At 40.8% G+C, this 461,373-nt stretch carries 374 protein-coding genes, 4 tRNA genes and 1 pseudogene (2 of these 379 running past the window's edge); 199 read left to right on the forward strand and 180 right to left on the reverse strand.

The annotated features are described in order from the left end of the window. The 6 genes from R9C00_15925 to R9C00_15950 all read left to right on the forward strand — a co-directional run. On the forward strand, positions 1–57 hold the final stretch of the coding sequence (locus R9C00_15925) for an SPOR domain-containing protein (GenBank protein ID WPO33191.1). The gene continues 921 nt to the left of window position 1, outside the view; only the last 57 of its 978 coding nucleotides appear in the window; its start codon lies beyond the left edge, outside the window; it ends in the stop codon at positions 55–57. Between the two features lie 225 nt (positions 58–282). Further along, a complete protein-coding gene (locus R9C00_15930) occupies positions 283–981 on the forward strand; it encodes a MotA/TolQ/ExbB proton channel family protein (protein ID WPO33192.1) in 699 nt (232 codons plus the stop codon). An 85-nt stretch (positions 982–1,066) separates the two neighbouring features. Beyond that, on the forward strand, positions 1,067–1,462 hold the full coding sequence (locus R9C00_15935; GenBank protein WPO33193.1) for a biopolymer transporter ExbD: 396 nt from the start codon (positions 1,067–1,069) through the stop codon (positions 1,460–1,462). Positions 1,463–1,573: 111 nt separating this feature from the next. Further along, on the forward strand, positions 1,574–2,470 hold the full coding sequence (locus R9C00_15940) for a hypothetical protein (protein WPO33194.1): 897 nt from the start codon (positions 1,574–1,576) through the stop codon (positions 2,468–2,470). Positions 2,471–2,483: 13 nt separating this feature from the next. Then, on the forward strand, positions 2,484–3,767 hold the full coding sequence (locus R9C00_15945) for a folylpolyglutamate synthase/dihydrofolate synthase family protein (GenBank protein ID WPO33195.1): 1,284 nt from the start codon (positions 2,484–2,486) through the stop codon (positions 3,765–3,767). 93 nt (positions 3,768–3,860) lie between these two features. Beyond that, positions 3,861–4,505 (forward strand): polysaccharide deacetylase family protein, encoded by a 645-nt coding sequence (locus R9C00_15950; protein WPO33196.1) that lies wholly within the window; start codon positions 3,861–3,863, stop codon positions 4,503–4,505. On the opposite strand, the gene R9C00_15955 is transcribed toward R9C00_15950, so the two are convergent. Beyond that, on the reverse strand, positions 4,494–4,889 hold the full coding sequence (locus R9C00_15955; protein WPO33197.1) for a hypothetical protein: 396 nt from the start codon (positions 4,887–4,889) through the stop codon (positions 4,494–4,496). The genes R9C00_15950 and R9C00_15955 overlap by 12 nt on opposite strands. A gap of 243 nt (positions 4,890–5,132) precedes the next feature. On the opposite strand from R9C00_15955, the gene mdh reads away from it, so the two are divergent. Together mdh and R9C00_15965 are read left to right on the forward strand one after the other, a co-directional pair. Continuing rightward, on the forward strand, positions 5,133–6,059 hold the full coding sequence (gene mdh, locus R9C00_15960) for a malate dehydrogenase (GenBank protein ID WPO38774.1): 927 nt from the start codon (positions 5,133–5,135) through the stop codon (positions 6,057–6,059). 218 nt (positions 6,060–6,277) lie between these two features. Further along, positions 6,278–7,726, forward strand: a complete 1,449-nt coding sequence (locus tag R9C00_15965) for a TolC family protein (GenBank protein ID WPO33198.1) — start codon at positions 6,278–6,280, stop codon at positions 7,724–7,726. Positions 7,727–7,845: 119 nt separating this feature from the next. On the opposite strand, the gene R9C00_15970 is transcribed toward R9C00_15965, so the two are convergent. The 5 genes from R9C00_15970 to R9C00_15990 all read right to left on the reverse strand — a co-directional run bounded on the left by R9C00_15970 (position 7,846) and on the right by R9C00_15990 (position 15,035). Next, complete coding sequence (locus tag R9C00_15970; GenBank protein WPO33199.1) at positions 7,846–8,412, reverse strand: hypothetical protein; 567 nt, start codon at positions 8,410–8,412, stop codon at positions 7,846–7,848. Between the two features lie 126 nt (positions 8,413–8,538). Continuing rightward, positions 8,539–9,195, reverse strand: a complete 657-nt coding sequence (locus tag R9C00_15975; protein ID WPO33200.1) for a DUF6304 family protein — start codon at positions 9,193–9,195, stop codon at positions 8,539–8,541. Between the two features lie 216 nt (positions 9,196–9,411). Then, a complete protein-coding gene (dnaE, locus tag R9C00_15980) occupies positions 9,412–13,605 on the reverse strand; it encodes a DNA polymerase III subunit alpha (GenBank protein WPO33201.1) in 4,194 nt (1,397 codons plus the stop codon). Positions 13,606–13,746: 141 nt separating this feature from the next. After that, on the reverse strand, positions 13,747–13,893 hold the full coding sequence (locus R9C00_15985) for a hypothetical protein (protein ID WPO33202.1): 147 nt from the start codon (positions 13,891–13,893) through the stop codon (positions 13,747–13,749). Positions 13,894–14,027: 134 nt separating this feature from the next. After that, a complete protein-coding gene (locus R9C00_15990) occupies positions 14,028–15,035 on the reverse strand; it encodes a transposase (protein ID WPO33203.1) in 1,008 nt (335 codons plus the stop codon). Positions 15,036–15,109: 74 nt separating this feature from the next. On the opposite strand from R9C00_15990, the gene R9C00_15995 reads away from it, so the two are divergent. From R9C00_15995 to R9C00_16015, 5 genes are all read left to right on the forward strand, one after another. Further along, positions 15,110–15,280, forward strand: a complete 171-nt coding sequence (locus R9C00_15995) for a hypothetical protein (GenBank protein ID WPO33204.1) — start codon at positions 15,110–15,112, stop codon at positions 15,278–15,280. 507 nt (positions 15,281–15,787) lie between these two features. Continuing rightward, on the forward strand, positions 15,788–16,126 hold the full coding sequence (locus R9C00_16000) for a PadR family transcriptional regulator (GenBank protein WPO33205.1): 339 nt from the start codon (positions 15,788–15,790) through the stop codon (positions 16,124–16,126). Further along, the gene (locus R9C00_16005) at positions 16,123–18,801 is read left to right on the forward strand and encodes an ABC transporter permease (GenBank protein ID WPO33206.1); all 2,679 of its coding nucleotides are present in this window, start codon (positions 16,123–16,125) and stop codon (positions 18,799–18,801) included. Before R9C00_16000 ends, R9C00_16005 begins: the two co-directional genes overlap by 4 nt. 305 nt (positions 18,802–19,106) lie before the next feature. Beyond that, positions 19,107–19,778, forward strand: coding sequence for a hypothetical protein (locus R9C00_16010; GenBank protein ID WPO33207.1), 672 nt, complete (start codon positions 19,107–19,109; stop codon positions 19,776–19,778). 209 nt (positions 19,779–19,987) lie between these two features. Continuing rightward, positions 19,988–20,752: a prolipoprotein diacylglyceryl transferase gene (locus R9C00_16015; protein WPO33208.1), complete on the forward strand. Its 765-nt coding sequence runs from the start codon at positions 19,988–19,990 to the stop codon at positions 20,750–20,752. Positions 20,753–21,226: 474 nt separating this feature from the next. On the opposite strand, the gene tnpA is transcribed toward R9C00_16015, so the two are convergent. After that, a complete protein-coding gene (gene tnpA, locus R9C00_16020; GenBank protein WPO33209.1) occupies positions 21,227–21,646 on the reverse strand; it encodes an IS200/IS605 family transposase in 420 nt (139 codons plus the stop codon). Between the two features lie 473 nt (positions 21,647–22,119). Between tnpA and R9C00_16025 the strand changes: the two genes are divergently transcribed. The 6 genes from R9C00_16025 (at position 22,120) to sufD (ending at position 26,961) form a co-directional block, all read left to right on the forward strand. Further along, a complete protein-coding gene (locus R9C00_16025; GenBank protein ID WPO33210.1) occupies positions 22,120–23,520 on the forward strand; it encodes a radical SAM protein in 1,401 nt (466 codons plus the stop codon). Beyond that, positions 23,517–23,792 carry a hypothetical protein gene (locus R9C00_16030; GenBank protein ID WPO33211.1) on the forward strand — a complete coding sequence of 92 codons (276 nt, stop codon included), beginning with the start codon at positions 23,517–23,519 and terminating at the stop codon, positions 23,790–23,792. Before R9C00_16025 ends, R9C00_16030 begins: the two co-directional genes overlap by 4 nt. A gap of 11 nt (positions 23,793–23,803) precedes the next feature. After that, complete coding sequence (locus R9C00_16035) at positions 23,804–24,073, forward strand: hypothetical protein (protein WPO33212.1); 270 nt, start codon at positions 23,804–23,806, stop codon at positions 24,071–24,073. A 16-nt stretch (positions 24,074–24,089) separates the two neighbouring features. Then, entirely contained in the window at positions 24,090–24,359 is a 270-nt protein-coding gene (locus R9C00_16040) for a hypothetical protein (protein WPO33213.1), read from the forward strand. A gap of 476 nt (positions 24,360–24,835) precedes the next feature. Next, the gene (gene sufC, locus R9C00_16045; GenBank protein ID WPO33214.1) at positions 24,836–25,597 is read left to right on the forward strand and encodes a Fe-S cluster assembly ATPase SufC; all 762 of its coding nucleotides are present in this window, start codon (positions 24,836–24,838) and stop codon (positions 25,595–25,597) included. Between the two features lie 44 nt (positions 25,598–25,641). Further along, positions 25,642–26,961, forward strand: a complete 1,320-nt coding sequence (gene sufD, locus R9C00_16050) for a Fe-S cluster assembly protein SufD (protein WPO33215.1) — start codon at positions 25,642–25,644, stop codon at positions 26,959–26,961. A 69-nt stretch (positions 26,962–27,030) separates the two neighbouring features. Here the strand turns inward: sufD and R9C00_16055 are convergent, their stop codons facing one another. Continuing rightward, the gene (locus R9C00_16055) at positions 27,031–27,531 is read right to left on the reverse strand and encodes an NAD(P)H-dependent oxidoreductase (protein WPO33216.1); all 501 of its coding nucleotides are present in this window, start codon (positions 27,529–27,531) and stop codon (positions 27,031–27,033) included. 185 nt (positions 27,532–27,716) lie between these two features. On the opposite strand from R9C00_16055, the gene R9C00_16060 reads away from it, so the two are divergent. After that, entirely contained in the window at positions 27,717–28,499 is a 783-nt protein-coding gene (locus R9C00_16060; GenBank protein WPO33217.1) for an IS5 family transposase, read from the forward strand. Between the two features lie 121 nt (positions 28,500–28,620). Here the strand turns inward: R9C00_16060 and R9C00_16065 are convergent, their stop codons facing one another. Continuing rightward, complete coding sequence (locus R9C00_16065) at positions 28,621–29,628, reverse strand: dihydroorotate dehydrogenase-like protein (protein WPO33218.1); 1,008 nt, start codon at positions 29,626–29,628, stop codon at positions 28,621–28,623. A gap of 349 nt (positions 29,629–29,977) precedes the next feature. Between R9C00_16065 and R9C00_16070 the strand changes: the two genes are divergently transcribed. The 7 genes from R9C00_16070 to R9C00_16100 all read left to right on the forward strand — a co-directional run bounded on the left by R9C00_16070 (position 29,978) and on the right by R9C00_16100 (position 37,187). Further along, the gene (locus R9C00_16070; protein WPO33219.1) at positions 29,978–30,583 is read left to right on the forward strand and encodes a hypothetical protein; all 606 of its coding nucleotides are present in this window, start codon (positions 29,978–29,980) and stop codon (positions 30,581–30,583) included. 301 nt (positions 30,584–30,884) lie between these two features. Next, on the forward strand, positions 30,885–31,397 hold the full coding sequence (locus R9C00_16075) for a gamma carbonic anhydrase family protein (GenBank protein WPO33220.1): 513 nt from the start codon (positions 30,885–30,887) through the stop codon (positions 31,395–31,397). 117 nt (positions 31,398–31,514) lie between these two features. Continuing rightward, complete coding sequence (locus R9C00_16080; protein ID WPO33221.1) at positions 31,515–32,477, forward strand: sugar phosphate isomerase/epimerase family protein; 963 nt, start codon at positions 31,515–31,517, stop codon at positions 32,475–32,477. A gap of 50 nt (positions 32,478–32,527) precedes the next feature. Further along, the gene (locus tag R9C00_16085; GenBank protein WPO33222.1) at positions 32,528–32,974 is read left to right on the forward strand and encodes a GNAT family N-acetyltransferase; all 447 of its coding nucleotides are present in this window, start codon (positions 32,528–32,530) and stop codon (positions 32,972–32,974) included. 169 nt (positions 32,975–33,143) lie between these two features. Next, positions 33,144–34,310 carry a C1 family peptidase gene (locus R9C00_16090; GenBank protein ID WPO33223.1) on the forward strand — a complete coding sequence of 389 codons (1,167 nt, stop codon included), beginning with the start codon at positions 33,144–33,146 and terminating at the stop codon, positions 34,308–34,310. 688 nt (positions 34,311–34,998) lie between these two features. Then, on the forward strand, positions 34,999–36,405 hold the full coding sequence (locus tag R9C00_16095; protein ID WPO33224.1) for an RtcB family protein: 1,407 nt from the start codon (positions 34,999–35,001) through the stop codon (positions 36,403–36,405). 254 nt (positions 36,406–36,659) lie between these two features. Continuing rightward, positions 36,660–37,187 carry an O-linked GlcNAc transferase gene (locus R9C00_16100; protein ID WPO33225.1) on the forward strand — a complete coding sequence of 176 codons (528 nt, stop codon included), beginning with the start codon at positions 36,660–36,662 and terminating at the stop codon, positions 37,185–37,187. Between the two features lie 133 nt (positions 37,188–37,320). Here the strand turns inward: R9C00_16100 and R9C00_16105 are convergent, their stop codons facing one another. From R9C00_16105 to R9C00_16150, 10 genes are all read right to left on the reverse strand, one after another. Next, positions 37,321–38,610, reverse strand: a complete 1,290-nt coding sequence (locus tag R9C00_16105) for an MFS transporter (GenBank protein ID WPO33226.1) — start codon at positions 38,608–38,610, stop codon at positions 37,321–37,323. Position 38,611: 1 nt separating this feature from the next. Beyond that, positions 38,612–38,995, reverse strand: a complete 384-nt coding sequence (locus R9C00_16110; protein WPO33227.1) for a cupin domain-containing protein — start codon at positions 38,993–38,995, stop codon at positions 38,612–38,614. 17 nt (positions 38,996–39,012) lie between these two features. Further along, positions 39,013–41,286 (reverse strand): alginate lyase family protein, encoded by a 2,274-nt coding sequence (locus R9C00_16115; protein ID WPO33228.1) that lies wholly within the window; start codon positions 41,284–41,286, stop codon positions 39,013–39,015. A gap of 24 nt (positions 41,287–41,310) precedes the next feature. After that, entirely contained in the window at positions 41,311–43,542 is a 2,232-nt protein-coding gene (locus tag R9C00_16120) for a heparinase II/III family protein (protein WPO33229.1), read from the reverse strand. 125 nt (positions 43,543–43,667) lie between these two features. After that, the gene (locus R9C00_16125; GenBank protein ID WPO33230.1) at positions 43,668–44,456 is read right to left on the reverse strand and encodes a PKD domain-containing protein; all 789 of its coding nucleotides are present in this window, start codon (positions 44,454–44,456) and stop codon (positions 43,668–43,670) included. A 166-nt stretch (positions 44,457–44,622) separates the two neighbouring features. Beyond that, positions 44,623–45,375, reverse strand: a complete 753-nt coding sequence (locus tag R9C00_16130) for an SDR family oxidoreductase (GenBank protein ID WPO33231.1) — start codon at positions 45,373–45,375, stop codon at positions 44,623–44,625. Between the two features lie 71 nt (positions 45,376–45,446). Next, entirely contained in the window at positions 45,447–47,720 is a 2,274-nt protein-coding gene (locus R9C00_16135; GenBank protein WPO33232.1) for a polysaccharide lyase 6 family protein, read from the reverse strand. Between the two features lie 116 nt (positions 47,721–47,836). Then, entirely contained in the window at positions 47,837–49,195 is a 1,359-nt protein-coding gene (locus R9C00_16140) for a RagB/SusD family nutrient uptake outer membrane protein (protein ID WPO33233.1), read from the reverse strand. An 18-nt stretch (positions 49,196–49,213) separates the two neighbouring features. After that, positions 49,214–52,333, reverse strand: a complete 3,120-nt coding sequence (locus R9C00_16145; GenBank protein ID WPO33234.1) for a TonB-dependent receptor — start codon at positions 52,331–52,333, stop codon at positions 49,214–49,216. Between the two features lie 92 nt (positions 52,334–52,425). Next, a complete protein-coding gene (locus R9C00_16150) occupies positions 52,426–53,139 on the reverse strand; it encodes a FadR/GntR family transcriptional regulator (GenBank protein ID WPO33235.1) in 714 nt (237 codons plus the stop codon). A 499-nt stretch (positions 53,140–53,638) separates the two neighbouring features. Here R9C00_16150 and R9C00_16155 point away from each other — a divergent pair, with 499 nt between their 5' ends. Then, complete coding sequence (locus R9C00_16155; protein ID WPO33236.1) at positions 53,639–53,848, forward strand: DUF2892 domain-containing protein; 210 nt, start codon at positions 53,639–53,641, stop codon at positions 53,846–53,848. 360 nt (positions 53,849–54,208) lie between these two features. Next, positions 54,209–54,922 carry an SDR family oxidoreductase gene (locus R9C00_16160; protein ID WPO33237.1) on the forward strand — a complete coding sequence of 238 codons (714 nt, stop codon included), beginning with the start codon at positions 54,209–54,211 and terminating at the stop codon, positions 54,920–54,922. A gap of 107 nt (positions 54,923–55,029) precedes the next feature. Here R9C00_16160 and R9C00_16165 read toward each other — a convergent pair whose 3' ends face one another. Then, a complete protein-coding gene (locus R9C00_16165; protein WPO33238.1) occupies positions 55,030–55,440 on the reverse strand; it encodes a hypothetical protein in 411 nt (136 codons plus the stop codon). Positions 55,441–55,691: 251 nt separating this feature from the next. Between R9C00_16165 and R9C00_16170 the strand changes: the two genes are divergently transcribed. Beyond that, positions 55,692–57,206, forward strand: a complete 1,515-nt coding sequence (locus R9C00_16170; GenBank protein WPO33239.1) for an ATP-binding protein — start codon at positions 55,692–55,694, stop codon at positions 57,204–57,206. Positions 57,207–57,276: 70 nt separating this feature from the next. On the opposite strand, the gene R9C00_16175 is transcribed toward R9C00_16170, so the two are convergent. The 13 genes from R9C00_16175 to R9C00_16235 all read right to left on the reverse strand — a co-directional run bounded on the left by R9C00_16175 (position 57,277) and on the right by R9C00_16235 (position 78,789). Next, positions 57,277–58,131 carry a glycerophosphodiester phosphodiesterase family protein gene (locus R9C00_16175; GenBank protein ID WPO33240.1) on the reverse strand — a complete coding sequence of 285 codons (855 nt, stop codon included), beginning with the start codon at positions 58,129–58,131 and terminating at the stop codon, positions 57,277–57,279. Between the two features lies 1 nt (position 58,132). Next, positions 58,133–59,497 carry a metallophosphoesterase family protein gene (locus R9C00_16180; protein WPO33241.1) on the reverse strand — a complete coding sequence of 455 codons (1,365 nt, stop codon included), beginning with the start codon at positions 59,495–59,497 and terminating at the stop codon, positions 58,133–58,135. 47 nt (positions 59,498–59,544) lie between these two features. Then, positions 59,545–61,443 carry a PA14 domain-containing protein gene (locus R9C00_16185; protein WPO33242.1) on the reverse strand — a complete coding sequence of 633 codons (1,899 nt, stop codon included), beginning with the start codon at positions 61,441–61,443 and terminating at the stop codon, positions 59,545–59,547. 75 nt (positions 61,444–61,518) lie between these two features. Then, positions 61,519–63,156: a SusD/RagB family nutrient-binding outer membrane lipoprotein gene (locus R9C00_16190; protein WPO33243.1), complete on the reverse strand. Its 1,638-nt coding sequence runs from the start codon at positions 63,154–63,156 to the stop codon at positions 61,519–61,521. 345 nt (positions 63,157–63,501) lie between these two features. Continuing rightward, positions 63,502–67,167 (reverse strand): SusC/RagA family TonB-linked outer membrane protein, encoded by a 3,666-nt coding sequence (locus R9C00_16195; GenBank protein ID WPO33244.1) that lies wholly within the window; start codon positions 67,165–67,167, stop codon positions 63,502–63,504. Positions 67,168–67,288: 121 nt separating this feature from the next. Further along, complete coding sequence (locus tag R9C00_16200; GenBank protein WPO33245.1) at positions 67,289–68,308, reverse strand: FecR domain-containing protein; 1,020 nt, start codon at positions 68,306–68,308, stop codon at positions 67,289–67,291. Between the two features lie 98 nt (positions 68,309–68,406). After that, a complete protein-coding gene (locus R9C00_16205) occupies positions 68,407–68,985 on the reverse strand; it encodes an RNA polymerase sigma-70 factor (GenBank protein ID WPO33246.1) in 579 nt (192 codons plus the stop codon). A 112-nt stretch (positions 68,986–69,097) separates the two neighbouring features. Next, on the reverse strand, positions 69,098–70,249 hold the full coding sequence (locus R9C00_16210) for a hybrid sensor histidine kinase/response regulator (protein WPO33247.1): 1,152 nt from the start codon (positions 70,247–70,249) through the stop codon (positions 69,098–69,100). A 282-nt stretch (positions 70,250–70,531) separates the two neighbouring features. After that, positions 70,532–71,953: a carbohydrate porin gene (locus R9C00_16215; protein WPO33248.1), complete on the reverse strand. Its 1,422-nt coding sequence runs from the start codon at positions 71,951–71,953 to the stop codon at positions 70,532–70,534. Between the two features lie 204 nt (positions 71,954–72,157). Next, positions 72,158–73,210 (reverse strand): DUF4249 domain-containing protein, encoded by a 1,053-nt coding sequence (locus R9C00_16220; protein ID WPO33249.1) that lies wholly within the window; start codon positions 73,208–73,210, stop codon positions 72,158–72,160. 102 nt (positions 73,211–73,312) lie between these two features. Further along, positions 73,313–74,974: a hypothetical protein gene (locus tag R9C00_16225; protein WPO33250.1), complete on the reverse strand. Its 1,662-nt coding sequence runs from the start codon at positions 74,972–74,974 to the stop codon at positions 73,313–73,315. A gap of 36 nt (positions 74,975–75,010) precedes the next feature. Continuing rightward, positions 75,011–76,078 carry a DUF4249 domain-containing protein gene (locus tag R9C00_16230; protein ID WPO33251.1) on the reverse strand — a complete coding sequence of 356 codons (1,068 nt, stop codon included), beginning with the start codon at positions 76,076–76,078 and terminating at the stop codon, positions 75,011–75,013. Positions 76,079–76,095: 17 nt separating this feature from the next. Continuing rightward, complete coding sequence (locus tag R9C00_16235) at positions 76,096–78,789, reverse strand: TonB-dependent receptor (protein WPO33252.1); 2,694 nt, start codon at positions 78,787–78,789, stop codon at positions 76,096–76,098. A gap of 237 nt (positions 78,790–79,026) precedes the next feature. Here R9C00_16235 and R9C00_16240 point away from each other — a divergent pair, with 237 nt between their 5' ends. After that, positions 79,027–79,533: a YkgJ family cysteine cluster protein gene (locus tag R9C00_16240; protein WPO33253.1), complete on the forward strand. Its 507-nt coding sequence runs from the start codon at positions 79,027–79,029 to the stop codon at positions 79,531–79,533. Positions 79,534–79,592: 59 nt separating this feature from the next. Here the strand turns inward: R9C00_16240 and R9C00_16245 are convergent, their stop codons facing one another. After that, entirely contained in the window at positions 79,593–81,848 is a 2,256-nt protein-coding gene (locus tag R9C00_16245) for a PAS domain S-box protein (GenBank protein WPO33254.1), read from the reverse strand. A 283-nt stretch (positions 81,849–82,131) separates the two neighbouring features. Further along, positions 82,132–82,668, reverse strand: a complete 537-nt coding sequence (locus tag R9C00_16250; protein ID WPO33255.1) for a methylated-DNA--[protein]-cysteine S-methyltransferase — start codon at positions 82,666–82,668, stop codon at positions 82,132–82,134. A gap of 76 nt (positions 82,669–82,744) precedes the next feature. Between R9C00_16250 and R9C00_16255 the strand changes: the two genes are divergently transcribed. After that, the gene (locus tag R9C00_16255) at positions 82,745–83,026 is read left to right on the forward strand and encodes a GNAT family N-acetyltransferase (protein ID WPO33256.1); all 282 of its coding nucleotides are present in this window, start codon (positions 82,745–82,747) and stop codon (positions 83,024–83,026) included. A gap of 67 nt (positions 83,027–83,093) precedes the next feature. On the opposite strand, the gene R9C00_16260 is transcribed toward R9C00_16255, so the two are convergent. From R9C00_16260 to R9C00_16290, 7 genes are all read right to left on the reverse strand, one after another. After that, complete coding sequence (locus R9C00_16260) at positions 83,094–83,531, reverse strand: GNAT family N-acetyltransferase (protein ID WPO33257.1); 438 nt, start codon at positions 83,529–83,531, stop codon at positions 83,094–83,096. Between the two features lie 147 nt (positions 83,532–83,678). Beyond that, positions 83,679–83,891 carry a hypothetical protein gene (locus R9C00_16265; GenBank protein ID WPO33258.1) on the reverse strand — a complete coding sequence of 71 codons (213 nt, stop codon included), beginning with the start codon at positions 83,889–83,891 and terminating at the stop codon, positions 83,679–83,681. 269 nt (positions 83,892–84,160) lie between these two features. After that, complete coding sequence (locus R9C00_16270; protein ID WPO33259.1) at positions 84,161–86,668, reverse strand: zinc-dependent metalloprotease; 2,508 nt, start codon at positions 86,666–86,668, stop codon at positions 84,161–84,163. A 182-nt stretch (positions 86,669–86,850) separates the two neighbouring features. Continuing rightward, entirely contained in the window at positions 86,851–87,531 is a 681-nt protein-coding gene (locus tag R9C00_16275; protein ID WPO33260.1) for an ABC transporter ATP-binding protein, read from the reverse strand. Between the two features lie 226 nt (positions 87,532–87,757). Continuing rightward, on the reverse strand, positions 87,758–88,666 hold the full coding sequence (locus tag R9C00_16280; GenBank protein WPO33261.1) for a DUF4249 domain-containing protein: 909 nt from the start codon (positions 88,664–88,666) through the stop codon (positions 87,758–87,760). A gap of 14 nt (positions 88,667–88,680) precedes the next feature. Then, positions 88,681–91,068, reverse strand: coding sequence for a TonB-dependent receptor (locus R9C00_16285; GenBank protein WPO33262.1), 2,388 nt, complete (start codon positions 91,066–91,068; stop codon positions 88,681–88,683). A gap of 224 nt (positions 91,069–91,292) precedes the next feature. Beyond that, a complete protein-coding gene (locus R9C00_16290; GenBank protein WPO33263.1) occupies positions 91,293–92,078 on the reverse strand; it encodes an NRDE family protein in 786 nt (261 codons plus the stop codon). Positions 92,079–92,421: 343 nt separating this feature from the next. Between R9C00_16290 and R9C00_16295 the strand changes: the two genes are divergently transcribed. The 7 genes from R9C00_16295 (at position 92,422) to R9C00_16325 (ending at position 100,324) form a co-directional block, all read left to right on the forward strand. Beyond that, entirely contained in the window at positions 92,422–93,261 is an 840-nt protein-coding gene (locus R9C00_16295) for a Sir2 family NAD-dependent protein deacetylase (protein ID WPO33264.1), read from the forward strand. Positions 93,262–93,410: 149 nt separating this feature from the next. Beyond that, positions 93,411–94,268 carry a hypothetical protein gene (locus R9C00_16300; GenBank protein ID WPO33265.1) on the forward strand — a complete coding sequence of 286 codons (858 nt, stop codon included), beginning with the start codon at positions 93,411–93,413 and terminating at the stop codon, positions 94,266–94,268. Positions 94,269–94,630: 362 nt separating this feature from the next. After that, the gene (locus R9C00_16305) at positions 94,631–96,139 is read left to right on the forward strand and encodes a tetratricopeptide repeat protein (GenBank protein ID WPO33266.1); all 1,509 of its coding nucleotides are present in this window, start codon (positions 94,631–94,633) and stop codon (positions 96,137–96,139) included. Between the two features lie 305 nt (positions 96,140–96,444). Then, entirely contained in the window at positions 96,445–97,071 is a 627-nt protein-coding gene (locus R9C00_16310) for a hypothetical protein (GenBank protein WPO33267.1), read from the forward strand. Between the two features lie 311 nt (positions 97,072–97,382). Beyond that, a complete protein-coding gene (locus R9C00_16315; protein ID WPO33268.1) occupies positions 97,383–98,750 on the forward strand; it encodes a Mur ligase family protein in 1,368 nt (455 codons plus the stop codon). A gap of 94 nt (positions 98,751–98,844) precedes the next feature. Beyond that, positions 98,845–99,861, forward strand: coding sequence for a UDP-N-acetylmuramate dehydrogenase (gene murB, locus R9C00_16320; GenBank protein ID WPO33269.1), 1,017 nt, complete (start codon positions 98,845–98,847; stop codon positions 99,859–99,861). A gap of 25 nt (positions 99,862–99,886) precedes the next feature. After that, complete coding sequence (locus tag R9C00_16325; GenBank protein ID WPO33270.1) at positions 99,887–100,324, forward strand: hypothetical protein; 438 nt, start codon at positions 99,887–99,889, stop codon at positions 100,322–100,324. 146 nt (positions 100,325–100,470) lie between these two features. Here the strand turns inward: R9C00_16325 and R9C00_16330 are convergent, their stop codons facing one another. Further along, positions 100,471–102,852, reverse strand: a complete 2,382-nt coding sequence (locus tag R9C00_16330) for a TonB-dependent receptor (GenBank protein ID WPO33271.1) — start codon at positions 102,850–102,852, stop codon at positions 100,471–100,473. Positions 102,853–103,062: 210 nt separating this feature from the next. Here R9C00_16330 and R9C00_16335 point away from each other — a divergent pair, with 210 nt between their 5' ends. From R9C00_16335 to R9C00_16420, 18 genes are all read left to right on the forward strand, one after another. Further along, positions 103,063–104,091 (forward strand): histidine kinase, encoded by a 1,029-nt coding sequence (locus R9C00_16335; GenBank protein ID WPO33272.1) that lies wholly within the window; start codon positions 103,063–103,065, stop codon positions 104,089–104,091. Beyond that, on the forward strand, positions 104,088–104,786 hold the full coding sequence (locus R9C00_16340; protein ID WPO33273.1) for a response regulator transcription factor: 699 nt from the start codon (positions 104,088–104,090) through the stop codon (positions 104,784–104,786). Before R9C00_16335 ends, R9C00_16340 begins: the two co-directional genes overlap by 4 nt. A gap of 288 nt (positions 104,787–105,074) precedes the next feature. Next, the gene (locus R9C00_16345) at positions 105,075–105,635 is read left to right on the forward strand and encodes an OmpA family protein (GenBank protein ID WPO33274.1); all 561 of its coding nucleotides are present in this window, start codon (positions 105,075–105,077) and stop codon (positions 105,633–105,635) included. A gap of 41 nt (positions 105,636–105,676) precedes the next feature. After that, the gene (locus R9C00_16350) at positions 105,677–106,708 is read left to right on the forward strand and encodes a helix-hairpin-helix domain-containing protein (protein ID WPO33275.1); all 1,032 of its coding nucleotides are present in this window, start codon (positions 105,677–105,679) and stop codon (positions 106,706–106,708) included. A gap of 175 nt (positions 106,709–106,883) precedes the next feature. Then, positions 106,884–107,384, forward strand: coding sequence for a hypothetical protein (locus R9C00_16355; GenBank protein ID WPO33276.1), 501 nt, complete (start codon positions 106,884–106,886; stop codon positions 107,382–107,384). Between the two features lie 168 nt (positions 107,385–107,552). After that, positions 107,553–108,638, forward strand: a complete 1,086-nt coding sequence (locus R9C00_16360) for an acyloxyacyl hydrolase (protein ID WPO33277.1) — start codon at positions 107,553–107,555, stop codon at positions 108,636–108,638. An 82-nt stretch (positions 108,639–108,720) separates the two neighbouring features. Continuing rightward, the gene (gene surE, locus R9C00_16365) at positions 108,721–109,494 is read left to right on the forward strand and encodes a 5'/3'-nucleotidase SurE (GenBank protein WPO33278.1); all 774 of its coding nucleotides are present in this window, start codon (positions 108,721–108,723) and stop codon (positions 109,492–109,494) included. A 150-nt stretch (positions 109,495–109,644) separates the two neighbouring features. Continuing rightward, positions 109,645–109,728 (forward strand) — tRNA-Leu (locus R9C00_16370). A 379-nt stretch (positions 109,729–110,107) separates the two neighbouring features. After that, positions 110,108–110,449: a hypothetical protein gene (locus tag R9C00_16375; GenBank protein WPO33279.1), complete on the forward strand. Its 342-nt coding sequence runs from the start codon at positions 110,108–110,110 to the stop codon at positions 110,447–110,449. 105 nt (positions 110,450–110,554) lie between these two features. Next, a complete protein-coding gene (locus R9C00_16380; protein WPO33280.1) occupies positions 110,555–110,689 on the forward strand; it encodes a hypothetical protein in 135 nt (44 codons plus the stop codon). Between the two features lie 551 nt (positions 110,690–111,240). After that, complete coding sequence (locus R9C00_16385; protein ID WPO33281.1) at positions 111,241–111,924, forward strand: hypothetical protein; 684 nt, start codon at positions 111,241–111,243, stop codon at positions 111,922–111,924. A gap of 246 nt (positions 111,925–112,170) precedes the next feature. Further along, positions 112,171–113,343: a hypothetical protein gene (locus tag R9C00_16390; protein WPO33282.1), complete on the forward strand. Its 1,173-nt coding sequence runs from the start codon at positions 112,171–112,173 to the stop codon at positions 113,341–113,343. A 13-nt stretch (positions 113,344–113,356) separates the two neighbouring features. Next, positions 113,357–114,520, forward strand: a complete 1,164-nt coding sequence (locus tag R9C00_16395) for a hypothetical protein (protein WPO33283.1) — start codon at positions 113,357–113,359, stop codon at positions 114,518–114,520. Between the two features lie 39 nt (positions 114,521–114,559). After that, positions 114,560–116,668, forward strand: a complete 2,109-nt coding sequence (locus tag R9C00_16400; protein WPO33284.1) for a hypothetical protein — start codon at positions 114,560–114,562, stop codon at positions 116,666–116,668. A 41-nt stretch (positions 116,669–116,709) separates the two neighbouring features. Continuing rightward, the gene (locus R9C00_16405) at positions 116,710–120,372 is read left to right on the forward strand and encodes a hypothetical protein (GenBank protein WPO33285.1); all 3,663 of its coding nucleotides are present in this window, start codon (positions 116,710–116,712) and stop codon (positions 120,370–120,372) included. A 32-nt stretch (positions 120,373–120,404) separates the two neighbouring features. Then, positions 120,405–124,655, forward strand: coding sequence for a DUF6443 domain-containing protein (locus R9C00_16410; protein ID WPO33286.1), 4,251 nt, complete (start codon positions 120,405–120,407; stop codon positions 124,653–124,655). Beyond that, positions 124,634–125,140 carry a hypothetical protein gene (locus R9C00_16415; protein ID WPO33287.1) on the forward strand — a complete coding sequence of 169 codons (507 nt, stop codon included), beginning with the start codon at positions 124,634–124,636 and terminating at the stop codon, positions 125,138–125,140. Before R9C00_16410 ends, R9C00_16415 begins: the two co-directional genes overlap by 22 nt. A gap of 47 nt (positions 125,141–125,187) precedes the next feature. Next, entirely contained in the window at positions 125,188–125,388 is a 201-nt protein-coding gene (locus R9C00_16420; protein ID WPO33288.1) for a hypothetical protein, read from the forward strand. 574 nt (positions 125,389–125,962) lie between these two features. On the opposite strand, the gene R9C00_16425 is transcribed toward R9C00_16420, so the two are convergent. From R9C00_16425 to R9C00_16450, 6 genes are all read right to left on the reverse strand, one after another. Next, positions 125,963–126,036: transfer RNA gene (locus tag R9C00_16425), tRNA-Ile, on the reverse strand. Between the two features lie 232 nt (positions 126,037–126,268). Further along, a complete protein-coding gene (locus R9C00_16430) occupies positions 126,269–127,876 on the reverse strand; it encodes a glycoside hydrolase family 43 protein (GenBank protein WPO33289.1) in 1,608 nt (535 codons plus the stop codon). Positions 127,877–128,183: 307 nt separating this feature from the next. Further along, the gene (gene hemG / locus R9C00_16435; GenBank protein ID WPO33290.1) at positions 128,184–129,497 is read right to left on the reverse strand and encodes a protoporphyrinogen oxidase; all 1,314 of its coding nucleotides are present in this window, start codon (positions 129,495–129,497) and stop codon (positions 128,184–128,186) included. 153 nt (positions 129,498–129,650) lie between these two features. Then, positions 129,651–130,412, reverse strand: coding sequence for a hypothetical protein (locus R9C00_16440; GenBank protein ID WPO33291.1), 762 nt, complete (start codon positions 130,410–130,412; stop codon positions 129,651–129,653). 127 nt (positions 130,413–130,539) lie between these two features. Then, complete coding sequence (locus R9C00_16445; GenBank protein ID WPO33292.1) at positions 130,540–131,418, reverse strand: YicC/YloC family endoribonuclease; 879 nt, start codon at positions 131,416–131,418, stop codon at positions 130,540–130,542. A gap of 178 nt (positions 131,419–131,596) precedes the next feature. Then, positions 131,597–131,941 carry a hypothetical protein gene (locus R9C00_16450; protein ID WPO33293.1) on the reverse strand — a complete coding sequence of 115 codons (345 nt, stop codon included), beginning with the start codon at positions 131,939–131,941 and terminating at the stop codon, positions 131,597–131,599. A gap of 154 nt (positions 131,942–132,095) precedes the next feature. On the opposite strand from R9C00_16450, the gene R9C00_16455 reads away from it, so the two are divergent. Beyond that, on the forward strand, positions 132,096–132,560 hold the full coding sequence (locus R9C00_16455; protein WPO33294.1) for a magnesium-dependent phosphatase-1: 465 nt from the start codon (positions 132,096–132,098) through the stop codon (positions 132,558–132,560). 62 nt (positions 132,561–132,622) lie between these two features. After that, positions 132,623–132,847 (forward strand): hypothetical protein, encoded by a 225-nt coding sequence (locus R9C00_16460; GenBank protein WPO33295.1) that lies wholly within the window; start codon positions 132,623–132,625, stop codon positions 132,845–132,847. A 141-nt stretch (positions 132,848–132,988) separates the two neighbouring features. Here R9C00_16460 and R9C00_16465 read toward each other — a convergent pair whose 3' ends face one another. The 5 genes from R9C00_16465 to R9C00_16485 form a co-directional block, all read right to left on the reverse strand. Continuing rightward, complete coding sequence (locus R9C00_16465; GenBank protein ID WPO33296.1) at positions 132,989–133,906, reverse strand: hypothetical protein; 918 nt, start codon at positions 133,904–133,906, stop codon at positions 132,989–132,991. A gap of 21 nt (positions 133,907–133,927) precedes the next feature. Further along, complete coding sequence (locus R9C00_16470; protein ID WPO33297.1) at positions 133,928–135,652, reverse strand: SusD/RagB family nutrient-binding outer membrane lipoprotein; 1,725 nt, start codon at positions 135,650–135,652, stop codon at positions 133,928–133,930. A gap of 45 nt (positions 135,653–135,697) precedes the next feature. Next, positions 135,698–138,898: a SusC/RagA family TonB-linked outer membrane protein gene (locus tag R9C00_16475; GenBank protein ID WPO33298.1), complete on the reverse strand. Its 3,201-nt coding sequence runs from the start codon at positions 138,896–138,898 to the stop codon at positions 135,698–135,700. A gap of 788 nt (positions 138,899–139,686) precedes the next feature. Next, positions 139,687–140,403, reverse strand: coding sequence for a LytTR family transcriptional regulator DNA-binding domain-containing protein (locus R9C00_16480; protein WPO33299.1), 717 nt, complete (start codon positions 140,401–140,403; stop codon positions 139,687–139,689). A 1-nt stretch (position 140,404) separates the two neighbouring features. Continuing rightward, the gene (locus tag R9C00_16485; protein ID WPO33300.1) at positions 140,405–141,463 is read right to left on the reverse strand and encodes a sensor histidine kinase; all 1,059 of its coding nucleotides are present in this window, start codon (positions 141,461–141,463) and stop codon (positions 140,405–140,407) included. Between the two features lie 274 nt (positions 141,464–141,737). On the opposite strand from R9C00_16485, the gene R9C00_16490 reads away from it, so the two are divergent. Beyond that, entirely contained in the window at positions 141,738–142,466 is a 729-nt protein-coding gene (locus R9C00_16490; protein ID WPO33301.1) for a hypothetical protein, read from the forward strand. Between the two features lie 268 nt (positions 142,467–142,734). On the opposite strand, the gene R9C00_16495 is transcribed toward R9C00_16490, so the two are convergent. The 3 genes from R9C00_16495 to R9C00_16505 are packed head-to-tail and all read right to left on the reverse strand — an operon-like array spanning position 142,735 to position 144,615. Continuing rightward, positions 142,735–143,343, reverse strand: a complete 609-nt coding sequence (locus tag R9C00_16495) for a class I SAM-dependent methyltransferase (protein WPO33302.1) — start codon at positions 143,341–143,343, stop codon at positions 142,735–142,737. A 2-nt stretch (positions 143,344–143,345) separates the two neighbouring features. Next, complete coding sequence (locus R9C00_16500) at positions 143,346–143,591, reverse strand: hypothetical protein (GenBank protein WPO33303.1); 246 nt, start codon at positions 143,589–143,591, stop codon at positions 143,346–143,348. Between the two features lies 1 nt (position 143,592). Continuing rightward, positions 143,593–144,615, reverse strand: a complete 1,023-nt coding sequence (locus R9C00_16505) for an NAD(P)/FAD-dependent oxidoreductase (GenBank protein WPO33304.1) — start codon at positions 144,613–144,615, stop codon at positions 143,593–143,595. Positions 144,616–144,682: 67 nt separating this feature from the next. On the opposite strand from R9C00_16505, the gene R9C00_16510 reads away from it, so the two are divergent. Further along, positions 144,683–145,063 carry a transcriptional repressor gene (locus R9C00_16510; protein WPO33305.1) on the forward strand — a complete coding sequence of 127 codons (381 nt, stop codon included), beginning with the start codon at positions 144,683–144,685 and terminating at the stop codon, positions 145,061–145,063. Between the two features lie 329 nt (positions 145,064–145,392). On the opposite strand, the gene R9C00_16515 is transcribed toward R9C00_16510, so the two are convergent. The 10 genes from R9C00_16515 to R9C00_16560 form a co-directional block, all read right to left on the reverse strand. Then, positions 145,393–146,130 (reverse strand): SDR family oxidoreductase, encoded by a 738-nt coding sequence (locus R9C00_16515; GenBank protein ID WPO33306.1) that lies wholly within the window; start codon positions 146,128–146,130, stop codon positions 145,393–145,395. A 23-nt stretch (positions 146,131–146,153) separates the two neighbouring features. Further along, the gene (locus R9C00_16520) at positions 146,154–146,960 is read right to left on the reverse strand and encodes a haloacid dehalogenase type II (GenBank protein WPO33307.1); all 807 of its coding nucleotides are present in this window, start codon (positions 146,958–146,960) and stop codon (positions 146,154–146,156) included. 51 nt (positions 146,961–147,011) lie between these two features. Next, the gene (locus tag R9C00_16525; GenBank protein ID WPO33308.1) at positions 147,012–147,614 is read right to left on the reverse strand and encodes a TetR/AcrR family transcriptional regulator; all 603 of its coding nucleotides are present in this window, start codon (positions 147,612–147,614) and stop codon (positions 147,012–147,014) included. Between the two features lie 166 nt (positions 147,615–147,780). After that, positions 147,781–148,467, reverse strand: a complete 687-nt coding sequence (locus R9C00_16530; GenBank protein ID WPO33309.1) for a response regulator transcription factor — start codon at positions 148,465–148,467, stop codon at positions 147,781–147,783. Continuing rightward, positions 148,457–149,527 (reverse strand): histidine kinase, encoded by a 1,071-nt coding sequence (locus R9C00_16535; GenBank protein ID WPO33310.1) that lies wholly within the window; start codon positions 149,525–149,527, stop codon positions 148,457–148,459. The genes R9C00_16530 and R9C00_16535 overlap by 11 nt, the downstream gene beginning before the upstream one ends. After that, complete coding sequence (locus R9C00_16540) at positions 149,520–150,893, reverse strand: S41 family peptidase (protein ID WPO33311.1); 1,374 nt, start codon at positions 150,891–150,893, stop codon at positions 149,520–149,522. The genes R9C00_16535 and R9C00_16540 overlap by 8 nt, the downstream gene beginning before the upstream one ends. Before the next feature lie 64 nt (positions 150,894–150,957). Beyond that, a complete protein-coding gene (locus R9C00_16545) occupies positions 150,958–151,209 on the reverse strand; it encodes a hypothetical protein (protein ID WPO33312.1) in 252 nt (83 codons plus the stop codon). Between the two features lie 641 nt (positions 151,210–151,850). Then, positions 151,851–152,207 (reverse strand): hypothetical protein, encoded by a 357-nt coding sequence (locus tag R9C00_16550; protein WPO33313.1) that lies wholly within the window; start codon positions 152,205–152,207, stop codon positions 151,851–151,853. 2 nt (positions 152,208–152,209) lie between these two features. Beyond that, the gene (locus R9C00_16555) at positions 152,210–152,584 is read right to left on the reverse strand and encodes a hypothetical protein (protein ID WPO33314.1); all 375 of its coding nucleotides are present in this window, start codon (positions 152,582–152,584) and stop codon (positions 152,210–152,212) included. A 136-nt stretch (positions 152,585–152,720) separates the two neighbouring features. Beyond that, positions 152,721–154,754, reverse strand: coding sequence for a hypothetical protein (locus tag R9C00_16560; protein WPO33315.1), 2,034 nt, complete (start codon positions 154,752–154,754; stop codon positions 152,721–152,723). A gap of 1,040 nt (positions 154,755–155,794) precedes the next feature. Between R9C00_16560 and R9C00_16565 the strand changes: the two genes are divergently transcribed. The 11 genes from R9C00_16565 to R9C00_16615 all read left to right on the forward strand — a co-directional run bounded on the left by R9C00_16565 (position 155,795) and on the right by R9C00_16615 (position 169,584). Continuing rightward, a complete protein-coding gene (locus R9C00_16565) occupies positions 155,795–158,119 on the forward strand; it encodes a helix-turn-helix domain-containing protein (GenBank protein WPO33316.1) in 2,325 nt (774 codons plus the stop codon). A gap of 175 nt (positions 158,120–158,294) precedes the next feature. Then, positions 158,295–159,326, forward strand: a complete 1,032-nt coding sequence (locus R9C00_16570) for an NAD(P)-dependent alcohol dehydrogenase (protein WPO33317.1) — start codon at positions 158,295–158,297, stop codon at positions 159,324–159,326. 96 nt (positions 159,327–159,422) lie between these two features. Continuing rightward, the gene (locus tag R9C00_16575; protein WPO33318.1) at positions 159,423–160,127 is read left to right on the forward strand and encodes a DUF4386 domain-containing protein; all 705 of its coding nucleotides are present in this window, start codon (positions 159,423–159,425) and stop codon (positions 160,125–160,127) included. 67 nt (positions 160,128–160,194) lie between these two features. Then, positions 160,195–160,572, forward strand: a complete 378-nt coding sequence (locus R9C00_16580; GenBank protein ID WPO33319.1) for a glyoxalase — start codon at positions 160,195–160,197, stop codon at positions 160,570–160,572. Between the two features lie 28 nt (positions 160,573–160,600). Further along, a complete protein-coding gene (locus R9C00_16585; protein WPO33320.1) occupies positions 160,601–161,050 on the forward strand; it encodes a GNAT family N-acetyltransferase in 450 nt (149 codons plus the stop codon). Between the two features lie 276 nt (positions 161,051–161,326). Continuing rightward, on the forward strand, positions 161,327–165,544 hold the full coding sequence (locus R9C00_16590; protein WPO33321.1) for a hypothetical protein: 4,218 nt from the start codon (positions 161,327–161,329) through the stop codon (positions 165,542–165,544). Positions 165,545–165,868: 324 nt separating this feature from the next. Further along, the gene (locus R9C00_16595) at positions 165,869–166,267 is read left to right on the forward strand and encodes a hypothetical protein (GenBank protein ID WPO33322.1); all 399 of its coding nucleotides are present in this window, start codon (positions 165,869–165,871) and stop codon (positions 166,265–166,267) included. Between the two features lie 2 nt (positions 166,268–166,269). After that, positions 166,270–167,898, forward strand: a complete 1,629-nt coding sequence (locus R9C00_16600; protein ID WPO33323.1) for a hypothetical protein — start codon at positions 166,270–166,272, stop codon at positions 167,896–167,898. A gap of 70 nt (positions 167,899–167,968) precedes the next feature. Beyond that, positions 167,969–168,337 carry a hypothetical protein gene (locus tag R9C00_16605; GenBank protein ID WPO33324.1) on the forward strand — a complete coding sequence of 123 codons (369 nt, stop codon included), beginning with the start codon at positions 167,969–167,971 and terminating at the stop codon, positions 168,335–168,337. Between the two features lie 76 nt (positions 168,338–168,413). Beyond that, positions 168,414–169,130 carry a hypothetical protein gene (locus R9C00_16610; protein ID WPO33325.1) on the forward strand — a complete coding sequence of 239 codons (717 nt, stop codon included), beginning with the start codon at positions 168,414–168,416 and terminating at the stop codon, positions 169,128–169,130. A 94-nt stretch (positions 169,131–169,224) separates the two neighbouring features. Further along, entirely contained in the window at positions 169,225–169,584 is a 360-nt protein-coding gene (locus R9C00_16615) for a hypothetical protein (GenBank protein WPO33326.1), read from the forward strand. Here R9C00_16615 and R9C00_16620 read toward each other — a convergent pair. Continuing rightward, entirely contained in the window at positions 169,581–170,357 is a 777-nt protein-coding gene (locus tag R9C00_16620) for a LuxR C-terminal-related transcriptional regulator (GenBank protein WPO33327.1), read from the reverse strand. The genes R9C00_16615 and R9C00_16620 overlap by 4 nt on opposite strands. Positions 170,358–170,501: 144 nt before the next feature. On the opposite strand from R9C00_16620, the gene R9C00_16625 reads away from it, so the two are divergent. The 4 genes from R9C00_16625 to R9C00_16640 all read left to right on the forward strand — a co-directional run bounded on the left by R9C00_16625 (position 170,502) and on the right by R9C00_16640 (position 179,916). Then, positions 170,502–171,632 carry an SGNH/GDSL hydrolase family protein gene (locus tag R9C00_16625; protein ID WPO33328.1) on the forward strand — a complete coding sequence of 377 codons (1,131 nt, stop codon included), beginning with the start codon at positions 170,502–170,504 and terminating at the stop codon, positions 171,630–171,632. A 295-nt stretch (positions 171,633–171,927) separates the two neighbouring features. After that, positions 171,928–177,822, forward strand: a complete 5,895-nt coding sequence (locus tag R9C00_16630) for a carboxypeptidase-like regulatory domain-containing protein (protein ID WPO33329.1) — start codon at positions 171,928–171,930, stop codon at positions 177,820–177,822. Positions 177,823–177,913: 91 nt separating this feature from the next. Further along, positions 177,914–178,534 carry a bifunctional nicotinamidase/pyrazinamidase gene (gene pncA, locus R9C00_16635; protein ID WPO33330.1) on the forward strand — a complete coding sequence of 207 codons (621 nt, stop codon included), beginning with the start codon at positions 177,914–177,916 and terminating at the stop codon, positions 178,532–178,534. A gap of 20 nt (positions 178,535–178,554) precedes the next feature. Next, positions 178,555–179,916, forward strand: coding sequence for an NAD-dependent succinate-semialdehyde dehydrogenase (locus R9C00_16640; GenBank protein ID WPO33331.1), 1,362 nt, complete (start codon positions 178,555–178,557; stop codon positions 179,914–179,916). Positions 179,917–179,920: 4 nt separating this feature from the next. Here R9C00_16640 and R9C00_16645 read toward each other — a convergent pair whose 3' ends face one another. Next, positions 179,921–182,320, reverse strand: a complete 2,400-nt coding sequence (locus R9C00_16645) for an ATP-binding protein (GenBank protein ID WPO33332.1) — start codon at positions 182,318–182,320, stop codon at positions 179,921–179,923. A 288-nt stretch (positions 182,321–182,608) separates the two neighbouring features. Between R9C00_16645 and R9C00_16650 the strand changes: the two genes are divergently transcribed. Continuing rightward, positions 182,609–183,514 (forward strand): DUF1570 domain-containing protein, encoded by a 906-nt coding sequence (locus R9C00_16650; protein ID WPO33333.1) that lies wholly within the window; start codon positions 182,609–182,611, stop codon positions 183,512–183,514. Between the two features lie 3 nt (positions 183,515–183,517). Here R9C00_16650 and dinB read toward each other — a convergent pair whose 3' ends face one another. From dinB to R9C00_16685, 7 genes are all read right to left on the reverse strand, one after another. Further along, positions 183,518–184,654, reverse strand: a complete 1,137-nt coding sequence (dinB, locus tag R9C00_16655) for a DNA polymerase IV (GenBank protein ID WPO33334.1) — start codon at positions 184,652–184,654, stop codon at positions 183,518–183,520. A 60-nt stretch (positions 184,655–184,714) separates the two neighbouring features. Beyond that, positions 184,715–185,704 carry a GTP 3',8-cyclase MoaA gene (gene moaA / locus R9C00_16660; GenBank protein ID WPO33335.1) on the reverse strand — a complete coding sequence of 330 codons (990 nt, stop codon included), beginning with the start codon at positions 185,702–185,704 and terminating at the stop codon, positions 184,715–184,717. Positions 185,705–185,867: 163 nt separating this feature from the next. Then, a complete protein-coding gene (locus R9C00_16665; protein WPO33336.1) occupies positions 185,868–186,980 on the reverse strand; it encodes a lactonase family protein in 1,113 nt (370 codons plus the stop codon). Between the two features lie 162 nt (positions 186,981–187,142). Continuing rightward, positions 187,143–187,745: an alpha-ketoglutarate-dependent dioxygenase AlkB gene (locus R9C00_16670; GenBank protein WPO33337.1), complete on the reverse strand. Its 603-nt coding sequence runs from the start codon at positions 187,743–187,745 to the stop codon at positions 187,143–187,145. 32 nt (positions 187,746–187,777) lie between these two features. Further along, complete coding sequence (locus tag R9C00_16675; GenBank protein ID WPO33338.1) at positions 187,778–188,635, reverse strand: methylated-DNA--[protein]-cysteine S-methyltransferase; 858 nt, start codon at positions 188,633–188,635, stop codon at positions 187,778–187,780. Between the two features lie 232 nt (positions 188,636–188,867). After that, positions 188,868–191,198: a GH92 family glycosyl hydrolase gene (locus tag R9C00_16680; GenBank protein ID WPO33339.1), complete on the reverse strand. Its 2,331-nt coding sequence runs from the start codon at positions 191,196–191,198 to the stop codon at positions 188,868–188,870. A 189-nt stretch (positions 191,199–191,387) separates the two neighbouring features. Beyond that, the gene (locus R9C00_16685; GenBank protein ID WPO33340.1) at positions 191,388–192,647 is read right to left on the reverse strand and encodes an asparagine synthetase B; all 1,260 of its coding nucleotides are present in this window, start codon (positions 192,645–192,647) and stop codon (positions 191,388–191,390) included. Between the two features lie 137 nt (positions 192,648–192,784). Here R9C00_16685 and R9C00_16690 point away from each other — a divergent pair, with 137 nt between their 5' ends. Next, positions 192,785–194,020, forward strand: coding sequence for an ABC transporter permease (locus R9C00_16690; protein ID WPO33341.1), 1,236 nt, complete (start codon positions 192,785–192,787; stop codon positions 194,018–194,020). Positions 194,021–194,092: 72 nt separating this feature from the next. On the opposite strand, the gene R9C00_16695 is transcribed toward R9C00_16690, so the two are convergent. Next, on the reverse strand, positions 194,093–194,521 hold the full coding sequence (locus R9C00_16695) for an RDD family protein (GenBank protein ID WPO33342.1): 429 nt from the start codon (positions 194,519–194,521) through the stop codon (positions 194,093–194,095). Positions 194,522–194,683: 162 nt separating this feature from the next. Between R9C00_16695 and R9C00_16700 the strand changes: the two genes are divergently transcribed. From R9C00_16700 to R9C00_16710, 3 genes are all read left to right on the forward strand, one after another. Continuing rightward, positions 194,684–195,409, forward strand: coding sequence for a thioesterase (locus tag R9C00_16700; protein ID WPO33343.1), 726 nt, complete (start codon positions 194,684–194,686; stop codon positions 195,407–195,409). Between the two features lie 41 nt (positions 195,410–195,450). Continuing rightward, positions 195,451–197,070, forward strand: a complete 1,620-nt coding sequence (locus R9C00_16705) for a M1 family aminopeptidase (protein ID WPO33344.1) — start codon at positions 195,451–195,453, stop codon at positions 197,068–197,070. Positions 197,071–197,434: 364 nt separating this feature from the next. After that, complete coding sequence (locus R9C00_16710) at positions 197,435–198,589, forward strand: N(5)-(carboxyethyl)ornithine synthase (GenBank protein ID WPO33345.1); 1,155 nt, start codon at positions 197,435–197,437, stop codon at positions 198,587–198,589. A gap of 108 nt (positions 198,590–198,697) precedes the next feature. Here the strand turns inward: R9C00_16710 and R9C00_16715 are convergent, their stop codons facing one another. The 9 genes from R9C00_16715 to yidD form a co-directional block, all read right to left on the reverse strand. Continuing rightward, positions 198,698–199,270, reverse strand: a complete 573-nt coding sequence (locus R9C00_16715; GenBank protein WPO33346.1) for a hypothetical protein — start codon at positions 199,268–199,270, stop codon at positions 198,698–198,700. Between the two features lie 73 nt (positions 199,271–199,343). Then, positions 199,344–199,766 carry a hypothetical protein gene (locus R9C00_16720; GenBank protein WPO33347.1) on the reverse strand — a complete coding sequence of 141 codons (423 nt, stop codon included), beginning with the start codon at positions 199,764–199,766 and terminating at the stop codon, positions 199,344–199,346. Next, positions 199,759–200,034 carry a hypothetical protein gene (locus R9C00_16725; GenBank protein WPO33348.1) on the reverse strand — a complete coding sequence of 92 codons (276 nt, stop codon included), beginning with the start codon at positions 200,032–200,034 and terminating at the stop codon, positions 199,759–199,761. Before R9C00_16725 ends, R9C00_16720 begins: the two co-directional genes overlap by 8 nt. Before the next feature lie 372 nt (positions 200,035–200,406). Continuing rightward, on the reverse strand, positions 200,407–201,495 hold the full coding sequence (locus R9C00_16730; protein ID WPO33349.1) for a hypothetical protein: 1,089 nt from the start codon (positions 201,493–201,495) through the stop codon (positions 200,407–200,409). Between the two features lie 165 nt (positions 201,496–201,660). Next, a complete protein-coding gene (locus tag R9C00_16735) occupies positions 201,661–204,246 on the reverse strand; it encodes an ABC transporter permease (protein ID WPO33350.1) in 2,586 nt (861 codons plus the stop codon). An 8-nt stretch (positions 204,247–204,254) separates the two neighbouring features. After that, positions 204,255–206,879 carry an ABC transporter permease gene (locus R9C00_16740; protein WPO33351.1) on the reverse strand — a complete coding sequence of 875 codons (2,625 nt, stop codon included), beginning with the start codon at positions 206,877–206,879 and terminating at the stop codon, positions 204,255–204,257. Positions 206,880–206,883: 4 nt separating this feature from the next. After that, entirely contained in the window at positions 206,884–207,231 is a 348-nt protein-coding gene (locus R9C00_16745; protein ID WPO33352.1) for a helix-turn-helix transcriptional regulator, read from the reverse strand. A gap of 283 nt (positions 207,232–207,514) precedes the next feature. Next, the gene (locus R9C00_16750; GenBank protein ID WPO33353.1) at positions 207,515–207,931 is read right to left on the reverse strand and encodes a DUF1801 domain-containing protein; all 417 of its coding nucleotides are present in this window, start codon (positions 207,929–207,931) and stop codon (positions 207,515–207,517) included. Next, positions 207,921–208,166: a membrane protein insertion efficiency factor YidD gene (gene yidD / locus R9C00_16755; GenBank protein ID WPO38775.1), complete on the reverse strand. Its 246-nt coding sequence runs from the start codon at positions 208,164–208,166 to the stop codon at positions 207,921–207,923. Before yidD ends, R9C00_16750 begins: the two co-directional genes overlap by 11 nt. 277 nt (positions 208,167–208,443) lie before the next feature. Here yidD and R9C00_16760 point away from each other — a divergent pair. The 3 genes from R9C00_16760 to R9C00_16770 all read left to right on the forward strand — a co-directional run bounded on the left by R9C00_16760 (position 208,444) and on the right by R9C00_16770 (position 214,300). Beyond that, a tRNA-Val gene (locus tag R9C00_16760) sits at positions 208,444–208,518 on the forward strand. 890 nt (positions 208,519–209,408) lie between these two features. Further along, positions 209,409–212,534, forward strand: a complete 3,126-nt coding sequence (locus R9C00_16765; protein ID WPO33354.1) for a TonB-dependent receptor — start codon at positions 209,409–209,411, stop codon at positions 212,532–212,534. Between the two features lie 68 nt (positions 212,535–212,602). Beyond that, positions 212,603–214,300: a RagB/SusD family nutrient uptake outer membrane protein gene (locus R9C00_16770; protein WPO33355.1), complete on the forward strand. Its 1,698-nt coding sequence runs from the start codon at positions 212,603–212,605 to the stop codon at positions 214,298–214,300. Between the two features lie 188 nt (positions 214,301–214,488). Here R9C00_16770 and ilvA read toward each other — a convergent pair whose 3' ends face one another. The 12 genes from ilvA to R9C00_16830 all read right to left on the reverse strand — a co-directional run bounded on the left by ilvA (position 214,489) and on the right by R9C00_16830 (position 226,879). Next, positions 214,489–215,739, reverse strand: coding sequence for a threonine ammonia-lyase (gene ilvA, locus R9C00_16775; GenBank protein ID WPO33356.1), 1,251 nt, complete (start codon positions 215,737–215,739; stop codon positions 214,489–214,491). Positions 215,740–215,955: 216 nt separating this feature from the next. Further along, complete coding sequence (locus R9C00_16780) at positions 215,956–216,180, reverse strand: ferredoxin (GenBank protein WPO33357.1); 225 nt, start codon at positions 216,178–216,180, stop codon at positions 215,956–215,958. Next, on the reverse strand, positions 216,173–217,453 hold the full coding sequence (locus R9C00_16785; GenBank protein ID WPO33358.1) for a peptidase U32 family protein: 1,281 nt from the start codon (positions 217,451–217,453) through the stop codon (positions 216,173–216,175). Before R9C00_16785 ends, R9C00_16780 begins: the two co-directional genes overlap by 8 nt. A gap of 629 nt (positions 217,454–218,082) precedes the next feature. Next, on the reverse strand, positions 218,083–218,511 hold the full coding sequence (locus R9C00_16790; protein WPO33359.1) for a hypothetical protein: 429 nt from the start codon (positions 218,509–218,511) through the stop codon (positions 218,083–218,085). 532 nt (positions 218,512–219,043) lie between these two features. Beyond that, positions 219,044–219,529, reverse strand: a complete 486-nt coding sequence (locus tag R9C00_16795; protein ID WPO33360.1) for a hypothetical protein — start codon at positions 219,527–219,529, stop codon at positions 219,044–219,046. Between the two features lie 189 nt (positions 219,530–219,718). Beyond that, positions 219,719–219,853 carry a hypothetical protein gene (locus R9C00_16800; GenBank protein WPO33361.1) on the reverse strand — a complete coding sequence of 45 codons (135 nt, stop codon included), beginning with the start codon at positions 219,851–219,853 and terminating at the stop codon, positions 219,719–219,721. Positions 219,854–220,066: 213 nt separating this feature from the next. After that, positions 220,067–221,161 (reverse strand): hypothetical protein, encoded by a 1,095-nt coding sequence (locus tag R9C00_16805; GenBank protein WPO33362.1) that lies wholly within the window; start codon positions 221,159–221,161, stop codon positions 220,067–220,069. A 79-nt stretch (positions 221,162–221,240) separates the two neighbouring features. Further along, complete coding sequence (locus R9C00_16810; GenBank protein ID WPO33363.1) at positions 221,241–221,882, reverse strand: hypothetical protein; 642 nt, start codon at positions 221,880–221,882, stop codon at positions 221,241–221,243. A 309-nt stretch (positions 221,883–222,191) separates the two neighbouring features. Beyond that, a complete protein-coding gene (locus R9C00_16815; GenBank protein WPO33364.1) occupies positions 222,192–222,950 on the reverse strand; it encodes an iron-sulfur cluster repair di-iron protein in 759 nt (252 codons plus the stop codon). Positions 222,951–223,313: 363 nt separating this feature from the next. Continuing rightward, a tRNA-Val gene (locus R9C00_16820) sits at positions 223,314–223,388 on the reverse strand. A gap of 177 nt (positions 223,389–223,565) precedes the next feature. Beyond that, positions 223,566–224,600: an endolytic transglycosylase MltG gene (mltG, locus tag R9C00_16825; GenBank protein ID WPO33365.1), complete on the reverse strand. Its 1,035-nt coding sequence runs from the start codon at positions 224,598–224,600 to the stop codon at positions 223,566–223,568. Positions 224,601–224,707: 107 nt separating this feature from the next. Beyond that, on the reverse strand, positions 224,708–226,879 hold the full coding sequence (locus R9C00_16830; GenBank protein WPO33366.1) for a S46 family peptidase: 2,172 nt from the start codon (positions 226,877–226,879) through the stop codon (positions 224,708–224,710). Between the two features lie 67 nt (positions 226,880–226,946). Here R9C00_16830 and R9C00_16835 point away from each other — a divergent pair, with 67 nt between their 5' ends. Further along, on the forward strand, positions 226,947–227,111 hold the full coding sequence (locus tag R9C00_16835) for a hypothetical protein (GenBank protein WPO33367.1): 165 nt from the start codon (positions 226,947–226,949) through the stop codon (positions 227,109–227,111). A 107-nt stretch (positions 227,112–227,218) separates the two neighbouring features. Next, positions 227,219–228,277: a DUF4238 domain-containing protein gene (locus R9C00_16840; GenBank protein WPO33368.1), complete on the forward strand. Its 1,059-nt coding sequence runs from the start codon at positions 227,219–227,221 to the stop codon at positions 228,275–228,277. A gap of 140 nt (positions 228,278–228,417) precedes the next feature. Here R9C00_16840 and R9C00_16845 read toward each other — a convergent pair whose 3' ends face one another. The 4 genes and pseudogenes from R9C00_16845 to R9C00_16860 all read right to left on the reverse strand — a co-directional run bounded on the left by R9C00_16845 (position 228,418) and on the right by R9C00_16860 (position 230,180). Continuing rightward, positions 228,418–228,618, reverse strand: coding sequence for a hypothetical protein (locus tag R9C00_16845; GenBank protein ID WPO33369.1), 201 nt, complete (start codon positions 228,616–228,618; stop codon positions 228,418–228,420). Between the two features lie 5 nt (positions 228,619–228,623). After that, a complete protein-coding gene (locus tag R9C00_16850; protein ID WPO33370.1) occupies positions 228,624–228,827 on the reverse strand; it encodes a hypothetical protein in 204 nt (67 codons plus the stop codon). After that, positions 228,827–229,796: pseudogene (locus R9C00_16855) on the reverse strand (sodium-dependent bicarbonate transport family permease). The gene R9C00_16850 and the pseudogene R9C00_16855 overlap by 1 nt, the downstream one beginning before the upstream one ends. A 96-nt stretch (positions 229,797–229,892) precedes the next feature. Beyond that, positions 229,893–230,180 (reverse strand): hypothetical protein, encoded by a 288-nt coding sequence (locus R9C00_16860; GenBank protein ID WPO33371.1) that lies wholly within the window; start codon positions 230,178–230,180, stop codon positions 229,893–229,895. A 95-nt stretch (positions 230,181–230,275) separates the two neighbouring features. Between R9C00_16860 and R9C00_16865 the strand changes: the two genes are divergently transcribed. From R9C00_16865 to R9C00_16910, 10 genes are all read left to right on the forward strand, one after another. After that, a complete protein-coding gene (locus R9C00_16865; GenBank protein ID WPO33372.1) occupies positions 230,276–231,076 on the forward strand; it encodes a LysR family transcriptional regulator in 801 nt (266 codons plus the stop codon). A 241-nt stretch (positions 231,077–231,317) separates the two neighbouring features. Next, positions 231,318–231,995: a response regulator transcription factor gene (locus R9C00_16870; GenBank protein WPO33373.1), complete on the forward strand. Its 678-nt coding sequence runs from the start codon at positions 231,318–231,320 to the stop codon at positions 231,993–231,995. Then, positions 231,988–233,253, forward strand: a complete 1,266-nt coding sequence (locus R9C00_16875) for a HAMP domain-containing sensor histidine kinase (GenBank protein ID WPO33374.1) — start codon at positions 231,988–231,990, stop codon at positions 233,251–233,253. Before R9C00_16870 ends, R9C00_16875 begins: the two co-directional genes overlap by 8 nt. 69 nt (positions 233,254–233,322) lie before the next feature. Next, positions 233,323–233,772 carry a PepSY-like domain-containing protein gene (locus tag R9C00_16880; GenBank protein WPO33375.1) on the forward strand — a complete coding sequence of 150 codons (450 nt, stop codon included), beginning with the start codon at positions 233,323–233,325 and terminating at the stop codon, positions 233,770–233,772. Positions 233,773–233,867: 95 nt separating this feature from the next. Beyond that, on the forward strand, positions 233,868–234,620 hold the full coding sequence (locus R9C00_16885) for a phosphatase PAP2 family protein (GenBank protein ID WPO33376.1): 753 nt from the start codon (positions 233,868–233,870) through the stop codon (positions 234,618–234,620). Positions 234,621–234,677: 57 nt separating this feature from the next. Beyond that, positions 234,678–237,089 carry a TonB-dependent receptor gene (locus tag R9C00_16890; GenBank protein ID WPO33377.1) on the forward strand — a complete coding sequence of 804 codons (2,412 nt, stop codon included), beginning with the start codon at positions 234,678–234,680 and terminating at the stop codon, positions 237,087–237,089. Positions 237,090–237,731: 642 nt separating this feature from the next. Continuing rightward, positions 237,732–244,013: a LamG-like jellyroll fold domain-containing protein gene (locus R9C00_16895; protein WPO33378.1), complete on the forward strand. Its 6,282-nt coding sequence runs from the start codon at positions 237,732–237,734 to the stop codon at positions 244,011–244,013. 95 nt (positions 244,014–244,108) lie between these two features. Continuing rightward, on the forward strand, positions 244,109–244,351 hold the full coding sequence (locus R9C00_16900) for a hypothetical protein (protein ID WPO33379.1): 243 nt from the start codon (positions 244,109–244,111) through the stop codon (positions 244,349–244,351). A 113-nt stretch (positions 244,352–244,464) separates the two neighbouring features. Further along, entirely contained in the window at positions 244,465–244,902 is a 438-nt protein-coding gene (locus tag R9C00_16905) for a hypothetical protein (GenBank protein WPO33380.1), read from the forward strand. Between the two features lie 28 nt (positions 244,903–244,930). Next, a complete protein-coding gene (locus tag R9C00_16910) occupies positions 244,931–245,287 on the forward strand; it encodes a hypothetical protein (protein ID WPO33381.1) in 357 nt (118 codons plus the stop codon). Positions 245,288–245,327: 40 nt separating this feature from the next. Here R9C00_16910 and R9C00_16915 read toward each other — a convergent pair whose 3' ends face one another. Together R9C00_16915 and R9C00_16920 are read right to left on the reverse strand one after the other, a co-directional pair. After that, on the reverse strand, positions 245,328–246,620 hold the full coding sequence (locus R9C00_16915; GenBank protein WPO33382.1) for a hypothetical protein: 1,293 nt from the start codon (positions 246,618–246,620) through the stop codon (positions 245,328–245,330). Between the two features lie 134 nt (positions 246,621–246,754). Then, on the reverse strand, positions 246,755–247,126 hold the full coding sequence (locus R9C00_16920; GenBank protein WPO33383.1) for a VOC family protein: 372 nt from the start codon (positions 247,124–247,126) through the stop codon (positions 246,755–246,757). A gap of 430 nt (positions 247,127–247,556) precedes the next feature. Here R9C00_16920 and R9C00_16925 point away from each other — a divergent pair, with 430 nt between their 5' ends. From R9C00_16925 to R9C00_16960, 8 genes are all read left to right on the forward strand, one after another. Next, a complete protein-coding gene (locus tag R9C00_16925) occupies positions 247,557–247,958 on the forward strand; it encodes a response regulator (protein WPO33384.1) in 402 nt (133 codons plus the stop codon). Then, positions 247,945–249,969, forward strand: coding sequence for a chemotaxis protein CheA (locus tag R9C00_16930; GenBank protein WPO33385.1), 2,025 nt, complete (start codon positions 247,945–247,947; stop codon positions 249,967–249,969). The genes R9C00_16925 and R9C00_16930 overlap by 14 nt, the downstream gene beginning before the upstream one ends. 4 nt (positions 249,970–249,973) lie before the next feature. Then, positions 249,974–250,480: a chemotaxis protein CheW gene (locus R9C00_16935; protein WPO33386.1), complete on the forward strand. Its 507-nt coding sequence runs from the start codon at positions 249,974–249,976 to the stop codon at positions 250,478–250,480. Positions 250,481–250,632: 152 nt separating this feature from the next. Then, positions 250,633–251,928 (forward strand): alginate export family protein, encoded by a 1,296-nt coding sequence (locus R9C00_16940; protein ID WPO33387.1) that lies wholly within the window; start codon positions 250,633–250,635, stop codon positions 251,926–251,928. A gap of 23 nt (positions 251,929–251,951) precedes the next feature. Next, a complete protein-coding gene (locus R9C00_16945) occupies positions 251,952–253,679 on the forward strand; it encodes a methyl-accepting chemotaxis protein (GenBank protein ID WPO33388.1) in 1,728 nt (575 codons plus the stop codon). Positions 253,680–253,801: 122 nt separating this feature from the next. After that, entirely contained in the window at positions 253,802–254,650 is an 849-nt protein-coding gene (locus tag R9C00_16950; protein WPO33389.1) for a CheR family methyltransferase, read from the forward strand. 407 nt (positions 254,651–255,057) lie between these two features. Next, positions 255,058–255,372, forward strand: coding sequence for a chemotaxis protein CheD (locus R9C00_16955; GenBank protein WPO33390.1), 315 nt, complete (start codon positions 255,058–255,060; stop codon positions 255,370–255,372). Positions 255,373–255,389: 17 nt separating this feature from the next. Continuing rightward, positions 255,390–256,457 (forward strand): chemotaxis response regulator protein-glutamate methylesterase, encoded by a 1,068-nt coding sequence (locus R9C00_16960; protein WPO33391.1) that lies wholly within the window; start codon positions 255,390–255,392, stop codon positions 256,455–256,457. 63 nt (positions 256,458–256,520) lie between these two features. Here the strand turns inward: R9C00_16960 and R9C00_16965 are convergent, their stop codons facing one another. The 6 genes from R9C00_16965 to R9C00_16990 all read right to left on the reverse strand — a co-directional run bounded on the left by R9C00_16965 (position 256,521) and on the right by R9C00_16990 (position 263,891). Beyond that, the gene (locus R9C00_16965) at positions 256,521–257,495 is read right to left on the reverse strand and encodes a carbon-nitrogen hydrolase family protein (GenBank protein ID WPO33392.1); all 975 of its coding nucleotides are present in this window, start codon (positions 257,493–257,495) and stop codon (positions 256,521–256,523) included. A 221-nt stretch (positions 257,496–257,716) separates the two neighbouring features. Next, entirely contained in the window at positions 257,717–258,862 is a 1,146-nt protein-coding gene (locus R9C00_16970) for a PepSY-associated TM helix domain-containing protein (protein ID WPO33393.1), read from the reverse strand. A gap of 147 nt (positions 258,863–259,009) precedes the next feature. Continuing rightward, positions 259,010–260,221 (reverse strand): DUF4374 domain-containing protein, encoded by a 1,212-nt coding sequence (locus tag R9C00_16975; protein WPO33394.1) that lies wholly within the window; start codon positions 260,219–260,221, stop codon positions 259,010–259,012. A 27-nt stretch (positions 260,222–260,248) separates the two neighbouring features. Then, entirely contained in the window at positions 260,249–262,612 is a 2,364-nt protein-coding gene (locus R9C00_16980) for a TonB-dependent receptor plug domain-containing protein (GenBank protein WPO33395.1), read from the reverse strand. A gap of 2 nt (positions 262,613–262,614) precedes the next feature. Next, on the reverse strand, positions 262,615–263,292 hold the full coding sequence (locus R9C00_16985; GenBank protein ID WPO33396.1) for a hypothetical protein: 678 nt from the start codon (positions 263,290–263,292) through the stop codon (positions 262,615–262,617). Positions 263,293–263,366: 74 nt separating this feature from the next. Continuing rightward, positions 263,367–263,891: an RNA polymerase sigma-70 factor gene (locus R9C00_16990; protein ID WPO33397.1), complete on the reverse strand. Its 525-nt coding sequence runs from the start codon at positions 263,889–263,891 to the stop codon at positions 263,367–263,369. A gap of 512 nt (positions 263,892–264,403) precedes the next feature. Between R9C00_16990 and R9C00_16995 the strand changes: the two genes are divergently transcribed. Further along, on the forward strand, positions 264,404–264,730 hold the full coding sequence (locus R9C00_16995) for a hypothetical protein (protein WPO33398.1): 327 nt from the start codon (positions 264,404–264,406) through the stop codon (positions 264,728–264,730). Continuing rightward, positions 264,712–265,410, forward strand: a complete 699-nt coding sequence (locus tag R9C00_17000; protein ID WPO33399.1) for a transposase — start codon at positions 264,712–264,714, stop codon at positions 265,408–265,410. Before R9C00_16995 ends, R9C00_17000 begins: the two co-directional genes overlap by 19 nt. A 154-nt stretch (positions 265,411–265,564) precedes the next feature. Here the strand turns inward: R9C00_17000 and R9C00_17005 are convergent, their stop codons facing one another. After that, positions 265,565–266,203, reverse strand: a complete 639-nt coding sequence (locus tag R9C00_17005; GenBank protein ID WPO33400.1) for a hypothetical protein — start codon at positions 266,201–266,203, stop codon at positions 265,565–265,567. A gap of 608 nt (positions 266,204–266,811) precedes the next feature. On the opposite strand from R9C00_17005, the gene R9C00_17010 reads away from it, so the two are divergent. The 15 genes from R9C00_17010 (at position 266,812) to R9C00_17080 (ending at position 286,128) form a co-directional block, all read left to right on the forward strand. Beyond that, a complete protein-coding gene (locus tag R9C00_17010; GenBank protein WPO33401.1) occupies positions 266,812–268,104 on the forward strand; it encodes a hypothetical protein in 1,293 nt (430 codons plus the stop codon). Then, on the forward strand, positions 268,085–270,322 hold the full coding sequence (locus R9C00_17015) for a tetratricopeptide repeat protein (protein WPO33402.1): 2,238 nt from the start codon (positions 268,085–268,087) through the stop codon (positions 270,320–270,322). The genes R9C00_17010 and R9C00_17015 overlap by 20 nt, the downstream gene beginning before the upstream one ends. Before the next feature lie 235 nt (positions 270,323–270,557). After that, the gene (locus tag R9C00_17020; GenBank protein ID WPO33403.1) at positions 270,558–270,737 is read left to right on the forward strand and encodes a hypothetical protein; all 180 of its coding nucleotides are present in this window, start codon (positions 270,558–270,560) and stop codon (positions 270,735–270,737) included. A 143-nt stretch (positions 270,738–270,880) separates the two neighbouring features. Further along, positions 270,881–273,298, forward strand: a complete 2,418-nt coding sequence (locus tag R9C00_17025; GenBank protein WPO33404.1) for a Smr/MutS family protein — start codon at positions 270,881–270,883, stop codon at positions 273,296–273,298. A gap of 163 nt (positions 273,299–273,461) precedes the next feature. Next, positions 273,462–274,154, forward strand: a complete 693-nt coding sequence (locus R9C00_17030; GenBank protein WPO33405.1) for a hypothetical protein — start codon at positions 273,462–273,464, stop codon at positions 274,152–274,154. Positions 274,155–274,224: 70 nt separating this feature from the next. Continuing rightward, complete coding sequence (locus R9C00_17035; GenBank protein ID WPO33406.1) at positions 274,225–274,797, forward strand: hypothetical protein; 573 nt, start codon at positions 274,225–274,227, stop codon at positions 274,795–274,797. 198 nt (positions 274,798–274,995) lie between these two features. Continuing rightward, complete coding sequence (locus tag R9C00_17040) at positions 274,996–276,174, forward strand: DcaP family trimeric outer membrane transporter (GenBank protein WPO33407.1); 1,179 nt, start codon at positions 274,996–274,998, stop codon at positions 276,172–276,174. 167 nt (positions 276,175–276,341) lie between these two features. After that, positions 276,342–276,887 carry an NUDIX hydrolase gene (locus R9C00_17045; GenBank protein WPO33408.1) on the forward strand — a complete coding sequence of 182 codons (546 nt, stop codon included), beginning with the start codon at positions 276,342–276,344 and terminating at the stop codon, positions 276,885–276,887. A gap of 155 nt (positions 276,888–277,042) precedes the next feature. After that, a complete protein-coding gene (locus tag R9C00_17050; protein ID WPO33409.1) occupies positions 277,043–277,897 on the forward strand; it encodes a hypothetical protein in 855 nt (284 codons plus the stop codon). Next, the gene (locus R9C00_17055) at positions 277,894–279,963 is read left to right on the forward strand and encodes a helix-hairpin-helix domain-containing protein (GenBank protein WPO33410.1); all 2,070 of its coding nucleotides are present in this window, start codon (positions 277,894–277,896) and stop codon (positions 279,961–279,963) included. The genes R9C00_17050 and R9C00_17055 overlap by 4 nt, the downstream gene beginning before the upstream one ends. Positions 279,964–280,507: 544 nt before the next feature. Beyond that, the gene (locus R9C00_17060) at positions 280,508–281,743 is read left to right on the forward strand and encodes a YncE family protein (protein WPO33411.1); all 1,236 of its coding nucleotides are present in this window, start codon (positions 280,508–280,510) and stop codon (positions 281,741–281,743) included. A gap of 132 nt (positions 281,744–281,875) precedes the next feature. Further along, positions 281,876–282,340 carry a copper homeostasis protein CutC gene (locus tag R9C00_17065; GenBank protein WPO33412.1) on the forward strand — a complete coding sequence of 155 codons (465 nt, stop codon included), beginning with the start codon at positions 281,876–281,878 and terminating at the stop codon, positions 282,338–282,340. A gap of 288 nt (positions 282,341–282,628) precedes the next feature. Next, positions 282,629–283,750: an acyl-CoA desaturase gene (locus R9C00_17070; protein WPO33413.1), complete on the forward strand. Its 1,122-nt coding sequence runs from the start codon at positions 282,629–282,631 to the stop codon at positions 283,748–283,750. Positions 283,751–284,016: 266 nt separating this feature from the next. Further along, positions 284,017–285,849: a DEAD/DEAH box helicase gene (locus R9C00_17075; protein WPO33414.1), complete on the forward strand. Its 1,833-nt coding sequence runs from the start codon at positions 284,017–284,019 to the stop codon at positions 285,847–285,849. 81 nt (positions 285,850–285,930) lie between these two features. Next, on the forward strand, positions 285,931–286,128 hold the full coding sequence (locus R9C00_17080) for a hypothetical protein (GenBank protein ID WPO33415.1): 198 nt from the start codon (positions 285,931–285,933) through the stop codon (positions 286,126–286,128). Positions 286,129–286,321: 193 nt separating this feature from the next. On the opposite strand, the gene cobA is transcribed toward R9C00_17080, so the two are convergent. Beyond that, positions 286,322–287,107: a uroporphyrinogen-III C-methyltransferase gene (gene cobA, locus R9C00_17085; GenBank protein WPO33416.1), complete on the reverse strand. Its 786-nt coding sequence runs from the start codon at positions 287,105–287,107 to the stop codon at positions 286,322–286,324. 160 nt (positions 287,108–287,267) lie between these two features. Here cobA and nirB point away from each other — a divergent pair, with 160 nt between their 5' ends. From nirB to R9C00_17110, 5 genes are all read left to right on the forward strand, one after another. Next, positions 287,268–289,760, forward strand: coding sequence for a nitrite reductase large subunit NirB (nirB, locus tag R9C00_17090; GenBank protein WPO33417.1), 2,493 nt, complete (start codon positions 287,268–287,270; stop codon positions 289,758–289,760). A 104-nt stretch (positions 289,761–289,864) separates the two neighbouring features. Further along, positions 289,865–290,278 carry a globin family protein gene (locus tag R9C00_17095; protein ID WPO33418.1) on the forward strand — a complete coding sequence of 138 codons (414 nt, stop codon included), beginning with the start codon at positions 289,865–289,867 and terminating at the stop codon, positions 290,276–290,278. A 92-nt stretch (positions 290,279–290,370) separates the two neighbouring features. Further along, positions 290,371–290,745 (forward strand): nitrite reductase small subunit NirD, encoded by a 375-nt coding sequence (gene nirD / locus R9C00_17100; GenBank protein ID WPO33419.1) that lies wholly within the window; start codon positions 290,371–290,373, stop codon positions 290,743–290,745. 257 nt (positions 290,746–291,002) lie between these two features. Beyond that, on the forward strand, positions 291,003–292,808 hold the full coding sequence (locus tag R9C00_17105; GenBank protein ID WPO33420.1) for a histidine kinase: 1,806 nt from the start codon (positions 291,003–291,005) through the stop codon (positions 292,806–292,808). A gap of 7 nt (positions 292,809–292,815) precedes the next feature. After that, complete coding sequence (locus R9C00_17110) at positions 292,816–293,532, forward strand: response regulator transcription factor (protein WPO33421.1); 717 nt, start codon at positions 292,816–292,818, stop codon at positions 293,530–293,532. A gap of 43 nt (positions 293,533–293,575) precedes the next feature. Here the strand turns inward: R9C00_17110 and R9C00_17115 are convergent, their stop codons facing one another. The 5 genes from R9C00_17115 to R9C00_17135 all read right to left on the reverse strand — a co-directional run bounded on the left by R9C00_17115 (position 293,576) and on the right by R9C00_17135 (position 299,502). Then, on the reverse strand, positions 293,576–293,989 hold the full coding sequence (locus R9C00_17115) for a hypothetical protein (protein ID WPO33422.1): 414 nt from the start codon (positions 293,987–293,989) through the stop codon (positions 293,576–293,578). Between the two features lie 314 nt (positions 293,990–294,303). Beyond that, entirely contained in the window at positions 294,304–295,467 is a 1,164-nt protein-coding gene (locus R9C00_17120; GenBank protein WPO33423.1) for an IS4 family transposase, read from the reverse strand. A 427-nt stretch (positions 295,468–295,894) separates the two neighbouring features. Then, positions 295,895–296,536 carry a hypothetical protein gene (locus R9C00_17125; GenBank protein ID WPO33424.1) on the reverse strand — a complete coding sequence of 214 codons (642 nt, stop codon included), beginning with the start codon at positions 296,534–296,536 and terminating at the stop codon, positions 295,895–295,897. 51 nt (positions 296,537–296,587) lie between these two features. Then, positions 296,588–297,220, reverse strand: a complete 633-nt coding sequence (locus R9C00_17130; GenBank protein WPO33425.1) for a macro domain-containing protein — start codon at positions 297,218–297,220, stop codon at positions 296,588–296,590. 47 nt (positions 297,221–297,267) lie between these two features. Further along, on the reverse strand, positions 297,268–299,502 hold the full coding sequence (locus tag R9C00_17135; GenBank protein ID WPO33426.1) for an RHS repeat-associated core domain-containing protein: 2,235 nt from the start codon (positions 299,500–299,502) through the stop codon (positions 297,268–297,270). 431 nt (positions 299,503–299,933) lie between these two features. Here R9C00_17135 and R9C00_17140 point away from each other — a divergent pair, with 431 nt between their 5' ends. The 4 genes from R9C00_17140 to R9C00_17155 all read left to right on the forward strand — a co-directional run bounded on the left by R9C00_17140 (position 299,934) and on the right by R9C00_17155 (position 308,157). After that, positions 299,934–301,214, forward strand: a complete 1,281-nt coding sequence (locus R9C00_17140; protein WPO33427.1) for an alginate export family protein — start codon at positions 299,934–299,936, stop codon at positions 301,212–301,214. A 48-nt stretch (positions 301,215–301,262) separates the two neighbouring features. Continuing rightward, the gene (locus tag R9C00_17145; GenBank protein ID WPO33428.1) at positions 301,263–302,618 is read left to right on the forward strand and encodes an MFS transporter; all 1,356 of its coding nucleotides are present in this window, start codon (positions 301,263–301,265) and stop codon (positions 302,616–302,618) included. Between the two features lie 491 nt (positions 302,619–303,109). After that, the gene (locus R9C00_17150) at positions 303,110–306,622 is read left to right on the forward strand and encodes a molybdopterin-dependent oxidoreductase (protein WPO33429.1); all 3,513 of its coding nucleotides are present in this window, start codon (positions 303,110–303,112) and stop codon (positions 306,620–306,622) included. A gap of 68 nt (positions 306,623–306,690) precedes the next feature. Then, complete coding sequence (locus R9C00_17155) at positions 306,691–308,157, forward strand: rubredoxin (protein ID WPO33430.1); 1,467 nt, start codon at positions 306,691–306,693, stop codon at positions 308,155–308,157. A gap of 612 nt (positions 308,158–308,769) precedes the next feature. Here the strand turns inward: R9C00_17155 and R9C00_17160 are convergent. Continuing rightward, on the reverse strand, positions 308,770–309,624 hold the full coding sequence (locus R9C00_17160; protein WPO33431.1) for an alpha/beta fold hydrolase: 855 nt from the start codon (positions 309,622–309,624) through the stop codon (positions 308,770–308,772). A 691-nt stretch (positions 309,625–310,315) separates the two neighbouring features. Here R9C00_17160 and R9C00_17165 point away from each other — a divergent pair. Further along, on the forward strand, positions 310,316–311,620 hold the full coding sequence (locus tag R9C00_17165; GenBank protein ID WPO33432.1) for a hypothetical protein: 1,305 nt from the start codon (positions 310,316–310,318) through the stop codon (positions 311,618–311,620). Between the two features lie 308 nt (positions 311,621–311,928). On the opposite strand, the gene R9C00_17170 is transcribed toward R9C00_17165, so the two are convergent. Continuing rightward, on the reverse strand, positions 311,929–312,225 hold the full coding sequence (locus tag R9C00_17170) for a hypothetical protein (protein ID WPO33433.1): 297 nt from the start codon (positions 312,223–312,225) through the stop codon (positions 311,929–311,931). Positions 312,226–312,235: 10 nt separating this feature from the next. Beyond that, positions 312,236–312,550 carry a hypothetical protein gene (locus R9C00_17175; GenBank protein WPO33434.1) on the reverse strand — a complete coding sequence of 105 codons (315 nt, stop codon included), beginning with the start codon at positions 312,548–312,550 and terminating at the stop codon, positions 312,236–312,238. Between the two features lie 927 nt (positions 312,551–313,477). Here R9C00_17175 and pdxH point away from each other — a divergent pair. Together pdxH and R9C00_17185 are read left to right on the forward strand one after the other, a co-directional pair. After that, a complete protein-coding gene (gene pdxH, locus R9C00_17180) occupies positions 313,478–314,119 on the forward strand; it encodes a pyridoxamine 5'-phosphate oxidase (protein ID WPO33435.1) in 642 nt (213 codons plus the stop codon). Positions 314,120–314,378: 259 nt separating this feature from the next. Next, entirely contained in the window at positions 314,379–315,596 is a 1,218-nt protein-coding gene (locus R9C00_17185; GenBank protein ID WPO33436.1) for a pyridoxal-dependent decarboxylase, read from the forward strand. 54 nt (positions 315,597–315,650) lie between these two features. Here the strand turns inward: R9C00_17185 and R9C00_17190 are convergent, their stop codons facing one another. After that, entirely contained in the window at positions 315,651–316,742 is a 1,092-nt protein-coding gene (locus R9C00_17190; GenBank protein WPO33437.1) for a porin, read from the reverse strand. Between the two features lie 214 nt (positions 316,743–316,956). Between R9C00_17190 and R9C00_17195 the strand changes: the two genes are divergently transcribed. Together R9C00_17195 and R9C00_17200 are read left to right on the forward strand one after the other, a co-directional pair. Then, a complete protein-coding gene (locus R9C00_17195) occupies positions 316,957–317,523 on the forward strand; it encodes a Crp/Fnr family transcriptional regulator (GenBank protein ID WPO33438.1) in 567 nt (188 codons plus the stop codon). Positions 317,524–317,586: 63 nt separating this feature from the next. Further along, positions 317,587–318,039, forward strand: coding sequence for a hypothetical protein (locus R9C00_17200; GenBank protein WPO33439.1), 453 nt, complete (start codon positions 317,587–317,589; stop codon positions 318,037–318,039). A gap of 153 nt (positions 318,040–318,192) precedes the next feature. Here R9C00_17200 and pnuC read toward each other — a convergent pair whose 3' ends face one another. Next, the gene (gene pnuC / locus R9C00_17205) at positions 318,193–318,762 is read right to left on the reverse strand and encodes a nicotinamide riboside transporter PnuC (GenBank protein ID WPO33440.1); all 570 of its coding nucleotides are present in this window, start codon (positions 318,760–318,762) and stop codon (positions 318,193–318,195) included. 8 nt (positions 318,763–318,770) lie between these two features. Here pnuC and R9C00_17210 point away from each other — a divergent pair, with 8 nt between their 5' ends. Together R9C00_17210 and R9C00_17215 are read left to right on the forward strand one after the other, a co-directional pair. Then, positions 318,771–319,571: a 2OG-Fe(II) oxygenase family protein gene (locus R9C00_17210; GenBank protein ID WPO33441.1), complete on the forward strand. Its 801-nt coding sequence runs from the start codon at positions 318,771–318,773 to the stop codon at positions 319,569–319,571. 105 nt (positions 319,572–319,676) lie between these two features. Next, complete coding sequence (locus R9C00_17215) at positions 319,677–320,459, forward strand: creatininase family protein (protein ID WPO33442.1); 783 nt, start codon at positions 319,677–319,679, stop codon at positions 320,457–320,459. A gap of 147 nt (positions 320,460–320,606) precedes the next feature. On the opposite strand, the gene R9C00_17220 is transcribed toward R9C00_17215, so the two are convergent. Both R9C00_17220 and R9C00_17225 read right to left on the reverse strand, forming a co-directional pair. Continuing rightward, positions 320,607–320,954: a 4Fe-4S dicluster domain-containing protein gene (locus tag R9C00_17220; protein ID WPO33443.1), complete on the reverse strand. Its 348-nt coding sequence runs from the start codon at positions 320,952–320,954 to the stop codon at positions 320,607–320,609. A gap of 122 nt (positions 320,955–321,076) precedes the next feature. After that, the gene (locus tag R9C00_17225; protein WPO33444.1) at positions 321,077–323,023 is read right to left on the reverse strand and encodes a right-handed parallel beta-helix repeat-containing protein; all 1,947 of its coding nucleotides are present in this window, start codon (positions 323,021–323,023) and stop codon (positions 321,077–321,079) included. Positions 323,024–323,465: 442 nt separating this feature from the next. Between R9C00_17225 and R9C00_17230 the strand changes: the two genes are divergently transcribed. Together R9C00_17230 and R9C00_17235 are read left to right on the forward strand one after the other, a co-directional pair. Continuing rightward, positions 323,466–324,434, forward strand: coding sequence for a glucosaminidase domain-containing protein (locus tag R9C00_17230; protein WPO33445.1), 969 nt, complete (start codon positions 323,466–323,468; stop codon positions 324,432–324,434). A gap of 323 nt (positions 324,435–324,757) precedes the next feature. Continuing rightward, the gene (locus R9C00_17235) at positions 324,758–325,018 is read left to right on the forward strand and encodes a hypothetical protein (protein ID WPO33446.1); all 261 of its coding nucleotides are present in this window, start codon (positions 324,758–324,760) and stop codon (positions 325,016–325,018) included. Between the two features lie 151 nt (positions 325,019–325,169). Here the strand turns inward: R9C00_17235 and R9C00_17240 are convergent, their stop codons facing one another. The 12 genes from R9C00_17240 to R9C00_17295 form a co-directional block, all read right to left on the reverse strand. Then, positions 325,170–325,682, reverse strand: coding sequence for an OmpH family outer membrane protein (locus tag R9C00_17240; protein WPO33447.1), 513 nt, complete (start codon positions 325,680–325,682; stop codon positions 325,170–325,172). A gap of 113 nt (positions 325,683–325,795) precedes the next feature. Beyond that, positions 325,796–326,842 (reverse strand): OmpH family outer membrane protein, encoded by a 1,047-nt coding sequence (locus tag R9C00_17245; GenBank protein ID WPO33448.1) that lies wholly within the window; start codon positions 326,840–326,842, stop codon positions 325,796–325,798. A 7-nt stretch (positions 326,843–326,849) separates the two neighbouring features. Next, complete coding sequence (locus tag R9C00_17250; GenBank protein WPO33449.1) at positions 326,850–327,371, reverse strand: OmpH family outer membrane protein; 522 nt, start codon at positions 327,369–327,371, stop codon at positions 326,850–326,852. A 279-nt stretch (positions 327,372–327,650) separates the two neighbouring features. Next, positions 327,651–330,215 carry an outer membrane protein assembly factor BamA gene (bamA, locus tag R9C00_17255; protein WPO33450.1) on the reverse strand — a complete coding sequence of 855 codons (2,565 nt, stop codon included), beginning with the start codon at positions 330,213–330,215 and terminating at the stop codon, positions 327,651–327,653. Between the two features lie 21 nt (positions 330,216–330,236). Continuing rightward, the gene (locus R9C00_17260) at positions 330,237–330,983 is read right to left on the reverse strand and encodes an isoprenyl transferase (protein ID WPO33451.1); all 747 of its coding nucleotides are present in this window, start codon (positions 330,981–330,983) and stop codon (positions 330,237–330,239) included. A gap of 253 nt (positions 330,984–331,236) precedes the next feature. Beyond that, on the reverse strand, positions 331,237–332,220 hold the full coding sequence (locus tag R9C00_17265; GenBank protein WPO33452.1) for a TerB family tellurite resistance protein: 984 nt from the start codon (positions 332,218–332,220) through the stop codon (positions 331,237–331,239). 342 nt (positions 332,221–332,562) lie between these two features. After that, positions 332,563–333,609, reverse strand: a complete 1,047-nt coding sequence (gene ilvC / locus R9C00_17270) for a ketol-acid reductoisomerase (GenBank protein WPO33453.1) — start codon at positions 333,607–333,609, stop codon at positions 332,563–332,565. Between the two features lie 62 nt (positions 333,610–333,671). Further along, positions 333,672–334,217 carry an acetolactate synthase small subunit gene (gene ilvN, locus R9C00_17275; protein WPO33454.1) on the reverse strand — a complete coding sequence of 182 codons (546 nt, stop codon included), beginning with the start codon at positions 334,215–334,217 and terminating at the stop codon, positions 333,672–333,674. Between the two features lie 173 nt (positions 334,218–334,390). Beyond that, positions 334,391–336,130 (reverse strand): biosynthetic-type acetolactate synthase large subunit, encoded by a 1,740-nt coding sequence (gene ilvB, locus R9C00_17280; protein ID WPO33455.1) that lies wholly within the window; start codon positions 336,128–336,130, stop codon positions 334,391–334,393. A 109-nt stretch (positions 336,131–336,239) separates the two neighbouring features. After that, the gene (gene ilvD / locus R9C00_17285) at positions 336,240–337,922 is read right to left on the reverse strand and encodes a dihydroxy-acid dehydratase (protein ID WPO33456.1); all 1,683 of its coding nucleotides are present in this window, start codon (positions 337,920–337,922) and stop codon (positions 336,240–336,242) included. 43 nt (positions 337,923–337,965) lie between these two features. Beyond that, a complete protein-coding gene (locus R9C00_17290; GenBank protein WPO33457.1) occupies positions 337,966–338,856 on the reverse strand; it encodes a branched-chain amino acid transaminase in 891 nt (296 codons plus the stop codon). A 1,302-nt stretch (positions 338,857–340,158) separates the two neighbouring features. Beyond that, a complete protein-coding gene (locus R9C00_17295) occupies positions 340,159–340,941 on the reverse strand; it encodes a class I SAM-dependent methyltransferase (protein ID WPO33458.1) in 783 nt (260 codons plus the stop codon). Between the two features lie 115 nt (positions 340,942–341,056). On the opposite strand from R9C00_17295, the gene ychF reads away from it, so the two are divergent. The 3 genes from ychF (at position 341,057) to R9C00_17310 (ending at position 344,038) form a co-directional block, all read left to right on the forward strand. After that, positions 341,057–342,154 (forward strand): redox-regulated ATPase YchF, encoded by a 1,098-nt coding sequence (gene ychF, locus R9C00_17300; protein WPO33459.1) that lies wholly within the window; start codon positions 341,057–341,059, stop codon positions 342,152–342,154. Between the two features lie 166 nt (positions 342,155–342,320). After that, positions 342,321–343,442: a glycosyltransferase gene (locus R9C00_17305; protein WPO33460.1), complete on the forward strand. Its 1,122-nt coding sequence runs from the start codon at positions 342,321–342,323 to the stop codon at positions 343,440–343,442. Continuing rightward, entirely contained in the window at positions 343,433–344,038 is a 606-nt protein-coding gene (locus R9C00_17310; GenBank protein WPO33461.1) for a sigma-70 family RNA polymerase sigma factor, read from the forward strand. The genes R9C00_17305 and R9C00_17310 overlap by 10 nt, the downstream gene beginning before the upstream one ends. An 84-nt stretch (positions 344,039–344,122) precedes the next feature. On the opposite strand, the gene R9C00_17315 is transcribed toward R9C00_17310, so the two are convergent. Both R9C00_17315 and R9C00_17320 read right to left on the reverse strand, forming a co-directional pair. Next, the gene (locus R9C00_17315; GenBank protein WPO33462.1) at positions 344,123–344,797 is read right to left on the reverse strand and encodes a hypothetical protein; all 675 of its coding nucleotides are present in this window, start codon (positions 344,795–344,797) and stop codon (positions 344,123–344,125) included. Positions 344,798–344,988: 191 nt separating this feature from the next. Continuing rightward, positions 344,989–345,435 (reverse strand): hypothetical protein, encoded by a 447-nt coding sequence (locus R9C00_17320; protein WPO33463.1) that lies wholly within the window; start codon positions 345,433–345,435, stop codon positions 344,989–344,991. A gap of 139 nt (positions 345,436–345,574) precedes the next feature. Between R9C00_17320 and R9C00_17325 the strand changes: the two genes are divergently transcribed. The 9 genes from R9C00_17325 (at position 345,575) to R9C00_17365 (ending at position 354,551) form a co-directional block, all read left to right on the forward strand. After that, the gene (locus R9C00_17325) at positions 345,575–346,021 is read left to right on the forward strand and encodes an Rrf2 family transcriptional regulator (protein WPO33464.1); all 447 of its coding nucleotides are present in this window, start codon (positions 345,575–345,577) and stop codon (positions 346,019–346,021) included. Between the two features lie 2 nt (positions 346,022–346,023). Then, on the forward strand, positions 346,024–346,422 hold the full coding sequence (locus R9C00_17330; protein WPO33465.1) for a group III truncated hemoglobin: 399 nt from the start codon (positions 346,024–346,026) through the stop codon (positions 346,420–346,422). A gap of 279 nt (positions 346,423–346,701) precedes the next feature. Next, on the forward strand, positions 346,702–347,088 hold the full coding sequence (locus R9C00_17335) for a DUF542 domain-containing protein (GenBank protein ID WPO33466.1): 387 nt from the start codon (positions 346,702–346,704) through the stop codon (positions 347,086–347,088). Between the two features lie 8 nt (positions 347,089–347,096). Then, the gene (locus tag R9C00_17340) at positions 347,097–347,402 is read left to right on the forward strand and encodes a hemerythrin domain-containing protein (protein ID WPO33467.1); all 306 of its coding nucleotides are present in this window, start codon (positions 347,097–347,099) and stop codon (positions 347,400–347,402) included. A gap of 21 nt (positions 347,403–347,423) precedes the next feature. After that, positions 347,424–349,646: a nitric-oxide reductase large subunit gene (locus R9C00_17345; protein WPO33468.1), complete on the forward strand. Its 2,223-nt coding sequence runs from the start codon at positions 347,424–347,426 to the stop codon at positions 349,644–349,646. A 161-nt stretch (positions 349,647–349,807) separates the two neighbouring features. Continuing rightward, positions 349,808–350,434 (forward strand): 16S rRNA (guanine(527)-N(7))-methyltransferase RsmG, encoded by a 627-nt coding sequence (gene rsmG, locus R9C00_17350; protein WPO33469.1) that lies wholly within the window; start codon positions 349,808–349,810, stop codon positions 350,432–350,434. 314 nt (positions 350,435–350,748) lie between these two features. Further along, positions 350,749–351,723, forward strand: coding sequence for a polyprenyl synthetase family protein (locus tag R9C00_17355; protein ID WPO33470.1), 975 nt, complete (start codon positions 350,749–350,751; stop codon positions 351,721–351,723). Positions 351,724–352,217: 494 nt separating this feature from the next. Continuing rightward, positions 352,218–352,760: a YfiR family protein gene (locus R9C00_17360; protein ID WPO33471.1), complete on the forward strand. Its 543-nt coding sequence runs from the start codon at positions 352,218–352,220 to the stop codon at positions 352,758–352,760. A gap of 6 nt (positions 352,761–352,766) precedes the next feature. Continuing rightward, on the forward strand, positions 352,767–354,551 hold the full coding sequence (locus tag R9C00_17365; protein ID WPO33472.1) for an ATP-binding protein: 1,785 nt from the start codon (positions 352,767–352,769) through the stop codon (positions 354,549–354,551). A 7-nt stretch (positions 354,552–354,558) separates the two neighbouring features. On the opposite strand, the gene R9C00_17370 is transcribed toward R9C00_17365, so the two are convergent. Together R9C00_17370 and R9C00_17375 are read right to left on the reverse strand one after the other, a co-directional pair. Continuing rightward, positions 354,559–355,182, reverse strand: a complete 624-nt coding sequence (locus R9C00_17370) for a hypothetical protein (protein WPO33473.1) — start codon at positions 355,180–355,182, stop codon at positions 354,559–354,561. A 129-nt stretch (positions 355,183–355,311) separates the two neighbouring features. Next, positions 355,312–356,091 (reverse strand): L-type lectin-domain containing protein, encoded by a 780-nt coding sequence (locus tag R9C00_17375; GenBank protein WPO33474.1) that lies wholly within the window; start codon positions 356,089–356,091, stop codon positions 355,312–355,314. 515 nt (positions 356,092–356,606) lie between these two features. Here R9C00_17375 and R9C00_17380 point away from each other — a divergent pair. Then, the gene (locus R9C00_17380; protein WPO33475.1) at positions 356,607–357,794 is read left to right on the forward strand and encodes a histidinol-phosphate transaminase; all 1,188 of its coding nucleotides are present in this window, start codon (positions 356,607–356,609) and stop codon (positions 357,792–357,794) included. Between the two features lie 82 nt (positions 357,795–357,876). Here R9C00_17380 and R9C00_17385 read toward each other — a convergent pair whose 3' ends face one another. Together R9C00_17385 and R9C00_17390 are read right to left on the reverse strand one after the other, a co-directional pair. After that, positions 357,877–358,437, reverse strand: a complete 561-nt coding sequence (locus R9C00_17385) for a ferritin (protein WPO33476.1) — start codon at positions 358,435–358,437, stop codon at positions 357,877–357,879. Between the two features lie 183 nt (positions 358,438–358,620). Then, positions 358,621–359,064 carry an acetyltransferase gene (locus R9C00_17390; GenBank protein ID WPO33477.1) on the reverse strand — a complete coding sequence of 148 codons (444 nt, stop codon included), beginning with the start codon at positions 359,062–359,064 and terminating at the stop codon, positions 358,621–358,623. Between the two features lie 337 nt (positions 359,065–359,401). Between R9C00_17390 and R9C00_17395 the strand changes: the two genes are divergently transcribed. Beyond that, positions 359,402–361,297: a peptidase M61 gene (locus R9C00_17395; GenBank protein ID WPO33478.1), complete on the forward strand. Its 1,896-nt coding sequence runs from the start codon at positions 359,402–359,404 to the stop codon at positions 361,295–361,297. Between the two features lie 67 nt (positions 361,298–361,364). Then, positions 361,365–362,210 carry a 3'-5' exonuclease gene (locus R9C00_17400; protein WPO33479.1) on the forward strand — a complete coding sequence of 282 codons (846 nt, stop codon included), beginning with the start codon at positions 361,365–361,367 and terminating at the stop codon, positions 362,208–362,210. Here the strand turns inward: R9C00_17400 and R9C00_17405 are convergent. Beyond that, positions 362,202–362,993, reverse strand: coding sequence for a class I SAM-dependent methyltransferase (locus R9C00_17405; GenBank protein ID WPO33480.1), 792 nt, complete (start codon positions 362,991–362,993; stop codon positions 362,202–362,204). The genes R9C00_17400 and R9C00_17405 overlap by 9 nt on opposite strands. A gap of 142 nt (positions 362,994–363,135) precedes the next feature. On the opposite strand from R9C00_17405, the gene R9C00_17410 reads away from it, so the two are divergent. After that, positions 363,136–363,645 carry a hypothetical protein gene (locus tag R9C00_17410; protein ID WPO33481.1) on the forward strand — a complete coding sequence of 170 codons (510 nt, stop codon included), beginning with the start codon at positions 363,136–363,138 and terminating at the stop codon, positions 363,643–363,645. Positions 363,646–363,873: 228 nt separating this feature from the next. Beyond that, positions 363,874–365,097 (forward strand): FtsX-like permease family protein, encoded by a 1,224-nt coding sequence (locus R9C00_17415; protein ID WPO33482.1) that lies wholly within the window; start codon positions 363,874–363,876, stop codon positions 365,095–365,097. Here R9C00_17415 and queG read toward each other — a convergent pair. Next, entirely contained in the window at positions 365,090–366,034 is a 945-nt protein-coding gene (gene queG / locus R9C00_17420) for a tRNA epoxyqueuosine(34) reductase QueG (GenBank protein WPO33483.1), read from the reverse strand. The two genes, R9C00_17415 and queG, sit on opposite strands and share 8 nt — an antisense overlap. 152 nt (positions 366,035–366,186) lie before the next feature. On the opposite strand from queG, the gene R9C00_17425 reads away from it, so the two are divergent. From R9C00_17425 to R9C00_17450, 6 genes are all read left to right on the forward strand, one after another. After that, positions 366,187–367,053 carry a glycerophosphodiester phosphodiesterase family protein gene (locus tag R9C00_17425; GenBank protein ID WPO33484.1) on the forward strand — a complete coding sequence of 289 codons (867 nt, stop codon included), beginning with the start codon at positions 366,187–366,189 and terminating at the stop codon, positions 367,051–367,053. Positions 367,054–367,218: 165 nt separating this feature from the next. Next, positions 367,219–368,853 (forward strand): CHASE3 domain-containing protein, encoded by a 1,635-nt coding sequence (locus R9C00_17430; GenBank protein WPO33485.1) that lies wholly within the window; start codon positions 367,219–367,221, stop codon positions 368,851–368,853. 191 nt (positions 368,854–369,044) lie between these two features. After that, complete coding sequence (locus tag R9C00_17435; GenBank protein ID WPO33486.1) at positions 369,045–369,548, forward strand: gamma-glutamylcyclotransferase family protein; 504 nt, start codon at positions 369,045–369,047, stop codon at positions 369,546–369,548. Between the two features lie 55 nt (positions 369,549–369,603). Then, on the forward strand, positions 369,604–370,917 hold the full coding sequence (locus R9C00_17440; GenBank protein ID WPO33487.1) for a DEAD/DEAH box helicase: 1,314 nt from the start codon (positions 369,604–369,606) through the stop codon (positions 370,915–370,917). Between the two features lie 177 nt (positions 370,918–371,094). After that, positions 371,095–371,367, forward strand: coding sequence for a hypothetical protein (locus R9C00_17445; protein ID WPO33488.1), 273 nt, complete (start codon positions 371,095–371,097; stop codon positions 371,365–371,367). Between the two features lie 150 nt (positions 371,368–371,517). Then, entirely contained in the window at positions 371,518–372,030 is a 513-nt protein-coding gene (locus tag R9C00_17450; protein ID WPO33489.1) for a hypothetical protein, read from the forward strand. A gap of 60 nt (positions 372,031–372,090) precedes the next feature. Here the strand turns inward: R9C00_17450 and R9C00_17455 are convergent, their stop codons facing one another. Beyond that, a complete protein-coding gene (locus R9C00_17455; GenBank protein ID WPO33490.1) occupies positions 372,091–372,498 on the reverse strand; it encodes a hypothetical protein in 408 nt (135 codons plus the stop codon). A 263-nt stretch (positions 372,499–372,761) separates the two neighbouring features. Between R9C00_17455 and R9C00_17460 the strand changes: the two genes are divergently transcribed. From R9C00_17460 to R9C00_17480, 5 genes are all read left to right on the forward strand, one after another. After that, the gene (locus R9C00_17460; protein WPO33491.1) at positions 372,762–373,523 is read left to right on the forward strand and encodes a histidine phosphatase family protein; all 762 of its coding nucleotides are present in this window, start codon (positions 372,762–372,764) and stop codon (positions 373,521–373,523) included. Between the two features lie 82 nt (positions 373,524–373,605). Then, positions 373,606–374,115 carry a hypothetical protein gene (locus R9C00_17465; GenBank protein ID WPO33492.1) on the forward strand — a complete coding sequence of 170 codons (510 nt, stop codon included), beginning with the start codon at positions 373,606–373,608 and terminating at the stop codon, positions 374,113–374,115. Continuing rightward, positions 374,108–374,446, forward strand: a complete 339-nt coding sequence (locus R9C00_17470) for an MGMT family protein (protein WPO33493.1) — start codon at positions 374,108–374,110, stop codon at positions 374,444–374,446. Before R9C00_17465 ends, R9C00_17470 begins: the two co-directional genes overlap by 8 nt. 89 nt (positions 374,447–374,535) lie before the next feature. Continuing rightward, positions 374,536–375,096 (forward strand): hypothetical protein, encoded by a 561-nt coding sequence (locus R9C00_17475; protein WPO33494.1) that lies wholly within the window; start codon positions 374,536–374,538, stop codon positions 375,094–375,096. 452 nt (positions 375,097–375,548) lie between these two features. Further along, a complete protein-coding gene (locus tag R9C00_17480; protein ID WPO33495.1) occupies positions 375,549–376,325 on the forward strand; it encodes an enoyl-CoA hydratase-related protein in 777 nt (258 codons plus the stop codon). 349 nt (positions 376,326–376,674) lie between these two features. Here the strand turns inward: R9C00_17480 and R9C00_17485 are convergent, their stop codons facing one another. The 9 genes from R9C00_17485 to thiL form a co-directional block, all read right to left on the reverse strand. Continuing rightward, on the reverse strand, positions 376,675–377,100 hold the full coding sequence (locus R9C00_17485; protein ID WPO33496.1) for a hypothetical protein: 426 nt from the start codon (positions 377,098–377,100) through the stop codon (positions 376,675–376,677). Between the two features lie 228 nt (positions 377,101–377,328). Continuing rightward, the gene (locus R9C00_17490) at positions 377,329–377,730 is read right to left on the reverse strand and encodes a hypothetical protein (protein WPO33497.1); all 402 of its coding nucleotides are present in this window, start codon (positions 377,728–377,730) and stop codon (positions 377,329–377,331) included. After that, a complete protein-coding gene (locus R9C00_17495) occupies positions 377,705–378,082 on the reverse strand; it encodes a hypothetical protein (GenBank protein ID WPO33498.1) in 378 nt (125 codons plus the stop codon). The genes R9C00_17490 and R9C00_17495 overlap by 26 nt, the downstream gene beginning before the upstream one ends. Before the next feature lie 106 nt (positions 378,083–378,188). Continuing rightward, a complete protein-coding gene (locus R9C00_17500; GenBank protein ID WPO33499.1) occupies positions 378,189–380,168 on the reverse strand; it encodes a hypothetical protein in 1,980 nt (659 codons plus the stop codon). A gap of 240 nt (positions 380,169–380,408) precedes the next feature. Next, positions 380,409–381,035 carry a hypothetical protein gene (locus tag R9C00_17505; protein ID WPO33500.1) on the reverse strand — a complete coding sequence of 209 codons (627 nt, stop codon included), beginning with the start codon at positions 381,033–381,035 and terminating at the stop codon, positions 380,409–380,411. A 761-nt stretch (positions 381,036–381,796) separates the two neighbouring features. After that, entirely contained in the window at positions 381,797–382,717 is a 921-nt protein-coding gene (locus R9C00_17510; GenBank protein ID WPO33501.1) for an RNA polymerase sigma factor, read from the reverse strand. A 15-nt stretch (positions 382,718–382,732) separates the two neighbouring features. After that, on the reverse strand, positions 382,733–383,218 hold the full coding sequence (locus tag R9C00_17515; GenBank protein WPO33502.1) for a DUF4440 domain-containing protein: 486 nt from the start codon (positions 383,216–383,218) through the stop codon (positions 382,733–382,735). A 415-nt stretch (positions 383,219–383,633) separates the two neighbouring features. Next, positions 383,634–384,779 (reverse strand): NAD(P)-binding domain-containing protein, encoded by a 1,146-nt coding sequence (locus R9C00_17520; protein ID WPO33503.1) that lies wholly within the window; start codon positions 384,777–384,779, stop codon positions 383,634–383,636. Between the two features lie 377 nt (positions 384,780–385,156). Next, a complete protein-coding gene (gene thiL, locus R9C00_17525) occupies positions 385,157–386,200 on the reverse strand; it encodes a thiamine-phosphate kinase (GenBank protein WPO33504.1) in 1,044 nt (347 codons plus the stop codon). Positions 386,201–386,621: 421 nt separating this feature from the next. On the opposite strand from thiL, the gene R9C00_17530 reads away from it, so the two are divergent. Both R9C00_17530 and R9C00_17535 read left to right on the forward strand, forming a co-directional pair. After that, positions 386,622–387,089, forward strand: a complete 468-nt coding sequence (locus R9C00_17530) for a YHS domain-containing (seleno)protein (protein ID WPO33505.1) — start codon at positions 386,622–386,624, stop codon at positions 387,087–387,089. Between the two features lie 96 nt (positions 387,090–387,185). Next, on the forward strand, positions 387,186–387,701 hold the full coding sequence (locus tag R9C00_17535) for a DinB family protein (protein WPO33506.1): 516 nt from the start codon (positions 387,186–387,188) through the stop codon (positions 387,699–387,701). 72 nt (positions 387,702–387,773) lie between these two features. Here R9C00_17535 and R9C00_17540 read toward each other — a convergent pair whose 3' ends face one another. Then, positions 387,774–388,556 carry an IS5 family transposase gene (locus tag R9C00_17540; GenBank protein WPO33507.1) on the reverse strand — a complete coding sequence of 261 codons (783 nt, stop codon included), beginning with the start codon at positions 388,554–388,556 and terminating at the stop codon, positions 387,774–387,776. Positions 388,557–389,045: 489 nt separating this feature from the next. On the opposite strand from R9C00_17540, the gene R9C00_17545 reads away from it, so the two are divergent. After that, the gene (locus R9C00_17545; GenBank protein ID WPO33508.1) at positions 389,046–391,277 is read left to right on the forward strand and encodes a RelA/SpoT family protein; all 2,232 of its coding nucleotides are present in this window, start codon (positions 389,046–389,048) and stop codon (positions 391,275–391,277) included. 251 nt (positions 391,278–391,528) lie between these two features. Here the strand turns inward: R9C00_17545 and R9C00_17550 are convergent, their stop codons facing one another. Together R9C00_17550 and R9C00_17555 are read right to left on the reverse strand one after the other, a co-directional pair. After that, a complete protein-coding gene (locus R9C00_17550) occupies positions 391,529–392,284 on the reverse strand; it encodes an ATP-binding cassette domain-containing protein (GenBank protein ID WPO33509.1) in 756 nt (251 codons plus the stop codon). Between the two features lie 15 nt (positions 392,285–392,299). Continuing rightward, a complete protein-coding gene (locus tag R9C00_17555; GenBank protein ID WPO33510.1) occupies positions 392,300–393,028 on the reverse strand; it encodes an ABC transporter permease in 729 nt (242 codons plus the stop codon). 393 nt (positions 393,029–393,421) lie between these two features. Here R9C00_17555 and R9C00_17560 point away from each other — a divergent pair, with 393 nt between their 5' ends. Both R9C00_17560 and R9C00_17565 read left to right on the forward strand, forming a co-directional pair. Continuing rightward, a complete protein-coding gene (locus tag R9C00_17560; GenBank protein ID WPO33511.1) occupies positions 393,422–393,805 on the forward strand; it encodes a BlaI/MecI/CopY family transcriptional regulator in 384 nt (127 codons plus the stop codon). A 30-nt stretch (positions 393,806–393,835) separates the two neighbouring features. Beyond that, positions 393,836–396,757 (forward strand): M56 family metallopeptidase, encoded by a 2,922-nt coding sequence (locus tag R9C00_17565; GenBank protein ID WPO33512.1) that lies wholly within the window; start codon positions 393,836–393,838, stop codon positions 396,755–396,757. 70 nt (positions 396,758–396,827) lie between these two features. Here the strand turns inward: R9C00_17565 and R9C00_17570 are convergent, their stop codons facing one another. The 4 genes from R9C00_17570 to R9C00_17585 form a co-directional block, all read right to left on the reverse strand. Next, positions 396,828–397,082: a hypothetical protein gene (locus R9C00_17570; GenBank protein ID WPO33513.1), complete on the reverse strand. Its 255-nt coding sequence runs from the start codon at positions 397,080–397,082 to the stop codon at positions 396,828–396,830. Beyond that, positions 397,042–397,653 carry a sigma-70 family RNA polymerase sigma factor gene (locus R9C00_17575; GenBank protein ID WPO33514.1) on the reverse strand — a complete coding sequence of 204 codons (612 nt, stop codon included), beginning with the start codon at positions 397,651–397,653 and terminating at the stop codon, positions 397,042–397,044. The genes R9C00_17570 and R9C00_17575 overlap by 41 nt, the downstream gene beginning before the upstream one ends. An 815-nt stretch (positions 397,654–398,468) precedes the next feature. Further along, positions 398,469–400,496: a DUF349 domain-containing protein gene (locus R9C00_17580; protein ID WPO33515.1), complete on the reverse strand. Its 2,028-nt coding sequence runs from the start codon at positions 400,494–400,496 to the stop codon at positions 398,469–398,471. A gap of 42 nt (positions 400,497–400,538) precedes the next feature. Next, positions 400,539–401,114, reverse strand: coding sequence for a YqgE/AlgH family protein (locus R9C00_17585; protein ID WPO33516.1), 576 nt, complete (start codon positions 401,112–401,114; stop codon positions 400,539–400,541). 878 nt (positions 401,115–401,992) lie between these two features. Between R9C00_17585 and R9C00_17590 the strand changes: the two genes are divergently transcribed. The 4 genes from R9C00_17590 (at position 401,993) to R9C00_17605 (ending at position 406,225) form a co-directional block, all read left to right on the forward strand. Further along, positions 401,993–402,517, forward strand: coding sequence for a hypothetical protein (locus tag R9C00_17590; GenBank protein WPO33517.1), 525 nt, complete (start codon positions 401,993–401,995; stop codon positions 402,515–402,517). Between the two features lie 404 nt (positions 402,518–402,921). Next, on the forward strand, positions 402,922–403,506 hold the full coding sequence (locus R9C00_17595; GenBank protein WPO33518.1) for a hypothetical protein: 585 nt from the start codon (positions 402,922–402,924) through the stop codon (positions 403,504–403,506). A 70-nt stretch (positions 403,507–403,576) separates the two neighbouring features. After that, the gene (locus tag R9C00_17600) at positions 403,577–405,046 is read left to right on the forward strand and encodes an SPFH domain-containing protein (GenBank protein WPO33519.1); all 1,470 of its coding nucleotides are present in this window, start codon (positions 403,577–403,579) and stop codon (positions 405,044–405,046) included. A 111-nt stretch (positions 405,047–405,157) separates the two neighbouring features. After that, positions 405,158–406,225, forward strand: a complete 1,068-nt coding sequence (locus R9C00_17605) for a Gfo/Idh/MocA family oxidoreductase (protein ID WPO33520.1) — start codon at positions 405,158–405,160, stop codon at positions 406,223–406,225. Between the two features lie 71 nt (positions 406,226–406,296). On the opposite strand, the gene R9C00_17610 is transcribed toward R9C00_17605, so the two are convergent. The 3 genes from R9C00_17610 to R9C00_17620 form a co-directional block, all read right to left on the reverse strand. Next, positions 406,297–407,319, reverse strand: a complete 1,023-nt coding sequence (locus R9C00_17610) for a FecR domain-containing protein (GenBank protein ID WPO33521.1) — start codon at positions 407,317–407,319, stop codon at positions 406,297–406,299. A 257-nt stretch (positions 407,320–407,576) separates the two neighbouring features. Then, positions 407,577–408,197: an RNA polymerase sigma-70 factor gene (locus tag R9C00_17615; protein ID WPO33522.1), complete on the reverse strand. Its 621-nt coding sequence runs from the start codon at positions 408,195–408,197 to the stop codon at positions 407,577–407,579. Between the two features lie 298 nt (positions 408,198–408,495). Continuing rightward, complete coding sequence (locus R9C00_17620) at positions 408,496–411,453, reverse strand: helix-turn-helix transcriptional regulator (GenBank protein ID WPO33523.1); 2,958 nt, start codon at positions 411,451–411,453, stop codon at positions 408,496–408,498. Between the two features lie 221 nt (positions 411,454–411,674). Here R9C00_17620 and R9C00_17625 point away from each other — a divergent pair, with 221 nt between their 5' ends. The 5 genes from R9C00_17625 to R9C00_17645 all read left to right on the forward strand — a co-directional run bounded on the left by R9C00_17625 (position 411,675) and on the right by R9C00_17645 (position 420,652). After that, positions 411,675–413,501: a cellulase family glycosylhydrolase gene (locus tag R9C00_17625; protein ID WPO33524.1), complete on the forward strand. Its 1,827-nt coding sequence runs from the start codon at positions 411,675–411,677 to the stop codon at positions 413,499–413,501. 47 nt (positions 413,502–413,548) lie between these two features. After that, positions 413,549–414,490, forward strand: coding sequence for a carbohydrate-binding protein (locus tag R9C00_17630; protein ID WPO33525.1), 942 nt, complete (start codon positions 413,549–413,551; stop codon positions 414,488–414,490). Between the two features lie 494 nt (positions 414,491–414,984). After that, positions 414,985–418,125 (forward strand): TonB-dependent receptor, encoded by a 3,141-nt coding sequence (locus tag R9C00_17635; protein ID WPO33526.1) that lies wholly within the window; start codon positions 414,985–414,987, stop codon positions 418,123–418,125. 63 nt (positions 418,126–418,188) lie between these two features. Beyond that, complete coding sequence (locus tag R9C00_17640) at positions 418,189–419,709, forward strand: RagB/SusD family nutrient uptake outer membrane protein (protein WPO33527.1); 1,521 nt, start codon at positions 418,189–418,191, stop codon at positions 419,707–419,709. Between the two features lie 91 nt (positions 419,710–419,800). Beyond that, the gene (locus R9C00_17645; GenBank protein WPO33528.1) at positions 419,801–420,652 is read left to right on the forward strand and encodes a glycoside hydrolase family 16 protein; all 852 of its coding nucleotides are present in this window, start codon (positions 419,801–419,803) and stop codon (positions 420,650–420,652) included. A 36-nt stretch (positions 420,653–420,688) separates the two neighbouring features. Here the strand turns inward: R9C00_17645 and R9C00_17650 are convergent, their stop codons facing one another. From R9C00_17650 to R9C00_17680, 7 genes are all read right to left on the reverse strand, one after another. Beyond that, complete coding sequence (locus R9C00_17650) at positions 420,689–421,180, reverse strand: DUF2867 domain-containing protein (protein WPO33529.1); 492 nt, start codon at positions 421,178–421,180, stop codon at positions 420,689–420,691. A 138-nt stretch (positions 421,181–421,318) separates the two neighbouring features. Further along, a complete protein-coding gene (locus R9C00_17655) occupies positions 421,319–422,815 on the reverse strand; it encodes an alpha-L-fucosidase (protein WPO33530.1) in 1,497 nt (498 codons plus the stop codon). 353 nt (positions 422,816–423,168) lie between these two features. Continuing rightward, on the reverse strand, positions 423,169–424,362 hold the full coding sequence (uxuA, locus tag R9C00_17660; protein WPO33531.1) for a mannonate dehydratase: 1,194 nt from the start codon (positions 424,360–424,362) through the stop codon (positions 423,169–423,171). Positions 424,363–424,612: 250 nt separating this feature from the next. Next, positions 424,613–425,773 carry an iron-containing alcohol dehydrogenase gene (locus tag R9C00_17665; GenBank protein ID WPO33532.1) on the reverse strand — a complete coding sequence of 387 codons (1,161 nt, stop codon included), beginning with the start codon at positions 425,771–425,773 and terminating at the stop codon, positions 424,613–424,615. Positions 425,774–425,863: 90 nt separating this feature from the next. Next, positions 425,864–426,496: an NAD(P)H-dependent oxidoreductase gene (locus tag R9C00_17670; protein WPO33533.1), complete on the reverse strand. Its 633-nt coding sequence runs from the start codon at positions 426,494–426,496 to the stop codon at positions 425,864–425,866. 66 nt (positions 426,497–426,562) lie between these two features. Continuing rightward, positions 426,563–427,141 (reverse strand): TetR/AcrR family transcriptional regulator, encoded by a 579-nt coding sequence (locus tag R9C00_17675; GenBank protein ID WPO33534.1) that lies wholly within the window; start codon positions 427,139–427,141, stop codon positions 426,563–426,565. Positions 427,142–427,243: 102 nt separating this feature from the next. Beyond that, positions 427,244–427,657, reverse strand: coding sequence for a hypothetical protein (locus R9C00_17680; protein WPO33535.1), 414 nt, complete (start codon positions 427,655–427,657; stop codon positions 427,244–427,246). Between the two features lie 139 nt (positions 427,658–427,796). On the opposite strand from R9C00_17680, the gene R9C00_17685 reads away from it, so the two are divergent. The 3 genes from R9C00_17685 (at position 427,797) to R9C00_17695 (ending at position 429,796) form a co-directional block, all read left to right on the forward strand. Beyond that, on the forward strand, positions 427,797–428,381 hold the full coding sequence (locus R9C00_17685; protein ID WPO33536.1) for a TetR/AcrR family transcriptional regulator: 585 nt from the start codon (positions 427,797–427,799) through the stop codon (positions 428,379–428,381). 96 nt (positions 428,382–428,477) lie between these two features. Continuing rightward, positions 428,478–429,485 (forward strand): type I glyceraldehyde-3-phosphate dehydrogenase, encoded by a 1,008-nt coding sequence (gap, locus tag R9C00_17690; GenBank protein ID WPO38776.1) that lies wholly within the window; start codon positions 428,478–428,480, stop codon positions 429,483–429,485. 161 nt (positions 429,486–429,646) lie between these two features. Beyond that, the gene (locus R9C00_17695) at positions 429,647–429,796 is read left to right on the forward strand and encodes a hypothetical protein (GenBank protein WPO33537.1); all 150 of its coding nucleotides are present in this window, start codon (positions 429,647–429,649) and stop codon (positions 429,794–429,796) included. Positions 429,797–429,849: 53 nt separating this feature from the next. Here the strand turns inward: R9C00_17695 and R9C00_17700 are convergent, their stop codons facing one another. Beyond that, entirely contained in the window at positions 429,850–430,065 is a 216-nt protein-coding gene (locus R9C00_17700) for a hypothetical protein (GenBank protein ID WPO33538.1), read from the reverse strand. Between the two features lie 405 nt (positions 430,066–430,470). Between R9C00_17700 and dgoD the strand changes: the two genes are divergently transcribed. Then, on the forward strand, positions 430,471–431,619 hold the full coding sequence (gene dgoD, locus R9C00_17705) for a galactonate dehydratase (protein ID WPO33539.1): 1,149 nt from the start codon (positions 430,471–430,473) through the stop codon (positions 431,617–431,619). Between the two features lie 5 nt (positions 431,620–431,624). Next, a complete protein-coding gene (locus tag R9C00_17710) occupies positions 431,625–432,923 on the forward strand; it encodes an MFS transporter (GenBank protein ID WPO33540.1) in 1,299 nt (432 codons plus the stop codon). A 66-nt stretch (positions 432,924–432,989) separates the two neighbouring features. Here R9C00_17710 and R9C00_17715 read toward each other — a convergent pair whose 3' ends face one another. The 3 genes from R9C00_17715 to R9C00_17725 all read right to left on the reverse strand — a co-directional run bounded on the left by R9C00_17715 (position 432,990) and on the right by R9C00_17725 (position 435,578). Beyond that, on the reverse strand, positions 432,990–433,655 hold the full coding sequence (locus R9C00_17715; protein WPO33541.1) for a hypothetical protein: 666 nt from the start codon (positions 433,653–433,655) through the stop codon (positions 432,990–432,992). A gap of 158 nt (positions 433,656–433,813) precedes the next feature. Then, positions 433,814–434,911: an alkene reductase gene (locus R9C00_17720; GenBank protein WPO33542.1), complete on the reverse strand. Its 1,098-nt coding sequence runs from the start codon at positions 434,909–434,911 to the stop codon at positions 433,814–433,816. A gap of 250 nt (positions 434,912–435,161) precedes the next feature. Then, positions 435,162–435,578: an OsmC family protein gene (locus tag R9C00_17725; protein ID WPO33543.1), complete on the reverse strand. Its 417-nt coding sequence runs from the start codon at positions 435,576–435,578 to the stop codon at positions 435,162–435,164. 866 nt (positions 435,579–436,444) lie between these two features. Between R9C00_17725 and mce the strand changes: the two genes are divergently transcribed. From mce to R9C00_17790, 13 genes are all read left to right on the forward strand, one after another. Continuing rightward, positions 436,445–436,855, forward strand: coding sequence for a methylmalonyl-CoA epimerase (mce, locus tag R9C00_17730; protein WPO33544.1), 411 nt, complete (start codon positions 436,445–436,447; stop codon positions 436,853–436,855). Positions 436,856–436,859: 4 nt separating this feature from the next. Next, positions 436,860–438,422 (forward strand): acyl-CoA carboxylase subunit beta, encoded by a 1,563-nt coding sequence (locus tag R9C00_17735; protein WPO33545.1) that lies wholly within the window; start codon positions 436,860–436,862, stop codon positions 438,420–438,422. Positions 438,423–438,489: 67 nt separating this feature from the next. Continuing rightward, positions 438,490–438,879 (forward strand): OadG family protein, encoded by a 390-nt coding sequence (locus tag R9C00_17740; GenBank protein ID WPO33546.1) that lies wholly within the window; start codon positions 438,490–438,492, stop codon positions 438,877–438,879. 30 nt (positions 438,880–438,909) lie between these two features. Further along, the gene (locus tag R9C00_17745; GenBank protein ID WPO33547.1) at positions 438,910–439,329 is read left to right on the forward strand and encodes a biotin/lipoyl-containing protein; all 420 of its coding nucleotides are present in this window, start codon (positions 438,910–438,912) and stop codon (positions 439,327–439,329) included. 55 nt (positions 439,330–439,384) lie between these two features. Further along, positions 439,385–440,539 carry a sodium ion-translocating decarboxylase subunit beta gene (locus tag R9C00_17750; GenBank protein ID WPO33548.1) on the forward strand — a complete coding sequence of 385 codons (1,155 nt, stop codon included), beginning with the start codon at positions 439,385–439,387 and terminating at the stop codon, positions 440,537–440,539. Between the two features lie 250 nt (positions 440,540–440,789). Then, positions 440,790–442,976, forward strand: a complete 2,187-nt coding sequence (gene scpA / locus R9C00_17755) for a methylmalonyl-CoA mutase (protein ID WPO33549.1) — start codon at positions 440,790–440,792, stop codon at positions 442,974–442,976. A 66-nt stretch (positions 442,977–443,042) separates the two neighbouring features. After that, a complete protein-coding gene (locus R9C00_17760) occupies positions 443,043–444,170 on the forward strand; it encodes a methylmalonyl-CoA mutase family protein (GenBank protein ID WPO33550.1) in 1,128 nt (375 codons plus the stop codon). 569 nt (positions 444,171–444,739) lie between these two features. Further along, the gene (locus R9C00_17765) at positions 444,740–450,832 is read left to right on the forward strand and encodes an Ig-like domain-containing protein (GenBank protein WPO33551.1); all 6,093 of its coding nucleotides are present in this window, start codon (positions 444,740–444,742) and stop codon (positions 450,830–450,832) included. Between the two features lie 57 nt (positions 450,833–450,889). Next, a complete protein-coding gene (locus tag R9C00_17770) occupies positions 450,890–451,810 on the forward strand; it encodes a type IX secretion system membrane protein PorP/SprF (protein ID WPO33552.1) in 921 nt (306 codons plus the stop codon). 69 nt (positions 451,811–451,879) lie between these two features. Then, positions 451,880–454,087 carry a carboxypeptidase regulatory-like domain-containing protein gene (locus R9C00_17775; GenBank protein ID WPO33553.1) on the forward strand — a complete coding sequence of 736 codons (2,208 nt, stop codon included), beginning with the start codon at positions 451,880–451,882 and terminating at the stop codon, positions 454,085–454,087. Positions 454,088–454,212: 125 nt separating this feature from the next. Continuing rightward, positions 454,213–454,512, forward strand: a complete 300-nt coding sequence (locus R9C00_17780; GenBank protein WPO33554.1) for a hypothetical protein — start codon at positions 454,213–454,215, stop codon at positions 454,510–454,512. A 69-nt stretch (positions 454,513–454,581) separates the two neighbouring features. Then, entirely contained in the window at positions 454,582–455,604 is a 1,023-nt protein-coding gene (locus R9C00_17785) for a glycosyltransferase family 9 protein (GenBank protein ID WPO33555.1), read from the forward strand. Positions 455,605–455,635: 31 nt separating this feature from the next. Next, complete coding sequence (locus R9C00_17790; GenBank protein ID WPO33556.1) at positions 455,636–456,412, forward strand: YdcF family protein; 777 nt, start codon at positions 455,636–455,638, stop codon at positions 456,410–456,412. A 602-nt stretch (positions 456,413–457,014) separates the two neighbouring features. Here R9C00_17790 and R9C00_17795 read toward each other — a convergent pair. The 5 genes from R9C00_17795 to R9C00_17815 form a co-directional block, all read right to left on the reverse strand. Continuing rightward, positions 457,015–457,491, reverse strand: coding sequence for a hypothetical protein (locus R9C00_17795; protein ID WPO33557.1), 477 nt, complete (start codon positions 457,489–457,491; stop codon positions 457,015–457,017). A 32-nt stretch (positions 457,492–457,523) separates the two neighbouring features. Then, a complete protein-coding gene (locus tag R9C00_17800) occupies positions 457,524–458,600 on the reverse strand; it encodes a hypothetical protein (GenBank protein ID WPO33558.1) in 1,077 nt (358 codons plus the stop codon). Continuing rightward, the gene (locus tag R9C00_17805) at positions 458,584–459,816 is read right to left on the reverse strand and encodes a hypothetical protein (protein WPO33559.1); all 1,233 of its coding nucleotides are present in this window, start codon (positions 459,814–459,816) and stop codon (positions 458,584–458,586) included. Before R9C00_17805 ends, R9C00_17800 begins: the two co-directional genes overlap by 17 nt. Before the next feature lie 382 nt (positions 459,817–460,198). After that, complete coding sequence (locus R9C00_17810) at positions 460,199–460,441, reverse strand: DUF2492 family protein (protein WPO33560.1); 243 nt, start codon at positions 460,439–460,441, stop codon at positions 460,199–460,201. 25 nt (positions 460,442–460,466) lie between these two features. Continuing rightward, positions 460,467–461,373, reverse strand: the 3' portion of a protein-coding gene (locus tag R9C00_17815; GenBank protein ID WPO33561.1) for an alginate export family protein. 383 nt of this gene lie beyond the right edge of the window; only the last 907 of its 1,290 coding nucleotides appear in the window; its start codon lies beyond the right edge, outside the window — the gene reads right to left on this strand; the stop codon is at positions 460,467–460,469.

Consider the following 461,373-nt stretch of genomic DNA (forward strand, 5'->3'; position numbering starts at 1 on the left):
AGAAAAGCAGATGAAGCCAGGAAATATTATAGAAGTATTTGGATTTTCAAATACTAATTTGTTTTACGTTTTTAGTTAAAAACATTTGTTTATTTCAAGGAAATTTATCTACTTGTAATAATTACATTTTGGCAAAAAATGCAACTTTCATTTTTGCCATTGAAATTTAAGATTTTACAAAAACAGCATTTGACAGATATCAATATCTCGAAAAATGCGTTTTTGTTTTTTTAGCAAAGGAATTTTCATAAAAAACCAAATCATCAACTAACCTGACATAAAATGGCATTGTTAGAAATCCAACAAGTAATAGATACGGTAAGTGTTGCCCAAGAAGGGCTTGTAAGTCCTGAGGTTCCCGATTCCATTTCAGTAATGGACTTGGTTATGAAAGGTGGCTGGACCATGGCTATCCTCGGAGCATTGCTGGCTGTAGCCGTCTACGCTCTGGTAGAAAGAATACTCACCTTAAAAAAAGCGAAAGCAGACCCTGAAGAACTGCTCAACAAGGTAAGTGCCTCTGTGATCAAAGGCGATATAGAACAAGCAAAAAAACATTGTGACACGCAAAACACCCCTATGGCGAGGATGCTGTACACGGGCTTGATCCATATTGGATCATCACTCAAAAATATTGAAGCCTCTATAGAAAACGTGGGTAAACTAGAAATCTACCGCCTCGAAAAAAACATCTCTGTTTTGGGTACTATTTCGGGAGCAGCACCTATGATCGGTTTCTTCGGGACTGTAATAGGTATGATCAAAGCGTTTATCTCTATTTCTCAAGAAGAAGGATCTGTTAGTCCAAAACTACTTTCAGCGGGTATCTACGAAGCCATGATCACCACTGCGGGCGGTCTATTTGTAGGTATCTTAGCCTATATCGCTTACAACTATTTGGTGAGACAAGTATCGGATGTAATTCACCGTATGGAGATAACCTCTATCGAATTCATCGATCTACTCCAAAAGCCTAACTAAGACTTTTGTGTTGTTTATTTATAATGCGATGGAAAGCTGAAAAAGCTTTTCTCGCTTCATTTATCAAACAATTATCCCAAAAATTATGGCAGATTTTGGATCAAAAAACAAGGTAGATCCTACCTTCAACATGTCTTCTATGACAGACATGATATTCTTGCTTCTTGTCTTTTTTATGCTTACCTCCAACTTTGTGACGCCTTCGGGCTTACCTATAAGTGTGCCTACTAGCAAAGCCTCGTCGAAGGTGATGCCGAAGGTAAATGTTGGTATAACAAAAGACCTGAAGTACTATGTGAACGAAGTAGAGATTCCATTGGATTTGTTGGAAGAAGAATTGAAGTTCCAACTTGCTGGCCAGGAACAAGGTTCTGTAGTTCTTTCAGTAGATAAAGACGTACCTGTGCAGCATTTGGTAACTGTAGCGGGAATATGTACAAAGCTGAAAGCCAAGGTATCTATCTCTACCAAACCAGAGTAAAAAGGAACTCTGGAAATCAATATTTCGTCTTATTAATAAACAGAAGTCACACATTTTCTACTGGTCTTGTACCTAAATTGTGTGACTTGAGAAAAGACAAACCACAAGCTTATGAGTGATCCTAAAAAAGATGAAAAGCGAAATAAAACAATCGCAGTTGTAGCGACAGTGCTTTTCAATGGAATACTGGCAGCTTTATTAATAATGGCAATAGCCTGGAGGCCGCCAGACCCACCCATCCCTCAGTTTGGGATTGAGGTGAACTTCGGAATGGACGATAGTGGCTCGGGAGATATGCAAAGCCGTGCCCCCGCAAACGAGAACAAAAGTTTGGACGAAGCCAGGCAAGAAGAGCCTACGCCAAAACCTGTACAGCCAGTGCAAACCGCTCCACCAGAACAAGCCGAAACGGAAGAAGTAGTAGACCAAGTAGTGGCTGCTGCTGAAGAAAGTGAAGAATCGGTAGAGGCTGTTCCAGAGGAAAAAGTAAAGCCTAAGGTTGAAGAAAAAGTAACGCCAACCCCAAAAGACGATCCTGTAAAGCAGGTTGAACCTGAGGAAAAGAAGAAAGAAGAAAAACCACAGGTAAACAACGATGCTCTCCTTGGAGGCGGAACTAGCGCTGAAAACAAGGGAAACAGCAACGGAAATTCGGAAAGTATAGGTGACATGGGCGACGAACAAGGTAATGTGAATGCAGAAGCACTAATTGGCTCGAACACGGGCAAAGGAGGTTCTTCATTAGACATGCCGGGCTGGAGCTGGGATGAGCCACCATCGGCAGATGACCAATCGAACATAACGGGGAAAATTATCTTTGAAGTGAAGATTGACGATGCAGGTGAGGTTATTTCTGTAGAAAGGAAGTTTTCGACTATAGCCGATAGAACGGTTATTGCATCTTACAAACAAGCAGTTTACGACCTTACGTTTTCTCAAATGAGCGCATCGGCATCTGCCCCAAGGGTAACCACCGGAAGCATTACGTTTATCATCACGTCCAAATAATAGCAGTACTGCATTGACATACCAAGAAACATTAGATTATATGTATAGCCGCCTGCCCATGTACCAACGGGTGGGCGGTGTTGCTTTTAAGAAGAATCTAGATAATATTTTAGCCCTTTGCGAGCACTTGGGCAACCCTCAACATTCCTTCAGGTCCATTCATGTGGCGGGCACTAATGGAAAGGGCAGCTGTACGCATATGCTCAGCGCTATTTTCCAAGCTTCTGGCTACAAAACTGGGCTATATACTTCTCCACATCTCAAAAGCTTTACAGAGCGAGTAAAAGTAGATGGAAAAGAAATTCTTGAAGAGCAAGTGGTTGATTTCATTGAATCTACCCGATCTATTATAGAGGAAATATCTCCCTCCTTTTTCGAGATTACCGTGGCTATGGCTTTCGATCATTTTGCCAAACAAGAAGTTGACATTGCCATAATAGAAGTTGGCTTGGGCGGCAGGCTAGACTCTACAAATATCCTTTCCCCTCTTGCCTGCCTCATTACCAATATCGGGCTTGACCATACCGACATGCTCGGAGAAACGTTACCCGAAATCGCTTTTGAAAAAGCTGGGATAATAAAGGAAAACACTCCAGTGGTGATCGGAGAAAAGCATCTAGAAACCACCCCGGTTTTTACAGAACAAGCAAGGTTGAAAAATGCTCCCATCACTTTTGCCCAAGACAACATCTCTGTTGAAAGAAACATTGCAGGAGAACTAGCTATTCTTGTGGAAGGAAAGTTTTTACTGGAAAACATCACCCTAGACCTATTGGGAGAGCACCAGATTCACAACCTAAAAGGCGTTGTTTCCTTATTACAGCAGCAACCCATCAGACAAGCCTTCAAGTTAGCTCCAAAAAATACAAAAGTCGCACTTGCCCAAGTTTGCAGTCTCACGGGGCTAAAAGGCAGGTGGCAGAAACTTGGGGGAAATCCCCTGACTTATTGCGATACGGGGCACAATGAGGACGGATTAAAAACAATATTCAAGCAATTGCCCAACTACCAGTTTGAGGAATTGCACCTGGTACTGGGGACAGTGAACGATAAAAAACTGGAAAAAATTTTAGGACTTTTCCCCAAAGAGGCTACCTACTATTTTTGCAAGCCCAACGTACCCCGAGGACTCGATGCTGAAATATTTAAAGAAAAAGCTGGTGAGTACGGACTAAAAGGGCAAACCTACCCTTCCGTAATGGAAGCTTTGCAGGCGGCGAAGGCTAAAGCAAGTGTAAAGGATTTTATATTTGTAGGAGGAAGTACCTTCGTGGTAGCCGAAATCGAAAACCTTTAAGGAGCTATTTTTAATTTAAATTTGTCTTTATTGGTTCATGCCTAATGACTTTGAAGGCTGAATATTTAGACAATTACCCAAACAGCAATACCGATGTTTATTCATAAAATGGGCTGGTTTTTTCAAGACGTAATGTACCCCTCCCTCACTTGGAGAAGGGAAACGGAAGAACCTACAATTTTCCTTACTTTTGACGATGGTCCTATTCCCGAACTCACACCTTTCATCTTGAAAACATTGGAAAAATATGATGCTAAAGCAACTTTTTTTTGCGTGGGAGATAATATCCGCAAGCACCCGAGCATCTTAGAGCAAACCTTAAAGGCAGGACATAGCATTGGTAACCACACCTTCAACCACCTTAACGGTTGGAATACAACTACAAATTTGTATGTTGAAAATGTGTTCAAATGCCAAGAATGGATGGAAAAATACATGGGGAACATTTCAGACAAACTCTTCCGTCCACCAAACGGGCGAATAAGCAAGGCACAGATAAAAGCACTTAAAAGCGAGTTTGAAATAATTATGTGGGAAGTGTTATCAGGCGATTATTCGAGTGCCATTAGCAAGGAAGTATGCCTACAAAAATCTATTTCTCATGCAAAAAACGGCTCCATCATCGTATTTCACGACAATACCAAAGCAAAGAACAACCTTTACCACACTCTTCCACTTTTTATGGAGCATTTCCACCAAAAAGGTTTTCAGTTCAAAAGTTTAAACCTAGGAAACTAACCATTTATAAGCTTCTGCTTTATTATCAAAATAGCGGGTGACAAATTGTTGCCCCTTTCTGGTTTCCATTGCCTGTTCTACCGAAAGCTGGGGAATCAGCTCAGGAGCAACCACCATCCCCACCCTCCGGACACCCGACTTCCACCCCACGGGAAAAACAGTCTCATTCGTCCAATCTTGTAACTTAGGGGAAATGGGGAAAGCAAAGTTGGAATTATCTGCCAATAGGCCACTTGGCTTGTGTACCGCCACTAATTTAGCATAGTTCTCCATGCATTCCGTATAATCTTCTTCCTTCATATATACGGAAGTATCTAGCCAAGTGAAAACAAAAATGTCTTCTTCCAAGGCTATTACCTGAAAGTTGTTTTTCAATAGTACCATTGCGTTTGCAGTTGTAAGTTTAAGATATAAAAAAACAGTCGAAAAATACACCTTACAATAAGAGAGTTAGACATCAAGCAAAGGGATAATTCAAAAATCACACTTTTTTCTTGATTAAATTATAATGGCAAAAATCACCTTTTTTATATGATATTATTTAATTGGGAATACAGCCTCTCTATACTATATTCGCATCAAAGAAATACAGCAAATTATTTTTTAAAAATAAACCTAAAAAATACCATGAAAATCACTGTAGTAGGTGCCGGAAATGTTGGTGCCACCTGTGCTGATGTGTTGGCCGCTAGGGAAATTGGCAACAAAGTAATTCTTGTTGACATCAAAGAAGGTCTTGCAGAAGGTAAAGCGCTTGATATCTGGCAAAAAGCTCCAATTAACCTTTACGATACTAAAACTGTTGGTGTAACCAATGACTATTCTAAAACCGCTGGTTCAGATGTAGTTGTTATCACTTCAGGTCTTCCTCGTAAACCAGGCATGAGCCGTGACGACCTTATTAGCACCAACGCTAACATTGTCAACTCTGTTACTGAAAATATTGTTAAGCACTCTCCTGACGCTATCATCATCATCGTGTCTAACCCGCTTGACGTAATGACATATGTTGCGCACATCAAATCTGGTCTTCCTAGAACTAAAGTGATGGGTATGGCTGGTATCCTTGATACTGCTCGTTACCGTGCTTTCTTGGCAGATGCTATTGGTGTATCTCCAAAAGACATCCAAGCTGTATTGATGGGCGGTCATGGTGACACTATGGTGCCACTTCCTCGCTACACTACTGTAGGAGGTATCCCTGTTACTGAACTTATCGATGCTGAAACGCTTGATGCAATTGTTGAAAGAACGAAGAAAGGTGGTGGTGAGTTAGTAAAACTAATGGGTACTTCAGCTTGGTATGCTCCAGGTTCTGCTGCGGCCCAGATGGTTGAAGCTATCGTAAAAGACCAAAAAAGGGTATTCCCAGTTTGCGTTAAGCTTGAAGGTGAGTACGGAATTGACGGTGTGTACTTAGGTGCTCCAGTTATTCTTGGTAAAAACGGTATCGAAAAAGTGATTGAGCTTGATCTTAACGATGATGAAAAAGCGTTGCTTGAAGAATCTAAAGGTCACGTTAAAGCCGTAATGGACGTATTTGACGCTATGTAATTTGTAGCACTTTCAGATATTATTGAACCTCCACTTCGGTGGAGGTTTTTTTTATGGCTTTCCTCTAAGCAATTTACAACCACTCCCCTAGTGTTTTGCACCTCTAATCAAATTATGCAAGCCAATATAAATTCACTTCCTTATTTTAGCTTCGACATTACTAGAAACTCATATCAAAGGAGAACTACTCCTACATACTTATGATAATAACACAGGCTATGATCAGCTTAAAAAAAACATTCTTACTTTTTTCCTTTGCCCTACTTTGCTATGCAAGCCACGCTCAAGAAAAATGGGACTTGCAAAAATGTATTGATTATGCCATTTCCAACAATCTCGATCTTAGGCTAAGCGAGCTTTCAATTGAGCGAAATGAGGCTACCCTGCAGCAATCGAAGCATGCACGCTATCCAGACCTAAACGGATTTGCCAACCAAAACTACAACTGGGGGCGATCTTTTGATGTGTACACCAACGATGCGGTTACCGCACGTGTACGCTCCAACAACTTTGGGCTGAACAGTAGCGTAACTCTTTTCAATGGATTTAGTATTGCCAATACTATTAAGAGAGATGAAATGACCTTGAAGGCTAGCAAAGCCGACCTCAAGGATTCAGAGTATAACCTCATCATGAATATTGCGACCTTTTACTTGCAAATCATCTTCAACCTCGAGAACCTAGACATAGCCCAACGCCAGCTCGAAAACTCCAATGAGCAAATTACCCGTACCGAAAAGCTTGTAAATGCAGGGGTGTTGCCCGAATCAAACTTGCTCGATCTTCTTTCCCAAAGAGCGACGGACGACTTGCAAGTTGTGAATGCAGAAAACACATTAGCACTATCAATATTGAACCTAAAGCAACTCTTGCAGCTTCCGGCAAGCGAAGAGTTCGAAATTGAAATCCCTGAGCTCCCCGATCCTGAAGAAGCACCAATCATCATGGAATCGGAAGATATTTTCAAAATATCTGAAAGCATCCTTCCCGTAGTAGAAAGTGCCGACCTCAACATTGAAGCATCGGAACTCAGTATTGAAATAGCAAAATCGAACTACTACCCTACCCTTACGCTCAGCGGGGGAATTAACACTTTCTACTCTAGTGCCCAACAGTTTAGGCAACAAGTGATCCCCGGTAGCTTTACCGAGAGTTCTCTTGGGTATTTTTATAATGACAATGGAACTACTTCTCCTGTTTACACCGTTCAGCCCCAGTTCGAACGAATCCCTTTTGGGTTTCAAGACCAGCTTTCCGAAAGTTTGAGGCAATCACTCGGTTTCACGTTGAGGATACCTATTTACAACAAAAACCAAATTAAAACAGGTGTGAGCATCGCCCAAATAAACAGAGAGCAAGCAAGGGTAAGTGCCCAGCGAGTTAGAAACCAGCTAAGGCAAGATATTGAAACAGCTCGACAAAATGTATTGGCAGCAAGCAAAACCTATAACTCTAACAGTAAGAGAGTAGAAGCCCTTCGAGAGACTTATAGAGTTACCAACCAACGCTTTTCGGTAGGAGCTGTAAACTCAACCGAGCTTACCATTGCCAGAAACAATTTGGTAAATGCGGAGTCGGACATGCTTCGCTCAAAATATGATTTTATTTTCCGTTCCAAACTATTGGACTTCCTTATGGGAAAGCCAATCACATTTGATGGAAATTAAGAGTTTTTTCTTTTAGAAAAGTGAAAAAGGCCGCAGTTACCTGCGACCTTTTTCACTTTGTTCTGAGTTTCGTTTGTAGCTTATCCCTGAATAGGAAATATAGAGTTTTTTTCAAACATCTATTTTCCCTTTAGATATTGGCTGGTTTTTCCAGGAAGTTCAATCGTATCATAAGCAAAATCAGATGTCCAGTCAACTTCATGAATGGCAAATCCATCAAAGTATTCGGCAGGTCTGATATCAAAAGCTTTTAAGGTGATTAAAAAACGTTCGATGCCCCCAAAAGGAAAGTTCCCTGTGGAAAACTCAATGAGTCCATCATTTTCGTTTTTCCTTTCAAGGTTATCCAATTCGACTTCAAAAGAAAACTCTAAATAGTTGAATATTTCTGAAGTTTCAAACCCAAAATCTCCAGCCCTTTCATTCTCAAAGCCAACATAAGATCCTAAAAACTGATGTGCATAATCAGGTATGAATTCTTTATAGCGGATTACTTCGGGTTCTTCGAATAATTTGTCAATGACTTCAGTCATTTCCTGATCTGTCAAACTATCCCAATCAATTTCGGGACCATCTTCCTCTTTAAATTTGTAACCAGGCTGCCTTACTTCAACCATATGGTTATATAGTTTTTGAAAATCAATATACTTTGATGGATCCTCTATGTTGAATTTAATGTAAAGCATTTAGTTTGCTGAAAGTTTTAAGCCCTAAGAACGGTTACTTTTTATATACAACATTTCCAAGGGTAATATTGCTTATATATTGCCTTTACTCCCAGAAAAGAGGCAAGACGCTGTATACAGCTTATTTTAGGTCCAATCTTTATATGTCCAATCATTTTTGGTTATAAATTGATGCTCGGAACAATCAAAAACTTCCTGTACATTAAATATTGTCTTTTCTCTACATCCTTTTTCCCACAGAATCATTAAATCATCTTTATTACAAATATTATCGGCTTCAAGTCTCAAATTTTTAAAGCAACTCAATCCGCCAAACATTCCACTACCTACAGGGTGGTAACTAGAATATTTACAACTTAAGCAAGTTTTGATTTGAGCTTTTTGGGGAAGCATCTTTTGAATTTCAACAAGAGCATCTTCAAACCAACCGCAGTTCTTTGTGTTTTGGAATTTTCCGAATTTAGTCTTCAATTCCAAAAACACATTACTTTCTTTTCCAGTAACTATAGATGCATTGAGATTTCCTATAACAGGATCATTATTCCAAATAATAATAATTGGAAAGTCTATTTCTAATTCAAAATTAGTTAAGTCACCTAAACAACTCTCTTGATATTTTTCATATTCAAATTTTTTGTCGTCAACTTTACCCTCTAGCATCTCGAAATCGCTCCCCTCAAATTTAATACCTCTCAACACTAAGTGCATAGTTGTCCCGTCTGAATAAACCTTTGTTTTTTCCTCACCAAACTTGTCTTTATATTTTGCAGCGTATTCTATCATTTGGATAATTATACACAATAGTAAGAAGCTATAATAAATTTGAAGTTGTGTTTCAAAACAGCTTCTAAGACACTTACTTATGCGATCCCAGTTATTTTTTCAGTATAGTTTTGTACTTGAAAATATCTACTGATACACGATAGGTCTCTTCTTTTGTAGAATGGGATGACCTAGGTGGTTGTGTACCACAAACTATGAGGTAAAGTCCACCCTCCCCTAATTCAAGGCAAAATCAACACCTTCCAAGTTCTTAATGTCATTCATAAACTTGGTGGTAGGATCTACCTTGTACTTCCTTGAAAAGAGGTTGACTTTGTAGCTTTTTTCTGGGTCGAATACTTCTACATGCATTTCAACTTCTCCTGAGTTTAAGGTAGCCAGTTCGCAAATATCGGTCACTGTTTGCGGTTGTATTTTGCTCATATCGAGGCTTAGCTTCACCTTGTGGCACATTTTCGCCTTCACCTCGCTCAGCAGTTCTATGGACGACGGGCGGTAATCCCACATGCCTGGGTTCTTGTACTTCTCCTGTACTTTGCCTTTTATGTACACATAAGTACCCACTTGGAGCAGGTTGCTATAATCGTAGTACACACTGCCAAACGCAGGAAACCTGAACGAGCCGTCGTAGTCTTCCACGGTAAAAATAGCGAACTTATTCCCGTTCCTTCCCTCACGAATCATCACATCGGTGATTATGCCTCCGAAGGCTAGCTCTTGGTTTTGGAATTTCTCCAAGTCATCGTTCAACACCCTAATGGAGCGGCAGAAGTTCTGCAGTTCCAAAGCATATTGGTCGAGCGGATGACCAGAAATATAAAAACCGACAACATCTTTCTCATGGCGAAGCTTTAGCGTATCGGGCCAAGGATTGCACTCGGGAAGTTTAGGCTTAGGCATTTCCATTCCCCCGCTGCCCCCAAAGAGGGAAATTTGCGAAGAAGTTTTTTCAGCCTGATGACTGTTGCCGTATTTCACCAATTTTTCTATCCCTGAGCTGTGCTCACCATCTTCTATGTGGAAAAACTGCGCTCGATGCAGCTTGTCTAGCTCATCAAAAGCACCTGCATACGCCAAGCTCTCTAAGGTTTTCTTGTTGACCTGCCTCAGGTTGCATCGCTCTACGAAGTCCCATATATTTTCGAACTTCCCATTTTCCTCCCGCTCCTCTATAATCGCTTCCACGGCCGAGTCGCCCGCACCTTTTATAGCCGCAAGCCCAAAGCGAATATCGCCATCGGAGTTCACACTAAAATCCCTGATAGATTCATTCACATCGGGACCCAGCACCTGCACGCCCATTCGGCGGCACTCTTCCATGAAGAAACTGATCTTGTCGATAGTGCCCATGGAGTGGCTCATTACCGAAGCCATGTATTCGGCAGGGTAATTTGCCTTGAGGTAGCCCGTTTGGTACGCCACTACCGAGTAAGCAGCCGAGTGAGATCGGTTGAAACCGTAGGCCGCAAACTTCTCCATGATGGCAAACACCTCGGACGACTTTTCCTCGTCGATGCCGTGAATTTCCTTCGCCCCTTTCACAAAGACTTCCTTCATCTCTGCCATCACATCGAACTTCTTTTTACCCATCGCCCGTCGGAGAATATCCGCTTTGCCGAGGGAGAAGCCCGCCATAATCTGCGCCGTCTGCATAATTTGCTCTTGGTACACCATAATCCCATTCGAGTAATTCAGAATAGGCTCGAGCAAATCGTGAGGATATTCAATCTCCTCCTTTCCGTGTTTCCTGTCAATGAAGTTCGGGATAAATTGAATAGGACCTGGGCGATAAAGGGCGTTCATCGCAATCAAATCTTCAATATTGTTTGGCTTGAGCTCGCGAAGGTATTTTTGCATACCCGGCGACTCAAACTGGAACGTGCCAATGGTTTCTCCTCGTTGGTACAGCCCAAAAGCGACTTCATCGTCGAGTGGGATCAAATCTGGGTCAATATCAATCCCATGGTTCTTTTTGATCATCACCAAAGCATCGTTAATAATGGTGAGGGTTTTCAAACCCAAAAAGTCCATTTTCAACATGCCTGCATCTTCTACCACTTTCCCATCAAATTGGGTTACGAGTAGGTCGGCATCTTTGGAGGTACACACAGGTATGTATTCCAGCAAATCGTCTGGAGCGATGATGACACCAGCAGCATGGATTCCCGTACCCCTTACCGAGCCTTCCAGCTTGTGGGCAAGTTGCATTACCTCCCCTTTCAAGCCTTTATCGTTTTTCTTTATCTCATCAAGGTCAGGGTTTTCCTTAAAAGCCTTATCGAGCGTAGTTCCCGGTGTATCGGGTACCATTTTGGCAAGAGCGTTGGCTTCGGAAAGTTCTAATTCCAAAGCACGGGCAACATCTTTTATTGACATTTTTGCCGCCATAGTGCCGTAAGTAATAATCTGCGCCACTTGGTTTTTGCCATATTTCTCCACCACCCAATCAATCACCCGCTGCCTACCCCGGTCATCGAAGTCAATATCGATATCAGGCATACTCACCCTTTCTGGGTTCAGGAAACGTTCGAAAAGGAGGTTGTACTTAATAGGATCAATGTTGGTAATTCCCGTGCAAAACGCAACCACCGAGCCAGCTGCCGAACCCCTTCCAGGCCCTACGCTCACGCCCATGTCCCTCGCCGCTTTTATAAAGTCCTGTACAATGAGGAAATAGCCTGGGAAACCCATTTGCTTAATGATCTTCAGTTCAAAGTCAATTCGCTCTTTTGTATCGTCGGAAAGGGGCTGCTCGTAACGGGTTTTTGCCCCTTCGTAAGTTAGGTGGCGAAGGAAATCATTTTGGTCGGTAAACTGCTCGGGCATGGGAAATGCAGGCAGCAGAATATCCCGCTTGAGCTTCAGCGGAGAGCATTTGTCCACCACTTCGTTCACGTTGTGCAGCGCCTCGGGAATGTCGGCAAAAATGGCGTTCATCTCCTCTTGGCTTTTGAAATAATATTCGTCGTTCGGCAAACAATAGCGTGCTTTCCTGCCATTGCCCGTAGGCATACTCATTTGCTTACCTTCCTTAATGCACCAAAGTACATCGTGGGCATGCGAATCTTCCTTTTCGAGGTAATAAACATCGTTAGAAGCAATAAGCTTCACCCCGTACTTTTTGGCAAAACCTATCAGCACCTCATTCACTCGCTGTTCTTCGGGCAAGCCGTGGCGCATCAATTCCACATAAAAATCATCTCCAAACTGTTCATGCCACCATTGGAAAGCTTCCTCGGCTACATGCTCGCCTTCGTTCAAAATGAGCGAGGGAACTTCCCCAAACAAATTGCCCGAAAATGCCATCAGCCCCTCTTTATACTTAATGATCAACTCCTTGCCTATCCTTGGCATTCCTGAATAGAAACCCTCTATGTACCCCAGCGAACTCAGTTTCGAGAGGTTTTTATATCCTTCCTGATGCTTAGCTATCAGTACTTGGTTGAACCGCACATCGGGATTGTCTTTTGTAAATTTCGTTTTGGTATGCTCTTTTGCCACATTGAATTCGCAACCGATTATCACCTTTAGGTCATCGCCCTGCCCGCCTACTGCGTTGAACGCAGCATGGAGGTTGCCATGGTCGGTAAAAGCTACCGCCCTCATCTTCATTTCCCTCGCTTTGGCAAGTACTTTTTTCACCGCAGCCGTGCTCTGCAAAATGGAAAACTGCGAATGCATGTGCAGGTGCGAAAAAGGGATAACCTCAGTAAGTTCATCGGTAGAAACTACTTCTAGGTCGCCACCGTCAGTTTTATCTACTTTGGCAAAGTTCGCCGAATCGAGCTTTGGCTCTTCGTAAACTACCTCTTCTGGAGCAGTACCGTCGTGCGTAGGAACAACCTTCAGCTTCAACAGCTCAAAGAAACATTTGGCATTCGCCGAAACGTCATAAGCGGCATCGTGGGCATCGGCAAACTCAAACCCGAAAAGTTTCTTGTGCAGCTCTATCAGCTTTGGCGGCTTAAACCTACCACGTCCACCCGGCAGTTCGCAGAACTCGGTGGTGTCCTTCATCGTATCCACCTTATCCTTCTCCATTATGGTAGGTGGAAGTTCCTTCCTCACATATTCCGCACCCATAAGCGGAATATCATACCCCACAATGTTGTGACCGATAATCACATCTGCCAGCTCCAAATCTTCGGCAAATTCTTTCAGCACTTCCTCCAGCGGATGCCCTTCCTCTTCGGCTCGTTTGGTAGAAATACCGTGAATTTTTTCCGCATTAAAAGGAATGGTAAAGCCTTCTGGTTTTACGATGATGTTCTTCGCTTTTATCAGCCCACCTTTGTTGTCGTGGAGTTGATAGGCAAGCTGCACCAGTCGAGGCCAGTTGTCCGTGTCGGTGTGCGGGGCATCCCATTTTTTGGGTAAGCCAGTGGTTTCGGTATCAAATATTAAATACATACGAGGACGTAAATGGGTTATGAAGAGGTTTCTACAAAGTGAACCTTCTGTGAAGTTAATGCCCTTCACACTCGCATTCAAGTTTGGGTAAAAGAAATTCTAACTTCTAGATTTATCTCTCAGGTTTTCAGGGGGAAAGTTTCAGCCGACCTCTTCATCAGTAAACTTTGTTGTCATTGCCCAACCTACCTCCTCTCTTCCAGCCCTCCCCAAATCCGTCGTTCCTGCGAAGGCAGGAACCTCCTGCATACTTTCAGTTAGGCTACCCAATGAATCCACCGCTGCCAAGGGCTTACCCTTTTTACGGGTGGCGTCTCCAACGACGACATCGCTTGGAGCGATGTCGTCGCTTTTTTTCTGTAGGGCAAGCCCGAGCGGGGGCAGGGCTATGGGGACCTTTCTGACCCTTCTACTCTTATGGTTTAAGCAAGGGAATGCGTATAAATTTTTTCATATTTCCTGTTTTGGTTAATGACCGCAAAGATGCGGTGGACGAGCTTTGACCGGATGGCGTTTATGACGGACATCTTGTGCTTGCCCTCCTCCACTTTGCGGTCGTAATATTTTCGCAGCTCCCCCTTTGTCCTCAGGGTGGAGAGTGCCGCCATGTGGAATATTTTCTTCAGGTCCTTGTTGGCTTTTTGCGAGACCTTGTTGCGTGAGCGGATGCTGCTGCCCGACACGTACCTGAACGGGGCGCAGCCGATGTGGCAGGCAAACTTCTTGGGGTCGTCAAATTTCTGGAAGTTTTCCGTGGCCACTATCGTGGCGATGGCCGTCTGCTTTCCCACGCCCTCCACGGAGACGATCTTGTCGAAACTGTCCTTGATGTCCGGGTCGTCCTCTATCAACTGGGCTATCTGTTCCTCTATCTCCTCGACCGTTTTTTTATAGAGGGCGATGAGCTTCTTCACCCTCTTTTCTTTTTCCTTGAAATACTCTTTGTCCAGAAACCCTTTCTCCTGTTTTAGCTGCCCTTTGTATTTCGAGAGATCCTTCATGGCAAGTTCCCGCTCAGAGGACAAAAGCTTTAACTTATTGATAGTCTTGGGTGTAGGCTTTACCAATCTTGCCTTGTCGGCGAACCGCTTGGCATAGCCGGCGATCCTCTCGGCATCCACCTTGTCGTCCTTTCCCCTTGTCATTCCCTGCGAGCGGGAGATGGAATAAGGTGATTCCATCCAGAGGCAAAGCCCCAGGTCCAGGGACACTTCCATCAGCTTGTTGCCGAACTGTCCTGTGTGCTCGGCACATAGCAAGGTGTCTTCTTTGCCTAGCCCGTGCTCCCTGAACAGGGACTTGAGCCCTTTGCCCAGGGCTTTCCCGTCGTTGTCCCATTTGAGGTCGATGAGCTCGCCGTGGCTGGTCAGGAGGGCCAGGTCGATGGTGTCTTTGCTGATGTCGATGCCGATAAAGTTTTTAAATCCCATGGTTATCCGTATTTTTATGTTGGACAAAAAACCTAGAGGCCAGGGACCCGGTGCGTAGCCTAACTACCTTAACGGTGACAAACTCTTATACAGGCCTGGGCACGGGAGGGGACACGGGCATCCAGCAGTGGGATGAATCTTATTCATGGTCGGAGTTGAGTCGCCCATGCCCCCCTTGGCCAAAAGGAAATCAAGGTTTTCCAATTAAACACAATCCTTCGAATAATACAACTGCACAAATCTAAGGTGGTCGGAGCATCTCGCTCCGATCTTGACACACTTTAGTGAATAGTCCTTGCCAAGGAAGGGGCATCCATCAGTTTTATACTTTGCCCAAATCCTTACCTCTGAAACATCGCTAAAAATCAGGGCTGAATCAAGACTTTTTGCCCGTTACCAAAGACTTGTTCCTTGGGATATATGAAATATCAAAGGGGAAACATGAAAAATCAATGGTTCCCAAAGACTTATTTCTCGGGATATATGACTTATCAATGGGGAAGTTAAACTTATCAAAGGTCCCGAAAGACTTATTTTTCTTGTTTTACCTCTTATTTGCGTAGATTTTCTGCTTTTTTGGGACGTATGGTCAGTAATTTGCCAAACTGGGTATACGTAAGAAGATGGTTGAACTAAAAAATGTGGCTAGTCAGCCTTATTTCTTCGGCAAAACCGAAAACAATACTTTAAACACTTGCTTTAGTTTAAATACTTAGCTTATATTTATTCGACAAAACCGAAAGTAATAAAAAATGAAGCGTCTTTATCTGGGTGAATTTGAGGAACTGGTGATGCTAGCCGTAGCTATTCTACAAGGCGAGGCCTACGGCATTGCGGTAATGGATGAAATCAAAGAGCAATCGGGACGGAACAGTACCATCAGCACCGTTCATGAAACTCTAATTAGGTTGGAAAAAAAAGGGTTTCTGACTTCCTACACAGGTGGAGCTACAAAAGTGAGGGGCGGAAGAAAGAAAAGGTATTTTGAGCTCACTGCCTATGGCAAAAAAGCAATAAACGAGACAAGAGAATTAAGAAATAACATGTGGCAACAGGTGCCTCAAATAATTTGGGAAGGGGGTAACATATGAAAAAAAACCAACAAAAAAACTCGCCCCAAGCACCTCAGTGGGCAGACCGCTTTGTAAGGTGGTATTGCTCCGAAATGTATCAAGATGAAGTGTTGGGAGATTTGCACGAGCTTTTTGAGCGGAAGCTAGAAGCCTCGTCACCAACCAAAGCAAAATGGTGGTATGTATGGAATTCGCTGCTGTTTATGCGACTGTATAATTTGAAATTCATGCAAAACCGATTCAACTTCTCTAACCCCATAGCTATGTGGAAAAACTATCTTAAAATCAGCTACCGACATTCTATCAAAAATGCTCCTTTTATCGCCATAAATGTAGTTGGTTTAGGCCTGGCATTGGCTTGTTGCATTTTTGCTTATGTATTGGTGGAATTCAACTTGGAGTTTAACCAGTCTTTCCACAACACTGAAAATATCTATCAAGTGTACATGAACGGCACATCAAGCCAGGGGAAAGATGAAGTGATATCTGACAGGTCACTGCTCACCATGGGCGAAAAAATGACGAACGAACTCCCCGGAGTCAGCAGCTACACCCGCTTTATTTTCCAAAGTGACAATATAAGCAAAGGAGATGAAGTATTTGAGGAAACTATTTCTTATGCCGACCCTACGTTTTTTGACTTCTTCGACTTCCCACTCCATTCAGGTAATTATCAAGCGTTCCAAAACAATCCTTCGGCAATTTACATTAATGGCAACGTAGCAAAAAAATACTTTGGAGAAGAGGATCCTATTGGCAAAATGCTCTACGTGTACTACGAGCATGAAAAAGAAACAGTTGAGGAAAATGGAGAAACAGTTAAAGAAAAAGTGACTGAGCCAGTTGGGTTTGAAGTTGCTGGTGTTTTCGGAAAAATCCCTGGCAACATAAGTTTTCCGACAGAGGTGTTGGTGAACATCGAGAACTTATTCAAGCATAAAAACATTGATAAAAACTCTTCTGACACATGGGCTAAACCTGCTACTTTTGTGAAGCTGGACCATATGGCAAGTGTCGATCAAACAGCGTCTCAATTGCAATCGTTTGTCACTCATTACAACGAAGAAGTAATCCAAGAGTGGAAAATCAGTCAGTTTAGCTTGGTTCCATTTATGGAGATCGGTGCTCAAAGAGAATATTTAAACCAACGAGCATTCAATCAATACCACATTGATGCAGAGCCTCTTTATATTTTTGGAGGAATCGCTATTCTGATCTTGCTGGTAGCTGTTTTAAATTTCACCAACACGGCGATGGCTTTTGCCCAAAAGAGAATAAGGGAAATCGGTATCCGAAAAGTATTGGGAGGGATCAAAGCCCAAATAATAAGACAGTTCTTATTCGAAAACTTGATTACCTGTGCGCTTGCCTTGCTTCTTTCCTTATTCTTTGCCCGAGTTTTTATGGATTGGATAGCACGCACCGGACCTCCTTTCGAACTAACCTATCAGAACAACTATAGTATGATCGGTTTCTTGGCGGTGCTTTTAGTGGTAGTCTCTTTTATTTCAGGAATTTACCCTGCTTTTTACATAGGAAATATGAATCCGAGCCCCATCTTGAAAGGTAATTTCCGCACGAAAGATGCGAACACATTTACCAAGACACTTCTTGGCTTACAATTTGGCATTTCCTTCATCGCGGTCTTTAGCGGGATAGCGATGTTCCAAAATGCCGAATATCAAGAAGGGTTAGACCTCGGCTACGATAATCAAAACATCCTTTACTTTTCTGTCGATAAAGAAAAAGCAAAACCGTTTTTACACGACATCCAACAAGTAGCCAATGTAGATTCAGCGCTTATTTCAAAAAACCACATTACTAGGTGGTGGAGAGAAACGACATTTAACCATAATGACCAAGAGCAAAATGTTGACTTCTTAGAAGTAAGCGAAGGCTACCTAGAGCTTATGGATGTGAAGTTAATAGAGGGGACTTCATTTTTTGCTAGTCAGGAAAAAGGACATATGGAAACAGCCATTATCAATGAAACATTGGCAAAGCAGTTTAAGGATCAAAATCCAATTGGGCAACTGGTGAAAGTGGATAGTGTGGAGAAATACGTGATAGGCGTAGTGCAGGATATCATATATGATGGGTATGACAAAGTACGTGGTTCTAATCCGATGGTGATCATTCCTAGCAAATCAGAAGAAGGTTTCTTAATTATAAAAACACTGCCCAACCAGCTTGATGCAGCATTGGTAGACATAAAAAGTGTATGGAAAAAACACTTTCCCTACCAGCCTTTTTCGGGAGAAGAACAAGCCCAGTTGATGGAAGACAGCAAGCTAATGGGGAATATATTCAAAGAACTGTTCCTTTTTCTATCCCTGCTGTCTACTATGCTCTCCATTTCTGGTCTATTTGCACTTATGTCTTTAACCATCAATAGAAAGGTGAAAGAAATAGGCATACGTAAAGTTTTGGGAGCGTCCTTCCAACAAATTTTCGTACTGATAAACAAGCCTTATGCCTCCATAGTAGTACTGGCTTGGCTTGCAGGAGTCTCCTTGGGCTACATGGTTTCGTTCAAGGTCATTCTCTCTCGTTTTAAATATCACATAGACCCAGGGGCAACCCCGTTCATTATATCCTTAGTTGTCATTCTTTTAGTTACGACAATAACAATGGGCGGAAAAGTATTAGCTGCTGCCAATGCCAATCCATCAGATACCTTACGAACAGAATAAGCAAAGAATACAGCTCAAGATTATAGGCGATTTGCCCCAGGGAAAGTGATAAGAACAGCATCGCCATACCCCAAGGCAGATCGTTATTTTATTTTTATCATTACTTAAAAATTCTTGTTCTAAACTTTTTACTCCTCCAATATTCCCTCACTTCATACCTAAGCTACACAAAATCTTAACATCTGCTAATAACAGACCTCACTAACAAAATATATTTAACCTTTAGGTATTTTACAAACGTATAGCTAGTTGAGTATTCCTCCAACAGCTATTGCACAAGCAAACTAAACTATAAAACTACTCAAATGGACAAACATAAGGAGACGCCCAAAAAAAGACCCGAAGATGATTGGCGTAATGTGTTGATGAAAGAGCGCACACTGTTGAACAATGTACTGAATAACGAAGCTGAGCTTTCCAGAGCAACAGAAGCGGGATATTCCCGAATGGAACTTTATAAGGGCTTGGGCATGATAGATGACATACAAATGGCCGATATGACCTACGAGGAAAAACTATCGAAAAAGGAGAAGCAAAACGCCATTTCGAAGCAATCCATGGCAAATCTTGAAAAAGAATACTTAGCACACCTCAAAACTGCCAAAAGCCTGTTTTCCAAAGAAGAAAAAAACATCTCCCAAAAGCTAAAGCTGGAAGGCGACATACCTAATACAGCGAGTGGAAAAACTGACAAGATCACCCAATTTTATAGCGTAGCATTGCAAGAAAAAAGGGCTACCAGAGTTTTCCAAAAAAACGATATAAGTGTAGAGCTTATGGAACAAATGCAAAACTTGGTTGACGAGGTGATGATAAATAACCAACTAGCAGATAAAAAATCAGATACTGCTGCAAAACACTTGAAAGACCTAGAGAAAAAAAGAACGGCATTTGGCGAATGGATGGAAGAGTTTAAAGCTACCTATCAGCTAGTTCCGGTGTATGTTCCTCTCAACCCCTCAAAGAAGAAGTTATAGTATAGCTAATAATTGACCAATGTTTCAAGCCCGAGTTTTTCGGGCTTTTTTTGCGCTTAACTTTTGGGCTAGAACGTCGCTCAAAGTTCAGCCAAGGCATGCCTTGGCTGAACTAGTAATCCCCCTTTTTTTCCCTCCAACAAATTCCTTTTTGCTTTCCAAGCCTAAGATTTTACCTTTAGCTCCATTAGCAATCATTTTCCTTACAAATGGACTTCCCCTTAGAAATTGGCTACGGAAATTTCAAACTTAGCGCCCACTTGCTGTCCGAAACACTGGCTTTTGTAGTTGGCTACCGCTACTACCTTTTTCTCAGAAAAGATACACAAGATGCTATTTCCGAATCGAACCGGTTGTGGATCATCATTGGTGCAGCCTTTGGCGCATTCTTTTTTTCTCGGCTGGTTGGCTCTTTTGAAGTGCCCTCGGGCTGGGCTAAGGCAAGCAGTTACCTACTCTATTTTTTCCAAAACAAAACCATCGTCGGCGGGCTTTTGGGAGGTTTGTTGGGCGTAGAATTTGCCAAAAAGTTGATTCACGAAAAGCATTCTTCGGGGGATTTGTTCACCTTCCCCATCATCCTCGCCATAATCATTGGCAGGGTCGGCTGCTTCAGCAGCGGAGTTCACGAGCCCACCTTTGGTATTGAAACCACCTTGCCTTGGGGCTTAGACCTTGGAGATGGGCTCAAAAGGCATCCTGTAGCCCTATATGAAATCCTATTTTTGCTTATCTTGTGGTTGGGTTTATGGATGCTACAAAAGAAAATCTCCTTCAAAAGCGGATACATTTTCCAATTTTTCATGATCAACTATTACATTTTCCGCTTCTTTTTGGAATACATCAAGCCCGTGGCTTTCTACCAAATAGGATTGACAGGAATCCAAATGGCTTGCCTTTTTGTGCTTGGCTATTATTCCCGAACACTCTTGTTTTTATTCTTTAAGCCAAAGAAATTAGTTGCAGGTTTCTAGTTACTGGTTACTAGTTGAACGTGAAGTGATTTACGAAAATCTTGATTATTAACAGGTAACAAACTGGTATTCAATTTATTGATTAGCATTTCCCTTAGTTCAACCACTACTGGTTTTTACCATAAACTAAGCACTGAGTTTTCTGTGATGCGTTTAGTTTTAGGCTAAAGCCGAATAGGAAGGGTGCTGCCCAACGGGCTAAAGCCCATTGCTAGTGATAAAAGAATCAATAGGCGGGGCTTTTAAGCCCCGCTCAGAAGTAAAAACGAACTGGCTTTAGCCTAAACTACTATCTTTAAAAATTAGGTAATCAATATGTTACAACTATAATCCGTGAAAAAGATTAAAAGATCCCCACCCAAAGGGCGGGGAATTGTGATAACCCCTGTAAGGGGGTAAACTGCCCTTGCCCCCAAAGGAGGCAAAGGAATTCATTGTCCCCGGTTATAAATCTATTTTATTACTTTGTTATTCTTAGCTCTCGTTCTTTTTTTCCTGTTCTTCTTGATACTCCACGTAAAGCCTTATCTTTTCTGGGTCAAGCCCTACCGTATCAACACAATAGCCTGTTGCCCAAAAACGGTTGCCCCAATAGGGGCGTTGCTTCAGCTTCTTGAACTTTGAAAACAACCGTATGGCTGTCCGGCCCTTCAAGATCCCCACCACATCGGAAACCGAATATTTGGGAGGGATATCGATAATCAAGTGAACATGGCCCTTTTGGACGTTCAGCGTATCGATAATATATTTCTTTTGGGCGGCGTACTGCATTATATGCTCTATTGCTGCCCTTTTTATTGCTCCTTCGAGGATTCTATACCTATATTTAGGTGTCCAAACTATATGGTACTTGCAATACCAGATCGAATGTGACAATTTGTGAAAACGGCTCATAATATATTCTTCGGTTGTGGCGACAACTCTTGAATATAATCATTGGGTCGTTTTCTGGCTTAGCCACGCAGAGCGGTTATTAACCACGCTCATAGAGCGTGGATTTCTAAGTTGATATTAAATAACTCCTGATTTCTTAGGAAATAGTTAAAGACTTAGAGCATGTTTAAATTTTATCTATTTCGCTACAAACGCTCATTTATGGAACCTCACAGAAGCGTCTACCCGGTTCAAAATAAAATTTTCACTGGGCCGACACTCGGTAGCGCTGCTATTCAAAAATTTTCTTCTTTCGTGAGAACCCAAAAGCGGTCCGCCGCCGCGGTGAACGTTTTCGCTTGAAAACATAAATTTTAAACATGCTCGTATTTTCATTTAAAAAACCAGCAACTAGTGACAAGCAACCAGTAACTGGCTATTCGAATGAAACTGAGGACACAAAACAATAGAAGCATTTTTATATTGACCAACATATGACCAACACTAGAAACTATATCTATTACGACCATACCACCAGCCTTTGCAACGAATGCCACAAGCCAATTGGGGCAAAAATCATTTTTGAAAACACCAACGTGTATTTGGCAAAAACCTGCAAGGAACACGGCTTCCAAAAAGTGCTGATTGCAGACGACATTGACTATTACAAACAAATCCGCAACTACAACAAAGCCTCCGAATATCCCCTGCAGCCTCACACGGAAACCCACTTTGGCTGCCCTTACGATTGCGGCATTTGCCCCGACCATGAGCAGCACTCTTGCCTTACCCTCATAGAAGTAACCGACCGCTGCAACCTCACTTGCCCCACCTGCTATGCAAGTTCCTCGCCCACCCATGGAAGGCACCGCAGCCTAGCCGAAATTGAAAAAATGCTGGATGTAATAGTGGAAAGCGAAGGCGAGCCCGATGTAGTCCAACTAAGTGGCGGCGAGCCGACCATCCACCCCGACTTTTTTGAGATATTGGATATTGCCAAAGCTAAGCCGATAAAGCACTTGATGGTGAACACCAACGGGATCAAGATTGCCAAGGATTTTGAGTTTACCAAAAAGCTGGCTTCGTACATGCCCGACTTCGAAATTTATCTCCAGTTCGATTCTTTTAGAGAAGAAGTGCTGGAACAAATGCGAGGGGCAAGCCTGAAAGAAATCAGGATGCAGGCGCTGGAAAACCTGAATAAGCTCAATCTTTCTACCACACTCGTAGTCACGCTCCAAAAAGGACTCAACGACGATGAAATTGGGGAGATCATCGACTTTGCCCTAAAGCAAAAATGCGTGCGTGGGGTCACCTTTCAGCCCACTTCGGTTAGTGGCAGATTGGAAAACTTTGACCCAGCAAAAGATCGGCTAACGCTTACGGAAGTGAGGAGGAAAATAGTGGAGCAAAGCCCTGTTTTCAACGCAAACGACATCGTACCCGTTCCTTGCAACCCCGATGCCCTTGCCATGGGCTACGCCCTAAAGTATGGAAAAAAAACGCAGCCCCTCACCCACCTCATCGACCCGGAAGTCTTGCTGAACAGCTCCAAAAATACGATTGTGTATGAGCAAGACGAAGCCTTGCACAAGCATGTGCTCGAAGTATTTAGTACGGGAAATTCGGTGGACAAAATCGCAAAAACCTTCAACCAATTGTTGTGCTGCCTGCCTGGGGTTTCTGCACCCGGCCTGCAATACGACAACCTCTTTCGCATCATCATCATGAACTTTATGGACGCCTATGATTTTGATGTGAGGGCCATCAAAAAGTCATGCGTCCATATCGTCTCCGACGAGGGAAAAGTCATCCCTTTCGAAACCATGAACCTCTTTTACAGGAAAGAATTTGAGGATAAATTACGTAGCATCAGAAAAGAACTTGCCTTATGAAAAAAATAAAAGAAATTGTAGGAATCAACTTATTGATTTTGCTCATTTACACCCTGCTTACCAACTTCCTGACACCCTCTCAGCAATATAGAGAGCTGGGAATTATGTTTACACTGATGGTCGCAATTGCGGCCCAAGTCATTATTAACCTAATCGTATCTGGGGCAATGTTTTACAATAAGGACAAGCCTTTGGGGAAGACCTTTTTGCTTGGCGCAGGCGTGGTGCTTTTGGTGGGATTTTCTGCCTGTATAGGAACTGGTAGTCTTTAAATGTTGATGAGATGAAAATAGTTGGGATAAACTTATTGATATTGATTGGATATTCAGCCATTCTCCGACCGGCTGAAAACTTTTATGTTAACCTTCTTCCATTAGGAGCTGCTATTTGCATTCACTCCTTAGCTAATTTGATTGGCGGAATACAATCTGATAATGGTGGCACCGAAACAGAGTTGGTTGAAAATAAAAAAAGAAGACAAGCATTCTTCCTTAGCACAGCCTTAGTTTTACTCATCGGCTTTTCTACTTGCCTTAGCGTAGGGTACCTTTAAACAAACTTATTATTTTATGAAAAAAGTAAGTATCAATATAGTAATCCTATTAGCCTACACAGTTTTTCTTCATTACTTTCTTTTAGAAGAAAGCCCACATGATAAGGGCATCATCAACATGATTTACTCTTCAATTCTTATATTTATTCAAGTCTCCGTTAATCTAAAAATGGCTCTTTCCTTTGTATTTAGAGATGACAATGTAAAGGCTAAACCTTATCTGCTCAGCGCAGCAACAGTCTTATTACTTGGATTTTCAGCATGCTTGGGCAGTGCTCAACTTTAAAAAAATTAAATGAAAATAGTTGGTATCACCCCGCTGTTCGTCATTTGTAATGGCGAACTATTATCGTAGGTTCTGTGAACCGATTTTAAGAAGGGGCAGCAAATAAAAACAAAAAATCAACCATTAAACCGCCTCATCATCTTTTGGAGGGGCGGTTTTGGTTTTGAGGAGGAAGGTTGCAGATTTGCCGTAGAGTCAAGACAAGCCTTGGCTCTACAAGTCTAATTTTATCTCCCAACCCCTATCGCCTAGCCTCTTTTCCATCGTCAAATCCTTAAAACAATCCTTGCCTTCTGGTGTTCTTACACCAAACGGAGTGTTTTATTCAGATTAGTTATAAATAAAACAGGTGAAATAAGTACCTTTGCAGCTCTTTAGCCTTCACGAAAAGGGCACGCATTGAAATGTGGCTTTGGCAAAGTGCTTAGGAAGATCAATTAATTAAGGAAATAAAAGAGTACTAATTATAAATATCTATGCTGGAAATCAAAAATTTACATGCATCTATAGAGGACAAAAAAATCCTCAATGGTATCAACCTCAGTGTAAAAGCAGGAGAAGTTCACGCCATTATGGGGCCTAATGGCTCTGGTAAAAGTACCCTCGCCTCTGTATTGGCAGGAAGGGAAGATTATGAAGTGACCGAAGGCGAAGTAACCTACAACGGAACAGATTTGCTAGAACTTGCCCCTGAAGAAAGGGCTGGCGAAGGTGTTTTCTTGGCGTTCCAATACCCAGTGGAAATCCCTGGCGTAAGCAACACCAACTTCCTTAAAACGGCAGTGAACGAGATCAGGAAATACAAGGAGCAAGAGCCACTTGATGCTGTTTCTTTCTTGAAATTGATGAAAGAAAAAATGAAGTTGGTAAGCATGGACCAATCGTTGATGTCCCGCTCACTCAACGAAGGTTTTTCTGGTGGGGAAAAGAAAAGGAACGAGATTTTCCAAATGGCTATGCTTGAGCCTAAACTTTCTATCCTCGATGAAACAGATTCTGGGCTTGACATTGATGCGCTTAGAATTGTTGCCAACGGCGTGAACACACTCAAAAGCAAAGACACAGCTGCTATCGTAGTGACTCACTACCAGCGTTTGCTCGACTACATAGTGCCTGACTATGTGCACGTACTTTACAAAGGAAGAATAGTGAAGTCTGGTACAAAAGAACTGGCACTGGAGCTAGAAGAAAAAGGCTACGATTGGATCAAAAAAGAGCTAGGCGAAGAGGTTGCTTAGTTCCTTCCAGTTTAATCAATTAAAAAATCAGAGATATTAATCGTATGGCAATTCAACCATCTTTTGTAGAATTAGACAGTGGTTTGGAAAAGCAGTTTGAGAAGTTCCAAGAAGGGCTGAACGGGCAACGTGAGAGCAACTGGAACCAATCGAGATTGGCTGCGGCGAGCAAAATCGGTTCGTTAGAATTCCCTACCATCCGCCATGAAGAATGGAAATATACCAACGTCAAAAAGATTGTTGGCAACGAATACGCATTTGATTTGGCTCCTGATATCAATGCCGATATGCTCAAAGGTCACCACATTGAGGGACTTGACGCTATGGTGTTGGTATTTGTGAACGGCAAGTTCAATGAAGAGCTTTCTACTTACGAAGCTGGCAACGGCGTAGAAGTAGCCAACCTTTCGGATGCCTACGCTACCCAAAGCGAGCTGATTGAAAAGCACTTTGCCAAGTACGCCAAGTTCGAAGAAGATATTTTCACAGCCTTGAACACCGCTTTTGCTTACGATGGAGCTTTTATCCACGTGAAAAAAAGCACCGAAGCGCAAAAGCCAATTTTGTTGCTCAATGTGTTGGACAGCCGCAATGAAAAAGTGATGGCTCAGCCGCGCAACTTGATCATTGCCGAGGACAACAGCCGCTTGAGCTTTATGGAAGATTACCTCACCATAGGCGATCAAGACGGGTTCATCAACGTGGTGACGGAGATTTTTGTGGGAAAAGACACTACGGTTGAGCATTACAAGCTTCAAAACAAAAGCTCGAACTCGTATTTTGTGGGCACTACGCAAGTAGAGCAATTGGGCAATAGCCACTACCACAACACCACCATGACCTTGGGTGGCGGGCTTATCAGGAACAACCTCAATATTGCCCTTAATGGCGAACACTGCGAGGCATTCATGACGGGCTTGTACATGCTCAATAGCAAAGACCATGTGGACAACCACAGTACGGTCGATCATTTGAAGCCCAACTCGTACAGCAACCAGCTTTACAAAGGCATCATGGACGATCGCTCAACAGGCGTGTTCAACGGAAAAATCTTTGTAAGGGAAGATGCTCAGAAAACCAATGCGTTCCAGTCGAACAAGAACATCTTGCTTTCTGACAATGCGACCATCAACACCAAGCCTCAGCTCGAAATTTGGGCAGATGATGTGAAATGCTCGCACGGTTGTACCACTGGCGCACTGGACGAAGAGCCTTTGTTCTACCTCAAATCAAGAGGTATTCCCGAGCAAAAAGCCAAGGCAATGCTTATGCAAGCTTTCGCCAACGATGTGCTAGATAGGATAAAAGTTGATGCTTTTAAAGAGCATATCGAAAACTTGATAGCCTCTAGGCTCGATGTTTAATCGGCTTAGGTCACGATAAATTGAAACGCCCTCACTTGTGAAAAGAGAGGGCGTTTTTTTGTGATGCTTTTATACACTAACTGCGGAAATTTCACTCGCAAACTTTTCCAATTCCATCTCCGCATTTTCCCCTTCATATGTATGCAAGCTAGCGAGGTAATTCATACCCAAATACTTTGCTGAAGCTTTGAATGGCAACCAAAAGCCATCGCCCAAATTATCTCCAGCCGAAGAGTTCAGCACTGCCATATTTTTCCCTCGAAGTTTTCTTCCCAAGCCTTTCTCTACCCTCAGTAAATCGGAGAGCCGGTCGAAAAACGTCTTCATCTGTGCGCTCATCGAATACCAATACACGGGAGTTGCAAAAATGAAGGTATCGTAAGTAGCTAATAATTTTTCCATAAGGGGGAGAAAATCATCTTCCCTATTCCGATACTCATAATCGTACGGAGCTATTTTGCAATCTATTAAATGTATCAAGTCAGCACCCACCAACTCTTGTAATTGAGTTGCCACTTTTCCTGTCGCCCCCTCTTTGCGAGAGCTTCCTACTATTATTATCGGTTTCATTTCAATTCTAGTTTTAAGTTTAGAGAAGGTAAACCGAGACAAAAAGGGAAAAATTCAATTTTGGCAAAAAAATGCCCCAGATTTCTCAAGGGCATTAACAATGTTTTATCATTTCTTAGAGCATGTTTAAATTTTGAAAAGAGCCGGGCAGGCTAAAACTTTGTAGTGACGAAACAACAAAGTTTATGGAAACAGGATATACCCGCTTGACCTCCCGGCAATGGCAATATATAAAAGAATATCTTCCCGTGGAAAGGAAACGCAAATATGACCTCAGGGACGTGGTGGACTCGATCTTGTACTGCATGCGCAGCGGACAGCAGTGGCGCAGCCTCTCGGGCGAGGGACGCCCTCCTTGGAATGTGGTATACTATTATTTCCGCAAGTGGCAGGGGGACAACACGCTTTTTCGGCTGAACGCGGCACTCAACCAACTAGAGCGCAAGAGGAAGGGCAAGAAGGCGACCCCGAGCATGCTTTCCATTGATAGCCAGTCGGTAAAGTGCGCGCCTTTTATCGGGCAGGACACGGGGCTGGACGGCAACAAGAAGGTGAACGGGAGAAAAAGGCACGTCATCACCGATACGCTCGGGCTGGTATGGGGAGTGGTCGCCACTGGCGCCAACGAGCATGACGGCACGATAGGGCAACGGGTGGTGGAGCCCCTCTTGGGCTACCTGCACAGGATGGAAAAGATCCTGGCAGACCAGGCCTATAAAAAGAAGTTCACCGGATGGGTAGAGGACAACATAAGGGGCGTAGAGGTCGAGATATCCTCTTGTCCCCCAACCCCCAGGGGCTTTGTGCCCATCAAGTGGAGATGGGTCACCGAGAGGACATTCGGCACGTTCAATTTCTTCCGGAGGCTGTCCAAAGACTATGAAAAAACTACCAAAAGCCAAGAAGCTTGGGTTTTATGGCAAAACTGCCAAATAATACTTAATAGGATCAAAAAAATGCCTATTTAAAATTTTTAAACATGATCTTAGGTCTGAAGTCGAGCCACAAAAACATCTTCATTATCTCACTCAATCATCGTTTCATTTCATCCCATCATCATATATATCATCCAACCTCTAGCTTCCAAATTTACCATTCTGAGCCCAAAGGCTTCACTGCATTTCCCGTAGCTTTTTTGATAAACTGAATGCGCTCCCACTCCGCCGTATTGGCTTGTACACCAGCTAGCTTTCCTTGGAAATCTTTGATGGTTTCAAACTTATGCGACTCCATCCAAGCTTCTATTTCGGTGAGCATTGAGCCTATGTAACTAAAGCCTTTGCGGTAAAGCTTAGAGCAAACCATGGTGGCATCAGCTCCAACCAACAATTGCTTGATAACCCCCGCACCATCGTGGATACCTGTAGATGCACCCAAGTAGCAGCCTACTTTTCCTGAAAGCAGCCCAACCCAGCGTAAAACTTGGGTCATTTCGGAAGGTGTGCTCAAAATCTCTCCCGCAAAAATATTCAAGTTCTGGATGTCGATATCTGGGCGATAAAAACGGTTGAACATCACCACCGCATCAGCTCCTGCGGCATCTAGCTGACGGGCTATTTGGTAAATATTTGAGAAATAGTAACCAATTTTTACTGCAACAGGTATTTTCACATGCTGCTTCACCGCCCTTAAAATCTCTACGTACTGCGCCTCAATCTGCTGGCTACTTTTCTCTTCGCTGAATGGAAAAACTCCAATATTAAGCTCTATAGCATCTGCTCCTGCTGCTTGCAACTCGGCGGCAAAAGCAGGCCACTCTCTGGAAGTCATGCAATTTATACTGGCAATTACGGGAATATCCACCGATTTTTTTGCCCCTTCTATCAACTTGAGGTACTCATCTATATTGTGGTCGCGGGTAAGGCTTTGTACATAATCAGTAGCCTCAGGGTGTTGGTCAAAAGCATATTGTCCCTTCGATGAATACTTGTCTATTTCGTTCAAAATCTGCTCTTCAAAAAGCGACTTCAACACCACTGCTCCAGCACCTGCTTCGGCACACTTCTTCACATTCTCCACACTTGATGTCAAATCCGAACTACTCACTATAATTGGGTTTTTCAAATACAACCCCATGTACTTTACCGATAAATCCATGTTGTTAAAATTAGTATCTTAAAGCTATTGATATTCAATATTGGGTATCCTCCCAAATCAAAGAAGTCCATATTTACTAGACGAAGGCAAGTTAAGCAGTTTCCCAAGAATAATCTCTGACAGAGGTTAGCTTTCCCACAGCCATTGCATGATGAATGTCATAGGAAAATTCTGAGAAATATCGGAGATTAAAGTAAATGAACACAATGGCAGCGACCAGCCTACTTTTCGGGTTTATTTGAAGCCTCTAAAAACTTGTTTATAAAGATGAATTAAGGCTTATAAAAGGTTAAATGAGCTGACATCTAGATTATTCATAAGACGAATTCAAAAACTAAAGTATATAAAAATGACACCCATCACCTATCAGTTTGGTGAGTTGGGAAATGGAACATTGACCCTCATATCCCTCACCAACGAAAACATCAGCCTCAACAAGGGAGGGCGATACATCTCCTATCCTTTGGAAGATATTAGAGAAGTGAATTTAGGCTACCGCCCAGCTTTAGCTATGGCGGGTATTCCCAACAAGGCGTATTTCTTTAAGCTCTTTTTCAAAAATGGGCTAGAATTGGAAGTTCCTGACTCCAACGACCTGAATTACAGTAAGTTCCTAATAGCATTACACAAATACCTCATACCACATATCAAAAGCACCAAGTTTACCAAAAGCATTGCCTTTGAACGGATGCACTTTAGCTTCGTGAACGTGATGAAACTTTTGATCGGGCTGATGGTATTGATCATCTTCTCCCCTATCATTTTGCTGGCTGTTGTAATCAGCATTCCGTTCTGGGGGCCAGCTGCTATCGGATTCTTGATCAACTTGATTTCAGCCTTCAGTCACAAGCTTCGGCACAAATACAACCGATACAAACCTCAGCACCTGCCAGATTTGCAAATACCACTCAAAGGCAGAAAGCTTGTCCACGATTTTTCCGAAAGCATGGAATAGCACCAACCTTGTAACCACATCACCCGAGGGCTGTGTCGCACAGCCCTTTAGTTGTTTTAATGATAATCCGTAAAAGTACTACAATCTAGTTACCCATTTTTCTCTTCTAAAATCGTAATTCATTTTCAGAAGCATACCCCACCTTCTAATTTCCCACCCCAAAAAAGCTACATTTTTCCATGGCAAAAGTCATATTTATAAAAACAGGAAAAATGCTAACTTTAACCGTGTCGGTTTGGGCTACTAAATGGCATTTTATTGACATGAACAGACAGATTTTTTTAAATAAAAAAGTATAAAAATGGCTTTGATAAAAAAAGTAAAAGGGGTTGCCCCAACGTTTGGAAAGGACGTTTTTTTGGCTGACAATGCCACCATTATTGGCGATGTGATAATTGGGGACGAATGCACCATTTGGTTCAATGCGGTGGTGAGGGGCGATGTGCACTCGATCAGGATCGGGAACAAAACCAACATTCAAGACGGAGCAATTATCCACTGTACCTACCAAAAAGCAAGCACCACCATCGGTAGCAACGTTTCCATAGGGCACGGGGCAATGATCCATGGCTGCACGCTAGAAGACGGCTGCTTGGTGGGCATGGGCGCCATTGTGATGGACAATGCCGTAGTGCAAACGGGTGCATTGGTAGCCGCAGGTGCGGTCGTGTTGGAAAATACAATTTGCGAAACAGGCTACATCTACGCAGGCACACCCGCCAAAAAAGTAAAAGCCATCAGCGAGGAACTAGGCGCTATCTTCGAGCGTACCGCCAACAATTACGTAATGTATTCGAAGTGGATTGAGGATTGATGGTGTTCAGCCACAGACCGTCTCGATCGCTTGAAGGGGTGGGGACGGTTTTATATATTTTTGACCATTCTCCTATAAAAATGTAACTTGTTCATCGAACCAAAACGAGTACATTCTATGAAAATGTTAAGAACCTTATCTTTCGCCCTAGTTATTTTCCCCCTACTTTTCTCTTGCCAAAAAACAACAGAAAGCTCCGAAGAAACCGTGGAGCAAGAAGCCAAAGTAGTTATTCCCAAAGCAAAATACTCCTTAGCCCAATGGTCTTTCAATCGGGACTTACTTGGTGGAGAAATGAACACGGTTGATTTTGTGAAAGCTGCGGGAGAAATGGGCTTTGAGGGTGTGGAATATGTAAACCAATTTTTCTTGGACAAGGTCGATAATTTCGAATACTTAGATAGCTTAAATGAAGCGGCAAGTGCAGCGGGCATCAAAAATTTGATGATCCAAGTGGACAACATTGGCAACCTGAGTGCATCAGATACGGAAGAACGGGAAAAGGCAATAGAAGAAGGGAAAAAATGGGTAGATGCTGCCAAATATTTGGGCTGCCCAGCTATGCGTATAAACGCCCATGGCGATGGAACTCCCGAAGAAATGAAGGAAAATAGTATTGCCGGAATTGGCGCCCTGGCAGATTATGCCAACGAAAAAGGCGTCCAGATCATCATAGAAAACCACGGTGGGGTTTCTAACGATGGGGCTTGGTTAGCCGATTTGGTAGCAAGCCTTTCGGACAAAAATGTAGGCAGCTTGGCGGACTTCCATAACTGGTGCATTGAGCGGGAAGGCGGTGCACTTTGGGGCGCTCCCTGCATCAAAGAATACGATTATTACAAAGGCTTCGCTGAGTTGATCCCGACTGCCAAAGGCATTAGCGTAAAAGCTTTTGAATTTGATGCAGAAGGCAATGAAACCACCATGGATTTTGGTAAATTCTTCCAAATCATGAAAGATGCTGAGTACGATGGCTACCTCGGTATAGAATATGAAGGTAAAAGCTTACCTTCCAAAGATGGAATCTTGAAAACCAAAGCCCTTGCAGCTAAAAGCTGGGCTGCGGTTTATTCCAAATAGTTTTTTTGTGCCATAGCGAATAGTTCGCCTACTTCCAATCATAGTTCATCATGAAATTACGAAAAGCTGTTCTTGAAGACCTACCTGTTCTTAATAGAATTAGTGTAACCGCAAAAAAGCACTGGGGCTACCCCAATGAGTGGATTGAGCGATGGCTCGATGACCTCACCCTCACTCCTACCGACTTGGAAGAGCAGTCTATTTTAGTTGCCGAAAACCGAGAAGGCTCCCTTGGTTTTTGTGCTATTAAAGAAGAAGCTGAGTATGTTGAAATCAACCATTTGTGGATCTTGCCAGAGTTCATTGGAAAAGGCTTTGGGAAACGCTTATTAGAAGCTGCTCTCCAAAAGTTCAGCAGCTCCCAAAAGCCCATTCAAGTAGTAGCCGACCCTAATGCTGCACTTTTTTATCAGAAACAAGGCTTTGTTACTTTCAAGCAAATCGAAAGCTTTCCCAAGGGGCGGTTTTTACCTGTGATGGAGAAAAGAAAAAGTTGATAAGCCTATCAAAAAACACCCTATTTACATAAATAGACAATGTAATCATTCATTGTTCTGGGCATTAGTTATCTATTTTCCCCCTCAACTTTTTTGCATCATTTGTCAGTTTGCATTATTTTCAGGGAATTGATAAGTGAAAATTTCAATTTTAACTACAACTACAACAATGAAAAAACTACAATTGAAGGTAGGGCTGTTGCTCCTTGCCGCTACACTTTTTTCACATATTACTTTCGCCCAGCTTATTCACCTCGAAGAGGACGGCAACAAACTCCAAGTACAGAAAATGGTAGCCACCACCTCGGTAAAAGACCAAGGAAGAACAGGTACTTGCTGGAGCTTTTCCACCACTTCCTTCATAGAATCGGAAGCACTGAGGCAAGGCAAAGGTGAGCACGATGTCTCGGAAATGTATTTTGTAAGGCATAATTATCCTGCCAAGGCAAAACATTATGTACGGATGCAAGGCTACGCCAACTTCGGGCAAGGAAGCCTCTCACACGATGTAACGAACATTGTAAAAAAACATGGGATAATGCCCGAAGAGGCTTACGATGGAAAAAAAGGAGAAGGTGAATACGACCACAGCGAGCTTATTGGTGTGCTGAAAGGATTTTTGGAAGGTGTGGTAGAAGGCAAAAACGCCAAGCCTACGGAGCATTGGACCAAGGCGTTTGACAGGGTGCTGGACACCTACTTGGGCGACCTTCCCGAAAACTTCGATTACAAAGACAAAAAGTATTCTCCCAAGGCATTTGCCGATGAAGTGCTTGCCTTCGACCCTAGCAATTACATAGAAATCACCTCGTATGAGCACCAGCCATTTTATGAAAAACTAGTGCTAGAAGTTCCCGACAACTGGGCAAGTGCCTCGTATTACAACCTCCCCATCGACGAGCTGGAAGCGGTAATGGACAACGCCATCGACAAGGGCTATTCCATCGCATGGGACGGTGATGTGAGCGAAAAATCTTTTTCCCACAAAAAAGGGATGGCGATAGTGCCAGAATTGGACTGGGATGAGATGTCAAAATCGGATAAAAAACACATTTTTGACGAGGTAATAAAAGAGAAGGAAATTACGCAAGACATGCGCCAAGAAACCTACGAAGACTACAGCACAACTGACGACCACCTGATGCACATCGTTGGCTTGATAGTAGACGGAAATGGAACGAAATACTATGTTACCAAAAACTCTTGGGGAGCTGAGAGCAACGATTTTGGCGGCTATTTGTACATGTCAAGAGCCTATAACAGACTCAAGTGCGTAGCCATTATGGTACATAAAGATGCCGTGCCCGAAAGTCTCAAAAAGAAATTGAAAATCTAGACGTTTACCATTTGGACAAAACCGACACCAAAAGTTAGTTTTTAAAAAAATGATAAATTTTCTTGCTTTGTAAAAAAGAATCCCATTACCTTTGCAACGAATCAAGAAATAATTGTAAAGTTGTTAAACCCTTTAAACGGTCATAAGAAAAAATGCTAAATCTCATCAACATATCGTCAACTGAAAAGCAGCATGAGCTAGCTACGGTATGGTGTATGGATATACGCACAGACCGTTACCAGAGCTTACCGTTTTTCAGCGACGGACTTGGGGGTTATCAACGTGATAATACATAAAGCTACTCAATAGAAATTGAGAAGAACCCGGTCCGAAATTCAAATTGGTCCGGGTTCTTTTTTTGCCCTCACCAAAGTTGCTTGGGAGCTCCCAAACAACTTCTTAGTCTTCAAGCATTATCCCGGGAGGAAAACTAGCCGAAGGCATCCTGAACTTGGACCGAGTTAAAGTTTATAAATGTTACACAATAGCTGCCTTTTCTGCACGAAGGTGATCCGCAAAAGGCATGGTCAACGAAGCGTATTTATCGGTATGTACCTGCATGTATAGCATGAGTAATGTAAAAGTTACGTAATAGCCCAATGCCTTAAAAACATAGAGCAAGTGGCTAGTTGTAACAAATCTCTAACTTGGGCGCGCTATGCCAGCTTCGCTCAACAAATTTAGGAACATGGCAACACAAAAATTGAGGGGGAAAGACCTCCGGAATATAGGTTTTCCAGAAGGGAGAACCATTGGGGTGATCATCAAGGTGATGGCAAATAAGGCTTTCAAAAAAAAGAGCAAAGTGGAAAAACTAGAGCTCCTGAAAGAAATAAAGCAAAACCCTGAAAAATTCAAATCGGAAGAACTGTTAGGGCTTATTGCGGCAGAATTGCTCATGAAGCCCGAAGAGAAAACGGGCGAAACCCCACTGCGAGAAATGAAAATCCCGCATACAACCTATGGAGAATGGGGCATAGAAGAAGGTGCAAAGCACCAAATGCATGTGGCGATGAAGTTGCCCGTAGCGGTTGCAGGAGCCTTGATGCCCGATGCCCATTTTGGTTACGGGCTGCCTATTGGTGGAGTATTAGCCGCAGAAAATGCGGTGATTCCCTACGGAGTTGGGGTCGATATTGGCTGCCGAATGTGCCTTTCGTTGTTCGATGCACCTGTGAATATGCTCATAGGACAAAGGAGCAGGTTGAAGAATATTTTGAAAGAAAACACAAAGTTTGGCAACCAAACTTTTGACAAGCCGATGGACGATGAAGTGCTCACAAGACCAGAATTCAGGGAAATTCCCAAAATCAGGTCTTTACAGGACAAAGCATATCAGCAAATTGGTTCTTCGGGGAGCGGCAACCACTTTGTAGAATTTGGAATTGTAAAACTGTTCACCGCTGACAATGAGTGGAACTTGGCACCAGGCAAATATTTATCTGTGCTGTCCCATTCGGGGTCAAGAGGTTTTGGGGGCATTTTAGCCCAGTATTACACCAAAATAGCGATGGAACAGACTATTTTGCCAACAGAAGCAAGGCATTTGGCTTGGCTCAGTTTGGACTCGGAAGCGGGTCAGGAATACTGGAGGGCGATGAACTTGGCTGGCGATTATGCTTCGGCTTGCCACGACCACATCCACCGAAGGATTACCAAAGCGCTGGGCTCAAAAGTATTGGCGAGGGTGGAAAACCACCACAACTTTGCTTGGAAAGAGCAACTAGCCGACGGACGGGACGTAATAGTCCACAGAAAAGGCGCAACACCTGCCGGAAAAGGTGTATTAGGAATTATCCCCGGGTCTATGACCGAGCCAGGTTTTGTGGTGAGGGGAAAAGGGGAAACCAAATCGATCAATTCTGCTTCGCACGGTGCGGGCAGGGTGCTTTCCAGAAGCAAGGCAAAATCAACCTTGGTGCAATCTGAAGTAAAGAAGTTACTGAAAGACAAGGGAGTAGAGCTGATTGGCGGAGGCTTAGACGAAGCCCCCCAGGCCTACAAAGACATCAACCAAGTGATGGAAGCACAAGTCGATTTGGTGGAAACCTTGGCAAGGTTCACCCCAAAAATAGTACGGATGAGCGGGGAGTAAACTCAGTTTCTGGTTACTAGTTTCTTGTTGCTGATTAAAAAAAGGAACTTGTAACTAGAAACAAGTAACCCGCTTCAGCCACACATAAGGGATTTAGGGCTTTCAAGGAAAAACTAAGTTGTTTTTCCTTTGCACACCGTACATCTTTTATGGACTGGGGGTCTATACTTGTTGAGGCGATAAAAAAGAAAATAATTGGTGAATAGTCCCTAGCTTTGACGAAGGGAAACCGACAAACTTAAAAACTTAATACGATGAGCTATAATGGCGAGATTGAGGAAAGCCAACTTGAGGCAGAACAATTGCTTGAAGACGGCGACATAATGGGGGGCAAAAAGCAACTCGAAGAGATTTTAGTTTCTGAGCCTGGCTACGGCCGAGCACACAATGCCCTTGGGTGGATTTATGACAACACCTTTGTAGACTACGCAAAAGCAGAGTATCACTACAAGTTGGCTATAAAATTTGCCCCAACTTTCCCTGCTGGTTATTTGAACTACTGTTTCTTGCTCAATAAGCTCAAAAAAAGCGAAGAGCTTTTGATAGTGGTAAACAAAGCCTTGAAAGTGCCAGGCATCAATGTTTCTAGTCTGCACAACGAACTAGGGCTGATGTTCGAGTATGAGGGAAATTATAAGGAGGCAATAGCCAAATACAAGCTGGCAATTGCCAATTCTTTGAACAACTTCGAGATTGAAGCTTACCGAGGCAACATCAAACGCTGCCACGGCAAAAAATGGGGTTTCTTTCGTTTGTTCAAGAAGAAGCAACCTTCTTATTAGTTCTTGTTAGAATTGGTCAAAATACACAAAGCCACCCTTTTGGGATGGCTTTGTGTATTTTACTAGTTTTTGGCTTTAAACTTAAACCAAAATATGAAAAATAATAAAAATACGACTTATAAATCAATAGCTTCTATTCTTCCAAAGGCTTAATGTTCTTGGCAAAGAAATAAATAGCACCGACGCCAAGGGGAACGAATACTGCAATGGCAAAGAATATAGGGGTATAAGAAAATTGTTCGACAATTATGGGCACCAATTTGTTCATGATAATCACAGAAAAGACACCGACCATTCCGCCTAAACCAGCCAATGAACCAACAGATTTGCCACTAAAGAAATCACTTGGTAAGGTCTGAACATTACCAATGGCAAACTGGAATCCAAACAATACAATGAACACGATGAATACAAAGGCTAATGCTGTTTTAGCGAATAAAATAGTCGCTACCAAGCCTAAGAACATAATTACCCCACCAATTAGAATGGTAGTTTTTCTACCTTTATTTATAGAGTTGGTTTTAGTGATGATTTGACCAGAAACCCAACCACCAACTATACTACCGAGTGCTGCACCTACGTAAGGAACCCAAGCGAACATACCAACTTCCTTTACATTAAAACCATAAACATCGAAGAGGTAAATTGGCATCCATCCTACAAAAAGCCACCAAATTGGCTCTAAGAAGAATCTACCTACTACTATCGCCCAAGACTCTTTGAAACTAAGAATCTCCTTCAAGCTTTTACCCTTTACTTCGCTACTATCCTGTTGGTCTGCTTGGCTCTGCCCTGCCAAGATAAACTCGCGCTCCTCATCAGAAATCCAAGGGTGCTTCTTAGGGCCAGCCTTGTTGATCAGCAACCATGGAATGATCCAAACGATACCAAAAGTACCAATCACCATAAAGGTCGTCCTCCATCCGTAAGCAACAAAAAGAGCTGCTATAAACGGTGGAGCAATCACAGAACCAATAGATGCACCTGCGTTAAACATGCCTTGTGCAATAGCCCGCTCTTTGATTGGAAACCACTCAGCGTTACTTTTTACCGCACCAGGCCAGTTTCCTGCCTCTGAAAACCCAAGCAAGCTTCGAAATATACTAATGGACAAAAATCCACGAACAGTTGAGTGCAAGAAAGAGGATAAACCCCAAACCCCGATAGACAAGACGTACCCAAGACGTGTCCCCACTTTATCGAAAATTTTACCTGTAAACAACTGACCTAATGCATAAAACACCATGAAAATATTCAGGATATTTCCATAATCGTCCTTGGTCAAACCCAAAGACTGGGAAATAGAGCCTTCCACATTTTCGTTACCCCACATAATCGAGAGGGCACTTCTATCGATATAATTAATTACCGTAGCTAAAAAAATCAGCCCGATAATTACCCACCTTAATCCTTTAATTTTCATTCTATTTATCGTCTTTATTTCCAAAGTATGACACCGCACTGCCGTCCAAGAAATCTTCACGGACTGGGCTGAAAACATCTATTAGCATTCCTGCCTCTAGGCACTGTGCACCATGTACCATATTTGGTGGAATATACACGCCATCACCAGCGTTTACTACCTTAGAGTCCTCGCCTATGTCGAAGTTGAACTTGCCACTTACTACATAAGTTGTTTGTGAATGAAAATGCTCGTGAGGCGTTCCTTCTGCTCCTTTTTCAAACTTCACTTTCACCATCATGATTTTGTCATCGTAACCGTATATCTTACGTGAAACTCCTCCGCCCAATTCTTCCCATTCTTTCTCACTATCAATTGAAAATTTTTCGCTTTGCAAAGCTTTCATGGTTTGTTGTGTTTGTATTAATCAATGTCTAAAAAAATGGGACCTTCCCATTCAAAAGTTGCTTCACCTACACTAAGTCGGTGTTTTTTATCTTCGTCTTTTTCGGTAGAAATAATGACTGTATAAACCTTTCCATTCTGGTGTGTTATCCGAACCCCTTTATATGCACCTCCCAAGGTTAATTTCTCCACCAAATCCACTTGGCTTTTGGTCTTGCTCGTAAGCTCTGTGTTAGGGTTGAAAGCCCCGTGTGGCTCAATCACATTTATAAAAGTAGTTCCGTTTGAAGTACTTCTCCTTTCAATAAAAGAAGGATCTCTTCTGAGGTTGAAATTTGGATCGTTAGCTCCAAGGCGAGCCAATATAAAGCTGGTAGGCGTTTCGGTCACAGCAGTAATAGTGTAAAATCTATCGCCAAGCATCCATGTGAAATGGGAATTTTTGTCATTGCTTTTTCCCATTCTTTCTACCCAAAGGTGCTGGTATCCCTGATCTTCCCCCAACACTTTCTGGGCTTCGGGAGCTGCTTCCGGCTCAAAGCCCAAGTCCGTAGGCTGCCCTTGGTACTGAAAAGCCAAATCGTACTGATGTTCTTCTTCACTTACCGCATCAAACACATCTACAATTAGAGGCTTCCCTAAGTCTTTGTCTTTGATCAAAACTAGGGTTCTGTCCATTTCCACCCCTTCGTAGGCTGCTTTTTCACTTGCGCCAATCGCAGTAAAGTTTTCTTTTTCGAGAAAGAAAGTCAAGTTAGAATGATGCTTCGAAGAAAGTTTCATATTCCCCCCAAAGTGGGATTTTTCATCTATCACCAGCGTGTTGTGCGAGATGGTATGCTTCGCCCAAGAATAGTTTTCGGGCAAGTACCTACCTCCTTCTTTTTGCTCAACATTTACAAAACGAGCCGCGCCATAATCTTGTAAAACCTCGCTCCCATTATCGTACAAAATGATTCCTAGTTTATCAAAATGGCCGTGGCTAAGACCATGGGAAGTATAGCGAAGAATAAGGCTAAGTTGATCGTCTATTTCCCCTTCCCTAATGAAACCAACTCCGCCTTTTGTACCATCGGTTCCATCTGTAAGCAAGATTGATTTTCTACGAAATGGTTTGGCTTTTTCCTCCGCCAGATCCTTAGCAACCATAGCCCCAGCTTTAGAAACCATCACAGTTCCCTGCTCTTTGGCCACGGAAAGTAGCTCAGGGTTTTGCCCTCCAAATTGATAAATTATATCAAGTGAATATACTGTTTCAGGAGAACGGAAGCTCATCCCTTTTACAGAATCGTTGAAAGGGATGAACCGTCCTTTATCGTCAGTTAATTGCAACAAGCATTCTACGGTTTTCACCAAAATACCATCTCTGTATTCAAAAATCTTTCGTTCAGGTTCGTTGTTCTCAATAGCCAAGGCAAACAGTATAAATGGCTGCAAAGCATAGCGGTGGTAGTAAGGTCCTTCGGTATAGTAGCCACTTGGGGAAAATAACCCGTCGAGCTGTGCTTCAAAACCTGCTTTATTCGCAAAATCCACATCTCTTAGCGGCTTTTCTTTATCAGAATTACTTTTCTTATTTAGCGAAGCCTCATCGAACGACACCCCTTCAAACGACCTTTTTACCAACTCCATATCTCCCATTGCGTAGCCCGCCATTCCCACTGCCGCTACCGCCCACACACCGTGGTTATGAATACGGTTAAAAACCCTTGAGCTTTCTACAGAAAGAAAATCTGCATAAGGCTTGAGCAAGTCCTTTTCAATGGTGTTGCGAGTTGGTTTATCCAAATAATCGTACACGCAATCATAAGCTTGCACTACATTCACCATCCATACGGCTTCGTTGAGCGACTGCCAAAAAAGCTTGCCTGGAGCGTAAGATTTTCGGATGGGATGCAAGTCGAGTGTAGGATACATTTTGGCATATTCCAACAGCATTTCTTTCACAAACTTGGCGTACTTTTCATCCTCTAGTACTTGGTAAAGAATGCCCGCTTGGCGCATGCTTTTGTAGTTGAGCTTATGCCTCTCATGGGTGTATCCTCCAGCAGGATCAACTGGCGTAGGTACATCCATTTTTTGAGCCATCACTCCATCCAGCTCAGCTTTCATGTCTTCAATGGAAGTACAGAGTAAGTCATATTCAGTGTAACTTTTGCGTATTTCAGCTACGCCACTTTTGGTCAGGATAAGGCTAGGATGTTCGCCTTGGGCAAATGCCCTTCCTGCAAAAAGCAAGGCAACGCAGATACCTAAAATATAAAACTTATGTGCCTTAATAATCATTTTCATATCGTTGGTAAGGTCATTTCGCATTTAAAAATCAAGTTCAACCGTGTCTCCAAAATTGAGTTGTTGTATGTTTTTTCCAATTTGAGTCTGAATAGTTTCGCCAGTGCTCAGTAGCGTCATTGAGAGTTTTTTTCCTTTTTCTACAACCAATACATCCACTGGTTTGGAAAAAGTCAGGTGTCCATTTTTTCCTTCTATCGAAGTCACTTTTAACAGTAGCGCTTTGTCCTTTTGGAGAAAGGCAGATTCCGCCTTGGCAGCAATATGCTGAATCAACTTTATTTGACCGCTTTCGCTTATTTCATAAGCCCAACCCGCTATTTTTATCCCTGTATATTTCTCTTTTGGTTTGATGCTGTTGCCCGAAAACTCATACGGATGAACCAACGTCACCAACTCGGTTATACCAGCTTTCCCCTCAAACTGGAGAATACTTGCTGCTTTTTCTCGCTTCTCCCAAGTAGACCTGCCCAAAGGCTTTTCCCCTAACTGGACGATATCCAAACCTTTCCCATCTCCCAAATTTCTTCGAAGGTGGGATAGACTTTTTTTCTCGTCAAAATCTCCTTGCCATATTTGCTGGTATGTATGTTTCTCTTCGGACTCAAACTTATCAATCACCAACCAAAAAGCGTCTTTCTTAAAGAAAAATATCTTTCGGAAGTAGTCCGTATTCATTTCTTCAAAGCCAACGTGCGTACCTTCAAATACATCCAAAATATCTGAAGAATACCATCCTGTTTTTTTAGGTATTGGAAGATCGCCCCACTTGCCAAATCCACTTCCGCCTTTGTTTCCAACCCATTCCCCACCTTGGGGAACCGAATCGACCAATGCGACATTTTTCACCCAAGAACTTTTGAAAAACTGGAAGTCCTCGTAAGAATACCTCACTTGGTAGTTGGGCAAAATTTCTTTTCCATAAGTATAGGCAGAAAAACCCAAAATATCTCCGTGCTGGTGGTCATTTTTCTTCGGTGCAAGCCCTGAGTTGATGATCATGAATGCATCATTTTCTTCCGCTCTCATAATATAGTATCCCGTTTGTGGGAACTCAAAAGAACTTAGCGTCGGCCTTTCGGTTTTCATCAGCATCAAACCATTCAGCTCTGGTAAAGTAAAGTACCAATAATCGCTGGAAGAAACCTTATCAGCAGCCAAATATCCATATCTTTTGTCTTTAAAAAGCAGCCAACCCGTGGTCATGATGTTTTTTAAACTATTGTATTCTTCTAAAGGTTCTTTGGTATCATCCGAAAGAACAGGAGCTGTTTTGTTGTCCTTCGAAATCATGAGGAGCGCATCAAACATCCCTTTTAGTTGCGTCTGCCAAATAGGTGGGATTTCGTAATCGTTTCGCTGTAGCAATTGATAGACATAAAAATAGTTATCGATATCGCTGATGTGGTAGTGCACCGTGCGTTCAAACTGGAAGCCATCTTTGTTAATTTCTTTTTCTAGGTGCATTCCCAAAATCTTCATAGAATGCTCATACCATAGTTTGGCATCTTCAAAGTCACTAAACAGAATCGATATCATGGCAAGGGCTGCCATACCTCGGGTTTGATGGTTCCCGCTTTTAAATTTTTGGTTCTCGTGGTAAAGAAAGGAGGCTGTTTGCAAAAAGGTTTTGATGAGCATCAGTTGGTCAGCGTCAGTATAACTTTCCGAAGCCAAATAGAACGCATGGACACGAAGCCAATTGAGCATACGATGCCCTCCTCTATACACCTCGTACACACCGTTACCGTCTTCAATAGTTTCGTATTCGCCTTTTTCTAAGCTGGCATTGAGCGAAGCGACTTGATCTACAAAGTAGCGTACGTATTTTTCGTCTTTAGTAAAATAATGCAACAAGGCTATATCAGGTGATTTTTGCTGCCTTGCCAAGTGCCTAAGCTCGTAGGAGGAAACATCTTTTCCTTTTAGGTTTTTGAAAGGAAGCTTCCAAGTGGTGGAGCCATTGTATAATTCTAAATGGCTATTGGCTTTGTCCTGATGGTTTTTTTTTCTACCGCTATATTTTTCGTTATAATGTACAAACCGCTTATCAAATTCTTTCCAACTAAAGTAATATCGGCTGGCGTAGGTTTCTTTGAAATAAGCCGTAAGGGCATGGATATCTTTTAGTTCTTGCGCTCCTTTATAAGCAGCCAATACTTCCCCATCGCTCATCAACCTATCAGTTGGAATAGAGCCCTGCCCTAGCAAAGGAAGGCTTACTAAAATGGTGAAGATGGTATTGAGAAATTTCATTTTATGCGGTTAGAAGTTCCTACTCACAAATCAGAAGAGGAAATTTACTGGTTGAAAGAAGTAATTTGTCATTAAAAGCATTGCCCGCCCCACTTGTGAGCTGGGCAATACTTTTTGTGGTTGCTCTAATCCAATTTTTCTATTTTTACCAAGTCATACCTACCAGTCACATCGCCTGGGGTAAGTTGGAAACGAAGATTCTTCGTAGCTGCAGTTGTTTCTATTTCAAATGCAATACCTACATAATCAGATGCATTTGGAGTCAACGAAATACCTTCTTCTACAAAGATAACTGTATCGTCGTCACCATCTGAAAGCTTGAAATTACCACAGCTAGTACCTGAGCTACTAGCACTCACATACCAGAAAGAAATTTTATATTTCGTACCAGAAGAGACCTTGATAGTCTGGTCTAGGTAGTGGCTTGAAGATTCAAGTTTTGCACCAGTGCTGCCATCTGGAGGAGTTGGCGAACCTGAACCAGAGAAGCTGCCCCAAACGCTACGGTCGCTGCATTCAAAACTTGGGCATTGGAATTCGGGAACTAGCTCGTCAACTACTACTACATCAATAGTAGTGTCACTGCTTACTTCATTTCCATCTGATGAAACCAGCTTTACAGTGTAAGTACCTTCGCCAGCTGCAAAAAAGTGAGTAGGATCTATTTCATTTGATGTACTTCCATCACCAAAATCCCAGCTATAGTTCAGAGAACTTATAGATAAGTTGGTGAAGTTAATTTCTTTGTAGTCACTTACACTAGATTTATAAGTGAAATCAGCTTTAGGAGGGGTTTTATCTGGGATAGAACCCACTCCTGGCAGCTCATCTTCACATGCTGACAATCCTAATACCATTGATAAACCTAGCACTCCTAGGCTAATTTTCTTTGTAAGATAAAATCTCCATTTCATATTTATATAGTTTTTTGCTTTATTATAAAGCTGTTAATATTGAAAAAACTTTCACAAACGGGCAAGCTTAAAGAATGTGTGTGATACCTTACTAAACCCAATTTACTCTTTGGCCCACCCGAATGTGTAAGTCTGATTTTTTTAGTATTAAACGTTTACTGACACCTTAAGAGAACATAAGTCCACCATTGATATCTACATTATTACCCGTCATGAAAGATAACTCAGAAGAAGCAAGGCAGTACACCAAGTTTGCAACTTCCGCAGCTTCACCTTCACGCTTAAGCGGAGTAGCGTTTGCGACGTTGGTACGTACATTGTCTTTTGTAAATGTATCGTGGAAAGTAGTAGCAATCATACCTGGGCAAAGTGCATTTACACGAATCCCCTTAGGGCCTAGTTCTTTTGCCATAGATCTTGTGAAAGTCATTACCGCACCTTTTGCCGTAGCATAAGCTGAAGCGCCTGGTCCGCCACCATCACGACCTGCTTGAGAAGCAAAGTTCACTATAGAACTACCTTCTGGCATAAATGGAACTACCGCTTTTGTTACCAAGAATACACTTGTCAAGTTCAATTGCATAAGGAAATTGAAGAATTCCTCATCCATTTCTTCGATAGTTTTCCTGCCCACTAGACCACCTGCAACATTTACCAATACACCTATTTCGTCACCATATACTTCTCTAGCATACGAAACCATTTTATTCACATCAGCAGATTTGGTCATGTCACCTTGAACAATGATCGCATCTCCACCAGCTTCTTTTATTTCTGCCAATGTCTCCTCAGCTTGTTCTTTGTTGTCAAAGTAGTTGATCACCACTTTAGCTCCTTCTGCAGCAAGCCTTATAGATACAGCTTTTCCAATATCACGTGCGCCACCAGTTACAATGGCTACTTTACCTTGTAAATTCATAATCGTAATTTTTATTTGTTTGAAATGATCTATTAAGGGCAAAAGCCCATAATTTTGTTATAATTCTATACTTACTGAAGCAAGCCAACTTGCTTTCCATCAGTCCCTTTCAAGCTCTCACTTCCTACTTTCAAGTTACTTATCTGAGCCGTATTGTCACTGATAGCAAATTGCTTGGCAACATCTGTAATGCAGTTTGAAATTTGAGTGATTGGCTCGCCTACCGTGTGGAAAATATCGATGGTTTTTACGTCTTTGAAAACCGAGTTTTGGATAATCGCTTTTTGTACTCCAAGCAGCGTCATTCCATTTCCCGATTTGTTTTTGACTTGATGACCAACTTTTTCAAAGTTGCAATGGTCGATAAACAAAAGAGGACCAAAAGTACTTTCATCGCTTCCACCTCGGTGCATTGCGGCAATCTGCGCCCCAATATTTTTGAAGCTACTGTTTTTGATGGTTACAAATTCAGCATTGTAAATCCCGATATCATCGGTTTCTTTATCAAGTTCTAAAATTGTTCCGCTCACATCCGTAAAGCGAGAGTTCTCAATCAGAACGCTGTCGGCAAAGGTATTTTTATAAGCCTTCAAAATGCTGAAAGAATGATTTACATCAAGGTTTTCAAATGAACAGTTTTGGATATATAATTTATAGTTTTTGTTCATAGAATACCTGCTGGTAGAAACAACTGCATTCCCCGCATAGTCAGGAGATTCCGCACCGTCAATGGTAATCCCATCTAACTGCAATGCTCCACCATTTTCTATGGCAAACAAATTTGATTTTTCAAACACAATTCGAGCTCCTTCAGTAGATTTGATACTCAGTGGGTGATGAACTTTAATGACTTTCGTAAGCAAATAAGAGCCTTTTCCAAGCTCCAACACATCGCCAGCTTGGCTTTTTTTCACTACTTCAAAAAGGTCAGCACCTTCGGCTACTTTGGTTACTTTCCCAAAACCAAAAGAAGCTCCTTTTTCAGGTTTGGCAAACCATGAAGGTCCTGTTTCTCCTTTTTTCACAAAGGAAAAGTCTTCGTTGATTCCAGCTCCGTTCATATCACCTTTTACAGAATAGATCCCTTCTGCATTTTGCTCCAACTCACCTTCTTTACTCTCAAAACCTTCTTCCTTGAACTTGGTAATATTTGAGCTCAAAATATTATTGGCAAAACTAATTCCGGAGATATCGTCGTACACCGTGAATACATCATCTTTTTTTGTATTCCAAATGATATTATTAGTAAGACTAGTACCCAAAGGCGTAGCACTTCTTTCGGCATCGCTACCTGCACATAGCTGCACATAATCGCAGTCGATAAGTGTATTGTTGCTGATCTTACTGTCCCTCACTTGGTGATACCTATTTATTGGTGAGTTTGGCACTCCGTTCATTACAACTATCGCACCTCTAAAACGATGACCTGTCAATCCGTAGCAGTAATTATTCACAACGGTTTGCCTTTCGTTTATCACCCTGATACCGCCCGTATTGGCTACATGGTTACCAAAAAAAGCATTGCTTTCAGCAAAGTTCCCATGCCCATGACGGAAAGTCAACGTGCCGGCGCACTCATAAAAAGTATTGCCTTTAAAAACATTTGCTCCTGATTTGTTGGAGATGATTTCATGCTCTCCGTTGCATCTGTCGAAATAATTATTAATTACTTGGGTTTTAGAATCTGAAAGAGAATAATGGCTTGTACCAATCCTCAATGTTTCCCCTCCATTTGCGCCAAGCACTTCCCTTGGACCAAAGTAATTATGGTCAATTTGATGGTTGTTTTCTCGGCTTTCCTCGCTATTTAACCTTACCGCCATCGTTACGCCCAAGTTTCCTTTACCTATTAAAGCATTATGGTCGAACCTGTTGTTCTTCCCATACACCCCAACCCACAGGTCATTGTCGTGCCTTTCGGGGTTCGAATAGTTTGCAATAACGGTTTGGGTAATGCGGCAGTTGTTCGCCAAGGTAGTTTTATTGATACGGAAGGAAATAACTTCTTTGGTGAGGGTAAATCCATTTGTAAAGTAAAATCCAGACAGTACAAGATGCTCTCCACCTAACTTCAAATTTGAGCTACCTGTGAACGTCAATTTGCCAGGGTTTTTAACCGCTACAACAATCGGGTTCTCATCCGTTCCTTTAGCTTCAATCACCATTTCCGCATCTTTCCATTCCCCATCAGCTAACCACAGCGTATCGCCTGGTTGGGCAAGTCCCAACTGTTTGTGCAACTCTTCTACCGAGCCAATCAGATACCCCTCGTTGGTCGGAGCTCCGCAGGCAATAAATACCAAGGCTAACAGAGTGAATTTAAAAAAGTGAGCAATTAATTTCATAGTTGTAAGGAAAAAAATGGATATAGGTGTATTTGATGATGACTTGTTTGAAATTTCAGTATAAAAAACTTGTAGAGACACTGGGATCGGCATAAACCAATCCCAGTGTTTTAATATTAATAACCAGGGTTTTGGGTCAATACCCCAAAACTCACATCAATTTCCCTTTGAGGAATTGGTAGCAACAATTTAGTTGGTGAGAAGGTAAAACCTTCCTGAGCGGCAAAAGCACTCATTACAGACTCCGCTTCGCCAAATCGCACCAAATCGTAGAGCCTGTGGTTTTCAAAAGCCAACTCTACCCTTCTTTCGTCGAGCAACATTTGTTGAGTAATAGTTCCACCCGCAGGAATAGTCGATAAACCTGCTCTATCCCTTATCATGTTGAAAGAAGCAATAGCATCAGCATCGCTTGTAGAAGCACCACCTGCCATAATCGCTTCCACGTGCATGAGGTACACATCCGCAAGGCGAAGCACTATCCAATCGTTTCCGCACAACCTTTTATCGGCTGATGAAGTGATGAACTTACCTACCTCAGCTTCATTATCAGGATTGTACAAGGTAGACATCCTCTTATCACTAGGGTCAACGAAGGCATCGAAATCATCCGTGATGTAGTTCAAACCAGCAGCTAAACCTGCTTGGGTAAACTCAAGAGAGAAATCTTGGCTTTCGTTAATATTGTCGTTCACATACTGTACAGTAAAGATAACCTCGCTATTAAGCTCGGTATAAAATACTTCGTTATAATCACCACCTAAAGAATATTCACCACTGGCCATTACTTCTTCTAGTAGGGGCAATGCTCCTGCATGGTCGCCTTGGGTTAATTTCACTTTAGCCAATAGCGTTTTTGCAGCACCAACAGTTGCTCTACCCTCTTCTATTGAAGATCTTCCTGGCAACAAGCTAGCCGCTTCTGTAAGATCAGTAGCTATCGCTGTCAATACCTGAGCTACATCCGCTTTCTTGAATGCCTCACTCTCACTAGGCAATACAACCTTTGTAACGAGGGGAACTGCACCAAAAGCTCTGGTTAGGTTGAAGTGGGCAAGAGCTCTTGCAAACTTCGCCTCACCTTCAAATTGCTTTTTAAGATCGGCATTATCCACTACTTCCAAGTTTTCCAACACTTTGTTGGCACGGAAAATCACATTGTACATTCCTGACCAATATAGTGATATAGCACCATTGGTTGGCAATACGTTCATATCCTCGAACTGAGCCCACTCACCTTCACTACTTTTAGTTTTAGTATTGTCTGAACGCATTTCAGTAAGGGCGAACTCACGTAGGTAAGCCGCTTGAAGACCATCATAGATTGCAACTACTGCAGCATCTATTTCAGCAGTATTGGTATAGAACCCGTTGTCCCCTATCGCTGAAATAGGTTTCAGCTCTAGCTGGTCTTGACAGGCTGTAGTCGCCCCAAGCCCTATCATTAAAATAAATAGTTTAATTATATTTTTCATGACTTAATTTCTTTTTTGTTAAAATTCCAAGTTCACACCAACAGACCAAGTTCTGTAGATAGGTGCAGCACCTCTTTGGTATCCGTAAGTCAATGGGCTATCAAGACCTTCGTTTATACCTTCAGGATTGTAGCCTCTGTAGTCGCTACCCATAATATAAAGCAAGTTTTGAGCTGCCACATATACCCTTGCCGAATTCATACCCACCTTATCAATAAGTTGGCTTGAAAACTTATAGCCTACGTTCAAGTTGCGGAGCGCTATATACGAAGCATCCATTACGATGTCATCAGTAAATATTCTCTGCTGAACTTGTGCTGCGTCTGGGAAGAAATTAGGATCATCTGAATCGGTGATATAATCTTGGTTTGAACTAAACTGATTGTTCACGTACTGAGGGTCCATATTCCTTACTTTTGCACCGTGTGAGCCTTGGAACATGAAGCTCATATCGAAGTTTTTGTAATTGAAATTGTTGGTGATCGACCAGATCAATTTCGGGAATGGTGAACCAAGGATAGTACGGTCATCAGTGTCTATCAGACCATCACCGTTCAAATCTTTCACATAAATATCTTGAGACTCCGCATTAATAGGGTAGAATGGGTTTTTCAGATAATTAAGGGGGATTTCTTTATCTACTACATACCCATAGAAAGATGCAACAGGCTGCCCAACTTCTGCTATCCACTCAGCTGGTCTTTTCGAATCTACTACTGAAATCAAACCTTCTGCACCTGCAAAATCGAGCAAGGTGTTTTTGTTGTTTGAAAGGTTACCAGTTGTAGTCCACTTGAAGTCACCAGAATTGATGTTAGTAGTGAATATTTCCATTTCCAAACCTTCGTTCTCTACTTTTCCTAGGTTAACTACTGCTTCGGTAAACCCTGTTGCAGATGGAATAGGTTGTTGGATTAGCAGATCATCACTTGTTCTATTGTAATATTCTATCGTGAACCTGAATCTATTATCTAAGAAACCGAAATCTATACCAGGGTTGAACTCAATTGATTTCTCCCATCTTAATTCTGGGTTAGAAAGCGTAGTTTGGTTGAAACCTCCATAGATGTTTCCATCTAATACGCTACCAATTGGCTCTACTTGACCGATGTGGGCATACCTTCCAATACCAGCATTGTTACCAGTCATACCATAACTAGCCCTTACTTTCAAATCACTCAGGATTGAGTTACCCATCAAGAAAGACTCTTCTGAAACCCTCCATCCAACAGAAACTGCCGGGAAGAAGCCGAACTTGTTATCGGGACCAAATTTAGAACTACCATCAGTTCTTGCACTTAAAGAAACAAGATACTTGTCTGCGTAAGCGTAGTTGACCCTGCCCAAATAAGAAACCAATGTTTCAGCATCTTCATAAGTATAGGCCCCAGTTACATTAGTGCTTGGAATAGTAGTTACATAATCAAAGTTGTATCCCGCTGCATCAATATCCGTTTCATTCACATTCCACGATTCAAAAGCAAAACCTGCAACAGCATTAATCGAATGGTTACCAATCTCCTTGTCATAAGTGAACATTTGTTCTGTTACTATGTGATACTGTGTTCTTTGAGCATCAGCTGCAGATGTTCCTCCAGATCCTCTTCTATCAGATAAGGTTCCTATGTAATCTCTGTTTCTTCTGAACTGCACATCTCCACCTATGGTAGACCTGAAGTTCAACCCTTTGGCTATCTTATACTTCAAATAAGCATTGGTGTAAATTTTTGTGCGATAAGTCAAGCGTTCTCTTTCCAATACTTTTGCTAGGGGGCTAGCATTGGATGTAGTGCTGATACTCGTTCCACCAGACTCAACAGGCTCTCCTGCTTCTAGGTCGTAATTGTCAAACATTCTTTCCCAAGCATAGTCACCTATTTCTGCTTCAGAGTATGCACCACTATCGCGCAACCTGTTTATGTACTCTTCGTTAGTTTCGTCGATGTACTGTGGCAACCATGGGGACTGGCGAATAGCATCATGAACTCCAATTGGGAACCTACGTTGCTTCGAATAAGAAGGGTTGACCCTCAGCCCAAAAGTAAGTCTTTTACCTAATTTAGTCTCGAGGTTCAATCTAAAGTTGATTTTCTCATAGCTATCGGTAAGCAATACTCCTTCATCAGAAAGGTAACTTCCAGAAAGACTGAACTTCGTATTCTCACTTCCACCCCTTGCTGAAATTGAATGGCTTTGGATAACACCGCCATCCATCATCACTTCTTCCCAGTTGGTTTCAGTACCAAGCTGTTCAATGTACTCCAGCTTCTCGATGAGTTCACCGTTGTTGTTAGCTCTCACATAATTGTTCCAATCAGAAATAGAGCTAAGCACATCGCTTTCAGGAACTGCTTTCACACCAACATAACCGTTGTAGGAAAATACCGTGTTACCAGCTTTACCCTTTTTGGTAGTGATCATGATCACACCGTTTGCACCCCTTGATCCATAGATAGCAGCCGAAGCAGCATCTTTCAATACTTCTACAGATTCAACATCGTTCATATCGACGCTACCAAGGTAATCACTGTCTACTACAAGACCATCTACTACTACGAGGGGATTAGGAAAAGATGTAATAGAGCCATTACCTCTCACACGAATGGTAGGCGCTTCACCAGCAGCAGGGTTAGTCATCTGGATATTAATACCAGAAACTTGGCCTGCTAAGGCATCATCCACCCTCGAAAGTGGTATTTGGTCGAGTTTTTCGTTGGTTACTTTGGAAACAGCACCAGTCAAGTGTGACTTTTTCTGAGTACCATATCCAATCACCACTACTTCATCCAATTGTTCAACATCGAGCTCTAACACGATGTCAATGGTGGTTTGTGAACTAACTACTACTTCTTGATCCAAAAAACCGATGTAACTGTAAACTAATGTTGCATTTTCCGGTACTTCTAAATTGTATTCTCCATCAATGTTAGTTGTTGTACCGTTAGACGTTCCCTTCACCAAGATACTTACGCCTGGTAGAGGCTCATTTTCATCGCTAGAGGTTACTACACCTTTAATTAGCGTTTTACTAGTTTGTGCAAATAATGTGTTATCATTAACAAGAAAACACAGAATAAAAGCGAAGGCAACTAGAAAATATTTGCGATTCTCTAGCCTTCTCATCAAATTTGTAGGCATAATTCATATAGTTAAATAAAGGATTAGAAATGCAGTTTCTGATCCGATATTATAAGAGAGGCTTCCCCCAAAGTCTCTCTTTTTTTATCGAACTACAGAAACCGTTGCTTTTTACTGTAAACTAAAACATCATTGAGGTGCTCTGCCATTGCCTTCTTTGCCATAGCTCCGTCCCCCTCTTTGATATATTTTACAATTGAGCGGTGTTCTTCAAAAGCCTTATCGGCTCTTCCGTCACCACATACATTTTCTTTGGTGAAATACTCCATTAGGTCAGGAGTTACTATCATCATCAAACTTTTTAATGCTGGGTTTTTACCAGCTTCAGCTATTTCTAAGTGAAAAATCAAATCTTCTTCTACTGAAGGTAAACCTTCGGAAATGTTTTGTTCATAGGCATTTAATGCGTTTTCAAGCTTGACAATATCCTCAGGTGTTCTCCGCTCAGCTGCTAATTCTGCAACGTGCGTTTCAAGAATCACCCTAGTTTCTACTAATGAAAAGAAATCGTACTTACCCAAATTCAATACATCCGTGATCAACCCCTTAAGTCCTGTAAGCCCCATGCCAGCCACTACTGTCCCACTTTGCGGACTCGTGTTTAAAATACCATAAAACTCTAGTTTCTTGATAGCATCTCTTACAGCACTTCTTCCCACACCAAACTTTTCTGACAGCTTACGCTCCGAAGGTAATGCATCGCCTGGCTTAAGTTGTCCTGAGCTTATCAACTCCCTAATTTGTCTTATGATAATATCAGAAGGCTTTACAACGGCTATTTCTTTAAGGTTTTCTAAAATGGACATACTGTTGAATTTAGTCAATTAAACTGGATATCTAGATAATGGTTGATTGGATACTGGTAATTGGTTAACCAATTATAATGGGATAATAATTACCATCCAAGACTTTTTCATTAAAATTTCATCAAGGCCAGCTATTTAAATAAATACATGATGTTGGGATTTATCATTAACTCATGTTCAACTGGATAGACAGCGGAGTTCGGACTCATCACTTAAAATTCAATTTCATCTAGAATTATTCCTGCTCACACTATTTCATACGCCACTAGTATAGGGAATCCTTCATATTGGTTCTAGAAAAGCAAGAATTCAATGAGTGTTTTAAGTTAGAGAGGTAAGAAAGGCTCGACGTTTTACATCGAGCTTTTTTTGTATTCAGCATACTTACTATACTCCCCCCTCCCTATATTCTACCTATGTGACTAAAGTCACCACATACCACCCCACCATCTTGTATTTTTGATTCAATCGAATGTTTAACCCTACAAAAAATACAGCAATGAAAAAAAATATGGGCACCATAGACCGAGCTATCCGAGTGATAGTAGCTGCGGTCATCGCAGTTTTATATTTCACAGGAATAATTGGAGGCACCCTAGCTATTGTTTTGGGGGCTTTAGGCGTAATCTTCCTCCTCACAAGTTTCGCAAGCTTTTGCCCACTTTACGCCCCGTTTGGGCTTAGCACCTGCAAACTGAAAGAATCTTGATTTCCCACTAACGAACCTGTTGACTTCTACTTTCCTACCTGCGCTGGGGCGCAGGTATCTTTTTGATTAAGACCTTATTTTCGGTTCTTTTACCCCTTTTATGAGCAAATACCCACAAAACCCAAATTATGCAACCAAAGCTACCATGTCGTCAGGATACGTTAGCCAAACTAAGATTGGAAAAAGGAAATATTTCACCGTAGAGATGATGTAGCCAAAGCAACCGATAATTAATAATGTACTGAGAGTTAACCTTGGGAAACAGTTTTACAAATAGCCCCAAGAACACCCCAAATCCCTAAACCTTTTGCTTGCACAGTTTTTTCTACTGATGAGAAATCATTAAAACCGAAAAAACAGATGCAAGATTTTAGCGATAAGAACATACTAGTAGTGGGTGCAAGCTCGGGGATTGGATACGCTTTGGCAGAGCAGTTGGTAAAGGAAAATGCTCGTGTTTATTCGGCTTCCCGAAATAAGCCCCAAGGGCTAGAAGCTAATCACACCACCTTAGATGTTACCCAGCTTCAGGGTAACGAATTGGGAAACTTGCCCAAAGAGCTCCATGGCTTGGCCTATTGCCCCGGCACTATCAACCTAAAGCCCTTCCAGCGACTCAAAAAAGAAGACTTTCTGCATGACTTGGAGGTAAACCTTTTGGGAGCTGTTGGGCTTATTCAGCAAGCTTTGCCCAACTTGAAAAGAGCTGGAGCGGCAAGCATCGTGCTGTATAGTACCGTTGCCGTCTCTACGGGAATGGGATTTCATGCGAGCATAGCCGCGGCAAAAGGGGCAGTAGAAGGCTTGTCAAAATCCTTGGCTGCGGAGCTTGCTGGGGCAAATATTCGGGTGAATGTAATCGCCCCATCCATCACCGATACGACCTTGGCGGGCAACTTGCTCTCCACCGACGACAAAAAAGCGGCTTCGGCACAGCGCCATCCGCTCAAAAAAGTTGGCTCGCCCGAAGAAATAGCCGCCCTTTCTGCCTTTCTGCTCTCCGATTCTGCCGCTTGGATGACAGGGCAGGTAATTGGTGTAGATGGAGGGATGTCGAGCACTAGAGCTTTGTAAGACGATTTGATAAAGATTAGCGATTTTTGACTTATTCTGAAACCACAGGCTTCTTTGGAGTTTGCGGTTTTTTGTCAATTAAATTTTGGATAAAAAAATACTGGCGCTCAAAAACTCTTATTCGAACTCCTAAGCGAACTTAAGAATAAGCCTAAGCCGCCAATGGCGAGTACCAAGATCACGATAAGGTCGAAGGAACTCATACTTTGTAGGCTGAACCGTGTAGAGGAAATCACCCCGAAGATCATAGCGGCGATGGAGCCTAGGGCAAGTAGCCAACCTATCATGTTTTTGGAATTGTAAAAGATCATCCCGACCCCGAACATAAACGGGATCATGATCATCCCACCAGTCACATTGAAGTTGCTACCCATGCCCGAAAAGGAGGCAATTCGCATCCCCATCCCGAAGTTAGCCGTCACCCTTATTGACTTCAGCAGGAGGTAAAACCCTCCAATCATCATGATAATCCCCAGAAAAAATCGACCCGTACCGCCAGTAGTTCCACCTGCGCCCATAACATGTTTCGTGTTAAATGTTTAGAGAAATATTTATTGCCGTTAAGATAGGGAAAATTGGGGATTGAGAGAAATTATTAGTTGAGTACATAAGAATAACTACTTTTGCAAAGTACTTCATCTAAAAAGCTCCAAATAATTCTTTCAAAACACCTTCAACTAATTTAGGTTACTATCAGAAGGAGAAAAAGCTAACCATATTTCAAATTTTTTAATGCTAAAGGGGGTTTCTTGTAAAACCAAGAAAAACTATGATTGTAGAATTCTGGGATAAGATATCACATTTTGGAACTGAAACAGCTTCAACTTCTGGGGAGGTAAAAAGAATCATTTATTGCAACAGAATAGCCCTGTCTCTGTTTTTTATCTCAATATTGGTCAGCATTTTTGTTATTGGTAACATCTTAGCTACTGGAAAAGTATTAGATACTAAAGGTTGGATCAATACTTTTAGAATCATGTTTATGGGAATGGGAGGTGTAGTCACGCTGCTATTCAATCGATACAAACTTGTAGTCTTGGGGAAATATGTACTAAGCCTTGCCCCTATTTTTTTTCTTTTAGTCTTCCCAATATTCACCGATCGGGTTACAAACGAACTTCTTCTCATCATCCCAATTTCATTTTTGGCGCTTTCGTCCCTTTCCATTTTCATATTTTCTTTTTCTAATGAAAGGTGGCATCTGATTAGCATCCTAGCTATCTATATTTTATACATCCTTTTTTACGAACATCTTTATTTTAACCAAACGAACCCTCCTAGCCTCTTCGCAATCATCAGCGAAAACCGTTACATTTTTAAGCTAACCCAGCTTTTCACTTTTCTTTATTTTTGTACCATTATTTTCATCGTTCTTTCTCACAACTTCAACATCTATAAAGATATCACCCACAAAAACAGCTTGCTGGAAGAATTTCAGGAGGAACTCACGATCCACAATGAACAACTGAAGCAAAAACAATGGGAGTTGGAATCAAAAAACAAAGAGCTCGAAGACGCTCTTTCCCAACTAAAAGCAACACAATCTCAATTGGTGCAGTCTGAGAAAATGGCATCTCTGGGCACGCTCACCGCTGGTATCGCTCATGAGATAAACAACCCTGTCAATTTCATCTCGGGTAGTTTGCAAGCCTTTGAGGGGCTGTTACAAACATATCAGAATGAAACAAATACAAGTGACAAACTCGACAAGAAAGAGTTTAACACCAAGCTAGAACGCTTGCTAAAGAACTCAAAAAATGGGACAAAGAGAATACAAAAAATAGTAGAGGGGCTGCTTGTTTTTTCCCACAAAGGCACTGAAAATAAAAGACCTTCAAATATCCAAAAGATCATTGAATCTACTTTGTCTCTCATCCAATTCAAGATTTCGGAAAACACACAAGTACTAAAAGAGTTTACGGAACTTCCAGAGGTGATTTGCTACAGGGACAAACTCCACCAAGTTGTGCTCAATATTTTGGACAATGCCATTTATGCTACCAATTCAGTTCCTAGAGAGACGCATTCCATAAAGATCAAAACATCTCTCGTTCATCGCAATGGCTCGTCTTATGCCGAAATTGAAATTTCAAACTCTGGACCATCCATTCCAAAAGCACTTTTAGCCCAACTTTTTGACCCATTTTTCACCACCAAAGAACCTGGAGAAGGGACAGGGTTAGGGCTATCTATCAGCTATAATATCATTAAAGAGCACGAAGGCTTCCTTGAAGTCCGCAATAATGATATTGGCGTCTCTTTTTCCATTTTGCTACCCTTATAAAAAAGACAAGCACAGAACCCTACGGAAGAAGCTCTGTGCTTGTCGCCTAAATATTGAACTAAAAAACAACTTACCAATGCAACCCTTTCCCTTTCAAAAACTTTAGCAAAAACTCAGGTTCATCGGTTTGAATAATATTTGCCCCTCCAACCACCAACGCTTCAAGTCCTTTTTCATCTTGGGTTTCCCGAATGGCTTTGTCCACATCCCCCAAGGCATTTATCCACACCCGAGCATTCCTCTCTTTGATCAACTCTACCACGTCTTTTGAATAAAAGCTTGCATCGATATGCACCACCGCTGGTTCAAAAAGCGTCAATGCCTTGCCAGCTTCCTTCTCCGAATGCGCTCTGGGCATCAGTGCAAAGTTAGCATCCGCTTTTTTTAGTTTTTTCAACACCCTATAGTCGCTATCAAAAAAGAAAACGATTTCTTCAAAAGAACCACCTTGGATCACTTCAATTATTGGGGCAATATTGGAAGTTTTTAAATCCAAGTCCACCATGATCTTTCCTTCACAAACAGCCAATGCATCTTCTAAGGTGGGAATCCGGTAGTCGGTCTTTTCTCCATCTTTTAGCAAGAATAAATCTTGTAACTCAGCCAAGTACAAGTCTTCTGGTTTCCCCGTCCCATCAGTTGTCCGGTCAATGGTGCCATCGTGCATCAGCACAGGAACTCCATCTTTGCTCACACGTACATCTATCTCCACAATATCAAACCCTAGGTCAATAGCATGTTGGATAGCTTCGAGGGAATTTTCTGGGTAAAGCTTGTGAGCAGCTCTGTGCGCAGCGACTAAAACCTGCTTAGAAGTTGGATTGAAAAACTCTTTTTTGATGCGCTCAACTTGAGCATAACCTTGATGGGTAGCAAAAAAGAGCAAAAGGCTCAAAAAAGGTGTAACAAGCGTTAGGTTCTTCATATCACTTAATTCGTTCTTTAAATTCAGGAATTCTATTGATCAAATTGTTAGAAGCCTCGGGCTGTTTCACCAAATCAAAGGCATCGTACAATTGTCCCGCCGCAGTGTAAGCTTCAAACTTCAAGGTATCTCCTTTTATGGAGATAATCTGGAAAAGCTGGGTGTTTTTTGCCCTCCTATCCATCCACGAATCTTCCGAAACATCATACATTTTAGGACCACTCACCGATACCACATACATCGTCCCTGAAACTTTATCGTTTAGCGAAAAGCCCGTTGGTACGTTATTCACCATTCCTCTACCGTACGCATGATCATGCCCTTGAAGCACGATATCAACTTTGTATTTATCAAAAATAGGCTTAAAATGTTCACGCAATTCTTTGTTGTCTCTGTTCGGTTTGGTAGAGAAAACAGGATAGTGAAAAGTGATAGCCGTCCATTTTTTGGGGTTATTTGACAACACCGAATCCAACCATACTTTCTGGGCTTCTCTGTATTGTTCAGATTCGTCAATCTGTTCGGCATCCAATGAAATCACCCGTAGGTCTTGGTAGTCGGCAAAATAGCAGACTTCTTCTAAGCCAGCAGGGCCGTTGGTAGGTAAGTTAAACTGAGGTCGCCACTGAGGGGAAAGTACCACATCTTTGTATTCGTGGTTGCCAGGAGTCATTACACTGGGCACCATTGAGTGTATAAAAGATCCTGCATAGAACCATTCCCCCCATTCCAAATCTCTATCGTGGCGATTGATCAAATCACCGGCATGGAGCATAAAATCTACTTTGGGCAAAGTAGTATAAGCTTCCCGAATCACCCTCGACCACATCGACTTTACATCGTTTTGGGCATCGCCAAAGTAGATAAAAGAAACCTCATCCTCCACTGTTCCAGCGGTAGTAAATTGAATCCATTCGCTCCAAACTTCTCCTTGTCCCACACGGTAAGCATACCTTGTATTGGGCTGAAGGTTGTCCATTACAGCAGAATGGTAGTGGGCATAAACCATTGGCTCGTCATCATGCTGATGGTCCAATCGCTCGGTTGCAGCCACAATAGTTCTTGCTGAATCATCAAAATCTGAGCCGTGCCCCGCAACCGCAACTTCTACTACCCCCGCAGTAACTGTCGTGTCCGTTCTCCAATTTACCGCCATTGAAGTGGAAGCATCTTCGGTAAGGTTCAAAATGATGCGATCAGGCGTTGGTGTGGGGAAAAGTATATTTCGAACATGCCTGAAATCGGGATTGTAATCCGTATGGTAATGCTCATGATCGTGAGCATGTTCTTTCTGGCAAGCTGAAGTAAATAGCAAGCCAGCAGAAACCCAAATAATTGTTCTTAAACTGAATTGAAAGTTTTTCATATTGATTTTGTGAATAATTTAAGCTGTTTGATAAAAATCGGTATAAGTTATTTAATAAAAAGCATATTGAAATCAACACTTTCCCATCGCTGGTCATCGGCTAGTCGGTAATCCAAACGGAGTTTTTGATTCCCATCTGTTTCCACAAATTCGATCTTGATCGGGTGCAATCCTTTTTTCAAGGCAATTGATCCGGGAATGGCGCGATAATGATCATCTGAAATTAATTGATCATGAACATAAAATTTCCCGAACTCATCTGCCCTACACCTGAATTGGTAAAGCGCATCGGCGGGCACTTCAATGTATCCTTCCAGCACGAGCCCAAACTCATCGCTTCTATCTGCTATCAACCGTACGTCGAAGTCCTTCGCAACCCCTTCTTTCACCACTTTAAGGTTTTCAAAGTTTGGAATACTATCTTCCCCCCACATTCCCTCGTAGTATTTATAGCTCAGCCCTTTGATGTTTTTCTTCTTTTTAACCGCTTTTAAGTAAGTCGCTTTTTTATAGTCCTTAAAGAAAGCCTTGGACACTTGCCCCTTCCCATTTTTTAATTGGAAACCAACACTTGAAGTTTCATCTATCGGAATTGCACTTCCATTGTAGGGTTTATCTACAGATTCAGAATTAACTGAGTAAAACACCTTCGCTTCATCAAACGGGTTATTGATGCTAATTTCCTGGTTATCGGCAAACAAATCAGTTGTTGGGAAAAAGTAATCGGGCTCGCTTGCTTCTAGTTTGATCACCTTATCTCCTTCAAGTTTTAAGTCAGAATAATCTTCTCTCTCAAACTTCATTTCCCAGTGGAACTGAAGCAATGCTTTTTCGTCTTGGCTCAGCGGTGTAGAAGATGCTAAAGTTATTTCAAAGGTCTTTTCAGAACTTGGCTCAAGTTCAATAGTACTTTTGGACGGACTGATTTCAAATTTGTGTTGGTGGAAAAAAGACAGGTCTATCAAAAGCTTGTTTTCTGATTTGTTTTTGAACTTCAAATAAAGCGTTCCTTCCTCAAACGCCTCCCCTTCATTGGTAAGAAGCAAATGTTCAAAAGAAGTATTTTCAAGCATTGCATCAGCCAACTTTCTCGTTTCAGCATTGCTGATATCATGATCCAGCACGCCGTCGAGCTTAAGGTTTGCCATCACCGGCCCTTCATCCGCCATAGTTACCCAAGTAATATGGTCGTACTCTCCAAACCTGTGACCCCGCAAAGCACTGCCACCACCCGTTGTACCCAACACATAGTAATTATGATTCAACCTTTTCTCGTGAAGGTAATGGTGGGTATGCCCTGCCAAAACCGTGTATTTTCTATCAGCTATTGCATCTTCTATTTCCTTGAAACGTCCTTTGGTATCGTAGTTCCAAATGGGGTGGTGTACCAATAAAAAAGTCCATTTTGCATCTTTGTTTTCAGCTATGGTATTGAGCACATAATCACGCTGCTCTTCAGAAATATTGAAGTCATCGTCGTCGTTGCTATCCATAATTACAAACAACACATCTTTGTAGGTAAAGGAGTAAAACCGCCTTCCATAACGCTTTTCCCATTCTAGCTGCATCGTTTTGTTGGAAATATCATGGTTGCCGGGCAGGTAAAAAAAAGGCACTTTCAATCTGCCTATAATACCATTCATTTCTTCCCATTCTTTGTTTATTTGAGTTGAATCTTGGGTATAGCCTTGGATCAAATCTCCTACGCTCACCACAAACTCAGGCATCATTAAATTGAGCTTGTCAATTCCTTTTTCAAATATCCCCGGTCTTGCTCCTCCCGTTCTGTCCGAAACAATGGCAAATTGGAAATTAGCTGGGTTATTGTAAAACTGGGTATTGGTCCACGGTTTCTTTGCTGTTTCTACTTCGCTTTTGAAAATAGCATCTTGGGCATAAACTTTTCCCAACAAGAGGAAGAAAAGAAAGAGTAACGTTTTTTTCATAAGATCAGAGGTTGTTGAAATGAAAAAAGCGGGAGAGCAAAACGCCCCCCGCCATACTTGATAAAGTTAAATATATTACCACGGATTGTTCATGCCTTGGAGCAACCAAGGCTTAGACCAAGCACTGTTTTTTCCGTCTGTTCTGGAATAGTTTGTTTCTTCAAGATTTTCCAGTGCCGCTTCGAAATTCGTAGGGTTTTTATCCCTCGTATCGCTAGAGTAGTAGAACCTTACTGGTAGCTTTTCCCTCTTGGCTTTTGGTCCAGCTTCTAACTGGGGGAAGCCCGTTCTGCGGTAATCACTCCACGACTCTGTAGCCGAACCCCAGCTTGCAATCCATTTTTGAGTCATCAATTGCTCCAAAGAATTGTCAAATGTAACTTCTGCTTGGGCTATATACGCATCGTAATCATCAACCACACCCCAAAATTCGAAAGATGATTTGACAGCCGCTTCATAATGAGTTTTGGCATCGCCGGTGCTCCACCCTTTTAGCGCAGCCTCTGCAAATAGGAAACTTACCTCAGTAGCCGAAATCAAACGAGCTTTCAAAAGCTCTCCGTTAGCATCTTTGTAGATATCGTTCAAATACGATACATGAGGATTGTATGAGTTTTGACCCGGAGTTGGGTTTAAATTGTACCAAGATGGGTTTGCACCTATGCTCGGAGGAATGCCCACGTATTCATCGTCGGTATCGTAAAGTGTTTCTGCGGGGATCATATCAGGATGTATGTATCTTTTACCATCTTCCCTCACCTCATCGGTTCCAGCAGGCAATGAAGCATCAACTACCAATGGAATTTCTACTTTATTAGCCCAAACACTCAACCTCGGATCGCTCAGCCCTTGAAGCGTTTCTACAATCGTCCCACACATTTTTATTCTTCTGAACCCACTTCCACTTGCATCGTACACCCAGTTAGATGGCCAAGAGTCGGCAGCGCTATTGCCCACAAAATCCATCATGGCATCTTCAGAATTATCACTAATAAACACACCCGAAGCATAAATCCCTTCCACTCCACTTTTGGCAAAACTTGGATCTTTCTCCGAGAACCTCATGTAATACCTAAGTAGCAAAGAATTGGCAAATTTTCTCCACATCATTGGCTCATCGTGCAAATACAAATCTGCATCGCCCATGGTAGCTGTATATTCATCCTTATTTTTAGAAAGTAAGACACTTGCCTCTTTCAAGGTTTCGATGATTCCTTTGTAAATCGTTTCTTGGGAATCGTACGCTGGCAATAAGTTGTCTTCACCGCCAAGGTTGCCATTGAGTGCATTAGTATAAGGAGCATCTCCCCATAGGTCGGCAATTTGCCCAAACAAGAAAGCTTCCATCACTTTGGAAACACCCATTTGGAACTCCCAGCCCAAATTTTCTGCATTTACATACGCCTTTTGGTTAGTTCTGAGAGTATTGTAATAAAAGCTCCAGCTTTGGTCCGACCAGTCATAGTCGTTGTGCCCGGTAGCCCAAGCATCTTTTTGAGTATGCTGCATCACACCTGCCAAGTCACCAAAGCCTAGGTTTACATAGGTTTTACCTGTTTCACTCAAAACGGTGGAGAGCAAAAAGTTTGGATTAGCAGATGAAGGAGGAATCCCATTAGGGTTCAAGTTCAGCTCTGTAAGGTCTTTACAAGAGGAAAAAAGCAATGCAACTAGAACTATGGTTGCAAGTATATTTTTATTAAATGATTTCATTTTTGTATTATTTTTTACTTCAAAGAATATTAATCAGTGTAGCTAAATTATTGAGCTCTTATATTCGCTCATTACCCCTATTTATAGATCTTAGTGACGGTTTCTGGTTTCGAGTTACTGGTTTCTGGCTCTGAGTTTTCTAATCACGAATTCCAAGATGTACATCCTGATATCATAAAAGTTGAAACTCAGAAATTAAAATCCGTTTAAAATACATGTTCTAACATTTTTCCTTTTGAAAACTAGTAACAAGAAACTAGCAACTGGCAACTTTTAATTAGAGTAAAAACAAAGGATTTCAAAAATCACCGAATACTTAGCTTACAATATAATTGAAATTGATCCTTAGAAATTAAGAGATAACTTGGCTCCTACCGGCATCACCCATGGAGTTACATTGTAGCGCTCGATGCCCTGCTTGAAAGTACTGCCGCTCCCTTGTGTTCCAGCTTCTGGCTGGAAAGCCATTTCTGGGTCTATACCAACTTTTGCCTTTGTCCATATCATGATATTTCTGCTGAAAAGAGATACCGTTGCATTTTGGATTTTTGCTTTGGCAAGCATGGCTTTTGGTAAAGAATAGCTCAATGAAACCTCTCTAAGTTTGATGAAAGAAGCATCGAACAAAGCAGGTTTGGTAAAGCTCCATGGGTAGTTATCTTGGAAGCGGATGTACTTCGTTCCTTCCCCACCAAGGTTTTCCTTATAGCCTACGAAATTCCCTTCGTCGTCAAACTCTTCGATCACACCTGGGTTGAAAACCCCATCGTTAAGTGTAATCCCACCTTCGGTATGTTCGAACCCACCCAGATCGGCAGTCGGTCCACCTACTATATTGATTCCATCTATGATCAATTGATCAGCATTGTCTTTCAAGTACTGAGGGAGATCAGCAGGGTCTCCATCGTACTTAATAGTGTTGTCGATGAAGCGTTGGGAATGAAGATCGGACTCTCCGTAACGATATGTTTGAGAAACAAATTCGCCTCCATTTCTCCAGTCGAAGCTGGCAGTAAGAGTAAAACTCTTGTATGAAACAGAAGTCTGCATCCCAAGAATAAAGTCTGGATTGAAATTACCAATTTTGTTTTTGGTTTGCTCAGCGTTGATATCATTCCAGCCACCATCTTCATCTAGAATTGGGTATCCAAAATAAGGAGAATTTGGATCTTCTACAGTTACCAACTCTCTGTCGTAAATATCGCCGATAGTCTCACCTTCAAAAGTCCATGCCCCACCTTTTGCATCAGTCCATAGTACGTAGCGTTCAATTCCTTCTGTTAATTTCTCAATCTTAGTTCTGTTTTGGGTCAAGTTGAAGTTCAAGTCCCAAACAAGGTCAGAATTTTGAATTGGCGTAACCCCCAACATCAATTCCCAACCTTTGCTTGAAAGTAAGCCAGCGTTGATCTGCTTGCTTGAATACCCCGATTCGATAGGAATGCCAATAGGCAAAATCTGGTTCTCATTTTCCAAGGTATAATACGTTCCTTCAAACCTCAATCGACTTTGGAAAAAGCCTAAATCAATACCTACTTCAGTAGAAGTTGCCCTTTCTGGCTTCAAGTCAGGAGTAAGCAGGCTAGATGGAACTGCCAAACGGGTTACATTGCCCCAAGCGTCTACATTTGAAAGTACTGGATCAAGCTTGTAAGGATCAGTATCGTTACCAACCTGTGCCCAACCAGCTCTTACTTTAATCAGATTGAATGAACTTGGCAAGTCTACCATTTCATTTATTAGAGCACTCATAGAAACAGAAGGGTAGAAATATGACCTGTTCTCTTCGGGTAACGTACTCGACCAATCGTTCCTTCCTGCTACATCAAGGTAGAGCATGTCTTTGAAGCCAAAAGAAGCCATTCCAAATACACTGTAAATAGCTTTCTCGTACCAGTAGCTGCTAGATTGTAGCGCATCGGGGTGAATATTTGAAAGATTGTACAACCCTGGTGTGATCAAGCCAAGCCCTCTACTTTGGGTTTGATTGGTTACATTGGTACCATGCTGGTACATCATGTTTCCTCCTAAAGAAGCCATCACATCAAAAACCCCAACCTTTTTGTTGTAAGAAAGCAACAACTCAGTATTTCTTTCCAGCCTCGAAAGGTTTGCTAAGCCATAAATACCATTTGCATCTTCAGTATAACTCTTGGCTATTTTAGTTTCTCTTTGCTCATTAAATTGGTCGTGAGAATACTTAGCCCTTACACTAAGTTCGTTTGTGATATCCCACTGTGCATTCAAATTTCCAAATACCCTGTTTCTTACAAAAGCATTGTTTGCCTCATAAGCCAAAAAGTAAGGGTTGTTGTAATCGCCTATCGCTTGCGAGCGTTGCTGAATTCCTTCCTGGCCAGGTACCCAATATTGCTCCAAGTCCTTCATATCGATATGGGGAGCAACGTCATACATAGCTTGCAACGGATTAGCTCCTCTGTTTCCCGCTGGTCTATTGTTCGAATTGCTTCTGCCAATATTCACATTTGCACCAATAAACACCTTCTTGGTAAGCTGGTATTTTGTATTGATGTTTAAGGTGTTTCTGAATAAGTCCGAGTTTGGAATGATACCCCTGTTGGTCATATTGGTAAAAGACAACCTGTACGAAAGTTGATCATCAATATTGGCAATAGCGATATTGTTGGTCGAAGTAATTCCCGTTTGCACAAAATCCTTGTAACGGTCAGGATGGGAAGTCAACTCGTATGGTATCGGATCACCATTTTCGTCTAACTTACTGTTCCATTGCACAGCACTATAGCCCTTGTCCAGCTCAGGGCCTACCCATGCCGAAGAACCTTCGTTTATCTCCAAAGGTCCAGAAAATGGGTTGCTATCGGGAGTATAAGGGCGCTCGCCTGTGGCAAACGTGTTGTGCATATCTAAAAACTTGTAAGGTCTGTCAAACACCGTACTTGAGTTAACAGAAACTCCCAGCCCGTTACTTTTCTTTCCCTTTTTGGTGGTAATGAGCACTACTCCATTACCCGCTCTTGAACCGTACAAAGCAGCTGCACTTGGCCCTTTCAACACCGAAATGTTTTCAATATCATCAGGGTTGATGTCAGAAATTGCATTACCATAATCTACCACATTTCTCCTTCCAATTTCCTGAGTGTTATTGAGCGAGCTATTTACAGGTACTCCATCAATTACGTACAAAGGTTGGTTGTCGCTATTTAGAGAAGTAGCACCACGGATGATCATACTCACCGATGATCCAGCTGAGCCTCCAGTTGAGTTGATTACCACGCCAGGCACACGCCCCGCCAAAGAGTTCAATACATTCTCTTGGTTAACATGAGTAAGGTCTCCGCCATCTACGTTGCCTACCGCATAGCCCAAAGATTTTTGTTCACGTTCGATGCCCAAAGCAGTTACCACTACCTCTTGCAAAGCTTTCACATCGGCTGCAAGGTTGATATTCACTTCTGTTTGTGAGCCAACTGGCACTTCTTGCGGGATAAAACCTACAGAACTAAAAACCAAAACGGCTTCTCGGTTAGGAACATTAAGCGAATAGTTTCCATCAATATCAGAAATAGTACCGATAGTAGTCCCTTTTATAAGAATGTTCACACCGGGAAGACCCTCACTATCTTCTTCAGAAATAACTTTTCCCGATACTTTGATAGCCTGTACAGGAGATTTTTGCTGAATCGATTTCCCTTTAACTATAATTGTTTTGTTAATTGCTTTGAAATCAAGGTTAGCTTGAACGGCAACTTCAACCAACAGGTCATACAGATTTCCTTTTCTTTGGATATTGATGTTTTTTGAAAGAAGAGGGCTTATTCCATCTTCGTACACAAATGAAAACCCTGTCTTTTTTGTAATTTCTTTAAATACTAAATTAACCGAACCATTATAATTCCGCACTTGGATTTTGACTTCTTTTAATTCGTTATTGCCTGGAGCAGCTTGAGCGTTGCCCACTACTCCCCAGAAGAAAAGCAGCAATAACAGCAGATGCTTGATTTTTTTTTCCTCAAGTAATAATTGTTTCATAATTTTAAATCGTTTTTTAAACAGTTGATTAAAAAGCATTTGCCACGAAACCGAAGTCTGAAACCGCCAAATTTTAGTACTTCGGCTAGTGGCATTTTTTTTAGTTAATAATGTGAAAGGTTTATTGGTCATGTATATTTTTAGAAAGGATGACTTTCCTTCCTTCTATTTTATAATCAATATCAAGTGCAAACTTGAAGCTCTCAAGCACCGCCAATATATTCTCATTTGCATGAGTACCCGTGAGTTTGTAGCTGTTGATCTCATTATCTGTGATGTATATTTCAACATCATACCAGCGCTCTAGCATCCTTTTCACTTTGGGGAAAGGACTATGCTCAAACGTTAGCACACCGCTCATCCAAAGTAATTCTTGTTCTATCGACCGTTCAAATACGCTGCTCTCCCCAGTTGTTTTATCAAGAACATACAATTGGTTTTTGACCAAAAAATGAGACTTCTCCGATAACTGATGGGCCACAGCAACTTTTCCAGATTTTACGGCCACAGCAGTTTCATCCTCTTCAGGATAAGCCGAGACATTAAAAGATGTGCCCAGCACTTTTACTTCCATGTCTTTGGTTTGGATATGAAAAGGCTTGAGCGTATCTCTGGCTATATCAAAAAATGCTTCGCCTTCTAGGCTGACAGTTCTATGTGTTGAAGAGAAATTCTTGGGATAGGTAAGCTTGCTCCCAGCATTCATGTTCACGATGCTGCCATCTGGCAATTCTACTACAGATTTTTCCCCGCCCAAGGTCACTTGTTCAATAAGCTCGACTTGCCGAAGCTCTCCTCCATAATTGAGCAACCTGAACATGAGGACGGAAATGAAAACCAAAGAAATGGATGCAGCCACACCAATAGCACGACTGTATTTTCTCAAAAAATAACGCTGATTGCCCTTAGCTATAGCACCTGTAAGCATCGCTGCTTCTTTGCTTAGCTCCGCCTTCTTTTCTCCATCAGTAATTTCTTTTTGGGCAAGAAGTTGCTCAAAATACCCTTCTAAAAAGAGAGCATATTTAGCTTCTACCAAGGGATCCTCAAACCCATTGATAAACTCATCAAATTCATCTTTGGAGAGTTTATTATTTAAATACTTTACCAAGTGGTTGTCCAACGCATTCTTCGACTTCATAATTCAAGCTTTTCATGGGTAATACCCCATACCTAGCCCTATGTACTACTGGAAGTGTGTAAAGAAACCGTGAAGGATTGTTTAACTAAAAAGGACTTTTAAAGGAAGAATAAGAACAGAACTGCATTTATTTCCATGGAGAGTTTAAGAAACTGCTTCAATTCCAGCCTAGCTTTTGCCAAGTGGTTTCTTACTGTGTTGGGAGATATTTGTAGTTCATCAGCTATTTCTTTGTAAGACTTGCCTTCACTTATACTTTTTTCAAATACTGATTTTCGCTGAGGAGGAAGGTCTTCAATCGCTTTTTGCAATAATTGGTACTCTATTTCAGTTTCAGCAATATTTTCCGTTTCCAAAACTTGAAGTTCTTCAATCATGCTCCACAGATCGACCCGTTTGCTTTCCGACCTTTTTATATTTCTAAAATGATTGAAGATTTTGTTTTTTGCAATGGTAAATAGATAAGAAGAAATATTTTGGGAGCTATCGAGACCTTCTCTTTTTGTCCAGACGGAAATGAAAATGTCTTGCACAATTTGATCCACCTCTCCTTTATCTTTCAAAAGGGATAGGCAAAAGCGATAGAGCGGACTTTTGTACTTGCAATAAAATTTATTGAAGGCTTCATGGTCACCTTCTTTGATAAGCTCAATAAGTACTGCTTCTTTTGTGGCCATAGGTTAAAATCTTTGCCCAAAAGAAAAGCTTTATTAGGAAAGAGCATTTACCGTACAGTTAACTTTACATTAACTGTATTAATGCACAAAAACAAACAATCTACAAACAATATCAATACATATGGGGCAAGGAAATTTTGAACAAAACAGGTTTCCCTCCTTTGTGATCGATGTCGATTTTGCCTCCTACCCTGTTGAGCAACATTTTGCTGAGCACGAAACCTAAGCCCGAGCCTTTTTCAAAAAATTGGATCTCGTTATCCATGTAATAGGACAAGTCGAACAAGTTTGAGATATGGATGTCTTTGACTTGGAAGCCAGGTATCTCAAAATCGACTTCTATAAAGTCTGTATTGATCTTGGAAGTAATATTAAAATCACCTCGCTCTACCACAAATTTAGCCGCACTTTCCAGCAAAATACTGATGATAGACTGGAAGGTTGGTTTATGGGTTTTTATACTTTGCTCTGGATCTATTAGGTTATTAATCCTTATTACTTTTTGTTCAAAAGTGTGCTTTACCTGCTCTATGCTCTCATCGGTAATTTTATAGAGGTTTTCCTGAACTATAACAGGTGCTTCCTGCTGCTTTTCCAGCTCCGTCCATTTCTTAAGGCTATTGAGCAAGGTGTTTACGCTGTAGAGAGAAACCTTAAGGTTGTCGGCTACATAGCGCATTTCTTCCTTCGAAAAATTATTGATATTTTTGCAAAGAAGGTCTACAAAGGAAGTGAGGGAATAAAGAGGTTGCTTGAGATCATTGGATATCACACTGAAGAATACATCTTTCAAATTATTGAGTTCCTCAAGGTTCTTTTCCGCCCGGGTAAGCTGGTTGTTCATGACAGAAAGCTCTTCCTTCTGCCTTTTCATTTCTTTGTAATACGTATAAGATTGAAGCGCAGCCCTTGCCCTTGCCAAAAGCTCAATTTTATCTACCGGCTTGGTGATGTAATCTGTAGCCCCTTCATCAAAAGCTTTTTCCAAATCTTTGGAAGTGACCATTGCCGTCACCATTATAACTGGAATATCCTTGGTTTCCGGATCACTTTTTAAAGCAGATAACAGCTCCATACCCGTCATTTTGGGCATCATCCAGTCAGAAAGCACTAAGTCTGGTTTCTTAAGCTTTACCAGTTCCAACGCTTTTTCTCCATCAGGAGCTCCAATAATTGAATGATTTTCCCCAAGTTCTTTGAGAAAAGTCAAGTTGGTCATTAAAGATGCCTGTTCGTCATCTGCTAGTAAAATTGTGTAGGTCATAGATTCGTGTTTATGCTAAGCATATTCGCTACCGAATAATTCGGTAAATAGTAACCATAAGTTTGGCGTTCAGCACCTTATGTCAAAATTGTTGATAAAATTAATTGAGTTAGTGTCAAAACCGCCTTAATTAACAAGCATTCCAAAGATATACACTATTCACAGATATTTAGAATTTTTTATTTCAAAAGAGGAAATTACTCCTATTAATTCTTGCATAATGCAAAAAGGAGGTAGTAATAGCTATCTCCTTTTTGTTATTTCCCATGATAATAAGCTTTATTACCAAGTCCACCACTCAGCTCTCACACCAAAATAGTGACCCCATTTCTCAGCGCCGACTAGCCCTAAATATGGCGAATACAAATTATCGCGGGCAAGGTCGTTGTACCGGGCAAGCGAATAAATGAAACGTAAGTGAGGACGGGACCAAACACTTCTCTCCCCTCGCACCGCTACGGTAGGCACCAAGCTAAGCTTCCACATCCTGTACCAATCCTGTTCGCCATCTTTCCGTTGTGAGTAATGGAGTTCGGTCTGCCAGTGGAAATAATCACTGATATAATTGACCCCTTTTACCCCAAAGGTGAGGTCTTCTTTGTAATTGAAAACTTTCCTTCCGAAATATGTTTCCGACTCGCCCTTGGTAGGTGCCGCCCCTCTGCTCTGGTTGTAAATCCCATACGCATTGAGGCTAAACTTTTTGGTAAGGTTGAGCAATACTTGCTCTACTATATGCCAAGAATAGGCTCTTTCAAAATCATCTGTGTCAAAATCGGGTGCACCAAATGTCAAAAACGTTTGGGAGTTACCACCATCTCCCCCATTGGCAATCCGCTTTCCATACCTCACCGAAAAATGGTTGAACGAGCCAGGCAAAAACCCATTGAGAGTTCTTTGGTGTCTTGCCCCCAACACCCAACCAAAATCGGCGGGATAGTCAATAACCAGCGTATCACCAATATTTGTTTGGCCAGGGTCTGAAAGTCGGTGAAACTCTCCCAAAAGTGTGATGAGGTTGTCTTTGTTGGGCGTAATATCTCTTTCATAAGTCATTACAACCCGTTCCCTCAGCTCCAAGCTAGGTGTACCCGTTTTAATATTTACATAAAAATAAGGAGGCACATTGCTACTTGTATCTGTTTCCGATACGAAGTTCATATGGAAGCGGTTTTTCTTGTATTCAATACCGAAACCTTGCCCCGAGTGGTCGTTGAAGTACCAATAATCTGCCATATGCAGATCTGGCCCTCTGTATAGCCTTGCGCCTATCCACATATTCAGTCCTTTTCTGAAAATATCCTTTGCTTCAAGGTACATTTCGGGCAAAGCGATAGTCAGGCCACCGGCACTGCTCGTAGAGCTTCTTCCAAACAAGCTTAGGCTTCGGGAATACACAGAAGTTCTCAGTTGTATATTGATTTGCACAGAATCGCCGGCTACCACAGGTTTCATATGATAACCAGCGGCAAATTCTAGGTAATCTTGCTCTTCCATCCTACCACCTATACTGCCCATATTATTGAGATTCAAGCGTCTGCCTATTGAGCTGAGGTTTTCAGGCGTCCAGCTTGCCCCTATCCTTCCATAGCTACCAAAAGTAAAATTTTGTGTGATATTATTGACCGCAATTGGTTGTGCATACAGCGGCACTGCGAGTAGCATTAAAGCAATTGAGGCAAGTAGTATAGTAGTTTTTTTCATTGATTTTAAGTGAAGGTGAAAAATGATAGGCATTAGTTACAAAAAAACACTGTATTCTATGTTAAAAACATTCAATAAAAATACCCAAGCTTTTTTTACTTGGGCGTAAAACTAAGTACTGATACATAAAACAGGAACAAAACCCATAAAAGGTTTTGTTCCTGTTTTTACTTTTAACTAAGAAATTGGTAAATATCCACTGAACTAATACCACCAAAAAGGATCTTCAGGCATAACATCTGTACTATTTTTGAGGCTTCTGCAATCGACACCTTCTGGGCTTGACCCATTCTGAAAAGGGATATCTATATTGCGATACTGCACTTTTTTATAGGTAATGGCAGAAGCCCCAAACCATCCAAAAACCACTTCGTCTGGATCATTTACATTATAGATGTTCCCTATAATAGCAGCAGGTGCAGGCTCAAAAACACTCCCCGCATTTTCTTGCTGTTGCTTTACCCGTTTCCAAAACTCATAGGCTTCAGCTGTTAGAGACGATTGACTTACTACTAACTCCATTTTAGGCATGTTTGAGTCATACTCTAAAAATACAATCGGTTGTTTTTTGATACTTTTTCCATTACTGCGCTCATCGCTCAAAATGGTAACCTCTTTGCTTGGAAAGTAATCTACCCAACACTGAAAACAGCAAGTGATAGGTGACGCACCAGGTTCTGGAGGGGGAGCCACTGTGTTTATTTCTCTCTTAGCTGTCCAGTCCCAACGATAATGGTTTCGAGTTTCGAACGGGTCATTGGTTCTAACAAAAAATTGCATCCCATAAATAGTAAGATCAAAACCTGAAAAACTTTTCGTAAGCCTATCTTCAATTTCGAAATATATTTCTTCTATATCAGGAACAGCATTCAACTTTTCAGGGCGCGACTCATAGAGCTCCCCATCCTCCGTTTCGATAGAAACCCAATATTCTTCACCAATTACACCTTTATATACATTGCTATCGAGTTCATAAATTCCAAATTCATACTCAAATAAAGGGTATTGCTCTCCCGAACTGTTATTTAAAAAAACAATAGCATCTGTCACAGGATAATTCTGATTCGTCAAATCAGGATCGAACGAAGTCGAATAGGTAAGCTTTACCCTAGCCATTCCATCATTGTTGATCAAACCATCTACTGTTAGTAACGGAGGTATGGATACTACATTAAGATCTACTGGGTTTACACAAGTAGCCAGCAAAAAGCTTGGCAGCAATAAAAGCAGGTTATATACTCTTTTTTTACTGTTCATTAGGATGTGAAGTTTGTAATTATTAAATGCAGATTTCATGCAGTGAGCTTGAAACAAGTGCTCTCAAGTCAGTACCTTTTTTAGCCCTTGGTAACTCACTAACTACAAACCTTCTTTTGAGACCTTTAGGGGCAGGGCTTTACTAAAAAGCATTCCAGTTTCGGTTACCCCTTCAATTTCAACCAAGAACTCTCCACTCTCATCCGAACTGGTGAACTCTACTTCAGCATCTCCATTCACATCAATAGTGTTGACTCCCGACCAAAAAAGTTGTGATCTAAAATCTGGTAGTCTACTATTTTGCTCATCAGGCGTTTCGTAGGTAGTTGAAATGAATTTCCTTGGATGAGGGAAGCCGTTTAGAGCAAAACTTGCCAGTTTGTTATTTAAAGTTATTTCCTCTCCTTCTTTTCTTTGCACTATCATTACACCATTTATCCCCATTTTACGAAAAACGCCTAGGTAATCGTAGTTGATAATCAACCCTATCCAATCTACTTTTTGAGGGGAAAGGTTCATTAGTTCATTTGGATCAAAAGTCAATTGACCATCGATGATAAATAATGGTTCTTCATCAAAAAACTTTTTTTGGTCTTCGGAAAAAATACTGACTTCATAGTCATTATCTCCTTTCTTTTTAACCCTCGCCCCATTGATGATTTCCTTCACTACCTCAGGCATGGTTTCAAAAGCAGTGTAATCTTCTAGCTTAAAAAGCCGATTGGGTTCTAATGGATCTCGATCAACTATATTTTCAACCTGCGCGTATGGATAGATCCCATAAATCCCATTAACCTCCCTTATAAGCACCTTTTTCCTCAACGCTTCAATATCTTCTATGGCAGCATCTTTTACCGATGAGGATAAAGACGTTTTTACAAATTCGTTTTCAAAAAGCTCTAATTCTAACTTTTCTTCTCCGGGCAAATATGCATAGAAGTAATCCTCTCCATAAAAATCATAAACCCAGGTTGCAAAATTACCATTCCTATCCACCATCGACTCATACCCCTCATTCTGAAGCGGGGAATAAAAGCTGATGATATTTGCTCTGTCATCATGAAATGTAAAATCACTTTTCACCTTTCCTTTTATCCAAATCCATTTTTCAGTCTGGGCACTTCCCTCTGCCGAGGAACTGATGTTAGCAGGCACTTGCGTAGCAGCAGTCCGTTTCCATGAGTTTTTACGTTTGATAGCTACTGAAAAACTACCTTGTAAAGCTTTTCCTTCTCTGTTTTGCAAATTGATTGTCAATTTGTTTTTCCCCCGTGTTGTCATGCTTTCCTTTTCTAGCTTGGCCGTTACTTTTAACTTATCCAGTCCATTTCCAACAATTCCGGTTTGGGTATTTCCAAGCTCAAGCTTTTTAAGCATTTCATCCTCAGTTACTACTTGGATAAAAGTGGTTAAAATGGAAGTAGGAAAAGTCTTCTTTTGGTAAGAAGTAAAAGCACTAAGCCGGTAGGTTCCTGTAGGAAACTCATCTGACAATAGAATATATCCATCCAAACTTTGCTCTCCTCTCTTAAACTTATTGGATTGGAACAAAACCACCTCATTTTGTTCGTTCTCAATCTGAAGGTGGATTATTGCGCTTTGTTCATTTTCTTCTACAAAACTATGTTGTAAATACGCAGCGTACCAAATTATTTCCCCAGGCACAAAAAGCTCATTGGCCAAGTGCAAGTACACCCTTTCCGATGCTTGTGCATTGCAAAGAAGCGGGAGGAAAACAGTTAATATGATTACTAATTTTTTCATGCTGTTTTTTTAAGTTCTTTTTGATGCCCTTTAGGTTTAATTCCCCCAGAAAGGGTCTTCTGGTCTTACATCAGTGCTGTTTTGGATTGTTCTACAATCCATAGGCTCAGGGCTTTGTCCTGGTAAATCCTCTTCAATATAAATATTCTGGAGTTGCACTTTTTTATAGGTAATGGCAGAAGCTCCAAACCATCCAAATACCACCTCATCTGGGTCTTCTACATTATACACATTCCCCAAAATTGTTGCGGGTGCTGGTTCAAATACACTGCCCGTATTTTCTTGCTGACTTTTCACCTGTTTCCAATATTGGTAAGCCTCTGCTGTAAGAGAAGATTGACTGATAGTAAGCTCCATCTTGGGCATATTGCTATCGTATTTGAAAAACACAATTGGCTGTTTTTCTATCACTTTTCCATTACTTCTCTCATCACTAAAAATTGTCACTTCTTCACTGGGAAAATAATCTATCCAGCATTGGAAACAACAATTTATTGGAGGGTCAAATGGGTCAAGACTTGGAGGAGGTTTTACAGTATTTAGTTCTCTTGTTGCATTCCAACTCCAACGATATTGATTTTTGGTCTCGGTCGGGTCTTCAGTTTTTACAAAAAATTGCATCCCGTAAATGGTAATATCAAAACCTGATAAGCTTTTCGTAAGCCTATCCTCAATCTCATAATAAACATCTCCGATAGTGGGAACTTCATTTATCATTTCTGGTCTGGATTCATATACTTTCCCATCTTCCATTTCAATACGTATCCAATACTCTACCCCTACTTCCCCAGTAAAACCCATAAATTCACTTAGCTCATACTTACCCGGTTCATTGTATTCGAACATTGGATATTGCTCCCCTTTGCTACTGTGCAAAAATGTGAGAGCGCCTAAGACAGGCTCATGGAACAGCGTTAAATCTGGTTCATAAGTAGTTGATCTATTCAGCCTTACAAAGCAAGTACCATCGTTGTTTATCAACCCGCTCACTGTAAGCGTGGGCGGAAGAGAAACTACATTCAAATCGACCGGACTTACGCAAGTAGCCAGCAAATAACAAGGCAACAATAACCAAAAATATTTTTTTATAAACCTTATATTCATCTTTGTGAGCTTTGTGATTATAAGAAGGTAAAGTTGTAGGTGACCGATGGTAAAGCACTTCCTATTATCGAAAGCTGATAAGCTCTAGGAGGCGCTCCCTGTTTGTTTTGGAAGAAGACAGAATAAGGGTTTTCCCTTCCATACACATTGTAGACCCCAAATACCCAACTTCCTTTCCAAACTTTATTTTTCTTATGGTTTCCATCAAAAGTGAGGGATACGTCTAGTCGATGGTAATCTGGAATTCGGTATTCGTTGCGATTCGAATAATTGGCAACGGTGATATCTTCTATCAAATAGCGGGCATTAGGAGCTGTAGTTGGTCTACCTGTACTGTAAGTGAAATTACAAGACAATGTAATTTTCTTTTTGAGCTCATAGTTAGCCACAATGGTCAGGTCGTGTGGTTTATCAAAGTTGGAAGGATAATAGTCCCCATTATTAATAACCTCATCGGAAAAATCACCTGCTAGTTTTCGTTCTGATCTTGAGTAGGTATAACCAACCCAACCGTTGAGCCTGCCTTGCTTGCGCTTGAGCATCAGTTCGACACCATAAGCTCTTCCCTGCCCTTGCAGCAAGACAGTCTCTATACTCTCATTCAAAACTAGCTCTGCCCCATTTTTGAAGTCCACTACATTTTCAATGGTTTTATAATAGCCTTCTATCGAAAACTCCACGTTGTCGTTACGGAAATTCCTGAAGTATCCCAAAGAAACCTGATCGGCTATTTGAGGTTTGAGATAAGGACCACTCACTTTCCAAAAGTCCAGTGGAGTAACGCTTGAGCTGTTGGTGATCAGGTGGAGATATTGGCGCATCCGGTTTGCCCCAACTTTAATAGAACTCGTTGCACCAACGCCTACTCGAAGACCTATCCGCGGCTCTAATCCTTGATAGGTTTGCACCAAGTCTAGGTCGCTATATGTTTTTGAATCGATGATATTGGTAGGAATTCGTGGTTGCTCAGGGTCGTACATGCTTACTGTAGCTGGACCAAGATTCCCAAACCATGAATAGCGCAAACCTAGGTTCAGGGTGATGCTTTGAGAAAACTTGATCTCGTCACTGACATATACCGCAGCTTCTACCCCATTTTCTTCTGGCAAATACAATGGCTCGATAGAAATATTGCCTTCCAAAGGTGTGAAACTGCCTGGGGAAACCGTGTGGTTCAGTGCACTTGCCCCAAACGAGATCGTATGCTTTCCAGCATTATATTGAAAGTCGGCACCTAAGCTCATGTAATCAATTCCAAAATTCAGGTTAAACCCTCTGTCTTCTTCCGAATTATCGACATCGTAATTGTACTTGCTATAAACACCGACCAAATCCATAAAGAAATTATCGGAAAAAGCTTTGTTATACTTGATACTCGCATTAGAATTTTGCCAAGAATAAATCGTGTCCGAACCCAACTTGAATTCGTCGTTGCTGTGATATCCGTTGATTTTCAATTGACTATTTTCTCCTGTAACTATATTAAGTTTGCCCGTGAAATCGTAGAAACTTGCCGAAGATTCTTTAAGCTCTGGCACATCTAACATACTGAGAAAAAGATTGGGATATGCGATTCTTCCCGCTGCCAAAAAGGAAACCCTATCCTTGACTATAGGTCCATTGAGCGATAGCCTACTTGCTAAAATCCCTACTCCACCTTGTCCTTCTAGCTTTTTGTAGCTACCATCTTTTTGCTTCACATCTAGCACAGACGAGGCTCTGCCGCCATACTTTGCAGGTACAGCTCCTTTGAACAGGCTCACATCTTCCACCGCATCGGGGTTGAACACCGAGAAAAAACCAAACAAGTGGCTCGGGTTAAAGATCGGTGCATTTTCCATCAAGATCAGGTTTTGGCTAACATCTCCGCCTCTCACGTTGAAACCTGTAGAAGCTTCGCCCGTAGTAGAAACACCTGGCAACAAAATCAAACTTCTCACCACATCTACCTCCCCCATCATCGCCGGCATTTTCTTTATTGAGCTTATATTAAGCAAGTTAGCACCCATATTCACATTACTGATATTATTATCCTCAGCTATGGCGGTTACGGTTACCTCGTTCATCTGAAGCGCAGCTTGGAAAAGCTCTACTTCTATTTCCCCATCTTCAAAAATCCCTAAGGTTACCTTTTCGGTTTCCATTCCTACAAATTCAACTGTAAGCTTGTGCACACCTACGGGAACTTCAAACTGAAAGCTGCCATCCATTTTAGTGATCGCCCCCTTTCCCAGTTCTTTAATCTGCACCGTGGCACCCAAAACAGGCTCACCCGACTCGCCATCCAGTACCTTACCGCTTAACTCTGCGCTAACGCCAATAGGCTTTTCCGGATTACCAACCAGCTTATCGAAGACTTTAGACTGGGATGCTGTACGCTGAAAAGCAAGGTTTTGCTGGTAAGAACCTTTGAGGAAAACAACCGAATGCTCATCGAAAAAGACAGCTCTTACCCTGCTGTCTTTTAACACTTGTGGAAAAAAGCGCTCCAAAGAAACCTGATTGAATGTTCCATTGATTGAAATTCCTTTCAACCACTTTTCTTGATAGAAAAAATTAACGTTGTGTGTTTGCTCAAACTTTTCCAAAAAGTTGAGCAAGGGCTGGTTTTCAAAAGTACCCTCTACGATCAGCGTTTTGCTTTTTTGGGCATAAGCAAAGCTCAATCCTAGACCTAAGTACAGGGTACAGAGAAAAAGAATCTTTTTCAAATACATGTGTAATTTAAGTAATTGAGTTGTTTATCAAGGATTATTCCTTGACTAAAAAAGTGTTGGTCGGTAGATTACTATTTCGAGTTGATGGTGGTAGGCAAAAGGTGTATTATGTTTTGGAGCACAAGTTTACTGATAATTTTTTGAAATAAGAATATGAATGAAAGGCTTTCATTTTCAAAAAAAAATCTAGTGTTCTAATTTTGTGGCTTTTTAAATGAAAGCAGCTATAAAATGAGGGAATTGATAGGCGCTTGGAAGCAGAAAAAAACAAGTGCAAAAAAACAAAACAAACAGCTTGTAAAAAAATTAAAGCAACACAAGGGCAAGAAACTAGACCAACTGGCAAACGAGCAGCATGAAGAAGTTTTTGAAAAAGTGGACTGCCTCGAATGCGCCAATTGCTGCAAAAGCATCCCTCCGCTGGTAAACAAAACAGACATAGCCAGAATGGCAAAAACATTGAACATGAGCGTCCAAGCTTTCGAAAAAGAATACCTTACCACCGATGAAGACGGCGACGTAGTGATGAACCAAAGTCCCTGTCATTTTTTACAAGAAGACAATACTTGCTTTATCTACGAAGCTCGACCCAAAGCCTGCCGGCAGTACCCTCACACAGATTCCTATGAGTTTTCCCAGAACCTCCATCTCCATGCACCCAACTCTATGTATTGCCCCGCTGTGTTCCATATCCTTGAAGCTGTAAGTGAAAAGTTGATAGTTGGCAAAGGAAAATAAAAAAGCCCACAACTCTTAGAAGTCATGGGCTACTACGCTTTTTTTGTTTACTCAAAAGCTTATTTTGCAATGTTCTTCAACTCCCCCTCTTGCTTTGCCAAAAGCTGCTCCGCTAGCTCTGTATTTTCTATTACATATTTCGAAGAAATATATTTAATCGGGTTACCATCATCGTCCAACACTGGGGACACCATAATATCTACATAATAAGCACTGCCATCTTTTTTCCTATTCTTCAAGTATCCCCTAAAATCATTTCCTGATTGAATAGTTTCCCAAAATCCCTTAAAAAACGAATTAGGAGTATCAGGATGGCGAACTATACTATGAGGCTGGCCTAAAAGTTCTTCAGCTGTATATTGAGAAGCTTCACAGAACTTTTCATTCACATAAGTAATTATTCCTTTTTCATCCGATTCGGAAATAATGGATATTGCATTCAAAACAACCAACCTTGCATCCAATTCCTGGTTTTGCATTGCGGTAGCAGTTAGCTTATTATTCAAATCTTCTTCCTTAGCATTAAATGCTTTTAGCGTATCGCTCAGCATTTCGCCCTGTGCTTCTATTTGGTAAAACTGCTCCTCTAATTCTTGTTGAGCTATTTTGGACACAGTTATATCTACCGCCAATTTGAGCACACTTACTATGCAACCCTTCGCATCCTTAATGGCAGAATAACTACCATGAAGAAAGGCTGGAGACCCATCTTTTTTTATCCGCTCATGCTCCCCAGTTTTAGCTTTACCAGTTTTTAGATCATTCCAAAATGTTTGATATTCTTCCGATTTAGCATAGTTTTCAGAAACAAATATACTGTGGTGTTTCCCACGAATTTCCTCTAGAGAATAGCCCATCAATGTTAAAAAAATTTCATTTGCATTAATGATATTTCCGCTTAGGTCAAATTCTATAGTAGCTATACCACTGTTATTTATAGCGTGCAGGCGACTTTCAATTCCTTGAGATTGTCTTTGGACTTCTTCTTGGGTAGCAGCCATTTCTTCCATATTCTGGCGAAGCTCCTCTTCTTGAGCTTTCATTTGCTCAGCCTGCTCTTGGCTATCCTTCAGCAAAGCTTCATTTTTTTTGATGAGGAGCTCCTGTTCGGTAAGATCCTTAGAAAAAACAGCAATACTGGTAATTTCTCCCTCTGTATTTTTCAAAGGACTGTAGGTCACGTGCATGAAATAATCTCGACCTTCTACTACAACCTTTTCTTTTAAAGCAATAAATTCTCCCGACAATGCTCTATCCCATATTTTTTTATGATGATCCACTGTTGAGCTATTATAAAATTCCAACAGACTATCACCTAATTTAAGCCCTGACTTATGCCCTTTCCACAGATCATAAAAAGCTGTATTAAACATCTTGAATTTGTATTCATGATCGATCACAAATACGACATCTGGAGTAGAGTTTATCACTGTGTTCATGAATATCTCCTTATCCTGTACCTCTTTCATTGCACGCTGGATTCCTTCCTGCGTAGCCGAAAGCTCTTCCATATTCTGACGCAGCTCCTCTTCTTGAGCTTTCAATGCTTCAGACTGTTGCTGGCTTTCTTCTAACAAATGATGTGTTTTCTCATTCGTCTGGATAGTAGAGACTACCGAAGCTATCGATTCACCTAATTTTTCTAAAAAATCAATTTGGTATGATTCGAAATTCTTGAACGATGCCAGCTCCAATATTCCCGACACATCGTCATTTATTTTCAATGGAACTAGCACTATTGCTTTAGGAGCGGCATGCCCCAGACCCGATGTGATATTTATGTAATCATTGGGAACATCTAGCAATAGCATTGTTTCTTTCTCCAAGAAGACCTGCCCTACCAAGCCTTCACCAAAGAGGATTTGCTTTTGATGATGCTTTTTTCTCCCATAGGCATAGCAAGCTTTTTGGTCCAAAACTTTTTCTCCCTCATTAGCTATGTAAATAGCTCCTTGATTTGCATTCACATATTTCACCAAGTTGCTGATAACTTGGCTACAAGTTTCATCCAAGTCTTGCTGATTTTTTCTCAACACATCTCCAAATAAAGCCAAACCTTCCGTTATCCACTTCCTCTCCTCTTCTGTTTTATTGAGAACCTTGAGCTGATTCCTCATATTAATCAGTGCACCAGAAAGAGTATCTGCACTTGCTTTATCCTCATCTACATTGGGATATGGTGTATCCAATTCACCATCCTCAATTTTTTTCACAAATAATGTTGCCGATGAAATATCTTCTTTAAGACCTTTAAGTGAGTCTTGCACCTTTTTTAAGTCTGCTGGGGCACTGAAGAATTTTGAAATTTTGATCATTTTCCTAAAAATGGGTTTTAAGAGCTAATGCTGGTTGAAAAAACAGAAAAAACAAATTAAACAACATCACTCAAATTATTTAATTTAACTAGGTAAGTAACGCTATATAGAATATTTAGCACTCACATTAACCACCTAGTGACACTATTCTATTAACGATTCCCAACCTGAAACGTCAAACCCTTTAAAATCATATCAGTTTTCATCAAAATTCACAACGAAGCACCCTATATAATTTCTTTCATGGTTAAGACACTTGTAAAAAATTTGCCAATAACATGTATCAAAACAACTCCAATTGTCCATCAAAGAGTACTTTTTCTAGGGTAAGGAGTTTCTTTTTGGCATCTAGCCCTCCCGCATAACCTACTAGGCTACCATCGCTACCGATAATCCGGTGGCAGGGGATAATGATAGAAATGGCATTTGCCCCATTGGCCGAAGCCACAGCTCGGATTGCCTTTTCGTTATCCAGTTTTCGGGAAAGTGCCAAGTAGGTGCTGGTCTCGCCATAGGGAATCTGCATCAGTTCTTCCCAAACTGACTGTTGGAATGCTGTACCGATTAAGTGAAGAGGTAGGTCAAAATTTTTTCTTTTTCCTTTAAAATATTCACCAAGTTGCTGTTTGGTATCCTCTAATACCGCTGATTCAGTTTCTATATACTCCCCACTCAAACTCACCTTTATTCGGTTGTCTACGGCTTCCCTCATTTTTCTGTGCCGCCAGTCGCACAGGCATAGTTTCCCTTCAAATGCACCCAACAAAAGCTCGCCAACTTGGGTTTTGTAATAACTTATCTGGATTTCGTTTTTCATCATCTCAAAAATCTGTTTCCTATTATTTCTTATTTATTTAGGTTTACCAAAAAATTGCTCAAACTCAGAAAAAAACAACATGATAAAAATAGAAGAAAATGATAGCAAAGGTAGGGCTTTTGTAAGCAACAAGGAAGGTAAAACCTTGGCTGAGATGACCTTTTCGAAGGCTGGGGAAGAATTGATCATAATCGACCATACTGAAGTAGCCGATGAGTTAAGAGGGAAAAGCGTTGGCAAACAGCTTTTGAATAAACTGGTGGAAATGGCCAGGGCAAAAAACATTAAAATAATGCCCTTATGTCCCTTTGCCAAAAGCGTATTCGATAAAGATGAATCGATCCGGGATGTATTGAACTAGCAAAAAAGCGACACGATCTAATGCCGTGCCGCTTTCAACTATTCAGATTTGAAGAATATATGTAGGCTTAAGAAACAACAAGGTCAATCACCTTCATTCTCAGCACTTTTTGCCCAGTTTCTTCCATTGTGTATTCCTTGAAAGTCTCAAAGCCTAGTTTCTCATAAAATGGCAAGCCAATTTTATTTTCTCTGAAAACCTCTACTTCCAAGCCTTCATGAAACTGGCGAATATGTTTGACCAGCTTTGACCCAATCCCTTTTGAATGGTGGTTTGGGAGCACAAACAAGCCCCCAATTTCATTCCCTGCCATGGAAATAAAACCAAGTATTTTCCCCGATTCTTCGTACACCCATGTGTCCGAGTTGGGCAGGTACATATCCCGCATTGCAGTTTTTACATATTCCACAAAAGCACTCTCTAAAAAAGGATGCGCCAAGGTAGAAGCTTGTTCCCATATAGTCAATAGTGTAGGTATTTCGCTCTCTTTGTATTTCCGTATCATCTTTTACTTTTTCTCTGCAAAGCTAAAACTTTTCGCAATGCCCCATGAGCAGCACATCACCAACAATTCAGTCTAAGCTTATAAATGTTTAGTTTACTACAGTATTTTCTGCTTTAGAGCCATCTAACTCCGTTATTCCCATACCTTCTAATTGGTTGCTATTTCTGCATTATCTACACCTTGGAGATTCCCAAATGAGATTGGTATTGAAAAATTCTGGGTGAGATTAGCAGCAGGAATTGAGTTTTTCCCATCTATATTTCGCATGGTCGCATATACTTGATGGCCTTGTTCAGTAAAGTATTTTGCTGACATGTAGCCAAAACCAGTGCTACATACAGTTATTAGTATTTTTTTCATAAGTATTGGTAAAGGTTATGGTTAGAAAAAGGGTTTCTTACTGTGGGGCTGAAGTTTGAAAGCGTGTGGGGAATGACCGTTGTTGAAGCGTCTAATCTCAGGTTAGTTGCCTATTGAACCTCAATTGCTCGAAAATGAGTGAAAAAGCAAAAAAGCGGTGCAACATTCGCCGCACCGCTTCAAATTAAAGAGTTAAAATTTTGGATTTTTTATGATTAAAGAGAAGTTAGAATAAAATAGCCTTTTGGAGTTTCACTTTTTCCTAACCCTTACCCTTTTGGGTTCAAGATCAAGTTGATTCTTGCCAAAAGCTCGTCGTAGTGGAAGCGAGTCATTTGATCCCTTGTAGCTCCTCTCCTACTTCTAATCATCGATTCTATGCGCTTCAGCTCGCCTCTTGCCAACGGCCTGATGTCTGAATTCTCCACGTTGATTGGCGTATAAGCCATAAACCTTGAAAAACCTGAAGGCAACCTTCTTTGGTCGTCCGTCATCAGTTCTTCTAGAGAGCTTACGTATGCTCGTTGCAAATTCCTACGATAGGTATCTACCGTTTGCGAACGCATAGTCTCTTTCCAGATTTCCCCTCTGAGGTCACCAAACATTTCAAGTGCGGTGTAAGCCTCTGAGCCGTTCACGGTTTCGTTTTCCAGCATCCTTGCTAAGCGGCTAAAATCCAGCAAATTGCCGAGCACACGGGCTTGGTAGCTATTGATACGGTTCACAATTCCAGCCGCCTCTACTTTGTTCAATATTTCTTGGTCTATCATCCAAGTAGGTGTAGCAAAAGCTTGTTTGTTCAAAAATTCTACCGCTCTTTTTTGCTTGTCTTTTGGCGTGTGAGTATAAACCGCTCCTTCTTGCTCGTAGGTTTTGTAGTATTCATATACACCACCTACGTTGGCAGTAACGTGCCCCATATACCTGTTCCACTGCCCCAATACATTGAGATAAAGCTCTTCCAAATCGTCAAAATCTCTACCATCTTCCGCAGTCCATTCTATTAGGTTTGGTACAATCCTTTTAAGGTTGGCTATACCATACTCGCTGGCTTTCATGGCATCGTCGCCCAAGTCTTCAGTCTGAGAAGAAGGATCGAGCGGCTGGCCCATTTGCTTACCGAAGCGGTACATCAAATCACCATCGTGAGCCATTATCCAGCTATCCAAGGTACTTTTCTCATCGGTAGAAGTTTTTGCACTTGGAATAGGACGGTATCCCCAACGGATAGCATGTTTGTCGTAAATACCGATGCCTGGCATCAATGAAACACCTTCGTCGCCCGGCTGGGCTACGTAGTTGAAACGAGCGTAGTCCATAATAGATGGAGCCGTTCCCATTTCTTTGGTGAAGCTAGCCGAACGCAATGAATCGACTGGATAAGAAGAACTTGCGCCCATATTGTGAGGCAAGCCAAGGGTATGACCAACTTCGTGAGCTGCCACAAACCTGATCAATGAGCCCATCACTTCATCGGAAAACTGCACCTTGCGAGCCTCAGGGTTGATAGCCGCTGTTTGCACAAAATACCAGTTCCTCAACAAGTTCATCACGTTGTGGTACCAGATGATATCACTTTCTATGATCTCGCCCGACCTTGGGTCGTGCACATGAGGTCCCATTGCATTTTGGATAGGATTGGTTACGTAACGAATAACCGAATAACGAACATCTTCAGGGTCGAATTCAGGATCTTCTTCTTCGCTAGGAGGCAACTTACCAATAATGGCATTTTTGAAACCTGCTTCCTCAAACGCAACATTCCAATCTTCTACACCTTTTCTTATTGGCTCTCTCCACTGCTCCGGCGTGGCAGGGTCGATGTAATAAACAATTGGCTTCACTGGCTCTACCAACTCGCCACGGGCAAATGCTTCTGGGTCTTTTGGCTCTAGCCTCCAGCGGGTAATATAGCTTCTCTTTGCCGCACGCTGCTCTTCTGTTCCGTAATCGTATTGAGAAACAGAAAAATAACCCACTCGCTTGTCAAAAGCCCTTGCCATCATCGGCTCTTTGTCCAACAATACGAAAGATTGCTTCATTTCTAATGACATAGAATTGGTGATAGCGTTTGAAGGAAGTTTTGTTCCTTCATAAGTCAGCACATGCGTCACCATCACATTTTTAGGGAAACTTTTCATGCCCAAAATCAAGCTGCGGCTTTTGTCCAACCTACGGATGGCAAATTGCTTGCGCTGACCTGGGTTGAGCGCACTGATCATTTCCACATCGGAAGTAAAGAAGTTTGAAACCTCAATCACCGATCCCGTAGAATCCTTGCTAAGAGCTGCAATATCGAAAGCCATGATGATAGGCTCGAAATTATTGTTTCTCACCGACTTGTAGATTGGAAGTTCTTCGCTGGCCACACTATTGTAAGAAACTGAACGGAGCAAAAGTTGCTCACCGAGCTTTTGCCACCTCACCACTTGCTGTGGCTTGGTTTTCATACCTGCACCGCCAAAATTAAAGTTTTGAACTGTTCCAGAAATCCTGCTCACCACTAAGATTTCCCTTTCCAAAAGGCTGTCAGGTATTTCGAAATAATGTTTTGTCCCAACGGTATGCGTAGTAAAAAGCCCTTCGTCTGAAATAGCTTTTTCAGTTACTACATCTTCGTATGGCTTTATTTTACTGTCGCTTTTTTTCTTTGGTTTAGAAGCTGGAGTTTCTGTTTCTCCTTTTTTCTTCTTTTTTTTCTTTTGGGCTAAAAGCTCATTGCTTCCTCCAAAAACAAACATTACTGCTAGTAAGAGCAGCACATAGTTTTTTCTCATGAGTGTTATTTTATTGTAGTTTTATAATTGTTGATTTTAATTTTGTTACAAGCATATATCCATTCTTATCTGTTCGCTACAAACGAACATTTCAAGAACCTCGATCAAGTAAAGTTTGCTTAAAAAAAATTCAAGCTTACTCAATCTCAAAAAAAACCACTAAGATTTTGATTAAAAGAATACTACCCTACTTTTTCATCACTTACAATTGCCCCATCCTCCAAGGTCACAATTCGTTTTCCACAACTTGCATTCTTTTCTGAGTGCGTCACCTGAATGATCGTGATCCCTTCTTCTCTGTTGAGCTGTTGGAATAGTTCCATAATCTCATCGCCTTGCTTGGAATGAAGGTTACCAGTTGGCTCATCGGCAAGGAGCAGATTAGGTTTGCCTATGATGGCACGAGCCACCCCTACTACCTGCTGCTGCCCGCCCGAAAGCTGATGGGGGAACAAGTCCTTTTTAGCTACAATATTGAACCTGTCCAACATCTCGGCTACCATACTTTTCCGCTCGCTACCTTTCACGTTTTTGTAGAGCAAAGGCATCTCAATATTCTCATAAACAGTGAGTTCGTCTATCAAATGATAAGCTTGGAACACAAACCCCATGTTGTTTTTGTGGAAATCTCCCCGCCTCCTCTCATTCAGCTTGTGGATAGGCTCGCCATTGAAATAATACTCGCCATCATTCAGCTCATCTAGCAAGCCAATAATGTGTAGCAAAGTTGATTTCCCAGCCCCACTTGGTCCCATAATAGTCAAGAATTCCCCTTTTTCAACCTTTAGGTCTATCCCTTTTAGAATAAAGGATTTTTGGAATTTGGTTCGTACATATTTATCTAAATCGATAAGTTCGAGCATTGCAAAAGGGTTTAGTTAAGAGAAAAAGTCAACGTAGCGTTTGATTAAATTTAACCAAACAAAGGTGGTACGCAAATTTTAATTTTGAAAACACTTCACCGTGTATAAAAACCGCTCAAGTAAAAGATGGCCAGCTTTACGAATATACCTCTCACTTTAGAGTTGAAGCCAAGGCATGACTTTGGCTTCAACTCTATTAATCAATCATTTCAAAATCGATTTTTCGCTATTCTTCTTCAGGTCCTACTACTACCTCAGCAGAAACTTCTGAACACATTATAAAATAGCCCAAAGCTTCTGTCTCCGAACTAGTGTCAGCATTTTGGATATTGCTAGAAATATTTTCCAGTGGCGTGGCAAACAGCCCTCCATTTTGCAACTGGGCTTGGGCTTGTTGCAAGAAGAACACCACATCGTTTGTAACCGACAGGAGCTCCACTCTTATTTTGTCTCCCTCTTGGTAAGGAGAAAGCAATTCATCGTCTTCATCTGCATAAAATGGGTTTATCCCTTCTCGGATAGGTAAGATAAAGGGAATTCCATCGGAGTTAGCACCGGCACTAAACCCTCCATCATAAGCGGTATTTATATCTGCGGGTCTATTGAGCAACGTATCGTTTCTGTATGTCCTTATCCAGTATGTATCACCAGTTCCTATTGGGTCTACAGCCCAAAGTGAAGCATATACACCTTCAACCCGAAAGCCTTCCGCTTCACGATATTCGTAGGTCAGCGAATCGATTGGGGGCACTCTATTCACCTTGGAAGAAGCTATAAACTCATCCCCTTTGTAAGTTACGCTTAGCGAATATTCTTTGCCCAACACACCAATCACCTCATCTGCATCGGTCGGTTGCCATGTATAGTTCCCATCTTTATCCTCATCGGTAAACACAAATTCTTTCCCATCCGAATCGGTCACCTTTACCTCAGCATCCGACACACTTGGTGTAGGAACATTATCAAAATAAGGGGCGCTCAAGGTCAACCTTACTACCTGCTCCTCGGGCTGGTCGTTTATCACCGCATCTATCACCAGCTGAGCTGGACCAGGTTGCAAATCAAGTGAAATTTGGTCTTCGCAAGACGAAAGCCCCAACACTGCTATCAAAGCTATATATATGTATTTGTTCATTGTAAAAAGTCAATTTAGAATTGGAAATTATAAGAAACAGATGGGAGCACCGTACCGATAATTGACAGCCTTACAGCCTCTGTAGTGGTCGGCATATCGGAAACTGGTTGCACATATACTGAGTAAGGGTTTCTCCTTCCATAAACATTGTAAATTGAGAATACCCAGTAATCTCTGTTTTTCCTCTCTTTCCCTTTTTTCATCGTTTTTCCATTGAGTGTAGCCGAAAGGTCTAGCCTATGGTAAGCTGGTATCCTGGCCCCATTTCGACTGTTTCCATAGTTTTGAGGAAGAACCAAGCCTTGGTATTCGTACCTATTGGTTGGGTAAGTGGCTGGTGTGCCTGATGCCACAGCCAAGTTGGCAGAAACCGTCCATCGTTTGTTTATATCATAAAAACCTACCAAAGTCAAATTGTGACGTTGATCGAAGCGGGCGGCGTACCATTCTCCGTTGTTTATCCCTTCTGCTTTTCTCTCGGTACGGGCAAGAGTATAGCTCACCCAGCCATTTAATTTCCCTTTCGATTTCTTTAAGTAAAACTCTGCGCCATACGCCCTGCCTATCGCGCTAATCAGGTCTCCTTCTATGTACTTGTTCAGCAACAAATCTGCATTGTCAATATATTCTACCAAGTCGCGGTAATCTTTGTAATATGCCTCTACCGAAAACTCATAGGTATTGTCCTTGAAATTTCTGAAGTACCCGACGGCTACTTGGTCGGCTATTTCGGGAGCTATATTGTTGGTAGTAGGTGTCCAAACATCGAGCGGTGAAGTAGCCGTGGTGTTCGAAAGCAAGTGAACATATTGAACCATTCGGTTATAACTCGCCTTTATCGAACTTTTAGCATCAAGTTGATACTTTATGGACATTCGAGGTTCGAGATTCAAATAATCGGCAATGCTTTCACCAGAACCAACAGGAGTTTCACTAATAACAGGCTTCCTTTTACCCGGTGCAGATGCCTCGCCGTATTCAAATGCAGTGCCCTCGCCTATGTAATTATAATACGAAAGTCGTAAACCATAGCTCATTGCCACCTTCCCTAGCTTTTGCTCATTTCCTACATAAAGCCCTCCTTCTATGGCAAACCTATTGTCAAGGCTAATATCGGTAACTTCTCCCGCAGAAGTCCCTTGAGCATCACCTGGTTTGAAATCATAATAAGTAGCCTGTCCACCAAATGTAAGGGTGTTATTGGTATTGATATAATAAGTAAATTCTGGTTTTATATTGTAGTTGAGAATTTTTGAACTCCAATCAAAGGCATCATCTTCACTTCCAAAACCAAGCTCGTAATCATAATCACTATAAAATACAGAAAGGTTAGAAAATAACCTATCGTTGAAAAGGTGGTTCCATCGAAATGTACCCGTACCATTTCCCCAGTTAAAGCGGACATCTTCACCAAAACCTATATTATCTTTTCCAAAATAACCCGAAAGATAAATCCGGTTTTTGTCATCTATATCATAATTTGCCTTTAGCGTGAGGTCATAAAAATTAAATGCGCTACCACTAAGGTCGTCATTTAGAAAAGGAGCTGCCAACACGTCGGCATACGAGCGCCTTCCTGCCACTATGAACGAGCTCTTGTCTTTCACTATAGGAGCCTCTATGGCCAGCCTACTAAAAATAGCACCAATTCCGCCGTTCACCGAAAGCTTTTTGCTGTTGCCTTCTTTCATCCTCACATCTAGCAACGAAGAAAGCCTACCTCCATATTGGGCGGGAATACCACCCTTCACCAACTTTACATCCTTCACCGCATCGGGATTGAAAACTGAGAAAAAGCCAAAAAGGTGGGAAGAGTTGTAAACTGGAGCTTCATCGAGCAAGACAAGATTTTGCCCTACATCGCCGCCCCTCACATTGAAACCTGAAGCCCCCTCACCTACGGTACTCACGCCTGGCAACAACTGGATACTCCTAATCAAATCTACCTCGCCCAAAAGCGCCGGCATTTTTTTGATGGTCTTGATTTCCAGTTTGTTTACGCTTATCTCGGTGCTAGTCACGTTATCATCTTCCGCTGTGCCTTGCACCACTACTTCTTCTAGCTGGTTACCTTCTTCCACCAGCTCTACATCGAGTTTGGTATCTTCCGTAAGGTCAATTTCTTTTACCACTACCCCGTAGCCTATGTAGCGGAACTCTACAGTATACTTTGCCGGAGGAACAGAAACAGAATAAAATCCATATACATTGGAGGAACCTCCTGTCTTGAGTTCGCGGAAATACACCGTACCCCCTATCAAGTCCTCGCCGTTTCCGGCATCTTTCAAATAACCACTTAAGGTTACTTTTTGCTGGGCATTTGCCGTAAGGGCAAAACCAAAAAACATCAGCAAGCTAAAAATCAGCAAGTGACAATACTTTCGTACATTAATTCGATTCATTACTTTAGTTTAAGTGCATATTGCAACAGTTTGACAAATAACAGAACAGCTGGTTTAACCACAATTGCGTGGTATCAAACCTTTAACTTTGGAGAGACAATCTTGTTTAAAAAAAAAACTTAAACCTTAGACAAAATAACGTGAGGGTTTGACAAAAAATGTCGATAAAAAAAGGAACTCGTAAGAAGCTCCTAATTTATAACCGGGCAGAAACAAAGGGTCTGCTAGGATTGTGATTTGTAATCTTCTAGTTGGAACTCAAACTTCTCGTCTATACCATCACCCAGCAAAGGGTTGTAATGCCTTTCGGAAAAACGCACATAGCCATCGTGGGTGATAGTGAGCACAGAAGTGGAGCAAGTACCATATTTATCAGTTTTGATGAACATGGGTGCAAGAGCTTTCTCTAACTTAAAGGAAACACCTGTTTTTGGAAGTTCATCATCAGAAGGTCGGTGGCAATCGTACATCATTTTAATGAGTGTTCCATGCGACCAATCATCGTAAAAAATCACGTCTTCTAACTTTTTCTTTCCCCTTTCCACCTTTGGCCATTCCGTATTCAACAATTTATTGCTCAACCCATAAATACCGGGTGACAAGGCTTTTACCTTATCTCCTTTATTTGAATAATGGTAAAGTCCATCAGGAGTCCCCGCCAGCAAATTATAGCCATTATAATCGGTACGGCTGTCTTCAAGGCTACGCATATAGCCCGCTGGTCCTTTTGAACCCATTATATAATTAAGAGGCAGATACCCTCTCGATGAAGCATCTTTTCTTTCTACAAAAGCTTCCCTATAATTGGTTACAGCGGCAAACTTCCCTGTCTTTCGATTTATGCCTAGCCAAGTTCCGCCAGATTCCAAGTCTCGCCCAGCTAGTATATCTGGCGCATCTTCCCAATAGGATGCCCTCGCCGTAGGGCGCTTGTACTCCTCATCTCTATTAGCGACCATCACCAATTTATATTCGGGATGCGCATCCCATGCAAATATTATAAGGCACATATCTTTTCTCTAATGAATGTTCAAGGTGTATGTAGAAAAACTCCGCTAAGTTATGGCTAAGTTTCCATTTGGATAACAAAATAAGTAAAAAAACATTCGTACTTAAATTTGCAAACCGCTTCCAAATAAATGCAATATTTTGCCCCACTATTTTTAATACGCATAGAAATTTTCTTACTTGCAGAAAATTTGCACTTATCAGCAAACATTCAATAGGTATGAACCTATGGTAGACTAACCCTGTTGGACTAGTGGAAAAAAACTATCCTTAACCCTGCATTATCCATATTTATTATCTAATTCGTCAACTACTAAAACCAGCTTGCGCAAAACCGGCCTATTCATGAATAGAGATACTCAAAGCTTGATATCACAATCTGCCAAAATCCTGAAAGAGGCAGATGCACTTATTATCACTGCCGGATCTGGTATAGGGATAGATTCAGGTCTGCCAAATTATAATGACCCAAATGTTTTTAAAAAGTTATTCCCTAAGCTAGGAATAGAAAATATCAGCTTTGCCCAAATGGCAAACCCTTCTTGGTTCACCAAAAACCCTAAAAGAGCTTGGGCATTTTATGCATCGCTAAAGGAAACCTATGCCCAAACTGAACCTCACAACGGGTATGAGCAACTCCTTGAGCTGGCAAAAACTAAAAAAGAAGGCTATTTTATTTTTACCTCAAATGTAGACGGTCATTTCCAAAAAGCTGGGTTCGACCCCCTGCGAATAGAGGAATGCCATGGCTCTATCCACCATTTACAATGTTCTTTCCCTTGTGGCGACCATACATGGCAGCACGGCCCCAATATGCCTTTCAATGCGGAAAACATGGAACTTAGTGTAGATCCGCCTACCTGTCCATATTGCCACTCCATAGCCCGACCCAACATTTTGCTCTACAGCGACTGGAACTGGGCCGAGTCCCGAACCGACGAGCAGGGCACGCGATTTTCCAAGTGGTTTCAGCATGTGCATAAAAACAAAATACCAACAGCCGTGATAGAAGTAGGCGCTGGTACTACCATCCCTACCGTCCGTTATCAATCAGAGCGACTTGCAAGCGCACTCAAAACCCCACTCATCCGAATCAACCCAAATAATTTTGAGGTGCCAAAAGACAGTATTGGCCTTCCACTTGGTGCAAAAACGGGGATAAATTCTATTTTTGGAAAATTATAACAAGATTTAGGAGATCGAAGGGATTATAAGTAGGTTTGACTTTTTCCTAAACAAGGAAATAGAGGACCTTTTTTTTGTGTACCTACTGTTCGCTCAATAGGCAACGTCCCCCAACTAAAATTATCATAAAACTAAAAGCTGAAGCTTCTGTGTTTCAACTAACTATACTACATTTTAGCAGAAAGGTATTTTTTACTGCCTTCCTATTTTTTATAGGCTTGTTTGCCTATGTAGAAGGAAGGGGTCAAGAAATATTGCCCGAAGCCCAACTCGATATCTACAAGCAATTGAAGGTACGAACACTCATGATCCGCATGAGAACTTTTAGGGGGAACACCCACGACCCCTCATCCGATTATACCATCCAATATGCTTTTGATACTCAAGGAAGAATAAAAGAGGTTTTCCAATCTTTCACCCACCAGCCCCAAACGCTGAGCCGAGTGTACCAGTACTTCAATTGTGAAGACCATGGCCTCATCCGCTATTTTAAAAACTCTCGACTCGAAGAAATCAAGCTGGTCACTTTTGATCAGTATTGCCGACAGGCTTCGGAGAATTTTTACGATCCTTTTGGGAAAAACAAGCGGAAAGTGATCCACACCTATCAGGCTGATGGGCGACCCAAAAGCACTTTTTATCTCTACGAGGAGGCAGAACTGAACAACCATGTGGTATTTAAGTATGAGAATGGGATGGAATCGAGCAAAACGTATGGCACTGATGGCCTGCTTAAAGGAGAGTACACCAAGTTTTATAACGAAATAGGGCTGGTAAAATGGGAAAGGGACGATATGTTCAATGAAATAAGGGAATACGAGTATTATGGTCCGTATTGCATAAAAACCAAGTACACTAATTCTGGCGGTGAAGTAATCAACGAAGATTATTATCGCTATTTGTTTGACAACATAGGGCTTATAAAAATACGGGAATCTCAAAGTGTAAGTACTTTACCTGGTCCCGACCTTTTTACCGTAGAGCAATTTTACTACACTTTTTATTAATCCCTAGCCTGCCTATTCTTCTTCTCTATTAAATAAGTATTAATTGCTTTGTGTTCCTTTTTTCTTTATATTGAAACCCATACAAATAGCAACTACTTTCCACAACCATCGCATTCACTTACATTTTTTTTGAACACTCAAAAAACTACCTAAACGAATGCCAGCTCACCTATTGAAAACAGTTCAAAACAACTACCCTACTCACAAGTAACGTCCAACAACTAACTGCCCACAACCAGCCCCATTTTCCTGCCAGCTCGCATGGGCATGAATAATTCCCCATGCCACTACCCCACTTCTTTTGCGGAAAACGAAGCAATATCGCTATATGTATTTCACTAAATCACCAAAAAACAATGATTATGAAACATTTAAGCTTATTACTGATTCTTTTGCTTTCATCATTTATCGGGTTTACCCAAGTAAAAGTACATACCCTTGACGGGATGTCCGTCTCCACTTCTAGCCCCGAGGCTTTTGAAGAAATAAAAAAAGGGCAAGCATCCCTAGATTTCGACAATCAATTACAAGCCCTGGAACACTTTAACAAAGCAATAGAGCAAGATAAGGATTGTGCAATGGCATATTACCTAAAGTCGATGGCATTGAGAAACGAAGGCAGGTCACCAGCAGAAATAAAGGAAAGTTTGGATAAAGCAGTGGCAGCAGCAAACACTGCCTCGGAAATGGAACAGCTCTTCATAAAGTCGCAAAAAGCGTGGCACGATGAAGGAGCTCCAGCAGCTTTGGCTATCAAAAAAGATATTATCGATAAATATCCAGCTTGTCGCCAAGCGTTGGTAGAAGTCGCTTACCTTGAACAGGGAATGGGAAACTTCAAAGAGGCAAGGGAAACAATGAAAACAGTTATTGAGAAATATCCTGATAGCCACCTATATCTGTCAATGGCAGATTTTTACCAATACGGGCTTCCAAAGGACGCAGAGAAAGCACAGAAATATACCGATATATTTATCACAAAATTCCCAGAAGATTATAGAGGCCACCTCACCAAAGGAAAGCATTTTAAAAGCAACGGAGAGCTAGAAAGAGCACTAGCAGCTTTCGATAAAGCCGACAATTTAAATCCTTTGGAAAAAAACATTCTCAACCAAATAGCTGAGGTAAACACCTTTTTGGGGAACTATGATGCCGCCAGAGATTCCTACAACCAGTTGATCGATATTTCGGACAATACGGATAAACTTCGTTTCAAAAGCCAACTCGTCAACATCAACTTTTACCAAGGAAATGCAGACAAAGGTTTGATGGAATTAGAAAATCTGGCAGCAAGTATCGGTCAATTTAATTTGCCTAAAGACCAAGCGAACCTAGAGCAAATTATTACTTACTACGATTATATCACCGCTGCACTAGAGCTGAAAAAGTTTGAGCAAGCAAGTGCTAAAATGATGCAGATGAACAAGCATATAGAAAAATATGCCAAGGACATTGGGGCAAAGGGTGACATGGCACTTTGGTTAAGCTCCTTCCCTCATTATTTTGAAGGCTTATTAGCAGCCAAAAAAGGAAACACCGAACTGGCATGGCAAAAAGCCGATAAAGTAAGGGCAATGATGAGCGCCTCTTCCAATCCTCATAAATTTGAAGATTGCGATTACTTATCTGGCATTTCCGCCCTTATGGAAAAGGACTACGACAAATGCCTCCAATTCCTCGAAAAGGTGAACCCTAACGATGTAACAAACAATTATTACAAAGCGATGGCTTACGAACAAAAAGGAGATACCGAACAAGCCGAAAAACTGTATAAAAAAGTAGTAAATTATAATTCGAACAACATCAATTATGCAATGGTGAGAAACAAAGCCCTCATGAAATTGGAAATGGGCGTGAGCAGCAAAGATTAGCCTAGTATTCAAAACCTATCGTTTTGAAATTAAGAACCCCGTGGCCGAACTGGCGCGGGGTTCTTCTTTTTATAGTTATTTTCCCTACTTTTATGCTAACCAATAGTCCCATTTTAATGTAAACCTTGTATTTGTTCAAAGAAACCAAGCTCCCTTTAGACTTTTTGCCGATATAGATTGTCTGATGTTTAGAGCCGGTAAACAAAAAAGTAACTTTCGCCCCAAAAAGCGGGTTAAAAAAGGGAAGTATCCAATTAATTGTTTGTTTCAATGAACTAATTCGTTTCAAAAGAACCTTTTTAAATATGAAATTTGCCTATATAACCTTAACCATATTTTTTCTTTCGAGCCTTTCGGTATTTAGCCAAGAGTTCTCCAAGGATATGTGGCACAGAGGGGAGATTGACCTAGAAAATGGAGAAACATTGAAGGGAAAAATCAAGTATAACCTGGATGAAAATAATATTGTTTTCCAAGCTGGAGCAGTCATTCGCTCGTTAAACCCAACCAAGGTGGAAGCTTGGCAGATCATAGATACCAACACCAAACAAGTCCGCTATTTCTACACCCTGCCTTATAGCCACGATCGCTCTTCGTACAAAAAACCAACCTTTTTTGAGTTGCTAACCGAAGGTGATAAACTTACGTTGCTCACCCGAGAAGATGTGGTAGAAAAAATAGAGAACCAGTATGACCCTTACTTTTTTGGAGGGAGAAACGTAAGGATGAGCGTTTTGGTAGAAAACTATTTCTTTATGAACAGCCGAGGGCAAATAATTAGCTGTCCTACCGATATTGATGATCTTATGAAATTCATGGGCGATAAGGAAAGCCAAATAAAAAAATTCATAAAAACCAATAAGCTAAAAATAGAAAGAAGGGAAAACATGATCCAGATAGTGGATTATTATAATTCCCTTCAGCAAAGCTAAAAGGCTTATCAGCTATTTTAGATGAGGTCTATAAAACAAAAGAGCCATGCTTTTTATAAGTATGGCTCTTTTACATTATCGAGAACATTTTCTAAAAAATGACAACTCTTAATCTACTATCAGTTTTCCTCAAAAAAGCCAGATTTTGAAAAATCCTGTTAATTTTGTGAATTGCTGAAAGCAAGCCAACCGGGAAGCTGGTATTTTTTAAGTGAAATAGTTGCGGATCAATTTGCAACATTGTTCTTTTTGCATATTAAACACCCTTTTTCCATAGGATTTAAAACACAATAATAAAACACACATACTAAATGAAGGTTCATTTTATAGCAATTGGAGGTAGCGTGATGCACGACTTGGCTATTGCTCTGAAAAGTAGAGGTTACGAGGTTACAGGCTCAGATGATGAAATTTTTGATCCTTCTTATACTAAATTAAAAAACCACGGGCTTTTGCCAGAAGTGATGGGATGGGATGCCTCTAAAATCACTGACGACCTAGATGCTGTGATTTTGGGTATGCACGCAAGGGAAGACAATCCAGAATACATTAAAGCACGAGAATTAGGCTTAAATATCTATTCTTTCCCTGCCTATGTTCACGAACAAGCTAAAAACAAGCAGCGCATAGTTGTGGGAGGAAGCCATGGGAAAACAACGGTAACGGCTATGATCGTTCATGTACTCAACTACTTCAAACGCAACCCCGACTACCTACTGGGCGCAGTTCCAAAAGGACTTACCGATACGATAAAACTAACCGAAAAAGCTCCAGTAATCATCTTGGAAGGGGATGAATATCCTTCGGCGGCGATTGACCTGAAGCCTAAATTCATCAATTACCAACAACATATTGGGGTTATTACAGGGATTTCTTGGGATCATGTAAATGTATATCCAAGCTACGATTCATACGTAGAGCAATTCCGAGCTTTTGCCGAAGCTTCATGCAAAGCGGGCACACTCATCTATTGCGAAGACGACCCTGAGGTGAAAAAATTGATCAAAAGTATCGAATTTCCAGAAGATGTTTCGGTAATGCCTTACACCAAGCATCCTTATAAAATAATAAACGGGCAAACCTATCTGATAGACAAAAAGAACAAGAAAGAAATTCCTGTAAAGGTCTTTGGCGAGCACAACATGATGAACCTAAGTGCGGCTAAAGAAGTAGTCTTGAAGATGAGAATTACCGAAGACGAATTCTACGAAGCTATCAGCAGTTTTGAGGGAACAAAAAACAGGTTAAACTTACTCGCAGAGGGTGGCAGCACTAAGGTTTTCAAAGACTTTGCCCATGCGCCGTCTAAGCTAAAAGCTACGGTAGAAGCGGTAAAGAGCCAATTTGGCAAGCAAAAACTGGTTGCTTGTATGGAGCTTCATACGTATTCGAGCCTCAACAAAAAGTTTTTGCCAAATTACAAAAACAGCATAAAGAGTGCCGATGTACCTGTGGTATATTTCAACCCAGCTACGGTATCCCACAAACGACTAGAGCCTATTACTCCAGGAATGGTTACCGAGGCCTTTGGACAGGAACTGAACGTATTCACCGACTCTGCCGAACTGGAAGCTTTCTTACGGAAACAGGACTGGAACAATACCAACTTGCTGATGATGTCTTCGGGCAACTTCAACAACATGGACGTAGAGAAACTAGCACAAGAAATTGTGAAATAGGGAAGAAACAGGCAACCTGCAACTGACAGTTGGGGCATAATACGGTTCAAAAAATGTCTTTTTTAAAACATTTATAGATATTTTACCCACACCAATGAACGTGCAAAACTCTTTTTCACTTTTGCCCTTCAATACCTTCCATGCAGAGGTAAAGGCAAAGTATTTTTTTGAGGCAAAGTCGACTGCCGACTTGCTTGAGTTATTGACACCAACTTTTTGCAAAACCGAGAGGTTTTTGATTTTGGGCGGAGGGAGCAATATCCTATTCACCCAAGATGTTGACGGCTGGGTCATTCGGATGGCTACTAGCGGAAAAGAATTGGTGAAAGAGGACGAGGAGTTTGCCTATGTAAAAGCCCAAGCGGGAGAAGAATGGCACTCTTTTGTGCTCTATTCTATTGCCCAAGGCTGGCAAGGGCTCGAAAACCTATCCCTCATCCCTGGCACGGTGGGCGCCTCCCCTATCCAAAACATTGGGGCTTATGGCGTAGAACTAAAAGATGTGTTCGAAGAGCTGGAAGCACTCAATACCCAAACAGGAAAAGTGGAAACCTTTGGCAAAGAAGACTGCCAATTTGCCTACCGAAACAGTTTTTTCAAACGCCAACCACGAGGTAATTATATCATCCTCAACGTTACGTTTAAGCTTTGCAAGAAGCCACAGTTCAACACGAGCTATGGGGCTATTGCCCAAGAGTTGGGAAAAATGGGTGTGGAAACTCTTTCCCCCAAAGCTATAAGCGATGCGGTGATAAGCATACGGGAAAGCAAACTGCCCGACCCAGCCGAAATTGGCAACTGCGGAAGCTTTTTTAAAAACCCAGAAATACCTTCTGCCCAATACGATGCGGTCAAGAAGGCACACCCAACTGCTCCGGGATACAAGCTTGACGGAGGGCTAGTAAAAGTCCCTGCCGGCTGGCTGATAGAACAATGCGGCTGGAAAGGCAAAAAGGTGGGAAATGTGGGCGCTTTCGAAAAACAAGCCCTCGTAATAGTGAACCATGGCAACGCCACAGGACAGGAAGCTAAAGATTTGGCACTTGCCATACAAGCTTCGGTTCTCGAGCGCTTTGGAGTAGAGATAATTCCTGAGGTGAATATTATATAGGTTTGCTGCTCTAACTTCTTTCAAAATGAAAAAACTTAGCATCCTACTAATCACAGTTACTATTATTATGCTTTCAGCATGCAGCAATTGTAGAAATTTTGATTGCCCTGTAAACTCTTCGTTAGAGTTCGAAATAGTAGATAGAAATGGGAACAATATTCTTAGATTACCTACCCAAAAATATTCCTCAGATTCTCTCTTCATTATCAGTATCACTGAAACTGAAATAGGCTTTCCTGAGCTAGTGGTATACAAAAAGTCATCCATAGAAATCTTTCTTGCTTTCGATCAAAAAGAATTCATTATAAACTACGGGATTTCAGAAGCTGATACAATTATTATTTCCAATATTGAAATCAGAAAAGATGAATGCTGTGGTGCCTTTATGACAAAATTTAACTCAAGCATAAATGGGAAAGAACTTTGCACTGATTGTTTCGATCTAATCAGTATTGAGAAATAAATAGTGAGGATTTTCCAAAAACTAAAAAAAATATTGATTGTCCAAAACAAAAAAGGACTATGAACCAATGGTCCAAAGTCCTCGAATTATACACCTATACCCTAAAAGGGTTCAGTTTGTAAATATTATTTCTGTTTCACAAGGGGTTAACGCCTTCTTCGCTGCCCAGAGAATTCCATTGCCTCTCCTTTTCCAAATCCATAGCTGATACCGAAAGTGATAAACCTTCCTCGCTGCTGATAGCTATATAGGTAGAAGCTAGCTTGATCAGTTACACTTTCTCTAATCCTAGTAGCAAACACATCCCTCACACTTAGGTTCAAGATGGTTCTTCCCTTCATCAGCTTTTTTCTGACCCCAAAGTCCATAAAATAGGTCTCCGAAACCAAAGACTGGACCGTTTGGAGCTGAGACCGGTAGTTTCCATGCAGCTCCATTTCAAAATCCGCAGGTAACTTGAGTTTAGCCGAGACCCTTGAGGTAAACTGGTTGTTATCAAAGTCGAAAGACACCTCTTCATACAAGCCCTTTCTAATAAAATAATTTATATTTAAATCTCCATTGAAGCTCAGCCAGTCGGTAGCATCATACTTAGCATTAAACTCAATTCCCGTAGTCCTGTTAGACCCTACGTTTACTGGTTTAGAAACACTAATGTTGTTTTCCGAAGTAGTCACTCGCTCTATCACATCGGTTGTATAGCGGTGGTACGCCCCAACATTGAAAGACACTTTTGCCAAATCATAAATACCCGTAACCTCAAATGCATCCGTGTACTCGGGCATTAGTTCAGGATTACCCGTACGGATATTAAAATTGTTTCTTATGTTGAAGAAAGGGTTTAAGTCCCACATTCTTGGTCGGTAAATTCGCTGAGAATAACCTGCCTGCAACGAGAACATATTCGTGAACTTATAGGAAGTGTGAATACTTGGAAAAAAGTTGGTATAGTACTTTGAGTTCTCCGTGTTTGTATTGGCCAAGAAAGTATTCACATCGGTATATTCCATGCGAATACCAGCTTTCACCCCCCATCTTTCTCCCTCGTAAGACCCCGTAGAGTACACGCCTAGTACAGTCTGCTGGAATTCGAAAATATTCGTCAACTCTGCACTTTCTACCCACTCGTCTCCTATTAGAGTACTAACAGCATAATCATTCGATACATTCATGGGAACTAACTGAGACCCAGCCTCCAACTTAACTTGTTCAGAAAATGGGTGGGTATAGTCGAGCTTGAATGTATACGTTTCATCGCTAAAGTCCGTGCGAGTACGCTGTTCTTCTGAAATCAAAGAACCATAAGTAGTTGTATTTTTAAATTCGGAAGACTGATCCTTTCCAAAGAAGTGCCCTTGCGCGGTAAAGACCAAATCGTGGTCTTTATGATCTTTGAAATCTTTTTTGTAGTTCATTTCAAACTGCCACTTTGGATTATCGGCAGTGGTAACTTCATTCCTATCCCAAGCATCCTCAAGCTCGCTATTGGCATCATACCTCATAAATGTTGCATCAGAAAGGTCTTCCTCGTCTTCAAAAGCATAGTTCCCGGTAAGGGTAATCACATTGTTATCGTTTATGTGGTAATCAGCTCCTAATATCAAATTATAGAATATTTCATTTTTCTTGCCACTCCCCACGCTTGTAATCGTTTCGTTTGTGATAAGATCCTCATTCAGTGTGTTATATTCTTGAGGATAGGTCCTCAGTCCAGCCCCAAGTTGGGTAAACAGGTTAAACTTCTCTGTCCTGCGGTTCATGCTGAGGCCAACACTATGGCTATTGGGGGTCCCCGTATTTAAACTTATCGAACCGTTCAAGCCTTTCTTCTCCTCCTTTTTTATTACGATATTGATAATACCAGAAGTACCTTCAGCATCGTATTTGGCAGAAGGATTGGTAATCACCTCTATTTTCTCGATCATATCGGAAGTAAGTGTACCCAGCGTACCTTGATCTTGCGCCAGCACTGAAGGCTTTCCGTTAATTAAAATCTGAACTCCTGAGCTTCCCCGCAAGCTAATCGCTCCTTCTATATCTACCGTTACCGAGGGTACATTATTTAAAATCTCTAGGGCGCTCATCCCTGTGCTACTCAAGTCTTGCCCTACATTAAAAACCCGTTTGTCCAACTTGAATTCGGTGGAAGACTTTTCTGCCCGTACCATTACCTCGTCCAAGGCCTGAACATCTTCGGCAATTGTGATAGTGCCTAAATCAAGCTTCCCTTCTACCACTTCAATTTCATTTATCCGCTTGGAAGTGTAGCCTATAAAACTGACTTCTACAAAAAAATTATCGGTATTTGCTTTGATGAGGAAGGAACCATCTTCTTTGGTTGTCGTTCCAGTAATAGGCTTTTGGGTTTGAGGATCGCCTATCATTACGGTGGCAAATTCTACAGCCTCGTTAGAGGTGCTTATTACCTTACCAGTAATTTCTACTTTAGAGCTTTGTGCTTGTAAGCCATTTGCACCTAATAATAAAAGAAGGGCACATGAGTAGAATTGTATGTATCTGTGTATCATTGTTTATGTAGTTAATTTAGGAATTTGGAGTTTCTCAATGCAAAGGAACAAGTTCATACACTAATAAAGAAAAGCAGTCGTCAAACAACAGAACTAAAGTGATGAACGACAAAAGTTGAAAAATACCAGAATAATTGCCGTTTACGGTAGCTTTTTGGTCGATGAGCTTTTTATTTTGGCGAGTACGTTTTTTGTGTATTAATTTGGAACATGCACTTACCGACTTCAAAATCATCTTTTTCAACTAAGGAGCTTTTATTTCAATTGCTGTTGCAACTTGTCGTGTTCCTGTTCTTCTCCTTCGACAAGCATTCCCCTACTATAGAAGAACACAAATTTGCGTACTTCTTCAATTTTGCCATTTGGGCTTTGGTCATCAATGAACTGATTCTTCCCCGCTTTTTCTATAAGAAGAAGTATTTTATGTTTTTTGTTTGGATCACATTGATAATCTCCATCATTATCCTAACAGAAGAGCTGGTACTAGAGAGAATATACTTCCCCGAAACTCGGGCAAAACGGTTTCCCGGAGTGTTTTTAAGCCTTATTGAAGTACTACCCATGATGATCATCCTCACAGGCTTCAAGTTTGCTTGGGATGCGCTCAAAAAACAAAATGAAGTTGATAAGCTCAAAAAGCACATAGCCGAAAGCGAGCTGCAGTTTTTACAATCGCAGATCAACCCCCATTTCTTGTTCAATAACCTCAACAATATTTATTCTTATGCAATAGAAAATTCGCCCAAAACACCCACAATAATCTTAGAGCTTTCGGCCGTGCTTAGGTATATGCTATACGAATGCAAAGCCAAATTTGTGCCCTTGGACAATGAAGTGGAAAACTTAGAAAACTTCACTCAGCTTAACCAGTTACAAGTAGAAGACAGGGGGGAAATCAATTTCCACAAAGAAAACATCAGCCAGAGCTACCAAATAGCGCCACTGATTTTGATTGTGTTTGTGGAAAATGCATTTAAGCACAGCACGGCCAGCCAGTCGGATAAAATCCTGATAGATATAGCTATCGTTTTGAAAGAAGATGGCGAGTTGCATTTCCGATGTACAAACTCCCATTTGCCCAACACCAACACCGAAAGCCTATCTAAAGGAATTGGGTTGGAAAATGTAAAAAAGCGCTTAAACTTGCTCTACCCCAATACGCATACCTTGCTCATTAACGATACAAGTGAAAGCTACGAAGTAACTCTGGACATCCAATTATCAAAAACCACGGTATGAAACAATGTATTATAGTGGAGGATCAGCCACCAGCCCAGCGAATCTTAAAAAAATTCATTAGTGATATTGGCTCACTTGAGCTTGTAGGCACGTTTCCCGATGCTCTTCAGGCTCTCGAATTCTTAAAAACAGAATCGGTAGAGCTAGTCTTTTTGGATATTCACTTACCCAAACTGTCGGGGATAGATTTTATAAAATCGCTTACCAACCCTCCTCATATCATTCTCACCACTGCTTTTTCGGACTATGCCCTGAAAGGCTACGACCTCAATGTGGTGGATTATCTGCTGAAGCCTTTCTCCTTCAACCGCTTTGTGCAAGCCGTTTCTAAAGTACCAGAAAAATGGACTAATGCCGCAGATACAAACCAAAAGGAAAGAGAGCCAGAAACGATTTTCATCAAATCTGGCTACGAGCATATCAAACTCCATATAACCGAAATTCTCTACATAAAATCTGATGGGGATTATACCGAAATCTACCTGCCCGAGAGAAAGCTCCTTTCTTCTTTGCCCATAAAGCATTGGGCGGAGAAACTTGCCGATCAGCAATTTGTGCAAATACACAAATCGTACATCGTGAATATGCTGAAAGCTACCAAAGTGGCAGGCAACCAAGTGTTCATTGGGAAAGATATCGCTTTGCCAATAGGCAGGGCTTATAAAAACGCCTTTGCCCAACGCTACCTGAAATAACCCTCTTTTGACAACCTTGCCCAAACTTTGCTTTTGTATTGAGGTACAGAATCTTACACCCTAAAATCCAATCTTTTCTACTCATATTCCAACTCCTAATTTTTTTCACATTTTATCGGTAAAAACGTTTTTTATCGAATATTTTTCTTTTATATTAAGAATCGAAATCACACTATAGCCAACGACTTACATGGTCTCCTAAACCATACTATACTCCAACTCCCCAACCAGCGGACACTTCATAAGTAATTACCACCAACTACATTTTTCAAAAAAAAAATCAAAAATATGAGAACCCTCATCATTGGGTTTGTCTGCTTTTTGGCGTGGACAAGCCTGTCCTCCTATTTGTATATGTGCAAGGTAAAAAACAATTGCCTTGAAAATGTGCTGGAGGCAAATACAATACTTCCTATTGAGAAAAAAATTGCTCCTGAGTCTATTGAACCGATAAAAGAAACCGAAGAAGAGATCACCTTAGAGACCAATACGCTTGCCCCAATGCGGCTTGAGCCCATGAACGTCTACTACAACCTAGCCGGCTCTTCGCTAGAGCTAGATTACAACGAAATGGAGTATTTCGACCATTTGGTAAAATATATGAAGGAAAACCCTGGCCAAAAAGTTTCCCTAGTGGGATACACCTGCGACCTTGGCGATACTGATAACAACATTGCCCTTGCCAAAAAAAGAGCAGAATTCCTTCGAGACCTTTTAATAAACAAAGGGATAGATTCTACCAGCCTCATAGTGATATCGGGAGGGGAAAGCAATCCACTAAGCCCCAACACCGACGAAGCCTCGCGCACGCTGAACAGAAGGGTGGAAATCAGGCTTCAACAACCTTAAGTAAGATATATAAATTTCAATAATCCTCTAAAACTATAGCCATGAACGAATTATTATTTATAATCGCAGTTTTGTCGGTTGCTTTTATCATAGGGTACATCACCGCATGGGCTTATTTCCGCAATCTTTGGTCGAAACCTCTCCGCGCTTTGCAAGCTGAGGACTCGGAATTGACCAACCAAATGAAAACGCTCAGGCATGACCACAACGAGCAAATATTGAATTACCAAAAGCTCCAAGCGCATTCCTCCAACCTTAAAACGCAATTGGAACTCTCCAAAAACGAAGCCGACAACTTGCAGGTAAGCACCAAATTGATGCAAGAAGAACTGGAACAACTGAGGGCGAAAGAAGACCTTGTAACGGCACTGAACTACGAAGAGCTTAGCCGAGAAGCAACTTGGCTTAGAAGCAAAAATGAAGAACTTTTCAATGAAAAAGATCAGCTAATGCAACGGGTAGATGACCTAGAAGCGTTGCTCTCTGACTACGATTATGCGGTGAATATGCACCAAAATGCGATGGAAGCAAACCCTACCCGATTGCTTTTTAGCGACTCTAGCGAAGAAGAAAGGGATGACCTGAAAAAAATAAACGGTATTGGTCCGTTCATAGAGCAAAAACTCAACAATATTGGCATATGGACTTATAGGCAAATAAGTGAATTTGATGATGAAACCGTTCAGCGCGTCACTCTTGCTATCGCCTATTTCCCTGGAAGAATTGAGCGGGACGACTGGGTAGGCCAGGCCAAAAGGCTGATCCAAGGTTTGCACATCAGCGAGCTCATGTTCACCGATGCCCGACCAAATGAAAAAGACGATTTAAAAACGATTTCTGGCATTGGTCCTTTCATTGAAAAAAAGCTCAACGAGATAGGAATCAGAACCTATCGTCAGATCTGCTCTTTTGATGAGGAAATCATAGAAAAAGTTGCCCATTCCATTTCATCCTTCCCTGGAAGAATTCAACGCGACGACTGGGTAGGCCAAGCTCGCACCTTATACTTTACCCAGCTGGAAAGCAAAGTTGAAACCGAAGCAGAAGTTACGCTAGAAGAAACCGAACGGTAAAACCTGTTGCACATTAACTACATCGCCTCGCCTTTGGTTGCCAAGCAGCCCAACATGCGGGGCGATTTCATTTACAAATAAGTAGTTGCAATAGTGGGTATTACTCCTAACTGGTTTAAATTTGCAGCTTGATAAATGGCAACAGCCAAAAATAGCAGCTAAAAGGAAGTACATTATGGCAACACATGCATCTTTTGATGAAAAAAACATTTCTCTTTTGAATGAAAAATGCGAAGGGATAAATAAAGAATATTTACTGCAAGATCTGGATGAAGAAACGGCAAGCTTCAAGTTTGTAGCGAACATAGATGGCAAACCAGCTGCTATAGACGCGTTTCTATACACACTAGAGCTAGAGTTTTACGAAGGGATTTACGAGGCAGCGAAAGATGCAGTGGTGGACACCGAGCCGAAATTTGCCAACGCCAACTTTGAAGAAGAAGACGGTCCGCACATAGAATTGCTGGAAGAAATAATAAAAGAGCTCACCAAAGACGATGATTTTTCGGTGCAAGAATTCATAGTTACGGGGCAAGAAGAAGGTGATGATTTCACTCTAATGGAAATTTGCCTCAACGTAGAAGAAGTCAACGAAGAACTGATAAAAGAGTTCGTTGTCAAATTCAAGGCGGGCAACTTTGAGCTGGACAAAACATTCTACAGTTTTTCCAAATAGCCTTGTCAGCAAACAGGTTTCAATTTTCTTAAATTAATAATGAAACATTGCCCTTGCAAAAGGGCTTTTTTTATAAACTTTGCACTCGAAAAACAAACCTGATGTTAGCTGAGAGTCTTTCGATTTAAGGCTTGTAAATCAGCTAAGTGAATTTATTTTCTTTTACTTATGAACAACAAATCACTCCTTATTCTAGTCGGTATTTTTTGCCTACCTTTCTGGCTATTTGCCCAACAAGACAAAGCTATCACCTATGGAATAAATGCGCGACAAGGCTACCTCATCAAACACAGAAAAGAAATTGACCCCTCTTTGGAAAATAGGTTTCCGAGAGGAATTGAGTTTTTTTATCATGTAAAAACCAACGGGGATAAGCCTTGGCAGCATGAATGGAATTTTCCAGGAATAGGATTTTCGGCAGGTTGGTTCAACCTAGATAATCCCGAAGTGCTGGGTGATATGTATTATGCCACTATCTATTTCCAAAAGTTCTTGATCAAAAAGCCGAGCAAGCACCAACTTAGCTTCAAAATTGCGCCAGGCATTTCCTACAGCACCAAGATCTACGATGAGGAAACTAACCCCACCAATATTCTAGTCAGCACCAAGTTCAATACCGTGATGGAAGGCAACTTCCTTTATCATTACCAGTTTTCACCAAAATGGAGGATCAACACTGGGCTTACTTTTACCCACTACTCAAATGGGGCAGTCAAAAAACCAAACAAGGGTGTAAACATCCCTTCGTTCACTTTGGGAATAGCCCATACCCCGAACCCCGAACGGTTTAAGATCAACGAAAACGTGAAGTTTTCTTACGAAAAAGGTGTTTCTTATGACTTAAGTTACGGGTTCGGCTGGAAAGCTGCCGACATAGGCTATGACCCCGATTTTGCTTGGACTATCTCTTTTAACGGAATCAAGCGAACCGGACCAAAAACTGGCTGGATGCTAGGCACCGACCTTGTGTACAACAGCTCCATCCCCAAGGTCATCAAAAAAGACGATGCTGAGTTATTTAGGACGGGGATCACCTTTGGCCATCATCTGTTCGTCAGCAAAATAAACTTGGTCACCCAGATTGGTTACTACATTTACCGCCCAGAAAAAGACCTAGACGAACCTATTTACCTACGCTGGGGCCTAAAGTACTACCCTAGCAAGAGGGTTTTCGCCTCCATGATGTTAAAAACACACTATGGAAAAGCCGACCTAATAGAATGGGGCTTGGGGTATACGTTTGGGAAAAAATAAAAAGAAGCTTTTGGAATTGAAAATTCATAGCTTAGCGAGCTAAACTCACAAAATCATATCTAATCAGCCTTAAAATTGAACCATGAAAGAAAAACCACTTATACTCATATCGAACGATGATGGTATCACAGCTCCTGGCATTCGCCATTTAGTGGAAGCCATGAAAGAAATAGGGAAAGTGATAGTGGTTGCGCCAAACAGCCCACAGTCGGGTATGGGGCACGCCATCACCATCAACGACCCGTTAAAAATCTATAAGAGCGAAATTTTTGAAGACGTAGAGGCTTACGAATGCTCGGGCACGCCAGCAGACTGCATCAAGATTGCCAAAAATTATATTCTGAAAGGGAAAAACCCTGACCTTGTTGTCAGCGGGATCAACCATGGAAGCAACACTTCGGTAAGCGTGCTTTATTCAGGCACCATGTCGGCGGCGGTAGAAGCTGCACTGGAAGGAATGAACGCCATTGGCTTTTCCCTCTGCGAATATGGCCACGACATCGACTTCAGCCATGCTATACCCTATGTAAAAAAGATAGCATTAGAAGCGCTTAAATCTGGCAATATGAAAGGCGTTGCCCTCAACGTGAACTTCCCTCCTAAAAAAGAAAAACCATTAAAAGGAATAAAGATCTGCCGCCAAGCCATTGCCCACTGGCAAGAAAAATTTGACGAAAGAGTTGACCCTTACGGTAGAAAATACCTCTGGCTCACGGGCGATTTCATTAACAAAGACAAGGGCGAAGACACAGACGAATGGGCAATCGCCAACAATTATGTATCGGTTGTACCCGTAAGTACCGACATGACCGCCCACCATGCTTTGCCAATTTTGAATGATGAATGGGATATTTGATCGTCGAATTGCAACTTCCTTCAAACCCCTCAGAAATTTTTCTTTCTGATTATCAATAAGATTGTGAAGTAAAGTGGAAAAATAGGAATATTTCTTTGAGGTATTTTTGACAAAATAAAAACTTTACCTATGTTTGCACACCAATTTGAAGCCCAGGTGGCGGAATTGGTAGACGCGTTGGTCTCAAACACCAATGATAGCAATATCGTGCCGGTTCGACCCCGGCCCTGGGTACACAAAAGCCTCCGAATCATAACGACTCGGAGGCTTTTACTTTTTAACGGTAACTACCACTCTCCCCTTTGCATCCTTTTTTACAGCTAAAACCTGTACTGCCTTAGGCTATTTTAGCAGTTTCAATTTTGAGACAATCCTGAATACTATCAGTAATAGATGAAAGCAACTAAATCAAAAAAAACCGTAAGATAAAAGAAATAAAGAACGGGGAACACCCCATCATGATTCGTTACACACTTGACCGAAAGTCCAAGTACGTGGCAACGGAGTTCTACAGTCCACCCCACTTTTGGGATGACATAAAGAAACAGCTTTTAATAGCGCTATCAAAGAAGGGCTAGTCGAGCAAAAACACTATCCTTTTAATGGTTACAATGTGGGCAAGCCCAAGCAAGAAACAAGAAAGCGTGCACTGAAAAAAGAAGAGGTGTTGAAAATAGCCGAACTTGAAGTAAAACATGAATGCAAGGCATGGCACATGCGAAACATGTTCTTATTCTCCTATTATTGTAAAGGCATCAATTTCAGTCACATAGCATTTCTGAAGAGGAAAGAAATTATAGTGGAAGACAAAATAGTATATACCCGTAAACAAACGGGCACGCTCTTCCATTTCAGGATACCTAAAAATACGTTGGATATCTTACACTATTACAAAGAAGTAAAAATAAGCCCTTATGTATTTCCTATCCTGAGCGACTACTTCCACCAAGGCTGAATAAAGTCATTAGACAGTTCAACGACACTATGCCGAGCCTAGCTAAGTAAATTGGGATAGAACACAGGGTAACTCCTACTCAGCCCGCTACACCTACGCTACCGTATGAAACGTAGCAACAAGGTAACCACTGCCCGAATTAGCGAGGCAATGGGGCACAACAACGAAAACGTGACCCAAGCCTACCTCGACAGCTTCGATACTGAGGAGCTAGATGATGCCCATAAGGATATTTTGTAATATAAAACAGAAACCCATGCGAATAGAAAATGTACTTGCCACTGTTTTTAATCTCACATCCCCATGCTTTACCTTTGGGTTTCACAAAGCTATATCAGCTGAGCACGCATAAGGTACTGCGATATCCCCTCCTGCAGTCCCCTCTTCAAAATATCCATATTACACAAACCTGTTTCATCTAGGAATCTTACAGCATTTTTTGTAAAAAAACACTTAACAAAAAACAAACAAGACAAAAGTGATATTTTTTTATTCGCCTCAATCACTTGAATAAATACAACTAAGTATTGAAATACATCTAAATATCAATAACCATCCACTTGTTAATAATACAAAACAAGCAATATTAATTATTGTATGTATGTTTTAATAATGAACTTTTTTAGTTTCTTTTTGCAATATCAACATTCTCAAAAACAGCAAGAAATGAAATTTTTCTTCTCCAGCAAAATGTGCCCAAGATCAAATTTAACCATATCTAATCGAAGCTATCTTACAAAATGGCAATATATTAAAATAATACAATTTTCACCATTACAATAAGAATAAAAATGGCATCTAAACCAATAACAAACACCTTCCTTTTAACATCCATACTCACCTTTTTTATTGGCTTTACTGCCAATGCCCAAAACTCCCAATGGGATGACACCTCAGGCAAACAATACTTCATGGGAAATGTAGGAATCGGGACAAATGTCCCTAATTATTTATTTGATATAAAAGGTATATCAAATAATGATAATCTATTCAGAATCAAAGCCTACCATTCTGAAAGTGATTATATCTCTATAGCAAATTTAACAGGGAATGACGGTCAGTTTATACCAATGATCAAAGGATATCATGCTACTGACCCTCGAACAGCACTGGCATTTGTTGGAGAGATTAATAGTAACAACGACATTGCCAATGACAACCCTGTAATGCTTTTTGATTCAAGGGTTACTTGGGGAAATATTTCACATAGACCACTTTTTGGTTGGGCTAATTATGGTGATCGAAAAATGACCATGACTGCTGATGGTAGCCTTGGGATTGGCACAACAACAACAGGAAGCCACAAACTAGCTGTAGAAGGATCGACTGGAGTAAGAAAAGTAAAAGTTGAAGCTACTGGCTGGTCAGACTTTGTATTCGAAGAGGACTATGCCCTCCCCACCCTCTCCGAGATAGAAAGCTACATACAGGCGAACAACCACCTACAAGGCACCCCCTCTGCCAAAGAGTATTGACCTAGGTGCGATGGACGCCAAACTGCTCCAAAAGATAGAAGAACTGATGCTTTATACTATTGAGCAGGAGAAGAAGATTGAAAGACAAGCCTTAGAAAGGCTCTGAGCAAAAAAGTAAAATCGATAATCAAGAACAGGAAATTTTAGAATTGAAAAAGCAGCAAGAAAAAATCGAAGCTTTGGAAAAACTAGTCAATCAACTTCTTGAGAAACAATAAACACCATACCAAATAACAAGCCTTCAACATGAAAAAAAAATTACTATTATTTTGCACTATCATATTGACAATTAACCTTGTAAAAGCACAAAATACCTTCCCAACAACGGGGCAAGCTATTATAAGAGAACCAGGAACACGAGCCCTGCTCATCGAAAGAGATGATGATGATTCTTGGTTTACATTCCATGACCCAAATAACTCTTGGTACTCTTTGGGCATAGACCAGTCAAACTCAGGTGCTTTTTCTCTCAATTCTGGAGGTTCACTGAATAGTTCTCAATTTGTAATGTTATCAAATGGGAACATTGGATTAGGAATTGCAAATCCTACACATTTATTTACCCTTAAAGCTTCAAGACCAATACTTGCTTTCCATGATTTGACTGGAAAAGCTGCCGCTATTGAGTTTAATGAAGTCCATAATCAGATACGGTTTCAAAAATTAAAAAACAACGGCACTTCATGGGACAAAGACCTTATGGTAATTGACGCAGATGATGGTAAAGTTGGAATTGGCACGACTTCACCGTCTACGAAATTAGATATCATTGGAAACCTTGCAAGTAGTACACTTAATAAAGAGACTCACAATCCAACTCTAAGAATTAGGAATTCTTATTACAGTCCAAGCGATGAAAATGGTAGTGTCTCAATGCAGTTTGCATTTGGTGGCAGCCAACTAGGACCAATAATAGAAGCATACAAAACCACAACAAATCAAACAGGACTGAAACTTTATACAGAATACGGTTATAACACACCTCAACTTGCAATGACAATGAGACCTACTTCCGAAGGAACAATTATCGGGATAGGAACAGAAAACATTTCTTCTGCTGAGTATTTCTTGTACGTAGCAAAAGGTATTCGAGCTGAAAAAGTAAAGGTAGATTTAAAAGTTAATTGGTCAGACTTCGTATTCGATGAAAACTACGCCCTCCCCACCCTCTCAGAAGTAGAAAGCTACATACAAGAAAATAATCATTTACAGGATATCCCCTCTGCCAAGGAAGTAGAAGAAAACGGCATTGACCTAGGCAAGATGGACGCCAAGCTCCTCCAAAAGATAGAGGAACTGATGCTTTATACCATTGAGCAGGAGAAAGCTATAAAGCTTCAACAAAGTAAAATTCAAAAACAAGATCGAGAAATCTCTGAATTGAAAAACTTAGTCAACCAACTTATAAACAAACAATAATCCTCTTTTCAAAATGAAAAATTTAATACTAAGCGTTTCTGTTTTTGCCTTGCTAACAATTGCACGCACAATTCATGCACAATCGACCCTTGAACATGTCGGACCTGTTATTTTCAGGAGCAATTCTTCAACAACAACTTGGACAGGGACTTCTTCTTTAACCTTAGCTGCGTCAAAAGCCCAAAATACTGGTTTGCATTTGAGCTATAGTGCTGATGGAAGTTCCAGAATGGGGAGAATTTTATTGAATAATAATTGGGATGGTACATATGGAGACTTTGCCATTACATTACGAAATCAGTATGGTACTTATGATGTATTTAAAGTATTCCATGAAGGAAAAGTCAATATCAGAGGTAATCTCCATTTCTGGGATGGGCTACTTCAATTAAATAGAACCTATGAAGGTTCCTCAAACGTCTTAACTTTCAGGACAAAAGATAATAACGAATTTGGAGATTTTAGATTTGAAGCTGAAAATACTGGCACCGGTTCAGTCCGTCAACTTCTTTTTATAAATGGTCTCAATGGAAATTTAGGCATAGGCACAGAAACTCCAGAATATAAACTTGACGTACGTGGTGACCTATATATCAATTCTGGAAATGGTAATAATCATATTTATTGGGCAAGTCATCAAATGACCATGGGAACGCGACCTAATGATTATGCCCATAATTATTTTAAATTGAAACCCGGGGGGTCTTCACAAGGTTTATTGGCCTCAGTTTTCCAGATGTATGAAGCAAAATCCGAAACGAGTCATGAGTTAAAGCTAGAACTCAGATCAACAGGGACTTCATTTTTTAATGGTGGCAACGTAGGCATAGGAACTACCAACCCTGAGGCAATGCTGACCGTAGCAGGCGAAGCTCATGCCCGCAAAGTAAAGGTAACCGTAAATGCCGGCGCCGACTTCGTCTTCGCAGAAGACTACGACCTTCCTAACCTCAACAAAGTAGCCGAGTTCGTGAAAAACAACAAGCACCTCCCCGAGATTCCTTCCGAAAAAGAGATGCGGGATAATGGGCTGGACTTGGGGGAGATGGACATCAAGCTCTTGCAGAAAGTGGAGGAGCTCACGCTCTATCTAATCCAACAACAAAAAGACATGGAAGCCCTCAAAAAGGAAAACCAGTCACTCAAACAACGATTGGAAAAGCTAGAAAACAAATAAGGTCCAACAAGCGGGAAAGCCGCCCCACAAGAACCAGCTTTGATAACGAAAAGTAACAAATACCTGATTTCGATCTTATTGGCATTTCTTAGCGGCCTCGGCCCTATACTGGCACAAGCACAGGACGAACAAGCAGAGCTAGAAAAAAAACAACCTGCTGATACCCTTACCTCAAAATGGGGCTGGGGTGGCGGGTTCGGGTTCTCTAGCTCGACACCGTCCTCCCTTGCCCTGTCGCCCTCGCTCGAATATGCCCCTGCCAAGGCGGTCAGGCTTGGCGCCGGCATCTTGGCCGGCTACAAGCAGGGAGGCAATGAGGCACCCTCCACTTGGGACATTGGCGGCAGGCTCTATGGCGACCTCTTGTTCCACAAAAACCTGCCATGGCTGCAAGTCGGGTACAAGGCATCTCTACAGCCCGACAGCCTAGGGAAAAAAGACTGGATACATTCTGGCACCCTGGGCATCGGCTATTCCATGGAGATGCAAAAAGGAAAGCAGTTCAGGCTATTACTCTCAAGGGATTTCTTTTCTGATAAAGAAACAGATAAGTTAACCTTGGGGGATTGGAACTTCGGTGTCTCCCTTGCAGGGGGGCTAGGAAGAAAGCAAGGTGGGGGAAAACCGTTCTCTTCCTTTTTGCCTTCCCTAAAGCCCAATTTCCAGAAAAGGGACACCGCAAAGGATACGAGATCATTCAAGGAAAGGATCATTTTCGGGGGGGATTTCTCCCTCAGCCCAGACAAAGAGAACAGTTCGATGAGGCTCTCGCCCATGGTCGGCTATGAGCCCAACAAGTTCTCTAGTTTTGGCATCGGGGCGACCCTTTCGCACATGGCAAGCAAGGAAAAGGACGATGAGAGCCTAAAAGAAGAAATAAACTATGGCTACAGGATATTCGGCAGGATATCGCCAGTAAGCTGGCTGCCCTATGCACAAGCAGAGTTGGAGGGCATGTCAAACACCGATAGCCTCGAAAACAAGGACTTTGGCCATACTTGGCTGCTAGGCGGGGGATATAAGTTCTCTATCGGGGCACTCACCTCGCTAAACGCCTCCGTCCTCAGGGATATGGGTACGGCACCAGGCGAAAGCCCATGGGTATTTAGGATGGGCATCGAAGCAAGTCTTGGAAACCCGGGAGGACAAGAGGGCTGGATCGATGGGATGAAGGAAAAGCCTTTCACCCCGGGGATGATGATGGTCGCCCCGATCCTCAAAAAACTGGGGCTGGAGGGAAATTTCAGCATTATCCCCGGCGACCCGGCAAGGGTAGATATCTCCCCGATCTTCAATATCAAGCTTGACAGTATGTTCACCTTGGGCATAGGGCCAAGCGTACAAATGAGCCAAGATATGTTCGAAAAAGAGTGGGACTTCTCTAAACTGGACTACGGAGGCAGGGTATACGCACGCTTCCAGCCCAAGAAAAAAGCACCTTATGTACAATTGGAATACGAGGGCATCGGGGCGCTCGACTCCCTCGAAAAAAGGAAGCTCCTCTCATCTGTTTTGTTCGGTGCGGGATATTCCGCCAAGCTGCCCCTTGTGGGGAACATCAGCCTGACGGTGCTCAGGGACTTGACCTACAGCGGGCCGACAAAGACACATGGAAACCCTTGGGTATTCCGGATGGGGCTGGGCAAAAAACTGCCCTTCGAGGACAAACCGATACCGGGGACGAGAGCTCCAATACCGGTCAAAGATGGGTTCGACCTATACGATCTGGAGGGAAACCTCGGACTCTCTCTCGGGGAACTTATGCAAGTTGACCTCTCACCGGCCTTCTCTTACAACATAAAAAAATGGTGGAACGCGGCGACAGGTCCGGTCTTCCGCTATGCCAAGGACAACAGCTCGGGAAGGGACGAGGCCATATACGGGGCAAGGGCATTCACGAGGGTATTGCCCAAGTACGCGCTGCCCCACCTTCACTTCGAGGGGGAGGCGCTCAACTCGGGGCTGGACACGAACGGGAAACCCGTGGACAGGCAGTGGCATATGGCGCTCCTGTTGGGGGGCGGGCTCAATTTCCCCATCGGCGACAAGGCGGCCATCAACATCACTGCCCTGAGGAAGCTTGGATGGGACGGACCTACCCCCATCCATAGGGAAAAATGGGACATCAGGATGGGGCTGAAAATTTAGAAAAACACACAAGAACATTCAAATAAGTAACTAATAAAACAATGAGACAAAAATCGGTTATCGTATTTTTCTTACTTTTCTGTTCATTCTTGACTGTTGAGGTAAGAGGGCAAGAGTTGCCCTTACAGACACAAGTTATTCCTCCTTCTCCCGAGGCAGCGGCTTTGGGAAAGTACGGAAACCATCCTATAAGTTATTTTACTGGCAATCCATCAATCTCAATACCTATCTACGAGATCAAAGGGAAAGAAATATCCCTACCTATCTCTTTGAGCTATCATGCCTCGGGGATAAAAGTGGAGGAAGTCGCCTCTTGGGTAGGACTAGGCTGGACATTAAATGCAGGAGGAGTAATCACTAGAACAGTAATCAACCTTCCTGACGATGGGGCCTATGACTGGTCTGGAGATGGCGAGCCTACATGCATAAGCTCAACAGCCGATGGTGAATACAAAAACTATTTTAAAGCATATAGCGATATCAAGAAATTTCATAAGGGTAGTCCTGAAAGCGGTGGAGTCGTAGTAGGAGGATTTGAAAGCTATCAAGCATATCTTAATTTTCAAGAGCAAATCATGGATAGGAACGTCGAAGCCCAACCTGACCTTTACTTCTATAATTTTAATGGAAAATCGGGTAAACTCATTATGGACGGACACGGAACCGTCAAATCCCAACCATATCGCCCATTTAAGATCAGACCAGGGATAGGTCCATCTAAAGATTGCAATGGTTGGACTATCACCACCGAGGACGGGACTGTCTATGAGTTTAAGGAAAAAGAGCTGATGAGGGTAGAGGCCGACGACTATTCATCAGGCAACAATCCAAATACACGATACTATTCTGCCTGGTACTTGACCAAGATTATCTCACCGTCTAGTGCGGATGTGATAGAGTTCAAATACAAATCCACAGAGCTTATCGAAGACATACCTACCCATCAATACCAAGAGACCTTCAAAGATCACATAAACACTCCTAATGCAGGAATCGAAAACTACAATTCGACGTGTATTAACCCTCCGAGGCAACTAAGGAGCTACAATACCACGCAAACCTTTACGAAGTATAAGTTCCTATCAGAGATTACTACAAATAGGGGAATAAAAATAATTTTTGACTCTACCAAAGACCGAAAAGACAATCCAGGGACTTTTAAACTAGATGAAATCAGGATATACCAGACTATCAATGCTTCTGAGACTTTAGTAAAAAGAGCTGTATTAAACACCTCTTATTTTGGAAATACCAGTACTCGGTTGGCAAAATACGAAAGTAGGCTCAGACTTGACGGGGTCGATATTTATGGCTCCGGGAATTCCAAACAGCCTTATGGGTTTACCTATAAAACAACATCTATCCCTTCAAGGCAATCCCTTTCCCAAGATTACTTTGGATACTACAATGGAGAAAGTAATAATACTTTAGTCCCTGCGATGAAAATAGGAGATAAATCTTTGAGCGGGGCAAATAGACGCATAGATCAGAGTAATTCACAAGTAGGAATGCTGACCACGGTAACCTATCCTACGGGGGGATATACACAATATGAATACGAATCGAACAAGAATCAGGTAGTTACAGGGTTTCAGGAAAGACTAACAGGTTCTGAAGATATTACTGTATGTGGTGAAGAGGTTTCTCCTCGTAGCGATGTGCTTCCGAATTTGATCGGTGATACGGGATATGATCGGACAAAATACAAGGTATTTCGGTTTTCAGTCATCGGAAACGAATCTAAAATAGAGCTGGACTTTAAAAGAAGTGCTTGCACAAGCCCTCCCATAAATGGCGGGGGATATGACTTTATAGGGATTTATAAAATAAACGATAAGCCTACTTTTTCCCAAACCTCCGCCATCACCGCTAAACAAGGCGATCTGGTCTATTCTAAAAGATATGAAGGTCCAAACAATTTTGACGAAATCATTATTGACCCCAGCTTTATAGATGAAGGCACTTATGAATTAGTTGTGGCAAACTCTCTTGATGACATCGCCCTTACTGTCGAAGTAAGAACATATCACCATCTTCCAATAACTGACGAAGGAGAAATCACTGGAGGACTGAGGGTCGCAAGCATCACCGACCATCCAGTGGAAGGAGCACCAGTAAAAAGAGTATTTTCCTATACCCGGTTAGTAACGATTAGTGTGCCGAAACTATATGAGGGTGGAGATATAAGGGAGTTTTGGGCTAAGCCACTTTATATTGACCAGACTATACAGGTGAGCTCTGCTGTAAAATATGGAGTAGATGTATTTTATGAAATTTCAAAATATTACCAAGATGCCTGTATGATAGCCCCGAACGGTGGACCTAATGGATTCGATCGTCTTGAGGAATTTGGCTGCTCTTTCGCACATAGATATGCATCTAGCCGTTACCCTCTTTCTCCAGTCAATGGCAGTCCCGTTGGATACGGGCAGGTCAGTGAAAGCCTTGTTGATTCCGAAGGTAATAGTTTGGGAAAAACCGAATATTACTTCGAAACCTCTGGGGGAGGTTCCTCCAACCCATACAACGTTAAGGGTTCTTCTGACAAGAGAGGTAGGGTCATATGGACAAAAGTATATGATGCACAAGGCAATCTTAAGAAGGCTACACACATAGAATATGGTAGTTCGCAGCGGGTAATAGAGGCGAAGGGCATACATGTAAAACCGACAATGAACTCATATCATACTTCAATGGCACATATGCTCGTGCCAGAGGGCACTGGCGAAACTCTAAAATGGCAATGTATTGGGGAAGACGGGACTATAACTAGTTACCGGGATCTCCATGCAAATGAATATTTCAATGATGCTTTGTGGATGAATTACCAAGTAAAAACAACTACGTATGATTATTTAGAAAGAAGCCAAGAACCTGTCACCACTATCGAGGAAATGCATCATGATAATGCTGCCCATGGATTTCCAACAAGAATATTCAGGATAGGAAGTGATGGTAAGAAAACTTTGACGGTAACCCGATATACCACTGACCTAACAGTGAACTCACCTTCGTTTATTGATAGGCTCGCCACAAAAAACATGCTTTCTATACCGATAGACCAGCGTCAATACATAGAAAACGATGATAAAACAGCCTATAAATTGCTTGGTGGAAGTATACAGGAGTATTCAAATATTAATAAACTGAACCAAGTCTACAGGCTTGAAAGCTCATCTACAACAGAGGTTGCTCCAGCAGAAGTGTTGTTGAATGAATACAACGTGCCAAGCAATTTTAAGCCACAAATCGAAAAAATCGTATACGATAGGCACAATATAATAGAGTTCCAAGATAGAACAACCCCCAGGGTTGCATATGTTTGGGGCTATGGGAGTACTTATCCCGTCGCCAAAGTAGTCCTCGGTAAGTGGGTAGATAAAACAGATACGTTTATAATCATCACAAATGCTATCAAAAACGCAATAGAATCCTATCAATTCAGCAACAGTGATAGCAAAGCAGACATAGATTCGGACTTGGCATTCTTAAAAACACAGCTACAGAGCTACATTAACAGCGCTGACTATATGGTAACGCTATACACCTACAAACCTTTGGTGGGCATGACCTCCCAAACAGACCAAAACGGAATAACAACCTATTACCACTACGACGAGTTCGGGAGGCTGGAATACGTGGAAGACCACGAGGGCAATATCCTGCAGTCCAACGAATACCACTACTCAACGGACGGCCAATAATTTTTTTAGACCAAGCTACAAAACAAAAGACCATGAGACTAAAGATATATAGCCTATTCTTGCTGGCCCTCGGCTGGCTGGCGGCCCGGGACGCACAGGCCCAAACGGACAAGAACTACGTACGCACACACGTCTATAAGAAAGTAAACCTGTCTAGTGACCCGAACGGGCTATCGAAGGATCAGGTACAGACCAGCACCCAATACCTGGACGGGCTGGGCAGGCCTATCCAGAACGTGGTAAAAAAAGGGTCTCCCGAAGGCCTGGATATTGTCATCCCCATCGTATACGACCAGTTCGGGAGGGAGGCAAACTCCTACCTGCCCTATGTTTCGGGCACAGGCAGCGACGGTAGCTTCAAAACGGGCGCAGTATCGGCACAGCAGGCTTTTTATGGAGGCCTGTTCACAGGAGAGGGGACTTCTGCCTTCACCACACGGAGCTTCGAGGCCTCGCCGCTCAACCGGGTGCTGGACGAGACCGGGCCGGGCAAGAACTGGCACGACAACGACAAAAAGGTAAGCTACCTGCAAAAGACCAACCTCAAGACGGACGGCATCAGGATCTGGACGGTAGGCACGGCTGCCGGCGCCACGCCCTCCACAAGCGATACCTACGAAGACGGCGAGCTGTACGTCACAGAAATGACCGACGAGGAGGGGCATATATCTCGGGAATACACCGACAAACAGGGCAAGGTAGTCCTGAAAGAGGTACAGGATGGAAACGGCTTCCTGAAGACCTACTATGTCTACGACGATTATGGCAACCTGCGCTACGTGCTGCCCCCCAAAGCTATCGAAAAAATGGGAAGCTCCTACAGCGGCCACGCCAGCTTCGCCACCATCTTGGACAAGCTATGCTTCAAATATACCTATGATGCCCGCAACCGGATGGTAGCCAAGCGGGTGCCGGGCACAAACGGCGAAACCTACATGGTGTACGACAAACTGGACAGGCTGGTGCTCACCCAAGACGCAGCGCAGCGCACAAGGAACGAATGGCTCTTCACCAAGTACGACAAGTTTAGCCGCCCCGTACTGACAGGTATCTATACGGCCAGCTCTGGTATAGACGTATATACATCGATGGACGCGGTAGACCCTTCCAAGTACGCAGTAGGAACGGTAGAATCAGACGAGGGCTTGCTGCAAGGGGAAGACATCGTGAGCGAGCGGCACGAAGGCCACCATACCTACCGTGCCACCAATAGTATCACCCTGCTCCCGGGCTTCAAGGTGGACGCGGCCGAACAGGCGTTTTTGGCAGAGATCGCTTCGTCCGTAGCCACGGAGGACCGGCAGCACGGCTATGCCGTACAGGCAGGTGACTTCCCTGCCGCCGCAGACCTCTACGTGCTCACCGCCAGCTACTACGACGATTATGACCTAGACAACGATGACACACGCGACGAGGCGTATGCAAACGTGGGGGATGCGGGCTTCATGCCAGAGCAAGCAGTGACCTATGACGTGAAGGGGCTGCTGACCGCCACCAAGGTGAGGCAGCTGGGCGACGGGGACAACGGCTTCCTGAAGACCGTGACCTTCTACGACCAAAAAGGGAGGATGGTGCAGTCCCAAGGGCAGAACCACAACGGGGGGACGGACATAGTGACCAACCAATACGATTTTGTGGGAAAAGTGACCCATACCCATACGAGGCACTCCAACCCCAAGGCCGACAAAAAGGAAACGGTGGTGAAGAACTGGTTCGATTACGACCATGCCGATAGGCTGCTAGAAGTAAAACAGGCGTTCGACCTGCAGACGGAAACAGGGGCAGAGGTACTGGCGTCGAACACCTACAACGCCCTCGGGCAGCTGGAGGAAAAGGCGCTTAGCAAGGACGGGGCACAGTCGCTACAGGCCATAGACTACCGATACAACATCCGGGGGTGGCTCACCAAGATCAACGACCTGAACAACGTAAGTGAGGACCAGCTCTTCGCCATGGAACTCCAATATGAAAACGCAGGGGCAAACGCATATTACAATGGCAACATAGGAAGGGCGATCTGGAAGACGAACCTCGACAAGGTACAGCGCCAGTACAGCTACGACTACGACGACCTCAACAGGCTCACCGATGCAGACTACTCGGCGACGGGCAGGGCCTACGAGAACTTTGACGTAGAGGACATCTCCTACGACCCCAACGGCAATATAGAGGGGCTCAAAAGGTACGGGCTGACCGACCTTGGCAATACCCAGCACACCTATGGTCTGGTAGACAACCTTAGCTATAAATACGAATCGGGCGAGACCAGCAATAGGCTCACGGCGGTTACGGACAACGCCGGGCTGGCGGGGGATGCCCTCCTCGCCGACTTCAAGGACGGAAAGACGAACAACCAAAAAGCTACCTCTGGTGAATACGGTTACGATGCCAACGGCAACCTGACTTCTGACAAGAACAAGGGGATCGCCGATATCGACTATAACCACCTCAACCTGCCAGAGCTGATCGACTTTGGCTCGGGCAACAAGATAGCCTACCGCTATGACGCAGCTGGAATTAAACTCCAGAAGAAAGTGTACGAAGGAGGTGTTTTAGCGAAGACAACCGATTACTTGGGCGGCTTCCATTACGAAGAGGATACCTTGCGCTTTGTGCACACCACCGAGGGAAGGGCGCTCTGGAAGACGGAGCACGACGGCCTCGACGACTTTGTGTACGAATACCACTACAAGGACCACCTGGGCAACCTGCGGATGAGCGTGCGGGAGGGGGACGAGGATGCGGTGTACGAGGCAACCTCAGAGCTTGCCATGCAGGACTACGAGGAGGAACAACTAGGCTTCGAGAATATCAAGCTCACCCAGGACATGGAACGGGCGAAGAACGGCCAGGTCTCCGCGCTGGTGATGAACGCCACGGGGTATGAGCTGCCCGTAGGCCCTTTCAAGCAGTTTGAGGTAGGGAAAGACGATGCAATAGACGCCCGCGTGTTCGTGAGCTACGACAACGGGCAAAGCGGCACGCAGTCCTCCATGCCCGCCGGGATGCTGATGCAGAACACCTTTGCGCCAGAAGGCGGCGGAAGCCCCATAAGCTTGGGCTTCGGGGCGAAATCCCTTGGCGACAACCCCACCGCGAACGAGCCGGCGGCCTACCTCGCCATAGAGCTGTACAACCACGACGGTGAACTGGTAAACAGCCAGGTCCGCTGGGTAAGCGGCATGGGCGGCGGGGGTTGGTACTCCCTCGATACCTACCCCGACCTAAAGGTGGAACAGGACGGCTATGCAAAGGTATATGTGGCCAACGAGAGTGCGGCAAAGGTATGGTTCGACGATTTGCAGATCACCCACAAAAAGGCTATCATAGCACAGGAGAACCACTACTACCCCTTCGGCATGAACATGGCAGGGATAGAAAGGCAGGGAATCCCCGACCACAAGTTCCAGTACAACGGCAAGGAGAAACAGGAAGAGTTTGGGCTGCATTGGGCGGATTATGGATGGAGGAACTATGACAGTCAGCTCGGAAGATGGCATGGTATAGATAATCTAGCAGAAAAGTATATGTCATTTTCACCTTACCACTACACTGGTAATAACTCAATATCTCAAATTGATTATGACGGTCAGGATTATGGTATTTATTTTGACCATGAAAACAACACAATAACAATTAGAGCTAATTACTATACTGCTTCAGAAGATATACAATCAGCTAATAATGCAACCTCTTTTTGGAATAATCAGAGTGGTAATTTTACTTATACATTAGGAGAAGGCGAAGATTCAAAAATTTATACAGTAAATTTTGAATTAAGTGTCACTGAAGTCAAAGTAAAAAAAGGCGGTGTAAAAGATGGGGTTCTTAATAATGCATTAAAAAAGGATAAATCTGGAGAAGGCAATATATATCAAGTTTCAGATGATGTTCATTTCAAGGATAATACGAATGGAACTACACAATTCGGAACTAACGTGTTTATTAGAGATTCTAAAAAAATGACAGGTACTGGAAGTCATGAGATAGGACATACTTTAGGTCTAACTCATAAAAACAAGGGTATTATGACAGCTTCATCAACTGATAACGGCAGAAGCAATGATGTCATTTCTTTAGATATTGCTCAGATGATTAAATATGCTTCGAAAGGAAAACAAAATAGTTCTGCAGGTATTGGCACATTACATCAAAGGTTTAAAGTTGTTGGAAATGCCGCACCAGATACTTTTAAACATTCATCAGGTTATAAAATAATAGATGACAGGGCAAGAAATAAAAAAAGAAAAATTATAAGTTTATGGAAAGGAAAAGTAAATTAAAATGGGGAATTTTAACAATTCTTATAATATTGGCTTGCCAAGTAACATACGCACAACAAATCAAAAAATCCTATGTTGTTGATACAATTGAGGTAAGTACTTTATACAAAGTTTTTGTTAAAAAAAATGACTGTTTTTTTCAACTCTATGCGATTAAAGAACCTAAGAAAAGTTTAAAAAAAATTAACTTAAAAAAAATAATTAATGACGATAATTTATTCTTTACAAATATTAGTTTTTATTCCTTCTTTGATTATGACAATCCTGAAAAAGTTTACAATTGCAAGCTAAATTCAATCAAAATTTCAAATGGCAAAGTAGAAATACATAAAATTGAAGATGTAGAGAAACTATTGATTTGTTTAGTAAATGCAGATTTCTATAATGAAAGGATTCAGTCAGTGGATTATAAAAGTTGGAATACAGTTTTCAATAAAGGAATGTATATTAAACTAGCTTTTCCTATTTGTAAAAAACATGAATAGCCAACTGACCAACTACCCCCAACTACTCTTATGGTTTAAGCAAGGGTATGTGTATAAATTTTTTCATATTTCCTGTCTTGGTTAATGACCGCAAAGATGCGTTGGACGAGCTTGGAGCAGATGGCGTTTATGACGGACATCTCCCAACTGGCCCGAGCATCCGCTCGGGCCAAACAAGGGTAGCAAGTAAAAACAAAAATCAATCATCGAAACGCCCCGTCATTTTTGGCGAGGTGTTTTGTTTTTAAGGGGGTGGCAGTTTTGTTACAAAGCCAAAGCCGTGAAGGTCCGAGCGAGATGCTCGAACCAGAAAAAAGGGTAGCAAACGAAAACAAAAATCAACCATCGAAACGTCCCTTCATCTTTTGGCGGGGCGTTTTTAGTTTTTGGGACTGGCCGTTGCCCAGTTTCCTATTTGCCCGTCGGGGTTGCCAAAAACAACTAACGCCGTTAGTTCGGGCGCAAGAAAACGATGGGGTCGCTTGAAGCGACCCCATCGCTCAGGATTGGGGCTTTTTGTTGTAGAAGACACCCTGATAGGGGGCGTCTCTACGATAGATGTTTAAGAAAATGTTTTAAGCCTCTCGCTTGGAACTGCGCATTGGGTCAGCGTCCGCTGAAGAAGAGCGGCAAGTGTGGCTGAAAAGCCAATGCCACCAAGATCCGAGCAAGACGCTCGAACCAGAAAAAACTTCCCACTCAGGAAATTGATTTTGCCCTAACACTTATTACATTGAGGACTTTTGTCAATGAGGAAGGTAAGCTGTAAAACACAAAAAACCCTGTAAGATAAATCTTACAGGGTTTTAAGTTTCCAAATTGTGGGCCCACGAGGGCTCGAACCTCGGACCCCCTGATTATGAGTCAGGTGCTCTAACCAGCTGAGCTATGGGCCCTGAAGGAAATTCCTTCGTTTGGGAGTGCAAATGTAAATAAGCTTTTCAATTTCCCAAACCCTTTTTCATTTATTTTTTAGCAAATTGTTTCCCTAGTGTTATTCCTCAATCTCCCCCACTTTTTTATTACCGATAAAACCCGACCCTTAGAAGCTATTTTCAAATACATCTTCAATATGCTCATAGGCTTCTTTTGGAGCATACCTTCACAAAGGGTACTACTATCATAGAATTACTCTCCGTCATATTCAAACCAACCGAAGGTTGCCTCTGATTTACTCTTTGCCCCATTGCTGGTGGCATACATGCCTACGCCTGGTCCATTAAACATACTTCCGTTTCCATCGGCAATGACAATGAGGCTTTGTACTTCGCCAATTTGCTTCATATCGCCTTCAGACTCTCCATAGCTGAAGGTAACCTCCAGCCCCTCTCCTTCCGCCTTCAGAACTACAGTGGATTTGGTAAATGGCACTCTGGTCACTTCTTCCTTTACACCTTTGAAATTTTTAATCAGCACAAGTTCTTTTTTCTCTTTTAGGAGTAAAAAATGGTTCTCATTTGTTCGATAAATAACCATTCCTGCCTGCTCGTTGTCTTTTGAACTTTTAAAATCAAGCTTTGTAGTTACAGCGAATTTGTGATGCCTAATTCGCTGGACAAGCAGTGAAGAATTCACCAAGCTGTCCAGCGTTTTAGGTCTTAGTCGAAGATTCAATTCCCCATCTTCAATGTTGTAATTTTTTTCTTTGGGTACTCTGATAGAGCACCATTTCAGGGCGAGCGAGCTATCTTCAAACTCATCTCTTTTTGGTTCTTTCTTGTAGGGAGTCCAAGGCAAGTTAGGTCTTTCCAACTCAGTAAGCACCTTCCCTTGTCCCCTGTTGAACACTGGAGTCTTGCCGTCAAATTCTATTTTGGAAAGGAATGTTTCGCGAGTAAAGGTAGCCTTTCCTTCCACCAGCCTTTTGCCGAGTGTCACACACCACCACTCATCATTTTGGGTCTGCACAAGGTCTCCATGGCCAATAGCCTGAATAGGATAATCGTTGCCCAAATGCCTGTGGGTAATCACAGGGTTTATCATATCTGTAACATAAGGTCCCCAAAGCGAATCGCTATGATGAACAGAAAGAGCATGGAACAGCCCAGTCCCTCCTTCCGATAGCATCAGCATATAATTCCCATTGATTTTGTAAAGGTGCGGGCCTTCGGTATAAGAGGCATTATTCGCATGTCCGTAGGTAAGAATTTTTCTTTCCCCTACCAGTTTTTTCTTTTCCAAATCCAGTTCCTGAAGCCAAATACCGCACTGGGTAGGCCAAACTTGCTCTTCAATCCATGTATGGCCAGTATAATAACACTTTCCATCATCGTCCCACATGAGAGACGGATCGATGCCGGGGGCATCTTTCAACCAGATTGGGTCTGACCACGGACCGGCTGGGTCTGTAGCCGTCATGTAAAAATTGCCTTCGCAGCCCACGCAAGTAGTGATCAGGTAAAACGTTCCTTCATGATGGCGAATAGTGACGGCAAAAACACCAAATTTATCGATCAAACCGTCAAAATTCAACTGGTCAGGCCTGTTTATCCCATGGCCTATCAGCTCCCAATTCACCAGGTCCTTGCTATGGTAGATGGGGATGCCGGGATACCAAATAAAAGTAGAGGTAACCATATAGTAATCATCCCCTACCCTGCAGATGGATGGATCTGGGTGGTAGCCACTTAAAATGGGGTTTTCAAAAGTAGATGGAGCATCTTGCCCTTTGGATATTTGGGGTTGAATTAGGCAAAAAAGTGTCAGTATGACAAAAAAGTGTTTTAAGTAAATCATATAGATATGGTGTTTTACCCTAACTAAGAGGGTTGGTAAATGAAGCCATCAGATAGTTTAAACTTATATATGATTCGGAATGACCACAACTATTTAGATAGATTAATGACCATTCCGAATGAATTCATTAGACTCTTTATTGAATCTACTTGATAATTTTAAGATTGATAGTTAAGAGGTTAGATGTATTTACAATCGAACTTAGGGTCAAAAAGAAGAAACGCTGGCGTGTCATAAACCCTCCAATTCGTACCGAAATGGTACTTTCGACGGTTTCCTAGAATTGACCCTAAGTTAGCGTGTCAGTTCAATCAGCTTTCACCAGGTCATTTGCCAATGTAACTCCCTTCTTCATACAGTCGGCCACAGAAACACCATCTTTCCAATTGGCACAAACATAAATACCTTCAGTCTCAAGCTTTTCGGCTTCTTCCCAAGCCGCCACAATGTTTTTGTCGTACTGTGGAATGGCTTTTTCCCAACGGGTAAGGTGCTGCATTTGCGCTTCGCCTTTTATATCATACAGCCTGCCCAGCTCTTCGGTAGCTTTCTCAATAATCTGCGCTTCGCTGAGCTTGGTATTATCCACATACTGCGAGCCGCCTATGAACGTGGTAAGCAACGTTTCATCCTCGGGACAGCGATTGGGGAACAAGGAACTACTCCACAGGCTTCCTGCTGTAAACAGGTTTTCCACCTTGGGGTGCAATCCTCCAAACCCGTTGAGGTCAAACCCAACATCTGCTTTTTTAAAAGAGCTATGCAATACACACATAGGCGAATAATAAACATCTCCAAAGGCTTTGGAAGCCTCGGGGAATGATTTTTTTAGAAATTTCCCTGCCGCAGCTGAAGAACTGGAAACTACCAACTGATCGGCCTCAAACTCTCCATCTACAGTAGTCAAAACAAACTTATCCTCCCGTTTGGCTACCGTCTGAACAGGGCAATTATATTTTATACTCAAGCCCTTTGCCATTCCCTTGGGGATTTCAGCCATACCACTGGTAAAACTGTAGGAATTTTTCCTTCCCGTGCTCTTCTTGCCTTTACTGCCCTTCATAAAGCCTTTTATCACCGAGCCATATTCTTTTTCGAATTGGGACAAGGATGGAAAAGTCTTCTCAACCAAAAGCTGGTACGGATCGCCTGCATAAATACCGGCCATAAAGGGGTTCACGGCATAATCTACTATCTCTTTGGAAAACCTTCTCTCAAAAAAATCCCCAACCGATTCGTTTTCTATATTTCCAGCAGGTTTTTTCCGCTCTCTGAACACTGCCATTTTGGATTTCCAACTAAAATATCCGCTAAACAAAAATGCGGGTCCTGCGGGCAGTTTTTGATATTTCCCTTTTTTGAATACAAACCGTTTTTTACTCACATCTTCGGGCATCAGCTTGGAAGCCCCTGCCCCACATTTGTCGACCAACTGATCCACTTCCTCATCTGCCAACAAGGTATTAGGCCCTGCTTCTAGCAAGTAGTCACCATTTTTGAATGATTTGATGTATCCACCAGGTTCGCTTGCCGCTTCAAATACTTGATAAGGAATACCTAATTCGTGAAGTTGGTAAGCAACCGATAAGCCCGAAATCCCTGCGCCAATAATTGCAATCATGTTCGCTTTATTTAGTTAAAAAAATCTAAGTCTTTATAAATTCACTTCTAAGAAACTATTTTTTTTATGCTGGCATTTTTCCCAAGCAAAGAGTTAAAACCGCCCGACTCCCTTAAACAGAAACTAGCAACAAGTAACCAGTAACAGCCACACCTAATCTATATAATTAAAAATTGTTTCTTTCCTGTTATCCAAATTGAAAATATAGCGAAGCGAAACCCCAAACTGGGGGGAAATCAGGTTTAGCTTACGATAGGATTTTATCAAGTTCCCCTCCTCGTCGTATTGCTCTTGTGCGAAAAAATAGCGGGTTTCTTTTCTGGCATAAAGCCCGGCCTGAAAGCCGTTATTCGAAACCCAAACCAGGTCGTATCGCAAACGGGTTTTATTGATTCTGCGCTGATCGGCAGAAGATTCGAGTGCGGTGAACTGGCTAAGTTCGTAAGATAAAGCCGTAAAAAAAACAAGCCCTTTTACCTGAAAACTTTTACCCAAAGAAACAAAAAGCGAAAGCGGGTTTCCCTCCGCATTTTGCTCGCTATAGCGATATTCATAGCTAAGCCGTTTGTCAAAAAATAGGCTTCCGATATGCCCACCGTGCCGCAAAAAAAGTTGGCTGGCATGCGTATCGAACCTCGAATTGCGGTAGAGCCGCTGCAAAAAACCAGCCGACCATCGCCCCTTAAACTGATATTCGTAGCCCAACAAAGCTTCGTCGAGAAATGTCCCATTATATTCGGAGTTTTTCACCGAAAAACCTCCCAAAAACCTACTGCCGCTATCCAAATGAAAATCGACAAAGAGCTTAACAGAAAACTCGCTGCTCAACCTGGATTTTTCCAAAGGCTGGGCAACGAGTTTTATACTTGCAAAAGCAACAGTTATAGCAACATATAGCAGTGCTTTTTTTATCATCGTAATTAGTCTAAAATTAATTTCATCAACGTATTTCCGTACCTACAACTTTTCCCAAGCCCTTCTTGAAGTGTTGTTAGTTGCAGGTTTCTAACGGTCCGCCGCTGCAGTTACTAGCAACCAAGACTTACAATACGTTCAATACTTGTTCCTTTATTTTTTCCAACTCCTCCTTCATATTTATCACCAATTTCTGAATCTCCGCATCGTTGGCTTTCGAACCAATCGTGTTGATTTCTCTACCAATTTCTTGGCTGATGAAATTCAATTTTTTACCCAGAGAAGTCTTTGCTTTCAAGGTTTCCTTAAAATACGAAAGATGGTTTTTGAGACGGACTTTTTCTTCGTTGATGTCCAGTTTTTCAATGTAATACATCAACTCCTGCTCAAACCTGTTCTTATCAAAATTCTCGTTGCTCAGCCATTCCTCCACCTGTTTCATCAGGCGCTCTCTTACTTTGGCAATTCGCTCAGGGTCGCGTCCATCTACTTTTACCAATAGCTCTTCAATAGAATCAATATACGAAACCAACTTCCTTTCTAGCGCATTTCCTTCAGCCATTCTGAATTCATCACATTTATCTATGGCTTCGTGAATGGTTTCCAATACCACTTTCCAGTCCTCTTTTTTCGTATCCTCGTCGTTCTCTTTCAAATACACATCGGGCATGGACATTGCCATGCGGAAAATATCTTTCCCATCTGCTCCTACGCTTTCGGCAGCACTTTGAAGCTCCGTATAAAACGCATTGAACAAAGGGCGGTTTACCGAAACCTTGTTCAGGTCAGCTCGCTTAGTAGTATAGTTTACCGAAAGGCTAATTTTCCCCCTTTCTAGGCGCTTGCCCATCAGGTTTTTTAGTTCTATATCCTTGTCAAAAAAAATATTCCCTATCTTGATGCTAGAATCAAAAAACTTTGAATTCAAAGATTTGACCTCTACAGTAACATTCAGCTCGTCTGTTGATCTCACGGCTTTCCCAAAGCCTGTCATCGATTTTATCATGGTGTATTATCTAGTTTTTTGTTTGTAGGCTAAGTGTCAGAAAAAACGCCAGAGCAGTAGGCAATGCGCTTTTTTAAATATTAGCCTGTATAATTCGGATAAAGGTATAAAATTCTACTCAAACGCAAACTAGGAGAATCCGAGAATAGCTCAGATAGTGGTTTTTTGCTTTCACTTGCTATTCTTGGTTGGGCTGAGCTGAGTAAATCACCCCTAATAATTGGGTCATATCTGTAGAAGCAAAAATATACATTACGTTATCTCCTTTGAAGATAAAAACTTTGACGCTTTCCTCTTTATAATTCTTCAGATTTCTAACAAATTCCTCAACTATTTTGGTCAAATGAGCTTTCTTATCATCTATTAAAATCGATAATCTTTTAAGATATATTTCTAAAAGTTTTTCTGTATTTGCTAAATAAGGTGGTTCTATGTCCCCTCTATTTTGCAATAAAGTTTTGATAATAGATTTTGGCAAATCACTTTGAGAAAATAGCGTTTCAAGCTTATCAATATCATTCATATTTATGTTCTTTCCTTTTTAAGGTTAAGGTAGCACCGAATACAATAGCATAAACCTAAAGTAAACTTGGTATCTGCAAATTACCTTACTTATCACTTGTAAGTCCAAAAGCTATTCTATTTTTGTTACCAATTCTAACTAGAAATTTCAGCCCATGCAAAAACTCGTTGTCTTCGATTTGGATTTTACCCTTTGGGATGCAGGCGGCACTTGGTGCGACCATACCAACCCGCCCTACAAGCGTATTCGCCATTATATAGAAGATGCCACGGGAGCGCGCATCGTATTGTACCCCGAAGTGTTGGTGATTTTGGAAGAGTTAAGCAAACAAAATATACCAATGGCACTTGCTTCCCGAACGGGAGCTCCGCCTTGGGCTAGAGAATTGTTGGCTCTGTTTGAAATTGAGAACTATTTTGAATTTCAGGAAATTTACCCGGGTAGCAAAATCCAGCATTTTGCCCAGCTGCAAAAAGCCAGCGGCTTAGCTTATGAACAAATGATTTTCTTTGACGATGAAATGCGGAATATAACCGAAGTGGGAGCTTTGGGGGTAAAAGCTGTGCATGTGGAAAATGGGATTAATAAGCAGGTTGTTTACGATTCACTTTCTGTTTAATAAATCGAAAAACAAAAATTATAGTATTCCGTACAACATACCAAACAAAAACCTACTGTTCTATGAAAACCTACACCCAGCAAGACACACAACTGGAAAAAATCTTATTTTTCACAAGCCTCACCACTGCACTTTTTACGTTAGGCATTTTTATAAATCATACCTTTTTCCAATCGGAGCATGTGCTCATTGGCGTATTCCAAGAACTACTGACTTTACCTGCTATTCTTGCCCAACCCATTATCATAGCAATGAGTTTTACGCCTTTTTATTCGGAACAACTATAATCTAAAGTCCCTCGCCTTTACAAGCCTTACCCTTGCTACCATAGTGCTTAGCTCGGTTTGTTTGGGGTTTGTGATGGAATAAAAAAAGGACTGCCATACTAATAGCAGCCCTTTCAAAAAGTATATAAACAGTCACTTAAACTATTTCAATGTTATTGGCCAATCGACTCCACCTGGGTACATAATTTTTGCAACTCCTGCTTCTCCGTAGGTATTCTCCCAATCAATCGTCCACACATCCCCTTCTATGGTTGAAACAAAAGTCCATGTATCTCCATATACATCCACAAAGCCTGTAAAACTCACCTCAGTACATACATCTGTGAAGGTAAGCGTAGTGCTATTGGCTGCTCCACCACCATAACAATCACCGTAAGCACCAAAACTCCAATCTGAAAACACATATACACCTCCGCCAAGAGCTTCTATATCAACCGAGCCTGTAGCACTGCCACCACACCACGTAGTACTCTCATATTCGAAAGTACCTTCTAGGTCTGAAGGACAAGCAGCTGGCAAGGTAAAGTTAAAGTGGGCTTGGAATGCCGCACCTCTTACAGCTGCAGAAGAATTCTCATAACCAAAAACCTGCCCATCATCAAGTGTTATAAACCCCTCGAATTTGAAATTATCACCAGGTGCTAAATCAGCAGCTGAAATACCTAATGCCGAAAGCATTTCAGGAGTTGTGATCGTTACGTCCTGCAAGCTTTTCAACCCATCTTCTGAGTCTACAAAATCACTTGGTCCCCAGCTTAAAAATGTAGAAACAGTAATATCCTCCCCTCCTCCTGCTGGTTCGTAAATCAGGCTAAGTCTATATTCCGTTACTTTTTTGCCATCATCAGTATCTTTGAACTCCACGGAGTAGGTGTATTTAGATGCATTGATGGTAGTTTCATCAAAAACATTTATCAACTTATCAGACTCACTCATAAGTTTTATGTAAGCTCCTTTTCCCGAATCTTCAAATGTCAGGATAGGCTTCAGGTTCTCATCAGCACAACCTAGTAGGCTCAAAAGAACTAATATAAATATTAACTTTTTACTTAATTTCATTTTACTATCAACTTAGTTTCATTAATAAAGATCGATGCTTTCATTATCCCAAAATACTGGAACAGTAATAGATTTTTGAGTTGCGTTTCCATTCCTATCCACATTCACGGCAGGATATAGGAAAGATCTCATAAATTCTCCAGGAGAAGTTTCCAATGGAGGAGCCATATTTGCAGGCTTGCCAGTTCTGCGGTACATGTTGTACGATTCTACACCATTTCCCCACAAGGCGATATAGTATTCCTTCATGATCACATCTAATTTTGCATCAGTTGTGGGTGCGGCATCATATTTTTCCAATACATAGCTAACATATTCTGCCACATCTTCTTCTGTAGGTACAAAAGCATCTTGCACACTTATCAATTCACCTCTTTGGTCAATTTGCTTACTAAACGTACTTCCATCTCTTGACGCAAAACCCTGAACCTTAGCAATTGATTTTTCTATTCCGCTTTGCAACATTGCTCTTGGATCGTCATTTGTTCCAAGGGTAAGCGCTGCTTCCGCTCTTAAGAAATCTGCATAAGAAGCAAGCATGACAGGCCAAATCCCTTGCCCTTTAGCACCAGTAGTACCACTTTGTTGCTGATCTTCATAAGAGTTTTCATCAAACAATCCGCCAAAAGGATACAGACCATAGATAGTCCTGATTGGGCCATCTGGTGGAATACCTTCACTGTTAAGGTGATCTCTACCTAAATAACCATCACCAAGGAATGCCACACAATAAGGCAACCTAGGGTCAACATCATCGTAGTGAGATGGTTTTTGGTCAGGATCAGGATAAGAAGAAAAATGACAGCCATACACCGTTACGTCCTGCTCATCTGCTTTTTCCACTTGCCTATAGAAATAATACCTGATTCTAGGATCTACTACCGGATTTCCATCGCCATCTAGCTTATCTGCTCTTAATAGCCACATATAATAGTTGGACATATAAGCACCATCTGAAGTCTCATAGCTATTGTTATAATTAGGGTGGCGTGAGTTAGGGTTTTCTCTGGTAGTACCATAAGAAAGTTGGAAATCCTCGCTTTCAGTATCAATAAGCTCGGCACCTATCAAGCTATTGATAGTCGATTTAGAAGCCTCTGGGTTTACCAACCTAGTGGTAACAGCAGCTCTGAGTTTTAGCGTATTTGCAAACGCAATCCACTTGTCTACATCGCCATCGTAAAAATTGTCATACGCAGGAGATGGAGAGTTCCCCGCATTGCTTAGAGTAGCAATAGATTCATCTAGCAAGGCAATAGCAGCAGCATACACTTCACTTCCAGATTCCGAAGAAGGAGATATCACACTTATTCCTTGAGTAGCCTCTGTATAAGGAACATCCCCAAACAAGTCCACCAAAACCAACATAGTGTAAGCTTTAAGAATATTAGCTGTCCCTGCATAAACTGGCAGTTCTCTTTCTTTTGAAATCTCTACCAAGGTATTTATATCAGGCCACAATCCACTATACGCTGATTGCCAGATACCATTAAAATTCGCAGGACTTGAAGCATTTTCATACTGGTAAGAACTTGTATTTGCAATCATCCTGGATATAGATGCTGGATAATACCAAGTACTACCTACAAAACCTGCCATGCTAATTTGTACACTGTTGTACAAATCGTTTATGTCCACATTTCCCGGAGATACCTCTACCGGATTATTCAAGTTTTCATCTAAAGCATCGCAAGCTGTAAAGCAGATGATGGATGCTAATAGAAATATCTTAACTATTTTCTTCATTAGAATTTCTTTTTAAATTGATTATTTATCAGCCAGATAAGCCAATTAGAAAGTTAGGCTCAAAGTAGCTCCATAACGCTTTGCGGTAGGTGCTGTTCTGAAGTCAAACCCACGACCGTTACCTACACCCAAGCTAAGCACTTCGGGGTCGAAGTTGATGCCCTTAGGAAAGTTAGGCGCAGAGTAGAAAAGGTTCTCTCCAGAGATAGTAAATGAAGCCCTTCCAAATGGTGTTTTAGTCAGAAGACTTTTAGGCAAAGCATACGCTAAAGAAACCTCACGCAACCTGATGACAGTAGCATCAAATACAGAACCTTTATCGGCACCAAAATACGCATCAAAGAACACGTCACCACCGTAAGTTTGGATATCATTTGGTGAACCATCGCCTTTTACCCCTGGAAGTATAATTGGCTGAAATCTATCAAAACCAGTATCGGTAGTATTACCACGTGCCATAAGCGAACCGACAGTCGAAGAATAAATATCTCCACCATGAATGTAGTTCCACTGGAAGCCAAAGGAGAACCCTTTGTATGTAAATGTATTGGTCATGTTGGCTTGGAAATCAGGGTTTGGATCGCCTATAATCACACTTTCTGAGTTTTCAGTATAAGAACCTTGTCCATTTACAAGTAGCTCCCCAGTTTCCTCATGCCTGTTAAAGTCCGTCCCCAACATAGCGCCATAAGGCTCTCCTGGTCTTGCTACGTTAGCTAAGGTTGTGTAACCTGAAATAATCACTTGATCAACACCAGAAATAATACTTTCAACTTTGCTTATATTCTTAGTATAGTTCAAATTCATGTTCCATTCAAACCCACTAGATGTTTTAACTGGCGTAAAGTTCAGACCCAATTCAATACCTTTGTTACTTACTTCTGCCCCATTGACCGTAGTTAAAGAATAACCAGTAGCAGGGTCGAGAGGCAAGTTGATAATTAGATCTTTTGAGGTTTTGTCGTACAATGACAGATCTACTCCAATTCTACCTGCAAAAAGCTGTGCTTCCAAACCAAATTCTAATTCTGAGTGTAGTTCTGGAGATAAATCAGGGTTACCTAATTCATCGCTAACAGAGTTCGTATTTAGCTGAGTACCGTCAGGTCCCACAAATACATTGGTAGCAGCATTGAGTACGGATCTGGTTTTATACGGATCTGGATAACCAGCTGATGTTCCATAACTTAACCTAAATTTGGCATAATCTACTACCCCATTATTGGCTAAAGCAGGTATGGCTTCGAAAGGAAGGAAAGAAACACTGGCAGATGGGTACAAAATTGATCTATTTTCGACTTCAAGTGTTGATGTAACGTCGTTTCTACCTTGTAGAGTCAAATAAACAAAACCATTGTAACCTGCAGTCAAGGTTCCATATACACCAAGCGTATTTTTCTCTTCGTAACCGGTCCCAGCATTTGAGCTCACAAATTTGTCATGGGCAAAAAGGTTGTAAACTAATTGGTTATTACTATAAATACCCTGCCCTTCAGCTATTTGCGAACGGTAGTTTACCCCTAATACGCCATTTAAACTGATACCATTGTCAAAGCTTTTATCATACATTAAGTTGGCTACATGATCGGTCCATCTGCTCTTTAGTGTGCTAGTAGAATAGTACCCGTCGTTGTCTCCTCCACCACTACCTTTGTTTACTTTTCTTTCATTGGTTTGGGTATAGTTATCAATTGAAAGCCTATACTGGAACTGCAACCAATCATTAAATTCATACCCTATTTGAGCATTAGCAAAAAAGCGCTGTACATATTCTTCGTCTGATTTATTATTTAAGTTCCACATTGGGTGTTCAATAGTAGAACCCCTTCTATAATAAACGTTTGACCCATCAATTGGCGACTGATAAGGCAGGTTCATCATATCGATTGACCTTGGTGTAAAAAGTACCGCAGCAAAAAGCCCATCACCAGCACCGCCAAATGCAGGGTTTGTTAGAGGTCTTCTTATTTCAGAATCTACATAATTGAAATTACTTTTCAATGTAATTCCGTTGTCTAGCTTTGTTTGTGCACCTAGTCCAAAGTTGTGCTTTTTCTGGAAGTTAGATGCACCGCCACCCCTCATTTCATCGAGTTTAGGAAGGAAACCTTGATCGTCCAAATATGAATAAGTAGCACTAACGGACGAGCCATTACCTACGTTCCTCGATATTGAAACTGAAGTATTTGTTGTGAGACCTGGTTTTTCAAAAAACTGCTCTACAGACTCATATGGCTTATATTCATAACGTTCTCCAATATATTCAGGAAAATCATCGTTGTATTGCGTTTGATCGTAAGGGTGAGCAATAGTTCCATCATCATCTATACCGTTTGAACCTCTTGTATCAAAAGAAGGTCCCCAAGTAGAGAAATACCAACCAAAATCGCCGGAGAAACCATTACCATAAATATCCTGATAATCAGGAATATTTGCTACTTCGGTAGCAGAAACTTGCTGGGTAAAGGATACTTCAAACCCTTTGTTTGACATTCCAGAAGAACCGTTTTTAGTCGTTACCAATATTACTCCATTTCTACCAGCCTCACCATAAAGGACAGTTGCTGACAAACCTTTTAGAATACTAATGTCTTCAATGGTTTGAGGATCTAAATCCAAGAAACGAGAAGAAGCTGCACCCCCACCACTTGCAAAGCCACCAGTGCTGTTTGCATCAGAGTTGAATGGAACGCCATCCACTACGAAAAGAGGCTGGTTAGAGCCAGTGATTGAAGAGTAGCCCCTGATAATGATGTTGGTACCAGAGCCAGCAAGCCCAGAAGTTTGAGCGATGTCGACACCTGTTGCCTTACCTCTCAAGAGCTTTGCTACATCCTTTTGGGTTCTAGCTTCGAGGGATTTTGTACCAATAGAGGATACACCATAACCTAAAGAAGCTTTCTCTTGAGTGAGTCCAAGCGCTGTTACCACCACCTCTGTAAGTTCTGTGGCATCTGGCATTAATTTCACATCTACTTTTGACATGCCCTCAATCTCTACTTCTTGTGATAAGAAACCGATGTAGGAAAACATCAGAATGACTGCATTTTCTGGAGCCTCAACTGTGAATTTACCATCAATATCGGTGATGGTGCCTGTGGTTGTGCCTTTTACTATGACGTTCACCCCAGGTAGTGGGGAATCGTCTTCACCGGAAAGCACAGTTCCGGTAATTGTTCTTTGCTGCGCCATTGTTGAAAACAGAGCACAGAAAAAGAACATGAAGATTAGTAATAAATGCTTCATGACTTGATTGTTGTAAGTTAAATAATTGATTAAATAGTTTTAGCTAATTGTTATTTGACACTAATTCGATAGTTTTTTGACATAGGAATCCCTAGCCTATTTGTGGTTATAGACTGTTATTATTCGCTATTTTTTGCTTTTCATTTGACAGTTAAGCACATGGCGACACATGCCTATTTGTAAGTACAACAGGTTGCTATTGGTACAATTTGTTTGATATCAAAATTTAAGTTGGGTTGGGTAGATTGTGAGTCTATAAAAAAGGCATAATAAAACACTTACTAAGCTTCTTTAATAAGCTTTGAAAAAGTAAATGAAGATTAAGGTGTTGAGGTGATGATAAGTAAATGACACTGAGAAGGCAGAGTATATATTACTCTTTCGCTAATTTTAATTACTCAAACATAAATAAAATTATTCACTTAAAAAAAAATACTACCTTTAAAAGCACAAAATAACCATACAAATACTTAACAAAACACAATTATGCAGTTATTATTGAATATATAAAATGCTTATTTTCAGCGACAAACTCTATTTATGATTTATCGTATTGTTTTTTTGAAAAAAAATATAAATAACGTGAAGCTTTGAAAATTGAGAGCTAATTTAAAAGGTTAGAGATTATATCACGATTTGCGACAGTGATGATTTTATGGAATCAGAATGAAACCAAAAACATTATTTTCAACTCAATTTCTAATGTTTCTTGAAATGGAAAAACCTATACAAACCAAACCGTGATAATGTCTATCAATACCTCTTACATACCCAACTCCCCTTCACTCCTACTTCTTCCAAAGTTTTTTGTTGATCACTCGTTCCAGTACTTCTTCGCGATAAAGTCGACTAACAGGGATGCGATGCTTGCCAACTTCCAGCTCGTTACCTTCAAGTGAGTCCACTGCAGTGATGGCTACCAAATAGGATTTGTGTACTCGGATAAACTTAGATGAGGCAAGCTTTTCTTCTATGCTTTTGAGCGTGAACAAAGTGGTATGCTTGCCCGACCGTGTGACAATATTTACGTAATTTTGCATCCCTTCTACAAACAAGATCTCCGAGAGTTTTATCTTTTCATATTTGTACTCACATTTCACAAAAAAACAATCGTCTTCTGAGTTTTCGGGTTGGCTACTTTGAGAAGTAACCCTATAATAATCATTGGCTTTATTTGCCGCTTTGAAAAAGCGCTGGAAGGTGACGGGCTTTAGCAGATAGTCTAACACATCGAGCTGGAAACTCTCTAGCGCATAGCTTTGGTAAGCACTGATAATGATGACCATTGGTGGATTTTGTAATGTCTTCAAAAAATCGACCCCTGTCAATTTAGGCATTTGGATATCCAAAAAGATTAAGTCAGGCATGTTCCCAGCCATTTCTTTGGATGCTTCCAAAGGATGCTCGTACTTGCCCACCAAATCCAAAAACTCAATCTCTTTGATGTAATTTGCTATGCCCTCCCTAGCCAACGGCTCATCATCTATTATAATGCATTTGATCATATTAGCTACTTGCTATGTTTAACTCCAAATTGACAGAAAAAAGATTGTTTTGGCGGCATATTACCAAGGTATGTTTGTCTCCATAGAGCAAGGCCAGCCTTCTTTTCACATTTTGCAAACCTATCCCTCCAGACTTCTTTTTTACGCCCTCCCCCACTACTTCTTCTGTCGAACAGGTGTTTTCCAACTTAAAAAACAAACTTCCATTTTCTGCTTTCAAATGTAAAGAAATATACTTCTTCCCCTCTTTTCCTTCACCCAAATGTTTGAAAGCATTTTCCAAAAATGCAAGTAGGATATGGGGGGCAATTTGTACTGAACTATCCTCTTCCAGCTCAACCGTACTTTCAAAGACTACATCCTCTCCTTTTCTCAGCTTTTCAAGTTCTGTATAACTCGTAAGGTATTCCAACTCTTTGCGCAAGGGAATAAACTCTTCATTGCTTTCGTACAATTGGTAGCGCAACAATTCGGAAAACTTCGCCAAAGCTTCTGATGCCTCGTTTTGGTCTTTGTGGATGAGGAAAAAAATGGAATTGATGGTGTTGAACAGGAAATGTGGGTTGAGCTGCGCTTTCAAAAACTGAAGTTCCGTTTCTAGCTTTTCCTTTTCCAAGCGCTGATTTTGTCGGTTGGCATTTATCCACTCTTTTGCCAGTTTGATGATCATTACCAAAACAATGGTGCTAAACGAGCTGGCAAATGTGGTCTGAAAGAATATTTCATTTTCCAAATACTTCCCAAACACGCCTGGCTCGGGCAAAAATATGAGAAAATACCCCAGAATGATGAGTATCGATGAACAAGCAATGGTGAGCACAAGCGTTATTATATAAATAAAGTATTTCCCTTTTTTAAGGAATTTGGGTACGAGGTAATACACATTAAAATAGCTGCCAGTTGCATGTGCAAAAAGATACGCCAACGAAACAAGCAACCCAATGATGCTTAGCTTTTCAGCATACATTGCCGACCAAAACCCTTCATAAAGTACCCAAAAGGCTACGTGATCGAGTTTATAGCATGAAATAACGTTCGATGTTTTTTGTATAAGTGTCATGTTAACGAGCTTGATCAACCCATCCAAGATAGGTCATTTCGGTTTTAGAAACGAATGTAAAAGGTCAACTGCAGCTCCCAGTTGACCAAAGGGCGCTGGCAAGTGATATCCTGTTTTACTCATCACAAAAAAGTAATCCAATGACCTCAAATAGAGTTTTTTGCATCTAGTCAATTGCAAGGTATCGCTCGTCAAATAGAGTTTGATAATGGGGCAAAAGACGCTTTCATTGTATCGTAAATCAAATCAAAAATCGCAACAAATCCCAAACGCCATGAAAAACCTAAGTGTCATCATTGTACTAGTAATTGCTTTTGGAAGCCAAGTTTTTGCCCAAATTACAGGAGTAAAAGCCTACGAGGCTTATGTGAAAGGAGAGCCCAACAATTTCCATACATTGGTAAAAGAACTAAAGAAGAGCAAAGTAAAAACAACTGAGCAGAAGCTGGAACTGCTCAAGCTCCAATACGGCTTGCTCAACTCTACCTTTGCCAAAATGGACGAAGACCTTTTCGATGACGAGTCGGACGCAGCGGTGGACAATGCCAAAACGATTTTGGAAGCAGATAAAAACAATGCCGAAGCCAAAGCTTTGCTCGCTGGAATTTACGGGTTCAAAATAGCGTATAGCCCAATGAAAGGCATGTTTTTGGGAGGAAAAAGCAACAACTTACTCTCCGAAGCTATGCAAACTGCTCCTAATAATCCCGTTGTCCGCTTGATGAACGCTATCTCCGCTTTCAATACACCAGACATGTGGGGAGGTGACAAAAAAGTGGCAAGGGAAAATTTCTTAAAATCCATTGAGCTATTTGAAAACCAAGGTGCAAGCTTAGAAAACAACTGGCTACTGTTGCATGCAAATGCTTGGTTGGGCCAAAGTTACTCTGAAGCCAACGAAGCAAAAAAAGCGGTGGAAACCTACCAAAAAGTACTCAAAGTAGCTCCTGAGTTTGATTGGGTAAAACATGTATTGCTCCCAAGGGCTGAGAAGAAGATGTAGTTCTACTATAAATAGCCGTAATCTCTTCCTAAGAAAATACTTCTTAGGAAGAGATTTTTTTCTGCAAGAAATATCGGCTCAAGGAGGATGCAGGTTTATTGTAATTTCGGTTATATACTGTTGATGACTGGCGTCTTTAGTCAGATTAAGTACCTATCCAAAAGAAAGCAAAAATCAACAATGATATATTCAAATTTCGATTAGCTTTTTGCAAGAACAGGTTACAACGTTTTTCTTCATTGAATTTGCGGCTTGTTGCCGAAATTTATCACACAGTATTTTTATTGCATTTAATCAGATACATAGGCTGATTTTCATCGACATCCGTGATTTCAAAAAGCCCAAATTCTTCAAATTCGGTTTTGACGGACTCTTGGTCGTAGAAGAAGATTTTAGCTCCTTTATGAAATTCATACCGGTCTTTACTAATAAGTTCGCCTTTTGCAAAATTTGACGCTTCTTTGGTTATGGCAGTAAAAACCATAAACCCGTTTTCGCTCAATTGGTTGTAGCAATCTCGGATTAGCTTTTTTCTTTCTTCAATATCTAACAAATGAATTAAAGCATAACAAAAAATCCCGTCATATTTTCTATTATCAAAAGGCATTTCGGCAACAGAACCGTGATAAATGGTCATTTCAGTTCCGAAATGTCTTCTTGCAAGTTCAATGGCAGTCTTTGAAATCTCAATACCGGTGATTTTTATTCTGTTTTCAATAAAAGGTTGAGCATTTCGTCCGTATCCAATTCCTGGAATTAGAATATCGTCAATTCCCTTTTCTACAAAAAAGTCGAGTGTGAGCAAAGCTGATTGTGCAGGTTTCATTCCCCACATTTCTTTTTTATTATTAAATGCTGTTTCCCAAAATTCTGCCATAACTATACGCAAATTTTATCTTCCAAAAGTTCACATTCAATTCCTTTGTTCTTAAGCTGTTGCACAAAGGAATTTGTATCAATTATTTTGCCCTCAATTCTTAAAATGGAATGCCCACAAGGATAAGGTTCATTAAAATCTTCCAAGTCGAAATTGATTTTTAGATTTGGATGTTCGTTTTCCAAAAAGCGCAGCATTTCTTTCGAGAGAATTTCAGGTTTTATATTGGTAATAAATACTTCAACCATATTAAAAACTTTCTTGTGTAAGTTCATTATTTATCATCGCACCAGCAATGGTGCCACTCGAAACCGCAAGGGATACCGAACGCATCATAGAGCTATTATCGCCACAAGCAAAAATCCCTTCTACTGTGGTTTTTTGCATAAAATCCACTTCAATGTGTCCATGTTTTGTAAGTTTACAACCTAATTCTGTTGGTATATTAGAATTTTGTTCGAACGGAATTGAAGTATATGCGCATTCAAAAATTTTTGTGCTACCATCTTTGAAAACAATTTTTTCTAATTGCCCATTTTTGTGTTCAACAGCTAAAATTTCTTTCTCAATGATTTGAATATTGTGCTGTTTCAAACTTTCGAGTTGATTTTCTTCAAAGTCCTTTGTTCCCGAAGTGAGGATTGTAATTTCTTCGGTCAAATTATTCACTAAAGAAGCAAGGTGAAACGCCCTTTCTCCATTGGCAATTATGGCTGTTTTTTTACTTCTAATTTCGTAACCGTGGCAATAAGGACAATGTACTACTGAAATCCCCCAACATTCGGAAAAGCCTTTTATATCTGGCATTAGGTCTTTAACCCCTGCAGAAAAAACTAATTTCTTTGCCGTAAAAACATCTCTACTTGAAGTACTAATCTCAAAACCCTCCTTTATTTTCTTTCCACCAACAGCAAGTCCGTCATAAAATTTGATAGTGTCATATTCAGAAACTTGACTTTTAGCAATTTCAGAAATTTCTTTTGGTGTACTTCCGTCTTGGGTTAAAAAATTATGAGAATGTGGTGTTTGCCGATTGCAAGGCTTTCCTGCATCTATTATTAATGTCTTCCTGAGCGAACGACCCAAAGTCAGTGCTGCTGAAAGACCTGCATAACTTCCGCCTATTATTATTACTTCAAATTCTTTTTTGTCCATTTTGTTATTTTTTTGAGCAATGAGTGATAAAGGTCTTGGTAATGTAAATACCAACCCCAGCATTCCTAATAGCTTTATTATTTTTCTTCTTGTCATTACAGATTTATAATGCGACATTGTCGCAATAAATGTTTTGGCAAAGATACATTCTTTTTGTACTATTGCAATAAATTCGCAATAAGATATGAATAGAAGAAATACACCTACAAAAGAAGCTGTACTAAATTTGCTTTCAACTTCAAAAAAGGCACTAAGTCAAGACGCTATTGAAAGACAACTTGATATTAAAATAAATAGAGCTACTATATACAGGGTATTGAATAGATTTTGTGAGGACAATATCGTCCATAAAATTGTTGCGGAAGATGGCAAACAGTATTTTGCCATTTGCAAAAAATGTGAGAACTCCAAAGTAGCTCAATACCACTTTCATTTTCGTTGCTTGTCGTGTGATACGATTGAATGCCTGCAAATCCCTGTTAGGTATTCAGTTCCTAAAGGTTACGAAGTTCAAAATGCAAATTGTGTTCTGACTGGAACCTGTAATGACTGTTTGCAGGCTTAAGCTTGTTCATGTAGCTAACATGAGCTGAGAAAAAAGCAGTTATGATCCGATGCTTTAACTTCTTTCTAAGTACAGGAAAACACACCGCTGCCCAAGCTTACAGGCAACGGTGAATTCATCCAGCCTAGAAGAAATGTTTTGTCAGACCAAGGAGTTGGACTGAAGAAAGACCAATATCAAAGCTATCTATTTGTGCAATTTGATGAACTCCTTCTCCATCTAAAAAATATAAGTTTTGACTGTCTATATACTCTTATTCGTAATTCGATTTCAGAGTTAATAACCAACCTCTTAAACTACTTTTTGCCTTGTAAGCAAAAAGTTTTGAATTATATCAAAGCCCCATTTGCCCCTATAACCTGACCAGAAATCCATTTAGAATCATCACTAGCTAAAAATAAAACCACTTTTGCTATATCAGTTGGTTTTGCCAACCGGTTAAAGGCATTCATCGCACTCAGTTTATCAATTTGTTCTTGGGATTTGCCAGTTAAGAACAATTCTGTTTCAGTAGCCCCAGGAGCAATGGCGTTAACAGAAATGCCTCTCCCAATTTCTTTTGAAAACACCCTTGTCATCTGTTCTACAGCCGCTTTTGTCGCCGAATAAATAGCATAAGTGGGAAACATTAACTTCACGGTACTCGATGAAAAATTAATAATGTTTCCATTGTCTGCCAACCTGTTGTCAGCTTCCTGCAATGTATTAAAAGTACCCCTTACATTGACTTCAAATTGTTTTGTGAAGTCGTCTTGGGTGCTATCTTTTATTGTCTTTGAGATTAAGGTTCCTGCATTATTTATCAAAACATTAATTTCACCAAATGCCTCAATCCCCCGATCAAATAAATATGCCACTTCATTCTTCTTACTAACATCTGCTTTCACCTCAATGGCATTCCCTCCATTCCCAATAATTTCAGCTACCGTAACCGCTGCTTCTTTGGGACTGTTGGAATGATTAACTACTATGCTTGCACCATGTTTTGCCAAAAGTATAGCAACTTCTTTTCCTATTCCTTTTGAAGAGCCTGTAACTATGACCACTTTATTTTCTAGTGTCTTCATTTTTATCATCAGTTTATTTTAATTCAATCAGCTGGTTTTAATTCAATCAGCTGGTTTGCTACTAGTTTCAAATTTGCCTCATTGATTTCAGGTCTTGGAGCAAGTGGGTACAATTGAGCACCTGGCCTGCCTACAAATGCAGCTCGCCAGTTCGCCCATAATGCGCCTGCAATATCCCATCCGTGCGCAGCTACTAGCAGACATTCATTTGGTTTTACACCCATTTTTCTTGCTGCCCAGTCATAAGCATCCGTGTGAGGTTTAAACTTGCCTATATCTTCTACACTTAACCGCTCATCAAAATAGTCCGTCAAACCAGCATTTTTAAATTGTGTCTCTACCCCTATATTTGAGGAATTGGTAAAAGAAACTAACTTATAGCCTGCATTTCTTAAATCTTTTAATGCGCCTTTTACCTCTGAGTGAGCTGGTAAAGAACGAATAGGGCCGAGAATTGCTTCTTTAGCTTCAGTTTCTGATAATGAAATATTATGGTTCGCCGCTACCATCTGCAAAGCAGCCGATCCAATAACCCCAAAATCATTGTACTGCCGCCCCACGGTCGATACGAGCGAATATTGGAGCATTGTTGTAAACCATAAGGGCAATAAGTCACTTCTATCACCCAATGCCTTTCCTACACTGTCTTTCATGGTCGTTAAATCCAGTAAAGTTTCATTTACATCAAAGAATAATACTTTTGGTCTCATATTTTCAGTTTTAGTTGTTTTACTTTCTTTAGAAGCAGCAGTACCCATTGCCGGAAATAAAGTACCACCTAAAGCCAGAAGCGGCGTACGTTTAATAAAATCTCGTCTTTTATTTTTCATGGAAAATCGATTGTTAAAAACATTCTTATTGGTATGTTTTAAATCAAAAAATTATTTTTTGATTTGTAAGAGATACAAGGATAACCCTGAAATATATTCTTCTAAAATAGAATCAGTAGTATAAAGCTTTCTGATACCCCTAATCCCTTCAAATGCACTAATCAAATAAACGGCAACTGCTGTGCTTGAGATCTCCTTTTTAATTGAACCTTCCTTTTTTCCTCTCTCAATTAATTGGATCAAGGTCGCCTTCCATTGTTCTATAATGCCTTTCAAGGCACTTTGATAGGCTATTTCATCTCCTCCAATCTCATTAATTAAATTATTCATAGGACACCCATGTTGCTTATCATAAAAAGGAAATGCTTTCAAACGATTTATAAATACATGCTCTAATATGTGAAACGCATCTCCCTTTTCTGCCAATGGCAAAACCATTCCTTCTACAACCCTTCTTTTAACTTTTTGGCTGATAACTTCTAGGCCTAATTCTTTTTTATTTTTATAATGATGATAGAAAGCTCCCTTACTCATAGTAGTAGCTCTCATAATTTTATCGATACTTGTTGTTTTATAACCGTTCTCGTAAAACAAGTCAAATGCCTTATTTACAATAAGTTGCCTAGTGAATTCCGATTTCAAGTCTTGTTTCATACGCAAACATAATACAAAAAAATACAAGTAGTATGTTTTTGTTACATTTGCGTACTTATCTTAGGTAGAGGAGCTTCACAAAAAAAATCAGGTATCGAAAACCTTCTCTTCCTCCAAAGCTGTTAGATTTGTCGAGCGTTTATTTAGCAAGATACGCCCAATCCCCTCACCCAAACTTATCCAGTACAAAAATCTTGTAAGACTCCCCTATTGGAATTTCGTTTGACCCAATTTCTATATCGTGTTTGGTGAAGGCAGTTACCTTATCAATGTTGACAATAAAGGAGCGATGTACCCTCAAAAAGTGATTGTCCAATAGTTCTTCGAAGGAAGTTAAGCTACATTTAAACATCAGCTCATCGGAAGCAAAATGGATTTTGATGTAGTCCTTTAAGCTTTCCACATACAAGATTTCGTCAAGCTTGATCTTTATATTTTTCTTGTTGCTCTGCACGAACACATGCTCTTTCTTTTCCTTCCCCTCGGCCATTGTCTTTTTTGCACCTTCCCTAAACTTTTCGATAGCCGCAATGAACCTTTCGAATATGATGGGCTTTAGTAGATAGTCGACTGCGCTAAGCTCAAAGCCTTCCACCGCATAATTGCGGAAAGCCGTGGTGAAAACAACCTTGGGAGGATTGGAAAGGCTTTTCAAAAAATCAGTTCCTTTTAACACGGGCATTTCTATGTCCAAAAAAATGAGATCGATTTGTTCATTTTGCAAAATTTTAAGTGCATCGATGGCATTTCCACAACTAGCTACCAATTCAAAATCCTCCAAGTGGGACAAGTGGGTTTCTATCAGTTCACGGGCCAGTTCTTCGTCATCAACTATAAGGCATTTATATCGCATTTGGAACTAATTTTAATGTTACGAGGAAAGATTTGGGGCTGTCTTTTACTTCAAAAGTATGTTTGTTTGGATAAAGGATAGCAAGTTGCTTCCGAATATTTTGCAGACCAATGGCACCAGAAGGCTTTGCAGAAGCACCAGTGCTTGCCGGCTTTGTATTTTCCAATTCAAACACAATCTCATTAGCTGTTGCGCGAAGTTTTATGTCAAGCGCAGCCTGATTGGCTTCTTCTTTCACACCATGTTTAAAAGCATTTTCTACCAGTGTAAGCATGAGCAATGGGGCTATTTTGATGTTTTTCCCAATGGTGTAATCGAAGTCTACTTTTAACCGCTTGCCATAACGAACATCTTCCAGCGCAAGGTAATTATTGAGCAGGGTAATCTCACCAGTAAGTGGCACAAAAGCATCACTGCAATGGTAGAGCATGTAATCCAAAATAGCTGAAAGCTTCCCGATCACCTCAGGAGTCCTATCCGACTTCTTGAGCGAGAGCACATACAAGCTATTCAGCGTATTGAATAAAAAATGTGGGTTCAGCTGATTTTTTAAAAGGTTCAACTCCGTTGTTTTTTTCTGCTCCCTCAATGTAACCACTTCTTTTTGGTGCTTGTAGTACTGTATAGCTACCAAAATAATGGTTGGGAATATAAACCAGGTAAGGTCGTTGAGGTAGAGGTTGAAATCCACCAACTGCTCTGACAAGTCGAACTTCTTATACACACCAGGGTACCTTGGGTCGAAAATAAAATACCTCACCAAGGTGTATACAAAGAAAGTGGCGTAGATAGAAAGCAATACGCTACCAGCGAACAGCACCTTGCGCCCTTTGTTCAGTACCTTGGGTATAAGCACATACACTATAAAGTACGACAGCTGGATTTGTACGCCCATTTTCCAAGCAAATTTCTCCACCAAGCTCAACTTATCTGCATAATACACCCAGTTGGAACTTATGTAATAGAGGTACATAATTGCCCAAAAAACCAAATGGTTTAATACATTTTTATCCGACAACCAACCTCTTATTTTCATTAATATGTTCTTGCCTCTACTCATTTAGTTTCTTTTTGAAATTAGCTAAATTTCGTTCAAATGCTTCCAAGTTGTAGTCCTCTTGCTCTTTGGCAACCGACACCGCTTCAGTATAATTTTCCAAAGCCAACTCTTTAAAGCCATTTCCAGCCAGCGCTTCTGCATAGCTATCATAGGCATTGGCAGAAGTTGGAAACAATAAGGTATTGCTTTCAAAAACAGCTAAGGCTGCCATTGGCTTTTCACCTGAAAGGGTATGATAACCAAGCACATTGATATCTCTTTCCGTAAGCGCACCAGCTTTCACCAAGCTTTCTAACAAGTTAAAAACCTCCTGTTTTTTCTCAGTTGAAGCCTCTGTCCCAAAGTTATCTAGCGTAGTTTCCAGCGGGGCAAAAAGTGCTTTTTTGTAAGCTGCGGCGCTATCCATTGCCATGGCAAGTGCTTTTTCCAAGGCTTCCTCTTCGGAGGTTTCTACATCCGGAATTACACCAGTTCCTTCCCAGTTCGAGTTGGTTACAGGATTGATGCTACGGGCATACGGAACCCTCACCCTAAAGCCACCTTCTAAATTATGCCCCCTAACCGGATGAGCTCCTCCCCTAGTCACCTCACCAATAATAGTTGCCCGCTTCCGGCTCTGTAACGTATAAGAGAAATCTTCTGCGCCAGAGAAAGTCCTGCTGCTGGTAAGAACTAACACCGGCACCTTCGGTCTTTTAATCCCTTTTACGTCCAGTACCATTAGCTCTTCGGTATGGTCGGTCGCTCTGGTATAGATCTTGTTCAGCAAAAACTCCTGGTCAAAAAAGTAGCTACAGAAATACTGGACAGTCCTTATGCTCCCTCCCCCATTCTTGCGCAAATCAATAATTAAGGCATCCGCATTTTGAAACTGTTTCATGGCTTCGTCCAAGCTGGCAATACCCTCTTCCCCTCCTCCAAAAAACCGCATATCTAAATACCCGATATTTTGCTCATAATACTTTACCTCATTGATCATAGGCGTATAATACCTCGCCAGCCTCTCTACAAAAGGCTGTTGAGGTCCTTTTTCAACAGGCTGTATCCGAGGTGGAGAAACACTCACGTGCATGTCTTTCGTAATCGCCCGCATCTGTTCTGTCAGTGCAGATGCCAGTTCTTCAGGTGTTTTATACGAATCGAAAAAGCCTTCATTCAGCAACTTATCTAAGTGCTCGTTGGTCTCCTTTGCCTTGTCCAAAAAGATGTAGTGGTCTACCATCGCCGTTTTGATCCCTTTTATCAATACACTTGCGTCGGCCGACTGGGCAAAGCTAGGGGAGGCAAGGATAAGCATGCTCCATAAAACAAAGACAACCTTACCTAATGCTACCTTTTTTTGAACTAATCTTCTATTGAAATTCATAATTATAGTGTGTTATATTTTCTGTTTTTTTTAAAGCCTTAATTTTATCCCTACTCTTGAGAAGCTATTCTTCTAATTGCTTCACGCTCGCCTTTTTTAAGCTCTCGAATTCTTTGGAAACTTGAAAATAATGCTGATCTCCAAACTGAAGGAAGCCTTCCACCAAAGCAGGCTCTTGTTGGGGTATTTCACTTTGGAAAATATACATATCTCCCAGCACTATCTTTGTTTTAATAGCCGTATTCCCAAAAAAACCTGAGATAAAAAGAAAGCCAAGAAAGGCGATTAGTAAGTTTATCTTGTTCTTGTTCATCATCGTGTTACCCTTTTGGTGTAATTACTTATTCAAATCCTGATACAATAGTAAAGGAAAAGAGCATGGCACGGGGAGACCGTAGATATACAAGGCATTCCCGCAGACGAACAAGGGGTTTGGGGGTAAGAAGAAAAGGGGTAGCGCCTGAGGTTGATTGGGTAAAAAACGTATTACTACCTAGGGCTGAGGAGAAAATATAGCTGAAGGAGTTATCGGATTGAAAACGCTATGTATTGGTTGGACTGTGGGGAAGGCTAACAGCAATTTATTGAAATGGAGGTATTAATTGTTCAATTGATAAACCCTTTCAATCTCATTTCTATCAATTCTTTTTATAGCTCTCAGCAGTGTTTCGAATCGATATTTATTTATGAAATGTATTTTATAATATCTAGCTTCAGTTGGCTGTGACTTATATGTATATTTAATTGAGTATTCCTCAATTAAATCGAACAATTCACAATCATCTATCCCGATTACAATTTCTTTATTAGAGTTAGATTCTATAATAATATGTGGCTGTTCGTGTCTCACTTCTTTCATTTTCGTTAAGCTTCCTAGTTTATTAAAGAAGGAAGATTCCGTACCATATTGTAGCTAACGGTTGGTGTAAAATGCGTTTTAATGCATTTTACATAGTGTTATGTTCTTTTTATTAATTTGTTTTTACTTTGGTCTTCTATATATTTCTCTGAATTAGTATAATCAATCTTTTCATTCAACAGTTGTCGATCATAAGGCTCTTTTTCTTTGAATTCCGCTTTGCTTAACAATTGAATTATTTCCTCTTCTAAACCCGACCTTTGTTCAACTAATTCATTATTAAAGTAAATCCGACCCGGTATTTTATGTCCTTCATACCAATCCCATATTACATTTTGGACAAATTCAATCTCGAATTCCTCACCTGAAGAGTTTTGACATTTTATTGTCACAGACCCGCCATCCATCCAAGCGGATAATTCAGTAATAATTATATTAGTTTGAAGGTTAATCATTTCTATTTTAAGTCTCTTTGTTTAATCGAAACTAAATTACTTTCGGACTCTCTTAGCAGACTATCAATATTAGTTTCTATTATTTCAAAGTTCTGTTTATCTATCAGATTACTTATCCATTGTGGACGGTGTCCTTTGTCATTAAAATCACACCAAGCAATATTGATTAAATTCCAAATCTTTTGATTAACTCCTTTACTTTCAAAAGTTGGTTGAATGATTATTGCTTTAAAAATATCTTCGTCTATCCAGTCAATTCTTCGTTCTTCAAAGGTTCGGAGAGTCTCAGGATAACCTGGTCTGTCTTTCGTCAGTTTAGCACCAAGCTTAGCAGATAGCTTTTCAAGTTTTTCATCTATATTTTTAAATCTGCTCATCTGTATTTAATTGAACATAACGACCAACTAAAATGAGTATGCGTCACAGTTGCTAGAAGCACCGAAGTTTCCGTTTCGCATTGTCATATCAAAAGGCTCTGTTCGCATATTCATTTTAGTGTCTGTTGTGGAGCGTTTAGAATGATCGCACTGCCCTTACTCCGACAACACTAGGTTTCCAAAGGTTATATTGAAATCCATCAGAAAATTGCTGAGTCCATGCGCTATTTCCATCATATTCTGAAGAGGTTCGATAAATGTTGTTGAACTGTCCGATACCATTCAAGTATAAGTTTTCAAAAATCAAGTTTAATTCATCTTTCGAGGGTAAATACCAATCTTCATATCTGTTGAAAGTTAAATCAGCACAAACCTTAGCAGCACCGGTTTCGCTGCATTGATCAAGAATCGAATTTGTATTTGATTGTCCAGATCCAACGGTAGTTGAAGTTCCTGAAATAAATTTATCTCGGCATCCCCAAGCCACAGATGCTTGATCTTCTGTTGTGACTACAATGCCACTCTCTCCACTTGCATCTAAGTAGAAAATAATTCCTCCAGCATACTCTTGACCGATCACGAGTCCTTCATCAGTAGCATTAGTAGTTACTGATAATTCTTCACCATAGGTTGTCCCAACGCTATTGGTAGCATATGACCTTAAATAATAGGTTGTAGATGGTGATAAAGCATGTATAGTCTCGGCAAAATTTCCATTTGAAACATTACTTTCAATCCTTGTATCCAAATCAACAGAAGGATTAGGATTTGTATCCCAAATTAGTCCACTGTTAAAGATAGTTGTCCCACCATCTGAAAGAATTTCACCACCTGATGTGATTGAAAATTTAGTTACTTGTGATGCTGCAATTGTTGAGATTTTAGGAAAATCATGGGTAGTAAAGCTGATTTCATTTCCAAATGCTGTGCCAGCATTACTGGTTGCAAATGATCTCACGTAGTACGTTGTTCCCAATTCCAAATTTTCTAAAGTAAAAGAAAAACTGCTTTGACCACTTTCATTAACAATCTTAACATCGTCAAAATCAGGTTCTGGTTCCAAACTGTAGCAAATGCCAGATTCGATTATGGCATCACCTCCGTCACTATTGATAACCGCTTGAACTTTGGCCGTTGTTGATGATATCGAGGTTGCGCCATTAGTAGTCAAATCGGGTAGAGTGATTTCAGTTTCAAAGCTTACTTGATTACCATAAGCAATCCCTACGGAGTTAGATGCATATGATCTAAGATAGTATAATGTCCCTGGTTCTAAGCTTGTGATATTACTTTCAAATTCGCCTGTACCAGTTCCATCTTCCGTAAAAGCACTATTACTAATATTTGGGTTTTCAAATGTGTTCCAAACTACTCCTCTAGATTGAATGTCATCTCCTCCATCATGTGATATTGAGCCACCAGACTTAGCACTGTTAAAAGTGATACTAGAAATTTCTGTTGTTGTTAATTCTGGTATCGAATCATTGGTCGTAAAACTGATTTCATTTCCGTATGAAGTTCCTACACTATTTGTGGCATAAGCTCTTATATAGTAGGTAGTACCGGTGATTAATTCAGTTAGCTGACTTGTGTAGCTACCGATTCCATTGCCGTCAGAGGATTTGGTCGTAAGTTCAATCGTAGGATTTGAGTTAGTATCCCAACAAACGCCCCTTGCGGTAATCTCAGCACCTCCATCGTCCGATATTAAACCACCAGTTGTTGCCGAAGTAGCTGTTATGTTACTTATCTCTAAGGTTGCAACAATTCCTTCGGTATCTGGTGGTAGAGTTTCAAATGAAACCTCATTTCCATAAGCCGTTCCAGCACTATTTGTCGCGTAGGCTCTGATAAAATATGTAGTTCCAGCTGTTAGGTTCGTGAGTTGACTTGTAAAACTCCCACCGCCTTCTCCATCACTCGATTTGGTAGATAGATCGATTGTTGGATTTTGTGAGGTACTCCAGCAAATTCCGCGTTCGATGATCAAGCCACCACCATCATCTGAAATTAATCCACCAGAAGATGCAGAGGTTTGCATTACGTTATTGGCCCCCAATGTTGCCAGAGTAGGTAAAATAACAGGTTCCTCATCGTCATTACATGAGTTGAGTACTCCAAGAGTTAAGAACATGCAAACTGCAAATAAACTTTTTATTCTATTGTTCATGATTTTTTTCTGGGCTTATGCTCCACAACATTTGTATAAAAGGACAATTCCTTTTATTTCCATTATACTTATCCCTTTAAATATAGTGTAGAAGAGTTGGTTTTTGGGTAGGAAGCTTAAATTATTCTAAAAAAATAAGCTTTTATTCCTCAAGAGGACATTATTGGACGTTTCTTTGTCTTTCCATCCTTTCTCTTTATTGAATATACAAAAAGTCGGTTTTACAAACAAAAATAACCGTAAGGTTATACGTTAGTTAAACGTTTAATCTAACGGTTATTAAAGTCAGAACTAGTGCATTGTTTCGGCAATAGGATTACGTCTTCACAGCAGGACTAATACCTAGTTTTTCCATGTGTTTATTATGCTATTGGTATTTGGTCGTCGGCTTTCTATTCGGTAGGTAGGTCTTGGAAGACACTGTGAGTACGGGCTTGAAGAGATATTGACCAACAAATTACGCAGTAAAAGCAATACAGAACCTTTCTTTTTGCTCTTACTCCCTTCGTATGTAATGTAAGAAGTAGACTTTTGAAAAAATTCATGTGCTTTTTGTTGCAAGCAAAAAAGTCAGTTGAAAAAGCCTCCCAACTTTTGATTTCCGAATACTATTTCCTGTATCTCGTTCCTACCAAATATCCTTTGGTGCTGGGACTTGAAACCAAACTACTAAGCCTTCAAACAGGTCTCCTGAGAGGTGTGCACCAAATATTATCGAAAATTTTACCCCAAAAGCCGTTGAAATGAGCAAATCCTGTGTTGAAATGCCTGTTTATTGTCTTTGATCATGCTTGCAGGCTCTTCAAACATTAGTTTCCTTCGTTTGATCAAGACTTATTCCAAATTTCCTTTGGTGGTATTTCAACAAATGGGCTTACAAGTGATTGAAATAGGGACAGTAAGGCTTATACGCCAAATATCCTAGATGAAATTGGGTAAAAGAGCCTTTGCTAAGGCATAACTTCGAAAAAACCCACTGTCCTTCTCCCAAAGCTGTTAGTTTTGTAGAGCGTTCATTTAACAAGATACCTCAACACCCCATGGAAGGAAAGAAAACACGCCAACTTGCCGCAGTAATGTTTACCGACATAGTGGGCTACACGGCCCTGATGCAAGGGGATGAAGCGCGCGCCATCCGTATGCGGGAAAAGCACCGAGAGGTGTTCCAAGAGCAACATGGGCTGCACAATGGAAACATCATCCAGTATTATGGCGATGGGACGTTGAGCATATTCAAAAGTGCCTTGGAGGCTGTAAAATGTGCTATTGCTGTTCAAAAATTGCTGCAAGAAGGCGAGGTTATTCCCCTCCGAATTGGCTTGCACATGGGCGATATCGTGTTCAACGAAACGGAGGTTTTTGGCGACGGGGTGAACCTTGCCGCACGTGTGGAAAGCATGGGCATTGCTGGGGGGATTTTACTATCGGGAAAGCTGAACGATGAGCTAAAAAACCAAACCGATATTTCCACAGTCTCCTTGGGGAGTTTCAACCTCAAAAACGTTGAGCAACCTATTGAAATCTTTGCAGTTTCCAGCGAAGGAATGGCTGTGCCCCAGCCTACGGAGCTGAAAGGCAAGCAAGAGCCTGGCAAGACCATTGCCGTGTTGCCCTTCGTAAACATGAGCACCAGCGAGGAAAACGAGTACTTTAGCGATGGGATTACGGAGGAGATCATCAATGCACTGGCGAAGATCAATAGCCTGAAAGTTACTTCCCGCACTTCTTCGTTTTTCTTCAAAAACAAGAATATTCCTATTACAGAAATAGCTGCGGAACTGGGCGTAGCGGTGGTGTTGGAAGGAAGCGTGCGTAGGGCTGGCGACATGGTCCGGATTACGGCACAGCTCATCCAAGCCGCGGACGATTTCCATTTTTGGTCGGAAACTTGGGACAGGAAATTAGAAAATATTTTTGAGGTACAGGATGAAATAAGCCTACTCATAGCCGATAAGCTTCGCGAGCATTTTGGGCACTTCGAAATAGAAGACCATTTGGTGGAAAAGCAGACCGACAGCATAGCGGCGTACGATGATTTCCTGAAAGGAAAATATCATTACAACAAATGGAACCCAGAAGACGCAAAAACAGCCATGGGCTTTTACGAAAAAGCACTGGAGCTTGATCCATCACATGCCGAGTCCTTGGCAGGACTTGCCGATTGTTACGGTTTTTTGGCTACTACAGGCTTTTTACCTTATGTGGAAGCTTGGGAAAAGGCGGCGACCCTCGCCAAAAAAGCACTGGGTATAAATGAACAATCACCTGATGCATATTACCAACTTGCCAACTACGCTTTCTTTATTTCTTGTGACTACAAGGAAAGCTTGGAGCTGGCTATGAAGGCCGCAAAGCTACAGCCTAATTATATTGAAGCTCAACACTTTCTTTTGTTTTTGTACATCATTGCAGGAAAGAAAGAGTTGGGCAGAAAGCAATTGGAATTGGTAATGAGCATAGATCCACTTTCGCCCGAAACGCTCTTTTACAATGGCTATTACCATTACATAGCAGAAGAATACGCTACTTCGCTCGAATATTTTGACAAATGCTTAGCCCAAAACCCGAGAAACATCCCTGCACATTCGGTGAAATGTTACTGCCTGCTCAAGCTCAACCGCCCCAACGATGTGTTGGGCTATTTTGAGAAGCTTCCGCCCGAGATTGTAGTGGAAGGGGACAAATTAGGTTCAACGGCTCTGGCTTATGCGGTAATGGGGGACAAGGAAAATACAGAGAGATACCTCTCCATTTTGGAGGAAGAAGCGAAGACTCCCGAAGGTTTCAGGGCCCATTCTTTCCTTTTTATGATGTATGCCCTCACGGGGGCGCACGAGAAGGCTTTTGAGTGGATTGAACAATCCATCGAAAACAATTCTTCCTTTCTACTTTTCCACTTTGCCGACCCTTTGGTAGACTCGTTGAAATCCGACCTGAGGCATGACAAATACCAGCAACTTATTTTCCCAAAAGAGCTTTTTGAAAGTACTTCCAAGAAGAAAAAAGCACTTTTGGACGAGGAAACAACCGAGCTCTTTACGAAACGTTTATTAGCACATTTGGTAGAGGAAAAGCCCTACCTCGACCCCTTTCTGACCCTCCGAACCTTGGCGGAACAGATCGATATCCACCCCAACCAACTTTCGTGGTTGCTCAATGAGAATATGGGGAAAAACTTCAACGAGTTCATTAATTCGTACCGAGTAGAAGAGTTCAAAAAGCTTTCCCAAGATCCGAAAAAATCACATATCACCTTAATGGGCTTGGCTTACGAAAGCGGCTTCAATTCCAAAACTGTGTTCAATACTTACTTTAAAAAGGAAACGGGGCTTACGCCAAAGCAGTTTTTGAAGAGCATAAAATAGAACTTCTACCTTCTAAGGTGGAACAAAAAACTTGGAAGGATGAAAAAAAGCCAAACTTTTTTTGGTTTAGTATGATTCAGAACCGATCCATTTTGTTCGGAATTATAATCACGAACACTTGCTCTTGCCCTGTCCAATAATTTTGCTTCATCTAGAAATCAAAAACGCTAAAAAGATGAAAGCAATAGTTTGTGAAAAATATGGATCTCCCGAGGTACTCCAACTCCAAGAAGTAGCCAAACCAAGTCCGAAAGAAAATGAAGTTTTGGTAAAAGTGCATGCCGCTTCGGTAACTACCGCAGATACTATGATACGCCAAGGAACGCCTTTCTACGGCAGGCTGTTTATTGGTTTGTTCAAGCCAAAGCACTCTATCATGGGAACAGGATTTGCAGGCGTGGTGGAAGCTATTGGAGAGCATGTCTCGCAATTTGAGATGGGGCAAGAAGTATTTGGGGAGACCGCTTTGGGCTTTGGGGCTAATGCCGAATATGTCTGCGTGCCTGAAGATGGGGTAATTACAACCAAGTCCAGCAATATTACTTTCCAAGAAGCTGCGCCTATCTGCGATGGAGCCCTAACTTCCTTCAACTTTTTGAAAGAGTTGGCAAAAGTAAAGCTTGGGCAAAAAGTGCTTATCATTGGCGCATCGGGAAGTTTGGGAACAGCTGCGGTTCAATTGGCAAAGGCTTTTGGGGCAGAAGTAACGGGTGTTTGTAGCAGCAGGAATGTTGCCTTGGTCAAATCCCTAGGTGCAGATCATGTCATCGACTATTTGAAAGAAGACTTCAGGCTAAATAATTCTACCTATGATATTATATACGACACTGTTGGCAAAAGCTCTTTTTCCCAGTGCAAAAGTTCCCTTTCTGTCAATGGCTTGTACCTTTCGCCAGTGTTGAACATGCGCTTGCTTTTCCAAATGATCTGGACGACAAAAAGCAAGAAGAAAGCGCTGTTTGAAGCTACAGGGTTGAAAAAACCTGTTGAACTTAGGGAAATGCTCAAAGAACTCAAGCTGATGATTGAAAATAACTTATTTTCAACCGTAGTCGGGCGGGAATATCAGCTAGAGCAGATAGCGGAGGCGCACCGATACATTGACCGTGGGCATAAAGTGGGAAATGTTGTAGTGAACATTATACATAATGAAAGCGATTTGGTTAGCACTGAAGACGAACAGAAAGTTTTGACAAATACCCACTAAATAAACTGACACGCTATCTTGGAGACGATTCAAGCGGACTCCCGATTTCACTTTTCTCAGTATAAAACTCCTCTCAACTTTAATCTCAAATTCAACATGAACTCTATTCGGATTTCATCCATGAAATATGCTCGGTTTGCTGGGCTGTTGTATATTCTCATAGCCATTTTTTCAGGCTTTAGCATGGGCTACCTCCCAACTATTTTGATAGCTAAAGGTGACGCTGCTGCCACTGTTCAAAACTTCAACCGCCATTGGGAATTATTCCAATTAGGACTCGCCGCCGACATTCTGGTATGTATAATAGAAATTGTCTTATCCGTAATTCTTTACCAGCTTTTTAAGGAGGTAAACAGGGCTATTTCCATGATGGCAATGTTTTACAGGCAAGCGATGGCGATCATTATGGGTATCAATTTGATCAATTACCTTATGCCTGTTACCCTTATGAACGGGCAAGATTATCTATCCGCCTTTGAGCCTAACCAACTAGAATCTTTAGCTTTATTTTTCTTGGAAGCGCACCAGATAGTGGTACTTATCTGGGGTATTTTCTTTGGTTTCCATTTAGTTTTACTAGGGTATTTGGTCTTCCGCTCTGGTTTGTTCGCCAGTTGGCTGGGTGCATTGCTCATGGCTGGTGGTTTTGGCTATGTGGTGGAAAGTTCCAAAGAATTCCTTTTCCCACAAGTTGAGTTATTTTCTTGGTTGGCTATAGCTTTGCTTGGCTGCGCAGTCATCAGCGAACTTACTTTTGCCATTTTGCTCTTGGTAAAGGGAAGAAAAGTGTTTTCGAATTGATACCTTCTCATAGTTTTTCCTACTTGCAAAGTTTGGTATATTAGCTCCAACTTATTCAAAATATCAAATGAACTACGAAGCGCAATCCATCAGGACTTTTATTGGGGCAAAAGACTTTGGGGAATCAAGGAGTTTTTACCTTGAGCTGGACTTTATTGAAGTTCCGCTTGGTCCTAAAATGAGTTTCTTTAAGGTTGACGAGAAACTAGGCTTTTACCTACAAAATGCTTATGTGAAAGACTGGATAGATAACTCCATGATCTTTCTAGAAGTGGCTAACCTTGAGGAATGTTTGAAGGGGTTAAAAGAAAAAAACTTGACAGAAAAATATAAAAACGTCCGCCTTTCGGGAATTAAAACAGATAGCTGGGGCAGAGAATTTTTCCTTCATGACCCCTCAGGAATTCTTTGGCATTTTGGGGAATTCACTTCTTCCAAAAGTTAACATACGCTCTAATAACAGAAATTTAGGAATGATAAAAATAACACGAACAAACTCAGAGAACAAAGACTTTGCTGCATTGGTAAAACAGCTTGATGCTGCTCTGGCGGAAACAGATGGAGATGACCATGCTTTTTACAACCAATTCAACAAAACCGATAAGATCAACCATGTATTGGTCGCTTACAAAAACGATGAAGCTCTGGGCTGCGGGGCTATTCGCAAATACGATGCTACTACTATGGAAATAAAGCGTATGTACACCTCTCCTGAGAGCCGAGGAATGGGCATTGCCAGCCAAATTCTCCATGAACTGGAAAAATGGTCAGCCGAACTAGGCTTTCAAAAATGTATTTTAGAAACGGGGATAAACCAGCATGAAGCCATCGATTTGTACAAAAAGAATAATTACCAATTAATTCCTAACTATGGCCCATATGCAGGAATTGATACCAGTTTTTGTTTTGAGAAAGTATTGTAACTTTTATAGGTGGCACACAAACCTCTTTTCTAAAGCAATGGGTATCCCTTTTTTAGTACAGCTTATATTCCCGAACACAACTCTATTTTAAATTACTATCCTATCCCCAATAATTTCCCCACGTAACATATCAGACGTTTCCCCACCCTAAAAACCTTAATAAATGTAAAATTAAGAGAAAAAGAAGGAGTTATATAAGGTGATTATGCTGCCCTAAAGCAGCAACAAAAATAAGCTAAATATAGACCAGTAGTTACCCCAAACAACTTCTTTAAGATGAATACTAAAACTTTCAAGTTTTTCCTTATTTCTACTTTTTGCAGCCTTTTGTGCTGGGCAAATGCCTTTGCTCAATACGGCATTTGGATAAACGATGGGCAAGAACATATCAATAAGCGAGAGGTCTCACTCCGGATTTTGGGCGAAGGCATGGAAGAAATGATGCTCTGCAACGAGTATATTTTTGCTGGCTCTGCTTGGCAACCTGTGCAAGAGAAAATAGACTGGGTTCTTGATGAAGGCGACGGCCTCAAAACGGTCTGTATCAAATTTAGGGACAAAGACGGCAACGAATCGGGTTATATTTTTGACGAGATCATGCTCGATACCCAAGCTCCTTTTGGGGGAAGTTTGCTGCTTGCCGGAGGGAATACCTACATTACACATTACATGAACGTAGGGATGGAAATAGCTGCCTACGAAGCAGATGAGATGTTTGTAAGCACAGATGAAAACTTTAGTACGGGAAGATGGCTTCCCTTCAACTCCCAATTTACTACAAACCTTAGTTCGGGCGATGGGGAGAAAAAAGTCTACGTGAAGTTTAGAGACAAAGCTGGAAATGTATCGGAAACTACAAGCGATGCCGTAATTTTAGACACAACCCCCCCTTCTGATCTTAGGTTAGAAATAATTTCAGACGACATCATTCTTGATGAGACAACAGGCAAGAAATATCTGAACCAAGTGAACTCCAAAGTAGACCTTGAAGCTTTCGCCAAAGGTGCTGAATACATGAAAATCACCAATGTATTTTCCGACTACGGGCTAAAATGGAGAATGGTGGACGATTACTACGAAGACTGGCCGCTCGATAACCCAAGGGATGGCGTCTATTATGTATATGCGCAGTTTAGAGATGTTGCCGGCAACCATTCTCGCATAGTAAAAGATGAAGTGATTGTGGACACCTATCCGCCAGTTGCGCCCAATGTAGCCATTGAAAATGATGAAAAATTTGCCACAGGCGAATCGGTTGAACTAGATCTTTTTGCCTTAGAGGCGACCGAAATGATGATAAGCGACGACCCTAAAATGCTCGGCGCAGAATGGCAACCATTTCAGCGCCAAGCTACTTGGAACTTTGAAGAAGGCGATGGGGAAAAGCGAATTTTTGTAAAATACAGAGATATAGCTCACAACGAAACCCCCGTAGTTAGCGATGAAGTACTTATTGATAGGCTAGCCCCACAAAACTGTTCTATCAGCTTACAACATGGCGACGAGGTAATTGACGATCAGTTCGTAATTGTCGATTTGAATGCCGACGATGCCCTGATGATGAAAGTAAGCGAAGATCCTACTTTCTACCAAGTACCTTGGCAATATTACAAAGCAGAGCCATTTGTATTTACCCTCAACCGTGACCCTGGTCATAAAAAAGTATATGTGACCTTCAAAGATGAAGCAGGCAACCAAACGGATATTTACGAAGATTCGATCATCATCAATGCACCGCCTGTTCGCTACCAACTAGCAATAGACCGCGCTGCTAAGTATTGTACCGACCCCGAAGGAAAAACCATGCTGTATATCCACTCAAGGGAAGCAAGTGAAATGATGGTTAGCAACCTCAAGCATTTTGATGATGCCGATTGGGAACCTTATGTTAGGGAAAAGCCTTGGCAACTAGAACCTGGCGTGGGAGAAAAAGAAGTTTTCATCAAATTTAGAAGTGCCATAGGCACGGAATCTCCTCGAATATCGAGCAAAATAATTCTTGACAACGAAGCTCCCCAAAATATTGCACTAAGCGTAAATAAAGGAAAATCCGAAACGCTACTTTACCACACAAAAGTAATGGTGAAAGCTGAAAATGCGGAATTTATGCAGATCAGCAACCGCCCTGACTTTTTGGAAGCCCCTTGGCAACGCTACACAATGGAGCCAGTTTCGCTCAAGCTTGTCCCCCAATCTGGCGACATCCGAATTTATGCTCGCTGCAAAGACTTGGCAGGAAATATTTCCGACACAGTTTCTGTTCCATTAACTGTAGGATTAATGCCTCTTCGAGCAAAAATATCCATCGACAAAGATGCTATTTATTCCCACAGCAAAGAGCTGAAGGTAAAACTTGATCTCTATGCACAAGATGCCACCGAGATGATGGTTAGCAACAACAGCAGCTTCAGGGGTGCAGAATGGGAGCCTTACCAAGAACAAAAGGACTGGGAGCTTACCGATGTAGATGGAAAAAAAACGGTATTTGTCAAGTTTAGAAGTAGGACAAAAACTGAATGCCGCCCAGTTTCAGATGATATTATCTTAGATATTCATCCGCCACAAAAACCCAGCATCACGCTGGCAAATGGCAAGCCTACCACCAAAGATTATTATGTGTGGAGCGAATTAAAAGCCGCCGATGCGGTACTCATGAAAGTTAGTTTGTTCGAAGACATGCACGACGCTAGATGGCAAGCCTATACCCACAAACCTTACCTCACTTTTTTAGGTACAAAAGGCGACATGACCGCCGTTTATGCCCAATTCCAAGATGTTTCGGGAAATATCACCGATGTAGTTTCGGATAGTATATTTGTAGAAGTCACACCAAACCAATGCAAAATTTCCATCAACAATAACGATCCTTATACTACCAATAGAGAAAGCAAGGTCTCACTTCTGCTCAAATCAGACAACGTCGACAAAATGATGATCAGCAACAATTCCGATTTTGCAGGGGCAGAATGGGAGCCTTATCACATCAAAAAAGAATGGGTACTTACTCCAAATGACGGAGAAAAGGTTGTTTACGCCAAGTTCATTAGCAAAACTGGAACGGAGTCGAAAGTGGTGAAGGATAAAATATTAATAGATACCAAAGCTCCTTTCGATTGCGCAATGGAAGTGAGTAGCTCAAGATGGTGGGAAAGACTCAACCCCAACTATATCCAAGTAAAGGTGAAAGCAAAAGATGCCGTTTTAATGCAACTAAGCGAAAACGGAGAATTCAATAGGGTACGTTGGTTGCCTTATACGGATGTTCCATTTACTTACAGGGTAACCCATGGCGATGGTGTCAAAAAACTTTATGCTCGTTTCAAAGACTTGTATGGAAATGTATCTGAAGTAGTTAGCGGATCGGTGAATATCGACAAGCTTCCTCCTCAAAACAACAGCTTGGTGATAAACGACGGAAAGGCTTTTACCAACTCTGAACATGTAAAATTACACTTGTACTCCGAAGATGCGGCAATGGTACGAATTAGCAATACTTTGCCATCCATCAAAACTGCCCGCTGGGTGAAATACGAGGAAGAAATAGATTGGAAACTAACAAATAGCGAAGACAACATAAAGCATGTGTACATCCAGTTCAAAGATGCTACGGGAAATGTAACCAAACCTGTAGAAGTGAAAGTAGAGCTTGATAGAAAGCCTCCACTAGATGCCATTATGACCATAGAAGGAGGTTCTTATTGCCATAATCCAAATGGGCTCGTTATGCTCAACCTTAAGTCGGAAGGAGCCACCAGAGTGATGCTTAGCAACTCGAATAACTTTGAGGGGAAAAGCTGGAAAAAGCTAACACCGAAAATGGAATGGCAACTAGAAGGTCCTGATGGAGACAAGGTTATATACGCCCGCTTTAGTGATGAGTCGGGCAATGAACCTGACATGGCTTCGGTAAGTGTTTTACTAGATAGAAAAGCACCCGAAGGAAATGATTTTACCATCAACAAAGGAGCGGAATTCACCAACTCCGCCAACGTAGAGCTCAGCCTTGAGTCTATAGGAGCTCATGAAATGGTCATCAGCAACACAGGACTATTTGCTATTCCTGAAAAGTGGGAACCATTTAAGAAAACCAGAAAATGGAACCTGAACCACTTAGAAGGGAAAAAAACAGTTTTTGTGAAATTCAGAGACAGGGCAGGAAATGTAACTGAAGTGCTCACCCAATCGATCATTCTCGATTCAGAATCGCCAGTAGTCCATACCTTCAAAATAAATGGAGATGAGACTATGGTAGATGGCTTGCAAGTTTCATTAGATTTCCACCTAAAAGACGCTCCATACAATGAGATGCCCGATGCCAAATTCATGCAGATAGCCAATTCTCCCAACGGATTGGAAAGCGCAGAATGGCAGCCTTTGTTCAATGGGGCAAATTGGAACATAGGAGGAACGGGACTTCAAAAAGTATATGTAAGATTTAAAGATGTAGCCGGAAATGTCACCAGACCTTTTGCCGCACAGATTACGGTTTATTAGATTTCATCACAATTTATATTTTCTCAAAACATAATAGAAAATGCCTCATGCTACAGTGTGAGGCATTTTCTTTTTCCAAATACCATAATCACGCAGAAATCAGGAGCAACTCCAACTTATTATTTGGTCATTTCAGCTATTTAGTTAATTTTTTACCCCTCCAATATAGGTTTATTAGATTATTTTTCGTTTATTGAACATGAAGTACGCCAAATCTTTGGATCAGCTGCTAAAGCTGGCAGATCTTCTGCACCAAAACTCTGATTTGAGAATACATTTCATAAACACATAATCCATTATTCTAACACCAACACTTGTAACATTATGAGTTCACAAAACGAACAAAAAGTAGTAAAAGGCTTCCAAAAACTTCTGGGAGACATTGGCGAAGCTATTGGCGATGCCGCATCCCTCGAAGTATCTACTTTCACTGGAAATTTCCAGTACAAAGTATCGGAAGTGGTTAAAAACGACACTGACCGAGCAAGGGTGGACCAAGTCCTCAAAAAAATGACTTCTGTAAAAGGAGAAGTTGACCTTAAGCTCTTTGCCTTCACCAGTATCAAGATCGACTCGGATGTCACCAACATTGTTCGAGACGATATTTCAGAAGCGGACAAAGAACTGCTTACCCTCCACAAAGACATGATTGCCGAATCGCGCGAGGCTAGGGCCAACATTTTTGAAATGGTTAAAAACTTGGTAAACACATTCGGTAAATAAGAATGGCAATCCCCAGAGATCTGATAGAAAGGCTAGAAGAAGAATACACGACTCTCCCCGACCCTACTGACGAGATTTTGCAGCACTTGCAGGAGCTTGGCTATATAAATAGGGCGCTGGGCGATGCTTTGCTCAACTCTCAGATCGATGAAGGAAAACAAGCGTTTAAGGAGGACTTTTTATCGTCAGGCTTGCTTAGTCGCAAAGAGATTTCCGACAGCTTGAGGCTAGACGAAGAAACGTTCCTCCTCCAAACTTCCCGACAGGCAACGGACATTGACGAAGGTTTTACCTTCAAGCAAATGCCTGAACTGGGTACGACCAATCTCATCACCCGAATTATCCATTACAGACTGGAGCTTTTTGGACTTTGGGATGGAAATGCGTTTCCCATTTCGTCACCATTTTCCATCAATGCGCTGCTGATGCTAAGAAGGCTGGAAGAATACACCGACCTTTCGGAGCTTGATTGCATTAACCAACTAGCAGACATTGAAGGGTTTACATATCGGCTATTGGAAGAAAGACCTCCAGAGGATTTCATTTTGACTTTTAGAGGAAAAAAACTGGAAGGTGATGAGTTTAAAAAACTGGAAAGAAGGCGGGCATTTGGCAGGCAACTGGTAGACGAGTTTGGGGAGAAGAACGAATACATTAAAAAGCTCAAAAAAACGGTTCTGAAAGACAACGAGGATAAAATTGATTATCACTTCCTTAGGAAAGAATCGAGAAATGAGTTCAAAAAATTCGTACTTAGGCTCATCCAAGTTCACCAATGGCAGGAAGGCTTTTACGACGGCTTGCTAGACTCCAACATGGGCGATGCCACGGTAAGCAGCGTGCTAGAAGCAATTAATTTACACAATGAAAGTACGGATGCCGACATCAAACCACACCGAGCGCTTACCTATCTGGACGATGGTTTTTATATGTTCAACGGGCTGTTTTTCTTGAAGCAATACATGGTGGAAAACGAGGGGCACAACCCCGAAAAGCTATGGGAAGAATTGGGCAACCAAGTGGCCGAAGCCTCGGAAGAAGACCGCGAACAATACAACGAAAACCTCTCTAAGATAAAGAAAGAGCTGGTTTCGGGGAGTGACAAGCCAACAGTTAAAAAAGGATTTTTTAAAAGGGTCTATTGCGGAGTAAAAAAAGTACTCCAAAAGGCTATGGCAATGATTAAAAAGCTATTCAAATTCGTCCTTACCAAGCTCAAACAATTGACCAGTTTCCTCACCCGTATTTTCAAAATTTTCTATGAAAACCTGCGGTTTGGGATCAAAGCCTTTCTGGATGGGCTAAAGTTTATTATTGGAAGGAAAATGGTGGTTACCGCTACAGAAAAAGACTTTATTATTTCCACTTTTTCGTTGGACGGCGACTGCATGAATTTGGCTAATCAGTCGGCGGCAAAATTGGTGAAAGACCACAGGTTCAAAACAGGGTACTTTTTTGCTACCATGTTTTTTTCCTTAAAAGTGGTGCAAGGCGTGCTCCAACTCGTACTTAGGGCGGTAAACATGCTTTCGTGGCCGCTCTTGCTCATTAAAATAGTGCAAGTGGTCAAAATGATTGTGGAAGAATCTAAAGAGCTACGGCTCAGCTATGAAGCACAACCTGTTCCATAAGATTTCACCTGCATGGAAAATTTGAAATTGAATCAATTTATTTGTAAAAACACATCAAAATACTAATACAATGGCAGCTAATACAAAAAAAGAGTCGACCTTATTAGACAAATTGGTAAACAGTGCAAATGACCTTACCACACTCAACATCGAAACGGTGATGTGCAAATTGGAAGTTGATAACCAAGGGAAAATTATTTACCCAAAATCTCAAGAGGTTCAAGGCATAGTAAGCAGGATCGACCTGATAGACGGTGATGTGAAGACCCATGTAACTGAACCATTTTACAAGAAATACCCCGAATTGGTACAGTTCCACCAATCCCGTGAGGCAAAAGGCAGCGAGATTATCGAGAGCAACATCGAAACTATTGGGACAATTGTAGATACGTTGAAAGGTATTCTCCCAGCATTGAAAGATCTCTTTCCAGAAGAGTAATTTTTCTAACTTAGCAACCTTCAAGCTGGCACATGCCAGCTTAGGTATTTCCTTGAATATTTTTTTATAAAGTAACATGGGCCTTTTCTCCAAAAAAGACAACAGTGCAGAAAGCAAAAAGTCAGTGATTCTGGATATACTCGATGACTTGACTTTTATGGAAATCAATACCATAATCAAACCTGCAATGGGGGCAAGTACGACCCCTGCGTTCGACGAATTAGTAGCACAATTGAAAAAAAGCTATGCCTACCGACTCGGCACTTTGATACACAAAAACAATATTGGGTACGATTATGACAAGGGCAAATGCCAGTCCTATGAATTTTTGCATACTGAGCTAAAGCAAACGGAAGCATATATGCAAAAACATAAGCAACGAATGGACGCCGAAGACTTTGTTATTTTTAGTAGAATTATGGGTTTTTGCGATTATTTGGAAAGGGCAGATATCGTAGTAGAAGCTAAAGATTCATCAGCTGGATTAAAACCGATGGATATTTACCACATGGATCTCGATATGTTTGACAAATACGACTTTAAACCCATAAACCCTCGGGACAAGGCTAGAATAAGGAGAATGTACGATCTAGGCTCAGAAAAGATCATTCTCCAGACTCGGTTTGGCATTGATGGAGACGTGGTGACACGAATAAGTGAGCACTATGCATCTGCTCCGAAAGAAGCACTTACCAAAATCCATGACAAACATGTCCAGCTCTCTCTGGACTATTGGCAAAGCTTGATAAAAACAGCAACTGAGCTAGTTGGGGGGATTTTCGGCAATAAGTAGTTTGAAGGGAACTCGCGGTCATATCAAGTTTTTAAAGTCACTCCTATTGCTAGGGGAAGTCAGCTTTTTGTCCAAAAACAGCAAGGGTGAATTTGTGATTGAAACGAAACTCTATTTGGACGGGGATATTGTTTGTAAGGTATTTTCGGAAAATGAAGAAGAAGAAGAAGTGATTGATAAGCATATAAAAATGATCAAAAAACAGGTCAGTATACTTAGGCACCTGAGCAAATACATCACTGCTTTCATTACCACCATTTCCACCACTGCTGGATATTTAGTCCAGCTAGAATCTAACATTCCGAATAACTTAGGGCTAATAATCCCAACTGTTGGGTTCGTATTTCCACTCTTCTTCAAAAAGCAATTTTTTGGAGGAGCAATGAGTATATTTACTTTTATAACTAAAACCTTTACAAAAGATTCCTTGAAAAGCTTTACCAACGTAAGCTAGATCAAACCTTCTCTAATTGCCTGAACAACCAATTCTGTACTATTTTTACTCTCTGTTTTTTCCAACATATTTTTACGGTGGGTCTGCACCGTATGGACACTAATTCCTAGTTTATGAGCTATCAATCCATTTGGATGCCCCATGGCTATCAGTCTCAAAATATCCCTTTCCCGCTTCGTGATAACCGATTCTAAAAGCCTGATCTTACCTGTGTTATATACTTTATAAAAAACAGTCTCATAATCATCGTGCTCATTCAAAAACCGCACTGTTGCGCGCATGGGCAACTCTTCTCCTTCACCAAAAACGGTAAAATGCCCCAGCCCAACAATAGGCCTCCCGTTGGTATCTGCTAAAATATTCACCTGGTTTTCAAGTATATTCACATAATTCCCCTCTGCATTTTTAAAGCGATAGTTGTACTGGAAATCTAGCCTATCGAGTAATTGGGGTGGGTAATTTTCTAAGTAGAACTCTACCAGCTCTCGAAGGAGCTGCAGCCATGTTTGAATTTCATCAGGATGTATAAACGAAAGAAAGTGAGGGATTCCTTTTTCTAAAAACTCTTCCTTATCTTGCCCAGTGGCAAAGCCAAAGTTTTTGCTGATAAATTCGTATTTACTAATACTCGTATTTGTGATCATTAGGAAAGTAGAACTTGGAGGAAGCACCTTATCCAACTCTTTCAGGTGCTTGATATGCCCCTTAATTTCTTCTTTTCTAAAATCATATGTAGTCCTGAAAATCTCGTTGTAATGGTCAAACTTCCCCATAGCTAATTGTTAATAAAATGTTGGTTCAAAAGAATAAACATTCGTTTATTCTTTTGAAAAACAGAAAGTAAACATCGGTCAAACCTTTCTTATTTGCGAAAGTATTATTTTTAATAAAAAATGTATCTACAAAGTGCAAAACAAATGAAGTACTTTATTTTATTCATTTTTCTTCTAGTTCCAGAAATCAGGACTTCATCGAGCCTAAACTTTACGCTCATTAGGCCAGACGACCTCATGATCAGGTACATGGGCCGCTTTGATTTCAGGAACCCACTTCAGCCTTCTTTCGGCTGGCCTGGTTCCAGCATCGAATTTATGTTTGAAGGCACTTCCTGTACCTTATTACTCGAAAACTTTTCGGAAAACAAGGACGGTTATGGAATGCCCCACCTGAGCTATTACAATGTTTGGCTCGACGGAAGGTTGCTCGCTCCACTGGAAGTGATGAATGGCAAAATTATTTACCCCATAGTGAGCGGATTAGGCGATAAAGCTCACCACTTGAGGCTTTTCAAAAGAACCGAGGCTCACACTGGAGTAACTGCATTTAGGGGAGTAAGACTCGATAGAGGAAAGCGGCTCCTGCCCCTCCCCCGTCGCAAGCAACGGAAAATTGAATTTATAGGAGATTCTATCACCTGTGGCTATGGTAATGAAGGAGACAATAAGCGTTGTAAATTTTCGGGAAAAACAGAAAATAACGAAAGAGCTTATGGAGCTATTACAGCCAAAAACTTGCATGCAGAATACGTTGCCGTGGCGTTTTCGGGAATAGGGATGTACCAAAACTACGATAGGAATAAAGAACGGACGATGCCCACTATGTACGACCGAATCTACCCTCAAAACGACTCGGTTTTTTGGGATTTTTCCTACTGGAAGCCACAACTAGTGGTTATCAACTTGGGCACAAACGATTTTGCCCATGAGAACCCACCCCGCTGGCGGTACGTTGATACCTACAAAAAATTTGTGCGCAAAGTAAAAAGCAACTACCCTCATTCAAAGGTGCTTTTGCTGCTTAGCCCCATGGTGTCGGATGCTTATCCTAAACCCAGAAGGGTGCGGAGTACGCTAGCCTCTTGCCTTCAGCAAGTGATAAAAGAACTCAACCAAGAAGGAATTTGGAACTTGCATTATTTCGAGTTGAGCGAGCTCGATGCACAAAATGAAAAAGACTTCGGTTGCGATTTCCATCCCAGTGCCAGCAAGCACCTTCAGCATTCCGACGAACTAACTCTATTTACGAAAAAATTGATGAACTGGGAATGAGTTAGAAGCTACTACTATGGCTTATAAAAAAGATGATCGCCCATTTGCCAACAAGGCAAACAAACGATCAGTCTTCTATTTTGCTTCATACCTGAAACTCAAACGACAGGTAAGTGCGATAACTTATATGCAATCCTGTAAATTTCTTATGAAGTTAATGAGTCTTCTCCTTAACAGAACTACTTCAGCCTGATAGCAATTTTCCTTCTCGTCCAACCAAAAAAACAACGAGTGGGTCAATGCGAGTATAGGACATTATTATATTAAATTACACTCTCTAACCAACTAGCTGAAAATGAAGAAACTTTTTGTACTACTCACTCTATTTTTATTTTTTACCACATCAAATAGCCATGCCCAAGACTTGCTGGAAAGCAGGAAAAGCAGCTCCGTAAAGCATATATTTCGGATCACGCCCGAGCAGGCGGAAACCATTTACCGCAAAGGGGCTCACGAGGTTGATGATGCGTATTTCCAAAACCTGATAGCCACTTACCACCTCGACAGCGGCTACTACGAAGAACTGCCAATTGGGCATTACCTCTACGTACACGTAGCGGGCAACCGGGTGGACTTTGAACTCGAAACGGTTAATACGTTGCAAGTAAACGTGCTGGACAACCATCGGGATTTGATTATTTCGGTACACGAAAAAAATGGAAAAGTTGCGGAGGGCGCAAAAGTCAAACTGAAAAAGAAAAGCCTTCATTTTGACAAAAAGCTTCAGGCTTTTCGGCTAGGCAAGGCAAACAAGCACGGCTTGCTAAAGGTCAGCTACCAAGGCGAGGAAGGCTATTATAACGTGGAGCAATATGGAAAAAGCAGCCGTTACAAACGTATTTCCAGCAAAATCCTTTATTCTGTGCCGCTTCGGTATGTTTGGATTCCTCTCCGATTTATCATTTTCATTCCTATAGATGGAGTTCGGTCAATTGTACATCATAGCCCTACAGGTTCTATTTATTGGTTTGTAAAACAGTACAGGAAGATTTTTGAAAGGGATTATTATGACTACAACCGTTACAATTCGGATAAACACCGAGGCTACATGGTGTTCAACCAACCCAAATACCGCCAAGGCGATACGGTGAAAATCAAGGCTTTTATAGTGAACAAAAAGGGAAAGCCCGTAGATAAGAAACTGGATTTGGTTCTTTCTGGAGGTGGAAAAAATATAGACTTAGACTTCCTCGAACCATATACCGCAGGCGGGTACAGCTATGAATTTGTGCTGCACGACAGCCTTGGGCTTAGGCTGGACAGCTATTGCAGTATTCGTTTGGAAAACGAGGATGGGGATAGCTACATAAGCGGAGCGTTTCGGTACGAAGATTACGAGCTCAAAAGTGCCACCTACACGCTTCGCACGGTGGAAAAAGAGCATTTCCGTGGCAGACCGTTTTCCCTCATTATGCAGGGCAAGGACGAAAACGACCTGAACATCATGGACGGTAGGTTTGTGCTTTCCCTCACCACCAACCACGTGAGCAGGTTTTACCCCGACTCGGTATTTGTGCCCGACACGCTCTGGACGCACCGCCAAGCGCTCGACCCTGTGGGGGAAACCAAGCTCACCATCCCCGACTCTATTTTTCCACAAACCAACCTGATCTACAAAATAAATGTGGATTTTTTGACCTCGGACAACGAGAAAATACACAAAAGCAAGAATGTAAGCTACTGGTTCGAGAACAAAGAAATCAAGTTTGAAGAAGAAGGAGATCGTTTGAGTATTTCTTACCATAAAAATGGGGAAACAAAGACTGGAAAAGCTATTTTAGAAGCATATGACTCAGAAGAAAACCTTTTGGAAGAAAGAACTTTGGAGCTACCCATCAAGGTACAGATCAATCCATTTGTAGCAGAATATTGGGTGGAAACTGATAGCACTTCAAATTGGCACGAATTGGGAAATGGAAATATTTCCATCTCTGGTTACCGAACGGCAGATTCGGTGTTCTTCGCTGCCCAAAACCCTTCGAACATCCCCTTCACGTGGCAACTCTACAGCAAAAACAGTGAAGTTGCCCGAGGCAACGGAAAGGAGCTGAACCTTCGCAAAAGCGTAGGAAACAAAAAGACATACTCGATCAGGTGGCAATACATATATGGTGGAAAAGCCAAAAATGGGTCGGCTACGGCTCAGCTTTTTGACAACCAACTGAACCTTAAGGTTGACCAACCTTCTGTCATTTATCCAGGGCAAAAAGCGAGCATTGAAGTAGCCGTGACCGACTCGAAGGGCAAGCCTGTAAAGGATGTAGATGTGACTGCTTACGCAAACACCAAAAAGTTTGGGAGCGAAAACCATGACATTCCTTACTTGGGAAAATACCGTGCGCCAAGGGGGGATCTGAACAAATTCAGCTTGAAAGACACCAAAGGGCACGACGGAAATATCCGACTGCAATACGAGGAATGGAACAAGCTTTCCAAACTTGACAGCGTGGAATATTACCATTTCCTTTACCCCAAAAATAAGCTTTACAAAACCAGCTTTCCTGTGGAAGACAGCGTTACGCAGTTTGCTCCCTTTGTGGTTGATAATGGGAAAATCGAACCCGTTCATGTGGTTTACCTTGATAACAAACCTGTTTATTTCAGCTTTTCTCAACAAGCCCAACCTTATTCTTTCCGAGTGGATAGCGGATATCATTACCTAAGGCTGAGGACTTCTACTAGGTCAATTATTTTGGATAGCCTTTACTTTGCTCATGGCAAAAAAACAATCTTGAGTGTGGAAGATTCAGCTGTAGCCAAGCACATTTCTTCTTACACAAAGCTTAACACGTTTAGCGATAATGAAAAAAGGTCTTTGAGCAGGTACATTTTCCCTTATGCCAAAAACCATCCCGAGCAGCTCACTTATCTGTTGCAGGACTCGATTGTCACGAAGCTAAATCATCCAAAATCCTATCGCTACGGAAGAAGAGTAGAAGATCACACCAGTTTTGTTGGCCCAGTTTCATCTGCGCCTCTCCAATTTGTAGTGATAGATAGCTTTAACACAAAATTTAATCACGAAAGCAATTTTGAGTATGACTTTCAAAAAGGTTTGCTCAAAATGCGAGAAAAAGATACAAAAAGTCTGCTCCCTAAACGTTTGAGCAACTCTCTATCAACCCCTTCCTTTACTGGCCGAGCCTATACTGTTAAACAAATGGAAGATTCTTGGGAGGCATACCTCAAACGAAACATCGCTACCAATAGGATTTGGTACGACAATGCAACTTCGACTGAAAAAGGAAATGGCTGGCTGAAAATCGAACTTGAGCACGAAAGCCCCGACAGCTTACGACCACTTTTGCTCAACACGTTCATTTTCACCCTCGACGACCCCGATTTTTTACGGTTGTACCCTGGGAAAACAAACAGGTTTCACCAGCTCAAACCTGGCACCTACCGCATGGTCTTCCTTTTTGATGACCACAAATATTGGATACAGGAAAACGTGAACATCCGACCAAATGGGGCAAACTTCCAACGGGTAAAAATCCCACAGGAACTCAAACAAGACGAGTTTAGCGACAAGCTTACGGAGTTGATTAAGAGAAGGGCGAAAAAGCCGTACACAGGCACGCCCCTGAAACAAGAAGTTCAACAAGTTTATAGAGAAACGCAATACACGAACTCCGCCATCAGCGGAAATGTGGTGAGGGGGACGGTGCTTTCAACCGAAGATGGTGAGCCGCTTCCTGGAGTTTCTATCCTTGTTAAAGGCACAACCTATGGGACAACCTCTGATATTGATGGCAACTATGAACTGGCTGTCCCTAACTATAATTCAATCTTGATATTTAGTTTTATTGGTTGCGTCACTAAAGAAATACAAGTCAGCCAGAATTTCATTAATGTTTCTCTTGATTATGATTTAGCACAACTGGAAGAAGTAGTAGTGATTGGGTATGGAACGCAAAAAAGAAGAGAGTTAACAGGAGCAGTGTTTAGCATAAAAGCAAATCAATCCCTACAAGGAAGAGTTGCTGGAGTTTCGGTCAACCAAAATATCATGATAAGAGGGACTTCTTCTTTAGGTGAAAGCTCACCTCTCTACGTGATAGATGGAATGGTGTATGATGCAATGCCCGATGGTGTAAATATAGATGATTTTGCCAGTATGGAAGTATTGAAAGATGCGTCAGCAACAGCAATATATGGCGCAAGGGCAGCAAATGGTGTAATACTTATCTCAATGAAAGAAGGAAAAGGCTTGGCAAGCCAGATCATTGGTGGAGAAGCCAAAGATGCTTTTTGGGAAAATGCGGCGGCTGGAAATTCCCTTCGAACCAACTTCGCTGACTATGCATTTTGGCAACCTCGCTTGCGCACCAACAAGGAAGGAAAAGCCTCGTTTGAAGTCACTTTCCCCGATGACATCACCAACTGGAAAACCTACTACCTCGCCATGAACGACCAGAAGCAGAGCGGGTACACCAGCGGGGAAATCCGTTCGTTCCGCCCACTTTCTGCAAAAATGGCGACTCCCCGCTTTTTGGTAGTTGGAGACTCAGTCAACTTTGTAGGCAAAGCCATGAACTACACCGCAGATACGCTGGATATTTCCACCTTCTTTTTGGTAGAAGGGGAAAAAGTGCTGCCCAAAAACCTCCAACTCGCCAACGCCGCCATCGATTCCATCTACTTGGAAATAGCAGACAAGGATTCGCTGAAAATTGGTTTCCAAGTAGAAAAAGCCGATGGATATTTTGATGGGGAAGAAAAAGGCATCCCGATTTTCCCTGTAGGCACGAAGGAAACCAAAGGTCAGTTTTTAGCACTTTATACCGATACGGTTTTCCAACTTCCGTTCACCCACTCCAACAAGGTTACGCTAAGAGCCGATGCCAATTTATTGAGCATTGCCGAGCAAGAAATAAAACATGTGCTCAACTACAAGTACCTCTGCAACGAGCAACTCGCCTCCAAGCTCAAAGCCTTGGTAGCCAAAACTAGGATCGACCTTGCGCTCAAGCGGGAAATTATCTACGCAAAAGACATCCAAAAAATCATTACCCGACTGGAAAACACCCAACGTACTGACGGCACTTGGGGCTGGTGGGAAAACACCGACCGAGTGGATTGGATAACGCTGCACGTATGGGAAGCTTTGGCACAAGCCAATGAAATCGGGTACTCGAATAAGCTGGACAAAGAGCTCATCAAAAACAGTTTAGTTTGGGAAATTGACCGAGCAGGCAGCAGGAAAAAAATGAAGATCATCGAGCTGCTGATGGCATTGAATGTTCCATTTGCCTACAAAGACCACCTCCAAAAAATAGAGGCAGACTCCGTGACTGAATTTACGTTGGGGGAAAAATTTAAGCTCATCCGCATTAGGCAAAAACTTAAGTTGCCTTATGACCTGAAAATAGTTGAAGAGAGCAGAAAAGAAACCTTATTTGGCGATTATTATTGGGGGGAAGAGAGCCGTTATTACGCTTTTGCCCAAAACCCTTCGCTCAATACTGCACTCGCCTACCGCATTTTGAAAGCCGACAGCACGGACGAATTTACCATGAGAAAAGTAAGAAGTGCTTTGGTGGGAATGCGAAAAGACGGTTTCTGGCAAAACACCTATATTTCTTCCTACGTGTTAGAATCCATTTTGCCCGACCTCCTCGGCGATACCCCAGGCGAGCTACCCGATGCAACGCTAACCCTTAGCGGAGCTGCAAATGTACGGTTGACAAGCTTCCCTTATACCACCGAGCTGAACCAGCAGGGCGTACTGAACATCAAAAAAGGAGGAAAACTTCCCGTTTATTTGAGTGTATTTGAAGAGTTTTGGCAGCCCAACCCCACTCCTGTGGACAGTGCCTTCACCGTTCGCTCCTACTTCGATTTGCTAGATACGGCATCCACCGAGCTAAAAGCTGGGGAAGCTGTGAAGCTCAAAGTGGAAGTGGTGGTGAAGAAAAAATCTGAGTACGTGATGATTGAAGTTCCCATCCCCGCAGGCTGTACCTATGAAAACAAACGCCAATATTATTACAGGGAAACCCATCGGGAATATTTCAGAAACCAGACGAGTATTTTCTGCCAAGACCTTCCTGCTGACACCTATGAGTTTGAGGTAGAGTTACTGCCGAGGTACAGCGGAAAATACACCTTGAACCCCGTAAGGGCCGAGCAGATGTACTTCCCTGTTTTCTATGGTAGAAATGGGTTGAAAAGAGTGGTGGTGGAGTAGTATGTCTAAAATTCGGAACAAGTACTGGTAGCCCATTTGTTATACACTAGCAAATGGGCTATTTTTCATCCCGAAACAAACGAAGACACTCATGAAATGCTTGATATTAGTTGATATCCAAAATGACTTTGTAAAAGGAGGTTCTCTCGCTGTTCCCGATGGAGAAAATATCATTTCTACGGTAAATAAATTGCAAGAAACAGGCTTTGACCTCATCGTTGCCACACAAGATTTCCACCCACAAAACCATGGCAGCTTCGCTTCCAACAACGAAGGTGCTAAAATCGGCGAGCTTTCAGAGCTCAACGGCTTGGCCCAAGTAATGTGGCCCGACCACTGCGTGCAAGGCACTAAAGGTGCTGGGTTTGTAAAAGAATTGAACATGGAAAAGGTGGAAAAAGTCTTCCCAAAAGGTACTGATCCTGCCATAGATAGCTACAGCGGTTTCTTCGACAATGGGCACAAAAAGGATACGGGACTGGGTGATTATTTGAAGAAAAAGGGTGTAGAAGAAGTATATGTAGTAGGACTTGCTACAGATTACTGCGTGAAATTCACAGCTATCGATTCCGCAGAGCTTGGCTTCAAAACATACCTGATAGAAGATGCATCCCGCGGGGTAAACCTCCAACCCGGTGATGTGGGAAAAGCCATAGAAGACATGAAAATGGCGGGAATAACCATCATCACAAGCAAGGACTTACTAGCATAAACTACTAACAATAATCTATTATGAAGACTTTCTACAGCATAAACCCCTACAACCAAGAAACAATTTCGGAGCATGTTTCACAAACACCTTCCGAGGTAGATTCAATTTTAACCAAGGCTGAAAAAGCATTTCAACAATGGCGATTTTCTGCCAAACTCGAAAGAGTGGATTTGCTAAAAAGAATTGCCAGTATACTGAACAAAAACAAAGAGACCTATGCACTTACGATGTCCCTCGAAATGGGAAAACCGCTGAGGGAATCCATTATAGAAATAGAAAAATCTGCTTGGGGCTGTGAGTATTATGCGGAAAAAGGTATTGAATTTTTGGAAGACCAGTACTTCGATACAAGGGCTACAACAAGCTTTGTAAGATATGAACCTCTGGGCACTATCTTGGCAATTATGCCTTGGAACTTTCCATTTTGGCAGTTTTTCCGCTTTGCCGCCCCCAATCTTATGGCAGGAAATAACATCTTGCTTAAGCATGCCCCAAATGTCTTTGGTTGCGCCAAACACATTGCCGACATCTTAGCAGAAGCAGGACTTCCAGAAGGTGTTTTCCATAACCTGTTCATCGATACCGACCTTGTCCCAAAAGTTATTGAGCACAAAACTGTGAAAGCTGTAACCTTAACGGGAAGCACCTTAGCAGGAAGCAAAGTGGCTGAACTTGCGGGGAAGAATATCAAGAAATCGGTGTTGGAACTTGGGGGAAACAATGCCTTTATAGTACTAGATAGTGCAAACCTTGACGACGCCATTGATTCGGTTTTTGTTTCTAGAATGAGGAACAGTGGGCAAAGTTGTATAGCAGCCAAAAGGATTTTACTTCAGGAAAGCATCAAAGACGAGTTTTTGGCTAAAATTTCTATCAAAATGAAGCAAGAGTTACAGCCTGGAAATCCTATAGAGGAAAGTACCACCTTCGGAACGTTGGCAAGAATTGACTTGGCAGATAAGGTTTCAGTACAAGTTACCTCAACCATAAAAAGTGGAGCAAAATTACTGGTGGGAGGCGAGCAAAAGCAAGCGTACTTCGCCCCCACTATTCTCGACAATGTACAACCGAATTCTGTAGCTTTTGAAGAAGAAGTGTTTGGACCGGTCATCTCCACCACAACTTTTGGAACTCTGGACGAAGCGGTGAAGTTGGCAAACCAATCAAACTATGGGTTGGGAACTTCTATTTATACCGAAGACATTGACCTTGCCCTACACTATGCTAGCAAGTTTGATGATGGCTCTGTTTTTATCAACGAACTGGTAAGATCAGACCCGAGGCTTCCGTTCGGTGGAACAAAAACCTCGGGCTATGGTAGGGAATTAGCTTTAGAGGGCATTCGGGAATTTGTAAATACAAAAACGATTTACGTTAAATAACCTTTTAGACATTGTCGTGCATTTGAGTGGTGGGGAGAGTTATGATGAAGGTAGTTCCATTTTCCCCATCACTTTTCAGTTCGATGCTTCCATTGTGCTTTTGGATGATACTATGAGTAATGGATAAACCTAAACCAGTACCTTCGCCCACTTTCTTAGTAGTAAAAAATGGTTCAAAAATCCTATTTTGGATTTCCTCGGCAATCCCTCCTCCTGTATCTGTAATATGAATCTCTATATCTTCAATTTTTTGCTCTTCTACGTCCGTATCATCTGAGCTCACCAGCATATTGGCGACTGTCTTTATTTCAATGATATTTTCTTCGCTTTCATTTTCTTGAATGGCTTGAGCGGCATTTACCAAAATATTCATAAATACTTGGTTGATTTGTCCGGGCACGCACTCGATAGATGGTAACTCAGGATCGTAATCTTTTATCACTCGTATCCCATCTTTCAATTTATTCCTCAAAAGGGTTAAGGTCGATTCTAAGCCCAAATGCAAATCGGCTTTCTTCACCTGCTCTTCGTCTAAGCGTGAAAAACTCCTCAAACCTTGAACAATTTCCGCAGTTCTGCGAGCACCTTCTTTTATATCGTTCAGCAAGTCGAACACATCGTCCCTAGTTTCTTCGTACGATATCTCTTGCTTTACCCTTTCCAAGTCGTCTAAAAAAGAAGTGATTTCTTCCGGGCTGTTTTGAGAAGATATTTTCCCATACTGATCTACAATTCCCATAATCTCATTCAGCGTAGAAGCCAAGGTATCTGCTCCAGCATACACAAAATTGATAGGATTATTAATCTCATGAGCTATTCCCGCAGTAAGCACACCAATGGATGCCATTTTTTCAGATTGGATAAGTTGTACCTGCGTTTCCTTCAGCTTGGCCAAAGTATTATTGAGCCTATTGTTCAACACATTTAACTCTTCATTCTTTTGGATAAGCTTCTTATTGGAAACCTCCATCGCATCGTTCGCTTTTTCAAGCTCTCCATTTTTCTCATACAACTCCCAGTTCATCTCCACCAACTCCTTCGCTTGGAAAGCAATTTCCTTTTGGTGCTGATTAAGTCTATTTCCTCTCTCCTCTATTTTCGCTTCTAATTGCGAGTTCAACACATGTGTTCGCTGTTCGCTCTTTTTCAATTCCCCAATCAACCTATTTTGCTCTTTAAGCTTTTCAATTTCCCTCAACTTCATCCTAAACCCTAACCCCAGAGAAAAAGAGAAAACCTGAATCACAAAACCAACCAAAATAAAGCCTTTCAGGTGATCGATATTCCACGCTAATTTGAGGTAAATAGCTACCAATGAAAACCCAACCAATGCAGCCGTTCCTAAAATAACAAAACTACTTGCCCTTTTTTTGCTCCTGAGCATTAAATAAACCACAATAGAAGCTACAAGCATATAAGCTGAAAATGCCGCTTGGTTTATGTATTTTACCAAAGCAACATCAAACCAAATAGCTAGTACCAAAAGGCTTATTACAAACATGGAAAGGAAAACCAGCTCTGCTTTTTGTACAAAACCTATCGCCTTGGGGAAATAACGAGTTGCTTTGGTATAAGTCGAAATAAACTTTAAAAAGAAAAAAGGTGCTATAATGGATAGTTGAAGTAGAAATTGGTTAAGGACAGGAAAGTTCTTAAATACCGTTTCAAGAGCAAAGCCAAATTCATAAATGAACAGAGTGCTCATACTTAATATATAGAGGGCATAGTAAATATGCGTTTTGTCTTTATGCAGTTTGTAAATCAATAGATTGTAGAGAATAATTATCCCCATCATCCCTACGAAAATCCCTATCAGCAAGTTTCTCTTCTCAAGCGAAGAATAATACTTATCCGAGCTTTCCAAAAGCAAGTCGAACTCTGGGATGGTTTTATCAATGTTATTGATCTTGATATAAATTACGGCGAGATCTTCATCTGACAAATCGAGCCTTACTTTACAAGCTCGTTTTTTTGGCTGAGCTTTTTCATCATAGATGACATACTCCCCTGTTTTTTTGTGAGAGTATTGATGTTCATCATTTTTTTTGTAGTAGACTTCAATGAAATTTGTACCCACTGGAGCTATATTCAATACCCATTCGTCCCTATACCCACTATAATTCTCAATTACTATTCTACCCCAATACGTACAGTCATTTTTGAACTGATCAATATTTTCTGCCTTTTTAAACTGGGATTTATGGGAGGAAGATATCACTTGCTGGAAACTCAAGTTATTACTTGGGTCTTCCAGTACATATAAATATTTATCGAGGTATTCGATTTCTTCTCTATCTGTGTAAATAGTTAGTTTGTTATCATCCTGCTGCTTTGCAGAAGACTGAAAAATAACCAAGAAGAATAAAACTGAAAACGTAAAAGAATATTTTGTCTGTTTAGTCATTATAGCTAGTTCATGAGTTTATTTGCAAAACACACAAAACAAAAACGATAACTGTAACCAGACTAGTAAACAATTACATTAATAAGTGTGAATTCTTCCTATTTTTTTTATTGATCAACTCAACTTTTGCAACATAAATAAAAAACAGATTTTGTATATTGGATATTTTAGGTAAAATATAACCGAAGCTATAATTTTAGCGTTCTAATTAAAACGTTCTAAGTACTAACAAAACGTATTTTCAATCCACCGAAAACTTTGCAATATTGCACTAAACATATAATCTATTTGATCCTACTGGTCACCATGTCATCTGGGCAAGTTGCGGCTCAGATAAGTAACCATGCCCCAGAAGTTGAGATCAAGAATGATGGATATGAACTTACCCAAAGCGAATACCTCGCTGCCGAAAAGGGCATCTCGTTTATTACATCTCGCTACACAACTGTTTTTGGATTTTCTTTTGACAAAAATCTGGACATAAGGCTACGAGTTTTTGGTGATTTTTATTCTTACAAAGTATATCAAATAGGCTTTTCTCACTCCACGACCAACTGTGCCTTCTACTCGGCAAAGTTCAACGAAGCCATTGTTTGGAGAAGGAAAAAGCATACCACTCTTCTCAAAGATATTTATCACGAAGTCAACCACTTACTTTTTCGAAACATTAAATCTTCTTCTAGTTCTGATTTTGTAAAAAGACCGCTTTGGCTAAACGAAGGACTATCCGAGTACTTTGAAAGGCTAGTAGTGAGAAGAGAAGATATCTCTATAAAACTTCAGGCTAGCAAAGCAGAAAGGTGTAAAAAATGGGTAGAAGAAGGCTCGATGATACCGTTGAAAGATTATCTTTCACAAAGCAATAAAGAATGGAAAAGGAATGAAACAAAGGAACTAGGCTATCAGTCAAGAAGCGTGGCATGGTCGCTTATTTACTTCCTAATGAACGACATTGAATCTCAAAAAATATTAGGAAAGGTCATCAGGCACATTGAGCAAAACCAAGAAACTGAAGGTATTTCATATAAAGCTATTCAAAGGCATTACCCTGGAGGGGTCGCTAAGCTGGAACAAGATTGGCACAAATGGATTCTCTCCGACTTCCAAGCCCACAGTTTCAGCCTTCCGGTCACCTACTTGCCCAATATCCATAAAAAAACACCCGTTCACATTCCTATTTCTAGAGGGATGTAACTCTTACCGAAAGGAGTCTCCAAAATCTATTTCAAGCTGAATGGGCAACCCATCTGCTCTTTCGTCTAAATTTGATACAGCAACGCCAATTAACCGAAGCGCTTTTTCAGGAACATTAGGTTGCTCCAATAACTCCTCCACCGTTTTTACCAATTCTCTTTCCGAACTCACCCCGTGCTTCAAAGTCTTGCTCCGTGTCTTTTGCTCAAAGTCAAACGATTTTAGCTTTAGCGTAACCGTTTTCCCCGTAGCCTTCGATTTTTTCAACCTTTCAAACACCATTTTTGCAATACCGACTGCCCGCTCCCTTACCTGCTCAAAGTCTTCTATATCTTCCTCAAAAGTTCGCTCAGCCCCAAAGGATTTGCGAATTCTGTTTGGTTTCACTTCCCTCCTATCATCTGCCCTCACTATGCGGTAATAATACCTCCCCGCTTTCCCAAACAACCTGATCAGATCAATTTCAGATTTTTTCTTAAGATCGGCCCCTTTGAATATCCCTTGGTCTTTCATTTTCCCTGCGGTCACTTTCCCTATCCCAAAAAACTTCTCAATAGGCAATTTTTCTAAAAATGCATCGGCTTGCTCGGGCTTTATTACAAAAATCCCATCAGGTTTATCCATATCAGAAGCGACCTTTGCCAAAAACTTATTAAAGGAAACTCCAGCAGAAGCCGTTAGTTGGGTTTTTTCCTTGATCTTCCTTTTTATTTCTTTTGCTATCAAGGTTGCCGAAGGGTTTCCAAAATTATTCTCGGTTACATCTAAAAATGCCTCGTCGAGTGAAAGCGGCTCGACCAAGTCGGTATATTCAAAAAATATCTCTCTTATTTGAGTAGAAACCTCTTTATAAACATCAAAACGGTGCGGTGCAAAAACCAGTTGGGGGCAAAGACGAAGAGCTGTTTTAGAAGCCATGGCCGAACGTACGCCATACTTCCGTGCCTCGTAACTTGCAGCAGCCACAACTCCACGCTCACGTGAGCCACCTACCGCAACAGGCTTTCCCCTCAGGTCGGGATTATCTCGCTGCTCCACCGATGCGAAAAAGGCATCCATATCGATATGGATTATTTTTCTTTGAGGAATAATTTCCAATGTTCTCTTTTTTAGGTAGCTAAATTCACTTTTGTTCGTCATGATAAGCTCCTACGTAATTCATCTTCCACCCACTGAAGTGAGTAAGATAGTTCAACCTATTTATCCACCAATAGTAGACATCGATTCATTTATTGGGCTAGCATTTTCCCTATTTTTTTCTGCCTCAAACCCATCTTTTGCTCTTTTGTTGCAAGCAGCTCTAAAGGCTGATTTCAATGTTTCATCATCAACTCCGCTTCGGAGCAGTTGTTTTATATCCATCACACCGTCATCGTAAAGGCAAGTTTTTAGCGTGCCTTGCGCTGTCAGTCTTAATCGGTTGCAGCTTCCGCAAAATGTTCGGCTAAAAGCCGGTATAATCCCTAATTGCCCTTCCGAACCCGGAATTTTATATCCCACAGAAGTAGACGAGACAGGCGTTGGCAAGGAAACCAACTCGGGAAACTTCTCCTTTATGTTTCCCAAAATCCTGACATGATTCCAATGCAATTTATCCGTCCCTCCTTCACCGTTGAAAGGCATTTCCTCTATGTACCGTACATCTACTTTATGTTTGATAGTAAAAGCAGCCAAGTCCAAAATATCCTCGTCATTTTTCCCCTCCATCACCACTGCATTTAGCTTCACTCGGAAACCATTTTCCAACAAATTATGAAGCGTTTCCATTACCTTGGAAAGCTCATCCCTTCGGGTAATCATCTTGAATCGGTCCCTATCCAGCGTATCGAGGCTTAGGTTTACATCCAAAACACCTAGTGATTTCAACCTATCGATATAAGCAGAAGTTAGCAGACCATTAGTAGTCAAACTTACCTTATCTATCCCTTCTATAGCCACAAGGTTTTCCAAAAAACTGATCAGTTCCCTTCTCACAAATGGTTCACCACCCGTAATTCTCACTTTGTTCACTCCCATTTGGGCAAGAACACTACTTATCCTGAGCATCTCTTCGTAGCTAAGCAATTCCTTTTGAGGAAGATACTTTATACCTTCTTCTGGCATGCAATAAAAGCAACGCAAATTACATCTGTCGGTAACTGACAAACGCAGGTAATTAACAGGTCTTCCGTGGTTATCAATGAGTTCCATCTGAATCTATTTTCAAAAAAAGCCAACGAGGCTATTTAGCTGTTGAAATTGAATAATGCGAATATAAGTAGAAACACGAGATTATCTGAACCTGTTCGGTTAGAACAAAAAAGGTCAGCTATGAAATTTCATAACTGACCTGAATTATTTTGAAATGATGAATTTATTCCAAATGAAGCATTTTCAGGCAAACTGGTGAAGGCATTTTTATTTGTTTGTCCAAAGGGCTAAGCATTCCCGTTTCCTGATTGATCGTATAGATCACAATATTGTCAGAGCGTTCGTTGGCACAAAGCAAAAATTTTCCGTTGGGAGTGACCATAAAATTCCTTGGCCAGTTTCCCAATACGCTCTCCGTTTTCAACAACTCTAACTTTCCTGTTTCCTCGGCTATCTTAAAAATAGCCACACTATTATGCCCACGGTTAGAAACATATAAAAACTTACCATTGGGATGGACATGGATATCGGCGCTGTAGCTCTCACCTTTGAAGTCAGCCGGAAGGCTACTAACATTTTCTTGAATACTCGTTAATTTTCCTTTCTCCTCATCAACTGCAAATACGCCCACCGTAGAAGTCAGCTCCTCTGCCGAGTAGGCAAACTTACCAGATGGGTGGATGGTAAAATGCCGAGGTCCAGCACCAGAAGCAGCAACTGCTTCCGATTTTGCTTCGCCAAGCTTTCCATCAACTTTGTTTGGAGCATACGTTTTGATCTTATTAATCCCCAAATCTGGCACATATATAAACTTACCATCTGGCGAAGGGTTTACCGAATGCACATGTGGACCTTCTTGCCTCTTTTCATTTGCACCGCTTCCTTCATGCTGTACCATGTCAGAAGAAACCCGAATACTTCCATCGTCTTTAATTGGATACATCACCAAATTTCCCGACACATAATTCCCAACATACACATAATCGCCATCAGGGTCTACCGCTACATGACAAGGACCTTCGCCATTAGATGTTTGTTTGTTAAGCGCATAAAGCTCACCGCTAGAGGGGTTGATGGTGAAGGCACTAATAGAGCCCCATTTTTTGTTAGGAATCACTCCACCTCTATTTACCGAGTATAAAAATTTTCCATTAGGATGAAGTTCTATAAAAGAAGGGCTTACAACACCACCAACAGTCTGTAGCAAAGAAAAAGCACCCGTCTCATCATCAAAATTATATACATAAATCCCCTCGCTCCCTCTCACAGAATACGTGCCTACATACAGCAACGTTTTCTGCAAATCATCTTGACTCTTAGCTTCTTGTATGCTCATCAAAGAAAAAATATTGATCAATAAAAAAGAATAATAAATGTAGCGCATTTGATTAATTTGATTGTTCCGTGCCGAATTTAATAGAAAAAATACTAGCTACCTATTAAACATCTAGCCTTTTGGTAATCCAAAATAAGATCAGTTGAATTTAAAGCATCAGCCTCACTTCACAATCGTCCTGAAGGTAAGGTTGATTCGGGGAGTTTTCACTTTCTTGGTAGGAGGCAAGCGATGTAGCCAATGGGTTTGGGTTGTCCCTTTCATCACCAACAAACTGCCTTGTTCCAGTACCATTGATACATTTTGTTTGCTTTCTTTATGTTTGAAAGAGAATTTGCGTTCAGCCCCAAAACTCAAAGAACCAATAGCACCGTGTTCTTTCAAATCCCTTTCCCCATCCGAATGCCACGCCATCCCCTCTTCGCCGCTATGGTACAAATTCAACAAGCAGGAGTTGAAAGTTTCCCCCGTTTTTTCTTCTACCATTGCTTTCAACTCCAAAAGCTCTTTTGTCCAAGGCAAAGCCGTTTTAGTAGTGTTCGAATAGGTATATCCAAATTGCTCAGTTCCATACCAAGCTACTTTTCTTTTGGTTATAATTCGCTTACCAAACATGACCGCCTCGTCGTTCTTCCATGCTACGGTTTCCATTAGGATTTCATAATAATGAGTCGCTTTTTGGAAACTTAAAATCGGTTCATAATAAATTACCTCTCCGTCGTATGGCAATAAATTTTGGTACGGTTCAGTGTTAAATAAATCCATCTTTCTTTGATTCTTCCTGCGGTATTTTTCATTTATGAACTTGCCCTCTCGGCATTAACATGTGCCGCTTCCCATCCAAGCATAGCAGTTTTCCGAGTGGTGCCCCATCTATACCCACCAAACAAGCCTGTTGACTGGATAACCCGGTGGCAAGGGATGAGATAGGCGATAGGATTATTTCCTATTGCAGTCCCAACTGCTCTCGATGCTTTTGGGTTCTGTATTTCACCAGCTATGTCTCCATATGTTGCCAAACTACCCATAGGAATCTTTAGCAAGGTCTCCCATACTTTCAGTTGAAAAGCAGTTCCTTTTAGGTGAAGCTTTATCATATTGATATCTCTCCAATCTTGGGAATATATTTTCAGAGCATTCTGTTGAATCGCATCCGTTTTAAGGCTAAAATTTGCCTTTGGAAATCGCTTTTGTAATTCAAAGAATGCTTCTTTTTTAGTATCGCAAAACCCCATATAGCAAATACCTTTGTGGGTAGATGCAACTAGTATACTTCCAAATATACTTTTCTCAAAGCTATAATTGATAGAAAGGTCTTCACCTTTGTTTTTGTATTCTCCTGGTGTCATTCCCTCTATTTGTACAAACAGATCATGCAACCTTCCTGAGCCCGATAGCCCCGTATCATAAGCTGTATCAATTAAAGTTGAGCCTGTATTATGCAATACCTGCTTTGCATGTTGGACACTTATGTATTGCAAAAACTTTTTTGGGCTTACACCTGCCCATTCAGTAAAAAGCCGCTGGAAATGAAAAGGACTCAGATGGACTTTTTCGGCTAATTCTTCCAATGTTGGCTGTTTTTTGAAGTTTTCCAGCAAGTACGTTATTGCTTCCGCTATCCGGTTATAATTGATCAACTCTTGCTCTTTCATTTTTTCAAGTTTTTAATATATGGTCAAATGTAGAGGTAGAATTTCTAGTATAAAATCCGAAACTTGCTCAGTTTACCTTATAGCATAGATAACTACTGCTTATTGGTTCAAATCAATTATACCCAAACAAAAATACTTTAGGAATTTCATTGGACCAAAAGCATTTTGTTTAGTATATGCCGCCAAGAAAATAGAAGTAGTTTTTCCCAATTCAATTTACTAGCGGTATAACTTAAAAATTCCCTGTGGACATAGAGGGCGGCAGGTTTTCTTCGGCAGCCCCAAAACTTGAATTAGGCTCTGATCCCATTTCCAACACCAACACCCCTCCTGCTACCAAATCGAAATGGCTTATCCAAGCTTTGTCATAAGGCCTTCCGTTCAAGGTCGCCGATTGGATATAAATATTTTTAGTAGAATTGTTTTTTGCTTCTATCACAAACTCGCTTCCATCGTCGAAGCTCAGCGTTGTTTTTTCAAAGAGTGGGCTTCCCAGCACATAATTGGGCATTCCGGGGCAAACGGGGTAAAAGCCCATAGCAGAAAATACGTACCAAGCCGACATTTGCCCGCTGTCTTCATTTCCACTCAGCCCTCCTTCTCCCAAGCCATATTCCATCGCCATGATGTTGCGGACATACTTTTGGGTTTTCCAAGCTTGCCCTGCATAGGCATACATATAAGCGGTCTGATGACCAGGTTCATTCCCGTGCCAGTAGTAACCTTTTTCAAACAGCGTATCGAGTTTTTGGGTGAAAGGCTCTTCCCCCCCCATAAGCGAAATAAGCCCGGCTACGTCGTGTGGCACATACCAAGTGTACTGATTGGGAGAGCCTTCTGTAATAAAATCTGCCCGGAGCGAATTGGGGTCAAAAGGGCTTACCCACCTGCCGTCAGCGTGCTTTCCCCTCATGTACCCGCTACTAGAATCATAGACATTTTTGTAGTTCTCAGCCCGCTTTATTAGCTCAGCATAATCTTCGGCATTATCCAACGAGCGAGCTACTTGGGCAAGTACAAAATCATCATACGCATATTCAAGCGTTCTGGAAACTTGTTCTTTCTTGTGAAAGGCTTCGTTCACGGGCTCTTCCATAGGCAAGTAATTGTATTTGAGGTACGTATCCAATGCCCTCCTGCCTTTTCCTAGTTTATAATCTTCAAAATCTGCATTGTGCTCAAAGGCATTTTTTCGCATGTATTTGTACGCCTTCCGAATATCAAAACCTACATTTCCTTTTAGCCACGTATCGCCTAACATCGAGATAGCATGATCGCCAATCATGGCTGCTGTGTAACTATTCCATGCGGGAAAAATCGGCAACCAATTACCTTGCTCAGCTTTTAACACCAGCGACTGCGCCATATGCGTACTCCTCCTTGGCTCCACAATATTGAGCAATGGATGCAAAGCCCGGTAGGTATCCCACATGGAAAAGTCAGCATAGTAATCGAAATCTGGTGCTACTTTCACTTCAGTATTTCCATCAAAAGCAGGGTAGCTCCCATCCACATCACTAAACACACGGGGCAGTAATCGAGCGTGGTAAAGGGCACTGTAAAAAACCGTTTTTTCCTGCTCGTCTTTTCCTTCTACCAAAATATCGGCCAGAGCCAATTCCCATTCTTCCGTAGCTTCGTCTTGCACCTTCTCATAATCCCAGCTTGGAATTTCTATTTCTAAGTTTTCCCTAGCTTTTTCTACCGAAGTAAAAGATGTTCCCGCTTTCACTCTCACAACTGCCCCTCTTCTAACTTTCAACTTTACATACGCCCCAACACTGTTTCCTTTTCCTTTTTGCTCCAAATTCCCTTCTGCCAATTGATCCTGTTCCCAAGTTCCGAAAGCCTCGAAAGGCTGGTCAAATTGCAACACAAAATGCCCACTGAACCCGGCTGCCAGCCCCTGGCCTTGGTAAATCCGATGTACGGGGTTATATCCAGAAATCTCCTGCTTTTCAGGATTGATTTTCACATAGCCTAAGCCCTTATCGCTATTTGGCTCTACCACAACCCAAGCCTCTCCATTTTCATCGAACTCAAATTCAAAAAAGCCACTTCGGCTCAAGCCTGTCATTTTTGCTTGTATCCCATAACTCTCTAGCCAAACCTCGTAGCTAGCAGGAGAAACCTTTTCATGCTGGTGGGAAAATGAAGAAGCCCTTTTCTTAGCAGAAGCTACCAGCTTACCCGTCATGGGCATGAGCGTGAAGCTGCCGTAGTCTTGCGTACAAGAACCTGTCATCCAGTGGCTCCCCCTAAAGCCTTGGATTTTTGAATCAGTATAATAATAGGGAGAAAGGCATTTTTTTTCGGAGGCCTGAGTTTGTGGAGTCCAGTTGGTCATGCCATTGGGCACACCTACTGCTGGGAACGTCTGCCCTTTCGCTTCCGACTTGGCCATACTATGTGCTTTGGTACTTTCAGTTGATGCGTTTCCCGTGCCTATCAACGGGTCTACATAGTCTATCAGGCTAATTCGTTCTTCTTCAGCTTCTTCTATCTTTTCAGGTGTACATGCTATAATTACCATCCAAAGAAGGATATAGTAATTCATTTTCATAATAAGTGGGCTTTGTGGTGGTTTAAAAACCCCAATATACTCATAGAAAGAAAAAAGTCAGGATAATCCTCTGTGATTCTTGACTCATAAAAAGATCCCAATAAAACCACACTCAGGGGTTCATTGGGATATTATATTATGTCAAAAAGCTAAGATTCTATTTTTCACCTAACATCTAAGTTCCATTTCTCAGGTCTTTTGCTTTTTCTTTTTAGCCGCAGGGAACAAGATATTGTTGAGGATCAGACGATAGCCAGGTGAATTGGGGTGAAGATTCAGGTCGGTTGGTTCTTCACCAACGTAGTGCCTATAATCTTCTGGATCGTGGCCTCCATAAAATGTCCAAGTTCCGTTGCCGTACGTTCCGTGTACATAGCGAGCTTCCCTTGCGCTTTTATTTTCACCCATTATAATTACATCGGGCTTCAACAAATGCTTTTTGTAGGCAGTAGTCTGTCCCATAAATCCTTTAATGTTGAGCTGATGGTTTTGCGTAAGCATGGTAGGAACCGGATCCCACTTTGCCGAAAACTGGAATAAGCTGAAAAAATCATTGTTTTCGGTCAAACCTCTTTCATAGGACTGATTGTCGATGTCCGAATATTCATACTCATACGCATTCATTTTCAATCTAAAATTCTGGAAAGCAAATGTTTTGGTATAATCCAATTTAGATTGCGCATTTTTATCGGCAGGATCGCCGTCATACATATAATCTACAATATCGACACCTTCTGCCGCCAAAGCAATATCGTAGGTATCGGTAGCCGAGCACATGGCAAACAAAAAGCCTCCTCCGGCACAGAAATCCCGGATTTTTTTGACCACGGCCAGTTTCAACTCGGAAACCTTTTCAAAACCATGTTTCCTTGCAGAGCGCTCAAATTCTTGCTGTTGCTCTATGTACCATTTTTGTCGACTATACGTCGCAAAAAACTTTCCGTATTGCCCAGTAAAATCTTCGTGGTGAAGGTGAAGCCAATCATATTCGGGCAGCTTGCCAAGCATTGCCTCATCGTCAAAAACTACATCGTAAGGTATTTCGGCATAAGTCAAAACCAGTGTTACCGCATCGTCCCAAGGCTGCTTCGATTTTGGTGAATACACCGCTATTTTAGGAGGAACTTCAAGTTTCATCAAGTCCATATTGGCTTCCGGGCTTGCTATCAACTGCTTAATCTGGATGGCTTGCGCATCGGAAATCACTTCATAACTCACCCCTCTTATGATAAGCTCGTTTTCAAAGGGCTTCACGTACTCAAACAGGAAGCTACCGCCCCTGTAATTCAATAACCATTCAGCTTCCATATCTTGGGCTAGAACCCAATATGTTACCCCATAAGCTTTTAAATGATTAGATTGCGACTCATCCATAGGCACTAATAAGAAAGCGGCCTTGGTCACATTTAAGGAAAATAGAAGGGATATTATAAGCAGCGCTTTTTTCATATTTTATTAAATTTCTTCTAAGGATATTTGTTTAAGATAGTATTATTAAGCGTATTTCAATAACCTAAAGTATTTTTTTTAAGTTTCTTGTATAATGAAGAAGTTCATTTTTAACAAAGAACTCAAATATTGTTCCCATGAATTTCATTGAAAATTTCAAAGAAGCATTCAAATCTATTCGAGACAATAAGCTAAGGACATTCCTGACCGCCGCTATTGTTGCCATAGGAATAACATCGTTAGTTGGTATCCTAACGGCCGTAGATGCTATTCAGTCTTCCATTAGCTCAGGTCTTGCCGATTTGGGAGCAAATAGTTTCGATATAAAAGACATCCGCTACAGGTCCAGAAGGTCACAGGGAGTAACGCAATCCGTACGGAAGAAAAACATTACCTACGACGAAGCCATTGAGTTCAAATCAAAATACGATGCAGCAGAAAAAATAAGTCTCAGTTGTTTTGTGACAGGCAATGCGGAAGTAAAGTATGCCTCCAAAAAGACAAATCCTAATACCATTATATATGGAATAGATGAATATTACCTTAGTAATAAGGGCTATGACATAGGTGAAGGGAGAGGTTTTTCTAATATGGAACTGAAGCTAGGCATCGCTGTGGCCATCATAAGCGAAACTATTGCCGAAACACTTTTTGACAATGTAGACCCCATCAACAAAAGCATTTCTATAAGAGGCTATCGCTACAATGTGATAGGGGTATTAAAACAAACGGGCGGACTGGGCAGCGGACAGGTAGACCGGTCTATTTTCCTTCCTGTGGTAAATGCCAATAGGTTTTCTGCCATGCTTAATTTGCGCTACACCATCACCACTTCGCTGAACGACCCTGGCCAAGTAGATTTTGCCATAGGCGAGGCTACAGGGATCATGCGGACTATACGAAGAGATGAACTCGGAAAAGAAAACTCATTTGAAATCTCTCGAAGCGAATCGGTGGCATCTTCCATCAACGAAACCTCAGGTTATTTGAGAATTGGCGGAGCACTTATAGGCTTGGTTACACTTCTTGGCGCATCTATTGGTCTCATGAATATCATGATGGTTTCGGTGACCGAAAGAACCAGAGAAATTGGGGTACGAAAAGCATTGGGAGCAACCCCTTCCCGAATCCGTGAACAGTTTTTAGTAGAAGCTATCGCCATCTGTTTACTAGGCGGAGCAGCGGGTATTTTGATAGGGATAGCCATTGGAAACTTAGTTAGCTTGCTTTTCGACACTTCCGCATTTGTATTCCCATGGATGTGGATTATCCTTGGCTTCACCGTTTGCGTGATAGTCGGCGTACTTTCTGGCTACTACCCTGCAAAAAAAGCATCCAAGCTCGATCCTATCGACTCTTTGAGATACGAATAAGGTTTTCCGAAGTAAGAAAAAAGGGCAGCAAACATCAAGTTTGCGACCCTTTTTTTATTTTAATACAAAACCTTAGTCCAATACTACTCTCGTCTTAGAAATTGAGTCATGCCAGCCTCCAGGCTTTTCTCCTAAAAATGAAAATGCATCGAATGGAATCAAACGGCAAAATGACCTTCCAACTATATTTATAAATGTCGGAGTTTCTCCATCTTCGGTCACTACCCTTGTTTTAGTAATATATTTACCCACTGTTTTCCCTCCCAAAAACCCTTCTAAACCTGAGTAAAAAACAATAGTGACAATCCATCCAACTAGGTAAAATGAGAATTCTGATCCTCCAATAGCTCCATTAATCGCCATGAAAACACCTACTGCAAAAGCAATAGCGTACACACAAATAACATCTATCAAATAATTCACAAACCTTTTTCCATTAGAAGCGTCCTCTAGTTTTTGCACTTCTGGTTCGTAGTCAAGTAATTGTTCTGAGCCTGTCATGTTTTTAAGATTAGTTTATATGAGAATTGTTTAAGTTTTAGACGAACAAACCCTAGCTAAAATTATGTATTCAGGCAATGTTTCTAGAAAAAAAATATAGGTGAAAGATGTAAGATTCATCTCAAATTTTTACCTTGAAGGCTTGAACCAGAACCTAGCCAAATGCAACCACACAAAGAAAAATTCAAGATCATCACTTCACAAACCGATGCCAACAACCGGCTGACCCCAGAAGCTCTGGCAAGTTTTTTCCAAGAAGCAGCACTTTACAATGTCAAAAAAATGGGTGTTTCCCACAATTCGCTTTTTGAGCAAGACCTTGGCTGGATTTTGCTCAGACTCAGGATAGAATGGGAACAAGTTCCAGGGCAAGGGGAAACCATCGAAATTCGCACTTGGCCCTCTGGCAACGATCGGCTGTATTTCTACCGAGATTACCGTATTTACAACGAAGCGGGAGAGTTCTTAGCCAGGGCCACCAGCACTTGGGTGCTCGTCAATATTTCCACAAGGAAAATCTTGCCCATCCCCGAGTTCCTGTCCAAACTAAGCTTTGAATTTGAGCCACCTATGGAGCGCATCAGCAAAAAGCTTCCGCTCTACAAAGAACAAGCGAGCAGCTTCGCCCTTCAAGTTGGCTGGCAAGACTTGGATTTGTTCAAGCATACCAATAACCCAGTTTACCTCCGCTGGATAATGGAAGCATTGCCCGCCGAAGTGCTGGAAAAACAACCCATCCAAGCTATTGACATCAGCTACCGAGCCGAAAGCAAAATGGGGGAAAAGCTGGAAGTATCTTCGGGCAAATTGGAAGATGGCTCATTTGCGGTCAAAATTGTGCGCCCAGCCGATGGCAAAGAGCTTTTGCGGGCTAATGTAAAAATCTGATCAGAAATAAGACTTATATTAGCTATTCACAACCACTAGCTATGAAAAAACTACAACTATTCACATTATTACTTTTTGCTGTTTTTCAGCTTTTTGCCCAAGACCGCTACCCCCGCCATCACGAAATGGACGTTACCCATTACGAGTTCAACCTCCAGCTCAACGACAGCACGAATAGCATTGCCGGGCAGGCGAATATTTCCATCAGTTTCACCGGATCGGTAAGCACCTTGGCACTCAACCTGATCAGTCTGGATACTGCCGGAAAAGGCATGAAGGTTCAAGAAGTTTTGCTCGATGGAAAAAAGGTAGAATGGGAACATGAAAATGACTGGATCCGCATCCAAGCTCCCAGACCATTTATGGCGGGTGGCAAAGCAACGGTAAATATTGAATACAGTGGAGTTCCTGCCAACGGGCTCGTAATCTCGGAAAACAAATTTGGGGACAGGACCTTTTTTGGGGACAACTGGCCCGACCGCGGCCGCCATTGGCTTCCTTGCGTAGACCACCTTTCCGATAAAGCCACTGTCGATTTTATCATCACCGCACCTGCTCACTACCAAGTGGTTGGCAACGGGTTACTTGTGGAAGAAACCAACATAGGGTCCAAAAACAAACTTTACCACTGGCACCAGTCTATTCCCATCCCTACCAAGGTGATGGTGATTGGCGTTGCCCCATTTGCCATCCAAAAGTTAGGAGATGTCAACGGCATTCCGCTCGAATCGTGGGTATTTCCCCAAAACAAAAAAGAAGGATTTTACGACTATGCACAAGCCGAAAAAATATTGAATTTCTTCCATCATCATGTAGGCCCTTACCCATACGAGAAGCTCGCCAATGTCCAGTCAAAAACCATGTTTGGCGGAATGGAAAACGCCAGCAATATTTTTTACTTTGAAAACTCTGTGACCGGAAACAGGGAAATTGAATCGTTGCTTGCCCACGAAATTGCCCACCAGTGGTTTGGCAACTCCGTTTCCGAAATAAACTGGGCGCATATCTGGCTCAGCGAAGGCTTTGCCACCTACTTCACCAACCTTTACTTAGAGTTTACCTACGGGAAAGACAAGCTGGACAAGCAACTAGAAACGCAACGCGCAAAGGTTCTTGAATTTGCCAAACAACGAGGAACGCCCGTTGTTGACACATTGGTGAGTGATTATATGGTTTTGCTCAATGCCAACTCGTACCAAAAAGGCGGCTGGGTGCTTCACATGCTCCGCAGGCAAATTGGCGACGAAGCCTTTTGGACTGGGGCTCGAACCTATTATGCCACCTACAAAAACAAAAACGCCCATACAAAAGACTTACAAAAAGTAATGGAAGAAGCTTCGGGGCAAGACTTGGAAACATTTTTCAAGCAATGGCTTTATACGCCCGGGCATCCCGTGCTCAACTGCCTTTGGAAATACGATGCGAAAAACAAGGTGGTTCAACTAAAAACGGAACAAACCCAGCCGGGAAGCACCATTTTCGTTTTCCCTCTTGAAGTAAAAATCACAGCTAAGAATGGAGAAAGCAAGGTGGAAAAACTAGAAGTAAAAGAAGGCTCACAAGTATTCGAAATCCCAATGGATGACAAAACAATCAGCATCGAGCTAGATCCAAATACCAACCTGCTTTTTGAAGGAAGCACGGAAAAAAGAAGGTTTTAAGTCTTTCAAATATTTGCTTGGGAGCAAGAAAAGGTTGTTTTATTTGATGAACAAATGAAACAACCTTTTTTTATTTTCATTAATCAGCTCATTGAGAACCAATTACTTTCATAAAACCAGAGAAGACAATTAAAAAAGCGTACCTTTAACACTGGATTATTTATCCGTTGATACTAATCAACCTTTCGCTCAATACTAGCGAATTACCAAGGCTTCCCATTTCCTTGAGCCCATATTTGATTAATGATACTCGTGTGGCCACTTAATGCCTGACCACTTGGAAGTAACCCTCCATTAGAATTTATTCTGACGCTTTGCCTTTCTCATTAATCTGCGCGATCCGTTTCAAACAAAAGAGAATTACATGACTCTATTAACTATGGGTGTTATTGGCACCTCAAAAAAAGTGGATGAAAGACGCGTGCCCCTCCATCCCGAACATTTAAAAAGACTTCCAGAACACATTCGCCGCCAACTCATTTTTGAAAAAGGCTATGGTGCTCCTTTCAACATCGGTGATGAGGAAATTAGTGAGCTAACAGGTGGTATCGCTACACGAAGCGAAATCCTATCCGATATCGGGTCAGTTATTATGGCAAAACCAATCCTATCCGACCTGGAAGAACTAAAGGCTGGTGGTCTTCTGTGGGGGTATCCTCATTGTGCCCAGCAGATGGAAATTACGCAAACAGCTATAGATAAAAAATTAACACTGATCGCTTTTGAGGATATGTATGTTTGGCACCCGAACGGCCAAGTAGGCAGGCATACCTTCTACAAGAACAATGAAATGGCTGGCTACAGTGCCGTCATCCACGCACTCCAGCTCAAAGGGATTGACGGACATTATGGAAACCAAAGAAAAGTGATCATATTCAGCTTTGGCGCAGTGAGTAGGGGAGCTATTTACGCCTTAAAAGCTCATGGCTTCAGGGATATCACGATCTGTATCCAACGCCCCGACCATGAAGTAAGGGAAGAAGTGTTGGATGTTCATTATGCACGAATAAGGAAGGGCAAGGCTGGCGAGCCACGCTTATTGGTAGTGGAACACGATGGTGCTGAACGCCCCCTATTGGACTTGATCCATGAATCTGAAATTATCATTAACGGAACATATCAAGATACCGATGACCCGATCAATTATGTGAACGAGGATGAAAAATCGAGCCTAAAACCTGGTTCACTTATCATTGATGTGAGCTGTGACGAGGGAATGGGATTTTATTTTGCAAAACCCACTACGTTCAAAAACCCAATCATACCCGTTGATAAGATTGATTACTATGCCGTAGATCATACCCCCAGTTATTTTTGGGAAAGTGCTTCTAGGTCTATCTCCGCTGCACTCATCGTGCACCTACCTTCCGTAATTACAGGGCGGGAAACTTGGAAAAAAAGCCCGACTATCCAAAATGCCATAAATATAGATGAAGGTGTGATTGTCAAAGAAGGTATTCTTCGATTCCAGCATCGCGAAACATCCTATCCGCATTTGGTAAAGTTAGAGTCTGTTTAATATTTAGGCTTTCAAGCAAAATAGGTAAAATTCAAACATGTTCTTACTAACGGTCCGGCTAGCATGTGGAGTTTGGCATCGCGTGCTGGCCTAAAGCGGCTCTTCATGCTAGCCATTGTTGTGCTCTGTATTTTTATCTTTTGTTAATTCAGTTATAGAGATTACTAATTTCGATGAATCCATTTTCGATTTCTCTGTATCATCCCATCCGTTCTCTTGAAACATTTGTCTAATAATAAATGGATGGTAAATTTTCGTCACTCGCCAATTCTCAATCAAGTCACTTTTCATAATGATAGTTATGAATCGTTTTGATTTACGATGTCTTCCTATCACCTTTATTTTTTCATACCCATCACCCCAAAGAGGTGGAAAACAATGAACTCTAGTTCCAGGGGAGAAATGTTTACTACCTCTTATAATTTCCTTTTTCAGTCCGTATTCGAGTTTGTTGACAATATTTCCAATTACACACCAAATAAATTCAACATCTTCTAGATCTTTTTTCTTTTTTATAATTCCTAATTCGATCTGTAGTTCATGAACCCGTTCATTATAATTGTCTTCATCAATCCATTCTTGATATGATCTTCCATCTGAAAACTCAAACAAAGGAGATAGCTTTTTCTTTTGTCCAGTAATTTTATAATACAATCCTTGCAGTTGAATTTTCATCAGCATATTGAGCACAACGTTTTGTGTATGGTACGTATCCCGGAGGGTATGCACTATACAACTTGTTGTGGTGTCGTTTTTATTTTATTTCTTTAATTTTTCCATTAGTATAAAGTTCTTGGAGAATTGGTTTCAATTCCTGCCAATCTATTTCTTTACTCATTTCTTTGTAATCATCAGTACTGTCCAAAAACTCCTTCAAAAACCAAGCGTCAATTTTTCCGAACTCTGGAGGATTCGTCAAGATTACTTCAATGTTTTGTTGTGTTTTTCTTTTATGAAATCCACATTCTCCACCATGAAAAGAGTAATTTACTCTTTCAGAAAGTTTACCACTCCTAGGAACCTTTGTATTTCCTTTCCAAATTAATTCCTCATATTCCTTTTGAACAGCTATGTCGTAACCAAATTTCTTTCCCAATCTGTTCATTAGTTCCATCCCTTCAGAGCGATATTCGATAATAGCTCTGGTTAATATGTCTAATGTGATTTTCTTATTCATATAACTTACCGGCATAAAGTAAAAGAGCAAAATTCCTCCAATTAGGTTCTTCCTTTATTTGTTCGCTGTCTTGTCCATATGCTTCTATAGATTCCAAAAAAGAGGAAATTGTTCCATTCTCCCATCCATTGGCTCCAGAAGAATATGGAGAAGAAGGGTTTGTTTTTTCCTTTTCATCTTCATCAATTTTATCGTCTTTAAGAGCTTTTACAAATTGGAGAAATGTATCTTTTGAGTTTACTTTTTCTAATAATTCATGTAAATCCATTTTAGATATTCTCTTCAGTTTTTCCTAATGCACCACAACCTCTCTCCTAAATGTAATACAAAAAAAATCAAGTATTATAAAAAAATTTAAGAAAAACAAGGCTTCATTGAACAGGAGGACATTATTAAAAACTTTATTCTCTATCTTCCCATTCTCTTTACTTAAAATACAAAAAACTGGTTTGTTGACCAAAAACAACCGTAAGGTTAACCGTTTATTTTACGTTTGCTAAACGTTTAATTATACGGTTATCCAATTGACTGGAGATATATTAATAACCCAAGGATTTCAAGACTTATCAGTGGATTTGAAGACTTATTGCCCCACCTTCAGGGCATTGGCTTTTTGGAAACCCCACCACCTACGCAAAAATCATCGAAACCTCTTAGCCATTTGCCTATCAACCAGCCACATAAACAGCCAGTAAACTGCAAGTAATATTGGATAATAAACGATCACCATAAACGTGTACCCGTGATAATTCCCAGCATCCGGTCCGATAGCATCATCTATGATTCCAAACGAGAATATATAGGCTACCAAAGCAGCAAAGGGAATTGCCAAACAACCAATTATCATTACCCATGAAAACCGCTTTTCTGAATTAGTTTTCCGAAACAGCCACATAGCAAGAAAGTGAAACAACATGAGAATAACTGCAAAGATAGCTGCCAAGCCAGTGGGGGAAATAGCCAGTAACATACTTGCCTTTGCATTCATTTCGGGTATGTGCGAAATGATCAATACTTCTGTAGGCAATGCTGAAAAAGTCCAAACGGCAGTTGAAGCCAAGTCCCCTTTGGTTGGCTGACCAATGTTCGCCACAAAATTTCTATTTGTACCGGAAGCATCGAGCGTGATTTCCAGCTCCCCAAATGACTTCCAATATTTTGCAGGAGACAAGGCATACCGAAAACTGTATTCCTTCACCCACCAGCTACGGTCTACCCATTGTTCTGCTACATATTCTACCTTTATAAGATGGTTTCCTTCGGCAAGGTCCGTTTCAAAAAACTTTAGGTCGTCAATGGATACATAAAACCCACCTGAAGGAAAATTCTCAATATGCACCTGCTTTGTATCACTCCAACCTTTGGTTTCAAAAAAATAGCCAAAATCGGAAAAAGGTGTCCCTTCAAGCTCCGTATAGGCTTCGGGAACTGTGCTCAAATTGATCTCAACGCCATCTACCCACACTTTAAAACTTTCCTTGAATTCGGAAGCATAGAAAAGCAGAGGAATTTGTTCCCCCGACCTGCCAGCATTTATATGATACTCTATGGTAAACTTTGCTGTTCGAAAGTCTCTATCAGGAGTGATATGGATTTTTTCTCGGAGGATATCTACATACTTACTTATGAAAGGCGTAGCAGCCCATGTGCCTTCTTGGATTGGGGAAGCCATGTTTGCCCAGCATGGCAAGGAAAGCAATATAGTTAGTATAGTTAGGAGTATTTTCAAGTCTTTTCCGTTTGTGAAGCAAAAAATATTTCACAAACGAAGATAGCTGAAAAACTGAGAAAAATAGAGTATTCAATAGTTTCCAATTTGATGTAATCTAATTAAATAAGCTACTACGATGGACTTGATTGCCTCGAAGAAACAAAACAAACGGGGAAGTTCATCTTACTCATGCCTAAGGCTGTTCACAGGGTTTGCCAAAGAAGCTTTCAAAGACTGGTAGCCAATGGTGAAGAAGGCAATGAATAGGACAAGCGCAGCCGTTAGCCCAAAAAGCCACCACTGGATGTCTATCCGATAGGCAAAACCCTCCAACCAATTTTGCATCACTGCCCACGAAATAGGGGTGGCGATAAAGAAGCCTATGGTAATCAAACCTAAAAAGTCTTTAGTAATCATTACCACGATGGTAAAAGGAGACGCCCCTAAAATTTTTCTTATCCCTATCTCTTTGGTGCGCTGTTCGGCAGTGAATGAAACAAGTCCAAACAAGCCCAGGCAGGAGATCAGGATAGCAAAAACAGCAAAGTAAAATGAGAGCGTAGCTACCCTTTTTTCATTGGCATATTGCCTTTGATAATCATCATCCAAAAATTGAAAGTCGAAGACAAAGCCAGGGTTGAACGCCTTATAAAAAGCCTCTATTTTGTCCAAGGTTTCACTCGTTTTCCCACCTGCTAATCTCACCATTACTTTTTCGGTATACTGAGGACTCAAAATAAAGAACATTGGGTTCACACCCGAATGAAGCGATTCGAAATGAAAGTCTTTTACCACGCCTACTATCTCACAATCGAACCTAGAGAGTCCAATTTTTTTCCCAATAGGATCTTCCATCCCCATGGCTTTGATACCTGCTTCATTGAAAATAACTGTTAGGCTATCGGCATATGCATCAGAGAAAAATCGCCCTTCTACCAGCTCTAGGTCAAGTAATTCCATCAGGCCAAAGTCAGCGGGGCGAAAAGCAAATGGAATACGTATATCAGGATCTTTCCCCTCCCAAGAGATATTCGAAGTATTGCCACCGCCCACCATACTTTGCGCTGCAGTGGAAGCTCCCACCACTCCCGGAATTCTTTTTAGTTCGGTAAGAAATGCTTCCCGGCTTTGCTTAATCTCTCCCTCTATTTCAAAATAGACTACATTTTCCTTGTTATAGCCAATATTTTTAGTCCTCACAAAATCGACCTGTTTGTAGATCACAAAAACCCCCACCAGAAATATGAACGACATGGCAAACTGAAAAACGACTAGCCCTTTACGGATCAATAGTTCACTTAAAGCAGTTTGGATCTTTCCTTTAAGAACAGAAATGGGCTTAAACCCTGAGAGGTAAAATGCTGGGTAACTCCCAGCCAATATTCCTGCAAAAAGGGCAATCATGAAAAAAGCAAGGAACATTTTCTTATCACCAAACAGAAGCAACTGTTTGCCCATAATGAAATTGAACTGAGGAAGCAACAAATACACAAATAAGAGAGCCAAACAAAGAGAAATCATGGAGATTAAAATGGATTCTGTGAGGTATTGGAAAACCAAGGAGTATCTCCCCGCTCCTACTGCTTTTTTCACCCCTACTTCTTTTGCTCTACGCGAAGCCCTCGCTGTAGAAAGGTTCATGAAATTGATACAGGCAATCGCCAAAATGAAAAGTGCCACCACAGAAAAAATCCGAACGTATTCTATTCTTCCACCCACCTGCTTGCCATCCACATATTTTCCGTGCAGATAGTTATCTGCATAACTAGTTAGCAATAAGGCTCGATGAGTATCTTCACATTTAGTCGAGATCAAGCCCTTTGTTTTTTGGACAAATGTTTCTTTATCTGCCCCTTCCTTGAGCACTACAAATGTGAAAGGACCAGAGTTTTTCCAGCTATCTGAGTAAGGGTTCTGATCCATCAGTAGCTCAAACGACAACACAAAATCGAATTTGGCCGAAGAGTTTGAAGGTACGTTTTCAAAAATACCAGAAATCGTGAATTCATTTTCTTGCTGAAATAGCAACGTTTTACCAACTACATTTTTGGTGGTATTGAAAAGTGCATACGCCAGTTTTTCTGAAATCACGATGGAATGCTTATTGGCAAGCACCTGATCCGCATTGCCATACACCAAGCGGTAGGAAAATATATTGAAATAATCTTTACTTGCATAAACTCCTGAAGCTTTGGTATAGTCCTCACCTACAGCTAATGTGAGCTTGCCAAACCAATCAGCTGGAGCTACCACAGCTGAATACTCCACCTCGGGCATTTCCTCTTTAAGTGCTTGCGCCAACGGCCAGGGAGTAGACTTTGTAGAACGAACACTACCCGAATGCCCTTGGACTTCCAAAAATTGATAGAGCCTTTCACTTTTCTCATGAAAGCCATCCATTTTCAATTCATCGTTCACCCACATATAAATCAGAATCACCCCAGCCAACCCGCTTGATAAACCAACTAGATTAATCAAGAACATGGTTTTATGACGCATTATATTTCTAAACGAAATGAGGATATTGTGTCGGAACATGGTAGAAAAGTTACTGTTAAATGAATAGATTTTTTTAAGGGCAAAAGGTCGGAAGTACTGAAGCACCTGCCGCCAATAATCAATCTTGGCTTTCGAGGTAGAAGCACTTTTAAGTTTGCTATAAAACCGCTCTTCCAAGTCGCCCAGCACCTCCTCTGCAAGGTCAGCTCGAAGAAACCAGAGTAGGAACTTGGTGGCGAGTTTGGGTGGTATGTTCTGCCTATTTTCCATTTGCTTTCTTACTCGGTTCTAAGGTTTTTCACTGGATTAGCCATTGCAGCTTTAATAGATTGGTAACCAATTGTAAAATAAGCTACCAAGAAAACCACAAAGCCAACCATAGCAAACATCCACCATTCAACTTCAATTCTAAAAGCAAAATTTTCCAACCAGCTATTCATCGCAAGCCATGCTATGGGAATAGAAATTGCAAATGAAATAACTATCAATTGCAAGAAATTTCTAGCAAGCAATGAAAATATTTTCAGAGTAGATGCTCCTAATACTTTCCGAATACCAATTTCTTTTGTTCGCTGTGTTGCTGAAAAAGCTGCAAGCCCAAACAAGCCTAAAGAAGCGATAACCAACGCCAATACAGTGAAAAAACCAAAGATTTCCCCCAGCCTTAAATCACTCTTATAAAGTTGATCGAACTTATCGTCAAGGAAAGCATATTCGAATGGGTAATCACTTAATGGCTTGATTGTACTTTCAATAAAAGCAATAGTTTCTGGCAAATGATCTGGGCTCACCTTTGCTGATAAAACCCCACGCCATTTAGATTTAAAATGTTTAAAAAACAAGGGATGAATGGCATCATGCAAGGAGTGCATATGAAAATCCTCTACCACACCAATAATTACATCAGGATCATTACCTTCTCGAACAAACTCTTTACCTACAGCTTCTTCGGGAGTCCACCCCATTTGACTTACGGCTGTTTCATTCAGTATTGTTCCTACATCAAGATCACTGGTATTTTCTAAGTTGAAATTTCTCCCTGCAAGCAATTTTATATCAAATAGTTTTAAATAATCAACTCCGATTTGAGCAAAATATATAAACAAGGGATCATCAGTTTGTTTTCCTTCCCATTCATCAATATACCTGCTTGACCCTATATCTATTGGAAGCTCCCCAGATTGAGCTACTGAAATTATATTTGGGTTTTTAATCCACTCATTTTTAACTGCACCTAACTTCTCGCTTAGGTTGATATCCTTAATTGGTATTGTTATAATATGATCTTTGTTGTAGCCTAGCTCTTTTGTTTGCACATACTCCATTTGTTGATAGATTACAAAAGTTGAGATAATCAGGCAAATAGAAACTGAGTACTGAACAACTACCAAAAAACGCTGAAACCCCGAGCCTTTTCGGCTATCAACCTTGCCTTTCAACACTTTCAAAGGCTGGATTCCTGACATGTAAAAGGCGGGATAACTTCCTGAAAAAACACCTACTACCAATAAGAGTAATAAAAGCCCTGGTAGCATCAACGAATTTTCAAGCATACCTAAAGAAAGTGGGCGCTCAATTAAATAGCTGAATATAGGAAGTAAGAGCTGGATCAATACTAAGCTTAGTACAAATGCTATTAGTGTAATCAGTACTGCTTCGCCTAAAAACTGGGAAATAACCTGCCTTCGGAATGCTCCTACTACTTTTCGCAGTCCTACTTCCCTTGCCCTATTAATTGAGCGAGCTATAGCCAAGTTCATGTAATTGATACAGGCCAGGACAAGTATCAAAAAAGCAATAGTCGAATAAAAATAGATATAGTTCTTATCTCCCTTCACGCCCACATCAAAATTGATATTATTCTGCAAATGAAGATCTAGTAATGAGTTTACAAAATACTCATTATTAGAACCTTCTATCTCATATTTTCTTGGAATAGCAGCCTCCCTCATTTTGTCTTCCAATTGCTGAGGATCAGCTCCTTCATTTAAAGCAAAAAAAGTAATATAAGAATTGTTATTCCATAGGTTTTCATCCAAAGCTTTTACATACCCTTCTCGGGTGTTCATGCTAACGATGTACTGAAATTTTAATGAAGATTTTTCTGGAAGATCAGGAATCAACCCGGTAACTGTGCATTCTAAATTATCTCCAAAAAAATCGAGGGTAATTGTTTTTCCCAAAGGATCTTCAAAGTCAAATAATTTTGATGCCAGCGATTCGGTAATGACCATGCTATTAGGAGCTGCCAATGCTTTTTTAGGATTGCCCAGCAACATAGGATAATCAAACACTTCAAAATAGTTATTATCTGCCCAAAGCCCCATTTCCCAAAAATTATCACCGCCATTCTTCAGTAAATAACTATGGTTAGAAACGCTCGTTGCTTTTTTCACTTCGGGAAACTCTTGCTCTAATAAGGCGGGCAGAGGCGCTGGAGTAACGGCAAACAAGTCTGAATTTTTAAAATTATTTCCTTTTTGCCGCATGGAAATCCGATAAATATTTTCAGCATTCCCATAAAAACGGTCGTATGTAAGCTCATGCTCTACATAAAGTACAATCAGAATAAAACTTGCCAGCCCAATTGCCAAACCGCCAATATTTATGAAAGAGTAAAGCTTCTGCTTCAATAAATTTCTCCAGCTTATTTTAAAGTAGCTTCTAAACAACCCAAAATGGTTCATGTTCGATGTATTTAAATGTTTGAGGGCAAAGGGCCTGAAATAATTAAAAACCTGCAGCCAAAAGTCCCACTTAGCTTTCTTAAGTGAACCCTTGTTGAGCTTATCATAAAACCGCTCTTCCAAGTCGCCAAGAACTTCTTCGGCAAGGTCGTCTCGTAAGAACCAGAGCAGGAACTTGGTTGCAAGTTTGGGTGGGATATTTTGTTTTTCTTTCATAGCATCAAGAAAATTGCCCTCCAAGATCGAACCCAAATGACGGAAATTGTTTCCAGAGCGAGACCCTCAAATCGCGAGAACTTTCGAGCGCTCGCCTGCCGTAAGCCGTTATCGTATAAATCCGCTTTCTCCGCCCACCTCTTTCAGCAGTTGCCTTCCCCATTTCAGAAGTCAAAAAGCCCTTGTCTTCCAAGCGGCTTAACGTAGAATGCACTGCACCTATCGAAACCGACTTTTTTGTCTGCTCTTCAAATTCAGACGCAATCTTAAAAGCGTAAGCCTCTTCTTCTCCCAATATCCCAACCAAGAGCAAGATCACTTCTTCAAACTCGCCTAATCGTGTTTCCTTCATTATGTTTCTATTTTGTAGAACTAATATAAAAGAAGTTATTTATAAGTTCTACAATTATGAAAGAAATATGGTCGAATTTTCTATAAACGGTTTTTTAAAAGTTTTTAGCGGCACTGACATTTGGATTGAGGGGCGGTATTCATACAGAGGCAATAGAGATCGGTAAGCACCTCTATCGTTTATTTCCATATATTTCATTTTATCTACTCGTATCCTTCCATATTTTTAAGTACATCACTCAAAAATAGAATTGCATCCAAGTTGCATTGCCAACTCCTACTTATTACTTCTCTTCTTGCAAATCTAACCAGTGCTGGGCATCTTTAATAAGCTCTCCAAAGGCTTCCACATTGAGGTTCTCAGGTTTTTTAACTCGAACGCAGCTCTTTCCACAAGATACTTTCCCCAGCGAACTGGCATAAATTTCCAATAGGCCCTTGCCATCTTTCTGCCCAGCTATGTAGAGGTTAGTGCTTCCTTTCTGAGGGGCAAGACTGATGAGTGGCCAAGACTCTGTAGATGATTTGGTTTGCCATGGCATTTCCCCATAGCCAATCATAGTAATACTGGCGCCAATAAAAAGTCGGCGACTTAGATTAGGGGCATGCTCTTGGACAAGGGCATCCAAAAAGAGCATATTCTGTTTTTGATCTCCAGACTTTTCTATCAATTCTTCTATGGTAGTGGCTTCAACTTTCATGGCTTTTCTTTTTTTCTTTGGCAGGAGGAACTGGGTCGTAGCCATGTCCGCCCCAAGGGTGACAACTTCCAATGCGTTTGATCGCTAGCCACGAACCTTTAATAGGCCCATGAACTTGCAATGCCTCGATAGCATAGTGCGAACAAGTGGGCACATATCTACAACTCGATGGAAACATCGGGGAAATAAAGAGTTGGTACACCCTCACCAGCAAGACCAAAGGATAGGAAAGTATCTTTTTCAAATTGAATTTATCTAAATATTGACTTTTACTTAGCCGAGTAAAAGTACCATTTTGCCTACTGACATAAAAACAATAGCAGTCACCCGTAAGAATAAAACAACAAAAAGAACTGATAAAATAGTTTTGCCAAACCAGTAAAAAACCAAAGCAACTGATGTTCAACAACTTCTAATTTTTCTCCAAAATTTGTTTCACTTTTTTACACTAAAAAGTTTGTATTGACAATTTCTTCGCTACATTTGCAATCCCAAATCGAAGCAATTCGAGAGGGCTCTTAGCTCAGTTGGTTCAGAGCACCTGCCTTACAAGCAGGGGGTCACTGGTTCGAATCCAGTAGGGCCCACAAAAATGAAGGGATTCACAGTTATGTGAGTTCCTTTTTTTATATCCAAAACTTTCATGCTCTTAGCCCAATTGATTCAAGGCATCCCGACATCTATAGTATCGCTTATTTAGACTAATCTCTAACCTGTTTATTTTCTAGTCTTATTTTTTTATTGTTCGAATTGTTAAGTAGAATAATCTATAAGAAAGCCTATTTTAACGCTCTCGCTTTTATGGTTCAATAGCTCAGGATATTCCCTGTTTAGCTTCATATGGTGCGTATTAGAAATAATAGGGATAAAATAGTGCAACCATAGGATAAGATTCAAGAATATTTATCCACTTCAGCCAGTTACTTTTGAATATTGATAAAAGCTTTTATTTGAAGATGTTTCTATATAGCCATTAGGTAAGAAATTTTAAGATATAATTTTTGTTATTATTTGTCTTGTAACAAAGATATAATTGAATAGGCGTTTAGTGTATTAACTGGATAAAATTATGGCTGACAATCAACTGGTCAGGCATATACTAACTTAGTATTTCGCTTAATTAACAATGGAGGCTGCTGTATTTAGGGTTATTCTCCTTTGGGGAAATCTTCAAATATAGTCGCCAAATGTTTTTCAACTCTATTTGGGCTGTGATCAGACCCATATTACCCATATTAATTGACAATATCGTTTTATAGCAATTGGCAAGGCCTACCTGAATAGGCTTCTTTGAAGTTGACCAATGGGAACGTTATCGGAAATGTAAATGCTTTTCCTCAATTCTTTCGAAAAGGATTGGGGAAGGGGTTGGAGTCTATTGCCTTATTATTAAACAATGTGTGAGCGTGATTAATACTCTTATTTTCAATAATAAAATTCATTCTAAATCTCTTATTTTAAACTAGTAATTATGATTATGAAAACGACCAATAATGTAATGGCGAACCTTTTGAAAAGGAAGATGCCAAGATTACTATTGACAGTTTTGCTTTCTTTGGTCATTGTAACATCAGGCTGGGCGCAGAGCACTGTGTCGGGCAAAGTAACAAGTGCAGAAGACAGTGAAGGAATACCTGGGGTAAGTATCTTGATAAAAGGTACTTCAACAGGTGTGGTTACCGATATAAACGGCGGGTTTTCTATAAAGGTGGAACCAACAGATGTATTGGTCTTTTCCTATGTCGGCTTTGTCACACAAGAAGTAACCGTTGGCAATCAATCTAATATTGAAGTAGCATTAGTCTCAGATGTTCAGTCACTTGAAGAAGTGGTAGTGATTGGTTATACCACCAGAAAGAAAGGGGAAGTCACTGGCTCGGTGAGCACGGTAGGTGAAGAGGTAATTGGAAACACTCCGAACAGAGATTTGCAAAAATCTATGGCAGGTAGAGTGCCAGGTCTTATAGTAGTTGATAGGGGTGGTTACCCTGGCGAGTCTGGCAACTCAGACTTATTGATACGTGGTCAATCTACCCTAAACAACAACTCTCCTCTTATTTTGATCGATGGTTTGGTTGCTGCTTCATTTTCCCACCTAGCCCCACAGGATATTGAATCGTTGACTGTATTAAAAGATGGTGCAGCGGCTATTTACGGAGCTCGTGCGGCAAATGGTGTGATCTTGATCACTACAAAACGTGGTAAGCAGGGCAAGGCTAGGATAAGCCTTTCTTCTTTCTACAATATATCTGGGTTTGCAAAAACTCCAAAGTTGATGAACTCGGCTCAATTTGCCACTTATGAAAACGAGATTTCTGAGAGAAACGGAACTCCGCTCCGCTTCACTCCAGACGAAATAGAAAAGTATGCTGCAGGCAATGACCCCTTGAATTACCCTAGCACGGATTGGGCAGACCTCACGTTCAGGGATTACGCTCCTGAGTCTAGAACTTCTCTCTCTATTTCAGGTGGAAGCGAAAAGGTAAGCTACTTTGTAAGTGGTGATTACCTAAACCAAGGGGGCATGTACGAATCTGGAGCCTTAGGTTTTGAACAATATCAAGTTCGCTCAAATTTAGATATGCGACTTCATAAGAATTTTAGTTTAGGAGTCGATTTGACAGGAAGGTTTGGCGAAAGAGAAAGACCGGGCGTGGACGAAGGGTATATCTACAAACACATCTACACCAATGAGCCTACGGAAGTTGGGGTGTACCCTAATGGCTTGGTAGCTTGGGGTGGTGAGAATGGTTCTAACCCTTACATTATGTCCAGCAACGAATCTGGTTTTGTAAAGATAAATGACAATGATTTGCGGGGCAAATTCTCTTACGATTGGGATTTGAACACAGTCACTGAAGGCCTTAGCCTAAGGGGGTATGCTGGTATCAGAAAAATGAGCAATAACCAAAAGGCTTGGTACACACCATGGACAGTATATACTTATGACGAAGGTACTGACGAGTATATTCCTTCTACAGGCTATTCTCAAAGTGGTAATGAGCGTATTTTAAGAGAAACTTTCTGGAAATTTGATGAGCTTTTATTGAACACTACTGTTAATTATGACAGAACATTTAATGATCATACGGTAAGAGGTCTAGTTGGTATAGAGCAGTTTAGCTCTCAAGAAGAAACATTTTGGGCTCAAAGAAGAGGATTTCCTACCAAGGATCATCCTTATTTGTTTGCAGGAAGTGATGAGGGGCAGCAATCTTATGGAACAGCTCAAGAATGGGGGAGGCTCAACTATTTCGGGTCATTGTCTTATGACTTTAAGAAGAAATATTTCATTGACTTAACCTTGCGCCACGACGGTTCTAGCAACTTTGGAAAGGGAAATCAATATGGTACTTTCCCAGGCGTAGCAGCTTCTTGGTCGATAGGCAACGAAGCATTTATGGAAGGGATCACTTGGCTTGACGCTTTGAAAATAAGATCTTCTTGGGCTTTGATGGGCAACGACCGTATCCCAGGCTTCCAATTTCTTACCCGATATGAGTACGGTGGAGAAACAGATGTAGCCCAGCCAAACTACTACATATTCGGCACCCCTGGCTCAAGGTACAATGGTTATACGCCTGACAATGTTCCAAACCCAAATATCACTTGGGAAAAAGCTGACATGAAAAACATTGGGGTGAGCTTCTTGATGTTCAACAACAGGCTTTACGGCGACATCAACTATTTCTACCAGAAACGTACCGATATCTTGATCACTAGAAATGCTTCTATTCCAGATGCCGCTGGCTTGACCTTGCCACAAGAAAACCTAGGGAAAGTAGATAATTTTGGATGGGAACTTGAGCTAACGTGGAATGATAAGATCGGCGCTGTTGATTACAATGTAGGTTTCAATTTCACAAATGCCCAAAACAAAATAGTGTATATGGATGAAGCAGCCGATGTTCCTGAGTGGAGAAAACAAGAGGGCCACCCAATGGGCTCGTATATCATTTATCCTACCAATGGTATTTTCCGAGACCAAGCTCAAGTAGATGCAACTGAGGTTAAGAAAGACGGAACAGTAGAAGGAGAACCTATTTATATAGATACAAATGAAGACGGCGAAATAAATGCCGACGACAGAATAAGGTCTTATACTTCAAATATTCCCCAAATCCAATATGGGTTCCATGGTGGAGCAAGTTACAAGGGATTCGATTTTAGTTTCCTTCTCCAAGGGCAAGCCAAAGCGGATATGTTGGTATTCTTCGATCAGGGAGGAACTAAGCCAGAATATGTATTCAACGAAAGGTGGACGCCTGACAACCGTGAGGCTAGGTATCCGAGGGCTTTTGCTACAGGTGACCCTTATAGTGGAACACAAAACACTGCCGACAACTTTCAAGGTGCTGATTTGTGGATGCACGATGCATCTTTTATCAGACTTAAAGAGGTGCAATTGGCTTACACATTCCCCAGAGAAAAAATCAAATTCGCCGATTTGAAAATCTTTGCAAGAGGGTTCAACCTCTTGACGATGGCCTCAGAAGTATCTGACCTAGGGCTTGATCCTGAAATTGGTAATTACAACAACTTCAGAGATGCGAGATATCCATCACTAAGAACATATTCCTTCGGATTTAGCCTTGGATTTTAATTAACTGGATTTAATAAAAGGTTGGGGCAACCCAGAGTTTCATTTAATTCATGTAAAAAAATATTGAGATGAAAAATATCAAATATATACTTGTCGTGTTTGTACTTCTGGCATCATCTAGCTGCCAAGATGTATTAGATACAGAAGCAAAAGACGCATTTGGAGAAGACCTGATCTATAGCGATCCAGCTCAGGTAGAACGCTTGGTTTTCACAGTGTACAACAGTACTGAGAGCTGGTCATTGAACCGCTTTCAGTGGTGGTCAAGACGGTTCAATATTGAAGGGGCTTCTTTCGAGGCCAAGTTCAATTTTAGAGATTTAGATCTTTATAGAGTAAGAGGTGGTTGGACAGCGGGCAACGCAGGGGTTTTCACTCAGAAATGGAGCAACTACTGGGATTATGTGCGATTGGCCAACGAGTTCCTCGATAGGATTGATGATAGTAAAGCAATGGCTATCGATACTGAAAAAGTGACTATACTTAAAGCTGAGATGAAGTTTTTGAGAGCAAACCTTTACGCCAAACTTATTAAGTTTTATGGTGGTGTTCCTATCATGGAAAATGCATTGGGCTTGGACGATGACTTCAACTTGGTGAGAAACAGCTACGAAGAATGCGTGGATTTTATAGTAAAAGAATTGGATGAAGCTGCTGCTGTTCTTCCTACATCACGCCCAAATGTAGAGTTTGGCAGAGCTACCAAATTGGCTGCTATGGCAGTAAAGTCACGCACTTTGTTGTATGCCGCCAGCAAACTGCACGACCCATCTGTTACAAACAACCCACTTTATGTCTACACAAAAACGAGTAAATGGCAAGATGCATCCGATGCAGCTAAAGCGATTATCGACATGGTTAATGCTCGTGACCTTATTCAGGTAGCCGATGCTAAAGCTTACCAAGAACTATTCTTGTCGCCTAACGATGATATCTTGTTTGCAAGACCATACAGTGCTGCATACTTTGAATTTGGAACAGATGCCAACTCATTGTGGGACCAAACACAATCGCCAAATGGATATGGTGGATGGGCATTGTCATCGCCTACGCACAATTTCGCCATGCAGTTCAATATGGCAGATGGCACAACTACTGAAGGCTCTACTTATGACCCTGAAAACCCAAATGACAACAGGGAAATGAGGTATTATGCAGACCTCTTGTTCAACGGGGCTCAATTTAGAGGCCGTGATGTCCAGTATTTCCTCTCTGAAGATGTAAGTGCCTACCCTCACGGAATGGATTCTCCTCAAGGATTAGGCAACACGCTCCATTCTTCAAAAACAGGGTATAACATCCGAAAATTCCAAGACGAAAGCGTAGCTCCTTCTGGCGGTATATCTGCCGAGCGCCCATACATATTGTACCGATTGGCTGAAGTGTACTTAAACTATGCCGAAGCCCAATACCACCTAGGAGAAGAAGCTGCTGCCCGTGAATATGTAAGCAAAGTTTCAACAAGAGCATTACAACCAGCAATCACGGCAAGTGGCACTGAGCTGTTGGAAGCTATCAAAAGAGAAAGAAGGGTAGAGCTTTGCTTTGAAGGGCATAACTTTTTTGATGAAAGAAGATGGATGATTGAAGACCATTTAGGTTTTGATGTGAATGGTCTTTTATGGACAAAAGCAGCTAACGGAACCGTTTCCCACGAAATGTACAAAGTGGTTACAAGACCTTGGGACGACAAATATTACTATTTGCCAATACCAATTGCTGAGGTAGAAAGAGCTCCATCTATGTTGCAGAACGAAGGATATTAATACTAAACCAAGGGATTACTAAACAATTAATCTTTTGGTTAGGTAGGGTGTATATTGGGAAGGGCAAAAGCCTGACTCCCTATTATGAAGAAAGCCGCTAGCAATAGCGGCTTTTTTAGGTTGGAAGGCTAAGTTTAATCAGAAACCTATAAGGTTTTTAAAAACTTATAGGGCTATTTCGTAAACTATTATATCAAATATTGGAATAAATCAGGTTTTTCGTTTAAGTATTCAGCTACAAAACCATTTTCTTTCATCCGTTCTCTCAGGCCTTCAAGGTCTTCTTGCTTTTGCAATTCAATACCTATCAATGCCGGACCTCTTTCACGGCTAGTTTTTTTACGGTACTCAAAGAGTGTAATATCATCATTTGCCCCCAAAACTTTGTCTACAAAATCCCTCAATGCTCCTGCCCTTTGCGGAAAACGCACCATGAAGTAATGCTTCAAGCCTTTGAATAACAAGGAACGCTCTTTTATTTCCTCCGTCCGTGTAATATCGTTGTTGCTTCCACTCAGAATACATACCACATTTTTCCCTTTTATCTCCTCTTTGAAGTAATCGAGCACAGCAATGCTCAATGCTCCTGCAGGTTCTACAACAATTGCATCGAGGTTGTATAACTCTAAAATATTGGTGCAAATATGACCTTCAGGCACAAGTGTTATTTCAATGCCATAATGCTTACATAGCTCAAAAGGCAACTGCCCAACCTGTTTGACAGCAGCCCCGTCAACAAACTTATCAATGCTATCTAAAGTAATCACTTTTCCCGCTTCCAGCGATTTTTTCATAGCAGGGGCTCCAGCAGGTTCAATTCCGATTATTTTAGTTTCTGGATGGATTTGCTTAAAGTAACTTGTAACCCCAGAGATCAGTCCACCACCACCAATGGGAACAAATAGATAGTCAATTTTTTTATCAAATTGCTGCTCTATTTCAAAGGCTACCGTTGCCTGCCCTTCAATAATTTTCTCATCATCAAAAGGGTGGATAAAGGGTAAGCTAGCTGTATTGCTATACTCCCTAGCTGCATTGTAGCAATCATCGTAGGTGTCACCTATCAATATGATTTTTACATTGTCTTTGCCAAAGTTCTGAACCTGTCTGATTTTTTGTTTGGGTGTAGTTTGTGGCATATAGATCGACCCATGAACACCCAAAACCCTACACGAATACGCTACGCCTTGGGCATGGTTCCCAGCACTGGCACAGACTACTCCTTTTGACAACTCTTCTGCACTCAGGCTTTTCATTTTATGATAGGCCCCTCTAATCTTATACGACCTCACAATTTGCAGATCCTCTCTTTTTAGGAGAATATTGGCTGCATACTCTTCCGACAGACGTAAATTCTGTTGTAAAGGCGTATAGCTTAGTATATCCTTTAAGATCGAGTTTGCATTAATTATATCAGGAACACTTGGTATATATGTCATTTTAGGTACTTTGGATTTTGCTTGATACAAGCGTAAAAATTGTTTTAGAGTTTATTGGTAAGGAGTCTCATTTTACTAACTGTTTCTAGCTCGTAAACATCAATAAGCCCAAAGCTATAAGAAATTTTTGTGAAGGTAGAAATTTCAGCTCTTTCAGCACATATAGGTTGAAGTTCACTTGGAAAGGTTACATCTTTTTTAAACCAGCAACCAGTTTTACCTATTCACCTGAATAATATTGACCGGGCAGTTTTTAGCTGCTTGCGCCTGCTCATCGTACTCCCAGTCGGGTAGGGAGAGGATAAAATAATTCCCTTTTTGCTCACTCTTTTTCAAGTGGCTTTTCCCATCATTTCCCGACATCACCCAGTGCTCTGGCGATGCTTCCACACAGGCATTGCAGCCTATGCACTTTTGCCTCAAATGGATTACCTTAATCATTTGCCACTTCTTTTCTTTTTCTCACCATTAGTTTTTCTCGCACCACCAGCTTAAAGAGCTTATCGGAAGGGCGAAGCTTGATATCTACGGGCATAGAGAACACCTGCCCTTTTTCTACCTTCTCCACATCCTTTAGCTCGTAGCGAAGGTTCTCCACCTTCATCCGATGGACGCCTAACGTAGGACCTGTTATCATCACCTCATCGCCTACGCTTAGCTCGCCCGTTTCTATCTTAAATTCTCCTATTTTTATCTTCGAGAAGAAATTCTGAGCCTTGCCCAAATAAAGCTTCTCCTGCTTGGCAGCAGAGCCGTCCTTGTCTGTCCATTCGCCTAGCTCCTTGCCCAAATAATACCCTCCCCAAAAACCACGGTTATAGACATTTTCCAAGCGTTCTTCCCAAGCTGCAACCTGTGCTAGGTCAAATTCTTCCCCTCGCATCCAAGTATCTATCGCCTCTCGGTAGCATTCGGTTACTTCCTTCACATATTCAGGGCCTTTGCTTCTGCCCTCTATTTTGAGCACAGCCACCCCCGCATCCAATATCTTATCCAAAAAGCCAATGGTGCATAAGTCTTTCGGACTCATAATGTATTCATTATCTACCTTAAAGCTGTTCCCCTCATCGTCGGTGATGGTGTAGGGGCGACGGCAATTTTGCTTGCAAGCACCTCGGTTTGCCGAGGAGTTCATGGAATGAAGGCTCAAGTAGCACTTGCCCGATACCGCCATGCACAAAGCCCCGTGCACGAATGTTTCTATTTTCATCAGTTTGCCAGAAGGTCCTTTTATTTGCTGGGTTTCCACCTCTTTGCAGATTTTCTCCACTTGCTGTAGCGTGAGCTCGCGGGAAAGCACCGCCACCTCGGCAAAGTTGGCGTAGAACTTCAGCGTTTCCACGTTCGTGATGTTGAGTTGGGTGGAAAGATGCAGGGGCATCCCAATTTCTTTGGTATAATTGATCACCGCATGGTCCATGGCAATCACCGCATCTATCCCCTTCGCCTTCGCTGCATCCACAATGGTTTTCATCAAGCGGATGTCGTAATCGTAGAGCACCGTATTGAGCGTAATGTAACTTCTCAATCCGTTTTCCTTGCAGATTTGTGCCACTTTCCCTATGTCTTCTAAGGTAAAGTTGAAAGAAGAGCGGGCACGCATGTTCAACTGCTCAATCCCAAAATACACCGCATCGGCTCCGCCCTGAACCGCAGCCATCAGCGACTCAAACGAGCCCACCGGCGCCAACAAAACTGGTTTCTTTCTTTCCATAACTGCAAAAATACAATTCTCCTCAGCCGCTAAGAATGAGTTTTGTCATGCTTTGATGATGAAAATTGAAAGAGATAAAAGAAAAACCGAGTCATTCCACGAAAGTAGGAATCTCTTCCTTAGCCAAAAACCCGAGTCATTCCGCACGTAGATGCGGAATCTCCACCCTATCCCAAGAGGCATTGTGGATCGAGCACCTTGAGCCCCTGAAGAGCGGTAATAGAGAAAGCGCAATCCTTGTGGGTTGCAAAAAAGGCGGACTGCAAGTCCTACGATAAAGGTTCGAGGTTACAAACCTCGAACAGCGGGTTGCTTATACCTCAAAAAAGATAGCGTGGGCAGAGAGTAACGCCGTCACTTCTCCAGATGCTAACATTTATGCTTCTCAGTAGGATTGTCTTAAATGGAAAACCTTTTGATGATAAAGAGTGACGGCGTTACTTTATCTTCTTTTTTTAGGAAAAATCTAGCATTTGTGTCATTCCGTACAAAGCGTAGCGGAGATACGGAATCTCCTCCCTATTCCCAAGAGGCATTGCGGAACTTTGTTTCTTTGAATCAGTGCGGCTTTGATGTATTCTAGGAGGGGGATTCCCCGTCGAGCGGGGAATGACTCAAATGGGAGTGGATTATGTATTGTTTGTCCTCTTCATCCGCCGTAGCATATAAAGTATAATAAGTACAGTTAATGTTATACCTAACATCATCCAATAAAGCAATGTTGTTCTTGAGTCTAGCTTTTCATTTGTCTCTTTTAATTGTGAGTGAAGAAGTTCCATTTGAAGGTTTAAAGTGCTATCATATTGATACAAGTATTTCGGTGTTGTATCCCTTTGTACCAAAATATCCAATTCTTTATTTTCATCTTTGCCATAGTCTGGATCATAGGCATTAGAAGTGATAAAACTATCATTATGAATTTGCCTTGTTCGAGTACACCCATTTGTTTTCAAATATCCCCCCGTAGAATAGTCTCGATAAGCATAAACTAAATACATTTTTTCTTTCTTAAAACAGATTCCACAACCATAGTCACAGCTATTGACCAAAGAAATCATATACTTCCCGTTTCTGCTTTTGTAAAACTGAAATACGGTGCTGTCAACACCACTATAGAATTTGGACACCTCAAAATTATCGACCACAAATGGACTCTCAAAAACATAATTAAGCCCAGCTAATGTATCAGTGCTTACATATTTCCCGTAAAAAATTGCACTTGAATAGTTGTAGCTTGTTTGGATGTCCGCACGAATACACGTACATGCAATAGAACTCTTGGTTGTTAGTATTAATAAGATTGTAAAGATTTTTCTCATAAATGCAAAACTCATCAAGGTATCCCGATAACTATAAACCCCAACTCTAGGTGTAGCCTGAGACACACCTGTATATTATAAAAAAATCCGCAAACCAAGGTTCTCTGAACCAGTTTTTAAATCTCTTGCCTATACCTCAAAAAGGATGGCGTGGGCAGAGAGTAACGACGTCACTTCTCCAGATGCTAACATTTATGCTTCTCAGTGGGATTGTCTTAAATGGAAAACCTTTTGATGATAAAGAGTGACGGCGTTACTTTATCTTCTTTTTTTAGGGAAAATATAGCATTTGTGTCATTCCGTACGAAGCGTAGCGGAGATACGGAATCTCCACCCTATTCCCAAAAGGCATTGTGGAACTTTGTTTCTTTGAATCAGTGTAGCTTTGATGTATTCTAGGAGGGAGATTCCCCGTCGAGCGGGGAATGACTCCAATGGGAGATTTTTTATGCTCGGCTCTTCTGAAGAAGTAATTCCCATGAGGATGGAAATTGAAAGGATGGTTGTTGTTTAGTGTCATTCGCATGCTCCGAATCATTCTCACGAAAGTAGGAATCTCTTCCTTAGCCAAAATACCCGAGTCATTCCGCACGTAGATGCGGAATCTCCACCCTACCCCCAAAAGGCATTGCGGAACTTTGTTTCTTTGAATCAGTGCGGCTTTGATGTATTCTAGGAGGGGGATTCCCCGTCGAGCGGGGAATGACTCCAATGGGAAGTTTTTTATGCTCGGCTCTTCTGAAGAAGTAATTCCCATGAGGATGGAAATTGAAAGGATGGTTGTTGTTTAGTGTCATTCGCATGCTCCGAATCATTCTCACGAAAGTAGGAATCTCTTCCTTAGCCAAAATACCCGAGTCATTCCGCACGTAGATGCGGAATCTCCACCCTATTCCCAAAAGGCATTGCGGAACTTTGCTTTTTTGATAACAGTGCGGCTTTGTGGTTATCTAGGAGGGAGATTCCCCGTCGAGCGGGGAATGACTCCAATGGGAAGTTTTTTATGCTCGGCTCTTCTGAAGAAGTAATTCCCATGAGGATGGAAATTGAAAGGATGGTTGTTGTTTAGTGTCATTCGCATGCTCCGAATCATTCTCACGAAAGTGGGAATCTCTTCCTTAGCCAAAATACCCGAGTCATTCCGCACGTAGATGCGGAATCTCCACCCTACCCCCAAAAGGCAATGCGGAACTTTACTTTTTTGATAACAGTGCGGCTTTGTGGTTATCTAGGAAGGAGATTCCCCGTCGAGCGGGGAATGACTCCAATGGGGATGGGTTTTTAGTAAAAAAACTCAAGCCCTCCTCAACCCACCAATCTCTATCTCTGCTTGCTCTTCTTTTTCCATCCCTTTCTTTTTGGTGGAATGATGGGCGAACAGAGCGGTAAGGAACTCGGGGAGCGATTCGTATTCCACCCCAAGCTCATGGTTGCGCTTGCCTACTTTCCAGATGATCTTCGCATGCTGGAACAAGTCCCTATAGGCGGTGATGAGGTTCATGGACGGGTCGTAGATGTGTGCGGGTTCGGAGCTAACGCCATTCAGTTCCAGTATTTTTATGTTTTTTCCTCTGTAGAGGTCGTCCAAGCTCTTTACCTTTAAGTCGAAGCGTCCGTAGTTATAGCCAGTTATTTGTGTAGAAATTTTATCGAATACTTTTTCCAGCTTTTTAGAGATCAAATAGTTGCCGTTGAGGAAGGTAGTCCCTCGGCAGTGGTTGCCAATAGGCTCAAGTTTGAGTTTTGCGCCTTTTCCCAACACCTCATTCCATTTGTTTCCAAGTTTTTCTTTAAAGTAATCAGCTCGGTTGTATGCCCGCACATGTGCCTCCACCAATTCGGAGATTTTCGATTTCCCATCTCCTTCTATGGTGAGGAAATCTTTGATCACTACCGAGGTGATATGTCCCTCGGCTTCATCGGGCATTCGGTGGTAGAGGATACCGAGTTCCAGTTCGTAATCTACAAACTCTTGGATGATGAGATCGTCTTCGGTGTTTTGCACAAGGTATTTTTTGAATGCATTTTCGTTTTCAATCTTTTCCACCCCTCTCCCCCGTTCGCCCACATTGGGCTTTGCTATAAACGGGTAAGAAATTTGGGCATGGGCAATGGCTTTCAGCACTTGCTGGAAAGGTGTGCCTAGGGAAATGAAGGTGGACTTGGGCAAATAACCTTCATTGATTCGTTCCAGCACGCTTGCCTTCGATTCGCCCATTACCCCACCGAATCGCATGCCGGGATTTGCCGCCGTGAAATAGGTAAATGACCTAGATCGCAGGGCAAAAATAGGTGCATAGATGTACAAGGGGATATAAAAGAACCAGAAGGGCCAATATTCGAAGTTCAACTTACGAACAAGGTAGTGGGGTAGCTTCAATTTTTTCAAAAATGCTGATAGTTAAATGAATTATACGATCATGATTGTTATTCCTCTGCCAAGCTAACACCTTTTGCTTTTAGAAGATTCAATTTACATCTCGTTCTAGAATCTTATTTGTCTGCCTTACCAGTTTGGCAAAGCTACTTCTTAAATCGAGGTAAATATTATTTTTCTTTATGTAGGTAATTAGCTTTTTGTACTGAGGGCTTCCTTCTTCAAACAGCCCCAAAAAGTCCTTTGTATGTTTTACCTGCGTAATCTGATCTTTGTACATGACATAAAATTCATCTCTATATACATACCCGGGCTTATCGGGCACACTGTACAGCAGTCGCCTTTTGTTCTTCTCAATCGCTTCTTCGTTGACCGTGTACTCACTTGCCATCAAGGTGACATCTCCTTCTACTAGCAGCTCTAGAAACTGATCCACTATGTATCCATCCCGCTTTTGAATGGGCAGCATGAAAAAGGTTCGTAAGCTATTTCTTTCGGTGTCCACAAAATAGAACATGTCGATTTCACCGGTGGCAAAAGCCTTTATCTTATCGCCATCTTTGTATTGTATAGCGCCAATTTCGGTGTTGAACTTAATAAGCCCGTTCAAAACGGTTTTATCCAAAAAGGTTATTTCTCCGTTGTACCAGCCATCTTGAGCGGAGGTTTCAAGGGAGATAAAAAGAAATACGAGTAGTAGTTTAGCCCGAGAGAGTTTTGATAATTTAAGCATGTTTAGTGTAGTTTTTTAGTTCAATCTAAAGGCTCTTTAGAATCTACTTCATAATTCTCAAGTACTTGAAAAGGCTTAAGATTGATAATAGAGAGACTAGAAGAACAGTAATGCTTCGATATGAAGATTTTTCTAACTTCTAGCCTCTAATTTCTTGTATATACCGTAAACAATTACCAATAAGCTAGTTATATGAGGTTTCAAGTAAAGTCATAAAGAATCAATCTATATGACCCAAGAGAAACTGAAAAAGTTGGGGCTTTAGATAGGCTAAACAACTATTGGCACTGGCACTTCCGCTATACTAGACTAGTTCAAGCGTGATCTTCGTCTAAGTTTTTCAACCATTTCGGTTTCTAGCTTTTGGGCTTTGGGAAAAAGAATGGTGTTCTCTATGCGTGAATGGATGAGCAGATCTTTCTCGAAGTTTTGAAGTTCCGAATAAACCACTTTGGTGTACAGCCCCGTAGCAGGTGTGATTTGGTAATTATTAGTAAGCTCTCTGATGCCCTCCATTTCGTCATCGTCGGTTTCATGCTCCTTCCAAAACTTCTGTATGCTATACTTATTGAGCTCTATAAGTTGTTTGTTTGATAATACTTTGTCGGCTTGAATCGAATTTAATGTTTCAATGTACCCAAAGCATTTTTTCTCTTCTTCGTAGATATGCTGGATGAAATCTTCGGCAAAAATGGGGAATACAAATTTGAGATCTTTGGCTACATCGGGGTCATCAAACATCTTTAGTTGGATGTTGGCAATTAGGTCGCCTACGTAGGGCAGTTTGTGCCTGATAAAGGTTTTGTGGGCATCTTTTAAGTAATCGATTATTACATCGACGGGTAGCTCAGTGAGGGCATAGTCTGGTTTTTCTTGTTTGTGCACAGAAACTGACTCAAGGCTGTTGATGACCGTCTGTGTATCTAATCCCTTTTTCTGGCAAGCAGTTTTGAGGGAGTCTGCAGGCGCTTCGTAGAAAGCAATTCCGAAGAAATGAAGCACAGAAGCATACACATAGTTAGTTGCCACTATGCTTTCAAGCGTGCTATGAGCATGGTACAGATTCATCTTGAGGTTTATGTTCTAAAAAAAGAAGTTAGTTAGCATAAAAGTTTTTATGCGCATTTTAGATCAGAAATAATCCCCTAAGTAAGCGAAATTTGGGGAAAAAAGCTAATGAACCCACTGCTTATCTTTTCGCTCAATGAAACCAACTGAGCTAAGAGTTTGTAAGTTTCATACATAAAAAAAAGGCCTCACATAACTGTAAATCCCTTTGAATTGTGAGCCCTACTGAATTCGGACGGGGCTGCCCAAGCCAGTGACTCTCCCGATTATAAATCGGGATGCCCTGAATCAATTGGGCTAAGAGCATGAAAGTTTTGGATATAAAAAAAGGGACTCACATAATTGTGAATCCCTTCATTTTTGTGGGCCCTACTGGATTCGAACCAGTGACCCCCTGCTTGTAAGGCAGGTGCTCTGAACCAACTGAGCTAAGAGCCCGTTCGAATTGCTTCGATTTGGGATTGCAAATGTAGCGAAGAAATTGTCAACCACAAATTTTTCAAGAAAAATTTCTTCAAAAAATAATCAAGCATTACCCCTTCTGTGCGCTATACTCTCCTCTGATTCCTGATTCCCAAATAGTTATTCTCAAAACAGCCCCCTCCTACCCAAATATTATTTCATAATCTTTCTCCTGTTCAACGCTGCTTGCCATTTCCTTGCATTGCGGTTGTGCTGGCTTAGGTTCGTTGCAAAGTTGTGGTAACCCGAAAAATCATCTTTCGCACACATAAAAATGTAGTTGTGCCTTTCGTAATTTAGTACCGCATCTATAGAACTAAGCTCGGGTATATTAATAGGACCAATTGGGAGGCCTGTATTCAGGTACGTATTGTAGGGCGACTCGTATTTCAACTGTGACCTCAACACTCTTCGGATGGTAAAATCGCCAATCCCAAAAATCACTGTTGGGTCAGATTCCAAAGGCATTCCTTTTTTTATCCTATTAATATACAAACCTGCAACTACCGGTTTCTCATCGTTCTTTTTTGTTTCCGCTTGCACTACCGAAGCCAAAATAGAAACTTCTGTCGGAGTCATCTCCAATTCCTTAGCTTTTGCCAAACGCTCTTCGTTCCAAAAGCGGTCGTACTCCCCTTTCATTCTATTTATGAGGCTAGGAGCATCCGTTGTCCAGTACATCTCATAGGTGTTGGGCAAAAACATAGTCGCCACAGTGATGGTATCGAACCCAAGTTCTTCTACAAAAGCAGGGTCGTTGACTAACGAATCGAAGGTTTCCACCTCAGCGGTGAGGTTTAGGCAAAGTTTTGGAGCAATTTCCTCCTTGTGCCTCACAGAAGTGAGCGTGACTTTTACAGGAGCTTGCGCACCAGAGCGGAGATGGCGAACAAACTCAAGGTTGTTCATTTTCTGGCTAATAATATAGCGCCCAGGCCTAATATTTTCTTGATAAGAAAGGATTTTGGAAACAAACATAAACGAGACGGCATCTTCCAAATAGTTGTACGACTGCATGGAATCCAACACATCATAAATATCGGCATCCTCCGGAATCAACAACACCGCTTTTTCCTTGTTTATCAATACATTAGGCGAGTAAAATACCTGATAGAAGTAAAAGGTAAACGATATAAATGCCAATGTAGCACCAACAAAAAATGCCGCTTTCAAATTCTTTTTATTCATGTTTATTTTTTTGATTTCTATTCAAACTATTACTTGCAGCCTCCAAAAACAAAAATTCGCCCAGACAAGCTGGGCAAACGAATATCAGTGAAACGTTGGAAAGCAACTTATTCCTTCACCAAAGTCATTTCTTCTACCAAATGGCTTGCTCCTGCAAATTTATCAATTACAAATAACACATAGCGAATATCTACGATGATGTTTCTGCAGCGGGATGCATCGTAGTAAATATCGCTCATGGTACTTTCCCAGCTTCTATCGAAATTGATGCCGATAAGCTGACCGTCTCCGTTGATGACCGGGCTGCCCGAATTCCCCCCCGTGGTGTGGTTAGAAGCCGTAAAGCAGACCCAAAGTTCCCCATTTTGGGCATAGTCGCCGTAATTTTTTTTCTCGTACAGGTCAATCAACTTTTGGTGTACATAAAATTCTTCTTGCGGATTATGTTCAGGATTATGCTTTTGGATAATCCCCTCAATGGTACTGTAGTGGCGGTACATCATCCCGTCACGAGGAGCTGAGCCCGTTACTTTCCCATAGCCCACCCTTAGGGTACTGTTAGCATCTGGCCAGTACTTTTTATCGGGGAAAAGCTCCATTCTTGCCTTCACATAGGTTTTCATCAACCCTTCCATTTGGGCGTTGATCCCTCCGTAGGTATAATAGATTTTTTCCAAATAGACGTCAAACAAACTTTGCATCAGCTGGAATGCAGGATCTTTTTGCAGCTTCTTCACAGTAGAGGCTGAAAAATCAGAAAGCAGAGCCTCCGCTTGTTCTTGTGTCCCAAGCTGCGATTTACCAAACACATATTCTGTATATGCCTCAAAATCACCTTTGTACTTTCCTTTTATAAGCTCATAGACTTCGGGGTAAAACATAGTATCGACTTTCTCAAAATACATTTCCAACAGCGAAGCAAATAGCTTTTTATCGAGAGGTTGGTGGTAATTTCTGAAATGGGCACGGGTCGCAGTTTTCAATTTCTCTACCGTTTCCTCCAATTTCCCTTCTTCCTCCAGTTTCTCAAAGTTGGCAACCACGTTGCGGTACTCGGCAGCATAATTAATGACCTGCGGTCCGTAATACACCAGCTCTATGAAATATTCCCGGGCAAAAGCATACTTTTCTACCTCAGCGTTCAGCTTATCCATTTGGGCAATCAAGTTCACGTACTCAGGCTTTTTCGTATTCGCCCTTGCCTTAAACTCTTTTTCAAAAGCCTTTTTCTTTTCAATTGCATCTAGACGCACCAGCCCCGTATTTTCCCCAATCCATTTTTTATAATAATTGCTGATGCTCGCATAGCGCGAAGCATATTTTATCCGCACCTCGTCGCTCTTCTTCATTTCCGAGTCCATTATCGCCAAGCTCGTTTCACGCATTTTTATCTTTGCCGGGTTGGCTACATTTTGTACATAATCAACCGAACTGGCTGGCAAATACTGCTGCGTGCGACCAGGGAAGCCATAAATTAGGGCAAAGTCATTTTCGCTTACTCCTTTCAGTGAAATAGGGAAATGATACTTCGGCACATACGGAATATTGTCTTCCGAGTAGTCAGCCGGTTGGTTGTTTTTATCGGCATAGATCCTGAAAACCGAGAAATCTCCCGTGTGCCTTGGCCACATCCAGTTGTCTGTGTCGCCCCCAAACTTACCAATGGACGAAGGCGGCGCACCTACCAAACGGACATCTTTGAACGTCTCCGTAATGAACATATAGTAATTGTTCCCATAGAAAAAATCCTTCACCACCGCATCGAAATGCGTGCCTTCTACCGCAGCATCTCGCACTTTTTTCGCATTTGCCAGCACCGCAGCTTCTCGTTGCTGCTCGTCCATGTTGCCATCTATCCCACTGAGCACCTGAGTCGTCACGTCTTCAATCCGCACTATAAAAGTCACCGTAAGCCCAGGCGTAGGAAGTTCCTCCGTCCTGTTCATTGCCCAAAAACCATCCGTGAGGTAATCGTTTTCCACCGAGCTGTGCGACTGGATAGAACCATAACCGCAGTGGTGGTTGGTAAGCAGCAGCCCAGTGCTCGAAACCATTTCCCCCGTACAGCCTCCGCCAAAGCGAACCACGGCATCCTTCATGCTCGATTTATTGATCGAATACAGGTCTTCCGCCGTCAGGTTGAACCCAATCGCTTGCATATCTTTTTCGTTGAGCTGCTTGAGCAACAGCGGCAACCACATCCCCTCGTCCGCCCGAAGCATCAGTGGCGATAAGAACAGAAACAGCCCCAAAAGAACTGCATTTAGTTTTTTAGTCATTTTCCGTGTGTTTTTGGTAAAAAATCTTGTGCTGTAAAAATACACATCAAGAGGAAAAAACAGCGGAATGTGGTGGGAAAAGACAGTAGACTTGGGCGCACTCACGCAAAGCTCGCCCCGGGTGGTCAAGCCAAGCCAGCGCACCAGCCATTTCGGTCTTGCCCTACCCTCTTTCCCCAGTGCGCAAAAGAAAGCTCTCACCTCTCCAACTATCTCACCCGAAATAGTATAAAAAGATGGAAATCATAAAAGGCTGACTTCCATACTAAAATATTAAATTACCCTTAGTTTAACCATGTTACAAATATAAAGAATTGGGTTCCAAAATTTTAAAAGATCATGCCTGTAAAAAAGAAACAACACTATGTACCAAAATTACATTTGAGATATTTCAGTAATGATCCTGAAAAAAAAACAATTAACGCCTTTTTACCAGAGTCGAAAAAATATTTAAAGAACATCCCTCTAAAAGATCAGGGACAGGAAGATTACTTTTATGGAAAAGGTATTGATGCTGAGAACTTTTTAGGGATTATTGAGGATGTCGCTGCTCCAATTCTAGAATTAATCAATGTAGAAAAAAAGCTTCCTAAACATGGTACTGACCCATCATTTTCTTTATTTTATTTTACAGGAATAATGTCATTTAGGACAAAGTCCGCAGTTGACTCTTTAAATGAAATTATTAACAAATCAATTCAACAGTTTGCAAACTATGACGACAGACTTAAATCAGCAAAAGATCAAAACATAGTATTCCACCATAAAGAACCAGCTTTATTTAATATAGCTTTAACTAGTGAAATTATTCCAAATGCGTATGATTTGAACGCTAAACTACTCTTAAATAAAACTAAGGTGAAGTTTATAGCATCAGACAATCCTGTCTTAATGTACAACCAGTATCTTGAACAAAAGAAGCATCCTTATGGGCATTCAGGACTTTTAGCAAAAGGATTAGAAATATTCTTTCCTATTTCACCCGAAATAATGGTTGTTTATTATGACGATTGGGCATATAAATTTGGCAATAAAAAGGAAGATGTAGTGCAAATAACTGAACCAGGTGACATAACTCAACTAAACCTACTGCAAATAATTAATTGCAATAAAATTGTCTTTTGTTCAAATGGAACACCAGAACCATACATGTTAAAGCTTACCAATAAGGCTAAAAAACACATGGGCAATGACAAAATTTGTATGAATAAAATAAACGAATTCATAGATAATGAGGGAAATACCCATGTCCAATTTCATCAGTTCGGAATTGAACCTAAAATCAACTTAAACTTGTCATTCGTTAAAATTCTTAAAAAGGCTAAAAAACACAAGCTAAGCAATTTCGTGGTTCAATTAAGAAACGAGTCTCTTAGAGGTTCTTTTGAAAAAGCTTAACTCGAATTTATTCCAGCCATTTCGGTCTTGCCCTACCCTCTTTCCCCAGTGCGCAAAAGAAAGCTCTCACCTCTCCAACTATCTCACCCGAAATAGTATAAAAAGATGAAAGCCTTCGCAGAATAGCTTTTCTCTGTTATCTAGAACTTGCCGTTCGTATTTTTCCAATCCGACTCTGCCGGAATTGGCGCAATCACATCCCAATGCTCTGCTATCTGTCTATTTTCTAGGCGGAATAAATCGTAATAAGCAACATGGGCAATATACTGTATATCTTCAGTAGGAACTTCAAAAGGGTTCTTATCTAAAATAATAAAATCCGCATATTTTCCCACTTCCAAACTCTCTAATTTATCTGTCTGCCAGCACCTATTGTCAATGCTTTAATGGCATCAAGTAGCCCAATCATCCATCCATTACAGAAGATCATCTCTCCTATCCAATCTTCCAACACGCTGAGCACAAGGCAAGTATTTCCAAGGACAAAAGGAATATATAAAAGGCCAAACTTACCTACAAAAAAACGATCGAGAGGAGATAAGCCAGCCACTAGAAACAGTAATTGATAACACATAGATACAAAGGCATCCCCAAGGTGATATTGAAGGGAAAGGTGATTGCCAAAGCCATCGGGATATACAAGCCCGGATTCGCCTTGGGCGCAGCCAGTTTCATGGCAGCAGGCACTGCTATGTACGAGGCACTTGCCGCAAGGATGGAAAGCAATAACCTATCCCCCACCAAATCCGTCACCGATTTACTGATGTAAGCCACCACTACCCCATTGAAGAGCGGAACGAGAATGGCAAACACGAAAGGCGAAGCTCCTTGTTTCCAAAAGGCTGATAGTTTTTTGCCGCTCACAATCCCCATATCGAGCAGGAATACGGCAAGGAAACCTTTGAAAATATCGGTGGTGAAGGGTGCAATTCCTTGGGCTTGCTTGTCGTTTGCCAGAAAGCCGATTATCAAACTCCCCAAAATCAAAATCACACTCCCATTGGTTACAGAATGTTTTACTACATGCCCAAAAGAAACATCTTGCGAGTCCTTTTTGTCTCGGTAAATGGAAAGCAAGAGTACTCCTACTATAATAGCGGGAGCTTCCATCAGCGCCATTACAGCTACCATATAGCCTCCAAACTCTATTTGCTGTATCTCTAAGAAAGAAACAGTTGTTATAAATGTTACTGCACTAACAGAACCATAGGCAGCAGCAATGGCTGCGGCATTGTACACCCCCCATTTTTTTCTTGATAATAAAGAACGTATAGGCAGGAACAACAAGTGCTAAAGTAACCCCAAACATCAAAATAGCTAAAATATCAAGATTTAAATTGCTGTGGGAGAGTTCTTGACCGCCCTTGAAGCCAATGGAAAACAGTAAATAAAGGGAAATGAATTTGGAAGAATTTGCTGGTATCTCTAAGTCACTTTTGAGCTGTACAGCAATTATACCCAACATAAAAAAGAGCAGAGCTGGGTTGGTCAGATTTTCAATCAGTAGGTCAAAGTTCATGAAAAGAAAGAAGAAATGGTGGATAAAAAATGCTTGAGAAGTAAATGAAATTACACGGCTTCAAACGAGCGATACAGAAGCCGTGTGGGCTGGATATTAGGCTACCTCTACCTCATTGATTGTTAGTTGAACAGCACAATTGATATCTATAAAGTGCTGGTCATTTTCTAATTTTCTCAAAACTTCTATTAGCTCTGCTCTGCTGGCTTTTAACTCTTTCACTCTTTTGGTTAAATGTGCTGTGTCAGCTCCATATCTTTCGTTGAGGCTGAACATATGCATATCGAGAAACTTAACCTTGTCATTGATCAATGTCAGCAACAACTCTTTTGCTTCATTGACACTATACGTATTGTCGATTAAATTGAACTGGTGGTTTTTCATGGCGTTTATATTTTTTTTATTTGACAGGACAAAGTTGAAGAGAATTATTTATATATTTTTATTTATATTAATACCCTATCACATAAATATTATTTATGAATTATACTTTACACCAGCTTACCATCTTCCTTAAGGTAGCTGAAAAGCAGAGTATTACAAGAGCGGCAGACGAGCTCCACCTAACTCAGCCAGCGGTTTCTATCCAGTTAAAAAACTTGCAAGATCAGTTCGATATTCCCCTTTTTGAGGTGATAGGCAGGCAGCTTTATATCACTGATTTTGGGAAAGAGATTGTTGCTTCTAGTCAAAAAATCATTTCTGAAGTAAACGAGATCAAAAACAAAAGCCTTGCTTACAAAGGTCTATTGGCCGGCCAGCTGAAAATCTCTGTAGTTTCTACTGGCAAGTATGTGATGCCCTATTTCCTTTCTGATTTCACCAAGTTGCACGCTGGAGTTCAGCTCACCATGGATGTAACCAATAAGTCGATGGTGATAGAGAGCTTGGAAAAAAACGAAGTGGATTTTGCGCTGGTATCGGTGTTGCCAGCCCACATGAGCGTAAAGCGGATAGAGCTGATGGAAAACAAGCTTTTCATGACAAGGAAATTTGAAGAAGGCTCTTCAAAATCGATCCGGCTAAAAACCTTGGAAAAAACACCGCTGATTTTCAGGGAATGGGGCTCTGCTACACGGCAAGCGATGGAAACTTTCATTTCCAAAAGTGGAATTGCCCACCAAAAGTCTATTGAGCTTACTTCCAACGAAGCGGTGAAACAGGCGGTAATAGCTGGCTTGGGCTATTCTGTAATGCCTCTGATTGGTATCAAAAACCAGTTGATGAACAAGGAACTAGAAATTATTCCAGTAAAGGGTTTGCCCATCATCACACACTGAAACCTCATCTGGTCCAAGGAAAAAAAGCTATCTGCCGTTGCCCAAGCCTACCTCAAGTTTATTGAGGAAAATAAGGAAAAAGTTATCAAAATGCATTTTCATGGATATGAGGAATATTAATGGTATCTCTATGATTGAGAATGGTTCACCACGGTTTATACCTACTACAGTACCAAAGGCGGTTCCATTACTAAAATTTCACATTCAATATTTATTCAAAATTGACTCGTAAGCTTGTAAAATGAAATTGTTACTGATTGAAGATGAAAAAGATCTCGCAAAAAGCATCCAAGACTACCTTGTTGAGAATGGTTTTTTATGCGAATGGGCTACCAACTTCTCTTCGGCGATGGAGAAGGTTTTGGTATACGAATATGATTGCATTATCCTTGACTTGATGCTACCCGATGGAAATGGCTTCGATATTTTACGAGAATTGAAAAGGCAAAAAAAGACAGAAGGTATCATTATTATTTCAGCGATAGAAACCCTAGACCGAAAAATTGAAGGTTTTAATTTGGGTGCTGACGATTACCTAATCAAACCTTTTCACTTATCGGAACTGAATGTAAGGATACAGGCGATAATAAGGCGAAAACAATTTGATGGAAACAATACAATTATATATAAAGAAATAGAGGTTGATGTTTTATCTAAAACTGTTCATATACATCAGGATAAAGTTGATCTTACAAAGAAACAAATCAACTTATTATTACTTCTAATCGGCAACAAAAATAAAGTACTGACCAAGAGTGCTATAGCGGAACATTTGTCAGGCGATATGGCCGACATGTTGGATAATCACAATTTTGTGTACGCACATATTAAAAACCTTAAAAAAAAATTGAAAGAAGCTAACAGCGGAGATTATATTAAAACTATTTATGGTTTAGGATACAAATGGGCAAATGACTAAAAAACTACTTGATAAAACACTACAGGCATATTTTATTTATTCTTTGGCGATGTTTTGCCTCGTTGCCCCTGTCTTCTATTTTACTACCATGTGGCTTTATATGGACGACGTAGATGAATCTCTGATTTTATTAAAACTCCAGTTCGAAGAAAACAGCCTTGCCACGTTAAAAAAATCAGACATACCTCAATGGAACAAATACAATGCTACGATCAGTATAAATAAATCAAGTGCTTTAAAAAAAGACAGTCTGTTTTCAACATCTTATTTCTCTCAAATAGAACAAGAATATGAGCCTTTTAGAGAATTAAATTCTCCTATTATAATCCAAGGCACTCCTTATACTTTTTCTGCAAAAACTAATTTGCTCGAATCAAAAGACCTAATACTGGGCATTGTTTTACTTTTCTTTCTTTTGCTTTTACTGATGTTTTTGGGCCTGGTTTTTATCACCAAAAAGCTATCCCAGAAGCTATGGAAACCTTTTTACACAAGTCTTGGGCAAATTGAGGACTTTGAGATTGATAAAGAAAACAAACCTCGATTTGCAGCTACTTCTATTGAAGAATTTAATCGACTAAATAACAGTGTAGAGAAATTGATTCATAAAAACATGGCTATTTATGAGTCGCAAAGAGAATTTGTAGAAAATGCTGCACACGAGCTGCAAACCCCCATTGCTGTATTTCAGGCAAAAATAGACACCCTAGCTCAATATTCAGAATTAACCCAAAGTCAAGCTGAAACAATCGAATCACTTAACGAAAGTGTTGCACGATTGAATAGGTTGAATAAGAACCTGTTGCTCCTATCAAAAATTGATAAAAATTGGTTTAGTGAAACGAGCCATTTTTCTATCAAGAACATAATTGAATTAAAACTAGATTTCTTTCAGGAGCAAGCTTTGCAAAAAGACATTTCAATAGAAACTAAGCTAATTGTTGATGCGATGGCCAATGGCAACAAAGTTTTGGCAGAGGTGCTTTTTAGCAACCTTTTTCTTAATGCAATACGTCATAATCTTCCAAATGGCAAAATAAATATTGTGCTTACACCTCATGACTTCACAATTTCAAATACTGGGCTTTGCAACAGTTTATCACAAGGAAAACTTTTCAATAGATTCAACAAACCAAACCTTATGGGGAATGGTAGCGGGCTGGGTTTAGCAATAGTTAAAAAAATTGCCGATTTAAATGGGTGGGAAATTTCTTATGCTTTTTCAAATAGTTTTCATTCATTTTCTGTCCGTTTTTAAAAATTCTAAATTCCTTCAAAATTGAAGTTCAACTTAGTGCCATAGATTTTATAACATAAAAATAGAACAATGAAACAAATGACATCTTTAATGCTCGGAGTTTTAATGGCATTATCACAAATTCATGCCCAGTCATCTACTGAAGTACCCGAAAAAGTAAAAACTGCATTCTCTCAAAAATTCCCAAATGCGACAAATGTAGAATGGGAAAAAGAAAACGAGACAGAATGGGAAGCGGAATTTAAAATGGATGGGAAGGAATATTCTTCCAATTTTACAAGCCAAGGCGTATGGACAGAAACCGAATATGAAATAAAAAAACTCGAATTGTCCACTTTGGCAAAAAAAACATTGAACACAGAATTTGCAGGTTATGAAATAAAAGAGGCAGAAATATCTGAAACTGCAGAAGGGAAAGTATATGAAATTGAGCTAAAAAAAGGAGAACAAGAACTTCAGGTTGTGATTTCTACTAACGGAAAGCTAATCAAAAAAGTAGTGGAGGACGACGATAAATAAGAATTACCCCCTTATTAGCTTCCCTAGCACTCGTCTGACAACCGACTAGTGCTAGGGATTTCAGAGTCAATTTCCTTATACCTTAAACTTATCGTATGAAAGATAAAACGATTTCAATAACTATCATCTCAATTTTTCTTTCTCATTTCTCTTATGCACAATCAAGTAGCCAAGACTCAACGCTTTATAAACAAGACAAACTCTATAAATCATTAACTATCCCAACCATATTGATAGGCTATGGTTTAATTGGAATAGAAAGCGATGGCATTCAATCCATTAACTTGGAAATAAGAGAAGAAGTTGATGAACACATTAAGAAAAAAACAAGCATTGATGATTTTACTCAATACGTACCCATAGTCTCAGTCTATGGGCTGAACGCTTTTGGAATAAAAGGAAAAAATAATTTTAAGGAACGCTCAATTATACTTTTAACAGCCTCTTTGATTATGAGTACAACGGTTTTTGGAGTAAAAGAACTAACGAAAATTGAACGCCCTGACGGAAGTACTAGCAACTCCTTCCCTTCTGGACATACGGCAAATGCATTTATGGGTGCAGAATTTCTTTGGCAGGAATATAAAGATGTCTCTATTTGGTATGGGGTGTCTGGCTATATAGTCGCAGCGGGAACAGGAATATTTAGAGTCTATAATAATAGACATTGGCTTTCTGATGTGGTGGCTGGTGCCGGGGTCGGAATACTTAGCACAAAAATCGCCTATTTACTTGTCCCAAAAATGAAGAAAAACAACTGGAAGAAAAAAAGTCAGGTTACTGGTACATTGATGCCCTATTACAATGGAATCTCATATGGAATTGGAATGAATCTATCCATAAAATAAAAAAAATAACATATTTGCCCTTTTTGAACAAGTCAAATTTATACCCAAACCTACCCGATGAAAACACTCTTTTTTATTAGTACATTTCTTATTTCCTTCACCTGCGCATCCCAAGACTTGGCAAATGTCTCGGGCAAAATCATTGATGGCAATTCACTAGCACCTGTTCCCTTTGCAACCGTTTTGGTAAAAACACTGCCAGACAGCACCTACTTCTCGGGCACGCTGAGCAGTGAAAATGGTCGATTCGAAATAACAGGCCTCACAAAAGGCAAATACAATTTGAGTTTTTCCTTCTTGGGCTACGAAACCAAACAGGTGGACTTGATAGTCGGTGGGAAAAATGATATCTATGATTTAGGAAAAATTGAACTATCGGTTTCTTCCCAGCAACTGGACGAAGTAACGGTAGAGGGAAAAAAAGAGATCATAGCGGCAGGGCTTGATAAAAAATCCTTTTCCCTCGACGATAATTTTGCCCAAACGGGAGGCTCGGTGCTCGATGCTCTACGGGCATTGCCAGGCATCACGGTAGACCAAGAAGGTAAGGTAATGCTACGAGGAAGCGACCGAGTGGCAGTATTTATAGATGGAAAGCAATCGAGCCTTACAGGCTTTGGCAACCAAAAAGGCTTGGACAACATCCCTACGGCGAATATTGAAAAAATAGAAATAATCAATAACCCTTCGGCAAAATACGATGCTGCTGGCATGGCGGGGGTCATCAATATTGTGTATAAAAAAGACTTGGAAAAAGGCTTTAATGGAGAGGTTGGACTTGCCCTAGGAGTTGGTCAATTGGGGAAAAGAAAAGAGGATTTACCTACCGAATTGGGCAGTTATTCCTTCAACCCAAAAGTGATTCCGAGCTTGAGTGCCAATTACAACAGCTCTAAAATCAACTTCTTTTTGCAGTCGGAAGTACTTATCCAAGAAAAGCTTCCTAACAATGAATTCACCACTCGGTTTTATGACGATGGCAACACTGTTTTTTCCCAAGTCCCCGAAAACAGAAAGCAAACGCAGTACATTGTAAAAACGGGTTTAGATTGGAATATTGACGACCAAAACAGCCTGACCTTTTCCACGGTTTTCGATTACGAGCAACATACCGACACCTCCCAAGTGCCTTTTATAAGAAATGATGCGGAAAGGTATCGCTACTGGCACTGGAGGGAAGCGGAAGTAACAGGTTACCTCAACTTCCAGCTGGACTACAAACACGAGTTCGAGCAGCCAGGCCATAAGCTCAACCTTAGCTTGCAATATACACGAGGCTGGGAAGATGAATCGTACTTTCTGAACGACAGTTCTATCATCCGCAAATCGCAAGATACTACACATTTGGTGGCTACCGAGCACACTATCCCTTTCCTAATCGACTATGTAAAACCATTAGCCAATGGTAGAATTGAAGCGGGAACAAAGCTACAAATCAGGCGCTTGCCCCTTACCTATGATATTGGTCAGGGTGAAAATTCGGTGATCTATCCTGGGCTGGGCGATTGGTCGGAATGGGGAGAAAATATCTATGCCGCTTACTTCAATTATGTACTAGAAAAAGAAAAGTACGATGTAGAAGCTGGCTTGAGAGCAGAGCAAACGGATGTATTTTACAACCTGCCCGAAGAGAATATTTATTACGACCAGAACGATTCTTACGATTATTTCAAGCTTTATCCCAACGTCCGTTTCACGCTCAAAATTGACGAAAACAACAACTTATCGGCTTTTTACAACAACCGGGTAGATCGGCCAGGAGAGCCCGAACTGCGGATTTTCCCCAAATACGATGATCCAGAATTGATGAAAGTCGGCAACCCTTACCTCCGCCCTCAGTTTACCCAAACATTTGAGCTTGCGTACAAACATTTTTGGGAAACAGGCTCAGTCTATTTCTCAGGCTATCACCGCATGATCGACAGTCATTTTTTGAGGATTTTCAGCATCGATTCTTCCAATGCCGATTACAATATCATTAATAAGGTCTACCAAAATGTGGGCGATGCCTCCAACTCGGGCGTGGAGGTTCTTCTCTCCCAAGAGATTGGAGAAAACTGGAAAATGACGGGAAGTTTTAACTGGTACATAAATACCATTGAAGCTTACGAAGGCGAGGTTTTGTTTCCCTACAAAAGACCTTTCCAAATCCAAAAAACAGAGGACAACACATGGGATGCAAAGCTCAATAATCAGATAAAACTTCGGGACAACTTGGAAGCGCAAGTGACTATTATCTATTATGCAGCGAAGAATATTCCCCAAGGAAAGCAATTTGCCCGCTCCTCGGTCGACATCGGTTTGAAAAAGACAATTTGGGATAAAAAAGGGGAAATTATCTTTTCCGCCTCCGACATCTTCAACAAATTTGGCATCAAGCAGGAATTGACAGGAGACGGCTTCAGAGCCATTTATGAAAACTTCTACGAGACTCAAGTACTGCGCCTTGGGCTGAAGTATAAGTGGTAGATGAACTGACAATATACCTTAAGACCAAAGTATTGAAACAAAAGCTTGGTAAAACCCGGTTACGGGTTTCATAATTGTAGTATTGTTAATTTGGATAAGACAATCCTGCTAGGTGTTGCATAAAATGGGTATAAAGTTCATTTGTACAACACCTAGCAGGATTGTAGCTTAAGAATGTAACATCTTTGCTACAATTATGGAATCTCCCGCAAAAGCGGACAAGCTCTAATAGGATTCTCAAATCAGTACAAGAGAGTATCAAAAAACTGCCCCCAATCAACAACATGCTCAGAAAAAAACCTGCTTGGTTGATCATACCCCTCTCTAGTTTTCGAAAAATGGAATAATCATAACTAGGTAATCAAACTAATCATACCTTCCATAATATTGCAAAAACCTATATCCACCAATCTCAAATTACTAACCAATAACATATCCCCCAGCTTTTTATATAAAATATTGATTCCATCTCGATAAAATGCTACGGCTTAAGCTGATGTGCTAATAATTTTTATTACACGTGCGTAGTCTGTTTTTATAAAAATGCAGTCCTTAATATTAATAATTGTTGTAAATACACTTTAACTAACAAACCAAACAATAACAAAATACAAAATTTTTAACATAATCAATAATTTGAAAATGAAATCAAAACTTACAAAATGGAGGCAATGCCAAATGGTATTGCTCCTATCCTTGGTACTTTACACAACAAGCTACCAGAAAGCCATGTCACAAGCGCCTAATTTGCCAGAAAAAGATAGCTTGGCTCAAACATTATTCACCAACCAGAATTTTTTAAGTGCAACTCAAGTAGATACGTTGACCCTCCCTTTGCAGCTTGGTGATAGTTATACGCTTGAAGTAGTAACTAAAGTAAATCAGGCTTTGGGGCGTGGTATGGACATAGAAGGAAGAAATTCCATTGCCAAAGGTTTCAGAGTTTCTTTGGACGAGCAAACGCTCAATTGGACATCATCGCTTTCTTCCTCTATTGAAATGGCCAGTACAAGTTCAGATGAATATTATACTGTTAGAGTGGCTGTAGAAAATGAAATGGCTCATGTTTACCAGAATGGTGTATATCTGCAAACGTTTCCGGTTTCTACCATTTATGATATAAGCAATGGAGAAGAAAGTAATGAATTACCTGGGGGGCTTTTGGGATCAAGTTTAATTACCGACTGGGCAGGTACAAGTTCTGATAATTCGGGCAGACCTTCCGACTACGGTTGGGGATTAGAGGGCACAACTGTAGATATGTTCAATACGGCAAATAGCGGAAGCGGAGTGAGATACCTCGATTATGATGAAAACACATCCCCACTTACTTACAACGGAGAGGTGTATGCGGGAAGGATCATGTTTATTCGGTGGGACAATAACTCACTTAACGATGCAGTTTACACCTATCCGGTAACATTGGCTGCTAATACGGTATATAATTTTTCCATGCTCCATGCTTTTTGGGCAAATGCTACAGGTTCTAGAAATATAAATGTTGGTATAGGAAAAACTACAGACCCTAATGACGCGATTGCCTCTAATGTATTTTATTCTTCGGGAACAAGAAACCTTAAAAGCGACAACTTCTCATTTACCTCTGAAGAGGCAGGAACGTATTACCTAACTTTCACAGGCGCTTGGGCATTGTATGCCATAAGTGAGCTTTCTGTAAATGAAATAAACATAGAGCCAAGGTTGATTTTTGGGAAAAACTATCCAGATGGAAATGTAGATATGAAAATAGCTTCGGCTAGCTTTGAAAATGGAGCGTATGCACCTGCTACTATCACCACTGGTATGAAACAAGATGTAATTGTTACAGGTAAAGAAGTTTATTACCCTACTACTTTTAATACCAACTTTGTGGTATCTGGCAAAACTGATCTGCACCTTACCGGTGAATATACCCCATTGGTAAATTCATCTGTATCGTTAAATTCGGCAGATGCTTGGCTATTTTTCGACAACATAAGCCCTGCAGAAGTCATTGAAGATTGGCTTGACAAAGTGACTATCAATGGTATGAGTGCTATAAACAATCCAAATGTTCGTATGTCCATTTATAAAAACGGAACAGCAATTATACCCAATGGTAACCAAACTTCTACCCAAGCCCTAGAGGTATTTACAAATACAGGCTTATCAGGAATGTCGAATACCTACGAAATAGATACCTTCCATACCGACCTAGGCGCATTTGATAATAATATCGGTTCTTTTAAGCTTCAAAGAGGCTATATGGCCACTTTTGCAAGTAACTCCGATGGCTCTGGCTTTAGTAGAGTATATATAGCCAATGATGAAGACCTTGAAGTGACCGAATTACCAAAAGGGCTGAATGGAGCTGTGTCGTTCATTCGCGTGTTTAAGTGGGACTGGGTAAGTAAAAAAGGAAAAGCGGGTTGGTCTCCTGCTAAGCTGAATTGTACTTGGTACTATGACTGGAATATTGGTGGGAATTCTTCAGATGATTACCAGTACGCTACCATAAGACAAAATGCCGGTTGGCCATCGTGGGATGCAATCAATAATAAGGAAAGAGTAAACCACCTGTTGGGATTTAATGAGCCCGATCGCCCCGACCAAGCAGACATGACTGTAGAAGAAGCTATCGAAATATGGCCTGAGATGATGAATTCGGGCATGCGGATTGGCTCTCCTGCTCCTGCTGACCCGTTCAATAATTGGTTGCCAACATTTTTGGATCGATGTGAAGAATTGAACTATAGGGTAGACTTTGCCGCTATCCACTGTTATTGGGGAGGACTTACACCTGAGCAATGGTATTCACGCCTCAAACAATTGCATGAGCGATTCAAACGCCCACTCTGGATTACAGAATGGAATAATGGAGCCAACTGGACTTCGGAATATTGGCCAGACGCTCAAGACGCCCAGTTCCAGAAACAGCTCAATGACATGAGAGGGATTCTCAATGTGTTGGATACTGCTTCATTCGTTGAGCGTTATGCAATTTACGACTGGGTGGAGGACAAGCGAGCGATGGTGCTAGCCGATACGCTTACACCAGCCGGAGAATATTACGCAGCCAATAAATCTGATTTTGCCTTCGATCCCGCTAAAGAATTTATCCATACTTGGGCATTAGTAGCTCCAACCTTGACCAGTACTATCAACGAAAACGACTATTTCAAGGTAACGCTGAATTGGGGAGATGTAAATGGTGAAATGGGTTCAAAATATAAGTTAGAGCGAAAAATAGATGGACTGGACGCTGATTTTGTCGTTGTACAAGAATTGACCGATTATGTACCAGGAGAAGAGGTTGCTTTCGGAGACAGTGTGTATGACAAAGCCTCGTACCGGGTTCAGGCAGTAGGAATTGGAGGAGAAACAGCCTACTCTAATACGGTAGAAGTAATTCGTGATACAAATCCAGCAGCCCCTATGCTTCAGGCAGAAGTGCTTTCTTCTTCTATAATCAAATTGACTTGGGACGAAATAGACGAGGCTCGCTCTTTTAATCTAAAGCGTTCGCTAGATAAAAACGGTTCTTTTGAAACTGTTTTAGCAAGAACGACAGAATTTGCTTATTTGGATGAAGAGTTGATTTCAGATACTACCTATTTCTATACTATATCTTCACTGAACTCGGCGGGTGAAAGCGAAAACGGTGATACCATTGCAGTAAAAACGTTGAAGTTAGTTGCTCCCAAAGGTGTGCTCAACCCGAGAGTTGCTTCTGCAGATTCGCGGATTACGCTGAGCTGGGATTTTAGGTATGATGCTATGTATAAAATCCTGAAATCTGAAACCGAGGGTGGTCCATACGATACATTGATTGCTGTATTAGACACCACTAACTACATCGATTCTGCTGTAGTAAATGGGCAAACATATTACTATAAGCTACTGGCTTATAATGAGCTAGGCGAAAGCCCACTTTCTAAAACATTAGAAGGAAAGCCAGTGGTTGGTCAGCATCTTTTTGTGAGTTTTGATGAAGCTTCAGGTACTTTTGCCGAAGACTCTTGGGGAGGCAACCATGCTACATTGATAGGCGATGCCGATCGTGTAGGAGGCTATGTTTATGCTGGTGCGTTGAATTTGACTGGTGAAAACGATGCTCATGCCCTATTGCCAGAAGGAGTAGTGAATACATTGGATGATTTTACTATAGCTACATGGGTTAAATTAACGTCATTGAGTACATGGATGCGTATTTTCGATTTTGGTATCGGTACATCCTCTTACATGTTTTTGACACCTCAGGCAGGTAGGAGTAATGGCATGTCAACTGTAAGATACGGCATCAAAAATGGAGGGGAAGAATATACTGTTAGTTACCTCGATACTCTTCCGCTAAATACTTGGACGCATTTTGCTGTAACACAATCAGAAGATACTGTTCGCCTGTATTTAAATGGAGAATTGGTAACAACAAGCACTGAGTTTTTATTGAGCCCTTCTGACTTAGGAATTACTACTGACAATTTTATTGGTAAATCGCAGTGGTCAGACCCTCTTCTAAACGGAGCAATAGATGAGTTTAAGATTTACAATTATGCGCTAAGCGAGGCGGAAATTGCGGAAGTCGCAGCTCCAGCAGAATTGTCTGTACCTGTTGAAATTAAAGGGTTTACAACTTATTCGGCAGATTCGAAAATCACATTGGATTGGGACTTGGCTTACGATGTTGTATATGATATCTATCGTGCTGAATCGGAAGAAGGCGAGTTTGAAAAAATTGTATCGGGATTGGATGCTTTAAATTATGTAGATACTGATGTAGATAACACAACAACTTATTTCTACAAATTAGTAGCTTACAATGAAGCTGGCCAAAGTCCTATGTCTGATGCACTGCAAGCAACACCTGTTGAAGGCCGACACGCCTATTTTGATTTTGAAGAAGACAACGGAACCTTGGTGAAAGATAAGTGGAGCGCTTACCAGGGTCACTTACGAAATGATGCATCGTGGAAGGCAGGAAGAATGTACCTGACCAATGCAATAGCCTTAGACAATTCTAAGGAATCTTATATTGAATTGGAAGAAGGAATAGTGAGTACCTTGAATGACTTTACCATTTCCTCATGGGTGAAAGTGAATGAGTTAAATAGATGGATGCGTATTTTTGATTTTGGTTCTGGCACATCCTCTTACATGTTTTTGACACCTCAGGCAAGTAGCAGCAATGGCATGTCAACTGTAAGATACGGCATCAAAAATGGAGGGGAAGAATATTCCGTTAGTTACCTCGATACTCTTCCGCTAAATACTTGGACGCATTTTGCTGTAACACAATCAGAAGATACTGTTCGCTTGTATTTAAATGGAGAAGTTGTAGCAGTGAACACCGAAATCCCACTTACTCCTGCCGATTTAGGTATTACTCCACAAAACTATATAGGTAAATCTCAGTGGCCAGATCCTTTTTTGCATGGTGTGTTAGATGATTTTAAGATTTATAACTATGCATTAAGCGAAACAGAACTATTAGAAGAGCTAAAGTCACCTCAAGTTATCACCTTTGAGGCAATATCTGCAATGCATGCTGGCGACTCTGATTTTACGTTGAGTGCGGCTTCAAGTGCCGAGTTGAAAGTTGCTTACAGCTCTTCCGATTCGAGTGTGGCAATAGTAGATACGCTGGGAGTTGTTCGTATAATGGGTGTTGGAGTTACAGAAATAGCAGCCGAGCAAGGGGGTAATGAGGAATACCTTCCCGCCAAGTCGGTACAAAGCTTTACCGTAAACTCAATAGCTATGGAGGCATTATACATGGATGCCGACAATAGTGAAAACAACAATACCATTAAGCCTTATATCCAGCTTGTCAATAATGACGAGGTAAGCGTTGACTTGCAAGAAATTACAGTGAGGTACTGGGTTACAATGGAAAAATTTAGTGGGGCAAGGGTTGATATTCACTATGCGGAGTTAGGCAATCAGGTAAATGCAGCGTATGTTGAATTGGAAGAACCGCGTGATAATGCGCTAGGCTATGTAGAATACAGTTTTGATAGTGGAACAGGCGTACTTGATCCTATTAATGGCACAGGGGTTATCCAAAGTATGATAGCTAATACCGACTGGAAGCAACTAGACGAGAGTAACGATTATTCTTATCAAACAGGGGCAAGTTCATATCAGTTAAATGATCATATAACAGTTTACCGAAAAGGTCAGTTGATATGGGGCACTGAGCCCGCTATGACAGCTCCTCAACAACTAATAAAAGTGAAATCACTCTCTATAAACGGCGGTTCTAACACCATGAGCACTTATGTTGAAATAGAGAATCAAGGTAATACAGCTCTGCAATACGATGACTTATCTATGAGATATTGGTTTACATCGGAAGGAAAAGAACAACTGAATTATTGGATAGATTATTCTTACTTGAATAAAAATGGGATTGATGCCCAGTTTGTAAAGCTGGATTCTGTAACCCAAAATGCTGACACGTATTTTGAAATAAGTATGGATTCTACACTCGGCATATTTTATCCGTTGAGCAGCTCTGGACCAATTCAATACCGCATAGCCAAATCTAACTGGACTGCATTTGACGAAACAAACGATCATTCTTATAATGCATCTAGCAGCTATGTAAGCAACAATAAAATAACGGTTTACTACAAAGGCGATTTGATCTATGGGGTAGAACCTTTCGATGTAGCTGAAAACGCTGCTTCCCGAATTGGATTGGAAAAAGAAGTTGATAGTAAAGTATTTTCAATTTATCCCAACCCAGTAGTGGACAACTTAACCATTAATTTGGAAGCTGAAGCTTTGGTAACAATTATCAACCTTTCTGGAAACATTGTATGGCAGAGGACTATTTCACAGAGCACCAATTCTATAGACTTAAGTTCCTTAAATGAAGGGCTTTATATTATAAAGGTACAAAGTGAAAATATGCATGCTGTGAAGAAGATTCTCAAAGAGTAACTAGATCGTACATAGTTAGTTTCAACAGATAGAGGCTGTCTCATGTTAGAGACAGCCTCTTTTTTGTATATTGCTACAAATCAACCCTTGCAAGAATGTCACATTTCGACCTTACCGAAAAAATAGACGAGATCATCGCTAAAAAAAACTACGATTCTGGTTTTGAAGAAATTGCTATCAACCTTATCAATCAAAAAACCTTGAAGGTAAATGAGGAAGAGTTTCAAATAGTGGGAATCGAATTCTACTTAAATCGGGATGGGAAAAACAACCCTCTTGACATCTTCGCACATGAACATAAAACAGTGAACCATATTGATACAAAACAGGATTCCTGAGAGCTCATGGGGCGGGAATAGATATCACCATAAATCAAGATGGGTATCATGGCGGTATATTGATTCGTGCTTTAGAATATAGTGGAGAAAGAATTGATGGTCCTTTAAAAGTAATGGATGTCCTTATTGGAAAAATCAATGTTTTTCAAACCAATACTATTGAACTCATCGATAAGGAAATTACTGAAGACAAAACCATTTTTAGTTTTCCAAGAGTTGGACTTTCTTTGAAAAGGATCAATTATTTCATCAATGGTGATAATAAAGCAGAAGCTGCTGGTTTCAACTACATTTTCAAAAATTGGCGGTTTATTACCAAGCCAAGCAAGACACAAAACGGGAAACACTTAATGGCTTTGAAGCTGATAAAAGATGGAGAATCAGAAGATGAAGTTTGCTCACTTTTAGATCTTGGCTTGTCAACTTTAAAAAGCTATAAAAAACATATAGAAACCGCTTTTGATCCCCAAGAAATAATTGAGCTATCTAAGCAAAAACAATCGGTAGAAATAATGTGCCAGCTTTATGAATACCTTTATCAAAAAGACTAATTCCAGAACAAAAAACTACTTCATCTCAATGAAAAAATACGTAATCATAGCCATCTTCCTTTTAATCATAGCCTCCTTTGGATATTACAAATTCGGCTTGTTTACAGGTATAAATTACTTCACCGCTCTTTCAGATATCAGTAAAGGAAAAGTTGAAATTTTAACGTATGGGTTTGTAGAACGTACAGATGAAGAATTGAATCCTATTGCCAAGCAATTTGGGTTTCAATTTAAAACCATGGCTGGTTGTGTAGTTACGCAACGGTTTATCAATCAAGTAGATTCTTACAATTATGCTGTAGAGCGATATCTTGAAAAGAGAAATGGAGAAAATTGGTTAGGGGCTTTTAATAAAGAGGTGGAAAAAGAACTTCCACGAAAGTAGTAGTATCAGCAGACAGAGGCTCTTTAACACACTTTCACTCCTACCCTTCCACTTCCATCAAATAAATACCATCGTGGCGGATGGAAATGAAGCTTTGGTTGCTTATCCAAAAGTCCCTTCCCGGGTTTTCCGAATGTTGAATCAACTCAAGTTCTCCTTCAGCTTCATCGTACTGATAATACCCATCGGACAACCCATTCCCATCTAGGAAAAACTGGTGGAAAACACTTTGACTTTGCACGGGCTGCTGCGCATATACATAGGAGACGGATTTTCGCTGGGCATTTTCTTCTTCAAAAACCAGCTCACTACCCTCGTACATCTTCACTTGCTTTCGCTCATCTTGATAGCTCTGCAAACCAAGGCTAAACTGCGAAGCGTTGTTGTAAGCCAAAATGCTGTAACCTGGCATATCCGTTTGAGGAAGGCTTGTCAATTTTTGGGTGCTAGGGTCGAGGTAATGATTCCCCAGCCACAAGTTATCACGGTTATCGTACCTCAAAAAAGAGTAAAATGCGCTAGTGGTTTTGATCTCCTCCCCAGTGCTGGGGATGACCAGCACATCAGGAGTTTTGTCGGCTTTCCATGCCAATAGTTGCCCATCTACAAATCGGGAATAGTGCTGATACTCCTTTATAAAAGCTACTTTCTCATGTTTTTTAGTGGAAACATTGAAACTGTACATAGCTAAAGAGTCCCTCTCCAACACTTCATTTTTATACATCTTTGAGGTATAAACTATTTCGTCTTGAGAAACTGCCCGAATATTCCTGCCAGAAAAAGCATCGCTGATCAGTTCTTGTTCAAATGTTTGGAGGTTCAGGCGGTATAAAGATTGTTTTCCAAAACCATCGGAGTGGTTTTCGGTAAAAAACAGAACGCAATTATCGGGAGTGAAGTCAAAAGATTCTAAGAACTGAGTAAAATCGACCAGTTGAGTTTCTTTAAGCTCATTTGCGAAAGAGTACTGGTAGTCAGCAAAAAAAGACCTATAAAGCGTATCACTATTTTCCCTCTCAAATTCTACTAATAGATCAATCCCTTTCGCAGGAAACTGAAAACTTGCCGATGCAGTAAGGTAAAATTTATTGGGCAATTGTTCGGTGAACTCGCCTATCACCAAGCTATCTTCTGTAGGAAGAATCACCTTTCCCCGCTTTATCCCCCCTTCTTCCAAGCGGATATCTACCATCGATTCGGATTTGGGGATGAACCTGATATTTACATCCGAAGTAAGTGAGGCCGGCTTTTGATAGATTGGCTCTACCGCTTCGGGCTCATCGGTACAGGCAGCTAGGCCAAGAAGAAAAAGAATAGCGTAGATAGGTTTCATAGTAGTATGAGGGCTTGTGTTCGTCATGTTAAAGACACTCATCTTTCACCTATCGACACGTTATTCCCTGAAAAACTGAAAATTTAACATTTTAGTGATGGGATAGCTCACCATACCCCACTGTGACAACACCCCTACACATGCTGATCGATTAGTATAGGATTTCCATCGGGGTCAATCACTACGAAACTCGCAGGTCCCGAAGTACTTTCATCCACCTCGGTTTCCAATTTAACCCCATTCCCCTTAAGGTGCTTTTGAATATCTCGCACATCATCAAACTCCGCCAACGCATTTGCGCTCGAATCCCAGCCCGGGTTAAAGGTCATAATATTGTTTTCGAACATGCCTTGGAAAAGCCCGACCAACGTAGTCTCATTTTTCATGATCAGGTAATTCTTTTTGATATCCCCGGCAAAAACCTCAAAACCTAATGTCTCATAAAATTCTTTCGATGCCTGAATATTCTTTACGCTTAAGCTCACTGAAAATGCTCCTAGTCTCATTGTTAAAGTTTCTCCTTGATAAAATATGTTTCCATACATAGATGAATAATACAATTTAAGGCATTTCTTCCTAAGCATCAAACCAAATAACTTAACTTTTCTAAGTATCAAATATCTATGTCCTCAATACCATGAAACAAGACATAACCTACCTGCATAAAATCGGTATGCATGCATACAAAAACACATAACTATTCTAAGCCTTTATTTCACTAAAAAAAGCCACACACACACTTTGTTTAAAATTAAAAAAACACCAACAAAATTTATAACAACTGAATATCAACTATTTATGAAATAAAATATAGAGTTAGGCAATAAATACAACCCCCACAACCCAACTAATACAAAATATGTTATTTCAAAGAAAATATAATTTTCCAAATGGGGTTATCAGAGTATTATACAACATAAACCTAGGCACTTCATAATGAACAAGCATCAAACTATCTTGATTGTTGACGACTTCCAAAGCATACGTAAAGTAATAAGAACCACCCTCCAATGTCACGGCTTTGAAGTAGTAGAAGCTGAAAATGGCAAAAAGGCTTTGCAACAATTATTAGAATCAGATCAGAACATAGATCTTATTTTATCAGATTATAACATGCCTGAAATGAATGGTTTTGAGCTTCTTGAAGCCGTAAAGCAAAATGACTTATTAAAAACCATCCCGTTTGTGCTTCTTACTTCGGAAACGAACAGGGAAAAAATGAAGCAAGCTCGAAAAACAGGGCTAGATGCTTGGATTGAAAAACCATATAAAATTGAAGCTTTCATCACTCAAATCAACTATTGCATAGAAAAAAGCAAGTCTAATGAGTCAGTATGATAAATTGTTTATTGAAGAAGCAAATGAACAACTTGAAATTGCTGAACAGGCATTATTGACTTATGAGACGAGTGCCAACTCAGGATTGATAGAAGAAGCATTTCGAGCACTTCATACATTTAAAGGGGCTGCTTATATATTCAACCTCAAATATTTAGGAGACTTTGCCCACCACATAGAATCTATTCTGGATGGTATACGGGCTGGAACACTTTCAAGCAACAGCGAGATTATAGGTAAGCTACTGGTCTACCTCGATCATTTGAAAGGTCTTATGGTCGATCCTGAAATAAGCAATAAAAAAGACAAAGAAAAGCATCGCCTAATTCATGAGGAAATTAGCCGATTCTCCGAAGAGGTCGCAAATAACATAAAAGAGGCTGAGAAGAAAGATCTCCCCAAAGAACCTGTGGATAATTCTTACACGTATTACCTGTTTGTAAAAGCAAAAATAACGTTTACGAACAGCTCACCCCATCCTATTTTTAATATTTTTGATGAAATAAAGGATTTAGGGCCGTCCCAGATCACACCTCACTATTTGGAGGAAAATACTGATGATAAATCAACTATTAGCGATTGGGATGTTTACGTGGCTACCGAAGAATCGGCAGAAGACTTGGACGCCTACTTCATGTTCATAGATACGGATGTGGAGATAGAAGTCCATCAAATTTCTACTACTAATTTATTCGAAGAAGATGAGTTTGGGCTTTTCCTCGAATCGATTGATGGTAAAACCCCTGCCGAAAAGGTTGAGGCATTGACGCTTTTTATAGATTCTTTACAGGCTCAAGAAACTGAAAACACAGAGGAAGCAGATGACCTTATGCCTGCCACTACTGGAAAACTAAAATCCAGCAGCATCAGAGTTGATACAAAAAAAATTGATCAGCTGATGAATTTGGTTAGCGAGTTGGTCACCGACCAGGCAAGCCTGAGCATGTTCACGGAAAAATATCACATCCCAGAACTTGAAAGTTTGGTCGAAAATATGGACAGGCATATTATCCAACTCAGGGACATCAGTTTTGACATGACGTTGGTGCCTATAGAAAGCATGATGGGCAGGCTAAGAAGACTGGTAAGGGATAGCTCCAAGTCGCTAGGCAAGGATGTTGATTTTATAGTGAAAGGAGAAAATACAGAACTGGACAAGACTTTTATAGACTCACTTACAGACCCTATAATGCATATTCTGCGCAATAGCATTGACCATGGGATAGAGTCACCTGAAGCGAGGAAAAGTCAGGATAAGCCGGAAAAAGGGACTATTCAATTTGAAGCATATTATTCAGGTACAAATGTCCATATCGACATCACAGACGATGGCAAAGGACTTGACCTAGATGCTATAAGAGAAAAAGCGATTCAGAAAGGGATCATTGGTAAAAACCAAAATTTGGGACGCAATGAAACCATGAGGCTGATTTTTGAACCAGGTTTTTCTACAGCCAAAAACATTACCGATGTTTCGGGACGAGGAGTGGGGATGGATGTGGTAAGAAAAAATATACACGAACTAAAAGGTGAGATAGAACTCGATTCTGCGGCAGGAAAAGGCACTAAAATCACAATTAAAGTCCCCCTCACCCTGTCCATTATTGACGGACTTTTGGTGAAGATAAAAGACGTTTTTTTTGTTATCCCTGTTCAAGTCATCAAAAAATGTTATGAGCTCCCAAATGAAGAGCTTGAAAATAACTTTAACGACCTTGTAGTATTAGATGGGGAGCAAGTGCCTTTCATCAACTTGCGCGAGGAATTATCCTTTAATGGCTATTCCCCTACTGGCCATACTGTACTTATCAAGGTAATGGACAGAAACAGAGAAGTAGCCCTAACAGCAGATGAGATTATTGGAGAATACCAGGCTGTACTGAAGCCTATTGGACAATTCTATAAAAACCAAGATTTCATTTCTGGCGCTACTATTTTAGGAGATGGTACGGTAGCACTTGTGCTTGATACAAACAAGCTTGTAGAACTAAGAACAAAAATGCATATATAAACCCATGAACTACGAAGAAGAAATAAGCCAAAACTTAAAGTCTTTTTTATCCTTCAAACTCTCAAAAGAGATGTTCGCGATAGAGGTTGAGAAAGTTGTCGAAATTTTGGAAGTGTCCAAAATAACGCATGTACCCAAAGCACCAGAATATATGAAAGGGGTGATTAATTTGAGAGGGAAGGTACTTCCGTTAATAGACACATGCCTGAAATTTGGACTTCCTGCTATCGAGCTCAAAACAGAAACTTGCATAGTGGTGATCTTGATAGAAATAAACAAGGAGCTTACCCACATGGGAATTTTGGTAGATGAAGTAATGGAAGTAGTGGAGATGGACGAAAAGGAAATTCAACCTACACCTGGCTTGGAAAACAAAAATAAGCTTGAGTTTATAAAAGGAATACTGAAGGTGGACGAGGAGTTTTTAATGATCCTAGACCTTGACAAAGCATTTTCCCTAGACGAAATCAACTCGGTAAAAAATTCTGAAGAAGAAGCCACAGTGGTTTAGGCAAAATTTGTTTAAACTCATTTATTCAAAAAAAAATGAGGATGAGAGCATCCACTTCACAAAAAAACTAAAAATAGCCCACAAGATTTTGATAGTCAATATCATAATACTTTTAATCAGTATTGACTTCAACTCAAAATCCAACCATTATTATGAAAAAAACACTTTTGCTAATTGTAGTCCTAATACACATTGGAGTGTATTCGGCTAGTGCCCAGTTTACAGTAGATGTTGATTTTAGGATCAGATCTGAATACCGTGACGGAGCTAGAATTATGCTTGACAGCTCTAAACAAGCAGCCTTTGTGAGTTCACAACGAACAAGACTTATAACAACTTATAAAAAAGACAAGTTAGAACTACGGTTTGGAATTCAAAATGCCAGAATCTGGGGTCAGGACAAAGAAAGGGCGAATGTAGGAAATGTGAACCTCAGCGAAGGTTGGTTGAAATACCAATTGAGCCCTTATTTCAGTGTTCAAGCTGGTCGCCAACATATGGTACTTGACGACGGTAGGATTTTTGGCAAAAGGAACTGGAACGATATAGCTGTTTCTCATGACCTTGCTGTTTTGCATTTTAACAAAGACAGTTGGTCTGTAAAAACTGGAGCAGCATACAACAACGAAAGTAATAATTTCCAAGAAGCTCCTTATACGGTAAACTACTATAAGTACCTCGCTTTCGCATGGGCTCATAAAAAGGTAAGTGATAATCTTCAGCTTTCATTCCTCACATCTGTAGATGCAAATGAAGATGAAGATGACTTCAAAAAAATTTACCCTAGGTATACATCCGGCTTTTATGCAAAAGTAGGCAGTGGCGGTTCGAAGTTTGATATGCAAGCATCTGCATATTATCAATATGGCAAAAACCCAGTAGGGCTCAAGCAAAGAGCTTATATGTTTTCAATCATTCCAAAATATAAAATCAGCTCGACTCTTACAGGAGTCTTGGGTGTTAATTTCATTAGCGGTAATGATGAGCTGGACACAGACAACAACGAAAATAATGCTTTTAATAAATTATTTGGGGATGGACATCGCTACTACGGATATATGGACTATTTCCTAAATATCGAAAGCAATACAAAAGGAGCTGGAATGAGAGAGCTTTTTGCCAGTGTCTTCATCAAAACTGGTGAAAAATCCACCCTAGAAATTTCAATCCACAACTTTGCTCTTGCAGGAAATTTACTTGCTACCAACGAACAAAACTCGATGGTAGCTATAGACAAAAGTCTGGGCAACGAAATTGATTTACAATACACTCAAAAAATAAGTAAGGATCTGAGTTTCAGAGCTTCTTATTCAACCATGTTGGCACAGCCTTCCATGGAAGCATTGAAGGGAGGCGACCACCAACGGTACCAACAATGGGCAGCTATTATGCTAATGGCTAAACCAACGCTATTTACAAGTAAAGAACCAACTGTTCCAAACAAATAAAACACTAAAACTTATTAATTAAGATGAACTCTATAAAATTGACAACAAACCAACGGATAGTCGTAATCTTCCTGTTTGTTATTTTTATCTCCTTGTCAGGTGCTGTCTACACCACTTTTCAAACCCAAAAGCTTAAAGTTGAGATAGAAAAGATCTATAATGACAACTTGCTAAGCATAGATTATTTGATAGAAGCTGACCGGGATGCGTATCAATCTAGCATTCTGATTGCCCAAGTCTTTTCTCAATATAAACTTAAAGACACAACAAAGATCAATAGTACAGTTGTCGATATAAAAGAAAACCTAGAGCAGGTTTCTGACCGTTATAATCAATTCTTCAATATTTCTGCATTTACCAAATTGAAGGAATATGATCAATATGATATACATGACAAAACCTTTAGGGAAAAACACGGGGAACTGAGCGTTATTTCGAATGAAATTATCTCTTTAATATTAAGGGGAGATTTCAAAACCGCTGAAGAAACGTACTATTCTTCTTATGTTACTGCTTTTGAGCCCATGAGGAATGCAATGGACAAATACACCGACCTCAGCCTCGAATCTGCAGATAATGCATACAATGCTAGCATAAAACTAAGCGAAGGAATTTTCAGGAATTCCATGATAATGGTATTGGTAGTAATGGTTTTTATTATAGCTGGAGGACTATACCTGAAAAGAAGCATTTCCATTCCTCTGAATGAGGCAATGGCTATCGTCGATAAAATTTCTGGTGGAGACCTAAGGGTAAAAATCAACAGAGCAAAATACAACAGGAAAGACCAAATAGGGTTTTTGCTCTTGAAGATTGATGATATGGCAAAAAACCAGAGGAAAATCATTTTGACTGTTAAAAAAGGGGCTGAGTACATAAACAAGGCTAGTGTAGAATTGAGCTCTTCGGCAGGTCAACTATCACAGGGGGCATCGCTTCAGGCTAGTTCGGTAGAAGAGGTGTCGTCTTCAATGGAAGAAATGGCTGCAAACATCCAACAAAACACCGATAATGCCAGAGAAACGGAACGAATTGCATTGAACTCCAATAAGCAAGTGGAAAGTTCTAACCAGTCTGTGGAAGAAACAGTAGATTCCATGAGCACGATTGTGAGGAAAAACTCGATCATTGGTGAAATTGCCCGCCAAACGAACCTTTTAGCCTTGAACGCAGCAGTAGAAGCAGCAAGAGCAGGCGAACATGGAAAAGGCTTTGCCGTAGTTGCCTCCGAAATCCGTAAGCTAGCAGAGCGTAGCCAAACTGCAGCAAAGGAAATTGATGAGATTTCAAACACAAGTGAAAAGGTAGCCCGTACTGCTGGCGATATGCTGAACAAATTGGTTCCTGAAATAGAAAAAACGAGTAACCTGGTAGCGGAAATAAGTGCTGCAAGTATTGAGCAAAACGAAGGAGCAAACCAAATAAATGTGGCCATTCAGCAGCTAAACACGGTAGTTCAACAAAATGCGGCAAGTGCGGAACAATTAGCCTCCAACTCTGAAGAGTTGAATGGGCAATCTGAGATCCTCAGAAAGTCGATTGCATTCTTTAAGCTAGATCAAGAAGAAGAAAATACATTTGGTGATTTCGATTCTTCACAATCATCTGAAGGTTCAGCTTTCAACAAGAGAAAAAACCAAGCCCAGTACAAGAGTAACCAATACCCTTCTGAGTCTGAAAACTCGAATGGATTTAATTTGATAATGGATCAGAATTCAGACAGCTTGGATAACGACTTCGAGAAGTTTTAATCTCAACCTAACTTATAAATGCAAACTATTTATGATAAGCTACCTTGTATGCACCTGTAGTTTACTGAATAGTTTGCCTTCCTTTTGTTGACCTTCCCCACTCTATTAGCCACTTCCCAAACATGGTAAACCAAAAAATTGATTATTCGGCTCTGCAAAATGGTATAAAGCTGACAGATGCCGAGTTCCGCAAACTGAGCTCATTTATCTATAAAAGGTATGGGGTAAACATCCCTCCTGCCAAAAAAACACTTCTGGAAAGTCGGTTACAGAAAAGATTAAAAGCATTAAACCTTCATTCTTTCAAAGATTATCTAACTATAGTAATCGACAAGAAGGAAAATGACGAAATGGTAAAAATGATGGATAGGGTATCCACTAATAAAACCGATTTTTTCAGAGAAAGCGCTCATTTTGACTTCATGACCAACAACGTCCTTGCTAATTACCAAAACAACTTAAATATCTGGTGTGCAGCCTCCTCAAGCGGTGAAGAAGTTTATACCCTGGGAATTACCATTGAAGAATACTTGGCTAAGAATAATACCAACTTGAAATACTCCATATTGGGTACGGACATCTCCACTGAGATGCTCAACATAGGCCTTTTAGGTATCTACAATGAAGAAAGAATCGCCAAAATCCCTTTAGAAATAAAAAGGAAGTATTTCCTAAAAAGCAAAGAAAAAAGCAAGTCATTAGTAAGGGTTACCAAAGAGTTGCGCAGCAAGGTAACGTTCCAAAGACATAATCTGATAGAACACAGTTACCCTTCCACTGCTAGCTATGATATCATCTTTTGCCGAAACGTTTTGATTTACTTCGATAAGCCTACCCAAGAAAAAATCATCATGAAACTATGCAATAGACTAAAAAAAGGAGGCTATTTTTTTCTTGGACATTCTGAGTCAATAATCGGTATTAATGCGCCATTGCAACAATTAGCTCATACAACATATCAAAAAACATAATTATTTAAAGAAATATCACATACCCACTACTTAGGAAGCAGCTGTCGGTTAAAAGCATTCCCAAAAGGTATCGTTAAAGTATAGTGTAATCTAAGCAGCATAGCAAGAGCTGCGCCTAACACAACCAAAAATCCAGCAAGCCATAATTATTTACTTTATACAAAAGTTAAATAATTAAACTGATAAGTATAAACTCAGACACTATGATCTACGCATCCAAAAATACCAATAATGATAACTTGGGTAAGTTCTTTATAGACAACCCCTTTCTAAAGAATCAAAAACCTAACACTCATTTCCTACTTCCTTCCGAGTTTTTTGTAACTAGCAGAAAGTTTAAAATATCTACTGTTTTAGGTACTTGTGTTTCTATATGTTTATTTGACCCTACAACGAAAATATCGGGAATGAACCACTTTATGCTACCCAAGTGGAACGGGGAAGGAATAGCGTGCCCAAAATATGGAAATATTGCGACGGTGAAAATGGTGAGCAGAATGGAAAGGCTAGGCGCAAACCGAAAAAAAATAATAGCAAAAATATTTGGGGGACAAGAAAGCCCAAATTCTATATATGATATAGGAAAAAGAAATAGTGTAATTGCAGAGGTGATGCTTAAAGAGCTAAAAACTAAAATAATAGTCAAACAAGTGGGCGGTATCCAAAGTAGAAAAGTAGTATTTGATACCTTTACCGGAGATGTTTACATGAAATATATTTAATACAAAAGCATTTTCAGATGCCCTCAAAAAAAATAAAGGTACTCATAGTAGACGACTCAGCGCTGGTCAGAAAACTTTTATCAGAAATACTCAGCAATGACCCTCTCATTGAAGTAATTGGAGCTGCGGGAAACCCCTATTTTGCCTCCCGGATTATAAAAGAGCAAATCCCCGATGTAATTACACTGGATGTAGAGATGCCAAAGATGGATGGCTTAACATTTTTAAAAATACTGATGAGCCAAAAGCCCATTCCGGTCGTCATCATCTCCAGCCTCACAGAAAAAAACAGCCTGACTGCTTTAAAAGCCCTAGAACTAGGAGCAGTTGAAGTGATCCAGAAACCTACCATAAAAGCTATTTCCGACCCGAAGAACAACAGCAGGTTACATCTTATAGATATAGTGAAAGCTTCTGCTGAAGCTAAAATCAAAAAAGCCAAAAAGAGCTTTCCAATAAAAAAAGATACGTCGGCACACCCTGCTATTGAACACATCTCTACCAACCAAAGTAGCATGATCAAAACCACTGAAAAAGTGGTTGTTATAGGGGCTTCTACGGGAGGAACAGAAGCTTTGAAAGAAATACTCACCACCCTTCCTTACGATACCCCAGCCATTGCCATAGTCCAACATATGCCGGAAATTTTTACAAAATCATTTGCCGATAGGCTGAACGACATTTGCAATATAAAAGTAAAAGAAGCGGAGAACGGGGACACCTTGCTCCGCGGGCAAGCATTGATTGCCCCTGGCAACAAACATATGCTCATAAAAAGGAGCGGTGCAAAATACTTCGTGCAGCTTTCTGACGATGAACCCGTGAACAGACACCGCCCAAGTGTCGATGTGTTATTCAACTCGGCAGCACGCTATGTGGGGCAAAACTGCATCGGGATCATACTGACAGGCATGGGAAAAGATGGGGCAAAAGGACTCTTAACACTAAAAAATAGTGGATCGGATACAATCGCTCAAGACGAAGCATCTTCTGTGGTTTTTGGAATGCCCAAAGAAGCCATAAGAATCAATGCTGCAAAAAAAGTTATCCCTCTCAAAAACATTTCCAATGCAATTTTTGGATAAGTGGAAAATGTAAGAAGCCATAAGAAATTTATAGGCATGTTTCCTAACAGCTTCTAGATCAAGTCACTTCCTCTCCTTGTTCACCTTAAAATCAAACACATCTTTTCGGTTGTAATGACCTGTTACGTCCAGTGCCATGCGCTCGCCTATGGTCTTGCCCAGATCGTCTATGGTATAATAAATGATATCTTCGGTATCGAATTGAGGGTCGAGCAGGAAGTTGCCATCAGGACCAATTACGCAGCTACCACCGTTGAGCAGCAAGCCGTTTTTGTGGATATAGTCTTTGTTCAACGTAAGTTGAGAAGGAACATCCTCTTGGTACATGATTTGCCCAACGGCTATCACAAAACAGCGACCTTCGAAGGCGTACGACCTGCTGGCGAGCTGGAGGCGTTCGTGTACATTGGGCCAGAGAGCGATGTGCACCGTTTCCCCGCTTTCGTGCATTGCCTGGCGGGTGAGCGGCATCCAATGTTCCCAGCAAATAAGGCTACCAAGCTTGCCAAAGTCCGTATCTACCGAATTGAGCCCGTGCCCATCGCCTATTCCATACACCAGCTTTTCGCTAAAGGTCGGCATCAGCTTGCGGTGATGGTTTTTGAGCGTTCCATCGCTGCCAATTATCAGCACGGCATTGTAGATAGTCCCGTTCCCCGCCCCATTTTTCACTATTTCGTTCACCCCTATGCAGATGGTCACCTTTAGCTCTGCCGCTAGGGCACATATTTCTTGGATTTCCTTGCCCGGCACTTCCACACTGTTGAGGTAGAGCTCGGCAAACACCTCCTTCATGGCAGGGTTGTCCCAAAGCGCCACCTCGGGGCAGGAATCGAGCCAAGCGGGGTAGCCTGTGAGCCATGTCTCCCCAAAAACGATCAGCTCCGCCCCCTTGGTACTAGCTTCTTTGAGGTACGATTTGAGTAACTCCAAGCTCGTCGGCAAATCGAGGTGCTTGGGCTTCTTCTGTATGATAGCGATGTTGAGTTGTGTTTTCATAGATGCGGTGATGTAGAATGTCGGTTGCTTTTTGGGCAAAAATAAGGGAAGTTTTGGAAGGTAAAAGGTTAGATCAATCATTCCCTCCCTAATCCGTGTCATTCCTGACCTGATCGGGAATCTCCCTCCTACTATCCTACAATGTCCTGCTGCTCCTCAAAAAGTAAAGCCCCGCAACAAGCACTACTGAACAATGGGTAAATAGCCGATGGACAACTTAGTAGCAGGCACTTCCGCTTACCAGTTTATTGAAAAAAAGTCTATACTCTATACGATTTATTTCGCCAAATAATAAACCCAGTAATCGGTAAGCTTGATATGATCAAACAGGTGATAAATGCCAGCACCTTGGTGGACAATCCGCCAATAGAGCCAACGTGGATATCATAATTTATTCCTACAACTTTTTCAGCATTTGTTAGGTCGTCCATTTCATCCTTTCTAAGTAAATGGCCAGTTTTAGAATCGGCATAATATACCGCTCGATCATAAAATGTAGCATGAGAAAAGTACGCCCTACCTACAAATGGATATTCTGGCTTCCTTGGCATTTTTATAACATAGGAATCAGCATTGGGTGATTGGACTCTCATATGTTGATAAACCTTATCCAAAGGTTCTTGATTTGAGAGTTCTACAGTATCTGGCACTTTAGGCAAGGGCCGCTCAATTACCTTTCCTCCATCGGCAATCCATTTAACACCCTGATTTAAAGACTGAAATGACCAAAAAAGTCCTGTGATGGAAATGATAAGTCCAAAGGATAAAATATAGAAGCCTAAAACTGTATGCAGATCAAATACCTTTCTTTTTCCACTGAAGCCAGTTTTCCAAGTAAACCAAAACCTCATTTTCCTCGATTTCTTGTTTTTTGGCCACCAAAGTATTAAGCCAGAGATCATCATAACAACAAAACCCAAAACAGCCCAAGCTACTATCGCCCCTCCCAAGTCATAGGACATCAGCAACGTCATATGCATCCACATAATAACATTGAAAAATTCCCATTTTGTATTTTCAATTTCCACCACTTCACCACTATAGGGATTGAGGTAAACTGTTTTGAAAAACTGCATGTAGCTATTATAAAAAAGAGCATCAGGGTCTAGCTTCTGAAACACAAAAGCCACTGTAGATTCAGAAGTATTCCGACGATAAATACGCAAGAGCGGAACGTCTTCTTCAATTAGTTCACGGGCCTTGACTGTAAGCTGGCTCAAAGGCAAGGGTTCAACAGTAACAGCTGAAGAAGAAAGAGTATATTTATCCTTATAGGCTGATTCTGAAATCTCTAGAGAGAACACATAGATTGCCCCAGTAATCCCTTCTATAAAAATGACCAATCCTGTCAATAGTCCCAGCCAAAGGTGTATGTTTAGAATTATCTTCTTTATTTGTTTCTTCATCGAAAAAAAGCACAGGGTTGGGTTGAAAAAAATCAAATCACACACCCTTAATGAATGTGTGATTTTTATTGGATGGCTTGCTTATCCCACTAACTTTGAAGATGTTGGAATGCAAGCCTTCATCAATTTGAGTCTTGAATAAATAATTTATCTAAAGGATACGACCCCTTCAATATAATCAACATCTGAATATGTTAGCCCAGTAGAAAGCGTCCCAGTAGTCGCATCATAAATATACATAGCACTTCCATTTGCAGTAGTAGCAGCTATAGCACCTTTGCCGTCACGAGTAATGGTCATTGCATTCCTTGGGTACATTGCAAGTGGAATATTAAGCTTTTCGGTTTCCCCAGATACAACATCAACCACATAATACTCGATATTGAAGTCCCACTGGTAATCACTGTACTCTTCTATCAAATCGCTTCTAAATACCTGTACTATTGCTTTGTTGTTTCCAACATACAAGAACCCAGCAGTGTGATTTCCATTAAACTTGCTTGAAAGATCTAAGAAGTAATTCGAATCAAAATCATCTTCTCCTGCATTTATTCTCAAAAGACCAGAAGGCAAACTTTCATTTGCACCCCAGTAGTTAGAAGGGCAAGATATTAAATACAGGTTTCCACTTTCATCAATACCATGAGAGCTTACCACACTAAGGCCCAAACCTGCAGTTCGGTCATCTTTGATTGTTTTTTCTAATTGGAGAGTGGCTGCATCATAAACTTGAAGGGGAGCAAATGGAAGAGATGACCATTTCGCGTCATAATGGATATATGGGACAAAGATTTTACCATCTTTGTATATATAACCAGACAATGATGCTCTTTCACCTGAGCCCAATTGTACGGTAAAGTTTCCAGTAGACAACTCTGTCATACCGTCTGTGTCTATTACCTGATAAGAAAACACTCCTGTTTCATTAGCCCTCATCCCTGTAGAAACAAGCATTTCAGTATCATTTGTAAAAGCTGACAAAGGACCTCCACTAATTCCTAGCCCTAAAATAGCTCCTTCAGATTTCAATACTCCTTGACCATCAACACTATATTTTGATAAAACACCGTCATAGTTCAAATACACAAAACCATCTTTTCCATTGACCAATACGTTCCAAGGAGCGTCAGGAATTTCTTGAGCATCGTAAATAGAAGCACTTCCAGATTGCAATGTAGTAACCGGATGCATTGGGTACAGGTCAGCAGACTCAAGTGCTGGTGCAACAAGATAGCTATAGTTTTCATCATCAGATGGCAACATTGGCGAGTCGTCATCACTACATGAGGATATAAAAACTATTGAAAACACCAATGCTAAATAGCTTATGTTTTTAATTGAAGTAATAATTGTTTTCACTTGATTGAGTTTTAAAAGTTCTAAGAATTAATTAATAAAATACCTCCATTTCAAATTGAAAGCCCTACCAGGCTTTTGAAGCTTAAATTCATCATAAGCAAGCGCATTAAAAATATTCGAAACCTCAAAGGAAACGGAATGTCTTTTTTGCGGGCCAAGCGCAGTTACCCCTACATTTTGGAGGTATTGAGTGGGTATTTCATTTTGAAATCCACTCAAAATATCATAGCCCAAAAGAAATGAATGGACATAATTAAAATTGTAATAGGTAAACAGCTCTACCTTATCAAAAATCGGTTTAAATGTGTAGCTCAAACCAAGGTTGGCAAAAAGATATGGTTCGTTTGGAATCCTCAAACCAAAAGTAGGGTTTGGGTTTCCTGTGGAAGAGAATTCTGTGTTGTTGATAAACTTTTGCCAAGTTAGGTTGCCATTTATATTGAACCTCTCTTTGTACTTATATTTAATATCTACCTCCAGGCCACTGATAAGTGCATCCAACACATTTTCATGTTGGTTTAACCGTCCGTTGTTTCTTTCTCTGATAAAGTTGTGAACATCACGGTGAAATAAATTAAACCCGACCTGTAACGAATTATCCGTGTTAAAAACAAAGGCATATTGTCCTCCAAAATTGAAATTGTTGGCCGATTCGGGAAGAAGAAAAGGGTTTGCAAGCACAGTTAGTCCATCGCCAAATATTTCATCTGGCTCAGGAATTCGATAGCCTTTTTCGTAAGACGATTTCAGGTAAAAATCACGAGTGACATAGTACCTCAATGCCAAAGAATAACCAAACTCACCTAAGCTTGTCGACAAGTCTTCAATTGACACAGCACCATCAATAGAGGTTAATACATTACGGGTTTTAGTCGCAAAATTGTAATACTTGACCGCAGGTATCACTGACAAGTCTTGTTCAAATAAATTGATCTCATACGATAAGCCCGCCACATGTTTTGTCAATGTATTTGGGCTTCTAAACGGTTCTTCTTCCGAAGTTCCAAATCTATTTTCACCTTGTCGCTCAAAATGAGTGGTGATGTAATTAAGGTTAATACTTTGATTATTTGTTATATCATAATTTAGAAAAGCACGCTGCAAAAAAGAGGTTTGGACATAGTCAAAATAGGTCTTAATCCGAAGGGCTTCACCCCAAGTAGGGTTAATATTCGGTTTGCGCCCACCTTGCCAATTGTACACATAGGATGAGGTATCGATCTTGGTATTGTTGACCTCACTGTATTGTGCAAAAAGATTAAGATCAAGGTTTTTGATTCCAATATCTGATTTCCTAAAATTCAGATTGAAAAAATAACTGTCTTCCAATTCCTTCACTTCACCAAAAGGAGGGTTCAAGCTGAAGCTAGTTTGTAAGTCTTGGTCTAATTCGGCAAAAGCAGCGCCAATCATAAACTTATCAGCCCACTTTCTATCATTAAAACCAACTTCAACATGCCCCATCATGGATTTATAAGTATCATGAAACCGTTTAGTATCAGTAGTATAAGGTTGGCTATTTTCATCAAAAGCCTCTATTCCGTACATTGTATAATTATTTGCGCTGTAGTTGTAAAAACTTTTTAGCGAAATACTAAAGCCAGAATCTTTAAAATATTTTCTACCTATTAGCGCTGCTCTATGCGTATTGAATGACCCAAAACTGTAAGAAGCATCAAGAAATGATTGAACTGAATTATCGGTCACAATATTGACCGAACCGCCTAAAGCATCGCTACCCAAATTGATAGGTACTACCCCCTTATAGACTTCTACACGATCGATCAGGTTAACTGGAAAATTATTTAAACCATAAGCCCTGCCCATTATATCCATAGGGATATCATCAATAAAAATCTTGACTTGGTTTCCGCTAAGTCCATTCAGCGTAAAGCTAAACTTCGAGCCCAAACCTCCGGTTTCTCTAATCCTGACACCGGATGTCCGGTTTAGCAGTTGATTGACATCCATGTTCCGAATTTGCATAGGCTTGGCGTCCACGGCGGTTACCGAAAATGCCTTTTGCTGTAAAAATGCTGTTTCATCAGCTTCAACCACCACCTCGCTCAAGAGTTGGGTATTTTCTAACATTACCACCGTCCCTAAGTTCAATTGGGAACCCTTATCAAAATCTATCGCAATTAACTGCTTTTTTAAACCTACCCCAGAAATTTCGATAGTACACTTTTTCTCACTAGGAGATAACCTGAACTCCCCTTTGTTATCAGTAATAGTACCGTTCTTACTTTCTTTAATAAGAATAGCAACTCCAGGCAATGCACTACCCTTCTCATCTACTATTTTACCGTATATGGTATTTTGTGCATAAGCGCTAGCAAATGAGGAAAGAATGAATGCCGCTAAAAAAAATATTGTAAAGTTTATCCTCATACTCAGTCTGGTTGTTCATTTAGTTTCATGTATGCCATTCCTTCCAGCCTTAGCGGAAGGCGGTGTAACCTTTTGGTATCTACTACTACAATACCACCACCTATAAAATCATGGGTCATGCCCAGATAGGTCTTATCTTTTAAACAATTCTTTATTTTTTTCTTTGCTTTCCGACCAGTACAGCTAGATTCAAAAGATATTTTCAGATTTTCTGTTGGTTTCAATATCATATCCCCACATAAGCTCACAGATTTAGGCTTCCCTTGCCATTGGCTGGAAATATGGGCAGAAGAGTTGGCGGTTAAAAAAACTTCCATGGAAGTTATTCCAGCGTATGCTTTTCTTTCTGTTGAGTTATTCGTGAGGTAATGTTTTTTATTCGAAGCAATTTTCATGACTACAATTCCAGTCATAAAAACCACTAAAACTATTGAGGCAGCATACTTGATAAACGTCCAATTATTTTTAGACTCTTGCACATCTAGACCCTGACCCAGCTCAGGGTACTTGCCTACAACATTATCCCATACATCTTGCTGTAGGCTATCTACATCTAATGCAGCCAATTGGTCATTAATACCAGTATCGGTACTTTCAAGCCACTCCTTTATTAATTCCTGTTCTTCAGGAGTACTGAAACCCGCTACATAGCGGTCTAGTAATTCTTTAGTAATTTTCATTCAATACGACTTTACACATTCTTAAATCATAGTCGTATGAACTAAAGGTTGGGCCTATGCAATGTCCAAAAAAATCATTCATATTTTAGATGGCTGCGTATCAACTTCAAAGCTTTATTTATATGGTTCTTAACAGTTTTCTCAGCTATCATCATAGAGCCTGCAATCTCCTTATTTGTAAATCCTTTTTCTCTACTCAGCATAAAAACCTGTCTACATTGATGAGGTAGGTCAGCTACTGCACTATTTATTTCACTTTGTAAATTGTAATAGCCAAAATCATTCTCTGAAGTTCGCTTATCTATTTTCTCGAAGGAAGACTCTAATCGAATCTCTTTCCTAATCTTTTGTTTTCTAAGCTGATCTATTGATTTGTATTTGGCGGATTTCATCAGATACCTATCCAACCCTTTTTCAATATTCAAGCCTTTCCTTCTCTCCCAAAGAGACTGAAATACTTCTTGTGTTAGCTCTTTGGCTATTTCAACATCACCTGTCACTCCATAGCAAACAGAAAAAACATCCTTGAAGTAAATGCGATATATTCGAGAAAAGAGGTTGGGGTCATCTAGGTCTAGTATAGTACAGTTTTTACCCATTTTTTGATGCGATTAATGCTAGTATGTGGGCAAACATAATCTTTATTTAGACTTATTACAAATAAAGGTTGACTGATTATTGACGCAGCGTTAAGAATACCTGCTGCACAGAGGAATATCAGTACTACAATAGGAGCTACTGATAATAGTTACCACTCGGCAGATCGGCAGAACCGAGCGGCAGTTGCTTGGTGCAAACGGCTAGCCAAAAAATTCTCCTCCCTAACCCTTGTCATGCCGTACTTGATACGGCACCTCCCACCTACCTTAGATTTGTGCAGTTGTATTATTCGAAGGATTGTATTTACTTGGGAAAGCAACTAATCATTCTTTTGGCCAAGAAGGGAACAAGCGACTTAATCCCTCCTATGAACAAGATTCATGTGTGTACCAAATGCTTGTCTCCCTCCTGGGCATAGGCCTATATAAGAGTTTGCCACCGTTAAGGTAGTTAGGCTGTGCACCGGGACCTTGGCCTCCAGATTTTGTCCAACATAAAAATACGGATAACCATGGAATTTAAAAACTTTATCGGCATCGACATCAGCAAAGGCACCATCGACCTTGCCCTCTTGACCGGGCACGGCGAGCTGGCCAGCCTCAAATGGGACAACGACGGGAAGGTGCTGTCCAAGGGGCTACGGCTTCTTTTCAAGGAGCATGGGCTCGACAAAGAGACGGCCCTGCTATGTGCGGAGCACACGGGACAGTTCGGCAACAAGCTTGTAGAGACATGCCTTTGCCTGGGGCTCAACCTCTGGATGGAATCGCCCTATGCCATCTCCCGCTCGCAAGGGCTCACAAGGGGAAAGACGACAAGGTGGATGCGGCCAGGATAGCATACTATGCCAAACGGTTTTCTGACAAGGCAAAACCGGTACGACCTACATCAAAGGCTATCAGCAAGTTAAAGCTGCTATGCGCCGAGCGGGACCTTGCCGTCAGGGACCTGTCCAAGTACAAGGGGCAGCTAAAACAAGAAGAGGGGTTCCTCGACAAAGGGTACTTTGTGGGGAAGACAAAAAGGGTAAAAAAGATCATGTCCGCCTACGAGAAAACGATCAAAGAGATCGAGGGGGAGATAGACGTGCTCATAGAAAACGACCCCGACATCAAGGACAACTTTGACAATATCGTCTCCATCGAGGGGGTGGGCAGGCAGACCGCTATCGCAACGATCGTCGCCACGGAGAATTTCCAGAAGTTCGACGACCCCAGAAAGTTCGCCTGCCATATAGGCTGCGCCCCGTTCAGATACCAATCCGGCACGAGCGTCAACTCAAGGAACAAGGTCTCGCACAGGGCAAACAAGAAGCTCAAAAAAATCTTCCACCTGGCCGCTCTCTCCACGCTCAGGACCAACGGGCAATTGAGAGAATATTTTGACCGGAAGCTCGCCGAGGGAAAGCACAAGATGTCCATCATCAACGCGATCCGTTCAAAGCTCGTCCACCGAATCTTTGCCATCGTCAAACAAAACAGGAAATATGAAAAAATTTATACCCATACACTTGTTTAAACCATAAGAGTACTATTCTGCAATACCCCGCTGATATTCAAAAAGGATAAGTTCGGTAAAGTTTGTTAGTGCGCAATGAGGAGATACCCCACCCCACAAAAAAAGCCCCACTTACGCAGGGCTATTATAACATACAGACATAAAAACAAAGCAACTACTTCGCAGGGACAGCAGGCATTTTAGCCGCTAGTTTCTTCCAACTTTTGATCAGCCTGTTTGCCTTCTTATACCAAGCCTCCAGTTCTTGGAAACTATCCTCAAACTCATCGTGGTCTTCGCTTCTTAGGCTTTCCGCAGAAGATTGGAACTTCTTTAACTCTACCATATCGCTGTAAAGCTTCAAGCCCATTTCTATGTACTCTTTGCTTATCTTCATCTTTACAAAGGCATCCAAAATAGCTTTGTTCTTAAGGATAGTAGAATAAAAGCGATGCACTTGGTATTTCATCTCCCCGTACCCTCGCTCCCTGTCCCCTTTCAGGTCTAACAAGTTATATACTTCCACATCCTCCTCAAACATGTTCCTTGCCAAGTTCACTATATCAATGTAATGATCCCACAGCGTATCCACTGCTACCTCTACAGCAGTTGTGGCACTTTTTCTTCTGCCTGTGGCCGTATCGTGCAATTGGCGTTTCTCCACTATCTGGTCGTACTGCTTTAGGCGTTCCTCTAGCTCCTTGTTAGGAAAACCAGCCGCCGTAGCCGCTTCCAGCTCTTTCGGGTCCGACAAGGTGCCATCTATAAACTTCCACACCTCTTCTAGTTTGTTTGTAATGGAATTCTTTCCCATAGCTTGTTTAGTTTTAAAGTTGAATAAAATATGTTTCGCTATACTAATGCCCAACAGCCCACCATATGAAGTATAAAAAGCCACATGTACACTTTTATGAAAAGATAGACAACGAAAAACAAGAGCAGCCAATAGCTTACTGGACAAGCACTTACACAAATACAAAGAAAAAACAACCTTCACTTCCAAATAAGTAAATTCTATGTTAGAATAATACAAGTGCTTTATAATCAAGGATTAAAGAAAATGCGCCTACACAAGAAGTAAGGTTTGTTAGGGAAAGGAAGGAAACGCAGCACTTAAAGCCCTACACCCAATACCAAAGCACTTATCATTCTGCACAATTGTAATGAAGATGTGGAATCTTTTCCTCAGTAAAAACAGTAGAAATACTTCTACAGACTAGATAGAAACTCTGATACGAAAACATAAAGAGGTAAGTCCATACATTTTTTTTGACAATGATCCTTTTTCTGCTTAAACTTGTTTTATTTCATATAAAATATCCTTTAAAATTTGTCACTAGCCAACTTAGGCAAAATTAAATGATGAAAAAAGCAGAATCTTTAGAAGATATATATAGGTGTTTCAAATCAGAACCACTTCAAATGAACGAACTTGATGGTTTTTATTTGGATGTAAAAGCAGGAAGGGGTGGCCCAGACCCTCGAAAGAGGATTGAGCGTGCATTAAGAGATAATTTCGATATCGATAAGCATATTCTTTTTGTTGGCTACAAAGGATGTGGCAAAAGCACTGAGCTTAATCATTTACAGAAAGATATCCAAGACGAATTTTTGGTACTCAATTACTCGGTAATGAAAGAGCTTGACCCTGTTCATTTGAACTATATTGAGCTATTCATCGTGACAATGGAGCAATTATTTTCATTTGCCGATTCTGAAGACAAAATACATATAAGCCCAGAATATTTGAAAAACATCACACATTGGCTGGGCACAAAAGAGATTAAAGAAATTAATGATAAGTTTATAGGCTTAGATACCGAAGCAGGGGCAAAAGGAACTATTGGCGTCCCCTACCTCAAAGAGTTTTTCTACAAGTTTAAGTTTTCTGCCAAAAGCAGCAAGTCACTTAAAGAAACAATTAAACGAAACGTAGAACCAAAACTCTCCGACTTGATAGAACATTGCAATAATTTGATAAGGGAGATAAAATTGCAACTTAACAACATTGGAAAAAATGACTTGGTCATCATCATAGAAGACTTGGATAAAATCCCTATTGATAGGGCACAAGAGCTATTCTTCAATTATACCAACCAGCTTGTATCATTACAGACTAATGTAGTTTTCACCTTCCCTATCTCCATTTACAACAGCATAAAGTATAATAACATACGAGAATACTTTAGCATGGTAAGAGAGCTACCTATGATCAAAATTGCTGAGAAAGATGGTTCAGATAATGAACAAGGAATGGACGTAATGCGAAAGATGGTAGAAAAAAGAATGGATACATCAACCCTCATTGAATCCTCAGAAATACTAAACCAAATGATACGGGATAGCGGAGGGTGTATCCGTGACTTATTTAGGATGATTCATGAAGCTGGGGAAATTGCCCTTGACTACGACGAGGAAAAAATCACTGAAAAGCACCGACACCAATCCTACTTAGCACTAAAAAAAGAATACGAAAACACTATAGCAGACAACACAGTAGACGGCAAAAAATATCCAGTAGAAGGATATTACGAAGTGCTAGTAAACTTGGCAAAAAACACTACAAAAAAAGTAGATAACACAGAAGAGCTTTTACACTTGAGAGATAATCTTTGTGTATTGGGCTATAATGGAGAGGGATGGTGCGATGTACACCCAATTGTAAAAAGTATTTTAAAGGAAAGAGGAAAATGGGATGGAAATCAAGAAGCTTAACCCTCAAAGTAACTATTATACACTCGTAAATAAATTAGGAAGGTTCATTACAAGAGAAGATGAACGTGGGTATTGCTTTGTGACAACTTCTGACCAACGAGTGACCCCTGGAGTTAATCAACTACTTTTAGAGAGATCAAAAAGTAAAGGGAAAAATACCAAAGTAGTCCATATTGATAAAAAAAGTGACATAGAGGTTGTACAACAAATGAGGAATGCGCGTGATGAACAACCAAAAGCTACCGCACTCATTGTCCAAAACATTAATGACTTCATTTTAAAAGATAAAGAAGCATTAACCCAAAAAGGGTCTGACTTTTTATTAACATTAAATTTTTCTAGGGAGGCTATTAATCAGTTAAATATCCCTATAATTTTTTGGACAACAGAAGACACTTTACGTATTATCTCCAATAGGGCAAATGACTTATTCTCCCAAAGAAGAATGCTCACTGTTCATTTTGAAAGCCATCCAGATGACTTTTTGCCAGATGAAACATTAGAAAACAGGTTTCAAGAAAGCTATAAGAGTAGAGAAGAGTATACGCACTTGGAAACAAAAGTAAAATTGCTAAAAAAACAGTTACACCAAGCTGAAAAAGACAACTACCCTCCCCAAAAACTATTTACCGAACTTGCTCTTCCTCTTGCACAAATATATTCTGAAATTGACCTCCATCAAGATGCTATTCTGACCATTGAAAAATACAAAGTTGAAGTAGATAAAAACAAAGATGCATATTTGATCTATCAAATTGGGAAAATATATGGAGAGGCTAAGAAATATGAAAAAGCAATTAAGCTACTAGAGGATGCGACTAATACAACTATCCACGATCCTTTCTTAGCTTCCTATATATTTTTTGAACTCGGAAAACTGTACCAAGAACTTGGCAAGTTCGACAAGGCATTGGATTTCTTTGAAAAAGACCTTCAATTGACAGAGGAGCTGTTCAAGGACAACCCGCACAGCGAGAGCCTAAAGAACGGGCTGGCGAACTCCTTCGGAATGACAGGTGATCTCTTGCTACAAATGGGCAAGGTTCAGGAAGGACTTGAACAAATTCAAAAAGCTACTTCTCTTTTCGAGGAGCTGTTCAAGGACAACCCACACAGCGAGAGCCTAAAGGACGGGCTGGCCATTTCGTATGAAAAACTCGGCGACATTTTTAAGGCACAGGGAAAGTTCGACAAGGCATTGGATTTCTTTGAAAAAGAGACCGTCCTGTTCGAGGAGCTGTTCAAGGACAACCCGCACAGCGAGAGCCTAAAGGACGGGCTGGCCATTTCGTATGCTAAACTCGGCGACATTTTTAAGGCGCAGGGAAAGTTCGACAAGGCATTGGATTTCTTTGAAAAACAAAGCAGGTTATCAGAGGAGCTGTTCAAGAACAACCCGCACAGCGAGAACCTAAAGAACGGGCTGGCGATTTCGTATGCTAAACTCGGCGACATTTTTAAGGCGCAGGGAAAGTTCGACAAGGCATTGGATTTCTTTGAAAAACGAAGCAGGCTTTCAGAGGAGCTGTTCAAGGACAACCCAAACAGCGAGAGCCTAAAGAACGGGCTGGCGAACTCCTTCGGGATGACAGGTGATCTCTTGCTACAAATGGGCAAGGTTCAGGAAGGACTTGAACAAATTCAAAAAGCTACTTCTCTTTTCGAGGAGCTGTTCAAGGACAACCCACACAGCGAGAGCCTAAAGGACGGGCTGGCCATTTCGTATGCTAAACTCGGCGACATTTTTAAGGCGCATGGAAAGTTCGACAAGGCATTGGATTTCTTTGAAAAAGACCTTCAATTGACAGAGGAGCTGTTCAAGGACAACCCGCACAGCGAGAGCCTAAAGAACGGGCTGGCGATTTCGTATGCTAAGTTAGGGATGGTTTATTTACAAATTGATCAAGTAAATAATGCATATAATCATATCAAAAAATACAAATCAATTTCTTATGAACTCTACAAGCACAACAATAGTAATATTCAAATAGTAAGCAATTATGCTGAAGCATTATCAACTGAGTTAGGAATGCAACTACTTATTAATAGGGATATTGATATACAAAAACTCAATGAGCCAACAGATATGTTCCAACGGCTTTTTGATAAAACTCAAAGCCCTTATTACCAGAAAAAAGTAGCACTTGTACAGCAAATGGCAGACTCAAACAGTAAGGAAAATCTGAAAAAGATAATTATTGAAATACTTTCATTTTAAATAAAGAAGCTTCCAGAAGTGCCTCAATAGGATTTATCAAAGAAGCAGAATACCCTATTTTTGCCTTTTCTCCTTTTATTTATGCCACAAATCTTCCCATACACGCTGCAAATGGAGATATTTTAGGCAAGGGACTCCCTGTGGAGCAATTTTAGGGTTGAAAAAAGCCAAACAAACTATCCTTTCCAACTTGATGTTGTCCTACGATAAGTCTAGGAATCTCCACCCCCAACCCGTGTCATTCCCAACTCAATTGGTGCCGATAGCTATCGGCATCCCTCCGACTAGTCCGCAATGCACCACTGCTATTCAAAAAGAAAGCTCCGCAATGCCTACTGGTGCATGGGTTGGAGATACCGCATCTACGTGCGGCATGACTCCCTTATCTGTCATTCTGGGCGTAGATACTGGATGATACTTTCAAAGTGGCAACTCATTGGTGAAAATCTTCCTTCCCATAGGAGGTTTCTCCTTTTAATTTTCTCTATTTTTGCAGAATGCATGCTTCCTGACTCAAGCAGGAAGTGGTGATAAAGACAGAAGGTGTTAAGAGAAAGAATGAACAATAATTTATACCCAAAAAATATAGAGGAGAAGTTAGGTTTCGATACCGTTAGGGAGCTTTTGGCGGAGAAGTGCGAAGGACCTGTGGGAGAGTCTTATGTATATAAGATGCGCTTTTCGGATAGGTTCGACCTTATCCAGAAGTTGGTAGCCCAAACGGATGAGTTTGTGCAGTTGCTTGTCTCGGGCGATGATTTCCCCCGAAGCAACTACCTCGATATGGAGGACAGCCTCAAAAAATCGAAGATCATAGGCGCATATTTGCTGGAAGAGGAGTTGTACGACCTCAAGCGGGCACTTACTACGCTGCATGCCTGCTTGGCTTTTTTCTACTCGGAAAAAAGTGAGGAATATGTGGAGCTAAAAAAGCTGACCGAAACGGTGAACTTCGACGCGGGTATCCTCAAAAAAATGGAGGCGATCATAGACGACCGAGGAAAGATCAAAGACAACGCATCGCCCGAACTTTCCCGCATCCGTTCCAAGCTGGCGTCGGAAGAGGGAAGGCTCAGAAAGGTATTGGATGCTTCTCTCCGCAACTTGAAGCAACTGGGCATGGCAGCTGAAAACTCTTCACCCACTATCCGAGAAGGAAGGATGGTTGTGCCCGTGCCTGCCGAGTACAAGCGGAAGGTAAAAGGCATTGTCCACGATTCTTCTGCTACGGGGCAAACAGTCTATATAGAACCCGAAGAAGTCCTCAACCTCAACAATGAGATTCGGGAGCTGGGCTTTTTGGAAAGGCAGGAAATCATCAAAATCCTGTCGCAGATCACCGATGAAATCCGACCAATGGTGGATGATTTGCTCAAGGCCAACCTCTTTTTGGGCATGATCGACTTCATTAAAGCCAAGGCATCGCTTGCCATAGAGCTCGATGCCATAAAGCCTGAAGCTGTTCCGGAGCCCTACATAGAATGGTACGAAGCTTATCACCCTTTGCTCCTGCTCAACTTCAGAAAAATGGACAGAAAGGTGGTTCCTCAAAACGTAAAACTGAACGAAGAGCAACGCATCGTCTTGGTATCGGGACCAAATGCAGGCGGAAAGTCGGTGGCGCTCAAAACCATTGGGCTTATCCAATACATGTACCAGTGCGGCATGATGGTGACCATATTAGAGACCTCTAAAATGGGGGTTTTCAAAAAAATATTTATCGACATAGGTGATGAGCAATCGTTGGAAGATGATTTGAGTACCTATAGCTCGCACCTTACCAACATGAAGCACTTTTTGCTGAACGCTCGCCACAGCGCCCTTTGTCTCATTGATGAATTTGGTGCGGGAACTGAGCCAAAACTGGGCGGAGCTATCGCCGAGGCTATTTTGGAACGGCTCAACCAACAAACGGTATTCGGAATCATCACTACGCACTACGCCAACCTCAAGGTTTTTGCCGACAAAACGGAAGGGCTGATAAACGGGGCGATGCGCTACGACGTGGAAAACCTCCAACCGCTCTACAAACTAGACCTTGGCAAGCCGGGCAGCTCTTTTGCCCTAGAGATTTCAGAGAAAATTGGGCTTCCTAAAAAAGTGGTAGCTGCGGCGAGGAAGAAAGTAGGCTCGAAGCAGGTGAGCTTGGAGCGCCTTCTTTCCCAACTAGAAACCGATAAGCACGAAGTGGAGGAAAAGCAACGGGAACTGGTAAGGAAAGAACGTGAGCTAGAAAAGCTGAAAGAGAAATATGAGTTGCTAAAGGAATTCCAAGAAACGAACAAGAAAAAGCTCATTTCTAATGCGAAGGTTGAGGCTGAGAAGCTTTTGAAAGAAGCCAATCAGAAGATTGAACAGACCATAAAAGGGATACGGGAAAATAAGGCTGATAGAGAGGTTACCAAATCGCTGCGAAAAGACCTTGAGGAGTTTAAGGAAAAAGTAGAAGTAAAGAAAAAGGACATCCCACAAGAAGAAATTGAGCCGAAAGAGGAAATAGTAGTAGTTGGTGGGCAGATAAAAGCTGGTGATTATGTGCAGATAAAAGGGCAAACCGCGCTAGGTGAAGTACTTGCCGTGGGCAGCAAAGATGCCGAGGTTTCGATAGGTTTGCTTCGCTCCAATATCAAGCTGAATCGCCTCACGAAGGTGAGCCGAAAAAACTTTAAAAAGCAACAAAAAGCAGCGGTGAACTACAGCAGCGGCATAGACCTGAATGCAAAGATGGCAAACTTCAAACCGAAGATTGACTTGCGAGGGAAACGTGCCGAGGAAGCCCTTAAAATAGTAGATGACTTTGTAGATGAAGCGGTGATTTTGGGACAGAAAACCTTGACTATTGTGCATGGAAAGGGAGACGGTATTTTGCGACAGCTTATCCGCAACCAGCTCAAAAATTTCAAAGAAGTAAAAAGTATGGAAGACGAACACCCCGACCATGGCGGCCCTGGAGTTACGCTGGTGACGCTTCAGTAACCCTTCATTCTTCAACGACATCCTAAGGCAGCTTTTCACGGCTGCCTTTCTTATTTCCCTTCCAAAAACATTCTACAAATTTTTCGGGTTAAAAATAGTTTCCCCAAAAGATCACTTATATTGTAACCTAAATTAATTCAACAGTTTTTAACACATCAATCCAATGAAAAAACTTATACACTATTTGAATCCAACACTTTTTATCATACTTGCGGTCATTTTATTTGGTTGCGAAGACAAGGATGCACTCCAAAAAATCGAAAATCTGAAACAAGAGGTCTCGACCTTAAGCGATGAACAACAAGCTACTTTGGCAGAGCTTAAAGCAGCTACAAAAACATCGGACAGTCTGATTACTGTGGTCAACGATCTTACCAATGAACTGGAAAAAGCAAAGGGCATTGCTCCTAAGGGATATAAAGCCAGTTCGCAAGATGAAAATGATATTGAAACTTTAGTAAATAACATTCATAGAGGATGGGAATCCATGTTTAAAACCCAAAATACTAACGACGTTCTCCAATACTTTTTACCAAAATACACCACTGGTTCCATCCGAATCAATACAGAAAACATTCCCTCGGTACAGAAAAATACTTACAAAGATTTTGAACAGCATTTGAAAGACCTGATAGCCGCAGAAGAAAACATCAGTGTATCTTTTGGGCAAACTGATTTTCTTTATACAGAAGTAAAAGGACAAATATTTGTAACAAGTTATAAGTTCAATATTCGCGTGTATTCCAATGATAGGCAGATACATACAAGCTCAATCGTTTCTATGTTGGCTGGCGGCAAAAAAGATGGTACATGGAAAGTAGGTGCTTACAATTGGGTAACTTTCAATTATAAGTAACCTACAGCGGTGTTTGTCGTATCTATTCCCATAATTGTCTTTACACCTCAAACCAACTTGTATTTCATTTATGAGAAATTTAAAGTTTATGAAAAACACTGCTTTTATCGCAACTCTTTTGTTTATTTGTTTTACTTCTATAGATGCTTTCTCCCAATTTTACATTGGAGGAAATATTGGCAATTCTTTCGTCAACAAAGAATTGAAGGATGTCAACTTGGATAACTACAAGCTCAAGTCCAACTCATTGGCCTACAAAATCTATGGTGGGTTTGGGAAAGACTTCTTAGGGGCTGAAGGAGGCTACCGCAACTTAGGAGAAGTGAAAGACGAAGACTCGGGAATTAACTTATCATCCAAAATTTCTGGTTGGGACGTTGCAGCTAGAGGCAAGATCAACATAGGTCCTATATTTGCGTTTGGGAAGGCTGGAGCTTTTTTTGCCAAAGAAGAAAATATGATAGGAGGCTTTACCCCTACCACCACCACGGAGAACAGTACTAATTTCTTATGGGGCTTGGGCGCTGGAGTCAAACTTGGAACACTGGGAATAAGAGCTGAGTTCGAATCCCTTGACATCAAGTCTTCAAGTAAAATTTCCATGCTCACCATTGGTGCAACCTTTGACATTGGAGAAGAGTAAAAAAGAGTAAATCTTCAAGAAATAATATACAGTGGGAAGAAAGTCAAGGCTTTCTTCCCACTTTTTTTGGTATTACATATCATGTATTTATATGATACCCATCATTGGAAGGTAATTGATCGAGTCTGACTTTTGAAGTAGTTATATGGCACAAGGAAATAGTCCTTTACCTATTCAGAAACTTACTTTTTTTGACAGATGAAGAAGGCTCTAGTCTTATTTTTTACATTAATCTCCACCACTCTCGTATCTGCCCAAGAGCAAGAAGCCCAACCGACGACTACCTTCAAGCTTGGAGGCTACGTAAAAGCCGACTACCTAGTCACTAAATTTTACAATGGAGAAGTGAAAGAAGGCGCACTCATCCGTGACTTTCACGTGCCAGGACAAATCCCAATAGGCGCCACCAATGTGAATTCCTATGGGGATTTCCATGTAAAAGAGTCTAGATTTAATGTAGATATCCGCAGCGATAAGTTTGGAAAGCCTGTAAGAGCATTTTTTGAAATGGATTTTATGCTCTCTGCCCAAGGCAACACCAATGTCAGCAACTCTTACGCTCCTCGCCTTAGGCATTTCTATTTTGAATGGAACAATATTTTAGTGGGACAGACTTGGTCCAACTTCATGATAGTAATGGTTCCTGAAGAATTAGATTTCATTGGGGCATCGGAAGGTGTTGTATTCGTAAGGCAACCGATGGTGCGAGTTACCAAAGGGTCATGGGCTTTTTCACTAGAAAACCCAGAAACAACTATTAAATACGCCGAAAGCCCAGGCATAGCAAAAAGCAATGCTTTTACCCTACCCGACTTTACAGCCAGAAAGAACTTTAGTGGGAAATGGGGCAGTTGGAGTGTCGCAGCCATTGGCCGCCAACTTTGCAGCGTAGATAGTTCCAAAACAAGTAATTGCTTTGGTTATGGACTTACCACAGGAGGTAAAATAAATGTGGGAAGCAAAGGCGATGACATCAGAATAGTAGCTACTTACGGTTCAGGCTTAGGTCGCTACGTAGGGCTTGGTCTCTCAGCTTCCAGCACAGTAAGCGATAAGGAAATTAAAAATATAGAAACGATCAACGGCTATATAGCCTATAACCATTATTGGGCACCCAAGTTTTGCTCCAGCGCAAGCTTTTCTTATTTTGAAGCTAACAACGATCCGCTGCTGACTGGGCTAGATGCCAACAAAACAGCCTACAGCGGATCTGTTAATCTGAAGTATAGACCGACCAAAGATCTTTGGTTTGGGGCGGAGTTTTCTCACGGGTATAGGGAGATTGAAAATGGAGATTCGGGAAGCTTTGATAGAATCCAGTTTTCAGCTAAGTACATTTTTGGCTACGACAACTTCAAACATGTTTTTGAAAAGTAAAAACCATTTCTTTTTTGACAAAACGGTCACTTTGGGCTATTCCAAAGTGACCGTTTTTTTAGGCAAAAGCCAAAATAGTTTTGAGGATTGGGCTTCTTTTCCCGAAGTTTGGATTCATAAAAAACATGAATTCTTAGTACATTCCTTACACGATAGTTTTTATTAAGATGAAAAAAGAAAACCCTTGGAAAACCCTTTCGGAAAAAGAAATTTATGACAACGCCTGGATCCATGTATCGGAACATCAGGTAATTAACCCTAGAGGGGGCAAAGGAATTTATGGGTTGGTGAGTATGAAGAACTTGGCCATTGGCATCATTCCTTTGGACGAAAACCAAAACACTTGGTTGGTAGGTCAGTACCGTTATCCTTTGGAAGAATACTCTTGGGAAATCCCGATGGGGGGTGGGACTAAATCCGACACGGCTTTGCAGTCAGCTATGCGTGAATTGAAGGAAGAAACAGGTTTGACAGCGGGAAAATGGACCGAGTTGATGAAAGTGCATACATCCAATTCCGTTACAGATGAAACAGGGTTTGTCTTCTTGGCAGAGGAGCTTAGCCAAGGGGAAACCGAGTTTGACGAAACCGAAGATTTGCAAATCAAAAAACTTCCCTTTAAAGTAGTGTATCAGATGACATTAGATGGAGAAATCACCGATGCCATTAGTGTGTGTGGAATATTGAAAGCAGGACACATCTTAGGTCTGTAACTCTTTTATTTATTGAACTAAAAAAATACATAACCCATTCATTTCTAACACCCTCATAATTTTACCGATCATACTAAATCCTTAAAAGCTTTGTTGAGAACAAACTACAGCCTTGAGTTGTACAGAGTTGATTTTCAATAAATTCATGTTTTTAAGTGAAAACAATTTATCCATATAGGCACTTCCTCTGCCTTCTTCTTTTCTGCTCGGGAATTCAACTATCTCATGCCCAAGTTTGGGATTTGGCAAATGGAGCAGCTTACCGAGGGCGGGGAAATACTGGACTGAACAAAAGTGATGAATGGTCGCTGCATAGCAATATTGCAGGCATGGCTAGGCTCAAATCCATCGCTTTTACCAGCAGCTACCAAGAGCTTTACGGACTTTCTGCTTTCACTACCCTTGCCGCAGGAGTAAGCGTTCCTGTTAAAGAACTTGTAGTGGGAATCCAGGTCAAGAAGTTGGGAGACAAAGTCTACAGTGAGCAAATCGCGGGGCTTGCCCTCGCCCATCAGCTTGGAGTTGTTCAGCTTGGTCTCAAAGCAAATTTTCTTCAAATCAATCAGTTGGGGTTAGGAAGTATCACCGTTCCTTATGTTGAATTTGGCGTGATAACCAAACTAAGCGACAAGGTTTATTTAGGGGCACACTTGTTCAATTTGACCCAGGCTAGCATTACAAATGAGTACAAAGAGCGAATTCCTACAAGAGTTCAATTGGGTATAGCTTACAAAGCTGCCGAAAAGCTGTATTTGAATATGGAAATTGAAAAGGATTTGGAGTACTCTCCCCTACTCAAAGCAGGTTTGGAATACAAAGTGATTGAACTGCTTCGACTCCGAGCAGGCGCAAACATCCCCAGCAAACAAAACTATTTCGGTTTGGGCTTGGAGCTAAAAAACTTGACCATAGATTATGCATATGCACACCATTCACACCTTGGAGCTTCGAGCGAACTTTCCCTCAGCTATTTGCTAACCCATCGAAAAAAGGTTATTAAAAAACAGTGAAACGGGGCTGGAAAACATATCGCCTTTTTCTAGTCGGATGGCTGGTATTCATCACCAATCCTTTTCAAGCTTTTTCCCAAATAGAAGACATTACAGCTCCAGAAGAATCTTTGCAAGAAGGGTTATTTTCTTCTGATGATGAACAAATCTCCACCGGAACTTTTGAAGCTTATGATCAGTATCTCAAAAACCCACTCGACCTAAATTCTGCCACAGCCGATGAACTTGCCTTACTTTATATTCTTTCCGAGGAGCAAATCCAACATTTTTTGGATTATAAGAAATACCAAGGCTTATTGCTAAGCATTTATGAGCTTCAGGCGATAAAAGGCTTTGACTCTTCCACTATCAAACGTTTGCTCCCATACGTGGAAGTGGACACAAGAAAAGCCTTAGGCTACAAAGATCCTTTTTTGAAAAGGCTAACAAAACCCGATAAGCATTTCATCATAGTCCGATACTCCCAATCCCTTAACCTGCCTACGGGTTTTTTCCAACAAGACTCTACCCCAAAAATCTATGCTGGCAGCCCTGCTCGAACGTATTTCCGCTACCAACTTAGGCGAGCTGGAGATTATAGCTTTGGACTGACTTTGGATAAAGACCCTGGCGAAAGGTTTCTGCTAAAGGAAGGAAAAGACAAAGGGCTACCCGATTTTTACTCTTTTCATGCCGGCATTTATAACCGAGGGAAAATCAAAAGTTTCATTGTGGGCGACTACCAATTCCAAAGTGGACAAGGTTTGCTCTTTACCTCAGGTTTTCACTTAGGCAGTAACGAACCCGTAAAAGCTGTCAACCGATATTCTACAGGTATTTCCCCCTTCACTTCGGCTATGGAAACGGGCTTTTTTAGAGGAGTTGCTATTACGTTGCAACCGCTGAACAAGCTTTTTTTCTCTACTTTTTATTCCAACCGAAAGCTAGACGCTGGACTAGAAACAAACGAGGAAGGTAAGCTAATTGCTGTAAGTCTTCCAACGAATGGTTTGCACCGGAAAGAAAGTGAATATCAAAAGAAAAAAGTATTTGGCGAGCAGGTTTTTGGTGCAGATTTACGCTACAAAAATGGGCCATTCGAACTTGGGTCTTCCATGGTAAAAACCCATTTTGAACATCCAATCCAATTACCACTCAAAGACTATAACCTGTTCAACTTTAGAGGGAAAGAACTGCTTGCCGCTAGTGGATACTATAAGTTTAGGTGGCAAAACTTTTCTTTTTTTGGAGAAGTAGCCACTTCGGGCAAAGATGGTTTTGGCTTCATCAATGGCTTTTCAACAAAGCTCGCTCCCGAAGTTTCCATGTCTTTCGTCCACCGATCGTATTCCAAAGAATTTACCAGCCTCTACGGTGGAGCATTTGGTGAAAATACAAGAAACAACAACGAATCTGGCGTATTCATAGGACTGAAGGCTAAACCTGTAAAAGGATGGGAGTTGGCGGCCTTTTTCGATAAGTATCGTTTTCCATGGCTGAAGTTCCGAGTGGATGCCCCTTCGGGTGGTGAGGGTGCGATGCTCCGGGTAAAGCACAAGCCTAAAGGTTGGCTGATGTGGTATGCCCAAATCAATTACCGCAGCAAAGGGCTCAACTTTCGAGCTGATAGCTTGAACATCGATCTGGTAAAACAAACTAAGTTTGTCCAGTATAGACTGAATGCTGATTATACCGCCAACCAATACTTAAAAATGCGCTCTCGCCTCCAAATGAGCAAGTTCACACATGGCGCATCCAGCATGGGCACCACACTTTTTCAAGACTTCAGCTATGCCCGAGAAAAGTGGAGCTTAGGAACACGCTTCGCTATTTTCGATACTGATTTTGATACAAGGCAATACGTCTACGAAAAGGATGTGCTTTACTCTTTTTCCGTACCTGCTTACTCTGGAAAAGGCACTCGTTCTTATCTTATTTTCCACTGGGAACTTACCCACAACATCGACTTTTGGGGCAGGTTCGCTATCACTCATTATACCGAACAATACGAAAAAGGTACGGGGGCAGATGCGATTGAAGGAAATATCCACCCTGATGTCAAATTCCAAGTAAAAGTAAAGTTATAAGTCCTACTCATTGACTTGTCCCAGCCACGAATTGAATTCAATCCCTTGTTAAATGTGATATTTTTTACAACCTTTAAGTACCTAAATACAAAAAATCGTGAATTTTGGACTGTTTCTTTTTCCGCTATGCTTCGTTAAAAAATCATTCCGTAGCTAGGCTACATAAGAATTTTTTGTCTCGGCGGGGAACCGCTCGCCTAACGAAAAAATAACCTCGTCCAAATATACGCTTTCTTATATCCAGATACTTAATACACTGTAAACTAAATAACCGAATGTTTTAATAGTCTTCATTATGTTGATTTTTGAACCCTGCTGATGGTTACTAGTTACTGGTTACTGACGGTTCGCCGCTACGATTTTCATCAATTGAATGAGCATTACTAAAAAAACTAGCAACGAGCAACCAGTAACTAGCCACAATCAGCGACTATTTTGAATTGATAAACAGCTTACAAATACATACGAAAACTTAGTTTATAAGGTACTTAATTGATTTTGTAATAAAAACCAGCTTTTACCTGATTTTTCTGAAGAACATTTAATGCGTAAAATTGTCATAAGAATATTGCTCATCCTACTTATACTGGACATTCTCTTTATTTTTGGGGTGATGGTTAAAGATGCTATTGACTTTCCAGAAGTAAACTCTGCGCCTACCCAAGAAGCTCCTCCCGCAATAGAGCCACAGCCTAAAAAAGTAAATGAGGTAAAGCGGTCTCCCGTGAGTATCGAGCTGCAAAAAATAGAGAAAATCTCTGCTGCCAGAGGGGTAAAATCCTTACTCATGGACAAAAAGGGAGAGCATGTGTATGCCTTCAACCTAGAAGGGATGAGTATTTTTGAATTTGACAGGAAATCGAGAAAACTCAATAGGGCACTTAAATTTGAACCTACCAAAGCAAAGGGCTTCGATTATATAAAAAAAAAGTGGTTCAATAATTCATTTGCAGAAAAGCCTGTAGAAGGATGCCTTTCCCACGATGGAAAATACCTTTGGGTCTCGCTTCACAATGCCGGTGGCGTAGTTGCCTGGAATCTAAAAGAGCAAGATATGATCCGCCCAGAAATGCCCCATAAAAAAGCGATGGTAATAGCCGGTGACAAAAAGTCTTCTGTATTTCTCCCCTTCATAGAAACTGAAAAAACACCTAAGGTCATTGCAAAATCCCCTGATGGGAAAAAACTATTCGTGACCAACTGGCACAGCAATTCGGTCAGCGTAGTGGACATCAGTTCATTGCTGCATGATGAGTGGAAGTTGGTCAAAAACATTCGTACAGGTGGTGTACCTCGTGGGCTTGCCGTCCCAAGTTCGGGGAATAAAGTTTATGTAGCAGGCATGGGCAGTGGGAAAATAAGTGTGATTAACCATGAAAAACTAAAGGTCGTTCAAAACATAAGAAGAGGTGCAACACCTCGGCACCTAATAATTGACGATGAATATTTGTACGCTTCGCTCTCCAGCCCCGAAAAACTGGTCAAAATCTCTCTTCAAAACTTGAAAGCCGAACAAGAAGCAACTACGATGGACGACCCTAGGACTATCACCTTTTCTGGAGATAGCACCATGATCATAGCAACTTGCTATTCAGCTGAGCATATTCAAATTTTTTCCGCCAAAGACCTTACGTTGCTTGGAAGTTGGGAATCGAAGGGAAAACCTGTCGGTGCGGCGGTGTTCCAAAATGGAGACATGTGCGAAGTGTGGTGTTGCAACTATTCGGCTGGAACCATCAATATTTTCACATTTAAAGTCACCTATGAAGCAGAAGCCTGAGCTTATATTCTTGAAACTTGTGTAGAGACTAAAGAAGAAGCCCCCAAGGCTGAAAACCTAGGAGCTGATCAACTGGAATAGCAGGCTCGATCTCGACGGACTTTCCCCTCTCATTTCCCAAACACTAGACGCTTGTTCTATCCTTGTAAAAGCAATAGTCGCCCTCAGGGTGGAAACTTTATTTATACCAAACAAGAACTTGAAGAAATGATGAAAGAGATCAAGTTTTCTCAACAATTTCCATTAAAAGAACTGGTACTTGGAGTTTCCAAGCCAAACGGCAGGCTCAATATAGAAGATATCCGTCTTTTATGTAAAAAAGCTTATCCCCAGAAAATAACCATCCACAAAGCCATTGACCTTTCGCCCCAACCTTTGGAAGACTTAAAGGATCTTTTAGAAATAGAAAACATCACAAGTGTATTGATGCCCACAGCCATGGAAGACCATGAAGTCCTTAACAAACTATCGAAGCTATCTGAGGGTAAAATAGCTATTATAGCTGCCGGAAAAATAACAAACAATAATATTAAACAGGTGGCTTCCCTTATTCATACCACTGTTTTCCATGAAAGGAAAATAGTTGGGCAATTGTGACTTTTAGGTGCAAATGTTGCTCAAATAAAAATACAATAAATAGTTAGTATGTAGGTTTTAAGCAAAACAAGTAATAATTTTATTGTTGATTATTATATTTGGTTAACAATTATTCGGTATTTTTGAATCGATTATAACCTTTTTCCTCATATCGATACCTAATGGATGAATTCTCCTGATAGTATAGCCCTAATTTAATCTATTAAATTACCTCTATTATCCTCAAGCTATAAGACACACTTACTTTTTTAAAAAGGATCTTTTAAAGAAACAACATAAACAAAGAACATGAATCATAAAGATGTAAAGTTTCCGAACGAAGCTAGTTCGGAATTTGTAAAAACATTAAAATCCCGAGTAAGAGATTACTTTAAGGAAAACAACATATCCCGGTATGGAAATTCCGAAATGGTGCTGAAATCGATCGCAATGATCTCGATGTTCTTCGTACCTTATTTTATAATGGTACTCGGCGTTGTGACTAGCCCATGGGCTATCACGGCTATGTGGCTTGCTATGGGCGTTGGCATGGCAGGTATTGGTTTGTCTATTATGCATGATGCCAACCATGGTGCCTACTCAAAAAATAAAACTGTCAATAATTTGATGGGCTGGATGCTAGATGTAGTTGGTGGAAATGCCAGCAACTGGAAAATCCAACATAACGTGCTCCACCATACTTACACCAACGTTTCGGGTGTTGATGAAGATATTTCGCCTCCAAAATTCATGAGGTTCTCTCCACATGAGCCATTGATGAAAGTTCATAAATACCAACATTTTTATGCTTGGTTTTTCTACGGACTTATGACCTTTGGATGGATTGTAGCCAAAGATTACAAACAATTGATCCGCTATAGGAAAAAAGGATTTATAAAAGGAGATAACAAGTCTTTCAACATGATTTTATTGAAAGTAACTATAGCCAAAATCCTTTATTATACATATATAATTGCCATACCTATATTGGTACTTCCATCACCTTGGTGGATGACGCTTATCAACTTCTTCTTGATGCACTTTGTAGCAGGTTTAATTTTGGGGATGATCTTCCAACCGGCACACGTAATGCCTTCTTCGGAATACCCACTTCCTGATGAAAAAGGCAACTTAGAAAACTATTGGGCGATCCACCAATTGCTTACTACAACCAATTTTGCACCTAAGAACAAAATATTCTCGTGGTATGTTGGAGGCTTGAATTATCAAGTAGAACACCATTTATTCCCTAACATCTGCCATGTCCACTACAGGAAAATCTCTGGAATAGTGGAACAAACAGCAAAAGAGTACGGATTCCCTTACCATTCTGTACCTACTTTTTCTGGCGCACTTTACCAGCACGGAAAGATGTTAAAACTCTTGGGCAACAACGAACTCAAGCATTTAAAAGGGTTACAACTACATTAGAAACCCTTTTAAAGAAGCTTCAAAAAGCCGTTTCAACTTATAGGTTGAAACGGCTTTTTTTATTGTTTTTGGACGATTTTTTCACTTTCATGGTGTTTTGGAAAAGATAATAGTATCTTTGCAGAATATTTCAGGAGGGTTTGGTAAATAAGTAGTAGTCTTTTCGGTAAAGTCACAAATGTTTAACAAGCTCTTTATAAAAGTCCCTATAACAAGAAATATCGTAGTTGGGGGACATTTCCATAATCTTATTAAACATATAAAGAATGACTTTCGAAGAAACAGGATTACGTCCGGAAATCCTTAAAGCTTTGGGTGAAATTGGTTTTGAAAGCCCTACTCCCATACAAGAAAAAACAATCCCACATCTTTTAAATACAGATAAAGACCTAATTGCCTTGGCCCAAACAGGTACTGGTAAAACAGCGGCTTTTGGTTTGCCTGTATTGCATTTGTCGGATACTGAATTTAATAGCACACAAGCTATCGTCCTTTGCCCTACTAGAGAGCTTTGTCTTCAGATTTACAGAGATTTAGACTCTTTCGCCAAATATATGAAAGGGCTTGATGTAGTTGCTGTGTACGGTGGAGATAGTATCGATAAGCAAATAAAAGCACTTCGCAGAGGTGGACACATAGTAGTTGGAACGCCAGGTAGGGTGAATGACCTTATCAGGAGAAAAAGGCTTGACCTTTCTTCGGTAAGGACCTTAGTATTGGACGAAGCTGATGAAATGCTCAACATGGGCTTTAAAGACGAGCTTGACAGCATTCTTTCGGCAATGCCTGAAGAGCGCCAGACATTGCTTTTCTCGGCTACTATGCCAAAAGAAATCAGCCGTATTGCCAAGAATTACATGGATACGCCTGACGAGATTGCCGTTGGTAAGAAAAACGAAGGTGCGGATACCGTAACGCACGAATACTACATGGTAAATGCAAGGGACAAATATCCTGCATTGAAAAGGTTGGTAGACATCAACCCTAATGTATATGGAATTGTTTTCTGCCGAACCCGTGCAGAAACTAAGGAAATAGCCAACAAGCTTGTGCACGACGGATACAATGCTGATGCGCTACACGGCGACCTTTCACAAGCTCAGCGTGAACAAGTAATGAATAAGTTCAGGATCAAGCACCTACAGCTTTTAGTTGCTACAGACGTAGCGGCAAGGGGACTTGATGTTGACAACCTTACACATGTAATCAACTTTAATCTTCCTGATGACCCAGAAGCATACGTGCATAGAAGTGGTAGAACAGGTAGAGCTGGCAAAAAAGGCATTTCACTTGCCATCATCCATACTCGTGAGACGGGTAGGATTAGGCAGATTGAAAGAATGATGAGCAAAAAGTTTGATCATAAACAAGTGCCAAATGGCAAGGAAGTTTGTAGCAAACAATTGTTCAACCTTATAGATAAAATTGAAAATATTGAGGTGAATGAAGAGCAAATTGAGCAATTCATGCCCGATATCTACAAAAAGCTGGAATGGCTAAGCCGCGAAGAACTTATCAAACATTTTGTTTCTGCTGAGTTCAACAGGTTCCTTACCTATTACGAAGATGCTCCAGACTTAAACGTAACTTCACGAGGAAGAGACAATGACCGCGGAAGGGGCAGAGATGGAAGAAGCAGAGACAGGGATAGAGGAAGAGATCGTGACGACAGAGGAAGAGGTAGAGACCGTGGTGGTGACTTTGACAGAGACGACAGAAAAAGCAACAACTACTCAAGGTTCTTCATTAACATAGGATCGAAAGATGAGTTCTCTCCTACAAACCTTATCGGTTTGATCAATGATCAGCCAAGCGTAAGCCAAGTTGGTGTTGGTAAAATCGAGATTTTGAAGAAATTCTCATTCTTTGAAGTTGATAAGCAATACGAAAAAGACATCATAGATGCTTTCCAAGGTGTAAACTATAATGGCATCGATGTGAGCGTAGAGCCTTCTAACCCAAAACCATCTGCCAGGGATAGAGGCGGTGACCGTGGTGGATATAGCGGCGGCGGAAGAAGACGAAGCAGTGGCGGAGGCTATAGCGGAGGCGGTGACCGTGGCGGCAGAAGAAGACGTTCTAGCAATAGCAAATACTAGGTTTTGATCAGAAAAACTAAAAAATGCTTGCTTCGTTTCAATGAAATCGTTTTATTGAAATTGGAACATCTTTAAGATCAAATGAAAAAATATCGATTACGCTCAGATATTTTAGTTTTAGACAGATTACTTATTCAATTTCCTGCTAGCTTTCTGAGATGGATAGTCTATTACGGAGGCAAAAAGGAGTTTAGTTCAGTTACCAAAGAACGCCCACTTTTCGATATCATCATTGGTATTTTTATGTGGATCATTCTCAAAGTAATACTTTTCTTTTGAATTGAATAAGGTCAAAAATAAACAGAGGTTGTTACGGTTTTCCGTAGCAACCTTTTTTTGTCATCTGGGCAAGTAAAAAAGGATTTAGCCAAAAATCCAGCAAAAGCATTTTCTATTCAAATAAGGAGAAAATAGAAAAAGGCTGCCTCATTTAAAATAAAGCAGCCTTTCTTCTCAGGATCAGAAACTATTATTATATATCTTGATCTTGGCTGGCATCTTTCAACCCCGCCAATTTCCGATTTACCACAGCCCTGTCGTTTACCACCTCCCCTATTACGATAATAGCCGGCGAAGAAAGCCCTCCAGCCTTTACATTTTCTATAATAGTAGAAGCCATTCCAAAAGCTGCTTTTTCATCTGGTCGAGAACCATTTTGAATCACCGCAAAAGGCTCATCATTCCCACGTAAACTACAGAAAAGCTCAGCTATTTTTTCCAATTGCTTCATTCCCATCAAAACAATCACCGTAGCGCTTGATTGCGCCGCCAAATGCAAGTCTTTGGAAAAAGCCCCATTTCTGGTAGTACCTGTCACCACCCAAAAGCTTTCGTTTGTACCTCGCTTGGTCAATGGAATATTTTGTAAAGCTGGTACCGACATCGAACTACTTATTCCGGGAACTACCGTAGTTTCTATCCCGTACTCGACTACGTATTCCACCTCCTCATGCCCCCTGCCAAATACGAACGGGTCACCACCTTTCAAACGGACTACATGCCCGTGTAGCAAGGCATTCTCTACAATCAATTTATTGATCTTGCGCTGCTGGAAGTGATGAAACCCTGCTCTTTTACCTACAAATACCTTTATACAGTCTTTTTTAGCATAATTGAGCAATTCTTCATTTGCCAAGGCATCATATAATATAACATCTGCTGCTGCTATTGCCTTCACACCTTTAATAGATATCAAATCTGGATCACCTGGGCCAGCTCCTACTAGTGTCAATCGGGGATTTACGTGCTTTTTGTCCATGTCCTGAAAAAAAATTACAGTTTTTTACGTGATTATTTGCGTAAAAATATAAATAATACGTAAATTTACGTAGTTAATCTAAGTAATATTTCGTGTTTTCTTAGAAATTTATGTGGTAAGGTACTGAATAATAACTGTTTAAAATAAAAAATAACCCATTATGAAAAAGGTTGTCATCGTAGGTAATGGAATGGTAGGTTACAAATTCTGTGAAAAATTACGTAAACGCAAAGAAGCGGCAGGCTTTGAAGTGATAGTATATGGAGAAGAGCCCCGACCCGCTTATGATAGGGTACATCTTAGCGAATACTTTGCTGGAAAGAGTGCTGATGAATTGTCGATGGCACCTAGGGAATGGTACGAAGAAAATAATATTACTCTCAAAACTGGTGAGCTCATTACTGCCATTGACCGAGAAAATAAGATAATCAGAAGTCATAAAGGCACTGAAGAAAGGTACGACGCTCTCGTATTGGCTACAGGCTCTAGCCCATTTGTCCCTCCTGTAAAAGGTATGGATAAAGCAGGCGTATTTGTTTATAGGACCATCGAAGATTTGGAAGCGATCACGGCTTATGGACAGCAATCTAAAAGCGCAGCGGTTCTTGGTGGTGGACTTTTAGGATTGGAAGCGGCAAAAGCAATGATGGACTTGGGACTTGACACCCATGTAGTTGAATTTGCTCCAAGGCTTATGCCAAGGCAACTCGACGTAAGAGGGTCTGAAGTACTGAAAGAGAAATTAGAATCTCTTGGGATTACTATCCACATGAACAAAAACACCGCCGAAATCCTTGGGAACGGAAGCTTGGACGGATTGGTATTTACTGACGGAAGTTCTTTAGAAGTTGACATGCTAGTGGTTTCTTGCGGTATCAAACCAAGAGACGAGTTGGCAAAACAAGCAGGTTTGGCGGTTGGCTCTAGAGGCGGGATTGTGGTAAACGACTTGCTAAAAACAGAAGATAATGATATTTATGCCATAGGCGAATCTGCTTTGCACAATGGGTTTGTTTACGGTTTGGTAGCCCCAGGCTACGAAATGGCCGAGCAAGTAGTAAACCAATTGATAGAAACTGAGCCTAAGCCTTTTACAGACTTCGACATGTCTACCAAACTCAAGTTGATAGGCGTAGACGTGGCAAGCTTTGGTGATCCATTCTGTGAGAAAACACCTCACACCCCCGTGGTATTTGAAAACCCTTTTTCAGGTATTTATAAAAGAATAAACGTAAGCAAGGACGGCAAAACCCTCTTGGGTGGAGTATTGGTTGGAGATGCTGCCGAATATGGCATGCTTCTTCAGATCACACAAAATGGCTTGGCACTTCCCCCCGATCCTTCCGAGTTGATCTTGGGCAAAAGAGGCGCTGGCGAAGATGCTGGCTCTGGAATAGAAAACCTACCCGACGAAGCGCAAGTTTGTTCTTGTGAAAATGTCTCGAAAGGAGCGGTTTGCTCGGCTATAGAAGACCAAGACTTGGAAACTGCCGATCAGGTAAAAGCATGTACTGGAGCTGGTAGTGGTTGTGGCGGCTGTGTTCCCATGGTGAACGACCTCATTGCCTACACCATGAAAAAAAGCGGCAAAATTGTCCGCAACACGCTTTGCGAGCATTTTGACTACACTCGTCAAGAACTTTTCGATTTGGTAAAAGTAAAAGGATTAAAATCATACAACGAGGTACTTGACACACACGGAACTGGCGATGGTTGTGAAAAATGTAAGCCAGCTGTAGCTTCTATTTTGGCAAGTGCTTGGAACGATCTCATCACCAAGCAAGACACTATTCAAGATACGAACGATCGCTTTTTGGCAAACATCCAGCGCGGGGGCACGTACTCGGTAGTTCCGAGGATAGCAGGCGGAGAAATCACTCCCGACAAGCTTGCCGTTATCGCACGGGTTGGACAGAAATACAACCTCTACACAAAAGTAACTGGTGGTCAGCGGATTGATCTATTTGGCGCAAGGCTAGACCAATTGCCTGACATCTGGGAAGAATTGATAGAAGCCGGTTTTGAAAGTGGGCATGCTTACGGCAAGTCATTGAGAACGGTAAAAAGCTGTGTAGGATCAACTTGGTGTCGTTACGGAGTGCAAGATGCCGTTTCATTTGCCATAGAAGTTGAAAACAGGTACAAAGGCTTACGTTCTCCTCACAAATTGAAAAGTGCCGTTTCGGGCTGCGTGCGCGAATGCGCCGAAGCCCAAAGCAAAGACTTTGGCATCATCGCTACGGATAAAGGTTGGAACCTCTACGTAGGTGGAAATGGCGGCGCTAAACCACAACACGCTCAATTACTCGCAACTGATCTCGACAGCGAAACATGCCTCAAGTACATCGACCGCTTCTTGATGTTCTACATCAAAACAGCAGAGCCTTTGATGCGAACTGCCCCATGGCTCAACAAGCTGGAAGGCGGAATTGACTACTTGAAAGAGGTTGTCGTGAACGATAGCTTAGGCATAGCAGAAGACCTTGAGAAAGACATGCAAAATATTATTGATACGTACGCTTGTGAATGGAAGGCGGTGGTAGAAAACCCTGAGCTAAGGGCCAAGTTCACCCATTTCATCAACAGCGAAATGCCAGACCCTACCATTTCTTTCGAAGAAATGAGAGAGCAAAAGAAACCTACTCCTTGGTAGAAGCCAATTCATCTAATTACCTTATTATCAAAATCTTACTAACATACAGCTCAGTAACTAGGCTGCTAATGAATTTAAATTTACACTCCCAAAAATCAAGTAACATGACAGAGTCACAAATTCAACTGGTGAAGGAATCGTGGGGTAAGGTAGTGCCAATTGCTACTCAGGCAGGAGAAATGTTTTACGGACGCCTCTTTGAGGCAGCACCACAGGTAAAGCCGATGTTCAGCAGTGATACCAAGGCACAAGCTATAAAATTAACATCAATGCTTACGTACGTAGTCAATAAGCTAGATAAGCTGGACGAAATACTTAGCGAAGTACAGCAACTGGCCGTGAGACATACCAAATACGGTATCGAACCTGCCCACTATGCAGTAGTAGGCGAATGCCTCATCTGGACGCTGGAGCAAGGCCTAGGCGATGCTTGGAACGATGAGCTAAAAAAAGCTTGGGTTACTGCTTATACCATACTTTCGGGAGCGATGATCGAAGCTCAGAACAAGGCTGCGTAATTAATTTCTTGAGATAAAGCAGGTACAAAAGCACCTGCTTTATCCTACTGTCAACTTGATTTTTATTTCACTTTAAAGCATTAAAAATACTCATGATAGATTTTGCAAAATATAAGACTACCAGCGAAGAGAATGTGAAAATCTGGCTCAAAGCCGCTCCTGTTGACTCTTTCCCCAAAGATGGAGGCTCATGCGTGCTTTACAAAGGATTACAAATTGCGGTTTTCAACTTTACCCGTAGGGGCGAATGGTTTGCTTGCCAAAACCTATGCCCACACAAAATGCAGATGATCTTGTCAAGGGGCATGATTGGCTCTTCGGCTGACGAACCTAAAGTAGCCTGCCCTTACCATAAAAAAACATTTTCACTCAAATCTGGCGAATGCATGAGCGGCGAAGATTATTCTATCGCCACCTACCCAGTAAAAGTAGAAGATGGATACGTATACGTCGGCTTTGAAGAGTGATCAATAAAGATTCATAATGTGGTTGTTGTAAAATAAACTTTCGTATAGTTCAGACTTCAAAAATAGTTTTTGGGATTTTTTTTTCATGTGGGGGCTTAAGTAAAGCCCCCATTTTTTTACTCATCTATTCATTTTTTGGAATACTTAGCCTACTTACGTAAATTGCCGATAACTCACCTGAAGGCAAGAAGTTAAATACGTAAGATAACTTACCAACCAGCTTCTTACTTACTTAAAAAATATCATTACCAGTTCTGATGACCAACGAAATTGCAAGAGATAGATTTGAAAAACTAGGCAGACGCTACATTTTGGCATTGTTGGGAATTGCCATTGCTATCATCAGTAGCCAGCTCCTCATACAGACTTTCATTAGCAGGCAAAAAGATGACTCCCGCGTAGTGAATGTGGCAGGCCGCCAACGGATGCTCAGCCAAAAAATAAGTAAATTGGCGCTGAAGCTTCGCCTAGCCAAAGCAGAAGGCCACTCAGCAGCTGAAAAAGAGCTAGAAGAAGCCGTCGTGCTTTGGAAAACATCTCACGAAGCATTGCTCTATGGCAACGAAGAAATGGGGATCACCGATGGAAACAGCCAGGTGATAGAAGATAAATTCAAAGAAATAGCTCTTCCGTACAACCAAATGCTCCAAAGCGCCAACTCGCTCTTAGACCATGCAAACGAGAAGACCCTCTCCAGCGAGTGCCAAGAAGCCATCGACAACATCCTAAAACATGAAAGCGCCTTTTTGAAGGGAATGGATGAAATCGTGTTCCTTTACGATGACGAAGCTAAGGCAAAAGTAGGGACACTGAGCACTACTGAACTTATCCTGCTCACCATTTCTTTGCTCATCATCTTATTTGAAATCATTTTCATTTTCAAGCCAACCGCCAAAAACGTAGGCAGCACGATAGAAGAACTGATCCGCTCAGAAAAAACAGCCAAAAGCATGGCCCGGGAAATCGGTGTGCTTTACAACACCTTGGAAGAATCTTACCAACAATTGGCAGACACCGGCGGAGAACCCGAACTCCCTACCCTCTTCATGAGAACTACTCGAGAAGGCGACATGCTTTTTATCCCTGAAAAGTCATTGAAAACGATGGAATGCGGTAGAGAGGAATTCCCCAAAAACGTGTTCCAGTGGTTTATTGACGAAGGGTACTCGCCTGACTTTGTGGAGAAAGTAAAAGGAATAGTTGCAAGGGAACGATCATGGAACGGGGAAATAAAAGTAACTACAGGAGAAGGTGACTTTCTGTGGCTGGACATCCACCTTGTCCCCGTTGGGAAAACCAAATATCAATCTCAACAAATCATGGTAGCTTGCGCAAACGTAACTGACATAAAAGAAGCAAAGGAGCGTTCTATAGAAATAAACAAAGCCCGAATAGAGGAGCAAGTAAAAAAACAGCAATTCAGGTCTGTACTGATTTTGGAAGGACAGGAAGAAGAACGAAAAAGGATTGCCCGAGATATGCACGACGGAGTGGGCCAGATGCTTTACGGCATGCAGCTCAACCTAGAGTCGCTCATGCACAACAGCCCCAAAGCCTTGCGTAGCCAACTCTCTAACATCCAAGAACTCCTCACCAATGTGATTAGGGAAGTAAGAAGAGTTTCTTTTAACCTTACTCCTTCTAGTTTGAGCGATTTCGGGATAGGACCAGCCATAAAAAAATACTGCACCGAGGTTTCCAAACTCATGGGCATCGACATTATTTTTGAGAATAGGGACGGTTTCATAAACAGACTTGACAAAAACGTAGAAATCCATTTATACAGAATAGTCCAAGAAGCCATTAACAATGCTATCAAATATGCTAGTGCAAAAAACATTGACGTACTTATGACCTACGATTACCACAATCTCAGCATAGAAGTAACGGATAACGGCAAAGGCTTTGATTACGACAGGCTCAACAGAGATGGGTATTTTGCCGAATCTGGGCACGGCCTTTTTAATATGCAAGAAAGAACAAGCTTCTTCAACGGCAGCTTCGCTGTAGACTCCAAAATAGGAAGAGGCACGACTATAAAAGTAAATTTACCAATAAACTAAAAACGTTATGGACATAAAACGAGTAGTTCTAGCAGATGATCATGAAATAATTCGCAATGGTATCAAGATGATTCTCCAAAGCTCGGAAGATATAGAAGTTGTGGGCGAAGCATCGGATGGCTTGGAAGCACTTCAAAAAGTTGAGGAATTGAAGCCTCACGTACTGGTGGTGGACATCCGAATGCCCAACCAAAACGGCATAGAAACCGCCGCAATTATGCGCGACAAATTCCCCGACACCAAGGTCCTCATCCTCTCCATGCACGACGACGAGGAATACATCATCAAATCAGTAGAGTGTGGGGCATCGGGCTATTTGCTGAAAGACACCAACCAAACTGAGTTTATAAAAGCAGTGAGGTCAGTGTATAATGGTGAAAAATACTTTAGTGGGGATATTTCTTCGGTAATCGTGAATCATTACCTCAATGCAACCAAGGGGGGAAATGCTGCTACTGCCACCACCACCCGACCTTCAGCAGCTTCTGCCCCAGTTGCCGACAATTACGACCTCACCAAAAGGGAAAAGCAAATTTTGAGCCTGCTGTACAGAGGGGAAAACAACAAGCAAATAGCCGACAGATTCAACAAGAGCATCCGAACCATAGAAACCCACAGGTTCAACATCATGAAAAAAATGAAGGTCAACAATGTGATAGACCTGATAAAAAAAGTAGACGAAGAGCCGAGCTTGAAAAAACTGATTGAAGTTGAGCCTGTGTAAACTCAACATACTTAACCCACCCTCGGTGATTCACCCTGAGGCATCAAGTTTTTAAGATCCCCGTTGACCCCCAACGGTATTCTCCCCCCGCTTTCTTGATCTGGGCGAGGTAGCTTTTCTCCAATGCGCTGAGGTCGCCGACCGAGAGTTCTTCCCCGCTGTCGGGAAGGAGCTCTTGGGCGAAGGGGTTGTCAATACCGTTATTCCCTTTTATTTTCTCCGTCATTCCTGCGGACGCAGGAATCTCCAACCTATTGTCCAACAAGCTCTCCCCCTTTTCCAACAGTTGTTGGGGAGTAGGCTGGAGATCCCGTATCTCCGCTACGCTGCGTACGGGATGACGGGTAGTATTCAGCAATTGCTTCGCGTAGGTGGGAGATCCCGCATCTGCGCTATGCTCCGTGCGGGATGACGGAATGGGGTTGCTTCCTGCCAAGTTTGCTCCAATACTATCCACCGCTGCCGGTACCTTGCCCTTTTTGCGGGTGGTGTCTCCAGCGACGACATCGCTTGGAGCGATGTCGTCGCTTTTCTTCTGTAGCGTGAACGCCGGCGGGGCCAGGGGCAATAGCTGGGGCTGCGGCTTGGGCAATGCGGGCTGCGCGCCTTGCGACTGGGCAAGGGCGGGCAGGGACGCCAGCCAGAATAAGGCAAATAGCAACAGGAACATGGGGACTTTTCTGTCCATTTCGTTTAGTTTGTTTCGAAGTTTGTTTAGTTTATTTTTTTACTAGTTGGTTACACTAGTGTCCCATTAAAATTGGGACGTTATCAATAATTAAACAAATTTGGCTCATTCAGCCTAAAACGTTCTTTGTCATTTTGAAATTTAGTTCTCTGGAAGAGGTCTCGAAGATGAGTTTTATCGGTCAATGATATACTCAATATCTGTAAGACCTCATATGTGCTTCTGTTAAGTTTCATGTCTTTCTGGACAATTGCCACCAAACAGTAGGTGCATATAGCAACATAGATCTGTATACGGACCGCATTTTCAGTAGTACCCCAGAATTTTTTGATTTTCAGATGTTGCTTTAACCATTTGAAGAACAACTCGACTTGCCAGCGATTTTTATAAAGCTGGGCAACTTGCAAAGCAGAAATGTGCATTGCATTGGTCAAGAATAGAAGCTGGCGCTTTTGTTCTTCATCCCAATATCTGACGAGCCGAAGATGTCCTGGATAATATTGTTTTGGATAAAAACCAGTCAATTCAACTGTAACATCAGAAAGTACGTTCTTGGGCAACCTCCGTTTCCATTTGATTGTCTTGTATTGGAGGTTCTTTTTTGCCCTGACAACGAAGAAAGCCCCTATCTGATGAATCTTATACAACATCTTGAAGTGGTTATATGCACGGTCAAATATGTAATAAGATCCTGGTTCATAAGGAATCTCTTTCATCGCCGTAGAATCGTGTACAGAAGCTTCTGTAATATGAAAGAATGCGGGGATCTGCGTCTCTACATCATATAATGTATGCACTTTGATTCCGCCTTTTTTCTTACGGAACTTCGCCCACCAGAATACAGAAAGGCACAAGTCAATCGTAGTAGAGTCAAAAGCGTAGACATTGCCGTCAAGCTTGAAGATGTCAGAAACCCGTTTCTGACGGGCTTCATCAACCAGATAGTAAGCATACTCTTCAAAGATGCGATGGTCCCTGTCCTGGTTGGCCCTAGACAAGGATGACCTAGAAACATTCTTGCCCAAACCCAAATGATAAGATTTGGAATGATGGGCATCAAGTGCGACAATCAGATCTCTCAGGCTTTCACGATTGGATAATTGCCCAAACATCAGGGCAAGCAGCTGGTTCCAACAGGTGAAATGCTTCACGTATTTGTTTCCGTCATACTTACGAACGATGTAGTTAAACTTATTCCTATCCAGAAACGATGCTAACTGAGCGAAAACGTATTTATCCTTATGCATTTGCTATTCTCTTTAGGAATGAATGGCGAAAATGCAAATTGAAATCCGTTTAATCGAAAAACACCTACAACTAACTAAATTTCAAATATTTAAAAGAGTCTTATTGGATTTTAATGGGACAGCAATGAGTTGGTTAGTGTTTGGATTCTTTTGTTGTTAGTTGTTTGTTTGAAAATATCCAGCCCTTGTTTGGAGCTCGTCCACCGCATCTTTGCGGTCATAAAGCAAAATCGAAAATATGAAAAAAATTATACACATCCCCTTGCATAAACCATAAGAGTAGTGGGTTTATTTTTTTGCTAGCCGGTCAGTGATTGGTGTTTTTTGTTGTTAGTCGTTTGGTTTGTGTTTGCTTGGAAATATCGGTCCTTTGTGGGCACAAGCGGGACGCTTGCGCCATTGGGTGCTCCGACCAAAGGGGTGATTTTTAACTTTTTTCAATTAAACCCAAATAATAGCTACCCCAATACTGATAATGTTCAACTTTTGACAAAGAAAACTCTTCCGCTATAGGTTTGATATGTCTATAAATTGGTTTAAAATCAAAATCTACAATTGAATTGTTCCTTATAGGACTAATGTCCATTAACGCACACATAGAGCTAAACTTAATTTCTTTATTTTTGTCCTCTAATCCTCTGATCAAGACTTTTACAATTTCAGTTTTATTGGAGTTTAAATTTGAATTTCTTTTAATAGCCCAAATTGCTTTTTCTCTCAACTGTAAATCTGAAGATTTAGCCGCCTTTATCAAATATTCTAAAGCATCTTTTCCTATAATACTTAAGGCCCATACCGTTCTATCTACAATAGGAGCATGAACGTCTTTTAAGAGAAAAATCAGAATCTGAATCACATTTTCTCCACACTCTGATAGTTCTTTTTGGAAATCTTCAATCAGATAAAAAAGAGCAAAAAATCTGATTTTATCGTCATTATTTTTAAGTAAGCTCACTAATACTTTGAAGGTTTCAATATCTAAATAAGATGAATCTATATTTCTATATGCATCATATTTTGCATCTTCTGGTGAGTGTTTTAATATTTTTATAAATTCTTCCTTTGTCATACCTAGTTATTTCGCTTCTATTGTTATACTATATCTTAAATAAGAGGACAATTACGGAATATTATATCCTAAATCTTTTTCATCATGAGTAAAAAAGTATGCATAATTCGACCGTAATTCGTCCCAACCATTCTGAGTTTTAAATTTTTCATTTATCACATCTTCCCATGCAATACGCATTTGTCTTGCACATACAATTGGTGGAACTTGCCCCGTACCTGTTCCCAAACCAGGAACAGCTATGCTTTGAATTTTATCTTTTATTAGATCCCCATTATCGAACCTTCCATAGATTAACAATATTAGTATTGCTTTCATAGCAAGATAGACATTAGGAGACTTTAAAATTGTCATTGGGGTTCGCATTGTTGGTGCTGAAATTAAATATGAAAAATCAGAGTGTTCAGTTTCAATTACCGTAGCTTGTCCAACTAATAATTCACCATAATAATCTCTTCTGATTTTACCTTGAAGCTTCTTTTCAATATGCCATCCTAAATTTTTAGAAATAGCAAAATCAAGTCCTCCATTCATAAACCCAAAGCTATTTGCTGGACTCACAATTGCATCACACGGATAATTAAATATTGAATCATATTTAATTATTACATCTTGAACTCCATTAAATACTTTTTCCCATGCTTCTGTTAATTCGGAACTAGTACTGATAAAATAGTATGTCATGATTTATTTTGTAATATTTTAAACAAATCAAATTAAGCCTAAAATGGTTAATAACCAATCTCTTTTTCTTTATAAAAAGTATTGAGCTTATCTAGCTCCTTATTGGGTAATCTGATTTGAAATCTCCCACCTTCATAAGGCTCTATATATTTTTTTTCTACCCAATCGTCCCAAGTTGCTTTTGGAATGTCAACCCTGATTAAATAATCATCGTACGTTCCCTGTCTCGAATATTCAAGCGCAAGTTCACGCTCTTTTGCAAAATGAATTTCTCTTGCTCCTGTATCAAACCCATTCTTCATAATATTATCAACAGTCCCTTTTCTAGGTGCTCGATACATAGGAACAACATCATCAGCAAGAGGGATCATACTTCCTTCTTTTGCAGCAGCCCCTAAACTTCTGGGGGCAACCATTCTTCTTCCTGCCGCGCCTCTAATCGCTTCTCTACCGCCAACCAATATATCACCTATTGCAATTAATGCTTCAATCCTTTCTTCGATATTTTGGTTTCTTGCCATGCCTTGCCAAAACTGAGCCTTTTCATTTCCTTCAAAGGCACGGATTGCCAAATACCCTTCAATCTCAGTACTACCATTTATCTCACGAGCTAACCAATTTGGATCATACTTAGTCCATCCCAAGGCATTCCATAAATTGTTCTGTATTTCAAATTGATCATTATACTCCTCATCTACTGGTATCCAGTTATTCTTTTGTCTAGACCACCAAGTTGCTTCGTGTACAAAAAACTTAATGTCATCATCATCTGTAAAAACTATAACAGGAACAAAACTGCCATCAAATTTTTCATAAAAATGAACCTCATCATTTCCATCAGGATCAATATTCCATATTGGAGAGTTTTGTCCAAACTGATATGGTGAGACAAAACTCTTCACTACTTTATCAGGACTCAACCATTTTCCAATTTTTGAATTATATCCCCTAGCCCCAAAATCGACTATTCCTTTTCCTAGATCAGGATCATTTTCTTTATTATTAAACCCATATCGGTAGCCGATGTCCTCTCCTTTGGTGTATCCCCTGCCCGGCATCTGCATGCCAAAGGGGTGGTAGTCGCTCACGCTCGCCACGTCCGCAAAGCCGTCCGTCTTTTTCAGGTCGGTCACGGTCGCCAGCACGTTGCCCAGGTGGTTGCTTAGCTCAAACTGCCTTAGCCCCCAGGTGCGCTCGCCCATGGTCATGTCCGCATCCTCTGCATGTTCCCCGCCGTTCAGCGCGCCCAACCTAGAGCTGCCATAGATCGGTCTTTCTTTAAGCGTTATCTCTTCCTCTCCTTTTTTCTTGTAAATCGCCATCACGTTGCCCGAGGCATCCCTCACATAGTAGTCAGTCGCCACAATGTTGTCCCCTTCCCAGAGCTGCTTTACCGCGCGGTTGCCGTCGGGGGCGTAGCGGTATTGCACGCTCTTTTCCGCGCCCTCCACCGTCTTGCTCACCTTGGCCACCTTGCCCTGTATGGTCCAGTCTATGTCCGTAATGTTCTCCGAGTCGTCCCTTATCAGGTTGCCTATGGCGTCGTAGGCATAGTTGCCTTCTTCTTGCCCCAGCCTGGTGGAAAGGGTCTTCAGCTCGCCCAGCTTGGCGGAGAATTCTCCGCCCGGCTCCACCACAAAACCCGGCTCTATCTTGAAGCTCTCCTTGGCGGTGAGGGTGATGTCCTCGCCCTCTTGTACCCTCGCCCCGTCCGTAAGGGTGATGTTGTTGTAGTTCTCTTCTTGTGTTTGGGGCAGCGGGGTGTAGTCGTACGTAATGTCGCCGTTGGCGTCACCGCCTGGTGGAAGTGCCTCTACTTCCTCGTTGTCCTCTACATGTGCCAACCTGTTGGAGCCCTCTAGGTAGTTGGTCGTGAACCTGTAACCTTGGTTCTCCTCCTTCTCCATATAGCTGCCGTCCATGTAGTTGTATGTGATCAGGATCACCTCCCTGTCCAGCTCTTGGTTCCTGCCCAGTTGCTCTATGTTGCCGTTGCCGTCGTAGGTATAGTGGCTGTCGTAGGCTTTTTGCACGTCGGGCGTGCGGTTTGCCCAGGCCGTGCCGTCAAAGGCGGAAGACCTCGCAAAGGAGATGCGGTTGAGCTGGTCGTAGCCGTAGTGCATGGCCTGCAGCGCCTTGTCGGGGCGGGTAGAGCCGTCTTCTTTCCTTCCCAGTTGGGGCAGGTCGGTCGCCATCCAGGCGATGTTCCCGTTGTAGAGCCCCACATTGCCCGCCAGGTCGTTGGCATGGGCATGGTCGTCCCACAACTGGCCGTTGGCCATTGCCCCTAGCCCTAGGCCTTCCTTGATCGGCGCATAGTCGCCCTTGTAGTAGCCGAGGGCATAGGCGAACTCGTCTTTGGGGAGGGAAGGAGGATACTTCTAGCCTATTGCCATCTACTTCAGAGTAAAGGATACTAGTCGCTATTATTCATCTCACAAAAACTATTTTTTTTGCGCGCCAAAAAAAAACACAAACCATTCATTTTCAATTGCTTAATACTAAAACTACGTAATTACGTAAATTAATTAAAAAATTTATTACGTATTACTACGTATTTTTTAAAAATAATCCCTTACCTTAGTATCAATAAATAAGTAAAACAACGGAAAATTATACGTAACCGATCAACACATTAAAAGAGTTTCTAAGTAAATATGAAAATCGTCTCACTACCAACTTTACATTTTAAACCTGAAACGCTTTAAGCTATATGTTCAATTTTACTAAAAAGATACTTTTACTGGGTTTGTTCCTAATAGGAGCCCTCTCTACTGTTTATGGTCAGTTCTCTATAGTTGGTGAAATTCGCCCAAGGGCAGAATTCAGAAACGGTTTCAAAACCTTAAATAAAGACAATACCGACCCTGCATTTTTTATTGAGCAGCGTTCGAGACTGTACTTTGGCTACAAAGCAGATAAAATCAACTTTAAGCTTTCTTTGCAAGATGTGAGAATCTGGGGTAACGCAGACCAGATCTACAAAGAAGACCCTGCACTTGCCAATGTGTACGAAGCTTGGGCTGAGTATGAGCTTTCTAGCAAATGGGCGGTGAAGGCTGGTCGCCAAGACTTGAACTACGACAATGCTCGTTTCTTAGGAAACCTCGGATGGGCTCAACAAGGAAGAAGCCACGATGCGTTGTTGCTTACGTTCAAAGACAGTACCGGTACTCAGCTTCACATAGGCGGCGCATTCAACCAAAACGTTCCTTTCGAGCCAGGCAAATTGTTTTCTACGTACTATGAAGGCGTAAACAACTACAAAACCATCCAATACGCTTGGTTGCACAAAGACCTTGGCAACTCAAATTTTTCGGTACTTGTATTCAACGATGGTCGCCAAGCAGCTGACTCGGCAGTGCATTTCCGCCAAACGTATGGGTTCTTTGGAAACACAAAAGTAGGAAATGTAAAATTACAAGGAGAGCTGTATTACCAAGGTGGTAAAAACGGTGGAGGGGCTGATGTTAGCGCTTACATGATTGCCTTAAACGCTACATTGCCCACCAAAATCACACCTCTTACCATTGGCTTCGATTACCTATCGGGCACAGAAGCTTCGGACGACAAAGACAAATCATTTGCTCCACTATATGGCACTAACCATAAATTCTACGGTCTGATGGATTATTTCTACGTAGGAAATGGCCACAATGTAGGAGGAAAATCAATCGGATTGGTTGACATCTTCCTCAAGACCAACTTCAAACTAAGTAAAAAATCTTCCCTTTTGGGTCACCTCCATTACTTCTCGTCTCCAGTAGCTATCCAAAACCCAGAAGGCAGCGGAGAAGCTTCAGCGGGACTAGGTACTGAGCTTGACTTGGTATGGAATGTAAACATGTCGAAATGGGCAAACTTCAAGCTTGGCTACTCTCAAATGTTCGCTACAGAGACTATGGGAATAGTGAAAAGTGGAAACCACGACATGACCAACAACTGGGCATGGGCGATGCTAACGATCAAACCTGAATTATTCAAATCAAAGTAAGTATTTGTAATCAAGATCTAAATTATTAACCCCTAAATCCAAATTAAAATGAGTACATCAGCTACAGGAAAGGCTACCAAAATCAACTTGTTTAGCCTGAAAACCATCAACATGAGAACATTCCATCTTACGTGGTTCTCTTTCTTCCTATGTTTCTTCGGATGGTTCGGTATTGCGCCTCTTATGGCGGTTGTAAGGGAAGAACTTGCCCTTTCAAAAGGTCAAATTGGTAACATCATTATCTCGTCGGTTGCCATTACGGTGTTCGCCCGCCTAGCCATTGGCTGGTTGTGCGACAAGATCGGCCCTAGGATTACCTATTCGGCGTTGCTTATTTTTGGTTCGCTTCCAGTAATCTTCATCGGCTTGGCAGACAGCTATATGAGTTTCTTGCTTTTCAGATTGGCAATTGGTGTGATCGGTGCTTCTTTCGTAATCACTCAGTACCACACTTCAATGATGTTTGCACCAAACGTGGTAGGAACAGCAAATGCTACTACTGCAGGATGGGGTAACCTTGGTGGTGGTGTTACGCAAATGATAATGCCATTGGTTTTTGCTATGTTCGTTGGGTTTGGATACGCCGATGCTTCTGCTTGGAGATATGCTATGGTAATCCCAGGTCTTGCGTTAATTGTTTGCGGTGTTTTATACTACAAATACACTACTGACTTGCCAGAAGGAAACCTTGCTGACCTAAAGAAAAACGACCCTGAATTTAAAGTAAAAAGCAAAGAATCGAAAGGATCTTTCAAAATGGCGCTTAAAGACCACAGGGTATGGGCACTTTTCGTAATCTACGGAGCATGCTTCGGTGTAGAGTTGACTATCAACAACATTGCAGCTATCTACTACCATGATTACTTCCAACTGGATCTTAAAACTGCTGGTCTGATTGCAGGTCTGTTCGGATTGATGAACATTTTCGCTAGATCTTTAGGAGGTTTCTTCGGAGACAAAGCAGGTATAAAGTGGGGATTGAAAGGACGGGTTTACTTCTTAGGCGCTGTTCTTCTTATAGAAGGTCTTGCTCTTATCTTATTCTCTAAAATGGCGATCTTGCCAGTGGCTATCATCACCATGATCATCTTTAGTTTGTTCGTGCAGATGTCAGAAGGAGCAACGTATTCAGTAGTTCCTTTCATCAACAAAAAAGCAATTGGCGCCATTTCAGGTATAGTAGGAGCTGGCGGTAACGCTGGTGCGGTTGCAGCAGGTTTCTTATTGAAGTCTGAAGGGATTTCTTACCCAGAAGCATTGACCATCATCGGAATCTGTGTAATAGGCGCATCGGCACTTTCTCTTCTGGTAAGGTTCTCTACTCAAGCGGAATCTGAAGCTAAAGTAGAGATGGACGAATCATTGGCTGCGGCTAACTTGCAACCAATTCCTGTTAAAGCTTAAATACACTGAAAAATACGTTTCCGTACAGATTTCGATACTAAAAAATTATTTCATACCTACTGAGAGTTGCTGGTTGCTAGTTTCTTGTCACTAGTTTTCGAAAGAGAAAAAGGTAACGCTCTCCAATTATCAATGTAATAACACCTCATTTTTTTTTACGATTGGAAAGCCTTAATAACTAGCAACTTGTAACCGGTTAAAAAGAAATAAAATGGATACGTTAACTACGTTCAGTAATTCAGCTCACAGAATGCTTAATACTTTCACCTAATCTACTTCATATAGATTCCCCCTGTGCTTTGGCATAGGGGGTTTCAAAATAAACACCTAGTAAAGCTTAGTTCAAACGAAGCTAGCTTTCACAAAACAAGATTTAAGGTTTGGATCACCTTTTTTCCTTGTAGATAAAAATATGTGGCTATTAACGTTTTAAGTTGTTTCACTCCAAAACATACTAACAAGTATATCACTTACTTAAAAACAAATTCGGAATGCAATCCCTGAGAAAATCATACAAAACTACTTGCTCATATTGTGGCGTTGGCTGCGGCATAGAAGTGAGCAAAAACAGAAATGGGCAACTCGTCTTGAAAGGTGACGAAGACCATCCTGTAAATAAGGGCATGCTCTGCTCAAAAGGGATGAACCTTCACTACACGGTACAAGATCACTCTGACAGGATTATGAACCCGAAAATGCGTTGGAGTAGAAACCATCCGCTCGAAAGAGTAAGTTGGGATACAGCACTCACAAGAGCATCGGCTGTTTTCAAAACGTTTATTAAGCAACATGGTCCCGATTCGGTAGGGTTTTATGTTTCAGGGCAATGCACCACCGAAGAATATTACTTGGTGAACAAACTCACTAAGGGCTTTTTTGGAACGAATAACATCGATACTAATTCCCGCCTTTGCATGAGCGGAGCTGTAGTAGGTTACGTAAAAACATTGGGAGAAGACGCCGTACCTGTTTCGTACGACGATATAGAAAAAGCAGACTGTTTTTTCATTACAGGGGCTAACCCTGCATGGTGCCACCCTATTTTGTTCAGGAGAATAGAGGCACATAAAGAGAACAATCCTGACACCAAAATAATAGTGGTTGATCCAAGGGTGACGCAATCTTGCGCCTTGGCCGACCTTCACCTCCAAATTAGGCCTGGCACCGATACGGTTCTTTACCATGCCATAGGTCGTTGCCTCATCGAAAACGGCGATGTTGATATGGATTTTATCAACAACCACGCTAACGGCTACAAAGAGTACCGCGACGAGGTAATGAAAACAAGCCTAGAAGAAGCTTCTACTATTTGTGGGGTAACCGAAAGTGACATCAGATTGGCAGCCAGCTACATTGGCAATGCCAAAGGATATATATCCATGTGGGCAATGGGACTGAACCAAAGCACCGATGGAGTAAATAGGAATTTAGCCTTACTTTCACTCAACCTTATTACAGGACATATTGGCAAGCCTGGTTCGGGACCTTTTTCCCTTACCGGGCAACCCAATGCTATGGGTGGCAGGGAAGTAGGCGGCATGGCCAATCTTTTGGCTGCGCACAGAGTACAAGGAAATGCCGAACACCGAGATGAAGTTGCTAAGTTTTGGGGAGTAGACTCCCTGCCCGATAAACCGGGAAAAACGGCTACTCAAATGTTTGAGGCACTCCGCTCAGGCGAGATGAAGGCGATCTGGATTGTGTGTACCAATCCATCGGTAAGTATGCCCGATGCAAAGTTGGTTGACGAAGCGCTCAAGCAAGCCAAGTTCGTAATCGTCCAAGATATTTCTACTAAATCGGATACGGCTAAATATGCCGACCTTGTTCTTCCTGCTGCTGGTTGGTTGGAGAAAGAAGGTACGATGACCAACTCGGAAAGAAGGATCAGCTACTTGAATAAAGTTGTCTCTCCTCCGGGCGAAGCAAGACCCGACTGGGAAATTTTTTGCGATTTTGCCAAAAAAATGGGCTACCATGGCTTCGATTTCAAATCTGCCGCTGCGGTATATGACGAGCACTGCCAACTCACCAAAGGTACCAACATAGACATTAGCGGATTGAGCTACAAACGCCTCCAAGCGGAAGGCACGTTCCAGTGGCCCGTTCCAAGCACCGACTCGAAGGGCACAAAACGCCTTTTTACAGACAAAAAATTCTATACGCCTAACCAAAAGGCAAATATATTGATAAGCGGGGCATCGGTAGAAGCCGAGCCAGTAACCCCGGAGTTCCCACTCATTCTTACCACAGGCCGTATCCGTGACCAATGGCACACCATGACCCGTACGGGCAAGGTAAACCGCCTCAACAAACACATCGCTCGACCTTTCTTAGAAATCCACCCGAACGATGCAGCAGAAAGAGGAATTGCAGACGGAGACATCGTAAAGGTTACAAACGACAGAGGCGAAGTGAAGGTGAGTGCCACTATTACCGAAAGCATTAGGGAAGGCGTTATTTTCTTGCCAATGCACTGGGGAAAAATATTCAGCAATGACTTCTCTAGGGCCAATAACCTTACCAACAGCGCATTTGACCCGCAGTCTAAACAACCAGGCTTCAAGTACTCGGCGGTGCAGGTAACCCCTCTTACCAAAAAGAAAGAGAAAGTCATCATTATTGGTGCAGGCGCAGCGGGCTATAGGTTCATCAACACCTACCGTGAGCTGAACCAAGAGGATGAACTCCATGTGTTTTCTAAAGAAAAATATCCTTTCTACAACCGTGTACTTTTGCCAGAATACGTAAACGGGCAAAAAGACTGGGAAAACCTGTTGAAATTCCGCCAAGGTGAATTTGAAGCACTCAAAGTTCATCTGCACAATGAAAACAGCATTGAGCTGATCGACAGGGACAACAAAAAAGTGTTAGATGCAAAAGGAGAATGGCATTCGTACGATAAACTTATAGTAGCCACGGGTAGCAGGGCGTTCGTTCCGCCAGATGCTCCTATGCACTTACCAGGTCTTTTCACGGTAAGAAGCAGGCAAGATGCAGATCGTTTGAAATTACACCTGAACAAGGACAAGAACAAAGTATTGGTAATAGGCGGAGGGTTGCTTGGCCTAGAATTGTCTGCCGCTTTGACTGAGATTGACGTAGACGTAACTATCATCCAGCTTTCTTCTAGACTGATGGAAAGGCAGTTGGACGCTACCGCCAGCAACATGTTGATAGACGTAGTAGAAGACATGGGCATCAATGTGTACCTCAACGACCAAGTACAAGAGCTAAGCAAAAGCGAGATAAATGAAAACGGTCTTCATGTAAAAATGAAGAGTGGTAGGGAACTAGACTACGATGCCGTGGTATATGCCATTGGTACGAGACCAAATATTGAAATTGCTAAAAATGCCGACCTCGTTAGCGGAAGGGGCATAAAAGTAAACAGCTATTTGCAAACGAGCGACCCAGATATTTTTGCACTAGGCGAAGTAGCCGAGCACGAGGGCAAGATCAACGGAATTACCGCCGCTGCAGAAAAACAAGCCGATATTTCTGCACGATTCATTGCCGGTGATCCATTCAGCATCTACAATGGAAATGTCCCGATGAACATTCTCAAGTTTGCCAACCTCGACCTGTGCTCTATAGGAATGGTCACTATTCCTGCCAACGAAAAAGACTATGAAGAGGTCATCTTGATAGATAAATCCCGAACCTATTATAAGAAGTGCTTGGTAAAACAAGACAAACTGGTGGGTGCGATAATGATGGGCGACAAAGCCGAATTTGCCGAGTTCAAAAGGCTTATTGAAGAACAAACCGAACTTTCTGAAAAACGTGGGGAACTGCTCAGGGGAGCTTCTCCGGGCGAACCAATGATAGGCGAACTGGTATGTAGCTGTGGCAATGTGGGTAAAGGCAACATTGAAAAAGCCGTTACAGGCGGCTGCCACCACCTCAAAGAAGTCTGCATGCAAACAGGTGCGGGACTTGGCTGCGGTAGTTGCAAACCAGAAGTCAAAAACATCATTGATGAAATGCTGGTATTGAAATAGCCGATCGTAGAGACGCCCCAATCTAACCGATACAAAAAAATTAAAAGAATAAGCCTAACTTTGAGAAAGTGATAACAACAGAAGAAACAGTGAATATACAACAAGTGGCAAATGTTGAAAAACATGAACTGGTAAGGGTTTTTGTAAAAGGCGGCGTGATCAGCGCGGGCGATCTCCTCAAGATCATCCACACCGTAGAAGGCTTCGGCTTGGACTACATCCATTTCGGATCGAGGCAAGACATCATGTTCCCAGCCTCCTCCAACGTTCGCAACATCATTGACGAAACGTTCAATGCTATCCATACTTCCTACGATATGGATGGGGAATCTTACCAAAATATAGTAAGCTCCTACCCTGCCCTCAACGTAATGCCCAAAAGGCAATGGTTGGCCACGCATATTTACCACTACATTTTCGAAACATTCGATTACCAGCCAAAACTCAAAATCAACATTGTTGATCCTACACAAAGCTTAGTACCGCTTTTCACCGGTAACCTCAATTTCATTGCCTCCCAAAAAGAGAGCTATTGGTACATGTTCATCAGGCTAGAAAACATTGACGAGAAACCTTGGCAAGTGCCAATCTTGATCTATAGCTACGACATTGCCAAAACTTCCAAGGCCATAGAAGAAGCCCTACAGAACAAGAAATTTGACAACTACCAAGAGCTCTTCAATGAGGTAATAAGCCCGTTGAAAATAAATGCGCAAGCAGCAAAAGAGTCTTTGGTATATCCTGACACCAACTTTCCCTACTACGAGGGCATAAACCTTTCGGAAGACGGCCACTATTGGCTGGGATTATACTGGAGAAATAACTGCTTTAGTATCAAGTTCTTAAAAGCCTTGTGCGAGCTTTGCCAAGAAACCAAAGTAGGAAAGCTTTGTCTTACTCCTTGGAAATCGTTCATTATCCAAGGGATAAATGAATCGGACAAGCTGCTGTGGGAAAAGTTACTGGGCAAATACGGCATAAATATGCGCCACTCGGCCATAGAGCTTAACTGGCACCTGCCCGTGCTCGACCAAGAAGCCTTGGAGCTCAAAACCTTTTTGGTAAGAGCGCTCGACCAACAAGACATCAGCACCTACGGGCTTTCCTTCACTATCCGAAATACGCAAGACATCATCTTGTTCACTTCCGTAGTGATAGAAAAAAACGAAGAAAGGTCAGGAAAATCCCCTACGTACAACGTGTTGTATTCCAAGGATTTTAACCCGAACCTTACCGAATATACAGCCTATGCCAAAGGCGTGACCAAAGAAGTGTTGCCCCCTATCTTGATAGAACTGAGCAAGCGCTACTACGAACAACTGGAAACGCGCAGCACCCCTACGGGAAGCAAGCGCAGCAAAAAAACAGGAGAAAAAGTATTGTACCAATGCACCAACTGCATGACTGTTTACGATGATGCCTTTGGAGAACCAGATACGGGCATAGAACCGGGCATCCCATTTGGGAAACTACCCGAAAGCTACACCTGCCCCACGTGTTCATCGCCCAAAAGTAGCTTTATGCCGCTGGGGTAGAATTAGGGTTAGCTAAGTTTTAAGTAATAATTGCCAACTAGCAACATATATCTCACTTTGATAAAAGTTGCTAGTTACTTGTCGCTTGTTACTGGTTTTAGTAATTGGAGAGATAAAAACTAAAACTAGCAATCCGCAACCGTTAGCCATGAAACTAACTATCAGTAAACTAACAAAGCTCGATTTCTACCAAACTCGCATTCCGATCCACTAGACTATGAGGCTTATACAAGAGTTTGCCAAACTAAAGTGGTAAGAAAAATGAAAGGCATTGGCGACCGATACATCTTTTTTCGCTTATAGCCTGCAAATGTAAGCCGGAGAGGCTCAATAAACCCTAACCGGTAAACCTTAAACATTTTAAGTAGCATTCCGATCCACATAATATATAAGATAAGGAACGTTGTATCATCTTTCCCTATCTCTCAGGACTTACTATAAATTCGTTTGATTGATTAGTAGTTCAAATTCAATAGAGCCAGCGGTTGTAAAAAGTCGCTGGCTTTTTTGTTGCTATCACCCAAATCAGCTATCCTGAATTTGATTTAGAACCTCCGCCCTAGTATTCAGCATGCTACATTCAGGAAGCTTTCAAACCAAACATACCCTACTCTACAATTTTTTCAGGTAATTAGCCAGTTGATTTGGTCTGGTAACAAAGGGGGAATGGTCAGAATTATTGATAGTATGGATGGACGTCCCAGGAAACCTACTGTACATAAAGCTTTGCAAACCAGGCGTAACAGCCTGATCGTTCGGACAAGCCACATAGTTTTTGGGCAAAGAAGCATAATTCGACCCAAGAGATACTGTATCTAAAGCAGTTTGTATAGGTTGAGGTCTCAGCAAAGGTAAAACATCATTTATTTCCTGCTGCAAAGGCTGGTTATTATTATTCAGGGAGTAGTTATAAAAGGCTTCTATTAAAATGGAATCAGGTAAATATATGCCAGGAGGATTCACTATCACATTTTGGGTTATTACAGACAGTGTATCTTGCAAGGAAAGCTGAATAAGTGACTCTCCACTAACAGGCATAAATGCTGAAACATAAACCAACCTCTTTATTTTTTGTGGAATAGATTCGCCTACTTGCGAAATGACCACCCCACCATACGAATGCCCTACTAAAATCACCTCTTCGGGTTGTGCATTAATTGCCGCAATCACTTGGTCTACATGCGTTTGCAAATTTACCGACCCTATTGGAGTATTATCATTGCCCAAACCAGCTAACTGCACCGCAATGATGGTATGACCAAATTCTTCAAGCTTGTCTTGTACATTGCCCCAAACAGATTCAGGATGCCAAGCCCCATGTATGAGTACATAGGTATGAAGTGTTTTCTTTTTGTGGTAAAACTCATCTGCTACCACAGATTTTTCCAGTTGCTCTAACTCATCTTGGCAAGCATTACATAGCAACAGCATCGCCATTGCTACAAAAGACCCTAATATAGTTCTCATCGTAACTTAGTAATTTACAGAATTTTAAATTGGCTTATCATTCGTTTAACGCACCACTTGTTACATAGTATAAAATCTCATACTATTCTTGACCTCACCAGTATAAAACACATACTCACTTTGTTTTTATGTAACAAAGCAACATAGAAGACTATTCTAAATGGACTAAAATTATTGGAACCTCACCTCTTAATATAACTTGAGACATATATACAAAAGCTTAACTGACAGCATTGAGCGAAACATACCTAGGGAAAGTTAAACATTTTATCACCCCAGCCCTGAGCCAGAATCACTTGCCTAACACCCCGAAATACTAGCTCTTTTGCACAATATGTGAGAGATATCACCTGGTTCGAGCATCTCGCTCAGATCTTGGTGGTATTGGCTTTTTAGACAACCCTCCTACCGCTCGCTTCTAGAGCATGCCAAACTTTAGTATTAGCATGGAATGGCAACTGATTTTATAGCGGCTGATTAATTAGTAGTTCAAATTTATTAAGGCCAGCAACTGTAAAAACCGTTGGCTTTTTTGTTTTTGTACCCACACCAAGAAACTAATCGAATAGCTTTGAAAGCAGGTTGTTTTCAATTAGTTTTAAAAGAGGTATTTTGAGTAGATCTTGCCAAAAACATACTCAACGCACCCTATCTAAAATAGTCTTATTACAGGCCTCAACCCTCAGCTTCTATGTTCAATATTTCAGATCTGATAAATTCGATTGAAAAACTCACCTTTCAGTTGATATCATGGATTATCCTAATCCCCAAGACTCTATTTTGGATATTGGCAGCTCCTGCTAGCATGGTCAAGTATATTGATCACCAATTGGAACAGAAAAACCCCGAATTCCAGAGCTTCATCTCCCCTATTTTTTTATTCCTTTTGGTAGGGCTCGGTCCCATCGCACTAGAAAGCTTTATCAAACTGCCTGAAATTCATATTGATGGGAAGAGAAATGTGATGGTGGATTCTACCTATCAGTACACTGCCAAAATTGACTACTTAAGCGACTGGACGGAGTACCGCACCAATAAACATATTTATGAATATGTGTGGAGTCATGGGAAAAACAGATCCGATAAAAAACTGATCAAAACTTACCTGTTCGAAAACTTCCTTCCCGAAGAAAACATTCTTGATATCACCTTTGCCCGTGAATTTTATAACGAAAACGAAGTAGACTCCTTGCCAACCACAACTACTCTTAGCAATAAAACCAACAGTGAATCAATCACCATCTCTCGCGACTCAACCCATTTATTTTTAGATATATACGCATACAAACTAGCCGACTACACAGATTTTGATGAAGAGAAATCTACTACCTATTCTGGGGGAAATACATTGCCTGATAGGTACCAATATGTTGCTGGAAATAAAGATACATTACCTTTTCAGGTATCCATCCCCATCAATGTATTCGACAGCCAATTGAAACTAAAAAATGTAGAAAGGATCACTTCAAAAGATGCAGAAGACAGCACTACAGGAACAATTGCTATCGACGAAAAGCAACTGTATGCCATTGGGATTGCCCTGATGTCGCTTCCTTTGTTTTTTGCCGTAAGCCTTATCATAAAAGAAGATGAAAAAATAAACCTGACCAATCTTAAAAGGCGTCTTTATGCTCAGTGCGCATTATTCACGCCCATCGTTTTAATTTTCCAGTTCGGTATTCTTTACGAGAATATAGTCCCGCCACAATATACAGGCAATGTAATATTCGTAATCCTTATATTAGGACTTGCCAGCATAGTCTGGTTTACCATTGTCCAAGCTAATATTTACCTTTTAAGCATTAAGGAAGTTATTGCCATCTTATTTGGGCTGCCATTTTTGATCACTATTTCCATCATGCTCTTCATAGAAGCCCTTATAGAGTTTTCGCATTTCAAATGGATTGTATGGTTATTTGTAATAGCCATTTCCATCCCGTTAGTAATGAGCTTGGGCTTGAGTGACAAAAACTTTATAGAAGAAGAAGAGGCATAAAGAAGTACTTCCTTATGGTAGTATTTGATTTCATTTGGGGTTGAGAGACTTGCTCCATCGGGGATGGCACTATTTTTTGCTTCATCGAGTTATTCACCAATTCGAGTCGTTCCTTGCTTGACAAAGAATCTCCCTCCAGTGTTCTGCAAAGCTCCGCAAGGACAGCTGGTGCATGGGTGAGAGATAACCGCGTCAAGTGCAAGATGACACTTGTGATTGCTTATTTGAACATTAAGTACCTAAGCCCAAATACAAAAAGGATTGCCGATGAACACGACAACCCTTTAATCCAATCTATACACTACTTTCTACATATTATTCGATAAAACAAGCTTCATCTGAAAGGTGCTGCCTTCCTTAGGCGTATTTGCCTCCTTTACTTGAAGAACCTTGCTAATAGGAGCCACCTTTTTGAACTTAATACCTTTGATATTTTTTTTTGCATCCATTGTTATTATACTAGGATCAAAATCAACTTGAACATCGAAGGTAAATTCAACTTCTTCCAGGTCTACCTGCACCTCTTCCTTTTTAAGGTTCATGCACGCGTCCTCATACGATTTGGAAAATGCAATTAAAAGATTTGTTAAATCCACTTCAGTCATAGAGTTAAGGTTATTGAACTGCCTCTTCTTCTTCCACTTCCTTTCCAGAAAACAGAAACCTTACCTTAAGGCCATAGGTAGCTTTGGAGCGTGAAGTTCGAGTATGCCCGATTTTCGCCTTTGCGGTGACAAACCTAAAGTTCACCCCAGAAGAAAACTGCCCATCTGTTTTTTTGGTCAATTCCGTTTCGGCAGCGTAGGTCACTTCCATTTCAAACTCATCCAACTCTACAGGAATATTATTACTTTGAAGTACCGATACTCCTTCACTTGCGCCTTCTGCCGCACTTAAAATCAATGACTTGATTGTCGCTTCTTGAGCCATAACTATACAATTTAGTGTTTAAGGTTAAATAAAATGTTGATGGAGCTAAGATAGCCTACCCGCTACCCCTTTTTTAGAAAGATTCCGACAATTCAAAAAAACAATTAAACAAAATGCTTATACAATTCCGACAACCCGAATAATTATACGACATATCCATAAAAAACCGACATTTCTTACGAGATGGAAACCACTAGCCGTCGTCCTAAACGTGATGCCCGACAGCTAGTCTCAGGATCTCCCCCCTTTTGCTGCAGTGCCCCAAAGTACTTGAGCTTATTGATGTGTAGATGGAATGGACTGGGTCTTCGCCCGGAACGAGAATTTGGAATAGTACTGATTTGGGGTTGGTTTTAGATATTTTTCAAACAGATCCAAAACTTACAAACTCAAAACAACTACATATTACTGCTGGACGACTACTTTTTGGTGCAAAACAAGGTCTTTTTAGTGCCGATGAAAGACTTATTTCTTCTGAAATATGAAAAATCAAAGACGATATATGAAATATTTGTGCCGATGAACGTCTTATTTTTCAAGAAATATGAAAAATCAAAGCCGTTATTAGACTTACGAAAGACGATATGCTCCTTATTTTTTCCTTTTCACCTCTTATTTATGTCTTTTTTCTTCTTTTATGAGCCGTATGAAGGCTTATTTACCCTTGCGGATATATTTTTAGTTTTTTTGAACAGCATTTCTATAAATTCAGTAAAAAGTGGAAAGAGCTTACATCCAATTTTCTGCAAATCGACTACCCTACTTCCCCAGCAATGCCACCCCTTTTGTACAATAGGCTGGAGATCCTATGTCAAGCACGAGACGACATGCTTTTCTCCCAAAATCTTTTCCTAAAAAATGGATTTTTACTAGGAAAGGAAGAGATAAACAAACTCCTTCGTAAATTTGCCAAAAAAGAACACTAGAATGAATATAGCAGATATAAGAAAAGAATATAGCCAGTCGAAGCTTAGCCGCAAGGAGGTAGATAAAAACCCTCTTGTTCAATTCAAGCAATGGTTCGATGAAGCAGTTAGTTCTAACATCCACGAGCCTACGGCCATGAACCTCTGCACGGTGGGGGAAAATGGCAGACCATCTTCCCGTATCGTCCTGTTGAAGGGGATTGAGCACGATATGTTTGTATTTTACACCAACTACAACAGCAAAAAGGGCTCGGACATGGCCAACAATCCTTTTGTATCCCTCACCTTCTTCTGGCCAGAGCTGGAGCGGCAAGTGCGGGTGGAAGGGCAGGTAAAGAAAGTACCCGCCGAGATGTCGGACACGTATTTTGCCAGCCGCCCACGGGATAGCCGCATAGGTGCGCATGCTTCTCCGCAAAGCCAAGAGATCAAAAGCAAATCTTCTATCTTGAAAGATGCGGTGCTGATAGGCACAAAGTACATGGGCAGGGATGTTCCCCGACCTGAACACTGGGGAGGCTATTTTGTAAAGCCCGATAAGATAGAATTTTGGCAAGGCAGGCCTAGCCGCCTCCACGACCGAATCGTATATTCTCTTCCCGAGGAAAATGGGGATTGGGTAATGAGCCGCTTGGCGCCTTGATTCTTTTTTGGTAGAGGCTGGAGGTTAGACGTTAGATGAACTAGCTCACTAACTTGGGGGGAAATTCAAGCGGACGCTTGAAAAATGTAATAGGGCACAAGCGAGATAGTTCAATGGTACTTAAAAAGGACACGAGCGGACGCTCGCGCCAGAGACAATTTCTATTCTACGCCTTGTGCTAGGTATTGAGATTACTACCAAAACCTTAATCGTCCTTGGTTAAAGCCAAGGAAATCAAACCAACAATAAACAACAACACATGACTACTTGGAAAAAATTGGGGCATCAGCAGATCAAAGAACGTGTATTTGCTGCGCTCAAAGAGAATGTAAATTATTTGGAGGAAAACGTCTTAGGCATCCCTGCCTCTTACCTCGACGATAAGGTATTTAACCAAGACACTCCCTTTCTAAAAGATGCCCCGTTTATTTCTTCTTTGGTCTATAACCCTAACCATATCGGTTGCCATACACTAGGCAACTCCGAGCGGTATTTTAAAGGGACACAGGAACTGGAAAGAGAGGTGATCGAGATTTGTGCTTCCAGTATTTTGAAAGCCGAACCAGGGCAAACCGATGGCTACGTGTCGGCGGGTGGAACAGAAGCCAACATGCAGGCGATCTGGATTTACCGCAACTACTTTATACAGGAGCTGAAGGCAGATATCAACCAAATTTGCATCCTTTGTTCTTCGGATAGTCATTATTCCATGAGTAAGTCGGCGAATATCTTGAACATTGCCAAGGCAGAAGTGAAGGTAGATGAAAAGACGAGGGAAATCAGTCGGGAAAAAGTAAAAGCGGCCATAGAAAAAGCTCAGGCGGAAGGAAAGAAATACTTCATTGTAGTCTCTAACATGATGACCACCATGTTTGGCTCGGTAGACGAATCAAAAGCCTATACCGATGTACTTACTGAACTAGATGTGCCTTTCAAGTTGCACATCGATGGCGCATACGGTGGCTTTTATTACCCATTTGCCAATTCGGAAAGTGATTTGAATTTCCAAAACCCACATATTTCTTCCGTTACGCTCGATGCTCACAAAATGGTGCAAGCTCCTTACGGAACAGGTATTTTCCTTATCAGAAAAGGAATGATACGCTATGCCAACACACAGGATGCGAGCTACATCAAAGGACAAGACTCCACCATTTCGGGAAGCAGATCGGGGGCAAATGCGGTCGCCATCTGGATGATATTGATGACCTACGGGCCCTATGGCTGGACGGAAAAAATCTTTATCCTCCAAAAAAGAACCGATTGGCTTTGCGAGCTGCTAGACAAAAAAGGAATTGAATATTACCGAGAGAAATATTCGAACATCGTCACCATCCCCAACGAATATGTAAGCCCAGAAGCCGCTACAGAATTTGGCCTAGTTCCCGATAACCACGAAAACCCTGCTTGGCAAAAAATAGTGGTAATGGACCATGTGTTCATCGAGAAATTGCTGCCGCTGTTGGAGAAGTTGTAAAACTTCAAAGAAAATCGTCGTGGAAGAACGAATAGTCCACGACGATTTTCACTTCTATTCAATTTTCACGGCTATGGAAGCTACCACGAATAAGTTGGAATCCACTTGGTTGCTGCCCTCTGTGAAAATTGCATCCTTGCTATTGAGCCAGCGGCTTTCTATTCTACACGCCACTTTGGGCAATGGTCGGTAATCGAGATTGAGGGAATAGCCCATGGTGTTAAAGCCATTTTCCGTTTCTGGAGCTATTATCACTTGGCTTTCGTCTTTGAAATATTCGGCTCGGAAAGCTGCTGCCCACTTTTCATCAAAGCGGTATTGGGCAATGAGCACGGGCGCTACCCACGTATCGTTTTCGCTGCTCCCTTTCGCTTTTTGTTGGAAACCGAAATCAACGCCAGCAATCAACTCTACGTTATCGGTTAGTTGGAAAATACCATATACATTATTGAAAAAGCGATTTCTCCTGAGCGAGTCAGGATCTTCCGTTCCGTAAAATGTGCTCCAGTTCAGCGTTGTATTTTCAGACGGCTTATAGCTGACTTGTGTTCCATAACTCATCATCGAATTGCCGGGCACTCGTTGCATCCGTTGCCAGCCATTACACAGCACAAGTAAAAGCTCCCACTGCTCCGTAGGGTTGTAGGTCATTTTTGCCCCTGCCAAATAATAAGGCGAACTCTCCGCCACCAGTGAGCGGGTAAGCGTAAGGTTGTCGGTAGAAATGGCGCTCTCAAAACCTAAATGGGAGGGGAAGATCCCTGCATCTAACCACAAGTTATTTTGCTTGTTGAGGGAAAGCCCCACATTGGCTTCAAAGATGTTTTTAAGCGAACCGGGTTCTGCCGCAAAATTATCGTTTACAAAAGTGCCCGCCTGCAAAGCCAAGTTTGCCCTGTATTTTTCGTGCTCCACTCCTATTTTGAGCAGCCCAAGGTTTACGGTAAACTCATTGTGGCGGTTATGATTGAAAAAGAAGTCTTGCCTTTGCCCATCAGCTGGTTTATTGAAATCGTAAGCATAATAGACATCCACAAATCCAGAGAAATGTATCTGTGCTTTTTCAGTGTCGCTATCTTGTGCCAAGGTTTTTCCAGTAAAAAGAAAGGTAACAAATAGCAGTATTAAGGTTAAGGTCTTTTTCATCTGTTGTTGTTTTGGTTGGTATGCTAATTTATACAAATATGCTAAGGATGTGAAGGCTAAAAAAACTGGAGAGAGAAAGCGATGAGCTTTGGGAAGGGGAAAATGTTTTTGGGCAGGTCAAAACTTGGTTCATCTCAGCGTTTTTTGTACGTTTATGAGGTCTTCTCTTCTAGATAATTCGAAGTAAGAGGTACTTGAAAAATAGCCACTACAAATGAATGAAATCAGAAGATTTATTGAAAATATAACCCCAATTAACGATTCTGATTGGGAGTTTTTTTCCTCAAAATTACAAGAAGTAAAACTCAAAAAACATTCTATTCTATTGAATGTTGGAGAGATTGAAAACCACCTATCATTTATAACAAAAGGAATAATCAGGCTTTATGTTCCAAGAGAAGAATCCGATTTAACTTTTGGTTTTTTATTCGAAAATGAATTCGTCACTGGATATGATTCATTTTTAACACAAGCTCCTTCTGAGTACCAAATTGAAACTTTGACTGAAACCATTCTGTGGAAAATTTCCCACGAAGACTTGCAAGAGGTTTATGAAAGAACAAACAGCGGAAATATTATTGGACGTAAAATGGCTGAAAACATGTTCTTAATAAAATCAAAAAGAGAACTTTCGCTATTAAGCAAAACTGCAGAAGAACGATATTTGGACTTATTCTCTGACCGTCCAAAATTAATCCAGCAAATTCCACTAAAATATATTGCCTCCTACGTTGGCGTTACTCCGCAAGCATTGAGCAGAATAAGAAGACGTATTACTTAACTTGGGTTCATTGTTTTCACCTAGATGTTTTCTGAAATTTGCATTTCAATATAATAGGAAAACATGAAACCACTAATTGTACTTTTACTAAGTTTTGCAATCTCTATTTTCGTAATTAAGGTCATCAAAAAAGAGTATGACGTTGCCTTTGCAGCAAGAATTGCAATGTCAATAATGCTTCTTTTTACAGCTATTGGACATTTTGTATTTACAAAAGGAATGTCGATGATGATACCTGGGTTTATTCCATTTAAAGAAAGTGTAGTTTACTTAAGTGGAATATTTGAAATACTATTAGCATTAGGCTTACTAATTCCTAAGTTCCAAACAGTAGCTGGGTGGGCACTTATTGTTTTTCTCCTGCTAATGTTACCAGCCAATATATATGCTTCTGTAAATAATATAAATTACCAAAAAGGAACATTTGACGGAAATGGTCTTATCTATCTATGGTTTAGAATCCCATTACAATTCCTGTTTATTATTTGGGCTTATATTAGTGCAATCCGAATTTAATAAAGTAAAGCCAGTGGCTAACAAATACTATCACCCCGCTATTTGGATTTTGCAAATTCCGAAGAGCAGCGAGTAATGTTTCTAAATCCCGCCCTACTGCCCATATTCAAACCGTTAAATTAAATTTCACAAAGAGGATATCCATTCCCCCTACTACACCGAAGCCTCATAGCTCCTCTTCCACTGGAAGTAGCCCGCAAAGGAGAGGATGAAATACAAGACCATCAGCCCTGCATAGACTTCCAACCCTCTTACAAAATAGAGCCAGATAGATATTCCGTTGATGACTATCCAAAATATCCATGAGCTTAGGATTTTGTGGGCTTCGAGGTAACTGGCTATGAAGCTGAAAATACTAGTAGTTGAGTCAATAAAAGGCTTTTCGGCATCGGAAAACCTATTGAAGGTATAGCCCAGCAAAAAGGACAGGGCAAACCCAACGACAAGAATCAATGCATGCGCTTTTGCTCCCCAAGTGGTTACTCCTAAGGTATTCCCGTTCTTCTTTTTCGACCATTTTACCCACCCGTACACACCAATTAGCACATAATAGAAGTAAAGTATGGCTTCAGAGTATAACTTTGCCTCCACAAAAAGGTAGATGCCGAGAATGGAGGAAAGGATTCCGAATATCCAACACCAAATATTTTCCCGCATCATTAGCACCAAATAGGCTAATCCGAACACTACCGAAATAATTTCAATTACCAAACTACGATCCATTGTTACCTATGATTGATTGCAAAGCGGCAAAACTACTTCTTCAAAATGGTTTTTATGTTACGGACATCCCGATTTTAAAAGGGCATTTGCTCGAAAAAGGATTTCGAGATTTTTTGATCCAAGAAGAACGCTACAAGCTTGACTTTTTACAGAAAAAATACGGTTATGCTTTTGATGGCTACTCCTTTTTGGGGCAGGAAGACAGCAGCAACCAAGCCTACAACGACTTGGTGCACACCTTCGTGGTCTCAGATTTTCACCAGCCCGATAAATTCCCCAAGGAATTTGCCGCATTTTTTGAGCAGGAATGGGATGAATGCTTGGGCTTAGTAAGCGAAGTGGAGAGGGAAATAATACAACAACTCGAATTGAAAGGGTTGGCGGAGTTGTACAAGGAAAAATTGGGGCACATGGTTTCGTGCAACTACTACCCTCCTATCAAAGGTTTTGAAAGCTACGCAGTGGAAAACACCCGCCTTTCTGCCCATAATGACATTTCACTTTTCACGGTATTCCCTTTTGGCTTGGCAGCAGGCTTTGAGTTTGAAAATGCCGAGGGTGAATGGATACAAGTCCCGCCCTGCGACACGGTGCTAATCTTCCCGGATTTCATGTTGGAGTATTGGACGCAGGGGAAACTCAAATCGCTCAACCACAGGGTTTCCCTGCCCCAAAGCCGAAGCTCTGACCGAGTTTCCTTTGCCTTTTTCTCTTTGCCCAAGCCTGAGCAGTCTTTCGGCCTTTGTGAGGGTGAAGGAGCTTGTACAAGTGAGGTTTATTTTGAGAAGTATTTGGGGCAGTTTGATTGAGGATGTGTGTATCTGCTGGTTGCTTGTTTCTAGTTACAGGTTTTCTTATTCAAAAGGCTTATTTTGGGGTGTTCAGAAAAAATATTTCACCAAAACCTAAAACTTATGTCAGCAGCTTGCGATGGACCTAGACCTTATATTTTAGCAGAAACGAATTGGAAAACGGTGAAGGACACCGACTACACCGTGGCTATTTTGCCTTGGGGAGCTACCGAGGCGCACAATTATCATCTCCCCTATGCTACCGATACTATCCAGTGCGATTATGTAGCTGCCGAGGCGGCAAAAAAAGCGTGGGATCAGGGAGCAAAGCCGATTGTGCTACCAACAGTCCCTTTTGGCTTGAACACGGGCCAGCTCGATGTGAAGCTCTGCCTAAATATGAACATGAGCACGCAACTAGCTGTGCTGAAAGACTTGGTGGATGTCCTGAACCGCCATGGGATCGATAAGCTCATCATTATGAACGGGCATGGTGGGAATCATTTCAAACAACAAATCCGTGAGCTTTCCTTCTATTATCCAGAAATATTTGTCTGTGCAATAGATTGGTTCAAAGCGGTAGATTGGAACAAGTATTTTGAAGAGCCTGGCGACCATGCAGGGGAAATGGAGACGAGCTGCATGCAATTGATGGCCCCGCATCTGACCCTTCCGCTGGAAGAAGCGGGCGAAGGAAAAGCAAAGACATTTAGGATAAAGGCATTTAAGGAAGGCTGGGCTTCTGCACAAAGGCAATGGACGAAGGTAACGGAAGATACGGGGGTGGGAAATCCGGGAAAAGCGACTCCTGAAAAGGCGAGAAAGTATGTGGGGGATGTGACGGATAAAATAGCTGAGTTAATAGTGGAGCTTTCTACAGCAGATGTGGATGATTTGTATGAGTAGCGCCTAGCCCATGTACTAAGAAAAACTTGGGCACTTTGAGTTTACATTATTGTGGATGGTTTTAAACTACCACGATTCAAGTACTTGCCAAGTTTACAATTTGTGGTCATAAAAAAGAAACCCCGCTGATGGCGGGGTTTCAAATTCTTACTCTGCATGAAGCCATTCTTTCTTGGCTTCCAATTCTTCTTTAGTCTCCACATAATCTGGATCTTCCACGCAACAATCAACTGGACAAACAGCAGCACATTGCGGCTCTTCGTGGAATCCTGTACACTCGGTACATTTTTCCGAGACTATATAATAAAACTCATCAGAGATAGGTTCTTGAGCTTCTTCGCCCGATACGGACACACCATCTTCTAAATCAACGGTGGTCAGACTGGTACCACCACCCCATGTCCACTCGACTCCTCCTTCGTAGATGGCAGTGTTGGGGCATTCTGGCTCACATGCACCGCAGTTGATGCATTCGTCTGTAATGATAATTGCCATAACTAATTTTTATGTTTATAAAGTGATTTAACAAAATTACAGTCTATTATGTTTGTACTCAACAATATTCCAAAAAAATAGTCAAACTTTTAAGATTCTATTAAGAAACAATCACTACATACTTAGGCATCTTTTTGAACCCCAGCTTTTTGAACTACTTTTTGTACCTCGTCTTTCTCTCCTGACGAATCATCTAAATAATTTTTTTCCCAAATCATTTTGTCGGCACTTGTCTGATTAAAGCGAACTTTATCATTTTCTACCTGTTCTATGACATTACCTTCTACGGTTAGCAACTGGCTAGATTGGTCGAAAAACATACCATTGCTGAATGAGCCAACAGCTCCTTTTGCTCTTTTGATATCATGAATATAGTTCTCTTTCAAAATACTCCCATTCATTTTTCCCAAAGTATAAATTCCACCCCCATCTGTCAGCGTCTGCATTACGTGGTGGATGTGGTTGTAGGCAATATAGTTTTGATGGGTAAATGTTTCTGCCTCATTCCATGTCCAGCCAAGGCTGATCCCTGAGTAAGGCATATTATATAACTCATTATTTACTACTTGGTTTTCCATAGATTGCGCCAGCCAAATCCCTACTGCTCCTGCATGGACTTTCCCAATGTCATGGATTTTAGTATTGCTGATAATATTTTGGCGGGGAATAATATCTGATTTCAGGTTAGCTCTTTTCACGTCTTTCACCCACATGCCTAACCTAATTCCACCGCTACCAAGATCCGATATTTCACAAGCATCAATGGTTATTTGCTTACTTCTCCTACCTATATTAATAGCATAGCCACCAAGTTGGTTGAACTGACATTCTAAAAACACCACATTTTCCGCATCGCTAATCAACACTGCTTGCCCCGAATTGAGCGCAGCTTGAGGCTCCATATAACCTGGATTCGCATACCTAGGCAAATCGACACCTTGATCTATTGCATGATCAGGCCACATAGTAAGTGTGAAAGGGCCGTTTTCCAACTTCCCTTCCATCATATAATGCCCTGAGTTCACATAAATACCCATAGGATAAGCCGTATGGCTAAATTGGATGTTTTCGAAACGGATATGTTCAATGGGCTTATCGCTAGAACTAAATGCTTCTACTGTAATCAGGTTTTCAAGAACTGGGGCTATAAAGCTTATTTCTGGTACATTTTCACCTTCTTTGGCAAGGTAAAAGAGCTCACCATTGAGTAAGTCCAAATACCATTCCCCTGGTTCGTCCAATGCTGATTTTACATTTTCTATTCTGAAACGGACATGTTTGCCTTCCTCGCCAAAGAACCCAACAGGACACCAAGACGGCGTATTGAAATATATTTCATTATTGCCTTCATCTATTTTGCAGACAGTCTGCCAAGAAGACTCCCAGCTATGGTGAGTAAGCACTTCGGCATTGAGGTAATCTTCCTCGGCTATGTAAGGCATATTTCCCTCTTGGTATTCGAAACCGCAAAAAGCTTCTATCTCATTGTTAAAAAGGGTTGTCCTACCTTCAAAATCCCAAGGCTTAATTTCCAGTTGGTATTTCTTGAGTGCCCCTTCGGTCGTGAAATAGCCTTCATTGGGGATTCTTGCCCTTGTAAGCCTTTTTCCATCGGCAAAAAGCTGCCTGAAATGCCACATGCCATCTTTTACCTCTGGCAATTCGACCTTCCAAAGCCCAGGCTCTACATTTTCCCAACCTCCGATTTCTTGACCACCACTAAACACTACTTTTTCACCTTCAAAGGCTTTGTAGGTGATAGGCGCTTGCTCATGCCCACCATCGGTAGAAGTAAACTGGAGAGGTTGCCCTAAAAAGTACGTGCCCTCTCTAAAAATGACTTCGATACCCCCTTCGGGAAGTTCATGGCTTAGTTTCTGGAAAGCAATGTATTGTTTCGCTCCAAATGGTGTAGCAAAAGGCGAATCTTTGGAGCCCATATTGTCATCGCTACCCTTTGGGGAAACATAAATTTTACCAGAATCGAAAGGGGATTGTTGTGTACAAGAATTAAAAAAAAGACAGGAAGATAACAATAGAAATATTCCCAAATAGAATTTGGTTCTCATAGGATGAATAGGTTAGATTATTTGGATTAATCGGCTTGTTCTAAAAACTGCCGCCTTTGTTTTTTTTATAAAAAACGATTTTGGGTAAATTTAAATTATAGAAAGGTGAACGAATGTCTGATAAAAAAATAAAAGTATTTACATTATGAAGTTATCTAAAGTAAATCCTTTCGGTTACGAAACCCCTTACTTTAAACAACTTCTATGATATAAAACCCTAAATAAAAGAAAAATTTTAGGCTAACCAACCATTCCCAAAATGCTCCTGTCTTTTATCAAAACAATACAATTAAAGCTCAATAACGTTATATAAGAAAGCCTAGGGAAACTGGATTAGTTGGGCAGGAAATTTGCCGCAAATTATCATGACTTATTAACTAATAACTTTACTTGCCCATAAAGGGCATAAGAATAGTTTTATTAAAAAACCAAATTAAACCAAATGAAGAAAGGATTCTTATTTCTACTTTTAATTTCATTGCTTGCCAAGCTTAGCTTTTCACAATCGATCACCCCTGACCAGTACATAGATAGGTATAAAAATGCCGCTGTTCAGAGCATGCACCAAAACCATATCCCTGCAAGTATTATACTTGCCCAAGGTATATTGGAATCGGGAAATGGCAATAGCAAGTTAGCACAAAAAGGGAACAACCATTTCGGGATTAAATGCCATGACTGGACTGGCCCTACCATCAAGATTGACGATGACAGAAGGAACGAATGCTTCAGAAAATATAGCTCTGTACTAGACTCGTACAACGACCATGCACTTTTCTTGAGCAGCAGGGATAGATACAGTTCGCTTTTTACCCTCCAGCTTACCGATTATAAAGGGTGGGCAAAAGGATTGAAAAAAGCGGGGTATGCAACTAGCCCCACGTACGCAAAAAAACTAATCGACATTATAGAAAGGTATAGGCTCTATGAATATGATACTGCCAACCCTAGCGATTACCCTGTTGCCAACAACAGGCCACTGATAGCCTCTACATCTGCTGGAGCCGCAGGAACAGCTGCTGTAGGCGGAGGCGTATTTGCCTCCAGAGCCCAAGACGTATTCTCTATCAACAAAAAGAAGTGCATCAAAGTAATGGCCGGGGAAACAAAAAACAGCTTAGCACTTTCACTCGATATAAAAGTTTCGAAAATAGAAAACTACAACGAACTGGGCAAAGGGGACAAGCTAAAGCCTGGACAAGTGATTTTCCTTGAGGCCAAAAAGTCGAAGGCTGCTAAAGGAAATGATTACCATACGGTGAAACCAGGCGACTCATTCTATTCTATCTCTCAAAAATACGGTATCCAGATGGAAGCTTTACTAAAGAAAAATAATATGTGGTATGGATCTGAGCTGATACCAGGCGACAAGTTATACTTAAGAAAGACTAAGCCATTAGCTGGAATATAGAGAACCGCCTTCCTGAGTATATTTTGGTTACTTTTGAAAACTGCCTGCAGAGGCAGTTTTCTTTTTTACTGACATTTGCCCCACATGTATATCTACATGTAATATTTTAAAGAAATTTGAACTTTATTGGATTTTAACACCTCATTCACACAACTTATAAACCTCTGGTGACGTTATTTTACTAACATACCCATATTTACCATACTTGTAATATTTTGCCATAACATTAACATTAATTAAAAAAAATAAATATATTTAGATGAATCTTACATCTATATTTGTAAAGTACTAGAAGGTAAAAAAAGCATTTAATAAACTTACTTATGTTGACATTCCAAAAATTCAGTAATCTCTCGACAGAAAACAAACTTAAATACTTGTCGGAACATGGTACTTTGCTTTGCACTCGTACGTATGCAAAAACCAAAGTCTCACTTTATGCTATCGGGCGCTTCTATGCAGAAGTATGGTTCAATAGGAACACCGATGACATAAGCAATATTCTTCCTTTTACAACTACCAAATGTCTGAAGGTTTACCTCGATATGATTGATATCAACGATGTATTCCAGAACAAGAAATAACAACAAACTTCTCCAATCTACTACTAGGTTTCCCTCATTTGAGGTTCTTCTTTAATCTGACTCTGAATCAAAATTCAACTCATTCATAAAAAAAGACCCTTTCTCAGTTAACTGAGAAAGGGTCTTTTACTTTTTTAAAAGTATTTTATACCTATTCAGGTACACCCCCTACTTTGGTGATCACGTCAGTTGTGATATCGAACTGAGGCTTAGCGAAAATGAACAACTGCTGCTGAACCACAAAATCAAGATCTTTCTCTTTGGCTACAGCTTCAATTCCTTCCTGTACTTTCTCATAAATTGGACCCATTGCATCTTGCTCCTTCTTTTGGAGATTCTGCTGAGATTTCTGAGTAAACTGCTGAATACTTGCTTCTAACTGCTGTAACTCTAAGGTTTTGTCTTCAATCACATCAGGAATCCAAGTATTGTAATTTGCTTTTAATTCAGCAAGCTTTGTTTCATACTCTTTGCTTTTAGACTGTAACTGGGCTTGAAGTTGTTTTCCGTAAGACTCAAGCTCCTTAGACTTTGTCTTAAACTCAGGTAAAGAACGTACTACACTATCTGAATTTACATAAGCTATTTTCAACCCTTCTTGGGCAAACACACTTGCTGCAGCTGATAGCATCAGAAAGCTTAATACTAAAAAACTTTTTTTCATCTAATTAAAATTTACAATTATATAATACACTTATAAAACAACTACCAGTTTCCTTGTAGCCATCGGAATTAAAAAATATAGTTCTGATATTCTACTTAAATCATACCAGTTGGTTATTTCACTACATCAGCAGGGTCGCCCAATTCTAGTTGTTCCAATACATAATCTGTATAATCATGTACAGGGTTAGCATAGATCATGGTCACATCACCCACTTTATCAAAAATAAAATCAACTGCCTTTTCATTGGCTACCTTTTCCGTAGCCTCAAATATTTTCTCTTGGAGAGGCTTCATCAACTCCTGTCTTCTCGAATAAATAAGACCTTCAGGTCCAAAGCGCTCATTTTTAAACTCACATAGTTCATTTACCTTTTCAAGTATCAACTTCTCTTGTTCATCTCTCAGTTCCTTTGTCAAAAGAACTTTTTCCTCCTCATACGCTAGCTTCATGCTATCTAAGGAGCTTTGCTTTTCAGCTATTTGAGCTATCCATAACTTTTCCAGCCCTTCCATTTCTGCGTTCACGTCTAAGAATCCTGGCATTTTAGCTATAATAGTCTCGGTATTAATATACCCAGATCTATCAGCTGGTTCAGGTTTAAACTCCTCTTGTTCCCTTGGGTCGTAGTCTTCTTCTTCCTCCTCTTTAGGCAAAAGAGTTGTTAGAATCAGTTCAGTATAATTATGAATAGGGTTAGCATAAATAATGACTACACTACTTGCCTTGTCAAAAACATATTCAAGCCTATTCTTTCTCCCCACTGTTTCTACCGCCTTGAGTACCTTCTCTTGCAAAGGTATAACCAATTCTTGCCTTTTTAGAAAAAGCAGCCCTTGATATCCAAAGTATTTTTGATTTAATTGCTTAAACTCTAGTTCTTTCTCCCTTATTTTAAGTAAAAGCTCTTCTCTTTTTTCCCTTGTATCTAATACTTCTTTCGCTTGAAATTCTTCTCTCAAGACCGTTATTTCTGCTTGCTTATCTTCAAGTTCTTTTTTCCATCCCGAAGCTAAGTTTTGCAATTCGGTTTCAGCTTGTTGGTACTCTGGTAGCTGAGAAACTATCGCCCTTGAATCCATGTAGCCAAACTTCTGAGAGAACCCCAAAGCTGGAAACATCATAGCCAATACCAATATCTTTATATTCTTAGGCATCATCTTTAATTCATTCACTAACAACTACCCCCAACTGTTCTAGCACCTTAGTGGTATAATTTCTACCCTTACTAGCATAGGGAAGCACCATATCAGCAGAAAGGTCGAACATGAAATCTACTTTATTCTTCTTGCTTACACGCTCTACTGCTTCGCTCATCTTCGCCTTTACCGGTTCTATAAGCTGCTCTCTTTTGAGATAAAGCATCCCCTCATAGCCAAACCTTTTATTTTGGTATTCCCTCAGCTCGTTTTCTAATACTTCTATCTGTCCAAGCATTTCTTCTTCCATAGTCAGCGTGAGCATTGGCTTATCTGAAAGGTAATCGTGCTTCATTTTTTCAAGCTCTTTTTGCTTCTGAAGGATTTCTGATTCCCAGTTTTTTGTAAGCAAATCAATCTCTTCCAATGCTTCTATGTACTCAGGCATTTTGCTCAGCACTTCTTCCGAATGAATATGCCCTACCTTTTGCGCTACCGTTTGGGAAGTCACAAAAAAGAATAGTAGGACCAATAGACTGCTAAATTTCATACCGTAAGCTTTTTTTCAATCATTATGACCTCAGAGCATATTGAAATATACCCATGGACAAATAGGCGCACTAAATTATAAAAGCCTTTTGGAGCAACAAAAACAAAGTTGATGATTTTTGTAAATTCGAATAACATCCAACTGCTAAACATCTGAATTATTGGTTTAGAGATTATTTGGATAGTATTGATTAGTGATAGGACAATGGATTGGAAAAGAATGACAAATATAAAAAAAACAAAGGAGGGATGTAATCATCCCTCCTTTGTACTATAAAATTTACCTAAACTGCTGGCCAAGTGTAAAGTGGAACTGACCTCCATTCCCTCCCGGACGGTTTGGAATGTCATCAAAACCATAGCCCCAGTCAACACCAAGCAAACCAAATGCTGGCATAAATACCCTTGCTCCTACACCTACCGAACGGTACATTTTGAATGGATTGAATTCGTAAAAATCTCCCCAGTTATTTCCGCCTTCTGCAAAAGCAAGTACAAATATGGTAGCAGAAGGGTTGAGCGAAACAGGGTAACGAAGCTCCATCACGTATTTGTTATAAACAACACCACCAGTTCCATCAGATTCTACAGGTAAAATGGAGTTGTTTTCATATCCTCTAAGCCCTACTATGTCCGTTCCGAGTAAGAAGCTGTTTTGAGACAAACCATCTCCACCAAGAATAAACCTTTCAAACGGACCAAGCCCTTTGTCTGCTTGGTTTCCATATTGACCTAAAAAGCCCATATTCACCCTTGTATTCAATACCAATTTACCTATTAGGCTAATGAACCATGAATTATCAAACATCCATTTGTGGTATTCTACCCATTTGAATCGAGACTGGTCATCTATTTCAGAGAAGCTGTTTCCAGAAAAACTAGAATAAGGGGGAGTTAAACTCAAGCTAAGAGAAATATTTGAACCACTACGCGGAAAAGTCGGATTGTCAATACTATTTCTGGCTATAGTTGTATTAAAGGTAAAATTATAAGAGTTTCCTGTATTATAAGTTCCAAACTCAGGTCTATTATAGTTATCCAATTCATAAACCAAAAAGCTCAAAGAGTTTTGCATGGTAAACCAGTCATCTGGCCAAGTAAGCCTTCTTCCAAGTCCCACAGTAATACCGTTAATCTTCAGGCTACCGTATTCAGTTCTGTTGTAATCGAGCAATCTCTGAACAGATCGGTTCAAGTTGATAGAGAATGAGTTTGGTTTTCTTCCCCCTAACCATGGCTCGGTGAAAGAGATTGAATACGTTTGGAATTGCCTACCATTTGCTTGCAACCTTAAGTTCAGTCGTTGTCCATCACCTTTTGGCAAGGGTTTCCAATACTTAAAATTAGTAAGCCTTCTTGCAGAGAAGTTATTGAACACAAGCCCTAAAGTACCTACAAAGCCGAAATATCCACCCCAACCACCAGAAAGCTCAATTTGGTCGTTTGGTCTTTCTGTCACATCATATACTATGTCTACAGTACCATCAGCATAATTTGGTATAGGGTTAATCCCAATAGTTTCCGGATCAAAATAGCCTAAAGTAGCAAGTTCACGCTGAGTTCTGATCAAATCACGACGGCTAAACTTCTCACCTGGCACAGTCCTAAGTTCTCGATAAATTACGTGGTCATTCGTTTGGGTATTACCATTTACTATTACTTTATTGATAGTAGCCTGCTCTCCTTCAAACACTCTCATTTCTATATCAATAGAATCACCTTCTACTAACACTTCTACAGGTTCTACAGTAAAGAAAAGGTACCCATCATCCATGTACAAAGACGTAACATCCGTCCCGTTCGGGTTAAAGTTCAACCTTTCAGAAAGCTCGGTAGGATTATATACATCTCCTTTTTGAATACCCAATACCCTCGACATGTATGTATCGTCATAAAGGTAGTTTCCCGTCCATTCTATGTTTCTATGGTAAAACTTATTGCCTTCATCAATCTTAAGGCGAATGTTTACCGTGCGGTCATCGTGTGCCCAAACAGAGTCTTCAACTATAGTAGCATTTCTAAATCCGTTCTCACGATAGTAATTAACCAATGCCTGCTTGTCGTTTTTATACTCTATTTCGGTAAACTTAGAAGGGTTGAAGATTCTGAAAGGAGCTTTTTCCCTCGTCTTCTTCATTTTTTTGAGAAGCTTTTTCTCCTCAATCTGGGTTACCCCTACAAAACTGATATCATTAATCTTGACCTTAGGTCCTCTGTCAATTTTGATTTTCAGCTTCACGCTATTACTAAATACAGTGTCTTTTTCTTGAATAATCTTGACATCTGCATTTCTAAAACCCTTTTCAGCATAATGTGACTTTAATGAGTTTACGGTGTTTTTAACCATCACATCCGTCACAATTCTACCTCTTATCAGTTTCACTTCATCTTTCAATGTAGATTGTTGAGATTTAGAAATCCCCTCAAAATAAAAGTTCGATAACCTTGCTCGCTCTTTTAGTTCTATCTGAAGAAATGCTTTGGTTCCTTGAATTTCTGTAACAGAAATTCTGATGTCTCCTAAAATACCTTGTTTCCAAAGTTTCTTTACGGCATTGGAGATTTCATCTCCAGGAATTTTAATCTTTTCCCCTACGGTAAGCCCTGTAATTGAAATCAATGAATTTCTATCTAAGAACTTAGCCCCTACTACGTTTATACCGCCTATTTCATATTCGATAGGCGTGCCATAGTCTATGTTGATAGGTGAAGTTTGGGAAAAGCCCAAATGGGGCATGATAAGTAAAAAAGCAACAGCTATAGCAGATTTGATAGTATCAGTAAGCCACTTAATTTTGCTTGAGTTGGTGGTATTATTCTTATTATAGTTGTTCAATGCTTCCATTCTAAATGGTTGAAATTTCTTTTACTTATTATCTGATTGAAGCTGTTCACTGATCTTTCCAAATCGCCTTTCTCTTTTTTGGAAAACCTCTATCGCTTCATAAAGATGTTCTTTTCTAAAGTCTGGCCACAAAACATCGGTGAAAAATAGTTCTGCATAAGCAAGCTCCCACAAGAGAAAATTGCTAATCCTCATCTCTCCGCTTGTCCTGATCATCAGTTCGGGATCTGGCAATTGAGCCGTGCTCATGTAGTTCCTTAGGTCAGCTTCTGTTAGTTCTTGTTTATCTAACTTACCGTTTTTTGCATCCTCCACTAGCTTATTCATCGCCTGTACAATATCCCAGCGACCGCTATAACTTAAAGCTAGTGTCAGTACCATCCCGTCATTTCCCTTAGTAATTTCGATGGCCTCGGCAAGTTCTCTTTGGCAACTTTTTGGCAAAGCTTCAATATCGCCAATGGCATTAAGCCTTATTTTATTTTTGGAAAGTGTCGGCGTTTCTGCCCTTATGGTCGAAACCAATAGTTTCATGAGCGCATTCACTTCACTTTGAGGTCTGTTCCAGTTTTCGGTAGAAAACGCATACAGTGTCAAGAATTTCACCCCCAACCTCGCAGAGTTTTCTGTGGTTTCACGCACCGCTTTCACAGCGTTCTGGTGACCAAAAATCCTCACATTCCCCTTTTTCTTTGCCCATCGCCCATTACCGTCCATGATCACGGCAATGTGGCTAGGTATATTTTTTTTATCGCTAAGCTCGGTCATTCAAATCCAAAATTGATAGCCCCAATTATACAGGATGCAAAGGTACGCAACTAAGGCCTATTCACAAAGCTATTTGTATTATCAGGCTGACTTGCTTATCATATATTTGAAATGACAAGATGGTTGGGTTGGTTGCCTCACCTTTTTAATCATCTCAAAAAACTCTAGCCCTCCACTCACTTATTTCTACGTCTGGACAAAAAAAAGACAGACACCTATGTGCCTGTCTTCTCAAATATATAACTATTTCTTTTTATGAATTCCTTAGTTCAAATAAGGTTTTCCTCATTTTCTCTATTTTATTTTCTGCGTCTATCAAATAGTTCATCGTATTGGCTATGTTCGAAGGAATATGTAAATGCTCTGCGGCTTTTCTTACCGCCTCTTTCTCTTCTTCAGCATAATCTTGATCTGCACGAGCCATTTTAATCGAGCTATACAAAAGCGTTTTCGCATGATTAATTGATATATCAGACGAAAGATCAGAAATTACTTTTTCTAAGCGCAACTCCTTGAAATCAACCGCTAGTACCTTCTCAATAATATGGTCAGGTGTTTTATACATTCTAGCAAACTCATTTTTATACCAGTTCTTCTCAGCTTCGGAAACTACACCATCCGCCCCGGCAATAATCATCAGAGCATAACCATAATTGAGGTCAATTGCATCGGTTGTTTCTTCAATTCCAAAAGTTTGTTTTACCAACGGAGTCGTTTTCCTCATTTCCACGCCAGGCTTCGACCTCAGCTCTTCCCAGTCTAATGTTTCTACCTCAAAAATGGATTTTCTTGTAGTTTCAATAGACTTTTCTGTCCTTACCAGCCCTTCTAGGGTATTGGCTAAAAACACAGGGACATTCAATAGTTTAGCGGCGCTGATTACCGCTTTTTTCTCACTTTCGGCATATACGTCATCTGCATAGGCCATTTTTATTGCATCGTATAAAAGCACTCTTTTATAATTGATATCAACATTAAATTTTATGTTGGGTAGTATCGATTCTAGGCTAGCTTTTTTAAAATCAAATGCCTTCACCTCTTTTATAAAGTCTTCAGGAGCATTGATAATGGCAATAAAATCACTCATTAACCATTTCATTTCTGCACTCGAAACCTCATGGTCCGAACCGGCAATCACCAGCAAAGCATAAGCATAGTTCAGCCAAGTATCCGAAGGGACATCTTCTATCCCATAAATCGTTTTGGCAGCTGTAGAACCTTTGATTACGTTATCCATAAAAAGCAATATAAGTAATACCTAATTAAATATTAGTCCCAAAATACAAGGAACGAACTTCATAGCAAATACTAGGCATAAATCCGAACCTATTTTATTAATAAAGCATGTATCTCAATTATTCCAATATTAATAAGGATACGCTGAAAGCCCATCCAATTTACGTATTTCTTTACTAAAAAAAACAAATCCGTTTTTTGGAAAAACGCAATTATATCCTATAAATTCTAATTTAAATACAATTATTCCGCTATTAGCCTAACTTTTTTAAAAACAAAAAACTGCTGGCAACAAGTCTTACTTGAAACCAGCAGTTCCTAAAGTTTATAAAATAAGCTATTTCTAGCTATTCTCTGGTCTTAAACCACGAACAGCTTTTCCAGCTCTCCACATTTCTGACTCTTCAATTTCCTTAAGCTCAGCTTCAAGTTTCACCCTGTAGTCTGACTGAGAGTTAGAATCGATTGATTTTTGAGCCTCAACACCATCAGTAACTGACTTGTAAAGTTTCTCAAAAACTGGCTTAGTAGCTTCGTAGAAAGGACCCATCCAGTCTAGTGCACCACGCTGAGCTGTAGTAGAACAGTTAGCGTACATCCAGTCCATTCCTTTTTCAGCTATAAGCGGATAAAGCGATTGAGTTGCCTCTTCTACAGTTTCGTTGAAAGCCTCTGATGGAGAGTGGCCATTTTCTCTAAGCACTTCGTACTGAGCACGGAAGATACCTTGGATAGCACCCATCAGCGTACCTCTTTCGCCTGTAAGATCAGAAGAAACTTCTTTGTAGAAAGTAGTTTCGAACAAGTAACCTGAACCTACGCCAATTCCAAGTGAAATTGCCTTTTCTCTTGCTTTTCCAGTAGCATCTTGGTGAACGGCGAAGCTAGAGTTCAAGCCTTTTCCTTCTACAAAAAGCCTTCTCAATGAAGTACCTGATCCCTTTGGAGCTACCAACATTACATCCACATCTGCTGGAGGAACGATGCCAGTTTTCTCGCTATAAGTCACACCAAATCCATGTGAGAAATATAAGGTTTTACCTGCTGTAAGGTGTTTTTTAACAGTTGGCCAAAGCTGAATTTGAGCAGCATCTGAAAGTAGGTAGCAAATGACAGTTCCTTTTTCCAATGCTTCTTCAATTTCAAATAGCGTTTCGCCAGGAACAAACCCGTCTTCTACCGCTTTATCCCATGATTTTGAAGGCTTACGCTGTCCGACAATCACGTTGATACCATTGTCTTTCAAGTTTAATGACTGACCTGGGCCTTGAACGCCATAGCCAATTACTGCAACAGTCTCATCTTTTAGCACTTCTTGCGCTTTTTCCAACGGAAATTCTTCACGGGTTACTACTTCCTCTTCTACTCCGCCAAAATTGATTTTTGCCATGTTTGATCTGATTAATTACTAAGGTTTAGAAAAAATATGCATTAAATTAATAACCCCACTCACTAGTAATGGGTATTGTTTTCGATATCTTCGATGTACGACATTACCTTCTTCATAGGCTTGGGCAAAGCCACTCTACCAGAGCGAACAAAGCCAATTACACCATAAGGCTGAAGCTTTTCAAATAACTCAGTCGTCTCACGTTCGTGGCCAGTTTTCTCGATGATTACAAACTCTTTTTCGACTGTAATTATCCTAGCATAATGCTCACGGATAATGTGCTCGATGGTAGTCCCTCCAAATAAGGCTTCGGTAGGAATTTTGTACAATGCCAATTCTTGATAAATCACTTGGTCATCCTCATAGAAAAAAGCTTTCAACACGCCAATTAGCTTTTCAACTTGCTTGGTCACTTTTTCCATCATATCCCGGGTGGTCTTGAGCACAATTGTAAAGCGGAAAACACCTTTGTTTTCAGACTCAGAGGTAGTCAAACTCACAATATTGATCTTTCTTCTTGTAAAGACGATCGTGAGTTTATTGACCAGTCCTATTTTATCTTCTGCAAAAACAGATAAGGTATAGTTGTTTTCTTTTTGCTCATCCATTGATTTATCATTTAAACCGGAATTGCTATTTTGTGGAGGCAATTTGGTCATGGTTATTTTCCTTTTCGGGTTTCAAATATAAAACAAGTTCTATAAAAGTGGGCTAAAAGCTTGGGGCAAAACAATTTCAAATAACTGATTACTAAAAACTTGCACTGCCCCAGCCCAAATATTTATTCCAAGCGAATATTAGAAACAGATTCGCCTGTTGGAATCATTGGAAATACATCCGTTTCTTTTTCCACCACTACTTCCATGAAGTAAGGTCCTTTGGCTGCAAGCATTTTATCCATAGCATCCGAAAGTTCTTCTCTTTTGGTCACCTTGTTGGCTTCTACCCCAAAGCCATCAGCTAGTTTGATGAAATCAGGATTGACCATCTCAGTGAATGAATAGCGATCGTCGAAGAACATATGCTGCCACTGCCGCACCATCCCCAAGAAGCTGTTGTTCAATAGCAATACCTTTACTGGAATATTGTACTGAGCAATGGTTGCCATTTCTTGCAAGGTCATTTGAAAACCTCCATCACCCACAATCACAACAACTTCCCGATCAGGCTTGCCAAGCTTTGCACCCATAGCAGCCGGAAGGGCAAAACCCATTGTACCCAAACCACCAGAGGTTACATTGCTATCAGTTTCCATGTATTCATAGTACCTTGAAACTATCATTTGGTGCTGTCCAACATCAGAAACCGTAATCGCTTTCCCTTCCGTTTTCTTAGAAAGAGTATTGACTACCTCAGCCATTTTGAGTTTCGTAGTATTAGCAGCGAAATCTCCCATTATGACTTTTCTCTCTTCCACGGATTTGCAAGCATTGAACTCGTCCATCCATTCAGGGTATGATTTTTCTTTTACCAAAGGAGTCAAACCAGCTAGTGCTTCTTTAGCATCACCAAGGATAGCTACTTCAGTTTTTACGTTTTTATCTATTTCCGCAGGATCAATTTCCACATGAATTACCTTAGCCTGCTTTGCATAGCGTTTCAAATCACCCGTAACCCTGTCATCGAACCTCATGCCAACGGCGATCAACACATCACATTCGTTAGTCTTGATATTTGGTCCGTAGTTTCCATGCATTCCCAAATACCCAACATAATTAGGGTGATTATTAGGCATAGCCGAAAGCCCTAAAAGGGTGCTGGCAAACGGAATCCCTGTTTTTTCTACAAAAGCAGTAAGCTCCGCTTGTGCTTGCGAAAGCAAAATCCCATGCCCAATCAACAAATATGGGCGCTGCGCATGGTTAATAATCTCAGCCGCCTCCTCTAACCTTCTCTGATTTACTTTAGGCTTAGGGTGATAACTACTTACTTTCTCACACTTTTTATATACGAAATCAAATTTTTCGTACTGCGCATTTTTGGTAATATCGATCAACACTGGCCCTGGCCTACCTGTTCTAGCAATATAAAATGCTTTTGCCAATACTTCAGGAATCTCATCGGCAGAAGTGACTTGGTAGTTCCACTTGGTGACGGGCATAGAAATACCGACCACATCGGTTTCCTGAAAAGCATCCGTACCCAACAGTTTTTTGTCCACTTGCCCTGTGATACACACCATTGCAGTTGAATCAATCATTGCATCTGCAATTCCCGTGATCAGGTTAGTTGCCCCCGGCCCTGAAGTTGCCATGCAAACACCGACTTTGTTGGTGACTCGTGCATACCCTTGGGCAGCATGCGCCGCACCTTGCTCGTGTCTTACCAAAATATGATTCATCTTGTCCTGATAATCATACATCGCATCATAAATAGGCATAATTGCTCCGCCAGGATACCCAAAAATAGTATCCACACCTTCCTCAAGTAGGGAAAGGAGTACTGCTTCAGACCCCGTTATACCTTCTTTTTGGATGGATGGCTTCTGAGCCAGCTTAATGTCATTTACCAATGTTGCCATTTTCTTACGTTTTGAAAACTTAGATATAAAAGTCCTAGCCAAAGTACCGGACAACCCGGGTTTTGCCCGGTCGCAAGGCTAGTATTGAATTAATTTATTAAAGTAAAAGTTAGTCCTCGTCGGTCACACAGCCTTTTGAAGCTGGAGATACCATTTTGGCATATTTATACAATGCACCACTTTTTACTTTCAATGGTGGTTGAACCCACTTAGCTCTTCTTTCGGCAAGCTCTTCGTCAGTAAGTGCCACTTCCAATTTATTGTCAATAGCATCTACCGTTATCATGTCTCCGTCTTGCACCAAAGCAATATTGCCACCCACTTGTGCTTCTGGAGTAATGTGCCCTACCACAAAACCATGAGTGCCTCCAGAGAAACGACCGTCGGTGATCAATGCCACACTTTTGCCCAACTGTGCACCCATAATAGCTGAAGTGATTTTCAACATTTCTGGCATGCCTGGTGCACCTTTCGGTCCAGAGAACCTAATTACCACCACATCGCCTTTCTGTACTTTTCCATCCTGTATTCCTTTGATTGTTTCAAATTCATCATTGAATACTCTAGCCGGACCAGTGAACTTTTCTCCTTCTTTACCACTGATTTTAGCAACAGACCCTTCCTGAGCAATATTGCCATAAAGAATTTGTAAGTGACCAGTCTCTTTCAAAGGCTTGTCAACAGGAACTATTACTTTTTGCCCTTCTTGTAATGACGGCAGTTCAGCCAAGTTTTCAGAGATGGTTTTTCCTGTAACAGTCATGCTGCTACCGTCAATCATTTCTTCTTCCAATAAAAACTTCATAACTGCTGGTGTACCACCTACCGCATCTACATCTTCCATCAGGTATTTACCACTTGGCTTCATATCGCCCAATAGCGGAGTTTTATCACTGATTCTTTGGAAATCATCTACCGTCAAGTCCACATCAAATGCTCTTGCAACTGCTAGCAAATGAAGCACCGCATTCGTAGATCCGCCCATCACCGTAATGTAGGTGATCGCATTTAAGAAAGATTGCTTAGTTACAATATCTTTCGGCTTCAAATCCATTTCCAAAAGCTTTCTAAATGCTGCTCCTACGCTCAAGCATTCCGCTTTCTTTTTGGCACTTACCGCTGGGTTCGAAGAGCTGTAAGGCAAGCTCAACCCCATTACTTCCATAGCAGAAGCCATGGTATTTGCCGTGTACATTCCACCACAAGCACCTGCTCCTGGGCAAGAATTTTGGATAACACCTTTATAATCTTCGTCGCTGATTTGCCCCGTGAACTTCTCGCCCAAAGCCTCAAATGCAGAAACGATATTTAGTTTTTTCTCTTTGTAGCAACCTGATGCAATTGAACCTCCATACATCAAAATAGAAGGGCGGTTCAGCCTGCCCGCAGCTATCATGGCACCAGGCATGTTTTTATCACAACCAACAACGGCAACCATACCATCATAATACTGGGCATTTACCACCGTCTCAATAGAATCAGCAATAATGTCCCTTGAAGGAAGTGAATACATCATCCCCTCCGTTCCATTCGAAATCCCATCACTCACACCTATTGTATGGAAAATCAACCCGATAAGGTCAGCATCTTGCACGCCTGTTTTAATATCAACAGCCAAGTCGTTGAGGTGCATATTACAAGGGTTGCCCTCATAACCCGTACTTACTATACCTACTTGTGGTTTTTTCAAATCATCTTCTGTTAGGCCAATAGCGTACAACATTGCTTGGGAAGCAGGTTGTGAAGGGTCTTGCGTAATACGTTTGCTGTGTTTGTTAAGAATTTCGCTCATTCTTTTTGTTCAATAAGGTGTAAAAAATTAAAATGAATACTATTTATATAATAGAATATGATTCAAAATCGTCGTGGGTGACTCGCTGCCTATATTTGGTCAAAAGCTGAAAGCCCAGCGTATCTTCCCATTCTTTTTTAAATTCCTTTTTATTAATAGACTTTATGCCCGCAATCTCAGTTCCTGTACCAGTAAAGAAAGCTCCGTCAGCATCAAGCAACTCATCTTCCGTAAACAAATGCTCCACAACTTCAATCCCCATCTCCGTAGCCATCTCAATGACCGTTTTACGAGTAATGCCAGGATAAATATGACCCAATGGTGGTGTATGTAGCACCCCGTCTTTTTCAAAGAAAAAGTTGTCACCAGGACCTTGTGCTATAAACCCACCCGAGTCACGCAACAGCGCCTCGTCAAACCCCTTGTCCTTCGCCTCGTTTGTCGCCAACATCGAGTTTACATAGTGACCTGTAATCTTCGCATCTACATAAGATGCCTTCGGATTTGGTCGCTGGAAAGACGAAATCATCACATCCAGCTGGTCACTTGTTTGGTATCTCCCCCACTTCCATGCAGAAATGAAAACATTCATCTCCTTTACTTTTGTTAGTCTCATATTCTGGCCTACCGTAATCAAAGGCCTGATATAAGCATTGGTCAAATTATTTTCCTCTAGCAGCTGGTAAGAAATACTCACCAACTCTTCAGAAGTGTATTTTACATCCAAATGGATTCGTCCTGCTGCTTTCAAAAAGCGGTCATAATGCTCTCTGGCTTTAAAAGCTTGCGTGCCCGCATCGGTTTTGTAAGCTCTTATTCCATCAAAAACCCCAATTCCATAGTGAACTGTTTGCGAATACAAATCGCCTTTTGCTTCTGAGGCCTTTATGAACTGACCATTATGAAAAACAACTGTGTTTTTGTTAAAATACATACCTATATCATTTCTTGGTTATCGCCTTATTTCAGACCTTAAACATTGAGCGTAAGGTATAAAAAAAACCTTTCTCTGGTTGGAGAAAGGTCTTCTTACTATATTTTTATATATACGTATAGGAACCTAACCCCTCTCAATCCGAAAGGACGACGACCACTACCAGCACAATAATGCTCAGTGATGATATAGAAAGGCTCCTCAACATCTTTATCTTAATTAATTATATTTTTGAATATGTTATTTAGCAACTATCGAACAAATATAAAATACCTTTAAATTAAAACACAAACAATCGACTCATTTTTATAAATATTTTACCTTTTCAGCCATATTTTTAGTCAATTCAAATTTGCCCAAAACTCAAAGACTACTTTCATAACAGACAGTATAACTCTGGTTTGCAATAAATTAAGCTCAAGACTTCAATACAAAATGCTGTTTGGGCTGTTTTTTCCTAAAAAACACGATGCCCACTTCAAACAAATCGAGCGATAAATGTAACCGCTTCGTGCGATTTGATTTCCTCCCAAGCCTTCGCCATCTCTCCCGACCCTTTGTTTTTGAACCAACCCTAAGATCTGCCACTTCTATTTCCCTTTAGTCTTCCAACAGCTTTTGCTTTAATTTGGCAAGAGCCTAAGCCTAAAAGCAAAACATTTTTTTTGTAGGACGGATCACATGCATATATAGCTCAAAAAGAAAAGGCGAATGGAGGCTATGCTCGTTTTTTGCTTTGAAGAGATAGGAAGATATTGTAAAAAGTTTGCCCAAAAAGATCAATGATAAGATGAAGTTGATATAGTTAATTACTACCAGCACTCCCCATTAATAGGGATTTTTATGAATGGTAGATATTTTACTATTTGTTTTATCATTATTTTATCTATACCTTCAACAAGGTTGATACATAGATATATATCTAATAATTTAGCCCTAATTTGGTTTTCAACCTTTAATAAAAATAGATACTTACTTGTATCATCTCTTATTACACCATAGAAAAAGTATTTAAAAATGGATATACTTCTTAACTGGACCTGGCCGTTTGTCAATGTCTTAGGACTTTTTTTTCTAGGATATGTAGTTTACTTGTTGATGAAGTCATTAAGGAAATACTTAAATAGCTAGGGCAACACTAAAAATTATCAGTAGCGTAAATTATTTCATTTGCGCTACTCTCTCTTCTTAACCCCAATAATCCCTATTGAAAATAATATTTGATAGATTTACCCTAAGTAATCAAGTGTTACTTTATGATCATCAATAAACAGTATAACTCTGGTTTGCAATAAATTAAGCTCAAAACTTCAATACAAAATGCTGCTTGGGTTGTTTTTTCCTAAAAAACACGATGCCCACCTCAAACAAATCGAGCGATAAAGTAACCGCTGCATGCGATTTGATTTCCTCCCAAACCTTCGCCATCTCTTCCGACCAATAAATATCATCGAACACAAACACCGAGTCTTCATGGGCTTTTTCCAAGCACATCGCAAAATAATTGAGCGTGGGCTCGTACCTGTGGTTCGCATCGAAAAACACAAAATCGAGCTTTTCTAGCTCGGAAAGTTTTGCAGGCAAGGTTTCATCAATATTTCCCTTTATTATTTCGGGCGAAAGCCCAAACCATTCAAAATTATCTTTGGCTACTTGGGCTATATTGGGGCATCCTTCAAACGTGTAGAGTTTGGCAGTGGAAATTGGGGCTTGCATATATAAGGAGTTCACCCCCAAAGAAGTCCCCAGTTCTATCATCGTTTTGGGCTGGAACCTTTCCACCAACTTAAAAAGCAACTGGCTAGTAGCCGTAGGGCTTACCGACACTTTGGCTATGGAGCGCACACTTCTAGTTTTTTTTGCCTTCGTTCGTGAACCAGCCCCAAAATCCGTTACTTCTATCTGCCTTCTATCATCGCTCAGCTTGAATTTCAGCTCTGTAAGCCGATCAAACACATAGTACTTTTTTGCAGGTCGGATCACTTGAGTGTACAACTCAAAAAGAAAGGGAGAATGAAGGCTATGCTCGTTTTTTGCTCGGCGGAGGTAGCGCAGGTAAGAAGATATTGTAAAAAGTTTGCCCAAAAAGTTTCGAATGATAAGATGAATTGATACGGTAACACCCAAAATTCTTATCTTTGCAGACTTTGGGCGAGCGTGCTCATTATTTTGGCTTAAATATAACTATAGAATCTATAAAATGGGATTAAAATGTGGCATTGTTGGTTTGCCAAACGTCGGCAAATCTACCTTATTCAACTCACTTTCGAGTGCTAAAGCCGAATCGGCAAATTACCCTTTTTGTACCATAGAGCCTAATGTGGGCGTGGTAACCGTTCCAGATCCAAGGCTTCAAATTTTGGAAGGATTGGTAAACCCTAAAAGGGTATTGCCGACCGTGATCGAATTTGTGGATATTGCAGGCCTGGTAGAAGGAGCGAGCAAAGGCGAAGGCTTGGGCAACAAATTTTTAGCAAATATCCGTGAGGTGGATGCCATCCTCCACGTAGTGCGTTGCTTCCAAGACGAAAATATCGTTCACGTAGCAGGAAAAGTAAACCCTGTCACCGACAAGGAAGTAATTGATACCGAACTTCAATTAAAAGATTTGGATTCTATAGATAATAGGATCAAACGAATCTCAAGGCAAGCCAAATCTGGCGATAAGCAGATGAAGGCAGAGATGGAGGTAATGGATAGGTTCAAGGCGCACTTAGAAAGTGGCAAAAACCTTCGACTGCTAGATGCCACGGAAGAAGAATGGGAGTTGGTTCGTGACCTCTGCCTACTCACTGCCAAGCCCGTTATGTACATTGCCAATGTGGATGAAGCATCTATCTTGAAAGGAAACGAGCACGTAGAAGAGCTGAAAGCCGCAGTTGCAGAAGAAAATGCAGAGGTAGTGGTAATTTGCGCTGCTATTGAAGAGCAAATTGCTTCTTTCGACGATCCTGAAGAGAAAGAAATGTTCTTAGAAGAATACGGCTTAAAAGAATCGGGATTAAACAAACTAATCCGCACGGCCTATTCTTTGCTCAACCTTATCACCTACTTCACCGCTGGGGTGCAGGAAGTAAGGGCCTGGACCATTGAAGAAGGATGGAAAGCGCCACAAGCAGCGGGTGTGATCCACACCGATTTTGAGCGTGGATTTATCCGTGCCGAGGTAATAAAAATAGACGATTACGTGCAGTACAAAACCGAAGCAGGCTGCCGAGAAGCTGGAAAACTTGGCGTAGAAGGAAAAGATTATGTCGTAAAGGATGGAGATGTGATGCATTTCCGGTTCAATGTTTAGTGTTATATAAAAACCGTGTCATACCGTGCCTGTCACGGTATCTCCCTCCTATGTAAAAGGGCTTTCTCCTATTGCTGGAGCTGCGGAGAGACTCAATTGGGAGTAATTCAAGCGTATGCCTGAAACCATGTTTTTTTTCTAAATACAAAGTCAAATTATATAAAAAATGCTGGACGAAATAGCTTATCTTATTTTATATATAAGCATTTTCGTCCAGCTTTTTTTTGCCCTCTTCATCTTTAGCCGAATACTTTTCCATAATAAAAACAATGCTCCTTCAAAAACTATTACTGGTATTTCCGTAATTATCGCTTGCCGAAATGAAGAGGAAAACCTGCCCAAATTGCTAGATGTTTTGCGGAACCAGAGCTACCCCAGCTTCGAGGTGATCATCGCCAACGACCGCTCAACCGACCAAAGCAAAACACTACTAGAAGAAGCCTGCCTGCTCGACAACCGTTTCAAGTTCATCAACATAGAAGAAACCCTTTCGGGAATCCACCCAAAAAAATATGCGCTGAGCCAAGCTACCGCCCAAGCCCAATTTGAAACACTGCTCTTCACCGATGCAGATTGCCTTCCAGGTGAAAACTGGATTTTGGAAATAGCAGAGAGCTACTCCCCCAACACAGAAATAGTTTTGGGCTATAGCCCTTATCAAAAGACAGACAGCTTGAAGATAAACAGCTTGCTCAACCTTTTTATCAGACACGAAACATTTTACACAGGCATCCAGTACCTCTCATTTGCCTTGACAGGGATGCCCTACATGGCGGTAGGGCGAAACTTATCTTACAAAAAATCAGTATTTGAACGGAACGGGGGATATGGAAAACACAAACAGGTAAGCGGCGGGGATGACGACCTGTTTGTAAACCAACAAGCAACTCGAACCAACACGAACATCGTCATAAACAAGGAAAGCCAAGTTATCTCCGTCCCCGAAACCACCTGGAAGGGCTGGTTTTGGCAAAAGACTCGACACCTTTCAGTGGGCAAACATTATAAAAACAGAGATATCGCATTATTGGGAATATTAAACCTTTCACATATTTGCTTTTACCTAGCTTTAGGGCATCTTTGGCTTACCCAAGCAGAATCTCTAGTTTTGTTCAAATTTTATACACTAAGGTTCATACCTTTGTGTTTTGTTTTTGGGTTAATAAAAAAGAAGCTATCCGATAATTTCAATATATACTTATTCCCTGTAACAGACTTTCTGTATCTGTGTTATTATATAGTGATAGGAGTAGCCAGCATATTCATTAAAAGAATCAAATGGAAATAAAGAAGAACTTTTCTGATAAGGCTTTAGAGGACTTTGCGCTAATAGACGACGCAATAGAGGGTGACCAGCGAGCATATGCGCAGTTGATGGAACGATACAGGAAATCGGTTTACCATACCATGCTCAAAATGGTAAGGAATGTAGATGATGCCGAAGACCTGACCATCGAAGCGTTTGCCAAAGCCTTCAAGAACCTTACAAAATTCAAAAAAGACTACACATTTAGTACCTGGCTTTTTAGGGTGGCTACCAACAACTGCATCGACTTCATACGAAAGAAAAAGCTTGATACTATGAGCATAAACGCCGATGTGAGCAAACAAGACGGCGAAACCCTCAATATAGATATAAAAGACAAAAACCTCGACCCGCAAGAAACGGCAATAAAAAGCCAGAAGGTGGAACTGGTAAGGCAGTTTGTAGACTTACTCCCGCTCAAGTACCAGCGCTTGGTAAAGCTCCGCTACTTCGACGAACTCTCTTACGAGGAAATAGCTCAAGAAATAGAAGCACCGCTCGGCACGGTAAAAGCCCAACTCCACCGAGCCAGGGAATTACTGTACGACTTAGTGAAAAATTCTAAGAACGTTATTTAACAAAAAGAGCTGCTTCAATTAAATGAAGCAGCTCTTTTTTGGTTTGTAAGTCGGTGGGTAAAAATCGATTAAAGGTAAACCAACCTATTTCTGAGGATCATAATAATCCCCTTTTCTATATTGTTGGTAAAACGTTTCCAACCTAGCATCTCCCTTAATGAATTTAACCAAGTCTTCTGATGATTCAGGTAAACCTTTTAAAATTCCATCCCTTTCATTAGGAAGAGCCCATTGGTAAAAAAACTTCATCACTAGGTTATCACACTTTTGATATTCAATCAAAAGCTTCCTTTTTCTTTCTTCGTACTCTAATTTTAAGACCCTTTTCAATTCTATATCCTCGACAATCCTTTGCTCCTTTTCGTCCCAATCATAATAATCCCAATGCACATGATAAAAAACCTTTAAAACACCTGTTTTCATCAAATCATTACCATTATAGTAGTAATCAAAAAGCAAGTCACTTACTTTTTGCACCCCTAATAATTCAATATAAGGTTTAATGAAATAGCCATTTGCACTAGGATCAGTTTCAGATATACCAGCTTTGAACATTAGATGAAGTAACGAAATAGGATATGTCGGTATCTTCTGCAAGTACATCAGTACAATCATCCTTTTTTTGGGCAACAGCAAATGTTGACTTATTAAGGCAAAGTTTTTCTCATCAATGTTGGTTGAATACTCATTCCTCAGTATATCTTCAATATTTTCATTTGAAACACTGTCATAGAATGATATGTAATCAAATCTTTTCATATAATTCGATCCTTATTAATTTTGAATTATCAACCTTCCTCGACTCTGTCGAATAAGAATATTTGTGCAGGGTAGCCAGAGGCTACAATAATAGTTGCCACTCGGCAAGAGCCGAGCAGCATGTTCGGGTATAATTTGAGATTCAACTTTCCAATAATTTATGCTCTACCGCATATCCTAAATCAGTCAACTTAGATTCTACGACTAATAGTTCCAAGATATAGAAACATAATTTCATCTCTACGACCATTAACAACTACGCTCAGCACAATTTTTTTCTCATCTAATTCTTTAAACTCTAAATAATCTATTTGCTCAAATTTTCTTTTTACAGATTTAAAGCGCACCCACAGATTTTTTCTATACACAACCTCTTTCTGTGTAAAAAGAAAAGGATACATGAACATTGCCCTTAAAACTCCGTGCAGTATTAGTAAATTAAAAAAAGATAAGAAAATGACCTTCATCATCAAAGAAAGTCCTTCATAATAAGAGACAGATGCGTACAATAAACCCACGAAAACCGATAATAAAAAAATTACTATCCAGTAATTCGGCTTGAGAACAACTTCTATACCTCCCGCTCTTTCAAAAAAATATGTATATCTTGAATTGAATAGAATTTCTTTATCCCTCATCTTTTATGTTTTTTACCCCTATATACCCTCAACTCTGCCGACTGAAAAATATTTATGGACGAGACAATTAAAACTAATCGGATAATTTTGTCCGATTAAAAAAATATCCTACATTTGCCGTGTAACTAATGGAGGAAGTATGTTTTCAAAATCTTGTGAATACGGTATAAAGGCAAGTGTTTTCATTGCGCAGCAGTCCCTCAAAGGAGAGCGTGTCTCGCTGAACGATATTGCCGAGGCAATAGATTCCCCTACGGCATTTACAGCCAAAACACTCCAGCTTCTATCCAAAAACGGGATCATAAAATCTATAAAAGGGTTTGCTGGAGGCTATGCAATCCCCACTGAAAATCTAGATACGCTAAGCCTCTTCCACATAGTAGATGCGATTGATGGCGACCCTGTTTACAAAGCCTGTGGGCTGGGCTTAAAAGAATGCAACGAAGCAATGCCCTGCCCTATCCACAACGATTTCAAAAAGGTACGCTCAGCATTAAAGAAGATACTTGAAAACACACTCATAAAAAAACTAGCCAACGACCTAGACGGCGGTTTGGTGTACCTCAAACGAATAATGGAAAATTAGCGATGGATACTAAGAAAACAGACATCTTGAGTATTGGAGAGGTAAAAACTTTGGTCAATACTTTTTACGACAATGTAAGAGCCGATGATTTGCTCAAAGACATTTTCAACCAAAAAATAGGGGATCGTTGGACAGAGCACCTCGAAAAGATGTACCGATTTTGGCAAACGGTGTTGCTTGGTGAGCACACTTACAACGGCAGCCCATTTCCTCCACATATGCAATTACCTGTGGAAAAAGAGCATTTTGACCGCTGGCAAAGCATATTTCACAACACAGTAGATACGCTTTTTACGGGAAAAAAGGCAGACGAGGCAAAATGGAGAGCCTCGAAAATGGCTGAACTATTCCATTATAAAATCGAACATTTCAAGGCAAGTGCCTCAAACTCGTTGCAATAAAGCGGCTTATGACCTTTCTCGGATAATTAAACTCCGAAAGGACATTTGTACCTGCTAACTGGCATTTTTTACAACTTTCTCATTTATCAAATTTTTCAATGCAAATGCACACACATAAGATAGCTCCTTAAGCAGGATTTTCCTTATCGGCTTATCAACCTGAAGAAGCGGCAACGGCTGCATTCTTCTTCCACTTAAATTTTGCAACCGCAAAAATTAGGGCAGGACTACTTATGCTTTTTCAAAATCAAATTATACACAACAATAAATACCTTTCTCATGGAAATAAATAAAAACACCAACATCGGCGAGCTAGTAGCACAGGACTATCGGGCTGCTACCGTTTTCAAAAGTTATGGAATAGACTTTTGCTGCCAAGGCAACAGAACCTTAGGCGACGCCTGCAAACAAAAAGGGATAGACCCAGAAGATGTCATCAAAGACGTAGTGGAAAAAATGCAGGAAAAACCAAACCAATCAATTGATTTCCAATCCTTCCCACCAGACTTACTAGCCGATTATATAGAAAAAACACACCACAGGTATGTGACAAAATCGGTAGAAGAAATCAAGCCTTTTTTGGAAAAAGCATGCAGCGTCCACGGGGAAAACCATCCTGAGTTGCTGGAAGTACACAACTTTTTTGGGCTTCGGTTCGAGAACTGACGCAGCACATGGAAAAAGAGGAAAGTATCTTGTTGCCATTTGTGCGACATGCGGTTCAGGGAAAACTGGCAGATGAGCGTGCAGCCTCCTACTCTTCCGTAGAGGAATCGGTACAAACCATGACGCAAGAACACAGCACAGAAGGTGAGCGATTTAGAAGAATTGCTGAACTAACCAACAACTATACACCCCCAGCCGATGCCTGCAACACCTACAAAGTAACCTTTGGTTTACTCAAAGAATTTGAAGAAGACTTGCATTTACACATCCATTTAGAAAACAACATTCTCATACCTAAAGCAGCAGCTTTATAACCTTAGTAAAATCAAAACAGCATGAAAAAGATTTGGATTGGATTTATAAGTGTGATAGTAATCTCATTTATCGTACTATCGTGGGTAGGTACTGAAATTTACCAAACACAACCACCTCTCCCCAGCAAAGTAATCATTAAAGGAACACAAGAAGTTGTTTATACCGAAGAAGATATTCAAACTGGGCAAAATGTTTGGGAGTCGATTGGAGGTATGGAAGTAGGCTCTATTTGGGGGCACGGAAGTTATGTTGCACCCGACTGGAGTGCGGACTGGATACACAGAGAAGCCGTCTTTTTGCTCGATTATTGGGCACAAAAAGACTTTGGGAAAAGCTTCGACGCACTGGATGTTGAAAAACAAGGAGCGTTAAAAGCCCGGCTGGTCAAAGAAGTGCGAACAAACACGTTTGACCCTCAAACAAAAAGCATCAGCATTTCCCCCACACGCTACGAGGCAATCAAAAAAAACAGTGAGCACTACGCAGCTATTTTCTCCGAAGGGCACGAGCAATACGCTATCCCAAAGGGTGCGCTAGAAGATAAGGCAAAGCTTGAGCAACTGAATGCCTTTTTGTTTTGGACATCGTGGGCGGCAAGTACCAACAGACCCGAACAAGATTTCACCTACACCTCCAACTGGCCCCACGAACCATTGATTGACAACACAATCACCGTTGATTCTCAAATCTGGTCAGGCTTTTCCGTGATACTCTTGCTCCTGTTCATAGCCTTGCTAACTTATTACTATCTGAGAAACCACGAAAAAGGCGAGATACTGGAAAAACCAGCTACCGATGCCCTAGAAGGATTGGTACTTACAGCCTCACAAAAATCCGTGCTCAAATACTTTTTGGTCATTATGCTGCTCATTGTGCTGCAAGTGCTCATGGGCGCACTCACCGTTCACTACACGGTAGAAGGGCAGGCATTTTTCGGACTTGAAACCTCTTCTTTCCTACCCTACTCTATCTCCCGAACGTGGCATACACAGCTAGCTGTTTTTTGGATTGCGGCTACTTGGCTTGCCACAGGCTTGTTTTTAGCACCGATGATCAGCGGTAAGGAAATGAAATTCCAACGCTTCGGAATCAACTTCTTGTTTGGGGCATTGCTAGTGATAGTGCTGGGCTCTATGCTTGGAGAGTGGCTTGGCGTTCATCAGTTTTTGAGCCTTACAGCCAACTTCTTCTTTGGTCACCAAGGCTATGAGTACATGGATCTCGGCAGGTTCTGGCAAATATTTTTGGGAATAGGTCTCATTTTATGGGTGCTAATGGTTGGAAGGCACATCCTCTTTGCCATCAAAAAGAACGACAGCTCAAAACACTTGCTCATCATCCTTTTGGTGGCAGTGGTTGCCATCGGCATGTTCTTCTTTTCAGGGTTGATGTACGGAGAAAACAGCAGCTTGCCCGTCATCAATTATTGGAGATGGTGGTTGGTTCATCTTTGGGTAGAAGGTTTTTTTGAAGTATTTGCCACCGTAGTAATTGCTTATATTTTCCTAAAAATGAAAATTTTATCTGCCAAAACTGCTGGAAAAGCAGCCATAGCATCGGCTTCTATCTTTTTGGCAGGAGGAATTATAGGAACGCTCCACCACCTCTATTTCTCTGGTACACCTGTGAAAGCCATTGCCTTAGGGGCTACATTCAGTGCGCTAGAAGTCGTGCCGCTCACCCTCATGGGCTTCGAGATAAGGGAAAGCTGGAACTTGCTCAAAGAGCATAATTGGATGCAAAGATACAAGTGGCCTATCTTTTTCTTCATGGCTGTTTCTTTTTGGAACATGCTAGGCGCTGGGGTATTTGGCTTCTTGATCAACCCACCAATCGCATTGTATTACATCCAAGGGCTAAACACTACGCCAGTACACGCCCATACTGCTTTATTTGGCGTGTATGGAATGCTGGGCATGGGCTTTATTTTAATCTGCCTAAGGCTTTTTTCAAACAGAGAGTGGAAAAATGACAAACTTCTTAAAAGAGCTTTCTGGGGGTTAAACTTTGGCTTAATTGCCATGGTGCTATTTAGCCTTTTGCCAATAGGACTTATCCAAGCATACACTTCCATAAGCGAGGGGTATTCCTATGCAAGAGACGCCGAACTGCTCTACTCCCCAACCATACAGACACTTAAGTGGATGAGAATGATAGGCGATATAATCTTCTCGGTCGGAATCTTCTATTTTAGTTGGTTTACCGTGAAAGAAACCATCCATTGCATAAAACAGAAACTATAATGCTTTTTCATAACCACTAATTGTCGCTCGGTCTCGGCCGAGCGACAGTTATTTTTGTAGATAGAGAGCAACCAACTATTAATTCACTTAAAACCTACTATCCTAATTTCACTACCGCCCAAAAATATTCCTCTTTTCCCAAATAAGCGTAGCTTTGCAGGATGGAAATCATAGAAAAATACTTCCCTGAGCTGAGCGAGGAACAAAAAAAGCAATTTGCACTGTTGGACGGGCTTTACCGAGACTGGAACCAGAAAATCAACGTCATTTCCCGTAAGGACATAGACAATCTTTATACCCACCATATCCTTCATTCGCTGGCTATTGCCAAGTTTGTAAGCTTTGCCCCTGAAACTGCGGTGCTCGATATAGGTACAGGCGGTGGTTTTCCAGGCATCCCTTTGGCTATCCTTTTCCCCGAGGTAAAGTTCCACTTGGTCGATTCTATTATGAAAAAGATAAAGGTAGTCAACGAGGTGAGCGGGGCACTTGAACTCAAAAATGTAAGAGCTGAGCAAAACCGGGTGGAGCAATTGAAAGGGAGATATGATTTTGCCGTTACCCGAGCGGTAGCTTCTATCACAGACCTTTGGGGTTGGGTAGGTGGAAAACTAGGAGATGGCGGAAAAAGCAGCGTATGGAACGGATTGATTTGCCTAAAAGGCGGTGACCTGAACGAAGAGCTGGACGTATTTAAGCGAGATTACCGTACCGAAGAACTGAGCTCATATTTTGAAGAGCCCTTTTTCGAAACCAAAAAAATTGTGTACGCGCCAATGATGTACTAAGAACTTGGCCAGAAACCCTAAGTTATCCCAAACAATTAGTCCATCCATTCGATTAGGAAACTGTAGAAATACACTACTGACCTTTTTACCAAAAATTCACGAGGACTTGAGTGCTTTTTGGTTAATTAGAGCAGAAGATTGTATAATTGCCAATTCGTGGAAAGCAGCTTTGGCAGCAAGTAAAGCAAGTACACAACAAAAAACTGATTTACAGTAAATTAACTATTTTTAAACCAAGATAGGATTTTTTAGTCCTTCAAAGGATACAGGTTCCCACCAAATGCGCTGAGCAAAAGAAATGGGGCAACTAAAGTATGGCAGATAAGATTAAAGACATACAAGCACCAATAGCCTCTGAAATGCAAGAATTTGAGAAAAAATTCAGGCAATTCATGACCACAAAGGTGGCTTTGCTCGACACAATAATGAGCTTCATAGTGAAGCGTAAAGGCAAACAGATCAGGCCCTTGCTGGTATTTTTGAGTGCTGGGATGTGCGGCGAAATCCAAGAAAAAACATTTAGAGGAGCAGGGCTTATCGAGCTGCTGCACACGGCAACTCTCGTCCACGACGATGTGGTGGACGATTCCCATTACCGAAGGGGCTTCTTTTCCATCAATGCGCTTTGGAAAAACAAAGTTGCAGTGTTAGTAGGTGACTATTTGCTTTCACGAGGACTACTCCTTTCTATTGATAACCAAGATTTTGGCATACTTAAAATAGTATCGGAAGCGGTGCGAGAAATGAGCGAAGGCGAGCTTCTCCAGATGGAAAAAGCCCGCAAGCTCGATATCACCGAAGAGGTATATTTTGAGATTATCCGTCAGAAAACCGCTACGCTTATTTCCTCTTGCTGTGCGGTGGGTGCTAGCTCTACTGGAGCCGACGGGGACAAAGTGAAACTAATGGCAGAAATGGGGGAAAAACTTGGTATGGCTTTCCAAATAAAAGACGATTTGTTCGACTATGGAAAAGCAGAAATAGGCAAACCCGTTGGCATAGACATAAAAGAGAAAAAAATGACTTTGCCACTTATTTATGCACTTTCTAAGGCTTCGTGGCTTGAAAAGAGAAAAATCATTTTCATCATAAAAAACCAAAGCAACCAGCCTAAAAAAGTAAATCAAGTAATTGATTTTGTAAAAAATTCGGGAGGTTTGGAATATGCTACAAACGTGATGAACAAGTACTACGAAGAAGTGATTGAAACACTAAAGTTATTTCCAGAAAGTCCATACAAAAACTCTATGGAAAAGCTTATGGCTTATGTGATCAACCGCAGTAAATAAAACATACTTCTTTAGTGATTCCATCTATTTTTTGTGTGACTTTCACCTTGTGATTTATCTTTCTTATACTTTTTCTTACAATTAGCCTATTTTTTATTAGCATGTAAATATATTTGGAAGATGATATGGGCAAAAACTAACCTGTTTTCTTTCAACATACAATATTTCTACTGGAACAAGCTGCCTGATGTCAACCAGCCAAATAATTAGAATAGAATCAATATTTCAACTAAAAAAATCAGCATTTCATTAAAGCTTGTTACAAACAAGTAACTAATCAATTTATCTAATAATCTACTTCTATAAAATTTGCTTAGAAGCGCATATTTTAGATAGATTTTTTTTTGATATGGAGTTTACAACAACTTCTTATCGTGATTAACCTTCGTCGTATCAGTAATATTTCTTTTGTTCACTAAATAAAGAAATGGTACATGCGTTGAAATTTAAACACTTTGGTAATTAACAGCTCTAGTAAAACAATTCTATTTCTAATGGTTGGTAACTTTAAAACATTTTTGGCTTTATCAGTGCTATTGCCCCTTTTTTGGGCGATGGGATTCGAGGTAAAAGCACAAGAAGGGACAGTTGCCAACAAGGCAGAATGGCTCATTAGCTTTTCAAAGTTTATCGATTGGCCCTCCAAAGATCAAGAAGAGACATTTTCTATCAAGATCTTGGGCGACGAAAACTTTTACCAGTACCTCAACTATATCTATGCAGATAGAACAGTGAAGGGCAAACCTGTAAAAGTTTCGCTAGTTTTCTCCTCTGAAGAAGTTTCAGATTGCCACATTTTGTTTGTTTCGAGTGAGTTCAAAGAGAGCCTTCCCGAAATCATCCAAAAAACCAAGTCACACCCTATCCTCACCGTAGGAGAATACACGGGGTTTGCCAAGGATGGCATCATGATCAACTTCTTTACCGAAAATGGGGAAATCCGTTTCGAGCTAAATCCAGATGCCGCAAACAAGTCAGGGCTTTCAATTGGTTACCAGCTATTTCAGGTTGCTAAGGTCGTAAAATTTCAACCATAAATAAACATGTTTAAAAAACTATCAATCAAGGGAAAACTGATTGGCGTAATCCTAACCGTAACACTATTCGCCGTTTTAGCAGGCTTTACCTCTTTCTACTTCATTCTGAACTACAGTCTGAAGCAAGACCTGCACAATAGTATGGTCACTAATGCGAAGCTCATTGCCGAGTTTTGTGTCGGACCCATGGAGTTCAATAGGAAACAATTTGTAGAAAAAGAGGTACTTGACCGGTTGAACAACATTCCAGAAGTGGAATGCGCTACCATATTTGGCAAAGACAACGAAGTATTTGCCACGTACAACCAAGGCTGTGAAATACCTTCTAAATTTACTATGCTCGCCGAAAATACAGCCGTATTTGAAGGGGAGAACTTTTACATAGTCCAGCGCATTGAGTTCGAAGGAGAGTTTTATGGAAGGGTAATCCTCAAAATAAGCACCCAACTCCTTACCGATAAGCTGCAAAATTTTATTTTACTCATTTCTGGGGTAGTGGCCATCATAGTAGTGCTTTCCCTCATCTTTGCCAATGCCATACAAGGAGTGGTTTCCAAACCTGTAAAAAATCTTGCCGATGCAGCCAGTAAAGTTTCTGACAATGCAGATTATTCGCTCAGGGTTCAGAAGGAAAGCGAGGATGAAATTGGAGACCTCTACGATAGTTTTAACCATATGCTTGAGCAAATAGAAGCCCGAAGCGCTGCCGAAGCGAAAAGCAAAAAAGCTCTTCAGCTTAGCGAAAGCAAGTTTAGAAATATCTACCAAAATTCCATGGTGGGTATTTTCCGCTACGACCTGCGGACAGGGCTTTTGATGGAAGGAAATGACCGTACTTGGCAAATTTTGGGAACTAACCTTACCCAAAAGAGTGCTTTTGGGGACATGCTCAACATAAGAGATGGAGTAAAAATCAAACAAGAGTTAGACAGAAGTGGGCTCATAGATGGCTACGAACTGTTCCTTAGAAAAGAAAACGGCGAAAAAATATGGCTTTCGCTTTCTGGAAGGTCTTTCAAAGAAGAGAATTTCTTCGAAGGAGTTATCAAAGACGTTACCGAAGAGAAAGAAAGCTTCTTGGAGATCAAGCGTGTTAATTTTGAATTGGATAACTTCGTTTACCATACCTCACATGACCTTCGCTCGCCTCTCCTCTCCATCCAAGGACTTATTTCTATTTGCAAAAACGAAGAATCGCTCGATAGCATACGTGAGTACTTCGACCTGATTGAGCGTAGTGTAAAAAGGCTCGACAATCTCGTACTAAACCTTCTCACCCTTTCCCGAAACACAAGGGTAGACAACAAGCATGAAATTATTGACTTCAAAAATCAAATTGAGGAATCTGTAAACATCTTGAGATTCAACAATACGCAGGATGTAGAGGTAAAGATAGATGTAAAAGATGGTGTAGAATTCTATTCGGACAATACGAGGCTGAGTATTATCATAAGCAATTTGGTTTCCAATGCCTTCAAATATCAAAACCCCTCTAAAGACGAGCAATATGTCCATATCAGCGTAGAATCTGACGACAAGGAAGCAGTGATAAAAGTGAAGGACAATGGAATGGGTATTCCTCCAAATAGCCAGGCAAAAATCTTTGAGATGTTCTACAGGGCTACTGACCAATCGCACGGGTCTGGACTTGGGCTGTTCATTGTAAAAAATGTGGTGGACAAACTCAAAGGGAAAATCTCTTTCCAATCTTCTGTTAGGGAAGGAACTACGTTTACTGTTGTAGTACCTAATTCGCCAAATGAGGAGAAGGAAAATACTACTGAAAGCTAAGAAAGGTTCAGCGTTTGAAAATCCTCAAAAGAGTAATAAGCCAGAAAAAGAACAAGAAGACGGTGCCAGAAGAGATAAAAAGAACTTCTCTGAAGTAGTATTGGTACTGGGTGAGGTATGCTAAAAATAGTACAACTACTACCAAACGTAGGTACTCTACCACGTACCCTACTTTTTTTCTTTTAGATAAAATCCACATGCAGGTAATTGTTCCCAGTACTATTCCTACTAGAAATGAAAGGACTTTGGAATCTACATCCAAAGGGTGCTCTAAAAGCAAGTACCCAATTCCCACTAATACAATCATCACCTGTGTAATCAGGTACAATTTTAGGGACAAAACTGCATTTCCTCTAAACTTCCTGAGTTTTCTGTATTTTCGAGAAAGAATATTATTTGACTCTCCCGAATTCCCTACAGAAGAATAAAAAAGATAAGCCAGAGGTATATTTTTTGCTAAAAAAACTGAACCCCACTCTCTTTTACCCAAAGGTGAAATGGATATAAATACAAATGAGAAAGAATAAAGATTACTGGATGAAAAAGGTTTACTCAACCAAGAGCAGAATATCAATGCTAATAATACAACAAGAAGAAGGCTAAGGGGGTCGCTATCCATGTTCAAATTCATTCAAATTCGATTTTTACTACTACTATAGTAGGAACTTACGCAACAGTTTTGGTTTAGGTTAAGAGCTTGTTCAAATTTTGTCTGCGTGAACCACAGAACAGATGGTTTACTTGCATTTCAATTATATCATTATTCATTAATGCTCGCCACCGATTTAATGGGCTGAGTTGGAAAATCCATGCCATTTGGTGAAACAGATTCATTCCCATCAGCTTTCACCAAGTTTCTTAAGCAGAAATATTGCAAGTTCGACTTCCTTCCTGTTGAAGCCGTAAAGCCCCATATTACTTGTGTAGCCCCACCAAATACATCATCTATCAAATCTCGCTTCCCTTCATACACCGTATTTCCATCCAACAAAACGGTAATCATTTGAATGGAGGGATCCCACCTGAACCTAAAATCGTGCATCTGGTCATCTTCTATATCAAATGCCTTATCATTATTGTTCCAAAAAGTCGGATGCATGCTTATACCATTTTCCAAGTAAGCCACATGATCTGAATAAGGATCTAGTTGTTGCAAGTTTTGGTAAGTATCGAACTCAATGGCAACAGAAGGTGTGATTGAACTTGCCCAAACAGCATCGGGATGCCACCTTCCATAGCCCATGCACTCGCCCCAAGTACCAAATGCGTCAAACTCCCGAGGATCGTTATGAATCACAAAAGTAATCCCATCTGCACCTTCGTCCTTATTGCCCAAGAAAATATCAAATTGGATTTCGAAATAACCTTCAAGGTCTAGCTTAGTGTAATGGTAAGCCAAGCCATTGCTATATTCAACATCGGGAGTAAGCTGGATACAATTTCCAGAAATATAGTCGGCTGTGCCCAATAACCTGAACTGGGAAAATGCACAAGAAAATGACAACACCGCCAGGGCTGTGAGGTAGATTTTTAGGTTCATGACAGTAATTCTTAGATTAAGAAAGTGAGTGCTAGTCAAAGAAGTGCGTTGTCAGCTTTGGCAGATTCATTTTGGCTTCCTACACTTTTTATGATGAACAGACGCCAAACCATATTGGTTATGTGGAGAGATGTTGGCAAGAATAAATAATGGCCACATCTCTTGCTCTAAAAATTGTAACACAAATTTTGGCAGGAAAGTTATTGAATTAGCCAAGAAATGCATTTAAAGCCTGTTTTTGTTGTATTGTTAATAATAGATGTATATATTTGGTTTCGATTTAACAAAACAACGGTTTTGTTAACTAATTAATAAAATAATGGCATAACCTTCCATTATTACTAATTCCCTCACTTCACCTTTTATTTCACCTTTCTTGTAGGCAATGCCCTTATGGCTAATTTAATAAATAGCCTATAGCGGTTATACTTTGTGAAAAAGTAAAGTCTACCCATGTACCATCTTTTTTAATAGCGTCTTTTCCTCTTTTTAACTCATATATAAACAGTATAATCATGATCAAGAAAATCGACAGAAGAAGTTGGTTAAAGTCTGGGGCACTTCTTACCACAGGACTGGCTTTAAGCCCAAGTATGCTAAGCGCAAAATCTAAAACTGCGCCAAACAAGGTGTTCTCACCAAAGCAGTTGCTAGACCCAAGTGAGCTTACTTTCGCAGAAGCGGAAATCGACCTGCCACCAATGAAGGCTAGGCTTACCTCGAATGAAAACCCATTTGGTCCTTCTGAAAAAGCAAAAGAAGCATTGAAAGATGCTATTGACACAAGCTTCCGCTATGGTTCTAAATACAAGCGTGAGTTCATCAAAATGATAGCTGAGAAAGAAGGGGTTACACCTGACCATATTTTATTAGGTGCTGGTTCTAGCGAACTGCTTAGCGCTGCTTCTATGTACTACACTTACCAAACAAAGGGCAGCATATTAGCTCCTGACCTTACTTATGAGTCACTCATCCGAACTGCAACTGCACACGGTGGCAAATGCGAAAGAGTTCCTCTTACCGATGACTTAGATATTGATCTTGATGCCATGCGCTCTAAGGCAAGCTCTTCCAATAACTTGGTTTACCTCTGCAACCCAAACAACCCTACTGGCAAAACAATGAACGCCAGCAAACTGGTAAGTTTTTGCGAGTCAGTTGGAAAAAAAACACCAATATTCATAGATGAGGCTTACATAGACTATGTAGATAATCCAGAGCCAAACTCTATGATTCAGTGCGTAAAAAAAGGCTACAACGTAATGGTAGCACGTACGTTCTCTAAATTGCACGCATTTGCTGGCTTACGAATTGGCTACTTGGTTGCTTTGCCTTCTACCATTGCCAATATTTCTATTTTCGGATCTAGGGGAGGTACTATTTCTGCAACGTCTTGTGCAGCGGCTATGGCTAGCTACGAAGATGGTGAATACTTTAAGTACAGCCGTGAAATGAACACCAAGTCAAAAGACTATCTCTATAAAACGCTCGACAAAATGGGATATGACTACATCAAGTCAGCTACCAACTTCGTTTTTTTCCCAATCTCTATGGATGGAAAGGAGTTTAGAACCAAGATGGCGATGGAGCAAGTCGGTGTGAAATATTGGAAATTCCGCGACCAAAACTATTGCCGTGTAAGCATAGGTACGATGGATGACATGAAGCTTTTTACCAAAGCTTTTAAGAAAGTGGTTGCATAAAACCAATCTCTGTCAATAGGAAAAGGGCTACCCAGAAATCTGAGTAGCCCTTTTCAATTTATTTAACTTTTTCAATTCTTATTTATTCAGCAGCATCAGGAGCGGCACTACCAACACCTTCATCTCCAGATCCCAACTTACCAATTTCTTGGTCTATCATCCAAAGGCCTTGCCCTTCCTCTCCTATTATATCAAATATCTCCAAGATTCTTCTTGCTAACTCCTCCTCCTCTCTTTGCTCAGAAACGAACCATTGTAAAAACTGGAACGTAGCATAATCTTTTTCTTGGAAGCTAAAATCCACCAAATCATTGATTGAATGAGTTACTTTGATTTCGTGGGAAAGCACCTCTTCAAATACTTCTCTCAGTGAAGCATAATGACTTTTTATATCGGTGATTTCTGGAGCAAGCGCATGCCCGCCAGAGGCATTTACATATCGGAATATTTTCATCATGTGCATGCGTTCCTCATCAGCATGCTTAAACAAAAAGTCAGCTGCATTTTGATAGCCATTGATATCGCACCAAGATGCACTTGCCAAATAATATTGCGACGATACCCCTTCTAGCTTAATTTGCTCGTTAAGTTTTGCCTCAACTTCTGCCAATAAAGATGTTTTTGTAGTTACTATAGGTTTCATGTCTTTTATAGATTAATTAATAGTTAGTGTCTAGTTTTACGTTTCCAAGGCTTAAATAAACAAATTTAATCTCAAACTAAACTAGTTTTCTGCTTTACTTCATTTTTTGGGAGATTTTCAAGCATAAAACACACAGTTTAGATTTTTGTTAAACGTAAAATCTTATCTAGATAAGTTCTAAATTCATTTCCCCAACTCCATATGAAGAATAGGATAAGGCTTTCCCGTTCCGTCCAACTCCGAACGTGACTTTACTTCAAAACCGAGCTTTTTGTAAAACCCGACCGCTTGTTCGTTTTGCTCATTCACATCCACTTTATCTACCCCAAAATTTTCTATGGCGTAGTTCGCCAGCATCTTCCCTATTCCCTCCCCTCTGCTGTCAGGATGGATAAAAAGCATCTCAAGCCCTTGATCGGCAACACCTAAGAAACCGACAACTTTCCCCTTTTTATCTTTCACACACTTCAGCTCAACTGCATCGAAGTAGGTGTTCAAAATCAGCGGTTTGAAATAGTGGATATCTTCCTCCTTCAAAAAATCGTGTGTGGCCCGTACGGAAGCTTCCCATACTTCTATCAGCTCTTGGTAGTCTAATTTACTTACTTCTTCAACCTGAATTCCCATCGTTTTTTTCTGTTATTTTATGTTTGTTCTTGGTTTGAACTTACCAACCTAAGAGGAAAACAACCTGAAATACACAAATAATCCAAACCGTTCATCTTTTTTTTCTACTAAAAGACAGTTCATTTGTCGTAACTTTGAATCCATGCATTAATCCCAATTTTGTAATAAGTATTTGCTCAACCTATGCAACCACCTATTCCACATAATAGGCAATTGCCTAACATAGCCAAATTTTATTATTAAATTAGCACCAGTGCCTGCATTCGCATTGTGTATTTTTATGCATTGCCGAATGTTATTATTAATCACACATATAATCCAGATAAATAGAATTTAGATGAAGAAGCAGGTTATTTTAGTAGTAGCATCCATCATTTACCTAACCGCACTGCTCCCCACAGCAATTGCACAAAATAAAGAACAATACAACTTTGAAATAGATTTGAGGAACTCCGATGGCGATGAGCTTGAGGTTACTCTTTTCCCTCCTAAAGTAAAAGAAAACGTGATAAGGTACAATATCCCCAAAGTAGTGCCTGGTACTTACAGCATTTCTGACTTCGGTAGGTTTGTTACCAAGTTCACCGCTTACGACAAAAAAGGCAAAAAACTTCCTTCAAAAAATATAGCTAAAAACAGCTGGGAAATAAAGAAAGCCAAGAAGCTTTACAAAATCACCTATAAGGTGGAAGACACTTGGGATACTAAGAAAGGGAACGTGATTTTTGAGCCTGCGGGAAGTAACATTGAAGCTGGGAAAAATTTCGTGATCAACACTTTTGCCTTCTTTGGTTATTTCGATGGGATGAAAACAACTCCTTACAAAGTTACTTTCAAAAAACCAGAAGGCTTTTACGGTTCTACCTCTCTTATTGCCCAGCAAAGCACCGATTCGTCGGATGTATTTGTGATTGATAATTACATGGATCTGGCGGATGCGCCTATCATGTACAACGAGCCTGACACTACTATTTTGGAAGTAGGTGGTGCGGACATCATCGTCTCGGTTTACTCTCCAAACAAACAACTTTCATCCAAATTTGTAGGAGACAACATTGCCGAGATATTGGAGGCTCAGCGCAAATACCTCGGCGGAACGCTGCCAATTCAAAAGTATGCCTTCATTATTTACCTCACCGACCAAGCAACTCAATCGGGTATGATCGGAGCTTTAGAACATTCTTATTCTTCATTTTATGTATTGCAAGAACTTCCCGAAGCTTACCACGAATACTTAGCTGCCAGTGTAAAAGACATTGCCGCACACGAGTTTTTTCATATCATCACCCCATTGAGCATCCACTCCGAAGAAATTCAGGATTTTGATTTCATAGACCCGAAAATGTCGAAGCACCTTTGGCTATACGAAGGCTGTACCGAATATTTTGCCGGTCATGTGCAAGTACAACACGAGCTTATTGGCTTAGAAGAGTACTTGGGTGTGATAAAAGAAAAAATCAGGAATGCGTCAGGTTATCAAGACACCTTGCCATTTACCAAAATGAGCAAGGAAGTGCTAAAAACCTACAAAGATGAATATGGGAATGTATACGAAAAAGGTGCGCTAATAGGCTTATGTCTCGATATTAGGCTTCGCAAACTATCGGATGGAAAATATGGCCTAATGAATTTGATGCAAGACCTCTCAAAAGAATATGGCAAAAACCAAGCTTTTAAAGACGATGAGCTTTTCGATAAAATTGCTGAGATCACAGGCTTCCCAGAAATCCGTGAGTTTTTTGCAAAATATGTAGAAGGTCCTGAGCCTCTTCCACTCGAAGAAACATTTAAAATGGTTGGGTTCGATTACCAAGAAAAGGCGATCATCAAAGATATTTCCCTTGGAAATATAGCATTGAATGCCGATGAAAACGGCAACATTTTCGTGGACAACATCGATAATATAGATGATTTTGGAAAGGAAATGGGCTACAAAACTGGCGACATAATCAGAAGTATCAACGGCGATACGCTTACCATGGGGACGGCGCAGGTTGTCATAAATAAATTGCAGACGGAAAGCAGCGCAGGTGATACGCTCACTATGTTGATAGAAAGAAAAGTACAAGCTGAGGATGGAAGCGAAAGCAAAGAAGAACAAACTGAGAAAGTAGAGCTGATAGCTCCCTTACAAGAAGTTGCTAGAGAAGAGCTCAACCATTTTGAAGCGGTTGCCGAGCCTACTCCAGATCAACTAAAACTGCTGAAGAGCTGGCTGGTTCCTTCTAACTAAACAATTGATATTATAAATTCAAATCCTTAACTTGACTACATAACTTAGCAAAACAAAAAGAATTAAAATGCATCTGAAACTCAGAAACCCTCTCGTAACATTTGATTTGGAAACCACAGGCATTAACCCAACCAAAGATCGCATAGTGGAAATTAGCGCGCTCAAGGTGATGCCCGATGGAGAAAGAACGGTTGTTACAAAAAGAATAAACCCAGAAAGACCAATACCGATAGAAACCAGCCTGATCCACGGAATCTACGATGAAGACATAAAAGATGCTCCGACTTTCAAGATGTTTGCCAAAGAGTTGGCTAAATTTTTAGAAGGTTGTGACTTATGTGGCTTCAATATGCTTCGCTTCGATCTGCCGCTTTTGGTAGAAGAGTTTTTGCGGGTAGACATCAACTTTGATGTAAGCAACCGCAAACTGATAGACGCCCAAAAGATTTTCCACATGATGGAACCAAGGACGCTGGGAGCTGCGGTAAGGTTTTATTGCGGAAAAGAACTGGAAGATGCACACAGTGCCGAGGCTGATACCATTGCCACGTTTGAAGTATTAGATGCACAAGTAGCAAGATACGAGGGCAAGGAAATAGAAGATCCGAAAACAGGCAAGAAGTATGTCCCTGTAAAAAATGATATCAACTCGCTACACGAGATCACCTCCCAGCGCTTGGTCGACCTAGCTGGCAGGATGGTCTACAACGACAAGGGTGTGGCTGTTTTCAACTTTGGAAAGCACCGAAACCGACCAGTTTTGGATGTACTTGAAAAAGAACCTGGCTATTATGACTGGATAATGAGTAACGAATTCCCGCTGAACACGAAGCAAAAACTCACCGAGATAAAGCTAAGCCAGTTCAACCAAGGAAATAATAAAGGTGGAAAAGGAAAAATAAAGTTAGGATAAACTTGAATCAGCGTCCTGATCATTTAAAATGATCGGGACGTTTTTTTTAAACCCCAGCTGCCCCTTCCTACCAACAACCCCAGTAGCACAACCGAAAAAATAGCTTCGAAAAGATACTTCCAAGCCTTCTCTCCTAAGAAATTCCAACATGGACCGACTGTCCTTAAACTCCTCGCAGTACACACCAAGCATTCGGTAGTCTTCCGCATTTCCCAAAAAGTATTTTCCGATAAAAGGAATGATTCGCTTTAGGTACAGCATATAAAAAAACTTTAAAAACCAGCCGTTTGGCTCAGAAACCTCTGCTAAAGAAAAAGCTCCTCTTGGCTTCAACACTCTACTTATCGTTTTTGCCAACTGTTCCTGTTGCTCTAGGCTAAACGTTTTTATACCAAAAGTAGAAATGATAAAGTCAGCTGAATCGCTAGGGATTTCATCGTTCAGCACATTCATTTTTAGCAGTTCTACATTTTTAACTTTTAGCCGCTTTGTGTGCTCTGCAGCTTTTTTGTTCATATCGTCAGAAATATCTACTGCTATTATTTTCCCCTCTGAAAGCACTTTTCGCTGAATATCGCCCCAAGCCTCGCCCATGCCCGACATTAAATCGTAACCTACTGAAGCTTGATCAATTTCTGGCAAATCATTCACACATTGCCTCCGCCATCTTGCCGTAAACCCAAAGGAGGAAACATAATTGGCAACCCCGTAGGTCTTGGACATCCTATCGAACATACCTTTTACAAACTGCGGGTCATAAATGTCTTTGTTCAAGCTTTTCATCTGGTGAAATTGTTGTTTTATACATCAAAGGCAGCTAGATATACAATTTTGGTTTTTATCCATACCTCTGCATTGATTTTAAGAAGGAATTTGTAAGTTTATTTTCATCCTCGGAAAATATCTATAAAACTCACCCTTTGTTATGTCTTCAACTGGAATTGAACTCCGCCCACGGTTTCGGTTTTACTCGCCCATAGCCCGACCCGCTTTTGTGGAAAAAATAAAAGATGCTTTGGTTAATAATAAGTCCAAAGTAAAAGGCGTGACCTTGGAGCATCATCTCATTTTCAAAATACCAAAAGAACAGCGAACCTACTGGTCGCCCCAAATGGATGTGGACTTGGAAGACAAGGAAGAAGGTACTTTCGTCCGTTGCCTGATCGGTCCTGCACCAAACGTTTGGACTAAATTCGTATTTATCTATTCTGGACTTGGCGTAATGGGCTTGCTGGGTTCCATGATGGGATTTTCTCAAATGATGCTCAAAAAAACACCGTGGGGACTTTGGGTGTGCCTATTGGCAGCCTTAATTGCAACAGCCGTCTGGCTAATAGGCCAAACTGGAAAAAGGTTGGCAAAAGAGCAAATGGTGATGCTTCGTTCCTTTTTAGAAGAAGCCATTGAACATGAAATTGTAGAGGAGGAGCTTTAGCTTTTAAAAGCTATTTGATTATACAATGATTTGAAGATGCGATAATAAGCCGATGCCTCCTGCACTTCCATTTCTTTTCAAACCTAAACCTTTGCAAATAGTATCTGTTTACTTATTTTCGGAACTTCTAAGTAACATTGAAACTAAGAAGGCACACAAGCAGACGCTTGCGCCAGTTAATGTTGTTTATTAAACTCCCAACACATTATTGTATCACATTAGGAATCAATGAAGTTTAACATTTCACTGTTTGTAGCGAATCGACTTAGAGCCAAAGAAGGCAGTAGTTTTTCATTATTGATTTCGAGAATCGCCATTGGTAGCATAGCCGTTGGCCTAGCCGTAATGATAGGCGCATTTGCCGTTTTCAAAGGCTTTAAAACTACCATACAAGACAAAATATTCAGTTTTACTTCCCATATCAGGCTCAGCAAGTTCGACATGAGCAATTCTTATGAAGAGATTCCTGTTTCTACAAGCTATGATATTTACCAAAATGCAGCTAACCTCCCCGGCGTAGACCACATCCAAGTTTACAGCAGGAAACCTGGCTTACTCCAAACCAAAGACGAAGTTCTTGGGGTAACGCTCAAAGGAGTTGGAAGGGATTTCGACTCATTGTTTTTCAAGAAGAACATCACCCAAGGGAGGTTCCCTGACCTGAGCGGGGAAAAATACTCCACTGAAATACTGGTGAGTAAATATATAGCTGACAAGCTCTTATTGGGTGTAGGCGATGAAGTTATCATGACTTTTGCCCAAGACCCTCCTCGGATAAGGAAGCTCCAAATTGTGGGGATTTACACTACATGGATTGAGGATTTTGATAAGATACTGATAGTCGGCGACAATCGTATGATCCAGCGCCTTAACAACTGGGGCGACACGTTGGTTGGAGGATTTGAAGTTACCATTTCAGATTTTTCTGACTTAGAAGAAACCTCCGAACTCGTTTGGGACGAAATGGATTTTGACTTGGCACTGTTCAAGGTGACCGATGAATATGTCCAGTTTTTCGACTGGTTCGTAATGCTCACCCGAAATGTTTATGTTTTCATGTTCGTGATCCTGTTCGTTGCCTGTTTCAACGTGGTTTCCATCACGCTCATCATGATTATGGAGCGAACAAATATGGTGGGGACACTCAAAGCCATAGGTGCTACCAATTGGCAAATCCAGAAAATTTTTGCCTTCAACGGAGTGAAGATGATCACTCAGGGTTTGCTTTGGGGAAATGCTGTTGGAATAACATTCGGAGTCCTCCAGCAAAAGTTCAAACTTGTCCCCCTCGACCCGGAAAACTACTACATGGACGCAGTGCCCATAGCCTTCGACTGGGGTGCTATCATTGGCTTAAACATTCTTTTTATCGTATTGATTTCCATCGTATTGGTTCTCCCTACTATCATTATTTCAAGGATCAACCCGATTAGGGCGATCAAATTTAGCTAGGCTTTTTCTTTATAAAATCAATGTTTCGCTTAAGCCCAGCCAGCTTCGTTCGTTTCAAAGCTGACTTTTTGAAGAGTTTTTGGAACACTTCGGCACTGATTTCCTCCCAGTCTTTGGGCTTCATTTTATCCAGATCGGGATGCGGTTCAAATTCTGCGGTTCGATGCGGCCTGGAAAATCTGTTCCAAGGGCAAACATCTTGACAGATATCGCAACCAAACATCCAGTTTTCGAATTTGCCCTCAAACTCCGTTGGAATTTCCTCTTTCAGCTCAATGGTGAGATAAGAAATACACTTGCTTCCATCCACCACATAGGGCTGGGGAATGGCATCGGTAGGGCAAGCATCGAGGCACTTGGTACAGCTACCGCAATAATCTTTTACAGGTCCATCTGGCTCTAGCTCCAAGTCGATAATTAGGTTAGCCAAAAAATAAAAGCTTCCCGCCTGTTTGGAGAGCAAAAGTGAGTTTTTGCCAACCCAACCCAACCCACTTTTCTTCGCCCAAGCACGCTCCATTACCGGTGCAGAATCTACAAAACAGCGGCCATCTACCTCCCCTATTTCCTCGCCAATAAACTGCATCAAAGACTTCAACTTTCTTTTTATCACAAAATGGTAATCCTCTCCGTAGGCATATTTGGCAAGCTTATAATTTTCCTCCTGAGCATGGTCTTTTTGGGGGTAATAATTCATCATAAGCATTACTACAGACTTCGCCCCAGGCACCAACTCTCTTGGGTCAAGCCGTTTTTCAAAGTGGTTTTCCATGTAATGCATCTGCCCGTGCATGCCTTGGTTGAGCCAGCTTTCCAACTTAGGGGCTTCCTTGTCCAGCCTTTCTGCCTTAGAAACCCCACAAAAGTCAAAACCTAGCCGTAGGGCTTCCCTTTTGATCAACTCACTCCTGTTTCTTATCTGGCTTTTGCTCGGCATAATATTAAACTTTGCTTTTTCTTTTTGTTATGTTAAACAAGCTTGCTGCTATTTAAAAAAAACAAACTTACCTTTGAAAGTAAATTCCTAATAGGCAATTAGAACATCTACCTAAAAAGGTATTTACCTAAATAGCAACCACAAATATAGACATGAAAAAGACTTTCATTACAAGCATACTTCTTCTTACATTAACTCAACTCATTCTCGCCCAAGGCACTAAGCCATTTCAATTTGAAACTGCTACAGAACTTCAGGCATTTTTCAAATGGACACCCAAAAGCCAAGCCCTCGTTAGCGCGCACAGAGGCGGTCCTGAAAGCGGATTTCCGGAAAATTGTATTGAAACTTTTGAGAATACCTGTAATTCCCAACCTTCCATCATCGAATGTGATATTGCCATTTCCAAAGATGGCAAACTCCTGATGATGCACGATTATTCCCTCGACCGCACTACCAACGGAACAGGCAAAGTACTCGAAAAAGAATGGAATTATATCAAATCGCTAAAACTGAAGGACACCAAGGGTGCTATTACTGAGTTTTCTGTCCCTACGCTCAAAGAAGCGCTAGAATGGGGGAAAGGAAAGGCGATTTTGATGTTAGACGTGAAGCGAGGAGTCCCATTTGAAAAAGTGGTAAAAGAAGTTCGTGAAACCCATAGTGAAGCTTTTGTAGCAATAATTACCTACAGTGCCGAAGATGCAAAAAAGGTTTATGAACTTGCCCCCGAACTGATGCTTTCTGTTTCTGCTAGAAATACCGATGAGCTAGAAAGATTACTATCAGCGGGAATTCCAACTAACAGAATGGTCGCTTTTACCGGAACAACATCATCAGCACCTGAGCATTATATAAAACTACATGAACTTGGAATTTTCTGCATAATGGGGACAATGGGCAACCTCGATAAAAAGGCTGAGCAAAAGGGAATAGAAGTATATCAAAAACTGCTAGATAATGGAGTAGATATTTTGGCGACAGACAGACCTACTGAAGCCTATAAAGCCATTAAATAGAGGAATAAAAAACTAGTATAAGAGGCTAATCAAATAAAAAACATATTACACATCACTTTTCTTTAAAAGTACTTCACTGTACTAAATAAGAATTGTGTAGAATACACGTTTTGTCTTATAATCAAAACATCTATAAGTCTACTCAGGGTATTAGCACAAAGTAATATGAGAAACATCAATAAAATAGCCAAAAACAATAAAGTAACCTATCTACTTTATGCCTTCATCACTCTTTTAGCCATTAACAGTGCCGTTTTAGTATATACTCGATATACGGTACAACAAATTTCCAAACTAGAGGATACTAACCAAGAAATATCAGACTACTTAGCTAACCTTGAAACTCAAATTAGACTGAGCGACTTAGGACTAAGAGGATATTTACTTATTCAAGAAGATCGTTTTTTAGCCCCTCACTTTGATGGGATGGAAAATTATCCAATATGGATGGAAAAGCTTGAAAACACCATGGCTGATTGTAACCTGATCAACGATAAATGGGCCAAGTACAAAGAAATGATTCATGCAAAAATGTTAGAAGCCGATGAAATCGTAGGCTTAACAAAGGATGGTGACATTGATGGGGCTATGGCACTCTTAAATAAAGACTCGGGAATGAAATTATGGGAAGACAAACAAGCATTTGAAAGTATCCTATTTGAGCATCAAGACAACTTGAAAGCTGACTTGGAAAAAAGCTATAACCGAGTAACAATTGTGAACTTGGTAACAGGAATACTCTTAGTATTGGTAGGGTTTCCTGCATTAATAATCGCAGTAAGATCATTGAAAAGAAGCGATGAGCAAAGAGAGCTGCTGATAGAAGAACTTTCGGAAAGCAGCAAACAATACATATTTAACGATGGCGAGACTGTAGAATACCACAATGAAAAAGAAGTAATAGACAAGCTTGCCCAAGATCTAAAAAGAGCCAGTGATTTTATTACCAGTATTACTAAAGGTGACTATAGCGTAAGATGGGATGGCCTTAATGAAAAAAACAGACACCTCAACACTGACAACTTGGCTGCCGAGCTTGTGGAGATGAGAGATCAAATGTTCGAAGTAAAAACCCAAGAAGAGAGAAGAATTTGGGTAAACGAAGGCATCGCTATTCTATCGGAAATCATCCGAAAAAACCACCAAACATTGACTGAACTTGCCGACGAGTTCATTTTGGAACTTGTAAAATATATAGGAGCTAACCAAGGTAGTATTTTTACATTGAAGAAAAATAATAATGAAATGCTCGAAATGGTATCTTGCTATGCTTACAGCCGAAAGAAGTATTTAAACATGGAGATCAAGGTTGGAGAAGGACTAGTAGGACAGGTTTTTGCCGAAAAAGAAACCACTTTCCTCAAAGAAATCCCTGAAAAGTATATAAAAATATCTTCTGGCCTAGGTGATGCAAGACCAAGAAGCCTCGTACTAGTCCCGCTCAAGGTCAATGAAAATACAGAAGGTGTTTTAGAACTTGCTTCTTTCAAAGAGTTTGATGAAAATACCATCGACTTCTTAGAAAAAGCGTGTGAAATACTGGCATCATCCTTTATTTCTGTTAGAGTGAATGAAAAAACAACAGCACTCCTTGAGCAACAGCAAGCCCAAACCGAGCAGCTCAGGGCTCAGGAAGAAGAAATGAGGCAAAATATGGAAGAGATGGAAGCAACCCAAGAAGAGATGATGAGAAAAGAGCAGGAAATAAGTAATCTTCTGGAGGAATCGAGAGAAAATGAATTAATGCTCAACCTTCGAATAGAAGAGCTGATAGAGAAAAGTGAGGCAAACCAGTCATAATCAAAGAAATTGATATTCTTTTAAAGCAGAAATGGTCATACCATTTCTGCTCTTTTATTTACTACCATCCCGACTCCTACTTTCCCTAAAGAACATTAAGTTCATCTTTTTTGCACTTCACTTCCAGTTTTACCGAGTTTTATTATACTAAGGAAAATTGAAATCCAACTCAAAAAAAACAGACAACAAGCATGATCATTTTTTCATATGGTTCTAACATGAACCTCAATAGGATTACCCAAAGAGTCCCTTCTGCTAAAAAAATAACAAATGCCTATCTTGACGGATACCTATTGAAATGCATAAAAAAGAACAGAGATGGCTCAGGAAAAGCAACTATCATTAAAACAGGAAATATTGAACACAGAGTTTGGGGGATTCTGTACAATTTGGATGAAGCAGAAAAACATCTGCTCGATAAAGCCGAAGGTTTACATTTTGGCTACAATGAAACGCACATTGAAGTAACAGCTGCCGAGGGCGAAGTATATACCACCCAAGTGTATATAGCCGCTCCCGAAGCCATTGACGAAAATCTTATCCCTTATCATTGGTACAAAGCATTTATAGTTTCGGGGGCAAAAGAGAATAACCTTCCCGCCTCCTATATGAATGCTTTAGAGAAAATCCCTTCCGAACAAGACCCGAACGAAGAAAGGCAACTGATGAATAGAAGTATTTTGAAGGGAGAATAAGTAAAGAAACCTAAAGAAGCACTCCACAAAGGGAATAAGCTGTACCTTTGCCCTCATGTTAGGAAAAATCAAAGATCAGGATGCTATCCTGAAAAAATTGGGCATAGAAGGTTTAAACAAAATGCAGAAAGATGCCCACAAGGCTATCTTGGCTGAAAACGATACTATTTTGCTTTCCCCTACGGGTACTGGAAAAACGTTGGCATTCCTCTTGCCCATTCTGTCCCAACTCAACCCTGATCTTGACCAGGTTCAGGTACTTATTCTCGTTCCTTCCAGAGAACTTGCCATCCAGATAGAGCAAGTAACCAGAGAAATGGGAAGCGGATATAAAGTGAATGCTGTTTATGGCGGAAGAGCCGGATCGAAAGACAAAGAAGACCTTAAACATCCGCCAGCAATTTTGATAGGTACGCCGGGAAGGATTGCCGATCATTTGAGAAGGAAAACCTTTTCCACCAAACATATTAAAACGCTCGTGCTCGATGAGTTTGACAAGTCCCTTGAAGTGGGATTTGAATTTGAGATGAGGGAAATTTTAGAATTGCTCCCCTACCTGCAAAAAAAGATACTCACTTCTGCTACACAAGGGGTAGAAATACCTGAATTTGTAGGGATAAACCAACCCGATTTTTTAGATTTTTCGGATACAAAAACTGATCAGCTAACGCTAAAAGCTATCATTTCCCCCTCGGAAAATAAATTGAATACCTTGGTAAGGTTGCTCGGATTCATAGGCGAAGGCAGCGGCATCATCTTTTGCAATTTAAAGGATACCATCCAAGATGTAAGTGATTACCTCTACAACAGAGACATTGACCATGCCTGCTTTTATGGTGGACTGGAACAGCAAGAAAGAGAGCGTGCGCTTATAAAATTCAGAAATGGAACACACCGCCTACTCCTCGCATCAGATTTGGCTGCTAGGGGAATAGATGTTCCCGAAATGGATTTTATCATACACTTTGAAGTTCCTTATAGAGAAGAAGAATTTACCCACCGAAATGGGCGAACCGCAAGGATGCACAGCAATGGCACCGCCTATATTTTGAAATGGGAGAAAAAACCACTTCCTAGGTTTATCAGTGGTGTGGAAGAACTCGAGCTCGAACCGACCGACTCGCCAGAAAATAGCCCTTGGGAAACCCTGTTTATATCAGGAGGGAGAAAAGACAAAATCTCTAAAGGGGATATTGCTGGCTTGTTCTTTAAACAAGGTCAATTGCAGAAAGAAGAGTTGGGTACAATTGAGCTGAAATCGGACTGCGCCTTTGTTGCCGTTCCCAAAACAAAAGCCAAAGAACTCGCTGCCGAACTGAACAATAGTAGGCTTAAAAAGAAAAAGGTTAGGATTAGTATTTTAGACTGATCACCCCCCTATCAAATTTCAAAAACCGCTTACGATTCCATTTTCTAGTGATCTTAAGCGGTTTTTAATGTCTTTACACCCACTTTTTAGCCTTAAGCATTTTCAATCGCACCAACCTTTATTATATTAACTTTCAAATAAAATCACTAACTGCTCAGCAACCTAAAAGCATTGAAAATGAAACGCATACATGTTTTTGAATTTGAAGACTTAGCATGGTTTCCTAATTGGTTCAGAAGGTGCATGACCCGCTTAATTATAGTGATGCACAAGCTTCTCAAAACCGATGAAGAGCTTGCTGAGTTGCTAGCAGGTATTATCAAAGAAACCCAGATCACCTCCATTGTCGACCTTTGCTCTGGGAGTGCTGGACCACTGCCTTCTGCCGTAAATATTCTCAAGGAAAAACATGGAATTGAAAATATAAAACTTACCCTAGAGCATGTTTAAATTTTTGCTTCCTGAAAACCAATATTTTATGAACCTGACGTCATATTTCCTCATTTATTTATCCCGATAAACTCAATCGGAAACATTTAGTCAGAACCATAACCTATTGATTTTCAGTTTACATAAAATTTTAAACATGCTCTAACCGATTTGTACCCCGACCAAGAAGGGGCAAAAAAAATTAACGATGAGAAGGGGAACATCCATTACAAAACTGAACCTGTAGATGCAACGGATGTAGATAAAAGCCTAAAAGGATTAAGGACGATGGTAAGTGGTTTTCACCACCTCAAGCCCAAGCAGGCAAAACAAGTACTTCAATCGGCGAGCGATAGCAAACAACCGATTTGTATCTTCGAAATAAGCGACAACAGCCATCCAAAAGCCATTTGGTGGTTAGCAACCCCTTTCAATTTAATTACCTGCCTCTTTGTTACCCTCTTAGCCCGACCTATCACTTGGCAACAGTTGGTTTTTACATACCTCATTCCTATTATCCCAATTGCCTTTGCTTGGGACGGTGCCGTATCCAACGCCCGAACCTATACACTCGATGATCTGGACTTATTGCTCAAAGATGTTGATTCGGAAGGCTATACTTGGAAAAAGGGGATAGTAAAGGGGAAATCGAAAAAGATCTACTTGATAGGGAAAGCTCTCTAAAACCAATACAAAAGCCACAAATAATTGCGGCTCAATATCATAATTTTAGCCAACAAACATTCAACTTGTCACCCCTGCACGAAGATAGATTCTCATATCCATCTTCCAGTCTTCCTCAAGTTTAAGCACAAGCCTTTCTTCGTCAATAGCTTCTATCAACAATGTTTTTTCCTTATCACTTCCGCAGTACTTGAGAATAATACGTTCCTGTTCACAATCAAGCTTCCACACGCCAATGTAGCGAACCCCTCCATCAATCCTCACAAAATGATGATTTGGATAAAGAGTTAACTTATCCCCTTTTTCATGTTCCTCAGGCGCAAAATAAGTACCTTTTACATTTGTCTTTTCCAGAATCCAATTTTTAGTAAGGCTTACCAAACCCGACTGAGCTAAGCTTTGTCCGGCAATACCAAAACTCAGGGTAAGAAGTAACAAAAACGATAGTTTAGAAACAAGAGGTCTCATTGTTATAAAGTTTTAGCGAGAGGTGGTAGTCAACAGTTAAGTTTTATTATAAGGATGTATAAAAATAAAAAAACGTTGCATGCAGAAATGTTAATCTTCTGATTTTAACACCGTTTTAACAACGGCATTTTCAACAATCACCTATTTTGGGGGATAAACTGATTTTCATAAAAAAGTCTGCATTTCCCTTCTTTCAAATAATCTTACCCAAAAGTCTTTATATTTAGCCTACAAAACCTCGTCTAGCCCTAACAATTTTGCTCTTGAGATCTAAAAATACACAACTCAAACTTACCTTACTTTTTCTAACATTCTTGAGCTTAGGATTGTCTCAAACCATTTTTGCTCAAAAAACAGCATTTAAGCCTGCTATCAAGTACTGGGAACAACAGTCCGACAGTGCGAAACTTCACTTTTTCCACGAAACCGAAAGCGACCTTTTTGAAGAAGAACTGCCGCTGCAAATCATGCTGGTAAGGCATGGCAAACCTGAGCTTTCAAGAGAAGGTTGGTTCACCCGAAAAGAAGCCAAAGCATTCATTAGGGCGTACGATTCGGTAGGAATTTATCATTACGAAGGCTCTCCCCTCACCTTAGAACCTAACGACGTAGAGCGGTTCTACACTAGTAAGCTACGTCGAGCTATCCACACCGCCGGACTTATTTCGGAAGAAAAAGTACCTCTTATCCAAAATGAATTGTTCAATGAGTTCCAACGAAAAATCATTTCTTTCCCCAACATAAAAATGCCCCTTGGCTTTTGGCTCGTCTGCTCACGTGGTTTTTGGGTAATGGGCTTAAACAAAAAAGGGATTGAAAGCTTTAAGGAAGCAAAAAAGCGGGCAAGGGTTGGTGCAGAAACCCTTGAAGGCTATGCCATTTCCGAGAAAAAAACCATTTTAGTGGCTCATGGCTTTTTAAACAAATACCTAAGGAAATACCTCAAAAAAAGAGGCTGGGTATTGATAAAAACAGGTGGGCAAAAGCACCTTGGCGTAAGCCTTTTGGCAAAAAAGGAAGAATAGACTTTTTAAGAAGAAGATTAAACAGTCTTGCTAAAGGATCAATTTTGGGGTAAGAATTGCTATCCAACAAACCAAATTCGCTATGAAAAAAATATTAGTCTTGATGATGTGCATATTTGCAGCACAAATCCTATTTGCCTGCGGAACGGTAAAAAGCAGAGCCGATTTTTACCTGCATGCGGATAGTTACGACCGCAAGTTGCTAGAATTGACCTACCTCAACTGCGAGTCTGTGATGAAAAGCTATTCCAATGAACCTGAGCAAGACGATTTACTGGTAGAAGTATTGTTAGATGCTTTCCTCATGGAAGAGCAACTGAAAAAAGACCCCGAACTTGCCGAGCAGTTCAAAGTAGTTGCCTTAGCTACTTTTTTTAGGTTTGAGGGATTAAAAAATCAAGTTGGAAGCCCTAAATATAATCTTTTGGAAGATAAAATTGCCAACAGGCTTAGCTTAAGTCCTCATAAATGGAGAAAAAAATGGGAAGGGCAAAAGTATATTATCTTCAATAAATTTAGCTTTCCATTTTCCCCTTCCGACTTTTATAGCAACGCTGTTTTAGAAATGCAAGATCTGTTTTTTGATGAGTAAAAAAGAGAATTTTTTCGAAGATGTGTACGAAGTAGTAAAGCTAGTGCCCAAAGGGCGGGTTACTACCTACGGTGCTATTGCCAATTATTTGGGAGCGAAAAGTGGGGCGAGGATGGTTGGCTGGGCGCTGAACGGATGCATAGCTGATGGCAACGGGGTGCCAGCCCACCGAGTGGTAAACAGGCTTGGCTTGCTTAGTGGAAAAGTACATTTTGGCACGCCCACGCTCATGCAAGAACTCCTAGAAGCCGAGGGAATAAAAGTTGAAAAGGATAAGGTAGTAGATTTTAAAGATAAACTTTGGGATCCGGCAATAGAGCTTGGGTTTTAACATTTTTACCCTATCTTTATCACCAATGTTATAGAACAGAAATTGTTATTGAATCCTATTTGAAAAACGCTTATTAATCCTCCAAAAAAATGAAAAACTCATACCTAAGTTTAGTCATCGTACTAGCCCTTTTCCTTTCAAGCTGTTCCAAAAAAGCGGAGGAAAGTGCAGATCTGCCCGAAGAAACAGCCCCTACAGAAGTAGCTGAAGAGCAAGATAGCGAATGGACAATAGCGGTAGAAGGCTTTGTACCTGCCTATTTCGACAAAGGGCGCAAAGCTTATGCGATCAATACAGTAGAGCAAACTCCTGATAAATGGGCTGCCGCCACCAAGATTTTCGAACAAGAAGATGGAGTCTATGATATGACGCTTACCACGTTGCTAGAAACAGATGGTGAATGTTCTTACAAAGTATTTGTAGACGATGAGAAAGTTCTTTCAGTAACCAACCCTCGCATACACGGAACAGATACGGAAGAATATGCTCCAATTGAACATATCGTAGAGAAAGTATCGATGAAAAAAGGAAGCCAAATCCGAGTAGAATTTTTATCAAGCTCCAACGGTCTTGTACCTGAAGGAGATGCCTTTGGATATGCTCGTGCTCGCTGGACAGGACTTGCCTTTACGCCCGCAGCTGCAGAATAAGGGCTATGCATGAATTTACTTGATAAGTCGAGTAATGGAAAAGTTTAGCACTGAGGTTGAATAGGTTAGAAACTTCAAATTAGATGTTAGAAAAAACAAACACTTCAAAAGGGCATTTTTTCTAACATCTTGCATCTAGTTTTCTCTTAAACCTCGAAGCGTCGAGCCATTCTCGACCACCAATTACTCGGTCAGATTTCCCTCTCACCAAAAACAATCCTGAATAATTACATTTTAAGTTGAAAAAAAACTTGCGCAAAGTTACTTTTAGTTAGGCTTATTTTACTTTTGCAGTAAGTCTGGAATTGTGGAAGTCAACTTTTTGATCCAGCTCAGCTAAAGGCGTTTTGAAAAACCTTAGCTCAAATTACTAGTTACCATTACAACGACCAAGAATACTTTACTCTGTTCAAGAGAACTTAGTCAAACCAGTTTCTCACAAAATATTTAAGATGAAATATCCAAATCTGCGAGTTGAACTCAAATCAGGAATTTTTATCATTACCATCAGCAGGGAAGACAAGCTTAACGCGCTGAACCAAGAGACCATCAAATCATTGGACTTGGCCTTTCAGCAAGTGTATGACGAACCTGAGATAAAAGGGGTTATAATAACCGGAGCAGGTGAAAAAGCCTTTGTTGCAGGGGCAGATATTGCCGAGTTCACCGAGCTAAATTATATGAACGGCCGCAAATTTTCGGAAGATGGGCAAGAAGTTTTTGCCAAGATAGAAAACTGCCCCAAGCCTGTAATAGCTGCGGTTAACGGCTACGCTTTGGGCGGAGGATGCGAACTTGCCATGGCCTGCCATATGCGAATAGCTTCCGAAAACGCACTTTTTGGACAGCCTGAAGTGAAACTTGGGATCATCCCTGGCTTTGGGGGCACACAGCGCATGACCATGTTGGTAGGGAAAGGAAAAGCTTTTGAACTGATATTGAGCGGGAACACCATCCAAGCCGACGAAGCGTTGAAAATAGGACTAGTAAACCATGTGGTAGCCCACGACGAGGTAATAGCCAAAACAACCGAGCTGATGGAAAGCATTTTAGGAAGAGCAGCGCTAGCTGTAGCACACGGCATCGACTGCATCAATGCCGTCCACTCCAACGACGATGGCTACCAAACAGAAGCCAACTCCTTTGGCAACTGCTGCAAAACAGAAGATTTCAAAGAAGGAACAACTGCTTTCTTAGAAAAAAGAAAACCGATTTTTACGGGGAAATAAGAAAAAAATATTCCATCAAAAAGGGTTCTCCGATTATTCAGAGAACCCTTTTTGATGTTAAGTACCTGTACCTGACCAAGTGTAAACAGGAATTTCAACTCAAACACCTTTACTTTCTTAGGACATAAACCCAGTATGGGTTTTATAATTGTAGTAACCTGCAATTTAACAGTTACAACTCCGAAGGTGTTGCATAAAAAGTAGTTGACATTGATTTGTGCAACCCCTAACGGGGTTGTCGTTAAGATTAGACCTTTTGCCTACAATTATGGAATCCCTACAGGATTCATTTCAGAAAAAAAGTCAGGTGAAATACGGTTTTTCTTTTTGCTAATCACTTAAGAGTATGTCAAACCACTTCCATTTCTTCTTCTAGCAGCTCAGCCATTTTCTCCATATACACCACTACATCTTCCCGCTGGTTATGCTTAAGGTATTTCCTTCCGTCGTCTAGCCTATCTAGTATTTTCCGGTCTTTCAGGTATTCTAGGTTCACCATATCTTCATGGTGGAAGCCATAGCTCCTCATTACCTCAAATATATCTTCCACCTTGCTGCCCGTGCGGTCGCAATAGTCCTTTGCATGCTCCGTCCATTCGTCCAGTTTGTGGTCTATGCTAGCGACTAGTTCCGTGTCGGTCATTTTGGTGATGGTCTGTACCAAGTGCCCACAATTGCACCTGCCCATGTGCCCCCATTCGTAGTTTGCCCCTTCCGAAAGCCGCTGGGCTGTTTGCCTTAAGGCATGTATAAGCGTTGGGTTACTTTTAGTCATAGTAATTTAGGTTAAATTGAAACTTTACTTTTATCAAGAAGATGTTTACCGATAAAGTTTCCACCAAACCTATAAGGTTTTGAAAATCTTATAGGTTTAAGGAAATAGTCTTAGGCTAGCCCGAACCTCCGTTCGGATTTATGCGGCATACAAAAGAACTGATTGGTTGGTTTGGAATGCCTATTAGGAAAGAGCACGAGCGGAAGTTTGTGCTAGAGGGGTAGTATCCTAAGTTCCTATTCTAAATTCAGGTTCAACCCAATCTGTTCTCCAATCAATCTTTTCTGATAAGGCAAAGATCTGATGATGCTCTTTTAAGTAGCTCATAATTATTGGATTATTTCCATTCTTATCTTCTAAATATATTGCATTCTCAAAAGAATTGACTGCATTCCATGTCAAATTAAATGAACCTGTCCAAACTGAAACAGGATTATAAATTGCTTCCTCATTCTTTCTTGTATCATCCGTAGACTCTTTAATGAAGTTACAGAATACAAGAAACTTATTATGAGCTCTTGGGAATGCTGGTTGTTTGTCAAGGTTATGATTACCTACACATCTTATTGGATCAACACTTGGATCACCACAAACCGATAATTGATTAATAGGATATATCATATCTATCATGAACAAACTTTAATTTATCGTATTTATTTCTTAGTCTAATTTTCCAATCACTCTTGTATTGAATATTTAAATCAGGTCGTAAGAAATCTTCTTTTTGCACTACAATTTGAACATTTTCACATTGCGCTAATGCATCTAGAATATTGAATGAAGTCAACCAAGCAACTGAACCAAAAACAAGCCCGTTTTTGAATTCTTTAATTTTCTCAATAAGGTTAGCTTCTAATTCTCGAAAATACACTTCTACTTTACTAAAATCAGGAGATTCCATTATTACATTATTATCTAGTAAGTCAATAGATCCCGAGTCAGTCTGTATTTTTAAATTATTCAGATTCAGTATTTTATTCATATTATAATAGCAGTTACTTATAAGTTTTAGCGGCTTCTACTTTCAATCTTATCAAAACGTTATTCTTAAAAAGTAAAAAATATTATACACTTTATTTTTTAATAGATCATTTTAACAAATCCATAAGTTTTTTTTCATCCAATTCTTTTTGTTCTGTTAAAGCTGACATCAATTTTTCTTTTAAGGTAGGATTTTGAATTTTTTCAATAGAATTTTCCCAAATAGTTTTTGTACTTGGTGAATTTTCAAGCATTATTGTGACTTCATCTTTATAGGCCATAAAGGGCTCATAGAGTTTAGAATATGACTTTCCTATAGCACCATTGAACTGAATTAATTTTAATTTTTTATTCCTATTATAAGATAAAATTTGAGGTTCGGAAATACCAGGGTACGGATCGATATAATATATTTTATTTACTCCAAGCTGTGTAGCCTTTTTTGAACATAATTCACATGGACTAGCAGTAGTGAAGAGAATTCCATTTTTTAAACCTTGTCCACCATATTTACTAATTTGAAGCATAGCATTTTCTTCTGCATGAAGTGATTTTGTATGAACTTGATTCTTTTCACCTTCAAAGTGGTTATGAATAGTTTTAAAACAGAATGAACAATTTTTACCATTTAAATCATTATTTTTTCGAGATGTATCAGATCCTCTAAAATATTCTTTGATTGCACCAGGGAAAGTTTTAGGTTCTTTATTCTTATATTTAAAGTCTATATCAACTTTATCTAATTCTTCGCCTCGTTCGAATTTACTATAATGATTCTCATCAAGTTTTTTTGTTCTATAATCATCTGCTGAACGGAGGTTACAAGGAGTTTGACCACTTGGTACATCATTCCACCCTACAGCTTTAATAGAATAAAATTCATCAGATACTACAGCTCCTACTTGTCTAGAAATACAGCCAGAATTCAATTTTGCATTAAATGCAACTTGCATACACCTTTCGCTAGAAGAAGGTGTAATAATACCAGGTTGTTGTATTAGTGAAATAAATTTTAACAGTTGTTCTTCACGAGTGAAAAAAGAATCATTTTTATCTGAATCTTTAATATCCTGTAAACGATGATTGATTATATGTATATCACTTTTTTGAATACAATTATACACATCTGGACTTGAAAAAACACCTTTTGAGTGATCACTTGTTTTATACTCTACTGAATCTAAATCAATTATATTTTCAATTAATGTTGTTATATCTTCATTTAATTGTTTTGTTTTTACTCTATGTTCTAATCGACTTTTTAATCTATTATCTCCATCCTTTGTTGCCAACATATAGAATCCTGAATACCTTTCTTTAAAGAACATTATCTCTAGTGAGTTTCGTAATGAATCAATCACAATTTTCGTAGGTACTCCAATTTGATCATTATACTGTTTTTTAGATTTAATTAATCTATTTGTTAACTGTGCTAATGTATAGATGTAATTTATATCATGGATTTCTTTTGAATTTAAAGGGTTACCACTTTGTCTAATATTACAACTTAAGTGATGTAACAGATAAGACCTTCTGAAATAGCCATGTTCCTCTAAAATAACAAACACTTTAGAGGACAAGTTTTTGAAGTCATCACCAAAAAATTCATCATGCAATTTTGCTAGATCTTCTTTTGTCTTAATAGTAGAAAAATCACCCTTATAACCTTCAATGTCATTAACTAATGATGAGTTTAATAATAAACCATTTATTTCCTTTGAAACTTTATTTACGACTTTAGAATTATCTTCATTTCTATTTTCCCGGTAGAATTTTTCAAGAATTTTCTTTAAAGCTTTATAATCTTGAGTATAATAACTAATTAAATAAAACAAAAGAATATCCTTATACTTAATTATTTCAAAAGGCTGCCAATTTTTATCAAATGATAAATAATTAAAGCAGATACTATGCTTTCGCTTAGCCAATACATCATTTATATCAGATAATTTCCTAATTCCTTTTTTAAGATTATTAAAATCACTTGACAAAAGTTCTGCAATTTTAGAACAACCAGAGCCAGTACGCCCAGTTAAGCCAATAATTGAAAAATTTCTTCTTAGTTTATATAATTCGGCTAATTCCATTTGAAAGTTTATTAACTATATTTATACTCATATATCCCATTGCAGTTGTACTTCTCTACTACATATAATAACTATTCTCTAAATCTAGTAAATAAAGACTAGCTTTTTAGAGATAACCAATACTTCCCTAGTTAACAAAACATAATTTACAAGTACTGTAGGACATTATTCAAACAAAAAAAAGCAACTGCAGGTGTCTACGGTTGCCTTACTTATTCTAGTATTAAAAGATATGCTTCTTTACTTCACTACAGGGCTAATGTTTAGCTTTTTCCATGTGTTTATCATGCTATTAGTATTGGTGTACCAAATATCGAGTTGCTGGATTTTTGCATCGAAGTCATCTTGTGCGGCAGCCCGTTCTTTTTCATTTCTCCGCTGGGCCGTTTTTAGCTCCTCCATCTCGCTGTAGAGCTTCATCCCTTTTTGCACATACTCTTTGGTAATACTAGCCGTGGCAAGTTGGTCGAGTAGGGCTTGGTTGCCAAGGAGTGCGGAATAGAAGTTGAATACTTGCAAGCACATCTCTCCATATTTGGCTTTTCTGGTTCCTTTTAGCTCTAGTTGCTTCACAATAGCTAGGTCGTCTTTAAAAAGCTTTTTGGCAATGGCTATCACTCTTGCATAGTGCTTCTTTACGGCTATTTTGGTCGCTTTGTGTGCTGCAGTTGCGCTCATTCTCCGCCCTTCGGCTACTGTTTCCAGTTGCTTTAGCTCAACTGTGGTGTAATAGAGTTTCTTAGCTTCTTCAAATTGTTTTTTGGTGAAGCCTGCGCCAATCGCAATTTCCAATTCTGTTGGAAGGTCGAGCGTGTCGTTAATGAAATTCAAAATTTCGCTTAATTTTTCTCCAATGGATTTGTCCATAATTATAAAATTTTAGTGAAAGGATAAATTCAAGCATTGTCAGGATAATAGGTCATCAGCCTATAGGTAATCGGCTGGTAGCATACTCATGACAATTTCCGATTACAAATAAAGCAGTGCTGCCAACATAGAACCTTTCGTTTTTGTTGATTTTCCACACATTGTAAGAAAGCAGCTGTGGACGAGAGGTTTATACAGCAGGAGAGAAGCTATCTCCCCCACCCACAAAATAGAGGCTGGGCGAATGGATTGTGTGTTTTTGATGTTATACAACCGTCCTGTTGTTATGAGGGAAGGAAAATATAAATCCCTAATTATAGGGATGCTTTTTGTTAAGTACAGAGGTAAGAAAATGTGTGCATTCTGTTTAAATAATCTGTAATTTGTGTTATAAGTTCCAAAATATCAGCTAAATAAGCCTCCCAACATTTGATTTCCGAATACTATTTCTTGTATTTCGCTGCAACCAAATATCCTTTGGCGCTGGGGATTAAAACAAGCTTGCCATACGTTCAAACGGGCTTCATGGGAGTCGTACACCAAATATCTTGCATGATTTACCCCTAAAACCACTTAAAACAAGTGAATCCTGTGTTGAAATGCTTCTTTTTTGTGTTCGATTAAGTTTGCAGGGGCTTCAAACATTAGTTTCCTTCGTCCGATCATGTGTTTTTTGAAATATTCTTTGGGGCTTTACCTTACAAAAGGTTGCTGCTAGTTGAGATAGGAATGATAACAACTTCAGATACATCAGTAGGCTATTAGTCGAAATTAAAGGTTTGTTTTATTGATTCTGATGAAAGTAAATGCCTAATCGACTCCAATTTATCAGGACTTTGCAAAAATGGATGTTCTTGAAATAATTTTTGGTAGTTAGATGTCACCTCATTAGTATACGTTTCAACCTTTTTGTCTATCATTTTATTAATTTCGGCTATCGTATTTTTCTGAAAATGTAACTTTACCGGATCAACAAAACCCATTTTTATAAACCCTGCAGTTTTTCTGGCACAGCGGCATGGGTTATTTTTATTTACTAAGCCGCATTTATTGTTCATAAAGTTATACAACTGCTGTTTCGCCCTATGCAATTTAACTCTAAAATTCTCTTTAGAGATTTCCATTATTTCACTACCAATAGAGTCTGTAAACTCAAATAATTCTCCAATGATATAAACCATTCGTTGTTCTCGGTCAAGGCACAACAACATCCCTTTCATGCAACTTATTTTCGCTTCTCTCACCAATAATTTATCCTCAACTTCATAAGAATAATTAGAAAGTGATTCGCTGGGTAATTGATCAAGACCTTGCCCGAATTGTTCAAAAGTTAGGGCATTAGTTTCGTATTTCCCTCTTTTCATATTTAAAAAGTGGTTTTTTACAATACGATAGACCCAAGTTTTAAAGCTGCTGTCTTGCTTGAAAGAACCTAACTTAGTAATAAGTTTGATTAAAACTTCTTGTGTAAGGTCTGCCGATTCGTCTCTGTCGCCTACAAAAGTCAAGGCAATATTATAGATCCAATCTTGATGTTTTTTAATAAGGTTTTCCAACGCTCTTTTATTTCCTGCAAGGGATTGCTCTATTAGAACGGCATCTGGAGTTTTGATATCAACTAATTTATTAGCCATTTCGTGTTTTTTAAAAAGCACCATATTTGCCGTTATAGGGGCAAACATGGTGCTTTGGTTATGTTATTTAGTCATTAAAAATTGTCCATGAGGATTGTCCAATATCATTAGCCATCTTCCATCTTTTTGTTTCCTTAAAACGGCAACGGATAATCCACTTTGTTTAATTTCAGTTCCATCTGGTGCATTTGCTGTCATTTTCCAAGGCGCAATATGGGTTGCGATATTTCCAGTGATAAACACTTCGTGTCCACTATAAGTAAATACAGGGTTTGCCATTGACATTCCTGTAAACATCTCTCGCAATACATTTGTGTCGGATATTGGAGATTCAGGCTCAAATACAACTACAGCAACCGATTCATAGCAACGCATAACCTCATCAATATCTTTGTTTTGAAAGGCATTTGTCATTTTTTTAATTGTGAATAACACATTCTGTTGTTCTTCAGTCATCTTTTCTATTTTATTTGTTTGGGCATTAGTAATAATTGAGGTCATACATAGTAATATGACCATTAGTAATGTTGATTGAGTTTTGTAATTCATAAAGTTTTTTTTGATGAAAATATCTTGCTTTATGTTTTAGACACAACCAAAAAGTGACTGTTACAGTAAATGTCAATTAATTAAAAAAAAGTGTATGACTTTGTATGAAGCAATACATCTGTACATGAAGTTGACTAAAGGATGAGGTTTCATGACAAGAATGAGCTGCGGTAAGTTTTAATCTGGGCGATTAGAACCGATCTCACTGGCGAATAATAATGATTGTTTGAAGAAAAGTTAGCTAAGCACTTATACTGAAATCATAAAACAAATTCTGCCTCTTGTAGGCGAAAGGTTGAGGTATAAGTGGCTTACATAAAGAATGCCTATCCTACAAACCTGAGACTATAGTTGTTATAGCCCTTTTGGCACATACTACCGTAAAGCACTAATTATCAATTATAAAACACCAGGTTTATAAGTTTTTTTCTATCGAATTAAAAATATTTAGCGATGCTACATTCACTCCTATTAGAAAACCAAAAAAGAGCCCCATCGACTTGGTACTGCTTATTCCCGTAAAATATAATCCTTTTTGATTGGATTGATAATTTTCATCTAAAACAGGTGAGCCATTAATAGTATCTATGCCCTCTACTATATTACTATTCTTCATGAAAGGGATACGTGCTATATCTACCTTATATCCAGTAGCAAAAAGAATGTGATCAACCTTTACGGTTATATCAGCGTCTATTTGAATTTCCAAAAAATCCCCCTTTTGTGTACATGACGTAACTCTAGAATTAGGATAGGCTACATACTTATCTTTTTTTAGCCTCTCTTCTAACCATGGCTCTATTTTTAACCGGCCTTCCTTCCAGAAGGATTGATCTATCTTGCTCTTTTTTTCTTGACTAAGGTTATAATACCAATTTGGGTTTTCCTCATACTTTTTTACTAATTCATCTGCTATCCCCCAATTGGATTTGGAGAAGCTGGGTGTACTACTTGGATATGATAAGGTAACTTTCTCACATCCATTTTCAGTGAGCAAAGTAGCCCATTCAAATGCACTTTGCCTTCCCCCAACCACGAGTATACGCTTATTTGCATAGCCATGAAAATCAATTGTATGGCAAGTGTGAGAATAGAAATTTGCAGGAATATTAGATACGATATCCTTAGGTATATAATAAAAATACTTTGCCCCTATGGCTACTACAACAGCTGAGCTTATATATGTATTATTATCAGAAGTATCAAGCTGATATATTGAATCTTCACGATTGATATTGAGCACATATTCCTCTGCTATGTTTAATTGTTTTTTCGCTAGAAACCATCTCCCATATTCGATAAAGATTTTTTTAGAAAAATAGTTTAAATCATCATAACTTCGTTCTAGCAAGAATTTCTGGAAAGTATGAACCTCTAAAGGGTCAATATGCCAACCCTTTCCAGACCGTAAAATCATCTCTTTCGGCATATTATTATCCCAAAACTCTAGCGGTTTACCTAACACTAAATACTTTAATCCTTTTGCTTTTGCAATGGTAGCCAGACTTAAACCATACGGCCCAGCTCCTATAATGATCAAATCGTATTTTGGGGATTTCATGGAAGGCTGTTTAATGTACTATCTAAATATAGTAAAAGGATTGAATAGACTAACCTGTTTTATTATTTTAAAATCATGTTTTCCAAGTAAAGCATTACCCAACAGGAAGCCGATTCTATTAAGAATTAATTTATTTTAGCCAATTATACTTTTTACTTGCGCTACTTCTATTCTCAAAACTCCTCATTTTAATTTCTGTTAAACTTGAGTGCTGCATTATTTTTTTTAGATTCAAATGGTCATCTGCAATTGGAAGAATATCGCCTCACTTCCATTCTGGACTAAAAGGTTCTATACAAGCTCTTACTTAAAAAAAGTAACGCCGCCACTGATTGGTGACGGCGTTACTACTATTGCCTCGGGAAAACACACATACCCTAAAAGTGCTCCCAGCCTTGTGCTTTAATGTCCATCACTTGTTCCGATTGGGTCACTAGCTTTTTGCCGTTTTCCTTTTCTTGGATGTAGCCTATCAGCGTAATGTCGGGATGGTTTTTTACTTTATCAAAGTCCTTTTGGTCTACGGTGAATAGGAGTTCGTAATCCTCGCCTCCGTTGAGGGCGCAGGTTACTGCCGGTATCTTGAACTCTTCTGAGGCTACTTCTAGAGTTTTCTCGGCAAAAGGAATCTTGTTTTCGTACACCACCACGCCCACATCAGAGTTTTTGCAGAGGTGCATCAGTTCCGAAGCCAGGCCATCTGAAATGTCGATCATGGAAGTAGGAACTAACTGTTGCTCCCTAAGCGTATGGATCACATCCATACGAGCTTCTGGTTTAAGCTGCCGACCAACTATGTAATCGTACTTTTCGAGCTGGGGCTGTGCATCTGGATTTGCCAAGTACACTTGTTTTTCCCTTTCCAGTATTTGCAAGCCTAAGTATGCTCCACCCAAATCGCCTGTTACACAAACTAAGTCTCCTTTTTTTGCTCCGCTTCTGTATGCTACCTTTTCTTTGGGGCAAGTACCCATTGCCGTAACAGAAATGACTAAGCCTGAGCGCGAAGAAGTGGTGTCCCCTCCTACCAAATCTACATGAAAAGCTTCGCAAGCTGCATAGATTCCCTCATAAATTTCCTCTACAGCCTCTACCGAAAACCGATTGGTAAGGGCAATGCTCACCGTAATTTGTTTGGGAACGCCGTTCATGGCGGCAATATCCGAAACATTGACCGACACAGCTTTGAAGCCCAAATGCTTTAAGGGCACATACGACAAATCAAAATGAACGCCTTCTACCAACATATCGGTCGAAACCAAGGTTACTTCTTTTTCATCTTTGGCTATTACCGCAGCATCGTCGCCTATGCCTTTAAGCGTACTTTTCTGTCTAATCTCTACCTTTGATGCCAATTTGTCTATCAATCCAAACTCACCTAGATTCTGGATTTCTGTCCTTCCGTTATTTGCTTCTGCCATCTGTTTTTATATTTTACTGTAAAAGGTCGTACATCAACGCCCCTATTCGTTTGCCTTACTTTTCTGAAATAAAGGTATTAGACTATATCAGAGTTTAGCGAGTATAGGCTTCTTGGGCTAAAAATTTAGTTTAGGCTAAAGCCAATATCGTTTATTCTTTCAAACGGGGCTTGAAAGCCTTGCCTATTGAGTTTTTATCATTAGCAACGGACCTCAGCCCGTTGAATAACACCATACCTTTCAGCTTTAACCCAAACCTTGTACGTCATTAGTCTTTAAAAACACCTTTATTGCCACAAACTGTGATATAGTCTATTCTAATTTCTTTTCTTTTTGAAGGAACAAAGTTAAGAAGAATATCCTTTTAAGTTTGATTCAATCCAATAACTCATACCTGAAGCTATTCCAAAACCCTCTTCCAATGAAAAAACTTATTGTTCTTTCCTTTTCTCTACTCATCTCGCTCCCCTCTTTTACTCAAGAGAGCAGCAGCAATAGGGAAAAACATTTCAACTTAGAAAAAAATATTGCCATAGAAGGCTATGACCCCGTGAGCTATTTTGCAGAAGGTAAAGCTAAAAAAGGATCATCCAGTTTGGCGTACACCTATAAGTCTGCCACCTATTATTTTTCTTCGGAAACAAACCGAAAGCTGTTTAAGGCAGCACCTTCCACCTATGAGCCCCAATATGGGGGCTGGTGTGCCTATGCTATTGGCAACAGTGGGGAAAAAGTGGGAATAAACCCTAAAACGTTCAAAATAACCGAAGGTAAACTCTACCTTTTTTATAATGCTTATTTCACCAATACTTTACCGCTTTGGGAGGCTAAAGAAAAGGAGTTGAAGGAGAAAGCGGATAGCAACTGGAAAGGTATTATTTCACAATGATGTAATGTCATTCCTTTTCTTAGGCTTTATTTTTTACATTTGATTAAGAGCCTGTTCTTTTCGTTCAAGCTCTACTTATTTACTTAACTATTATTCATGCAACTAACTGACATCACAAAATCAATATTTGGCCAACTATCATTGGTAATCTCCCAACTGACTGACGAGAGTTATTCTCGTAAGCTTGACGTACTTGGAGGAAAAAACACAATTGGTCAGCATTATAGGCATATTCTTGAATTTTACGACTGCTTACTCATAGCTGCAAAATCGGGAAGACTTTCTTACGACGAGCGGAAGAGAGAGCTTTCGCTCGAAACCAACGTTAAGGTAGCTTCAGCTAAAATAAACGAGCTAGAAAAGGCTCTGATAGAAATAGAGCCTGGAAAGCAACTCCAAATGAGTGCTGTGTATGGCGATGATAACGATCCATTCATGATGATAACGAGTACGGAACGTGAACTAGCATTCAACTTAGAGCACGCCATCCACCATATTGCTATCATTAAAATAGCCTTGTTGACAGATTTTCCAACGGTAGAATTGCCTACGGATTTTGGCGTAGCCTTTTCTACCCTAAGGTATCAAAAACAGGCAAAATCGACTAGTTGATACTTCATATAGAAAACCAGTTTCCTTTCGACCTTCTGATTATACTTTCTTCTTAGATCATGTTTAAAAATTTTAAATAGGCATTTTTTTGATCCTATTAAGTATTATTTGGCAGTTTTGCCATAAAACCCAAGCTTCTTGGCTTTTGGTAGTTTTTTCATAGTCTTTGGACAGCCTCCGGAAGAAATTGAACGTGCCGAATGTCCTCTCGGTGACCCATCTCCACTTGATGGGCACAAAGCCCCTGGGGGTTGGGGGACAAGAGGATATCTCGACCTCTACGCCCCTTATGTTGTCCTCTACCCATCCGGTGAACTTCTTTTTATAGGCCTGGTCTGCCAGGATCTTTTCCATCCTGTGCAGGTAGCCCAAGAGGGGCTCCACCACCCGTTGCCCTATCGTGCCGTCATGCTCGTTGGCGCCAGTGGCGACCACTCCCCATACCAGCCCGAGCGTATCGGTGATGACGTGCCTTTTTCTCCCGTTCACCTTCTTGTTGCCGTCCAGCCCCGTGTCCTGCCCGATAAAAGGCGCGCACTTTACCGACTGGCTATCAATGGAAAGCATGCTCGGGGTCGCCTTCTTGCCCTTCCTCTTGCGCTCTAGTTGGTTGAGTGCCGCGTTCAGCCGAAAAAGCGTGTTGTCCCCCTGCCACTTGCGGAAATAATAGTATACCACATTCCAAGGAGGGCGTCCCTCGCCCGAGAGGCTGCGCCACTGCTGTCCGCTGCGCATGCAGTACAAGATCGAGTCCACCACGTCCCTGAGGTCATATTTGCGTTTCCTTTCCACGGGAAGATATTCTTTTATATATTGCCATTGCCGGGAGGTCAAGCGGGTATATCCTGTTTCCATAAACTTTGTTGTTTCGTCACTACAAAGTTTTAGCCTGCCCGGCTCTTTTCAAAATTTAAACATGCTCTTAATACCTTTCTGACCATCGCTAGTTTCTGGTTGCCAGTTTTTTTCATATTTTAACTACAGCGCTATGTCTATGCAGTATTGAGGTTGTCTTATTTTTTTAATCAGCCAACAGAAGGGGAGAGTTAATATAACCAGATACTAGTAACAAGTAACCTTCAATTAAAAAGATGCTGCACAAGTACTTAACCGATTACGAAAACCCTGTTTGTAGTTTAGCAAACAAAGACACTAAAACTTATCGACCATTTATTGGGCATTATTCCTTCTATTTCCTTAAATTAGATAAAAGGAAGAGAAGGAAACCTTTACGTACTACCTCTTTACTATACATTCTGTAACTCATACGATTTGCGTTCCGACTTTACTAAGTCGGTTTTCTTTTATTAGAGGAGTTTAAGAAATTTAATCAAGGTGTTGGCTATGTACATTGACGAAGAAAAGGAAAAAGAAACCATACTAAAGCTTTATAGGAAGCTATTGCGCAAGGCAAAACCCTTTTTGAAAGGGGACGATGCCAAGCAGATAAAGAAAGCATTTCGCTTTGCAGAAGAAGCACATAAAGATATGAGAAGAAGGTCGGGTGAACCATATATTTACCACCCGATTGAAGTAGCTCTTATTGCCGTTGAGGAAATTGGACTGGGAACTACGGCCATCATTGCTGCATTGCTCCACGATGTAGTGGAAGATACTGGCTACGAAATAAGCGACATAGAAGAGCGGTTTGGGAAAAAAATTGCCATGATAGTGGAAGGCTTGACCAAAATCTCGACCAAGGCAACCAAGGGCAAATCCCTGCAAGCGGAAAACTTTCAGCGCTTATTGCTCACCATCTCGGAAGATGTGCGGGTGGTACTGATAAAAATTGCGGATAGGTTGCATAACATGCGAACGCTGGATAGCCTTCCTGACCATAAGAAACTGAAGATCAAGTCGGAAACTGAATACATCTATGCTCCTTTGGCTCACAGGCTAGGTTTGTATGCCATCAAATCGGAACTAGAAGACCTCTGCCTCAAATACTCGGACAGGGATGCTTATTTCAGTATTCTGAGGAACATAGAAGAATCGAAGGCGGCACGTAGTAGGTTTGCCAAACGGTTTATCCGACCTATAGAAACTGAGCTAAAGACACAAGGATATCCTTTCACCATCAAAGATAGGCTCAAATCGGTATATTCAATTTACCGAAAAATGCGCACACAAAACATTGATTTTGATGGTGTGTATGACCTTTTTGCTATCCGAATTATTGCAGATGTCCCTTTTGAAAATGAGAAAGCCGCCTGCTGGAAAATCTACTCCATCGTCACTGATTTTTACACACCCAATGTTAACCGCCTGAGAGACTGGATAAGTACTCCAAAGATAAATGCCTACGAATCGCTCCACACTACGGTGATGAGCACCACGGGGCAATGGGTAGAAGTCCAGATCCGAACCAAGCGGATGGATGAGATTGCCGAAAAGGGCTACGCTGCTCACTGGAAATACAAAAATGGAGCAGTAAAGTCCAAATCAGAACAAGGAATAGAAGTATGGTTGCAAGAAGTGAGAGATATGCTGGAAAGGCATAAAACCTCTACAGGTGAGGAATTTGTAGAAGATTTTAAATCTAATCTTTATGCTGAAGAAGTATTTGCCTTCACCCCAAAAGGCGATATGAAAACCTTTCCTCGGGGCGCAACCGTTCTCGACTTCGCTTTTGATATCCACACCGAAGTGGGCGCCAAATGCCTTGCAGCGAAGATCAACGGAAAGCTTGTCCCCTTCAACTACGAAATACGAAATGGTGACCAAATAGAAATTGTCACCTCCAATAAATTTAAGGTAAATGAAGGTTGGCTCAAGTTTGTACAGACTTCGCGCGCTAGGTCCAAGATAAAAGACTACCTAAAGGAGGAAAAGAAACGCTACCAACGGGATGGAAAAGACATTGTAAAACGAAAACTCCGCCACCTCAAGCTCCCTTACAACGAGATTACCCTACGCCGGCTAGCCGAATACTTTGGGGAAAAGCTTGAGAGTGATCTTTTCTACAAAATAGGTAAGGAAGTAATTAAGCATACCGAAATAAAGGGCTTCAAAGACTACAAATCGAAAGATGAGATAAAGCCTGAAGTAAATGGCAAAAATTCCGACGAACACAATGGAACGCCCGCTCCTGAGAAAAAACGTGATAAACTGACGGAGATAGTAGTCGGCGAAATGGGCGAACTAGATTATAACTATGCTAAGTGCTGCAATCCTATTCCTGGCGATGAAATCTTTGGGTTCTTGACCATAAACAAAGGAATCACCATCCACAGAAAAAGCTGTCCTAACTCAGTTTCGCTAATGGCAAACTATGGGTACAGGATTATCCGGGCTCGATGGGGTGGAAGTTCAGGTCCTGTGGAAGAAGAAGGCTTTGAAGTGAGCATCAGTGTAGAGGGAACTGACAGAGTTGGTTTGGTAAGCGATGTAACTATGATCATTTCTAGCCAGATGAAAGTGAATATCACAGGTATCAATATCAGTACTAAAAACAACTTGTTCAAGGGAAATATTGAACTAATGGTTCATAGTAAAAGTGAGTTTGAAAAATTATTGAAGAAATTAGAAAAAATAGAAGGAGTTTATAGCGTCATAAGAGTAGAAGAGCCTGTATAGCTAAGCTATATAAGTATCTCCAAATGCTCTTTTCAGTCCTTGCTGAAGGTTGCTAGTTACTAGCCTTAAGTTTTTCTTCCGATCATTAAAATCAAAGCTTTTTAAGTTGAGATTTTGATGATCGAAATGTTTTTTATCTTTCTATTCAAAAACCAGCAACAATAAACAAGTGACCCTATTTACAACAACGCATATTGCTAAAAAGTAAAACTACTGAGAATTTAGTAGTTAAAATGCAAGGGCGAACTCTTCTACTTACTCAATGTTTTGTATTTCCTCATTAGGTTGTTGGAAAAAATAAATGTTTCCAACTCTGGTTGGGTGGCGTCTAGCACTTCATCGTTACTTCCTTCCCACACCAAATGCCCTTTATGCAAAAAGAGGATATGCTCTCCAATTTCCATCATGGAATTCATATCATGCGATACAATTACCGTGGTCAGGTTATATTCTTTGGTAATCTCAAATATCAAATTATCAATCAAAATTGCGGTATTTGGATCTAGACCTGAATTAGGCTCATCGCAAAACAGGTACTGGGAGTTATGTACAATTGCTCGGGCAATCCCAACCCTTTTTTTCATTCCACCACTAATTTCAGAAGGCATTTTTTTGCCAGCGTGCTCTAGCTCAACTCGCTTAAGGCATAAGTTCACCCTATCTTCCTTTTCACTGGACGACATATTGGAAAGCATGTCGAGAGGGAAGCGTACATTTTGCTCTACTGTGAGCGAATCGAACAGGGCACTGCCTTGGAAAAGCATTCCTATTTCCCTTCTAATTTCCTTTTGCTCTTGTCTGTCAGCTTTGTAAAAGTTTCTATTATGATAAAGAATATCACCTTCATCGGGCGGAACTAAGCCTACAATGCTTTTTAGCAACACACTTTTCCCCGTTCCACTTGCCCCTATTATCATATTGGCTTCTCCCTGCCTAAACTTAGCACTGATCCCATGCAAGATCTGCTTACCATCAAAACTCTTTTTTACATTTTGTATTTCTATCATTTTCTGTTCGGATGCTTATATAAGAAACTGAGCTAATAGAAAATCTGCAATCAATATCGAGATACAACTGTTCGTAACAGCTTTGGTGCTCGATTTACCAACCTCTAATGCTCCTCCTTCGGTAAAATAGCCTTTGTAAGCAGAAATAGTTACGATCAAAAAGGCAAATACATACGACTTGATCACCGCAAACGTCACGTTCAGTGGAATAAAATCAGCTCTAATTCCGTAAATATATTCTTCTTCGGTGATCACCCCAGCAAGAGTCCCTGCCAAATACCCTCCATACATCGCCAAAAAACCGGCAAGTACCACTAATAACGGGTACATAAAAATGCCAGCCAAAATCTTTGGCAGCACCAAGTAGGATGCCGAGTTAATTCCCATTACCTCTAGTGCATCTACTTGCTCGGTAATCTTCATGGTACCTAAGCCACCTGCTATATTAGACCCCACCTTTCCCGCAAATACAATTGCCGTGAATGTAGGAGCTACTTCAAGCAGGGTCATGTCTCTTACTATCACACCGATTACGTAGGTTGGAATTAAGGGGCTTACAAGATTGTACGCTGTTTGTACACACATTACCGCACCTATAAACACCGAAACGATCACCACAATAGTGAGCGAGTCGATCCCAATCAAGATACATTCTTCAAAAAAAAGTTTGATATAAACCCGAAGTGGCTCACGGTTGGAAAAGATTTTCCCCATAAAAATCAGGTACCTGCCTAAGCTTTTCATGTATATGTTATAAGGAGGTTTATTTTGTGAATTGGTTCAACTTCAAAAGACAAAGAGCTTGTTTACAAAAACATTATTCCCTTCATCGCAAATTTATCCTTTTAGCCGTCTAAAAAAATAAAAATTCATATTAGAGCTAAAGCCATTGGCTATAAGCCCAGTCTATTTTTTATAAAATCATCAAAGGGACCAATAGTATAAAGAGCTATTGAAACATCCAACTCAAGGGAATTATTTCTGCTCCTCTACTCTATTTTTCCTCATTTAAAGCCGCTTACGACATTTTTAACTTTATTTACGAATATTTTCGTAGATAAAACTTGACTCGAAACCATGAAAACCCTATGTTTGTTACGAATCGATTCGTAGATCAAATACTTTATACCTAAGACAATGAAAAACAATCAACTGCCAAAACCGACCGAGTCTGAGCTCGAAATCCTTCAACTTTTATGGGAGTTTGGCCCAAGCACGGTGCGGTTTGTAAACGACAAGCTCAACAGCTTGAAAGAAACCGGCTATACTACTACCCTCAAGCTTATGCAAATAATGTTTGACAAAGGATTGGTAGACCGAGAACGCTCAGGGAAAACCCATATTTACGAAGCCTTGGCAAAAGAAGAAGATACTCAAATCGAACTCCTCGACAGGTTTGTAGATAAGGTATTTAAAGGCTCTGCCACGAAGCTTATGCTCCAGGCACTGGGAAGAAAAAAAGCTTCCCCAGAAGAACTTGAGCAAATTAGGAAATTATTGGATGACATGGAAAACAACTAAAAAATGGATTTCTTAGAAAACATAAATATCATGAATAATATAATTGAAGCCTTGAGTGTTACCATATTACACTCACTCTGGCAAGGGTTACTCATTGCAGTTATACTGGGTATTTCCCTCAAAATATTAAGGAAACACAGTGCTCAAAAGAGATATTTCACCTCCATTGCAGCCTTGTTTTTATTGGCGACAGTTTCCATAGCTACGTTCTTTATCTCGTACCAATCTGAAGGCACATCGACGGTACTCACAGATGAGGCAATTACCAATTTGGAAGCAGCCGATTTACTTGTTTACTACACCCAAGACCAATCTATATTAGCCAAGGTACAGGCTACTTACCAAAGCATAGTAAGCCTGATAAAAACCTATTCTTCTACCATCTTTGTAGTTTGGTTAGTCGGAGTTGGTTTTTTCTCTCTCAGATTTATCTCTGGCTTGTATTACATACAAAAAATCAGGACTCAAAAAGTTTCTCCTGTTTCAGTTTTTTGGGAAGAAAAGCTCAATGCTATGTGCCAAAAAATAGGAATAAGGTCTAAAGTGAAAATGCTTAAATCAAGCATGGTGGAAGTGCCAACTGTAGTTGGATGGCTGCGCCCTGTCATCTTGATGCCAATTAGCATGATGGCTCAAATGCCTGTCCCCGAATTGGAAGGTGTTCTTGCCCACGAACTGGCCCATATCCGCCGCAACGATTACCTGCTCAATATGATTCAGTCTATAATTGAAATTGTATTATTCTACAACCCTGCCGCTTGGTGGATATCTGTTTGTATCAACGATGAACGTGAAAACTGCTGCGACGATATTGCCCTCCAAGCTACGGGAAGTGCCAAAGACTATATAAAAGCCTTAGCAAACCTTGCGCAAGCGCAGTACAGAGAACCTGAGTTGGCACTTTCTGTCATGGGCAAGCGAGGCAGTGTACTTTACCGCATCAGGAGGATTGTTGCCATTGGGCAAAACCAGTTTGAAACAGCACATGCCCTCTCCCAGCGAACTATTGGGCGCTTTGCAGCGGCTATGTTAGTACTTTGCGCTTTAATCTTTTTCACCCTTTCTTCGGGCTACAAAGAGAGCCAAGCCCAAGATGTTCCTTTTGAAGAAAGAATAGCTAGCGCTGAAAGTTTGCCTGTTGTGGAAGAGTTCACTTCTCCCGACGATACCACCAAAAAGCAGGTAAAAGTGAAGGTAATGCAGTTTGCAAGCAACGATTCAATGAAGGTCACATTATCCGATCCCCTCTCTTGGACTTCGGAAGAAACCATTGTGCTCGACCCCGCTGACAGCAGCCATGCTCAGGTATTTTTCTTGGAAAGCGATGGTGACGACGCAGGCATCTGGTTATCAGAGGAAGAAGAATTGGAAATTGATGCACCCCTGCACATGTTTATGCTCGCCGACGATACTTCAAAAAAGAAAATGAAGTACAAAATCAAGACCATTGAGAAAAAGGGCAAAGAAGGAGAAAACGTATTTTTCAATGTTCATTCTTCCAATACTGACAGTACAGTTTGGGTGGTAAACGTGGAAACCGACTCGACGAATAATACCAAGTCGTTCAAATACAGAATAAATGCTACTGATGGTTACTCTGTAGAAGTTGATACCCTCTCTGAAAAAGGAAAAAGAACGATTACTATCCACAACAAAGACTCGAAAGAGAACTCGGTAATTATTGATTATAAAAACATTAAAGGTAAAAAAGTAACCGAACTTAAGGGCAAAGGAAACAGCATATTTACTTTTAATGACGAGGAAGAAATAAATGGGAAAAAAGTGGCAGTGGAATACAAAGGCATCCATATCCGCAGTGCCGATGGCGATAAAAAACCACTCTATATTTTAGACGGGGAAGAGATTTCTCAAGAAGAACTTGAAAATATAGCCCCAGAAAAGATTGCATTTATGAATGTTTTGAAAGGAAATTCTGCCATTGATAAATATGGTGAAAAGGGAAAAAATGGCGTAGTGGAGATTACTTTGAGTGATAAAATAATTGAACAAAGTAAAAAAACAATCCAAATCAGGTCTTTAGATGATAACAAGCAACCTTTATTCATTATTGATGGAAAAGAGGTTTCTCATGGATTTATCAAAACTATTGACCCTGATAATATCAAGCAGTTGGATGTTCATAAAGGAGAAATCGCTATTCATTATTTTGGTGAAAAGGGAAAAAATGGTGTAGTGGAAATCACCTTGAAGGAGAAGAATAAAGCTGAAGAAAAAATACAATTCCCAACCTTCAAAGATGGAAAAACACCTCTATTTATTTTAGATGGCAACGAAATTTCAAAAGAAAAAATCCCAATAGAGATAATTGAATCTATAAATGTGCTTAAAGGAGAAAAGGCTATTGAAAAATATGGAGAGAAAGCTAAAGACGGTGTATTGGAAGTAAAGTCTAAAAGTAATTTTAAGATAAAAGAAAAAGCCAAGGTTAAAGTAAAAAATACAGAACAATTAGACTTATCTCAAACTGCATTTTTTATTGATGGGATTGAATCTGACCTTGAAGAAGTGAATCAGTTGAAAAAAGGCTATGTCATAGAAAAAGTGGAGGTGTTGAAAGGAAAAGAAAATGTAGAGAAATATGGCGTGGACGCTGAAAATATAATGCTGATAACAACCAAGTCAGGCAAAGGGTCTTCTAATTTGTCATTAGAGTTTTCTTCTAAGTCGGCTTTTGCCAATTCTATAGCCACCTATCCTAACCCCACAGATGGCGTTTTAAATATAGGTTTCAAACTAGCAGAAAAGGAACGTGTAAAGGTAGACATCTATAACCTTTCAGGAAAAAAGGTTGATACCATTTTGAACAAATCTATGCCTGCCGGAATACATGAAGTAACTTGGGATTCAAAGGACTATGGTTCTGGCGCTTACATTCTTCATATAAAAACAAATGGAGAAACGGTAGAGAGAAAAATTCTTGTGAACAAGTAAATTAAAAAAGGGCTGTCTTGAACCAGCCCCAATAAACACAAAAAGCTGGATCTTAATGATCCAGCTTTTTTTAATGTATGATCGAGTCAAGTGACCTCGAATATGCCAGTATGTTGTCTATCGACCTTTGACCAGGCTCTCCCTTCGCCTCCAGTCTATCGAGGTCCCCCTTCAGGCTGACCAAGTTATAGAACTCGTCTTCCAGTTCCGGGTCGGAGAAGATCCGCGACGCTATCTCCCCTGCCTCCGATGGGCTTACCTCGTGGTATACATATCTTAGAATATCATTTTGAATCGCTGCTATCTTGTTTCTCTTTTTTTTCATTGCTCGCTTCAGGGTTCATTTGTTTCCTCAAGTTGATCAAGGCATAACGCATGCGGCCAAGGGCGGTATTGATACTCACGCCGGTAGTCTCGGCGATCTCCTGGAAGCTCATCTTCATGTAGTGCCTCATCATGAGCACCTCACGCTGCGCTTCCGGGAGGTTCTGGATCAGCTCCCGCAAACGGGCGTGGACCTCGTTCTTGATCTGCTGCGACTCGAAAGAGTCTTCCGAGAACTCCAACGTGTTGAAAACGTTGCTGCCGTCCTCCATCACGATCATCGGGTAGCGCTTCTGCTTCCTGAAATTGTCGATCGCCATGTTGTGGGCTATCCTCGAGATCCACGGGAGGAACTTCCCCTCCTCGTTGTACCTGCCTGTCTTGATCGTCTTTATTGCCTTGATAAAGGTCTCCTGCAGCAGGTCCTCTGCCACGTATTGGTCCTTTACTATCAACAAGATCGTCGTAAAGATTTTGTTTTTGTGTCTTAGTACTAGTTCCTCAAAAGCGCTTTCGTTTCCTTTTTTGTACTGGCTTATTAATTCGCAATCACTTACTTTGTATTTCTTCATTTCGGTAGTTGTATTTAGTTAACGATGATAATGAATTGGTATTGCTATTTTAGGGCTTCCACCGCTAACTTTTTTTGTTTTAGGGGCGGCAAACTTACAGACAGGAAGAAAACGATGTAGGTTATTCACATGGTTGACAGCACTTTACGTGACAGGTATGTTTTATTGGAAAAAAGCTGTTTTTTTTATAAAAAATTGAAATACCCACAGAAACACACATGCCTATAGAGGGCACAAACCTTGGTAAACCAGGTAAAAAGCCATTTCCCAGCTTATTTTTTTTAACATTACCCCAAAAAGACTACATCCAAAGTTTTTTCCGGGATATCAAGAATCCTATATAGGAAAGTATTCCCAAGATGGGAAAACATTACATCGGGGAGCAAGAAACCCCACCTGCCCGTGCAAGAAAAATAGGGTAAAAGCGAAAAAAACGGGCAATAAAATAGGCCATAAGTGCAAAAAAACAGCGGTAAAGTGATAGGCGGGCCCAACTACCTGATAGGTATCAACTTTTGGAGGGGCAAGAAGCCAGCTTTCTGGAAAAGATAAACAGCCCATACGGGTTTTAAACCGATATTTGAAATTCGGGACAGTATCTTTCTGGAATTATTGTGTTTAGAAAAGATTCTCCCCAATAAAAAACAAAAACATAATTTAAATTAGGCAAGAAAAATACTTTTTTGATACTCATTATAGTAATGATGTAGCTAATTTTATAACTACGGGCTTGAAAAGCAGAGAAACCCTTCGTTGTGGCAGGCGAAGGGTTTCTTTATAACTTCAGATAATTAACCATTTATAATGACATAAACTTATCCTATATTTCTAATAACCCTGATTTGCTTTTTGAGATCTTTTAACTGAACTGTAGCAGTCTCGATTTTTGATGTAAACTGCTCTTTTAACTTATCTGCTGTTTTAGACTTCGCAAAAAACTCTAGGTTGTTTTTCCAAAGAGCAATATCATTTTCCAAGTGAGTGATTTTTTTCCTCAGCACTTGCTCTTGTTTCTTTAGCTTAGAAATAACACTTGGAACCTCATTATATATCTCCACCCTAGCCTGCAACTTCATTGCATCTATTTTATCTTCATCGAGCGGCAAGTTGTCATAATAGTTATCTAAAGCATAAAGAAATTTGTCTAGTATAGAATTAATATCTTTTCTCGGCACATAACCTATCTCCAGGAATTCATTTTTCAACGCCTCTAATTCCCCTTCATTCTCCTCTTTTTTCTCGGCAAGCTCATCTATCTTTTTAATAATAGCCAATTTCTTCTCAAGATTGACCACAAACTCTTTGTCTTGCTCTGAGCGCTTATTCCTTTTTCTTTCAAAAAAGAAGTCACAAGCAGCTTTAAATCGCTCATAAATACTGTCTCGATGAGATTCAGGAACTGGACCAACTTTCTTCCACTCTTGCTGAAGTCCTTTTAGTTTATCAGCGGTTTCATTCCACTCACTACTTTCCTTCAATGCTTCAGCCTTTACACACAGCTCTTCTTTTTTAGCAAGATTCTCTTTACGAGATGCTTCAAGTTGCTCAAAGAACTTGTTTTTGTTGGCAAAGAACGCTTTGAAATTCCCCCAAAACTGCTTATTGATGTCTTTAGCAACTTCCCTGGGCAAAGGACCAATTTTCTCCCAGTCCTTTTGCACAGCTAAGAGCTCTTTTGTCTTCTCATTCCAAGCCTTAATCCTGTCAGAGTCAAAGGTCACATATTCCTCAAGCTTGATGCAAAGCTCTTGCTTGATTTTCATGTTTTCTTGAAGCTGCTTTTTATACTCTTCGGCAAAGGCTCGTTTTTTCTCATAAAGCTCATCCGATGCTTTTTTGAAACGCTGCCAAACTTCTTCCTGCTGCTCTTTCGGGATAGGACCTATTGCTTTATATTCCTCATGCAATTTATTCAGCGCTTTTACCGCATTGTTCAAATTCTCTTCGCTTAACAAAGCCTCAGCTTTCTCACAAAGAGAAAGTTTTGCATCTAAGTTCTTCTTCCTGTCCAGCTCTTTCAGATCATGCTCTATACTTTTATGGTCATAGAACAAATCCAATATGGCACTATATGTTCGGTAAAGATTTTCCGCTTCTGCTTGAGGAACCGAACCAATTTCTTTCCATTTGTTTTGGAACTCTTTCATCTTCTCAAAGCTACCTTTTTGGTCTTCAGAGTCAATGAGTTCCTTTATGTCTTGTATAATCTTTTGCTTAGCCTTAAGATTATCACCTCTTTCTTTTCTTAGAGAAGAATAATGCTCTTTCTTCTTTTGATCGTGCGCCTTGAAATTGGTATAAAAAACATTGATACCTTCAGGGGCATTATATACAAAGCCTTCATCCACTCCTTCATTATCTGCTACATAAGCAGTCTTTTGAGTTTCAGCAGCTTCACTGTTCAATTTATCTACCACTTCCCTCATTGCTACAAAAGCTTTATCAGCTTTGCGAATATCCTCCTCTTTAAGCATGGCTATACTAGCCTCTAATATTTCCTCCAAAGAGCTTTTTGAATAATCAACCGCCTCTTCCTCCACAGTTTCTTCCTCTGCAGATTCATCTTCTTCACTTTCTTCTTCCACAGCTTTCTCCTTAGCTATAGACTCTTCAGCTTCTACTTTTTCTTCAGCAACTTTTGGAACTTCAACTTTTTTCTCTTCTGGAGCACTTTCTTCCTCTTTTTTTGGTATTTCTACCACTTCAGGAGATGCTTCTTCAACAACTTTTGTGTTTGGCGTTTCTTCCGAATCACTTCCGCTGTTCTCAGCAGATGTTACTATTTCTTTTTCTTCTTTTTCCGCGTTTTTACCCTCATTTGGGGTACCATTGTCATCGTTCATACGTCCTCCTTAATTGGTTTTAAGCAAAGCTAACAAAATGTATTAATTAAGCCGAGGGTCGATAGGATAATTTGAAAGCATCTTGTATTTACTTCCCATTGATCGTAACACCTCTTGCCACAAATTTTCCGGTTCTATTTCGAATATTTTTTTTAAGTCTATTTTAGCTATTACCCACGAATTTTTATTGAGTTCTTCTTCTAATTGGTTTTTACCCCAACCACTGTAGCCCACAAATAGCCTGCAGTTTTTTGAAGAGACTTCCCCATTCATGTGCAAGAGCTTAAGTTCATCATAATTCCCACCCCAAAATACACCTTCCTGAAGCTTTGTGCTCCCATCCAGCATATCAAAGGTATGGATTACATGGAGAGTATTTTGCTCGACTGGTCCGCCTACAAAGATATCGTTACCCATAATGAGTGGATCTGGGACATCTTCTACATCCACACTAACTGGCTTGTTTATTACCAAACCAAATGCACCCTCTTCTTTATGCTCACAAATCAGTATTACTGAACGGGCAAAATTAGGATCGTCTAAAAATGGCTCGGCAACCAACACATCTCCTTTTATAACCTCCATATTATCGTTGAGGCTTGTGTCGAATAATTGCATAGTGATGTTTGGTTTTATGCTTAAATGTAAATTTCAGATTTAGGATACTGCGCTTATATAAATCCCTAACCTATTAACTATCAATATGGTTATATAAAAATAGGTTTCCCTTTTCCAAAAAATACACATACATTAAAGTTTACATGCACAGTCAACTTTTCATATTTACGAATAAAATAGAACTATTAAAATGATAGGCATCAATTTTTTATAAAGAGGGGCTCATTCCAAACTGTGAGTAAAAAAAGGTTTATGTCAGCAGCAAAGATATCGAGGTCAGTAAAAAATAGTTTGTCCAAAAAATGCCTAAACACCCTTACCTTTTATTAGATTAACTGGATAAAATCCACCGTTGTACAAGGTAGAAACATTTTTAGCTTTTCACAATCCAAACATTATATTTTTTTAACACCCAGCTCACTCTTTTCTATATCATATGAAAAGATGTTTAACCTTCCGGTTTGAAATGCATAGTTCAAAATCAAGACTTCCACCATTCCATTAGTTTTGTAGTTGCGACACAAACAAGACCAAATGACAAATAGTCTTGGACAAACTTAAACTATTAACCAGGCCTACCGAAGCATAATTCAAAAACTGTATGCTGAATTTGCGTTAAAATGATACTTTTTTGATTTGCCCTGATTATATAAAATCACCCCTGTCATAAACCCTGATATAGTCTAATACATTATACAATTCATGTTAGAATATGAGCGATAGGCTTGACTTTACCACACATCACATCTGTAAATTAACGTATACCGCACAACTATACATACTTTCTTGTTTATGCCAACACAAACATACTTATGCCATAATTTTTTAGAGGTATCAAAATTTTGAACTAATATTTTCATCATAATAACGTTTGCTTAATGATAATACTTTTCAATTATAACTCATATGTAACTATCATGGAATACTGGGACAAAGTTCAGCAAGCTAAAAAGAGTGTAGTAACTGAAAAAGTTGCTAAAGTAACTGTTGATATCCAAGACCCTAAGCTTGGAGAACCTTTCAAAGTAGTAGTAAATACTTCTATTTCACATCAGGATCTAAATATCAATGGTGTATATGTGAAAATAAGAGGTATTGAAAGAGTAATCATTACAAATGTAAAGATCCCTGCCGCTTCAGATGTAGGAGTTAATGGTGATGTGGAGATTGTAGGCGTAGATTTACAGAGATCTGCAGAAACTAATGAACTAGAGCAAAGCATTTATGGACCTGCTAATCTAACTGCCAACGAAGATTATGTCTGGGAAGCTGAAGTTCAACTTCCTCAAGGAGCACTACCTTCCTACAGAGGGTTTAACGCAGCTCACGAATGGGAAATATTGGCAGGACTAGATGCAAGAGGCTTTGACCCTGACTCAGGCTGGAAAAAATTTATTGTTTAAACATATTCAAGTCCACTACACAAAGTAAGGACTTAAATAGTATAACATTACCAATCACCAGAGAGGCTTACTTCTCTGGTTTTTTTGCATACACATTTGTATTTTCCTTTTGTGGCGAAAATTATAGAGTTTGCTAGCGGTCGTTAAATGGGGTACTTTTCAAAGTTTTCTTCGTATATAATTGGAGAAACAAGAATAAGGTAAATTATATACGTACAACCTTTTTAGGCTATTCTTACGTATATCTAACTAGTATTTTTCACCAACCGAATACTAAACTACACCTCAAACAAAGCACGAGCCATGAATTTAGGTTTTCCCACCTTGGTAAAACTTGTTGAATATCAGGCCCAGAACACAACAAAAGCCTTTACCACATCCTTTACACAATCAAGCTATAGAAAATGGAAACTCTTATTGAATTATTTGGTGCTAGCTCTAAACTTGAAGCAATCTACTGGCTTATGGCAGTAGGGTCCTCAGCCATGCTGGGAATCAGATTGTTATTAGGTACAATTGGGATAGAGCTAGACCACGAACTTGACTTCGACATAGCAGGCATGGATGTTTCCCTTTCTTCGTTCGTTGCTTTTGTGTGTATAGCTGGCTGGACGGGCGTGCTTGGCTTTAACATGCCCACACCACTTACCAAAGCAATGGTAATAGGGGTATCAAGCATAGCTGGCGGCGCTGGTTTTTTCCTTTCCTTAGTCCTTTTCAAGCAAATGAAAAACTTGGAGAACAATGGAAATTTGGAAATTGACAATGCCATTGGGAAAGTAGGAAAAGTTTACTTGGGAATTCCTGGCGAAAGAAATGGACCAGGCCAAGTGGAAGTAGTAGTGCAAGGTCGCCTTACCATTATGGATGCTCTTACTGATGGGGCTACAATAATTACAGGTCAAAAAGTTTTGGTTTATGCCACTGAAGGTGATAAATTACTCGTTGAGAGCTACGACGAAAAGGCTATAGAAGAGGGCATAAGTTAAATTGCAATAACATAAAAGAGCACTTTACCGCTCTTTCCAAAATATTTTTTTCACTCTAACCAAAAATCAAATGGCAGATTTTCTTTTAAACTCCGTTGGGATCACCGTCCTGACAGTTGTGATACTTTTTCTTTTCTTACTGACCCGCTACAAACGATGTCCTTCTAACAGGATATTGGTAGTGTACGGTAAAGTTGGCAAAGGCAAAAGTGCCAAGTGTGTACACGGTGGCGGAGAATTTGTACTACCTATTATCCAAGAATGGAAATACCTAAGTCTTAGCCCTTTGCCCATCGAAATCGACCTCCGAGGAGCACTTTCAAAGCAAAATATTCGTATCAACACGCCAAGTACTTTCACAGTAGGTATCTCTACTCGCCAAGAAATCATGCTCAATGCCGCTGAAAGGCTATTGGGCTTGACCGACGATGAAATTAGGGAGCAAGCATTGGATATCATTTTGGGTCAATTGAGGTTAGTAATTGCTACGCTTACTATTGAAGAAATCAACCAAGACCGCGAGCAGTTTTTGCAGCTGATCAACAAGCATGTAGCTACTGAGCTAAACAAAGTTGGCTTGGAACTGATAAACGTGAACATCAAAGATATCACAGATGAGTCTGGCTACATTGAAGCAATAGGTAAAAAAGCTGCTTCTGAAGCTATAAACATGGCAAAAATTGAAGTTGCCAAACAAGAAAGAAATGGTGCAATTGGTGAAGCCAAAGCGAATAGGGAAAAAGACGTAGAGGTTGCTTCTGAATCTGCCGAATCGGAAACTGGTACGAAAAAAGCAAATGCCCACCAGCGTATTGGAGTAGCCAACCTTGAAGCAGAAGCGGTAGAGGGCGAGAACCAGTCAAAAGCTAAAGTAGCCGAATACGATGCAACTCTTGCCGAAAAAACTGCCGAGGCCCAACGCCGAAGCGATGTGGCAAAAGCCCTTGCCGAAAGGGAAATTCTTGAAGCACAAAAGGCTGCCGAACTTTCTAAATTAGAGAAAGAGCAAATTGTGAAGGAGGAAATTGAAAAACGTAAGAAAGAACTCATTGCTGAGGCACAAGCTGAACAGATTAGGCGAGTAGCAAAAGGGGATGCCGATGCAACCTTGCTCAAGTACAAAGCAGAAGCAGAAGGCTTACAAAAACTTTTGGATGCAAAAGCGAAGGGTTACAAAGAGATTATTGCGGCATGTAATGGCGATAGCAAAGCAGCTTCTACTCTACTCTTATTAGAGAAAATGGAAGAACTGGTTGCCAAGCAAACTGACGCCATCTCTAACCTTAAAATCGATAAAATCACGGTTTGGGACTCGGGTAATGGAAACGGTGAAGGAGGAGCCACTTCTAATTTCATCAAAAACTTCATTAATACCTTGCCTCCTATCCACGATCTTGCCAAGCAAGCTGGCATCGATCTGCCTAACTTCCTTGGTTCGATGAAAGCCGATGAAAACCCAGAGCTTGACGTTGTCCACTTAAAAAATGGAAAAACACCTTCAGCTCCTACAAACGATGCTGAAGCTCCATTAGAGGCTTAAATCTGGTTAAAACAGAAATTTTTAAGGCACAAAGCGATAAGCTTTGTGCCTTTCTTTTTTCTCCTACCTTTGCCCTCTGTCAAAACCTTAAAATTAAAACACAAAACCTAAATGATAAATATCGCCTTTATAGGAGCTGGAGGGATTTCCAAGCCCCATGCATTTGCCCTTGCAGCTTTGCCATTCTATTACCAAGATGCACCCAAGTTCCGCAAAATAGCTGTAGCATCGCGAAACCCCACAGCCAAAGCCGAATTCACCCAATCGCTTGGCTTTGAGGAGACTATTTCCCACGAAGAACTTTGGCAGCGTGAAGATATAGACACGGTGTACATCCTCGGACCTAACGTAGTACATTTTGCCCATTTACAGCAAGTCTTGGCAATGAAAAATATCAAACGGGTGTATGTGGAAAAACCACTTTGCGCAAATGCGGAGGAAGAACAAGAAATAGAAAAAATAATAGCAAACCCTCCTAAGGGAGTTCATTTTCAAGTTGGATTTCAGTTTTTGCAGATGCCAGCCATCCAAAAAGCTTTGGGCTTGTGGAAATCAGAAGACTTTGGTAATGCTTTGCACTTTCGCTTCGTCTATAAGCACAGCGACTATTTAGACAAAGCGTACCGAGATAAACGGCAAAACCGCCTTGTTCCAGCTCCTGAAGGTGGAGCTATCGCCGATCTTGGCTCTCACGCTTTTAGTCTGCTATTGGCTTTTATAGGTAATGAAGTTGAAGTTGTAAACGCACTCCACAGTGGGAATTACGAGGATGTCCCCAAGCATTCGGACTTGTATGCAGAAGTATTTTTGAAAGACAAAAAAAGCAAAGCCATAGGAACACTGGTTGCCAGCAGGGTATCTGTGGGCACAGGCGATTTACTTGAATTTGAAATAAGCGGAACAAAAGGCGCAATCCGTTTCAACACAGAAAAGCCTGATTTTTATACCTATCACCTGAAAGGGCAAACTGAAGGCTGGGTAGAAGTACCTTGCGGTTCTGAATACGAAAGTGTGACATCTTTTCCATCTAAGCACGTGCCAGGAGGCTGGCTAAGGGCACTTATCCATGCCCATTACCTGTTCCTTTCGGGAAGCCAAAGCAGCGAGTTTTTACCCGGCTTGGCACATGGCCTGGAAGTACAAAATTTGATTAGGAAAACTGCCAAAGCATTTAGGTAACTGACAATAAAAAAGCCAAGCAGTATGCTTGGCTTTACTTGTAAAATGAGTAATTGTAATCTGATCTGCAATTATTTTGATGGCTGGTCTATTGTAACCTGTTTGCCATTTATCTTATAAGTAAAATTGAAAACTCCTTGCATTTGCTGCAATGCTTCCTCTAACGATTTGTCTTTCACATCGGCAGAAAAACTAAAATCTAAAATAGCCTTATCCCTTATCACAAAAGAGACATCATAATACCTTTCGAAGGTTTTAAAAACCTTGCTTACTTTCGTTTTCCTGAAAGCAAACGTACTATCAGTCCAAGCAATTAACTCATTATGAAGATTGTCCATTTGAGCTACCCTTCCGTTTTTCACACTCAGTACAGCAGCTTCGTCTTTGGTAAGCAGAAGCGTATTATCTCCATCTAGGTCACCAAAAGAAACTTTACCACTCGTTACCGCAATGGTTTCATTCTCAGCTTCTGGATAGGCTTCTATCGCAAACGAAGTACCCAACACTTTGGTTAAAGAATGAGCCGTTTCAATTACGAAAGGCTTATCAGGGTTCTTGGTCACATCAAAATAGGCCAATCCTTCTAGGTTTACCTCTCTCACACTTCCGAAAGTTTCAGGGTAAGAAAGTTTTGAATCAGGCGCAAGTAAAACCTTTGTGCCATCAGGCAAAACGATGTTTTTTGTTTCCCCTTTCAAGGCAACTGCTTCCAAGCCTGGTGTGCTCGCACTTTGCAACACATATACCAGTGAAAACACACTAACCATCAACAATGCGACGGCCGCAGCTGCCCTAAAGACTAAACGCTTTTTCTTAAATGAAAGCTGGACATGAGTAGTCGTCGCTTGATCTTCTACTGCATCAGATCCTAGTCTGCCGCTCATTTTTTCTATGGCAGCGTCAATTTCGCTATCCGAAAATGTTGGCTCCAAATTATGCTTTTTGGACGAGTTCCATATCATAGAGGCTTCTCTCAGCTGTTTTTCAAACTCAGGATGTTCTTTCTTGAGCCTTGAAATATGGCTTGAGGTTTCTTCGCCAGCCTCTTCTGATAAATAGTGAGCTATCAGTGTCCAGTATTGGTCGTTTTCCATGATTTTACTTCTCCAATTGTAATTTTTCTTTCATATATGGTTGTTAGAGTTACACCACCCTACTCTATGGCAAGCAAAACAATTTATTAACCCTAATTTAACAACTGAACGCTTCTTACCATACTACCAAGACATATAAAACCTACAAGTTGACAAAAAAACTAAAAAATAAAGAAAGAATGTTGAATCACCACAAAATTCGTGAGAGAACGAAAGGGTTCAGGAAGGAAAAAAAAACAGTGCTTTACAGTAAAACATTAGAATGGAAAAAATTGAGCCAGCACTAAAAACAATGCGAAAAAAGGAATAGATTCTTTACTATATAATCCTTTCAATTTATTCCGAAGCTCTTTAAGCGCAAGACCAATTTGGTAATGGACACTTCTGACAGGTACCCCTAACACATCTGAAATTTCTTTGTAGGTAAGCTCTTCATATCTGCTCATTTTGAAAATATGCTTGCAGCTATCGGGCAAATCCTCAATCGCTTTGAATAAATGCTTTTGAAGCTCGGTATAATGGATAGACTCCTCGGTCTTATTGTCCAAGTTGCTGGAAGTCTGAGCCAAACGCTTATGATAATCCATTTCAAACTTCTTACGCTTCAGAAAATTCAATGTATGGTTTCTGGCAGCTCTGTATAGGTAGGCTTTTAGCGAGGTCGTAATATTAATCTTATCTCGTTTGTCCCAAATATTCACAAAAACATCTTGAACCAGCTCCTCTGCACTTTCCTTTTCCTTTACCATCCCAAGTATGAAAACGAAAAGGGCATTGTAGTAAGACTTGATTATGAGTTCCCATGCTTTTCTATTCCCTTTTTTAATCTCTTTGAATAGCTGTTCATCGCTGGCCTTTTCTAAGTTTTCGTTTTTCAATGGATAAAGCTTTTGTTATTTGGAACGAAAAATAATGTGAGTTTGCTTGGTTAATTTCCTTTCTATAAGACGGAAACATAATTGATCAGTTTCAAAATTAGGCTTTATTTTTTAAAACCCAACTGTTAAAAATGTCTAAAAAAATTGGATAAAACCCGCCTTAACTTCCCGTGATGGGGTTTTTACCTAATATAGCACTAAGCAACGATTTTGTATAAAATTTCATTGATTTTATAGTCAAAAACTAGAAAACGTCCTGTTCTCATCCGAGCCTCGCTTTTACTTTAGTAATGAAAAATCACTCCTGTTCGTTGCTTTTTTCATGAAGGCCTGAACTAGAAAACTGCTCTAAAAACTCTACCATATTCACTTCATGATCCAAATCCAACCTTTTTCTAAGTCGATAACGAGCCGTTTCAACCCCTCTCACCGAAATATTTAAAATAGCCGCTATTTCTTTGTTGGTAAGGTTCATTTTTACAAAGCCACAAAGTCGAAGTTCTTTTTGGGTGAGACTTGGGTATGTAGCTTTTAGATCATCAAAAAAAGCTTTATGTACTCTCTCAAAGTTTGTATCGAACACATGGAGATATTTCTCGTCTTGTAGGTTTGTATTTATTTTTTTTGCCAATAACCGTATTTTTTCACGTGTTTTTTCATTCTTAGCCAAGGCTTTCAACTCCTTCAATTCTTCATTCATACTAGCCAAAAGCTCTCTTTTCCCAACAAGCAACACAGTATAGTTAGCCAGTTCTTTACTTTTATTGATCACCACCTCTTCCAATTGCTTCTTATCTTTCGTGATCAATTCATTCTCTTTTTCAAGTTTCATTTGCTGAAGCTCCAACTCTACCAACCGTCGCCTTTCACGTTCCTCCTTACGGGTTATCTTCAGTTTTCGCTTCACCAAAATTACAGAAAGACCAATCCCTACCAACACCAATAATACAAAGGCGCCCATCGCCCCTTTTGTTTGGTACCATTCGGGCAGAATCTCAAAATAGTAAACAGCCTCTTCGGTTTCCCCTCCAAAAATGCTCCTCGATTTTACTTTAAAAGCATAAAATCCTGCCTTCAAGTGGCTATACTCTTTCGAAGGAGCGCTACTCCACTCCGACCAATTTTCATCTGCTAGCCCAAGCTTTACACTGAACTGCTTTTCGGAATTTCCTGCTAGCCCTGGTGAGGCAAACTGAAAAACCAAGGAACTTGTCTGCTGAGGAAATTTATAAGGAGCACTTTTGCTAGAAGCTAAGGGACAGTATACTAGACTATCATCTTCATTCCGATAGCTCACTTGGGTAAAAACCATGCTCTCCTCCAAAGTAGGCGGACTTACAGCCAGATCAAAAAGATAAAGCCCATCGGTTGTGCCCACCAGTACTTTCTGGTTTCCCAGTGGAACAATCAATTCCATGCTTTTGGAATAGGAACCTCTGAGCGAGGCAAAAAGGTCACTTTCAACAGCATCACCCGATTTCTCATCAAAATATCCTACACCAAGCTCATCATCTGCTATCCAAGTAGTATCATTATCACTGAAAATCTGCCTTAAATAGGCCCTTTTATCTAGTATATCAGCCAATTTTGTGTACAAGACAAACTGCTGAGTATTTTCGTCAAACGTATATATGCCTTTCCTAGACAAAAACAATATATTGCCTTTATATGGAAATGCATTTACCCCAAAGGTAGATGGGAGTCCGTTTTTTGTAGTAAAATGCTCTAAACTAGATATCCTCCTTAACTCCTTATCAATCCTTATTTTATAAACCCCACTATAACTTTCACAAATCCAGAATACATTGCTTGTGCCCAGCTGTATAATATCCCTACTTGACACCTCAAACCCTTCTACCTTATTTCTTATGACAAACTTTTCTTCCTCGGTATATTCTAATATATAAATACCATCATATGCACTGGCAAGATAAAGGTGCTCTTGACCTTTGAAAGGAATCACTTTCCAAATACCGTTGGTACCCTCTACATGATAATACCCTTTTTCCCCCAACACAAAAACCCCTTTGTCATGAGAAACAATCAGCTTTTCTTCGTATTTGCCTAGTGACCAGGCCTGGGCTTCAAGTCCGTCAACAATCTTAAAATCTGATGTGGAAATAATTGGAGAGTCTTTTGACAAACGGGTCATATAAACCCCTTGGTTGGTAGCCAAATATAAGCTGTCCTTAAAAGACCGTACATCTAGCACGGTAGCCCCTTCAAACAAAACAGAGACTGGAGAGGCTATTTCTATACAATCAATGCCTTTATTAAGCATTGCCCAAATATTCCCATCATTCGTTTCATCCAATCCCAATACGGTCTTGTCTTGCATCCCACTTATCATAGTAGAACCTTCTAACTGAAATCCATCAAACTCGAATGAAAGCAGGTAGCTATTGATGGTTCCAAGGTAATATGTGTCTTTGGATGACTTTAGCGCACAAAAAATCTGATCACTAGAAAAATTGGGTAAGTGGTTTTTAAAAAACGAAATAGTTTTCTTTTCTGGGTTTACAAAATAAGAATTGCCAGGTTTGGTAAACAGCATAATTTCACCGGCTTTCCTACCAGGCAATACCCCACTCACCTCATGCCCTTCATAAGTGCTGGCTGGAACAATATTCTCAAACTCAAAGGTAGCAAGGGTTAAACGCTTGAGCCCCCAGTCGTCTACTACATACAATCGATCTTCTATTACACTAATCCGCCCAAACCGTTGACTTGCAGGCAACGTAACCGTCTTTTTCCCTGAAAGGGCTATTATGAGACCAAAAGTTCTGAATACAATTTGGTCTTCCACTTCTATTATTTGCCATACATCACCAAAATCACGGTCTTCTACCCGCAAATAATTATTGAGCGACACATATTTATATGTGCCAAACTCATCTTGTTCGAGGCGACCAATTTCTTTCACCCCGCCAACGTACAATTTTCCATCCGAAGAATATAACAAACTTCTAACGGTAGATCCATTGGGTAATTTCACTACACACCACGACGACCCGTCGTAAATGACTACGCCATCATTATTCCCAAAATATAAAATGCCTGATTCATCTTCAGCCATGCACCAAAACTGTAGGTCACCTTTGTAGTCACTTTTGTTAAAATGAACCACCCTTGGGCTTCCTTTCACATCGAAACCTTCCTCCACTTTTTCTATCCCTATCTCCGCATTTGAGAAGCAAGGAATAAAAAAAACCAAAACAAGATATAAAATGTAGTTTTTACTGGAAATTCCTGCCATAGTATTTGTTAGTTACAAAAACACCTAAAATACTCATTTTCAATATACTGATTTTAAATGACGTACTAAAGGCGTAATGCTGGTTTTACCTGATGTATATTAAATGTACTTTCTCAAGCTCTTTTAGCAAAAAAAGAAAATACTATTGGAAACAGGTTCAAAAAACCTGAATAAAACAGATATGATAACCTTATCGCCAAGTTATACCAACAAATTGAAATATGAAAAGACATTTACTACTATACTTTGCTTTTTGGAGCTTTAACCCTCCATTTTTCCACCTAAAATCAAAGATATCTTTGCTCGTATTTTTACTAAGCCTCAGCTTTTTTAACCTTTCGCATGCTCAGTTTTTACATACCAATGGAAAGCAAATTGTCGATAAAAACAATGAAGAAATAATATTAAGAGGGATAGGACTTGGCGGCTGGATGCTTCAAGAAGGGTACATGCTCAAAACATCTGGACCACAGCATACTATTGAAGCGAGAGTAGAAGAGCTTATTGGGAAAGAAAAAAAGGAAGAATTTTATAACGCTTGGCTCAAAAATCATTTTCAAAAAATAGATGTAGACTCTATGGCTTCATGGGGATTCAACTCTATCAGGCTTCCCATGCATTACAAGCTGTTTACACCCCCAATAGAAGAAGAGCCTATTCCCGGACAAGTTACTTGGAACGAAAAAGGGTTTGCCATGGTCGACAGCCTCTTGGATTGGGCAGAAGTAAATGAGCTGTACCTAATTCTAGACCTACACGCGGCTCCGGGTGGACAAGGCGAAAATGCCGACATCAGCGATTATGACAACACGAAGCCTTCTTTGTGGGAAAGCAAGGTCAATCAAGATAAAATGGTCGCTTTATGGACAAAGCTTGCCGAACGATATGTAAACGAACCATATATAGGAGCGTACGACATTATCAATGAACCAAACTGGGGTTTTGAAGATCATGCTTCTGATCCAAATGGATGTAGCGAAAAGCAAAACACGTTGCTCTGGAATCTGCAAAAAAGGGTAACAGAAGCCATTAGAAAAGTTGATAAAAACCATATGATCATCATAGAAGGGAATTGCTGGGGAAATAATTACAACGGACTACCTGCTCTTTGGGACGACAACCTCGTAATCAGTTACCATAAATATTGGAACCCGAACGATGTATCAGCTATTCAGGGAATGCTCGATATGAGAAACCAGCGCAACGTTCCCATATGGCTTGGCGAAAGCGGTGAAAACTCAAACGCATGGTTCACAGATGCCATAGCATTGCTTGAATCTAATAAAATAGGTTGGTCATGGTGGCCAGAAAAGAAAATGGGCTACAATAATCCACTGGAAATAAAAATAAATGATGGGTACAAAGCTATTGTAGCATATTGGAATGGTTCAGGCAACAAGCCTAGCTCGGAAGATGCTTACACTGCGCTAATGGGCATGACGGAAAACCTAAAGCTCGAAAATAATATTTACCACAAAGATGTGGTAGATGCCATGATCCGCCAACCCCATTCTAGCGAAGCACTACCTTTCAAAAGTAACAAAATAGCCTCTTCTGAAGCAACAGTAATCTATGCTACCGACTTCGATTTAGGCCGCCACGATGTAGCTTACCACGATGCAGACTACTCCAACACAAGTGGCTCAGCAGGCGGCTTAACTTGGAACAAAGGATATTCTTACCGAAACGATGGAGTAGACATTGAGGCTTGTTCAGACCAAGTCAGCAATGGATACAATGTGGCTTGGACCGAAGATGGGGAATGGCTCCAATACACCTTAAATGTTGATTCTGCTGGAGCCTATCAAGTTGACTTGAGGTACGCAACCCAAAACAGTGGTTCAGCAATAAAAATCTTAGTAGAAAACTCAGACCAATCTGGAGAAATTGAGCTTCCTGCTACTGGCGGAACCCAAACGTGGGCAACAGCTCAAATAGATGATCTCATCTTGCAAAAAGGAAAACAACAATTGAAGCTTTTCATAGTAAAAGGCGGATTCAACATAAACTATTTTTCATTTCAATTTAAAAAAAAAGCACTGAAATAGCTCTTAAAGCACTTTCAGCTGAATTAAGTGAGGATAATTCGATCATATTGAACCTGAACAAACCTGTCGATACTTTATCCCTTTCAACTAAAGGCTTTAGCTTAAAAGTAGACGACGAACCTGTTGATATTATTGACATTTCACAATACGAAAGCAATACCAAAACAGTGGAGATTTCGCTAGGGAAAATAGGTACTATTACAGATCAAACTATATTGACAATCAGCTACGAAGGCTCACATATAAAAGCGGAAGACGGTACTTTTCTGGAGCAATTTGAAGAGCTTTCCATCAGGAACACCTTGCCTCGTCACTTCGAAATACCGGGCAAGATTGAAGCTGAGAGCTTTTATATAAACCAAGGGCTGGAAATTGAAGAAACATCGGATATAGGCGGTGGCCAAAATATAGGCTATACATCTGCTGGTGATTACCTTGATTATAAAATCATTGTAAAAGATTCAGGCGAATACAAAATAGAAGCAAGAATAGCCTGCTACAGCAATGGAGGACAGTTAGAAATCCAACAGCTCGACACTGGGGGGCAAATCATCAATAGCTCGACGTTACCCATTCCTGTAACGGGAGGGTGGCAAAACTGGCAAACGGTAAGTGCTTCTATAAACTTAAACAAAGGAATAGGAACGCTTAGGGCGTTGATTCTACAACCTGAGTTCAACATTAACTGGCTGAATTTTTCAGCAATAAGGATTGTAAATGGAACAGAAGACCTTGATTGGGAAGAGCAAATAAACATCTATCCTAACCCAGCGAGCACGCATGTTTCTATAGCTATCCCGAAAAACTTGTACCATACCAACAACCAAATTAGCATAAAAGATACCACTGGGAAACTGGTGTACCAGAAAGATAACTTAACAAGAAATGAAGTCGGCAAACTTCAAATCAGCCCTCTACCCAAGGGTATTTACTTAGTCGTATTACGAATGAATACCAAAAGTTGGAAGCGTAAGCTGCTTATCAACTAATGAAGATTACGCAAGAGAGTTTCTCTAAGGCACGGTAAAGCTACTGTGTAAGGCTTGCCTGAATGTGTAAACTAAAATATCAACTGAAGATGAACAATTCACTATTAGAAAAGCTGCGGAAATTACTGCAGCTTTTTTTGTGCCCTCTCACCTCTCTTACACAGAAGCTACCGACAGGCGCCTTAGGAAATAATCCAAAACCCTATTATACCAAACAAGTGTATTTCATACCCTTTATAATATACCTCAAACACTTCCTATTTCATTAAAAAACCATAAAAAAAATAGTTGATTAGTTAAAGATATAAAGAGAAAAAAATAAAATATTTTATTTATTATAAACTAATTATCAATTAGTTGTACTAAATGTAGTAGAAATGACGTAGGGCAAAACCTATTTGACGTAGGTAAAGTGTAGAGCAACTTAAAGCGTTGCCGATTCTGTCCTATACATTTGATATATTAATTTATAATTAACTAAAACAACGATCAATATGAAAGTGGAAATTGTACAATTTCTAAAAAGGCTTAAAATGCCTTTTCTGACTTTATGCTTCACTGTTTTTTGGGCAACATCTTTTGCTCAAGACCTAAAAGTAAGCGGAAATGTTACAGACGATACGGGCGAATCAATCCCTGGTGTCAGCATCCTCATTCAGGGTACAAGTAACGGTGGTGTCACCGATCTCGATGGAAACTTCTCCCTGAGCATCCCCTCTTCAGATGCCATTCTTGTTTTTTCATACATAGGATTTGTTACCCAAGAAGTTCCAGTAAATGGAAGAAGCACGATTGACGTGAAACTCGTTTCAGATGTTTTGGCATTGGAAGAAGTAGTAGTTATTGGCTATGGCGAACAAAAGAAAAGCTTAACTACTGGTGCTATTTCTTCGGTTAAGGCAGAAGAGCTAGAGAACGTATCGGTAAGTCGAGTAGACCAAGCACTCCAAGGAAGAACCGCTGGTGTTTATATCAAACCTACTTCAGGTTCTCCAGGAAGCGGCACAAAAATCAGGATTAGAGGAACAGCATCAAATGGCGGCTCAGATCCTTTGTTTATTGTAGATGGTGTAAGAACTGGGTCTGCAGGTATGGATTACCTAAGCCCAAGCGACATCGAGTCTATTGAAATTCTGAAAGATGCTGCTTCAGCTGCTATCTATGGTGCAGAAGGTGCCAACGGAGTTGTCATCGTAACTACCAAATCTGGCAAGCCAAACTCTGGCGTGATCACTTACAACGGACAAATAGGTTCGCAAACAGCGCAGCCGGATATTATGCCTATGATGAATGCTCAGCAGTACCAAACCTACATGGAAGAGGCGAACGTTCCTGGCGCGCCAACCGCTGCCGATGTGGCTGGTATAGGAAATGGTACCGATTGGTTTGACGAAATGTATCAAACTGCCCCTCAACAAAACCATACGCTATCGTTCAGCGGTGGCGCAGAAAAGTCAACCTACTTCATTTCAGGAACACTTTTCCAACAAGATGGTGTGATCGGTGGTGACAAATCAAGATTCAATAGGTACACTGTTCGTTTCAATTCGAAACACAAAATCAAAGATTGGTTGACCGTAGGAGAAAACCTTTCTTACTCGCTCATCAACAAAACTGGTATTTCGGAAAATGATGAGTATGGTGGAATTGTAGCAGCTGCTCTTTCATTAGACCCCATCACTCCTGTAAGGTACACAGGCTCCACTTTGCCTTCTCATGTACTTACGGCTCTCGATGCTGGCCATCCATTAGTACAAGATGAAAACGGTTTCTATTATGGTATTTCAAACTTTGTAAAAGGAGAATATGGAAATCCACTTGCTCGAATAGACCTTACAAAAGGTAAGACTACGCAAAATAAAATATTAGGAAATGTATTTGCCGAATTGGCTCCATTAGAAGGTCTAAAAATCACTTCTAGAGTTGGGTTAGATGCTGCTTACCAGCGCTACCATAACTGGAGCCCAACCTTCTGGTATTCTTCGGAAAGCCTAAACAATGTAGCTACAGGTTCTGACGAGTGGCAAGAATGGTACACATGGCAATGGGAAAACTTCGCTACTTACGATAGGACTATTGGCGAACACCATTTTACTTTACTTGGTGGTGGTTCTGTTCAGGAATACACCTACAACAACTTGAACGGAAGCTATGCAGGTTTATTCAGGGAAGAAGAAAAATGGTCGTACGGAGATTATGTACCTGATGACACCGACCGTATAGGAAGCCGCCCCGAATCTAGGACACTTGCTTCTTACTTCGGAAGGTTGTCTTACGATTACATGGGCAAATACTTGTTCAATGCCACTGTAAGGAGAGACGGTTCATCTATGCTTTCTGATGGAAACCAATGGGGTACTTTCCCTTCATTCTCACTAGGCTGGGTATTCTCAAACGAAGCTTTCTTCGGAGGTGGAATTTCAGATGTAGTGAACTATGCTAAACTTCGCTTGAGCTGGGGACAAAATGGTAGCTTGTCTAACCTTTATCCTGGTCAATGGCAATCATCTATCGCTACAAACGTAGGTGGCGTGATCAGATACCCTGGTTCAGATGGGACATACTTGCCAGGTGCAGCTCCTTCGAACCTTGAAAACCCTTTCCTTACTTGGGAAACCAGTGAGCAGATTGATATTGGAGCAGATTTCAGGCTATTCAACAACCAATTGACATTCTCTGTAGACTATTACGAAAAGGAAACCAAAGATTTGATCACTCCGGGCGCACCTCCAATTTTTGCAGGAAACAGCCTTCCTTTTGTGAATGCAGGTAATGTACTGAACAAGGGTTTTGAATTTGAAATAGGTTACAACAATGCAAGCGAGCACGAATTCCAATACGGAATTAGCGCCAACTTATCTACCCTCAAAAATGAAGTAACTTATTTGGATCCTAACTATCCTAAAATTGCAGGTGCTAACATAGGAACAGGCTGGAGCGGAGCTACTCAATTTGAAGAAGGTATGCCAGTTTGGTACTTCAATGGATACGTAACAGATGGGATCTTCCAAAGCCAATCTGACATAGATACTTATATTTCAGAAAATGGCTTAGAAGGATACGCTCCAGTTCCAGGTGATCCAAGAGCGGTAGACACCAATGGCGATGGGCAAATCTCTCCTGCCGATCAGCAATACATTGGCGACCCTCATCCAGATTTTTACTTCGGTACAAGAATCAATATGAGCTACAAAGGCTTCGACCTTTTGGTATTCCTCCAAGGGCAAGTAGGCAACGAAGTACTAATGGGCTTCAACCGTACGGATAGACCAACTGCTAATAAACCTGCTTTCTTCTATGAAGACAGATGGACTGGCGAAGGCTCTACTAACTCATGGTTCAGAGCAAATACTTCAAGCACTATTGCCTACAGCAGTGACCTGATGGTGTTTGATGGCTCGTTTGCCAGAATCAGACAAATGCAACTGGGTTACACACTTCCAAGCAAAATCACCGACACTATCCATGTCAAAAATGTGAGATTCTATGTTTCACTTGATAACTTCTTCACATTCACTAGCTACCCAGGTCTAGACCCTGAAGCTGGTTCTGGTGGCGATAACAGTATTGGCATCGACAGAGGATATTACCCTGTGCCTAGAACAGCTATCGGTGGCTTGTCATTCAGTTTTTAATTTTTGATAAGTACAAAACAGATCAGTTTTTACGATTCATCAAATCATTAAGAAAATATAAAAATGAAAAATATATTTATAAAAAAGATAGCAATAGTACTCGCCTTTATGGTGGCTACTTCATGCAGCGACTTCCTCGACCAAGAAGTGCCTGGCAAGTTTGCAGAACAGGATTTTTACCAAACCGATGAAGATGCCGAATTTGCGGTAACAGCTATTTACGACATGGTTTCCGCTCATTATTTTGGCAACTGGGCAAGCTTATATGTGGTAAAAACCATGCTTTCTGACGATAGCAATGCAGGCGGTTCAAACGATGGCGACCAAAAAGGATATCAAGATTTGGACGATTTCAACATCGACTCTCAAAACGACAAGATCAACGACGTTTGGAAAATGCTTTATTATGCCATTTACAGATCAAACAAGGTCATCAACAAAATACCAGGCGAGTCTGATTTGCAAAATAGGCTGATTGCCGAAGCAAAAGCACTAAGGGCTATGAACTACATGGAGCTTGTAAGCCTCTGGGGCGATGTGCCTTTGGTTTTGAATGACATTGCACCAAGCGACTATGGCAACGTACCAAGAACTAGTGTAGCTGAAGTATATGACCAAATTGAAACTGACCTCAAAGAAGCGATAAGCGTATTGCCAGAGGCAAATACCTATAGTCTTTCAGATAGGTTCAGGTTTTCGAAAGGTGCGGCACAAGCTTTTTTAGGAAAAGCATATTTATTCCAAGAAGAATGGGCGGAAGCTGCTGCTCAATTTGATGCGGTTATCTTAAGTGGCAACTACGACTTAGAGCCGTCTATTTCAGCAGCCTTCTCAGAAGCTGGTGAATTTGGAATAGAATCATTGTTCGAACTTTCTTTCACCAACGGAGAGTCTTACGACTGGGGCAACTTCCCTTGGGGAGAAAAACCTGAAAGCAACATCCATATCCAGCTAATGGGCCCAAGAGCAGATTTCTACACCATGGCGCCTGGCGATTCACTTATTGGCGGGTGGGGCTTTAATGTACCTAAGCAAAAGTTATACGATGCCTATATAGGAGCTGGCGACAATACTCGCAGAGCACAAACGATAATGTCAAGAGCAGAATTAGAAGCTGCTGGCGGCAACTGGAGCGTAGACAACGCATGGGACTTTGAAGGCTTCTGGCAAAGAAAATATGGTACATTCCAAAACCATACTGGAGCGCCAGTTGGCGAGCTGAATTATGGCACCAATATCAGAGTCATGCGTTATGCTGATGTACTTTTGATGGCTGCAGAAGCGGAATTCAGAAATGGTAACGAGGCAAAAGCCATTACTTACATAAACCAAGTAAGACAACGACCTGGTACCAACCTACCTGCGCTTACTGGAGTTTCTGGCAATGACCTTTTCGAAGCAATCGTTTTGGAGCGCCAACTAGAACTTGCCTTAGAAGGGCATAGGTTCGTAGATTTGGTGCGTTGGGGAAAAGCCAGTGACGAACTAGGCGCTTTAGGCTTCACCGCAGGTAAAAACGAAGTATTGCCAATTCCTATCAACGATGTAAGATCAGCTGGTTTGCAACAAAACCCTGGTTATTAAAAAACAAAATCACTCATCAAAAACTTAAAATGAATGCTACCAGCTATCTTAGTTGGTAGCATTCATACTTTTAACTAACTATTCGAAATATATGAAGATGATCAACTTATTGATTTTAATAGGTCTGTCCTACCTGAGTGCCTGCTCCTCTTCCGATGCAGATGAACAAGCCCCCACACCAGACTACGAAATCCCCGGACCTGTTGTCTACGGGTTTGAAGACACCGTTACATGGTCAGATGAATTTGACTATACCGGAAAACCCGACCCTGCCAAATGGGGCTACGATATAGGCGGAAGCGGCTGGGGCAACCAAGAATTACAATACTATACCGATAGCCTAAAAAATGCCCAAGTAGCCGATGGCGTATTGAAAATACAAGCGATAAAAGAGGATATTGGAGGAATGAATTATTCGTCCACCCGCCTTATCTCAAAAGAAAAAGGCGACTTTCTATATGGCCGTATAGAAGTCCGTGCTAAGCTTCCTACTGGCGTTGGTACTTGGCCTGCAATTTGGATGCTCCCTACCGATTGGGCTTATGGAGACTGGCCAAAATCTGGTGAAATTGACATTATGGAACATGTAGGGTATGACCAAGACAAAGTGCATATAACTGTTCATACCGAAGCATATAACCATAGCATAGGAACTCAGGTGGGGAAAAGCAAGGTAGTGGAAAATGTAAGCTCAGAATTCCATACGTATCGAGTTGATTGGACTCCTGAATCTATTACTGGCTACATAGATAACGAACAGCTTTTCTTATTCAAAAATGATAAAAAAGGCTCAGCATCCTGGCCATTCGACAAACGCTTTCACTTACTGCTAAACATTGCCGTAGGAGGTAGTTGGGGAGGCGTAGAAGGAGTAGACGAAACCGCATTCCCAACATCTATGGAGGTTGATTATGTAAGATTCTATAAATTGACAGAAGAGTAAAAAATTCACCCAAAACAACACATTCCTAGCCCTTCCTTAGCTTTTGCTATATGCATTTTTCACCATCTGCATCACTACTAGTCTATGGAAGGGCTTAATTATGCCCATATAAATTCTACCCATCGCATTGTTGAACCGAACCAGCGTAGTGACTTTAATATTACTTGAAGAGGCGCTGGTGTTGGCGATAATAGCCCTAAAGTTTAGATGTGAATCATCTGCACCCATAATCACCTCCTGCTCAGAAATACTGTATATTTTGAAAAACTTTACATAGCCCCCTACCCTAAATTCACCCGTATAATCATCGGGAAGACTTGTTTTAAGACCAAAAACCTTAACGATTCTATTTCTTAGGGCAAATAATGCTTCCACCCATTTGGGGCTGGTGTTGAACACCAAGTTTGCAATTTCCTCCATTGTATTCGAATGGTTTGTGGTAGAAAAAGTATCTGCGAAATCTACTTTGGGGAAAAGTTCTTTTGCCTTTTCAGGAATGTAAGGAACTTCTTCTTTTACTTTTTTCATGGGATAAGGCTTGAAGCAATCTTTAGAATACATGTATTTTGTTAAGTGCTGAAATTTAGTACAAAGCCTCAATAATAACTACAAAAAAAGGCAGGAGTTACCCCCCCCTGCCTTGTATATACTTTTTACCCCTTCTACCTAAAATATGATTTTATACACAAAAGCGTGCTCACATGGTTTAGCTTTAGGTACATTTATTTCCAAACCAGCTTCGGTTTGCTTCCAAACTATCTCCTCTTCGCTCCCCAAAAGTTCAATATTTTTCACCTCTTCTGTGCCAGCCGCCAATGCTCGGATTACGCTTGGTTTGGTTGGCCAATCAAGCACAGTGGCATACAAAGTTTCTCCTTTGGTGGTAAAGCGAATATCTTCCGATGTATTGTCAGCATTTTTATCTTCACTCAAGTGACCCTCTACTACTCCCGAAGGACCTTCACCATAAATCTCCCAAGGTCGAGTACCGTAGATAGCCTCTCCATTTATCTTCAGCCATTCACCCATTCCAAGCAAACGCTCTTTCACTGGCTCAGGAATTACGCCTTCTGCCGTTGGGGTGATATTTAATAAGACAGCACCATTTTTACTTACCACATCTACCATAAAGTCTATCAACCTATTGGTCGATTTGTAACGGGGAGTACTGATATTACACCAAGCTTCCCAATCTATCGAATCGTCTGTAAGCCATGGAAAATCTTTCTTTTCGCTCATACGCGAACGTTCTAAGTCAAGTACGGCAGTACCCACTTTCAAGTCAGTGAACTTGTAGGTACAAACTACTTCTTTCCCCCACTGCTCTGCCTTATTATAGTAATTAGCTAAAAACTGCTTACGGTAGCTTTCATCTATTATGTCCATTTTATTATCGAACCAAATAATATCTGGCTCATAATTATCCATTAGCTCATCCAAACGACCAAGCCATTCTTTATTGAACTGCTCATCGGGCAAAGGAGAAGTTTTCGTATCTGCCATAACGAACGTTCCTTCTGGAACTTGAGGACCATAAAGACCTGCAAATTCAGGGTTAGATGCATCCGTGTTTTTATCCCAAGTGGTGTACCAGGCGTACAGCCAGTGGCGGTGATACGTAGCTATAAACTTCAAACCACGTCCTTTTACCGCTTTCTCCATCTCCCCTACTATGTCTCTCTTTGGACCCATATCTACTGCATCCCATTCGGTAAGCTTGCTGTCCCACATGGCAAAGCCATCGGCATGCTCGGCAACTGGTCCGGCAAACTGTGCCCCAGCTTTCACAAAAAGATCTGCCCACTCGTCAGCATCAAATTTCTCTGCTTTGAACATTGGGATAAAATCCTTATACCCAAATTCATTGAGTGGCCCATAGGTTTCTTCGTGGTATTTCCTGATCTCATCCCCTTCGTTATACATCCTGTGCGAGTACCATTCGGTTTTGTAGGCGGGGACAGAATATGGACCCCAGTGGAAATAAATACCAAATTTCATATCAAGGTACCATTCTGGCACTTCGTATTTTTCTAACGATTCCCATTCGGCGGTGTAGGTTAGCTCTTCGGCTTGGGCTACAGACTCAGTTTCTTCGGTTGATTTCTTTTGTCCGCAACTTGAAACCAACATCGTTAAGGCAATAATAAAAAACAGTGTTTTCATGATGATAAGGCTTGATTTCTTGATGATTATCAAATGTAATCTAGCTCTTTTTCAGTATTCATCACAAAGCTTTCACAAGCAAATACCCCTTTTAGCACGAAGTCTACTTTTTTTTATCTTATTCCGATATTTACCATTCAAAAAAAGAAATAAAAAGACCATGACGCCTTCTTTTTTAAAGGAAGACACCTTCAAAAAAATAGATGTTTTAAAAAATTATAGTATTCAAAAGACCTATTAAGCCAATTGAAAATCCCAAGCATATTTCCATAAGTGCTTGGGACATTAAAGAATACTAGAAAGTATACCTTTGTATAATATCGATAATCACTGAATAAATTCGCATACAAAACTCAACTGTTGATATTCTTCAACACACCCATCTCAAGCCCAGAAATTTCAGCCATTGCCTTCATTCTCCCAAAAAGCGGATAACCAGGATTGTAAGCATTATTAAAGTCGGCAAGAAGCCTCCGCCCATGATCTACCCGCATCGGGATACGCTCGCCAGATGCTCTGTTTTTTTGTTCAAGCAACAAGCTTCTGATCATCTCATACATATCAACCCCTCCGCCAAGGTGTTCTGCTTCATAAAAATCACCATTTCCCACCAACTGCGTACTACGCAAATGGGCAAAATGAATTCGAGCCTTGAACTTCTGCATCATTCCCTTCAAATCATTATCTGCCCTAGCGCCCAGCGAACCGGTGCAAAAGGTGAGCGCATTGGACGGAGATGGAATGTGTTCAAAAATCCAATCGAGGTCTTCCATTGTTCCTACAATCCGAGGTAACCCTAGCACTTTCATGGGCGGATCATCGGGATGAATGCTCATTTTAATCCCTTGCTCTTCGGCTGTTGGCAAAATCGCATCTAAAAAATATTTGAGGTTTGCCCTCAGTTTTGCATCATCTATTTCTTTATAATTCTGCAAGAGTTGCTTGAAAATCCTCGCCGCTTCGGCAGGCTCATCTGCACTGATCCCATCGATAAACCCTTGCGTTTTTACAACGATCGTGTCTACCAAACTGTTCTTGTCCTGCTCGCTCATTTCCCCAAATCGCAGCGCAGCCTTCTCCACTATTTCTTTCGGATACTCTTCAGCAGCTTGTTCCCTCTCCAAAATAAACCGATCGAACACCACAAAATCTACAAAGTTGAAATACAGCACCTCCGTAGTATCGGGCAGACGGTAGTTCAGATCAGTCCTTATCCAATCTATCACAGGCATAAAGTTGTAACAGATCGTTTTTAGCCCGCACTCACCTAGGTTCACCAAACTCTTTTTATAATTTTCGATCAACTGATCTCTTTCAACACCTCCGTATTTGATGATCTCGTGCACGGGCAGGCTTTCCACCACCGACCAGCGCATACCATACTTTTCAATTTCCGCTTGTGTTTTTTTAATTTCTTCTACCGACCATACCTCTCCATTTGGGATATGGTGAAGAGCTGTTACGATACCCTCAATGCCTATTTGCCTAATTTGCCCAAGGGTGATCTTATCGTTTTCCCCAAACCAACGCCACGTTTTTTCCAACATAGTATTTATCTGTTAAAGTTATAAAAGGTGGATACACACCGTCTTTGAAAATTGGCTTCCGCCAAAAAATAATCTCCAACCGATCAAAATTAGTCGTTCGGAGCAAAAAGAAAAACCACAGAGAAGATTTGGACAGAAATGTGATTGCACAAAACAATCTAAAACAACCTTTTAACAACGTATTTTAAAACAAAACCCCGATCGAACAAAGCTCGAACGGGGTTTAATCATCTATAACTAAATTACTACTCTAATAACTCATAGCTACAATTTCAGCCACGTCTTTAGGAGTGGTTTCTCCCCGTTCTCCAAGGGCAGTCCAACCCCTTTCTTCCAATCTATCTGCTATAATTTCAGCCGTACCTTCATAGGCTTCGGTATATTCCGAAAGCTTGGTTTTAATACCTAATGAATGGAAAAAAAACTCAATATGATCAATACCTGCTTGCGCTTTTTCATCTACGCCTCCTTCATTCACTCCCCAAACTCGCTCAGCTAATTGCGCCAATTTTTCCTTTTTGTATTCAAAGTTGTGCGTGTACAAGTTTTTGGTTAGAATAGCCAATGTACGTGCATGATCTATTCCAAAAAGAGCCGTTAGTTCATGACCTATAGCATGAATACTCCAGTCCGTTGGCACACCAAGGCGAAGAAGCCCGTTCAAAGCCATGGTACAGCTCCACATAAAGTTCGAAGCAGCTTTGTAGTCAGATGGATCTTTCATGATAGCAGGGGCTACTTCTATCAGCGATTGCAATACGCTTTCGGCAATCCTGTCTTGTAAAATAGCCTCTACAGGGTAGGTTACATATTGCTCCAATACATGCGTGAATGCATCTGCCAAGCCGTTGGCTATTTGGTTTTGAGGAATAGAACTAACCACTTGTGGGTCGAGGATGGAGAACACTGGAAACAACCCAGGTCCGCCCAAAGCAACCTTAGCTTTTATCTCTTTTCTGGTGATAACCGAACCTGAGTTCATTTCAGAACCCGTTGCCGGCAAAGTTAGCACCGTACCAAACGGCATTCCTTCTAGCACAGGTTTCCTTCGGGTAATCAAGTCCCAAGGAGAGTCTCCTTCGTAGAGCGCCGCTGCGGAAATAAACTTCGCACCATCTATTACAGAACCTCCACCCACAGCGAGTAGAAAAGTGATATTTTCAGACTTAATGAGTTCCACAGCCTTGAGCAACACTTCATATTCAGGGTTTGGCGGAATGCCTCCCATTTCCAATACCTTAACATCAGAAAGAGCTTCCTTCACCTGCTCGTAAACGCCATTTTTCTTGATACTTCCTCCTCCGTATAGCATCAATACTTTTGCATTTGCTGGTATTTCACCTTTAAGTTTCGAGATTTTATCTTTCCCAAAAATTATCTTCGTTGGGTTCTTAAATTCAAAATCGTTCATATCAAAAAATGCGTCAAAAGATTAAACAAAGCGCATGTTTAACAAACCAAACATACGCTTATAAAACTACCTGAAATGAAGCTTGTTCAATTAATCTACTACTGTTACCAATTCATCTTTAGGCTTCCTCACTTTTGGAAGTTTTACCAACCAATCGTTCTCCGTATCGCGATAGCCTAATGGAAGTATCACACAGCTTCTCAACCCTTTTTCATTCAAGCCAAGAATTTTATCTAATTCTACCGGGTCAAAACCTTCAATTGGCGTAGCATCTACCCCTTCGAAAGCCGCTGCGGCTATAGACTGTGAAAATGCGATGTATGCTTGCCTTGCCGCATGGTTGAAGTTTGTTTCAGCATCTCTTTTTGGATAACTATTCAACAACATTTGGCGGTAATTTTCCCAACCTTCATTCTTGAACCCACGCACCTCGTTGGTCAGGTCAAACATCCTGTTTATCCTATCCTCTGTATAGGTATCCCACGCAGCAAAAACCAACAGATGCGAGCAGTCGGTCACTACAGATTGGTTCCAAGCTATTTCTCGTATAGCCTTTTTTACCTCTGGGTTGGTAACAACTATGATCTCAAAAGGCTGCAAACCACTAGAAGTTGGAGCTAGCGAGGCTGCCTCAATAATTGCATCAACTTTCTCTTGTGGCACCTTCGCACCGTTCATAGCTTTGGCAGCATATCGCCAGTTTAATTTTTCTAATAATTCCATCACAAGTGTTATTTATTTACAATATTAATAAACGTTCATTCTTTTTTGCGCAAAAAAACAAGGCTGTTACACCTTAATACTATCCCAAGCAGCCTGAAAAGCCTCGTCCAGCGAAGATTTGTCTAGCTGGCAATACACGCTAATCTCGGTATTTGTGAGAAAAGCCAACGGGTAAACCGTATAAGCGTAAAGCACGTAATTAGACATTTTCTTTATAATCCCTTCTTCTTGCCCTCTAACCCATAGATCCAACAAAGGCTGCAAATGCTTCAGTCCTTCCCTCCTACTTTCCATGTCCACCAAGGGTGCATTGTCGCACTGAGACAGAAAACACGCCTCTGCTCGCTGAGTAATTTTGTAGTTGGCAATATTGAACCAAATCTGCTCAAAACTCTTTTTTACGGGCAATCCTTCTTCGTATCCTTCAAAAGCTTTTTTGCTGAAAGACTCTTTTACATCTAGGTAAAGCTGGTTTATCAAATCCTGCTTATTTTCAAAATAAAGATAGATGGTGGCAGGAGATACCTTAGCCAACTTTGCAACCTTAGACATTGAAGCCTCCTGAATCCCACCACTATTGATCAGGTTCAAGGTAGCTGCTAAAAGTGCCTCTCGTTTTTCTATACTCTTCTGAAGTTTTGCCATAATTACAATTTAAGCTTCTTTGCCACTCTCAACTAAAGCACAAAGGTAAAACAAAGAAAATGAATGATCGTTCATTTTTATTTATAAAAATATATATTTTTTTTAATCAAACGGTTGTAGATCGGGTTCAACGTACTCATTTTTAGCTTCTTCTGACAAGAAAATATTTATTGAATAATGGCATTCAAGTAAATCTTTGAACTTGTTTTTGAGCCTTGGAAATTCTAAAACAAGTTCTTGAAAGGTATTAGCATGAGATTTCAACATGAAATGATAGACAGCCCGCACAGCCGCTACGGTCACTGTAGCGTTGTATTTATCCTTCGATCCATGAAAACAGGCAAATTTTTGAATTTGCCCACAAATATTTTCAATAGCTTTCTCAATTCCGTAGTTCCTGATGTGGATCCAAGCCAGCCTCAAATGCGCCTCGTGGCTGAAAAGAATAGGATCAATAGTACAATTTGCTAGTCGCTCTTCAAATTCACGGTCGCTTAGTTCAAAATGCTCTTCCATTGTTAATTATTTTTAAAGCCCCACCAATCAATACCAAGCCACGAATATAACTATTAGCCCAACGTAGCCTCAAAAGAATGAACCTTTTTAATTTTGTACCGTTTAGTAAAATATAGAAACAAATGTATATATTTGCCCCATGGCAGGACGACCAAGACAATTTGACGAAGAGGATGTAATCCAAAAAGCAACCGACGTTTTTTGGGAGAAAGGCTATGAGGCCACTTCGGCAGAAGACTTGCTCAAAGCCATGAACATGGGAAAAGGCAGTTTTTACCTGCATTTTAAAGGAGGAAAGGAAGAGCTTTTCAGGAGATCGATGGAGTTTAGAGCCAAACAATCGATGAACAAGATCAAGAGTCGTTTCCTCCAGTCGGAAAACAAGCTAGAAGTTATTAGGTCCTTATTTTTAGAAAGGCTGGCATCCAAAGATTACTTCAGAAACTATGGTTGTTTGTTTGGAAACACGCTAGTGGAAATGGCCAACATCAACGAAGAATTAAAATCCATAGCTGCCGAGCACCTTGGAAATTTGGAAAAAGTTTTTGAAGAAGTGATCGCAGATGCGATAGAAAAAAAGCAGTTCAACACTTCCCACTCGCCAAAGTTTATAGCCAAGCACCTGATTAACACATGGAACGGTATGAACATCACCAAAAGAATGGGCGGACAAGACGAGCTCCTTACGAAAATTGTAAAAATGAACCTTAAAATAATAGAATAAAAAATTTGACCTATTTTGTACCGATTGGTACATATTAAGAAACAATCCTGCAATTTATTTTGTACCAATTGGTACATATTGTTTAACATAAAACACATACAAATGATTAAAATTGGAATTAACGGATTTGGCAGAATTGGCCGATTAGTATTCAGAGCTGCGCAAGAAAGAAAAGACGTAGAAATAGTAGCCATCAACGATTTGCTGGACGTGGACTACATCGCCTATATGCTCAAATATGACTCTACCCATGGAAGGTTCAAAGGCGAAGTAGCGGTGGAAAACGGGAAGCTAGTTGTAAACGGGGAAGAGATACGTGTGACAGCAGAAAAAGATCCTTCGTTTATAAACTGGGGCGAGGTAGGAGCCGATTATATAGCTGAAGCGACCGGCGTATTCCTCACCAAAGAAACTGCGCAAGCGCACTTAGATGCTGGAGCGAAAAAGGTGATCATGACCGGTCCCTCCAAAGATGATACACCCATGTTTGTGATGGGGGTAAACCAAGAAACCTACTCACCAGACATTGACATTGTGTCGAATGCTTCTTGTACCACCAACTGCCTTGCGCCGCTCGCAAAAGTATTGATGGATAATTGGGGCATAGAAGAAGGATTGATGACAACCGTACATGCCGTAACCGCAGCTCAAAAAACGGTAGACAGCCCTTCGGTGAGGTCTTGGCGGGGCGGACGAGGAGCTTATCAGAACATCATCCCTTTCTCTACGGGTGCTGCGAAAGCTGTTGGGAAAGTGATCCCAGAGCTCAATGGAAAAGTAACGGGCACTTCTTTCCGAGTCCCAGTCCCCAACGTATCGGTGGTCGATTTTACCGTAAGGCTAAGCAAGCCCACGACTTTTGAAGAAGTAAAAGCCGTTTTCAAATCTACAGCCAATACCAGCCTGAAAGGTATTTTGGGTTACACCGAAGATGCTGTGGTTTCAACCGACTTTTTGGGAGATGAGCGCACTTCGATTTTTGATGCCGATGCAAGTATTATGCTCTCACCAACATTCTTAAAAGTTATCTCTTGGTACGACAATGAATGGGGTTATTCTAACAAAGTATTGGATTTGATAGAATACATGTCGGCTAAGTCATAACCAAAAGCTAAAAAAAGGATGAAGCGCTTTTTTGATGAATTGGTGCTTCATCTCCTAATTTATTTCGCAAAATGGCTCTTTTTCTACATGAAAATATGCTAACTATTTGATAATTAGCTAGAAAGTTCTTAATTGCGTATTCACCTCAAAATAAAACCGCAATGGATCCCGAAAGAACGTTACGTAAATTACTAAATGAAAAGGCCATCACTTCTACTTGGAAAAAAGCCCGAGGAGTGAAAGATGAAATTAGGGACTTACAAACCATGCTGTATGTCAACTCCCGCTGCATGCATGATGAAAACCACTAGTCAGAACCTGTGAAAGGATTCCTAACGGTCATCCGAGAAGACCCTATCTGCGCTTAGGAGGGGATTTTAGAAGCAAAGATTCTGTCCACATCGACGATGCCCTCAACAAAAGGGACATGGATGCCTGGAAGAAGGCGTTTGTAGAGATCACTGAGTTTAGGAAACGTAATGGGGGTTAAGATATATAAGAGATGACTTTCATCTCCCATGCCCCATTCCTTGTCGATAAAAGCATTCACGGTATAATGGATAAACCCAATCAGTCCCATTTGTTAGTAGGCAACTTGCTCTGTCCGAGGGATTACACCAGAAGGTGGTGGAGGAACTTGTGCAGCTACTTTTTTCTCACAGGAAAAAAAACTGATAATAAACACAAGGGCAATCAGGTTCAATAGCTTTCCATTTTCTTGGGGCGTAGTGAAGTAATTAAAAATATGCTTCTCCTTAAATAAGCTAAAAGGAAGGACAATGGCAAGAATTGGAGGCAGTAAGGTTCACAAATTGAACCTGTTAGGACAATAACAGACTAAGACAAGTTGCGCAAAGGTTTTCACACAAATCATGTATTCATATCCTTACTTTCTACCTATCAATTCATACCTTTAGAAGCTTGTCTAAAACTTACTAATAACATTCTTTAGCGCAAAACATAACTAAACCGTATCTAAATAAATATGAAAATCAGAAGTTTTGAATTGTTCAAAGTTTCGCCAAGATGGCTATTCCTCAAAATTGATACCGACGAAGGAATATCAGGGTGGGGCGAACCGATAGTAGAAGGAAAAGCCGACACTGTGAAAGCTGCCGTGGAGGAACTAATGCAGCAGATGATAGGGAAAGATCCTATGCACATTGAAGACCATTGGAATACGCTTTACCGAGGCGGTTTTTATCGAGGCGGTCCCGTTTTTATGAGTGCCCTCTCAGGTATCGACCAAGCCCTTTGGGATATAAAAGGCAAGTTTTTCAATGCCCCTATCTACGAACTAATGGGCGGAAAAACCCGAGACAAAATCCAAGTTTATTCATGGATTGCGGGTGATAGGCCATCGGACGTAGCCAACCAAGTATTGGAAGCGAAAAAGAACGGGTTCACCGCCGTGAAGATGAATGCTACCAATGAGTTACAAATTATAGATTCTTACAGTAAAATAGAATGGGTGCTGGAAAGAGTTGCCCAGCTCCGTGAGGCGGTTGGTTATACCGTTGATGTGGGGATCGATTTCCACGGAAGGCTGCACAAAGCGATGGCAAAAGTGATGGCAAAAGAGCTGGAGCAATTCCACCCTATGTTTATAGAAGAGCCAGTGCTTCCAGAAAATAACGAAGCCCTAAAAGCAATAGCAAATATCACTTCTATTCCGATAGCCACGGGCGAGCGTATGTTTAGCCGTTGGCAGTTCAAAGACCTATTGGCAAGCGGAGCAGTGGATATCATCCAGCCCGACCTTTGCCATGCAGGAGGCATTACCGAGTGCAAAAAGATTTTCTCGATGGCCGAAGCTTATGATGTAGCCGCTGCGCCCCATTGCCCGCTAGGGCCTATTGCACTGGCAGCTTGCTTGCAAGTAGATGCTTCTTGCTACAACGCCTTTATCCAAGAGCAAAGCTTGGGTATTCATTACAACCGAGGAAGCGACTTGCTCGACTACATAGTGGACAAATCGGTGTTCAAGTATGAAAATGGTTTTGTCAATATTCCTTCTGGCCCTGGGCTAGGCATTGAAGTAAATGAGGAATATGTTAGGAAAATGGCAAAAGAGGGGCACAACTGGAAAAATCCAGTATGGCGTCATGAAGATGGGAGCGTAGCAGAATGGTAGGAACAATGACTAACAAAACCGAAAATAACAAACCGACGAAAGTTCGGTATACAATTTTGGCTGCTGTTTTTGTGAACGTAGTGATCAACTACATGGACCGGAGCAATATCTCCGTGGCCGCACCGTTTATCAGCAAAGAGCTTGAACTTGACACAGTACAGATGGGGTATATTTTCTCCGCATTTGGCTGGACATATGCTACGTTACAAATCCCCGGTGGGGTGCTGGCCGATAGGCTTGGCATCAAAATGCTGTACAGTATCTGCCTGATAGGCTGGTCTATAGCCACCATATTGCAAGGGTTTGCCGTAGGTTTCGTGGTAATTGTTGCCTTGCGGATTTTGATTGGAGCTTTTGAAGCACCTTCGTACCCAATGAACAACCGCATAGTAACAAGCTGGTTTCCCGACAACGAACGTGCGGGGGCAATTGCCCTTTACACTTCTGGGCAGTTTATCGGCTTGGCATTTCTTACGCCAGCCCTCATTGCCATCGAACACTACTTTGGTTGGCGTGCGCTCTTCTTCCTAACTGGAGGAATAGGGTTGCTATGGGGAGTAATATGGTACTTTTTCTACCGCTCTCCCACTCAGCACAAAGGCGTGAACAAGGCTGAACTTGCACATATAGAAGAAGGTGGAGCAATTCTGGACGACGCCGAATCAGAAGGCGATGAAGAGGAAAAATTCCAATGGAGCCATTTGGCATTGGTGCTGAGCAAGCGAAAACTTTGGGGCGTTTACTTAGGGCAGTTTGGCTTAGGCGCTACCCTGATCTTTTTCCTAACTTGGTTTCCAAAATACTTGGTAGAATACAAAGGAATGGACTTTCTTCAATCAGGAATAATGGCATCCATCCCCTTTATATTTGCCTTTTTTGGAGTCTTGCTTTCAGGCTTCGTATCCGATTACCTGACCAAAAGAAACGTATCGGTTGCCACGGCTCGAAAAGCACCGATAGTAACAGGACTGCTCCTCTCTACCTCCATTATAGGGGCAAACTATACCTCTGACCCGTTTTGGGTAACCTTCTTTATGTCCACCGCTTTTTTTGGGAATGGCCTGGCCTCCATCGCTTGGGTGTTTGTTTCCCTACTAGCACCAAAAAAACTGATTGGGCTAACAGGAGGAACATTCAATTTCATTGGAGGGCTTTCCACTATAGTCGTTCCCATTACCATTGGTTTTTTGGTGAAAGATGGGGACTTTGCCCCAGCACTGGTCTTCATCTGCGCACTGACCCTTATGGGGGCAATGAGCTATATTTTCTTGGTGGGTAAAATCAAGAGGATTGAGATGGAGTAAGAGCATGTCTAAATAGTTTGTATAAAAATAAGTGGTGATATGTATTATAATATCACCACTTATTTTTTACTTAATATCCTCTTCCAAACTGATACCCATAGACTTATCTCCATACCTTGTAGGAATCATATAAATAAAATCAGCCTTATCTTTAACAGTAACTGGAATTTGGTCATATAATGAGTCAAAAACTAGGTTTGATAAATTTACACTAATAGGTCGGTTTGAGTTATACTCTAGCTTTTGCATTGAATCACCTTCAACTTTGAAAAGATTTGGAATTATTGCGGAACTACTTGCATGTAAGTAGAAAAACAAATCATCATTACCTTTATTCACTACTACTGGCTCAACTTTATCAAAAAAGTAATAACCATCCAATATCTCATTATAATAAGCATCTACGAAAGCCAGTTTTATCACATTGATATCCTTTTCAGCAGATGAATTATATAGCTCTACTAAATCGTTTTTGCGGTCCTCACGAACCTGAACAGAACCTATTACTTCATCAAATTGGATGCTATCCATAAGCCCTAATACTTTATCCAGCTCGGCTTTAAACCTAACATCCCTCGTTAGATTACCATTTCCTGCCACAAAGCCGTCAAGGCGGATTTTTTTAAAATTCAAATAATTCACCAATGCTGTATCTTTCTCTTCTTCTTTCGAAGTTGAGCATGAAGCCATACAGACTGATAATAAAATAATAAACTGAATTCGATGTAGCATTTAAGCAAGATTTAGAATTAAAGATGGATTTTTTCAAATGTAAATTAAAACAATGTAAAGCTTGATAAAACCCATTTTCTTATCATCAAAAAAAGCCGACAGGGCTTCCCCCATCGGCTTTGGCAATTGTGGTTGATATTGATAGCTGGTAATTCAATTTATGCTTTTGCTTGTTCCAAAGCGGAGTAATCGGTATAGCCTTTTTCACCAGGGGTGTAGAACGTATCCATATCGGGAGCTTGAAGTTCCGCACCAGCTTTCATTCTTGAAACCAAATCGGGATTAGAAATAAATGACCTGCCGAAAGCGACCAGATGTCCCAAACCTTCTTCCAAATCTGCCTCGGCTTTTTGCTTATCGTACCCACCACTGATAATGAACGTGCCGCCAAAAGCATCCCTTATTTTTTCTTTGATAGCAACAGGGACTTCAGGGGCACCCATTGCCGAATGATCTACAATGTGAATGTACGCCAAACCTATTTTCCCAAGTTCTGCAGCAAGTGTAGTGTAAGCTTCTTCCAACTCATCGTAAACGGGAGTTACTCCATTAAACACACCATAAGGAGAAACCCTGATCCCTACCTTGTCTGCACCTATGGCATCGGCCGAAGCTTGGGCAACTTCTAATACAAACCTTAATCTATTTTCCACACTACCTCCATATTCGTTGGTAAGCTGGTTGGTGCCTGGATTTATGAACTGCTCTAGCAAATACCCATTGGCTGCATGCAGCTCAATCCCATCAAAACCAGCTTCAACGGTATTTTTAGCCGCATCCACAAATTCTTGCTTAGCTTGGGCTATGTCATCAGTATTCATCAACCTCGGTTGGGTATGCTCTTTGAGACCTTCTTGATCGGTGTACATTTCCCCAGGAGCAACTTCTGCCGTTGGAGCTACTACCTCAGCCCCTTCTGGCAAGTTGAGCACATGCCCTACCCTGCCCGTGTGCATCAACTGAATAAAAATCCTTGAATTATTTTCGTGCACAGCACTAGTTACCTTTTTCCACCCCTCAACCTGCTCCGTCGTGAAAATACCGGGGATGCGCGAATAGCCCAAACCATTGACCGAGGGAGATGCTCCTTCGGTAATGATCAAACCTGCTTCCGAACGCTGGCGGTAATACGTCGCCATTAAGTCATTAGGGGCATTATCGATAGCTCTGCTACGTGTCATAGGCGCCATCACTACTTTATTCTTAAGTGTTACGTTTCCTAGTTTTGCTTCTTTAAAAAGGATTGAGTCTTGCATGAGTTTTTATTTATATGTCTATACATTAAATAGATAGACACTAAACTGCGGCACACTTTTTAAAGTTTCAAAAATTGAAGATTTTTTTGAAAAAAAATGCCACGACCCGCCCAGAAGCTGCTCGGCTTCCACAGACCCAAACAACCCAGATGAATTTGGAAGCTTACAAAGGACAAATTCAATAAAAAAAATCCTTTGCGAGAGTACTAACTCTTGCAATGGATTTTTATCTTTTTCAATAAGAACACCCTTACCCAACTATCTCATAAGAATGGGTGATGTTGGCTGTTGGCTCTAGTGTTTTGGAAACAGAACAATATTTATCCATTGAAAGCTGAATGGCTCTCTCTACCTTGACCGAATCAAGATCTCCACCCAAGGTAAAATGAATATTGATATCTGTGAAGAGTGAAGGCACTACATCGGCATCTCGGTCGCCATCTACTGTTATCTTAATACTCTTCAGGTCTTGTTTCTGCTTCTTAAGAATGCTTATCACATCAATGGCGCTGCAACTTCCTACGCCCGCCAACAAAAGCTGCATAGGGCGCATCCCTTTATTATGTCCGCCAATAGCTGGCGAGCCGTCCAATTCTATTTTGTTGCCGTCTTCGTTTTCGGCTATCATGTGGAAATCTTCGTCCACCCGGTTTATTTCTATTTTCATTGTGCTAATTTTTTGTGGCTAAAATACACTGTAATCTAGGTAACCCAAAGTATTAATTGGAATCAAGCATCAACTATACAGCCCTTACGGAAGATTGCTAGTTGCTGGATGCTAGTTACTAGTGAAGAGTTTTTAATAATTTCGATGCTGGATTAGTCCTCATAAACACCTAAAAATAAGATGGATTACACTTTTAAAAAGGAACTACTCTATCGTGTTTTTATACATTAATTGGTGTTTAAAATCCATAAAAATACGGGCACTAAATTATCAAATTTCTTCTTTTTTTTACACCACCCCCTTAAATAGAAAAAAGCTATCCCAAAGGGATAGCTCTTAACAACCACAATTATTAAAACTACAACAATCAAATATTTTTACGGGACTGAGCCCAAAAAGATTTATCTATTCTTATAAATAATTAATCTGACATTAACCACAATTGCAATGGCTGTGCCTAAACAATATAAACATCTACATATCAACTTTTTATACTCAAATCAAACTATTGGCATGTCATTTAACTTGTCCGCTTCCGTGAATATTATGTTCAATACCGTACATATTTTAAATTTGCCAAGGCGAGTATTAATAAACACCGCAAAACTTGCTCACATTTGCTTTACAGGGTATTTCAAATTATAAAATATCTACAAAACAAATATTCACAATACCTTAACACACAAAATTTTATAAAACACAACAAAGGATTTTATTACAATTAATTCCTCGCTAAAGGACAAAACATAAGGTTTCTATCATAGAAACATTCATAAAAAAACATGACAGGTATCATAACTTACCTTACAGGGCTTGTTTAGCTTTGGACGTGTTTAAAAATAATCCATTTAACTGTTTTTAATAACATGATACCCACACATATAGAACACCTCGGGATAGCGGTAAAAAACCTCGAAGAATCTATCAAGTACTATGAAGAAGTACTTGGTATGAAATGTTACAGTATTGAAGAAGTAGCAGAACAAAAAGTGAAAACAGCTTTTTTTCAAGTTGGACAAACTAAAATAGAGCTACTAGAATCAACCGATCCTGAAGGACCCATTGGGAAATTTATCGCCAAAAAAGGCGAGGGAATCCACCATATAGCCTATGCAGTGAAAGACCTACAAGGAGTACTAAACACTGTGAAAGACAAGGGCGTAAGGCTTATTGACGAGAAGCCTCGCAAAGGTGCTGAAGGGCTAGATATTGCCTTCCTTCACCCAAAATCTACACAAGGAGTTTTAACAGAATTATGCGAAAATAAAGCAGAATAAAAACATGGCAACTAACAGCGAAAGAATTAAAGAGCTTATTGACAAAAGGAAAGAAGCTCGCTTGGGTGGTGGCGAAAAACGTATTGACGCACAACATGCTAAAGGCAAATTTACTGCCCGCGAACGTATCGAAATGCTATTGGACGAAGGCAGCTTCGAGGAATACGACATGTTTGTAACACACACTAGTACCGACTTTGGGCTTGACAAACAAAAGTACCTTTCAGATGGTGTAGTAACAGGTCATGGCACGATCGACGGTCGTATCGTATTTGTTTACTTCCAAGATTTTACCGTATTCGGCGGCTCTCTTTCTAGGGCGTACGCCAGAAAGATCTGTAAGATTATGGACCAAGCCATGAAAGTTGGAGCGCCTATTATAGGCATCAACGATAGTGGTGGAGCTCGTATCCAAGAAGGCGTGAAAAGTTTGGCGGGTTATGCCGACATTTTCCAGAGAAACATCATGGCTTCGGGCGTTGTCCCTCAGCTTTCTGCTATTTTCGGCCCTTGTGCTGGTGGTGCGGTGTACTCTCCTGCCCTTACCGACTTCATCATTATGGTGGACAAAACTAGTTACATGTTCGTAACTGGACCTAAGGTATCAAAAACGGTTACTGGTGAAGATATTACCGACGAGGAATTGGGTGGAGCTACTGTCCATGCTACCAAATCAGGTGTTACCCACTTCGTAGCAGAAGACGAGGAAGAAGGGCTACTTCTCTTGAGAAAATTGATGAGCTACTTGCCACAAAACAACCTCGAAGATCCTCCATTGACTACTTGTGAAGACCCAATTGACAGATTGGACGATCACTTGAACGAGATCATTCCTGAAAGCGCCAACGTACCTTACGACATCAAAGACATCATCTATTCTATTGCCGATGACGGAGAGTTCTTGGAAGTTCAGAGACAATATGCAAGGAACATCGTAGTTGGTTATGCCAAATTTAACGGAATGCCAGTAGGTATTGTAGCCAACCAGCCAAGTTACCTAGCTGGTGTGCTTGATATAGATGCTTCAAGAAAAGCAGCAAGGTTTGTTCGTTTCTGCGATGCCTTCAACATTCCAATCCTTACTTTAGTAGACGTACCAGGTTTCTTACCGGGCAGTACCCAAGAATATGGTGGTATCATCATCCACGGAGCCAAATTGCTTTATGCTTATGGCGAAGCTACCGTACCTAAAGTGACTATCATTACCCGTAAGGCGTATGGTGGTGCTTATGATGTAATGAGTTCTAAACACCTTAGAGGTGACATCAACTACGCTTGGCCATCTGGCGAAATTGCGGTAATGGGACCAAAAGGTGCTATCGAAGTTCTTCACTTCAGAAAACTGAGAGAACTCGAAGATCCGAACGAGAAGGAGAAATTCTTAACCGAGAAAGAAGATGAGTATCGTGAGAAATTTGCCAACCCATACGAGGCAGCAAAATATGGATACATTGATGACGTGATCGAGCCTAGAAACACAAGGTTCAGGGTGATTAGGGCATTCCAAACGCTCGCTACCAAAAAGGATAGCAACCCACCAAGAAAACACGGAAACATTCCATTGTAATTAAAATTCGCTGCGGCTTTTCTTAGCCGCAGCTATATTTTCTGCCATCAAATCAAACAGAGAAAAAATGCTAAGTTTTATAGATTTATCATTGATAGACGAAGAAGGGATCATGCTCTCCGTAGTTGGATACTTAATTGTATTCACAGCCCTTGTTGTCTTGTATTTGGTTTTTAGTAGTGTCCCAAAAGTTCTTGCGCTCATTATGAACGCACCAAAGCCTAAGCTTAAAAAAGCTGCGGCAGAAGGAGCTACTGAAGATAAGCCAAAAAAGCTTACAGGCGAGGTAAATGCTGCTATTAGCACCGCATTGTTCCTTTATTTTAACGAACAGCACGATGAGGAGGATCCGATCATAACCATCGAAAAAACTTCAAGGACCTATTCCCCTTGGAGCTCTAAAATTTATAGCGTGCACCGAAGGGATCTTCCAAATTACCACCTCCCTTCTGTTTAATCCTAATTTTAAACTGTATTTACTACTGCCATGAAAAATTATAAATTCACGATAAACGGCAACGACTACCAAGTCAATATCAAAAACTTTGAAGATAATATTGCCGAAATCGAAGTAAACGGAACCGAATACGAAGTACAACTTCACCAAGAAGTTAAAAAAACCAAAACTCCTAGACTTGTTAGGGCAAAAACCCCAACTACGAGCAAGCCAAAACCACTTGCTACTGGAGGCGCTCTAAAGCAAATCAAAGCACCACTCCCAGGTACTATCATCGCTCTTATGGTAAAAGAAGGGGACACTGTGAAGAAAGAAGATACGCTATTGACAATGGAAGCCATGAAAATGGAGAACAAAGTACTTTCTGAAGCTGGCGGGGTAATTAAGTCTATCAAAGTAGCTACAGGCGAAAGCGTGCTACAAGGACAAGTCTTGGTAGAGATTGAATAATTTTTTTGTTTTTTGAACATAAAGCTGCACTGCAGTTTTGAACATAACATAGAACATGGACGGTTTATTAAAATTTTTAGAATATTCAGGGTTCGCCAATGTTACCGCCGGTCACTTAATTATGATAGCAGTTGGGCTGATCTTCATCTATCTGGCTATCAGGTATGAATATGAGCCATTGCTATTAGTGCCCATCGGGTTTGGTGTAATCATAGGCAACGTGCCTTTTGTAGAAGGCGCAGGACTTCAAATCGGTATTTACGAAGACGGAAGTGTGCTCAACTATCTCTACCAAGGGGTATTGAAAGGGATCTACCCTCCTCTCATTTTCTTGGGAATTGGGGCGATGACCGACTTTTCCACGTTGATTTCCAGCCCTAGACTGATGCTTTTAGGAGCTGCTGCTCAAATCGGTATTTTCTTAACCTTTTTAGGTGCGCTTACTTTAGGTTTCTCTCCAGCAGAAGCAGGCGCAATTGGTATCATTGGCGGTGCAGATGGCCCTACAGCGATCTTTATCTCCTCCAAGCTGGCAAACGGACTTAATGGGACTCAAAACCTGATTGGTCCAATTGCTATAGCAGCTTACTCTTACATGGCTCTTGTGCCGGTAATCCAGCCGCCTATCATGCACTTGCTTACTAGCAAAAAAGAGCGCCTTATAAGAATGAGACCTCCTAGAGCGGTTTCTAAAGTAGAGAAAATACTTTTCCCTATCGTAGGACTTTTGCTTACAGGTTTCATTGCTCCGGGTGCATTGCCATTGCTAGGTATGCTTTTCTTCGGTAACTTATTGAAAGAATCAATGGTGACCAACCGTTTGGCAGAAACAGCAAGAAATGCCATGATTGACTCCGTAACTATCCTTTTGGGTGTAACGGTAGGCGCATCTACTCAGGCAAGTGTATTCTTAACCGAAAAATCAATCTTGATTTTCGTACTTGGTGCACTATCCTTCGTAATAGCTACGGCTGGCGGTTTGTTATTCGCCAAGTTCATGAACTTGTTCTTAAAAGGAGATGGCAAAATCAACCCACTGGTAGGTGCAGCAGGTGTTTCTGCCGTGCCAGATAGCGCAAGGGTTGTGCAGCACGAAGGCTTGAAAGCCGACCCAACCAACCACTTGCTCATGCACGCCATGGCACCAAACGTATCTGGTGTGATTGGTTCTGCGGTGGCTGCAGGTATTCTATTGAGCTTCCTCAGCTAAAAACCTAACGGAGGGCATTTTTCTTTGCCCTCCCCTTTCTTACTTTTGATCATCATTAGAGGTTAACCATTCGCTAACCTCTCTTTGCAATAGGCAAAGAATCCAAAGAAGTTGTTCGAATTGTTTTTTTCAAAATTATAATCCGCTAATTTGTTCGAAAATGGGGCAAAGGGACGATTTAACTTGAACCGAATAACTCGAACTATTTCTAACTGAAAGCCTAGTTTAAAAAATCAGTAAAAAGAGACTTATGAAACCAGATTTTAAGAACATCTCGTTTGACGAGGTAAAAAAACAGGCTGCTAATTTTGGCGTAGAAAGCCCAAGCTCGGCGCCCATTTGGGGCACTGCCGAAAAAATTGGCGTCAAACCTGTATTCAATGCAGGAGACATTGCTGACTTAACACACCTGAATTATGCTGCTGGTATCCCTCCTTACCTAAGAGGTCCGTATTCTACCATGTATGTGATGCGCCCTTGGACCATCCGCCAGTATGCAGGCTTTAGTACAGCTGCCGAATCCAACGCATTTTATAGAAGAAATTTAGCTGCAGGCCAAAAAGGTCTTTCAGTAGCATTTGACCTTGCCACGCACCGTGGCTACGACTCCGACCACCCTCGTGTGGTAGGCGATGTGGGAAAAGCTGGGGTTGCCATCGACTCGGTAGAGGATATGAAAATCCTTTTCGACCAAATCCCATTGGACAAAATGTCTGTTTCGATGACCATGAACGGTGCCGTGCTTCCTATTATGGCTTTTTACATAGTAGCGGCCGAAGAGCAAGGTGTTGATAGAAGCTTATTGAGCGGAACTATCCAAAATGATATTTTGAAGGAGTTTATGGTGAGAAACACCTACATCTACCCTCCTCTTCCTAGTATGAAGGTTATCTCAGATATCTTCTCTTATACTTCTAGGCACATGCCTAAATTCAACTCCATCAGTATTAGTGGTTACCACATGCAAGAAGCAGGTGCTACCAACGATATTGAGCTAGCCTACACACTAGCCGACGGATTGGAATACATAAAAACAGGTATAAAAGCAGGTTTGAAAGTAGATGATTTTGCACCTCGTCTTTCCTTCTTCTGGGCAGTGGGCATGAACCACTTCATGGAAATTGCTAAAATGAGAGCAGGCCGTTTGCTTTGGGCTAAAATTGTAAAACAATTCGATCCTCAAAACAAAAAGTCAATGGCTTTGAGAACCCACTCTCAAACTTCTGGCTGGTCGCTTACCGAGCAAGATGCCTTCAACAACGTAGGCAGAACGTATGTTGAGGCAATGGGTGCTGCTTTGGGCCACACCCAATCGTTGCACACCAACTCGCTTGATGAAGCCATCGCTCTTCCAACCGATTTCTCTGCAAGAATAGCGAGGAACACCCAAAAGTTCATCCAACAAAAAACAGATATCTGTAAGGTAGTGGATCCATGGGGCGGTAGTTATTATGTGGAATATTTGACCAACCAATTGGTAGAAAGCGCTTGGAAATTGATCCAAGAAGTAGAAGACCTTGGTGGTATGGCAAAAGCGATTGAAAGCGGATTGCCAAAAATGAGAATTGAAGAAGCCGCAGCTCGCCGTCAAGCAAGAATTGATGCTGGCAAAGACGTGATTGTTGGTGTAAACAAATACCAAACGAAAGAGGACAAAGAATTTGAAATCCTCGAAGTTGATAACGGAGCGGTTCTCCAAGGTCAGATAGAGCGCTTGAAAGAAATAAGGGCGAACAGGAACGAAGAAGATGTTCAGTCTGCCTTGAGAGCAATCACCGTTTGTGCTGAGAAGAAAATGAACGACACCGATGACTCTAGCAACGATGCTGAGAACCTATTGGCACTGGCCGTAGACGCAGCGAGAAAACGTGCTACGCTAGGTGAAATTTCTGATGCACTTGAAGTGAAATTTGACAGATACAAAGCAGTGATCAGATCTATTTCTGGAGTTTACTCTGCAGAAGCTGCTGGCAACGATTCTTTTGAAGAAGCAAAATCTCTTTCCGATAAGTTTGCCGAAGTAGAAGGCCGTCGCCCAAGGATCATGGTTGCAAAAATGGGACAAGACGGTCACGACCGTGGCGCCAAGGTAATTGCTACCAGTTTTGCCGACTTAGGGTTCGATGTAGATATGGGACCTCTTTTCCAAACACCTGAAGAAGTTGCCCGCCAAGCAGCAGAAAACGATGTTCACGTAATTGGTGCTTCGTCGTTGGCAGCTGGTCACAAAACGTTGATCCCAACGCTCATAGGCGAGTTGAAAAAGATTGGCCGTGAGGATATCAAAGTAGTAGCAGGTGGGGTAATTCCTCCGAAAGACTACGATTTCCTTTACGAGGCTGGAGTAATCGAAGTATTCGGTCCAGGAACAGTAATCTCTACAGCAGCTAAGAAAATCTTGGAAGATCTCTTGGAAGAATACGCTGAAGAGGCATAAACTGGAAAAGGTGGGCAATGCGACCCACCCCATTCACTGTTTTCAACTTTAAAATTTAAGACGAAAATGAGCAATAACGATAAAAATTTATTCAGCGACTTCAGCCCTGTTACCGCAGCGGAATGGAAGGAGCAAATCATCAAAGATTTGCGTGGCAAAGACTACGACGAGTCCTTGGTTTGGAAAACCGATGAAGGTTTCGACATCAAGCCTTACTACACAAGCGAAGACTTGACCCCTGAGGCAAAAGCCTTCCAAAATACCGCTTTTGATGCCAACGAAGTACTTGGTGCAAGAGCATGGGTAAACAGCCCGAAAATAAACGCTTCGGATGCCAAAGAGGCAAACAGAAAAGCACTTTTGGCACTAAAAAGCGGTGCTGATGGCGTGCTGTTCGAAGTAGGCGATGCTGTTGATTTAGCAGTGTTGTTGGAAGGAATAGAACTTCCTTACTGCGCAGTTTCTTACTCGCTAAGCGGAAACCCTGTTGCCTTTGCCAATGCACTGGCTGCTTATGTAAGCGAGAAAGGATACGACCCTGCGGCGGTTAAAGGGCTCCTCTCCTACCCCGTAGCCAATGCCGACGTTGCAGGAGTGTTCGATGCACTTGCTTCACTCCCAGCTTTCAAAGCTTTTGTAATAAAAGGAGCAGTTGATGCAACTTTGCACGGAGATTTGGGAGACCTATTGGCCCAAACAACTGCTTTGGTTGACAAATTAGAAGGAAAAGATGTAAAAGCTGTTTTTGATAAGATAGCTTTCAGCGTACAGGTATCGAACAACTACTTTGGCGAAATAGCCAAGCTAAGAGCCTTGAGAACGTTGGTGCAGCAAATAGCCAAGTTCTACGGAGCTGAAATAAGCCCTGTGGAAGTTACTATCCAAGGAAGTACAACCATCATCATAGACGAGGAGACCAAGGAAGACCCGTATTTGAACATGCTTTCGAATACTAGCCAAGCCATGTCGGCCGTGATTGGTACTTGTAATTACTTGACCATTTTGCCCCATAACGAAGGTCTGGAAGAAGTGGACGATTTTGCTGATAGGATAGCAAGAAACATAAGCAACATGCTAAGGGAAGAATCTTATTTCGATAAGGTTGCCGATCCTGCTGCTGGTTCTTATTACATTGAAAGCTTGACTGCCCAGCTTGCCGAAAAAGCATGGGAAGCATTTCAAGCGCAGTTGTAAACAACGGATTATTTTACATAAAACACCAAAGCCATCCTAAAAATTTAGGATGGCTTTTTTGTAACCAACATCAAAATATACTTTTTAAAAGATAAAATATCACTTTTCTAACAATACACATCCTTCTTCTCCCATAGTGGGAAAAGGAGTCTTTGTAAAAGAAAAACAGAGGTATACTCATCACTGAGTTTTGACAGGGGAATAAAAATTGAGGATTTTCCTAAAAAAAGTAAAGAATTAAAGGTTAATAAGCCCATCTTTAAAAATTAATCATCCCCTTATGCTGTACTAAGCTAAAAACCAGTAGTTTTACATCATAAAGCACGCCACCCTCTCAAGATTTTGCTTAACACTTTTTCACAAAATCTATCATATCCAATCCAAAACTTACATGGGAAATAGTTAGTTTTGACCAAAATTATCTTCAACTCTACTACCCTCTAGCAGCCAAAGGCTCACTATTTGCTTTTTCGAGGTATAAAGCAAAAAACCAAAAAAAGACGACTAATCCTTAATTTATTACATCAACACTAACAATTGGCGTCATTTTCCGCAATAAAACATATTACATGAGACTCAATAGTTACTTTCTAGTTTTATTAATTCTTGGTGCAGTTCACTCAAACCTCTTTGGAAAAGGAGTTGATGGTGGGGATGAATCCGCTACTATGACTTTGTTAGCAAGCAAGGGTAAAATGCCTAATGCCGCTCCTGTGATCATTGGCCTTGCCGACCCTAACCTCAGCTTTGACGAGGACACTAATTACACCCTACTGCTTTCGGACATTGATTTCACAGACGATGATGCAGGTGACACGCATACCTTGGAAATTAAAAATGGCACTTACGCAAATATCGACAATATTGACTATGCCACTAACACCATCACCCCAGACGCCGATTACGAAGGGGATATTAGTGTGATTATAAGGGTATATGACGGCACTGATTATAGCGCTGAAAAAGTGATCACGATCACAGTGGACAATACAAACGATGCTCCTGTGATCAACGGGCTTATCAACCCTAATCTCAGCTTTGACGAGGACACTGATTACACTCTACTGCTTTCGGACATTGATTTCACAGACATTGATGTTGGTGACACGCATACCTTGGAAATCATAGGGGGACCTTATACTGATTTCACATTCGACGCCTCTAACAAAATCTCCCCCGTAACAAATTTCGTTGGGGACATCACGTTCACCATAAGGGTCTCTGACGGAACCGATAGCGATGAAGAAGACGTGACCATCATAGTTAACCCTATTAAAGATATTCCAGCTTTTGCAGACACGTTATCTCCTCCAGCTACCGTTAAGGAAGACTTATTATATTCTTATAAATTCACCGCTACAGATGGTGATGGCGAAACTCTTAGCTATTTTATTGAAAAGCTACCAGGTTGGGCTACCTTTGATGGAACCAACGGGTTATTAAGCGGCACACCTGAAAATGACGATGTAAAAAACTATACTGACATAAAAATATTCGTTACTGATGGAAATTCAGCTCCCGTTGAGTTTGGACCATTCAACATTGAGGTAACCAATGAAAACGACGCTCCTACTATATCGGGGACTCCTCCAAGTTCTATAGGAATTGGATTTGATTATATTTTCGAACCTAGCTATACAGATATTGACCTTGCAGTTGATCCAGGAGAAGTGCTTACTTTTTCGCTTACCAACAAGCCTGGTTGGTTAACTGTAAATACCACCACAGGTAAGCTAACAGGTAGTCCCGCTCCTGCCGATGAAGGTACTGAATCAGCTATTATACTTACCGTTACAGACGACGACGGTTTGAGTGCCTCTATTGGTCCTTTCGATATTGAAGTATTTGAAGTGCTGACCAATGAAGCTCCCATATTCTCAAATGCACCAAATGCATCTTACTCTATAAATGAAGATACTGGATTCTCATTTGATGCCGATGCTACTGACGATGATGGCGATGAATTATTTTACTATATAAGCTCTAATAATAAGCCTGATTGGTTAACCATAAACACAAATTCTGGCGAGTTTTCTGGAACACCTGATAATGATGATGTAGGTAGTTATACGGGTATCGTAATTTCCGTAACTGATAATAAATCTGCTCCTGTTTCCTTAGCTCCTTTTGATATAGAAGTTGTAAATATAAATGATGCCCCTCAAATTCTAGCCAATAATCCAATTTCTGCGGTTAATGAAAAATCATACTACGAGTTTATACCAAATGTTGAAGATGTTGATATTATTCATGGCGATAAATTGACATATAGTATTGAAGACACAACAGGGTTAGGTAGTTGGCTCATATTTGATCCAAACACTGGCAAGATTAGTGGTACACCAGATTATGATGATGCTGGCTTTTTTAGTGGTATTACTATCAAAGTAACTGACAAGGATGGTCCCATAAAAAAAACTGTTGTAGTATTCGACCTAACCGTCATCAATGTAAATAGACTGCCCGAATTTACAACTCCCCCATCACCTGCTACAAGCGTAGTAGAAGGAAACCCTTATTTATTTGAACCAATAGCAACTGATGAAGATACTGTCGTAGCTGCTCTTAAATATATTATTGCCAACCAACCAAGTTGGGCTAACTTTGATACAAATACAGGCAAACTTTCTGGCATTCCTACAGATGGTGATGCTGATACGTATTCAGACATTACCATTAGTGTAACAGATAATATTTCTGCTCCAGTAGCTCTTACCCCTTTTGATATCGAAGTTCTAAATGTCAATAATCAGCCTACACTCAATGACATTGCTACTTCAGCCATTTTGGAAGACGCCGATGAGCAAACCATCTTTATCTCGGGGATTACCGATGGAGACATTGCCGATGCACAAACCCTTGAGGTAACAGCAACTGCTATAAATGACCCAAAGGGCTTGATAACTAACCTAAAAGTAGAATATACTTCTCCTGACCAAATCGGCAAGGTGAAATATACCCCTGCCGAAAACCTTAGCGGCACTGCGGAGATTCAAGTTACCGTGGATGATAAGAGCGGTACCGCCAATGGAGGAATAGCCACCATCTCAAAATCATTTGTAGTAGAAATCACTCCAGTGAATGATGCCCCTGTTATTGACCCTGTTGGTGACCAAGCTCCTATCTTAGAAGATGCTACAAAACAAACCATCACGCTAAGTGGAATAGGAGACGGTGACCCTGACGTAAACCAAACAGTAAACCTTACAGTAAGGAGTTCCAACACATCTATTATTCCAGACCCTGTTTGGGACGAAAGTACTTCAACGCTAACATACACCCCTGTACCTAACGCAAATGGAACAGTAGAAATCACCATTACTCTCGACGATGAAAGTGGTAACGCTAACGGTGGATCCCCTATTTATGAAGAAAAATTCAATGTTACTGTCACAGCCGTTAACGATGACCCTACCTTGGCCGCAATACCTACTCCTGATGCTATCCCTGAAAATGCAGGGGAGCAAACCATTATCCTTACAGGAATTGGCGATGGAGATGCGGAAATAATACAACCACTTACTATTACTGCAACAAGCAACAACACAACCTTAATAAACAACATAACCATAACTTATGTGCAAGAGGAAAGTACTGCCATATTGAAATACACCCCTGAAACAGATCAAAATGGTACTGCTACTATTTCAGTTAAGGTTGATGATGGCGCTGATATAAAAGAAAGGACGTTCGACGTAGAAGTGCTACCTGTAAACAGCCCCCCTACTATTGATAATATCGCTACACAAACTGTATTGGAAGATTCAGGGCTAAAAACAGTAGACTTAACCGGTATTACAGATGGTGATGCTGAAGTAAACCAAACTATCACTATCACAGCACTTAGTTCTGACCCAAGTATCATACCTAACCCAGTGGTAAACTATAGCTCTGGAAGTAATGAAGGAACGTTAAGTTTTACTCCAGAAGCTGAACAAAATGGTCAAGTGACTATTACTGTTAGAGTTACAGATGATGGAACAGAGAATAACCAAACGATAAAAACTTTTGTAGTAAACGTTACCTCGGTGAACGATGAACCTACAATTGACCCGATAGGAACACCTTCGGCTATTTTGGAAGATGCTGCTGAGCAAACAATTAGCTTATTGGGCATAAGCGATGGTGATGTGGAAAGAGAGCAGCGGGTTCTCATAAATGTCTCAAGCAGCAATACAGATCTTATACCTAACCCCACTGTTATTTATACTGATGGAGAATCAAATGGCTCATTGAAATATAAGCCCGCAGCCAATAAAAGTGGTACTGCTGAAATTACAGTAACCATTTCGGATGATGGTGGTGTCTCTAATAATGGGGACAATAGCAAAACAGTTATGTTCTTGGTAGAGGTCACCCCTGTAAATGATGCACCTACCATCTCGGACATACCTAACCCTCCGATTATAAGAGAAAGCACGGGACCTCAGCAAGTAGTAAACTTGGCAGGTATAACAGATGGCGACTTGGACTTTACCCAAAATCTAACAGTTACAGCAGTAAGCTCCAACAAGTCTTTAGTCCAAGAAATAGAAGTGGACTATGTACCTAATCAAAATACAGGTCTTCTACTTTTCTCACCCGTTCCTAACCAAAATGGTGTAACAACTATTACTGTAAAGGTAAAAGACGATGGGGGAACGTTAAATAATGGAGTAGATTCTACAACTGTCTCTTTTGAGTTGACTGTAGAAGGAAGAAACAATGCTCCTACCATAGATGCGGTATCTGATCAAAAAATACTGGAAGATTCAGGTCCTCAAACCATACGCCTAAGAGGTATAAGAGATGGCGACGATGGTAGTCAAAAAATCACTCTTTCAGCTACAAGCTCTAACCCTGGTATCATTCCAGTACCTGACATTGCCTATGACTCAGGTGATATTGAGGCAATATTGACATATGCACCAGTTAATGGAGTAAATGGCAGCTCTATCATTACTGTGATGGTTCAAGATGATGGCGGTACTGCAAACGGCGGAGTGGATTCAAAAACTATCAAATTTGAGATTGAAGTAGCAGAAGTTAATGACAAGCCTACGATCGACCCGTTGACAGATACTGTTACTATTTTGGAGGATAGCCCTTTACAAACCATCAACCTAACGGGTATTTCCGATGGGGATGATGATAGGGTTCAAGCTATTACGGTTTCAGCCACAAGCTCTAATCCTGAGCTAATCCCCAACCCTGTTATTGAATATACTGATGGAGATCCTACTGCAACTCTGACATACAAACCAAAGGACAATCTGTACGGAAATGCTACTATTACAGTAACCGTCCAAGACGATGGAGGCAGTGATATAACGGGACAAGAAGACACCAAAGAATTTGAGTTTGTTGTAGTTGTCCTTCCTGTCAATGATGCTCCTGGGATAAACCCTGTTGAAGATCAAGTATATTTTGAGGACGAGACAAGGACTCCTTTGACACTATCGATGATTATTAAAGCAGATCCTACCGATTTACTCCAACAAGTAGTATCGGTAGTAGCTACAAGTTCTAACCCAGCAATTGTACCTAACCCTAGTATATTGTATAGTGCAGGAAACGTAACTGCTGAGATGACCATATCTCCTCTACCTCAAGCCAATGGAACTGTTACGATTACGGTAACGGTCTTGGACGATGGAGGTACTGAAAACGGTGGGAAAAATAGTACAACGATAGATTTCAAACTTGATGTAATTCCATCGAACGATGCGCCAACCCTCAACCAGATTATAGACCAAGCAGAAGTGTTAAAAAATGCTGGCAAACAGGTAATCCCATTGACAAACATAACAGACGGAGACCCTGACCTTGACCAAAACCTTACCATTACCGCAGTCTCAAGCGATCCTTCTATTACAGGTGATATTACTATCGATTATGATCCTGATTCTACTTACGGAACGTTGAGCTATACCCCTCTTCCCGATGCCAGAGGAGAGGCTACAATCACCGTAACAGTCAAAGATGATGGAGGTGTCAGGCCTTCTCCAGTAGATGGTAAAATTAGAGACAAGGACACGAAAATAGTATCATTCAAAGTGAAAGTTGGTATTAAAAACAATGCTCCAGTAATTGTTGACGATGGAGGTGATGTGTTAGATGAATTGGATGTAACTACCCCAAAAGATATGCCTGTAGAAGTTTGCCTAAATATTGTGGAAATCGATCAGGATGAAATAGTATTTGCAGGTATGCTCACTGAACCTGAAAAAGGAGAAGTGACTTTTGGAGAAGATATGTGCATGACCTACACTCCAGCAAGCGATCAGCTCAGTGGTAACGACTTTTTTGAAATTGTGGTTTGTGACGATGTTTCTGGAGACCAAGCCTGTGATACACTAAGAATCAATATGGTCGTAAACCCATCTGAAAACATCACCGTGTACGACGGTATCTCTCCTGGCTTTGATGGCAAAAATGATAAGTGGGTCATCGATGGCATAGAAAACTTTGAAGGAAATACTGTTCAGATCTACAACAAAACAGGAATGTTGGTTTTCAGTACGAAAGGTTACAATAACGAAACCGTGTACTGGGAAGGACAATCTAACAGCGGTTTAGGTAGTGGAAACGGTGACAAAATACTACCAAAAGGAGTCTATTTCTATGTGATAGATTTCGGTAATGGAGGAGCACAGTTGAAAGGCTATGTCCTTATACGATAACACAAACTTCTATTTTTACAACTAATTGGACTCAATACCATTTAACGATAAAACAAAATGGGTAAACTTATAAAAAACTTACTGAGCCTACTTGCTTTCCTTACTATCACGAACCTAGCCTTCGGTCAGCAACAGCTTATTTATTCTCAATATATGTTTAACGGTTTGGTAATAAACCCTGCTTATGCTGGCACGCACGAAGCGCTCAGTGTGACAGGCACTTACCGCCACCAATGGGCAGGCTTTGAAGGAGCACCTAACTCCCAAACCATCTCTGCCCACTCTCCAATCCCCCGTAAAAGGATAGCCTTAGGAATGACCATTTTCAACGAAAATGTTGCATTTACCAAGCAACTGGGAATGCAATTGGCTTATGCTTACCGCATTCCGCTAAAAGATGGAATTTTGTCACTTGGGATACAGGGAGGTTTTTTAGACTACAGGGAAGACCACAGCCAACTCAACCTTTTCAACCCAAATGACCCAAACTTCACTGGCGAGGATGTGAAAGTATTTATGCCAAGTTTTGGAACAGGGCTTTACTACTTAAGCAACAAGTTCTTCTTAGGGTTTTCTATCCCTCAGCTAGCTATCTACAACAACAATGACGAAGCAGTAGATATAAAACAAGTTAGGCAATACCTACTTACTGCCGGTTACATTATGGATATCAATAATGACATCAAGTTTCAACCAAGTGTCTTGATAAGAGGAAGGGAAGGTGAGCCTATGTCTTTTGATATTAATGGTACATTGATTTTCAATGAGGTATTTAGGTTTGGGCTTTCGTACCGCCACAATACATCGTTAAATTTCCTTACTCAGCTACAGATCACAAATAAATTACAAATGGGATACGCCTACGATCTTTCTACTAATAATATTGGAGAAGTGAGTAGCGGCTCACATGAGATCATGTTAAATTACAGATTTGATATACTGAGGGGAATTGGAAATATTCCTTCCAAGTTTTTTTAAACAACACTAACTAGCATTGGTAAAAAGCCAAAATCGAAGTAACTTGAACTGAAACTCAAAGGATACCCAATGAAAAAATCACATCTCTTAGCTTTAATACTCCCTTTATTGTTAGCTTTTAGTTTGGCGAATGCTCAAGTTGACAACCGCAAAGGGCTTATCACTAACACAAAAGCTATTCTTAAAAAGGCTGATAAAGAATATCAGAGAGAAGCGTATACGGCGGCGATTGACCTCTATAAACAAGTTTTAGAAAAAGAAAGCACAAACAACGATGTCAAACTGAAAATAGCAGAGGCTTACCGCCTGTTAAACATACCCGAAGAATCCGAAATATGGTTCAGGCAAATAGCCGATAATGCAGCCTATTTCAACTCCCTCAACCCAGTAGTTCAATTTCACTTTGGGTTAGTATTGGAAAGCTTAGGGCAATACAACTATGCAAAGGAGTGGTTTGAATCTTATAGAAAACTAGCCCCTACCGACCAAAGGGTAGTGAAAAAACTGGAGAGTATTTACAACATAGAAAAGTTCTATGTTGATTCTTCTTTATATGTCCTCAAGCACCTCAAGATAAATACGACCTCTTCCGAATTAAGCCCAACCATATACAATGGGGGGATTGTTTTTATTTCAGACAGAAGACCTGAAGATGACAATGACGCAAACTTTAACCCTGATAGTGTTTATTTCATGGAGATGTATTACAGTAGGTTAATGGATGATGGCTTGTTCGACAAACCTGTTGTGTTCAACAATAAATTAGCTCCAAATTATCATAAAGGGGCAAGCATATTTTATGACAACGGCAAGAAAATGATTTTCACCCGAAATACGAAAAGCGGTATTTCCCTGAGCCAACTCGGCTTGTATTTTTCTCAAAAAGCTGCCGACAGCGAAGAATGGATAAGAACAAGACCTTTTACCCACAACAGCAATAAATACTCTATTGCCCACCCTGCTGTTACAAGCGATGGGAAGACACTCTTTTTTACTTCTAACCTAGAAGGTGGAAGAGGAGAAACAGACATTTGGGTTTCGAGACAAGATGAGGACGGAAAGTGGGGCGAGCCCGAAAACTTAGGTAAGAAAGTAAACACCCTTGGCTCAGAAGGCTTTCCTTTTGTTTACCAAGATACCCTTCTATATTTCTCTTCTAATGGACACGGTGGTCTAGGCGGTACCGATATTTTTAAATACAATCTCAAAACCGGAGAAGGTCCTATCAATGTTGGATACCCTATAAATAGCAAGAAAAATGACTTCGGTTTTGTAGTAGATCAGCGTGGCTACACAGGATATTTTTCTTCCAACAGAGATGGTAGTATAGGCACAGATGACATTTACCAATTCAATAAGCATGTTTTTATTGAAGGTAAAGTGAATGAAAAAGGTACAAAAGACGGAATTGCCAATGTATCGGTATTATTGAAAGATGAGAAAACAAATGAGCTGAAAGGCGCTGTGACCGATGAAGCTGGTAATTATAAAATAAAGCTCGATTTAGATGCTGCTTACAGGATGTTTGGTGTTAAAAATGGCTATAAAATTGGTCAAGAGCAAGTTATTACCACTTTCGGCAATTTCACTCCACTCGACAATATAGGCTTAGAACTTCAACGTGAAGATTTGTTGGCAAAAGGTAAAGTATTTGATTCCAATGGATTTCCTGTAGAAGGAGCTTATGTGAGACTACTTGACAACAGCAACAACAAAAGCAGGCTTGTTACCACAGGTCCCGAAGGGCAATATACCTTCACCCTCAAGTCTGAGAGCTGGTACACGGTCACTGTAGAAGCAAAAGGCTACTTCTCAGATAAAGCGGAACTTGATGCTTTCACTAAGAAATTCGGCAGTTTCGAAAACTCATTTAAACTCCAAGCTGTAGAGCTTGACAAATGGCTGGTAATTAATAGCATTAAATACGGTGACAACAAGTCGGATATAAAACCTCTGGAAGAAGCTTCATTAGATAACTTAGCAAACTTCCTTAACAGCAACCCGTCATTATTCATCGAAGTAAAAGTACATACAGACACTAGAAATACAGAAAAATTCAACCTCGACCTTTCCAAAACCCGAGCCAGAACCATCCTTTACCATCTCGCAAAGAAAGGAGTTGAGGAACACAGAATTATTTCTAGTGGATATGGAAGTAGCCAACCATTGCACGACTGCGAAACTTGTTCGCTCCAAGAAAATGAGCAAAACCGCAGGGTAGAAATCATGCTTAGGCAAGATGTGAGCACTTCGGGCAGTGGTTCTAGAAGGAGGTAAAACTTCATACGACAAAAAATTACTTATTTTTCATTACTAACTCCCAGTCCGTAAATCCCTTACGGACTGGGAGTTTTCTTTTGTAGTAGATCATAAAAAAATGGTGCAACTAAAAACTAAAAGCCATGACTACTACAATTTTTAACCAAGACCCAATCATTGCCAATACTTTTCATAACCTTCCTGAGCAATTGAAACAAGCATTCTCCATGGAAGACATTCATCGTATCCTCAATGAAAAAGTATCTTACTACTCAAGCTTGACATATAGCGAAAAATGCCGCGCAACCAAAACGAGCATGGCAGTAGAAATTCAAAAAAGATTGAGAAGAATGGGCATTACCCTCACCAGAAGACAGGTTGAGTTTATCCTTTGGGCAGAAGAAGATTATTACCTCAGTCTAGGCGACAGGTATTATGAGTAAAAACTTTCTTTTAGAAGCAAATAGAAAAGCATTTTTATAATAAGGCGAGGTGTTTACTTTTGTGGTCTTATGCAAAAGACCTACAACAAGATTTTGATTGCCCAAACTGCTTTCATTGGCGATGTGATTTTGGCTACAGGCCTGATCGAAAGCCTCACCAAAGCCTATCCTAATGCTCAGGTTGATTTTTTACTACGCAAAGGCAACGAAGGCTTGTTCCAAGGACATCCGAAGCTTCACAAAGTTTTAGTTTGGAACAAGAAAGAAGGCAAGACCAAAAACCTGATCAAGCTCATTGGCAATATCCGCCAAGAAAAATACGACTTGTTCATCAACTTACAACGATTTGCCAGCTCAGGCATCCTAACCGTGCTTTCTGGAGCTAAAGAAACCCGTGGCTTTTCCAAAAACCCTCTTTCAGCTTTTTTCAGCAAGAACTTCGAACACAACATCGCCCCCGATGCTACAAATCCACCACACGAAGCAGAGCGAAATCATTCCCTCATCACCGATCTTAAAGGAGTGAAACCAGCCAATTTGAGGCTCTACCCTACTCCACCCGATTTTGACAAAGTAAAAAATCTTACCCAATCTCCTTACATTTGCGTAGCCCCTGCCTCCGTTTGGCACACCAAGCAACTTCCAGCCGAAAAGTGGGCAAGTATGATCGACGCACTCCCTTTTGAGGGAAATATCTATTTACTTGGAGCGCCTGGCGATATAGCTACTTGCGAAAAAGTCAAAGAGCTTTCACATAAAGAAAACATCAAAATATTAGCTGGGCAATTCAGTTTGCTCCAGTCTGCTGCACTGATGAAAAACTCTGTGGCAAACTTTGTGAACGACTCGGCACCCATGCACATTTCTTCTTCGGTAGATGCGCCAACCTGCGCCGTTTTTTGCTCCACTATTCCTGGTTTTGGTTTCGGTCCGCTTTCTTCAAAAAGAGCATTGGTCGAAATTGAAGAAAAATTGGATTGTCGCCCTTGTGGTTTGCATGGAAAGTCTTCTTGCCCCAAAGGGCATTTCAATTGCGCCATGAACCTACAAAATGAGCAATTTGTAGCTGCTTTTGAAAGTCTAATATCTTAAATTCTAACTCATACCTAACACGCTATTTTACATGTTTTACGTACTGTCCAAAACTATCTACCTTGTAGCCATGCCCCTAAGCTGGGTATTTATCCTATTGATTTTTGCTCTTTTCACCAAAAAGAAAAACCGCAGAAAAGCAGCACTAATTTGTTCCATCCTTGTTCTCTATTTTGGTTCAAACACCTACTTTGCAACAAAGCTTGTTGACTGGTGGGAAATCCCTGCCGTGCCACTGAAAGAGCTAAACTCTCCTTATGATGTGGGAATAGTGTTGGGAGGAATGAGCGAAGGCTTTCGCAAACCAGCGGATAGGGTTTATACCAAAAGAGGAGCAGATAGGCTTATCCAAGCAGCACATTTGTGGAAAAACGGGTTGGTGGAAAAGCTTATGGTTACAGGTGGATATTACCACTTTACCAGCTCCGTAAGCGGCTCGGAAGCCCAAGCCATGGGCGACTTACTCAGGCAATGGGGCGTGCCCGACTCGGTGATAATCATGGAGCATATTTCTAAAAATACGAGGGAAAATGCCACCATGTGCAAAGCAATGCTAGACAGCCTTGGCTACAATGCTAGCACAAACTATGTGCTTATTACCTCTGCCTTCCATATGCGCCGCTCCGATGCTTGTTTTGAAAAAGTAGGGATAGATGCAGATGTTTTTAGTACCGACTTTTTGGCTATGAAATACTTTTGGAACTGGTGGTTCTTATTCGAATGTGATGCTAGCAACTTGCATAATGTCACCAAAATCATCCACGAAATGGTAGGAATGGCTGCGTATAAGGTTACGGGGTATATTTAAGTGAGGAATATTCAAAAGCGAGTGATTTAAACCACTCGCTGGAGGTACGAACTAGGGGTGTCTCACAAGTTGAGGTTCGGTTGGTTTTCATACAAATAAGTATTTTAGGGCGACCCCTTTAAAGCGCATGACATATACTAACTTACATAGTACGGAAACGCTTTTGTTAAAAACAAAGCCCTGATACTGTTAAAAATTGTTTTAAAGAATGATGGCTTAAAAAGAAGTAGCCCATAAATCAATAAAATGACACCTAAATGGTTAGTCCTAAAACATCTTATAAGATTGATAAAAAGCAAGAAAAGGAACTCTATCACAAGCATTACCTTTTTAAAGAAGCCTTTCTTGTCAAACCAACCCCAATTCCTTTATTTGTAAAAACAAGCTACTATTTATAACTAGGCGGGGTATTTATGCCCCGTACCCTTCCACGTAACCTAAGGGGCTTTAGCCCAAACTAAAAGCTGGCATTGCTCGATATATCATTTAGTTTCGGCTAAAGCCGATTTAAACACCAACTGTTGCGGGGCTTAAAAGCCCCGCCTAGTGAAAAAAACTTTAAATCAATAAAATGCTACTTAAATGGGTAGCCCTAAAGTTATTTATTCCAATCTTATCAGTAGAAAAACAATGGCAATTGCAGGCGCTACTCCTAACAACCCGCCTATAATCCAAAAGTATTTTACATTTCCAACCTTGTAAAAGCCATCAACCATTACATCAGTAGAATCACCTTCTGAATAAATCACCTCTAGCTCATTTCTATTAACATTAATAAAAACCTTTTTCGTCCTAAACAAGTATGTATCACCTGCTGAGTCAGTATATTCTACCTCACAGAGGTATCCACCAGATGTTTTTACTGTATCCTTAGTGCCGTATGCATATTCATATTTTTGGCTTTTGAAACTTGCAGGAATCCTTTTTACAACCTTACCTACAGTTTTTATCCCATTTCTTTTCAGTCTTTGTTCTTTAATTATTTCAACAATACCCATGACAAACAATAAGCTAATAGGTAAGCATATTATCAAAAGTGCCAAAATTCCAATAAATATGTCATTCACTTCGCCTTCCATGCCTAAAAGTTAATTTATGCTTGATACAAACCCTACCCTCTCGCCATTTTAAGCTTTGCTTTCTTCGTGTTATTCGCTACAATGATCCTCATATTGATAATAAAACCGAGGATTACCAACCCATTCCCGATTCCTGCCCATTGTTGCAAGGGGAAATAAAGAAAGGAGCTACCTAATACTCTTGCAAGCAAAGTCAGCTGTAGCAGCACTGCCCATACATAAAGCGACTGGTGAAATGGACGCTCTTTCAACTTCAAAACTCCTGGCAAGATGATAGGGCCGTGGGCAAAAATCATGGACATGATGAAACCTATGAAAAAGGTATGAACCAGTGCATCGTAGGAAATGACAGCGTAATCACTCACTACAATGAGCATTCCCGAAATGAGCAGCCACGTATAACCCATGATAAGTAGCACCGCAGAGTAACGGTGCAGCCCCGGCTTTTTGACCGACTTCCACACCATATCGTACTTGAGCAGCCAAAGAGCGATCAAGCCCATAGAGACTCCACAAATCGCTTTGCCCAAGCCGTGGAAAGGCAATGCGCTCCCTACCACAAAAAAGAGCATCAGCACAAGCAGGATCCCTCTATGCACATTGGTAATGGGCAAAAATTGATTCAGTTCCAACCGCTCGGCTGCGATAGTCAGCAGCAAAAATGACATCCACCATGTGATGGCCTGCAAATAGGCCTCATCCATAAAAAGCAAGACGTTCCCCACCAACCAACACATAGCTGCTACCCACATAATCTTATGAGGGAGCTGTGGATATTTCACATTTATCACCCCAAAAATAATGTTCATCCCTACACCTCCCGCACACAAAAGCCCGTAGCCAACCTTCACTTCTCCCAGCAAGAAAAATACGATGCTCAGCCCATTGACGATGGGAAAAAGGTAATAAATGGTCTTTTTGAGGGTGACTATTCGCTCAAACATAATTACAGTTCCCAAGAAGCTTCCCACCATAATTGCCCCATGGGTGATGAAGGTTTTCCCCGCTGGCAATTGGAACCCTAACCGAAACCAGCCAGACCAAATACCCAAAAGCAACGATAGAAACACAAAAAATAAAACGGGTATTTTTTTATAAATCTCTTTCATGACGATGATTGATTGAAAAGTAAAAAAGGACACAGCCCAAAAGCATCACCAACGAAGCCACTAAAAGCATTTGGCTCAAGTTTGGAATAGCTCCGACTATGGCTGGTAGAATTAAAAAAAGTTCGTTGAAAAACAAGCCCATCACTAGTAACCCTGAGGCGAGCTTTGCTAAGGGTTTTGCACTATTAATCAGGTTGAATTTAAATGCGATAAACCAAAGAGCTAAGGTCACAAATCCTAAAAGCACCAAGTGCAAATAACCGATTACAATGCTTCGATTGGCAAAGGCAAATTCGGCGGCAAAGGGGAAAGCGGAACCTAACTGCAAACAGTTTTTTAGCATAAAGGCAAAAACAGCTAGAAGTACGATGACCTTTTCATGGATATTCAGTAAATTTTCCATTTTCCTTTTGTTTTGGATAACAAACAAAAGAAAATAAAACATCCCTCCAAACTGAACAAGGGCAGAAACTCCTGATATCAGCCAGATCCAAAAGCTTGGGTCGAGCCACAAAGCCGATAAACCATAGGTGGGAAAAACGGAGACCAAGCTTAGCATGAAAAACCTTCTCAATAGTCTATTGTCAGAATTGACCCCAGCCTTTTCCACCAAAAACAACAATAGCCCAATCACTGCAAAAGTGAACCAACCATTGTACTGAAAATGGAGGTAGAAGTAAATAAGCAAGTAATACCAATCCGATTGTCCTGTCATGGCTTTAACTGGCCCTAATGCAAGTGGTGCCAAGTTTGCCAATACCATCAGCAGCAAGCCCCACTTCACAAACTGGAAGGACTCCAAATGCTTTACCGAAAGAGATATTTGCGCTTTTCTGATGAAAACAGTGGCAAAACACATGGAAAGGAAAGCATGCAAAGCTGAAAAAACGATAGACCAAAGGCCGTAACCTGTGAAGGGAAAAGTGAACAACATTCCCATATTTGCCACTTGAAAGACAACAAACAAGTAGAAAAACTTGCCTGAAACCAGGCTTTCCTTGGGCAAATAGGCTTTCATCAAAAATACGAACAACGCCATGAACACCCAGCCCAAAAAAGCCAAGTGCGAATGCGCATGTATCAAATATGGATACACCAGTCCCTTGATAGGATAGACTAATTGCAAGCGCAAAATACATCCAAAAATAGCTACAATCACCAAATTAATCGCAGCTATTTTGAAAGGGAAATTCGTATTTTTAGATAAATTGAACACGTTTCTAATAATTATTAATCACTCTTTATGATAAAACTTGATAATTCAAGTAATGGAAGGTTTTATGGTTAATAGTAAGAGCATGTTTAAAATTTTGTGTAAACTGAAAATCAAGAGTTTATGGTTCTGGTTATATATTTCCAATTGAGTTTATCGGGATAAATGAATGCGGAAATGTGACGCCAGGTTCATAAAATATTGGTTTTCAGGAAGCAAAAATTTAAACATGATCTAAACAGGTTAGAAAAAATCAAGACTGCAAAATGTCATTTTTTTCTAGCCTCCAACCTCTCACTTCTCTTAAACCTCCAAAGCGTCAAACCGTTATCAAAATCCATTAACCACATATTCCAAAAGGCTCAAGAAGATCATAAAAACCTTATTAATCGCAGGTTTCCTCCATTTTATTTAGCTTTATAAGCTCCCCATCTCTGAAGATTTTTCCTCTATTTAGCATAAAATCCACTATTTGCTCTGGTATCAGCGCATGGTTGGCGCAAGTACCAAAAGTCACATCATCACCATACATTTCCTTCACCTCTGCAACCAAACCTGCGTCTGTATAATCGTTTTTCGTATCTGCCAAGAAGTGTAACACTTCGTGAATATGAACATGGTTTTCCATCCTTAAAAAATTATAGTTATAAAAATTATTTTGACTCAAAAATACGAGGGTTGATGATCAGCATAGCCCAAAGCCAGTTTTGCCCCAAGCTGCTGTCTCCCCCACCTTTGATCACCTCCATAGAATCGGAAGCGAACATTTGAGAGTAACCGCCCACTAACTTGGCATTCTTTGCCAATCCCCAAGTAAAGGTAAGATCAGCTTCTGTACCCAAGCCTTTGCTCTGCTCTTCGCCATTTGCAAAAATCACCCCTGCAGAAGAGAAATTATGGATGTTAAGCGCTAGGTTGAATTTTGGGGCAACAGCAGCCGAAACACCAAGGTATTTGTCCCATAAGCCCACATTGCCATGGGCGGAACCTACGTAGAAGTAATCCATAAGTCCGTAGAATTTGTGGTGTGTTCCGTAAAGCGGATTGAAGGCGTTAAAATCATTCCCCGCCGCATTCATATCTTGCCCCGAAAGGAAATCTGTCCCCGCATTTACCGCAAATTTTTCAGTAAGTTGATATTTGCCATAAATAGCCGCCATCCAAGCGCCCACATCTCTCTTGGCTGTATTTTCACCCGTTTGGTAATAAGCTGATCCTGTGAAGGTGAATGCACCTTTCGTTTTCACTATATTCGCGCCAAGCGTCTGCATACTTACCATGGAAGAATCTGAACCTACCTGAAAAGCTGTATTCAGCGCCAACACAGAAAGTTTGTATGCTTCGCCCAGCGCATTTTCGAAGCGCAACATTTGCATGGACTTGTAATTATTCCCTGGGGAAGAGTAAAAATTGCCCAATCTATTTTCGCCATCTTGACTATACGCCAACCCTGCATGAAGCTTCGTCTCGCCTTTTTCATACTTGAAAAGAGCGAGATCATGCCAACGACCCGCTTGGTGCCAATCTAGCCCGCCAAGTATCCGCTGGTCGTCGTAGCTC

The sequence above is a fragment of the Flammeovirgaceae bacterium SG7u.111 genome (genome assembly GCA_034044135.1).
Classification (GTDB): Bacteria; Bacteroidota; Bacteroidia; order Cytophagales; family Flammeovirgaceae.

Bases quoted from the DNA above. Each gene is read 5' to 3' on its own strand.
- R9C00_17230 (WPO33445.1), top strand. From the start codon at position 323,466: ATGAAGAAAGGATTCTTATTTCTACTTTTAATTTCATTGCTTGCCAAG.
- queG (WPO33483.1), bottom strand. From the start codon at position 366,034: ATGCCGAGCAAAAGCCAGATAAGAAACAGGAGTGAGTTGATCAAAAGG.
- R9C00_17410 (WPO33481.1), top strand. From the start codon at position 363,136: ATGTCTTCAACTGGAATTGAACTCCGCCCACGGTTTCGGTTTTACTCG.
- R9C00_16740 (WPO33351.1), bottom strand. From the start codon at position 206,879: ATGAAAGAAAAACAAAATATCCCACCCAAACTTGCAACCAAGTTCCTG.
- R9C00_17465 (WPO33492.1), top strand. From the start codon at position 373,606: ATGAAAAAAATATTAGTCTTGATGATGTGCATATTTGCAGCACAAATC.
- R9C00_17195 (WPO33438.1), top strand. From the start codon at position 316,957: ATGAATGAAATCAGAAGATTTATTGAAAATATAACCCCAATTAACGAT.
- R9C00_17440 (WPO33487.1), top strand. From the start codon at position 369,604: ATGTTAGGAAAAATCAAAGATCAGGATGCTATCCTGAAAAAATTGGGC.
- R9C00_15970 (WPO33199.1), bottom strand. From the start codon at position 8,412: ATGCTTTACATTAAATTCAACATAGAGGATCCATCAAAGTATATTGAT.
- R9C00_17200 (WPO33439.1), top strand. From the start codon at position 317,587: ATGAAACCACTAATTGTACTTTTACTAAGTTTTGCAATCTCTATTTTC.
- R9C00_17785 (WPO33555.1), top strand. From the start codon at position 454,582: ATGCAAAAGACCTACAACAAGATTTTGATTGCCCAAACTGCTTTCATT.
- R9C00_17235 (WPO33446.1), top strand. From the start codon at position 324,758: ATGTTGACATTCCAAAAATTCAGTAATCTCTCGACAGAAAACAAACTT.
- R9C00_16920 (WPO33383.1), bottom strand. From the start codon at position 247,126: ATGAGACTAGGAGCATTTTCAGTGAGCTTAAGCGTAAAGAATATTCAG.
- R9C00_16455 (WPO33294.1), top strand. From the start codon at position 132,096: ATGCAAAAACTCGTTGTCTTCGATTTGGATTTTACCCTTTGGGATGCA.
- R9C00_17035 (WPO33406.1), top strand. From the start codon at position 274,225: ATGAGAAATTTAAAGTTTATGAAAAACACTGCTTTTATCGCAACTCTT.
- R9C00_16530 (WPO33309.1), bottom strand. From the start codon at position 148,467: ATGCGATATAAATGCCTTATAGTTGATGACGAAGAACTGGCCCGTGAA.
- R9C00_16360 (WPO33277.1), top strand. From the start codon at position 107,553: ATGAACAACAAATCACTCCTTATTCTAGTCGGTATTTTTTGCCTACCT.
- R9C00_16525 (WPO33308.1), bottom strand. From the start codon at position 147,614: ATGAAACAAGACTTGAAATCGGAATTCACTAGGCAACTTATTGTAAAT.
- ilvN (WPO33454.1), bottom strand. From the start codon at position 334,217: ATGGATGAGCAAAAAGAAAACAACTATACCTTATCTGTTTTTGCAGAA.
- R9C00_16155 (WPO33236.1), top strand. From the start codon at position 53,639: ATGAAAAAAAATATGGGCACCATAGACCGAGCTATCCGAGTGATAGTA.
- R9C00_17320 (WPO33463.1), bottom strand. From the start codon at position 345,435: ATGAGGGATAAAGAAATTCTATTCAATTCAAGATATACATATTTTTTT.
- R9C00_17110 (WPO33421.1), top strand. From the start codon at position 292,816: ATGGACATAAAACGAGTAGTTCTAGCAGATGATCATGAAATAATTCGC.
- R9C00_17040 (WPO33407.1), top strand. From the start codon at position 274,996: ATGAAGAAGGCTCTAGTCTTATTTTTTACATTAATCTCCACCACTCTC.
- R9C00_17745 (WPO33547.1), top strand. From the start codon at position 438,910: ATGAAAAATTATAAATTCACGATAAACGGCAACGACTACCAAGTCAAT.
- R9C00_17600 (WPO33519.1), top strand. From the start codon at position 403,577: ATGGCAGATTTTCTTTTAAACTCCGTTGGGATCACCGTCCTGACAGTT.
- R9C00_16500 (WPO33303.1), bottom strand. From the start codon at position 143,591: ATGGTTGAAGTATTTATTACCAATATAAAACCTGAAATTCTCTCGAAA.
- R9C00_17795 (WPO33557.1), bottom strand. From the start codon at position 457,491: ATGGAAGGCGAAGTGAATGACATATTTATTGGAATTTTGGCACTTTTG.
- R9C00_16865 (WPO33372.1), top strand. From the start codon at position 230,276: ATGAATTATACTTTACACCAGCTTACCATCTTCCTTAAGGTAGCTGAA.
- R9C00_16390 (WPO33282.1), top strand. From the start codon at position 112,171: ATGAAAAAAAAATTACTATTATTTTGCACTATCATATTGACAATTAAC.
- R9C00_16860 (WPO33371.1), bottom strand. From the start codon at position 230,180: ATGAAAAACCACCAGTTCAATTTAATCGACAATACGTATAGTGTCAAT.
- R9C00_16150 (WPO33235.1), bottom strand. From the start codon at position 53,139: ATGTCCATTTTAGAAAACCTTAAAGAAATAGCCGTTGTAAAGCCTTCT.
- R9C00_17315 (WPO33462.1), bottom strand. From the start codon at position 344,797: ATGAAAAGATTTGATTACATATCATTCTATGACAGTGTTTCAAATGAA.
- R9C00_17715 (WPO33541.1), bottom strand. From the start codon at position 433,655: ATGCTACATCGAATTCAGTTTATTATTTTATTATCAGTCTGTATGGCT.
- R9C00_17045 (WPO33408.1), top strand. From the start codon at position 276,342: ATGAAAAAAGAAAACCCTTGGAAAACCCTTTCGGAAAAAGAAATTTAT.
- R9C00_17550 (WPO33509.1), bottom strand. From the start codon at position 392,284: ATGATAGAAATACAAAATGTAAAAAAGAGTTTTGATGGTAAGCAGATC.
- R9C00_16810 (WPO33363.1), bottom strand. From the start codon at position 221,882: ATGCTTAAATTATCAAAACTCTCTCGGGCTAAACTACTACTCGTATTT.
- R9C00_16915 (WPO33382.1), bottom strand. From the start codon at position 246,620: ATGAAACCTATCTACGCTATTCTTTTTCTTCTTGGCCTAGCTGCCTGT.
- R9C00_16310 (WPO33267.1), top strand. From the start codon at position 96,445: ATGAAATTTGCCTATATAACCTTAACCATATTTTTTCTTTCGAGCCTT.
- R9C00_17695 (WPO33537.1), top strand. From the start codon at position 429,647: ATGGATCCCGAAAGAACGTTACGTAAATTACTAAATGAAAAGGCCATC.
- R9C00_17190 (WPO33437.1), bottom strand. From the start codon at position 316,742: ATGAAAAAGACCTTAACCTTAATACTGCTATTTGTTACCTTTCTTTTT.
- R9C00_16290 (WPO33263.1), bottom strand. From the start codon at position 92,078: ATGTGCCTTATAATATTTGCATGGGATGCGCATCCCGAATATAAATTG.
- R9C00_16165 (WPO33238.1), bottom strand. From the start codon at position 55,440: ATGGGCGCAGGTGGAACTACTGGCGGTACGGGTCGATTTTTTCTGGGG.
- R9C00_16590 (WPO33321.1), top strand. From the start codon at position 161,327: ATGAATACTAAAACTTTCAAGTTTTTCCTTATTTCTACTTTTTGCAGC.
- R9C00_17070 (WPO33413.1), top strand. From the start codon at position 282,629: ATGAATCATAAAGATGTAAAGTTTCCGAACGAAGCTAGTTCGGAATTT.
- R9C00_16325 (WPO33270.1), top strand. From the start codon at position 99,887: ATGAAAAAACTTAGCATCCTACTAATCACAGTTACTATTATTATGCTT.
- R9C00_16260 (WPO33257.1), bottom strand. From the start codon at position 83,531: ATGATACGGAAATACAAAGAGAGCGAAATACCTACACTATTGACTATA.
- R9C00_17665 (WPO33532.1), bottom strand. From the start codon at position 425,773: ATGAACGATTTTGAATTTAAGAACCCAACGAAGATAATTTTTGGGAAA.
- R9C00_16905 (WPO33380.1), top strand. From the start codon at position 244,465: ATGGATGTCCTTATTGGAAAAATCAATGTTTTTCAAACCAATACTATT.
- R9C00_17425 (WPO33484.1), top strand. From the start codon at position 366,187: ATGAAAAAGACTTTCATTACAAGCATACTTCTTCTTACATTAACTCAA.
- R9C00_16130 (WPO33231.1), bottom strand. From the start codon at position 45,375: ATGAATTTACAAGGTAAAGTAGCCATTGTAACTGGTGGCGCACGTGAT.
- R9C00_16570 (WPO33317.1), top strand. From the start codon at position 158,295: ATGAAAGCAATAGTTTGTGAAAAATATGGATCTCCCGAGGTACTCCAA.
- R9C00_17675 (WPO33534.1), bottom strand. From the start codon at position 427,141: ATGGCAAAACTTCAGAAGAGTATAGAAAAACGAGAGGCACTTTTAGCA.
- R9C00_16625 (WPO33328.1), top strand. From the start codon at position 170,502: ATGAAGTACTTTATTTTATTCATTTTTCTTCTAGTTCCAGAAATCAGG.
- R9C00_17120 (WPO33423.1), bottom strand. From the start codon at position 295,467: ATGCATAAGGATAAATACGTTTTCGCTCAGTTAGCATCGTTTCTGGAT.
- thiL (WPO33504.1), bottom strand. From the start codon at position 386,200: ATGGCAGAAGCAAATAACGGAAGGACAGAAATCCAGAATCTAGGTGAG.
- R9C00_17060 (WPO33411.1), top strand. From the start codon at position 280,508: ATGCGTAAAATTGTCATAAGAATATTGCTCATCCTACTTATACTGGAC.
- R9C00_17560 (WPO33511.1), top strand. From the start codon at position 393,422: ATGAAAAACAATCAACTGCCAAAACCGACCGAGTCTGAGCTCGAAATC.
- R9C00_17010 (WPO33401.1), top strand. From the start codon at position 266,812: ATGAACGAACTTGATGGTTTTTATTTGGATGTAAAAGCAGGAAGGGGT.
- R9C00_17605 (WPO33520.1), top strand. From the start codon at position 405,158: ATGATAAATATCGCCTTTATAGGAGCTGGAGGGATTTCCAAGCCCCAT.
- R9C00_17640 (WPO33527.1), top strand. From the start codon at position 418,189: ATGAAAAATATATTTATAAAAAAGATAGCAATAGTACTCGCCTTTATG.
- R9C00_17395 (WPO33478.1), top strand. From the start codon at position 359,402: ATGAAGAAGCAGGTTATTTTAGTAGTAGCATCCATCATTTACCTAACC.
- R9C00_16460 (WPO33295.1), top strand. From the start codon at position 132,623: ATGAAAACCTACACCCAGCAAGACACACAACTGGAAAAAATCTTATTT.
- R9C00_17025 (WPO33404.1), top strand. From the start codon at position 270,881: ATGAACAATAATTTATACCCAAAAAATATAGAGGAGAAGTTAGGTTTC.
- R9C00_16305 (WPO33266.1), top strand. From the start codon at position 94,631: ATGAAACATTTAAGCTTATTACTGATTCTTTTGCTTTCATCATTTATC.
- R9C00_16600 (WPO33323.1), top strand. From the start codon at position 166,270: ATGGCAATCCCCAGAGATCTGATAGAAAGGCTAGAAGAAGAATACACG.
- R9C00_17670 (WPO33533.1), bottom strand. From the start codon at position 426,496: ATGGAATTATTAGAAAAATTAAACTGGCGATATGCTGCCAAAGCTATG.
- R9C00_17700 (WPO33538.1), bottom strand. From the start codon at position 430,065: ATGGGACTGATTGGGTTTATCCATTATACCGTGAATGCTTTTATCGAC.
- R9C00_17360 (WPO33471.1), top strand. From the start codon at position 352,218: ATGGTTGGTAACTTTAAAACATTTTTGGCTTTATCAGTGCTATTGCCC.
- bamA (WPO33450.1), bottom strand. From the start codon at position 330,215: ATGGAAGCATTGAACAACTATAATAAGAATAATACCACCAACTCAAGC.
- sufD (WPO33215.1), top strand. From the start codon at position 25,642: ATGGCAATTCAACCATCTTTTGTAGAATTAGACAGTGGTTTGGAAAAG.
- R9C00_17385 (WPO33476.1), bottom strand. From the start codon at position 358,437: ATGAAACCTATAGTAACTACAAAAACATCTTTATTGGCAGAAGTTGAG.
- R9C00_16940 (WPO33387.1), top strand. From the start codon at position 250,633: ATGAAAAAAACACTTTTGCTAATTGTAGTCCTAATACACATTGGAGTG.
- R9C00_17620 (WPO33523.1), bottom strand. From the start codon at position 411,453: ATGGCAGGAATTTCCAGTAAAAACTACATTTTATATCTTGTTTTGGTT.
- rsmG (WPO33469.1), top strand. From the start codon at position 349,808: ATGGAAATCATAGAAAAATACTTCCCTGAGCTGAGCGAGGAACAAAAA.
- R9C00_17310 (WPO33461.1), top strand. From the start codon at position 343,433: ATGGAAATAAAGAAGAACTTTTCTGATAAGGCTTTAGAGGACTTTGCG.
- R9C00_16215 (WPO33248.1), bottom strand. From the start codon at position 71,953: ATGAAAAAAACTACTATACTACTTGCCTCAATTGCTTTAATGCTACTC.
- R9C00_16110 (WPO33227.1), bottom strand. From the start codon at position 38,995: ATGAAAGCTTTGCAAAGCGAAAAATTTTCAATTGATAGTGAGAAAGAA.
- sufC (WPO33214.1), top strand. From the start codon at position 24,836: ATGCTGGAAATCAAAAATTTACATGCATCTATAGAGGACAAAAAAATC.
- R9C00_16015 (WPO33208.1), top strand. From the start codon at position 19,988: ATGGACTTCCCCTTAGAAATTGGCTACGGAAATTTCAAACTTAGCGCC.
- nirD (WPO33419.1), top strand. From the start codon at position 290,371: ATGATAGATTTTGCAAAATATAAGACTACCAGCGAAGAGAATGTGAAA.
- R9C00_16100 (WPO33225.1), top strand. From the start codon at position 36,660: ATGAGCTATAATGGCGAGATTGAGGAAAGCCAACTTGAGGCAGAACAA.
- R9C00_17720 (WPO33542.1), bottom strand. From the start codon at position 434,911: ATGCAAGACTCAATCCTTTTTAAAGAAGCAAAACTAGGAAACGTAACA.
- R9C00_17130 (WPO33425.1), bottom strand. From the start codon at position 297,220: ATGACATACTATTTTATCAGTACTAGTTCCGAATTAACAGAAGCATGG.
- R9C00_17680 (WPO33535.1), bottom strand. From the start codon at position 427,657: ATGGAAGAGCATTTTGAACTAAGCGACCGTGAATTTGAAGAGCGACTA.
- R9C00_16890 (WPO33377.1), top strand. From the start codon at position 234,678: ATGAAAACACTCTTTTTTATTAGTACATTTCTTATTTCCTTCACCTGC.
- R9C00_17545 (WPO33508.1), top strand. From the start codon at position 389,046: ATGTACATTGACGAAGAAAAGGAAAAAGAAACCATACTAAAGCTTTAT.
- R9C00_17365 (WPO33472.1), top strand. From the start codon at position 352,767: ATGTTTAAAAAACTATCAATCAAGGGAAAACTGATTGGCGTAATCCTA.
- R9C00_17635 (WPO33526.1), top strand. From the start codon at position 414,985: ATGAAAGTGGAAATTGTACAATTTCTAAAAAGGCTTAAAATGCCTTTT.
- R9C00_17030 (WPO33405.1), top strand. From the start codon at position 273,462: ATGAAAAAACTTATACACTATTTGAATCCAACACTTTTTATCATACTT.
- R9C00_17750 (WPO33548.1), top strand. From the start codon at position 439,385: ATGGACGGTTTATTAAAATTTTTAGAATATTCAGGGTTCGCCAATGTT.
- R9C00_16070 (WPO33219.1), top strand. From the start codon at position 29,978: ATGACACCCATCACCTATCAGTTTGGTGAGTTGGGAAATGGAACATTG.
- R9C00_15940 (WPO33194.1), top strand. From the start codon at position 1,574: ATGAGTGATCCTAAAAAAGATGAAAAGCGAAATAAAACAATCGCAGTT.
- R9C00_16830 (WPO33366.1), bottom strand. From the start codon at position 226,879: ATGACTAAAAAACTAAATGCAGTTCTTTTGGGGCTGTTTCTGTTCTTA.
- R9C00_16785 (WPO33358.1), bottom strand. From the start codon at position 217,453: ATGGAAAGAAAGAAACCAGTTTTGTTGGCGCCGGTGGGCTCGTTTGAG.
- R9C00_17585 (WPO33516.1), bottom strand. From the start codon at position 401,114: ATGCAATTATTCGACACAAGCCTCAACGATAATATGGAGGTTATAAAA.
- R9C00_16640 (WPO33331.1), top strand. From the start codon at position 178,555: ATGAAGACTTTCTACAGCATAAACCCCTACAACCAAGAAACAATTTCG.
- R9C00_16000 (WPO33205.1), top strand. From the start codon at position 15,788: ATGAAGCGTCTTTATCTGGGTGAATTTGAGGAACTGGTGATGCTAGCC.
- R9C00_16340 (WPO33273.1), top strand. From the start codon at position 104,088: ATGAAACAATGTATTATAGTGGAGGATCAGCCACCAGCCCAGCGAATC.
- R9C00_17500 (WPO33499.1), bottom strand. From the start codon at position 380,168: ATGGAATTAGCCGAATTATATAAACTAAGAAGAAATTTTTCAATTATT.
- mltG (WPO33365.1), bottom strand. From the start codon at position 224,600: ATGAATAAAAAGAATTTGAAAGCGGCATTTTTTGTTGGTGCTACATTG.
- R9C00_17415 (WPO33482.1), top strand. From the start codon at position 363,874: ATGAAGTTTAACATTTCACTGTTTGTAGCGAATCGACTTAGAGCCAAA.
- R9C00_16470 (WPO33297.1), bottom strand. From the start codon at position 135,652: ATGAAGAAAATAGTTAAGATATTTCTATTAGCATCCATCATCTGCTTT.
- R9C00_16345 (WPO33274.1), top strand. From the start codon at position 105,075: ATGAGAACCCTCATCATTGGGTTTGTCTGCTTTTTGGCGTGGACAAGC.
- R9C00_16495 (WPO33302.1), bottom strand. From the start codon at position 143,343: ATGGCAGAATTTTGGGAAACAGCATTTAATAATAAAAAAGAAATGTGG.
- R9C00_16870 (WPO33373.1), top strand. From the start codon at position 231,318: ATGAAATTGTTACTGATTGAAGATGAAAAAGATCTCGCAAAAAGCATC.
- R9C00_16910 (WPO33381.1), top strand. From the start codon at position 244,931: ATGAAAAAATACGTAATCATAGCCATCTTCCTTTTAATCATAGCCTCC.
- R9C00_16200 (WPO33245.1), bottom strand. From the start codon at position 68,308: ATGAAGTCGAAGAATGCGTTGGACAACCACTTGGTAAAGTATTTAAAT.
- R9C00_16700 (WPO33343.1), top strand. From the start codon at position 194,684: ATGCAACCACACAAAGAAAAATTCAAGATCATCACTTCACAAACCGAT.
- R9C00_17330 (WPO33465.1), top strand. From the start codon at position 346,024: ATGGATACTAAGAAAACAGACATCTTGAGTATTGGAGAGGTAAAAACT.
- R9C00_17095 (WPO33418.1), top strand. From the start codon at position 289,865: ATGACAGAGTCACAAATTCAACTGGTGAAGGAATCGTGGGGTAAGGTA.
- scpA (WPO33549.1), top strand. From the start codon at position 440,790: ATGAAACCAGATTTTAAGAACATCTCGTTTGACGAGGTAAAAAAACAG.
- R9C00_16550 (WPO33313.1), bottom strand. From the start codon at position 152,207: ATGATTAACCTTCAAACTAATATAATTATTACTGAATTATCCGCTTGG.
- R9C00_17260 (WPO33451.1), bottom strand. From the start codon at position 330,983: ATGACCGAGCTTAGCGATAAAAAAAATATACCTAGCCACATTGCCGTG.
- R9C00_17145 (WPO33428.1), top strand. From the start codon at position 301,263: ATGAGTACATCAGCTACAGGAAAGGCTACCAAAATCAACTTGTTTAGC.
- R9C00_16075 (WPO33220.1), top strand. From the start codon at position 30,885: ATGGCTTTGATAAAAAAAGTAAAAGGGGTTGCCCCAACGTTTGGAAAG.
- R9C00_17625 (WPO33524.1), top strand. From the start codon at position 411,675: ATGAAAAGACATTTACTACTATACTTTGCTTTTTGGAGCTTTAACCCT.
- R9C00_16275 (WPO33260.1), bottom strand. From the start codon at position 87,531: ATGCTCGAACTTATCGATTTAGATAAATATGTACGAACCAAATTCCAA.
- R9C00_17380 (WPO33475.1), top strand. From the start codon at position 356,607: ATGATCAAGAAAATCGACAGAAGAAGTTGGTTAAAGTCTGGGGCACTT.
- R9C00_16140 (WPO33233.1), bottom strand. From the start codon at position 49,195: ATGAAAAATATAATTAAACTATTTATTTTAATGATAGGGCTTGGGGCG.
- R9C00_17165 (WPO33432.1), top strand. From the start codon at position 310,316: ATGTTCAATATTTCAGATCTGATAAATTCGATTGAAAAACTCACCTTT.
- R9C00_17710 (WPO33540.1), top strand. From the start codon at position 431,625: ATGACTAACAAAACCGAAAATAACAAACCGACGAAAGTTCGGTATACA.
- R9C00_17645 (WPO33528.1), top strand. From the start codon at position 419,801: ATGAAGATGATCAACTTATTGATTTTAATAGGTCTGTCCTACCTGAGT.
- R9C00_16515 (WPO33306.1), bottom strand. From the start codon at position 146,130: ATGAAGACACTAGAAAATAAAGTGGTCATAGTTACAGGCTCTTCAAAA.
- R9C00_16880 (WPO33375.1), top strand. From the start codon at position 233,323: ATGAAACAAATGACATCTTTAATGCTCGGAGTTTTAATGGCATTATCA.
- R9C00_17135 (WPO33426.1), bottom strand. From the start codon at position 299,502: ATGGCCAACGGCCAGTTGTGGGACGACCATGCCCATGCCAACGACCTG.
- mce (WPO33544.1), top strand. From the start codon at position 436,445: ATGATACCCACACATATAGAACACCTCGGGATAGCGGTAAAAAACCTC.
- R9C00_16535 (WPO33310.1), bottom strand. From the start codon at position 149,527: ATGAGTAGAGGCAAGAACATATTAATGAAAATAAGAGGTTGGTTGTCG.
- R9C00_17740 (WPO33546.1), top strand. From the start codon at position 438,490: ATGCTAAGTTTTATAGATTTATCATTGATAGACGAAGAAGGGATCATG.
- R9C00_16175 (WPO33240.1), bottom strand. From the start codon at position 58,131: ATGAAGAACCTAACGCTTGTTACACCTTTTTTGAGCCTTTTGCTCTTT.
- R9C00_16620 (WPO33327.1), bottom strand. From the start codon at position 170,357: ATGGGGAAGTTTGACCATTACAACGAGATTTTCAGGACTACATATGAT.
- R9C00_16795 (WPO33360.1), bottom strand. From the start codon at position 219,529: ATGGGAATTACTTCTTCAGAAGAGCCGAGCATAAAAAACTTCCCATTG.
- R9C00_16490 (WPO33301.1), top strand. From the start codon at position 141,738: ATGAAAAACCTAAGTGTCATCATTGTACTAGTAATTGCTTTTGGAAGC.
- R9C00_17800 (WPO33558.1), bottom strand. From the start codon at position 458,600: ATGAAAGAGATTTATAAAAAAATACCCGTTTTATTTTTTGTGTTTCTA.
- R9C00_16395 (WPO33283.1), top strand. From the start codon at position 113,357: ATGAAAAATTTAATACTAAGCGTTTCTGTTTTTGCCTTGCTAACAATT.
- R9C00_17405 (WPO33480.1), bottom strand. From the start codon at position 362,993: ATGAAAAGCTTGAACAAAGACATTTATGACCCGCAGTTTGTAAAAGGT.
- R9C00_17570 (WPO33513.1), bottom strand. From the start codon at position 397,082: ATGAAAAAAAAGAGAAACAAGATAGCAGCGATTCAAAATGATATTCTA.
- R9C00_16770 (WPO33355.1), top strand. From the start codon at position 212,603: ATGAAAAATATCAAATATATACTTGTCGTGTTTGTACTTCTGGCATCA.
- R9C00_17175 (WPO33434.1), bottom strand. From the start codon at position 312,550: ATGGCTCAAGAAGCGACAATCAAGTCATTGATTTTAAGTGCGGCAGAA.
- R9C00_16745 (WPO33352.1), bottom strand. From the start codon at position 207,231: ATGAAGGAAACACGATTAGGCGAGTTTGAAGAAGTGATCTTGCTCTTG.
- R9C00_16085 (WPO33222.1), top strand. From the start codon at position 32,528: ATGAAATTACGAAAAGCTGTTCTTGAAGACCTACCTGTTCTTAATAGA.
- R9C00_17265 (WPO33452.1), bottom strand. From the start codon at position 332,220: ATGGATAACGTAATCAAAGGTTCTACAGCTGCCAAAACGATTTATGGG.
- R9C00_17655 (WPO33530.1), bottom strand. From the start codon at position 422,815: ATGAAAACACTGTTTTTTATTATTGCCTTAACGATGTTGGTTTCAAGT.
- dgoD (WPO33539.1), top strand. From the start codon at position 430,471: ATGAAAATCAGAAGTTTTGAATTGTTCAAAGTTTCGCCAAGATGGCTA.
- surE (WPO33278.1), top strand. From the start codon at position 108,721: ATGAAAGAAAAACCACTTATACTCATATCGAACGATGATGGTATCACA.
- R9C00_17225 (WPO33444.1), bottom strand. From the start codon at position 323,023: ATGAGAACCAAATTCTATTTGGGAATATTTCTATTGTTATCTTCCTGT.
- R9C00_16835 (WPO33367.1), top strand. From the start codon at position 226,947: ATGTGGTGGGAAAAGACAGTAGACTTGGGCGCACTCACGCAAAGCTCG.
- R9C00_17160 (WPO33431.1), bottom strand. From the start codon at position 309,624: ATGAGAACTATATTAGGGTCTTTTGTAGCAATGGCGATGCTGTTGCTA.
- R9C00_16790 (WPO33359.1), bottom strand. From the start codon at position 218,511: ATGATTTCTTTGGTCAATAGCTGTGACTATGGTTGTGGAATCTGTTTT.
- R9C00_16385 (WPO33281.1), top strand. From the start codon at position 111,241: ATGGCATCTAAACCAATAACAAACACCTTCCTTTTAACATCCATACTC.
- R9C00_16035 (WPO33212.1), top strand. From the start codon at position 23,804: ATGAAAATAGTTGGGATAAACTTATTGATATTGATTGGATATTCAGCC.
- dnaE (WPO33201.1), bottom strand. From the start codon at position 13,605: ATGTATTTAATATTTGATACCGAAACCACTGGCTTACCCAAAAAATGG.
- R9C00_16560 (WPO33315.1), bottom strand. From the start codon at position 154,754: ATGAACAATAGAATAAAAAGTTTATTTGCAGTTTGCATGTTCTTAACT.
- R9C00_17355 (WPO33470.1), top strand. From the start codon at position 350,749: ATGGCAGATAAGATTAAAGACATACAAGCACCAATAGCCTCTGAAATG.
- R9C00_17210 (WPO33441.1), top strand. From the start codon at position 318,771: ATGATTGATTGCAAAGCGGCAAAACTACTTCTTCAAAATGGTTTTTAT.
- R9C00_16595 (WPO33322.1), top strand. From the start codon at position 165,869: ATGAGTTCACAAAACGAACAAAAAGTAGTAAAAGGCTTCCAAAAACTT.
- R9C00_16225 (WPO33250.1), bottom strand. From the start codon at position 74,974: ATGAAAAAATTAGTAATCATATTAACTGTTTTCCTCCCGCTTCTTTGC.
- R9C00_16195 (WPO33244.1), bottom strand. From the start codon at position 67,167: ATGAAACAATTATTACTTGAGGAAAAAAAAATCAAGCATCTGCTGTTA.
- R9C00_17470 (WPO33493.1), top strand. From the start codon at position 374,108: ATGAGTAAAAAAGAGAATTTTTTCGAAGATGTGTACGAAGTAGTAAAG.
- R9C00_16350 (WPO33275.1), top strand. From the start codon at position 105,677: ATGAACGAATTATTATTTATAATCGCAGTTTTGTCGGTTGCTTTTATC.
- R9C00_15975 (WPO33200.1), bottom strand. From the start codon at position 9,195: ATGATAGAATACGCTGCAAAATATAAAGACAAGTTTGGTGAGGAAAAA.
- R9C00_16380 (WPO33280.1), top strand. From the start codon at position 110,555: ATGAAACGTAGCAACAAGGTAACCACTGCCCGAATTAGCGAGGCAATG.
- hemG (WPO33290.1), bottom strand. From the start codon at position 129,497: ATGATTGCAATTATTGGCGCAGGGATTTCGGGCTTATCGGTTGCTTAC.
- R9C00_16720 (WPO33347.1), bottom strand. From the start codon at position 199,766: ATGAATAAGAAAATCACATTAGACATATTAACCAGAGCTATTATCGAA.
- R9C00_16120 (WPO33229.1), bottom strand. From the start codon at position 43,542: ATGAAATTTCTCAATACCATCTTCACCATTTTAGTAAGCCTTCCTTTG.
- R9C00_17345 (WPO33468.1), top strand. From the start codon at position 347,424: ATGAAAAAGATTTGGATTGGATTTATAAGTGTGATAGTAATCTCATTT.
- R9C00_16690 (WPO33341.1), top strand. From the start codon at position 192,785: ATGAATTTCATTGAAAATTTCAAAGAAGCATTCAAATCTATTCGAGAC.
- uxuA (WPO33531.1), bottom strand. From the start codon at position 424,362: ATGTTGGAAAAAACGTGGCGTTGGTTTGGGGAAAACGATAAGATCACC.
- R9C00_17685 (WPO33536.1), top strand. From the start codon at position 427,797: ATGGCAGGACGACCAAGACAATTTGACGAAGAGGATGTAATCCAAAAA.
- cobA (WPO33416.1), bottom strand. From the start codon at position 287,107: ATGGACAAAAAGCACGTAAATCCCCGATTGACACTAGTAGGAGCTGGC.
- ilvB (WPO33455.1), bottom strand. From the start codon at position 336,130: ATGGCAACATTGGTAAATGACATTAAGCTGGCTCAGAAGCCATCCATC.
- ilvD (WPO33456.1), bottom strand. From the start codon at position 337,922: ATGAGCGAAATTCTTAACAAACACAGCAAACGTATTACGCAAGACCCT.
- R9C00_16935 (WPO33386.1), top strand. From the start codon at position 249,974: ATGAACTACGAAGAAGAAATAAGCCAAAACTTAAAGTCTTTTTTATCC.
- R9C00_15930 (WPO33192.1), top strand. From the start codon at position 283: ATGGCATTGTTAGAAATCCAACAAGTAATAGATACGGTAAGTGTTGCC.
- R9C00_15965 (WPO33198.1), top strand. From the start codon at position 6,278: ATGATCAGCTTAAAAAAAACATTCTTACTTTTTTCCTTTGCCCTACTT.
- R9C00_16095 (WPO33224.1), top strand. From the start codon at position 34,999: ATGGCAACACAAAAATTGAGGGGGAAAGACCTCCGGAATATAGGTTTT.
- pnuC (WPO33440.1), bottom strand. From the start codon at position 318,762: ATGGATCGTAGTTTGGTAATTGAAATTATTTCGGTAGTGTTCGGATTA.
- R9C00_17810 (WPO33560.1), bottom strand. From the start codon at position 460,441: ATGGAAAACCATGTTCATATTCACGAAGTGTTACACTTCTTGGCAGAT.
- R9C00_17400 (WPO33479.1), top strand. From the start codon at position 361,365: ATGCATCTGAAACTCAGAAACCCTCTCGTAACATTTGATTTGGAAACC.
- R9C00_17540 (WPO33507.1), bottom strand. From the start codon at position 388,556: ATGGAAACAGGATATACCCGCTTGACCTCCCGGCAATGGCAATATATA.
- dinB (WPO33334.1), bottom strand. From the start codon at position 184,654: ATGACGAACAAAAGTGAATTTAGCTACCTAAAAAAGAGAACATTGGAA.
- R9C00_16540 (WPO33311.1), bottom strand. From the start codon at position 150,893: ATGAATTTCAATAGAAGATTAGTTCAAAAAAAGGTAGCATTAGGTAAG.
- R9C00_16670 (WPO33337.1), bottom strand. From the start codon at position 187,745: ATGGATTTATTTAACACTGAACCGTACCAAAATTTATTGCCATACGAC.
- R9C00_16900 (WPO33379.1), top strand. From the start codon at position 244,109: ATGTCACATTTCGACCTTACCGAAAAAATAGACGAGATCATCGCTAAA.
- R9C00_17435 (WPO33486.1), top strand. From the start codon at position 369,045: ATGATCATTTTTTCATATGGTTCTAACATGAACCTCAATAGGATTACC.
- R9C00_16025 (WPO33210.1), top strand. From the start codon at position 22,120: ATGACCAACACTAGAAACTATATCTATTACGACCATACCACCAGCCTT.
- R9C00_17305 (WPO33460.1), top strand. From the start codon at position 342,321: ATGCTGGACGAAATAGCTTATCTTATTTTATATATAAGCATTTTCGTC.
- R9C00_16135 (WPO33232.1), bottom strand. From the start codon at position 47,720: ATGAAATTAATTGCTCACTTTTTTAAATTCACTCTGTTAGCCTTGGTA.
- R9C00_17510 (WPO33501.1), bottom strand. From the start codon at position 382,717: ATGTTTGCCCCTATAACGGCAAATATGGTGCTTTTTAAAAAACACGAA.
- R9C00_17535 (WPO33506.1), top strand. From the start codon at position 387,186: ATGCAACTAACTGACATCACAAAATCAATATTTGGCCAACTATCATTG.
- mdh (WPO38774.1), top strand. From the start codon at position 5,133: ATGAAAATCACTGTAGTAGGTGCCGGAAATGTTGGTGCCACCTGTGCT.
- R9C00_17080 (WPO33415.1), top strand. From the start codon at position 285,931: ATGAAAAAATATCGATTACGCTCAGATATTTTAGTTTTAGACAGATTA.
- R9C00_16780 (WPO33357.1), bottom strand. From the start codon at position 216,180: ATGATTAAGGTAATCCATTTGAGGCAAAAGTGCATAGGCTGCAATGCC.
- R9C00_17125 (WPO33424.1), bottom strand. From the start codon at position 296,536: ATGACAAAGGAAGAATTTATAAAAATATTAAAACACTCACCAGAAGAT.
- pncA (WPO33330.1), top strand. From the start codon at position 177,914: ATGAAATGCTTGATATTAGTTGATATCCAAAATGACTTTGTAAAAGGA.
- R9C00_16335 (WPO33272.1), top strand. From the start codon at position 103,063: ATGCACTTACCGACTTCAAAATCATCTTTTTCAACTAAGGAGCTTTTA.
- R9C00_16970 (WPO33393.1), bottom strand. From the start codon at position 258,862: ATGAAGAAACAAATAAAGAAGATAATTCTAAACATACACCTTTGGCTG.
- R9C00_17475 (WPO33494.1), top strand. From the start codon at position 374,536: ATGAAAAACTCATACCTAAGTTTAGTCATCGTACTAGCCCTTTTCCTT.
- R9C00_16605 (WPO33324.1), top strand. From the start codon at position 167,969: ATGGCAGCTAATACAAAAAAAGAGTCGACCTTATTAGACAAATTGGTA.
- R9C00_16060 (WPO33217.1), top strand. From the start codon at position 27,717: ATGGAAACAGGATATACCCGCTTGACCTCCCGGCAATGGCAATATATA.
- R9C00_17770 (WPO33552.1), top strand. From the start codon at position 450,890: ATGGGTAAACTTATAAAAAACTTACTGAGCCTACTTGCTTTCCTTACT.
- R9C00_17580 (WPO33515.1), bottom strand. From the start codon at position 400,496: ATGAACGATGACAATGGTACCCCAAATGAGGGTAAAAACGCGGAAAAA.
- R9C00_16280 (WPO33261.1), bottom strand. From the start codon at position 88,666: ATGAACAAATACATATATATAGCTTTGATAGCAGTGTTGGGGCTTTCG.
- R9C00_16230 (WPO33251.1), bottom strand. From the start codon at position 76,078: ATGAATATAAGGTTTATAAAAAAATATTTTTGGTTATTGTTGCCTTGT.
- R9C00_16205 (WPO33246.1), bottom strand. From the start codon at position 68,985: ATGGCCACAAAAGAAGCAGTACTTATTGAGCTTATCAAAGAAGGTGAC.
- R9C00_16475 (WPO33298.1), bottom strand. From the start codon at position 138,898: ATGAAGCATTTATTACTAATCTTCATGTTCTTTTTCTGTGCTCTGTTT.
- R9C00_16575 (WPO33318.1), top strand. From the start codon at position 159,423: ATGAACTCTATTCGGATTTCATCCATGAAATATGCTCGGTTTGCTGGG.
- R9C00_16355 (WPO33276.1), top strand. From the start codon at position 106,884: ATGGCAACACATGCATCTTTTGATGAAAAAAACATTTCTCTTTTGAAT.
- R9C00_17790 (WPO33556.1), top strand. From the start codon at position 455,636: ATGTTTTACGTACTGTCCAAAACTATCTACCTTGTAGCCATGCCCCTA.
- R9C00_15955 (WPO33197.1), bottom strand. From the start codon at position 4,889: ATGGTACTATTGAAAAACAACTTTCAGGTAATAGCCTTGGAAGAAGAC.
- R9C00_16255 (WPO33256.1), top strand. From the start codon at position 82,745: ATGATAAAAATAGAAGAAAATGATAGCAAAGGTAGGGCTTTTGTAAGC.
- R9C00_16055 (WPO33216.1), bottom strand. From the start codon at position 27,531: ATGAAACCGATAATAATAGTAGGAAGCTCTCGCAAAGAGGGGGCGACA.
- R9C00_16080 (WPO33221.1), top strand. From the start codon at position 31,515: ATGAAAATGTTAAGAACCTTATCTTTCGCCCTAGTTATTTTCCCCCTA.
- R9C00_16420 (WPO33288.1), top strand. From the start codon at position 125,188: ATGTGTATAAATTTTTTCATATTTCCTGTCTTGGTTAATGACCGCAAA.
- R9C00_16405 (WPO33285.1), top strand. From the start codon at position 116,710: ATGAGACAAAAATCGGTTATCGTATTTTTCTTACTTTTCTGTTCATTC.
- R9C00_17075 (WPO33414.1), top strand. From the start codon at position 284,017: ATGACTTTCGAAGAAACAGGATTACGTCCGGAAATCCTTAAAGCTTTG.
- R9C00_16715 (WPO33346.1), bottom strand. From the start codon at position 199,270: ATGCTGATGAAAATTCAACTGCAAGGATTGTATTATAAAATTACTGGA.
- R9C00_16180 (WPO33241.1), bottom strand. From the start codon at position 59,497: ATGAAAAACTTTCAATTCAGTTTAAGAACAATTATTTGGGTTTCTGCT.
- R9C00_17780 (WPO33554.1), top strand. From the start codon at position 454,213: ATGACTACTACAATTTTTAACCAAGACCCAATCATTGCCAATACTTTT.
- R9C00_17775 (WPO33553.1), top strand. From the start codon at position 451,880: ATGAAAAAATCACATCTCTTAGCTTTAATACTCCCTTTATTGTTAGCT.
- R9C00_17565 (WPO33512.1), top strand. From the start codon at position 393,836: ATGAATAATATAATTGAAGCCTTGAGTGTTACCATATTACACTCACTC.
- R9C00_16875 (WPO33374.1), top strand. From the start codon at position 231,988: ATGACTAAAAAACTACTTGATAAAACACTACAGGCATATTTTATTTAT.
- R9C00_16415 (WPO33287.1), top strand. From the start codon at position 124,634: ATGGAAAGGAAAAGTAAATTAAAATGGGGAATTTTAACAATTCTTATA.
- R9C00_17445 (WPO33488.1), top strand. From the start codon at position 371,095: ATGAAACGCATACATGTTTTTGAATTTGAAGACTTAGCATGGTTTCCT.
- R9C00_16800 (WPO33361.1), bottom strand. From the start codon at position 219,853: ATGCGAATGACACTAAACAACAACCATCCTTTCAATTTCCATCCTCAT.
- ilvA (WPO33356.1), bottom strand. From the start codon at position 215,739: ATGACATATATACCAAGTGTTCCTGATATAATTAATGCAAACTCGATC.
- R9C00_17455 (WPO33490.1), bottom strand. From the start codon at position 372,498: ATGAGACCTCTTGTTTCTAAACTATCGTTTTTGTTACTTCTTACCCTG.
- R9C00_17250 (WPO33449.1), bottom strand. From the start codon at position 327,371: ATGAAATTTAGCAGTCTATTGGTCCTACTATTCTTTTTTGTGACTTCC.
- R9C00_17480 (WPO33495.1), top strand. From the start codon at position 375,549: ATGAAATATCCAAATCTGCGAGTTGAACTCAAATCAGGAATTTTTATC.
- R9C00_17530 (WPO33505.1), top strand. From the start codon at position 386,622: ATGAAAAAACTTATTGTTCTTTCCTTTTCTCTACTCATCTCGCTCCCC.
- R9C00_17105 (WPO33420.1), top strand. From the start codon at position 291,003: ATGACCAACGAAATTGCAAGAGATAGATTTGAAAAACTAGGCAGACGC.
- R9C00_17725 (WPO33543.1), bottom strand. From the start codon at position 435,578: ATGAAAATAGAAATAAACCGGGTGGACGAAGATTTCCACATGATAGCC.
- R9C00_16090 (WPO33223.1), top strand. From the start codon at position 33,144: ATGAAAAAACTACAATTGAAGGTAGGGCTGTTGCTCCTTGCCGCTACA.
- R9C00_16485 (WPO33300.1), bottom strand. From the start codon at position 141,463: ATGACACTTATACAAAAAACATCGAACGTTATTTCATGCTATAAACTC.
- R9C00_16665 (WPO33336.1), bottom strand. From the start codon at position 186,980: ATGAGCATACAAGAAGCTAAGAGTCAAGATGATTTGCAGAAAACGTTG.
- R9C00_16030 (WPO33211.1), top strand. From the start codon at position 23,517: ATGAAAAAAATAAAAGAAATTGTAGGAATCAACTTATTGATTTTGCTC.
- R9C00_16960 (WPO33391.1), top strand. From the start codon at position 255,390: ATGCCCTCAAAAAAAATAAAGGTACTCATAGTAGACGACTCAGCGCTG.
- R9C00_16125 (WPO33230.1), bottom strand. From the start codon at position 44,456: ATGAAATGGAGATTTTATCTTACAAAGAAAATTAGCCTAGGAGTGCTA.
- R9C00_16765 (WPO33354.1), top strand. From the start codon at position 209,409: ATGAAAACGACCAATAATGTAATGGCGAACCTTTTGAAAAGGAAGATG.
- R9C00_15935 (WPO33193.1), top strand. From the start codon at position 1,067: ATGGCAGATTTTGGATCAAAAAACAAGGTAGATCCTACCTTCAACATG.
- R9C00_16105 (WPO33226.1), bottom strand. From the start codon at position 38,610: ATGAAAATTAAAGGATTAAGGTGGGTAATTATCGGGCTGATTTTTTTA.
- R9C00_17170 (WPO33433.1), bottom strand. From the start codon at position 312,225: ATGACTGAAGTGGATTTAACAAATCTTTTAATTGCATTTTCCAAATCG.
- R9C00_16885 (WPO33376.1), top strand. From the start codon at position 233,868: ATGAAAGATAAAACGATTTCAATAACTATCATCTCAATTTTTCTTTCT.
- R9C00_16465 (WPO33296.1), bottom strand. From the start codon at position 133,906: ATGAAATTAAGTAAAAAGTTAATATTTATATTAGTTCTTTTGAGCCTA.
- R9C00_17015 (WPO33402.1), top strand. From the start codon at position 268,085: ATGGAAATCAAGAAGCTTAACCCTCAAAGTAACTATTATACACTCGTA.
- R9C00_15990 (WPO33203.1), bottom strand. From the start codon at position 15,035: ATGGGATTTAAAAACTTTATCGGCATCGACATCAGCAAAGACACCATC.
- R9C00_17595 (WPO33518.1), top strand. From the start codon at position 402,922: ATGGAAACTCTTATTGAATTATTTGGTGCTAGCTCTAAACTTGAAGCA.
- R9C00_16185 (WPO33242.1), bottom strand. From the start codon at position 61,443: ATGAAAAAAACGTTACTCTTTCTTTTCTTCCTCTTGTTGGGAAAAGTT.
- R9C00_16565 (WPO33316.1), top strand. From the start codon at position 155,795: ATGGAAGGAAAGAAAACACGCCAACTTGCCGCAGTAATGTTTACCGAC.
- R9C00_16145 (WPO33234.1), bottom strand. From the start codon at position 52,333: ATGCCTACAAATTTGATGAGAAGGCTAGAGAATCGCAAATATTTTCTA.
- R9C00_17375 (WPO33474.1), bottom strand. From the start codon at position 356,091: ATGAACCTAAAAATCTACCTCACAGCCCTGGCGGTGTTGTCATTTTCT.
- nirB (WPO33417.1), top strand. From the start codon at position 287,268: ATGAAAAAGGTTGTCATCGTAGGTAATGGAATGGTAGGTTACAAATTC.
- R9C00_16240 (WPO33253.1), top strand. From the start codon at position 79,027: ATGAGGGAATTGATAGGCGCTTGGAAGCAGAAAAAAACAAGTGCAAAA.
- R9C00_16520 (WPO33307.1), bottom strand. From the start codon at position 146,960: ATGAAAAATAAAAGACGAGATTTTATTAAACGTACGCCGCTTCTGGCT.
- R9C00_16440 (WPO33291.1), bottom strand. From the start codon at position 130,412: ATGATAAAAAAAGCACTGCTATATGTTGCTATAACTGTTGCTTTTGCA.
- ilvC (WPO33453.1), bottom strand. From the start codon at position 333,609: ATGGCAAAAATCAATTTTGGCGGAGTAGAAGAGGAAGTAGTAACCCGT.
- R9C00_16430 (WPO33289.1), bottom strand. From the start codon at position 127,876: ATGATTTACTTAAAACACTTTTTTGTCATACTGACACTTTTTTGCCTA.
- R9C00_16295 (WPO33264.1), top strand. From the start codon at position 92,422: ATGAATAGAGATACTCAAAGCTTGATATCACAATCTGCCAAAATCCTG.
- R9C00_16510 (WPO33305.1), top strand. From the start codon at position 144,683: ATGAATAGAAGAAATACACCTACAAAAGAAGCTGTACTAAATTTGCTT.
- R9C00_17150 (WPO33429.1), top strand. From the start codon at position 303,110: ATGCAATCCCTGAGAAAATCATACAAAACTACTTGCTCATATTGTGGC.
- R9C00_16270 (WPO33259.1), bottom strand. From the start codon at position 86,668: ATGAGAAAAAACTATGTGCTGCTCTTACTAGCAGTAATGTTTGTTTTT.
- R9C00_16555 (WPO33314.1), bottom strand. From the start codon at position 152,584: ATGAGCAGATTTAAAAATATAGATGAAAAACTTGAAAAGCTATCTGCT.
- R9C00_16645 (WPO33332.1), bottom strand. From the start codon at position 182,320: ATGACTAAACAGACAAAATATTCTTTTACGTTTTCAGTTTTATTCTTC.
- murB (WPO33269.1), top strand. From the start codon at position 98,845: ATGAACGTGCAAAACTCTTTTTCACTTTTGCCCTTCAATACCTTCCAT.
- R9C00_16190 (WPO33243.1), bottom strand. From the start codon at position 63,156: ATGAAATCATTTAATAAAAATATACTTGCAACCATAGTTCTAGTTGCA.
- moaA (WPO33335.1), bottom strand. From the start codon at position 185,704: ATGGAACTCATTGATAACCACGGAAGACCTGTTAATTACCTGCGTTTG.
- R9C00_16210 (WPO33247.1), bottom strand. From the start codon at position 70,249: ATGACCTACACAATTTTACTAGCAGATGACGAACAGGCATCTTTAATG.
- R9C00_16545 (WPO33312.1), bottom strand. From the start codon at position 151,209: ATGATGAACAAGAACAAGATAAACTTACTAATCGCCTTTCTTGGCTTT.
- R9C00_17430 (WPO33485.1), top strand. From the start codon at position 367,219: ATGAGAAACATCAATAAAATAGCCAAAAACAATAAAGTAACCTATCTA.
- R9C00_17370 (WPO33473.1), bottom strand. From the start codon at position 355,182: ATGAATTTGAACATGGATAGCGACCCCCTTAGCCTTCTTCTTGTTGTA.
- R9C00_16680 (WPO33339.1), bottom strand. From the start codon at position 191,198: ATGAAAATGAATTACTATATCCTTCTTTGGATGGTAATTATAGCATGT.
- R9C00_17290 (WPO33457.1), bottom strand. From the start codon at position 338,856: ATGTATTTTAACAAAAACACAGTTGTTTTTCATAATGGTCAGTTCATA.
- R9C00_16065 (WPO33218.1), bottom strand. From the start codon at position 29,628: ATGGATTTATCGGTAAAGTACATGGGGTTGTATTTGAAAAACCCAATT.
- R9C00_17245 (WPO33448.1), bottom strand. From the start codon at position 326,842: ATGATGCCTAAGAATATAAAGATATTGGTATTGGCTATGATGTTTCCA.
- R9C00_17340 (WPO33467.1), top strand. From the start codon at position 347,097: ATGGAAAAAGAGGAAAGTATCTTGTTGCCATTTGTGCGACATGCGGTT.
- R9C00_17765 (WPO33551.1), top strand. From the start codon at position 444,740: ATGAGACTCAATAGTTACTTTCTAGTTTTATTAATTCTTGGTGCAGTT.
- R9C00_17335 (WPO33466.1), top strand. From the start codon at position 346,702: ATGGAAATAAATAAAAACACCAACATCGGCGAGCTAGTAGCACAGGAC.
- R9C00_15950 (WPO33196.1), top strand. From the start codon at position 3,861: ATGTTTATTCATAAAATGGGCTGGTTTTTTCAAGACGTAATGTACCCC.
- R9C00_16710 (WPO33345.1), top strand. From the start codon at position 197,435: ATGACTCTATTAACTATGGGTGTTATTGGCACCTCAAAAAAAGTGGAT.
- R9C00_16895 (WPO33378.1), top strand. From the start codon at position 237,732: ATGAAATCAAAACTTACAAAATGGAGGCAATGCCAAATGGTATTGCTC.
- R9C00_16990 (WPO33397.1), bottom strand. From the start codon at position 263,891: ATGGGTAAAAACTGTACTATACTAGACCTAGATGACCCCAACCTCTTT.
- R9C00_17495 (WPO33498.1), bottom strand. From the start codon at position 378,082: ATGAATAAAATACTGAATCTGAATAATTTAAAAATACAGACTGACTCG.
- R9C00_17005 (WPO33400.1), bottom strand. From the start codon at position 266,203: ATGGGAAAGAATTCCATTACAAACAAACTAGAAGAGGTGTGGAAGTTT.
- R9C00_16220 (WPO33249.1), bottom strand. From the start codon at position 73,210: ATGAACAGTAAAAAAAGAGTATATAACCTGCTTTTATTGCTGCCAAGC.
- R9C00_16815 (WPO33364.1), bottom strand. From the start codon at position 222,950: ATGAATCTGTACCATGCTCATAGCACGCTTGAAAGCATAGTGGCAACT.
- R9C00_16580 (WPO33319.1), top strand. From the start codon at position 160,195: ATGAACTACGAAGCGCAATCCATCAGGACTTTTATTGGGGCAAAAGAC.
- R9C00_16265 (WPO33258.1), bottom strand. From the start codon at position 83,891: ATGAAAAAAATACTAATAACTGTATGTAGCACTGGTTTTGGCTACATG.
- R9C00_16695 (WPO33342.1), bottom strand. From the start codon at position 194,521: ATGACAGGCTCAGAACAATTACTTGACTACGAACCAGAAGTGCAAAAA.
- R9C00_17760 (WPO33550.1), top strand. From the start codon at position 443,043: ATGAGCAATAACGATAAAAATTTATTCAGCGACTTCAGCCCTGTTACC.
- R9C00_16410 (WPO33286.1), top strand. From the start codon at position 120,405: ATGAGACTAAAGATATATAGCCTATTCTTGCTGGCCCTCGGCTGGCTG.
- R9C00_17215 (WPO33442.1), top strand. From the start codon at position 319,677: ATGTCAGCAGCTTGCGATGGACCTAGACCTTATATTTTAGCAGAAACG.
- R9C00_16930 (WPO33385.1), top strand. From the start codon at position 247,945: ATGAGTCAGTATGATAAATTGTTTATTGAAGAAGCAAATGAACAACTT.
- R9C00_17735 (WPO33545.1), top strand. From the start codon at position 436,860: ATGGCAACTAACAGCGAAAGAATTAAAGAGCTTATTGACAAAAGGAAA.
- R9C00_17390 (WPO33477.1), bottom strand. From the start codon at position 359,064: ATGGGAATTCAGGTTGAAGAAGTAAGTAAATTAGACTACCAAGAGCTG.
- R9C00_17650 (WPO33529.1), bottom strand. From the start codon at position 421,180: ATGAAAAAAGTAAAAGAAGAAGTTCCTTACATTCCTGAAAAGGCAAAA.
- R9C00_16955 (WPO33390.1), top strand. From the start codon at position 255,058: ATGAACCACTTTATGCTACCCAAGTGGAACGGGGAAGGAATAGCGTGC.
- tnpA (WPO33209.1), bottom strand. From the start codon at position 21,646: ATGAGCCGTTTTCACAAATTGTCACATTCGATCTGGTATTGCAAGTAC.
- R9C00_16995 (WPO33398.1), top strand. From the start codon at position 264,404: ATGGAATTTAAAAACTTTATCGGCATCGACATCAGCAAAGGCACCATC.
- R9C00_17555 (WPO33510.1), bottom strand. From the start codon at position 393,028: ATGAAAAGCTTAGGCAGGTACCTGATTTTTATGGGGAAAATCTTTTCC.
- R9C00_16985 (WPO33396.1), bottom strand. From the start codon at position 263,292: ATGAAAATTACTAAAGAATTACTAGACCGCTATGTAGCGGGTTTCAGT.
- R9C00_17240 (WPO33447.1), bottom strand. From the start codon at position 325,682: ATGAAAAAAAGTTTTTTAGTATTAAGCTTTCTGATGCTATCAGCTGCA.
- R9C00_17485 (WPO33496.1), bottom strand. From the start codon at position 377,100: ATGACTAAAAGTAACCCAACGCTTATACATGCCTTAAGGCAAACAGCC.
- R9C00_16285 (WPO33262.1), bottom strand. From the start codon at position 91,068: ATGAATCGAATTAATGTACGAAAGTATTGTCACTTGCTGATTTTTAGC.
- R9C00_16040 (WPO33213.1), top strand. From the start codon at position 24,090: ATGAAAAAAGTAAGTATCAATATAGTAATCCTATTAGCCTACACAGTT.
- R9C00_16735 (WPO33350.1), bottom strand. From the start codon at position 204,246: ATGGAAAATAGGCAGAACATACCACCCAAACTCGCCACCAAGTTCCTA.
- R9C00_17490 (WPO33497.1), bottom strand. From the start codon at position 377,730: ATGATAGATATGATATATCCTATTAATCAATTATCGGTTTGTGGTGAT.
- R9C00_16840 (WPO33368.1), top strand. From the start codon at position 227,219: ATGCCTGTAAAAAAGAAACAACACTATGTACCAAAATTACATTTGAGA.
- R9C00_16445 (WPO33292.1), bottom strand. From the start codon at position 131,418: ATGATAAAATCGATGACAGGCTTTGGGAAAGCCGTGAGATCAACAGAC.
- R9C00_16725 (WPO33348.1), bottom strand. From the start codon at position 200,034: ATGGATTTACATGAATTATTAGAAAAAGTAAACTCAAAAGATACATTT.
- R9C00_17140 (WPO33427.1), top strand. From the start codon at position 299,934: ATGTTCAATTTTACTAAAAAGATACTTTTACTGGGTTTGTTCCTAATA.
- R9C00_16315 (WPO33268.1), top strand. From the start codon at position 97,383: ATGAAGGTTCATTTTATAGCAATTGGAGGTAGCGTGATGCACGACTTG.
- R9C00_17575 (WPO33514.1), bottom strand. From the start codon at position 397,653: ATGAAGAAATACAAAGTAAGTGATTGCGAATTAATAAGCCAGTACAAA.
- R9C00_17505 (WPO33500.1), bottom strand. From the start codon at position 381,035: ATGGACAAATCCATTGGAGAAAAATTAAGCGAAATTTTGAATTTCATT.
- R9C00_17610 (WPO33521.1), bottom strand. From the start codon at position 407,319: ATGGAAAACGACCAATACTGGACACTGATAGCTCACTATTTATCAGAA.
- R9C00_16450 (WPO33293.1), bottom strand. From the start codon at position 131,941: ATGAATGATATTGATAAGCTTGAAACGCTATTTTCTCAAAGTGATTTG.
- R9C00_16945 (WPO33388.1), top strand. From the start codon at position 251,952: ATGAACTCTATAAAATTGACAACAAACCAACGGATAGTCGTAATCTTC.
- ychF (WPO33459.1), top strand. From the start codon at position 341,057: ATGGGATTAAAATGTGGCATTGTTGGTTTGCCAAACGTCGGCAAATCT.
- R9C00_16630 (WPO33329.1), top strand. From the start codon at position 171,928: ATGAAGAAACTTTTTGTACTACTCACTCTATTTTTATTTTTTACCACA.
- R9C00_16170 (WPO33239.1), top strand. From the start codon at position 55,692: ATGATTGTAGAATTCTGGGATAAGATATCACATTTTGGAACTGAAACA.
- R9C00_17220 (WPO33443.1), bottom strand. From the start codon at position 320,954: ATGGCAATTATCATTACAGACGAATGCATCAACTGCGGTGCATGTGAG.
- R9C00_17590 (WPO33517.1), top strand. From the start codon at position 401,993: ATGATAATACTTTTCAATTATAACTCATATGTAACTATCATGGAATAC.
- R9C00_17325 (WPO33464.1), top strand. From the start codon at position 345,575: ATGTTTTCAAAATCTTGTGAATACGGTATAAAGGCAAGTGTTTTCATT.
- R9C00_16675 (WPO33338.1), bottom strand. From the start codon at position 188,635: ATGAAAGAGCAAGAGTTGATCAATTATAACCGGATAGCGGAAGCAATA.
- R9C00_16685 (WPO33340.1), bottom strand. From the start codon at position 192,647: ATGAAAAAAGCGCTGCTTATAATATCCCTTCTATTTTCCTTAAATGTG.
- R9C00_16980 (WPO33395.1), bottom strand. From the start codon at position 262,612: ATGAGGATAAACTTTACAATATTTTTTTTAGCGGCATTCATTCTTTCC.
- R9C00_16005 (WPO33206.1), top strand. From the start codon at position 16,123: ATGAAAAAAAACCAACAAAAAAACTCGCCCCAAGCACCTCAGTGGGCA.
- R9C00_16115 (WPO33228.1), bottom strand. From the start codon at position 41,286: ATGAAAATGATTATTAAGGCACATAAGTTTTATATTTTAGGTATCTGC.
- R9C00_16160 (WPO33237.1), top strand. From the start codon at position 54,209: ATGCAAGATTTTAGCGATAAGAACATACTAGTAGTGGGTGCAAGCTCG.
- R9C00_16480 (WPO33299.1), bottom strand. From the start codon at position 140,403: ATGATCAAATGCATTATAATAGATGATGAGCCGTTGGCTAGGGAGGGC.
- R9C00_16505 (WPO33304.1), bottom strand. From the start codon at position 144,615: ATGTCGCATTATAAATCTGTAATGACAAGAAGAAAAATAATAAAGCTA.
- R9C00_16610 (WPO33325.1), top strand. From the start codon at position 168,414: ATGGGCCTTTTCTCCAAAAAAGACAACAGTGCAGAAAGCAAAAAGTCA.
- R9C00_16010 (WPO33207.1), top strand. From the start codon at position 19,107: ATGGACAAACATAAGGAGACGCCCAAAAAAAGACCCGAAGATGATTGG.
- R9C00_17185 (WPO33436.1), top strand. From the start codon at position 314,379: ATGACTACTTGGAAAAAATTGGGGCATCAGCAGATCAAAGAACGTGTA.
- R9C00_16705 (WPO33344.1), top strand. From the start codon at position 195,451: ATGAAAAAACTACAACTATTCACATTATTACTTTTTGCTGTTTTTCAG.
- R9C00_16925 (WPO33384.1), top strand. From the start codon at position 247,557: ATGAACAAGCATCAAACTATCTTGATTGTTGACGACTTCCAAAGCATA.
- R9C00_16585 (WPO33320.1), top strand. From the start codon at position 160,601: ATGATAAAAATAACACGAACAAACTCAGAGAACAAAGACTTTGCTGCA.
- R9C00_16950 (WPO33389.1), top strand. From the start codon at position 253,802: ATGGTAAACCAAAAAATTGATTATTCGGCTCTGCAAAATGGTATAAAG.
- R9C00_16250 (WPO33255.1), bottom strand. From the start codon at position 82,668: ATGATGAAAAACGAAATCCAGATAAGTTATTACAAAACCCAAGTTGGC.
- R9C00_16245 (WPO33254.1), bottom strand. From the start codon at position 81,848: ATGATCAAAATTTCAAAATTCTTCAGTGCCCCAGCAGACTTAAAAAAG.
- pdxH (WPO33435.1), top strand. From the start codon at position 313,478: ATGAATATAGCAGATATAAGAAAAGAATATAGCCAGTCGAAGCTTAGC.
- R9C00_16750 (WPO33353.1), bottom strand. From the start codon at position 207,931: ATGAAAGTTGAAGCCACTACCATAGAAGAATTGATAGAAAAGTCTGGA.
- R9C00_16330 (WPO33271.1), bottom strand. From the start codon at position 102,852: ATGATACACAGATACATACAATTCTACTCATGTGCCCTTCTTTTATTA.
- R9C00_17515 (WPO33502.1), bottom strand. From the start codon at position 383,218: ATGAATTACAAAACTCAATCAACATTACTAATGGTCATATTACTATGT.
- R9C00_17520 (WPO33503.1), bottom strand. From the start codon at position 384,779: ATGAAATCCCCAAAATACGATTTGATCATTATAGGAGCTGGGCCGTAT.